This is a genomic window from Pontixanthobacter gangjinensis, assembly GCF_009827545.1.
GTDB classification, from domain to species: domain Bacteria; phylum Pseudomonadota; class Alphaproteobacteria; order Sphingomonadales; family Sphingomonadaceae; genus Pontixanthobacter; species Pontixanthobacter gangjinensis.
In genome coordinates this window covers 398,679-769,449 of record NZ_WTYS01000001.1, presented here as the reverse complement: position 1 = coordinate 769,449, position 370,771 = coordinate 398,679, and the positions used below count along the sequence as shown (strand labels likewise).

336 protein-coding genes, 2 tRNA genes and 1 pseudogene (1 of these 339 running past the window's edge) are annotated in these 370,771 nt (G+C 55.8%); 172 read left to right on the top strand and 167 right to left on the bottom strand.

The window, feature by feature from the left end; all coding sequences use genetic code 11:
* The first annotated feature begins 168 nt into the window (after nt 1-168).
* A complete protein-coding gene (locus GRI36_RS03595) occupies nt 169-1,938 on the top strand; it encodes a bifunctional metallophosphatase/5'-nucleotidase (RefSeq protein WP_160597227.1) in 1,770 nt (589 codons plus the stop codon).
* A gap of 7 nt (nt 1,939-1,945) precedes the next feature.
* Here GRI36_RS03595 and GRI36_RS03590 read toward each other — a convergent pair whose 3' ends face one another.
* The 6 genes from GRI36_RS03590 to GRI36_RS03565 all read right to left on the bottom strand — a co-directional run bounded on the left by GRI36_RS03590 (nt 1,946) and on the right by GRI36_RS03565 (nt 7,440).
* Nucleotides 1,946-2,572 carry a hypothetical protein gene (locus GRI36_RS03590; RefSeq protein WP_160597226.1) on the bottom strand — a complete coding sequence of 209 codons (627 nt, stop codon included), beginning with the start codon at nt 2,570-2,572 and terminating at the stop codon, nt 1,946-1,948.
* Between the two features lie 138 nt (nt 2,573-2,710).
* Nucleotides 2,711-3,349 carry a lysophospholipid acyltransferase family protein gene (locus GRI36_RS03585; protein WP_160597225.1) on the bottom strand — a complete coding sequence of 213 codons (639 nt, stop codon included), beginning with the start codon at nt 3,347-3,349 and terminating at the stop codon, nt 2,711-2,713.
* A gap of 168 nt (nt 3,350-3,517) precedes the next feature.
* The gene (locus GRI36_RS03580) at nt 3,518-3,970 is read right to left on the bottom strand and encodes a chitin-binding domain-containing protein (RefSeq protein WP_160597224.1); all 453 of its coding nucleotides are present in this window, start codon (nt 3,968-3,970) and stop codon (nt 3,518-3,520) included.
* A gap of 28 nt (nt 3,971-3,998) precedes the next feature.
* Nucleotides 3,999-5,603 (bottom strand): carboxyl transferase domain-containing protein, encoded by a 1,605-nt coding sequence (locus GRI36_RS03575; RefSeq protein WP_160597223.1) that lies wholly within the window; start codon nt 5,601-5,603, stop codon nt 3,999-4,001.
* Complete coding sequence (locus GRI36_RS03570) at nt 5,600-6,268, bottom strand: TrmH family RNA methyltransferase (protein WP_160597222.1); 669 nt, start codon at nt 6,266-6,268, stop codon at nt 5,600-5,602. Before GRI36_RS03570 ends, GRI36_RS03575 begins: the two co-directional genes overlap by 4 nt.
* 5 nt (nt 6,269-6,273) lie before the next feature.
* A complete protein-coding gene (locus GRI36_RS03565; protein WP_160597221.1) occupies nt 6,274-7,440 on the bottom strand; it encodes an isovaleryl-CoA dehydrogenase in 1,167 nt (388 codons plus the stop codon).
* Between the two features lie 136 nt (nt 7,441-7,576).
* On the opposite strand from GRI36_RS03565, the gene GRI36_RS03560 reads away from it, so the two are divergent.
* Nucleotides 7,577-8,341, top strand: coding sequence for an ATP-binding cassette domain-containing protein (locus GRI36_RS03560; RefSeq protein ID WP_160597220.1), 765 nt, complete (start codon nt 7,577-7,579; stop codon nt 8,339-8,341).
* The gene (locus tag GRI36_RS03555; RefSeq protein WP_160597219.1) at nt 8,338-9,870 is read left to right on the top strand and encodes an ABC transporter permease/substrate-binding protein; all 1,533 of its coding nucleotides are present in this window, start codon (nt 8,338-8,340) and stop codon (nt 9,868-9,870) included. The genes GRI36_RS03560 and GRI36_RS03555 overlap by 4 nt, the downstream gene beginning before the upstream one ends.
* Here the strand turns inward: GRI36_RS03555 and GRI36_RS03550 are convergent.
* Nucleotides 9,867-10,928 (bottom strand): class I SAM-dependent methyltransferase, encoded by a 1,062-nt coding sequence (locus GRI36_RS03550; protein WP_160599026.1) that lies wholly within the window; start codon nt 10,926-10,928, stop codon nt 9,867-9,869. The genes GRI36_RS03555 and GRI36_RS03550 overlap by 4 nt on opposite strands.
* Nucleotides 10,928-11,833 (bottom strand): prolipoprotein diacylglyceryl transferase, encoded by a 906-nt coding sequence (gene lgt / locus GRI36_RS03545; protein ID WP_160597218.1) that lies wholly within the window; start codon nt 11,831-11,833, stop codon nt 10,928-10,930. The genes GRI36_RS03550 and lgt overlap by 1 nt, the downstream gene beginning before the upstream one ends.
* A gap of 156 nt (nt 11,834-11,989) precedes the next feature.
* On the opposite strand from lgt, the gene GRI36_RS03540 reads away from it, so the two are divergent.
* On the top strand, nt 11,990-13,690 hold the full coding sequence (locus GRI36_RS03540) for a class I adenylate-forming enzyme family protein (protein ID WP_160597217.1): 1,701 nt from the start codon (nt 11,990-11,992) through the stop codon (nt 13,688-13,690).
* 16 nt (nt 13,691-13,706) lie between these two features.
* Nucleotides 13,707-16,490: a [protein-PII] uridylyltransferase gene (locus GRI36_RS03535; protein WP_160597216.1), complete on the top strand. Its 2,784-nt coding sequence runs from the start codon at nt 13,707-13,709 to the stop codon at nt 16,488-16,490.
* A 23-nt stretch (nt 16,491-16,513) separates the two neighbouring features.
* Here the strand turns inward: GRI36_RS03535 and GRI36_RS03530 are convergent, their stop codons facing one another.
* Nucleotides 16,514-17,176, bottom strand: a complete 663-nt coding sequence (locus tag GRI36_RS03530) for a YggS family pyridoxal phosphate-dependent enzyme (protein ID WP_160597215.1) — start codon at nt 17,174-17,176, stop codon at nt 16,514-16,516.
* On the opposite strand from GRI36_RS03530, the gene GRI36_RS03525 reads away from it, so the two are divergent.
* Both GRI36_RS03525 and GRI36_RS03520 read left to right on the top strand, forming a co-directional pair.
* Nucleotides 17,175-17,756 carry a thiamine phosphate synthase gene (locus GRI36_RS03525; protein ID WP_235902152.1) on the top strand — a complete coding sequence of 194 codons (582 nt, stop codon included), beginning with the start codon at nt 17,175-17,177 and terminating at the stop codon, nt 17,754-17,756. The genes GRI36_RS03530 and GRI36_RS03525 overlap by 2 nt on opposite strands.
* A gap of 83 nt (nt 17,757-17,839) precedes the next feature.
* Nucleotides 17,840-20,182: a DNA translocase FtsK gene (locus GRI36_RS03520; protein ID WP_160597214.1), complete on the top strand. Its 2,343-nt coding sequence runs from the start codon at nt 17,840-17,842 to the stop codon at nt 20,180-20,182.
* Nucleotides 20,183-20,201: 19 nt separating this feature from the next.
* Here the strand turns inward: GRI36_RS03520 and GRI36_RS03515 are convergent, their stop codons facing one another.
* The 5 genes from GRI36_RS03515 to GRI36_RS03495 form a co-directional block, all read right to left on the bottom strand.
* The gene (locus GRI36_RS03515; RefSeq protein ID WP_160597213.1) at nt 20,202-21,641 is read right to left on the bottom strand and encodes a UdgX family uracil-DNA binding protein; all 1,440 of its coding nucleotides are present in this window, start codon (nt 21,639-21,641) and stop codon (nt 20,202-20,204) included.
* Nucleotides 21,638-22,894: a putative DNA modification/repair radical SAM protein gene (locus tag GRI36_RS03510; RefSeq protein WP_160597212.1), complete on the bottom strand. Its 1,257-nt coding sequence runs from the start codon at nt 22,892-22,894 to the stop codon at nt 21,638-21,640. Before GRI36_RS03510 ends, GRI36_RS03515 begins: the two co-directional genes overlap by 4 nt.
* Before the next feature lie 162 nt (nt 22,895-23,056).
* Nucleotides 23,057-25,759, bottom strand: coding sequence for a TonB-dependent receptor plug domain-containing protein (locus GRI36_RS03505; protein ID WP_235902151.1), 2,703 nt, complete (start codon nt 25,757-25,759; stop codon nt 23,057-23,059).
* A 359-nt stretch (nt 25,760-26,118) separates the two neighbouring features.
* Nucleotides 26,119-27,150, bottom strand: a complete 1,032-nt coding sequence (locus GRI36_RS03500) for a substrate-binding domain-containing protein (RefSeq protein WP_160597211.1) — start codon at nt 27,148-27,150, stop codon at nt 26,119-26,121.
* Nucleotides 27,151-27,246: 96 nt separating this feature from the next.
* A complete protein-coding gene (locus tag GRI36_RS03495; RefSeq protein WP_160597210.1) occupies nt 27,247-28,620 on the bottom strand; it encodes a porin in 1,374 nt (457 codons plus the stop codon).
* A gap of 171 nt (nt 28,621-28,791) precedes the next feature.
* On the opposite strand from GRI36_RS03495, the gene ald reads away from it, so the two are divergent.
* Entirely contained in the window at nt 28,792-29,910 is a 1,119-nt protein-coding gene (gene ald, locus GRI36_RS03490) for an alanine dehydrogenase (RefSeq protein ID WP_160597209.1), read from the top strand.
* A 7-nt stretch (nt 29,911-29,917) separates the two neighbouring features.
* Here ald and GRI36_RS03485 read toward each other — a convergent pair whose 3' ends face one another.
* From GRI36_RS03485 to GRI36_RS03475, 3 genes are all read right to left on the bottom strand, one after another.
* Complete coding sequence (locus GRI36_RS03485; protein WP_160597208.1) at nt 29,918-31,204, bottom strand: NADH:flavin oxidoreductase/NADH oxidase family protein; 1,287 nt, start codon at nt 31,202-31,204, stop codon at nt 29,918-29,920.
* A 4-nt stretch (nt 31,205-31,208) separates the two neighbouring features.
* Entirely contained in the window at nt 31,209-31,613 is a 405-nt protein-coding gene (locus GRI36_RS03480; RefSeq protein ID WP_235902150.1) for an acyl-CoA thioesterase, read from the bottom strand.
* 259 nt (nt 31,614-31,872) lie between these two features.
* Complete coding sequence (locus tag GRI36_RS03475) at nt 31,873-34,077, bottom strand: S9 family peptidase (RefSeq protein ID WP_160597206.1); 2,205 nt, start codon at nt 34,075-34,077, stop codon at nt 31,873-31,875.
* A 107-nt stretch (nt 34,078-34,184) separates the two neighbouring features.
* Here GRI36_RS03475 and GRI36_RS03470 point away from each other — a divergent pair, with 107 nt between their 5' ends.
* The 6 genes from GRI36_RS03470 (at nt 34,185) to GRI36_RS03445 (ending at nt 40,068) form a co-directional block, all read left to right on the top strand.
* Nucleotides 34,185-36,002 (top strand): aminopeptidase P family protein, encoded by a 1,818-nt coding sequence (locus GRI36_RS03470; protein WP_160597205.1) that lies wholly within the window; start codon nt 34,185-34,187, stop codon nt 36,000-36,002.
* 71 nt (nt 36,003-36,073) lie between these two features.
* Nucleotides 36,074-36,448, top strand: coding sequence for a VOC family protein (locus tag GRI36_RS03465; protein WP_160599023.1), 375 nt, complete (start codon nt 36,074-36,076; stop codon nt 36,446-36,448).
* A 31-nt stretch (nt 36,449-36,479) separates the two neighbouring features.
* Complete coding sequence (locus tag GRI36_RS03460; protein ID WP_160597204.1) at nt 36,480-36,875, top strand: cupin domain-containing protein; 396 nt, start codon at nt 36,480-36,482, stop codon at nt 36,873-36,875.
* Nucleotides 36,876-37,082: 207 nt separating this feature from the next.
* Complete coding sequence (locus tag GRI36_RS03455) at nt 37,083-37,805, top strand: EF-hand domain-containing protein (RefSeq protein ID WP_160597203.1); 723 nt, start codon at nt 37,083-37,085, stop codon at nt 37,803-37,805.
* Nucleotides 37,806-37,866: 61 nt separating this feature from the next.
* Nucleotides 37,867-38,601: a response regulator gene (locus GRI36_RS03450; RefSeq protein ID WP_160597202.1), complete on the top strand. Its 735-nt coding sequence runs from the start codon at nt 37,867-37,869 to the stop codon at nt 38,599-38,601.
* A gap of 3 nt (nt 38,602-38,604) precedes the next feature.
* On the top strand, nt 38,605-40,068 hold the full coding sequence (locus GRI36_RS03445) for an ATP-binding protein (RefSeq protein ID WP_160597201.1): 1,464 nt from the start codon (nt 38,605-38,607) through the stop codon (nt 40,066-40,068).
* Here GRI36_RS03445 and GRI36_RS03440 read toward each other — a convergent pair.
* Nucleotides 40,065-41,639: a helicase HerA-like domain-containing protein gene (locus tag GRI36_RS03440; RefSeq protein ID WP_160597200.1), complete on the bottom strand. Its 1,575-nt coding sequence runs from the start codon at nt 41,637-41,639 to the stop codon at nt 40,065-40,067. The two genes, GRI36_RS03445 and GRI36_RS03440, sit on opposite strands and share 4 nt — an antisense overlap.
* A 128-nt stretch (nt 41,640-41,767) precedes the next feature.
* Between GRI36_RS03440 and pabB the strand changes: the two genes are divergently transcribed.
* The 8 genes from pabB (at nt 41,768) to GRI36_RS03400 (ending at nt 48,420) form a co-directional block, all read left to right on the top strand.
* Complete coding sequence (gene pabB, locus GRI36_RS03435) at nt 41,768-43,591, top strand: aminodeoxychorismate synthase component I (protein WP_160597199.1); 1,824 nt, start codon at nt 41,768-41,770, stop codon at nt 43,589-43,591.
* A complete protein-coding gene (locus GRI36_RS03430) occupies nt 43,588-44,274 on the top strand; it encodes an RluA family pseudouridine synthase (RefSeq protein WP_160597198.1) in 687 nt (228 codons plus the stop codon). The genes pabB and GRI36_RS03430 overlap by 4 nt, the downstream gene beginning before the upstream one ends.
* Nucleotides 44,267-44,671, top strand: coding sequence for an alternative ribosome rescue aminoacyl-tRNA hydrolase ArfB (gene arfB, locus GRI36_RS03425; RefSeq protein ID WP_160597197.1), 405 nt, complete (start codon nt 44,267-44,269; stop codon nt 44,669-44,671). The genes GRI36_RS03430 and arfB overlap by 8 nt, the downstream gene beginning before the upstream one ends.
* A gap of 169 nt (nt 44,672-44,840) precedes the next feature.
* Nucleotides 44,841-45,008 carry a 50S ribosomal protein L33 gene (gene rpmG / locus GRI36_RS03420; RefSeq protein ID WP_160597196.1) on the top strand — a complete coding sequence of 56 codons (168 nt, stop codon included), beginning with the start codon at nt 44,841-44,843 and terminating at the stop codon, nt 45,006-45,008.
* 75 nt (nt 45,009-45,083) lie between these two features.
* Nucleotides 45,084-45,752, top strand: coding sequence for a LolA family protein (locus GRI36_RS03415; protein ID WP_160597195.1), 669 nt, complete (start codon nt 45,084-45,086; stop codon nt 45,750-45,752).
* A gap of 303 nt (nt 45,753-46,055) precedes the next feature.
* Nucleotides 46,056-46,850 (top strand): exodeoxyribonuclease III, encoded by a 795-nt coding sequence (gene xth, locus GRI36_RS03410; RefSeq protein ID WP_160599022.1) that lies wholly within the window; start codon nt 46,056-46,058, stop codon nt 46,848-46,850.
* Between the two features lie 74 nt (nt 46,851-46,924).
* Nucleotides 46,925-47,917 (top strand): GTP cyclohydrolase II, encoded by a 993-nt coding sequence (ribA, locus tag GRI36_RS03405; RefSeq protein WP_160597194.1) that lies wholly within the window; start codon nt 46,925-46,927, stop codon nt 47,915-47,917.
* The gene (locus GRI36_RS03400; RefSeq protein ID WP_160597193.1) at nt 47,914-48,420 is read left to right on the top strand and encodes a GNAT family N-acetyltransferase; all 507 of its coding nucleotides are present in this window, start codon (nt 47,914-47,916) and stop codon (nt 48,418-48,420) included. Before ribA ends, GRI36_RS03400 begins: the two co-directional genes overlap by 4 nt.
* On the opposite strand, the gene asd is transcribed toward GRI36_RS03400, so the two are convergent.
* From asd to recQ, 5 genes are all read right to left on the bottom strand, one after another.
* On the bottom strand, nt 48,417-49,130 hold the full coding sequence (asd, locus tag GRI36_RS03395; RefSeq protein ID WP_235902149.1) for an archaetidylserine decarboxylase: 714 nt from the start codon (nt 49,128-49,130) through the stop codon (nt 48,417-48,419). The two genes, GRI36_RS03400 and asd, sit on opposite strands and share 4 nt — an antisense overlap.
* A 283-nt stretch (nt 49,131-49,413) precedes the next feature.
* The gene (locus GRI36_RS03390; RefSeq protein ID WP_160597191.1) at nt 49,414-50,397 is read right to left on the bottom strand and encodes a right-handed parallel beta-helix repeat-containing protein; all 984 of its coding nucleotides are present in this window, start codon (nt 50,395-50,397) and stop codon (nt 49,414-49,416) included.
* Between the two features lie 35 nt (nt 50,398-50,432).
* Complete coding sequence (locus GRI36_RS03385) at nt 50,433-50,633, bottom strand: toxin-antitoxin system HicB family antitoxin (protein ID WP_160597190.1); 201 nt, start codon at nt 50,631-50,633, stop codon at nt 50,433-50,435.
* Between the two features lie 24 nt (nt 50,634-50,657).
* On the bottom strand, nt 50,658-51,569 hold the full coding sequence (locus GRI36_RS03380; RefSeq protein ID WP_235902148.1) for an SPFH domain-containing protein: 912 nt from the start codon (nt 51,567-51,569) through the stop codon (nt 50,658-50,660).
* Between the two features lie 65 nt (nt 51,570-51,634).
* Nucleotides 51,635-53,434 carry a DNA helicase RecQ gene (gene recQ / locus GRI36_RS03375; RefSeq protein ID WP_160597189.1) on the bottom strand — a complete coding sequence of 600 codons (1,800 nt, stop codon included), beginning with the start codon at nt 53,432-53,434 and terminating at the stop codon, nt 51,635-51,637.
* A 157-nt stretch (nt 53,435-53,591) separates the two neighbouring features.
* Here recQ and GRI36_RS03370 point away from each other — a divergent pair, with 157 nt between their 5' ends.
* From GRI36_RS03370 to GRI36_RS03355, 5 genes are all read left to right on the top strand, one after another.
* Nucleotides 53,592-53,960, top strand: coding sequence for a hypothetical protein (locus GRI36_RS03370; protein ID WP_202392109.1), 369 nt, complete (start codon nt 53,592-53,594; stop codon nt 53,958-53,960).
* Between the two features lie 88 nt (nt 53,961-54,048).
* Nucleotides 54,049-54,270, top strand: coding sequence for a hypothetical protein (locus GRI36_RS13710; protein ID WP_202392108.1), 222 nt, complete (start codon nt 54,049-54,051; stop codon nt 54,268-54,270).
* A gap of 44 nt (nt 54,271-54,314) precedes the next feature.
* Nucleotides 54,315-55,511, top strand: a complete 1,197-nt coding sequence (locus tag GRI36_RS03365) for an acyl-CoA dehydrogenase family protein (protein ID WP_235902147.1) — start codon at nt 54,315-54,317, stop codon at nt 55,509-55,511.
* The gene (locus GRI36_RS03360; protein WP_160597188.1) at nt 55,511-56,755 is read left to right on the top strand and encodes a CoA transferase; all 1,245 of its coding nucleotides are present in this window, start codon (nt 55,511-55,513) and stop codon (nt 56,753-56,755) included. The genes GRI36_RS03365 and GRI36_RS03360 overlap by 1 nt, the downstream gene beginning before the upstream one ends.
* Nucleotides 56,752-57,981 carry an acetyl-CoA C-acetyltransferase gene (locus GRI36_RS03355; RefSeq protein WP_160597187.1) on the top strand — a complete coding sequence of 410 codons (1,230 nt, stop codon included), beginning with the start codon at nt 56,752-56,754 and terminating at the stop codon, nt 57,979-57,981. Before GRI36_RS03360 ends, GRI36_RS03355 begins: the two co-directional genes overlap by 4 nt.
* Before the next feature lie 255 nt (nt 57,982-58,236).
* Here GRI36_RS03355 and ppk2 read toward each other — a convergent pair whose 3' ends face one another.
* Nucleotides 58,237-59,013, bottom strand: a complete 777-nt coding sequence (ppk2, locus tag GRI36_RS03350) for a polyphosphate kinase 2 (protein WP_160597186.1) — start codon at nt 59,011-59,013, stop codon at nt 58,237-58,239.
* 110 nt (nt 59,014-59,123) lie between these two features.
* Here ppk2 and phhA point away from each other — a divergent pair, with 110 nt between their 5' ends.
* Nucleotides 59,124-60,014 carry a phenylalanine 4-monooxygenase gene (phhA, locus tag GRI36_RS03345; protein WP_160599019.1) on the top strand — a complete coding sequence of 297 codons (891 nt, stop codon included), beginning with the start codon at nt 59,124-59,126 and terminating at the stop codon, nt 60,012-60,014.
* A 7-nt stretch (nt 60,015-60,021) separates the two neighbouring features.
* Here the strand turns inward: phhA and GRI36_RS03340 are convergent, their stop codons facing one another.
* The 4 genes from GRI36_RS03340 to GRI36_RS03325 form a co-directional block, all read right to left on the bottom strand.
* Nucleotides 60,022-60,276, bottom strand: a complete 255-nt coding sequence (locus GRI36_RS03340) for a hypothetical protein (RefSeq protein ID WP_160597185.1) — start codon at nt 60,274-60,276, stop codon at nt 60,022-60,024.
* A 123-nt stretch (nt 60,277-60,399) separates the two neighbouring features.
* Nucleotides 60,400-61,212, bottom strand: coding sequence for an undecaprenyl-diphosphate phosphatase (locus tag GRI36_RS03335; RefSeq protein ID WP_160597184.1), 813 nt, complete (start codon nt 61,210-61,212; stop codon nt 60,400-60,402).
* 127 nt (nt 61,213-61,339) lie between these two features.
* Nucleotides 61,340-63,466 carry a M13 family metallopeptidase gene (locus GRI36_RS03330; protein WP_160597183.1) on the bottom strand — a complete coding sequence of 709 codons (2,127 nt, stop codon included), beginning with the start codon at nt 63,464-63,466 and terminating at the stop codon, nt 61,340-61,342.
* Nucleotides 63,467-63,623: 157 nt separating this feature from the next.
* Nucleotides 63,624-65,561: an ABC transporter transmembrane domain-containing protein gene (locus tag GRI36_RS03325; protein ID WP_268893842.1), complete on the bottom strand. Its 1,938-nt coding sequence runs from the start codon at nt 65,559-65,561 to the stop codon at nt 63,624-63,626.
* Nucleotides 65,562-65,646: 85 nt separating this feature from the next.
* On the opposite strand from GRI36_RS03325, the gene GRI36_RS03320 reads away from it, so the two are divergent.
* Nucleotides 65,647-66,879, top strand: a complete 1,233-nt coding sequence (locus tag GRI36_RS03320; protein ID WP_160597182.1) for a polyhydroxyalkanoate depolymerase — start codon at nt 65,647-65,649, stop codon at nt 66,877-66,879.
* Between the two features lie 16 nt (nt 66,880-66,895).
* On the opposite strand, the gene GRI36_RS03315 is transcribed toward GRI36_RS03320, so the two are convergent.
* The 5 genes from GRI36_RS03315 to GRI36_RS13705 all read right to left on the bottom strand — a co-directional run bounded on the left by GRI36_RS03315 (nt 66,896) and on the right by GRI36_RS13705 (nt 70,975).
* Nucleotides 66,896-67,507 (bottom strand): DUF4126 domain-containing protein, encoded by a 612-nt coding sequence (locus tag GRI36_RS03315; RefSeq protein WP_160597181.1) that lies wholly within the window; start codon nt 67,505-67,507, stop codon nt 66,896-66,898.
* Nucleotides 67,508-67,595: 88 nt separating this feature from the next.
* Complete coding sequence (locus tag GRI36_RS03310) at nt 67,596-68,774, bottom strand: acetyl-CoA C-acyltransferase (RefSeq protein ID WP_160597180.1); 1,179 nt, start codon at nt 68,772-68,774, stop codon at nt 67,596-67,598.
* A gap of 117 nt (nt 68,775-68,891) precedes the next feature.
* Complete coding sequence (locus GRI36_RS03305) at nt 68,892-69,341, bottom strand: MaoC family dehydratase (protein WP_160597179.1); 450 nt, start codon at nt 69,339-69,341, stop codon at nt 68,892-68,894.
* 82 nt (nt 69,342-69,423) lie between these two features.
* Nucleotides 69,424-70,806, bottom strand: coding sequence for a DUF5935 domain-containing protein (locus GRI36_RS03300; RefSeq protein WP_160597178.1), 1,383 nt, complete (start codon nt 70,804-70,806; stop codon nt 69,424-69,426).
* On the bottom strand, nt 70,799-70,975 hold the full coding sequence (locus GRI36_RS13705; RefSeq protein ID WP_202392107.1) for a hypothetical protein: 177 nt from the start codon (nt 70,973-70,975) through the stop codon (nt 70,799-70,801). Before GRI36_RS13705 ends, GRI36_RS03300 begins: the two co-directional genes overlap by 8 nt.
* 90 nt (nt 70,976-71,065) lie before the next feature.
* Here GRI36_RS13705 and GRI36_RS03295 point away from each other — a divergent pair, with 90 nt between their 5' ends.
* From GRI36_RS03295 to GRI36_RS03275, 5 genes are all read left to right on the top strand, one after another.
* Nucleotides 71,066-72,310, top strand: coding sequence for a TIGR04063 family PEP-CTERM/XrtA system glycosyltransferase (locus GRI36_RS03295; RefSeq protein ID WP_160597177.1), 1,245 nt, complete (start codon nt 71,066-71,068; stop codon nt 72,308-72,310).
* Nucleotides 72,311-72,347: 37 nt separating this feature from the next.
* Entirely contained in the window at nt 72,348-74,429 is a 2,082-nt protein-coding gene (locus GRI36_RS03290) for a hypothetical protein (protein WP_160597176.1), read from the top strand.
* 306 nt (nt 74,430-74,735) lie between these two features.
* Complete coding sequence (gene gltB, locus GRI36_RS03285) at nt 74,736-79,376, top strand: glutamate synthase large subunit (protein ID WP_160597175.1); 4,641 nt, start codon at nt 74,736-74,738, stop codon at nt 79,374-79,376.
* An 11-nt stretch (nt 79,377-79,387) separates the two neighbouring features.
* Entirely contained in the window at nt 79,388-80,824 is a 1,437-nt protein-coding gene (locus GRI36_RS03280) for a glutamate synthase subunit beta (protein ID WP_160597174.1), read from the top strand.
* A gap of 287 nt (nt 80,825-81,111) precedes the next feature.
* Nucleotides 81,112-82,344, top strand: a complete 1,233-nt coding sequence (locus GRI36_RS03275; RefSeq protein WP_160597173.1) for a carbohydrate porin — start codon at nt 81,112-81,114, stop codon at nt 82,342-82,344.
* Here the strand turns inward: GRI36_RS03275 and GRI36_RS03270 are convergent.
* From GRI36_RS03270 to ung, 3 genes are read right to left on the bottom strand one after another with little or no spacing between them, the layout of a single operon-like run.
* Nucleotides 82,341-82,955 (bottom strand): class I SAM-dependent methyltransferase, encoded by a 615-nt coding sequence (locus tag GRI36_RS03270; RefSeq protein WP_160597172.1) that lies wholly within the window; start codon nt 82,953-82,955, stop codon nt 82,341-82,343. The two genes, GRI36_RS03275 and GRI36_RS03270, sit on opposite strands and share 4 nt — an antisense overlap.
* Nucleotides 82,945-83,316 carry a TraR/DksA family transcriptional regulator gene (locus GRI36_RS03265; protein WP_235902145.1) on the bottom strand — a complete coding sequence of 124 codons (372 nt, stop codon included), beginning with the start codon at nt 83,314-83,316 and terminating at the stop codon, nt 82,945-82,947. Before GRI36_RS03265 ends, GRI36_RS03270 begins: the two co-directional genes overlap by 11 nt.
* 9 nt (nt 83,317-83,325) lie before the next feature.
* Complete coding sequence (ung, locus tag GRI36_RS03260) at nt 83,326-84,006, bottom strand: uracil-DNA glycosylase (RefSeq protein WP_160597171.1); 681 nt, start codon at nt 84,004-84,006, stop codon at nt 83,326-83,328.
* 97 nt (nt 84,007-84,103) lie between these two features.
* Between ung and GRI36_RS03255 the strand changes: the two genes are divergently transcribed.
* The 13 genes from GRI36_RS03255 to GRI36_RS14010 all read left to right on the top strand — a co-directional run bounded on the left by GRI36_RS03255 (nt 84,104) and on the right by GRI36_RS14010 (nt 97,697).
* A complete protein-coding gene (locus tag GRI36_RS03255; RefSeq protein ID WP_160597170.1) occupies nt 84,104-84,721 on the top strand; it encodes a ribonuclease D in 618 nt (205 codons plus the stop codon).
* 24 nt (nt 84,722-84,745) lie between these two features.
* The gene (locus GRI36_RS03250) at nt 84,746-85,411 is read left to right on the top strand and encodes an LPS export ABC transporter periplasmic protein LptC (protein ID WP_160597169.1); all 666 of its coding nucleotides are present in this window, start codon (nt 84,746-84,748) and stop codon (nt 85,409-85,411) included.
* Nucleotides 85,411-85,974 carry an LptA/OstA family protein gene (locus GRI36_RS03245; RefSeq protein ID WP_160597168.1) on the top strand — a complete coding sequence of 188 codons (564 nt, stop codon included), beginning with the start codon at nt 85,411-85,413 and terminating at the stop codon, nt 85,972-85,974. Before GRI36_RS03250 ends, GRI36_RS03245 begins: the two co-directional genes overlap by 1 nt.
* A gap of 62 nt (nt 85,975-86,036) precedes the next feature.
* Nucleotides 86,037-87,218: a nucleotidyltransferase domain-containing protein gene (locus GRI36_RS03240; protein ID WP_160597167.1), complete on the top strand. Its 1,182-nt coding sequence runs from the start codon at nt 86,037-86,039 to the stop codon at nt 87,216-87,218.
* A gap of 57 nt (nt 87,219-87,275) precedes the next feature.
* Nucleotides 87,276-88,370, top strand: coding sequence for a GDP-mannose 4,6-dehydratase (gene gmd / locus GRI36_RS03235; protein WP_160597166.1), 1,095 nt, complete (start codon nt 87,276-87,278; stop codon nt 88,368-88,370).
* Nucleotide 88,371: 1 nt separating this feature from the next.
* A complete protein-coding gene (locus tag GRI36_RS03230) occupies nt 88,372-89,283 on the top strand; it encodes an FkbM family methyltransferase (RefSeq protein WP_160597165.1) in 912 nt (303 codons plus the stop codon).
* A 15-nt stretch (nt 89,284-89,298) separates the two neighbouring features.
* Nucleotides 89,299-90,678 (top strand): lipopolysaccharide biosynthesis protein, encoded by a 1,380-nt coding sequence (locus tag GRI36_RS03225; protein WP_160597164.1) that lies wholly within the window; start codon nt 89,299-89,301, stop codon nt 90,676-90,678.
* 78 nt (nt 90,679-90,756) lie between these two features.
* Entirely contained in the window at nt 90,757-91,698 is a 942-nt protein-coding gene (locus GRI36_RS03220) for a GDP-L-fucose synthase family protein (RefSeq protein ID WP_160597163.1), read from the top strand.
* Nucleotides 91,695-92,996, top strand: a complete 1,302-nt coding sequence (locus tag GRI36_RS03215; RefSeq protein WP_160597162.1) for an O-antigen ligase family protein — start codon at nt 91,695-91,697, stop codon at nt 92,994-92,996. Before GRI36_RS03220 ends, GRI36_RS03215 begins: the two co-directional genes overlap by 4 nt.
* A 42-nt stretch (nt 92,997-93,038) precedes the next feature.
* On the top strand, nt 93,039-93,734 hold the full coding sequence (locus GRI36_RS03210; protein WP_160597161.1) for a polysaccharide biosynthesis/export family protein: 696 nt from the start codon (nt 93,039-93,041) through the stop codon (nt 93,732-93,734).
* 32 nt (nt 93,735-93,766) lie between these two features.
* Nucleotides 93,767-95,959 carry a GumC family protein gene (locus GRI36_RS03205; protein ID WP_160597160.1) on the top strand — a complete coding sequence of 731 codons (2,193 nt, stop codon included), beginning with the start codon at nt 93,767-93,769 and terminating at the stop codon, nt 95,957-95,959.
* Nucleotides 95,959-97,107 carry a hypothetical protein gene (locus GRI36_RS03200; RefSeq protein WP_160597159.1) on the top strand — a complete coding sequence of 383 codons (1,149 nt, stop codon included), beginning with the start codon at nt 95,959-95,961 and terminating at the stop codon, nt 97,105-97,107. Before GRI36_RS03205 ends, GRI36_RS03200 begins: the two co-directional genes overlap by 1 nt.
* A complete protein-coding gene (locus GRI36_RS14010; protein ID WP_160597158.1) occupies nt 97,104-97,697 on the top strand; it encodes an LbetaH domain-containing protein in 594 nt (197 codons plus the stop codon). Before GRI36_RS03200 ends, GRI36_RS14010 begins: the two co-directional genes overlap by 4 nt.
* Here GRI36_RS14010 and GRI36_RS03190 read toward each other — a convergent pair.
* The 10 genes and pseudogenes from GRI36_RS03190 to GRI36_RS03150 all read right to left on the bottom strand — a co-directional run bounded on the left by GRI36_RS03190 (nt 97,671) and on the right by GRI36_RS03150 (nt 107,626).
* A complete protein-coding gene (locus tag GRI36_RS03190; protein WP_160597157.1) occupies nt 97,671-98,789 on the bottom strand; it encodes a glycosyltransferase in 1,119 nt (372 codons plus the stop codon). The genes GRI36_RS14010 and GRI36_RS03190 overlap by 27 nt on opposite strands.
* On the bottom strand, nt 98,786-99,637 hold the full coding sequence (locus GRI36_RS03185) for a glycosyltransferase (protein WP_160597156.1): 852 nt from the start codon (nt 99,635-99,637) through the stop codon (nt 98,786-98,788). The genes GRI36_RS03190 and GRI36_RS03185 overlap by 4 nt, the downstream gene beginning before the upstream one ends.
* On the bottom strand, nt 99,634-100,941 hold the full coding sequence (locus GRI36_RS03180; protein WP_235902144.1) for a TolB-like translocation protein: 1,308 nt from the start codon (nt 100,939-100,941) through the stop codon (nt 99,634-99,636). The genes GRI36_RS03185 and GRI36_RS03180 overlap by 4 nt, the downstream gene beginning before the upstream one ends.
* Entirely contained in the window at nt 100,931-101,929 is a 999-nt protein-coding gene (locus tag GRI36_RS03175; protein WP_160597154.1) for a glycosyltransferase family 2 protein, read from the bottom strand. Before GRI36_RS03175 ends, GRI36_RS03180 begins: the two co-directional genes overlap by 11 nt.
* A gap of 81 nt (nt 101,930-102,010) precedes the next feature.
* Nucleotides 102,011-103,477, bottom strand: coding sequence for an SGNH/GDSL hydrolase family protein (locus tag GRI36_RS03170; protein ID WP_160597153.1), 1,467 nt, complete (start codon nt 103,475-103,477; stop codon nt 102,011-102,013).
* Nucleotides 103,477-103,827, bottom strand: coding sequence for a hypothetical protein (locus GRI36_RS03165; protein ID WP_160597152.1), 351 nt, complete (start codon nt 103,825-103,827; stop codon nt 103,477-103,479). The genes GRI36_RS03170 and GRI36_RS03165 overlap by 1 nt, the downstream gene beginning before the upstream one ends.
* Before the next feature lie 36 nt (nt 103,828-103,863).
* Nucleotides 103,864-104,562: a glycosyltransferase gene (locus tag GRI36_RS13815; RefSeq protein ID WP_235902143.1), complete on the bottom strand. Its 699-nt coding sequence runs from the start codon at nt 104,560-104,562 to the stop codon at nt 103,864-103,866.
* Between the two features lie 42 nt (nt 104,563-104,604).
* Nucleotides 104,605-105,114 (bottom strand): annotated as a pseudogene (locus GRI36_RS14080) (glycosyltransferase); the annotation flags it as partial.
* Nucleotides 105,111-106,406 (bottom strand): hypothetical protein, encoded by a 1,296-nt coding sequence (locus tag GRI36_RS03155; RefSeq protein WP_160597150.1) that lies wholly within the window; start codon nt 106,404-106,406, stop codon nt 105,111-105,113. The gene GRI36_RS03155 and the pseudogene GRI36_RS14080, both read right to left, overlap by 4 nt.
* The gene (locus GRI36_RS03150; RefSeq protein ID WP_202392106.1) at nt 106,403-107,626 is read right to left on the bottom strand and encodes a WcaI family glycosyltransferase; all 1,224 of its coding nucleotides are present in this window, start codon (nt 107,624-107,626) and stop codon (nt 106,403-106,405) included. The genes GRI36_RS03155 and GRI36_RS03150 overlap by 4 nt, the downstream gene beginning before the upstream one ends.
* A 176-nt stretch (nt 107,627-107,802) precedes the next feature.
* Here GRI36_RS03150 and GRI36_RS03145 point away from each other — a divergent pair, with 176 nt between their 5' ends.
* A complete protein-coding gene (locus tag GRI36_RS03145) occupies nt 107,803-108,033 on the top strand; it encodes a hypothetical protein (RefSeq protein ID WP_160597149.1) in 231 nt (76 codons plus the stop codon).
* 33 nt (nt 108,034-108,066) lie between these two features.
* Here the strand turns inward: GRI36_RS03145 and GRI36_RS03140 are convergent, their stop codons facing one another.
* The 5 genes from GRI36_RS03140 to GRI36_RS03120 form a co-directional block, all read right to left on the bottom strand.
* The gene (locus GRI36_RS03140) at nt 108,067-109,461 is read right to left on the bottom strand and encodes an exopolysaccharide biosynthesis polyprenyl glycosylphosphotransferase (protein ID WP_160597148.1); all 1,395 of its coding nucleotides are present in this window, start codon (nt 109,459-109,461) and stop codon (nt 108,067-108,069) included.
* Between the two features lie 115 nt (nt 109,462-109,576).
* Nucleotides 109,577-110,608: a DNA polymerase III subunit delta gene (gene holA / locus GRI36_RS03135; RefSeq protein WP_160597147.1), complete on the bottom strand. Its 1,032-nt coding sequence runs from the start codon at nt 110,606-110,608 to the stop codon at nt 109,577-109,579.
* Entirely contained in the window at nt 110,605-111,108 is a 504-nt protein-coding gene (gene lptE, locus GRI36_RS03130; RefSeq protein ID WP_160597146.1) for an LPS assembly lipoprotein LptE, read from the bottom strand. Before lptE ends, holA begins: the two co-directional genes overlap by 4 nt.
* On the bottom strand, nt 111,105-113,642 hold the full coding sequence (leuS, locus tag GRI36_RS03125) for a leucine--tRNA ligase (RefSeq protein WP_160597145.1): 2,538 nt from the start codon (nt 113,640-113,642) through the stop codon (nt 111,105-111,107). The genes lptE and leuS overlap by 4 nt, the downstream gene beginning before the upstream one ends.
* 15 nt (nt 113,643-113,657) lie before the next feature.
* On the bottom strand, nt 113,658-114,110 hold the full coding sequence (locus tag GRI36_RS03120) for a DUF3576 domain-containing protein (protein WP_160597144.1): 453 nt from the start codon (nt 114,108-114,110) through the stop codon (nt 113,658-113,660).
* A 432-nt stretch (nt 114,111-114,542) separates the two neighbouring features.
* On the opposite strand from GRI36_RS03120, the gene GRI36_RS03115 reads away from it, so the two are divergent.
* From GRI36_RS03115 to GRI36_RS03105, 3 genes are all read left to right on the top strand, one after another.
* On the top strand, nt 114,543-115,313 hold the full coding sequence (locus GRI36_RS03115; protein WP_160597143.1) for a hypothetical protein: 771 nt from the start codon (nt 114,543-114,545) through the stop codon (nt 115,311-115,313).
* Nucleotides 115,314-115,442: 129 nt separating this feature from the next.
* Nucleotides 115,443-116,165, top strand: a complete 723-nt coding sequence (gene phbB / locus GRI36_RS03110; RefSeq protein ID WP_160597142.1) for an acetoacetyl-CoA reductase — start codon at nt 115,443-115,445, stop codon at nt 116,163-116,165.
* A gap of 28 nt (nt 116,166-116,193) precedes the next feature.
* Nucleotides 116,194-116,433 (top strand): ribbon-helix-helix domain-containing protein, encoded by a 240-nt coding sequence (locus GRI36_RS03105; RefSeq protein ID WP_160597141.1) that lies wholly within the window; start codon nt 116,194-116,196, stop codon nt 116,431-116,433.
* On the opposite strand, the gene murA is transcribed toward GRI36_RS03105, so the two are convergent.
* The gene (murA, locus tag GRI36_RS03100) at nt 116,430-117,713 is read right to left on the bottom strand and encodes a UDP-N-acetylglucosamine 1-carboxyvinyltransferase (RefSeq protein ID WP_160597140.1); all 1,284 of its coding nucleotides are present in this window, start codon (nt 117,711-117,713) and stop codon (nt 116,430-116,432) included. The two genes, GRI36_RS03105 and murA, sit on opposite strands and share 4 nt — an antisense overlap.
* A gap of 103 nt (nt 117,714-117,816) precedes the next feature.
* Here murA and GRI36_RS03095 point away from each other — a divergent pair, with 103 nt between their 5' ends.
* Nucleotides 117,817-118,713, top strand: a complete 897-nt coding sequence (locus tag GRI36_RS03095) for a UTP--glucose-1-phosphate uridylyltransferase (protein ID WP_160597139.1) — start codon at nt 117,817-117,819, stop codon at nt 118,711-118,713.
* A gap of 50 nt (nt 118,714-118,763) precedes the next feature.
* On the opposite strand, the gene GRI36_RS03090 is transcribed toward GRI36_RS03095, so the two are convergent.
* The 10 genes from GRI36_RS03090 to glnE all read right to left on the bottom strand — a co-directional run bounded on the left by GRI36_RS03090 (nt 118,764) and on the right by glnE (nt 130,842).
* Nucleotides 118,764-119,570 (bottom strand): S1/P1 nuclease, encoded by an 807-nt coding sequence (locus tag GRI36_RS03090; RefSeq protein ID WP_160597138.1) that lies wholly within the window; start codon nt 119,568-119,570, stop codon nt 118,764-118,766.
* Nucleotides 119,571-119,662: 92 nt separating this feature from the next.
* Nucleotides 119,663-121,408, bottom strand: a complete 1,746-nt coding sequence (locus tag GRI36_RS03085; protein ID WP_160597137.1) for a flotillin family protein — start codon at nt 121,406-121,408, stop codon at nt 119,663-119,665.
* Between the two features lie 29 nt (nt 121,409-121,437).
* Nucleotides 121,438-122,091 carry a YqiJ family protein gene (locus tag GRI36_RS03080; RefSeq protein ID WP_160597136.1) on the bottom strand — a complete coding sequence of 218 codons (654 nt, stop codon included), beginning with the start codon at nt 122,089-122,091 and terminating at the stop codon, nt 121,438-121,440.
* A gap of 133 nt (nt 122,092-122,224) precedes the next feature.
* Nucleotides 122,225-122,962, bottom strand: a complete 738-nt coding sequence (locus GRI36_RS03075; protein WP_160597135.1) for an SDR family NAD(P)-dependent oxidoreductase — start codon at nt 122,960-122,962, stop codon at nt 122,225-122,227.
* A 13-nt stretch (nt 122,963-122,975) separates the two neighbouring features.
* Nucleotides 122,976-124,301 (bottom strand): cytochrome P450, encoded by a 1,326-nt coding sequence (locus GRI36_RS03070; RefSeq protein WP_328598341.1) that lies wholly within the window; start codon nt 124,299-124,301, stop codon nt 122,976-122,978.
* A gap of 1 nt (nt 124,302) precedes the next feature.
* A complete protein-coding gene (locus GRI36_RS03065) occupies nt 124,303-125,829 on the bottom strand; it encodes an acyl-CoA synthetase (RefSeq protein ID WP_160597133.1) in 1,527 nt (508 codons plus the stop codon).
* 194 nt (nt 125,830-126,023) lie between these two features.
* Nucleotides 126,024-126,713: a M23 family metallopeptidase gene (locus GRI36_RS03060; RefSeq protein ID WP_160597132.1), complete on the bottom strand. Its 690-nt coding sequence runs from the start codon at nt 126,711-126,713 to the stop codon at nt 126,024-126,026.
* 150 nt (nt 126,714-126,863) lie between these two features.
* Complete coding sequence (locus tag GRI36_RS03055; protein WP_160597131.1) at nt 126,864-127,664, bottom strand: ferritin-like domain-containing protein; 801 nt, start codon at nt 127,662-127,664, stop codon at nt 126,864-126,866.
* A complete protein-coding gene (locus GRI36_RS03050; RefSeq protein WP_160597130.1) occupies nt 127,661-128,134 on the bottom strand; it encodes a peroxiredoxin in 474 nt (157 codons plus the stop codon). Before GRI36_RS03050 ends, GRI36_RS03055 begins: the two co-directional genes overlap by 4 nt.
* The gene (glnE, locus tag GRI36_RS03045; protein ID WP_160597129.1) at nt 128,131-130,842 is read right to left on the bottom strand and encodes a bifunctional [glutamate--ammonia ligase]-adenylyl-L-tyrosine phosphorylase/[glutamate--ammonia-ligase] adenylyltransferase; all 2,712 of its coding nucleotides are present in this window, start codon (nt 130,840-130,842) and stop codon (nt 128,131-128,133) included. The genes GRI36_RS03050 and glnE overlap by 4 nt, the downstream gene beginning before the upstream one ends.
* Nucleotides 130,843-130,932: 90 nt before the next feature.
* On the opposite strand from glnE, the gene GRI36_RS03040 reads away from it, so the two are divergent.
* Nucleotides 130,933-132,630: a M28 family metallopeptidase gene (locus tag GRI36_RS03040; RefSeq protein WP_160597128.1), complete on the top strand. Its 1,698-nt coding sequence runs from the start codon at nt 130,933-130,935 to the stop codon at nt 132,628-132,630.
* A 42-nt stretch (nt 132,631-132,672) separates the two neighbouring features.
* Nucleotides 132,673-133,656: an agmatine deiminase family protein gene (locus GRI36_RS03035; RefSeq protein WP_160597127.1), complete on the top strand. Its 984-nt coding sequence runs from the start codon at nt 132,673-132,675 to the stop codon at nt 133,654-133,656.
* Nucleotides 133,657-133,816: 160 nt separating this feature from the next.
* Here GRI36_RS03035 and GRI36_RS03030 read toward each other — a convergent pair whose 3' ends face one another.
* The 3 genes from GRI36_RS03030 to GRI36_RS03020 all read right to left on the bottom strand — a co-directional run bounded on the left by GRI36_RS03030 (nt 133,817) and on the right by GRI36_RS03020 (nt 138,475).
* On the bottom strand, nt 133,817-134,509 hold the full coding sequence (locus GRI36_RS03030; RefSeq protein WP_328598404.1) for a sulfite exporter TauE/SafE family protein: 693 nt from the start codon (nt 134,507-134,509) through the stop codon (nt 133,817-133,819).
* Between the two features lie 56 nt (nt 134,510-134,565).
* On the bottom strand, nt 134,566-136,575 hold the full coding sequence (gene thrS, locus GRI36_RS03025) for a threonine--tRNA ligase (RefSeq protein ID WP_160597125.1): 2,010 nt from the start codon (nt 136,573-136,575) through the stop codon (nt 134,566-134,568).
* A 232-nt stretch (nt 136,576-136,807) separates the two neighbouring features.
* Nucleotides 136,808-138,475 carry an alkaline phosphatase D family protein gene (locus GRI36_RS03020; RefSeq protein ID WP_160597124.1) on the bottom strand — a complete coding sequence of 556 codons (1,668 nt, stop codon included), beginning with the start codon at nt 138,473-138,475 and terminating at the stop codon, nt 136,808-136,810.
* Nucleotides 138,476-138,617: 142 nt separating this feature from the next.
* Here GRI36_RS03020 and GRI36_RS03015 point away from each other — a divergent pair, with 142 nt between their 5' ends.
* The 8 genes from GRI36_RS03015 (at nt 138,618) to GRI36_RS02980 (ending at nt 148,585) form a co-directional block, all read left to right on the top strand.
* Nucleotides 138,618-138,794, top strand: coding sequence for a hypothetical protein (locus GRI36_RS03015; protein WP_160597123.1), 177 nt, complete (start codon nt 138,618-138,620; stop codon nt 138,792-138,794).
* The gene (locus GRI36_RS03010; protein WP_160597122.1) at nt 138,791-139,414 is read left to right on the top strand and encodes a hypothetical protein; all 624 of its coding nucleotides are present in this window, start codon (nt 138,791-138,793) and stop codon (nt 139,412-139,414) included. Before GRI36_RS03015 ends, GRI36_RS03010 begins: the two co-directional genes overlap by 4 nt.
* Nucleotides 139,411-139,602 (top strand): helix-turn-helix transcriptional regulator, encoded by a 192-nt coding sequence (locus GRI36_RS03005; RefSeq protein WP_160597121.1) that lies wholly within the window; start codon nt 139,411-139,413, stop codon nt 139,600-139,602. The genes GRI36_RS03010 and GRI36_RS03005 overlap by 4 nt, the downstream gene beginning before the upstream one ends.
* A gap of 189 nt (nt 139,603-139,791) precedes the next feature.
* Nucleotides 139,792-140,532 (top strand): alpha/beta hydrolase, encoded by a 741-nt coding sequence (locus tag GRI36_RS03000; protein WP_160597120.1) that lies wholly within the window; start codon nt 139,792-139,794, stop codon nt 140,530-140,532.
* Between the two features lie 19 nt (nt 140,533-140,551).
* Nucleotides 140,552-141,397, top strand: a complete 846-nt coding sequence (locus GRI36_RS02995; RefSeq protein WP_160597119.1) for a tetratricopeptide repeat protein — start codon at nt 140,552-140,554, stop codon at nt 141,395-141,397.
* Between the two features lie 4 nt (nt 141,398-141,401).
* The gene (locus tag GRI36_RS02990) at nt 141,402-142,397 is read left to right on the top strand and encodes an LLM class flavin-dependent oxidoreductase (RefSeq protein ID WP_160597118.1); all 996 of its coding nucleotides are present in this window, start codon (nt 141,402-141,404) and stop codon (nt 142,395-142,397) included.
* Nucleotides 142,398-142,558: 161 nt separating this feature from the next.
* Nucleotides 142,559-147,307 carry an NAD-glutamate dehydrogenase gene (locus GRI36_RS02985; RefSeq protein ID WP_160597117.1) on the top strand — a complete coding sequence of 1,583 codons (4,749 nt, stop codon included), beginning with the start codon at nt 142,559-142,561 and terminating at the stop codon, nt 147,305-147,307.
* A gap of 51 nt (nt 147,308-147,358) precedes the next feature.
* Nucleotides 147,359-148,585, top strand: coding sequence for an NAD(P)/FAD-dependent oxidoreductase (locus GRI36_RS02980; protein ID WP_160597116.1), 1,227 nt, complete (start codon nt 147,359-147,361; stop codon nt 148,583-148,585).
* On the opposite strand, the gene queG is transcribed toward GRI36_RS02980, so the two are convergent.
* The gene (gene queG / locus GRI36_RS02975; RefSeq protein WP_160597115.1) at nt 148,569-149,645 is read right to left on the bottom strand and encodes a tRNA epoxyqueuosine(34) reductase QueG; all 1,077 of its coding nucleotides are present in this window, start codon (nt 149,643-149,645) and stop codon (nt 148,569-148,571) included. The two genes, GRI36_RS02980 and queG, sit on opposite strands and share 17 nt — an antisense overlap.
* Before the next feature lie 86 nt (nt 149,646-149,731).
* Here queG and GRI36_RS02970 point away from each other — a divergent pair, with 86 nt between their 5' ends.
* The 4 genes from GRI36_RS02970 to msrB all read left to right on the top strand — a co-directional run bounded on the left by GRI36_RS02970 (nt 149,732) and on the right by msrB (nt 153,966).
* On the top strand, nt 149,732-150,721 hold the full coding sequence (locus tag GRI36_RS02970; RefSeq protein WP_160597114.1) for an ABC transporter ATP-binding protein: 990 nt from the start codon (nt 149,732-149,734) through the stop codon (nt 150,719-150,721).
* Complete coding sequence (locus GRI36_RS02965) at nt 150,718-151,986, top strand: ABC transporter permease (RefSeq protein ID WP_160597113.1); 1,269 nt, start codon at nt 150,718-150,720, stop codon at nt 151,984-151,986. The genes GRI36_RS02970 and GRI36_RS02965 overlap by 4 nt, the downstream gene beginning before the upstream one ends.
* A gap of 77 nt (nt 151,987-152,063) precedes the next feature.
* Complete coding sequence (locus GRI36_RS02960) at nt 152,064-153,374, top strand: cytochrome P450 (protein ID WP_160597112.1); 1,311 nt, start codon at nt 152,064-152,066, stop codon at nt 153,372-153,374.
* 82 nt (nt 153,375-153,456) lie between these two features.
* Nucleotides 153,457-153,966, top strand: a complete 510-nt coding sequence (gene msrB / locus GRI36_RS02955; protein WP_160597111.1) for a peptide-methionine (R)-S-oxide reductase MsrB — start codon at nt 153,457-153,459, stop codon at nt 153,964-153,966.
* A gap of 16 nt (nt 153,967-153,982) precedes the next feature.
* On the opposite strand, the gene GRI36_RS02950 is transcribed toward msrB, so the two are convergent.
* The 5 genes from GRI36_RS02950 to GRI36_RS02930 form a co-directional block, all read right to left on the bottom strand.
* Entirely contained in the window at nt 153,983-155,746 is a 1,764-nt protein-coding gene (locus tag GRI36_RS02950) for a hypothetical protein (RefSeq protein ID WP_160597110.1), read from the bottom strand.
* Between the two features lie 37 nt (nt 155,747-155,783).
* Entirely contained in the window at nt 155,784-156,194 is a 411-nt protein-coding gene (locus GRI36_RS02945; protein WP_328598340.1) for a GtrA family protein, read from the bottom strand.
* Nucleotides 156,195-156,216: 22 nt separating this feature from the next.
* Nucleotides 156,217-157,833, bottom strand: a complete 1,617-nt coding sequence (locus GRI36_RS02940) for an NAD(P)/FAD-dependent oxidoreductase (protein WP_160597108.1) — start codon at nt 157,831-157,833, stop codon at nt 156,217-156,219.
* A gap of 57 nt (nt 157,834-157,890) precedes the next feature.
* Nucleotides 157,891-158,607, bottom strand: a complete 717-nt coding sequence (locus GRI36_RS02935; protein ID WP_160597107.1) for a PilZ domain-containing protein — start codon at nt 158,605-158,607, stop codon at nt 157,891-157,893.
* A 415-nt stretch (nt 158,608-159,022) separates the two neighbouring features.
* On the bottom strand, nt 159,023-159,523 hold the full coding sequence (locus GRI36_RS02930; protein WP_160597106.1) for a DUF2280 domain-containing protein: 501 nt from the start codon (nt 159,521-159,523) through the stop codon (nt 159,023-159,025).
* A 212-nt stretch (nt 159,524-159,735) separates the two neighbouring features.
* Between GRI36_RS02930 and GRI36_RS02925 the strand changes: the two genes are divergently transcribed.
* Nucleotides 159,736-164,298 (top strand): PDDEXK family nuclease, encoded by a 4,563-nt coding sequence (locus GRI36_RS02925; RefSeq protein ID WP_160597105.1) that lies wholly within the window; start codon nt 159,736-159,738, stop codon nt 164,296-164,298.
* A 24-nt stretch (nt 164,299-164,322) separates the two neighbouring features.
* Here GRI36_RS02925 and GRI36_RS14005 read toward each other — a convergent pair whose 3' ends face one another.
* The 4 genes from GRI36_RS14005 to GRI36_RS02905 form a co-directional block, all read right to left on the bottom strand.
* The gene (locus tag GRI36_RS14005) at nt 164,323-165,183 is read right to left on the bottom strand and encodes a DUF4143 domain-containing protein (protein ID WP_160597104.1); all 861 of its coding nucleotides are present in this window, start codon (nt 165,181-165,183) and stop codon (nt 164,323-164,325) included.
* Nucleotides 165,176-169,156 carry an NACHT domain-containing protein gene (locus GRI36_RS02915; RefSeq protein ID WP_160597103.1) on the bottom strand — a complete coding sequence of 1,327 codons (3,981 nt, stop codon included), beginning with the start codon at nt 169,154-169,156 and terminating at the stop codon, nt 165,176-165,178. Before GRI36_RS02915 ends, GRI36_RS14005 begins: the two co-directional genes overlap by 8 nt.
* 161 nt (nt 169,157-169,317) lie before the next feature.
* Entirely contained in the window at nt 169,318-170,193 is an 876-nt protein-coding gene (locus tag GRI36_RS02910) for a helix-turn-helix domain-containing protein (protein ID WP_160597102.1), read from the bottom strand.
* Nucleotides 170,194-170,249: 56 nt separating this feature from the next.
* Nucleotides 170,250-170,474, bottom strand: coding sequence for a DNA-binding protein (locus GRI36_RS02905; RefSeq protein WP_235902141.1), 225 nt, complete (start codon nt 170,472-170,474; stop codon nt 170,250-170,252).
* Nucleotides 170,475-170,715: 241 nt separating this feature from the next.
* Here GRI36_RS02905 and GRI36_RS02900 point away from each other — a divergent pair, with 241 nt between their 5' ends.
* Together GRI36_RS02900 and GRI36_RS02895 are read left to right on the top strand one after the other, a co-directional pair.
* On the top strand, nt 170,716-171,312 hold the full coding sequence (locus GRI36_RS02900; protein WP_160597101.1) for a hypothetical protein: 597 nt from the start codon (nt 170,716-170,718) through the stop codon (nt 171,310-171,312).
* Nucleotides 171,303-172,499 (top strand): tyrosine-type recombinase/integrase, encoded by a 1,197-nt coding sequence (locus GRI36_RS02895; RefSeq protein WP_160597100.1) that lies wholly within the window; start codon nt 171,303-171,305, stop codon nt 172,497-172,499. Before GRI36_RS02900 ends, GRI36_RS02895 begins: the two co-directional genes overlap by 10 nt.
* A 29-nt stretch (nt 172,500-172,528) precedes the next feature.
* Here the strand turns inward: GRI36_RS02895 and GRI36_RS02890 are convergent.
* The 3 genes from GRI36_RS02890 to GRI36_RS02880 all read right to left on the bottom strand — a co-directional run bounded on the left by GRI36_RS02890 (nt 172,529) and on the right by GRI36_RS02880 (nt 173,593).
* Nucleotides 172,529-172,613 (bottom strand) — tRNA-Leu (locus GRI36_RS02890).
* A 163-nt stretch (nt 172,614-172,776) separates the two neighbouring features.
* Nucleotides 172,777-173,058, bottom strand: a complete 282-nt coding sequence (locus tag GRI36_RS02885; RefSeq protein WP_160597099.1) for an integration host factor subunit beta — start codon at nt 173,056-173,058, stop codon at nt 172,777-172,779.
* Nucleotides 173,059-173,251: 193 nt separating this feature from the next.
* Entirely contained in the window at nt 173,252-173,593 is a 342-nt protein-coding gene (locus tag GRI36_RS02880) for a GntR family transcriptional regulator (RefSeq protein ID WP_160597098.1), read from the bottom strand.
* Between the two features lie 234 nt (nt 173,594-173,827).
* On the opposite strand from GRI36_RS02880, the gene GRI36_RS02875 reads away from it, so the two are divergent.
* The 4 genes from GRI36_RS02875 to GRI36_RS02860 are packed head-to-tail and all read left to right on the top strand — an operon-like array spanning nt 173,828 to nt 178,838.
* Nucleotides 173,828-175,582, top strand: coding sequence for a peptide MFS transporter (locus tag GRI36_RS02875; protein WP_160597097.1), 1,755 nt, complete (start codon nt 173,828-173,830; stop codon nt 175,580-175,582).
* A gap of 60 nt (nt 175,583-175,642) precedes the next feature.
* Nucleotides 175,643-177,019 (top strand): amidohydrolase, encoded by a 1,377-nt coding sequence (locus tag GRI36_RS02870; RefSeq protein ID WP_160599014.1) that lies wholly within the window; start codon nt 175,643-175,645, stop codon nt 177,017-177,019.
* Nucleotides 177,016-178,305 (top strand): amidohydrolase family protein, encoded by a 1,290-nt coding sequence (locus tag GRI36_RS02865; RefSeq protein ID WP_160597096.1) that lies wholly within the window; start codon nt 177,016-177,018, stop codon nt 178,303-178,305. The genes GRI36_RS02870 and GRI36_RS02865 overlap by 4 nt, the downstream gene beginning before the upstream one ends.
* 50 nt (nt 178,306-178,355) lie before the next feature.
* Complete coding sequence (locus tag GRI36_RS02860; RefSeq protein WP_328598339.1) at nt 178,356-178,838, top strand: FKBP-type peptidyl-prolyl cis-trans isomerase; 483 nt, start codon at nt 178,356-178,358, stop codon at nt 178,836-178,838.
* A 161-nt stretch (nt 178,839-178,999) separates the two neighbouring features.
* Here the strand turns inward: GRI36_RS02860 and dxs are convergent, their stop codons facing one another.
* From dxs to rpe, 10 genes are all read right to left on the bottom strand, one after another.
* A complete protein-coding gene (dxs, locus tag GRI36_RS02855) occupies nt 179,000-180,922 on the bottom strand; it encodes a 1-deoxy-D-xylulose-5-phosphate synthase (RefSeq protein ID WP_160597094.1) in 1,923 nt (640 codons plus the stop codon).
* A 99-nt stretch (nt 180,923-181,021) separates the two neighbouring features.
* Nucleotides 181,022-181,501: a hypothetical protein gene (locus GRI36_RS13700; RefSeq protein ID WP_202392104.1), complete on the bottom strand. Its 480-nt coding sequence runs from the start codon at nt 181,499-181,501 to the stop codon at nt 181,022-181,024.
* A gap of 131 nt (nt 181,502-181,632) precedes the next feature.
* Nucleotides 181,633-182,178 (bottom strand): hypothetical protein, encoded by a 546-nt coding sequence (locus tag GRI36_RS02845; RefSeq protein WP_160597093.1) that lies wholly within the window; start codon nt 182,176-182,178, stop codon nt 181,633-181,635.
* On the bottom strand, nt 182,159-184,255 hold the full coding sequence (locus tag GRI36_RS02840; RefSeq protein WP_160597092.1) for a CHASE2 domain-containing protein: 2,097 nt from the start codon (nt 184,253-184,255) through the stop codon (nt 182,159-182,161). Before GRI36_RS02840 ends, GRI36_RS02845 begins: the two co-directional genes overlap by 20 nt.
* Nucleotides 184,246-184,710, bottom strand: a complete 465-nt coding sequence (locus GRI36_RS02835; protein ID WP_160597091.1) for a Fur family transcriptional regulator — start codon at nt 184,708-184,710, stop codon at nt 184,246-184,248. Before GRI36_RS02835 ends, GRI36_RS02840 begins: the two co-directional genes overlap by 10 nt.
* A gap of 66 nt (nt 184,711-184,776) precedes the next feature.
* Complete coding sequence (gene msrA, locus GRI36_RS02830) at nt 184,777-185,463, bottom strand: peptide-methionine (S)-S-oxide reductase MsrA (RefSeq protein ID WP_160597090.1); 687 nt, start codon at nt 185,461-185,463, stop codon at nt 184,777-184,779.
* A complete protein-coding gene (locus GRI36_RS13695) occupies nt 185,460-185,597 on the bottom strand; it encodes a hypothetical protein (RefSeq protein WP_202392103.1) in 138 nt (45 codons plus the stop codon). Before GRI36_RS13695 ends, msrA begins: the two co-directional genes overlap by 4 nt.
* Before the next feature lie 144 nt (nt 185,598-185,741).
* Nucleotides 185,742-187,331 carry a bifunctional phosphoribosylaminoimidazolecarboxamide formyltransferase/IMP cyclohydrolase gene (purH, locus tag GRI36_RS02825; protein WP_160597089.1) on the bottom strand — a complete coding sequence of 530 codons (1,590 nt, stop codon included), beginning with the start codon at nt 187,329-187,331 and terminating at the stop codon, nt 185,742-185,744.
* Nucleotides 187,332-187,340: 9 nt separating this feature from the next.
* On the bottom strand, nt 187,341-189,305 hold the full coding sequence (locus tag GRI36_RS02820; RefSeq protein WP_235902140.1) for a heparinase II/III family protein: 1,965 nt from the start codon (nt 189,303-189,305) through the stop codon (nt 187,341-187,343).
* Nucleotides 189,305-189,967, bottom strand: a complete 663-nt coding sequence (gene rpe, locus GRI36_RS02815) for a ribulose-phosphate 3-epimerase (protein ID WP_160597088.1) — start codon at nt 189,965-189,967, stop codon at nt 189,305-189,307. The genes GRI36_RS02820 and rpe overlap by 1 nt, the downstream gene beginning before the upstream one ends.
* Before the next feature lie 130 nt (nt 189,968-190,097).
* Between rpe and GRI36_RS02810 the strand changes: the two genes are divergently transcribed.
* From GRI36_RS02810 to GRI36_RS02800, 4 genes are all read left to right on the top strand, one after another.
* On the top strand, nt 190,098-190,364 hold the full coding sequence (locus GRI36_RS02810; protein WP_160597087.1) for a PqqD family protein: 267 nt from the start codon (nt 190,098-190,100) through the stop codon (nt 190,362-190,364).
* Between the two features lie 63 nt (nt 190,365-190,427).
* On the top strand, nt 190,428-190,559 hold the full coding sequence (locus GRI36_RS13920; RefSeq protein WP_268893841.1) for a hypothetical protein: 132 nt from the start codon (nt 190,428-190,430) through the stop codon (nt 190,557-190,559).
* A 39-nt stretch (nt 190,560-190,598) separates the two neighbouring features.
* The gene (locus tag GRI36_RS02805; protein WP_160597086.1) at nt 190,599-192,494 is read left to right on the top strand and encodes a hypothetical protein; all 1,896 of its coding nucleotides are present in this window, start codon (nt 190,599-190,601) and stop codon (nt 192,492-192,494) included.
* 172 nt (nt 192,495-192,666) lie between these two features.
* Entirely contained in the window at nt 192,667-193,173 is a 507-nt protein-coding gene (locus GRI36_RS02800; RefSeq protein ID WP_328598338.1) for a DUF2141 domain-containing protein, read from the top strand.
* Nucleotides 193,174-193,185: 12 nt separating this feature from the next.
* Here the strand turns inward: GRI36_RS02800 and GRI36_RS02795 are convergent, their stop codons facing one another.
* Entirely contained in the window at nt 193,186-194,094 is a 909-nt protein-coding gene (locus GRI36_RS02795) for a hypothetical protein (RefSeq protein ID WP_160597084.1), read from the bottom strand.
* Nucleotides 194,091-195,083 carry a diacylglycerol kinase family protein gene (locus GRI36_RS02790; RefSeq protein ID WP_160597083.1) on the bottom strand — a complete coding sequence of 331 codons (993 nt, stop codon included), beginning with the start codon at nt 195,081-195,083 and terminating at the stop codon, nt 194,091-194,093. Before GRI36_RS02790 ends, GRI36_RS02795 begins: the two co-directional genes overlap by 4 nt.
* Before the next feature lie 117 nt (nt 195,084-195,200).
* Between GRI36_RS02790 and GRI36_RS02785 the strand changes: the two genes are divergently transcribed.
* Nucleotides 195,201-196,409: a M20 metallopeptidase family protein gene (locus GRI36_RS02785; protein ID WP_160597082.1), complete on the top strand. Its 1,209-nt coding sequence runs from the start codon at nt 195,201-195,203 to the stop codon at nt 196,407-196,409.
* 102 nt (nt 196,410-196,511) lie between these two features.
* The gene (locus GRI36_RS02780) at nt 196,512-198,065 is read left to right on the top strand and encodes a long-chain-fatty-acid--CoA ligase (RefSeq protein ID WP_160597081.1); all 1,554 of its coding nucleotides are present in this window, start codon (nt 196,512-196,514) and stop codon (nt 198,063-198,065) included.
* A 61-nt stretch (nt 198,066-198,126) separates the two neighbouring features.
* Here the strand turns inward: GRI36_RS02780 and GRI36_RS02775 are convergent, their stop codons facing one another.
* The 5 genes from GRI36_RS02775 to GRI36_RS02755 form a co-directional block, all read right to left on the bottom strand.
* Nucleotides 198,127-199,323: an ABC transporter permease gene (locus GRI36_RS02775; RefSeq protein ID WP_160599012.1), complete on the bottom strand. Its 1,197-nt coding sequence runs from the start codon at nt 199,321-199,323 to the stop codon at nt 198,127-198,129.
* Nucleotides 199,323-200,090: an ABC transporter ATP-binding protein gene (locus tag GRI36_RS02770; RefSeq protein WP_160597080.1), complete on the bottom strand. Its 768-nt coding sequence runs from the start codon at nt 200,088-200,090 to the stop codon at nt 199,323-199,325. Before GRI36_RS02770 ends, GRI36_RS02775 begins: the two co-directional genes overlap by 1 nt.
* 8 nt (nt 200,091-200,098) lie before the next feature.
* Nucleotides 200,099-201,394, bottom strand: coding sequence for an efflux RND transporter periplasmic adaptor subunit (locus GRI36_RS02765; RefSeq protein ID WP_160597079.1), 1,296 nt, complete (start codon nt 201,392-201,394; stop codon nt 200,099-200,101).
* Complete coding sequence (locus GRI36_RS02760) at nt 201,391-202,764, bottom strand: efflux transporter outer membrane subunit (RefSeq protein WP_202392199.1); 1,374 nt, start codon at nt 202,762-202,764, stop codon at nt 201,391-201,393. Before GRI36_RS02760 ends, GRI36_RS02765 begins: the two co-directional genes overlap by 4 nt.
* Before the next feature lie 185 nt (nt 202,765-202,949).
* On the bottom strand, nt 202,950-203,666 hold the full coding sequence (locus tag GRI36_RS02755) for a Crp/Fnr family transcriptional regulator (RefSeq protein WP_160597077.1): 717 nt from the start codon (nt 203,664-203,666) through the stop codon (nt 202,950-202,952).
* A gap of 240 nt (nt 203,667-203,906) precedes the next feature.
* Between GRI36_RS02755 and GRI36_RS02750 the strand changes: the two genes are divergently transcribed.
* The 11 genes from GRI36_RS02750 to GRI36_RS02700 all read left to right on the top strand — a co-directional run bounded on the left by GRI36_RS02750 (nt 203,907) and on the right by GRI36_RS02700 (nt 220,198).
* Nucleotides 203,907-205,067: a tyrosine-type recombinase/integrase gene (locus GRI36_RS02750; protein ID WP_160597076.1), complete on the top strand. Its 1,161-nt coding sequence runs from the start codon at nt 203,907-203,909 to the stop codon at nt 205,065-205,067.
* A gap of 104 nt (nt 205,068-205,171) precedes the next feature.
* On the top strand, nt 205,172-205,804 hold the full coding sequence (locus GRI36_RS02745) for a hypothetical protein (RefSeq protein ID WP_160597075.1): 633 nt from the start codon (nt 205,172-205,174) through the stop codon (nt 205,802-205,804).
* A gap of 106 nt (nt 205,805-205,910) precedes the next feature.
* On the top strand, nt 205,911-206,096 hold the full coding sequence (locus tag GRI36_RS14075; protein WP_160597074.1) for a helix-turn-helix domain-containing protein: 186 nt from the start codon (nt 205,911-205,913) through the stop codon (nt 206,094-206,096).
* 1,135 nt (nt 206,097-207,231) lie between these two features.
* Complete coding sequence (locus tag GRI36_RS02735; protein ID WP_160597073.1) at nt 207,232-209,985, top strand: class I SAM-dependent DNA methyltransferase; 2,754 nt, start codon at nt 207,232-207,234, stop codon at nt 209,983-209,985.
* Nucleotides 209,982-210,755, top strand: a complete 774-nt coding sequence (locus GRI36_RS02730) for a hypothetical protein (protein WP_160597072.1) — start codon at nt 209,982-209,984, stop codon at nt 210,753-210,755. The genes GRI36_RS02735 and GRI36_RS02730 overlap by 4 nt, the downstream gene beginning before the upstream one ends.
* Entirely contained in the window at nt 210,752-211,183 is a 432-nt protein-coding gene (locus GRI36_RS02725) for a hypothetical protein (protein WP_160597071.1), read from the top strand. Before GRI36_RS02730 ends, GRI36_RS02725 begins: the two co-directional genes overlap by 4 nt.
* Nucleotides 211,180-212,673, top strand: a complete 1,494-nt coding sequence (locus GRI36_RS02720) for an ATP-binding protein (RefSeq protein ID WP_160597070.1) — start codon at nt 211,180-211,182, stop codon at nt 212,671-212,673. Before GRI36_RS02725 ends, GRI36_RS02720 begins: the two co-directional genes overlap by 4 nt.
* 209 nt (nt 212,674-212,882) lie before the next feature.
* Complete coding sequence (locus tag GRI36_RS02715) at nt 212,883-214,070, top strand: hypothetical protein (RefSeq protein WP_160597069.1); 1,188 nt, start codon at nt 212,883-212,885, stop codon at nt 214,068-214,070.
* Nucleotides 214,067-216,139, top strand: coding sequence for a DEAD/DEAH box helicase (locus GRI36_RS02710; protein WP_160597068.1), 2,073 nt, complete (start codon nt 214,067-214,069; stop codon nt 216,137-216,139). Before GRI36_RS02715 ends, GRI36_RS02710 begins: the two co-directional genes overlap by 4 nt.
* Entirely contained in the window at nt 216,132-217,313 is a 1,182-nt protein-coding gene (locus GRI36_RS02705; protein ID WP_160597067.1) for a GIY-YIG nuclease family protein, read from the top strand. Before GRI36_RS02710 ends, GRI36_RS02705 begins: the two co-directional genes overlap by 8 nt.
* Nucleotides 217,314-217,996: 683 nt before the next feature.
* Nucleotides 217,997-220,198, top strand: coding sequence for a KAP family P-loop NTPase fold protein (locus tag GRI36_RS02700; RefSeq protein ID WP_160597066.1), 2,202 nt, complete (start codon nt 217,997-217,999; stop codon nt 220,196-220,198).
* 204 nt (nt 220,199-220,402) lie between these two features.
* Here the strand turns inward: GRI36_RS02700 and GRI36_RS02695 are convergent.
* A tRNA-Arg gene (locus tag GRI36_RS02695) sits at nt 220,403-220,479 on the bottom strand.
* Nucleotides 220,480-220,577: 98 nt separating this feature from the next.
* Here GRI36_RS02695 and GRI36_RS02690 point away from each other — a divergent pair.
* The 11 genes from GRI36_RS02690 (at nt 220,578) to GRI36_RS02640 (ending at nt 230,961) form a co-directional block, all read left to right on the top strand.
* Nucleotides 220,578-221,537: a hypothetical protein gene (locus GRI36_RS02690; RefSeq protein WP_160597065.1), complete on the top strand. Its 960-nt coding sequence runs from the start codon at nt 220,578-220,580 to the stop codon at nt 221,535-221,537.
* A 76-nt stretch (nt 221,538-221,613) separates the two neighbouring features.
* Nucleotides 221,614-222,015 carry a hypothetical protein gene (locus tag GRI36_RS02685; RefSeq protein WP_202392102.1) on the top strand — a complete coding sequence of 134 codons (402 nt, stop codon included), beginning with the start codon at nt 221,614-221,616 and terminating at the stop codon, nt 222,013-222,015.
* Nucleotides 222,016-222,080: 65 nt separating this feature from the next.
* Complete coding sequence (locus tag GRI36_RS02680; RefSeq protein ID WP_202392101.1) at nt 222,081-222,575, top strand: MmcB family DNA repair protein; 495 nt, start codon at nt 222,081-222,083, stop codon at nt 222,573-222,575.
* A 47-nt stretch (nt 222,576-222,622) separates the two neighbouring features.
* Entirely contained in the window at nt 222,623-223,357 is a 735-nt protein-coding gene (locus GRI36_RS02675; protein WP_160597063.1) for a sterol desaturase family protein, read from the top strand.
* A complete protein-coding gene (locus tag GRI36_RS02670) occupies nt 223,315-223,782 on the top strand; it encodes a DUF2141 domain-containing protein (RefSeq protein ID WP_160597062.1) in 468 nt (155 codons plus the stop codon). Before GRI36_RS02675 ends, GRI36_RS02670 begins: the two co-directional genes overlap by 43 nt.
* 161 nt (nt 223,783-223,943) lie before the next feature.
* Nucleotides 223,944-225,725, top strand: a complete 1,782-nt coding sequence (locus GRI36_RS14070) for a PAS domain-containing protein (RefSeq protein ID WP_160597061.1) — start codon at nt 223,944-223,946, stop codon at nt 225,723-225,725.
* 55 nt (nt 225,726-225,780) lie between these two features.
* Entirely contained in the window at nt 225,781-226,887 is a 1,107-nt protein-coding gene (locus tag GRI36_RS02660; protein ID WP_160597060.1) for an App1 family protein, read from the top strand.
* A gap of 27 nt (nt 226,888-226,914) precedes the next feature.
* Nucleotides 226,915-227,895 carry an alpha/beta hydrolase gene (locus GRI36_RS02655; protein WP_160597059.1) on the top strand — a complete coding sequence of 327 codons (981 nt, stop codon included), beginning with the start codon at nt 226,915-226,917 and terminating at the stop codon, nt 227,893-227,895.
* 9 nt (nt 227,896-227,904) lie between these two features.
* A complete protein-coding gene (locus tag GRI36_RS02650; RefSeq protein ID WP_160597058.1) occupies nt 227,905-229,272 on the top strand; it encodes a M48 family metalloprotease in 1,368 nt (455 codons plus the stop codon).
* A gap of 10 nt (nt 229,273-229,282) precedes the next feature.
* The gene (locus tag GRI36_RS02645; RefSeq protein ID WP_160597057.1) at nt 229,283-229,990 is read left to right on the top strand and encodes a DsbA family protein; all 708 of its coding nucleotides are present in this window, start codon (nt 229,283-229,285) and stop codon (nt 229,988-229,990) included.
* Nucleotides 229,991-230,223: 233 nt separating this feature from the next.
* On the top strand, nt 230,224-230,961 hold the full coding sequence (locus GRI36_RS02640) for a M48 family metalloprotease (protein WP_407985678.1): 738 nt from the start codon (nt 230,224-230,226) through the stop codon (nt 230,959-230,961).
* A gap of 25 nt (nt 230,962-230,986) precedes the next feature.
* Here the strand turns inward: GRI36_RS02640 and GRI36_RS02635 are convergent, their stop codons facing one another.
* On the bottom strand, nt 230,987-231,604 hold the full coding sequence (locus GRI36_RS02635) for an HD domain-containing protein (RefSeq protein WP_235902139.1): 618 nt from the start codon (nt 231,602-231,604) through the stop codon (nt 230,987-230,989).
* Between the two features lie 109 nt (nt 231,605-231,713).
* Between GRI36_RS02635 and GRI36_RS02630 the strand changes: the two genes are divergently transcribed.
* Genes GRI36_RS02630 through GRI36_RS02615 form a run of 4 tightly spaced genes read left to right on the top strand, consistent with a single transcriptional unit; the run spans nt 231,714 to nt 235,389 of the window.
* Complete coding sequence (locus tag GRI36_RS02630; RefSeq protein ID WP_160597055.1) at nt 231,714-232,967, top strand: sensor histidine kinase; 1,254 nt, start codon at nt 231,714-231,716, stop codon at nt 232,965-232,967.
* The gene (locus tag GRI36_RS02625) at nt 232,964-233,761 is read left to right on the top strand and encodes a LytR/AlgR family response regulator transcription factor (protein WP_160597054.1); all 798 of its coding nucleotides are present in this window, start codon (nt 232,964-232,966) and stop codon (nt 233,759-233,761) included. Before GRI36_RS02630 ends, GRI36_RS02625 begins: the two co-directional genes overlap by 4 nt.
* A gap of 12 nt (nt 233,762-233,773) precedes the next feature.
* A complete protein-coding gene (gene nadC, locus GRI36_RS02620; protein ID WP_160597053.1) occupies nt 233,774-234,637 on the top strand; it encodes a carboxylating nicotinate-nucleotide diphosphorylase in 864 nt (287 codons plus the stop codon).
* A 38-nt stretch (nt 234,638-234,675) separates the two neighbouring features.
* Nucleotides 234,676-235,389 (top strand): ribonuclease T2 family protein, encoded by a 714-nt coding sequence (locus GRI36_RS02615; RefSeq protein WP_160597052.1) that lies wholly within the window; start codon nt 234,676-234,678, stop codon nt 235,387-235,389.
* A gap of 34 nt (nt 235,390-235,423) precedes the next feature.
* Here GRI36_RS02615 and GRI36_RS02610 read toward each other — a convergent pair whose 3' ends face one another.
* Nucleotides 235,424-235,879: a nucleoside deaminase gene (locus GRI36_RS02610; RefSeq protein ID WP_160597051.1), complete on the bottom strand. Its 456-nt coding sequence runs from the start codon at nt 235,877-235,879 to the stop codon at nt 235,424-235,426.
* 161 nt (nt 235,880-236,040) lie between these two features.
* Between GRI36_RS02610 and rpmB the strand changes: the two genes are divergently transcribed.
* Entirely contained in the window at nt 236,041-236,340 is a 300-nt protein-coding gene (gene rpmB, locus GRI36_RS02605) for a 50S ribosomal protein L28 (protein ID WP_160597050.1), read from the top strand.
* Nucleotides 236,341-236,459: 119 nt separating this feature from the next.
* Here the strand turns inward: rpmB and GRI36_RS02600 are convergent, their stop codons facing one another.
* The 4 genes from GRI36_RS02600 to xseA form a co-directional block, all read right to left on the bottom strand.
* Complete coding sequence (locus GRI36_RS02600; RefSeq protein ID WP_160597049.1) at nt 236,460-237,419, bottom strand: esterase-like activity of phytase family protein; 960 nt, start codon at nt 237,417-237,419, stop codon at nt 236,460-236,462.
* A 32-nt stretch (nt 237,420-237,451) separates the two neighbouring features.
* Nucleotides 237,452-238,384 carry a M23 family metallopeptidase gene (locus GRI36_RS02595; RefSeq protein WP_160597048.1) on the bottom strand — a complete coding sequence of 311 codons (933 nt, stop codon included), beginning with the start codon at nt 238,382-238,384 and terminating at the stop codon, nt 237,452-237,454.
* Between the two features lies 1 nt (nt 238,385).
* Nucleotides 238,386-238,589 (bottom strand): DUF2093 domain-containing protein, encoded by a 204-nt coding sequence (locus GRI36_RS02590; protein WP_160597047.1) that lies wholly within the window; start codon nt 238,587-238,589, stop codon nt 238,386-238,388.
* 66 nt (nt 238,590-238,655) lie between these two features.
* Complete coding sequence (xseA, locus tag GRI36_RS02585) at nt 238,656-240,122, bottom strand: exodeoxyribonuclease VII large subunit (RefSeq protein ID WP_160597046.1); 1,467 nt, start codon at nt 240,120-240,122, stop codon at nt 238,656-238,658.
* Here xseA and purD point away from each other — a divergent pair.
* Both purD and GRI36_RS02575 read left to right on the top strand, forming a co-directional pair.
* A complete protein-coding gene (gene purD, locus GRI36_RS02580) occupies nt 240,121-241,410 on the top strand; it encodes a phosphoribosylamine--glycine ligase (RefSeq protein WP_160597045.1) in 1,290 nt (429 codons plus the stop codon). The two genes, xseA and purD, sit on opposite strands and share 2 nt — an antisense overlap.
* 91 nt (nt 241,411-241,501) lie before the next feature.
* Complete coding sequence (locus GRI36_RS02575) at nt 241,502-241,813, top strand: PilZ domain-containing protein (RefSeq protein WP_160597044.1); 312 nt, start codon at nt 241,502-241,504, stop codon at nt 241,811-241,813.
* Between the two features lie 17 nt (nt 241,814-241,830).
* Here GRI36_RS02575 and GRI36_RS02570 read toward each other — a convergent pair whose 3' ends face one another.
* The gene (locus GRI36_RS02570; RefSeq protein WP_160597043.1) at nt 241,831-242,826 is read right to left on the bottom strand and encodes an adenosine kinase; all 996 of its coding nucleotides are present in this window, start codon (nt 242,824-242,826) and stop codon (nt 241,831-241,833) included.
* A gap of 131 nt (nt 242,827-242,957) precedes the next feature.
* Here GRI36_RS02570 and GRI36_RS02565 point away from each other — a divergent pair, with 131 nt between their 5' ends.
* From GRI36_RS02565 to GRI36_RS02555, 3 genes are all read left to right on the top strand, one after another.
* On the top strand, nt 242,958-243,647 hold the full coding sequence (locus GRI36_RS02565; protein ID WP_160597042.1) for an EI24 domain-containing protein: 690 nt from the start codon (nt 242,958-242,960) through the stop codon (nt 243,645-243,647).
* 187 nt (nt 243,648-243,834) lie between these two features.
* Entirely contained in the window at nt 243,835-244,092 is a 258-nt protein-coding gene (locus GRI36_RS14065; protein WP_407985656.1) for a hypothetical protein, read from the top strand.
* 81 nt (nt 244,093-244,173) lie between these two features.
* Complete coding sequence (locus tag GRI36_RS02555) at nt 244,174-245,118, top strand: hypothetical protein (RefSeq protein ID WP_160597040.1); 945 nt, start codon at nt 244,174-244,176, stop codon at nt 245,116-245,118.
* Nucleotides 245,119-245,182: 64 nt separating this feature from the next.
* Here GRI36_RS02555 and GRI36_RS02550 read toward each other — a convergent pair whose 3' ends face one another.
* From GRI36_RS02550 to GRI36_RS02505, 10 genes are all read right to left on the bottom strand, one after another.
* Nucleotides 245,183-245,542 carry a HesB/IscA family protein gene (locus tag GRI36_RS02550; RefSeq protein WP_160599010.1) on the bottom strand — a complete coding sequence of 120 codons (360 nt, stop codon included), beginning with the start codon at nt 245,540-245,542 and terminating at the stop codon, nt 245,183-245,185.
* A gap of 8 nt (nt 245,543-245,550) precedes the next feature.
* Nucleotides 245,551-246,051, bottom strand: coding sequence for an SUF system Fe-S cluster assembly protein (locus GRI36_RS02545; protein WP_202392100.1), 501 nt, complete (start codon nt 246,049-246,051; stop codon nt 245,551-245,553).
* On the bottom strand, nt 246,051-247,268 hold the full coding sequence (locus tag GRI36_RS02540; RefSeq protein WP_160597039.1) for an aminotransferase class V-fold PLP-dependent enzyme: 1,218 nt from the start codon (nt 247,266-247,268) through the stop codon (nt 246,051-246,053). The genes GRI36_RS02545 and GRI36_RS02540 overlap by 1 nt, the downstream gene beginning before the upstream one ends.
* Complete coding sequence (locus GRI36_RS02535; RefSeq protein ID WP_160597038.1) at nt 247,265-248,032, bottom strand: SufD family Fe-S cluster assembly protein; 768 nt, start codon at nt 248,030-248,032, stop codon at nt 247,265-247,267. Before GRI36_RS02535 ends, GRI36_RS02540 begins: the two co-directional genes overlap by 4 nt.
* Nucleotides 248,032-248,784, bottom strand: coding sequence for a Fe-S cluster assembly ATPase SufC (sufC, locus tag GRI36_RS02530; protein ID WP_160597037.1), 753 nt, complete (start codon nt 248,782-248,784; stop codon nt 248,032-248,034). The genes GRI36_RS02535 and sufC overlap by 1 nt, the downstream gene beginning before the upstream one ends.
* Nucleotides 248,785-248,832: 48 nt before the next feature.
* The gene (locus GRI36_RS02525) at nt 248,833-249,333 is read right to left on the bottom strand and encodes an endonuclease domain-containing protein (RefSeq protein ID WP_160597036.1); all 501 of its coding nucleotides are present in this window, start codon (nt 249,331-249,333) and stop codon (nt 248,833-248,835) included.
* Nucleotides 249,333-250,829, bottom strand: a complete 1,497-nt coding sequence (gene sufB, locus GRI36_RS02520; RefSeq protein ID WP_160597035.1) for a Fe-S cluster assembly protein SufB — start codon at nt 250,827-250,829, stop codon at nt 249,333-249,335. Before sufB ends, GRI36_RS02525 begins: the two co-directional genes overlap by 1 nt.
* Nucleotides 250,826-251,251 (bottom strand): SUF system Fe-S cluster assembly regulator, encoded by a 426-nt coding sequence (locus GRI36_RS02515; protein ID WP_160597034.1) that lies wholly within the window; start codon nt 251,249-251,251, stop codon nt 250,826-250,828. The genes sufB and GRI36_RS02515 overlap by 4 nt, the downstream gene beginning before the upstream one ends.
* A 124-nt stretch (nt 251,252-251,375) precedes the next feature.
* Complete coding sequence (locus GRI36_RS02510; protein ID WP_160597033.1) at nt 251,376-252,227, bottom strand: helix-turn-helix domain-containing protein; 852 nt, start codon at nt 252,225-252,227, stop codon at nt 251,376-251,378.
* Between the two features lie 143 nt (nt 252,228-252,370).
* Nucleotides 252,371-254,188 carry a DUF885 domain-containing protein gene (locus GRI36_RS02505; RefSeq protein WP_160597032.1) on the bottom strand — a complete coding sequence of 606 codons (1,818 nt, stop codon included), beginning with the start codon at nt 254,186-254,188 and terminating at the stop codon, nt 252,371-252,373.
* Nucleotides 254,189-254,558: 370 nt separating this feature from the next.
* Here GRI36_RS02505 and GRI36_RS02500 point away from each other — a divergent pair, with 370 nt between their 5' ends.
* The 3 genes from GRI36_RS02500 to GRI36_RS02490 all read left to right on the top strand — a co-directional run bounded on the left by GRI36_RS02500 (nt 254,559) and on the right by GRI36_RS02490 (nt 259,270).
* A complete protein-coding gene (locus GRI36_RS02500) occupies nt 254,559-255,587 on the top strand; it encodes a quinone-dependent dihydroorotate dehydrogenase (protein ID WP_160597031.1) in 1,029 nt (342 codons plus the stop codon).
* Between the two features lie 10 nt (nt 255,588-255,597).
* Complete coding sequence (ggt, locus tag GRI36_RS02495; protein WP_235902138.1) at nt 255,598-257,364, top strand: gamma-glutamyltransferase; 1,767 nt, start codon at nt 255,598-255,600, stop codon at nt 257,362-257,364.
* 61 nt (nt 257,365-257,425) lie between these two features.
* Nucleotides 257,426-259,270: an AMP-dependent synthetase/ligase gene (locus GRI36_RS02490; protein ID WP_160597030.1), complete on the top strand. Its 1,845-nt coding sequence runs from the start codon at nt 257,426-257,428 to the stop codon at nt 259,268-259,270.
* A 130-nt stretch (nt 259,271-259,400) separates the two neighbouring features.
* Here GRI36_RS02490 and GRI36_RS02485 read toward each other — a convergent pair whose 3' ends face one another.
* From GRI36_RS02485 to GRI36_RS02475, 3 genes are all read right to left on the bottom strand, one after another.
* On the bottom strand, nt 259,401-259,928 hold the full coding sequence (locus GRI36_RS02485) for a hypothetical protein (RefSeq protein ID WP_160597029.1): 528 nt from the start codon (nt 259,926-259,928) through the stop codon (nt 259,401-259,403).
* Between the two features lie 68 nt (nt 259,929-259,996).
* Nucleotides 259,997-260,989, bottom strand: a complete 993-nt coding sequence (gene thiS / locus GRI36_RS02480; protein WP_160597028.1) for a sulfur carrier protein ThiS — start codon at nt 260,987-260,989, stop codon at nt 259,997-259,999.
* A 17-nt stretch (nt 260,990-261,006) separates the two neighbouring features.
* A complete protein-coding gene (locus GRI36_RS02475) occupies nt 261,007-261,390 on the bottom strand; it encodes a MerC domain-containing protein (RefSeq protein WP_160597027.1) in 384 nt (127 codons plus the stop codon).
* A 129-nt stretch (nt 261,391-261,519) separates the two neighbouring features.
* Here GRI36_RS02475 and GRI36_RS02470 point away from each other — a divergent pair, with 129 nt between their 5' ends.
* The 5 genes from GRI36_RS02470 to rpsI all read left to right on the top strand — a co-directional run bounded on the left by GRI36_RS02470 (nt 261,520) and on the right by rpsI (nt 264,932).
* Nucleotides 261,520-262,545 (top strand): COX15/CtaA family protein, encoded by a 1,026-nt coding sequence (locus tag GRI36_RS02470; protein WP_160597026.1) that lies wholly within the window; start codon nt 261,520-261,522, stop codon nt 262,543-262,545.
* Nucleotides 262,542-262,865, top strand: coding sequence for a divalent-cation tolerance protein CutA (gene cutA, locus GRI36_RS02465; RefSeq protein ID WP_160597025.1), 324 nt, complete (start codon nt 262,542-262,544; stop codon nt 262,863-262,865). The genes GRI36_RS02470 and cutA overlap by 4 nt, the downstream gene beginning before the upstream one ends.
* Complete coding sequence (locus GRI36_RS02460; protein WP_160597024.1) at nt 262,862-263,569, top strand: hypothetical protein; 708 nt, start codon at nt 262,862-262,864, stop codon at nt 263,567-263,569. The genes cutA and GRI36_RS02460 overlap by 4 nt, the downstream gene beginning before the upstream one ends.
* Nucleotides 263,570-263,748: 179 nt before the next feature.
* The gene (gene rplM, locus GRI36_RS02455) at nt 263,749-264,228 is read left to right on the top strand and encodes a 50S ribosomal protein L13 (protein WP_160597023.1); all 480 of its coding nucleotides are present in this window, start codon (nt 263,749-263,751) and stop codon (nt 264,226-264,228) included.
* Nucleotides 264,229-264,428: 200 nt separating this feature from the next.
* Complete coding sequence (rpsI, locus tag GRI36_RS02450) at nt 264,429-264,932, top strand: 30S ribosomal protein S9 (protein WP_160599007.1); 504 nt, start codon at nt 264,429-264,431, stop codon at nt 264,930-264,932.
* Between the two features lie 80 nt (nt 264,933-265,012).
* Here the strand turns inward: rpsI and GRI36_RS02445 are convergent, their stop codons facing one another.
* Both GRI36_RS02445 and GRI36_RS02440 read right to left on the bottom strand, forming a co-directional pair.
* On the bottom strand, nt 265,013-265,762 hold the full coding sequence (locus GRI36_RS02445; RefSeq protein ID WP_160597022.1) for a metallophosphoesterase family protein: 750 nt from the start codon (nt 265,760-265,762) through the stop codon (nt 265,013-265,015).
* 11 nt (nt 265,763-265,773) lie between these two features.
* The gene (locus GRI36_RS02440) at nt 265,774-266,040 is read right to left on the bottom strand and encodes a hypothetical protein (protein WP_160597021.1); all 267 of its coding nucleotides are present in this window, start codon (nt 266,038-266,040) and stop codon (nt 265,774-265,776) included.
* A gap of 212 nt (nt 266,041-266,252) precedes the next feature.
* Between GRI36_RS02440 and GRI36_RS02435 the strand changes: the two genes are divergently transcribed.
* A complete protein-coding gene (locus GRI36_RS02435) occupies nt 266,253-266,546 on the top strand; it encodes a UrcA family protein (RefSeq protein WP_160597020.1) in 294 nt (97 codons plus the stop codon).
* Between the two features lie 173 nt (nt 266,547-266,719).
* Here GRI36_RS02435 and GRI36_RS02430 read toward each other — a convergent pair whose 3' ends face one another.
* Nucleotides 266,720-267,994, bottom strand: a complete 1,275-nt coding sequence (locus GRI36_RS02430; protein WP_160597019.1) for an APC family permease — start codon at nt 267,992-267,994, stop codon at nt 266,720-266,722.
* Nucleotides 267,995-268,198: 204 nt separating this feature from the next.
* Here GRI36_RS02430 and GRI36_RS02425 point away from each other — a divergent pair.
* A protein-coding gene (locus GRI36_RS02425) for an IS5 family transposase (RefSeq protein WP_202392099.1) occupies nt 268,199-268,980 on the top strand; the annotation gives its coding sequence in 2 pieces (ribosomal slippage) (nt 268,199-268,690 and nt 268,693-268,980; 780 coding nt in all).
* On the opposite strand, the gene GRI36_RS02420 is transcribed toward GRI36_RS02425, so the two are convergent.
* From GRI36_RS02420 to GRI36_RS02410, 3 genes are all read right to left on the bottom strand, one after another.
* On the bottom strand, nt 268,977-269,792 hold the full coding sequence (locus tag GRI36_RS02420) for a LytR/AlgR family response regulator transcription factor (RefSeq protein ID WP_160597018.1): 816 nt from the start codon (nt 269,790-269,792) through the stop codon (nt 268,977-268,979). The two genes, GRI36_RS02425 and GRI36_RS02420, sit on opposite strands and share 4 nt — an antisense overlap.
* A gap of 2 nt (nt 269,793-269,794) precedes the next feature.
* Entirely contained in the window at nt 269,795-271,012 is a 1,218-nt protein-coding gene (locus GRI36_RS02415) for a sensor histidine kinase (protein WP_160597017.1), read from the bottom strand.
* A gap of 99 nt (nt 271,013-271,111) precedes the next feature.
* Nucleotides 271,112-272,632, bottom strand: coding sequence for a fumarate hydratase (locus tag GRI36_RS02410; protein ID WP_160597016.1), 1,521 nt, complete (start codon nt 272,630-272,632; stop codon nt 271,112-271,114).
* A 181-nt stretch (nt 272,633-272,813) separates the two neighbouring features.
* Between GRI36_RS02410 and GRI36_RS02405 the strand changes: the two genes are divergently transcribed.
* The 5 genes from GRI36_RS02405 (at nt 272,814) to GRI36_RS02385 (ending at nt 278,077) form a co-directional block, all read left to right on the top strand.
* The gene (locus GRI36_RS02405; protein ID WP_235902137.1) at nt 272,814-273,416 is read left to right on the top strand and encodes a protein-L-isoaspartate O-methyltransferase family protein; all 603 of its coding nucleotides are present in this window, start codon (nt 272,814-272,816) and stop codon (nt 273,414-273,416) included.
* 2 nt (nt 273,417-273,418) lie between these two features.
* Entirely contained in the window at nt 273,419-274,909 is a 1,491-nt protein-coding gene (locus GRI36_RS02400; protein ID WP_407985655.1) for a TolC family outer membrane protein, read from the top strand.
* A gap of 30 nt (nt 274,910-274,939) precedes the next feature.
* Nucleotides 274,940-275,419 carry a DUF2497 domain-containing protein gene (locus GRI36_RS02395; protein ID WP_160597015.1) on the top strand — a complete coding sequence of 160 codons (480 nt, stop codon included), beginning with the start codon at nt 274,940-274,942 and terminating at the stop codon, nt 275,417-275,419.
* Between the two features lie 85 nt (nt 275,420-275,504).
* Complete coding sequence (locus tag GRI36_RS02390) at nt 275,505-277,688, top strand: S9 family peptidase (protein ID WP_160597014.1); 2,184 nt, start codon at nt 275,505-275,507, stop codon at nt 277,686-277,688.
* Nucleotides 277,685-278,077 (top strand): (2Fe-2S) ferredoxin domain-containing protein, encoded by a 393-nt coding sequence (locus GRI36_RS02385; RefSeq protein ID WP_160597013.1) that lies wholly within the window; start codon nt 277,685-277,687, stop codon nt 278,075-278,077. Before GRI36_RS02390 ends, GRI36_RS02385 begins: the two co-directional genes overlap by 4 nt.
* 34 nt (nt 278,078-278,111) lie before the next feature.
* Here the strand turns inward: GRI36_RS02385 and GRI36_RS02380 are convergent, their stop codons facing one another.
* The gene (locus GRI36_RS02380) at nt 278,112-278,423 is read right to left on the bottom strand and encodes a hypothetical protein (protein ID WP_160597012.1); all 312 of its coding nucleotides are present in this window, start codon (nt 278,421-278,423) and stop codon (nt 278,112-278,114) included.
* 114 nt (nt 278,424-278,537) lie between these two features.
* Between GRI36_RS02380 and GRI36_RS02375 the strand changes: the two genes are divergently transcribed.
* The 3 genes from GRI36_RS02375 to xth (GRI36_RS02365) are packed head-to-tail and all read left to right on the top strand — an operon-like array spanning nt 278,538 to nt 280,118.
* On the top strand, nt 278,538-278,969 hold the full coding sequence (locus GRI36_RS02375; RefSeq protein WP_160597011.1) for a CBS domain-containing protein: 432 nt from the start codon (nt 278,538-278,540) through the stop codon (nt 278,967-278,969).
* Between the two features lie 31 nt (nt 278,970-279,000).
* Nucleotides 279,001-279,330, top strand: coding sequence for an iron-sulfur cluster insertion protein ErpA (gene erpA / locus GRI36_RS02370; protein ID WP_160597010.1), 330 nt, complete (start codon nt 279,001-279,003; stop codon nt 279,328-279,330).
* Nucleotides 279,330-280,118, top strand: coding sequence for an exodeoxyribonuclease III (xth, locus tag GRI36_RS02365; protein ID WP_160597009.1), 789 nt, complete (start codon nt 279,330-279,332; stop codon nt 280,116-280,118). Before erpA ends, xth (GRI36_RS02365) begins: the two co-directional genes overlap by 1 nt.
* Nucleotides 280,119-280,184: 66 nt before the next feature.
* Here the strand turns inward: xth (GRI36_RS02365) and GRI36_RS02360 are convergent, their stop codons facing one another.
* The 10 genes from GRI36_RS02360 to GRI36_RS02315 form a co-directional block, all read right to left on the bottom strand.
* Entirely contained in the window at nt 280,185-280,853 is a 669-nt protein-coding gene (locus GRI36_RS02360; RefSeq protein WP_160597008.1) for a cell wall hydrolase, read from the bottom strand.
* A gap of 196 nt (nt 280,854-281,049) precedes the next feature.
* Nucleotides 281,050-281,385 (bottom strand): DUF1491 family protein, encoded by a 336-nt coding sequence (locus GRI36_RS02355; RefSeq protein WP_160597007.1) that lies wholly within the window; start codon nt 281,383-281,385, stop codon nt 281,050-281,052.
* 8 nt (nt 281,386-281,393) lie between these two features.
* Nucleotides 281,394-281,912, bottom strand: coding sequence for a PaaI family thioesterase (locus GRI36_RS02350; protein ID WP_160597006.1), 519 nt, complete (start codon nt 281,910-281,912; stop codon nt 281,394-281,396).
* A complete protein-coding gene (locus GRI36_RS02345; protein WP_160597005.1) occupies nt 281,872-282,333 on the bottom strand; it encodes a PTS sugar transporter subunit IIA in 462 nt (153 codons plus the stop codon). The genes GRI36_RS02350 and GRI36_RS02345 overlap by 41 nt, the downstream gene beginning before the upstream one ends.
* Nucleotides 282,334-282,468: 135 nt before the next feature.
* Nucleotides 282,469-283,032, bottom strand: a complete 564-nt coding sequence (gene hpf / locus GRI36_RS02340) for a ribosome hibernation-promoting factor, HPF/YfiA family (RefSeq protein WP_160597004.1) — start codon at nt 283,030-283,032, stop codon at nt 282,469-282,471.
* Between the two features lie 62 nt (nt 283,033-283,094).
* Nucleotides 283,095-283,781 (bottom strand): DNA polymerase III subunit epsilon, encoded by a 687-nt coding sequence (dnaQ, locus tag GRI36_RS02335; RefSeq protein WP_160597003.1) that lies wholly within the window; start codon nt 283,779-283,781, stop codon nt 283,095-283,097.
* An 80-nt stretch (nt 283,782-283,861) separates the two neighbouring features.
* Nucleotides 283,862-284,458, bottom strand: coding sequence for a dephospho-CoA kinase (gene coaE / locus GRI36_RS02330; protein WP_160597002.1), 597 nt, complete (start codon nt 284,456-284,458; stop codon nt 283,862-283,864).
* Entirely contained in the window at nt 284,455-285,333 is an 879-nt protein-coding gene (aroE, locus tag GRI36_RS02325) for a shikimate dehydrogenase (RefSeq protein ID WP_160597001.1), read from the bottom strand. Before aroE ends, coaE begins: the two co-directional genes overlap by 4 nt.
* Nucleotides 285,330-285,914 (bottom strand): Maf family protein, encoded by a 585-nt coding sequence (locus GRI36_RS02320; protein WP_160597000.1) that lies wholly within the window; start codon nt 285,912-285,914, stop codon nt 285,330-285,332. Before GRI36_RS02320 ends, aroE begins: the two co-directional genes overlap by 4 nt.
* Nucleotides 285,915-285,936: 22 nt before the next feature.
* Nucleotides 285,937-286,782: a pyruvate, water dikinase regulatory protein gene (locus GRI36_RS02315; protein ID WP_160596999.1), complete on the bottom strand. Its 846-nt coding sequence runs from the start codon at nt 286,780-286,782 to the stop codon at nt 285,937-285,939.
* Nucleotides 286,783-287,107: 325 nt separating this feature from the next.
* Between GRI36_RS02315 and hemE the strand changes: the two genes are divergently transcribed.
* The 6 genes from hemE (at nt 287,108) to GRI36_RS02285 (ending at nt 292,029) form a co-directional block, all read left to right on the top strand.
* On the top strand, nt 287,108-288,133 hold the full coding sequence (gene hemE / locus GRI36_RS02310; RefSeq protein ID WP_160596998.1) for a uroporphyrinogen decarboxylase: 1,026 nt from the start codon (nt 287,108-287,110) through the stop codon (nt 288,131-288,133).
* A gap of 45 nt (nt 288,134-288,178) precedes the next feature.
* Complete coding sequence (locus GRI36_RS02305; RefSeq protein WP_160596997.1) at nt 288,179-288,622, top strand: CopD family protein; 444 nt, start codon at nt 288,179-288,181, stop codon at nt 288,620-288,622.
* 216 nt (nt 288,623-288,838) lie between these two features.
* Nucleotides 288,839-290,104 (top strand): transcription termination factor Rho, encoded by a 1,266-nt coding sequence (gene rho, locus GRI36_RS02300; protein WP_160596996.1) that lies wholly within the window; start codon nt 288,839-288,841, stop codon nt 290,102-290,104.
* 58 nt (nt 290,105-290,162) lie between these two features.
* Complete coding sequence (locus GRI36_RS02295; RefSeq protein WP_160596995.1) at nt 290,163-291,110, top strand: 2OG-Fe(II) oxygenase; 948 nt, start codon at nt 290,163-290,165, stop codon at nt 291,108-291,110.
* Nucleotides 291,111-291,200: 90 nt separating this feature from the next.
* Nucleotides 291,201-291,593: a BLUF domain-containing protein gene (locus GRI36_RS02290; RefSeq protein WP_160596994.1), complete on the top strand. Its 393-nt coding sequence runs from the start codon at nt 291,201-291,203 to the stop codon at nt 291,591-291,593.
* A 10-nt stretch (nt 291,594-291,603) separates the two neighbouring features.
* The gene (locus GRI36_RS02285) at nt 291,604-292,029 is read left to right on the top strand and encodes a hypothetical protein (protein WP_160596993.1); all 426 of its coding nucleotides are present in this window, start codon (nt 291,604-291,606) and stop codon (nt 292,027-292,029) included.
* Here GRI36_RS02285 and GRI36_RS02280 read toward each other — a convergent pair.
* Nucleotides 291,999-292,418, bottom strand: a complete 420-nt coding sequence (locus tag GRI36_RS02280; RefSeq protein WP_160596992.1) for a nuclear transport factor 2 family protein — start codon at nt 292,416-292,418, stop codon at nt 291,999-292,001. The genes GRI36_RS02285 and GRI36_RS02280 overlap by 31 nt on opposite strands.
* On the bottom strand, nt 292,415-294,004 hold the full coding sequence (locus GRI36_RS02275; RefSeq protein WP_160596991.1) for an FMN-binding glutamate synthase family protein: 1,590 nt from the start codon (nt 294,002-294,004) through the stop codon (nt 292,415-292,417). Before GRI36_RS02275 ends, GRI36_RS02280 begins: the two co-directional genes overlap by 4 nt.
* A gap of 163 nt (nt 294,005-294,167) precedes the next feature.
* On the opposite strand from GRI36_RS02275, the gene GRI36_RS02270 reads away from it, so the two are divergent.
* The 12 genes from GRI36_RS02270 to GRI36_RS02215 all read left to right on the top strand — a co-directional run bounded on the left by GRI36_RS02270 (nt 294,168) and on the right by GRI36_RS02215 (nt 311,649).
* Nucleotides 294,168-294,428 carry a DUF6489 family protein gene (locus GRI36_RS02270; RefSeq protein ID WP_160596990.1) on the top strand — a complete coding sequence of 87 codons (261 nt, stop codon included), beginning with the start codon at nt 294,168-294,170 and terminating at the stop codon, nt 294,426-294,428.
* A 29-nt stretch (nt 294,429-294,457) separates the two neighbouring features.
* The gene (gene mnmE / locus GRI36_RS02265; protein ID WP_160596989.1) at nt 294,458-295,735 is read left to right on the top strand and encodes a tRNA uridine-5-carboxymethylaminomethyl(34) synthesis GTPase MnmE; all 1,278 of its coding nucleotides are present in this window, start codon (nt 294,458-294,460) and stop codon (nt 295,733-295,735) included.
* 92 nt (nt 295,736-295,827) lie between these two features.
* Complete coding sequence (gene mnmG / locus GRI36_RS02260; RefSeq protein ID WP_160596988.1) at nt 295,828-297,684, top strand: tRNA uridine-5-carboxymethylaminomethyl(34) synthesis enzyme MnmG; 1,857 nt, start codon at nt 295,828-295,830, stop codon at nt 297,682-297,684.
* Entirely contained in the window at nt 297,681-298,319 is a 639-nt protein-coding gene (gene rsmG / locus GRI36_RS02255) for a 16S rRNA (guanine(527)-N(7))-methyltransferase RsmG (RefSeq protein ID WP_160596987.1), read from the top strand. Before mnmG ends, rsmG begins: the two co-directional genes overlap by 4 nt.
* The gene (locus GRI36_RS02250; protein ID WP_160596986.1) at nt 298,316-299,092 is read left to right on the top strand and encodes a ParA family protein; all 777 of its coding nucleotides are present in this window, start codon (nt 298,316-298,318) and stop codon (nt 299,090-299,092) included. Before rsmG ends, GRI36_RS02250 begins: the two co-directional genes overlap by 4 nt.
* Nucleotides 299,089-300,066, top strand: a complete 978-nt coding sequence (locus tag GRI36_RS02245) for a ParB/RepB/Spo0J family partition protein (RefSeq protein WP_160596985.1) — start codon at nt 299,089-299,091, stop codon at nt 300,064-300,066. Before GRI36_RS02250 ends, GRI36_RS02245 begins: the two co-directional genes overlap by 4 nt.
* A 160-nt stretch (nt 300,067-300,226) precedes the next feature.
* Nucleotides 300,227-302,833: a nitrogen regulation protein NR(II) gene (locus tag GRI36_RS02240; protein WP_160596984.1), complete on the top strand. Its 2,607-nt coding sequence runs from the start codon at nt 300,227-300,229 to the stop codon at nt 302,831-302,833.
* On the top strand, nt 302,830-303,216 hold the full coding sequence (locus GRI36_RS02235) for a response regulator (protein ID WP_160596983.1): 387 nt from the start codon (nt 302,830-302,832) through the stop codon (nt 303,214-303,216). Before GRI36_RS02240 ends, GRI36_RS02235 begins: the two co-directional genes overlap by 4 nt.
* A 21-nt stretch (nt 303,217-303,237) precedes the next feature.
* Nucleotides 303,238-305,817 carry a poly-gamma-glutamate biosynthesis protein PgsC/CapC gene (locus GRI36_RS02230; RefSeq protein ID WP_160596982.1) on the top strand — a complete coding sequence of 860 codons (2,580 nt, stop codon included), beginning with the start codon at nt 303,238-303,240 and terminating at the stop codon, nt 305,815-305,817.
* Entirely contained in the window at nt 305,817-306,590 is a 774-nt protein-coding gene (locus tag GRI36_RS02225; RefSeq protein WP_160596981.1) for a hypothetical protein, read from the top strand. The genes GRI36_RS02230 and GRI36_RS02225 overlap by 1 nt, the downstream gene beginning before the upstream one ends.
* Nucleotides 306,591-306,595: 5 nt before the next feature.
* The gene (locus GRI36_RS02220) at nt 306,596-307,471 is read left to right on the top strand and encodes a hypothetical protein (protein ID WP_160596980.1); all 876 of its coding nucleotides are present in this window, start codon (nt 306,596-306,598) and stop codon (nt 307,469-307,471) included.
* Nucleotides 307,468-311,649, top strand: a complete 4,182-nt coding sequence (locus GRI36_RS02215) for a hypothetical protein (protein ID WP_160596979.1) — start codon at nt 307,468-307,470, stop codon at nt 311,647-311,649. Before GRI36_RS02220 ends, GRI36_RS02215 begins: the two co-directional genes overlap by 4 nt.
* Here GRI36_RS02215 and GRI36_RS02210 read toward each other — a convergent pair.
* From GRI36_RS02210 to GRI36_RS02195, 4 genes are all read right to left on the bottom strand, one after another.
* Nucleotides 311,630-312,541, bottom strand: coding sequence for a hypothetical protein (locus GRI36_RS02210; protein WP_160596978.1), 912 nt, complete (start codon nt 312,539-312,541; stop codon nt 311,630-311,632). The genes GRI36_RS02215 and GRI36_RS02210 overlap by 20 nt on opposite strands.
* Nucleotides 312,538-313,218, bottom strand: coding sequence for a response regulator (locus GRI36_RS02205; RefSeq protein WP_160596977.1), 681 nt, complete (start codon nt 313,216-313,218; stop codon nt 312,538-312,540). Before GRI36_RS02205 ends, GRI36_RS02210 begins: the two co-directional genes overlap by 4 nt.
* Nucleotides 313,219-313,405: 187 nt before the next feature.
* Entirely contained in the window at nt 313,406-314,329 is a 924-nt protein-coding gene (locus tag GRI36_RS02200; protein WP_235902135.1) for a hypothetical protein, read from the bottom strand.
* 113 nt (nt 314,330-314,442) lie between these two features.
* Nucleotides 314,443-314,925, bottom strand: coding sequence for a GAF domain-containing protein (locus tag GRI36_RS02195; protein WP_160596976.1), 483 nt, complete (start codon nt 314,923-314,925; stop codon nt 314,443-314,445).
* A gap of 61 nt (nt 314,926-314,986) precedes the next feature.
* Here GRI36_RS02195 and GRI36_RS02190 point away from each other — a divergent pair, with 61 nt between their 5' ends.
* Entirely contained in the window at nt 314,987-316,456 is a 1,470-nt protein-coding gene (locus GRI36_RS02190) for a PQQ-dependent sugar dehydrogenase (protein WP_160596975.1), read from the top strand.
* 21 nt (nt 316,457-316,477) lie between these two features.
* Here the strand turns inward: GRI36_RS02190 and GRI36_RS02185 are convergent, their stop codons facing one another.
* On the bottom strand, nt 316,478-318,220 hold the full coding sequence (locus GRI36_RS02185; protein ID WP_235902134.1) for an acyl-CoA dehydrogenase: 1,743 nt from the start codon (nt 318,218-318,220) through the stop codon (nt 316,478-316,480).
* Between the two features lie 85 nt (nt 318,221-318,305).
* Between GRI36_RS02185 and GRI36_RS02180 the strand changes: the two genes are divergently transcribed.
* Nucleotides 318,306-319,259, top strand: a complete 954-nt coding sequence (locus GRI36_RS02180; protein WP_160596974.1) for an L-threonylcarbamoyladenylate synthase — start codon at nt 318,306-318,308, stop codon at nt 319,257-319,259.
* On the opposite strand, the gene GRI36_RS02175 is transcribed toward GRI36_RS02180, so the two are convergent.
* From GRI36_RS02175 to GRI36_RS02150, 6 genes are all read right to left on the bottom strand, one after another.
* Nucleotides 319,260-319,592, bottom strand: a complete 333-nt coding sequence (locus GRI36_RS02175) for a hypothetical protein (protein WP_160596973.1) — start codon at nt 319,590-319,592, stop codon at nt 319,260-319,262.
* Between the two features lie 52 nt (nt 319,593-319,644).
* Nucleotides 319,645-320,427, bottom strand: a complete 783-nt coding sequence (locus GRI36_RS02170; RefSeq protein ID WP_235902133.1) for a head GIN domain-containing protein — start codon at nt 320,425-320,427, stop codon at nt 319,645-319,647.
* Between the two features lie 121 nt (nt 320,428-320,548).
* Nucleotides 320,549-321,085 carry a CarD family transcriptional regulator gene (locus GRI36_RS02165; protein ID WP_160596972.1) on the bottom strand — a complete coding sequence of 179 codons (537 nt, stop codon included), beginning with the start codon at nt 321,083-321,085 and terminating at the stop codon, nt 320,549-320,551.
* A 271-nt stretch (nt 321,086-321,356) separates the two neighbouring features.
* Nucleotides 321,357-321,695, bottom strand: a complete 339-nt coding sequence (gene fdxA, locus GRI36_RS02160; RefSeq protein WP_160596971.1) for a ferredoxin FdxA — start codon at nt 321,693-321,695, stop codon at nt 321,357-321,359.
* Entirely contained in the window at nt 321,692-322,003 is a 312-nt protein-coding gene (locus GRI36_RS02155) for a S4 domain-containing protein (protein ID WP_160596970.1), read from the bottom strand. Before GRI36_RS02155 ends, fdxA begins: the two co-directional genes overlap by 4 nt.
* Nucleotides 322,004-322,015: 12 nt before the next feature.
* The gene (locus GRI36_RS02150; RefSeq protein ID WP_160599001.1) at nt 322,016-324,451 is read right to left on the bottom strand and encodes a helicase-related protein; all 2,436 of its coding nucleotides are present in this window, start codon (nt 324,449-324,451) and stop codon (nt 322,016-322,018) included.
* Nucleotides 324,452-324,729: 278 nt separating this feature from the next.
* Between GRI36_RS02150 and GRI36_RS02145 the strand changes: the two genes are divergently transcribed.
* The 5 genes from GRI36_RS02145 to GRI36_RS02125 are packed head-to-tail and all read left to right on the top strand — an operon-like array spanning nt 324,730 to nt 329,088.
* Nucleotides 324,730-326,358 carry a M23 family metallopeptidase gene (locus GRI36_RS02145; protein ID WP_235902132.1) on the top strand — a complete coding sequence of 543 codons (1,629 nt, stop codon included), beginning with the start codon at nt 324,730-324,732 and terminating at the stop codon, nt 326,356-326,358.
* 59 nt (nt 326,359-326,417) lie between these two features.
* Entirely contained in the window at nt 326,418-327,413 is a 996-nt protein-coding gene (gene hemB / locus GRI36_RS02140) for a porphobilinogen synthase (protein ID WP_160598999.1), read from the top strand.
* Entirely contained in the window at nt 327,406-327,963 is a 558-nt protein-coding gene (locus tag GRI36_RS02135; protein ID WP_160596969.1) for a GNAT family N-acetyltransferase, read from the top strand. Before hemB ends, GRI36_RS02135 begins: the two co-directional genes overlap by 8 nt.
* Nucleotides 327,956-328,516: a GNAT family N-acetyltransferase gene (locus GRI36_RS02130; RefSeq protein ID WP_160596968.1), complete on the top strand. Its 561-nt coding sequence runs from the start codon at nt 327,956-327,958 to the stop codon at nt 328,514-328,516. Before GRI36_RS02135 ends, GRI36_RS02130 begins: the two co-directional genes overlap by 8 nt.
* Complete coding sequence (locus GRI36_RS02125; protein WP_160596967.1) at nt 328,513-329,088, top strand: gamma carbonic anhydrase family protein; 576 nt, start codon at nt 328,513-328,515, stop codon at nt 329,086-329,088. The genes GRI36_RS02130 and GRI36_RS02125 overlap by 4 nt, the downstream gene beginning before the upstream one ends.
* 130 nt (nt 329,089-329,218) lie before the next feature.
* On the opposite strand, the gene GRI36_RS02120 is transcribed toward GRI36_RS02125, so the two are convergent.
* Nucleotides 329,219-329,734, bottom strand: a complete 516-nt coding sequence (locus tag GRI36_RS02120; RefSeq protein WP_160596966.1) for a DUF1993 domain-containing protein — start codon at nt 329,732-329,734, stop codon at nt 329,219-329,221.
* 260 nt (nt 329,735-329,994) lie between these two features.
* On the opposite strand from GRI36_RS02120, the gene GRI36_RS02115 reads away from it, so the two are divergent.
* Complete coding sequence (locus GRI36_RS02115) at nt 329,995-330,330, top strand: hypothetical protein (protein WP_160596965.1); 336 nt, start codon at nt 329,995-329,997, stop codon at nt 330,328-330,330.
* 75 nt (nt 330,331-330,405) lie between these two features.
* On the opposite strand, the gene clpA is transcribed toward GRI36_RS02115, so the two are convergent.
* A complete protein-coding gene (clpA, locus tag GRI36_RS02110) occupies nt 330,406-332,796 on the bottom strand; it encodes an ATP-dependent Clp protease ATP-binding subunit ClpA (protein WP_160596964.1) in 2,391 nt (796 codons plus the stop codon).
* 166 nt (nt 332,797-332,962) lie between these two features.
* On the bottom strand, nt 332,963-333,166 hold the full coding sequence (locus GRI36_RS02105; protein ID WP_160596963.1) for a DUF1192 family protein: 204 nt from the start codon (nt 333,164-333,166) through the stop codon (nt 332,963-332,965).
* 168 nt (nt 333,167-333,334) lie between these two features.
* Between GRI36_RS02105 and GRI36_RS02100 the strand changes: the two genes are divergently transcribed.
* The 3 genes from GRI36_RS02100 (at nt 333,335) to GRI36_RS02090 (ending at nt 337,152) form a co-directional block, all read left to right on the top strand.
* A complete protein-coding gene (locus GRI36_RS02100; protein ID WP_160598998.1) occupies nt 333,335-334,321 on the top strand; it encodes an NAD(P)H-quinone oxidoreductase in 987 nt (328 codons plus the stop codon).
* A 283-nt stretch (nt 334,322-334,604) separates the two neighbouring features.
* On the top strand, nt 334,605-335,306 hold the full coding sequence (locus GRI36_RS02095; protein WP_160598997.1) for a DUF1013 domain-containing protein: 702 nt from the start codon (nt 334,605-334,607) through the stop codon (nt 335,304-335,306).
* A gap of 124 nt (nt 335,307-335,430) precedes the next feature.
* Entirely contained in the window at nt 335,431-337,152 is a 1,722-nt protein-coding gene (locus tag GRI36_RS02090) for a long-chain-fatty-acid--CoA ligase (RefSeq protein ID WP_160596962.1), read from the top strand.
* Between the two features lie 47 nt (nt 337,153-337,199).
* Here GRI36_RS02090 and GRI36_RS02085 read toward each other — a convergent pair whose 3' ends face one another.
* Together GRI36_RS02085 and GRI36_RS02080 are read right to left on the bottom strand one after the other, a co-directional pair.
* Nucleotides 337,200-337,610, bottom strand: a complete 411-nt coding sequence (locus GRI36_RS02085; RefSeq protein WP_160596961.1) for a bactofilin family protein — start codon at nt 337,608-337,610, stop codon at nt 337,200-337,202.
* 4 nt (nt 337,611-337,614) lie between these two features.
* Nucleotides 337,615-338,769 carry a M23 family metallopeptidase gene (locus GRI36_RS02080; protein WP_407985677.1) on the bottom strand — a complete coding sequence of 385 codons (1,155 nt, stop codon included), beginning with the start codon at nt 338,767-338,769 and terminating at the stop codon, nt 337,615-337,617.
* Nucleotides 338,770-339,100: 331 nt separating this feature from the next.
* Between GRI36_RS02080 and GRI36_RS02075 the strand changes: the two genes are divergently transcribed.
* From GRI36_RS02075 to wecC, 10 genes are all read left to right on the top strand, one after another.
* Nucleotides 339,101-339,751, top strand: a complete 651-nt coding sequence (locus tag GRI36_RS02075) for a nicotinate-nucleotide adenylyltransferase (RefSeq protein ID WP_160596960.1) — start codon at nt 339,101-339,103, stop codon at nt 339,749-339,751.
* 161 nt (nt 339,752-339,912) lie between these two features.
* Nucleotides 339,913-340,296: a ribosome silencing factor gene (gene rsfS / locus GRI36_RS02070; RefSeq protein WP_235902332.1), complete on the top strand. Its 384-nt coding sequence runs from the start codon at nt 339,913-339,915 to the stop codon at nt 340,294-340,296.
* 42 nt (nt 340,297-340,338) lie between these two features.
* Complete coding sequence (locus GRI36_RS02065) at nt 340,339-340,761, top strand: 23S rRNA (pseudouridine(1915)-N(3))-methyltransferase RlmH (RefSeq protein WP_160596958.1); 423 nt, start codon at nt 340,339-340,341, stop codon at nt 340,759-340,761.
* 17 nt (nt 340,762-340,778) lie between these two features.
* On the top strand, nt 340,779-341,996 hold the full coding sequence (locus GRI36_RS02060; RefSeq protein WP_160596957.1) for a murein hydrolase activator EnvC family protein: 1,218 nt from the start codon (nt 340,779-340,781) through the stop codon (nt 341,994-341,996).
* Nucleotides 341,997-342,126: 130 nt separating this feature from the next.
* Entirely contained in the window at nt 342,127-343,464 is a 1,338-nt protein-coding gene (locus GRI36_RS02055) for a S41 family peptidase (RefSeq protein WP_160596956.1), read from the top strand.
* A 31-nt stretch (nt 343,465-343,495) separates the two neighbouring features.
* Nucleotides 343,496-343,993: a disulfide bond formation protein B gene (locus tag GRI36_RS02050; RefSeq protein WP_160598995.1), complete on the top strand. Its 498-nt coding sequence runs from the start codon at nt 343,496-343,498 to the stop codon at nt 343,991-343,993.
* Nucleotides 343,990-344,511: a demethoxyubiquinone hydroxylase family protein gene (locus GRI36_RS02045; protein ID WP_160596955.1), complete on the top strand. Its 522-nt coding sequence runs from the start codon at nt 343,990-343,992 to the stop codon at nt 344,509-344,511. The genes GRI36_RS02050 and GRI36_RS02045 overlap by 4 nt, the downstream gene beginning before the upstream one ends.
* Nucleotides 344,512-344,623: 112 nt before the next feature.
* A complete protein-coding gene (locus GRI36_RS02040; protein ID WP_160596954.1) occupies nt 344,624-345,217 on the top strand; it encodes a hypothetical protein in 594 nt (197 codons plus the stop codon).
* 34 nt (nt 345,218-345,251) lie between these two features.
* A complete protein-coding gene (gene wecB / locus GRI36_RS02035; protein WP_160596953.1) occupies nt 345,252-346,376 on the top strand; it encodes a non-hydrolyzing UDP-N-acetylglucosamine 2-epimerase in 1,125 nt (374 codons plus the stop codon).
* 103 nt (nt 346,377-346,479) lie between these two features.
* Nucleotides 346,480-347,781 (top strand): UDP-N-acetyl-D-mannosamine dehydrogenase, encoded by a 1,302-nt coding sequence (gene wecC / locus GRI36_RS02030; protein ID WP_160596952.1) that lies wholly within the window; start codon nt 346,480-346,482, stop codon nt 347,779-347,781.
* A gap of 3 nt (nt 347,782-347,784) precedes the next feature.
* Here wecC and GRI36_RS02025 read toward each other — a convergent pair whose 3' ends face one another.
* From GRI36_RS02025 to GRI36_RS01965, 13 genes are all read right to left on the bottom strand, one after another.
* The gene (locus GRI36_RS02025) at nt 347,785-348,798 is read right to left on the bottom strand and encodes a GDP-mannose 4,6-dehydratase (RefSeq protein WP_160596951.1); all 1,014 of its coding nucleotides are present in this window, start codon (nt 348,796-348,798) and stop codon (nt 347,785-347,787) included.
* A 32-nt stretch (nt 348,799-348,830) separates the two neighbouring features.
* Nucleotides 348,831-349,925, bottom strand: coding sequence for a sugar transferase (locus GRI36_RS02020; RefSeq protein ID WP_160596950.1), 1,095 nt, complete (start codon nt 349,923-349,925; stop codon nt 348,831-348,833).
* 334 nt (nt 349,926-350,259) lie between these two features.
* Nucleotides 350,260-351,120 carry a 3-deoxy-8-phosphooctulonate synthase gene (gene kdsA / locus GRI36_RS02015; protein ID WP_160596949.1) on the bottom strand — a complete coding sequence of 287 codons (861 nt, stop codon included), beginning with the start codon at nt 351,118-351,120 and terminating at the stop codon, nt 350,260-350,262.
* Between the two features lie 138 nt (nt 351,121-351,258).
* Nucleotides 351,259-352,065, bottom strand: a complete 807-nt coding sequence (gene kdsB, locus GRI36_RS02010) for a 3-deoxy-manno-octulosonate cytidylyltransferase (protein ID WP_160596948.1) — start codon at nt 352,063-352,065, stop codon at nt 351,259-351,261.
* Nucleotides 352,066-352,117: 52 nt separating this feature from the next.
* Nucleotides 352,118-353,224: a glycosyltransferase family 4 protein gene (locus tag GRI36_RS02005; protein ID WP_160596947.1), complete on the bottom strand. Its 1,107-nt coding sequence runs from the start codon at nt 353,222-353,224 to the stop codon at nt 352,118-352,120.
* Nucleotides 353,225-353,254: 30 nt separating this feature from the next.
* On the bottom strand, nt 353,255-354,217 hold the full coding sequence (locus GRI36_RS02000; protein ID WP_202392096.1) for a KpsF/GutQ family sugar-phosphate isomerase: 963 nt from the start codon (nt 354,215-354,217) through the stop codon (nt 353,255-353,257).
* Nucleotides 354,207-355,247 (bottom strand): acyltransferase family protein, encoded by a 1,041-nt coding sequence (locus tag GRI36_RS01995; protein ID WP_160596945.1) that lies wholly within the window; start codon nt 355,245-355,247, stop codon nt 354,207-354,209. The genes GRI36_RS02000 and GRI36_RS01995 overlap by 11 nt, the downstream gene beginning before the upstream one ends.
* Before the next feature lie 82 nt (nt 355,248-355,329).
* Nucleotides 355,330-356,235 (bottom strand): FkbM family methyltransferase, encoded by a 906-nt coding sequence (locus GRI36_RS01990; RefSeq protein WP_160596944.1) that lies wholly within the window; start codon nt 356,233-356,235, stop codon nt 355,330-355,332.
* Nucleotides 356,236-356,359: 124 nt separating this feature from the next.
* Entirely contained in the window at nt 356,360-357,109 is a 750-nt protein-coding gene (locus tag GRI36_RS01985) for a hypothetical protein (RefSeq protein WP_160596943.1), read from the bottom strand.
* The gene (locus GRI36_RS01980) at nt 357,102-358,424 is read right to left on the bottom strand and encodes a lipopolysaccharide biosynthesis protein (protein WP_235902131.1); all 1,323 of its coding nucleotides are present in this window, start codon (nt 358,422-358,424) and stop codon (nt 357,102-357,104) included. The genes GRI36_RS01985 and GRI36_RS01980 overlap by 8 nt, the downstream gene beginning before the upstream one ends.
* The gene (gene asnB / locus GRI36_RS01975; protein ID WP_160596941.1) at nt 358,424-360,406 is read right to left on the bottom strand and encodes an asparagine synthase (glutamine-hydrolyzing); all 1,983 of its coding nucleotides are present in this window, start codon (nt 360,404-360,406) and stop codon (nt 358,424-358,426) included. Before asnB ends, GRI36_RS01980 begins: the two co-directional genes overlap by 1 nt.
* A 104-nt stretch (nt 360,407-360,510) precedes the next feature.
* The gene (locus GRI36_RS01970) at nt 360,511-361,632 is read right to left on the bottom strand and encodes a glycosyltransferase family 4 protein (protein WP_160596940.1); all 1,122 of its coding nucleotides are present in this window, start codon (nt 361,630-361,632) and stop codon (nt 360,511-360,513) included.
* Between the two features lie 5 nt (nt 361,633-361,637).
* Nucleotides 361,638-362,375: an acyltransferase gene (locus GRI36_RS01965; protein ID WP_160596939.1), complete on the bottom strand. Its 738-nt coding sequence runs from the start codon at nt 362,373-362,375 to the stop codon at nt 361,638-361,640.
* Between the two features lie 140 nt (nt 362,376-362,515).
* On the opposite strand from GRI36_RS01965, the gene GRI36_RS01960 reads away from it, so the two are divergent.
* Together GRI36_RS01960 and GRI36_RS01955 are read left to right on the top strand one after the other, a co-directional pair.
* Nucleotides 362,516-363,592, top strand: coding sequence for an EpsG family protein (locus tag GRI36_RS01960; protein WP_160596938.1), 1,077 nt, complete (start codon nt 362,516-362,518; stop codon nt 363,590-363,592).
* Nucleotides 363,589-364,656: an acyltransferase family protein gene (locus GRI36_RS01955; RefSeq protein WP_160596937.1), complete on the top strand. Its 1,068-nt coding sequence runs from the start codon at nt 363,589-363,591 to the stop codon at nt 364,654-364,656. Before GRI36_RS01960 ends, GRI36_RS01955 begins: the two co-directional genes overlap by 4 nt.
* Here the strand turns inward: GRI36_RS01955 and GRI36_RS01950 are convergent.
* The 3 genes from GRI36_RS01950 to GRI36_RS01940 are packed head-to-tail and all read right to left on the bottom strand — an operon-like array spanning nt 364,653 to nt 368,672.
* Nucleotides 364,653-366,347, bottom strand: a complete 1,695-nt coding sequence (locus GRI36_RS01950; protein ID WP_160596936.1) for a hypothetical protein — start codon at nt 366,345-366,347, stop codon at nt 364,653-364,655. The genes GRI36_RS01955 and GRI36_RS01950 overlap by 4 nt on opposite strands.
* A gap of 7 nt (nt 366,348-366,354) precedes the next feature.
* Nucleotides 366,355-367,368 (bottom strand): polysaccharide pyruvyl transferase family protein, encoded by a 1,014-nt coding sequence (locus tag GRI36_RS01945; RefSeq protein WP_160596935.1) that lies wholly within the window; start codon nt 367,366-367,368, stop codon nt 366,355-366,357.
* A 26-nt stretch (nt 367,369-367,394) separates the two neighbouring features.
* Nucleotides 367,395-368,672, bottom strand: a complete 1,278-nt coding sequence (locus GRI36_RS01940) for a nucleotide sugar dehydrogenase (protein WP_160598994.1) — start codon at nt 368,670-368,672, stop codon at nt 367,395-367,397.
* 202 nt (nt 368,673-368,874) lie between these two features.
* Here GRI36_RS01940 and GRI36_RS01935 point away from each other — a divergent pair, with 202 nt between their 5' ends.
* Nucleotides 368,875-370,281 (top strand): O-antigen ligase family protein, encoded by a 1,407-nt coding sequence (locus tag GRI36_RS01935; RefSeq protein WP_160596934.1) that lies wholly within the window; start codon nt 368,875-368,877, stop codon nt 370,279-370,281.
* 119 nt (nt 370,282-370,400) lie between these two features.
* Nucleotides 370,401-370,771, top strand: the 5' portion of a protein-coding gene (locus GRI36_RS01930) for a polysaccharide biosynthesis/export family protein (protein WP_160596933.1). Its footprint extends 340 nt past the window's final position; the window shows 371 of its 711 coding nt (coding positions 1-371); the start codon lies at nt 370,401-370,403; its stop codon lies off the right edge, out of view.

Below are 370,771 nucleotides of genomic sequence, written 5' to 3'. Positions count from 1 at the left end.
GGCATCAGGCCGGGCCGCCGCCCAAGCTATGTGATTAGTTCGGCGGCATCAGGCCGGGCCGCCGCCCAAGCTATGTGATTAGTTCGGGGGCATCAGGCCGGGCCGCCGCCCAAGCTATTTGAGGCGCAGCTTCTTTACATTGAAACAATCCCGTCGCATCGGTTCTCGATGATCAAACTCTCCAAGATTTTCGCTTCCATTACCCTTGCCGGTTCGCTCGCAGCCTGCGCCAGCATACCTGCCCCGGTTCAAAGCACGACACAGGGGCCCACGCCTGGTGAGGCCATCGTCGAGGTTAAGATTGTGGGCCTCAATGATTTCCACGGCAATATCGAACCGATCCGGCGCCCCATCCGCGTCACCGATAATGCCGGCCAGACAACGCAGATTTATGCCGCGGGCGCAGCCTATCTCGCCACTGCGATCGAGCGCATTCGCAGCCAGTCCGAATTCAGCCTGACCATTGCCGCAGGCGATCTGATCGGCGGAAGCCCGCTCGCATCCTCAATCTTCCTCGACGAACCGTCGATCGGCGCGATGAACCGGATGGGTCTCGATTTTAATGCGGTTGGAAATCATGAATTTGATCGCGGCTGGAAAGAGTTAAAACGTATCCAGCAAGGTGGCTGCGAGAAGCACACTCTGCGTCAGCCGTGTGCCGTCGAAAATCCCTACCCCGGTGCAGAGTTCAAATTTCTTGCCGCAAATGTCATCATGCCGGGCGGCCAAACATTGTTCCCCGGTTATGGCATCAAGCGGTTTGACGCTGGCGGCACTGATATTGCGGTCGGCGTAATCGGCCTGACCTTGAAAGACACGCCAACCTTGGTCACGCCCAGCGGCGTTGCCGGACTAACTTTCACTGACGAGGCAGCGGCGATTAACGCGCTGATTCCAGAATTGGAGGAGGCTGGAGCCGATGCGATTGTCGTATCGATCCACCAAGGGCTCTACACGGATGTGGGTTACAATGACAAAAGTTGCGGCGGCGTGTCCGGGCCATTGCTCGACATTCTCGCCCGTCTTGACCCCAAGATTGATGTGGTCATTTCGGGGCACACCCATGCCGCCTATGTTTGCGATTATTCCTCAATCGATCCCTCGCGCAACTTTCTTGTGACTAGCGCGGGTTATGGCGGCTCCATGCTGACCGACATTACCTTGATGATCGACTCTGGCAAAGGTGATGTTTCTGCCAAGTCAGCGAATAACATCGTGGTTCAAAGCATCGGTACCGACCGCGATGGCAATCCAGCTGCGCCGAATCCTGAATTTCCCCAGTTTGAGCCGGACCAAGAAATCGCCGCCTATGTCGAACAATATGTCTCGGCTTCGCGTGAGGCGTCGGGCCGCGCTGTCGGCAAAATCTCTGGTGAGGGGAAAGACCCCGGCCCAGCGACTGAAGAAACACAGCTCGGCAATTTAATCGCAGATGCGCAATTGTTCGGAACACGCGAAGCAGGCGCGCAAATCGCCTTCATGAATAATTCGGGCATCCGCACTGGGTTGATCCCCACCGCAGATGGCACGATCACTTACGGGGACATTTATACCGTCCAGCCATTTGGAAACACGCTGATCACCAAAAGCTTCACCGGCACTCAATTGTTGGCCTTGCTGGAACAGCAATTTGACGATGAAGGCTTCGTCCAGACCTTCTCACCCTCGACCGGATTTATGATGAGCTGGGATTTGTCCCGCCCCATAGGGGACCGCGTTGTGTCAGTTACTTTGGATGGGAAACCTATCAATCCAGCGGCGACCTACCGCATAACGATGAACAGTTTTCTGGCGGCTGGCGGTGATAGTTTTACCGTATTCAATGAAGGAACCGAAGTCGTAACTGGTCCGGTCGATCTCGATTCAATGGAAGCTTATCTGCAAACGGATGATGTCATCCAATTGCCCGAAGTCGGCCGTATGACGCAAATCAAATAGCGCCTGTTCAGGCTGTTCTTAAGCCAGCGACCCCGCTTGCCCCGCCATCCTTGGCAGACAGCCCTGCAAACAGAGTGTCAATGATCCGCGCTAGCTTGTCCAAAGTCAGCCGGTCGCCCAGATAAATCAGTACGTCGGGCTGGGTGTAGCAATGCATCATCTGGTTAATCAGGCTGAGCGCCTGGTCAATTTTCAAGCCGGGCAGGAAACCGTCCGCTTGGGCCTGCGCGATCAATTCGCTAAGGTAATGGTCGGCCAGATCGATATAACTTTCAACCCGCTCGAAATGGTCCTTGCCCAATTCGCAATAGAGTTCAAACACCGCAGGGTCGGCAAGGTACCTCTGCCGCATGTGGAGAAAACGGCGCGCATAGAATTCATAAAATTTGCGGTTCGGCGGCAAGTCCGCCGGAATGACTTCTTCGATAATCGCAATCAGCGGGGCAAACCATTCGGCCACGATAGCGTCGAACAGATCCGTTTCTTCAGGGAATAGCGCATCGATTTTGGCACGTGGCGTGCGGGTTTCACGGGCGAGAATCGCGCGGTTCACTTCCTCGCCGCGCCGCTTGATCGCGTCCATTGCCAACGCGACGAAGCGGCCGCGTTCTGCCTCCATATCATCCTGTGTCATCAAATTCCGCCCTTGGCACAGTTTTACGTGTTGCCATCATGTAAGACGCCGTTCTGGATTCTTAAACCGCCGACCTTGCAGTTCAGCGGATTTCTTTGACCGTCCGGCTGACCGGCCTGCTGTTCTAACGCTATTGCGTCATGCGCCCTGCGCTTCGTCGGTCAATTTCTTGGCCTGCGCCTTTAGCACTTTGTATCGGTCAAAGTCGGGCAGTTTTGAAAGCATAAAGTCGGCAATCTTGGTCAAATCAGCAGGATAATCGCCAGTAGGCATGATCGGAGGACCAAAGCCGAGGATGTTTCGTTCATTGCAAACCCACGCCGGCACAATCGGCACGCCTGCAGCCATCGCGATATTGTAGAAGCCCGATTTCCAGGTGCCATCGCTCGACCGCGTGCCTTCCGTCGCGATCACCAGCGCCAATTCGTCACGCCGTTCGAATTCAGCCGCAATCTGCTCGACCGCATTGGCGCTCTTGCGACGATCAATCGGGATGCCGCCCATATCCAGCATAAAATTGGTCAACGGCCATTTGAACAAAGTGTGCTTGCCCATGAAATTGGGCTGCACGCCTTCTTCAGCAGTTGCGCCGATGAAGAACACGAAATCCCAATTCGAACTGTGCGGAGCGCCCGCAATTACGAATTTGGGAATATCGGGCAAATTGCCGTCGAGCTTCCACCCCTTCATCCGGTAAATTCGCAGGATTATCCAACGCACAAAGCGCGACAATAAGGATGGTTTGCGGGTTGGCGCCGCAGCCGCTGTGCCAGACATAATCTCTCCCTGTTTGCCCTGACTAGCATCTTCGTATGGAAAGGCGAGTGAAGGGGACGAATAATGTCCAATAATTGGCAATGTGCGGGCGAAGTCTTCTGGTGGCGTCGCTGACGCAAAAAGGGCGACCCGACGAGCCGCCCTTTCTTAATCGCTACTTCATTCCAGTCAGTTTGTCGGAATGGGACTGCCCAGTTCTGGCGCACGTCCCTGAACGGGGCCGCCATCGCGTTCGTAATTATCGCCGGATACTGGTGAAGCTATGTCAAAGTTTACGTTATCGCGCAAACGCACCAGTTTCCCGTTGGAGAACACAAAGAAGGCTGGCGATTCATCAAGCATCAACTTGATACGATATCCGTCCTTATCGACCGTGTATGCTCCGGTCTTCTGCTGACCGTCTGCCCCGGTATAGGAGTAAGATTTCTTGCTCGAGTCCAGCGCGATGTTGGTCTTTTCACCCTCACCCGTTGTGAAATTATACGTTCCGGAATAATCGCCCGATTGGTCCACTTTCGTGGCTGGTCCGTCTGCTGCGCCATCATTGGTAGTGGAAACGGGTGAATCCAACGCAACATCATTGGTCGCCAAAGATGCGTCAGCTGTTGCGGCGGCATCCACAGGAGGATTCGGCGGAGTCTGCTGTCGTTTACATCCTGAACACGCCAAAGCTTGGGCGATCCGCGAACGGCGCTTCCAAGGTGGCGGCAAATGCTAAGCCCAGCACATCACGGGTTTGTACGGGATCAATCACGCCATCATCCCAAAGCCGCGCTGTTGCGTAGTAAGGATTGCCCTCGTCTTCGTATTTCTGGCGGATCGGGGTTTTGAATGCTTCGGCTTCTTCCTCGGTCCATTTGTCAGCATCGCGGTGGACTGTTGCGAGGACCGATGCGGCTTGCTCGCCGCCCATCACCGAAATGCGCGCATTGGGCCAAGTAAACAGGAAGCGCGGCGAGTATGCGCGTCCGGCCATGCCGTAATTGCCAGCGCCGAAACTGCCGCCGATAACCACGGTAATCTTGGGGACTTGCGCGGTCGCAACCGCCGTCACCAATTTCGCACCATGTTTGGCGATGCCTTCCGCTTCATATTTTCCGCCGACCATAAAGCCGGAGATATTTTGCAGAAACAGCAGCGGAATCCCGCGCTGCGCGGCCAACTCTATAAAATGCGCACCCTTTTGTGCACTTTCGGAAAACAGCACACCGTTGTTGGCGAGAATCGCCACCGGCATTCCCCAGATATGGGCAAAACCGCAGACCAGAGTGCTGCCATAATGCGCCTTGAATTCATGGAATTCGCTGCCGTCAACAATCCGGGCAATCACTTCCTTTACGTCATAGGGCGCGCGGACATCATCGGGGATGATCGAGTAAAGCTCCTCCGCATCAAACTTTGGCGGGCGCGGGTCTTTGCGGTCAACTTTCGCGCCTTCATTGTGGCCAAGGTGACTGACGATATCACGAACAATGGTCAGCGCATGCTCGTCATTTTCCGCCAGATGATCGACCACGCCCGATTTCCTGGCGTGCAGATCGCCGCCGCCCAGATCCTCGGCTGTGATTTCTTCGCCCGTCGCAGCTTTCACAAGCGGCGGTCCGGCGAGGAAGATTGTGCCTTGTTCGCGCACAATCACCGTCTCGTCGCTCATCGCCGGAACATAGGCGCCGCCAGCGGTGCAACTGCCCATCACGCAAGCAATCTGCGCAATGCCGCGCGCCGACATATTGGCCTGATTGAAGAATATCCGCCCAAAATGATCGCGGTCTGGGAACACCTCCGCCTGATGCGGCAAATTCGCCCCGCCACTATCGACGAGATAGACGCAAGGCAGATTATTCTCCGCCGCGATTTCCTGAGCGCGCAGGTGCTTCTTCACCGTCATCGGATAATAGGTGCCACCCTTCACCGTGGCATCATTGCACACGATCATCGTCTGCCTGCCCGAGACACGGCCAATCCCCGCAATCATTCCGGCGGCGGCAATGTCGTCCTTGCCATACATGCCGTTCGCGGCGAGTTGACCGATTTCAAGGAACGGTGATCCGGGATCAAGCAAGCGCTCAACCCGGTCGCGCGGAAGCAATTTGCCGCGCCCGACATGGCGTTCACGGCTGCCTTCGCTGCCGCCGAGAGCGGTCTGCCCGACCTTCTCGCGCAGCTCCGCATTCAGCGCCCGATTATGTGCCGCGTTGGATTTCGCCTCGGGGCTTTCGAGATCGAGTTTCGAGGTAAGAACGGGTGCGGTCATTGTTTAGCTTCCGTAGGCTGAATCACAGTCGGCAGCGGAACGGACCGCACGCCGCGTTTGTCCCGCTTGCGATATTTACTCTGATACTCTCTGCGCTGCTTCGTAACCTCATAAAGTACGATACCAGAGGATGTACCTAGATTGAGACTTTCGATCATTCCAAACATGGGAATGGAGACGCACATTTCGCTGCGCTCGACGGCGCGCTCACTTATGCCGCGCTTCTCGTTTCCAAACCAAATGGCAAGCTTGGCATGCGCGGTGTAGTCTCCTTCGTGGAGAACCACATTGTATTGTCCTTTGACGTGCGGCGATGTGACCGCTGAACGGAAATTCTTCTTTTCTAGATGGTCGAAACAGTCATCGGTGCTGTCAAAGCGTTTCACAAAACTCCACTTCACGGCAGAAACCGAGGTTTTGGATAGCGATGGCTTGGTCCGCATTTCCTGCCAATCGTTAGGAAGCGCCTTTCGTGGGTCGATAACGTAGACTTTCTCAACACCAAGGGCATTTACGTTACGGATCACGGTTCCGATATTCTTAATATCGGACGGGTCCTCGATAACTGCGATTAGGTTCTTACAAACAAATTGTTTGATTTCCTCGGCGCGCGCCCGGACTGAGGGCTTGGATTTCTTCGGTTCTTCACCTTCAACAACTGGCATAGCCGTCACCCCGCCGCCCCGATCAACTCGCGCCCGATCAGCATCCGGCGAATTTCGTTTGTGCCTGCGCCAATATCGAGCAGCTTCGCATCGCGCAGATACCGCTCGACCGGCCAATCTTTCGTATAGCCCGCACCGCCCAATGCCTGCACAGCCTCGCCCGCAACTTTGAAGGCGTTCTCCGACGCCAGCAAAATGCAGCCCGCAGCATCGAAGCGCGTGGTCTGTTCATTGTCGCAGCTTTTCGCCACCGCATAAGTATACGCCCGCGCCGATTGCAGCGCGACATACATATCGGCCACTTTGGCCTGCATCAGCTGGAACGAACCGATCGGTTTGCCGAACTGCTTACGCTCGCGCAGATACGGAATGACCGTGTCGAGACACGCTTGCATAATGCCGAGCTGCAATCCGGCGAGGACCACGCGCTCGTAATCCAGCCCGCTCATCAACACGCCCACGCCGCCGTGCAGCGGGCCCATCACATTTTCTTCGGGCACGTGGCAATCATCAAACACCAGCTCTGCCGTAGGGCTGCCACGCATACCCATCTTGTCGATCTTCTGGCCAATGCTGAAGCCGGGCATGTCTTTCTCGATCAGAAAGGCGGTAATGCCCCGGCTGCCCTGCTCATGGGCGGTCTTGGCATAGACCACCAGAGTATCGGCGCAGGTCGCATTGGTGATCCAGAATTTGGTGCCGTTGAGGACATAGCCACCCTGAACGGCGTCCGCTTTCAGTTTCATCGAAACCACGTCCGAACCGGCGCCCGCTTCGCTCATTGCCAGCGAACCGACATGTTCACCCGAAATCAGTTTGGGTAGATATTTGGCCTTCTGTTCGGGATTGCCCCAGCGGCGGATCTGGTTGACGCACAGATTGGAATGCGCGCCATAGGACAGCCCTACCGAGGCGCTTGCCCGGCTTACTTCCTCCACCGCGATTACATGTTCGAGATAGCCGAGACCCAGCCCGCCATCTTCCTCGTCTACAGTCAGCCCGTGCAAGCCCAGATCGCCCATTTGCGTCCACAATTCGCGCGGGAACCAGTCCTCTCGGTCGGCCTTTTCGGCCAAAGGTGCGATTTGCTCGTCGGCAAAACGGGCGGTCGTGTCACGGATCATCTCGGCTGTTTCACCAAGCTGGAAGTCGAAATCGGGGGTAGCGCGCATGAAAATTACCTAAAAAGGGAATGTTGCCAATGCGCATAGACGAGCCGGTGGACTGCCGCAAACCGGATTGGACGAAATTGGCAGATTGGCTTGCTCCGCCTTTGACCTCAGTCGCCATGCGCCATAGGGTTGCGCCGTGGCATCCAATCAACCAGCAATTCTTATCCGCGAAGTAGCGAAGCGTTTCGGCGATATTGCGGCGATCGATTCCGTTTCTCTGGACATTGCGGGCGGCAGCTTTGTGGCAGTGGTCGGCGCGTCAGGCTCTGGCAAATCGACGCTGCTCAAAACAATCAACCGATTGACCGAACCCGATAGCGGCCATGTGCTGCTGGAAGGCGAGGATGTGCGCGCCGCCTACGCCCCCGATTTGCGCAGGCGGATTGGCTATGTCTTTCAGGGTATCGGGCTGTTCCCGCATATGAATGTCCGCGATAATATCGCGATTGGTCCGAAATTGGCCGGCATCAGATTATCTGCCAGCCGTATTGCAGAGCTGCTCGACGGGGTTGATCTGGATCACAGCTATGCCTTGCGGATGCCACATGAATTGTCGGGCGGGCAGCGGCAACGGATAGGCGTAGCGCGGGCTTTGGCAAGCAACCCGCACGTGCTGCTGATGGACGAGCCGTTTGGCGCGCTTGACCCGATCACACGTGATGCGCTGGGCAAACATGTGCGGGCCTTGCATGACCGGCTCGGCCTGACCACGCTGATGGTCACGCATGATATGGCCGAGGCGCTGCTGCTCGCGGACCGCGTGTTGGTAATGGACCAAGGCAGCATCGTGGCCGATTCCACACCGAAACAATTGCTGGCCGGAGGCGGCGGCGATATTGCGCAAGAATTGGTGGCAGTGCCGCGAGATCAAGCACTCGCTTTGGCGAGACTGACGCCATGAATGATATTCTTATCGCACTGCTTGGACTTGGGGATAAGCTTGCTTCGCATGTGTTGCTAGCCGCTGCGGCTCTGGCACTCGGCATTTCGGTCGCACTGCCCTTGGCCGTGTGGGCCAGCCGCTCACCGACGGTAGCGCGGATTGCGCTCGGCTTTGCCAGCTTGGTCCAGACCATTCCGGCGCTGGCATTACTCGCGCTGTTCTTCCCGATTTTGCTGAGCCTCAGGGCAGTGTTTGGCGAAGGGCTGCCTACTCTCGGCTTCCTGCCCGCCTTGCTTGCGCTGGCGCTGTATGCGCTGCTGCCGATCCTGCGCAACGCGGTGACCGCCCGCGAACATATGGCTGCGGGCGTGCTGGAGGCTGCCGATGGCGTAGGCATGACTGGTTGGCAGAAATTAAGGCTGGTGGAGGCTCCGCTGGCTGCGCCCTATATAATGGCCGGTATCAGGACCGCCGCAGTCTGGACTATCGGCGCGGCCACGCTTTCAACCACAATCGGCCAGCCTAGCTTGGGCGATCCGATTTTTGCCGGCCTGCAAACGCAGAATTGGGCACTGGTGCTGGCCGGGTGTATCGCCTCGGCAGGGCTTGCAATGCTGACCGACACATTGCTCGGCTTTGTCGAGCGCGGGTTCGCGGCACGCAAACGTTCGTTGATTTGGGGCGGGGCGGCGGTGGCGGCGCTCGGGATCGCTGCGTCCGCATGGTCACTGCGCCCTGCCGATGATGAAGCGATTGTGATCGGAGCCAAGAGCTTTTCCGAACAATATATCCTTGCCCAATTGGTCGGAAAGCGGTTGGAAGATGCGGGATTTGTTGTCGAGTATCGCGACGGCTTGGGATCGGCTGTGGTGCACAACGCACTGACCACCTCAGAAATCGATATCGCGTTCGATTACACGGGTACGCTGTGGACCAACCAGCTGAAACGTAGCGACAATCCGGGGCGCGGCGCGATTTATCGAACAATCGCCGAATGGGAAGCCGACACCACCGGTACGCTGGTGCTGGGCAAACTCGGTTTCGAAAACGCCTACGCCTTGGCGATGCGCGAGGACCGTGCCCAAAAGCTAGGCATCGCCACCATCGAGGATCTGGCGCGAATGGCACCGCGCCTGACAATCGGCGGCGATGTCGAGTTCTTTGAGCGACCCGAATGGATCGCGGTGCGTGATGCCTATGGACTGCGGTTTAATAGAGAGCGCAATTTCACCACCACCTTCATGTATGACGCACTAACCGGCGGAGAGGCGGATGTGATTTCCGCCTATACTTCGGATGGACGCGTCGCGGCGGACAGGCTGGTGATTCTGGCGGACACGAAAGGTGCCTTTCCATCCTATGACGCGTTGCTGATGCTATCGCCTCAAATGGCGAAAAACGATGATGTGCTGGAAGTGCTCCGTCCGCTCATCGGCGCGATTGATGTTGATGCAATGCGCGCCGCCAATTTCGCTGTCGATAGGCTCGACGATAAAAAATCACCGCGCGAGGCGGCAACGGATTTGGCCGAAGATATCGGTCTTTAATTCTCGGGGAAGCCCACACCGCCGGGCCATGTAGGGCCGGCCAACCCCATCACTTTGAACAGTTTGCCCATCTGATTGTCAGCCACGAGCCTGTCCTTCGCTGCGGCAATATCTTGCGCATATTGCGGGGCCTTCGCCGCCAAGTTCTGCGCCCGCGTCTCAATCCCCAAAGCCCTCAGCCAATCGCCTTGCGTCGCGGTGCCGATGTGGCGGATATCGCGCGATTGCGCGATCCGCGCCAAAGTCGCAAAATCGACCAGCGCGGTTAGGTCGGCATCGCCCGGAGCGGCGAACGGGTGAACCTTTTGATGATCGCGCACCGCTTGGAATGTCGATCCGGTTTTCAGTTCCGAATTGCCGTAATCAATCAGCAGCGCTGCACCACCTTGATCCGCCAGCCGTCCAGCAATTTCATAAAGTATTGCCGCAGCGGCAGGGCATGTTTCAAGTACTGCACCTTCCGGAGCATTCCGAAATTCCACCGGCACTGCAGGGTCCATATTCTGGCCTCCTGCAACAAATACAAATTCGTCACCGTCCAGCCCGACCATCCGCTCTCGCCACCCGTCGGGTCCCCGCACCAATTGGCGCACCGGTAGTGCATCGAAAAACTCGTTCGCAATCAGCAGCATCGGACCGTCCTGCGGCACGGTCGACAAATCATTATGCCAAATCGCGCCGGGGATAGCTTTCAACTGCACATCCTTCAGCGCTTGCGAGCTTTCAACCAGATGGACGCGCGGCTCCAACCCGTATTTGCGCGCCGCACGCAATGCATCCTTGGCCAAAGTGCCGCGGCCCGGACCCAGCTCCACATAGTAGACCGGTTCTTCCTTACCTGCGCGGATCCACATGTCGGCGAGCCACAGGCCGATTAATTCGCCAAACATCTGGCTGATTTCGGGCGCGGTGATGAAATCGCCGGCATTGCCTATCGGGTCTTTGCCCGAATAATAGCGCGCGTTGCTTTCGCCCATATAATGGGTGAGCGAGATTGGCCCGGTGTTCCGGATCAATCGGCGGAAACTTTCCCCCAAAGTCATTGCAGGCTGTTCCATCAGGCGGCTGGCGACGATGATCCACTGGCTAACTCGGGGCTGCGCAGCGCGCGCAGCGCCACCAGCACGCCAATCAGGATCAATGGAATGGTCAACCATTGCCCCATCGACAGACCGCTGCTCGCTGCAAATTCGGACAGGTGCGCATCGGGCTCACGGAAGAACTCGACAATGAATCGTCCCGCCGCAATTCCCACAGTGAACACGCCGACCAGCAATCCAGGGCGGTAACGAGCGCGGGTTTTCCAGAACAGGAACAGCATGATGATGAGCAGCAGAAGACCTTCGAGTGCGGCCTCATACAATTGCGAAGGGTGGCGAGGCGGCCCGGAAATCAGCACGCCATTGATGACTTCGGGAAAGCTCATTGCCCAAGGCACATCGGTTGTCCGGCCCCACAATTCACCATTGACGAAGTTGGCTAGACGGCCAAGCAACATGCCCATCGGGACACCCACCGACACATAATCGGCTACGCGCAAGAAAGACAATCCGCCCTGCCGGCTGACAAAGGCAATCGCCAGCAATACGCCGATTAAACCGCCGTGAAAGCTCATCCCGCCATCCCACAGCCGCAGCAATTCCCAGCTGACAAAGCCGTCACCGCCGAAGCCGGTGAACAATTCAGGTTTGTAGAACAACGCATAACCCAGCCGTCCACCAAGGATCACACCAAGCGTCGAATAAAAAAACAAATCGTCAACATGGCGCTGCGCCATCGGCGCGCCAGGCGCTTTGATCATCTTGGAGACGTGCCAATAAGCAAAAATGATCCCGCCAAGATAGGCCAGCGAGTAATAGCGCAAAGTGAAAAAGCCGAGGTCAATACCCTCGGTCAAACCCAAATCAGCCCACTGAATCGCTGGTTCAGCAACATTTGAAGCCGCAGCCAATAGTGACAGCAAGTATCTTACCCCTTAAGTAGCCGGACGAAGACTTGATTCCGCACGGTATGTTTCGCGCGGCTTCTTGGCATAGGCTGCCTTTCGGGGGAAGCCTACGCTTCATAAGATACGCGTTTAAAGCGCGAAATGATGCTTTTTGAGAGGAGTTACAACTCGATGCCCACAGAGCTGGACAATAGCCTGAACACAATCATGGATGCGTTGACCGCACCTGGCCAACCCTTTGAAACAGAGGATTTTGAACAATTCGGCCAGCAGTTGCCTGTGTTCAAGAATGCACCCCCCAGCTTGGCGCATTATTTCGCGCATTTCTGCCAAGAAAATAAGGATATGACATTTCTGGTCGACGGCGACATCCGCCTGACCTTCGGCGAATGTTGGGAGGCGGCAACGCATGTTGCAGCCGGACTTGCGCAAAATCACGGCGTGAAAAAAGGTGACCGCGTTGGTATCGCAGCGCGCAATTCGGCAAATTGGATCATTGCTTATATGGGCATCATCATGTCCGGCGGCTGCGCGACATTGCTCAACGGTTTCTGGACTGGTGACGAACTGGCTTACGGCGTTCGCCTGGCCGAATGCGATCTGGTTCTGGCCGATTCGGGCCGCGCAAAGCGGCTAGAAGGCACCGATCATCCTGCAAAGGTGGTGGTATTTGGCCATGACGGCCCGGCATCAAGCGGTCTTGCACCGATTTGGGCTGATGGCAGCACCGCGATGGATATGCTCGCCGAAATCGGTCCAGATGACATGGCCACCATCCTTTATACGTCGGGTTCAACTGGCCAATCAAAGGGCGCATGGTCAGATCACCGCGGCGTGGTGAACGCTATTTTCAGCTATGTTTCGCAAAGCGCGATGGCCAAGATCCTGCTTACCCAACAGGGTTCCGAACCCAAAGATCAACCCTGTGCGCTTATCGCCGTGCCTTTGTTCCATGTCACCGGCGAAGTGCCCTTGTTCCTGCAAAGTTATGGCATCGCTCGCAAATTGGTGCTGATGCCGAAATGGGATGCGCTTGAAGCATTGCGCCTGATGGAAGCGGAAAAGGTCAGCTATTTTGTCGGCGTTCCGCTGATGAGCTTTGAAATCGCGACGCACCCTGATCGCGCAAATTTTGACCTCTCTGCCTGCAAAAGCTTCGCAGCAGGCGGCGCACCGCGCCCGGTCGACCACGTCAACAAAATCAAGACAGCCTTTCCTGAAGGATTCCCGCTACTCGGCTACGGCCTGACCGAAACCAACGGTGTGGGCTGCGGCAACTTCAACGAGAATTACATGGCCAAGCCGAACAGCACCGGCAAAGCCAGCCGGCCGTTGGTCGAAATCGCAATTCTTGACGATGACGGCAACCATTTGGCGCAAGGCTCAATTGGCGAGGTCTGCTTTCGCACAGTAGCCAATTTCCGTGGTTATTGGAAAAATGACGACGCCACCAATGCTGCCTTTACCGAAGACGGCTTCTTCCGCACCGGCGATCTCGGCTATCTCGATGAAGATGAATATCTGTTTATCGTCGACCGGAAAAAAGACATCATCATTCGCGGCGGCGAGAACATTACCTGCATCGAAGTGGAAGCGGGCATTTATGCGCATGAAGGCGTGGCAGAATGTTCGGTGTTCGGGATCCCGGACGAGCGGATGGGCGAAATTCCCGCCGCCGTCTATCATATGAAAGAAGGGCATTCTTTGACGCCCGAGCAATTGCGCGAATTCATGTGCGAGAAGCTCGCCCCCTTCAAAGTGCCAATGGTCGAACATATCTGGATGTCAGACAAAGCATTGCCGCGTCTTGGCACTCAGAAAATCGATAAGCGGACCGTTCGCACGATGTTTGCAGCCGATTTGCTCGATTGAATTGGAAAGCTGACATTTGAACCAAGCCAAAATCCCCAAACAACGCCAAATTATTGACCGTAAGGCGCTTAGCGGGGAAATCGCGAAGCTGGTCGCCGAAAAGGGCTCCACTGGGGGCACCGGCGGGGGTAATGAATTGCGTCAAGTAATCATTACCTTGCTTCGCGCTGCGCTCGACAATGGCCGCGAGGAGCTCGCAAGGCGCCTCGCGGACAAACCATCATCAGGGCATGAATGCAGCGGCGGGCAAGCGTTTCTGGTCGATCAGATCGTCCGGCTACTCCACGATCATGTCACAGAGAATGTCTATCCCCCAGGTAACCGTACTGCGAGCGAGCGGCTGACCATTATGGCGGTTGGCGGATATGGCCGCGCAGAAATGGCCCCGCAATCGGACGTCGATATTGCCTTTCTGACACCGTCGCGGCGCACGCCATGGTGCGAGCAAGTGATCGAGGCAATCCTCTATTTCTTATGGGACCTTGGTCTGAAGGTTGGACAATCGAGCCGCACGCTCGATGAAATGGTCAAGATGGCGAAAAGTGATCTGACCATCCGAACCGCGTTGCTCGAAGGACGCTATGTCTGGGGCGACCGCGATTTGTATGACGAGGCGAGCCGCCGGTTCTTCAATGAAGTCGTCCATGGGACCGAACGGCAATATGTCAGCGAGAAGTTGGAAGAGCGCAACGCCCGCCACAAGCGCATGGGTGACAGCCGATATGTCGTCGAACCCAATGTCAAAGACGGCAAAGGCGGCTTGCGCGATCTGCACACGCTGTATTGGATTGGCAAATATATCCACAAAGTGCGCAGCGCCGCCGACCTGATTGAGGTCGGCCTGCTCACCAAGCAGGAATACCGATCGTTCCGCCGCGCGGAAAGCTTCATGCTGGCAGTGCGCTGCCACCTCCACATTATGACCGGCCGCGCCGAAGACCGGTTAACATTCGATCTTCAGCGCGAAGTGGCAACGCGGATGAATTTTGCCGATCGCCCCGGCAAAAGCTCGGTCGAACGCTTCATGCAATTCTACTTTATTCAGGCGCGGCGCGTTGGCAGCCTGACCGGAGTATTCCTTGCTCATATTGATCAGGAGTTTGCCGAAAAGCGCGCCCGCAAAGGCTTCTTTGCGGGTTTCACCAGCCGCTCGCGGATGCATAAGGGTTATAAGATCTCGGGCGGAAAAATTGCTGCTCCCGGGGATGATTGGTTTCAAAAAGATCCGGTTCGGCTGATCGAGATATTCCAGATCGCCGAATCCGAAGGGCTGGAAATCCATCCTGATACCATGCGGCAGGCGGACCGCGATTCAGGCCTGATCAAAGGGTCCGTTCAAAAGGACCCTCGCGCCAACGCGCTTTTCCTGGATTTGCTATCTGGCAAAAACGACCCCGAAACTGCGCTACGCTGGATGAACGATGCAGGTGTTTTCGGAAAGTTTGTGCCCGATTTCGGGCGGGTCAATTCGCAGATGCAATTTGATATGTATCATCATTATACGGTCGATGAGCATACCATCCGCGCAATCGGATTACTCAGCCGGATCGAACGCGGAGAATTGAGCGACGACCACCCGCGTTCGGCGCGGCTGATCCACCGGGTCAACTCGCGCCGCGCCGCCTATGTCGCGGTACTTCTGCACGACATTGCCAAGGGACGCGGCGGCGACCATTCGCAATTGGGCGCAGAAGTCGCCAAGAAGCTGTGCCCGCGATTCGGTTTGGATGAGCAGGAGACTGCGCTGGTTTCGTGGCTGGTGCGCCAGCATTTGCTGATGAGCGCAACCGCTTTCAAACGCGACCTTTCTGACCCCAAGACGATCGCCGACTTTGTCGTTCAGGTCCAAAGTCTTGAGCGGCTTCGGCACCTGATGATTCTGACCGCAGTCGACATCAGGGCGGTCGGTCCGGGCACTTGGAACAGCTGGAAGGGGCAATTGCTGGGCGAGTTGTATGATAATGCGCAAGAACATTTGAGGCTGGGTCATGTTCGTCACGGAAGGGCTGAACGGGTCGCGGCCAAGAAGGAAATCGTTGCCGCCAATTTGGGCAAACAAAGCGGCCTGATTAAGGAATACGACCGGATCTTCACCGATTCCTATTGGATAGCCGAGCCGGAAGACGTCATTGCGCGCAATCTAATCCAATATTCGGTGGCGCGCGGTTTAGAAGAACAGCTGTCGTTGCACTGCGAGTATGACAGTGTCAGGGGGGCAACCTTAGTCAGCGTTATCGCCGCCGACCATCCCGGTCTGTTTTACCGCATCGCTGGCGGCATCCATTTGGCAGGTGCGAACATCATCGATGCCCGTATTCACACCACGCGTAACGGATGGGCGGTTGATAATTTTCTCGTACAGGACCCGCACGGCAATCCTTTCCAAGAGCAATCTCAGCTAGAGCGGATCAAGAAAGCTATCGGCGATGCCCTAGCCAACCGGATTGAGCTTGCCCCGCAATTGGCGAAGCGTCCGCTGCCAATTAGCCGTTCGAAGGCATTCAAAATCCGCCAGCGGGTGATTTTCGACAACAAGGCGTCCAACCGCTTCACCGTCATCGAAGTCAGTGCACGAGACAGGCCAGCATTGCTCAACCGTTTGGCCCGGACGCTGTTTGAAAACCAGCTTGTCGTCCATTCGGCGCATATCACCGCCTATGGCGAGCGCGCAGCCGACGTATTCTATGTCACCGATCTGCTGGGTACCAAAATAACCTCAGCAGACCGGTTGAAGACAATCGAAGAATCGCTGCTCGAAGCCGCAAGCGATAAACGTCAGGCGGAATTGGAAAGCGCCTAAGTGGTCGTTGCCAAAGGCGAGGGTTAGCCGCGTTCGCCAAACAAAGCGGTCCCGACGCGGACATGCGTTGCACCTTGCATGATCGCGGTTTCAAAATCGCTACTCATGCCCATGCTCAGGCCCTCAAGCCCGTTATCCTCGGCCAGTTTTGCAAGAAACGCGAAGAACGGGGCGGGTTCGATTTCGGCAGGCGGAATGCACATCAGCCCGGCAATCGGGATGTTTGCAGCGCGGGCTTGCTCCAGAAATTCGGGCAATTCCGCAATGGCACAGCCGCCCTTTTGCTCCTCATCACCGATATTCACCTGGACAAAGCAAGGTACACGGCGGCCAGCAGCATCCATTGCTTTGGCCAGCGCTTTTAGCAGGCTTGGCCGGTCAAGAGAGTGGATTACGTCAAACGTTTGCACTGCGTCTTCTGCTTTGTTCGATTGAAGCTGGCCGATTAGATGCAGTTCCACTCCGGCGTATTTCTCGCGCAGTTCGGGCCATTTCTCCTGTGCTTCTTGAACGCGGTTTTCGCCGAATACCCGCTGGCCTTGATCCAATAGCGGCGTAATTTGATGTGCCGGATGGGTCTTGCTGACTGCAATGAGCGTGACATCCTGCGCCTCTCTCCGCGCGATCTTCGCAGCTCTGGCGATTTTCTGGCGAACCAATTCTAGCGGAGTTGATGCAATATCCATGGAGTGCAGCTATAAAGCCAGCATGGCGCAAAACCAGCCCCGACTTAAATCCGACGAGAGCGGCTTGCCCGATTTGTGGCTGCTGAGTGATGCGCGCAACGACCCCGGACTGGAACAAGCCTTGACCGCTTTGCCGAAAGGCTCAGGCTTTATCTATCGCCATTATCACCTCGAACCGGCAGCGCGCTATGCCCGCTTTCAGATATTACAACGCATTGCGCAGAAACACGGGCATTTGGTAGTCGTCTCGGGCAGCCCCGTCTTGGCGCGAAAATGGCAAGCGGACGGTGTGTATGGCGCTGCTGAAAGAATACCGGCGGCAGGCGGCTTGCTAAAACTGGTGACCGCACATGATTGGACGGAAATCGTCGCGGCGGATCGTGCTGGCGCGGACGCTATCTTGCTCTCACCAGTCTTCGCAACCCGGTCACATCCCGAAGCAAAACCGCTTGGCCGGGTCCGCTTCAGGATGCTCGCGCAGAAGGCTAAAGCGCCAATTATCGCACTCGGCGGCATGACTGCGGCAAAGGCACAAAGGATGAACTGGCCGCGCTGGGCCGCGATCGATGGCCTTAGCTAAATATCCCAGTTCACCGAAGGATTCTTGACGGGCGAGTCCTGCACAGGCCATGGTGCCTAATCTTGAGTTCAAAGGGGTACCACATGGCCACGCGCGCGGTCGGAAAATCAAAAAATGCGGATTGGCGTGCGGCGTTCCGGCGCTCGTTCCGGCGTGCGGCGCAGATGACCGGCGCAGCCGTGCTGTTTGGCACGATGATCTTCCTTGGCCTTTCGCTCGCCAGCTATACGCAAACCGACCCGAGCCCATCAACCGCCGCTGCACCCGATGCAATTGCCAATTGGATGGGGGGAGCAGGTGCCTGGGCATCGGAGAGGGTGCTGTTCCTGTTCGGCTGGCCAAGCATCCTGCTGCTCCCCCTGCTTTATGTTTTCTCGCGCAAATTATGGCGCGATGTCGAACAGGAGAATGTCGACGAGGCAACTCGTTGGTGGCGTCCGGTGGGGATGTTGCTGCTCGCAATTGCCCTGTTTTCAACCTTGTTCTCGCTCGTGTTTGATGGGGAAGGATGGATTTACCCAGCATCACCGGGCGGCATTACAGGGTTGCTTGGTGTCGGGGCTATTGAAGCAATCGACGCACGTTTCCCGGATGCAGCGCATGGCTGGATTACGCTCATGCTGGCTTTGGTAGCGGTGGTCGGCGGATCTGTCCTGGTCACCCGCGTGTTCGCGATAGATTGGTCGCAATTGCTGACATTACCCAATTTCCTCAAGCGCCGGCCCTCGCTGCGCGAAGTCGGCATCCCGTTGATTCCGGCACGCAAGGAAAAGTCCAAGAATATTGGCGCTGCAGCCGAGGCTGAGCCGGTGATAACCGAATCGCCCCGCCGTTCCCCAATGATTTCGGACCCAACGGCTGCGCCAAAGAAAGCGCCCATGGCCAGGGCCAAACAGCGTGATATGTTCGCCAATTACGAGCTACCCAGCCTCGACCTGCTCGAAGAGCCACCAGAGCATAATGCGCCAAAACTCGACAAATTAGCGCTGGAGCGTAACGCCCGCCTGCTTGAAACCGTACTCGATGATTTCAATGTGAAGGGCGAGATCACGGCGGTTCGCACCGGGCCTGTGGTGACCATGTATGAGCTAGAGCCTGCACCAGGCATCAAAGCGGCGCGGGTGATTGGCCTAGCTGAAGATATAGCGCGCAATATGAGCGCAATCTCGGCTCGCGTATCACCGATTCCGGGAAAAACCGTGATGGGCATCGAATTGCCCAATGCTGACCGGCAAATGGTTGTTCTCAAAGAGCTCGCCGCGTGCGAGGCATTTGCAGATGCGAAAGGCTCGTTGCCGATCATTCTGGGTAAGGATATCGCCGGTGAGCCGATCGTCGCGGACCTCGCCGCAATGCCGCATTTGCTGGTCGCTGGCACCACCGGTTCTGGTAAATCGGTCGGCCTGAACTGTATTCTGCTTTCGCTGCTATACCGATTTACACCCGACGAGTGCCGTCTGATTCTAATTGACCCCAAGGTCCTCGAACTCAAGACCTATGACGATATTCCGCATCTCCTCTCCCCGGTTGTGACGGAGCCGCATAAATCGGTTCGCGCGCTGAAATGGGCGGTTGAGGAAATGGAGCGCAGGTACCGCATGATGAGCAGCATAAGCAGCCGCAATATCGCCGGTTTTAACGAGAAGGTCAGCGCCGCGATTACCAAGGGCAAGCCGCTAGGGCGCCGCGTACAGACCGGCTTTGACCCCGAAACCGGCGAAGAAATTTACGAAGAAGAGCAGCTTGATTACCAGCCCTTGCCGCAGATCGTTCTGATCGTGGATGAGCTGGCCGATTTGATGGTTACCGTTGGCAAGGAAATCGAAGTCCTCATCCAGCGTCTCAGCCAGAAATCACGCGCCGCAGGCATCCATTTGATTATGGCGACGCAGCGGCCATCGGTCGATGTCATCACTGGCGTGATCAAGGCTAACCTTCCAACACGGATCAGCTTCAAAGTAACCAGCCGGATCGACAGCCGGACCATTTTGGGGGAGCAAGGCTCCGAGCAGTTGCTGGGCAAGGGCGACATGCTGTATAAGCCGAACACCGGCGCGATGGTCCGCGTGCATTGTCCGTTCGTTTCGGATGAAGAGGTCGAGGCGGTCGCCAACCATTGGCGCAGCCAAGGCAAGCCAGATTACGTCGACGCGGTCACTGAAGAGCCAGAAGATGGCGGCGGCTTCAATTACGAAGACGAAATGACCGCGAGCGATAATCCCGACGAACGCAAATACCGTCAGGCATGCCAGATCGTAATCGAAAACCAGAAAGCCAGCGGCTCATGGCTCCAGCGACAAATGGGCGTTGGCTACAACACCGCCGCTAAATGGATCGAACGGATGGAAGGCGAAGGCCTGGTGGGGCCGGCCAATCATGTCGGACGGCGCGAGATTTTTCGCGATCAGGACGGCAATCCGCTTTAAACCTGCGGCGACCCGGCAATTAGAGTTGGACCAACCTTTGCTGCACTGCGGCCAAATCGGCATCGAATAGCTGTGTCTGCGTTGCCCGCGCTTCTCCCTCTAGCCTCAGTAAGTATGACGGATGCGCCGTAATCCACAGCTCGCTGCCGTCCTCAAGCGGTATCGGCTTGCCCCGTGCCTGAGAAATACTGACTGTCTTACCAAAAACAACGCGGGCTGCGCTGGCACCCAGCGCTAGTACAAGCTTTGGCTTCACAATATCGCGCTCGGCCTCGACCCACCAGCGGCAGGTGTCGATCTCCTTTGCTGCCGGTGATTGGTGCAGCCGGATTTTCCCGCGCGCGGTCTGTTTCAAGACAAACTTGAAGTGCTTCACCGCATTGGTGACGTACGCATCCTTGCGATCAATACCGGATTTTTCCAGATGCACATCGAGCAGCTGGCCAGCCGGGCCGACAAAGGGTTTGCCTGCCTTATCCTCATCATCGCCGGGCTGCTCGCCTATAATCATCAGGCGCGCATTCTTTGGTCCCTCACCCATCACTGCCTGTGTAGCGCAGTCGCCGATCGGGCAATTGCGGCACCGATTAATCGCAGTGCCCACTTCTTCAAGAGTTTCGGGCTTGGCTTGAAAATCCTGTTCGCCGGCTGCAACCATTTGCGATTCCCGTTTTTGCGCATTGGCAATAAGCTCTGGAATCAACGACGCCTCGGGTAAGTTCTTCCAGTATTTCTTCGGCATTTCGCTCATCATCGCGCTAACTTTCAATCGCGCCGGGTTGAAAATGGAGGCATAGTATTTGCGCCATAGATCTTCGGTCGGATCATCGCAGGGTGCATCGCCCCGCCGGGCAGGTGGGCTTTCCCGCATGCTATCACCGTCCCAGTGGATGCACCCGCGAGGCGTCAGGATGGACCAATGCATATTGGCGAACCGGCGCTTAAAAAAGCCAGCATTGGCCCGAACAATATGATGGTCTGGCTCGAACCAAGCGATGTAATGCTCTTCGCCGTTCTCCAGTTCGACCATGCGGAACCGGACAAAAGCGTGCATCTTATGGCTGTCCCGCCTTACTGCCTTGTCTAATTCTTCGGCCCGGCGGACATCATTGTCGGTCTTGTCCTCCATGATGCGCGGATTACTTTGTTGCCGCCACAATAGACCATACAAGAGGGCGAACCTCTCCAAATCCGTATGCAGCACGACATTTTTCGCCAAGCTGAGAAAGCGCTTGCTCGCCCGGACTGTCGCTGCGTCATTGGGAACCGGGGGCAATTGTGTGTCGCCACCAGAAAACAAATCGCCGCAGCCCCCAGCTTCGCTCCAGCTGACTCTCTCTGGAGGAATATTGGATTGGACCAATTGGCGGGCCTTATGCCGCCAGAACGCAAAATCATCGGGCTCCAGCATCGACACCGAATAATGCAGATTATCCTCGGTTTGACGGTGAGCACTCATGCCGCGAACAGTTCCAGCTGCTCCTGCTTGGGAGCGAGCAAATTTCGCAAATCAGCACGGTCTGTTAGCGCCGTCGGGCTCCAATCGATCGCGCAAATAAACGGCCGAACCTTGGCAATTGATACGGTGAGCTTGCCAACATCCTCAAGCCTCAAAGATTTGTGCCGCCGCGCCGCGATAATCCGGTTTACCGCTGTTACCCCAAGGCCCGGTACGCGGAGCAGTCGATCCCTCGGTGCGCGATTAACGTCGAGCGGAAAAGTCTCCCTAAACTTAAGGGCCCACGCAAGTTTAGGATCGATATCGAGGGGCAAATTACCGTCCTTGTCCGCGGCGTCCATCACCTCGCGGGCCTGATAGCCGTAGAACCGCATCAACCAGTCTGATTGATACAGCCGGTGCTCTCGGATCAGCGGCGGCCGTTTCAATGGCAAAACCGCGCTCGCATCAGGGATCGGGCTGAACGCCGAATAATAGACACGCCGCAATTTGAACCCGTCGTAAAGGCGGCTGGCCTTGCTAACAATGTCGGAATCAGTCGCCTGATCCGCACCGACGATCATCTGCGTCGATTGACCTGCGGGCGCAAATCGCGGCGCGTGTTTGAAGCGTTTCCTGGCGTCTTTCGTCTCTGTGATGTCAGAATTCACGTTGCGCATTGCCCCTTCGATCTGGCGCGCGTTTTTGTCAGGGGCCAGCCGTGTCAAACCAGCATCGGTGGGCAGTTCGACATTGATCGAAATCCGGTCCGCAAGAAGGCCTGCCTGATAAACCAGTTCGGGATCGGCTTCGGGAATGGTCTTAAGGTGGATATAGCCGCGAAAATCATGCTCCTCGCGCAAAATGCGGGCGCATTCCACCATCTGTTCCATGGTGAAATTTGAACTCTTGATAATGCCGGAAGAGAGAAACAGACCCTCAATATAGTTACGGCGATAAAAGCTCAGCGTTAGGTCAGCGACTTCTTGCGGGGTGAAGCGCGCACGTCGGACATTGCTGCTTTTGCGGTTGATGCAATAATGGCAATCGAAGATGCAGTGATTGGTCAGCAATATCTTGAGTAACGAAATGCACCGTCCGTCGGGCGCGTAAGCATGACAAATGCCCATCCCCTCAGTCGAGCCGATACCGCCCCGCCCCTTCGGCCCACCCAGCGAATTCTTTTTCGCCGTTCCGGACGATGCACAAGACGCATCATATTTTGCAGCATCAGCCAAAATACCGAGTTTGTCGATTGTGGTGAGTCTATCCATTCGTTCTATATATGTTCCCCTTCATTTTCTGCAAAGCAATTTCATTCTGGTGCGAAGCTGACATAAGAAATCCCCGCCTTACAATTGCGGGCGTTGCTTGGACCCTGCAAAAAAACGGGGAGCTTTCGCCCCCCGCCTTATCATTAAGTTTAATAGCGGTTTTTAGTATTTGATCCGCAGGCGTCCATACCAGAAACCACCGTTGATTCCGAACGGTCCACCGGGGCGCGGATAAACCGAGCCATTCGAAATGCTGCCGGTCAGATCATAGATCGGATTGTTGATGGTCGGCGCTATTTTGTCCGGATAGGTGTTGAACAGGTTGTTCGCGCCAACCGTCAGCGTATAATTGTCCATGAAAGTATAGCTGACATCAAGATCCGTTACGAATTTCGCACCGAACTCCTGACCATCTATGATCGCGCCGGTGGAAACATTGCCCTGCCGGATCGGATAGTCGTTCGCATCACGCCATGATCCGTAATAGCTCTCCCGCAAATTGACTGCGAAATCGCCCAATGACCAGTTCGCGGCAAAAGTCGCCCGATGATTTGGTGCGAGATATTTGATATCGATCAGCTGCGTCGCACCAATCACGCCGGGATCGAAATCGGTGACCTTGCTCTGGTTGTAGTTGTAAGCGAGCGTCAGGTTTAGCCTGCCACCAGCCAAGTCTGTCCGGTAAGTGCTGACAACGTCAACGCCCCGGGTGAGCGTATCAAATCCATTGGTGAAATATTGCACCGATCCACCAACGCCGACGCCTGCAAGCGATGGCAAATCGATCAAATCTTGCGCACTTACGTTGAATGTTTGCGAAATACCGATCCGGTCACGGACTTTGATAGAATACCCGTCAACGGTGAGGGTGAGGCCGTTACCCGGATCGAACACGAAGCCCGCTCCGAAGTTGGTTGATTCTTCCGGCCCCAAGGTTGTCGCCCCATAGAATTGGGCGATGTCGCTGGTCACCGGATAGGTCCCAACTTGAACCTGGTTACCTTGAATAAAAGTCGTGGTCAGAACCTGGACGTTGTTTTGACCCGGAGAAGGGGCATGAAAACCAGTACCCGCAGTTGCGCGTATCGCGAGTGAATCTGTCAGCTCGTAACGAGCGTTGATTTTACCAACCGTTGTGCTCCCAAAATTGTCGTAGTTTTCGTAGCGGCCTGCGAGACCCATCGAGAAGCTGTCGGTCAAATCGCCCTCCAGCCCGATATAAACACCCTTGCTCTTTTCGTTGCTCTTTCCTGCAAAAGTCGGGCTGGTGCCGCCATAACCGCTGGCAGCGGGTGGCATTGTCACGGTTGAATCGAATGCAAATACGCCCGGCGCTGTCTGAACATAGAGGTTTTGCACCGCAAATGGTCCGGCACCATAAGACTGCGGATCACCCTCAGTTGCTTCATACTCCTCGCGGCGGAATTCCGCACCAGCCGACAGTGTCAGCGGGCTCGCAAGACCGACTTCGAGCGGGTAGGTCAGGTCAAGATTAAGGTTCATTTCGCGCTGGATAAGCGTACCGAAATTGAAGCTGGTTTGCGTGTTCGGTCCGTAAGAAGGTGCCAGCGAATTGTTCATGGAGAGTTCTAGCGATTGGCGCGCTAGCGATCCCGAAAGATCGTAGGTGAAGCCTGAATCCATTTCACCTTTGATTCCTACCACACCGATCGCTTGCTTGGTCTCGCCAAGAAAGCGAGGAGTGAACCCGGCGGGATAGAGTGTGGTGAAGTTGAAGACATTGGTATCTTTGACAAACGCGCCATTGGGGCAAGTCGCGTTACCAGTTGGGCAGCTTGTGAGATAGATTGGGTGACGGAAGGCAGAGTTTGCCGATAATGTGCCGGTTGTGGTGTTCGTCCCGTCAAACCGCGTTGCCGTGGTTGCAACCGCCTCTCGGTAATTGAAACTTTGATCCGCTTTCGAACCGGCAAAATTGCCAAACAGATACATTGTTGCCTGCGGCGAAAATTCATATTCGCTGTTCAGCACAGCTTTCCAGCCGTGTGAAGGCGATGTGCCCCAGATCTGTACCGGACCCGGCGCATTGGGAAGCTGGTCGGCCAAGTTGGGGAATTGGGTAGCAAAATTGACCGCCGATGGCCGCTGGACGCCGCGGCTTGTTCCGTTGGTATCACTATACTCAGCGGCTAGGCTGATGAAGCCCCTGTCGCCCAGCTTGACGCCGCCATAGCCCGATATCTGATAGGTTTCGCCATCGCCGCCATTGTCGTAGTTCTGGCCGTATAGTCCTTGCAATTCCAGCCCGATGTCGTCGCGCAAACCATAGTTCAAAACGCCGCCGATTGCGTCTGAGCCATATTGCGCGGTCGCGCCATCACGCAGGACCTGCAAATTCGAAACAGCAATCGATGGAATCGACGAGATGTCAGCCCCCTGGGAACCAAAAGAGAGCGCTGTATCGCCGCCAGTATAGACTTGGACCAACGCCGAGCGGTTAAAGCGCTTCCCGTTGAGCATGACCAGAATGTTATCTGCGGGTAGACCCCGCAAAGATGGTGCGCGCACGAAAGTGGACGCATCGGAGATTGTATTTTGCGGCACGAAGAAGGATGGAACAACGTTTTTGATAACATCCAGCATGTTGATGGCTGGCTGCTGCTGCAATTCAGCTGAACTGATAACGTCAACCGGTGAGGCTGAATCGGTGGCGCTGCGATCAGTGCGGCGCGTTCCGATAACCACAATTGATGGGGCGGCACCAGTTTCCTCGGCAGCCTCGTCGCTCTCAGCAGCAGTATCCGCAGACTGAGCCAACGCTACGTCGGAACTCGCTATCGCTATCAACGCGGTCGCTGCCGCAAACATTGCACGCGAAGAAACCTTTTTAAGTCGTAAATTCATGCATTCTTCTCCCTATCAAGAGCGGCTTTGCCCCTCTTGCCCATGTTCGCACCGCCAGTTGGCTGATTGCAAAACTGGCGAAGACTGCGCCCGGCTCAGAATATTTGCAATAATCTTTGACTGGTAGGTCATTTAATTACGAATTTTTGTTGTTAGAGCAACATTATTCCACACGCCCGGATGCTGGCTGCATCAGGATCACAGGCCATACGGCGAGCCGTTGCAGCAGCCTGTTAAAAAGGGGAGGCTTTTCCAGAATGCTCGGAGCTTCTGATCTCGAACAGCGCCCATCAGGCGCGCAAAAAAGCCGCCCCCGCATTTTTGCAAGGGCGGCCCTCCGCTTTTAGCCAAATTGGAGTCTACTTCAAATCGTCAGCAGTCATCACCGAAAACTCGGTCGACTTCTTGGTGTTCGCAGCGCGAACATCATCAGGCGAAGCGACAAGACCGATTTTGGCGAGCGGACCATCTTTGTCCCAGCTCTTGGCCCATTCGGCGATATATTCGCGCAGTCCCTGGATATTATCGAGGTGCTGCTTCTTCACATACATGTAGAGAGGGCGCGCGCCGGGATAGGCAAAGCTGGAAATGTTTTCATAGGTAGGGTCCGAACCGTTCATCGGCAGGCCCTGAATCTTGTTCAAATTTTCTTCAAGATAGGAATATCCGAACACGCCAACCGCCTTTGGGTTGCCGCTGATCTTTTGGACGATCAGATTATCCTGCTCCCCTTGCGCGACATATTTTTGGTCATCGCGCACTTCGGTGCAAGTCTGGTCGTAGAGATCTTCGTCTTTCTCCTTGAGCGCTTCCATTTCCGGATTGGCTTTACATGCAGCTTCGAGGATCAGCTCCTGCAGCGCATCGCGTGTGCCCGAACCCGATGGCGGACCATAGACAAGGATCGGCTCAGCAGGCAGCGAGGGATCAACGTCTGCCCAGGTCTCGTTAGTCTGTTCCTTGCCGTAAGGCTTTGCCGCGATTGCACGATAGACGATGTCAGGCGTCAGATTCATCATGATGCCATCTTTGGCCGAAGCAAAAGCGATGCCGTCAAGGCCGACCTGAATTTCAACAACTTCGGTAACGCCATTGGCATTACACGTCGCGAACTCCGACGCCTTCATCCGGCGTGATGCATTGACAACGTCGGGGTGCTCTGACCCGACACCGGCGCAGAACAGCTTGATACCGCCGCCGCTACCGGTCGATTCAATCAGCGGCGAACCAAGAGTTGGGTTTGAGCGGCTGGTGTTTTCGGCAATCATTTTGGCGAACGGAAACACGGTCGAAGAACCGACAACATGCACTGTTTCAGTAGGTGTCCCACCGCAGCTGGCGAGCGAAAGCGCGGACGCAGCGAGGACAGCAAATTTGGTCGTGATACGCATAGTTTGATATTCCTGTTTAAGTCTAACCGCGCGACTATTCCTGTTGTGTGACGCGTTTATGACAAAGTCTGTAAGAGAATTTAGAGCCGCCCGAACTTAAAAGTCGATCTGGGCCCGGATACCAACAGCATCGACGCTGTATGACCTGTTCCCACCAGCGGCAGGCAACGCCGCATCATCATAATTAAGCCGCGCATAATTGATCAGCAAACGCGTGTAATCGGTCATTGTCCAGATCAACGAGGCTTGATAGCTGTTTTGGGTTCCGCCGATAATGCCGGCATCGTTCAAATCGAGATGATCATAGCGCGCGTTGATCTGGACCGCGCCAATACCGCCCTCACCGACCGGATTGGCCGGCTTCACGCGGTCAAATGTTCCGCCCTTATATCCGCGGCTGTCGCCCTTAGTCAGGAAATAGCCAGCCTCTATCGAACCGCCGAAAAAGGTCGGGTTCGCTAGAGCGGGTCCACGATCAACTTTTTGCCAATATGTTTCGGCAGACACATGGAACGGTCCCGAAATAGCCGCTGCCTCGAGACCCAAGCCGAATTCACTGTCAGCCGATAGGTTCCCTGTGTTTATAAAACGATCGCTGGTGAAATGAACCAGAGGACGCTGGCGGTATCGAACCGTCGATCCGCTTTCCAGCGAGCGCAAATGCGCCGATGCACCCAGATGCAATTGGGTCGAACCAAGCTTGGGCATATAAACAAAGCGACCATCCGCGCTCCAATCCTTCGCAGGCAGATCGGCACTGTTGCCGGTGAACAGACCTGCTTGAATTAGAACATCATTCGGAGAAAATTCTGCCGACACACCGACACGGCGTTGAAATCCGAATGCATCAGTGAATGCGGCGCGCTCGATAAAGGACGTGTTGAGGCTGCTCGATAATTCTTCAAGCGACTGGAAGTTATTGTGCTGACCCGCTGTCAGCTTCAAATCGCCGTCTTTATAAGTCAGAATTGCATCGGTCAGCGCCACTTCGTCTCCGGCCAAATCGGCTTCAACCTTATAACCGAAACCGCCGGGCATACTGCCTTGAACGCCTAGACGGATGCGGCGCGCTTCGCTGCCGAAACCATCATTTGCACTGGTCGAATCAGGCGCGTTGACGAAACCAGCATCCAAATTTATCCGGCCACGCGGCTTGAAGGTCCAGCCGCCTTCGCCCTTAAACTCCGGAGCACCCTTCCAGCTGACATCAACTGGCGGTTTTTCCGAAGCAACCGGAACGGGTGTCGCTGCGACTTGCCTGGTCACAGCATCAACCGCCGTATCGGTTTCCGCCAATTCACCTTCGAGCTCTGCGATACGCTGGGCCATTGCTTCCATCTGGGCGCGCATTGCGGCGAGCTCTTCCGCGACAGAGGCACCATCTGCCGTTTGCGCCATGGCGGGCGTGGCCCATCCGCAGGCAAGGGCCATTGCCAGCGCGGATCCCAATGCGCGGTTATGAGTGTTCATTGCTGCTACCTTTACAATTCTGTGAAACTTCCCTGACGCCAATATGTTCGGTTTGTGACAGTTTGCTGACTGTTGAAAAATTTGAGGCGCGCTTTGGCGAGGCCATGGCCAAGAACTTCGCTTGCCCGATTATCGTTTCACTTGTAACTAGTCTGCATAAGGAGACATTCCATGCGTATCGGTTGCCCAGCAGAGATCAAGAATCACGAATACCGTGTCGGATTAACGCCGGAGAGTGTGCGTGAACTTGCGTCAAACGGGCATGATCTTTGGATTGAAAGCGGCGCTGGCCTCGGGATTGGCGCGACCGATGCCGAATACCGTGATGCAGGCGCGAAGATTGTCGATGGCCCCGATCCGATTTTTGCCGAATGCGAAATGGTGGTTAAGGTAAAAGAGCCGCAAGCTGTTGAACGCGCCAAATTGCGCGAAGGCCAATTGCTGTACACCTATCTTCACCTCGCCCCCGACCCCGAACAAACCGCAGATCTGGTCAAATCGGGCGTTACCGCGATTGCCTATGAAACCGTAACTGGCGCGAATGGCAGCTTGCCGCTGCTAAAGCCGATGAGCCAAGTCGCAGGCCGGATGAGCATTCAAGCAGGCGCGACGGCTTTGGAGAAAGCGCATGGCGGACGCGGTGTGTTGATTGGCGGCGTACCCGGTGTTCTTCCCGGCAAAGTGGTGGTTATTGGCGGCGGTGTGGTCGGCTTTAACGCCGCACAAATGGCGGTTGGCCTCGGCGGCGATGTCGAAATTCTCGACCGCGATCCCGAAGTGCTTGAGAAAGTCGGCACATTTTTTGAGGCACGCGCCAGCACGCGGTTTTCCAACAAGACCAATCTGGAAGACGCCGTACGTCAAGCCGATTTGGTTATTGGCGCGGTACTGATCCCCGGTGCTGCTGCGCCGAAACTCATCACCCGCGAATTGTTGAAAGAAATGAAGCCTGGCGCCGTGCTGGTCGATGTTGCGATTGACCAAGGCGGCTGTTTCGAAACGTCGAAAGCGACCACTCACGCCGACCCGACCTACACCGTTGACGGGATCGTCCATTATTGCGTCGCCAATATGCCCGGTGCGGTCGCGCGGACCAGCACTTATGCGCTCAACAATGTGACTTTGCCGCACGCCTTGCGAATGGCCCGCGATGGCTGGAAAGAAGCGATGCGCCGCGACCCACATCTTGCCGAAGGGCTCAATGTCCACGCTGGCAAAGTGACGTATAAAGCAGTCGCGGACGAATTAGGCTATGAGTATCTCTCGGTGGCAGACGTCCTAGCCAGCTAACAGCGGCTTAGCCGGCGCGCCACTTGCGGTAATTTCTGGCCCGCCGCGCGGTGCGCCATTGGTCAGCCAACATGGCGCGGATTGGCGAGACATCCGGCTTCACCGGCTTGCCCTGAGCCATCAGTTCCATTTGCGCTTTGGTGATAGCCATGGTCGCAAGTCCTGCAAATGTGGTGTTCGACCATGTCGGCGCGGGCATTTCGAATTCGAGCGAACGGCCCGCCCGCCAATCATTGGGCAAATCAGGATTGAACGCCATGGCACGGGCAATACCCAGCAACTCCACACCAAACCCCGCCGCATCATGCGCCAGCGCATCCTCTGCGACTGCGCGTTTGGTGATCCCGCCAGTTACCATTATCGGCATTTCGGCGACCTTGGCGATGTCTCGGGCGAACTGGATGAAATAAGCTTCGCGCTTTCCAGTCGATGTGCCAGATTCGGTTCCTGTCCCCGAACCTGTCCCCGAGCCGGTCCCCGAGCCGGTCATAGCAGGGCTTTCATAAGAGCCGCCCGACAATTCGACGTAATCGACGCCGTGACCACCAAGCCATTCGACCACTTGGCGCGCATCTTCAAACTCAAAACCACCCTTTTGGAAATCGGCCGAATTGAGCTTCACCGAAACGCCAAAAGACAGCTTCACTTTTTGGCGAACCCGCTCGACAATCGACAGCAGGAAACGTGCACGGTTCTCCAGACTGCCTCCCCATTGGTCCGTCCGTTGATTGGTCAACGGAGACAAGAACTGGCTGGAAAGATATCCGTGGGCCGAGTGAATTTGAACACCGTCAAACCCGGCTTCCTCCGCAAGCGCCGCCGTGTCGACGAATCGCTGGATGATCGCTTCTATCTCAGCCTCTTCCAAGGCGCGAGGTTCGGCGAAGAGCGAAGACAGCTTGCCCAAATCGAGCGCCTTGTCCGACGGCGACACCGCCTCTTCGCCCAAATTTTTATACATCTGGCGGCCCGTGTGGTTGATCTGCATCCACATTTGCGCACCGCCCGCTTTGCCGATTTCAGCCCATTGCCTAAATGGTTCGAGATTAGTGCCAGCTTCGAGCACGACGCCGCCCGGCCCTGTCAGAGAAGACGGGCTGACCATGACATTGCCGGTCAGGATCATGCCGACCCCTCCCTCGGCCCATGCGCGGTAAAGCGCGAACAGCCGCTCGCCAGGGTATTGACCGGGTTGCTCGGCGAGGTTTTCCTCCATCGCGGCCTTGCACAGACGATTGGCAACCGTGCTGCCATTGGGCAATTTTAAAGGCTGGAAAATGGCGGAAGCGGTCATAGAATTACTCATGGTTTACAATGAAAGGTGCGATCACTTCAGGCCGCACTCGTGCCAGCCGTCCGGTTTCGCGGTGGAGCATAGCCCACATGGTTTTAGCCGATACGATGACTTTGCCAGCGTCATTGGTGAAGTCGACCCGGCGAGCCGATTGTGCGCCCTTCGCCTCACCCGGAATCCAGGTTTCACCCGTCACACTTTCGCCCGCCGCAATATTGCCGCGATAGTCGATCTCGTGCCGGGTCACGAGCCAGACAAACTCGGCAGCATGCGCAGGGTCAGCCACTGCATCCCAGTGCGCAGTCGCCATATCCTGCACCCACTGGACCCACACCGCATTGTTGACGTGGCCCATCTCGTCGATGTGGTCGGGCGCGGCGGTGAAGATCTTGCGGAAGGGCTGGGTCAAAAGCAATCGCCTTGCGAACAAGAATAGAATATCAAAAGCCAAGTTATCAGAGGAAACGCCAGCGGAGGTAATGCGATGAGCAACCACCATCGCCTAGATCTATAAGCCGACACTGCCAGAAGAAGTAGGCCAACAACTTGAACGGGAAAGCTATATAAAAGAACTTCACCGTTTCCCACATAAAGCGAGATGATCAGAGCAAGAGAAACCAGCGCACAAATCAGTGCGCCGATCCCTGTCCATCCGATTTCCTTGATACTCACTCATCAATCCCGTGATGGCTCAGCAGGAACGCATATTCCTCCGCCGCCTCATACAGCGCGGTAAACCGCCCCGATTTGCCGCCATGGCCGGCGCCCATATTGGTCTTAAGCAACAGCTCGTTATTGTCGGTCTTCATATCGCGCAAGCGGGCGACCCATTTGGCAGGCTCCCAATATGTCACGCGCGGATCATTCAAACCTGCAGTGACCAGCATCGGCGGATAATCCTGTGCGATCACTTGGTCATACGGGCTGTAGCTGAGGATATAAGCAAACGCCTGCTTACTCTCGATCGGATTGCCCCATTCGGGCCACTCGCCCGGAGTCAGTGGTAGGCTGGTGTCGAGCATAGTGTTGAGCACATCGACGAACGGAACGTCGGCCACCACGGCTTTCCAAAGCTGTGGATTGGTATTGACGATCACGCCCATCAACTCGCCGCCAGCCGAACCGCCGCTGGCGCTGATTGACCCTTCTTCGGTATAGCCAAGCGCCGCCAGCCCCTTCGCCACATCGACGAAGTCATTATAGGTGTTCCACCGCTCGTTCATCTTGCCTTGGAGATACCAGTTGCGGCCCAGATCATCGCCGCCGCGAATATGCGCGATGCCGTACGCCATGCCGCGATCGAGCAGGCTGAGGCGCGAAGCGGAAAAGCCCGGCGGCACGGCATAGCCGTAAGCGCCATAAGCATAAAGATGCAGCGGCCCGCTTGGTCCGCCATTCATTTCATCGCGGTCCTTGCGCATGACCACGCTGACCGGGACCTGCGTACCATCACGCCCGGTGATTATTTCGCGTTTAGTGACATAGAGCGAGGCGTCATAGCCACTCGGGATTTCCTGCTGTTTGAGCAGTTCCAGCTTCGCATCGGACAGACGGTAATCATAAACCGAATCGGGAGTGACCATGCTCTCGTATGTCAATCGCAGCGTATCGACATCATATTCGGGGTTGTTCGACAGACCTGCGGAATAGCTGTCCTCCGGGAATACAATCGGGGTGACTTTCGCCGCATCATCGTAAGACCGCAATTGCACCTGATCGAGACCGTTTAGGCGGCCCTCGGTCACGTAGAAATCCTTGAACAGGTCAAATCCGGTCAGATAAAACTCGTCCGACCCGGCGATGCTGGTTGTCCATTCACCCGGCGCGGCAAGCTTGGCTGTCGCAAGGCGGAAATTGACGTGATTGTCATTGGTGTGGATGAACACAGTCTCACCGCGAATATCGAGCGAATATTCAACGCCTTTCTCTCGCGCGCGCACCAGAATCTGTTCGCCAGTGGGGTTATCTGCGCGGACCAAGCGGACTTCGCTCGTTTCATTGTCGCCTGCGCCGATGATCAACCAATCTTCCTCGGCCGAGAGGCCAGCGCCCACGCTGAAACCAATGTCCGACTCGGTGTAGATCTCCACATCATCTTCAACCGGAGTGCCGATTGTGTGCACACGGACATTATCAACCCGCCAATTCTCATTGGCTTTACCGTAGACCAGCACCGTGTCTTTCGCCGCCCAAACCAATCCGGTGCGCGTTTCGGGAATGACATCGTCGAGCAAATCGCCGGTCTGCAAATCCTTGATTCGGCCCGTGTACCGTTCCGCGCCATTGTCATCGTAAGAATAGGCGAGATAACGCCCGCTATCGCTGACCGAGAAGGTGCCGAGGCGGAAATATTCCTTGCCGTCAGCCAGCGCGTTTTCGTCCAGCATCAACTCCTTGTCACCACCAGCGACAGGTTCACGGTACCACAGGCGGTATTCCTTACCCTCGGCAACTTCGGTCCAATACATCCAGTCGCCGTCTTTCTGCGGAACCGAACTGTCGTCTTCTTTGACGCGGCCTTTCAGCTCCTCAAACAGCGTATCGACCAAAGGCTTGCGATCCGCCATTTCCTGCTCGAACCAAGCGTTTTCCGCTTTCACATAACCGAGCACATCTTCATCATCGATCTTGGGATAGGATTGATCCTTCAGCCAATGATACGGGTCGGAAATGGTAATGTCATGATGCGTGTAGCTATGCTCGCGCTTTTCGGCGACGGGCGGGGCGGGAATGGCTTTTTCGGTCAAGCTGGTGTCCTTGGTTGGGCTGGCAACGGCTGGGGATGCATCCTGCGCAGAAAGCGGGGTGGCCAATGTCACAGGGGCAATCGTAGCTGTTGCAATTGCAATTGCTGCTGCAGATGTGATTCTCATGGCGGATGTCCCTGTTTGAATTACGGCGAATATGGTAATGGGTTCAGTTGAAACTAAGTTGCCGGAACTAGCATGACCGGCACCGATTGCAATTCAGGACCAATTCTATGTTGATGCAAACCCATGAGGCCCGCCTTTCCGCCCTTCGCGAAGAGCTTAGACGGCAGAAGCTCGACGGATTTGTCGTGCCGATTTCGGACGAACATATGTCCGAATATGTAGGCGGTTACGCCCAGCGGCTCGAGTGGCTAACCGGCTTTGCGGGATCAGCCGGCAGTGCAATAGTCTTGCTCCACGGCGCGGCGATGTTCACCGATGGACGCTATACCATTCAGGTCCGCGACCAGGTCGATGGCAATCTGTTTGAGTATCAATCGTCGCTTGAAACGACCCACGCAAAATGGCTCGCCGCCAATGTCACCAAGGGTGCGCGAATTGGTTACGACGCATGGCTCCATACCAAAGGCTGGGCTGACAGCCTGACTGCCGCGCTTGCAAAAAAGGGCGCTAAGCTGGTTGCGGTGCACAGCAATCCTGTCGACGCCGTATGGTCCGATCGCCCTGCGCCGTCCAATGCTGTTGCGGTAATTCATGGCGACGAACATGCTGGCCAATCCTCCGCCGAAAAGCGCTCGCAAGTCGCCGACTGGCTGAAAGCCGAGGAGATTGACGCGGCGGTAATCTCTGCGCTCGACTCTATTGCTTGGATGCTCAACATTCGCGGCAGCGATGTCGACCGGACGCCAGTTGCACTATCCTACCTCATTGCGCATGCTGATGGGACCGCCGAATTGTTCATCGCACCTGAAAAGATTACACCGGAGCTTGAACAGCACCTAGGCAATGCGGTGACCATTCGTGACCGAGTTGACTTCACCGGCACGCTCGGAACCTTGTCGGGCAAGACTGTTGCCGTCGATCCTGATTATGGTGTCGCGGCGATCTATCACGCGCTGGAAGCTGGCGGCGCTTCGCCTGTTGCCATCCGCGATCCTGCGATTGTGCCCAAAGCGATCAAGAACCCTGTTGAACAGCAGGGGCACCGCGATGCGCAGGCGCGGGATGGCGCAGCCGTGGCAAAATTCCTCCACTGGCTGTCATACGAACCATCAAAAGGCGGCCAGACTGAGCTCAGCGCAGTAGCCAAATTGCGCGAATTCCGTGACCAGACCGGCGTTCTTAAAGACCAATCCTTCGACACTATCTCTGCTTCCGGTCCAAACGGCGCCTTGTGCCATTACAGCGTCGATGAAGACAGCAATCGGGATATCGAGCCCGGCAGCGTATTTCTATGCGATTCAGGCGGGCAATATCTTGATGGCACGACCGACATTACCCGCACCGTGTGGATTGCCGGACCAGGCAACAAATCAGAACCCACCGCCGAAGTGCGCGACCGCTTCACCCGCGTACTCAAAGGGCATATCCAGATTGCCCGCGCTATCTTCCCGCAGGGCACCAATGGCGCGCAATTGGACGCCTTTGCCCGCCAATATCTGTGGGAAGCGGGTGTCGATTATGCGCACGGCACAGGCCACGGTGTCGGCAGTTTCCTCGCCGTGCATGAGGGGCCGCAGCGGATAGCCAAACCTACCGCAGGACAGGCAGGCACACATCAGGAATTGTTCGCCGGAATGATTCTTTCGAACGAGCCGGGCTATTATAAAACCGGCGAATTTGGCATTCGCATCGAGAACCTAGTTCTGGTTGAAAAACGCGAAATCGAAGGAGCTGAAGGCCGCTATCTCGGCTTCGAGAATCTGACTTGGGTGCCGATGGCGCGCAATATGCTCGATCTGTCACTGCTGACTTCGGAGGAAAAGCAGTGGTGGAATGATTACCACGCCAAGACCCGCGAAACCCTCGCGCCGCACTTGGAAGGTGATGCGCTGGCTTGGCTCAACAACGCTTGCGCTCCAATATGATGCCCCACTTGTGACTCGCACTATGTTCTAGTAATGTTCTTCTGTTGCGAGTCGCAAATGGGAGAAATATGATGCTGGGATATGTGACGCTAGGAACCAATGATCTGCCGCGCGCGGCCGCATTTTATGATGCGATTGCCAAGGTAATGGGCGTTGGCCGGATGATGGAATTCGACACTTTCATTGCTTGGGGTGAAATGGGCGGCGCCCCAGGAATCGCCGCGACCAAACCGTTTGACGGCGAAAAAGCCACAGTCGGCAACGGCACGATGGCTGCGCTACAAGTGGATAGCACCGACAAGGTCAAAGCGGTTTATGACGCTGCAATCGCCAATGGCGGCAGCGACGAAGGCGAGCCCGGACCGCGCGGTGATGATGGTTTCTATGCGGGATATTTCCGCGATCCAGATGGCAACAAGCTGAATGTCTTCACCATGACGAAGTGATTTTCGCTATAGAATAGCTACGGGGAATATCATGAATGGGCCGCATAAGTTGGCTGAAAACTGGGCCCATTTAGGGCTCGGCGCGACGTCAGAGGTGCAACCAGCCTTCAGCGGTATGGATTGGTACAAAGCCTATGGCCAGCGGAACGCAAGCGATGGTGCAGAGGGGCGTTTGGTTAGCTTGCACCGCTTCACGGAAAGCTGGGATGTGTGGGAAATGCATCCTGTCGGTAGCGAAATGGTGATCTGTATCTCCGGCTCAATAGTTTTGATCCAAGAGACAAATGATGGCCAGCAAACAATAGCGCTGGCGGCTGGTGAATATGCAATCAATCCCGCCGGCATTTGGCATACTGCAGATATTGTGGGGCCAGCCGAGGCAATCTTTATAACAGCCGGCCAAGGAACCGAACATCGATCTCGCTAAGCGGGAACACACACATCTACAATCGGCTTGCGCACGTATGAACGCCCTTTGAATTATGCGACAAAGTGCGACAATTCTGCCCTTTTGCGGGATATTCGTGCGACAATCAGCCGCTAGAAAGGTATCACGAGTTGCGGAGGCATCTACTACCCCCTCCCCCTGAACGTCGCCGCCGCAGCTCAATCTTTCGCGATTGGAGAATATAAAATGCGTAAACTTAGCAAGAAAATGACTTTGTCCATGACTGCAGCTGCAATTGCGCTGGCAGGCGGCACCGCTTTTGCAGCGCATCATGGCGGCAATCATGGGCCGGACGCAAATGGCGACAAGATTGTAACCTTGGCCGAACATAATGATCATGCTGCCAAAACATTCGCCCGAATGGACGCCAATAATGATGGCGCAATCAATTCAGCAGACCGCGAAGCCCGCAATGTAGCGCGCTTTGCCAAGATGGATGCCGATTCAAACGGCGAAGTGACCCAAGCCGAAATGACCGCGGCCCGCGAAGAGCGGATAGCAAAGCGAGCCGGGCGCCGCGAAGGCCGGTTCGAAGAGCTCGACACCGACAATAGCGGCGGGGTCTCGCAAACCGAAATGAACGCCGCGCGTGAAGCACGTGCAGAGCGACGGGTTAATCGCGGCGGCGAGCGTGCCGAACGGCGCGGCAAACGCGGCGGCGATCAGGCTGGACGCGGTGGCCGACGGGGCAACCGCGCCATGGCGATGCTCCGTCAAGCTGACACCGATGGCGACAAGTCTGTAAGCCGGGCCGAATTTAATGCGGCGGTCGCAGCACGGTTCCAGAAAGCCGATGCCAATAATGACGGCCAGATTTCCGAAACAGAACGTCAGGCAGCACGCGCTGAAATGCGCAGCCAGCATCAAGAACGCCGCACTGCACGCCGGGCAGAACGCCAGAGCAACTAAGCGCGCACCCAATGGCGCTTGCTTGCCAAACCTGTGACCGTCTAGGCGTGGTATCGGAATAATGACCGATACCGCGCCTATCACATTGCTGCTGGTGGATGATCAAGCCAGCTTGAGAGAGTCTCTCGCCGAATATTTGGCGCGGCAGGGTTTTATTGTGCGCGATGCCGAGAGCGCAGCGGCAGCGCGCAGCCTGCTGCTCGAATTTACACCTGACCTAGTTCTGCTCGACATCATGATGCCGGGTGAGGACGGCCTGTCGCTATGCCGGCATTTGGCCGAGACACGCGATCTTCCGGTGATTTTGCTGACTGCCAAAGGTGAACCAACTGACCGGATTATCGGTTTGGAAATCGGCGCTGACGACTATTTGGTCAAACCTTTCGAGCCACGCGAATTGGTTGCGCGTATCCGTTCGGTTTTGCGCCGGGCTTCGCGCAACGGTGCCGAACCACAAGCCGATACCAACTATGCCTTTGAAGGATGGGAACTAGACCCGCTCAAACGCAAATTGATCGACCCCGAAGGTGCCGTGATTTCCATCTCTACGGCGGAATTTCGGCTGCTTCGCGCCTTCCTCGACCATCCCCGCCAAGTGCTCGACCGTGATCGCCTGCTCGACATGGTTCAGGGCCGGGAGGCTCATTTATTCGACCGAGCGGTTGATAATCAGATTAGCCGCCTGCGCCGCAAGATCGAAGCAGACAGCCGCAATCCCGAATATATCCAGACGGTGCGCGGCGGCGGCTATCGCTTCGCCGCCGATGTACTGCGCAAATCTGCAGCGCGGAGCTAGACCATGCGATTGTGGCCCAAGAGCCTGCTCGGCCAAATGTTGCTCGCAGTCGCGCTTGCACTACTGGTGGCTCAGGCGATCTCTGCCACGTTACTCTATCGCGCCTCGGAAAATCGCCGAGAGCAGATTGCGCTGAATGCCGCAGCATTTCGCTTGGTGGCGCCGGGTAACGAGCGCGCCCAGAATGGCCAAAACACTGATGAGCGTGAAAGCCGAAGAATGCGCAGGCAAGCAAATCGCCAGCGTGACGGGCGCCTCCGCGAAAGACGCTTGCGTGCCGCGCAAGGGCAGCCGCCACGGGCATTCCGCCTCGAGAGCAGCCCAGTCACTCCCTTGCTTGACGGCGAAATCACCGAGCCACGGCTCGAACAGCAATTGGAAGCGATACTCGCTGGTCAAGGAATTGCCGCCGATGATTTGGTAGTAATCCGGCGCGAAGCAAAGACCGATGAGTTCATCCGTAGCAACCCGCGTTTGTTGAAGCGTTTGGCAGACGGCAACGCAATGGATTCCGACCTGATTGTCGTCGGCCTGCGCTCGCCCGGCGAACAACAATGGCGTGTTGCACGTGTTCTATTCCCCCATCCTCAAAAGGGCGCAATGCAAACGATCATTGCCCAGACCTTACTGATCTACTTGCTTCTGGTCGGACTGCATTTTCTTCTCTTGCGGCGGATTACAAAACCACTGGCGGCTTTGACCAAGCGGACCGAGGACTTTGGTCATGGCATCAGTTCAGGCACACCGCTTCCTCCCGAAGGTCCAGAAGATGTTCGGCGATTGATTTCTGCACATAATGCCATGCAATCGCGGATTGCCGCCTTGCTCGACGAAAAGGACGTCATGCTCGGTGCTATCGGACATGATCTCAAGACACCCCTGGCTGCGCTGCGTGTGCGCATCGAAAGTGTCGAAAATGAGAATGAGCGCGGCAAAATGGCGGAGTCGATTGAGGATATTACCCAGTCACTCGATGACATTCTCTCTCTTGCCCGTGTCGGAAAATCAGCCGAGCCAGCAGAAAAAGCGCAATTGGGCGCTCTGGTAATGTCTGTCGCCGAAGAATTCGAAGATATGGGCCAGCCGGTTGCTGCGGGACACATCGAAAAGATAACCCATCCCGTTTATGTCACTTGGCTCAAGCGCGGTTTACGCAATCTCGTCGGCAATGCAGTTCGGTATGGCGGCGGCGCTGAAATTGCCCTGCTGCGCGATGGCGATACGATCACAATCCGCGTCGACGATAATGGCCCCGGCATTCCGGAAAACCAGATTGCTGCCATGCTGGAACCATTCACCAGAGGGGAGGCATCGCGCAACCGTGATACTGGCGGCGCTGGACTCGGCCTGACCCTGGCCCGCGCAATTGCCGAACAGCATGGCGGAACACTCGTCCTTGCAAACCGTGAAGAGGGCGGCTTGCGCGCTGAAATCCGGTTGCCCATTAGCGGGCACAGCGCTGTTTAGCGCATCAGCCCGCCAATTAGATTACGGGCGAACTGCCCCATCATTCCGCCGCCCAGACTGGTTGCGATCGAACCGACCGCAGCAGTAACACCGCGTGTGGTCGGGTCAGAACGGGATTTGCGGCCGGTCAACTTCGCAGCCAGCACTGTAGCCGCAGAACTTGCAACAGCTGACGTAGCGGCCTTGCCCGCTTTCTCCCACATCGACTGGGTTTTACGCGGGCGTTTGCCCACTTCTGCCTCACCCTTCTCCTCGACCTCTTTGGCGGTTTCAGCCGCATCTGCGGCTTTTGCGAGCAACACCTCTTCGGCGCTATCGCGGTCAACTTCGGTGTCATATTTGCCGTCTACCGGGCTAATCGATTTTATGATTGCCCGTTCTTTCGCGGTTATCGGGCCAAGCCGGCTGCGCGGTGGTTTGATCAGGGTGCGCTGGACAATTGACGGGGCTCCATCGTCCATCAGAGTCGAAACGAGAGCCTCACCCACGCGTAACTCGGTAATGGCTTCGGCAACATCGAGGTCCGGATTGATCCGGAATGTATCGGCGGCGGCCTTGATGGCTTTTTGATCCTTTGGCGTGAAGGCCCGCAGCGCATGCTGCACGCGGTTACCCAACTGGCCTGCAACTTCTTCGGGAATATCGACCGGGTTCTGCGTCACAAAAAACACACCGACACCTTTGGACCGGATGAGCCGTACGACCTGCTCGATCTTGTCTTCCAGCGCCTTCGGCACATCATCGAACAGCAAATGTGCTTCATCGAAGAAGAATACCAGCTTGGGTTTTTCCGGATCGCCCACTTCAGGCAGTGTTTCGAACAATTCGGCGAGCAGCCATAGCAGGAATGTCGCATACAGTTTTGGGCTGCGCATCAATTTATCGGCTGCCAGCACATTGATATAACCGCGGCCTTGTTCGTCTGTTTGGATGAAATCGTCGATTTCAAGCGCTGGCTCGCCAAAGAATTTGTCAGCGCCCTGGCTCTCGAAACTCAGCAATTGGCGCTGGATCGCGCCAACGCTTTGCTTGCTGACATTGCCATATTTGGACGATAGTTCCTTCGCGTTTTGCGACGCATACATCAGCATAGATTGCAGATCTTCAAAGTTCAGAAGCAACAAACCGTTTTCGTCAGCATAGCGGAACACGATCTGCAACACGCCTTCTTGCGTGTCATTCAAGTCCAATAGCCGGGCGAGCAACAGCGGCCCCATCTCGCTTACAGTGGTGCGGATCGGGTGACCTTGTTCGCCGTAAAGGTCCCAGAAGATTGCCGGATTGTCGGAGTACGCATAATCATCCATACCCAATTCTTTGGCGCGTCCCTCAAGTTTGTCGGCATGTTTGAAGGTGGACGAACCGGGCATTGAAATACCCGCCAGATCACCCTTCACATCGGCGACAAACACCGGAACGCCATTGGCAGAGAAGCTTTCGGCAAGGCCCTGAAGCGTTACGGTCTTACCCGTGCCGGTTGCCCCCGCAATGAGGCCGTGCCGGTTTGAACGGCCCAAATCGAGCGACTGGTTTTCGCCATTGGCGCCAAGCCCAAGAAAAATCGTACCCATTGCAACCGTACTCCGACCCTAATTATTATGAAATTCTCATACAAATTTCTTGTTTGGGGCTGTGGCGTAGCCAAGCGTATGCGGTCAAGTATCTCGACTTGCGCGCCACACAGGCTATGGCTGCCCAGATGGCCGACCGGCAACCCTTTGTCCTGCTTGATGATGCACGCGCAAACGGCGCGGCAGATGCGCATTTGTTCGAGAGTCCGCAGCGGATTTTTATTGCGCGGCGGGCATCCGAGGTAGACGGGATTCTCGAAGCGGCGGACAACGCACGCCGCGAAACAGGCGGCGTATTGGCAGGTTTTATTGCCTATGAGGCCGGATTGGCGCTTGAACCCAAATTGATGGAACTGGCCGAAGCGCGCGCAGGGGCAAACGGGCCGCTTGTTTGGCTTGGCTTGTTCGATGCGGCGCAAACCATGGAACCATCGCAGGTCGAACAATGGCTGTCAGATCAATCGGGCGGAGAGGGCTCTGCCGAGGCTTCAATCGGGCCGCTTGATCCGCAAATTACGCCGGGCGGGTATGCCGCGGCTTTTGACTCGCTGCAGGATGCCATTCGCGGCGGCGACATCTATCAGGCCAATCTGACTTTCCCATTGGCTGGCTCCTATCGCGGGGATCCAATTGCGCTTTATTCCGCGCTGCGCCCCTCTGCCATGGCCGGATATGGCGGGATCATCTTCGACGGGGCCCATTGGCTGCTCAGCCTGTCGCCCGAATTGTTTTTCTCGCTCCAAGATGGCGCGGCTAAGGTCAAGCCGATGAAGGGCACTCGGCCGCGCGGGCAGAATGAGGCCGAAGATGCTGCATTGGCAGACGAATTGGCTAATTCGGTTAAAGACAAAGCCGAAAATTTGATGATCGTCGATTTGATGCGCAACGATCTGTCGCGCGTTGCCGAGGCCGGTAGCGTCCAAGTCGATGCGCCGTTCGCGGTCGAAAGTTACCCCACGGTGCACCAGATGGTATCAACCGTGCGTGCCACTTTGCAAGATGGCAAAAGTGCAACCGATTTGATCCGAGCAATCTTCCCCTGCGGCTCGATTACCGGAGCGCCCAAAATCCGCGCAATGGAATTGATTGGCGAGGTAGAGCGCGATGCAAGGGGTGCATATTGCGGCGCGATTGGCCGGATTGATGCGACCGGAAATGCCGCATTTAACGTGGCGATTCGGACCTTGCGGCTGACGCCAATCGAAAATGATCAAGGCGATGCGGTGCTTGGTGTCGGATCGGCGATTGTTGCGGACAGCAAAGCAATGGATGAATGGCGCGAATCAATATTGAAAGGCAGCTTTGTCCGGCAAAGTTCCCCGTCCCATACTGCCGCCCAATTTGATTTGATTGAAACGATGCGGTTCGACCCTGAACTGGGCATTGAGCTGCTCGAACTGCATCTCGAACGTATCAAGCACAGCGCATCCGAACTCGGATTTTCGTTTGACCGGCATTCGGCGCGCAACCAGATTCATGCGCTTTGTTTCGAGCTTGAGCGTCCGGCCAAGGTCCGCTTACTTGCTGCCCGCAGCGGAGCCATTTCGCTGACAACATCCGATTTACCGGCCGCCAATCCCGATATTTTCGAATGCATCGCATTGCCGATACCGGTTGACCCGGGCGATTGGCGATTGCGTCACAAAACCACCGACCGGGGTTTTTATCAGGACGCCTTGGCCGTGGCAGATGTGGAAGGCGCGCGGGAGGCCATTCTTGTGCATGATGATGGCCGGATCACCGAAGGCAGCTGGAGCAATGTTTTTGTCGAGAGGGGCGGAATCTTGCTGACCCCGCCCGCCGCGCTCGGCTTGCTGCCAGGGGTTTATCGCCGCTCGCTGCTGGAATGTGGTAAAGCGCGCGAAGATGATTTGAAATTGAACGATCTTGAAAATGGCTTCCTGCTGGGAAATGCAGTGCGCGGCCTCATCCCTGGAAGACTGAAGCCATGATTAATCCCCCCGTCCTTGCCCGCATACCAATCGTGTTCGAAGATGGCGAAGCCTTGGTGGTCGACAAGCCAGCTGGATTGCCAGTTGACCCTCCGCGCAATGGCGGCACCTGTTTGGCTGATTATTATGAAGGGTTGAAGCTCGGTTTCCACCGTGCACCAGTTGCCGTCCACCGGCTGGATACTGACACCTCCGGCTGCTTGCTCCTCGCGCGCAACCCCAAGGCAGTTAAGCGCTTTGCAAGGGCATTCGAGGAACGGCTCGTCTCAAAACGTTATCTCGGTATTATCGGCGGCGAACTGGCTGAAAGCGAGGGCACAATTGATATCCCGCTTGCCAAAATCAGCAGCGCTGAAAAGGGGTGGCGAATGGTCCGTGACGTCGATGGCAAGCCATCGGTCACCCATTGGAAAGTGCTTGCCGTTGAAGGAGGCAATTCGCTGATAGAATTCCGTCCGGAAACGGGCCGCACGCATCAAATCCGTATCCATGCCGAGGCCGGGCTTGGTGTGCCACTGCTTGGCGACCCGGTTTACGGGCCGGTCCATGGCGAAAACGCTGGAGCAAGGCGAACTATGCTGCACGCCGCAGCCATTACAGTGGAACGCAGCGGAAAACCTGCGATCGAAGGCATCGCGCCAATGCCGGCCGATTTCCTTGCATTCGGGTTTAGTGATGGATGAAACTATCGCTGAAGCGCTTCGGATAGCTGAGGAAAGCTTCATCGCGAGCTCGGGCCCGGGCGGCCAGAATGTCAATAAAGTCGCAACCGCAGTCCAACTGCGGCTTAATGTCTTTGCCTTGCGGCTTAGCCCGCCGGTGTTCGGCCGGCTAAAGACACTTGCCGGAACCCGAATGACCTCCAAGGGCGAGATTGTTCTGACCGCGCGCAATTATCGCACGCAAGAGGCCAATCGCGATGATGCGCGGGGCCGGATGATCCAATTGCTCGAAGCCGCACATAAGGAACCCAAATTGCGCAAGAAAAGCCGGGTGAACCGAATTGGCAAAGAAAAACGCATCAAGGCCAAGAAGAACCGCGGCACGATCAAAGCCGGTCGGGGTAAGGTGGATTGGTAGGCGGTTGCCGCCGGCAATGCGACTGCAGTTCTGGTAACCCAGAATGCTTGACATTTTTTGCCTGTTACCCCAATGCGCGCGGCTTGAAGGGCCTGCTCCAAGGATTTTGGACGAGGCCTGTGTTATTTTTCAGCCCGATTCGGGCCTCAGCGCTTTTTAGGATTACGTCATGGCGAAGCCAGCAACCGTCAAGATCAAGCTCGTCTCGACTGCAGACACGGGCTTCTACTACACGACCAAAAAGAACCCACGGAACATCACCGAAAAGATGTCCTTCCGCAAATATGATCCCGTCGTGCGCAAGCATGTCGAGTTCAAGGAAGCCAAAATCAAATAATGATGGCGTCCGGATGAACGCCGGACCCTGCATTAGTTCAGTGACTGTTCAACGCTGCGGCGTTAAATAGGTTATATGAACATGAAGACATATCTCGCTCGCAAACCACTTCGCGCCGCATTTGCCGGTGCTCTGGTCCTTGGCATTGCCGCACCCGCTACGCTTATTGCTCCTGCGGCTCCCGTTGCCGCGGCTCAAGGCGATTTAGACAGGGCCGTGGCCGCCTTGCGCGGTATCACAACCATGAAGGCCAATTTCACGGAGACCGACCGGCAGGGGCAAAGCGTTAAGGGGGTCATGACTCTAAAGCAGCCTGGCAAAATCCGATTTCAATATCAGGACGGCGTTCCGCTGCTGCTCGTATCCAATGGTAAATCGCTGACTTGGATTGATTATGGGGTCAATCAGGTGCAGCGCTGGCCGATTAGCAATTCTCCGCTTGGCGCATTGCTCGATCCGAAACGTGATATTGGCAAATATGGCAAGTTGGTTCCAACCAGCAATTCCAACGTGGTCAGCGTTGAAGTCCGCGATAAGAGCCGCCCGGAGTTTGGTGTTATTACCCTTATTTTCACCCGCAGCGCATCTTCACCCGGCGGGCTGCAATTGGCCAGTTGGGTAGCACTCGATTCGCAAAATCACCGGACTACTGTCCGGCTGACGAATCATCGTTACGGTATTGCAGTGGCGGATAAGGCTTTCACTTATCGCGATCCGCGCCGCACCACACGTCGCCCCCGTTAAACGGTTCACCGACACACCGTTTGGATAATAGGACGGGCTGAGAAGGTTCGTTCATTGCTTAGACAGCAAGCATGGCGTAATTTTACATCGTAAAGCGGCCGGAGCAAGGTTTACCCCCCTGTTGCCTTAGTCTTCGATACGGCCGTTCTACAAAGCGTGACGAACGCTAATAGGAAACCCTCGTGCCAATGCCCCCGGCGCGAGGGTTTTTTATCGGTCATATTGCGCCCGCCGGCTGGTCCAATTGATGGGCACATGAAAGCGCCAATGGACAGCGCGACCTCGCGCCCTTATCGCGTTCGCATGGTTTCAGTTGCATCTTGGAATATCAATTCCGTCCGCCTTCGTATGCCGATTGTCGCGCAGTTCCTGACAGAACAAGCGCCCGATGTTTTGTGTCTTCAAGAAATCAAGACGGTTGAGGAGACCTTCCCGTTCGAGGCTTTCAATGCGCTGGGTTACACCCACCACGCGGTCCATGGGCAAAAGGGATACCATGGTGTCGCGACCGTCAGCCGCATACCGATGAAGGAATTCAGCCGTCATGATTGGCAGGATAATGGTGAGGCGCGCCATGTCGGTGTTGAGCTGACCGGCGCGGGTCAGGATATGGTGATCGAAAATGTCTATGTCCCTGCTGGCGGCGATATTCCAGACCGCGAACAAAATCCCAAATTCGGTCAAAAGCTCGATTTTCTGGGCCGAATGACCGATTGGGCGGGCAAGATTGCACGCCCGACTTTGATCGTTGGCGACTTCAACATTGCACCGCTCGAAAGCGACGTGTGGAGCCACAAACAGTTGCTCAAGGTCGTCAGCCACACGCCTTTGGAAGTAGAAGTGCTCAAGCGCTTCCAAGATGCACATGGCTGGGTCGATGTTGGGCGCGAATTCATCCGGGATCCGGAGCGGTATTTCAGCTGGTGGAGCTATCGCTCGAAAGATTACCGTACAGGCGATCGCGGGCGGCGGCTTGACCATATGTGGGCATCGCCGGAGCTCGCAGCAAAGGCCACTAGCCATACGGTCCATGAGGATTGCCGCGGCTGGGAAAAGCCATCCGATCATGTACCATTGGTGACGGAGTTCGATCTCTGAGCCTGACAGGCCCATCCTCTTCCCGGCGCGTCGCGCGCGCTGTCGATGCCTTGCGCCATGGCTGGCCAATCGCAATGGATAATGGTCCGGTTTTATTGCCGGTAGAGACCGCCATAGCGGCGGATGCGACCGCAAGCCAAATGCTTATCTCTGCAGCGCGAGCAGCCACATTGAAGCTCGCCAATCAGCGCGATGCAGCAGAACCACATGCGCCAGTGCTGATTCGGGGCGCAGACTCTTTCACTCTTAATTCGGCACGGCCAATAGCCGACCCCGCCCTCGATCTCGCCAATCCGCTAAAGGGTCCATTCAAGGCGGAAAAGATCGAATGGCACAGCGCTGCCGTCGCGGCGATGGAACTGGCGCGGATCGCAGGCATCCTGCCTGCTTTCATGGCGGACCCTGAAAATGCCGGAGAAGCCGAGCGGGTTTCGGCGACCGACCTGGACGCGTGGTCAGACACTTCACAGATTTCAATTGCGACGCGGGCGCGCTTGCCGGTCGCAGCTGCGGATGATGCGCAGATAATCGCCTTCCGCAGTGCCGATGACACGCGCGAACATGTTGCGTTGATCATTGGTGAGCAGGATTCGGCGCGCGAACCATTGGTGCGGCTGCATTCCGAATGCCTGACCGGCGATATTCTGGGCAGCCTGAAATGCGATTGCGGACCGCAACTGGATGCCGCACTCGGCGCTATGGCGGATGAAGCGAAGTCTGGCGGCTGGGGGGTGCTGCTATATCTAAGGCAAGAAGGCCGCGGGATCGGATTGGTCAACAAATTGCGCGCCTATCAATTGCAAGACCAGGGGTTCGACACTGTCGATGCGAACCGGCGACTTGGCCTTCCCGACGAGGCGCGCGATTTTCCGGTCGCGGCGAGGATGCTGGAGCTTATAGGCGTTCGGTCGATTCGGTTGATGACCAACAATCCGAAAAAGGTCGATGCGCTGACCGGGGCCGGAGTTATCATAAGTGAGCGCGTGCAACATCAACTGCCGGACAACCCGCATAACCGCCAATATCTGGCGACCAAGCGCGACCGCTCAGGGCATTTACTCAAATGACTGCAATCACCATCCGTCCCGAGGAACCAAGGGACTACAAGGCGATCTATACACTAACCGAAGCGGCATTTCGCGATATGCCGTTTAGCGATGGCGACGAGCAAGACCTGATCGACACTCTGCGCGCCGATGGCGATCTTGCGCTGTCCTTAGTCGCAGAGACAGCGTCGGGCCTCGCTGGACACATCGCTTTTTCCCGGGTGTCGATCAGCGATGGCACTCCGAATTGGTACGACCTTGGGCCGGTTTCGGTAACGCCCGAATTGCAGAGGCAATCAATCGGTGCTCAGTTGATCGAGCGCGGGATTGCGGATCTTCGTGCAGCAGGAGCGTGCGGCATCGTTCTGTTGGGAAACCCTGATTATTATGGCCGATTTGGGTTCCAACATGATCCCGCATTGTCCTATCCCGGACCGCCGCCGCAATATTTCCAGCGACTGGTTTTGGAAGGCGGGACACCGCAAGGCGTGGTCACCTATCCTCCGGCATTCGGCTCGGGCTAATCTGCGAACGTTCCGATTGATTGCCCCATTCGCAACGTATGGCCAGCCTTCAGCTCGGGCGACCAATGCACTTTGCCTGGCTCGAACAAGAGCACCACAGTCGAACCGAGCAGAAAACGGCCCATTTCTGCGCCTGCTGCCAATTTAGGCGCTGGTCCCGCAGCACCGCCAAATTGCTGAATGTCGATTGACTTGCGGTGCGGTGTAACAAGTCCGCTCCAAACAGTTTCGATACTCGCGACAATCATCGCTCCGACCATGACGCTGGCTACCGAGCCATGATCGGTGTCGAACACGCAAGACAGGCGCTCATTGCGCGAAAAAAGGCGTGGGACATTTTCTGCAGTAACCGTGTTGACCGAGAACAATTCGCCGGGAATGTAGGCAGTGCTGTTGAGCGATCCACCGACGGGCATGTGAACCCTGTGGTAATCACTTGGCGACAGGTAAATTGTCATGAAACTGCCGCCATCAAACTTCGCGGCCAGCGCCGCATCGCCGCCAAGCAACTCGGTAGCGGTGTAACTTTGGCCCTTGGCTTGGAATATCCGGCCTTGTTTGATTGTGCCAAGCTGGCTGACCGCCCCATCAGCGGGGCTGAGCACTTCTGTCGCCGCATCCGCCAAAGGCCGAGAGCCAGGCTTGAGGCTGCGAGTGAAAAAATCGTTGAACGAGCTGAACTGGTCGAGTCCGCGCTCAGATTCTGCCATGTTTACGCGGTAAGACTTAGCAAATCGGCGGATTAACCTGTCGCGCAGCCAAGGCCGGCCGCTGCTCGCGGCCCGGCCGGCGAGGCGCGAAATCGCGTGCTGGGGTAATATATATTGCAACCAGATAAACAGGCGGCTGAGCATGCGATGTCTTTCGGAAATTTGGTGAACTCTAGCGGTCCGCGTAGCAGCGCTGCTGCCTCACGGCACTATAATTCTGTGTCAGACCTTGCCAAATCAACCGCATCTAGGGCGGCAATGTCTAGCACCAATTGCCCTGAAATCACCAACGGCGGTCGTAACGCTCCAGCCCCTGACCCAGATTGTTGGAGCCAATGGCAAGTTCTTCGCCGGTCCAATCGGCCACGAAAGTGGTGTTGCGGCTTACCGAGGGAGCAAGCCGTGCGTCATTTCCTGCAATCTGCAATCCATCGGAGGGATGGATTTTGGATTCTGCGCCGACAGCAATAAATGCCGACCAATTCTCCTTATTCTCTCCCTGCACAAACCAGTTGTTGGTAATTTGGCCGGTCGAGCCTGCTGGCAGGTCGATCATATAGTTGGTCGCAATTCCGGCCGAATCATCAAAACTGGAGGAGGCGATATCAACCCGTGCTGCGCGCGATTTCACATAATGGCCTCCGCGCCCCTTCTCAAACCGGCTTCGCGTAATCCGCAGATGCCCATAGTCACCGATATAGACCGAATGCGCGCAACCGCCGCCGCCTTCACAAGTTCCAAGGCCGGAGAATGTCGATTTGTCGATTACGATTATGCCGCCCGAATCGTTGGCCGACAGAATTCCTTGTTGGCTGTCCAAGAACCAGCTTTGGGCAACCGTCAGATTGCCTTGTTCGAGGCGAATGCCTGCTCCGTTGAAGTCGCGGACTGCCATCCTGCGGAAGACCAAGCCAGAAACGCTGGCTTCACGGCCCCTCAGCACTAACGCAGCCTTGCCCTCGCACGTAACGCTATCGAAGATTGCAGTCCCTGGCTTCTCAGCCAGGAAGGAAACGGAGCCGCCGGTCTGGACCGCGCATTGGCGGTGCGTGCCCTCAGCTATCGAGATGGTGCCTGTGCCATTGCCAATAACGTTCACCGCATCTTGCAGCTTAGAATAGCTGCGGCCGGTTTCTACCACTGTGAAGGCTCCGCCTTCTTGAGCGAAAACTGCCGCCGCAGGAATGGCACCAACGGCTATCGCGGCTATCAGCCCGATTAGCTTGAGCGAAGGACGGGCGGGCAAGGTCTGAGCAGCATAGGTCATACCTCCGGCGATATAGGAAAAGGGTTAATGACGGGCTAAGTCTTGGGCGGCCTGCCACGCTTTGCCCGTGTACTGACCGCCACCTCGATTCCGCGCTTCTTCAAGGCCTCTCGCAAGAGAATTTCAATCTGCGCGTTGGCAGATCTAAGCTCTCCTGCCGCCAGCCGTTCGACCGCGCCGTGAACGGCAGGATCGAGACGGAGGGCGAAAGCCTTTTTGGATTTGGAGGAGGGCATCGCGCCGCTTTCTAAATATCTCTATCAATAAAGCGAGCCGGCATTGACCACTGGATGCGCTTCACGTTCGCCGCACAGAACAACCAGCAGGTTCGACACCATCGCGGCACGCCGCTCGGCATCCAGCTCAACAATGTCATCGTCTTTCAGCTTTGTAAGCGCATCTTCAACCATACCCACCGCGCCAAGAACGATTTTCTTACGTGCTGCGATAATCGCGTCAGCCTGTTGGCGCTTCAGCATCGCACTGGCGATTTCCGATGCATAGGCAAGGTGCGTCAGGCCAGCTTCATCAACCGTGATCCCCGCAACCATCAACCGGTCGTTAAGTTCGACCAACAGTTCGCGATTGATCACATCACCGCCCGAGCGGAGCGTGACTTCCTCGCCTTCAAAATCATCATACGGATGCCGCGAACCGACCGTACGAAGACCGGCTTCGATCTGGATATTCACGAATTCCTTATAATCATCGACATCGAAACTCGCTTGCGCCGTATCAGAAACACGCCACACGACATTGCAGGCAATTTCGATCGGATTACCGCGCAAATCATTGATCTTAACTCGCTCCGAATGGATGTTGTGGGCTCGCGCGCTGATTTTCTTTCGCATCATCCAGGGCCACACCCAGCGCAATCCCTCAGTCCGTTCGGAACCGCGATATTCGCCGAAAAGCGTGATTACCGCTGCCTGATTGGGCTGCACCATGAAGAACCCGGCGGCGAAGAAAAGCAGCCCGAGAATTGAACCAACCAAGGTACCAGCGAATATCAGTTTCGCGGATTTCGGAGCACCATTGGCCGGAGCGCCATTGGCAATTGCCAGCACGGCCAGCGCGACAAGCGCAAGCATGACCAGCAACATTAAATAACCGCTATAGGATTTCGCAGAGCGTTCACGGCTGACATTCATCGCGCCTGATACTTTATTCATATTCATTTCCCTCACCAAAGCCTGATATAATTATGATATCATGTTTATATCAAATGCAGGAAATGTCAATATTCACGAATGACCGAGAGAAACGCGTTGCCATGCGCCGCCAGCTTCTTGGCTCCCACTCCGCCGATTTTGCCAAATTCGCCGATCGAGGCAGGGCGTGCTTCAGCCAATTCGCGCAAGGTAGCATCGTGAAAAATTACATAAGGCGGAACTTGCGCCTCCAATGCCAATTCGCGCCGCAACTCTCGCAGCGCCTCAAACAACGGATCGCCGATCGGATTGGGTGCGCCGCCCCTCGCCCCCCTGCCATTACGCTTATTGGCTTTTGGCGGGATCACGATTTCGACAGCCTGGTCGCCTTTCAAAATCGCCGGCGCATCACCGCCGAGCGCCAGTCCCCCATGTTCGGTTGAAACCAGAGCGCCGCGAGCCTGTAGTGCGCGGGACAGAGGCTTTAGCATTTCAGCTTCGTCACCAGCGACAATCCCGAAGACGCTGAGCTGGTCGTGACCACGCTGCTCGACACGGTCATCGGTGCTGCCGGTCAAAACTTTTTGGATATGACCGAAGCCGAAGCTCTGGCCGGTCCGGTAAACTGCCGACAACAATTTGCGCGCGGTTTGAGTAACATCGGAAACTTTGGGCGGATCGAGGCAATTGTCGCAATTGCCGCATGTCGCCTCCGGGTCTTCGCCGAAATGCCTCAGTAAAACCGCCCTGCGGCACCCCGGCGTTTCCACCAGCGAATCGAGCATGTCTAAACGTGCGCGTTCGTCATTCCGCCGTTCTTCTGGAAGTTCTGTGACCCGCTGCCGCGCTTGCGCAAAATCACCCGCACCCCAGAACATAACCGCATTCGCCGGATCGCCATCGCGCCCGGCACGGCCGGTTTCCTGATAATAGGCCTCGATTGATTTGGGGATGCCAGCGTGCGCAACAAACCGCACATCGGGCTTATCAATTCCCATGCCGAAAGCGATCGTGGCGACGATCACCATATCTTCCGAAGCAACAAATTCAGCCTGATTGGCACTGCGTTCTTCAGCAGGAAGCCCTGCGTGATAGGGCAGCACATTGCGGCCAGTGGCCGCTGCAAGCTTTTCGGCAATATCCTCAACCTTGCGCCGGGTTGGGGCATAGACGATGCCTGGCCCCGGCTGCTCCTTCATCAACGCTTCTATCTGGCGCACAGGATTTTCTCGGTGACGGATAGTGTATCGGATATTGGGCCGGTCGAATCCGGCCAAGATCAACCCATCCTGCGGAATGCCAAGCTGGGTCAGAATATCGGCGCGGGTGCGCTGATCTGCGGTTGCGGTTAACGCAAGCCGCGGCACATCGGGAAAACGTTCCAGCAGCGGCAGGAGCTGGCGATAATCGGGCCTGAAATCATGCCCCCACTCCGAAACGCAATGCGCCTCGTCAATTGCGAATAGGGCAATCGGGGACGATGTCAGAAAGTCACAAAAACGCGACTGGCTGGCGCGTTCGGGCGCAACGTACAGCAAGTCCAGCTCGCCAGCACGATAGGCATCCATTGTCTCGCGCCAATCGGCATCGGCGCTGGTCAGCGTAGCGGCCCTGATCCCATTGGCGGTGGCTGCGCGCAATTGGTCATGCATTAACGCAATCAAGGGCGAAATAACTATGCAAGTGCCGTGCTGCATTGTCGCAGGCAATTGATAGGTCAGCGACTTACCGGCACCTGTCGGCATTACCGCCAGTGTCGATTGCCCTCCCAAAATTCGAGAGACAACCTCTGCCTGACGCCCGCGAAAGCTCTCGAACCCGAAGATCGTCCGCAATTTCTCACGCGCAAGATCAAGCTTGCCATCATCTTCTATATTAATCGCCATGCGCGGCCTCTTGGCAGACCGCGGTGACGGCGGGAACACCTGTAAACTGATGTTGCCCACAGATATGGGCTTTGCGGTTCGCGCTCAGGCAAGGTATTGGAGCGACTCGCTGCCGGCCAAATGCCAAACGCAGCCCAAAAATTCATGGGAGTATATAATGAGAAAGATTCTTTACACTGCATTCGCATCGTCGGCCGCTCTGGCTTTGGCCGCTTGCGGAACATCAGAAGACGCATCGGTTGAAGCGGAAGCCGAAAGCGTCGAAGAAATTGCTGAAGAAGCTGTCGAGCCAGTCGAAGAAGCGCCGGTTGCCGATGCCGCTGCAGATACCAATGTCTCAGAAGCTTCCACTGATACCTCCGCCGTCGTCGCGCAAGAAGCCGACGATGCGGGTGATGCTGCAGAGGCGACTGCTCGCGATGTTGCCGCTGAACGTCAGAGAGCTGGCGAAAACGCTGCTAAGAAAGAAGGCAATCGCCTGATCGACAAGGGTGTTGATGCTGCCAAGAAAGAACTCGGTAACTAATCAACCTGAGTTAGAATTTCGGAAGCGGGTGGATCGTTCAGTCGATTCACCCGCTTTTCCTTTGCCGCCAGCGCGCTATGGTGGCGAGATGAAAAAAATTGTGATCTTCGTTTCGGCACTGCTGCTCAGCGCCTGCGGTGCGGCGGATAATGATCCCGGCCCCGGCGGCGTCAGCGTGGGCGAAGCGCGCGCATTGGATGAAGCCGCCGAAATGATTGAGGCAAAACGATTGCCCGCCCAGCAAGCCGGTGAAGCTGAAACTGCTCAGGCCGAAGATAGCCAAGATAGCGATGGGCCGCCCGAGTCCTAAGCAAGATTCAACGATAATTGCGACACAGTAAAGAGGATGACGCCATGGCAGAAACCAGCACGCCAACAGCCCCAAACGCAGGCATGGACGCGGACATTTTCGATCAATTTATAGAACAATTGAAGCGTTATGTCCGCGAACGGCTGATCCCGGCAGAAGAGGAGGTCATCGCCAACGACCGCATCCCCGAAGAGTTGATCAACGAAATGCGCGAGATGGGTCTATTCGGGCTGACCACGCCCGAAGAATATGGCGGCAGCGGCATGAACGTGCCGCAATATGTGGAGACGATCAGGACGTTATCTTATGCGATGCCAGCCTATCGCTCAATTGCTTCAATCAATCTTGGCATGGTTTGTTCGGCGCTCAAGAACTCAGGCACCGCCGATCAAAAAGCCGAATGGCTGCCGCGCCTAGCAGCCGGTGAAATCGCCTGTTTTGGCCTTACCGAGCCCGGGTCCGGATCGGATAGCGCCGCGATGGCAACGACTGCCAAGAAGGACGGCAATGGCTACGTCCTCAATGGCGCGAAACGATACATCACCAACGCTCCGCACGCTAAACTGGGGCTAATCATGGCACGCACCAATGACGAGGCTTTGCCGAAGAACGCCCATGTCAGCGCCTTTCTGGTGCCGATGGATACGCCCGGCATATCGGTTGGAAAGCCCGATCGTAAGATGGGCCAATCGGGCAGCCATATTGCCGATATTTATCTCGATGATGTCAAGCTGCCGGGCAATGCGCTGCTGGGCGGGGAGGAAGGCCGCGGTTTTGCCACCGCCATGCAGAGCCTCGACAATGGCCGCCTGTCGGTCGGCGCGGCGAGCGCGGGATATGCTCAGCGCATTCTCGACACCGCAATGCGTTATGCCAATGAGCGCAAGGCATTTGGCGAACCGATTGCCAATTTCCAGCTAATCCAAGCCATGCTTGCGGATAGCAAAGCCGAAATCTATGCGGCCGAATGTATGCTGCGCGATGCCAGCGCGAAAGCCGACAAGGGTAAAGCAATCATCGAATGCGCCAGCGCAAAAATGTTCGCCTCCGAAATGTGCAACCGTGTCGCCGATCGCTGTGTCCAGATCCATGGCGGCGCAGGCTATCTGGCCGAGTATGAGGCAGAACGGTTTTACCGAGATGCCCGTATCTACACGATTTATGAGGGCACCACACAGATCCTCCAGCTCGTCATCGCCAAGAATATGCTTCGCCAATTTGCTGCCGGAGTTGACGCGTAATGTACAATTTACTGAGCGGCCTTTCGATTATCGAGGTGTCGAGCTTTGTCGCCTCGCCGACTGCGGGACTATACTGCGCGCAAATGGGGGCCGAGGTTATCCGCGTCGACCAGATCGGCGGCGGACTTGATTATGACCGCTATCAACTAACCGAAGAGGGCCGCTCGCTCAGCTGGGAAAATCTGAACCGCGCCAAGAAAAGCGTCGCGGTAAATATGCGCACGGCAGAGGGGCGCGAATTGGTGCAGGAACTGGCGCGCAAGACCGGCCAGATAATTACCAATGTTCCGGAGAAAAGCTTCCTTTCTCATGAAGTCCTGAAGGCCGGGCGCGATGACATGATTACTGTGCGGATTATGGGCTGGGGTGACGGACGCCAGGCGATGGATTTTACTGTCAACGCTGCCAGCGGATACCCGCTGATGACTGGCCCCGCCGAATGGGATCAGGACAGCGCCCCGCCGGTCAACCAGACGCTCCCTGCATGGGACTTCATCACCGGCGCTTATACTGCGTTCGCGCTGATGGCGGCATTACGCCACCGTGATGTCACCGGCGAAGGCAGCGAAGTTCGTATTCCGCTTGGCGATGTCGCAATTGGCACTGTGGCCAATAGCGGTGCGATGGCGGAAATGCTCTATCGCGGCGGCGACAGGCAGCGGCTTGGCAATGCAATTTGGGGCGCTTTCGGGCGCGACTTCCGTTCAAGAGACGGCAAGCGCTTTATGGTCGCAGCATTGACCAACAAACAATGGGCCGGATTGGTCGAGGCGTTTGATGTGGCCGGGCAAGTGGGCGCAATCGAGAGTAAACACGGCGTATCCTTCAGCGCCAGCGACCATTTCCGCTTCACCCACCGCGAAGAATTGTTCGCGCTGTTTCAAAGCGTGGCCGACCAGTTTTCCTATGATGATCTGGCCAGGCGGCTCGCAGCCGCTGGCGCCACTTTCGAACGATACCGCACGATGCACGAGGCCGCGACCGACCCCGATCTGGTCACGGATAATCCGCTGTTTGGCACATCGCCTGCCAACCCCAGCGGCTTTGACTATCCGGCCCCCGGCCCCTTCGCCAATATGCCGGGCCACACTCGCGGTGATCCGCAGCCAGCACCGTTCCTTGGCGCGAGCAGCGAAGAAATTCTCGCTGAACGGCTCGGACTGGGTTCGGGCGCAATTGGCAAGTTGATGGACGCCGGAATCGTTGCCGGTAGTGATGCCCATTCAAATAAGGACAAATCATGACACTTCGCCGCGCCGCAATCGTCAGCCCGCTCCGCACGCCGGTCGGCAAATTCCTTGGATCGCTTGCGCCGATGGAGGCCGGGCCGCTTGGCGCGGTAATTCTCAAGGCGTTGATCGAGCGCAGCGGTATCGATCCCGAGCGGGTCGACGATGTGGTATTCAGCCAAGGCTATGGCAGCGCGGAGGCACCGTCGATCGGCCATTGGAGCTGGCTCGCCGCTGGCTTGCCTATCGAAGTGCCCGGCTATCAATTGGACCGCCGCTGCGGCTCTGGCCTGCAAGCGGTCATAAACGCCGCAATGATGATTCAAACCGGCGCGGCTGATGTAGTGGTCGCAGGCGGTGTTGAGAGCATGTCCAATGTCGAGCATTACACCACCGATCTGCGCCAAGGCGTGCGGTTCGGCGATATGACGTTGCACGACCGGCTGACGCGGGGCCGGTTGATGAGCCAGCCAATCGAACGGTTCGGCGTGATTACCGGCATGATCGAAACCGCCGAAAACCTGGCCAAGGATTATGACATCAGTCGCGAGGCATCGGACGCATATGCTGTGAGGAGCCACCAAAATGCGGCTGCGGCTTGGGATGCTGGTAAATTCGATGCACAGATGGTGCCTGTTGAAATCCCCCAAAGGCGCGGCGATGCCGTGATATTCGCCAAAGATGAAGGCTTCCGCGCTGATGCAAGCCTCGAAAGCCTTGGCGCTTTGCGAGCGCTCGAAGGCAAAACCAATCCTGATGCCGTGGTAACCGCAGGCAATGCCAGCCAGCAAAATGACGCCGCCGCAGCCTGCCTGGTGGTAGGCGAGGACAAATTAGAAGAACTCGGCCTTGAACCTTTGCTGTGGTTTGACAGTTGGGCCGCCGCCGGGTGCGATCCGGCGCGAATGGGTATCGGCCCTGTGCCAGCGACCGAACGGCTGTTCGCGCGCAGCGGCAAAGGTTGGGCCGACATCGATCTGGTCGAACTTAACGAAGCCTTTGCGCCGCAGGTTCTGGCGGTGCTTAAAGGCTGGGGTTGGTCAGAGAATGACAGCCGGATGGATATGCTCAACGTCAATGGATCGGGCATTTCACTCGGCCATCCGATTGGCGCGACCGGCGGACGCATTCTGGCCGATATGGCGCATGAAATGCACCGGCGCGAAGCCCGCTTCGGGCTTGAAACCATGTGCATCGGCGGCGGTCAGGGTATCGCCGCTTTGTTCGAACGGGCCAGCTAGCGGCGACGACGAATGTGGGGCTTAGGGTTACACCTGTAACCTAACACACCTTTGGTAATTGCCTGATTTCATACGGTTTGCCTGTTGGGATACGGGTTACACATTTGCTCGGGCTTTGATTTCCGAAAAATCCCGAGCAGCAAAAATGCTGCCAATGCGGTCACGGAAGCTGACAATGTCAAAGAGCGATGAACTCTCCTGCCCTAAACTGGCAATGTAGGAAAATCTCGGGCATCTCGGCCAAGCACAACCGGGTCACGGCGTGTAATCGGCGATCGGTTTCAAGACCGAGTAACTTTCCGAAATCGGGTCATGGCCAAGCTCGGGAAATGCCAGAGCTGGCGGCTCGATATGCGTGTCAGGCATCCGGTCGAGCAAATTGCGCACCAATGTCAGCCGTCCCTGTTTCTGGTCATTGAAATCCACCAGTGTCCAAGGCGCATGGTCTGTGTGGGTAGCCTTCAGCATTGCTTCGCGGGCCTGAGTGTAGGCGTCATATTGCTCGCGGGCGGCCAAATCGATCGGTGACAGTTTCCACCGCTTCAACGGGTCTTCCAGCCTTTCCGTAAGCCTTTCTTCCTGTTTTTCCTGATCAGTCGTCAGCCAATATTTGAACAGTAATATCCCGTCATCGATCAGCATTTTTTCAAATTTGGGCGCTTCTTCCAAAAATCGTGCAACCTTGTCCTCGCTGGTGAAGCCCATGACTTTCTCAACGCCAGCACGGTTATACCAGCTGCGGTCGAACAGGACTATTTCCCCGGCGGCGGGCAAATAGGGAACATATCGCTGGAAATACCACTGAGTCATTTCGCGCTCATTCGGCTTTGACAGCGCAACGACATTGCATTGGCGCGGGTTTAATCGCTCGCCGACTGCGCGGATGGCTCCGCCCTTTCCTGCGGTATCCCGCCCTTCAAAAATCACGCAGATGCGCGCGCCGGAATGTTTGGCCCAGCGCGCCATCGCGACCAGTTCTTCCTCCATCGGCTCGAGCAATTCTTCATATTCTGTGCGCTTCAGCTTCCCCATCGTCTATCTCTTCACAAATTTGTTTCTTAACCCTGCGGCTGCTAAAGCTTTCAGCCGATATGACCCAGACAGTAATAGAGCCTCTTAGCGATTTTGCCACGCTGCCCGAAATGCCGGAAGATGTCTTCACCGCGCCGCTGAAAAAGCCGGAGCATGTGGGGGAAGACTGGCTTGAGCCAAAGCAAGCGAATTATGGCGCAGAGCAAAATGCAATTTGGGATGAATTGTTCGAGCGGCAAATGGCGATCCTGCCGGGCCGCGCGGCAACCGCCTTTATGGCGGGCTGCGAGAAGCTGGATCTGGGCCGCGGCGGCGTGCCCGAATTTGGCAAGTTGTCCGAAGAGCTGGGCAGTTTGACAGGTTGGTCGGTAGTGCCCGTGCCGATGTTGATTCCCGATCATGTGTTTTTCTGGCATCTGGCGAACCGCCGCTTCCCCGCAGGCAATTTCATCCGCACCCGCGAAACGTTTGACTACATTCAGGAACCCGACGTGTTCCACGATGTGTTCGGCCATGTGCCGATGCTGACCGATCCGGTGTTTGCCGATTACATGCAGGAATATGGCAAGGCCGGATGGAAGGCGATGAAATATAACCGCCTGAAAGCATTGGGCGCGCTCTATTGGTACACGGTCGAATTCGGCCTGATGATGGAGGGTGACGATGTGCGCGCTTATGGCGCTGGTATTCTGTCGGGTCCCGCAGAGATTGTCTTCGCGGTGGAGGCGCAAAGTCCGAACCGGATCATGCTGAATGTCGACCGCGTAATGCGCACCGATTACGTTATCAGCGATTTGCAGCCGACTTATTTCGTGATTGAAAGCTTTGAGGATTTGTATCGTCAAACGGTCGAGCGCGACTTTGACCGGCTTTATCGCAATCTATCGCCTGCCTTTACCTATGCCAATTCGGCGGTGATCGATGTCGATAATGTGGTACATCGCGGTACGCAGGAATATTTGCTGCGCGGAGGCAGAGGGAGCGGAGCGGAACCGGTTTAACGGCGTTCTATCCTGGAATTCCGCGACGGACCATGTGGGCGACCAACAAACCGCCTGCTGCCCCGATACAACCAAAGAAGAACGTGCTGGCGCTGATCTCCTTAACCAAAGAGCTTGATGACATCAGCAGGCCAAGAAGCAGCGCGCCGAGCACACCTGCACCAATGTCCATCAATATCTCGCGACCATCTGTCTGCGACTGGATAATCGATGATAACCAACCGAGGACCCCCCCGATCGCAAACAAAATTGCCAAGCCCATAATCGTGTTTCCAAATTACATTACGCCAAATAAACGTTGTAATTCAGTGTTTGGTTCCAATTATTCGTCTGGGTCACCCGAATAATCGCGCTTTCTCTCGAATCATTCAGCTAATTTAACTACTTACCTCATGGTCAACCACACCACTGCCGCACCACCGATGACAATCCGGTACCACGCGAACGGCGCGAAACCGTGCTTGCTGACATAGGCGACAAACGCCCGAATAACCGCCAGAGCGACCACGAAGCTGACCGCGAACCCGATCCCGATTTCCCACCAACCCACGCTGGTGGTTCCGGCGTTGAGTTGATCGCCCTTGGTCACCAATTCCAGAAAGGTCGCGCCGATCATGGTGGGCACGGCAAGGAAGAACGAGAATTCAGCGGCAGTCTTGCGCCCCACACCCATCGCAAGCGCGCCCATAATTGTCGCACCCGAGCGGCTGACGCCGGGGATCATCGCCACGCATTGAGCGAGGCCCACGCCAATCACTTGCTTTATCGGCAGATCGGCCACTTTGATATCGTTGCCAGGCTTTGCGACTTTCTCGATACCCAAGATGGCGATACCGCCGATAATCAGTGCCCAAGCCACGATGGACGGGCTACCGAGCATGATGTCGATCTGGTCCTTCAGCGCCAATCCGAGAATTGCCGAAGGAATGAACGCCAACAAGATATTGCGGGCAAACCGAAGCCCTTCGGATTCCAGTTTCAGCACGCCAATCCCGGCATTCCAGAATGTCGACCAATATTGGACAACAACAGCCAGAATCGCGCCCAATTGGATCACGACATTAAACATTGCCCATTGCGCAGAATCATATCCGAACAATTCCGACGCAAGAATGAGGTGGCCAGTCGATGAGACGGGCACAAATTCGGTGAGGCCTTCGACAATGCCGAGGAGGATAGCGGTGAGGGTTTGGTCCATGGGACACGCCTCATGAACATGGAGGGCGGATAGTCAAGAGGTACTGGCAGCCTCAAACCCAAAGCGCCCCCTTTCCCGCGAAGGAAAGAGAGCGCGATTGGTGCCGTCTTTTGCTTCGGAAAGGCGCCTACCAGATGGTAATACGCTCCTCCGGCGGCAGATACATATCATCGTCTGGAGTTATACCGAACGCGTCATACCATGCGTCCATATTGCGCACGACGCCATTGACCCGGTATTCTTCCGGGCTGTGACTGTCGGTCCGCAGACGCTGGCGGGCATTATCTTCGCGCTGCTGCGAACGCCAGACTTGCGCCCATGCGAGGAAGAAGCGTTGATCGCCGGTCAGCCCGTCAATCACTGCATCTTCTGCCCCGTTCAGCGACAATTTATAGGCGCGATAGGCGAGGCTTAGGCCGCCCAGATCGCCGATATTCTCGCCAAGAGTAAAGCGGCCATTGACGCAGGTTTTGCCGTCATCAAGCGGACAGAATGCATTGTATTGCTCAACCAGAGCATCACCGCGCTTGTCAAAAGCAGTACGGTCAGCATCGGTCCACCAATTGCGCAATTCGCCGGTCGCATCCGATTTCGAACCTTGGTCATCAAAACCGTGACCCATTTCATGGCCAATCACGCCGCCAATCGCGCCGTAATTCACAGCGGGATCAGCCGAAATACCAAAGAACGGTTGCTGCAAAATAGCCGCCGGGAACACGATTTCGTTCTTGGTTGCGTTGTAATAGGCGTTGACTGTCTGCGGCAGCATAAACCACTCGGTCCGGTCAATCGGCGCGCCCAATTTGGCGAGATTGTCCTTGAAACCCCACATCGCTGACGACATCCGGTTGGCAATCGGATTGTCGCCAACAATGGTCAGACCTTCGTAGGTTTCCAGATTGTCGCGGTAACCGATTTTCGGATCAAAGCTGTTGAGCTTGGCCATGGCCTGTTCTTTGGTTGCATCGCCCATCCAGTCGATTTCATCGATGCTCTGCGCCATAGCTTTGCCGAGATTGGCGACGAGTTCATCCATCGCCGCCTTGTTTTCCTCAGGGAAATAGCGCGCGACGTAGCTCTTGCCCAAAACCTCGCCCAAATGGCCTTCGGTTTCGTCAATTGCACGTTTCCAACGTGGGCGCTGTTCCGGTTGACCGCGCAGGGTCTTGCCGAAGAACTCGAAGTTCGCCTCTTCAAACCGTGAAGGCAATACATCCGAATTGCCCGACAGGAACTGCAGGGCCGTCCACGCTTGCAGTGTGGCAATCGGTGTGTCGCTCATCACCTCGAACATACCCGGCGTGCCCTTGCCGATTTTCGCCAGCATCTCGTCGGTCAGGCCCAGCTCGGCGATTTCATCTTCGGTTGGCGGCATTTGCGGGACGACGAATTTGGTCGCTTTGTCGAAGCCGGTTTCCTTTAGCATCGTGGTGACCGGGAATTCGCCCGCCATCGCGACCAGCTCGGCAGGGGTAACAGCGTTATAAGTCAGGTCACGATTTCGGCTGACAGCGCGATCCCATGAAATGACCCGCGCGATCCGGTCCTCAAAACCATAGACTGCTTGCGCTGTGCGCTCCGGGTCGGAGTAACCCGCTTCTTTCGCGAGGAAGGTCAGATACTCGATATATTTGATCTGAATGCCGAGGTCTTTCTCGCTGTCACCGAGATAATAATCACGGTCGGGCAGGCCAAGACCGCCAGTGCCGATGTAAGTGACATAGGTGTCAGGCTGCTTCTGATCGACCGTCACGAACCCGCCAATCGGCGAGCTCATTCCCGGCTGTGACCAGACTTTTACCAAGCTATCCATCGTTCTGGCGCTGAAAATATCGTTCAGATGGGGCCGCGCCAGTGCCAGTCCAGCAGCTTCAATCGCATCGCTATCGATATAGGATTTATAGGCATCGACAATCCGCTGCTCATCCGCAGACAGGCTGCCATCCTGCGCCACCAATTCGTCAACCAATGTTTTTACATCGCTGGTCGATTTCTCGCGCAGCAAATTGAAGGCTCCAAATCGCGAAAATTCAGCAGGAAGCGGATTTGCGGCGAGCCATTTCGCATTGACGTAAGCGAAGAAATCATCGCCCGGATCAATGCCTGCGTCGAGACCAGCGGGATCAAAACCCCAATCGCCAAAATTCATCGTTGGCGTGGCGATTTCAGCCTCGGCTGCTTCTTCAGCCATAACTGGCGAGGCGGCGAAAAGCGCAATGGCGCTGGCGCCGGTTACGAGAAATGTACGGATCATTTGATTTTTGCTCCTAAAGCGCGGTGCCCCGTGCAGGAGCTTGCGACTACCGATTATATAAGGAGCTACGCCGCGCTGCGTCGCCCTTAGTCGGTTTCAATTGCAACTTTGTCGAACAATCCGTCTGCGCGCAATGGTTGCGATCAACTCGGCACGGTCAGGCTGCATCAGACGACGTGAATTGCAGCGCGGCCAAGCGGCTATAAAGCCCGTTCGCAGCGGCCAATTCGCGGTGCGTTCCCTGTTCGACAATCTGCCCCTTTTCCAGAACCACAATCCTGTCTGCCGAACGGACCGTGGCAAGCCGGTGGGCGATGACCAGAGTCGTGCGGTTCTGCATCAGATTGTCGAGCGCCTGCTGGACCAGTTGCTCGCTTTCGGCATCGAGTGCGCTGGTCGCTTCATCCAGTAGCAAAATCGGCGAATCGCGCAACAAGGCGCGCGCGATGGCTATCCGTTGCTGCTGTCCGCCCGACAGCCTTGTGCCGCTTTCGCCCAGATAGGTGTCGAGTCCGTCTGGCAGGTCACGCAGGAAGCTTTCGGCATTGGCGGCGCGCGCAGCCTCCCAAATGTCCTCGTCGCTCGCGTCCCAATTGCCATATCGCAGATTGTCGCGCGCGTTGGAGGAGAACAGCACACCGTCCTGCGGGACGAGCGCGATGCGCTTGCGGATTTCGGCGGGATCGGCGCTGGCCAGTGGTACGCCGTCGATGCGGATTGTCCCGGCTTGCGGATCATAGAACCGCTCGACCAATTGGAAGATGGTCGATTTACCCCCACCAGATGGGCCGACAATCGCGACCGTTTCGCCTGGTTCAACCTCTAGATTAAAGTCCTTGAGCGCGGCCGTTTCCAAGCGAGTAGGATAGCGGAAAGTGACATTGCGGAACGACAGGCTTCCGCGCGGCGGCAGCGGCAAAGTCTGGGGCCGTTCGGGAGGTGCGATTGATGGCTTGGCCTTTAGCAATTCATTGAGGCGGCTGGCCGCGCCCGCCCCGCGCAGCAAATCGCCATAAACCTCGGTCAAAGCGCCGAATGCGCCTGCAACCAGCCCGCCCGTCACTACAAATGCGAAAATCGTGCCGCCGCTAATCTCGCCGGTCGATACGCCCAACGCGCCTCGCCACATAATCAATGTGATAGAGCCAAAAATGAACAGGATAATGATCGAAGTCATTAAAGCACGGAGCAAGATGCGCTTTTTTGCCGTGTCAAAAATTGCCTCGACTGCGCCTTCAAACCGGGTTTTTTCGCGGCTTTCCTGATTGAACGCCTGCACGACTTTCATCGCACCCAAGGTTTCCGACACCATCGACCCGACATCGGCAACACGGTCCTGGCTAGACCGGGAGATGTTCCTGACCCGGCGGCTGAAATACATAATCGGCAGAATTATAAGCGGGATCGCGATGACAAGGCCTACGGTTAGGCCCGGAGCGAGCCAGAACAGGAATATCGTGCCGCCAATGCCCATCAATATATTACGCAAAGCGACAGACACCGTCGTTCCGACGACCTGTTCGATGAGGCTTGTGTCTGCTGTCATCCGGCTGGATATTTCACTCGGGCTGTTTTCCTCATAGAAACCGGGAGCAAGACGCAGAAGGTTGTCCTGCACTTTCAGCCTGATATCCGCGACCACCCGCTCGCCAAGCCAGCTGACGAAATAGAACCGCAGCGCAGTACCCACCGCTAGAACGCCGACAATCATCAGCAGATAGCGGAACCACCGGCCAATATCATCGGGGTTTCCGCCAGCAGCAAACCCATTGTCGATAATCAGTTTGAACCCCGCCGGAATCGCCAAGGTAGCGGCGGCAGTGATCACCAAAGCGATGAAGGCAAGCGCCACTTTACCAGGGTATTTGGCCAGCTCTGCCCAGATCATCTTGAGCGGACCCAGCGTCTTGGCCGGCTTGGGCTCGCTCGTCGCGAGCTTATTTCGCCCGAACAGACCCCGCTTCTCGGTCACTTCGGGCTCGTCCGCGATACTCTGTTCTGCATCCATGCGGCTGAAATAGGGACAGCTCGCAGCAATATCCACTGTTGCGCGCGCTTTTAGCCCCGTTTGATCAGCAGCGGGTGCACAGAACATTTGCCAGCCGACGCGAAACGCGCCATGGTGCACTGCACAATAAGCCGAAATCGGCGAAATAATACACCGTCGCAAGGAACACCATTTGCTTTATCACGCCTACGAAATGCAGCGCGCCTGGTTAAACAGCGCCAGCGCCTGGGCCTCGATCAGTGCAGAAATGCTCTCCAACCCCGGTAATCCCTTGGGGTATCTAGGCCTTGGTCCGTCGGCATCATCAGCTTTGGAAGTGTTCGCTCACGCATCCGCCCCGTATGGCAAGCCTGCCTTCGGGATTGAGCACGTCACAGTTGATGGCCGCGAATATGCGGTCACCGAAAGTACTGTGGTGAATAAGCCATTTGGCGATCTGAAAAGATTCATCCGCGACGGCCTGCCGAAAGACGCGCCGCGCCTGCTGATCGTCGCGCCGATGAGCGGCCATTACGCGACTTTGCTTCGCGGCACTGTCGAACGGATGATCGACAGCTGCGAGGTTTACATCACCGATTGGGCCGATGCGAAAACCGTGCCGCTGCATGAGGGCACTTTCGATCTCGATGATTACATCGATTATCTGATCGAGTTTCAGGAGCATATCGGCGCTGACGCGCATATGATGGCAGTTTGCCAACCCTCGGTACCAGCCTTTGCCGCCACAGCGATCATGAACCGCGAAAATCATCCCTGCTCGCCTAAAACATTGACCATGATGGGCGGCCCGATCGACACGCGTGAGGCGCCAACCACGGTCAACAATCTGGCGATGGAGCGACCAATCGCGTGGTTCCGCCAGACGGTGATTGCGACCGTCCCGTTCCGCCACCGCGGTTCTGGCCGCCGCGTCTATCCCGGATTCCTCCAGCTCGCGAGCTTCATGAGCATGAATTTGGGCTCTCACATGATGAGCCATTACGAGCTGTTCAAACACCTTAACAACGGTAGCGATGCCGATGCACAAGACAGCGCGCAAGCGACCAAGGATTTCTACGACGAATATCGTTCGGTGTGCGACATGACCGCCGAATTCTATCTGCAAACAGTCGAAGAAGTGTTCCAGAAACACTCGATTCCGAAAGGCAATTTTGTCCATCGCGGCAAGGTGGTCGACCTGCATGAAATAAAACGCACCGCGATCCTCGCGATCGAGGGCGAGCGCGACGATATTTCAGGGCTTGGCCAGACCAAGGCTGCGCTGAAGCTCACGGACAAATTGCCCGACAGCAAGAAGCGCTATTATATGGCCGAGGGAGCCGGGCATTATGGCATTTTCAACGGTAGTAAATGGCGCGACAAAGTTGCGCCGGTGGTTGAGGAATTCATCGCCGAACACGGGTGAAGACCCGCCAATGTGACTACTTCGGGGGTAGCTGCGTGGGTGTCTTCCCGAAGCTGAATATCTGTTTGATTATTCGCCTTGCCTTGAGCAGCAGCCAGATCGTGAAGGCGAGCAGCGCGGCCGCAATACCCGCTGCCCAATAGGGAAATTCATAAGCGGTGTAGAGCAAGCCGGCGGTTGCAACGTCTTCGGCCGTGGACATAGCGACATTGGTTACCGGCTCCGGACTGGTGTTGATCACCGCCCGCGCGCCAGCTTTCCCGCCATGCGACAGCAGCGCTCCTCCGCCGCCAAGGATAAAGGCGATTACCTGTGTCGCCGGATCTGACGGGTCAACAATCGCGAGCGCGAGCAGCGCCCCGCCAATTGGCCTGACGAAAGTGTGGATCGCGTCCCACACGCTGTCGAGCCACGCCACTTTGTCGGCGAGAAATTCGAATAACGCCGCAATACCCGCCACGCCCATTACCCACGGATTGGCAAGCACCTGCAGGCTTTGAAGATGGTCAGGCAACGGGATCACGCCAGCGTTCATCGCAATGCCGGTTGCCAGCACCGACAGATAGAGCCGCCAGCCCGACAGCAGGCTGACGCTGCCTGCGATTCCTATAATTTCCATTATACCCAAAACGGCCCATCCTCTTTTTTGAAGAGAATGGGCCGCTTGGAATATTTTGGCAAGTTTCCCTGCCGGATTAGTCTAGAGTTTGAAGCGCTTACAGAACTTCGAACAACCCGGCTGCACCCATACCGCCGCCAACACACATGGTAGTGACGACATATTTCGCGCCGCGGCGTTTGCCTTCGATCAGCGAATGCGCGACGCAGCGAGCGCCGGTCATGCCGTAAGGGTGGCCGATTGAAATCGAGCCGCCATTGACGTTCAGAATGTCATTATCGATGCCCAGACGGTCACGGCAGTAAATAACCTGCACAGCGAAGGCTTCGTTCAATTCCCACAAGCCGATGTCGCTGGTCTTGAGGCCGAAACGCTCAAGCAATTTCGGGATGGCGAAGACAGGGCCGATGCCCATTTCATCAGGCTCGGTACCGGCGACCGCCATACCGACATAGCGGCCTAGCGGGGTCAGACCCTTTTGCTCGGCAAGCTTGGCTTCCATTACAATCGAAGCGCTCGAACCGTCGGATAATTGCGAGGCGTTACCCGCAGTAATGGTCATGCCAGGACCCATGACCGGCTGGAGGCTTTGCAGACCTTCGAGCGTTGTCGACGGGCGGTTGCCTTCGTCCTTGGCGATGGTGACTTCAACGTCGCTGATTTCACCGCTTTCCTTGTCCTTGACCTTCATCGTGGTCGTGACAGGAACGATCTCGTCATCGAATTTGCCTGCTTCTTGAGCTGCGGCAGTGCGCATTTGCGAGCTGAGCGCATATTCATCCATCGCTTCACGGCTGACATCATAGCGCTTGGCTACGGTTTCGGCTGTCTGCAGCATGTTCATGTAGACATTCTCATGCATCGCCATCAATTCGCGGTCGGGCGCAACGCGCATTTCCGGGGTCTGGACGAGGCTGATCGATTCCTGGCCACCAGCTGCAACGATATCCATGCGGTCAACGATGACCTGCTTGGCGGCAGTGGCGATGCTCATCAGGCCCGACGAACATTGACGGTCGATGCTCATGCCTGAAACGGTGATTGGCAAGCCCGAGCGCAAAGCAACCTGACGGCCAATGTTGCCCGCCTGTGTGCCTTGCTGGAGCGCGGAGCCCCAGATTACGTCGTCCACTTCGGCGCCGTCGATACCAGCGCGCTCGACGGCGGCTTTGAGCGAATAGGAACCGAGCGTCGCGCCCGATGTGTTGTTAAACCCGCCCTTATAGGCGCGGCCGATGGCCGTGCGGGCCGTTGATACGATTACTGCGTCGCGCATTGCGAACTCCTTTTAACAGTCGTGATCCCAGCGAGGGCAGGGATCGTTATGAATTAAGTCTAACCGCCGTTTCGCCTGCGGTGGGCGACCCCAGCTTTCGCCGGGATGATGATAATATCAGACGAAGAACATGGTGATCCATTCGGTGATCAAAGCAGGCTTATCTTCGCCTTCGATCTCGATCGTAATTTCGCAAGTCTGCTGCCATTGCCCGGGACGCTTTTCGACCATTTCGATCAGCTTCCAATGGCCGCGAATGCGCTTTCCGCTGCGGACAGGGGCGATGAAACGGGTTTTGTTACCGCCATAATTCACGCCCATCTTGACGCCTTCCATACGCGGAATATCCGATTCGGCGCTGAGATAAGGGATCATCGACAAAGTCAGGAAGCCATGCGCGATAGTGCCGCCGAACGGCGTCATCTTGGCGGCTTCTTCATTGATATGGATGAACTGGTGATCGCCGGTTGCATCGGCAAACTGGTTGATGCGCTCCTGGCTCATCTCGGCCCATTCGCTGGTTCCGATGACTTCGCCTGTCTTGGCTGCGATTTCCTGCGGGGTCATATGCCTCTCCTATATAGCTGCAAGGTGTTGAGCAGCTACATGGAGCATGAAAGCGTTTAGCGCAAATAGGTTTCCGTAAACGTCAAGGTGCCGCTACGGCATCGCCAGAGGGCAAAGCTCCCTGTTCGCGGCGCAGTTGGAACGGGACTTTGCGGTCCTTCGACTCGAGCCGTTTGCAATAGGTCCACAGCGCACATTGCAGACCGATGACCATTAGAATGAACGGCTGGTAGGCGATGCCTTGGAACAGCGACCCAACCAACGCGATAATCTGGGCATTCTGCAGCGCGCTGGCGAGCGGTGCCTGCCATAATTCGCCGTCACCTGTCCGGTTGCGCCATTTGCGCCGGATGCGTTCCATATGCCACAGGCCCAGCGCGTGCAGCCAAACCCAGATAAATAGCCCGGGCCAACCTTGCTCACCCAGCATTTCAAATACCGCAGAATGATAGGCGCGGCCATTATCGGTCACTTCGCGATATTCAATCGCAGTTGTGTTACCCTGCTGTTCCTTGACCGGCATATCATAGGTGAATTTATTGCCCCGGAATGCATCAAAGCCTCCGCCGGTTGGTTTTTCCATCGCATAATCGATGGTCCATTGCCAAACGGCGACCCTGGTTGAAGCCGATTCGTCACCGTCGGTGCTGCCCAGGGTTGCCATCCGCTCGTAATAGCTCTGCGGCAGAAACGGCAGCGCAACCAGACATAGCGCGCCGCCTGCGACCAGGAATGTCAGCCGCTTTTTGATATCGCGCAGTGCCAGCCCGAACAACGCCACAATGCACAATAATCCGGTCCTTGCCTCGGTCCCGATCGGGATTAGCAGACATGCGAAAATCAGTCCTGCTGCGAATAGCTTCACCCGCCAATCGGCCACATATACGGTCCCGTATCGAACCAGCCAGATGATTATAGGTATCATGCAAATCGCCACCGTCGCCAAAGTCGAGCTTTCATAAAGGCCGCTATTGTCGTTTACGAAGAACAGGTTGCGTTCATATCCGCCGCCGCCTGCAACAATTTTAATACCCGCGCTGATGATGATCGCGCCGGCTGACAAGACCATTATCAGCACCGCGCTTTCGATCCTCAGCCGCGTGGTCAACGTAAGCGGAAGGAAAATGCCGAAAACCAGCGCCTTCCAGACCCATGACCATTTCTCTCCTGCAGAATCAGGAAAATCGGCATTCATGGTGGTCCACCAGCAATATAGCAGCAACGCCAGCATCAACCCCTGCCGAAGAGTGAACCGGCTGCCTCTCTTGGGATCGGCAATGAGCCATCCGGCAAAGGCCGCGCAAAATGTCAGCAGCGAAGGCGACAGGAGTGGCATGAATGTCCAGCCCATTTTACCTGGTGCCAAAATATCGACGTAAAGATATGCCAGCACCCAGACATACGGACGCCGGAAACCAATCGCGACAAACGCAATCAGGAAAAAGAACAGCGCGAGATCAAGCATCGCGGTCACTTTGCGCTGTAATCGAATCAGCAGGCGAACTGGTGGGCAGAGTTTTCTTGCGCAGATCAGGCAGGGCCGGATCATCATCCAGATCCTTGCGCCCGGCAAGACGAATTACCGCGAGCAGAATCAACGCGTGAGTCAATCCAAGGGCGAAATAATCAATCACGTCGGTTCTGTGCGCTCCATCGGCAGTTGATAGGGTCAGTAACAGCGGGGTGTTGACGCGACGTTAAGGTTGTTTTGCCAAGGGTTGGTCATGACAAGAATTCTGCATATCCTCGATCATTCGCTACCACTTCACAGCGGATATACATTTCGGACCCGCGCCATATTGAAGAGTCAGCAGGTCGCCGGAATGGCGGTTTGCGGGGTTACCGGACAGCGGCATAAGGACAGTCAACAAACAGAATGCGGGCATTTGGCGGAACAAGTCGAAGGGCTTGAATTCTATCGCACTCGCGGCAAGGCAGAAGGCCCCGTTGGCGTTCGCGAATGGCGTGAGATTGCCGCGCTGACCGACAGCATCGTGCGGGTCGCCGGGCAATGGCAGCCCGATGTGCTCCATGCGCATTCGCCCGCTCTTTGCGGTCAGGCGGGTCTGCGGGCGGCCAAACAATTGGGTATCCCGCTGGTCTATGAAATCCGCGCCTTCTGGGAAGATGCCGCAGTGGGCAATGGCACTGGCAGCGAGAATTCGGTCAAATACCGGATGACGCGGATGCTGGAGAACCGGGTGATTGGCGGTGCCGACGCGGTTTTCACAATTTGCGATGGCTTGCGCGACGATCTCATCGCGCGCGGTTTCGACGGAGGGAAAATTGGGGTCTCGCCCAATGGGGTTGATCTTTCCATGTTCGGCGATCCGCCGGCGCGCGATGATGCACTGGCGGCAAAACTTGGTTTGAGCGACCGGCCAGTGATCGGCTTTATCGGCAGTTTCTATGATTATGAGGGGCTAGATGACCTGATAGCCGCCATGCCCGCATTGCAGCAAAAACAGCCCGGAACGCAATTGCTGCTGGTGGGTGGCGGCCCGATGGATGACGCGCTGCGCGCGCAAGCAGCGTCATCGCCCGCAGCGAGGGATATATATTTTACTGGCCGTGTGCCCCATTCCGAAGTCGAGCAATATTACTCGTTGGTTGATGTGCTGGCCTATCCCCGCAAACGCAGCAGGCTGACCGATCTGGTCACCCCGCTCAAACCGCTGGAAGCGATGGCCCAGCGGCGCATTGTCGCTGCATCGGATGTTGGCGGACACCGAGAACTGATCACCCACGGGGTCACCGGCATTCTGTTTCCTGCCGATGATCCGGTGGGCGCGGCGGAAGCATTATCCGATTTGATCGACCGTTCGGGCGATTGGGATGCAATGAAAGCCCGCGCCCGAACACATGTTGCAAGCGGGCATGATTGGGCGAAGAACATTCATCGTTATCAATCTGTTTACCATCATTTGCTAGCGAAGCGTGGAGATGGGGAAATGCCGAGTGCCGCATAGGCGCATGGCAGGATCGCCAAGCAACAGGGAACTATTCGTGCCGGGCACAAAAAAATCAGGCAAGACAAAGCAAGCGCCGCTTAGCTCACATCCGATTTTCCCGGTGGTGGTGGCTCTATGGTTCGCCGCTTTGCTCGGCTTTGGCAGCTTGGTTATACCCGGTGCCGTCTTCGAAAAATTGACAGTGGTGACGGGTATCGCATCGGTCGTTGAGGCCGCTCAACCACCGCTTGGAACCACCGCTCGATTGATGATTGCAGGGTTCAGTGCGGTGATTGGCGCGGTAGCGGGGCTTCTGATCGCACGCAAAGTCGCCAGAGCGCAGAAATCGGACGCCGCCGCGATTATGCGGCGCAATGACAGCGCAGCGCCTGCAGGTAATTATGAATTTGACGAACACATCCCGCAAACGAAGAAGCCGATCTCTGCTCATGAAGAACTCGGGCATGATGGCCTGGACGCGCCATTAAGCCGCGAGGCGCCTGCTGCATTGGATGCGCAAGAGGCCGGACAATCAAATGCCATGGCTTACCGCGGGAAGCGCCGCTCGCTTGCGGTAACCGATGACAGCGGCCCAAGCGATTTCTTGGAGTCAGCTCCACTGCCAGGTGGCGCAGCTGGCTTCGACAGCCCCCTATATCAGCCGGGATACGATGAGCCCGAGAAGCCCGCGCCAGAACCTTTGGAATTGGCCGAACTGGCACTGGAGGAGAACCCAATTACGGCCGAGTTCACCAGATCGTCAGATGCTTCGAGACCCTTCGACGCGCCAACCGCCAGCAGCAGCACAGGTGTCGATTTCCACGCAGTGATGGACGATGATTTCTCCAGCCCTGCAAACGAGATGGAACAGGAATTCCAAGTGAACAATGAACAGACCCGTCCAGCCTTTGGTGCCATTGAAAGCATCGAGGCAGACGTTGAGCGGATCAGGGCGGAAGCTCGTGATTCTGATACGACCTATAACCCGTTCGCGCAATTTTCTGACGAGCCCGAGTCACCCGCTAGACCGTTTGCACCGCCGCAATCAGAGGCTCCTTCCACCCCTGCTCCGCAAGGGTTTGCATCTGCGCCAGCACAAGCACCGGCACAGGCGGCCAACCCATTTGCACGCGATCTGCGCGAATTGAGCATGGCCGAATTGGTCGAACGGTTCGCAGCAGCATTGCAGTCAAATGCCGCATCCGAACGCACGGCTGCGCACGCTCCGGTACAGACCCCCGTACAGGCCCCCGTACAGGCCAAAGTGACCGAAGAGCCAGTGGTTGAAAACCCGGTGAATATCCCGGCCGAGACTGCAGCCCCCTTGGTGTTCCGCCGGTCAAACCCTGTGCCCGCAGGCGAAGCTGAAACGATCCCGGCTCACGCCCCAGCGCCCACGGAAACCGTGCCGCAATTCGATTCTCGGCAGGCAGTATCCGCCCAGTCAGCGCCTGAGGCGCAGCCCGCCGCCATACCGTTTGCGCTACGTCCGTTTGATCATGAGGAGTTTGGCGCAGAGGATAGCGACGATGAGGTTGATGAAGTCCACGGTCTGTCTTTAAGGCTTAGCTCCAATTCGCGGTCCTTTAACCAGACAGCTGGATTTTCGACCGAACCCAAGGCATCAGATAATGCGTCGGGGCCTCTGACAGCGTCTTCTCAAGGTATCTCGCCTCAACCAAGATTTGCCGCTCCGCAGGCAGCGGATGCGCCTGCCCCGGTTTCGGAAGTGCCTGTGGCACATGCCGCCCAGCACACTGCGCCCGATAATCACGAGGAGACCGCCGAAGAAAGCGCCTACAGTTCCTTGCTGAGCATGAAGAGCCAGTTCAGCGCGAATCAGGAATTCGTTCGGATTGACGACGAAGATGTTGGCGCTTCTTCCAGCGAACCGGTCGTCGTATTCCCCGGCCAAGATCAGCGCCAGGCATCGCCTGCGCCGGATGGGCCAACCAGAAATCCGATAATGAACGGGCGCGAAGTCGAGGCCGCTAACGCTCCGAGGCCATTTGACGCGCCGGTTTCTGACGCACCAGCCGTGAACACAAATCGACCCACAGCCCATAATGCCGGGCAAACCGAACGCGCCCTGCGCGAAGCTTTGGAAAAACTCCAAAGGATGAGCGGCACGGCCTAACACTTCGGCTGCTTCCGGTTGATTCCAAATTCATATAGCAAGGGCCCGCCGAGTGATTGGTGGGCCTTTACCATGCGCAAGCCGCGGCAAACTGCGATGCCGTAACGTTGCATCGCTGCGCTTGGCCAGTGCATACGATATCTTGCCTCTTCGCAGTTGCAAAAATCATTTCATTTCTTCATTGTCATGTTGTGCGACATATTCAGTGCCCGTGCGCCGGGTATAATGATGGATATAGGCCACGACATAGCCAGATCGGACGCATGGCGCCCGGGATCTGGCACCTGATAATGATGGGACACAAGAATGGGATACCCTGCGCCTGAAGGGCTGTATGATCCGCGCAACGAGCATGACGCCTGCGGCGTTGGCATGGTCGCGCATATCAAGGGTGTAAAATCGCACTCGATAGTCACGCAGGCGCTCGAAATCCTCAACAATATCGACCATCGCGGCGCGGTCGGCGCTGACCCTTTACTGGGCGATGGCGCGGGTATTCTGCTGCAAACTCCCGATCCGCTATTCCGCGATTGGGCCGCGAATGAAGGCAAAGACCTGCCTGCCGCCGGCGATTATGCGGTCGCGATGTGCTTTATGCCACAAGATGGCGAAGCGCGCGATTTTGTAACCGAGCAACTTGAGAAATTCATCGCCAAGGAAGGCCAGATTCTGGTCGGCTGGCGCGATGTACCAACAACGCTGGCCGGGCTTGGCAAAGCGGTGATCGAATCTATGCCGGTTATTCGCCAATGCATTGTCGCACGCGGCGAAAACTGTGCCGATCAGGACGCATTCGAGCGCAAGCTTATCGTGATCCGCAAACAGACGCTCAATCCATTGGCCAAACTGGCCGAAAAACACGATCTACCAGAGCTGACCAAGAGCTACATCCCGAGCTTTTCCAGCCGAACCATTGTGTACAAAGGCCTCCTGCTCGCGAACCAGGTCGGTTCGTTTTACGACGATTTGCGTGACACGAACTGCATTTCCGCGCTCGGCCTTGTTCACCAGCGTTTCTCGACCAACACTTTTCCCAGTTGGCGGCTCGCCCACCCTTATCGTTTCATGGCGCATAATGGAGAGATCAACACGGTCCGCGGGAATGTGAACTGGATGAACGCCCGGCGCCGGACGATGGAATCGGAATTGCTTGGTGCCGATCTTGACAAGATGTGGCCACTGATCCCGCATGGTCAGTCTGATACGGCGTGCCTCGATAATGCGCTCGAATTGCTACTCGCAGGCGGATACAGCCTCGCCCATGCAATGATGATACTGATGCCCGAAGCATGGGCCAAGAACCCGCTGATGGATGCCGAACGGCGCGCATTTTACGAATATCACGCCGCCTTGATGGAGCCATGGGATGGCCCCGCAGCGGTAGCCTTTACCGATGGCCGCCAGATCGGCGCGACGCTTGACCGCAATGGCCTGCGCCCTGCGCGCTTCTGCGTGACCAAAGACGACATTGTCTGCCTCGCTTCGGAAAGCGGCGTGCTGCCGTTCAAGGAAGAGGACATCACCCGCAAGTGGCGGCTTCAACCCGGCAAAATGCTGCTGATCGACCTTGAAGAAGGCAGGATCATCGAAGATGCCGAACTGAAAGCGGGACTTTCCGCAGAACACCCTTACGCAGAATGGCTCGATAAGGCGCAATATAAGCTGGCCGATCTGGACACGGTAGAGCCCGAATTATCCGAAGTCCCCGAGCCGTCGGAAAGCTTGCTCCAGCGCCAGCAAAGCTTCGGTTACACGCAAGAAGACATCAGCAAATTCCTTGAGCCGATGGGCCGCCGCGGCGAGGATCCGATCGGGTCGATGGGCACCGATACGCCGCTGGCCGTGCTATCCAACAAAAGCCGCCTGCTGTATGATTATTTCAAGCAGAATTTCGCGCAGGTGACCAATCCGCCGATTGATCCGATCCGCGAAGAATTGGTGATGAGCCTGCTCTCGATGGTTGGCCCTCGCCCCAATTTGCTTGGCAGGGAGGCTGGCACGCATAAGCGCCTCGAAGTTAGCCAACCGATTTTGACCAACGAAGATTTAGCCAAGATTCGTTCGGTCGAAGCGGCATTGGATGGCGCATTCCGCACCGAAACAATCGACATCACTTGGGATGCGGCATCGGGCGCTGATGGACTCGCGCTGGCGCTGAAGGAAATGTGCTGGGCTGCGACCGAAGCTGTGCTGCAAGATCACAATATCCTGATCCTGTCGGACCGCGCCCAGGGTCCGGATCGGATTCCGATGCCCGCGCTGCTCGCCACCGCTGCGGTCCACCACCATCTGGTTCGCCAAGGCTTGCGGATGCAAACCGGGTTGGTCGTCGAAACCGGCGAAGCGCGCGAAGTGCACCATTATTGTGTCCTCGCTGGCTATGGCGCAGAAGCCATCAACCCCTATTTGGCGTTTGAAACGCTCGAACATCTGCGCAGCGAAAAATTCGCCGATCTGTCACAGCAGGCCGTCGAAGCCAATTACGTCAAAGCGGTTGGCAAAGGCATTTTGAAGGTCATGTCCAAAATGGGCATTTCGACTTACCAATCCTATTGCGGGGCGCAAATTTTCGACGCCGTTGGCCTGTGTTCCGACTTCATCGACCAATATTTCAAAGGCACCGCGACCACCATTGAGGGCATCGGCCTGAAGGAAGTCGCCGAGGAGGCCGTGCGCCGTCACGCCACTGCCTTCGGAGACAACCCGCTTTATAAGGGCATGCTCGATGTCGGCGGTATCTACCAGTACCGGTTGCGCGGCGAGGACCATGCGTGGACGCCCGGCAATGTCGCCAGCCTGCAGCACGCGGTACGCGGCAACAATCCGAAGAATTACGAAGAATTCGCCAAGTCGATAAACGAGCAAGCCGAGCGCCTGCTGACCATCCGTGGATTGATGGAACTGCGGCCAGCGGCGCAACCGCTCGATATCAGCGAAGTCGAACCCGCAACGGAAATCGTCAAGCGTTTCTCCACTGGCGCGATGAGCTTTGGTTCGATCAGCCACGAAGCGCACAGCACGATGGCGGTTGCGATGAACCGCTTGGGCGGTCGCTCCAATACCGGCGAAGGCGGTGAGGAAGTCGAGCGTTTCACGCCGATGGCCAATGGCGATTCGATGCGCAGCCGGATCAAGCAGGTCGCCTCAGGCCGGTTTGGTGTGACCACCGAATATCTGGTCAATGCAGATGATATCCAGATCAAAATGGCACAAGGCGCGAAGCCCGGCGAAGGCGGCCAATTGCCCGGTCACAAGGTCGATAAACGGATCGGTGCAGTACGCCATTCGACCCCCGGCGTGGGGCTGATTTCGCCGCCGCCGCATCATGACATTTATTCTATCGAAGATCTCGCGCAGTTAATTCACGATTTGAAGAACGTGAACCCTGCAGCGCGTGTTTCGGTCAAGCTGGTATCCGAAGTGGGTGTGGGCACTGTCGCCGCTGGCGTGTCGAAATGTAAGGCAGATCACGTCACCATATCGGGTTACGAAGGCGGAACCGGCGCCTCCCCGCTGACCAGCCTGACGCATGCCGGCAGCCCGTGGGAAATCGGCCTTGCTGAAACGCAGCAGACGCTGCTGTTGAACGATCTGCGCAGCCGGATTGCGGTGCAAGTTGATGGCGGTTTGCGGACCGGGCGCGATGTGGCGATTGGCGCTTTACTCGGCGCGGACGAATTTGGCTTTGCCACAGCCCCGCTGATAGCAGCAGGCTGTATCATGATGCGCAAATGCCATCTCAACACCTGCCCGGTCGGAGTGGCAACGCAGGACCCTGTTCTGCGCAAACGCTTTGTCGGTACGCCCGAACATGTAATCAATTATTTCTTCTTCGTGGCTGAAGAATTGCGCCAGATTATGGCCGAGATGGGCTTCCGCACGGTCGAGGAAATGGTCGGCCGTGTCGATACAATCGATATGAAACGCGTCCAGCGCCATTGGAAGGCCGAAGGCGTCGATCTGGGCCGGTTGCTCCACAAGGTCGAGCTGGCCGAGGGCAAGCACCTGTTCCACACAGAGCAGCAGGACCACGGATTGGAAAATGCGCTCGACAATCAGCTGATCGAATTATGCGCGCCGGCAATCGAACACGGCGCGCCAGTGAAAGTGGATCTGCCAATCCGCAACGTCAACCGCACCGTCGGTGCAATGCTGTCGGGCGTGATTGCCCGGGCGCATGGCCACGCAGGTCTTGCCCCTGACACCATACAGATCAATCTGACAGGCGTTGCCGGACAAAGCTTCGGTGCATGGCTCGCGCACGGGATCACGCTCGATCTGACCGGCGACGCCAATGACTATGTCGGCAAGGGCCTTTCTGGGGGGCGGATCATTGTGAAGCAGCCTTCGGGCACCACGCGCAATCCATCTGAAAATATCATCGTTGGCAACACTGTCCTGTACGGAGCGATTGCAGGCGAGGCCTATTTCGGCGGCGTAGCGGGAGAGCGTTTCGCGGTTCGCAATTCGGGCGCGCTGGCTGTGGTCGAGGGCGCAGGCGATCATGCGTGCGAATATATGACCGGCGGCGTGGTTTGTGTGCTGGGCAAAACCGGACGCAATTTTGCCGCAGGGATGTCGGGAGGTATCGCCTATGTCTATGATCCGGATGGTAAATTTGCCGAATTGTGCAATATGGCTCAAGTCGATATCGAGGAAATTCCAGCCGCGCCTGATGCGGAAGATGGCACTGGAAGGCCGCAACACCGTGGTAGCTCGGTAAATGATTCAGGGATGGGCGACCCTTTGCGTCATGATGCGGAGCGCCTGAAAATTCTGATCGAGCGGCACAAGCTGCATACGGGCAGCGCTCGCGCCGCCGATTTGCTGACCAATTGGGATGCAGAGCTTTCAAACTTCAAAAAGATCATGCCGCGCGATTATGCCCGCGCGCTCCGCCAGCTAGAGGCAGAGCGTGAAGAGGCAGCGACGGTTGCAGCGGAATAGGGACCGATACGATGGGTAAGGACACAGGCTTTCTCGAATTGGACCGGCAGGACCGGAATTATATCGATCCAAAAGACCGGCTGCAGAATTACAAGGAATTTGTTGTTCCGCTTGATGAGGACGCGCTGAAAAAGCAGGCGTCGCGGTGCATGGATTGCGGCATCCCCTATTGTCACAATGGCTGCCCGGTAAATAATATTATCCCTGATTGGAATGATCTGGTCTATCATGGTGATTGGAAGAACGCGCTCGAAGTTCTCCATTCGACCAACAATTTCCCTGAATTTACCGGCCGCGTCTGCCCTGCACCATGCGAGGCGAGCTGCACGCTCAACATCATCGACCAGCCTGTTACGATCAAAAGCATCGAATGCGCGATTGTAGATCGCGGATGGAAAGAAGGCTGGATCAAGCCGCAAATTGCCAAAACCCAGACTGGCAAAGCCGTGGCCGTAATCGGTTCCGGCGCAGCAGGGCTTGCCTGCGCGCAACAACTCGCCCGCGCCGGCCATGCGGTGACGGTGTTTGAAAAGAGCGACCGCATCGGCGGCTTGCTGCGTTACGGCATCCCTGATTTCAAAATGGAAAAACATTTGATCAACCGGCGCGGCGTTCAGATGGAAGCCGAGGGTGTAACATTTAAAACCTCCGCCGAAGTCGGCGTTGAAGTGAGCTTCAAGGCGCTGCAGGAAAACTTCGACGCCATCGTTATGGCAGGCGGCGCGGAAGAAGCGCGGATGCTCGACGTGCCGGGCGCAGAATTGCCCGGCGTGCGCGCGGCCATGGAATTCCTGACACAGCAGAATAAACGCAATGCTGGCGATGATGAAGTGCGCGCCGCGCCGCGCGGGACGCTGACCGCCACAGACAAGCATGTAATCGTAATCGGAGGCGGCGATACCGGTTCCGACTGCGTAGGCACATCAAACCGTCAAGGCGCCGCCAGCGTAACTCAGCTGGAAATCATGCCGCAACCACCAGAGCATGAAGACAAGCTGATGACTTGGCCCGATTGGCCAATGAAGATGCGCACATCGTCCAGCCACGAAGAAGGCGCTGACCGCGACTGGGCTGTCTTGGCCAAGCGCGTGATCGAGCAGGATGGTGATGTTGCCGGACTTGAATGCGTTCGTGTCGAATGGAAAGACCGCCAGATGCAGGAGGTGGAAGGTAGCGAATTTACTTTGCCAGCTGACCTGATCTTGCTGGCAATGGGCTTCACCGGACCGCGCCGACGCGGCTTGCTTGACCGGGCAGAGGTCGAACTCGATGCGCGCGGCAATGTTGCCGCAACCACCGATGATTACACCACTAGCGAGGCGGGTGTTTTTGCGTGCGGTGATATGCGGCGGGGCCAGTCGCTTATCGTCTGGGCAATCCGCGAGGGGCGACAATGCGCACGCGCAGTAGACCAAGCGTTGATGGGTTCAAGCGAATTGCCGCGCTGATTTTGAAGAGTTTGTGATAAGGCAAGCACAACAACCTCCAAGATGGATTATATATCAATTTTAGATCTTTTTTTCGGCCCCTTGCTGATCTAGAGAGCTGCAATAACAAATGATGCTCTGCTTTAGGACGTGTGCAGTATCATCGAATACAAGGAGCGGAATCTAGTTGATCAAGTGTATTTTACATTTGTGCTCCTAGACGAAATTGCATGAAACTTTATACTCCTAAGCATCATAATTGGAATTATTCGCAGTCCTTTCGGTCAATGATAGTTGCGAGTTCCGCGGTGCTTGCTTTCCTCCCTAATTCTGCATTTGCACAAGATCGGGAAGATCCTGCTGAAAATGGTGACACTTCCGACAGTCCGATTCCGACCGCACGTAATGCACCCGACGCGCCGGACAACCCAACTGAAAAAGCGCCATCGGAAAACATCACTACAAAGGCTATATGGTCCCAATTCCTTGACGTCCCCGTGTCGGGCGATGCGGACAGCACGCTGCGTTATGGAGGGAAGATTGACGCCTATATTGATGTCAAAGGCGGCTTATTCGGGTTTGATGACAGTCTGTCATTACATATCCACCCTGAATTCAAATATGGCGAAAGCAGTAATGGCGAGATCGGGCTGATTCCAGCCAATACACAGCTGTTTTATCCAGGTGACGGCGATGTTTTCGATCTGTCGGTCAATGTCACCAAACGCTGGAAAAGCGGGACCAGTCTGACTGTAGGCAAAATCAACATTCTTGATTTGGCCGCCTTTATTCCAATCCAAGGCGGGGGAGGTCATGAGGGGTTCCAGAACCTCGCAGTCGCCCTACCACCTAGCGCGATTGTGCCCGGTTCGGTTACTGGCGCGGTGCTGAATGTGCCGACCGACACATTATTGTTCCGCGTGATAGTGTTCGATCCTGAATTGCAGTCGCGCCACAGCGGATTGGAAGGCCCGTTTTCCAAAGGCATTGGCTTCCTCGCTTCGGCCACATTGCCGACCAAGATTGGCGGCAATCCCGGATACTACTCGCTGAAGATAGCGAGCTCGACGCGCAGTGAATTGGCGGCTGATGCTTTGCCCGCGGCGCTGATCCCCGCGCCCGGCTCCAGCTTTGGCAATCGCAAGGGAGAATTCAGCGTGATTTTTGCCTTCGAACAATATCTGAGCGTGGATGCCGCAAATCCGGGCAATGGAATCGGCGTTTTCGGCCAAGTGTATTGGTCCAATGGTGACCCCACTTTCCTCGATGCGAGCGGCTTTATCGGCATTGCGGGCAACCCGAAATCGCGCCCGAAGGACCGGTTCGGGATCAATTATTTCCGCTATTCACTCGCCGACGGTTTGGTCGATGTGCTGAACAACCGCTTCGCCTTGAAAGATGAAGAAGGCGTGGAGGCATTCTACACCCTCGGATTGTCGGACAAATTCCGCCTCACCGCGAATGTCCAACTTGTGGATTCCGCGGTTACTGTGCGCGATCTCGGCGTCACTACCGGATTGCGGCTGACCACCACTTTCTAGTCTGGTTTCTGAGCAATGAGAATCATGCTCTTCCATAGGTAAGGCACGCGGCCCACGCCGCGGAAGCCTGTGACGACAAATCCAGCCTCGTCCAGCAATGTGGTTAGCGAAGCGCGGTCCCAGAATTTGATGTGTCCGCCATGCCAATTGGGCGAGAGATGCCGCGCCCATCGCCCCAACACCGCCAGAGCGAGATTCTTCAAATAACCGTGATAGGGTGTGCTCATAATCAAGCTGCCGCCGGGCCGCAGCGCGTCAAAGCAATATCTGGCCAATTGATGCGGCGAATAGAGATGCTCGACGACTTCGGTTGATACCGCGATATCAAATCCATTCTCTGGGCCAAAATTTACCGCGCTATCAAACGTCGCAACTTCGAATTCGGATGTCGGGAATCGTTGCTTGGCTATCGCAATGCCTTCTGCATCAGCGTCAACGCCAGTGACTTCGAAACCGTTTGAGGCCAGAAAACCCGCCAATTCTCCATTGCCGCATCCTGCATCCAGAACCACTTTGCCGCTTGCGAACAGCGCCAGTTCAAGCACCGCAGGGTTTAGATAGTCTGACGATCCTGGCGCATGTCCAGCCCAGCCATAATTCTCAACCTGCATTCCCGCTGCCCCCACTTGCGCAAGAAATACACTGCACCGCAGAGGGATCATTCCGTAATCGCGCCGCTGCCACCTCCTCGCCGCAGGTCAGGCAAAATCCCCACTCGCCTTCCTCTATCCGCTGGAGCGCAGCAATGACCCGCATCCGTTCGGCCCCCCTTCGCTTTTCCGTCGCCAGCGCCATTGCCTGCTGCTGGATCGCATCCATTCGGCTCAGACGGCCCACGCTATCTTGTTGCAGAGTAACCGGCTCGCGGCCTTCGGAACTCATCTGATCTTCGCTCACCAGCTCCGCGAGCCGCGCCTGCAACATCGCTTTGGCCTGTTCATCGGTCATCGGTGTGGCTGTAGGTTTGCACATTGGCGGACCTTACCACTCAATTGGAGCGCGTCCATTCGCAGCCAGAAACGCATTGGCTTTGCTGAACGGCCGCGAACCAAAAAATCCGCGATAGGATGATAGCGGACTGGGATGCGGACCGCTCAATACCAAATGATGCGCCGATCCTTTGTGCGCCAGAATGCGTGCCGCTTTGGTTTGAGCATGGCTGCCCCACAGGATGAACACTGTCGGTTTATCGCGCTCTGCCACGGCCGAAACAATCGCATCTGTAATTGCAGCCCAACCGGCTTTCGCATGGCTGCCAGCCTTATTCGCTTCAACGGTCAGCGCGTTGTTGAGCAGCAACACGCCCTGCCGCGCCCAATGGTCCAAATTGCCATGATCGGGCCGCGCTTTGCCTATGTCAGTTTCCAATTCCTTGAAAATATTGACCAGCGATGGCGGTATCTTCACGCCTTCACTGACAGAGAATGACAAGCCATGCGCCTGGCCTGGGCCATGATACGGGTCCTGACCCAAAATCACGACTTTCACATCGTCGAGCTGTGCCAATTCCAAAGCTCGCAATCGCTGCCCGCGCGGCGGGTAGATTACTTTACCGGCTTCCTCCTGTTCGCGAAGCCAGCCTCCCAACTGCCTAGCCTCAGCTGTGCCCAGCGCATTATCCAGCGCATTTCGCCAGCTGTCAGGGATTGGGTCTGTTGTCATCCAGCCAACCTAACCCCGAAACCTCCCGGCTGCCAGACACGCTGTCCGTGCAATCCCCCCTCTTTCCCTTGTTCCACTATGCGACTAAGGGCAAACCATGACTGTATATTTTCATGAAGAAGACCTCCCCGAAGACGTGCTTGCGCCGGGGCCTGTCGCTGTCGACACCGAAACCATGGGGCTGATTACCCCTAGGGACAGATTATGCGTGGTTCAGATCAGCGATGGCAATGGTGATGAGCATCTGGTCCGGTTCAAAGTCGGCAGCGATTATGACGCACCCAATCTGAAGGCCGTGCTGGCGGATAAGAGCCGGTTGAAACTGTATCATTTCGCACGGTTCGATCTTGCCGCAATCGAATATTACCTCGGCGTTGAAGCCAGCCCGGTATTCTGCACCAAAATCGCCAGCAAGATGACCCGCACCTACACCGACCGGCATGGCTTGAAGAATCTGGTCGTGGAATTGCTCGGCGGAGAGATGTCCAAAGTTCAGCAAAGCTCCGACTGGGGGGCTCCCGAAATCAACGATGCACAGCGCGATTATGCCGCATCCGACGTGCGCTTCCTTCACCGTTTGCACGAAATCTTCGTGGTGCGTTTGGAACGCGAAGGCCGCACAGACATGGCTCAGGCCTGTTTCGATTTTCTGCCTACCCGCGCACGGCTCGACATTGCCGGATGGGCAGAACACGACATTTTCAGCCACGCTTAACCGGCAAGGGACCAGACACGCCCGATGGGCCAGCACAGACGCATCGAAACGCAACAGGCGAAAGAACTGCGCAATGCGCGGAAGCATTTCGCTGTGCCTGGCGGTTCGCATGATAGGCTGGTCAAATTCCTCGGTGCGGTGCTGCCGATGGGCGTTGGAATCATTGCCGCGTTGATGGTGATCACTCCGCTGACCCCGCGCGGCGAAGTCAGCTTCCTGCTCGACCGAAACAAGGTTGCGGTGATTGACGAGCGATTGCGGGTCGATAATGCATTATATCGCGGTCAAGATAATCAAGGGCGGCCCTTCTCGCTAACCGCCGGTGAAGCAGTACAGAAATCAAGCGCCGAGGGCATTGTGCGGATGGATGATCTGGTCGCGCGATTGCTCATGTCCGACGGGCCTGCCCGGATCAGTGCGGAAGGCGGCACGTACGATATTGACAAGGAAATTGTTAGTGCGCCCGACGGCATTCGCCTGACTGCGGCTGACGGTTACACAATGGTTGCACGCGGAGTTTCGATCAATCTCAACACACGGCAAATGGTCGGTGCGGGCGGCGTTGATGGAGCGGTTCCGGCCGGGACTTTTTCCGCTGACCGGCTCGAAGTCGACATGCCCGGCCGCGTGATAACGCTCGACGGCAATGCACGGCTGCGCATGATCCCCGGCAAATTAAGGATGCCGTAATGACCAGACTGAACTTCAAAAAATCTGCACAATCAGCTCTGTTGGGCTTCAGCCTGACTATTGCAGCTGCCCACGGCATGCAATTGCACGCGCAGGCGATTGCTTCGCACAATTCAAACGCACCGGTGAATTACGCCGCTGACCGGATTGAATTGCAGGACCGGCAGAACCGCGTTGTCCTGTCGGGCAATGTCGATATTACGCAGGCTGGCTTGCGTGTCCGCTCCGCACGGACCTTGGTCAATTACAGCGACACGGGATCGCTCAGCATCCAACGGATAACCGCGACGGGCGGCGTCACCGTTACGCGCGGTAGCGAGGCGGCCAGCGGAGATGTTGCGGTCTACGACTTTAATCGCCGGATCATCACCATGGCAGGCAATGTCCGGCTTCGGCGCGGGTCCGACACTTTGAACGGCGGCCGATTGGTCATCGACCTGAAGAGCGGCGTTTCGAGCATTGATGGCCGCGCCAGCGGTTCGTCTTCTGTGACCGGACAGCCGGGCACCAGCTCCGGTTCGAGCGGACGGGTAACCGGGACCTTCTCGGTTCCGGAGAACTGATCCTGCGAGGCGGCGATCTGCGGAAAAGCGAGGCGCCTTGGGAAAAAGACCACGGCCGAATATTGCTGCGGCTGCTTGGACAGAGACAGCTTCAAAAGGATCTGAACGTTCTGTCCGCTGTTCAGTGGCGAAATATTCTGCAGATCGCCGACCAGCATAGGACTCTTGCGCTAATCCACGGGCGGCTCGAGCGTGGTGAAATCGAGATAGAAACTCCCACTGACATTCGCGAAGAACTGCGCAAGGCGCACCGTGAGAGCGCCCTCACAGCATTGGCCCATCGCGCCGAATTATTCTCTACGGTCGAATTGCTGCGCTCGGCCGGGCTTGAAACTGTCGCGCTTAAAGGCGCCTCGCTAGCCTGGTATAGCTATCCTGCGGCGGCGGAGCGGCCGCTGCGCGATATCGACCTTTTGCTGCAGCCCGAGCAGGCATTGGCCGCGTTTAACCTATTGCGCGAGCACGGCTTTGTTCAGTCGGATCCCTCCGCATTGCCCGCTGAACAAATGGTCGGCGCGGCCAAACATTTGCCCCCGCTTACCTCGCCATCAGGCATCGAATTCGAAATTCATATGCATGCGTGGGAACCGCCGGGATCGACCGAATGGACGATGCCCCCGCTGATGGACGAGCGCATTTTTTCTGACGCGCAACCAGCCGGTCCGGGCGATCCATGCCGCTATCCCAAGCCCTACCACATGCTCATCCATCTGGTGGTCCACGCTGCTTACAGCCATCGCTTCGATGTTGGTCCTTTGGTCCTCAGCGATATCGGCTTTTTGCTGGATAGCCATTCAATTGATTGGCTCAATTTCTGGCGAGACGCCGACCAAGGCGGCTATGCGAATGGCGCTGTACTGGTTCTCGCCTTGGTTCAGAAATGGATTAGTAACGGCCAAATCGGCTGGCTCGGCGCTCCCGCAAAACCGCCGGCTGAAGTGCTTAATGATTGCGAGCGATTGCTTGTGCAGAATCTGGCGCAGCGCAAGAATGTTGGTGCTGCGGCGGCAATCATCAATGCCGGAAAAGCTGGCGGAATTGGCGAACTGGGCCGGCGATTGAAGGCCAAATTATCGGGAAAGCAACGCGGGGTTTTCGCATCTGATACTATGCAGCGTGAAAAATATTTGCCCTGGCTGTTCCGGCGCGGGGCAAGCTTCGCTGCCAGCATGACCGCACCTGAATCGCGCTCCACGGCAGCCCAAATGGCGCGTGTCGGGCAATATCTATCACGCCAAAAATGAGTGCATCTCATTCCCCTGCGACTTGCTCCACCGTGCAAACCCGCTAGGCCTGAAACGATGGAGCAATCTGACGAAATAAGCGGGGTAGGCAAGCGGGCCTTAGTCACCGGCATTACTGGGCAAGATGGTGCCTATCTGGCCCGGCTGCTACTGGAGAAGGGCTATGAGGTGCACGGCATCAAGCGGCGTTCCTCATCCTTTAACACCGGCAGGATAGAGGACATATACGAAGATCCGCATGTGCCCGATCCGCGCCTGATCCTGCATTATGGCGATCTGACCGATGCGACCAATCTTATCCGTATCGTACAAGAAACGCAGCCGCACGAAATCTACAATCTGGCCGCGCAAAGCCATGTTCAGGTCAGCTTTGAAACGCCTGAATACACCGCCAATTCGGATGCGATGGGCACGCTGCGTTTGCTCGAAGCGATCCGCATTCTAAAGCTGGAGGGCAGCACGCGGTTCTATCAGGCCTCAACATCGGAAATGTATGGCACAGCGCAAGAAGTGCCACAAACCGAAACCACCCCTTTTCAGCCGCGCAGCCCCTATGCCGTTGCCAAGCTTTACGCCTATTGGATCACGGTCAATTACCGCGAGGCGTACGGTATTCACGCGTCCAACGGCATTCTGTTCAATCATGAAAGCCCGCTGAGAGGCGAAACCTTCGTAACGCGCAAGATCACTCGCGCGGTCGCCGCGATTGCTTTTGGCAAGCAGGATCGCCTCTATCTCGGCAATCTGGATGCCAAGCGTGATTGGGGGCACGCTAAGGAATATGTGCGCGGGATGTGGCTGATGCTGCAGCAGGATGTGCCAGATGATTACGTGCTGGCCACCGGCCACACTACGTCGGTGCGCGACTTCACTAGATGGGCCTTTGCCGACGCAGGTATCGAAATAGAATTTCGCGGAGAAGGCCTGAAGGAGCAAGGCGTGTGCAAGAAAAGCGGGCGGGTTCTGGCCGAAATCGACCCAAGATATTTCCGCCCGACCGAAGTTGACCTGCTCATCGGTGATGCCAGCAAAGCGCACAACAAGCTCGGCTGGCAGCACGAAACCGGAGTGCGCGAATTGGCGCGCGAAATGGTCAAAGCCGATCTGGAATTGATGGGCAACACCCCCAATCCAAGTCCACCACACGGCTGACATGAGCACGCGCGACAAGGATAGCAGGCTAAGCCGGAGCCTGCGTTCGCTCTATTTCTCCGGCGGAATTGCAAAGGCGCTGCTTGCCGCGCCGGTCGCGCTGCGGCGCAAATACATCGACCGCGTGAATGCACCAGCAATGAAAACAGCAGAAAATGCGGCAAGGCGGATTGGCGGGGATGTGGTGCTGGACCTGCCCGAATTTGCCGGTCGTTTTGCCTGTTCCCCAAAGTCGCATCTGTTCCGCAGGATCATCCTGCATGACCGTTACGAACCCGAAGTTACCGCGCTTATTCGCAAGCACATTGATCCGCAGCGCGATATGATTGATGTGGGCGCCAATGTCGGCTTCTTCACGATGCTCGGCGCCAGCCTGCTGAGGGACGGCCGGGTCTTGGCCATTGAGCCGTCAGCCGAGGCATTTGCCCGGCTTTCGCAAAATATCACTGCCAATGGACGCGATGATCGGGTGATCGCGTTCAACGGCGCAGCAACCGCTGGTGCTGGGGCTGGCCAGGCCATCCTGCACGAGATCGCCGGAAAAGAAGAATATGCCTCAATGAAACCGGTCTCTCATCCGGCAACCAAAGGCGATAGTGTGGGGCAGTCGCAAGTACAGACCAGCACGATTGACCTGTTGTCCCGCCAGCATAGCCTATCGCCCGGCTTGATTAAGATTGACGTTGAAGGTGCCGAAGCGCTCGTGCTGGAAGGCGCCGCGCAGACACTTGCACAGCACCGACCGGTCATTTTGTGCGAGCTGGCGAGAGATCTCCTGAGCGGCTTTGGCTCGTCACCCGAGACCATTATCGCGATGATCGAGGAGCTTGATTACCAGATCATGGATGCTGCCGACCCGGCACGCGCGCCCGATACGCGGATGCATGGGGAAATCCTGTGCATGCCGCGCTAAGGTTGGACCGCCGGGATGGCTGACGTCCGTCAGAGATTGCTCCAAGCCAGCGGCGCGAGCGGGGTAAGCCTGATTGCGCGGATGCTTGAACAATTACTGTTCGTGCCTGTTTTGCTCGCCGCCTGGTCGGTTGAATTGTTTGGCGAATGGCTGCTGATTGCGGCGATACCAGTCTATCTTGCACTGCTCGATTTCGGGGTTGTGCAATCGGGATCAAATGAATTGGCGAAGCGCGCTGGCGATGGTGACGAGCAGAATATGGCTCGTTTTTTTCGCGATTATTCGTCGGCATTCTTGCTGTGGTCGCTGATCCTGTTCGCATTGTTGGTGGTGCTGGTGCTGGTCAGTCCTGTCAGCGATTGGTTGCGGCTCTCGGCAATATCCAACGGTGAAGCACAAGGCATTTTCGTGCTGCTAATTGCCGGAACGCTTGTTTCGCAAAATTCCCTGGCTCTAATCGCCGGGATGAGAGCGCGGCGCATCCTGCCGGCGGGCTTGCTGGTTCGGGCAACAGGTGCCTTTCTTCGGCTTGGGGCAGCGTTCATCGCGGTTGGGTTGCTGGACGCTGGGCCAATCGAGCTCGCTGCGATCCTGCTTATCAGCCGGATCGCAGAATATGGAATTCTGGCGCTTATTCTCGCTGGCAGGGATCTAGCGCCCGCGCTTAATCCGTTTCGCAAACGGACCGAGAGCCTGCGCGGGTTTCTTGGCAGCGGAATGGAATTCATGCTGTTCCCGCTAGCCCAATCGCTCATCCTGCAAGGGGCGGTAGTGGTGGTTGGCATGACTTTTGGAGCTGCGGCGGTCGCAATTTTCGTTACCCACAGGACGCTTTCGCGGATGGTATCGCAAGTGGTCCAATTGGCGGTCGTGCCGCTTCGGGCCGAGGCAGGCCTGTTGCAAGCGGACGAACAAAAGGCTGAATTGGGCGCGATCTTGCTTAGCGTTTCTCGGCTGACTTTCTGGGCCGCGATCATCGTTGCTGCGGGATTGATGGCGCTCGGACCGTGGTTTTTTGAAGTCTGGACTGGCGGGAAAATCCTGTTTCTGCCCATTCTGTTTGCCACCTTGTTATTGGCCACTTTGTTCGAAGCTTTGTGGTCGGTTTCCTCAACAATCCGGATGGGGACAAACCGGCACCGCCCACTGGCATGGAGTTATCTGGCAGTAAGCCTTGCCGGACTGGTCCTTATGCTTGGCTTGTCGCAAACAGGCTCATTGTCGTTGCTATCCATTGGCATAGTCATGGCCGAACTGATGATGACGCTTATCGCGATACCGATCACGCTTTCACTGGTCGGCTTGCAGAAACGCTCGTTCCTGCTTGGCCACTGCCGCCCTCCGATTGCAGAGCTTGGCGCATTATGGCGACGGGTTGTTTCAGGCTCTCGGTGAATTTGGCCGCGATGTTACATAAATTGCGATGCGCGCCGAAGCTTGCCATGACATAGGTGATAATAAGGGGCAGCCAGAATGTTCGAATTATCAGGAAAGCGTATTTTCGTTGCGGGCCATCGCGGAATGGTCGGCTCTGCTGTCTTGCGCCGCCTTGTGGCTGAGGAGTGCGAATGTTTGACTGCTGACCGCAGCACGCTTGATCTGCGCGATCAGGCCGCAGTCCGCGAGTGGTTCAATTCTAACCAGCCCGATGCAGTGATTTTGGCAGCCGCGAAAGTCGGCGGAATACGCGCAAATTCAGACTCACCAGCCGATTTCCTGCATGACAATCTGGCAATCCAGACAAACGTTATCGAGGGCGCATATCGCAGCGGCGTGTCAAAGCTGTTGTTTCTGGGATCATCCTGCATCTATCCCAAATTTGCCGAACAGCCGATTACGGAAGACAGCCTACTGACCGGCCCGCTGGAGCCGACCAATGAATATTACGCGATTGCCAAAATCGCCGGGATAAAACTGTGTCAGGCCTACCGCCGCCAGCATGGTTGCGACTTCATTTCGGCCATGCCGACCAATCTTTACGGCACCAATGACACTTACGATCTCGACAACAGTCACGTTCTGCCCGCACTGATCCGCAAGGCTTACGAGGCCAGGCAAGCGGGCCAGAATACTTTGGCTGTATGGGGCAGCGGCACACCACGCAGAGAATTTCTGCACGCCGACGATTTGGCCGATGCTCTGGTATTCTTGCTGAAGAACTATTCTGACGAACAGCACATCAACGTGGGCAGCGGAATCGATCTGACAATCGCAGAACTGGCGAAAATGGTAATGCAAGCGACCGGGTTGGAGGGAAATTTGGAACTGGATACAAGCCAGCCCGACGGCACTCCGCGCAAATTGCTCGATTCCACGCGGATCAGGGGTCTAGGCTGGTCGCCAAGGATTTCACTAGAACACGGTATCGCCCAAACGGTGGCGGAATATGCGGCGGGGGCAAGCAAGCGGAAATGACGCACACTGGCACCTCTCGCAGCAATACTCGGCTTGTGGCTTGCGCGGGTTTGCTAATTGTCGCGCTGCTCGCAGGAGGCACATCGCGCCCGTTGAATGATCTGGCCGTTTTGCTTGCTGCATTGCCGCTGCTTTATCTCACATTGGCGACCAGTGCGAAGTGGCCGCTTGCCTGGACAGCTAAGCTGGCGCTTGGCCTATTCGGCGTTGCTCTTCTGCAATTGATACCTTTGCCGCCGTCAATCTGGACCGCACTGCCCGGACGCGAGCTAGCCGCCGCGTCGTTGGTTGCATCGGGAAATGAGCTGGGCTGGCGGCCAATTGCTCTAGATCCCGGCGCCGCGGCAATCGGTCTGCTTACCTTGGTTGCCCCGCTGGTGCTGCATATCGCGGTGACACGCTTGGATGGAAAGTCGATCAAGCGCCTGCTTGCCTTGGTCGCTGGATTTGCTCTGCTCAGCGCGGCATTGGGCATTGTCCAGCGCGTCTCGGGCGGCTTCTCGCTTTATGCCACAGAACATGCGGGCACCGCGACCGGAATGTTCACGAACCGCAACCATCATGCTGATTTGCTGATTGCGGGAATGCTGCTGACCATCGCCTTGCTGCCAACGCGGCATTTCCGCCAATATAAATACATTGCCACGATGGGGGTTATATTCCTGCTGTTCGCAATAATTTCCACCACATCCCGCGCCGGGATAGCTTTGTCGCTGCCGGCCGCGCTCGCCGCCTTGCTGGCCATCTGGCGGCCTGCAAAGAAGTGGTGGGCCGGGCTGGTGCTGGCTGGAATTTTGGGGTCAGTCGCGATTTTGTTTATCCCGGCGTTTTCGGACATCTTTGAAAGGTTCGGCATCGCTCCGGACGACCAGCGCCTGACCATGGCACGCGACAGCATTGCCGCAACCCGTGCGATGTGGCCGTTTGGATCGGGCTATGGCAGCTTTGTGCCAGTTTATATGGCTTACGAGGACCTCGATCTGCTCGAAACGCGCTATGTCGTCGCCGCCCATAACGACTATTTACAATTGGCGCTTGAAGGCGGTGTCGCTGGTGTCATCACCGCTGTTGCTGCGCTGGTCGCGCTCGCCCTGTTGGCGTGGAATTTGCTACAAGTCCGCGCAGACCGGCTTGCATGGGCCGCTTGGGGGGTAGCGGCGGTACTGCTGGCCCATTCGGCGCTTGATTTTCCTCTGCGCACGGGCACTCTCGCGATGCTCTTAGCATTATGCACAGCGGCTGCACAAAAATTGCCAACGGAATTGCGAAATGCGCGGCGGAATGGCAGTTACCGCTGAGCTGAAATGCGTGATCTCACGTATCAGCGCCGGGAACCGCCAATGAAGAGACATCTGTTAGCACTGTTGCCCACGATGTTGGCGGCTCTTGCTCTTGCCTCTTGCTCGGGCGGGCCTGCGCCAAACCTGCCTTCGGGCAGCGCTGCCTATGATATCGTTCCGGTGGGCGATGTAGTTGCCCCGCGCCGTTCGGAAATCGGCCCGAATGACGAACTGAGCATTTCTGTCTTCAGGGAGCCCGAATTGTCGCTCGAACGCGCAATCGTCGATTCCAACGGAGAGGTTCAGGTTCCGCTGCTTGGAGCAGTGCCGGCAGCAGGCCAAACAGCAGCCGATTTCGCCCGAACTTTGGAACGCAGATTTGGTCAACTTTATCTGGTCAACCCTAGCGTGACCGTTGCGATCACAGAAGCGGCACTCAGCCGGGTTACGGTTACTGGAGCAGTGACCAAGCCGGGCGTTTATGACATGCCCAGCCGTATCTCTCTGATTGATGCTGTGGCCTTGGCTGCTGGCCCGACCAACGTCGCGAAATTTGACAGTGTGGTAGTGTTCCGCCGGATTGATGGCGAGCGCGTTGGCGCTCTGTTCAACCTTGGCGCAATCAATGCCGGGGCCGCCGATGATGTCGAGATTTTGCCTGGTGACCAAGTAATCGTCGGAACCGATATTATGAAACAACTCTACCGTGACGCGCTGACCACGGCGCCTCTAATCAGCATATTCAGGCCGTTTTGAATGATGAGCCGCAACACTCAGCAAGGCGAGCCATGAGCCAAAGCTCTAACAACAGCAACACCATGCCGGACGCTTCGCCCCAAGCCATGCCCCAAGCCATGCCCCAAGCCATGCCCCAAGCCATGCCAAGCATAGGGATCGATCTGCGCCGGGTTGCCAGCGCGCTTTACCGTAACCGCTTTATTACCGCCGGGTTGATCGTTGCGGCGCTGGTGCTCGGGGTAATCGTAACGCTATCAACCACCCCGATCTACAAAGCGACCGGCACCATCCAGATCGACAGTCAGGTGAATGAGGTGCTCGACGAAGATGCCACCATGCCGCCAGTTGAATGGGATGTGGAACGCTTTCTCCAGACCCAGCTTGATGTGCTGCTCAGCACCGGAATGGCCGAAAAAGTCGCCGGCCGGCTCAACCTCGCAAATGATGACACTTATTTTGACCGGATGGGCATCCCCGCTCCGCAAATTGCAGCACCGGGCAAGACCATGGCGCAAACGCGGCGAGATAGTATTGCAGCCAGTTTGCAGGCCAATGTAATCGCCGAATTACCGCGATATAGCCGGGTGGTCGAAGTCGGGTTCACCAGCAAGGACGCAACATACGCTGCGGTCATCGCCAACGCCTATATCGAAAGCTTTATCGCCGCCAATCTGCAACGCAAATTTGATAGTTCGTCCTATGCCAGAACTTATCTTGAAGAGCAGCTGGAGCTGGCCAAAGGACGCCTCGAAACCAGCGAACGTGCGCAGGTCGATTATGCGCGCCGATTTGGGTTGGTCGATTTGCCCGAACCGGGTGACCGTGACGGCAATGTATCACTGGTCCAAACTAATCTGGCCGATGCGAACACCGCGCTGAATCAGGCCCGGACACAGCGAATCGCGACAGAAGAAAAATTCCGTGTCGCGCAATCGGGCGATTCGCTTTCAATCCCTGATGTTCAGGAGAATAGCTATATTCAAGGGCTGCAACGTGAACGCGCAACGGTATCCGCTGACATGGCGCGCGATGGTGAGCGGTATAAATCCGAACATCCGGTGATGCAGCAACACCAGCAACGACTGCAAGGTATCGACCAGCAATTGGGCAGCGCAGTTTCCGATGTTCGCGGGTCTCTACGCCAGCGTTATCAAGCTGCGTTACGCAATGAACAACGTCTGGCCGCGCAAGTCGCGTCGCTGCGCGCAGGCACAGCCAACGAACAATCAGAACGCATCCAGTATAATATCCTTGAACGCGAAGCCGGCACCAATCGGGCGATGTATGATGCTCTGCTGCAGAGGTTTAAAGAAGTCAGCGCCTCGGCTGGTGTTACCACTAACAACATTTCGATGGTGGACCGGGCGAAGGTCCCCGGCGGTGCGTTCAGCCCTAATCCGCTGTTCAACATGGCCTTGGCGCTGTTTGGCGGATTGTTGCTGGCGGCAGTCTATGTGTTCCTGCGCGAATTTATCGACGATGCTGCACGAACGCCTGAGGATGTGACCGACCGGCTTGGCCTGCCTTTCCTTGGCACAGTTCCAAAACTGGCCAGCGGCGAAGGCATCGTAGCGGAGTTGGAAGATCCGAAATCCGGCCCGTCCGAATCCTTTGCTGCTCTGAGAACCTCACTTGGCCTGCTCTCGGCGGAGGGGCTTAGCTCATTGCTAATCACCAGCAGCCAGCAATCGGAGGGCAAGAGCTTGGTTGCTTACGGCATCGCCCGCAGCATGGCGCGGGCGGGACAAAAAGTATTAATTGTCGACAGCGATTTGCGCCGCCCTTCGCTTCACCAGGTTTTTGGTGTCTCGCGCGACATCGGGCTGACCAATATCCTCACCCGCCAGAATGAATGGCAGGATACCGTCGTTAAAGCACAAGAGAATCTCGACTTAATTCCTTCTGGCCCATTGCCGCCCTCGGTTCCCGAATTGCTTTCAAGCGCAAATTTCGAAGATTTCCGCGACACAGTCTGCGCCGCCTACGATGTGGTAATATTTGATGGCCCGCCGGTGCTTGGTCTGGCTGACACAGTGCTGCTTGCCCAGCGGCTCAGCCATCTGGTGTTTGTCACCGAAGCAGGACGCGCAACCCATGGACGGGCGCAAACCGCCATCCGCAGACTGCGTGAGAATGGCATCCATATCGACGGAGCGGTTCTCAACAAATTTGACCCGCGCCAATCGGGCTATGGCTATGATTACGGTGCCTATTATTCCTATGGGCGGGAGAGCGCGGCCTGATGCGCCGCATCTGGGCCGGGCTACTCACCGGGGTCATAGGTGTGATGGGCGGGTCGGCTCTCAGCCTGCAAGCCTATTCTAAGGTTCGGCCCGAAGCCGCACAATTAATCCCTTGGTCGAGTGAGGCGCAAAAGCAGGCTGCGCAAGCCGCCATCGGCAAGGGTTCGCGGCAGGCCGCGGCCAAGTTTGGGAAACACGCTGTAGCGGCGATGCCGATCGACCAATTTGCGCTGGCCGTATCCTCACCTGCGATGCCGCCTGAACGGCAATTGATCATTCTTAATCTGGCTGCCGCGCTCGGGTGGCGCGACGCGGCGACCAATATTGCGCTGGTTGAAGCAGCATTGCGCGAAGCCGAGCCGGTCGTGGCCGCTCAGCGCATCGACGCACTGGGTAGAACGATCGGGGCTGAAACCGCCACACCCCTGACTGATAGATTGCTCGGAATTGAAGGCGGAATTGCCGCGCTTGCTGTTCGCGCCCAAACGCGAACTGGCAAGGGCTGGTGGGAAGGCTATTTTCGGTCCCAACCGGCAAACCGCAAAATTGCCGAACAACGTACGGCTTTACTGGGCCAGTTCGATCGCGCCGACGGCGCATGGCTGGCAATTATGATCCGCGACGCCGCCATCGGATTTTCTAAGAGCGGATATGATGATTTGACGATGCAAGCCTGGCGAGCATCGCTGCCCCCCGGTGCCCCTTTTGCGGGGCCGATATATGATCCGCAATTCACCAAGGGTGTCCCGAAAGCAGCAGCGATCGGCGGTGAGTGGCAACTTGCCCGCGCTGCCCCCGTGTTGATTTCGAAGGCCGAAAATGGCGGGATTGTGATCGAGCGAACGCAGGATGCAAGCGGACCTATTTTTTCTCAATTGCTGTCGGTCGGGCCGGGTCGGTGGCGGTTCGGAGTGGATGGCACCGCCACGGGAACTCCAGAACTGGAATGGCGCATGTCGTGCGCAGGTAAAAGCGCCGGCAATAGCGGCCACCAACTTAGCAAAACGAGTGGCGACAAAGATTACACAATCACCATCGCCGCCGGTTGCCCCACGGCTCGTTTGACCCTTTTCGCCGCTCCCAAACAGAGTGCCGATGACGCAATTTTCGAACTCCGCAGGCTGACTATGGTGCGAACCGAACAGTGAAGCCACTTGGCGCATCAAGCAGCCGGCCACTCGATGGCGGCCCCAGTTTCCCCCTCACCAATCGGATTGAGCGGGCGCTATGGATCGCAGTCTGGACACTATTTGGCCGGATCGCTCCGCCGCCACTGGGGCGTGCGTGGCGGCGGACCTTGCTCAGGCTATTCGGCGCAAAAATCGGGCGGGCCTGCGTGATTTACCCCAGCGCGAAAATCTGGCTGCCTCGAAATTTGATAATGCACAGCAAGGCAACATTGGGGCCTGGCGTCCATTGCTACAACATGGCCCCTGTCGATATTGGCGAAGGGGCCATTGTCTCGCAGCGCGCATTCCTGTGTGCAGGAGGCCATGACATTAGGGACACCCATTTCCAATTGGTGACGAGGCCCATCATGATCGGGGCAGGCAGCTGGATTGCCGCTGAGGCGTATGTTGGCCCAGGCGTAACCATTGGGGCGAGAGCCGTTCTTGCGGCTCGCGGCTGTGCGATTGGTGATGTAGCCGAAGGAACCGTTTGGGGCGGCAATCCGGCCAAGCAGATCGGCGTCAGGCCGTCACCAGAATCATTATCCGCCGATCAATCGCGCGACTGAGTTCGCAAACGCATCGCTATGTCCAAGCGGCGCAAGTTCGCGCGCGCCGTTCCGCAGATCGGTCCATAAATCTTCATCGCCGGAGACCCTTATCATCAATTCGGCCAGCCGGTCTTCGTCGTCAGCTTGGAACGTAAAACCGCTGACACCATTCTTTGTCAGCCTGTCCGTCGCGCCACATTGAGTGCTGGCGAGGACCGGGAGATCAAGCGCAAGCGCCTCTGGCACCACATTACCGAAGGTTTCCGACACGCTCGGTAACAAAATGCATAGCGCATCACGCATTAATGGCGCCACCTGCTCGGTCTGAACAAAACCCAGCCAGTCGATGTGGCTTTCAATTCCCAAATTGGTAGCCAGCGCTTTTAGCTCCGCCTCAAGCGGGCCCGAGCCCGCGATTTGTAACCGCCGCGGATCTTGGGTGCTTTTCGAATAGGCCGCATAGGCGCGCAACATGCCGGGGAAATTCTTTTCCCAAATCAACCGCGCCACAGCCAGAAATGGCCGTTCTGCAAATCTTTTGCGATCTGCTTCGGGATAATCTGCTTGCCTGCGTATGCGGTCTTGATCAACCGTATTGTAGCCACCGAAAATACGCGCTTCGGGCAAACCCAAAAACCGGAAATAGGCCAGCGAACGGTCTTCCGATCCGATCGCCCCAGAGTAGGGTTTCAAAAACAACCGCTTGGCCCGCTCGCGCAAACCGGACCGCCGCGCATCGTCATATTTGGAACATCCCATCGTGACAATTTCAATTCCCTTGCGCCTGAGACGCAACGCGGCGAGCAAAATGGCTGGCTCATTGTAATGGCTGAGGAAGACAGCCTCACAATTGAATTGCTGAACGCAGCGCACGATAGCGCTTGCGATTTTCCAGTTCGCATGATCTCCCCAGCGGCCAATTTCAAACAACGTCTGTTTTTGGAAGTCTAAATTCTCCGGTTGGATCCAATCATACAAATCGCTGCCAGCGAATAATTCTATGCCCAGGACCTCTGCCGATCCACGCAAATGGCGCGCGACAGCATTGCACCGGTCAGCATGCAGCGGGCCAAAATTGTCCCAGACGAATGCGATCCTTTGCAGCGTCAAAGGTCTTCCGCCCAATCGGGTGGCAGCGCTTCGCGGAACTGATGCTTGCGCGGCATAAGCTGGTCACTGATCCGGGCAATTGTCATGTAAGGATGAATAAACCGCTGTGCCACTTGCCTCAGCTTTCGCAGATGCCTGTCGCGCGGAGTGATCTTGTGGCCAATTTGTTCGCGGAAATAGCGGTCATGCGTGCGCAGGCTTTCATCGGCAAAACGCTGGCTGACCGTGATAGAATTGGGCTGCATGCGGAAGATTGACCAGAAGCCAGCAGCATTGATTAGCGGATATCCAGCGCGGTCGAGGTCAACTAGCAATTCTGCGTCCCAGCTGGTGCTATTCGCCAAATTGAAGCCGCCGACCGCTCGAAACGCTGCAGCATTATAGAAGGTTGATTGCTGCAAGGCGAAAGCCGTGCCCATCACAAACTTGCGCGCGCTGAACTGTGTTGAGATGGCGCGGCGGATGAAATTTCCGCTCGCATCAGTGATATACCCGTTACCGATAATCGCGCCTGCATCGGGGTACTTCTCCATTTCGAACGCAGCCTGAGCAAATGCGTCCGGCAGAAATACGTCATCAGCATTGAGATATATCAGCCAATCGCCGCTGGCTTTGGCAAAGCCTTTGTTCAATCCGTCAGCAGGTCCATCGTCCTGTTCTGATAAAACGGTGAAGCGACCGGAATGGATTTTCGCAAGCTGTTCCAACACCAGATCTGTTGTGTCAGTCGAGCCGGGATTTACGATCAGATATTCAACCTCAACTCCGGTTTGCGATAGAATGCTTTCGGCGGCTGCGGCCAGATATTCGCCTTGGTTAAAGGCGTTGGTGACGACGCTAATTTTCATGTCGGCGCCACAATCGCGGACACATCAAACACAGCCATCCGGCGGAGCCCATTTTCGCAAAAATCGACGGCTATCTTGGTCTCGTCGCGGTTCCACCGGGGATGGAGATCGCATTTTGCATCGCTATCACGGCTCATCACCCCGTCCCTGATCCGTGCAACATCGACCCGCTGCCGGGTCTGCCGGTTCCACAGGATAAGCGCCAATTCACCCTGCGCATCTGGATAGGTGTCGGTCACAATCCAATCATGGCGCCGCGCAACCATCGGGTGCCCGTCACAATCAAGCGCTGGCCAGCCGAACTTTGTTTTGTTACCCGATCCATCGATCTTGAGCGCGAAGTAGCTTTCCGACAACACCCGCTTCTTCCACCGGCCAGTGAAGCGCCTTGCAAGATTGACCACGGGCCGGATGAGTGAAGAATTGAGTGCACCGCTTGAGCGCATCTTGGCCAAGCCGCTTCCTGCAAAACGCGCCCAGATCAACAGAGTTTGATTATCAAGCCAATCGAAATGGCTGACCTTCTCCTCGGCTAGAGAGATAAGATTGGTCCCGTCTGCATCGCACACCAGCATCCGGGTAAAGGACCCCTCATCGTCGGCAAAAAATCGGTGTAGGAAAACCACTTTGGTCCCGTCTGGGCTAATCGAAGGATGCGTCAGGAAATGCCCTGCGCCGGTGCTTGCTTCGTCCCATTCGTCCAAGACTTTAGCTAAGGAGAGGAAAAGGCGACGCTGCCCTGAGGCCAGATCATTGCGCCACAATCCGGTTTCGCCTGCATCATCCGAAAGCGGTTTTTGCAACAGGCTGGCATATCCATAGGCTGGCCACCTCGCCGCCAAAGTGCCGAAATCAGGGCTTATGCCCCAAGTCCCGTCCGGGGAAATAGCATAGAGGCCTCCATCAGCCACTTTGCGCTCATTCATGTCCATATCAACCAGCCCAGCCACGCATCCACCGCTGCTGCCGATAGTGTTGAAGGCCGCAATGCCAGTGTGACCGGGTACCCATTGCATCCGCGCCGCCTGTTGGAAATTCCAGCAGGTCGTGTCCGCGATATTTACCACTTCGCCCGTATCTGGATCCCATGAGCAAATCGATGCCGGTTGCGTTGTATCCGCCACTGATTGCGCAGTCGGGGGCAGCCTGAGGCCCAGCAACAATTCGCCGTTTGGCGACCACGGGGAGATATCGTGGAAGCCGAAAAAAATGCTTTCATCGTTTGGCGTCATTTGTGGCGCTGGGACGCTTTCATGCCGCCAAGCAACAGGACCCGAGCCGGCTGAATTCGGGTCAGCCATCATCGCGCGAACCTTTGCTGCGATCCAGAAATTTTCTGACACCCAATCCGGTCACTGCTTCGAGAGCGTCAAGCCGCTCTTCTGCGTCTTTACAGCTGACCATTGCGCGCTCCAGTTCATAGCGCTTGGCATCGACAAGGAAGCGGTACCAGAAACCTTGCAGGAGATGGTAGATCAGGCCTGCGCGGCCGTCGAGAAAGCCGCGCTGGAAGATATAGCGGAAAAGAAAGTACATTGCCGGTCCGACACCCAATGGCAGCCGGTTGTAGAACGATAGTTTGGCAGAGCGCTTTCGCTTGGCTTGTCCCGTTGACGCTATTTCGGATCGGTCTTGCTCGCCATCCAACTGATATTTGGCGATCAGTATATCGGCCGCTTCACGCGAGGCGTAGACGTTGTGCTTCGTAGTAAAGAAGCCGAGGCCGCGCTGGTTATCGTCAACGAATTTGCCTCTAACGTGGAGAATGTCGCCATGAGTGAGGATGATATGTTCATCCATCCAGCGCTGTTCTATGCGGCCCGCTGCGGGGCGCCAGATTCTAAGGAGGGATAGCGGATAGCGCCCGCCATGTTTAATCCAGCGCCCTAGAAAATGATGTTGGCGGTCAAGACTGATGCCAGTGGTCTCCGCGGCCAATGCAGGTAGGGTTGCGCGAAGGTTTCGCACCAAATCCGGCCCTATCCATTCGTCAGCGTCGAGGCGCATCACCCACTCTGTGTCGATCCCGCAATGGCCCAGTGCCCACTGAAATTGATCCGCATAATTTAGCCAGGGCCGTTCAAATACTGATGCGCCGGACTGCAGTGCGATATTGATCGTTTCATCGGTTGAGCCGGAGTCAACGATGATCACGCGCTCGGCAATATTTGCAACAGATGCCAATACTCGCGGTAAATGAATGGCCTCGTCCCGCGTAAGGATAATCACCGTCAGCGAGAGCGGCGCGCTGTCTTGCAAAGTATCAAGCTTAGAGTTTCGCGGCCCGGCCATAGCCATAACTCTATGATGCGATGAAGCGGAATGGAAGAGCGGGAAGGAGGCGTAATTGGCATATCCCCCTCCCCGCAATTTTTATTCGCGCCCGATGGTAGCCAAATGCCGTTTAAGCAATGCCGCATTGGCTTGACCAAGCGCCAGATTGCCGGCGGCAGATGGATGGTATCCGTCGGACCCGACATAGAGGTTCGAATTGCCCCATGCGGACGGGGAGAGTTGGCTACCTTGTCCGGTGAGATAACTTGGCGCGACCTCGCGAACAGGTTCACCTGCCGCATGGGCATATTTGAACATGCCATCAAACCCGTAGATTATCCGCCCGCCCGACAAGCCTGTGACCGTGATAGCCACCCGTTCGCGCGTTGCCCCGCTACCGATTTCAACAGTCGAACCGATGCGCAGATTGGTAGCGGGAGTGGCGCTTGAGGTGTTGACCCTGAAACCGGATTGGCCAGCCAGAATATTTGGCGCGCCGCCATTTCCTGGGCGGCCCTGAGCCACTGCGTCCATCAACGATGCGTCATTGCCCACTGAGTCACCTGAGAATTCATGGGGCAATTCTAGCGTGCTCATCCAGGCACCGCCGCCATCAAGAAAGCCCTGCTTGGCGGCATCATAGACCAGCAAATTGTTGGCTACCCAATATTCCACCCCGAACGGAGTGTTCATACCGCCGGCAATGACAGCATCGGGTAACGCGCTGCGTAGCTGGCTGATGAGAGATTTCACCGCCGCATACATCGTGGCCGGGGTTTGGGCGAGATCGTTGACGCTTCCGTGCAGAAAGACGACTTCGGGGCGATAGGCGATAACATCGGGTGCCAGCCGTTCCTGCCAATTGAGCGCCAATCCATTGCCATTATTAACATAACCCGTGCCGCCAACGGCAGAGGTCCAGACATCGTCCCAGCCAAGCGATTCGGCGAACCAATTGGTCCAACCGGCGGCATCCGCTTCTGTGAAACTGTCGCCGATGCAGATGGTTCGGGGGCCTCTTACGGGCGCGGCGTAAATAGTATCTGACACAGCCGTCCAAACCCCGGCAAATGCGGCTTTATAGGTTATCAGGTCAAAGCGGCGTAATTTGCGTGTACCCAGATCAATCCGCGAGTAAGTTTGTCCCGCGTCTATCCGGGGCGTGAGCGACACATATTCGCCATCAATCTTGAGCAAATAACCGCGATCGTTGTTCTGGAAATGCAGTTCGAGGCTAGCACCCTCATGGTAGAATGAGAATTGCTGGCCGGATGGGACGCGGGTGCCGTTTGGTTCAGTGGAAACTGTCGGGGCAGGTTTGAACCCCAAAGTCGGTGCAGCGGTATCCGGCAGGCCGCGGCAGAATGTAAAATGCCCGCCCTGTACATTGGAGGCGAGCGGATAGGCGTTACTTCCACTTCCGGCAAACCATGCCCTGAGTAGAGAGGGCGTAGACCCGACAATGATTTGAGGTGGGGCGGCCATTACGACGGGCCAATCGTTACCTTCGGAGACAGGCCAAGTCTTCTTCGCCTTGTGCGCGCGCGGCATGTGCAGGCCAAGCATCAGCTAAGCACCCAAGCGTTGAATGTGGCAGTCGAACCGACCGACACCGTGCTGCGAACAGCAAAAGGCAACAACGTGACCCCAGCCGAGTACGTCAGCGGCAATTGCGAACCATCAGAAAGTTCGAGCATAATGGTGCCCGCCGCAGAACAATCCACCAAGACTGCGAGGCCCGGCTCAACTGCATTGTCGGGAGTTAACGCTCGAACGGAGCCGAGCGGCTGAACGGCACAGGGGATGGGGTTTCCCAAGGAGACGGGAATCGCATCGCTTCCAGGCGAACCGGTGGCAAGGGCGGTTAGCGGGACGTATCGTGCCGGGTGGCGAATTTGGAGATTGTTATCTGACATAGAGGTTCCTTTCTATGCCATCAATAACCATTTAGGTTATTTGTAGGAAAGTGTTTTATCCAATTTACCCACTTCACTTGCTGCCGTTCTCAACTTGCTGGCGTCCTCGAAAATTCGGGCCAAGAGCGCCGCAGTTTTTGCAATATCAAATTTAGCCTCGAACAGGTCTTTGCACCGCGCACCCATCACTTTTCGTTCGGCCGTACCCAGCTCCGAAAATGCAAGGAGCGCAGCAGCCGCTCCGTCCTGATTGTCGGCGCAGATTAGCCCAGCTTGAGCATCCGCGACTTCCTGATGAATGTTGACCTGATCCGAAATGATCACCGGTCGGCCACAACCAAGGGATTCGGCGACGACGACTCCGAAATTTTCCTGATGCGACGTCAGGGCCATCGCTTCACATCCATATAGAGCGCCCCATTTAGCCTCGCCGGTAAGCATGCCGGGAAAATGAATTCGCGCCTCAGAGCCTGATTCTTTCGCAAGAGCTTGCAGCTCCCGTGCATATTGCGGATTACCCGGTCCGGCCATTACCAGATCAAAATCCACCTTGTCGGCCACCGCGCCGTAGCCATTGAGCAAGACTTCGCAGCCTTTCTTCTCATGAAGCCGGCTGAGAAACAGAATATAAGGACGACCTGCCAGTTCTGGCACTGCGCCGCGAAAAGCCTGAGCCATTTTTTCTGTTTTAGATGGAGGAAGGCTCGTTCCAAACCCGACAAGCTGCTCGCGCATACGCCACGGCGCCCACCAATGCGACCAGGTCTCCCTCGCCAAGTCGCGTTCGGTCGCGCTTGTAAATGCGACCGCCTCCGCCTGCCGCAGCAAAGGCCCCTCGTTGAAAGACCAGAGCAAGCTTTTGGCGAAATGCTTGAGCGGATAGCGTGCCTTAAACCACGGATCGAGCATACCGTGCGGGAACACGACATAGGGCACATCCTGCTTGGCTAAACCCAACCGTGCCCCGCGCGTCGCGTAATTCCACAAGCCATCAACGACGATTGCATCATAATCCGCCGCATACTGCTGTAACCACCGAACCGCCTTTGGCGACCGGCGAGCCCAACGGCGCAATTTGGCCCACGGCATAGAGCCGCCGGGCTGGACAGACCCCATTGCATGAACAGGCACAGGAGATTCCAGGACAGCGGGCGACCCCGGCAAATCAAGCGTTAACAATTCTTGTGAGTGCCCCATCGCCCGAAAGGTATCCCCAAGCTTGAATACACCCTCAATGACCCCGCCCTCTGCTCGGTCGCAACTCGCAACTACGTGTAGAATTTTCATCCCAACGATCGACCCTTGAGTGCGTCATTCACAAAGCTTGGCGAGCGGATGACCCACATCAGCACCACAATCTGATAGGCTGCAATAAACCGTTCGGTAGCTCCAAAAGGAGAGAATGGGATCGCCCAAACCAGCCCAATCGAAAGATAAGCGACGAGCGGCAGGAGCGGCTCATTCCTGCCAAGCAATTGATAGATAGCAACGAATGGAAGGCCCAGGACATAGAGCCAGAACAGCGCTCCGAGCGCGCCAGCCTCCACCCATGCGCCAAGTACATAGCTATGTGTGGGGATCAGTTCGCGGGTCTGGAAATAATTATCATGGACCGGCAACCCCAATCGTAGACGCATCGACCGATAGAGTTCGACGTATCGGCGGTCCTTGGCCCAGCTGCCATGGCCAATTACCGGCGAATCTCCGATTGCCTTGACCGAAATAAGGCTTTCCGAGCGGCCACCGAAGATGAGCGGAACATCGCCGGCCGTTTGCTCGGCATATTTTGCCCGCGCTTCGGCGCCCAGCCCGCCCGATTCTGCGAGGCTAGCATAGCCAGAGTTTACGAGCGACGCCCCTGCGGCGCCAACTAACAGCAGCAAGCCGAATGTCGGAGCGCGGATACTCCTTTGCAGCGCAGGCCACCGTTCCACCGCAAGCACCAGCCCGCAGATTCCGGCCGCCAACAGAATTGTGATGAAAGACGACCGCGCATTCTGGAACAATACAAATATCGCCAACGCTCCCAGCAAAGCAGGGCTAAGCGTTCGCAACAGCGGCCACCGCCTCCAGCCGACACAAATTAGGCCAATCACAAAAAACGCCGCAGCGCGGTCATATCCAAACTTCCACTCATACCCGGCAAACCGTTCAGACACGCCAAGGCCCCAAGAAATTGAGGAGCCAAGGGCAAAGGCTATGAGATAGCCGCGCCGGCGTGGCAGAAACAACCACAGCGCAGCAATCTGCACTCCGAAGAAGATAATTTTAGCCCAACCGCGCAGGAAATCTTCGGGTGCAGATTGGCGAAGGAGGTCTGTAATGATCAAACTCGCCAGCCACAGTCCCATCAAAATTAACAGCAAGCGCAGCTCGCCCAGTCGGGCCGCGAAATCCGGCGAGCGGATCATAAAAATTAGCAAGGCAACGCCCAGAATGTCGGTAAGATAAAGCTGCCCGATAAAGTCGATCATCACCAACTTGCTGAGTGGATAGAGAAACGCGAGAAGCATCCACGGATCAAATTCGACATCTGCCCGAGACCGTCGCTCTACCACTTGGGATGCAATTAAACTCACACTTCCTCCGGCATAGAAACGGCGTGTTCAAGCGCTAAAGCAAATCGTTCGAGCAGGACAGTACTCGTCCATCGTTCATGCGCTCGTTTCGCAGCTGCATCTCCTAAGGTTGCCCGCATTCCCGCATCCTTGGCTAATAGCTTGATAGCTTGTGCGAAGTGATGCGCATTGCCGGGCGGCGTAATTATCCCGCAGCCTTCAACCTCCTGCGCCAAACCGGTTCCGGCCTTTGCCGTAGCCACCACAGGCCTGCCTGACGCAAGCATATTGGCCAGCTTGGATGGAAGGACTAAATCCGCCGCGCCCTCAATTTGGGGCAGCAAATGGATATCAGCCATGCCCAACAGATCGTTAAGGCGTTCCCGTGGCATCAGATCTCGGACATGCAGGTTTGGCAAGTTACACGCAGCCTCTTCCAAAATTTTGCGCGCTGGACCAGCGCCACAGACGACTATATGCAGGCCGGGCTCCTCCGCCAGCACCTTTGCCGCCTCTCCTAACAAGCCGCATCCTTGCTTGAGAGCAAGATTGCCCGAATAGAGCGCAATAATCCCGGCTGGAAGGCTCAACTCCGCGCGGAGAGTTTCATGCCGCGACAGGCTAGGCTTTACCGACTCATCAGCCCAATTGCGCAGCTCCACTGTACGATTAGCGTCAGCACCTTTTCTCTTGGCTTTGAGGGCCATCATTGGCGATACTGAACTGACATGATCAAAACTGGAGAGCACCCATCTCTCAAACCGTTTTGCCAAGCTGGCAATTGGGCCGCGAGACAAAAGTCCGGTTGCAATCGCCGCTTCAACTTCAAAATCCTGAATATGTAACCAGCTGACAGCGCGGCGCTGTTGTGCAACCCGAAGCGCCACGGGCGCAGACAGCAATGCTGGTGCAATCGCCACAACAATATCCGCCGGACCGCTATTCTTCGCCGCGGAACGCGCATTTCGGGCGAAACTTAAATAATGGAGAATCCGTTTAACCCCAGACGGTCTTGACGGAATATAATGCGGGACACGGATAATTTTGACGCCGTTTTTTGTCTCTGATGAGCCCGCTGGATTGGCTCCTTCAGCCAGCCGCCAATCTGGGTAATAGGGGTTTCCAGCGATTACAGTCACCTCGTGGCCTCGCGCCGCAAGATACTGCGCCAACCCGGCAGTATATGGGCCGATCCCGATAGGTTCGGGTTCATAGTTCAGTCCCAAGATAAGTATTTGCAAAACAATCTTTCCAAAATTGACGTTTGGTGACTAGCAGATGGCGTCGATCAAATCACCAGCTTGCTCCAGCCTGACAGATTGCACTGGCCCGAATTTTGCCAGTTTCAGCGGCATTCGTAGACAAATATTGATTGCGATTAATGACGAATTCAAAAAAACGGTGTAAGAGGTGCGCTATGATTAAATCTTCGCTCGCTTTACTGGCGTCCATAACGCTCCTGTTTGCAAGCACTGCGGCGCACGCGGAAGTGCGCCCGACGCCGACCGCTTTCGCGATCATGATTAATGATGATTACGTCGAAGAAGAACCTGTTGGTTGGCTATGGGCCGGGGTTGGCGTGATGACCGCATTAGGTCTTTTGGTATTGTTGAGCGGTGGTGGAAATGGCGGCAACAGCCCTACTTGATTGGCAATTCCTTGCTCGTCAATACGCCGGAAATTAATACGCTCTATCGCTCCGCAGTACCGTTAAGGTTTTGACTACAATCATAAAATCGCGCCACAAGCTCCAAGACGCGATATATTCTAAATCAGACTTTAGCCTATCTGACAGGTCGCTTTCCAGCTCGGTCGTGCCGCGCTGACCACGTACTTGGGCAAGGCCAGTCAGGCCAGGCTTGAGCGTATGGCGATGCCAATAACGCCGCTCCACCTCCCAAAACAATTTTTCGCCAGCTTGCGAACCCAAGGCGTGCGGGCGCGGTCCTACTATCGACATTTCGCCGCGAAGCACGTTGATCAATTGAGGAAGCTCATCAATGCTCGTGCGCCGCAGAAATTTGCCGATTTTGGTAATTCGTCGATCGGTCCTGCTAGTCGAAACCGCGCCCGATTTGTCCTGTGCTACATCCCGCATAGTCCTAAGCTTCAACATGGAAAATTGATGGTTGCCGCGTCCTACTCGGTTCTGAATAAACAGAACCGGCCCTCGATCCTCTAACCTAATCATGATCGCGGCCATCAATAATATGGGCGAAGTTACCACCAGGCCAATCGCCGCGACCGTGATATCAAACATCCGCTTGAATACCCTGGCGCGCAAACCCAGTGGTCCAGTTGAGACGACCAAGCCTGCTCTGGATTGTTCCGGATATTGGGTAATACCCAAAATGGCGGTTTCGCTCTCGGTATCGCTAATAATCTCGCCATGCTTGCCCGACGCGCGGAGCATCTCAGACCAGTCCTCACGCTGATCAAAGGGACAGCTGACCAAAACTTTCTCTTGATGCCTTAGGCATTGCGCCAAGCGGTTGAGCATCTCGGGATCGTTTGGGTAGGCCCCAAGGCCAAATTTCTTTGCATCAATGTTCCGCGCATGGCCGATCTGTAACGAAGGGCCGCCAGCGTGAATGATCGCCAGATTCTGCGCTATTGGGCCCCACCTCCGTCGCAATATTCGCGCGCTCGATAGGCGGATCGATGTCAATATCAGGGCCGACAGAGTCAGGCCAATGGTAAAAGTGCCGCGAGAGAATGACGCGTTGAAGCGCGCATAGAATGCGAGAAAATTCAGCAACGCCGCCGCGACTATCACTGAAATGAGCACTTTCTTCGCTGCAAAGGCTCCGTCGGTAAGTCCGCGAATGGAATAGGCCCGATTGTAAAGCGCAATGGTGAGATAAAGCGGCAAGAATAGCCAAGCCTCGAGCAGCGCTTGCCGGTCCATCGCTGCACCGCGATAGGCCATGCCGGCGATGATGAAGGCAAGAACAATTGCGGCCACATCTGCAATTGTTAATGCGAGATAGGCACGCACCCGCTTACGCTCGAGCGAAGGCACGGTCGCGCTGGCGATTTGAGAGCCAGCGTCATCAAATTTTGCCGGTGCATTCATGTTCTCACCCAGCCATTGCAACCCGAGCAGGAGAGCCTGCTACATCAAGAAGCGATATGGCCTAGGTAGAATTGCTTATCAATTAACGCGCCGACTTATGACCTGTTTGATTCGGCTATTTCCGCGGGGCGGCAGCACGGGCTATTTCAGTCAGGCCCTGAGCGAGCAGCAATTCTGCAGATTGGCTATTCGACAGCAATGCCCGATGCAATTCGACAAGCTTGGCTAGCAATCGTTCGAGTTTCGGCCCCCGCCACTTGCGCAATTGAGTGGCGATATCGCGCTCATCCTTCCAGAATATCCTGCGCGCGCGTTTCTCGGCATCAATCGTAGATTTTATATCACCGCGCGGCCCGACTTTCGCGGAAATTTGCGCCAATTGTGCTGCGCGCCGTTCGAAAGCGAGCAGCAAACCAACGGGATTAATCGAAACTTCGTGCATCCTCTGCAATTCGGCCTGAAGCTTTTGAGTTTCACCGGATAGGACCGCATTGACCAAGGGCATGAAGCCATCATCCTCGGTCTTTGCGCCGATCGCTGCCAGCACATCGCCATCTGCGACGCGTGGTGACTGGGGAGACGAATCTAAGAAAAGTGCTATCTTCTCAATTTCCGACTGGGCCAGCCGCACATCCAACCCTGCTGCCCGCGCAATCCGCTCTGCGATGTCGCCGTTGAGCTGCAATCCGGCGCCATCGGCCAAGGTACGCACTGTTGCGGTGACCGCGCTTAAGTCGGGCGGCCAGAACATCGCGACCAGCGCATCGTCGCGCTTTTCTAGCAATTTGGCGGTGCGCGATTTATCTGTGGCTGAGGTTGCAACAATCAGGACAGGGCACGCCTCGCCCGAACCACTCAGCAGATTGGCCACCGCGTCATGCGCTTCATCGCCGCTCGCCCGGATTAGGATATGGCGGGTGGTACCGAACAACGAACCCGAACGCGCTTCATCGCCAAGGCTGACGGGGTCCTTCCTTAAAGCGGAGCCAGCCATTTCGACCCGCTCACCGGGATCATCCAACAAGGATATGATCCGGTTGGCAGCCGCTGAGGCCCCCGCTTCATCCGGCCCGCAAAAGAAGAACACGCGGCATTGCATCGCTGCGCGCTTCGCGCCGCTGGCAAAGTCCTTCTGCGTCGCCTTCACGATTGGCTGCGAAGCGTCAGCGAAAGTTGCGTAACAATCCGGCTGGCGACTTCGCGAGAGAGATTTTCTAGCGCGGTTTGCTCTGCCGCAATTGTCGCATATTCGCTGGAAACAACGTCAATTCCGGCATCAGATCCGGCGGTTGCATCGAGCAAAATTGAGCCATTGCTAATGTCGACCAATTGATATCGGGCACGCAGTATCCGGCGCTCGCGGCCAATCGTGTCATCGCCCAAAACGCCCAAACCTTCGAGCCGGTCATCAAGCCTGACATCGAGCCTGTATCTGGGATCGGTTGAAGGCACCGCGCCCAATTTGTCGCGCAGCGCATTACGGACCAGCCAGCCCGCTTGGCCCTCTATCGGAGCAACCTCGATCGCACCCAGGCCCTGCGCCACTGCGCCGCTATTTCCGCCCGCGTACATAGGTTGAAGGCCACATCCCGCAAGGGGGACTGAAAGCGACATAAGCGCGGTTAAGGCGAGCACAGAGCGGTTCATGTCACGATATTGACCAGCCTGTCGGGCACAACGATCATTTTGCGAACCTCCGCTCCATCAAGCGAACGCTGGACCTTCTCGCTGGCGAGTGCAAGCGCTTCGATCTGATCTTTGGGCAACCCCTTCGCGACCGTAATCGTATCGCGCAGTTTGCCCTTATGCTGAATCGCGATGGTAACTTCATCGTCAACCAGCAGTTCCAGATCAACTTCCGGCCAAGCGGCTTGGGCAATCAAACCTTCGCCACCGAGTCCGTGCCAAGCCTCTTCGGCCAGATGCGGCATCATGGGTGAGGCAAGCAACAGCACCGTCCGGATGGCCGCGTTGCGGTCGCCTGATGGTTCTGCCTTCTCGATTGCACCAGTAAGCTCGTAAAGGCGGGCCACCGCCTTGTTGAACGACAAAGCCTCAATATCGTCAGCAACTGCGGCGATAGTCTGGTGCGTTTTGCGCAGCAGCGCCTTGTCTTCGCCCGAGGCACTATCATCGAACTGCCCGAACAAACGCCAAAGGCGCTGAACAAATCGCCAACAACCTTCGATACCCGCTTCGGACCACGGCAGATCTCGTTCCGGGGGGCTGTCGGACAGCATAAACCAGCGCACCGCATCGGCGCCGTAATTGGCGATAATTTCATCAGGGTCGACGACGTTCTTCTTCGACTTCGACATTTTGATGACGCGGCCGATATCAACCGGCTCGCCATCCAATTTCAGAACAGCACTTTCGCCGCCGCGCTCGACCTCACCCGGGGTGAAGTAAGTTTCCCGACTGTCGCTGCCTTCTCGGCGAGAATAGGTTTCATGTGTCACCATACCTTGCGTGAACAGGCTGGCGAACGGCTCTTTCACCTCAAGCTGACCCATATGCGCGAGCGCACGGGTCCAGAACCGCGCATACAGCAAGTGCAAAATCGCATGTTCCACGCCGCCGATATATTGTTCAACCGGAAGCCATTTTGCGACTTCTTGTGCATCAAATGGCTTGTCATCCGGCTGGCTGGCGAAGCGCAGGAAATACCAGCTGGAATCGACAAAGGTGTCGAGCGTATCAGTTTCCCTTTCGGCCTCACCACCGCAAGTGGGACAGCGCACCTGCTTCCATAGCGGATGACGGACCAGCGGATTGCCCGGTGTCTTGAAATCGACATCTTCGGGCAAAGTTATGGGCAGGCTTTCCTTAGGTGCAGGCACCACGCCGCATTTCAGGCAATGGATAAAGGGGATTGGCGTCCCCCAGTAACGCTGGCGAGATACACCCCAATCGCGCAGCCGCCACACGGTCTTGCCTTCGCCCCGGCCTTCGGCTTCCAATTTGCGGATGATAGCCGTTTTGGCTTCATCCACAGTCATACCGTCATAATTATTCGAGTTGACCAGAACGCCGTCGCCAGCCTCTGCTTCGGTGAGCGGAGCATCTGTCTGCGCAGGATCGCTGGCAATCACTCTCGTAATCGGCAACCCATATTTCGTCGCAAAATCGAAATCGCGCTGGTCGTGTCCGGGAACACCCATCACTGCGCCGGTGCCGTAATCCATTAGCACAAAATTGGCTATGTAGACTGGCAACACAACATCAGGATCGAGCGGGTGCCGGGCGGTAATGCCGGTATCGAAACCGAGCTTCTCCGCCGTTTCCAATTCAGCAGCAGTGGTGCCGCCCGCTTTGCACAGCTCGATAAAGGCCTTAGCCTCGGCGCTACCTTGAGCGACAGTTTGAGCAATAGGATGGTCGGCGGCAACCGCTACAAAGCTCGCCCCGAAAATCGTGTCGGGACGGGTCGAGTAAACTTCAACTTTTTCGTCATTTGAAAGATCAAAGGCAAACTGCAGACCCTGAGATTTGCCGATCCAGTTTTCCTGCATCAATTTGACCTTGTCGGGCCAATTTTTGAGTTCACCCAAACCGTCAAGCAATTCATCAGCGAAATCAGTAATCTTGAGAAACCACTGACTCAGCTTGCGCTTTTCAACCACCGCACCGCTGCGCCAGCCTTTGCCGTCAATTACTTGCTCATTCGCGAGCACAGTGTTGTCGACTGGGTCCCAATTGACCTCGCTTTCCTTGCGATACACCAATCCGGCGTTGAACAAATCGATAAACAAGGCCTGTTCGTGACCATAATATTCGGGGTCACAAGTCGCGAATTCGCGGTTCCAGTCGAGCGCAAAGCCGATGCGCTTTAATTGGGCTTTCATGTTGGCGATATTGTCGCGTGTCCATCCGCCGGGATGCACACCCTTTTCCATCGCGGCATTTTCCGCGGGCATGCCAAAGGCGTCCCAGCCCATCGGATGAAGAACTTCGTGCCCGCGCATCTTCTTATAGCGCGCTAGAACATCGCCCATCGTGTAGTTGCGGACGTGCCCGATATGTATCCGCCCCGAGGGGTAGGGAAACATTTCAAGGACATAGCTTTTAGGCTTGTCGCTGCCGGAATCTGCTTCAAAACAGCGCGCTTCATCCCACGCCTTTTGCCAACGTGTGTCAGCCTGGCCCGGATCGAAACGGGCTTCGAAACGACTATCGCTCATATAAACCCTGTTTGTTTAGCCGGAAACCGATTGGCGGCGCAGATCGCGGGCCTTTGTCAGGATGATGTCTTCCAGCTTCTGCACGGTCGCAGCCTGAACCGGCGCATCGACCCATGTTCCACCCTGAGAAACTTGGCGGCTGGCGGCCACGCGCAGTGCGTCAGCGCGCAGATCGCGGTCAAGGATGGTGACGGTAAGCTTTACCCGCTCGCCCGGATTGCTGGGATTGGCGTGCCAATCGGTCACGATAACCCCGCCAGCACTGTCGGCCTGAAGCAGTGGTGCAAAGCTGACCGTATCAAGCGCTGCGCGCCATAGATAGGAATTCACGCCAATAGTGGTGACTTGCGAAGCGGCAATATCTGCCGAGGGGCGATCCGAACCACCGCAAGCGGCGAGGCTGCCAATTGCCGCCGTGGCGATCAGCAAGCGAGTGAAGCGGGTGGTGTTAGTGCGATGTGCGGTCATGACAGTTCCAGATCATCCTATTTACCGGTCTTACAGGCCCAGAAGTGAACGGGCCTTTGCGCCTCTATAACCCGCCATCTCTATGCGGCAAGCTATAGCGGCATAGCGGCGGGCGAAATACGAGCGGAGAACGCGATAAGTGGCACCTTGACACAAATCATGTTCCGCCAACGAATATCCGGCAATGCACGTAATAGCGGTGAATGCTCGCTTAACTGGTCCGAATCTGTGGGACTCCTGCAACACAATTGACTCACTTGGCGTTCGGCTTGTGGAAAAGCTGGTCAAGCGCTTTTCATGTTCCTATCAAATTCAATCAGCAAGGCGCGACTCCGAAGGGGGCTGAGTCAGGATAAGTTAAGGCCGAGTACGGTTAGATAGAGTGCTGGTAGAAATTCCAGCAAGAGACGCAGGGGCACAAAGGCACTCATAATGGCTAAGCCGGATAACATGGCAGGACTGAACAAGGTTGGCTTGGCGCTTGGCGCTGCGGCTGGTCTTGCACTTGCCATTCCGAGCGCCGTGTTTGCTTTGGGCGGCAACGAAAGCGCCAGCTTCGCTGGACCTTCTTCGGAGTTTGCCACCTTTACCCCGTCAACTGTTGACCCCGAGCTTGCCCGGCGCGTGGCCGAAAATATTCGCGCCAAGGGTCTTGATGTCGGCTTCACGCCTGCCGGTACATCGACGTCACGCGATAACACCGTCACCGTCGCGATCCGTATTAACGACCAAACCGCTCAGTCGCTCGCGATGAGGAAAACGTCTTCAATCGCGCAGACATCGATTAGCGGCGGTAAGGTCGCAATCGACCCGACTCGCTACAATTTGGGAATCGCCCGAGGCTATCAAAGCTTTGCAAGAACCCCGGGCCTAGCCAAACCTACGAAACTGCCGGCATCAATCGGCAACTTGGAAATGCCCGATCTGGCTGATTACAAACCGTCTGAAGGCGTCAGAGACAAGCCAAGCCGGTTCAAGACCCGCATCGCGCTTGAAAATGAGACCAATGCTGGCCGTTCACCACGAACAATCGAAGGTGCCGGGGAACAGTCCTTTGACCTTGGCGGCGCTTATAGCGTGACCAAAAACCTGGATGTGACCGCAGGCGTCAGATTGTCGCAAGAACGTGATCGTATCGATCCGCTAACTGACAATGTGCAGGACAGCCAGGCTGTCTATGTCGGAACCCAGTTCCGCTTCTAACCGCGCATTCCGACCTGATCTCGGGCAGAATTGGTATGCAAAGACCCTGCTTCGGCGGGGTTTTTCTTTGCCTGGTCCTTCGCTTGCCGTAAGGGAAATGTCAGTAAATTCTATTGGGATGGGATATACATGACACGAGTAGCAATAGTCACCGGCGGCACGCGCGGGATTGGCCGCGCCATTTGCGAGCAATTGAAATCTGACGGATTCACAGTCGTCGCCAATTACGGCGGCAATGATTTGAAGGCAGCCAACTTCACCGCCGAAACAGGCATTCCAGCCTACAAATGGGATGTTGGCGATCATCAGGCCTGCCTAGACGGCTGCGCCAAAGTCGAGGCTGAAGTCGGCCCGATTGAAGTGGTGGTCAATAATGCGGGTATCACTCGCGACGGTACGCTGCACAAGATGAGCTTCGATGATTGGAACGAAGTGATGCGGATCAATCTGGGCGGCTGCTTCAATATGGCCAAGGCGTGTTTCGATGGAATGCGCGAGCGTAAATGGGGCCGGATCGTCAATATCGGTTCGATCAACGGACAAGCCGGCCAATATGGTCAGGTCAATTACGCCGCAGCCAAATCGGGCATCCACGGCTTCACTAAAGCGCTGGCGCAAGAGGGAGCGCGTGCTGGCATAACAGTCAATGCCATCGCACCTGGCTATATCGACACCGACATGGTCGCCGCGGTGCCCGATGCGGTGCTGGAGAAAATTGTCGCTAAAATCCCCGTTGGGCGTTTGGGACAAGCCAGCGAAATCGCCCGCGGTGTCGGTTTCCTGTGTTCAGAGGATGGCGGTTTCGTAACTGGATCGACTATGAGCATCAATGGCGGCCAACATATGTATTGATGGCGGAAGTGGTGATAGGTGGTAGCCAATGAATGACCCTCCCTATCACCCGCCGGTCAAACGCTCGGTGCAGATTGACAAGCACAAGACGTCGATTAGTCTCGAGCCGCTGTTTTGGGACATGCTGAAAGAAGCAGCGATAGCCGAGGATGTGCCCATCAACGCTCTTGTCGCGCGAATTGATGCGGAGCGGATAAAATCCGATACGCCGCCGGGATTGGCAGGGGCGATTCGAGTGTGGCTGGTTACTCGCTCGGCAGACGGTTAATCGTCGCCAACGCGCTCGATATCTGCGCCCACCAGCTGCAACTTCTCTTCAAGACGCTCATAACCGCGATCAAGGTGATAGAGCCGGCGCACTTGTGTTTCGCCTTCTGCAGCGAGTCCTGCGATTACGAGGCTCATCGAGGCGCGTAGATCGGTGGCCATGACTTCCGCACCTGTCAGCACTTCGACACCTTTGACGATTGCAGTCCGGCCGCTGGTTTCGATATCTGCGCCCATCCGCGCCAGTTCAGGCACATGCATATACCGGTTTTCGAAAATTGTTTCGGTCAGTACACTGGTGCCTTGCGCCTTGCACAGCAGCGCCATCAATTGCGCTTGCATATCGGTCGCAAGGCCCGGGAATGGCGCGGTGGTTAGATTCGTAGCCTTAAGCGGGCCATCGGCACCAACGGTCACGCCATGCTTGTCGCTCGACACTTCGCAGCCGATGTCTTTCAGCGCCTGCAACGTGGACGCCATGTCATCCGCATTCGCGCCTTCGAGCCGAACCTCGCCGCCGGTGATTGCCGCGGCGCAAGCATAGGAACCCGCTTCAATCCGGTCTGCCATCACCTTATAGGTCGCGCCATTCAGTTTCTTGACCCCGTGGATGGTAAGATCGGAAGTACCGATGCCTTCAATTTCTGCGCCCATAGCGACCAGCAAATTGCACAGATCGACAATCTCCGGCTCGCGCGCGGCGTTGGTGAGGTGGGACGTGCCATTGGCCAGCACCGCAGTCATCAAGCCATTTTCGGTCGCGCCGACTGACACCACCGGAAAGTCAAAGTTTCCACCTGGCAATCCGCCATCTGGTGCATGGGCGCGTACATAGCCCGCTGCCATTTCAATTTCCGCGCCGATTGCTTCGATTACTTTAAGGTGGAGATCGATCGGACGATTGCCAATCGCGCAGCCGCCGGGCAGCGACACAGTCGCTTCGCCTGCACGCGCTAACATCGGGCCAAGCACCAAAATTGATGCGCGCATTTTGCGGACCAGGTCGTAGGGCGCCACGGTGGAAGTCAAGCGCGAGGCCTCATACGTCACAACGCGGCCAAATTCTTCAGGCCGATTGCCGCGAATCCCGGTCGAGACGCCGAATTGCGTCATCAGATGCTGGAACCCGTCAATATCGGCGAGCCGGGGCAAATTGCGCAAAGTCAGCGGCTCTTCGGTCAACAGCGCGCAGGGTATCAGCGTCAAAGCCGAATTCTTGGCGCCCGAAATAGGAATTGTGCCCGACAGGCGTTTGCCGCCCTGAATAATGATTTTGTCCATCCTTGCGGTTTAGCTGGAATAGCGACGGTATCAAGCCGGGCTGCGCGGTTTTTGCTGCGCGATATGTTGACGGGCGGTGGAGGCTGACCCTATCTCCGTCGTTATGAGCAATCACAAACCCATCAGGAAAGCCGTATTCCCCGTTGCGGGGCTGGGCACACGTTTCCTCCCTGCGACCAAGGCCATTCCCAAGGAATTGCTGCCAATCGTCGACCGTCCGCTCATTCAATATGCGGTGGATGAAGCGCGCGAGGCGGGGATTGAGCAGATCATCTTCGTTACGGGCAGAGGCAAAACCGCGATTGTCGAACATTTTGATGTCGCTTTCGAATTGGAAGCCACCATGGGCGAGCGTGGCAAAGATATGTCGGTGCTCGACGCGACGCGCGCCACGCCGGGCGATATCATAACCGTTCGCCAGCAAGTCCCCCTCGGACTAGGCCATGCCATCTGGTGCGCTCGCGCAATCATTGGCGATGAGCCCTTCGCGATCCTGTTGCCTGACGAACTGATGGTCGCGCAGAAGGGCGGCGGCAAAGGCTGCATGACCCAGATGGTAGAAGCCTATAATGAAGTTGGCGGCAATCTGATCAGCGTGCTCGAAGTTCCGCATGAAGACGTGTCGAGCTACGGCGTGATTGATCCGGGCGCTGTGCGTGAAGGGTTTGGCGGGGCGCTGACCGAAGTGCTGGGCCTGGTCGAGAAGCCGCCGGTCAACGAGGCGCCTTCCAACAAGATCGTCTCGGGCCGCTACATTCTGCAGCCCGAGGTCATGCGCACGCTGGAGCATCAGGGCAAGGGAGCAGGCGGCGAAATCCAGCTAACTGACGCCATGGCCAAGATGATTGGCACCCAGCCGTTTAACGCGGTTACGTTTGCCGGGCGCCGTTTCGATTGCGGCAGTAAGCTGGGCTTTGTCGAAGCGACCCTGGCGCTGGCGCTGGAACGCGAAGATATGGGCGCGGATGTGCGGGCGATGGCCCAAAAATTGCTCAAGTAAGCGGTTTCTGTGGTGAGGACAGGCGCAATTTACGGAAGCGTCTGGTCTGCTTACTCGGCAAATAAATTGTTCAGATAAGCCGCCAGCCTGATTCCGCCTTGCTGCAAACGTAAGTCTATCTGCGGCTTGTGAGCATATACGTAATCATAGGATAGGTCTGGGAGCTCGGAGCTGCTGGGATCTTCGGAAGGAGCCGGATAGAGGCCATCGCGTATCGCGACGCTTTCAGCCAGCCATTGAGCAGGCTTCGCTGCCGCCCACGCGATATGATCTTCGGCAGTGATGCGCCTGTTTAACCAATCGGCCCACTCACTATAGGATAATAGTTCTGCGTTGATGATATCTTCATCCCAAACCGAATGCAGGTTTGTCGGTTCATCCATAAAATTCACTTTAACTGTGTTACCACCCAGATCGCGGCCATTGCCAACATGCAGCGGCTGATGAAGGTCCTCGATTATGTGGATGACGAAACGGAGTGCCTCTTGCCGGGCGGCCAAGCTGGCATTGGCATCTTTCACGGTTGCCGTATATTTTGCCAAAGCGGTGATCGCGTCGCCCTGCGGCGGCGGTCCGACTTCGGCATAAGTCATGCCCTCGGGAATCGTTACATAGTGGTAGTTCGGCGATTCATCTTGCCAAAAGCTGGACTCGTCGGAGCGCATGAAGTCAGGCCAGTTTGATGCTTCTGCGATCGATTCCGGCCCTAATATGCCCGCTATCTTGGCTTTGGTATCTGCATCAAGATTACGTTCAGCAATCTCGCCAGTCACACGATGGCCGGTTGGACCCCACGCAGAGGCGGGTGCGGATTGAAGGGCGAAAACGGCCGAAGCCAACAGCAATGGAATACGCATTTTGCAAGACTAGGCTTTGAACTGGTCGTTGGTCAAAAGAAAACCCCCCGCCAATAAAATGGCGAGGGGTGTTTCTCCTGATTTTGGCCAAGCTATTCCGGTTTAGCACTCGGTTTAGAGGCCGGTTTAGCAGCGACCTTTGCTTCCGCTTCGCTGACCTGATCCGCTACATCCGCCAACACATCGGCGAGCCGCGCAGGAGCACTTTCAGCCGCCGCCGCACCCTTGACTAAACCGTCAAGCGAGGAGCCGTCGAGCCCCAGCTCCTTCATCAATCCGTCAAGCACCGGCGCTTGGGCACGATATGACAGGGCCGCAGAAACTGCATCGGTCGCCAAATTGCCCGAACCGCCGCCTGCATTGGACGCGCCGCCTTTTCCGCCGCCACCATTCTGGGTGAGCCCGTCGACTTGGACGATCTTGATCGAATCGATTGCTTCCAACGGTTTCGCGCTTTCGCGAATAACTTCGGGCAGCACATTGAGCAGGGCCAGCTTGGTTTGGAGGCTGATCTGGTCCATCGAAAGGATATTCGCCGCTTCGTTGACTGCGCGTTGGCCGGCGGCTTCAACTTCAAAGCGGATACGGGCGGCTTCGGCGCGTAGTTTCTCAGCTTCAGCCTCACCTTGCGCCTCCAGGCGCACAGCTTCGGCACGGTTTGATGCCGCGTCTTTATCGGCTTCGGCCTCAACCTTGATCTTGATTGCATCACGCTCCGCAATCTTGGCCGCTTCGATCAGCTCGATCCGCTTTTCACGCTCGGCGATTTCGGTATCGCGTGCAGTCATAACGCCTTCTTCAGCCGCAACCGCTTTGGCACGAGCTGCGTCGGCTTCGGCCTTGGCCTGGCTTTCTTCGCGGGACTTGTTTTGAACCGCAATTTGTTGCTCCTGACGCGCGATCTCAAGCGCCCGAACCTGATCGATCCGCGCCTCTTCAACCGCACGGTCGGCTTCGATTTGCTGGCTGTCGACCTGCTTCTTCGCCTCAATCCGCGCCGCATCGGCTTCACGGCTGCGTTCGGCTTGTTCTCGGGCAACTTCGGAGCTTTGCTTGGCGCGGCGCATTTCCACTTCGCGCTCCTGCTCCAGCCGGGCAAATTCATTGTCACGCCCGATTTCAAAGCTCGCTTTGTCGGCTTCCAAATTTTTGGTTTCCATCTGGACGCGAGTGTCTTGCTCGATATCATTACGCGCCTTTTTACGCAGCTCAATTTGTTCGGTCAGCTTAGTCAGACCCTCGGCATCGAACGCGTTGTTAGCGTTGAAATGCTCGATTGATGTTTGGTCGAGACCCGTTAGCGAGACCGATTCAAGCTCCAGCCCGTTCATCGCCAAATCGGCAGAGGACACCTGTTGCACCTTCTGGACGAAGTCAGCGCGCTGCTCATGCAATTCGTTCATCGACATGCCCGCCGCGACAGAGCGCAGCGCATCGACAAATTTACCTTCGACGAGGTCCTTAAGCGCCTCAGGGTGCATCGTGCGGAGGCCAAGCGTTTGCGCGGCCATGCCGATTGCCTCTGCATCAGGGCGCACGCGGACATAAAATTCCGCCTTCACATCGATCCGCAACCGGTCGAGCGTAATCAGCGCGTCGGCATTCTTGCGTTCTACCGCGAGCCGCACTGTATTCATATTAACGGGCATCGTTTCATGGAGAACCGGGAGGACCAAAGCGCCGCCATTCATGACCACTTGTTCCCCGCGAAAGCCCGTGCGGACAAAGGCGACTTCCTTAGTCGCGCGGCGATAGACCCGCGTGATAAAGAAACCGAGGATGAGCAGGAACAGAATTGCCCCGCCGCCCATAATTCCGACGCTCGTCAAATTTTCCATATAATCCGTCTTCCTTCCAAATCCTCAAATCAGTCTGCGGGCGACAACCGTCTTTCTTCTAGCCGGGCAGCGATGAAATTCCCGCCTTCGCGCCGGACCAGCAACACCATTTCGCCCTCTTCCAAGGCATCATCCGTATGATGCGGCTCGACCATCACCAGATGCGCGTGGCCGAAACGATCGCGGACTTGCGCGCGAGCAGGAGAGCCAGTTCTCGCGGTTCCGGTTTGAATGGTTGCACGCCGCCCAAGCAGGCTTTGCACTTTTACTGCAGTCGTTTCGTCCTGCGGCATAATATGCGCGATTGGCCGGGCAATAACACCCGTTACAGGCAACGCCACACCGCCAGCGATAAGCGCCGCGAGCCAGCTGTAAAGCGGGCCTCCGGTGAGCGATTCTGCGAAACCCTGGATCGACACGCCCAACAGTGCGAAAACCAACAAAAACGCCGCCAGCCATATCGTGAAAGGCACCCTGCCAATCCCGATCAGGCTGAGCAGCCCGTCCATCGGGCCGCCCGCCGAAATCGCGTCGCTTTCGGGGCCAATATCCGTGTCGAGATCGACATCAATATCGGGACCTCCCAGCATATCTGCCAGGCCAATTGCCTGCGCCACCGCCAGAAACAGCATCACTGCAAATGCAGCTGCAAATGGCAGATTATGATCAGCAAGCAGGTTCACGAAATGCCGCCCGACAGTTCGAACGCCCCCTGAATTCTCAATTTATCCATAAGTTATTATCTACCATAAATGACGGGCATAATACAGAAAAATCGGAAGCAAGCGCTATTGTTACAGTGAGCTGCCGCAGTGTCTAAGTAAGCGACAGCCCTCCATCAACGGCAATAGTTTGACCAATGATGTAAGATGCCATCGGTGACGCAAGAAACAGCGCGACATTGGCGATTTCGCCTGTTTCACCGGTCCGGCGCAAAGGAATAGTCCGCATTATGCCTTGTTCGCGCTTTTCATCGGCGAATTGTTCGTCAGTCATCTTGGTCCGCACGAAGCCCGGCGCGATACCGTTAACCCGGATGCCGTCCCTCGCCCAAGCCAGTGACAATGCGCGGGTGAGCGCAACAGCCGCCGATTTCGACGCGCCATAGGCCGGGTTGGTGAAAGCAGCAGCATAGGCTGCTATCGAGCTGATAGTGATCAGCGAACCATTGCTGGCGGCCAATGCAGGATGAACCAGCTTCGCCACATCCATCAGCGAGGTAATATTGACATCCATCACCTCGTCCCAGCCTTCGCGGGTAAACTCGGCTCCGCCATATTTGACCACTCCCTGGCTGAGCACGGCAATATCAAGCCGCTCCGGAATAGGCGCTGCGTCGAGCGCTGCGCGGTCAGCGACGTTGACCTGGACATAGTCAAGCCCCGTCATATCGGAGCGCTCGGCATCGCCATAGTCCGCAGCGCTAGCGCGCGTCCCCCAAACGGTCACTTTGGCCCCGCGTGTACGATAGGCCTGTGCAATTGCATTGCCGATGCCGCTGGATCCCCCGACTATGAGTGCTGTCTTGCCAGTGAAATCGAGGAGATCGGTCATGCAGAATTCCTTGTTATGATGCAGTAATATGAAGAGGTAGGGTCTTCAGCCCGCCAACAAATGTGGATTTTGCGCGTCTGGGTTCGCCCGCCAGTTCGATAGTTTCGATCCGGTCGAGAAGCGCCTCGAACAATATGCGCATCTCCAGCCGGGCCAGATGCAGGCCGAGGCATTGATGCGCGCCTGCTCCAAACGCCAGATGCCGGTTGGGGGTTCGTGCTGCGTCGAATTTTCGCGGATTTTCAAATTGTGCCGGATCATGATTGGCCGCTACATAATTTATCATCAGCCAATCACCCTTGGCTATTTTCTGGCCACCAAGCCTTGTGTCTTCGGCAGCTGTACGCATGAAATGCTGTACCGGACTGGTCCATCGGATCGCCTCTTCGACAATGCCGGGCAACAAGCTCCGATCGGCCTTAACACGGGCAAATTGTTCAGGGTCTTGTGCCAACGCAAGCATCGCGCCAGCGGTAGATGCGGACGTCGTATCGTGCCCAGCAGCGGCCAGAATGATGTAATAACCCATCATGTCGCGGTCATTCAAAGGCTCACCATCAATTCGCGCATTGGCAATGATACTGGCGACATCGCCGGTCGGCTTGGCGCGCTTTTCCGCAGTCAGTTTCGCAAAATATGCCTCGAAATCGGCCACCGCACCGGCGACAAGCTGGGTGATTTGCTCGGGCGTCATATTGGCCATGCCGGACTGGTTGAGGTCCTCATCCTGCCCGCCGAACATCTGCTGGGTCAGCATCAGCATGCGCGGCTCGTCCTCCTCCGGCACGCCCATAATCTGCATCACAACGTGCAAAGGATACGGGGCCGAAACTAAGGGCACAAAGTCGACTGCACCAGAATTATGGCCTGCTGCGTCAACCAGTCGCTGCACGGTTTCTTGTGCCAGCGTTCGGATTTCATCCTCCACCGAACGCAGGTTCTTAGGCATGAACCATTCCTGCGTCAGCTTGCGGTATTTCATGTGGATCGGAGCATCGAAGGTAACCAGACTGGCGACCATATGCGGGCTACCGCCGGTTAGCGCCTTGGCAAATTCGATTCCTTCGGTCAGCGAAAATACTACTGTGCGAGGATTGTTGAGGAAGGTCTGATTGTCTTTCGACACTCGCATCACATCATCATAGCCGGTGACCAGCCAAAACGGGTCGAACACGCCTTCGGTATCAGGTAACACTTTTACCACCGGCATGGTGCTGCGCAAATGGTCGAAAGTGTCGAGCAGCGTGTCCCACTTTGCATAGGCCCCAGGCTCCAACACTGCGCGCGCCAGATCGCCTTGAATCACGCCTTGAGTCTCGGGCGCTTGGCCAGCCGCCACTCTATTGCTCCTTCGCGGCGGCTTGCGCGTATTCATCCTTCAATTTGCGCTTGTACAATTTTCCGTTGGCTTCCCTCGGCAATTCAGCGCGGAAATCGAACAAGCGCGGGATTTTCAGACGGGCAAGTTCACCAGACAGATATGCGGTCAGCTCGGCCTCCAACGCCTCACCCGCATCATCCATCGATACCGGCTGAACCACCGCGACCACACGCTCGCCCATTTCGGGGCATGGCGCACCGATCACCGCCGCATCCATTACCTTGTCATGGCTGACGAGCAGATTCTCGACCTCTTGCGGATAGATATTTACACCCCCTGAGATGATCATGTTTGACCGTCGGTCTGTCAGATACAGGAAGCCCTCTTCATCGAGCCGCCCGATATCGCCCAGCGTGGTCCACCCCTTGGGATGGGTCGCTTCTTTCGTTTTTTCGGCGTCCTTATGGTATTTGAACGGATAGGGGCTTTCGAAAAACACCCCGCCATCCTGTCCAGTCGGTAGTTCGTTGCCCTCATCATCGCAAATGTGGATCGTGCCAAGGATTGCCCGGCCAACCGAGCCGCGATGCGTCAGCCAATCGGGGCTGCTTATCATGGTCATGCCATTGCCTTCGCTACCGGCATAATACTCAAAGATGACAGGCCCCCACCACTTGATCATCGCTTCCTTGATGTCCGCCGGACACGGTGCCGCCGCGTGGATCGCGTGTTGATGCGTCGAGATGTCGTATTTAGCGCGCACCTCCTCGGGCAGTTTGAGCATCCGCACAAAATGAGTCGGAACCCATTGGCTGTCGGTCACACCATATTTCTCGATCGCCGCAAGCGCGCCCTCTGGATCGAATTTTTCCATCACCACCACGGTTCCGCCAAGCCGGTGGATCGTGGTCGACCAACCAAGCGGCGCGGCGTGATACATCGGTGCGGGCGAAAGATAGACGCTGCTGCCATCACCCTTGATTTGGAAACCCATTGTCGCGAGACCCATCAGCGGGGTCGCAGCTTCGACTTCAGGATCGGCAGGCGGCGCGGGTAGGATACCTTTCGGGCGGCCCGTTGTGCCCGAACTGTAGAGCATGTTCTGGCCTACGGCTTGGTCGTCAATTGGCGTTACCGGCATTGCGGCCAATGCTTCTTCGGCACCCATGCCATAAACGAGCCGTGGCAGCGCCGCTGCCGCTGCGGGGAAGTCCGCTACGATGTGGTCAAATTTCGGCGTCGTCACCAGCAATTTAGAATCGCTATCGTCAAGGATATAGGTGATTTCGCTCGCGGTCAGATGGGTTGAAATCGGGACCAGAAAAGTGCCCGAGCGTTGCGAGGCCCAGATCACCTCGTGATAGCGAGCGTTGTTCTCCATCAGCAAAGCGAATGCATCACCCGCTTTCAACCCTTGGGCGCGCAGCCAATGGGCCATGCGGTTCGCGGCTTCGTCCAATTGGCGATAGGTTACGGTTTCCCCGCTCCCGGCCATAATGATGGCCGGATGGTCGGGCTGGCTTTTTGCAAAACTAATCGGGTGCATTGGTTTCCTCTTCTGAAAACCATCCTATTCACCTGCCCTCACCTCGCAAGTGAAAAGCGCCAGTTTCGTCGATTGACCCATCTTATCGATTAATAGGAGCCCCAAAAGTGGAAAGGGGCCGCGGATTTCTCCGTTGCCCCTTTCAGACACCCTCTCCGATGTCTTTTCGGGTCGCCCCGAAACCAAGCTAAATCTTATTCGCCGCCGCGGCCGCCTTCTGCAAGCGCCAGTGCATAAGCTTCCTGCGCGTCGGTCTCAACCATATAGGGAATCGGGTTTACCGCCTGGCCATCAATCCGCACTTCATAATGCAAATGCGGGCCCGTTGAGCGACCAGTAGAGCCGACATAACCGATAATATCGCCCTTCTTCACTTCCTCGCCATTCGCAACTGCAATGCGGGACATATGGGCAAAACGGGTTTGAATTTGTGCGCCATGCTCGATCGAGACATACAGGCCGTAGCTGCTGAAGCGTTCGGCCTTGCTTACGATGCCGTCGGCAGTTGCGTAGATTGGTGTGCCGGTCGGGGCTGCCAGATCGACACCCTTATGCGCGCGGCGACCGCCAATAACCGGATGCGTACGCATACCGTAATTGCTAGTCAAAGCTGCGTTGTTGAGCGGCATTCTGGAAGGAATCGAAACCGATGACGCTGGCGCCGGCATTCCAGTCTTATCGCCATCAAGCGATTCCCAGCTGGCAAATAATTGTTCGAATTGTTCGTCACCGCCAGTGATCGAATTATCCTGTGAATCACGGATCTGGACAGGAATTTCAGCGGTGGCTGCGGCTGTGTTGGCTATTGCCGGCGTTGCACCGGTGAAACCAGCAAGGCTGAGAGCGAAAGCTGCTAGCCCACTTTTGACTGAATTTACGACCACGTACCGTCCTTTTTCTCCGGCGAAATTTGCCGGGAGGATCCCTGTTTTACTGCGGCCCGGACAATTTTCGGACGGGCCTCGAAACTCTTTTTGAAGATTTGTTGGAACCAACTGCGTCTTCCGTGAATATGTCGTTACAAGTCGATTTCCTTACGAAGCAAGGTTTGAATAGAAGTCTAGCGACAAACCGGCTGCAAGACGCGCCGAGTCGTTAAATGGAGCCTTCAGCCCCCCTTTGAAGTGCTGCCGAACCAGCGATTTCCAGCGGATTTCAGGCGATTCACCATATTTTGCACTATCTGCGATGAAATGTTTGGTCCCAATCGCGACATGGCGGATTTCATCGTCAAGGATTCGTTCGAGGATTTTTGCGCCATGCGCATCCCCCTGACCGCGCACCCTTTCCAGCATGGCAGGAGTCACATCGAGCCCGCGAGCCTCCAGCACCATTGGGACCACGGCCAGTCGTGCCGCTACATCATGCGAGGTGCGCTCGGCCGTTTCCCACAATCCAGCATGGGCAGGCAGTTCACCGTAAAAAGATCCTAGCGCTCGCAATTTGCGGTCTAGCAGAGCGAAATGCATCGCTTCATCCGCCGCAACCGCAAGAAAATCCGCAACAAATTCCTCGCCCATTTCCGCACCAAACCGGCCTGCCATGTCCAGCGCGAGGTCAATTGCGACAAATTCAATATGCGCAAGCGCGTGCCACAAGGCGACGCGCCCCTTTTCAGACCCGCCCTTGCCCCGGCGCGGCATATCGCGCGGATCAAGCAATTGCGGCGCATCCGGCCAGGCCGGCCGGACCGGCATCACCGTATCAAACGTGGCTGCCAGCCGCCCCAATCGCCAACTGCGCGCCACATCGCGCGCCGCCATCGCTTTTGCGCGCGGATTAGAGGTGAGCAGTGCCGAACGGATTGCGGAAGAAACTGATCGTTCAGGAATCAAAGCGCTTGTGCGGCCTCCAGCACCTCTTGCGCGTGGCCTTTGACTTTCACCTTGTTCCAGACTTGCTCGATCTTGCCATCTGCCCCGACCAAATAGGTCGTGCGAACCATGCCCATATAGGTTCGACCATACATCGATTTTTCGGTCCAAATGCCAAGCTTGTCGGATAAGCCCCCTTCTTCCGCGTCGGTTGCGAGTGCCACCGTCAAATCATGCTTGGCAATGAAGTTCATGTGCTTCTTGGGCGAACATTTGCTGACGCCGAGAACTTCTGCGCCTGCCTCCGAAAATGCATCTTTCAAAGCGGAGAAATCTTTCGCTTCGCTGGTGCAGCCCGGCGTGTTGTCCTTAGGATAGAAGAAGATCACCAGTTTATTGCCTGCATAATCGGATGGTTTCACCGCCCCGCCTTCGGTCGTTTCCATGGCAATATCGGGCAGCGCGTCGCCAGCAGCGAATTGAGCAGTCATTCAGTAATCTCCAGTTCCAGTCCGAAGACCGATTTCCAGTTTCGGGCGACGCTGTGCCGCGCTGCAGCGAATTTTTCAACGAGCTCGGCGAAATTTTTGGCGCCGCAAGCCTTGGCGAGCGCGCGGGCAGCAGCGGGGCTCGGCTTTTCCAAATCGGGGGCGAGCAGGCGGCCCGCCACCAGCAGGCGGGTCATCATCAAATGCGCCTCCCGGATCGGCTGGCTCAAATGACCGGCTGCGACCAATCCGGCGATGGCCGCCGTCAAATCAGGCACCAGTGCTATTCCTTCACGCAATTGAAGAAAGTGAACCAAAAATTCGAGATCGACCAGACCGCCGCGCTGCAATTTGGCATCAAGTGAACCTTTTGCAGGCTTGTGAGCAGCCATTTCAGCGCGCATTTTCAACACGTCTTCGCGCAGTTTATCTGCATCACGCGGCGCGGCGAGTACCGATTGGATAATGCGGTCCAATTCGGCTTTCGCTTTGGGTGAACCAACAAGAACCCGAGACCGGGCAAGCGCCATGTGTTCCCACGTCCACGCATCTTCACGCTGATATTTGGCGAAGCTCTCTACGCTCACCGCAAGCGGCCCCTGCGCCCCTAACGGCCTGAGCCGCGTGTCCACCTCGTACAATGCGCCCTCGGCAGTTGGCACGCTCATCGCGCCGCTAATCCTCTGGGCCAGCCGATTGTAATAGAGTGTCGCGCCAAGCGGACGCTTGCCGTCCGATTCCTGATCATGCGCGCCGCTGAAAACATAGACAATGTCGAGATCTGACGCATGGGTCAGCGCACCGCCGCCAAACCGGCCAAGCCCGATAATCATCATCTCGCTGCCCGCGATGTGCCCGTGAACAGAGGCAAACTCCTCGCTCGCAGCCCGCGCCGCGACACTTAGCGCCGCCTCTGCCACTCGGGCGAGACCCTCGGCGATTTCAAGCGGGTCATGCGCCGCCTGAATCAGCTGCGCGCCAAGCGCAAATCGCTTTTCTCCCGTTACAATGCGAATCCGGTCCAGCTTGCGTTCGTAATCAATATCGGGGTCGTTACCGGCCATAGAAGCGGTCAATTCCGCAACATCACCGGGCAAATCAAACGCGCTGCGATCAAATAAAGTGTCGAGTAATTCTGGGCGACGGCCCAATTTATCAGCGAGCGGTTCGGCCAATGTCAGGATGTTCACCAGTTGTTCGAACAACCCCGGCCGTGCCTCCAAAAGGCGAAAGAGATTGATCGCGCTTGGGGCTTTGGTCAGCAGCGTTTCCCAGCGCAAAATAGCCTTTCCCGGGTTGGGCGCTTCTGCGAAAGCTTCGAGCAAACTGGGAAGAATAGCCTCAAAAGCGTTGATCGCAGCTGAGCTTTTGAGCGTCCTAATATGCCCGTCGGTCCACGACTGAATCCGCGCCTCCAATGCCTCCGGATTTTTGAATCCCAATTGCCGCAAATCCTTGCTCAGGCCTCCGGTCTGCGCTTGCCCGTCATGCGCAGAATTATCCGGATCGATCAGCGTATCGAAACGCTCAGCCACTTGGGCAGAGATTTCGCCAAGGTCGCCAAGCAGTGCGGCACCATCCGCATAGCCGCTCAATTGCGCGACATTCTCTATTGCGGCGGCATCGGGCAACGTGTGCGTCTGGTGATCATTGACCATTTGGAGACGATGTTCGATCACGCGCAACCGGTCATAGCAATCGCCGAGCACGCCTGCATCCTCGTCAGCAATAATCCCGGCTGCGGCCAAAGCACCAAGCGCCGGCCGCGTCCCGCGAGGCCGCAACGACGGGTCGCGACCGCCATGGATAAGCTGGTGGGTCTGAGCGAAAAACTCGACTTCGCGAATGCCGCCGCGCCCTTGCTTGACATTATACTCCGGACCCGGCTGGACTGGCCCTTTATAAGTCTTGCGAATTTGCGAAGTAAGACGTGAAATCTCGTCAATCGCACCGAAATCGAGGCTTCGCCGCCAGACAAACGGACGGATCGCGGTGAGGAAGGATTGGCCCGCTTCGATGTCACCCGCGGCGGCTCTGGCACGAATAAAGGCGGCCCGCTCCCACGTTAGGGCAGAAGATTCATAATGCGACAGCGCGGCACCCAGCGAAATCGCCAGCGGACTGATTTCTGATGCAGGCCGGAGGCGAAGATCGACGCGAAAAACATACCCCTCATCAGTCACATCTGACATCAACCGTACAATTTCGCGCGCATACCGCTGGGCAGCTTCTCCCGGTTCGTCGCGCTCCCTCCGCGGTAGAGTTTCGGGGTCATACAGCAGAATCGGATCAATGTCGGAGCTGTAATTCAATTCGCACGCGCCGTGTTTGCCCAGCGCAATTCCGATCATACCAGCTGACTGCGCATCGGGAACGCGTTTGTGGATTGCTGCGGCGATTGCCCTGTCCAGCGCTCTATCGGCAAAGCTCGACAATTCGGTCATGACTTGCCCGACCGGAAACGCTCCGGCCAAATCGCCCACTGCCAATGCGGTAGAAAGGGCCAGTCGTTCGCGGCGCAGGCTAATGCCAGTATCGGCCAAATCACGCCCTGCGGCCCGCGCAAAATCGAGCGCCGCAACTCCATCACCCTGCGCCAATATGGTTGCTAGATCGGGTTGACGATCGAGCGCATTGCACAAGAAAGGCGAAAATTGGCGCGCACGCCGCAGCGCGCCTTCCCAATCCGCCAGTGCATTTGCGTCAATCATTTTCGCCCTTTCAATGACAGTGCCCTTGCCCCTTCTCGCACCCTTTGCAATGGAGGGGCATCAAAAATCCCAACGGGACGAGGAATTAGCATGCTCCGCAAAATTTTGGCTGTATCGGCGGCACTTTCTTTGACCGCCTGCGACGGCGCGATGATTAATGGCTCGCAAGACAGACTCGACATTCCAGATGTAACCGCAGGCGACATCGACCAAGCAACAATGGTCGATATCACCCGCGAATTGTCCTCCGACGAATTTGACGGAAGAATGCCCGGCACCGCCGGAGAAGAAAAGACTGTCGCGCTGTTGATCGAAAAATTTGAAGCCGCTGGCCTACAGCCCGGCAATGGTGACAGCTGGGTGCAAAAAGTGCCTCTGGTCGAAATCACCGGCAAGGAGTTCAAGCCGCTGACGATTACCGGCGGCGAGACTGATCTGGCTTTTGACTTTGCCAAGGATTGGGTCGGCGTGACCTATCGCGAAGATGCCTCAACCACATTGGCCGATAGCGAGCTGGTGTTTGTCGGATACGGCGTCAACGCGCCAGAACGCGGTTGGAACGATTATGAGGGCGTCGACATGACCGGGAAGACCGCGGTTATCCTGGTCAACGATCCCGATTATGGCACCGAAGGTTTAGAGGGTCCGTTCAACGGCAAAGCCATGACCTATTACGGCCGCTGGACATACAAATACGAAGAAGCGGCGGCTCAAGGTGCTGCGGCCGCGCTGATTATCCATGATACAGAACCTGCGTCCTATGGGTGGAACGTGGTCGAGAGCAGCTGGTCAGGCCCGCAAGCCTATGCCCAGCGCGGCGAGAACGCCCCCGCACTCACCCAAATGAATGGTTGGGTGCAGAAAGAAATCGCACGCGAAATTCTGGCCGCTGCTGGTCAAGATATGGATGCGCTGGCCAAGCAGGCCAAAGAGAAGGGCTTCAAAGCGGTTCCACTTGGACTGAAGGCAGGCACCAGTTTTGCCAATGATATCCGGTCTTACGAATCGCAGAATGTGATCGGCATTCTTCCGGGCACCGAACGTCCTGACGAATTCGTGCTGCATACTGCGCATTGGGATCACCTTGGCCGCTGCACACCTGCTCCTGATGGCGACGACATTTGCAACGGTGCGGTCGATAATGCGACCGGCACAGCGGCGCTGGTAGCATTGGCCGAGGCGCATGCGAAAGCCGGTGCCGCCGCGCGAAGCCTGGTGTTTTTGGCTGTGACTGCCGAAGAGCAGGGCCTGCTGGGGGCTGACTATTACGCAGCAAACCCCGTCCTGCCGCTCGCGCAAACAGTTGGCGGCATTAATATGGACGCGTTTCTGGTTGGCGGGAAATCGAAAGACGTAACCGTTGTTGGGCCGGGTAAATCGCGGCTCGACGAATTCCTCGAAAAAGCGCTGGTCGATGATGGCCGCGTTGCGACGCCTAACCCCTCTCCGGAGGCAGGCTATTATTATCGGTCAGACCATTTCGCCTTCGCCAAGCGCGGCGTGCCTATGCTGTATATCGATGGCGGGGAAGATCTGGTCGAGGGCGGCACCGAAGCGGGTAAAGCTCTCGCCGATGAATATCGCGCCAACCGCTATCACGGCCCGAAGGACGAGTTTAACGAGGATTGGGACTGGAGCGGCGTAATGGCCGATTTGCAATTATTCTACCGGATCGGGCGGATGCTTGCGATCAGTGAGAGCTGGCCGAACTGGGTCGAAGGCGACGAATTCAAAGCAACCCGCGACGACAGCTGCAAAGCTGCCGAGAGCAATGGCAGCTTTTGCTAAAATTACGCGCACTTAAACTGACGCGAAATTGAAAGCCGGTTCATGACCTATCGCATGCCACCCGAATGGGCACCGCAGGATTGGTTGTGGATCGGCTTTCCGCATGATGGCGATGAATGGCTCGGCAATCTGGCGCGCGCGCAAGAGCAGATTGCTGGCTTTGCCAATGCTGTAGCGGGCAGCGGACAAGAGGTTCGACTGCTGGTGCGCGATGCCGCCAATGAAGCGCGCGCCAGAGAGCTGGTGAATGACAAAGTCACTTTGGAGCGGCGCGTATTCGGCGACATCTGGTTGCGCGATACCGGGCCGCTTGTTCTTACTAATGGTGATAACCGGCTAGCCAAACGCTTCGGGTTCAATGGTTGGGGAGGCAAGTATGAAATGCCTGGCGACCAGACAATTGGCGCGGATATAGCGCGCGATGCCGGACTGCCAGTGGACACTGCCGACTGGATATTGGAAGGCGGCGCGATTGATGGAGACGGGACCGGATTGGTCGCCACGACCGAGCAATGCCTGCTCAATCCCAACCGCAACCCCGGCCTCTCGCGCGAAGAAATCGAAGCACGGATCAAATCGGATTTAGGTTTCGCCCGGGTGTTGTGGCTTGGTGACGGGCTGATTAATGATCACACCGATGGCCATGTCGACAATCTTGCGCGATTTGTCGGACCCAATCTGCTGGCAGTCCCGCTGCAAACCGGTACAGATGATCCCAACGAAGAAATTTATGCCGATGTCCGCCGACGTGCAGCAGCGTCGGGCGTGCAAGTGGCGGACATCCCATCTCCTGGCTTGATCGAGCGCGCTGGCACCATCGAACCAGCCAGCTACGCCAATTTCGCGATCACCAGCCACTTGGTCGTGGTGCCAACATTTGGATCACCGCATGACGCCGAAGGTGTCGCAGCAATTGCTGCACTATTTCCCGATCGCGAGACCACCGGCTTACCCGCAGATGCTGTGCTGGCGGGCGGTGGCGGATTTCACTGCGCCAGCCAGCATATGCCTGCGCTGAGCAGTTAACGCTTCGTTAGGATTTGGCCGCGATAATGCGGCATGGCCAAAGCTATCACCTTGATGCAATCACGCGATACCGATCTGACAATGTATTTACGTAGTCTGATTGTAACGGGTTGTGGATCAACGTTGATACTGGCGGGAAACGTGCTGCCGTTCTAGTCGGCTAGACGACCGCTTTCCATACTGCCGCCGCGGTTGCTGCACCCAAAATCATTCCTGTCAGCACACGCCAGACCCATTCCGCGATTCGGCCAAAGGCCAATGATCCGAGCCAATTGCCAAGCAAGACTGCCGGAAACAACAACCCTGCCAATAACGGTTCTTGCCTAGTCATCATCCCCATCGCCATCGCCGCGATACATCCAGCGATGGATGTGAATAGAAATATGACCATCATCGAAGCCCGCGCCACTTGCGGGTCGATCGCGCGCCGCAAATAATAGGGAATCACCGGCGGGCCGGGCATTCCGGCGAAGCCTGTTAAGATTCCTGAGGCAATCCCAGTTAGTCCGGTCTCGGCGCGATTAGGGATATGAGCCGCAGGCCGCTTTGGCAGCAGCACCAGTATAAACGCGCCAACCGCAATCATAGCGATGAGCAACCGCGCTGAACCGGGGTCGGTAATCTGGAGCAACCACAGGCCAAGCGGCGTGGCAGCCATCGCCAGCACCGCAATCGGTTTTACCGAGCCTTCGCTGATCGTCCAGATTTTACGGATGCCGACTAAACCAACCAGCACACCCAAAATGTTGACGCTGACCACCGCTGATTCGGGTGAGATCGTCAAAGCCAGTGCAGGCACCAAAAGGATCGCCATGCCAAAGCCTGACAGCCCCCGCACAAATGCCGCTGCCACCGTAGCAACAAGCCCCACGGCGATTTGTTCAGGGGTAAAGCCTGCGATCAAACTGATTAATTAGCCGGGCGCAAATCAGGCGCAGTCGCCTCAGCTTTGAGCATTGCCAAAGCTTCATCTAGCGGCATCACGCGCTGTTCCTGTGAACCGAGCGTGCGGATAGCAACAGTGCCTTCTTCCGCCTCGCGCTTACCAACAACCAGGATATGCGGGACCTTCTTTAAAGAATGCTCGCGAACCTTATAGTTGATTTTCTCGTTGCGAAGATCGGCTTCGGAGCGAAGGCCAGCAGATTGCAGCTTTTCCAAAACCTCAGCAGCATAGCCATCAATGTCAGAGACAATCGGCGCGACAACCGCTTGAACCGGCGACAACCACAACGGCATCTTACCCGCATAATGCTCGATTAAAATGCCGATGAACCGCTCGTAAGATCCGAATATCGCACGGTGCAGCATGACTGGGCGATGACGTCCGCCATCTTCGCCAACAAAGGTCGCATCGAGTCGTTCCGGCAAAACACGGTCCGACTGGATTGTGCCAACTTGCCACGTACGGCCAATCGCATCGGTCAGATGCCATTCGAGCTTGGGCGCATAGAACGCGCCTTCACCGGGCAGTTCTTCCCAGCCAAACTCTTCGGTCGCCATTCCCGCTTCGATAACGGCATTGCGCAGTTCGTCTTCGGCCTTGTCCCAATCGGCATCGCTGCCGAAACGCTGTTCAGGGCGAGTCGCCAGTTTAATCGCGAACTTCTCGAAACCCATGTCCTTATAGACAAGCGTCGCAAGCTCGCAGAAGCGGCGGACTTCCTCGACCACCTGATCTTCGGTGCAGAAAATATGCCCGTCATCTTGCGTGAACTGGCGCACGCGCATCAAACCGTGGAGCGCGCCATGCGGTTCGTTGCGGTGGCAGCAGCCCATTTCCCCGAGCCGGATCGGCAGGTCGCGATAGGATGTGATACCCTGTTTGAATACCATGACATGCGCCGGACAATTCATCGGCTTCAGCGCCATCCAGTCGGCGTCGCCGCTGATAACCGGGCCTTCATCTTCAGTGTTGGGCACTTCGTCGGGAATGACGAACATATTCTCGCGATATTTGCCCCAATGGCCGGATTTTTCCCATTGGCGTGCATCCATCACCTGCGGAGTTTTGACTTCCTGATAATCAACCCGGTCCATTGCGCGGCGCATATAAGCCTCCAGCTCACGCCAGATTTTGTAGCCCTTGGGGTGCCAGAAAACGCTGCCATGGGCTTCTTCGCGCAAATGGAACAAGTCCATCTCGCGGCCGAGCTTGCGGTGATCACGTTTGCCTGCCTCCTCCAGCCGCATGAGGTGCTGATTCAGCTGCTTCTTGTTGAGCCAGCCCGTTCCGTAAATTCGTGTTAGCTGCGCATTGGCCTGATCGCCGCGCCAATATGCACCGGCAACGCGCATCAATTTGAACGCAGCCGGATCAAGTTTGCCAGTCGACGGAAGATGCGGACCGCGGCACATGTCCATCCAGTCGTTACCCGACCAGTAAACAGTCAGCTCTTCGCCTTCAGGAAGTTCGGCAGCCCACTCGGCCTTGAAGCTTTCGCCGTCGGCTTGCCATTTGTCGATCAGTGCCTGGCGGCTCCATGCCTCGCGTCGGAGCGGCTTATCAGCCTTGATGATTTCGCGCATTTTCTCCTCAATCAAAGGGAGATCTTCCATGCCAAACGGTGCGCGATTGGCAGGCGCCATTACATCATAATAGAAGCCGTCATCTGTCGATGGGCCAAATGTAATTTGTGTGCCGGGCCAAATGGCTTGAACGGCTTCTGCCAGAACGTGGGCGAAATCGTGACGCGCCAGTTCAAGCGCGTCTTCCTCGTCGCGGCCAGTGACCAATGCCAATTCCGCATCACCATCGAACGGGCGGCCCAGATCACGCAATTCACCATCGACTTTCGCCGCGATTGCAGCCTTCGCAAGGCCCGGACCGATCGCCGCGGCAACATCCGCAGGCGTCGAGCCAGCCGGCATTTCGCGCACAGAACCGTCGGGAAGGCTAATTTTGAACATGTCACTCATCGAATTCGTCCATCTTGTTTGGATGCGCCATGGCAGAACTGTGCGCGCACCGAAAGAGTCGGTGTCATTCAAAGTGACAATTTCGGGAGGTGACACCATGCCGCCCGAAACCGGGCGGCGGTGGCGCTGGCGTTAAGCCGCGCCGAGCCGCCCCCGAAGAAGCGGGGTGGTCGTAGTTGGGGAGATGCAACCTGGCGTCATACGCGTAATGTAGCCGCCCAATTCTGATTATTCAACCAATGTCCAGTTTGTGACTACCTGCTGCGCTCGAAATGCGCGTGGACGAAGCAAGTGCTGTTGTCCGTCTGCGAACGGTTTGGAGGAACCGATATTCAGATGTGGCGCGTGTCGGGGTAAGCTCGACCGCCATATAGCCGCGCTGCCCAGTGTCTGCCCACTTAAGCTGGGCGTTATTGGCCACAGATTGCGCAGCGAAATCTACCGGCTTAATCCAGCCAAGATAAGTTTCTGCACCTGGTGAAGTGACCGAGTGCCCCGCAAATTCAACGCCTGCCACTTCCCCCAAATTATCCAGTTCGGACGCCCAGCCATTATGACTATCGCCAGCCAGCACGATCAAATTGGCATCAGCCTCTTGGGCTGCCTTGAGCAATCTTTCGCGCGCGGCGGGGTATCCATCCCATGCATCCATATTGAACGGCAGCCCTGCGGTACTGGTTAGTACACCCGCCATAATCCGGTCGCGGATATAGGCGGGCACCGCATCGGTGATGCCCTTGGCGATATCAGGCGAGGTTTTGAGGCTAGACATCACCACTTGCTGCAGCAGCACCTGCCAGACTTTCCCTGCGCTACGCGACGCCCGAAGTCCTTCGACCAGCCATTCTTCCTGCACCTCGCCCATCAATGTGCGTGATGGGTCGCGCCATTCATCATCGCGAAATGCCTCCAGCGCAGCCAGAATCTTTGCTGGATCGCGGCCGCCTCGCTTTACGATGTCGCCGAGATCGAACGGCTTGCTGCGCGCGGTCAGGCGCGTCTCGAGTCGAAACAATGTCGCCAGATCGCCAATTTCATAAGCCGCCCAAGGCTCATCAGAAACCGGCATCCATTCGTGATTGGCCCGGATCGCGGCGCGTTTGCGCACATCCCACGATCCTTCGGTTTCACTCTGATGGTTCTCCGCACCGCCTGCATAGCTATCATTGGCGCTTTCGTGATCATCAGGCACGTGAATCATAGGGAATAGCTGATGCAACCGCTGCAAATCGGCGTCGCTGCGATAGCTGGCATAGCGCGCGCGATAATCAGCCAGCGCGATGGTTTCCTGCAACGGAGTGATGTCCCGCCCGGACACTGCCTGCGCATCGGCTGGATATGTGTTGGGGCCATATTCGTAGAAATAATCACCGGTGTGCAGAACCAGATCGGTCTGGTCCACCTCCGCAATATGGGCATAGGCGTTGAACCAACCGAAACCCTTATTGGAGCATCCGACCACTGCCATCCTGAATTTATCCGCTTTGCCGAGCGGCAAAGTCCGCGTGCGGCCGACACATGATATCTCGCCATCCGGAGCGATGAAGCGGAAATAATACCAGCTGTCCGGATCAAGCCCCGTTGCGGTCGCCTTTACGCACCAGTCTCGATCTGGTGCAGCAGTGCCATTGCCGCCGGCGGTAATCACAGCAAAGTCAGCCGATTTCGAAACTTCCCAGCGCAAGGTAACATCTTGCTTGGCTTCGTAGCGGGTCCAAAGTAGCACTCGGTCTGCGCCCGGCTCCCCACTTGCAACTCCATAGCCAAAGCCGCGCAATGTCGCGGCCCCAACCGTTGCTGGCATTGCAGCGAGACCCGCGCCGAGCAGGCTTCCGCGAAACAAAGTCCGCCGGTCGATTTTAGAAAACGGTGAGGGCCGAGCTGGCGGTTCGTTGATCATGGGAAACAACTAGGCCGGAAGATTAAAGCCGCCAAGTATCATATTGTCATCGAGGCAAGGTCACTTGCCTTTGTGTCAATGTTGCTTGACAATTACCAAAAAAATGTCAATTACCCTTTACATCAAGAAAAGGACCATTGACATGACCGCTGTTCAAAAAGCTCTGCTCCTCGCATCGGCGATGATCGGAATCGCTTTGCTTTCCATTGTAGGGATTGTGCCCGAACGGATTGCCCAATGGGCGCCGCTAGCGCTAATTGCCATCTTCCCTTCTGCATGGATGGGCAGCAACGCTCGGAAATGCGGGGCAGGAGAATGACCGAAGAGTTGAAAAGCGAAGCGCTCGGACGAAGCCCATTTTTCTATGCGGGGCTGATGTTTGGTGCCTACGGAGTCATTGCCGCACTGGCGATGACCGATGCGACCAATAACACGACCACGTTAATCCTGATGATTGCGCCACTTGGTCTAGTCATTCCACTGATGAGATCTGCCAATCGCAGAATCGACGCAGGTGGCCCTGCTTGCATGGCAAAGGGAGTCGCGCAGCGGCGTTACACCAAACGCATTATGGCCTTCACCTCGCTCTATTTGATTGCGATGGCAGGCCTCACATTTGCGCTCAATGAAGAGGGTTCAGCAGAAGCGCTTAAAATAGCCTTTGCTACGCTGCCGGGTCTAGCTGTAATCGGGATTTTTTGGTCAATTGGCCGCTTGATTATCGAGGAACAGGATGAATTCATCCGAATGTTGGTGATCCGCCAATCGTTAATTGCGACCGCGATTGCGCTCAGCGCCGCCTCTATTTGGGGGTTTCTCGAATCTGCTGATATTGTCCTTCATCTCGATGCCTATTGGGTTGCGATCGTTTGGTTTGCCGGGCTTGCTGTCGGCGCCGTGATGAACCGCATACAATATGGCGCTTGGGGCGCAGTATGAGGAATCGCCTCAAGGTGTTGCGTGCGGAGCGAGATTGGAGCCAGCAGGCGCTGGCCGACCTGCTCGGCGTGTCACGGCAGAGCGTGAATGCTATCGAAACCGGCAAATACGATCCATCTTTGCCATTAGCCTTCAAAATAGCCGAGATTTTCGCTATGACTATCGAAGAGATATTCGAGCGGGACTGATTTAGGAGAATAGAAATGCGTTATGCGACCCTCCTTTTTGCCTGCCTCTTGGGCGGATGCTTCGACAGTGAACAGTCCGGCCAATGCGACGAACCGCTGACTTTGCCAGCGCTATATTGATTTCTTTTCGCGCTAAAAACTGGACCGGACGCTTGCTCCGCTGCGATCATTCGGGAATGATCGGCAATCATGAGCACAGTGCAATTCCATAATTCTCCGAGCGGCATCAAGATCGCGTTTCGCCACCTCAATCCGGTCGGCCGAACCTCCACAATCGTCTTTCTGCCGGGATATATGTCCGACATGGATGGCGGCAAAGCGACTGCGGTAAGGGATTTTTGCGAAGGTGCTGGCTTCGGTTGCCTGCTGCTCGATTATTCGGGCTGCGGGCAAAGTGATGGCGAATTTGCAGCCGGGTCACTGTCTTTGTGGCGAGAGGAAGTCTTGTCGCTCATTGCGGCTCGCGGAATTGATAATATCATTTTGGCCGGGTCATCAATGGGCGGTTGGCTGATGCTGCTCATTGCGCTCGAACTGGGTAACCAGCTTAAGGCCATGGTCGGAATTGCCGCTGCTCCCGATTTTTCCGATTGGGGCTTTACCGAAGCGCAGAAGTCAGTCCTGCGCGGTGGTGAGACAATTTTCGAAGACAATCCCTACGGCCCGGAACCAACGCCGACGCACGCCAAATTCTGGCACGATGCCGAAACGCACAGATTGCTTGGATCGGATATCAACATCGATTGTCCGGTCCGGTTGCTGCATGGCCAAAGGGATGCAGGCGTGCCGTGGGAAACCAGCATGGAGCTGGCCAAGCGGCTGCGTTCGGACGATATACAGCTTACCTTGGTCAAAGACGGCGATCACCGATTGTCGCGCGACAGCGATATCAATTTACTGATCAATCAGGTCGCGAGCCTGCTCGACTAATTTCGAAGGAAATCTGCCTGTGCTTTCCGCTATACTAGCCGTGCTGTTGCAAGTCGGACCTAACCCGTCTGCTCAGCCAATTACCGCTGTTCCGGTCGAACTGGACGAGATGCGCCGCCGCCAGCGAGACCAGCAGCAGGAAGGCGAGAGCGTAATTCTGCCCCAGAGTGGCAAGCTCGATAGCTGCCTGGAACGCGCGGAAGCCGACACCGCAGCCGCTCGTATCGAAGCCGAAGCCTGGCTGGCAGGTGCAGTTGGCATAACCCGCTCACAAGCGCTGCAATGCCGCGGCTATGCCGAGGCGAACCTTGGCCTGTGGGGTGATGCAGCTGAGACATTCTTGACTGCTCGCGGCGAAGATGCAGCCGCGACGGATCCTAAGTATCGCGCCCGCCTGTCAGCGATGGCTGCTAATGCCTTGCTGACCGCAGGTAATACAGAGCGGGCGCTCGAAGTGCTGGATATCGCGCAGGCCGATGCGACAAATTCCGGCTTCACTGCTCTGATGGGCGAGATCAGCATAGACCGTGCGCGGGCTTTGGTTGCGTTGGGCGAGAATGACCAAGCCGCCGAGGCGCTATCCGCAGCGCGCTCGGCTTTGCCTTACAGCGCCCGGGCATGGTTGCTCTCGGCCACACTGGCTCGGCGCGTTGGTGATCTGGCGACAGCGCAATCTTTCATTGAAACAGCCAGCTCGCTTGAACAAAGGAGTGCAGAAATCGGCTTGGAAGCTGGCGTCATTGCAGTCCTGTCCGGTCAAGACGAAGCTGCTCGCCGCAGTTGGCAATCGGTGATCGACCTTGCACCGCAGAGCGCAGAGGCGCAGACGGCAGGAAATTACCTCAGGCAGTTGGACAATCAGTAACTCGATGATTCCCTTATCCGTTCTTGATTTAGTACCGGTTCGCGAAGGCGGAACGCTGACCGAAGCCTATGATGCAGCAACCGGCCTCGCCCGCGCAGCAGAGGATCACAGCTATGCTCGTTTCTGGGTGGCAGAACATCATGCGATGTCAGGCATTGCCGGGGCAGCAACTTCGGTTGTGCTCGCGCATATTGGCAATGCAACGAACAGCATTCGCATCGGATCGGGCGGGATCATGCTGCCCAATCACAACCCCTTCGTGATCGCCGAACAATTCGGGACACTCGACGCATTGTTCCCCGGACGAATTGACCTCGGCCTCGGCCGCGCACCCGGTGCGGGCCCCGAATTGCAACGAGCCTTGCGCAAGAATTTGCACCAGGCCGCCGAATATTTTCCGCAGGATGTGGTCGAACTCCGCGCTTTGCTCGGCAACAATCCAAATTTGCCTGTTCATGCGACACCTGGCCTTGGCTCCAATGTCGAAATGTGGATGCTGGGTTCAAGCCTGTTCGGCGCTCAGCTCGCTGCGAAACTTGGGCTTCCCTATGCGTTCGCATCGCATTTCGCCCCTGACCATCTCGATGCCGCGCTGGAAATCTATCGCCGGGATTTCCGCCCGTCAGAAGCATTGGACAAGCCGCATGCCATGGCTGCAATGACCGTAATCGCTGCAGATAACGATGAGGAAGCCGAACATATCGCCACATCGCAATTGCAGGCCTTTGTCCGGCTGCGAACCGGCACACCCGGAAAATTACCGCCACCAGTCAGAGGCTATCGCGACAGCTTGCCCGCACCAGCCAAAGCAATGCTCGCGCATATCGGACAAGCCAGCGCAATTGGCTCGCCAGCAACGGTCGCCGCATCGATTAGCGCCTTCATTGAGCGAACCGGTGCAGACGAAATCATCGTCGCAGGGTCCACCTTTGATCCCGAACATCGAGTGCGGTCACTACAGATGACAAGAGAGATATTGAGCGGCAAATCGGGCACGTAATTACACCTCTTCCAACGGTGGGTTGCAGCGTGTTAAAGTCACGATAGATGTGCTTGCGGCGCAGAAGCGAAACGACTATTTGCGCATGATTACTGCACGGTGCGGTAATATTATAACAGGGACCGGAAAAACCGGCCCATTGCCCATTGGGAGCATGACGGATGGGATCGAAAAAGGCTGCGACGCCCGCTAAGTCGGCCAAGATACCGGCCCGTAGATTGTCAGCTAATTCTGCTTTGCTAGGCGCGCTGACCGATATTATGCGCGACTCCCTGCTCCCCGGCGACACCCCTTTTGAGACCGACAAAGTGCGCGAAGCCGCCTCGTTCTTGCTCGATGCAGCCGCACGGCGCGAGCCGGACCGGTCAGCATTGTCGTTGGCAAGCGCCAGCGATGATCGCCGCTTCATGCGTATCGCAATTATCAATGACGATATGCCGTTTTTGGTGGATTCTGTTGCAGCCACGATTGCGGCACAAGGACTTGCGATTGACCGCCTGCTCCATCCGGTGGTGGGCGCAGAGCGAGCGAAGAGCGGCGAACTCGAAAAGATCAGCCCAGATAAGCCGGGTAATCCAGCCCCTCGCGAATCGATGATTTACATCGAAACCAACCGGATCGATGCGAAGCAACGCCGCGAACTGGAGCGGGTTTTGAGAATCACCTTGGCCGATGTGCGCGCAGCGGTGACCGACTGGTCCAAAATCCGCACCGCTATGCAGAACGATATTGCCATGGTCGGCGAAACCGAAGGTGCTGCGTTGCTGGGCTGGCTGGATGACGGAATGCTTACGCAACTGGGCCATTTGACCCGCAAACGTGACGGCACACAAACGGGCAAGCTCGGAATTTGCCGCAAGAGTGCCGGGGAAATTCTTGCCGATCAATCTTTCGACCGGGCATTCGCTTGGTTCGACGATAATGCCAATCGGGGCAGCCGCGTACCACTGATTATCAAAGCCAATTTGGTGGGCAACGTCCACCGCCGGGTTCCGCTCGATCTGTTCATAGTACCGCTGAGTGAAGGCAACAAAGTTACCGCTCTGTCAGTCCACGCCGGCGTCTGGACCAGCGCAGCGCTCGCTGCACCTCCCGCAGAGGTTCCACGCCTTCGCACTCAAATGACCGATCTGATGGCGCAATTCGGCTTTGCCCGTGATGGTCACGCCGGGAAGGCTTTGGTCCATGCTCTCACCGCATTACCGCATGATTTGCTAATCGGCTTTTCTGACGAAGATATTGCCCGCGTTGCAACCGCTATGATGGGGTTGGTGGACCGGCCCCGCCCGCGTCTGGCGATCGTGGCTGCTCCACTCGAACGCCATCTGTTCGCCTTCGTGTGGTTGCCGCGCGATATGCTATCCACTCAGGTCCGCGAACAGATCCAGTCTCTGCTTGAAGAAGGTGCTGGCGCGCAGATGCTCGACTGGAGCTTGCAAGTCGAAGGCGGCAATCTAGCAATGTTGCGCTTCGTTTTGGATATCCGCACAGCCAATAGGCCTTATGACGAAGCGGCGATGGAGAAGCGCATGCAGACCATGCTTCGCGGCTGGGCCGAAGCGGTTGAGCATGAGCTTAGCCAATTCGAAGAAGCTGGCCGCGCAGCTGCCATTGCAACGCGCTATGCAGATATTTTTCCCGCCAGTTACCGCTCCGAATATGGCCCCCTAGAGGCAGCACGCGATATCAGCCGGATGCGGCATTTGCTGCAGATCGACAGCGGCGAGCACACGGCCGCCCATAATTTGCAACGCGATGCGCGACTGTACCGGATGGATGGCGACCCAGAGGGCGCGCTCCGCCTCAAAGTCTATGAACATGAAGGCGCTTTGCCGCTGTCCGATGCTGTCCCGGCACTGGAAAATTTCGGGTTCGAGGTGCTTTCCGAAAATCCAACGTCGCTCGATGATGGCAAGCTTGGCACGCTGCACGATTTCATGCTGGCGCTGCCTGAAGGCGTAAAGACAGAACCAATTCTCGAACGCGCTGATACAATCGAGCACGCCATCGCCGCTGTCCTCAACCATTCAGCAGAAGATGATCCGTTCAACCGGCTGGTGATCGGCACCGGGCTTGCTGCGCGGGAGGCTGAGTGGCTGCGCGCATTTTACCGCTATTTGCGGCAGGCAGGGATGGGGTTCACCATCTATACGGTGGTCGATGCGCTACGCCACGCACCAGCCGTTACCCGGGCTTTGGTGAGCCGCTTTGTGGCCGCACACGACCCGCAATTTGGCGGTGACCGCGCGGCCGCGATTACAGAGGCTGATGGCGCAATCCGAACGGGACTTTCCAAAGTGGCCGCGATCAATGATGACCGGCTGCTTCGGCTCTATTATGCTCTGGTCAAAGCCATCTTGCGGACCAATTCTTTCGCTCCTGCCGCAGCCGAAGCCTTGGCGTTTAAGATCCAGTCCGATCTGGTGCCGGGCCTGCCAAAGCCCGTTCCTTGGCGTGAGATATTTGTTTATTCGCCGCGCGTCGAAGGCATCCATTTGCGCGCTGGTGCCGTCGCGCGAGGCGGGCTTCGTTGGTCGGACCGCCGCGATGACTTTCGCACCGAGATTCTCGGGTTGATGAAAGCCCAGAGGGTGAAGAATGCCGTGATCGTGCCGACTGGCGCGAAGGGCGGGTTTTATCCCAAACAGTTGCCATCATCTGAAAAGGACCGCGACGGTTGGGCCGCCGAAGGGCAGGCAAGTTACGAGATATTCATCCGCACCTTGCTATCAATCACTGATAACATCGTCGAAGATGCGGTCGTCCACCCTGATGCGGTGATGCCGCTGGATGGGGAAGACCCTTATTTCGTCGTCGCAGCAGACAAGGGAACTGCGAAATTTTCCGACGTTGCCAATGGAATCGCCGAAAGCCGCGATTTCTGGCTCGATGATGCCTTCGCCAGCGGCGGGTCAAATGGCTACGACCACAAAGCGATGGGCATCACCGCCAAGGGTGCGTGGGTTTCGGTGCAGCGCCACTTCCTCGAATTGGGTGTCGATGTTCAATCCGATCCCGTTAGCGTGGTCGGATGCGGCGATATGTCGGGCGATGTGTTCGGCAACGGCATGTTGCTTTCAAAATCGATCCGCATCCTTGCCGCCTTCGACCACCGTCACATTTTTATCGATCCCGACCCTGACCCAGCGGCCAGCTGGAACGAACGGAAGCGTCTGTTCGACCTACCGCGGTCTAGCTGGGACGATTATGACAAGACGCTGATTTCCAAGGGCGGCGGCGTCTTTTCACGCAGCTCCAAACTGATCAAGCTATCAGCCGCCGCGCAGAAGGCACTGGGTCTTGAAGCGAGGGAAATCGAGCCTGAAGCGCTGATTTCCGCGATTATGACCGCACCGGTGGACCTGATCTGGTTCGGCGGCATCGGCACTTATATTAAGGGATCGAAAGAAAACAACATTCAGGTCGGCGATCCGGCCAATGACAGTTTGCGAGTCGACGCAACATCCTTGCGTGCGAAAGTTATCGGTGAAGGCGCCAATCTGGGCGTGACCCAAGCGGGGCGGATAGAGTTCGCGATGCAAGGCGGGCGGATTAATACCGACTTCATCGACAATTCAGCCGGCGTCGATTGTTCGGATAACGAGGTAAATATCAAGATTGCGCTGGCTGCCGCTAAACGCGCAGGCAAGCTGTCAGAGCCCAAGCGCATTGCTTTACTAGAATCGATGACCGATGAAGTTTCAGCGATTGTTTTGGAAAACAACCGGCTGCAAGCGCTGGCGCTTTCGGTTGCTGAAATTGGCGGCGCTCGCGCTGTTCCAGCACAAATTCACCTGATTGATACGCTTGAAGAGAGCGGCAACCTCGACCGGCAAACCGAAGGCTTGGCTGACAATCAAACATTGCTGCGCCGTGCGGCTGACGGGATTGGCATGACTAGGCCGGAAATGGCTATTCTGCTGTCCTCGGCCAAATTGGTCCTCCAGGACGCAATAGAAAACAGCGCGCTTCCTGATGACGCGACTCTGGCCGGCACTTTGCTTGCGGCATTCCCACTACCCATGCGCAAGAAATACAGCGACCAAATCGAGGGCCACAGGTTGCGGCGCGAGATTATCGCAACCAAACTAGCCAACCAAATCGTCAACCGGCTTGGTATGATCCATCCCTTCGAACTGGCTGAGGAAGAGGGCGTCGAATTGGCGCAAGTGGCCGCTGCATTCGTGGCCGCCGAACATTTGTTCAATTTGAATGAATTGTGGGACCGCCTCGACCACGCCAAAATGCCGGAAAGCGCTCGGTTGATGCTGTTTGAACGCCTCTCGGCAGCCGCCGGCAATCTGATGTCAGATGTGCTGCGCACTTCATCCGGCCAAGTCAATCCAGCCGCAATTATCGATGAGTTGGGCAAAGGAGTTCACATTCTATCAGGCTCTAGCGATCAATTGCTCGCTGGCGAAGCTCGGCACCAATCTTCCAAGCTCCGCGACAGTTTCATTGCTTCTGGTGCACCAGAGAAACTTGCAGTCGAGGTCGCCCATTTGTTCGATTTGGATGGCTCGGTCGGCCTTGCCCGTTTGTCCGAAGATGCTGGAATCGAGCCCAAGGATTTGACCCGAGCCTTCACCGCTGTCGGCGAGAAACTCGGGATCGATTGGGCGCAATCAATCGCCGCTTTGATGAGCCCGTCTGACGTTTGGGAGCGCCTGCTGGTCGATGGATTGGCGCGTGATTTTCAGCAAATGCGACTTGATCTGCTGCGGCGGCTGGCACGCCGTAAAGGCGCAAAAGAAGACATGCCAGATGCCGTGGCGCGCTGGTCTGAAGACCATTCTCCTTCAATCCGCCAGTTCCGGTCGATGATCACCAGGGCACAGGCTCAAGCCGTTGTCGCCCCAGCTATGCTAGCCCAGATTGCCAGTCAGGCGCGCAACCTCTTGGGAAGATGATTTACCCGCTTCAGACTTGACCCGGCGCTGGTTTGCGCCAATCGGACTGGCATGGATCACGCAGATATCATTATCGTAGGCTCCGGCCACGCAGGGGCGCAGGCGGCAATTGCGCTGCGCCAGAACGGCCATGACAGCACGATCACAATGATCGGGCGCGAACGTGATTTCCCCTATGAACGCCCGCCCTTGTCAAAGGAATATCTGTCGGGCGAAAAGACGTTCGAGCGTATTCAAATCAGGCCTCCGCATTTTTGGGGCGATAAGGGCATTGATGTCAGGCTTGGCCATGCAGTGGTCGAAGTTGATCCGGTCGGAAAGACAGTCACGCTCGGTAATGACACCAAAATGTCCTATCGCAAGTTGATCTGGGCAACGGGAGGCGATGCGCGGCGATTGTCTTGCCCCGGCGCCGAGCTTGAAGGGATCCACACGATCCGCAATCGCGCTGATGCCGACCGCATAGTGACGCAGCTGGCAGGCGGAGCAAAGCGCGCGGTGGTTATCGGCGGCGGCTATATCGGGTTGGAAGCAGCGGCAGTCCTGCGCAAATTGGGCCGGCAGGTCACAGTATTGGAAACACTCCCGCGTGTCCTTGCGCGAGTTGCAGGCAAAGATCTTTCCGAATTTTATCAAGACGAACACCGAGCGAACGGAGTTGATTTACGGCTGGAAGCCAGCGCCGAATGCATCCTAGGAATTGATGGCAAAGTCAGCGCGGTCAGGCTGGCTGACGGGGAAGAAATACCCGCCGATATGGTGATTGTCGGGATTGGTATCGTGCCGTCAACCGGCCCGCTTATCGCTGCGGGAGCATCCGGCGGAAATGGCGTTGATGTGGATGAGTACTGCCGCACGACACTCGAAGATGTTCATGCGATTGGGGACTGCGCCGCCCATGCCAATGATTTTGCCGATGGCGCGGTAATCAGGGTGGAATCGGTCCAGAACGCCAATGATATGGCAACCACGACCGCCAAGAGCATCATGGGCGATAAACAGCCCTATCACGCATTCCCTTGGTTCTGGTCCAACCAATATGATCTGAAACTGCAAACCGCCGGCTTGTCGATTGGTTATGACCAGACAGTTGTGCGCGGCGATCCGGCAGACCGGAAATTCTCAGTGATTTACCTGAAAGAAGGCCGCGTAATTGCGCTCGACTGCGTTAATAACACAAAGGATTATGTGCAAGGCCGCAAACTTGTCGAAGCCAGAGTAGTGCTTGATGCTGACAGCCTCGCCGATGTCGAGGTTCCGCTTAAGTCGCTGATCTAAGTCGGTTCAGAGCCCAATTGGCAGCTTCGGCAACCACCGGATCTGCATCACCCGACAGTAATTCCACTTGCGGCGCCAAGGCAGACTCACCGCTGTTTCCTGCGGCAATCAGGCAATTTCTTACGAACCGGTTCCGGCCTATCCGCTTGACCGGTGAGCCGGAGAACAACGTCCGAAATGCTGCATCATCGAGCGCAAGAAGATCTGCCAGACGCGGCGCGATCAGCTCTTCTCGCGGTGCAAATGCCTTATGCCGCGCAGCCGTTTCGGCAAATTTGTTCCATGGGCATACGGCCAGACAATCGTCGCAACCGTAGATCCGGTTGCCCATCGCCTCTCGGAATTCTTCAGGAATCGGACCCTTATGCTCGATTGTCAGATAGGAAATGCAGCGCCGCGCATCGACCACATAGGGCTGCGGAAAGGCATCGGTGGGGCACGCAGTCTGGCAGGCAGTGCACGAACCGCAAAAATCCTCCTCCGCATCGTCAGGCCGGAACGGGACGGTAGTGTATATCGCGCCAAGGAACAGCCAACTGCCATGTTCGCGGCTGACCAGGTTGCTGTGTTTCCCCTGCCAGCCGATTCCCGCCGCCTGACCGAGCGGCTTTTCCATCACCGGGGCAGTGTCGACGAACACTTTCAATTGCGGCTCGTCCATCCCGCGTTTTTTAGCCTCGGCAACCAGCCAGCGGGCCAGCGCCTTCAGAGCCTTTTTCACCGTGTCGTGATAATCGCGGCCCTGCGCATATACTGATATCCGCGCCTTATCACCAATACCTTCGAGCGCCAGCGGGTCTGCTTCAGGAGCATAGCTCATCCCCAAAGCGATCACGCTTTGCGCCTCTGGCCACATGCTTTGTGGGCCCTGCCGCACATCGGCGCGGTCCTGCATCCATTCCATCGTGCCGTGATGGCCTGCATCCAACCATTCATGCAGCCGCTTGGCCTGCACTGGGTCAGTCTCCGCGCTTGCCACTCCCACGCTGACAAAGCCGAGCCGCGTTGCCTCGGCCACAAGGTCGTGCTTAAGCCCATTCACTACTGCGGCGTTAACCATTTTTGGGGTTACTCCCGTTCACACGCCAAGGTTAACCAGCGCGGATGCATATGCCGCTAAGCGAATCGCCCGTCGAGGACAACCACATGCCTTCCGAAGACTTGATTTCTGACCGCACGCCAATTGCGGATGATATCCGTCCGCTGGCCATCGAGGCACGAGGATTGGTCAAACGTTTTGAAGGCACGACCGCTGTCGACGGTGTAGATTTGGCTGTGCCCGAGGGCGCGATTTACGGCATTTTGGGCCCAAACGGTGCTGGCAAAACAACGACATTGCGGATGCTGCTGGGCATAATCGATCCCGACGCTGGTGTGCGCCGTGTGTTCGGCCATGACCGCCCGCATGAAATAGCCAAGCTGATCGGCTATTTGCCAGAGGAACGCGGGCTCTATCCCGCCATGAAAGCCTATGAAGCGATCGCCTTTATGGGCGCATTGCGGGGCCTTCCGCTGGAAGAAGGCCGTAAGCGAGGCCGCGAACTGCTCGAGAAGCATGATCTTGGCCATGCCGCCGACCGGCAAATCCGCCAATTGTCGAAGGGAATGGCGCAAACGGTGCAATTGCTCGGCACGCTGGTCCACCGGCCAAAGCTGGTGGTGCTGGACGAGCCTTTTTCAGGGCTTGATGCGATTAATCAAGGCAAATTGGAACGGATGATCCGCGAACTTGCCGAACAGGGAACGACGGTCATTTTCTCCACCCACGTGATCCATCATGCCGAACGTCTATGTGAAGGCGTGGCGATTATTGCTGGTGGCAAGGTCCCCTATGCCGGTTCGGTTGAGGCCGCACGCGACCGGATTCCCGCACAAGTCCGGCTGGAAACACGCGCGACCGATGGCCGCTGGCGCAATGCGTTGCCGGATGATGCACGCCGCGAAGGCAATTTCTGGAATTTCTCTTTGCCTGAAAGCGGGATTGAAAGCCTGCTAAAGGCGCTGATCGAGGGAGATGCCGGTATCTTGTCACTGTCAATCGAGCGCGCCGGATTGCACGATGCCTTTGTTCATATTGCCGGAGAAGCCGCCGCTCGCGCGCTCGAAGCGGACAATGCAGCGGGAGCCGCAAAATGAGCACTCATACACTCCACAAAACTTCCCGCCTTTCCATTCTCCAAGCTGCCTACGTTATCGCTCGGCGTGATTTCCTGGCGATCCTGTTCAGCAGGTCATTCTTCTTCTTCCTGCTTGGGCCACTGTTCCCGGTCCTCGTCGGCGGCCTTGCCGGTGGAATCGGCAGCAAGGTCCAACAGGAGACTTCCTCAGTAGAAATCGGCATTGCGATGAGCGAAGCCGAAAGCGCAGCGATGCTACAATCCGCAAAATTGCTGCAACAGGAAATGGGTGGCTATATCCCTGATATGGTTGCGCTGGATCCGCCCGAGAAAGGGGACTCGCTCAAGGCAATGCTGCAGCAAAAGCGAGGCAATTACGCTGCGATTGTCAGCGGATCTCGCGAAGCGCCGGTGATTACTGCGCCCGAGGGGCAGATTAACCGCTGGAGCGGTCCGGTGGGGCTTATCGCAGCGACCAGTCTGGGTAATTCACCCAGCACCTTCCCCAAAGTAAGCGGCGACATCGTTGCCACCAGCGGGGCGGATGTGAAACGCAACCGAGTGCAGACAGCGCAGGTTGGCCAAATGCTGTTGTTTCTGCTGACGATGTTGCTGGGCGGTATGGTTCTGTCGAACCTGGTCGAGGAAAAGGGCAATAAGATCATCGAAGTGCTGGCCGCAGCAATCCCGATGGATGCAGTGTTCCTTGGTAAATTGTTTGCCATGCTCGGCGTGTCGCTAGTGGGGATTACGGTGTGGGGCCTAACTGGCAGCGCCATATTCTTCCTTGGCGGGTTCGAAACAGCGACTTTCGCCGCGCCCGCAGTGGGCTGGCCATTATTCTTTGGTCTAGCGGTCGTCTATTTTGCGATGGGCTATCTCATCCTTGGTTCGCTGTTCCTTGCGATCGGATCGATGGCGGCGACAGTGCGCGATGTGCAAATGATGTCGATGCCGGTAACAATGCTGCAATTGCTGGTTTTCTTCTTTGCCACATATGCAATGTCGCGGCCCGGATCACCGATGGAATTGGCAGCGGTAGCCGTGCCGTTCAGCTCACCCTTCGCAATGCTGGCCCGCGCTGCACAGCTTGAAACGCTATGGCCCCATTTACTCGCAATCGGGTGGCAGGCGCTGTGCGTGGTGGTATTCGTCAAATTGGGTGCTGCGCTGTTCAAGCGCCGGGTGATGAAATCTGGCCCTCGCGGGGCAAAGACTTCAAAGCGCGGCAGTTTCCTGTCGTTTCGGCGCAAGGATAAGTCGCAAATCGCAACCCACTATTGACATTGAGGTAAGTAACGGCAGGATGGCACCATAATGCCGACTCCCGAGTAACGGGTGCGGTGAAGGAGAGAAATCATATGGCCACGATTGCGCCCGAAAAGCCCGTATTCCATACCTCGCCGACAGCCTATGAAGTGCTGGTAAGGCATCTTGAGCAGCATCCAGAGGATACTCCTAAGCACACGCATCCCAATGATGTCAGCCGTAGCGACATTTATTTCAACGACACTTGGCAACCCATTTTTGCCAAGATGCGCGCCGAAGGACCGCTGCATTATGTGCCTGAGAGCCCCTACGGCCCATATTGGAATGTCGTCAGCAATAAGGCGATCCAGCATATCGAAGCCCTGCCCGAATTGTTCTCCTCCAGCTGGGAACATGGCGGCATCACCATTCTTGAGCGCGAAGAGTCGGAAGGCCTAGAACTCCCGATGTTCATCGCGATGGACCGGCCCAAACATACGGGCCAGCGCCGCACCGTTGCCCCCGCCTTCACCCCCAAGGAAATGAAGCGGATGGACGATGAGATCCGCCAACGAACAGGCGAAGTACTGGATTCGCTGCCAAGGGGCGAGGTGTTCGACTGGGTCGACACTGTTTCAATCGAACTCACAACCGGAATGTTGGCGATATTGTTCGGCTTCCCATGGGAAGACCGCCGCTTGCTGACCTATTGGTCCGATTGGGCTGGCGACACTGAAATCGCGACGGTCAAAGATTTAACGTCCGAACGCGAAAAAGTGCTCCACGAAATGGGCGCATACTTCCAGCAATTGTGGATGAAGCGCTCGCAAGAAGAGCCCGGACCCGACTTGATTTCAATGATGATCCATTCGCCAGCGATGAACCAAATGGAACCGCGCGAATTTATGGGCAATCTGATCCTGTTGATCGTCGGCGGAAATGACACCACCCGCAACACCATGTCGGGCATTATTCACGGCTTCGACAAATTCCCTGACCAACGCAAATTGTTCGAGGAACAGCCCGATCTGATCCCCAATGCGGTGCAGGAATGTATTCGGTACCAAACACCGCTCGCCCATATGCGCCGCACAGCTTCGGAAGATACCGAATTGTTCGGAGAGCAAATCAAGAAGGGCGACAAGATGGTCCTGTGGTACCTGTCCGCCAACCGCGATGAAACCGTGTTCGAGAATCCCGACAAGCTGGATATTACGCGTGACAATGCACGTCGCCATTTGGCGTTTGGTTACGGCATCCACCGCTGTGTCGGCGCGCGCCTGGCAGAGCTGCAATTGCGGATTTTGTTGGAGGAAATGCACAAGCGCCGGATGCGGGTGCATGTTGCTGGCGATGTCGAGCGGGTGAAAGCGAACTTCGTCCATGGCTTCCGCAAGCTAGAGGTTGAAGTCACCGAGTTTTGATTTTGTCTGCCATGATGTGAAACCTTTTGGGCCCGCTTTCCGTATATGGTGGTAAGAGCGACTTTAAATAGGACACAAGAATATGGCCGATAATTTCACCAGCCATGCGAGGCCCACCCGTCGAAACTTCATCGGTTGGCTATCGGCAGGCGCGGCTTTGCCAGTCCTGTCAGCGTGCGGCAGCGCGCCAGCTGAAGCGCGGACATTTCCCGTGCGAAAAACCGATGCACAATGGCGCGCGCAGCTTACCAAGGCCGAATATTATGTGTTGCGAGAGGCTGGCACCGAACGCGCCTTCAGCTCGCCGCTCGACAAAGAAAAGCGCAAGGGGATTTTCGCCTGCGCCGGCTGCGCCAACCGACTCTATTCCTCATCCACCAAATTTGACTCGCGGACGGGCTGGCCTAGCTTCTGGAAACCCTTGCCCAGCGCAATTGCAACCGATACCGATTACAAGCTCGGCTATCCTCGAACCGAGGTGCTTTGTGCAAAATGTGGTGGGCATCTGGGCCATGTCTTCAATGATGGACCAAGACCAACCGGCAAACGCTATTGCATGAACGGCGTCGCGATGGATTTCATTGCCGGCTGAACAGGACTGCACGAAATCAGCGAATGCGCCAGACCTGGAATTCTTTGGGGCCATCCATAACAACCGGCTCCAGCCATTCTGGGCTCTCACCAGCCAAGAGCTTTGCGGCCAAGCCATCCGGATTGGCGTCTGCATAAAGCTTGGGTTCGACCAAATCGGTGCACATCACAACATAGTCGATGTCGCGGTCTCGCAGGATCGGACGGGCTTCTGCCGGAACGCTTGTGTATGCGACAATCACATCGCGCATCGCCATTTCGGCGCGGTGGTGCGAGGTTGCCAGCACGCTATGGCCCGATTTCAGCAGGATTGACGGACCGATATCGAGCGGCGCGAGAATCCTCCCGGTTTCCAAATTTGCCAGCTTCTCCGCATGGTCCTGAATATCGCAACGCGAGTCAGCGACAGCACTGGTCGGCGGAATTTCGGGCTTAGCTGCAAAGCTACGATATAAGGTGATCGGAGTGGCAGGCAGCAGAATCAGAATGATAGCGATTGCGCCTACCGCTTTGGAAGCCGCACCCGATGTATGCCGGATTGCGGCGAGCAAGCGCGCCGCCAGCCACGCCAACGGTATCGCGGACAGGGCACCGGCAAAGGCAGCCGAACGCCAGACGAATACAGATAAAATGATGCTGGCGAGTAACAGCATAGCATATTCACCCCACCATTGACGCAGCCAATCACGCGATCCTACAAAAAGCATCAGCGCCGCTCCCAAGCTAATCAGCAATTGCAGGAAGCTTGGCAAAGCAGTCCACAAATCCTGTTCCCACAGCGGGCGGCCTTCGGAGATATTGAGATACCAGAAATTGCGCACTGCCGGGTCAAGCTCCGCAAATGGTGCCGCCAAACAGGTTGGCGCTGACAATCCGAAGAAAGACAAAGCGGCCATACCAGTTAAACCAAGCAAGCCAATCAAGGCAATTGGCGGGACCTTAGGTGCAGCCGCAATCACACCCGTGCCAATCGCTGCGATGATAAAGAACCCGAGATGCGCAGGGGCAATAGCATCGCAATGATTTGCTAGATCGGTGATTCCGCGCGTGGCAAGAAAAACTACACACAGAGACAGCGCGAGCGCCTGCATATAGCTGACGAGCCACCAGCGCTCGTCTCGGTTTCGCAACCAGCGCAAAACGAGCAGGGCACCAAAAGCTGCGGCCATTGGCAAGATCTCTACCGAGATCGATGCACCAACTGCCATTGCAATTCCTGCGATAGCTCCGCCTTTCAACGGAGAGCGGATTGATATGGCCCAAAGGGCGAGAACAATTGTGAATATCTGCCAGCCATGATGGTCCAGCCGCATAGGTTGGAGCTGAAACACAACTGGCGCCAGCAAGCCGATGCAAAGACATGCATATCCGGCGATATCGGCATCGAATAATCGCCAAGCAAGACGGCCCAAAACAAACAGAATTGCGCCGAGGGTCATGAGAGGCACGGCCACCATTGCAGAGGATTCGGCCGCCGCAACCCCGATTATCGGGCTTAGGATCAGCACAACCAAGGCGATCGGAATATCAACCAAGCGCGACCAATGCATCAACACCCCATCGGACGAACCGAGCCTGTATTGATGAAGGTCAAACCATGACTGGCCCGCTAGCAAATCGCGGACTTGGACTAGCCGCATGGCGTCGTCGGGATCGGGAAACTGGCCTTGCTGCAATCGCTGCCAACCGGCTGCAAGGAATATCGCCGACACAACAAGCCACATAATTGCGATGCGTGTGTTGGGGCGTTCATGCCCGCGGTTGCGGCGGTCTGTAGTCATCTGGCGGGGCTCATTTGGCAGGGCTCATTTTGCGGGCCTAACCCTCAGAACGAAAAACAACCCGGCTACGAATTAGCCAGGTGACCGTAAAGCTGGCGGCAATCGCCACCAATTTTGCCGGTCGCGGGTCAAACAATACATAGTCCGCAAACCCGACAATAGCTGTAGTCAGCGCAAGACCGGCCAATGCAGACAGCACGAACAATGCCTTTTGACGGGTCCGCTGGTGGCCGCGTTCCGCGACCGTATCGGTAAAGACAGCACGGCTGGACAGCAACCAATGGGCCGCAATACCGGCGCTGTAACCTATCGCCGAAGCGAAGGCTGCCTGCACTCCGCCAGAAAGCAACAGCAAGAAGCAACCAACATCAACTGCCAACGCACCGACGCTGGCCATTAAATAGCGCAGCAGCCGCACATCGCGCAATTTCAGCAGATAGGTTATCACTGCGTACTTCCTCCCAGAGCCGTCATGCGACCTTACGGTCATCCTTTGGCTTAATCCGCTCCGGTACCGGCATCAGCGAATTGAGCGCCGCAGCCTGATCAGCGCTGATCGCAGGACCGGCTGCTTCATCTGAAGTTTCTCGCGCCGGGATTGCCTTTTCAGCGCCCTCGTTCCCTGCTTCATGATATTCGGCATCTTCATTGACGCACCAAGTGTCATAGATGCGTTCGCCCGCGATAATGTTCTCGGTCGTTAGCATCGCGGTCATCATTGCGTGATCTTGATTGTTGTAGCGGTGCATCCCGTTGCGGCCAACAAGATGGAGCGTCGGGTGCTTCTCTTCCAATTCGTCGCGCATCGCTTCGACATTGGCCGAATAATCCTCGTCATAAACAGGATAGGCTTTTTCCTGACGGACCACTGCGCCGCCGATTACATCCTTGGGATCGCACAGGCCGAGGATTTCCATCTCCTCGGTGGCAAGGGCAATGAGATCATCGTCAGAGGAAGACCAGAGGCCATCATTTTCGAAACAGAAATATTCGAGGCCCACGCAGGCTACGCCCTCATCAGGGACCATTTCGGGTGACCAGCTGCGGAAATTTTGCACGCGGCCAACCTGGACCTTATCATCATGAATGTAGATCCAATTGTCCGGGAAAAGATCTTCGGATCTAATCTTAAGCGCGACAGTAAGAAAATCGCGATATTTCAACTTTGATGCATTCCAAGTCGTGTCGGGCAGCGGGTGCAAACGCGCAGCCAGTTCGCGCATCGGCGCAGAGCTGATCGTGTCTTTCGCTTTCACCACAATCTTCCTGCCATCTTTGGCGGTCGCAGTCATGCGCCACCCATTCTCACCGTCGCTAGCAAGCTGTTCGAGGCCATGGCCCATAATCACGGTGCCACCAGCAGCAATAACTTTATCACGCGCGGCATCCCACATCATGCCCGGGCCAAGGCGCGGGTAGCGGAATGTTTCGAGCAATGTCTTGGCGGCCTGACCGTCATTCGGAATTTTGTTGAGGCCCATCGAGCGTTTTAAACCGTCAATCACGGCGCTCCACAGGCTGAGGCCCTTGATCCGCTGAGCTGCCCAATCGGAGCTCATCTCGTCGCACGGCATGCCCCAGACTTTCTCGGTGTAGGTCTTGAAGAAAATCGAATAGAGTTTGTGGCCAAACTGGTTGGTGGTCCAGTCTTCGAAGCTCTTGACCTCGGCAATCGGAAACAGCTTGTAACGAAGATAGCTGACCATGCAGGCGGTCGAACGCCAAATACCAAGATTTCCCAATGCTTCAAAGGCCCGCAACGGATAGGAATAGAATTTACCTTCGTAGTAAATCCGGCTCATTCGCGGACGCTGGATAAAATCGTCGGGTAGAATCTCATTCCACAGATCCACGACCTGCTGGCTTTTGGAGAAAAACCGGTGGCCGCCAATGTCAAAACGATATCCCTCATGCTCCACAGTGCGGCTGATACCGCCTACATAGGTTTCATCTTTCTCGATGATCGCGACGCTCTTGCCTTGCTTGGTCAGCAAATATCCTGCGGTTAGCCCTGCTGGCCCGGCTCCGATGATGGCGACATCAACGTCCAGCTCTCCAGCAAGGTTTGCGTTATTCAGATTGGTCATTCAGGCCCCCGGGATTCATGTGCTGTTCGGAGGTGAAGGAAATTGGTTAGCGGATGGTTAACGCGCCGCGCAATTTTCGGCTGAAAGAGGGGGTCCCGACTTCTCGAATTCCGCAGAAGCTCTTGGGTCACTGGCAGTTTTAACCGCTTTTGAAGCCCCCCTCATGCGGGTCCGCTCGTTAAGGTTGCGGATCATCAGAGCAAGATTGCTGATCGAGAAGGTGCTGTGGAACACGAGACCGTACCGGCCGTCCTTCCGCCAGCGGACCCGCGCCTCAATCTCTGGTAGACCTTCTGCCTCGATCCGAACCGGCTGATCAATCGACAGCGCAATCGCGCATTCAATTGCGCTCCCTTGCCGCGATAAGTTAAGCATATTCACATCCAAGCTGCGCCCTGCACAATGAAGCTTAGCAGGCAATTCAAGCGCGAATCGCAAGTCGCGCCTCGGGTGGTCGGTATAGCCAGAAAGAATGTCGTCGACTTCGATTGCCGTATGGAATTGAAAGCCAGCTTCGCTGTCTCTCTCCCAAATCAAATCAGCCGCATAGCGCGGCCCAGACTGAAATTCCAATGCGAGCCGAGCGCCTTTTGGCACTGGATGAAAGCTTCTGATACTTGCGCCAGTCGCAGATATATCGCGAACCACGCATAGATATTCCTGGTCTTCAATGACCAGCTTAGCAGCGCGTATGAGCAAGGTGAATCGTGGCGCAGTCCGGTCTTCGACCTCCATCTCGACCGATGGCTGAAGCGGCGCTGGCATGCCTTGCATTACAATTCTCCGTCTACAACCGCCATGGCACAATGCTGGACGATTGACGCAGGATGTAGGCAAAAACGGATAGCAACTGGCTGCACAATACGTAGGTAGAAACACCGAGCAGGAAATGTATTCGGCGAGCTATTTACCGGCTCTTCGCTTGGGACCTCTAGATCTGGCAACTGGTACGGGTGACTGGACTCGAACCAGCACGATCAATGATCAGGGGATTTTAAGTCCAAGCTCCGAGATTTCCCGCGATACCCCACGAGGGCCTAAATAGCTGATAGGTAGAGATTTGTGTAGAATCAGCGTTACCTGCAACGGCCAACAATTGCCCTATCTTTCCCATCCTAGTTACACACGAATTACAATCTATGGCCGATTTCGGACGATACCGTCGGATTAGCCATCCACCAGCCTAACATCAGTGGACGGCTTCTTCGTCTCGCTCTCGCAAGGCAACCTTGGTTCGGCCAATAATCTCAGCAAGTGCGGCCTGGCGATCCTTTAATGAAAAGTCCCGTGTAGACGGCCCGTGTTCGTCCACATTGAGATTGTTACGGTTCGTCAGCACACCACCCACCTCTTTCGCAGCTTGTTCTGCAAGCTTAGCCACCAGCTTCCAGTTTCCCGCCCGCTTCGCCATTTCGACACCCTCTTGGAGGAGACTAAGACGGTAAGCTTGATGAGCGATCGGCACTGCAGAGACGTCGCACAGATATGTTTCACGGCGGACAGCGAAGATCGCCCGCCACTTCTTGCCACCAGCGAAATATGGGCGCGTCGGGTCATAGCGGCCGATCTGCTTGTGATTGATTGTGATCCCAAATTCCAACTGGAAGCACCGAATGATCTCAGAAGGCTTGCGAAAGCATGCTAACATACTGACAATCGAAGTTTTTTGCTCTTCAGTCAAATTTGCCATTATCGTCAGAACTTCCAGTAAAAGGGCATGTTTCTAACCTAATATGGAGTTACCACAAAACCGGCAGTCCACAAGCGGCCACAGCGTCGCTACTATTTTATCGGTTGAAGTGGGCCTTCAATCGTCTAGCGACGGCGGGAATGAGGTGCGAAACTAACCGCAAATGAGGCGACGTTCTTCCCTTTCCCTCCCTGACTTCTTAAGTGGAGGTAATGGCAAAGAAACCAAAGACAGCCGCCCCTGCTACCGTGCTAGACACTCTCCGAGATGTTCTTAGGCGATGGGAACAACCGGCCGGTCCGGACGGTTTCGAAGGATTGATAGCTCAAGCTCTCGCAACTGTAAGTGGCTATACATTCAGACTCGCGCGCTCGGGCGCACAGTTTGGCCGCGATGCCGCTACGCCCAACGCACCGTTCGCAATCGCAATGGAAGCTAAACGTTATACCAAATCCGTGCCGCTCGAGGCGCTGGCAGGAAAATCTTCACTCGCCGCCTTTGCGCTTGCCGACAAGGTTGATCTCTGGGTGCTCGCCGCAACGGTCGAAACGAGCGAACCAACTGAAAAAATGCTCGAAGAGATTCTAGAGAGCGCTGGCGTCAGCCTGCTCAATCTGGACTGGGCAGAGACAGGGCTACCGCCACTTGCCGTACTGCTCGCCGCTGCAAGCGCCGAGTTGCTCCCTTGGGCACAGGCCCGACTCGCCCCACTAGACTTTGCTGGCTTTGAGAAGGGGTTGGAATTTGTCGCGAAACACGCCAACTTCGCGGTCGCCGAAAAGCAATTACTCGACGCGCTAACCTCTGGGAGCCTTGGACTCGACGCCTTGCGTGAGCGCAACACTGCCTGGATCGAGCTGCGTTTTGCCGACCAGCAACTCGCACAGCAGCACTTTTCGCAATACCTTGCCCCGCTCGATTCAACCGCCCGTTCGATCAGCCGCCCAGTGATCCAAGCTGAATTGGGCCGCGCGTTCAGCGTGGCGCGCGCCGATCCCGAGGGGCGTACCTTGGTTGCTGTGCTGGGAGGCGAAGGATCGGGTAAGTCTTGGGCAGTTGCGCAATGGTGGGTCGCGCAAGATCCACGGCCTATTCTCCTTCTGTCGGCAGGCCGCATCGCAGAGCAACTGTCGCCTGATGACGAACCCTTCGACATGCTTGCGCGCCTTGCAGCTCTTCAAGATGGCCACCGCGATAGCAATGCAATCGCACGGTGGCGCCGTCGACTGGAGCGCTGGGCGGCAGGCAACGCAAACAATCACAAGTTCGTTGTCTTTCTCGACGGGCTCAACGAGACTAGTGGGAAGGCGTGGGCTTCAATCATCCGTGTGTTGTTACCAGTCGTACGCGATCTTGGCGGCGCCATAGTAGCAACGTGCCGCGAGGGATATTGGGATCGCGAGATCGCGTCGAGGCTCTCCTATGTCGCGGTCGAGAAAGTCAGCGTCGGCGACTACTCGGACGATGAGTTTTCCGAAGTGCTTGCGCTCAACGCCATACCGGTCAGCCAAATACCTGATCACCTCAACGGCTTCATGCGGACGCCTAGGATCTGCGCACTTGCGATCACGTTGCTGCCGACACTACAGGGCATCGAGGATCTTAGCGTCGAACGATTGCTTATGGAGTACTGGCGCGCGCGGCTGCGTGAACGGGGCGACCTCGTCGGGCATGGAGACGATGACTTCCGAGAACTGCTGATCCGCCACGCAAATGCTTACCGCGCACGACCAGGCACAAACTTCAACCGCGACGAATGGCGGAAGCGTTCGGGCGCGGCCCAACGTCTCGACGGTCGGCGGCTCAGCGATGATTTGACGGACATCGAAGAGGGCCGGTTTTTCGACTCGAAGCAGAACAAGTACGCCTTCCGGCCGGAGGCGCTGCACTTCGCGTTGGGGCTCCTCGTCGCCGACGAACTGAACGACGCCCAGGGCGACGGTTTCGAGCTAGGTGAAGCTCTCGAAGGGATAATTGATGCGGTGCGCGGATTTGACATGCTCGCCGATATTCTCACCGCTGCGATTGCGATCGGATCGCTCGATGAAGACTATCCCGACGCCTGCCTTGCGGCGCTGGTCGCCGGCTGGATGTCACTCCAAAACTTGACCGACAACATATACGAGCGGCTGCTACCCTACACAGCTGCACACCCTGGGCCATTCCTTGATGCCTTCGAATTTCGTGACCTCGAGACCGATGATGGCCGCTTCGGCAGCTTTCTTCTCTTTGCACAGCAGCGCGATGAAGTCGCAACCGCGATTGGGGAACGCGCCGATCGTTGGCTGGGCAGCTGGTGCAGAAGTGCCAGCAATTCCGGACCGTCCGAAGAGCGCGAGCGTCGGCAGCGCGAACGCGACGAACTAATTGACACGCGACTAGGCGAACTGCAGCATAACGAGCGAAAGTGGTTCGACACAAACTGTCCCGAGTTGCCGCGTGCAGTGGGGCTTGGTGTAGTCGCAGCTCAGCACATGGCCGGACGCGCTCAATCAACCTTCGCCCGCGGAATCATTGCCTTTTCGTTCGCTCATCGCCTGGCGGGAGATCATCGCTCGCCGCTAGACGAACTTGCATGGGCTATACGCCTCAATCGTATTGACTTTGAGGCGACTTCTGCCGCCGTTCATCGTGAAATCGAGCCATTCGTTGTCGCAGAGGCTTCGCCGCTTGCGCATGCCGTCGCAGCGACCGCGCTGAGCTTCTTAGGAGCGCTTGCCGACCAGCAGGAGAGTGAGCGACTCAAACCGATGCCAGTGCGAAGAAGCCGCCCTGATGCACTGGAAGCGCTTGACCCAACCATAATTCTTCCGGAACCGACTGGCGGTTTCCAGTTCGCCATCGACCAAATTGATCCAGCGGCAATCTGGAATCACATGAGCACAACATCAGAAGATTACGATCTTGAGCGCAGCACAAGTACTTTGCTGCGCGTCGACCCGGCTAGACTAACAAGGTTCCTCGATCGGGTCGCCGCCACAGTGACGGTTCGCAACGACATGCCGTTGCGTCAGCTTGGCTGGCATTTGCCTTGGCTCAGCCCGCTCTTGTCGAACGAAACAGTTACGCTGGTGCAGGGTCGGCTCGCTGACCTGTCAAATGATCCAACACTAGTGCCAGCGGGCGATGCCGAGTTCGTTCTCGGTATGATGGTCGAAGGGATCATGCCGCGGCTGGAAGCAGGAGACCAGCTTGACCTGCTGTTGTCACTACCGGAGGACGCTCCTTATTATCTGCGTTATAACGCGCTTGCTAGACAGTTTGATCCAACAGACGCTGCTGAACGATTGTCGACAGCCAGCAGCATTGGCGGACACGTGCTCGAGCGAACCTTGCTCTTCTTAGCAGCGGCGCCACCCGCGATCACAGACGTCCTTCGCGACAAAATCGTCGCGTGCCTCGCCGACGAACATCTCGGCGTCGCGGCCGCTGTGGCCGAACTCGTCCGCAAGATTGACGACGCAGAGATAGATGACGCGCTACTCGGGCTTGGCTCACCCGACGATAGCGATCGCAGCTGGACGGCAAATGCTCGCCGGTTGGCCTTTGCTGTTGCTGTGGCACGACGCAACCGCGACGATCTCATTGATCAGGTGGCGCTCGAATTTTTAGACTGGGTGGCGGTGCATTTGCCGGCAGCTCGCGCCCGACTGGTATGCGCAGTCGATATGACAATCGAGCGCTTGTTGCAGCCGGTCGACGCAAGCGAACCGAATGATGCCATGATCACGCTAGAACTAGGTGATAGCCTAGGTGATACGCGGATCAACATCAAAGATCGTGGCGAAAACCGGTCGAGACCGCCCGAAGAGGCGTTGGAGGCACTTAACGCCGATCTAGCGGACGAAACTGGTGCGCGGTTCGCCGAGCGCCGTCGATTGCTTCACGAGCAGTTCGATCGCTTTCTCGACAATCTAGAGCACGAAGGCGCGCGCATGCTGACAGTGAGGCCGCAGACATTCGGCCTCAAGGAACTAGCCATCGAAAACCCCGTTCGCCACAAAGGCTGGATCGACCAAATCCTAGCGATTGAGGACGAAGCGACGCTACGAAAGTTGCAAAGCTTCGCGCTAGTCCTCGCCGAGAGCTACGCAGTGATTGACTCGACGGTCGCCTCGAGCTTGTTCGCACACGTCTGGAAGGTGGACCCCATTGTTACCATCGTGGTCGGTAGGGCTAAGCTTCCACTTCGGACAATCGCATTGTTTCGAGCGGCACGTTCGGAGGAAATCGACAACTTGCGTGGTTTGGCATTTGAGCAATGCAAGGACGATGAAGCGATTGAGCGCCTTGTACTTGCGGCTGAGGCTTGCAATTCACGTGACTGGCTGGACACATTCATCGCTAGATGTGCAGCATCATTGCTGGCGGCCGATCAGGCGCTTGCTATTACGTCAGCCTCGTTCCGTACCGCCAACCCGCAGTCAGATGAAATTCTTGCGCGTGACTGGGGTGATGGATTCCTCGGCAGCGCGTCGAAAGCAGGTCGCATGCGATATGACCGTGCGCGACATGCCAATCACTGGTTTCAGTTAGCCGAGCACGCGAAGGACTACCGAGAGATCTGGCGCTATATGCAACTCGGCATTGCCGCCGCCGATCGCCGCAGTCTCATCAACGACGATGTGCTGCTCATAGCAGAGGGCCGTCAGATGGGCGGCGATGTCCAGCAGCGACTTGGGAATGCCGCTAACAAGGCTAGCGAAGATGCGCGGAAGTTTTTGCTCGGAATGCGGAAACCGTCGCCGTTGATGGCAAGTTTGTTGATTGGCTAACGCCAGGGGGATGTCACCGTATCTTCAATATTGGGTAAGAAACCTCTCCAAGGTCACCCTTTCATAGTCCCCGATAACTTCGCAAATGCCGCGATGGATTATACGTAAATCTGTCGCACCCAACTCACAAGCAGCGACCCAGAAACCCTTCGATGGCTTTTTATCTCGTCCCACTCCTATCTCAATGGCCCAGCATTCATCTGTACTCGGCCACCTCAGCACGAGATCAATCTCGTCATTGCCATCGGTTGGTCTGCGCCACACAAATACCTCGGCATCCACACCGTTGCGACGGCCGTATCGTTTCAATATTGTGCGGATGACGAACCCTTCCCAGCTATTGGCAAAATGCCCTTGGCCCTGGCCTGACAGTTTCCACTTTGGATTGAAGAGACGATGTAGCACGCCCGTATCGCAAAAATAATAGAGATCGCTGCGATCATCCATTGGCAGATATTTAATGCGAAATATGAACTGGCGGTCGATTAGGCCTTCGATAACATCGTCGAAGGAGGCTTTATCCCACCCAGTTTTCCGCCACAACGAGTCTAATGGACAGCCATTGTAGCGGGCTAAGTCTTTGAGAAACTGGCTACGGTCAATTTCCGCGCCACGCGAAGTCCTGGCAGGAAGAGGCGCCAGCTCGTTTGCGATGAGACTATCGAGAAATGCGTCGCTAATCGCATCAGTCGAAGCCGACAAACTTTCCCGATATCCGCCGCGCAACCAATAGTCTTCCAAAGCAAATTGCGGGACTTCGAGCGTGGGCTCAGGCTGCTGGGAGGCAGTATCCGCCGGTGAAGAGATTTCCTCGAGCGGTTGCCAATCCCACGCCTCTATCCGCTGGGGGCCCGGTCGATTGCTTCCCCTGCCTTGCTCAAGCACGTGTCAGATCGATCACCTTAATGACGATGCGCCCGTCGCGTGCCACTTTACTCACGTCAGTCAAGGCCAACTGCAACTCTTCTGGACTGGTGGGTTTTGAAATGCCTGATCCGCGCGGCGGCCCCTTCAATGTCTTACCGCAATCGCCGAACCACAAAACAAGCAATATGCCATAGCCATCGGCTTTGTGGTCAACGGCTTGCTGCGCTGCCAATTGTTCATCGGCTGCGCGCCATAGTTCATCGTGCCATTGGCCTTTCACTTCGACAGGCAGATGCAGATTGCCATATTCGCACGCGATATCGCCTTCTCGATCATTTCCGAGATGCTTTTCAGGGCTGAACTGAATCACTGATTCGTGCTGTCTAAGCATCTCAACAATTCGGTCGCTACAGCGTTCCTCGTTCTGAGGCGTTTTCTTATCATCACGGTAAAAATTTACCCAGCTATCGGTTGGGCTACTCTGTGCCTGAGCCTGAACCTTATCGAACAGATAAAGCATTTTTGTGCGTAGATCGCGCAGCGACTGCGGGGGCCCATCGCTTAGCATCGCGGCAAGCGCAGCGACTTCGATTGTCGCCCGGCCTTGCTCTGCCCGGTTCCGCCGATATTCAGCCAGAACCGCCAATATTCGATCGCGATAGCCGTCCTGAATTTCGGCCAGCTGTTCGAGGAGCTCTTCAGTAGTGTCTGACAAATCGCCACCAATACGGTCGACCAAGCGGCTGATACCTTCAGTGGCATCCCATGGGTTGGTATCGCCGGACGTGACGGAATTGGGGCGCTGCGCCACAGGAAAAAGGTCACGGAAATTCTGAACCAGCCACACTGCTAAATGCGTGGCTATGGAATCGGGCATATCATCGTAAGGGCGTTGGGCACCAACCCGCTCGCGAATGCTCCAGAACAGCGCCGGATCGTGCTCAACCGCCTGCTCAACACTAGGCGCATAACGATCAAAATCGCAAATCAAGCCAGCGGCCAGCCAATTGCGACGACGCTCCTCGGTCAACGTTTTCATCTTGAGTCGCTTTGCAATCAACGGCCTCAAAGCACCATGGTCGTGGCGGTGCAGTAGGACGTCCATCAGTGCCGCCTCAGGGCTTTTGTGCATACGGGGGAACTTGTGCAGCCATTCTTCTGCCAAATTGGCAATTAGGTCGCCATATTGTTCCTTTGTCTGATGAAGCACCTCGTGCAGGCCCATTATGATCTCTTGGCGGCGCTTAAGCGAGGGTTCTACCAACAGGCGCGTATAGGTTTCAAATATCTCTCGATCAGCAAGAATGGCCTCCCACAGTCCTTCTCCAAGTGACTTCCACTCGTCCCCGCTAGCGGCTTGGTTTGCAAAATGAAGTTGAGCTGCGATGAGTTGATCTTTGGTCAGCGGCTCGATGCTGCCATTCTTCTCGGTACGCTCGGCAAGCGCCGCAAGGAGAATGTAGCGCGCGCTCCAAGCGCGCTGATCACCGTAGTCTTTCGCCACAAGTTTTGCGTGAGGAAACGGCGGGAGAATGTTGAGATAGGCTTCAAACCCAGTCAGAACTGAAGGGATAAGATCAGGCCCGCATAGAGCGTCGAGCCGCGATTGGGCCGAATCCAGACCATGAAGGTCCGAATAGCGCGCGAAGTAAACATTCGCGGCCTGCATGATAATGCCATATTGCCCTTGCTCGAGCATCGCCTGTTCTTCAGCCATGCCTTGCCGGAAACCATCCCAACGTTTGTTCTTTTCTACTGTATGCTTTGCCTGCTTCGCCTCTCGCTTAATCTCCCAATCGCGCTTTGGTGGGTCAACTAGATCTCGCACAAACCTTTTTAGATCGGCATCATTCTTCGCAAAGCGCTTCAATGAAGCGCGCGTTTTGACTCCCTCAGTTTCCGTATGACGGATTAAGCGGACCGCTGTTTGCCAAGGCACAAAGTCGGCTGGCACAGTGTTTAGGAACTCCGCAAGGTCAGCATCGGTAAAGGCGAGCTGACGGTGGACTTCGATTATTTTGTAAGTGGCTGCCCAAAATTCCTCTTCGCCTACTTTTCCCTCAAACCACATGCGCTGCATTGCTTGGCGGATATCGTGGTTCTCGCGCAAATAGTCTTCGATGGCTTTATTGTCGTCTTTAGAATAGCTGTCTCGGCCACCAAAGGCCTTTAACCACCTGAGCAATTGATCTGCCTCGACATCCCCCATTACCAATCGTCGGGCTATCAATGCGTCGCCCAAATTAATGATATCGGACGATTCTAGGCTACGAAACTCAGGTAGATGCGTAGTCGAATGATACGCAAGCAGATCGAGAATGCCTTCGATGCGGTGATCTGGAACTTCGTTCCGGTAACGCCAAGTCCGGAGCGAAGTTCTGTCATCGCCTACCATCGTGTTGCCAGAAATAGGAAAGCCGCCAACCGCCATAATGGTCTCAGCCACTTCGGAATCATCAAAAATATCGATGCCGGCTTCGAGAATCATATGCGCCGCCAAGCGGGCGGATTCATGGGTTTCTTGATCACGCAACGATTTGACGAAAATTTGGATTTGATCAGGTGAGAGATTACCGATCAGTGCCTCAGCTGCATCATCGCGAAGCGCGTAAAAAACCTCCGTATCAAGCGCGAATTTATGCAGCCTTTCAACTGTATCTGGCGACAACTTTTCATTCTTGAATTGCCCAACCAGCAGCATGCGCAGGCGATCGCCGCGCGCAGGGTCGAGAACCGCCGCCAATGTTTGCGGCAGCAAGGCACCGCTTACCAGTGCTTTCGCACGGAAATTGCCCCAGCTAGAAAACCATGGATCGCTTACGGCGAGTTTTTCTAGAGCTTCAAGCAGGGCGCGCCCTTCCTGCGCGCTCAGTCCATCGGCATCACCATATTCGATAACCGCCATAGGATCGGTCTCGATAACCCGCATCGCAAGTGATGAGTCCTGCGCCAACCATCCAAAGAGACCACGCAAACTAGCAGGAACAATGCCGCCTTCTGTTAATGCCTCAAACAGTCTATCGCGAGCTATATCGCTGTGCGACTGACGGGCCAACCAACGCGCTGCTAGCCACTCACCAATTCGTCGGTGGGCGTAGGTTAATCGATTGGTATCACCGCGATATACTTTGATTAGTCGATTGCCTGATACAGCGTCCCATTCGGCGAAGTTTGGTAAATCAACCAATTCGGACAAGCGCAAATCGTCGTCAGAATAGTTTGCTTCCGGGCGCGCCAGTGCCGCCTTTCCTGACAGGATTAGCGCAGCAAAAGCCGCACCAAGGGTATCGAGAGCCGTTTCGCGTTGGGTTTCGCCCTGACGCGCCCGGCGGGCCAAGTTTGCATCTTGCAAGCACAGGTCAATATATCGTTTGAACAGCGCAGCCGTTGATGTTGGTAGCTCCCCAAGCCCAGCCACTCCGGCCAGCATGATCAACGTCTGCGGATTCCCCAACCACTCATCAAGACCGCGCTCCCGATACGTCGCGAAAACCTCTCGCGCCCGATCTTCACCCAGACTGGTAGCTAGAAAGACAGTAATCTGCTGCTCATCTAGCGCTGTTAGCTGCATCTCGATGGGCGGCGCACCAAAGGTTTCGCTGATCAGTGCTTTGGTTGTCGCAGCTTGCCAATCTTCTGAACGGCAGCTGAGGATGAAACGCGGAGCACCGGAAGCTTCGAGCCTTGATAGGATTTGGTTGACCGCCCCACCGTCAGCGAAAGCGGGAGTCTCATCAAGGGCATCAATCAGAAGGCATTCGGAATCGCCCAGTATCTGGGTGGGGTCTGGAGAATTGATGAAGCGCTGTGCAGAAACGAATTTCGCGCGCGGGCCAGCGAGCTCATTCAACAGCGCTGTTTTGCCCATACCGGCTTCGCCCAAGATGATGAGGTTTGCGGGTAAATCCAATAGGTCGCTATGCGAGAACCTTTCGTCCGCGCGGTCGATCTGACAGTTTAGGGTGCGGGGGATGAAGTATTCTTCTGCCATTGTTATCATTTAGGGGCTTTGATTGAACTTTGCACTCAGCATTTTGTGGCAAAGTAGCGCGCGCCCAACGCGGTGCGTTGGGTCCAACGACAATCCATTGGCGTAGCAATGGGCAGGCCCAACGCTGCGCTGGATAGGATGGCTCCACGCTGGCCCTGCCACTAAAAAGGAAAGCTCCATTGGGTCTGTCCAGAATCTTTACGTAAGGCTAGAGTTTGAGCCTTTTGGGAGACCGTAATAGGTTCTGAAGCTCTGAAGAGTTCCAATGCTTCAGATAAGCTATAACGGTACTTAAGCGGTAACGGTCTGCCATGCTTGAATTTGGAAAGCGTGCCGATGGGAATGCCGGCCCTTTCAGCCAAAGAGGTTTGTTCCCCCGGATCGGCGCCTTTGAGCTTGAACCAAAGAGCTGAGCGCAGCTCGGCTTGCCAAATCTCTTGCGCCGCTTCACTTTGGGTTGAACCATGCCTTGCGCAATGTGAAACGATCCCCCCGTGGCTAACAGTTAGTGGGTCAGATTCTGACTTTTCGCGATTGTCGGAAATGAGCCATTTTTCCAACTCAGGTGGGGCAGTTATTGCACCATTCACGGCAGCTTTTTCCATGTGTGGGTCGAAATCTGCTCCCGTTTCCAGCGCAAACTGGACACGTGGTTTTGCTTGTTTCCATTTCTCGTAACGATGAGTTGGTGCTCGGTTTGGGCCGGGTGGCCCCGCAGTCCAAGTCATTCCGTACTCAGCGGCATGACGTATCTTCTGACTAAAGCTGCCAACTTTGGTTCGATAGACAAAGCCCTTTTCGATGAGTTCATTGATCGCTTTTCGTACCGTACCACGGGACAGGCCGGTGACTTTGGCTCCTCGGCGCTCGCTGAAGAAGATGCCTCCGTTGTTGATTCCATAATCGCAGAGCAACATCGAGACCAGCACCTTGACTGCAGATGGGCCGAGAGCACGCCAAGCGTCGGTATCCACCTGCTTTTTGTAGATGCGGATGTGGCGCGGCTCTGCCTTCAAGTTTGCTTTCGTCTGCCCCATCAATTCCTCACGGATCAGACGTGGTATGCTGAATAGCGGCCAAGGAGGGGCTGCAATTAGTCATTGAGAGGGCGGACTGGAGTTTGACCGCTTGCATAGCTCTGAAGTTCGGCAAGCCAGTAGAAACGGCGCCCACCTACCAAGAAGCTCTTCGGGCCAATTCCAAGGCGCTGCCATTCTGCAAGCGTCTTCGAAGACTTACCCAACAGGGTTGCAGCATTCATGCGGCTAACCCGCCCATCGGGAAGAACCTGAATTGTTACTTTGTCCAAACCGTCCATTTTTGCCTCCATTGGCCATTGATTAGCCCCCCATAATCCCCTAGCGGAACGTTTGGGAATACAATTTTGAATACAAAACCGTATACGATTTATGGAGATCGTCTTGGGCAGACCTAAATTGAAGGCCGAGGAGAAGCGGAAGCTCGTGTCGGCGCGGTATGCGCCTTCTGTTGTCGCCAAACTAAGGGCCTGCGCGGAGGTAAGCGGACGAAGCGTCCCAGCCGAAATTGAAGCTCGAATCTTGGCCACAATTGATCTTGACGACAAAGGGCTTGAGTTGGCTGCGAGTATCAGTTCCGAGATGGAATCTTTGCGCCGCCGCAACAAAGGTAAGCGGTGGCACGCAGACATAACGACTTGGGCCGCAACTGCAGAAATGCTCGCATTGGGGCCAATTCAGGATTTTAAGCCGTCCCATGATGTCGATGAAGAATGTCAAGAAGAGGCATGGGCGCCATTGGCGAAAATACGCGAAGAACAAGGAGTCTACATCAGCCAGTTGGCTGAATTCGGAATTGCAGTTGCGCGCGCTAGGGAGATTCGCGGGCTGCTAAAGTTGAATAGCCGGAATCGTGAGTATGCGAGGATCACAGCAATCGAAGAGGATGACCTCCGCGAACAGGCGCTTAAAGCGCACGAAGAGTTGTGCCAACTTGATGACGCCTATGACACGGCCCTGGCTGCATTTCGGCTTACCATGCAGCCTTATTGGGACGCTGAAGAGGTCGGTCGAAAGATATATCGAGACCACCTCCACGAGGAAGCGCGCATCAGCAAACTGAGGGGTAATCCATTTAGGTGGTCGCACTTGTTGAGGCTGCACGCACCATGGCGCTGAAATTCACACGTCTAACCCGGCCAGCCGTTCGCGCCCTGAAGAGTGGTGAACGGATCAATGAGCATGGAATCGTGGCAGAACGCCAAAGCAACGGAGACTGTCGTTACAGCATCAACATTATGGTTGATCGCCAGCGCATCCATCGCGCCATAGGAAGAGAGAGCGAAGGCGTCACTCGTGAGCAAGCCGAACGCACGATTGAAAGTATAAGAACCAAGTCCAGAGAGGACCGGCTGGATCTCCCAAGCGGACGGAAGACCCATCGAACATTCTTAGAAGCAGCTGAAGAATATCTCGCTCGCATAGAGCACCACCCGAAGCACGGTAGGAATCTACTGCGCAAAACACAGCACCTTAGAAAGCGACTGATACCACATTTCACCGGGCAGCAGCTTAGCAGGTTGACTGAGCTTTCCGTGTCTAAATACATGAAAGACAGGCTGGACAGGGGCGTAGCAATCGCGACGATTAACCGAGAACTCTCTACTCTTTCGCATTTTCTGACCCGTTGCACCGAATGGGGGTGGATCAAGACAAAGCCCAGAATAGACAAAGGGCAAGAAGCTCGAAAACAGATTGTCGTGTTAGTAACTGCCCAAAAGCATGCGCTGCTCGATGCAGCGGTTGCGGATCAAGACCCGGTCACTTGGCTGTTTTGCACCATCGCAATGGGCACTGCGATGCGCCATTCCGAAATCCTGCAGATGCAATGGCAAGAAATCGACTTTGCTCAAAACCGGATATACCTCGCCAAGGCAAAAGCAGGTCAGCGCGAGCAGCCAATGCCCCCTAGACTAGCTGCACGGCTCAAATCGGAATGGGAACAGCTAGGCCAACCTGCCAGCTATTTATTTCCGGCAAAAAAGAAGAATGCGAAACAGCCCCATCGGCAGACCATGGCAAAGCAGTTCCGACGCTCGGTTGTCCGCGCTGGCCTGGATCCGGAAAAGGTAACGCCTCACATTCTACGTCATACTGCTATCACAGAACTGGTTACTGCTGGAGTCGACTTACCCACGATCCAGAAGATCAGTGGACACAAAACATTGGCGATGGTGCTGCGTTATACGCAGCTTTCCGACGATCACATCGATAAAAGCGTCGCAAAGCTTGATGGCGTTTTTCCCGACCTGGTTACACCAAAACTACACAAAGCATCAACGACCATAGGTTCGAAAGCAGCCTAGCTGTCCGTATTTCTTGTTATTTAACAGATTGGTACGGGTGACTGGACTCGAACCAGCACGATCAATGATCAGGGGATTTTAAGTCCCCGGCGTCTACCATTCCGCCACACCCGCATTCGCTGTGCCGCCCGTGATGCACTCAAGGGGCAAGTGAAACCTAGCCAAAACGCATACAGCCAGAAAAGCCCCCTAACCGCTTGCGCAGCAAAGGCCAATCTCCGGTTTGAAAATTTTAAACAGCCCGGCGTGATTGCAGTCGCTGTCCTGTCCGGATTGCTTAATTCGGATTAAGCCGCTCGCGCATTTCTTTGCCCGGCTTGAAGTATGGTACGCGCTTTGAGGGCACGTCCACAGTTTCTCCAGTGCGCGGGTTGCGGCCCGTGCGGGCTTCGCGTTCGCGGGTCGAAAAAGCACCGAAACCGCGCAATTCGACACGGCCGCCTTCTGCCAGTCGCTTGGTGATTTCGTCAAAGAATATGTCGACGACTTGCTCGACCTCATCAGCCCGCAAATCGGGATTGTCCTTAGCCAAAGCCTGCAGCAATTCTGACCGTATCATTATCAACTCCCAGCTGTTGCTGACGTACCATCAACCGATCTTAAGCCGGACTGGGTTATCGAACAAAGCTACTTTAACGCCCCGAAGGCAACGCTACCCTGCGGAAAGACCTGACAGAAATGGCCGAATTACGCAATCATTTGAGAGCGAAATTCAGCAAAGATCTTATTTTTTGCCAAAAATGGCACCGCAGCTAGGCAGTTTCGAGCAATTCTGCAGCCTTGATTCCAAGCCTTTGAATGCGAAGTCGGATTTCTGGCCATTCTTCGCGGATGAACTGCTCGCGTTCGAACTGGCGCAGTTTTTCCGCAGCACCAGCCACTACATACATTCCGACGCCGCGCTGGACTTCGACCAAACCGTCAGTTTGAAATTGCTGGTACGCTTTGGCGACCGTCAGCGGGTTCGCCCCCTGAGCCGCTGCGAATGCCCGGACCGAAGGTAGCATTGCCCCCTCGGCATATTCGCCTTCGATTATCGATGCCGCGATCTGGTCGCGAAGCTTCAGGTAAACAGGCCTTGATTGCTGGGTCATAGTACAGTCCTCGGAGAATGGCGCTTCCGCTCGCAAGGAAGCCAGCGCGATACTTGGGTGCATCAGTGCCATAATACACTGCGCCGCGTCAAGTTCCCTGCTTCCCGTAAATTTTTGGAAAAAAGAGCAGTTTCGACTGAAACTAACGCTTCACATGAAAATTTCAGGCGCTAGGGTGCCGCCTTTAAGATCCGCTCATCAGACTGCGGACAGAAATTCAGGGATCATGATTATATGGCAACGAAATATGCCGAAAACGGGGATGCTGCAGGCACAATCTTAGGGCACCCCAAGGGGCTGTTTGTCCTATTCTTCGCCGAAATGTGGGAGCGGTTCTCATATTACGGGATGCGCGCTCTTCTGATTTTCTACCTCACCAAACATTGGCTTTTTTCAGACGAAGAGTCAGGCATCATTTATGGTGCCTATACCGCGCTCGTGTATATCACCCCGGTTGTCGGCGGCTATTTGGCTGACCGTTACTTGGGGCAAAGGAAAGCGGTCGTATTCGGTGCCGTCCTCCTCACGTTAGGCCACTTCTTCATGGCCTTTGAAGGAGCGCCCCGAGCAGGTAACACCGACAACCCGATAATTTACGTCTTCTGGCTAGCGCTTGCACTAATCATTGTTGGTTCGGGTTTCCTCAAAGCAAACATTTCGGTCATCGTTGGGCAACTCTATCCACGCACTGACGTCCGACGCGATGGCGCATACACAATTTTCTACATGGGAATTAACTTGGGCGCCGCATTGGGTTCGCTACTGTGCGGCTATATTGGCGAAACTTACGGATGGGGCTACGGCTTTGGCTTAGCCGGTATCGGTATGCTCGCAGGGCTTCTCGTATTCGTATGGGGCAAGCCGCTCTTGCTGGGACGCGGTGAGCCTTCTCAGCCACTCGCCAAAAGCACCGAATGGAGCATGTATGGCATCGGGCTGTTGCTTGTTGCCCTGTGCTGGGTGCTGGTCCAATATCAATCAGTTGTTGGCGGTCTTCTCGGCACATTCGGCGCGCTCTTGGTTTGCTATGTTCTCTACATCGCAACATTCCGTCTTGCTTACGGATCCTACAAAGAATCCCCGTCAGTACCTGTGAACTTATTCATTGTTGGAGCGGCCGTTACGGTCGCGGGGATGCTTCTGGTTTCAACAGTAAGTGCTGACTATCAAATTATTCCAATCGTTGGTTTAGCGCTGATGATTGCAATTATGGCTCAGCAGATGATCACCAAAGCTTTCGAGGATCGTGATCGTATCTTCGCTGCAATGTTCTTGATCGTCACGTCAATTATCTTTTGGGCCCTGTTCGAACAGGCCGGCTCGTCACTTAACCTGTTCACCGATCGCCACGTTGATCGGGGTGGGGTGCCAGCTTCGGTCTTCCAATCGATCAACGCGATCTACATCATCCTGCTCGCTCCGGTTTTCGCGACGCTGTGGACCGTGATGGGCCGCAAAGGAATTGAACCCTCCACACCATTGAAATTCGGCCTAGCTGTCATTCAAGTAGGCCTGGGTTTCCTTGTCCTTGTGTGGGGTGCACAGTCGGTCGGTCTCGATGTTCCAGTGCCGGTTGTGTTCATTTTCCTGATTTACTTGCTTCATACGACCGGCGAGCTTTGCCTCAGCCCAGTTGGACTCTCGGCAATGAACCGCCTTGCGCCCGCTCACTTGGCTTCGCTGATCATGGGTGTCTGGTTCTTCGCATCGGCGACAGGTAATTTTGCAGCGGGATTGATTGCTGCGGCAACGGGCGCTGAAGGTGTTGGCGATGCCTCTGGAAAAGCAGTCGTGCTCGATGTTTACTCAACCGTGGGTTGGGCCGCAATCGGCGTTGGAGTCGTGGTGATGGTCATTAGCCCGCTCATCAAGAAGCTGATGCATATCGATACGCTGCAAGACGACAATGTCGGCGACGATCTCGAAGGCGCGGCTGCTGCCGGGCTTGAGGCGCAAGAGGGTGGCGTTCACCCATCGACAAAAGCATAATCGGATGAATGTATTAATCGGGCTTGATCCATCAAGCCCGATTGAATTGGAGACTAAGTGATGCGCTACCGTGCCTTTGCCATTTTGGGGGGCGCGGTGGCGCTCGCTGCTTGTTCCGCCACTAGCGATGGCAAACCCGCCAGTGCTTCTGATGCCTCGGCGGCGAAGGCAGATGCACCGTATCCATCGACTTACTCAGCCTATCCCGGGGCGCCCACTGCACTGATCGGCGCGACTATCTATGATGGTGCAGGCGGGCAGATCGATGGCGGTGTGGTGCTGTTTTCAGATGGCAAGATTACCGAAATCGGCGATGCCAATCTGGCAATACCCGAAGGCTACAGCCGGATCGACGGAACTGGAAAATTCGTCACTCCAGGCATCATCGACATCCACAGCCACCTTGGCAATTACCCAAGCCCCTCGGTTCAGGCGCATTCCGATGGCAACGAAGCGACCAGTCCGACCACCCCCGAGGTTTGGGCCGAACATTCGGTCTGGCCGCAGGATCCCGGCTTCAGCCGGGCGATGGCCAATGGCGGTATAACTTCGCTGCAAATTCTGCCTGGGTCTGCCAATTTGATGGGCGGACGCACGGCAACGCTAAAGAATGTGCCAAGCCGCACTGTCCAGGGCATGAAATTTCCTGGCGCACCTTACGGCATGAAAATGGCCTGCGGTGAAAACCCCAAGCGGGTCTATGGAGGCCGCGGCCGGATGCCCTCCACGCGGATGGGCAATTTCGCGGTAAACCGCCAAACCTGGCTCGATGCCAAAGTCTATGCTGATGGCGACCGCAAGAAGCGCGATCTGGCCAAGGAAACGCTCGCTGGTGTTCTCGATGGCGATATCCTGATCCACAACCATTGCTACCGCGCTGACGAGATGGCGCTGGTGATGGATATGGCCAAGGAATTTGGTTACAAAGTGAGCGCTTTCCACCACGCAGTCGAAAGCTACAAAATCGGTGATCTGCTCAAGGAAAACGAAGTCTGCTCGGCAATCTGGGCCGATTGGTATGGCTTTAAAATGGAAAGCTATGACGGCATTCCTGAAAACGCAGCGCTGCTTCAAAAGGCGGGCGCCTGCGTTGTCATTCATTCCGACGATGATAACGGCATCCAGCGTCTCAATCAGGAAGCCGCCAAGGCCCAGGCCGCCGGTGCGCGGATGGGAATCAACATTCCCGATGCCGAAGTTATTTCATGGCTGACGCTGAACGCCGCAAAGGCGATGGGCATCGACGCAATGACCGGCAGCCTGACCGCCGGAAAGATGGCCGATGTCGTGCTATGGAACGGCGACCCGCTGAGCGTATATTCGCGGCCCGAGAAGGTCTGGGTTGATGGCGCACTGCTGTTCGATTCGGGCGACCCGAAGCGTAGGCCCGTTAGCGATTTCGAGCTTGGTCAGCCCGGTGAAGGAGATGTGAAATGAAGCGCACCTTGATTTTCGCGGCCGCCGCATCGGCCCTCGCATTCGCAGCCTCTGCCTCCGCTCAAAACTTCGTCATAGTGAACGGAACTGTCGCCACGGGCGATGGCAGCGACCCTATCGAAGGCGGAATGGTCGAGGTTAAAGACGGCAAGATTGCCTATGTCGGTCCGGAGCGAGCATTCGAAACAACCACCGTTTATGACGTTGCTGGCAAGTGGGTAACACCCGGCATTTTCGCTGCGGCAACCGATATCGGCCTCGCGGACGTTGGCGGAGTTAGCGAAAGCAATGATAGTAGCGCTAACGGTTCGCCTTACAATGCCGCGCTCGATATCAGCACAGCAATCAATCCGTCATCGCAACATATCGCGGTTAGCCGCGCTGGCGGTGTCACGCGGGCGACGGTAACAGGATCCCCGGGCAGGTCTATATTTGCCGGTCAAGGCGCGACGATTGATCTGGGCGCAGACGGCCAGCCAATCACCGTCGCAAAGTCATTCCAATTGGTCGCTCTGGGCGAAGCCGGGGCGCGGCTTGCAGGCGGAAGCCGAGTGGCCAGTCAGGCCGAATTGCGCAATGCGCTGCGCGAGGCAGCGGCCTTTGCTGCTGGCACTTGGGAAGGTGGGGAAGCGATACTCACCCGCGCCGATGCAGAGGCACTGGTGGCTGTTACTTCGGGCAAGCAGAAGCTTTATGTACATGTCGAACGTGCGCAGGATATTCGCGGCGCGCTTGGATTAAAGCGTGAATTTCCCAAGCTCGATATGGTACTCCTTAGCGTCAGCGAAGGCTGGCTGGTGGCGGATGAAATCGCCGCCTCTGGCGTACCGGTAATTGCCGATCCACTCGACGATCTACCTTCCAGCTTCGAACAGCTAGCGGCAACGCAAAGCAATGTAGGCCGGATGTTTGCAGCTGGAGTGAAAGTGGCAATTGGCGGAATAGATACGTTCAACCAGCCGCGCAATCTGACCCAATACGCAGGCAATCTGGTGGCCTTGCAAAAGGTACCCCGGGCGAGTGGCCTAAGCTGGGGGCAAGCCTTTGCTGCGATTACCTCGGTTCCTGCGGAAATCAGCGGGATGGGCGGCAAGGCGGGCGTTCTTACAGCTGGTGCGTTCGGCGATGTAGTGATCTGGGATGGCGATCCACTAGAATTGTCGTCCGAGCCAGTGACGGTCTATATTGACGGTGTTGAACAACCATTGGACAACCACCAGACCCGCCTGCGTGACAGATATCGGGACCTAAATGAGAGCGACCTGCCCAAGGCCTATGACTGGTAAATTGCTCCTCGATCGGACTGAATGATATGCGAGCTTTGTTAGCGATAGGCGTGAGCGCCCTTGCGGTATGCGGCCTTCCCTCTCCTGCGGCTGCCCTGGCAGAAACCAAGAATGCCGCGCCCGATTATTCACAGGATGCCGCGTGGCATAACGCACAGCAGGCTGCGCTGGCGGAACGCAGCTATACCGATGGTTGGCGTTATATCGATGGCGGGCTGCTGTGGCGACGCGTGAAAGGCAATGGCGCCGGACCGAAACCGTCGGTCGCTGATACGGTAACAGTACATTATGCGGGCACCTTCGTCGATGGGACAAAGTTCGACAGCTCCTTTGATCGCGGCACGCCTGCTACATTCCCGCTCGGCCGCTTAATTCCGGCTTGGCAAATGGCAATCCCGCAAATGGCAATCGGCGATACAATCGAAATAGCTGCTCCAGCGAGTGTGGCCTATGGCCCCGTTGGCAGCGCGAGAATCCCGGGCGGTGCGACCTTGCTGTTCACGATTGAATTGCTGGGAATTGCGGAACGATAAGCAAGCGGAAGTTTGTACTGCCTCCTGTGACACCCGCCACATCCGTGGCTGGAAGCACCGAACGGCGTTCCCGCTATTATCCCGCGCGAATCGCAATCGGAGTGCCCAACCCCAAATACAAAATCCCACAAACTAACTGGCAGCTTGAGGGCGAATTTCCACTAGGCCCGCGCTTCTTCGATACCCGCGCTGTTGTGCCGCAGAGCCTTAAGCACAGTCTCAACAATTTGCGGAGCGTTTAGACCCGCTTCATCATATTGTTTTTCTGGCGCATCATGATCCTGGAAGATGTCAGGCAAACGCAAGGTACGGATTTTCAGGCCCGCATCGGTCAGGCCATTGTCGCTGGCAAAGGTCAGCACATGCGCGCCCAGTCCGCCGATTGCGGCTTCCTCGACCGTAATGATCACTTCATGCGTGCGCATCAGTCTCTCAATCATTTCAGTGTCGAGCGGTTTGGCAAAGCGTAGGTCAGCCACGGTTGTCGAGAGGCCCTTAGCTTCCAATTCGTCAGCCGCTTTTAGACTTTCCGCCAGACGGGTCCCGAGCGACAGGAGTGCGACCTTCGTCCCATCACGTACGATCCGGCCCTTACCGATCTCCAGCTTCTCCAGCTTATCTGGTATGGCCACGCCTGTGCCCGCGCCGCGCGGATAACGAAATGCAATCGGCCCATCATCATATTCCGCGGCGGTGTAAGTCATATGGGCAAGCTCTGCCTCGTCAGCAGCCGCCATCACCACAAAGTTTGGCAGGGTGGCGAGATAGGTCACATCAAATGATCCGGCATGCGTTGCACCATCCGCACCGACCAAGCCCGCCCGGTCGATCGCGAAGCGTACCGGAAGGTTTTGAATCGCCACATCATGAACAACTTGATCATAAGCGCGCTGGAGGAATGTCGAATAAATTGCCGCAAAGGGCCGCATGCCCTGTGCCGCTAGGCCGGCAGCGAAGGTTACCCCGTGCTGTTCGGCAATGCCGACATCAAAGCTTCGTTCGGGATGCGCCTGGGAGAATTTATCGACCCCAGTTCCGCTGGGCATTGCTGCGGTAATCGCGCAAATCCGGTCGTCGGTTTGGGCCAGCTTCGCCAGAGTCTCTCCAAATACATTCTGATAATTTGGCGGGCCGCCTGCGCTTTTCTTCTGTTCACCGGTGATCACATCAAATTTGGCCACACCGTGATATTTATCAGCGCTGTCTTCGGCCGGCGCGTAGCCTTTGCCCTTTTTGGTCACGACGTGAATAAGCACTGGACCTTCTTCGGCATCGCGGACATTTTCGAGCACCGGTATCAAATGATCAAGATTGTGGCCATCAATCGGGCCTACGTAATAGAAGCCGAGTTCTTCAAACAGGGTTCCGCCGGTAACCATGCCGCGCGTGTATTCTTCAGCCTTTTCAAGCCCCGAATGGACGCGCCGCGACAGTTTACGGGCAAGCTTCGAGGCGAGGCTGCGGATACCAAGATATTCACTGCTCGACACCATTCGCGCCAGATAGGCGGACAAACCACCAACCGGCGGAGCAATCGACATGTCGTTGTCGTTTAGAATCACGACCAGCCGATTTCCCGCCTGCTCTGCATTGTTCATCGCTTCATAGGCCATGCCTGCGCTCATCGCGCCGTCACCGATTACCGCGATGCCGCGGCCAGGCTGACCTTTCAGCTTGTTAGCAACCGCGAAGCCGATACCGGCGGAAATCGATGTTGAACTGTGAGCCGCGCCGAATGGATCATATTCGCTTTCGCTGCGCTTGGTGAAACCCGATAGTCCCCCGCCCTGTCGTAGAGTCCGAATCCGGTCGCGCCGTCCAGTCAGGATCTTGTGCGGATAGGCCTGATGGCCGACGTCCCAAATCAACCGATCCTCAGGCGTATTGAACACATAATGGATTGCGACAGTCAACTCGACCACACCCAGACCCGACCCCAGATGCCCGCCGGTCGAACCGACAGCAGAGATCATTTCATCGCGCAATTCATTGGATAATTGCCGCAGTTGGCTCTGGTCGAGCTTGCGCAGATCGGTCGGGGTATCGACCGTATCGAGAAGTGGAGTTTCGGGTGTTTGAGACATGGCGCTTACTCTAGCCTCGCCGGGCAAGCTTGTCGATTCAGTCTGTTGCCAAGCACGGGTCGCAAATGCACGGCCTATTACTGCGCCTGAAAGCCTGCATTATGGACCAGACCACACCCCCGTATCGGAAACACTGGACGCGTTCGCTGGCTCCTCGACGCGCTTATTGCAGCCGCCACCGCCATAGGTGACCAGGCCGCCACTTAACCGCTGAAAAGTGAGAAATCTGACATAGCTCGGCAAGCAAATCCTGCCGCTGACTGCAACGATCCGGCCCTTGGGATAAAGCGCAATCGCATTCGCAGAACCGCGCAGGACAACCATCTGCGGTGGCGGAGGGCGAACGGACGCAGCAGCACGCGGTGGCGGCGGCATTGGAGGAGGAGGAGGAGGAGGAGGAGGAGGAGGCGGCGGCGGCGGCGGAGGCGGAGGTGGCACTGACATTTCAGCCGCTACCGGCATTTCGGACGTCGCCGGCGGATTCGCGGTCGACACACAGCCGCCCAATAATGCCATAGCCAAGCATACTACGCCGAATCTTTGACCAAGCCTTACCGCTTTCATTCTAGGGCTATTCATCTGGTTTCCTCCACGGGAACAGGCGGGCGTTAGACTGCTGCTCAAATACCGAACCCACCTCGCCAAGTCGCTCGCCCGATGCTGGCCAGCCTAAACATTACTTTCGAACCATTCGCAAATGTCGGACAAGATTACGAAGCCCACGCTCCGGGTGCTTTCTTACCGCTGGCTGGCGTTTCGGAAATCGGCTTATTACACCCACTGCCAAATGTGATTCGCCCACCCTTCATGAGCTGGAAAGTCACAGAACCATCGCCCTTCGGAAAGCAAAGTTTGGCGTTCAACCGAACTTTTTGGCCTAAAGGATAGAGCTTAAAAGGAAGCCCTGATCCGCTTACGGATACCATCGTGTTCTCATCGTTCTTGCTGGAGGTTTTACCGCCGCCCAATTGTTTTGCGGCCTTACTTGACCCGCCGCTGCTTTTGCCATTCTTGGCCTGCCCCGCTGAAATTACGCCGCCCTGGCCCAACCCTTTGCCCGCGTTCTTCGATGGCGCGGCAAGGCTAGCGGCGGAAAGTGCGCCCGATTGGAGTAGATTATCCGATTTCAATGCGGTGATTGGTGTTAAAATTTCAACTTTGGACTTGGCCAAGGCTGCATTCGGCACAGCGAATAGCAGCGTTGCAATTGCAACTTTCGCGGCGTTCAAGACAGGCCTATTTTGAACCAAGAACATAAGCACCCCCTCCGGCGATCGCGTCAATCCGCGAAACCAGACTTGCGATACCCTTATCGTCAGGATGATCTTCCGACAAGGCGCGCAATTTTACAGCGCCCTCGGGATCTCCTGATTCTAGGAGGAGCATAGCATGCCCGACTTGCTCTGCAAAATTGGCAGCTTCGCCAGAAACTGGCTCAAACACCCTAATGGGTGTATCCACCCCCGCCATCACAATTTGGCCCATGGGCCGGTAGGAGAAGTCAGGTGCGCGTTGCTGGATGTCTGCACTTACCAGAATATGGGTGTTAAGATATTTGTTAGCCCCCTCCAATCGCGCGGCGGTGTTCATGGCATCGCCCAGCGCGGTGTATTGAATCCGCTGGCGGCCGCCAAAATTGCCAACGATAACGGGCCCATAATGCAGGCCGATCCGCGTTCGCCCCAAGCTTTCGCCTTGGTCGCTCAATTGCTGGCGGATCCGTTCGGAGCAATCATGCAAAGCCAAGGCACAGCTTACCGCGTTTGCAGCATCGGTTTCGCTGGCGATTGGCGCGCCCCAAAACGCCACAATGGCATCGCCCACGAACTTATCGATCGTGCCGCCATGGGCCAGAATGATTTCGCTCATTTCATCCAGATAATAATTGAGGATGCGGGCGGTGGTTCTGGGGGGCTGGCTGTGACTGATGCGGGTAAAGCCCTCAAGATCGGTGAACAGCATGAAAAGCGGCCGTTCCTCCCCTTCAAGGGTGAGTTTTTCCGGATTGTCGAGAATTTCGCTGGCGACAGTGGCGGGAAGATATTTACCCAACGCATCACGCGCGAAAGCCCGCTCTGTCGAAGTTCGCATCCGCGCCAGATAGCCAAAGCCGATCAGCGCGATAAGCCAGGACAGCGCCCAGCCCGTAATCGGCAGTGAAAACAAATCATAGCCAGCAGCGTTCAATAACAAGGGCATTGCAGCCAAAGCAGACAATTGGATGATAATCAGCGCGCTTAATAGCACCACACGCCGGTCATGCTGCGCGCTTAATGCACCCGCACCGGCAAAGCCCAAGGCTATGATCAGGATCAACCAAGCAGGCAAGGCGGCGGGGAAATTACCATCGAGGGCTTGGCGTAGCATATGCGCGTGGACCGTCACGCCAGGCACTTTTCGTTCACCGGCCATTCGGCTGATTGGTGTAGAAAACCGGTCGGCATTGAAAATGTCCAGCCCGATCAGAACATAGCGGCCCCGCAATTGCTGGGAGAAGATTTCGCTCAAAACCGGATCGCTCCAGGTCGAAAGCGAATAGGTCGGGAACATCCCCGCCGCGACCGTATCCTCCATCTCGCCCAGCTCCGGGTCAAGCCTGGTATATGTAATTGCGCCATCAAATTTGAATGAATCATCGTCCATCCCGGCCATTGCCGCTGCCAAGGGTGGCTGAGATAACGCCGTCTTTTCAGGCCAGCTACGGGCGATATTGGAACTGTCGGTGCCTATCATAGGCGAAGTCTTTTTGACCGAATTCTGTGAAAACTTGGCCCAGAATTCGTCCTGGTAGGCCGCTGAATCCGGCCCGATTTCGGCGCTCCAGAACCCGCCGCCATCGGCTTCCGGATCTGCATATACCATGAAAACATCTGTCTCCACGGATCGCAAGGCGTCGGTCAGTTCATCCTCGTCATCGGTGGGCTGCGCGAAAAAGAAATCAACACCTATCGCTGTCGCTCCGGCATTATCAGCCGCCACAATGGCTTTGGCAACCAAGGCGCGGTCAATCGGGCTGGTCTTTTGCGTCGAGCGTGCGGTCGAATCGTCATATTCGAGAATAACGATATCTTGGTCTTTACCCACCTCTTCAGCCAGGAACGAGAGATAGAAATCATAAACCAGCCGCTCGACCCCGCCGGTAACTGGCAAGTCCTTGACGATCAATGGCGGGGCTAGACTGGCGAGCAATAATCCCGCTGCAATCGCCAGTCGCCGGAAAAACTGTCGGCGCCGCTTCCGATCACGGCCCGGCAAAGCAAATAAGGAGGGCTTTCCCACGCCGCCCTGCTGCGGATCTGCGCTATCGCCCCCCTCGGCAGCGCTCAATTGCACGATGCGCAGATACCTCTTATTTCAATAATCGGTCGGCGGGTTGCAAAGCCGGCATCCTGTGCGATCCCGCGCACGGTCTTGGACACTTCATCGCTGTCGACATGCGTTGCCTCGCCGCATTCGTCACACACAAGGAAAATGCAATCATGCGTGCAGCCCGGATGGCTGTTGGCAAGATAAGCGTTGGAACTTTCCACCCGCAGCGCGAGATTGTTACCAACGAACAGGTCCAGAATGCGGTAGACACTGTTGGGCGCGACGCGCTTACCCCGTTTGGCAGAAAGATTATCGGCGATGTCATAGGCGGAGGCAGGCCGCTCATGGCTTGCCAGTTCCTCAAAAACATCAGCACGCATGCTGGTCCATTGTTCGCCAGCAGACAGCAAGGAATCGCGCGCTGCGTCAATCAGCCGCTCGCCCGAATGCACTTCATGATTGTGATTATGTTCGCCCATGACGGCTATATAGCGTCAGCCAGCGAAGGTTTCCACTATTGCCCTAACCAAGTAGTGTCATGGGGCTCAATTGCGGACGAAGTTTGCTCGATAATGCTGAGGATAGAGCCTCTTTAGAGCCGCCACTTTCGGCTTGTCCCACCTGACAATGTAGCCGTGGCGGGGGTTCTTCAGGGCGAAATCCTGGTGGTAGTCTTCGGCCTTATAAAACTTCCGGTAGCTTTCGACCTTGGTCACGATCGGGCGGTCCCATCTGCCCGATTGCTCCATTTGCGCGAGATATGCCGTCGCAACTTTACGCTGTTCAGCGTTCACTGGAACAAGCGCTGCACGATATTGGCTGCCACGGTCCGGCCCTTGGCGATTGCGCAATGTGGGGTCGGCGACCACTGAAAACAGAATGCGGACAAGCTGGTCATAGCGAACGACTTTTGGATCGTAAGTGACACGCACAGCTTCTGCATGGCCGGTAACGCCGCTGTTGGTCTGTTCGTAAGTAGCGGTGGCTGCGTTGCCGCCGTGATAGCCCGAAACTGCGCTAGTCACTCCTTTGACGTGACTGAACACGGCCTCGACACCCCAGAAGCAACCACCCGCAAAGATGGCGGTTTTCAAACCGCTGCCTTCATTGGCAAATTGCTTGGCGGCGGGCGCAAGAACGACATTTTCAGCCGCGCTGGCGGGTTGCTGACAGCCGCTCAGAACCAGTCCAAAGGCTGCAATGGGCAGCAAAGCGCGCTGCAAAATACTCATCGGACCGTCGCTGCAATGGCATCGGGAACCAACTGACTGGCGATGTCAGGATTTAATTGGAAAACGACAATCAAAGTGCCAACGGCAAAGCCGATAGCAAAGTTGCGCGAGAGGTCCGATTTCAAAAAGTTCATAGCGGCTGTCTTTATTCTCTACTGTGTCGTTGAGTGCTCACTAGGACCGAAGGACTTTCCGTCTGGTGAACGCGTCGTTGTCAGTTTGAGATACGTTGGAAGCAGCCAAAAGGTTTCAGCGCCATCACAAAACCGGGTGCCAGATCAATGTCTGAAGTGTCGCATTCCGGTGAACACCATTGCAAGACCCGCTTCATTTGCGGCGGAGATCACCTCATCGTCACGCATTGAACCGCCCGGCTGAATGATCGCCGTCGCGCCGGCTTCGGCGGCGGCAAGCAAGCCATCCGCGAAGGGGAAAAAAGCGTCCGATGCAACAGCACTGCCGACAGCACGGGAGGTATCCCAGCCATATTTCTCAGCAGCTTCCGCCGCCTTCATGGCGGCAATGCGCGAACTGTCCCGGCGGTTCATCTGGCCCGCGCCGATACCGGCTGTTGCGCCATCCTTGGCATAGACGATGGCGTTAGATTTTACGTGGCGCGACACGGTCCACGCGAACAAGCAATCCTTCAATTCCTGCTCTGTCGGTTGGCGTTCGCTGACGACTTTCAAATCGGCTGGTGTAATCGCACCATTATCGCGGCTCTGGACTAGCAAACCGCCAGTAATCGGCTTAATTGACAGTCCGCCTCGGCGCGGATCGGGCAGATCGCCAGTTACTAGCAAGCGCAAATTCTTCTTCTTCGCAAAAGCTTCGCGGGCTTCGTCAGTGACCGAAGGAGCAATGACCACTTCGGTGAAGATCGCGCAAATCGCCTCTGCGGTAGGCCCGTCGAGCGGGACATTAACCGCCACGATGCCGCCAAACGCCGATACACTGTCGCAGGCCAAAGCCTCGTTCCACGCTTCGAGCAGCGAGCCGCGCTGCGCCACACCGCAGGGGTTGGCGTGTTTGACTATCACCACTGCCGGATCGCCACCCGCAAATTCAGCGCATAATTCCAGCGCTGCATCGGCGTCATTGTAATTGTTATAGCTAAGCTCTTTACCCTGAAGCTGTTCCGCCTGCGCGATGCCCTTCGCGTGCGGGCCTACCGGAGTGTAGAGCGCCGCCTTCTGGTGCGGATTTTCGCCATAACGAAGCTCGACAGGAGCCTTGCCGTTAATCGCCAACATATCGGGGAATGTCTGCTCTTGGTCGGCAAAGGCAAACCATTGGCTGATCATCGAATCGTAAGAGGCAGTGGCAGCGAACGCCTTGGCCGCCATTTTCTTGCGGAATTCGAGCGACGTCGCGCCGCCGCTGCCCTCCAATTCCGAGGTAAGCGCCGCGTAATCTTCGGGATCGGTCACTATGGTCACAAACTGATGGTTCTTGGCAGCAGAACGCACCATGCTCGGTCCGCCGATGTCGATGTTTTCGATAATCTCGTCGCGCGAGGCGCCGCGCATGACAGTGGCCTCAAAGGGATAGAGATTGACCACAACGAGGTCTATCGCACCGATAGAATGAGCTGCCATAGCCGCTGCATGTTCAGGATTATCGCGCACGGCAAGCAACCCGCCATGGACCATTGGGTGAAGCGTTTTAACCCGGCCATCCATCATTTCGGGAAAGCCGGTCAGGTCGGATACGTCTTTGACCTCAAGCCCTGCTTCGCGCAGAGCCTTCGCGGTCCCACCGGTCGATACCAGCTCCACCCCGCGCGCCGACAGCGCTTGTCCCAATTCGGCCAAACCGCTTTTGTCGGACACTGACAGCAGAGCCCGTTTGATGGATACGTCAGTCATGATGCGAAACTATCCCATTTTTTTGAGCAGCCAGGAGAAACTTCCCCCGCTGCGCGATGTCATACCCTGAACGACCAATTGCTGGATCGGATGCGGGCGGCCATTGCCGTCAACCCACATGCTTTCTTCAATTTTCAATTCGCCGCTTTCGCTGCCAGTGCCGCTGCCGGCAGCCATGCGGAATTGCCAATAGGTGCCATCGGGCAAAGCCAGTCCAGCACCTTTCTTGTCTTCCGAAAGGCCAATTTCTATGCCGCGGCCAATATGGAAGCGGATGGCAAAACCGATCTTGCCATTTTTGCCTTTCTTGCCGGTCGGAACCAGCAAATCCTCGCCGCGCAATTCGCTGCCATCCTCGCGCATAATCAGTACGCGGCGGTGGGTCAGCCCATACCGGGCGGCATAGCCATCATGGCTGGCTTCGATACGTGCCGCCAGACCTTGCTTAAGCCTCTGGCTTCTGCGGTCGACCTCAACCTCATTAACGCCTGCACCCAATTTTCCGTTAATATGGACAGCGGTGGAATTGGCATCATCAAGCGTCAATGTCGAATGAGCAGCAGTGGCACGAAGCCCTTGTTCGATCCGTGCCGGAACCTGACCACCACCAAAAGCTGCGCCGCCGCAATTGACGATAATTCGCTGTCCTTGCGCGCATAGTTCAAACGCCAACGTCGATGCGCTACCCGCCCTTGCATTGCGCGAAAGGGGCGGAGGGGCAGCGTCGAATATCAGCGTGGTCTTGTTGCCCGCAACGCGCTGGTAGCCCCATTGACGGACATCTTTAAGCGGTCGGGCCCGCACTCCGCTTGCATCGATCAAGGCTGCAAGCCGGTCGGCACGAACCGCGCCTGCACCTTGCCAGCTCCCGAGCCCGCCATCCGAATGGATCAGCGAAAGCAGCGGCGGGACCAGCAAATCAAGCATGGTGCCAAGCGCCTCGGGTGGGTCCATATCGCGGGCACGGTAGCAGGCTGACAAATCGACCAGCAGCGCAATCGCGTCCATTTGCGCCAGGGGGCTGCGCGAAAGCACTCCGCCATCATCAGCGACCAATTCACCCAAAGCGCGGATCAGGCCCGCTTCACCAAACAGGCGGCGCGGCCTACCTTCGGGAAGGAGCAATCCGGCAGCAACAATGGCACACCAGCCAGCAACTTCGCCCGAACGATCATTCGCCTTGGATACATTGCGATCAAGCCAGCGCGCCGTATCGGACATCGCCTCCAATGTCTGGCCACGCAATTTGGCGTCTTTGCCCGAAAGAATGAGCGGCGCGTGAACCAGCCAGTTCAGCAATCGGTGGCCGACATGTTCGACATTCCACGGTGTGCTTTTGCCCGGCTTGGAATTGACGGCCAGCCACGCAGCCAGCACACGCTCTGCGGTGGCGGTGCATTGTTCGCGCGGCGCAGAAGAAGCCAAATCGCGAAGCCATGAAAAGCCGTGGATGACCTTGTCGAACGGCGGCGTTAAGCGCGCTGTGGGAGAGAAATCCATCTGCGTTATCGGGGCTTTGACACCGTGGACAAGGAAATGGCCAGTCCGCAATGCGACGCCTGCTGCGCGTTCGCCCAAAAGCGGGGATTCCACCGTACCCAGCAATCTTGGCTTGGCGGGTTTTGAAAATGGCGCGCTCAGAGTCGAGGCCGACATTCCCATCCGGTAAGCAAAGCGAATCAGGCGCTCACCCGCGCTGGTCGAAGGCGGGGCAAAATCGGAAATGACCAGTGCACGGCCAGGCTCAAGCGTCTCTCGCTTCGCTGAATGTGCAGCGCTCTCACCCATAATCAACGCATCGCCACCCCCGACATCCTGCGTGTCAAAGGGAATGGCCATCTGGCTGCGGACCTTGCGGTTATGGACGTCACGGTTGACGACGCTAGAAACGGGAGCAACGTCTGCGACAGTATTGGTTCCAGTATCGGAATCAGTCGCGGAAAATTCTCCTGTTCTGGCTGGCGCCTGGTCCATTACCCTTCGCCTTTCAGCGCGGCGATATTCGCGGCATACTGGGCGGGGCCGCCTTTGAATGTAGCTGACCCTGCAACCAGCACATCGGCCCCCGCGTCAACACATTGCCGTGCGGTTTCAGCATTTACGCCGCCATCAACTTCCAAATGAATGTCGCGGCCTGTGGCATCGATCATTTTGCGGATAGCCTCAATCTTGCGCAGCTGGCTCGCAATGAAGCTCTGCCCGCCGAAGCCCGGGTTCACGCTCATCACCAGCACCAGGTCAATATCGTCTATCAAATATTGAAGCGCGGCTTCCGGGGTTCCCGGATTGAGCGAGACGCCAGCCTTCTTGCCCAGCGCCTGAATCGCCTGGACAGTCCGGTGGGTATGCGCGCCAGCCTCTGGATGGACAGTGATGATATCCGCGCCCGCGGCGGCAAATTCTTCGAGATAGCTATCAACGGGGCTGATCATCAAATGCACATCGAAGATTTTCTTCGTGTGCGGCCGCAAAGCTTTTACAACTGCCGGGCCGATCGTAATATTTGGCACATAATGGCCGTCCATCACATCGACATGAATCCAGTCACAACCAGCTTCATCGATTGCGCGCACCTCTTCGCCCAGGCGAGCAAAATCGGCCGACAGGATGGATGGGGAGATCAGCGGTGGAGCCATGATTACAATGCTTCTTTGCAGGACATCCTTCCGCCTAGATGGCGCGAGTCGCGCCCACAAGCGCAGGCAAGGGGTTTTTCCACACTGGTCAGCTTTTCTAGAGCGCTATCGCAAGGTAACGAGCGTTTCTATGACCATAATATGTAAAGCCTTGTCAGATCTAATCGAAACCGATGTCGATGATGAAACAATCATCGTATCGCTTGCAAGCGGCCAGATGTTCTCCGTAAAAGGTACCGGCCGCGCGATTTGGAAGTTAATTGACGGTGAGCGCGAAGCGGAAGGCATCGCGGAGGAGCTGGGCAGCATTTATCACAAGGATGCAGCCAGCATTCAGCCCGATATGGACAGGTTTCTAACCGAGATTACGGAAGCCGGATTGATCAGCAAGCGGTAACATAAAATTGCAATGATACTCGAAATCAGGTAATTCTTTAAAGATGAATTCAGGACGGGCCTTATGAAATCGCCGCAACAGGCAAATATTCCCGAGTGGACAGCGCCCAAGCTTGACCATATCGGATCGCTGTCTGATGTGGCGGGCCGCCCGGTTCCTGTCGGACCGCAGGCAGCTTCGCGGAATAAATCCTGATCGGATTATCGATATTGCAGGCTTAGGGGCCGTGATAGTTTGATTGCTGCCTGGCACCCTTGGATCGCTGATATTCGCCGGCCCGATCAGGCGATAATCGACGCGCTGGGCGGCTTTGGCGGGACATTTGTGCGAAGCGAAGCTGGAAAGACCGGCTTTTTTGCAGAAGCCCTTACCCGGACGGAGGCCCTTGCTCCATCAGCTCCTTGTTCAGCTGTCTTGCACGGGTGGATTGACAATGGCACCATTCTTGCCCGCGATTTCGGCCTTGAGAATGCATCGCCAGCCGCGCTTTATGCAGCAGCGCTGGAGCGGTGGGGCGAGGAGGCCGACAATCATCTGTCGGGCAATTACGCCGCTATAGCCCGCTTGCCTGGAGGCGCGCTGCGACTGTCACGTTCGGCCTGGGACGCACCGCCGCTATATTTTGCGCAAGATGAAAGGCGCATCATCGCATCGCCCTTATTACGGGTGTTGTTCGCTTCGGGTGTGGCGAAGGAAGTCGATTATAACGGGCTGATCGATCAACTCGCCGCGGCGGGCAGTCATGGCTCGATTGACACCTGTTACAAAAACATAGCGCGGGTCAGCCTTGGGCACGCGGTTACGATAAATCATCAATCTGTCACGCAGCGCAAATGGTATGACCTGACTGCGATTAAGCCGGTTCGGTTTGCCCGCGACGAAGACTATGTCGAGGGCGCGCGTGAATTGCTGGATGATGCTGCGCGCGAAGCTGTTCGTTCGGTCAAGAAGCCCGGACTGGCTCTATCAGGAGGGCTCGACTCTCCGCTCGCGGCGACTGCACTGCTTGATGCCCTGCCTCCCAACACCCCACTCGACACGATTACATTCACCCCGGACCCCGATTGGGACGGTAGGACCATGGCAGGTGTGATGGGTGATGAATCTCTATTGGTTAAGAAATTTGCCGAGATGTACCCGCGCATCCATCCACATTTCGCCGATCCGGCGCAAGGCGGGTTTGCGTACAAATCCCGAGAGATGGCCTCTGCCATGCTTTATTTTGCGCCCGGCCTCGCCAATATGGGCATGTATCACGGTGTCTTTTCCAAAGCGAAGGCGCTGGGAGTTGACTGGCTGCTAAACGCCGATCTTGCCAATCAAAGCTTTAGCAATGACGGGCGCTGGGCCTATGTCGAATATGCACGCAAAGGGAATTGGCGAGAGCTGGTATCGCTCCTGAAAAATCGCCCCGGAGACAATAGGTCGCTCTTGCGCAAAATGCTCAGCCTGTCGGTTTTGCCGCAGCTGCCAACCGGCGTCCAAAACCGCATTCGGGGCGCGTTCCATCCGCCGCGCAGAGATATGCTCGCCCTGCTGACCCCTCTCAGCAAAGCCGCCCTTCTTTCACACCGCGAACGGGCCAGGCTTCAGGACAGAACCGCGGGCCTGAACAATTATTCGACACCAAGCTCACGCATCGAAACAGCATGCGCCGATCATGCCGGCGAAGATGGTGCGGGAGCGGATATCGGTCTGGCATTCGAACAGCTCTACGGTGTGCGCAGGCGTGACATTACTGCCTACCGCCCGTTAATCGAGTTTTGCGTCGGAATGCCGACCCGGCAATTTGCCAGCGGCGGCAAAGAGCGGCGGTTGGCGCGCAGAATGGCGAAAGGCCGTCTGCCCGAGAACCAGAGGCTGAACAGCAATTACGGTCAGCACAACATCGACTGGATTGCCCGCATGGGGCGTGAGCGAAAGGCGATGATTGCAGCGTGTGAGACCATGCGCGGCCATCCGGTTCTGTCTGAAATTCTCGATATTGACCGGATTACAGGTTTGCTTCAGGATTGGCCCAAGCATCAGGCCTTCGACATCGATCGCGAATGGCCGCGCATGTTCGCCATCCCTCAAGCAATTCTCGCTGCGCAATTCATAGGCATCGCTGAAGGCAGCAATGAACTGTGAGCGGATTAAGCTAGGTCATGAGTCAAATTCAGCCGAAATTCAGGGCGCTTAGGCCAAACGCTTAAGAAACGGGGCAAGGTTTGGGGCAGTCAGCCGATACAGGCAGCACACTTCCTCTGGCCATACTCTGTGAAATTTGCGCCATATGCGCTGCTGGAAATTGATTATGACGATGAGCACATCTTTGAATTCGACCGCCATCAAGCTGGGGCTGATTGCTATGATGCTCGGCAGCGCCGCTATTGCGGCGCCTGCGTACGCCCAATATCGTCAGAAAATCACCAATGATTTATCGAAATGCTCCCCCTCGTCCAGTTCAGCAGTGAAGGTGACTGTGCGAGGCATTGAAGCATCCACCGGCAAAATCCGCGTGCAAGCCTATAAGGGTATCAAAGCTGATTGGCTCGTATCGGGCCGCTGGCTGAGCCGGATCGAGGCCTCCGCAATATCCGGAACGATGACTTTTTGTATTCCCGTATCCGGCCCCGGAACCTACGGTATTGCCGTGCGCCACGACAAGAACGGCAATGGCAAAACCGATCTTTCCAAGGATGGCGGCGGCATGTCGAACAATCCCAGCATCAATATCTGGAACCTTGGGAAGCCGAGCTACACCAAAACACGCTTTAGTGTCGGTGAAGGCGTCAAAGCGATCACGATCGACATGAAATATATGTGATCTGATTGGGCCCTAGCCCTTTAGGCCAGAACTTCTTCGGCGCGCGCGCCAGATTTTGAACAATACACCCGGCGCGGCGAGGATCGGGTGTTTTTCGCGCCATGGCGTAAGCTCAACCGGCACACCAGTATGTCGCTCCACCTTCCATGCCGCATAACGCGCCGCACCATCAAAGGTGGTGCTAGCTTTGATCAGCCGGATAACATTGAGCGGCTTGCCCAAGCGTTGCCGTGACCTCCACCAGCGCTGGATGCCCTGTTTCTGTTTGTCGGGCATCTTCGGTTCAATTATGCCGCCGGTTTCTGAAAATTCGATCTTTTGTGCGGCTAGTGCGGAGGAAAGCAGCCCCGTAAAATGGTGCCGGTTCAACGACAGGATTGAATCCTCGCGGCCAGATTTCTCCACCCGAAATTCGGCCTTGTAGGTCGCTTGAAATAGCGAGCGCCAATATTCGTCCTCAATTCCGGTCTCGGGACCAAGCGCAACAGCCAGTCGCGATGCCGTTTCCGCCGCGGCGCAGACGCTCTGGACAATCCGCTGACGTGATTGTTCGCCAGAACACCAAACCAATGCGCTGGGTTGCACAAACCGCGCCCAGATCGTGGTGTCCTTTAGCTCACCGGCAGCGGCTTTAAGAAAAGCTTCGGCCGACATCACGGCGACTTTCGCGCGCAGCTCAATCCCGTCATACGTCCATTCATGGTAGCCGACACGCGGCCATATCCGCTCTTGCTGCGGCCCTGGTTTGAGCAGGTAAAAGTCAAGCACCCCCTCCAATTCCCCGGTTCGCAAATTTGAGCCATAGAATAGCGCTGCTTCGGCACACTCTTGCACTGCCAACTTCTTCGCAAACGCCCCAACTGATGGGTGCACTGATGCGCCTAAATTCACCTCCACCCGCCGCTGGAGTGCATTTGTCATGGCACGACGAACGACAGTTCGGGCCCCTGCGAGACGCGGTAATCACCAGCGGGAAACGCCTCTCCATCCAGAATAAATTCGCCGCCGATTTGAAGGTCATAATAATCGGTCACCGCATGATGGATCCCTGCTTTCGCAAGCCACGGCGGGCTCCAACCGGCCAATATCGCAGGGAATACTGCTAGAATCCGGCGGCGGGGATGGTCCATCACAACCAGTTTTAGCCCTTCGCGCAATTTCCCGAACAGTTTGATCCCGACTGGGAATCTTTCGAGAGTGGACGATACCATCACCGTTCTGCGGGCCGGATCGCCATACTCGCTACGCGGGATCGTGCGCCGCTCTTCGCCCAGCCTGATGGACATTTCTACGCCGCGGCGCCATTCATTATCGTCGCTTCCGAGCAGGCCGTGAAGGACCCCCCAAACCGAAGTCACCCCGACGGCCAGACTGTCAAACGCACCCATTTTATGCGCATCCTGCCCGGCACGTACGCCCAATGTGAAACCACCCGCCCCCAGAATAAACCCAAGCAAATTACGCCCGCCATCGGGAAATTGAACGGAAAGTGGCCGGCGCTTTATCCTTCGCCCTGAACCATATGCAGCAATCGCGGCGGATAAAGACCATTTCGCAGGAGCGCCTAGATCAACGTTCAACGCATTTGTCTTGCCCTTCGGCAAAACGGCAAGATCAGGCCAATCATCGCCGAAAACGAGGTTCCCGCACGTTAACACGTCGCGCACCGTTCCATCACCGCCATTGATGATCAAATAATCAATATCACGCCGCTTAAAATCGGTGAGCGCGGATTCGATTTCCTCGCGAGTTGCCGGCTGCGCGACGAAAACATTGGGCAATGCTGCGACATCCAGATCCTGGCCCTGATTTCTGTGGCTGCGCGGATTATAAATCACCCCGACAAGCGGCGGCGCATCGCGTGAGCCAGCACTGTTTTTCGGAGTAGATATCGGGTTCTGGCCGGTCATTGCGAGAAGGCCTTAGCCATTGCCAGCCCATAATTCACCATTGTTTTACGCTTTTGCACGGTGACGCATCCAACAAATCCGGGCGACGAAGCAGCTTCCATCCGCTAAACAGGGCAAATGCTCACTTCAGACCTTCTCGAATCTGCCCGCGAGTTGCAGGACCGTATCGTCGCGTTGCGCCGCGCAATCCATGCCGAACCCGAATTGGGCCTGCAAACACCGCTTACCAGTGCGAAGGTTCGCGCAGCGCTTGCCCATCTCCCGCTCGAATGGCGCGAAGGCGGCGAAACCACCGGCATGGTCGCCACACTTACTGGCACCAAACCATCCAGCGCTAAATCGCGAACAGTGCTGCTGCGCGGCGATATGGATGCGCTGCCGATGCCGGAGGAGACTGGCCTGGACTTCGCCTCAACCATCAAAGGCCGGATGCACGCATGCGGGCACGACACGCACACCGCAATGCTCGCCGGTGCAGCCGAATTGCTGTGTGCCAGGCGATCGGAATTCTCCGGCTCGGTTCAATTCATGTTCCAGCCGGGTGAAGAAGGGTATCATGGAGCACGCTTCATGCTCGATGATGGACTGATTGATCCGCTGCCCGATGCCGCTTTTGCGCTGCATATCATGCCCAATGCTGCCCACGGCGTAATTGCCGGGAAGCCGGGGCCACTCATGGCCGCTGCCGATCAGTTCGAAATAGTGGTGAAAGGCAAAGGCGGACACGCCTCGATGCCGCATGATACACGCGATCCTGTGCCCGCGGCGGCGGCAATAGTCACTTCGCTTCAAGCCATGGTCACCCGCCGCTTTAATGCCGCCGATGCTGTGGTGGTCACGGTCACACAACTTGATGCCGGAACAGCGCATAATGTCATTGCGGACCATGCCACCTTGAAAGGCACCATGCGCACTCTCTCGCCCGGACACCGGACGAAAGTTCAAGAGCTGATGCACGAAACCGCAGCTGGCATAGCTCAGGCACATGGTGTCGAAGCCGAAGTCGTCATCACCGAAGGCTTTCCCGTGACTATCTGCGATGGACGCGCGGTCGAGCTTGGCCAAAGCGTCACTCTTGACGCTTTGGGTGAAGGCGCTTGGCGTGATTTGCCCGCGCCGATCATGGGCGCAGAAGATTTCGCCTATATTCTCGAAAAAGTGCCCGGCGCGATGTTCTTCCTTGGTGTCGCTCCAGAGGGCGACAATTGGTCGAGCTGCTGTGGTATCCATTCCTCGCGAATGCATGTCGATGAAAGCGCGTTGCCAAATGGCACGGCAGTGCTGTCGGGTTGTGCGCTACGTTTCCTCGAACACGGGTTCGCCTAAAGCAACGCCTGATTCTCCGGCATTTACGGAAACAGTCTAAACCGACATGGTTGTCAGCATACGAGCCGAGCGATTCGGCCAGAGGATGCTGGAGAACCAAGAATGTCCGAAAATAATCCCTATTATCCGACTTATGGCGAAGCTTTGAGCGCCTTCGCCAAACAAACGCCCGATCAGATTGCGCTGCGTTTCGGGGACCGGACGACCGATTACAAATCCTATGATTTGCACGCCACGCAAATCGCCAACGGACTTGCTGCAATGGGATTGTCGAAGGGGGACCGGATCGCCTATTTCGGGAAGAACAGCGATCGCTCGGTCGAACTTGCGATGGGCGCGGCACGGGCCGGAATGGTGTTCATTCCGATTATTTGGCGGCTTGCGCCCAAAGAGGTTGAATTCATCCTCAATGATTCGGGCGCTGGTGTGCTGTTTGTCGAGCCCGAATTTGCCGATCAACTGCCGTTTTCCGGCAACAAAATTCTGACAGATGAAAGTTTCGACAATTGGCGAGATGCGCAAGCAACGACGCCAGTTACCACGCCAGTGGGCGCACAGGACGCGTTGCTCCAACTTTACACATCGGGCACCACCGGCCTTCCCAAAGGCGTGGTGCTGAGCCATCATAACGGCACCCATTTCCGCCCACTGATGAAAGAGCATAATATCTATTGGTATTGCGCTGACCATGGCGATTCGATGATCTTCGCAATGCCTTATGGCCATATCGCCGGGGTCGGCACCGCTCTAGGCGCGGTTCTGGGTGGGCAGGAGCTGATCATCCACCGCGAATTCGATCCGGCTTTGATGATTTCCGATGTCGAGAAATACCGCGTGAAATGGCTGTTCATCGTTCCCGCCGCGCTCGGCATTATGCTCGCCCATCCCGATGCCGCCAAAGCCGACTTCTCCAGCGTTAAGGGGCTGACATATGGTGCCAGCCCGATCCCGCTCGACATGTTGAAAGAAGGTGTTGAACGGCTCAAATGCGATTTTGCGCAACTTTACGGCCTGACCGAGACATTCGGCACCGTAATCAGTCTGCCGCCCGAAGATCACAAGCCGGAAAATATCAAGGGCCGCGAACACGTGATGAAATCGGCTGGCAAGCCGATGCCGGGTGTCGAAGTGCGGATTATGGACGAGGATTTGAACCCTCTCCCTGCAGGTCAGACCGGTGAAGTCGCAATCCGTAGCGGGTGCGTGATGCTGGGGTATTGGAACCGGCCGGAGGAAAACGAAAAAGCGCTGATTGGCGACGGATGGTTTCGGACCGGCGATGCCGGCATGGTCGATGAAGAGGGATATCTCTACATCCAGGACCGGATCAAGGACATGATCATCAGCGGCGGCGAAAATGTCTATCCTGCTCAGGTCGAGAGCGCGCTTTATGGACACCCCGATATTGCCGACATTGCGGTTATCGGCATCCCGGACGAAAAATGGGGTGAGGCGGTGAAGGCCGTGGTGGTTGCGAAGCCCGGTAGCGAACTGACAGAAGCGGGCGTGATCGCCTATGCCAAAGAACAAATCGCCGGATTTAAATGCCCGAAATCGGTTGATTTTATCGAAGCCTTGCCGCGCAATCCCTCCGGCAAGATTTTGCGCCGTGAATTGCGGGCACCCTATTGGGAAGGCCGGGAGCGCGCGGTGTAAATTCGGACGCGTTCTACTCCTGCGCCGCTTTATTCGTGGCCCATCCTGTTGGCGGCCAATGCTATTCGTGCCTTAGCGCCTCGATCGGATCGAGGTTGCTTGCCCTGCGTGCTGGATAATATCCGAATACAATGCCCATAGCCGATGCGAAAACGAAGCTGACGATGTTGATCATCGGGTCAAACAGGAACGGCACATCTATCGCAGCGGACAGGCTGAATGACAGCACGAATGCCAATATCAGTCCGACTATGCCGCCCAATCCGCACAGGACCACAGCCTCGGTGAGGAACTGCATCCGCACCTCCTTTGCGAGCGCGCCAATTGCGAGCCGGATACCGATTTCACGGGTACGCTCGGTAACCGAAACCAGCATGATATTCATAATCCCGATCCCGCCTACGAGCAGGCTGATTGCGGCAATCATCGCCACCATCGCGGTCAGCGCGCCGGTTGCCGCACCGAGTGCCGCGTTCACCTGGGCTGTATCGATAATGTTGAAATCATTATCCGCATCACCTTGGAGCAAGCGGCGTTCGCGCAACAGATCCACGAGCGAATCCTGGATGCCCTTTGACGAATAAGTCGCATCATATTTGATAACGAAGAATTGAAGGTTATCATTGCCGGTAAAGCGCCGCTGGACCGTTTTGAGCGGCATCATCACAACATTGTTGCTATCCTGACCACCGCCGCCAGCCTGGCGTTCATCGAGCACACCGATGACCGTACAAGACACGCCCCCAAGCCGCATGGTTTCACCCAGCGGACTGGTTTCCGGCAAGAAAATCGCTGCGCGCACTGTCGGGCCTAGCAGGCACACGTTCTTGCCAGCGCTTTCCTCTGCAGCCGTGAAACGGCGGCCCTCCGTCAATTTGATCGATTGAGCGGTCAGGAAATCCGAATTGACCCCTTGAGCAGTGGTTGTCCAATCCTGTCCGTTAAAGAACGCGGTAGTTCCCGAGTTGACGCTGCCCGCCGCCACTTCAACCCCGGCAATCTGGTTGCGCACTGCATCAACATCCGCCTCATCAAACGCCCGCGGAGCTCGGGTTGCGCTGTTGATCGGGAATACGATCAGCACATTCGAGCCAAGCGAGGATATCTGGCTTTGCACCGAGGCGGTCACACCATTGCCCAGTGTCACCATGGTCACCACTGCTGCAACGCCGATAATGATCCCCAGCGTCGTCAGAAAACTGCGCAGCAAATGCCGCCGGATTTCCCGCAAGGCGAGCATGAAGGTGGACCCCATCATCATGATGAAGCCCCCATTCCCGCACCCGGTATCGGTTCGGCAGACACAAACGGCCGGTTTTGGTTGATCTGAACATTATGCACCAGCCCATCGCGGAAATGGACGATCTTCTTGGCGTATTCAGCCATCTCCTGCTCATGCGTGACGAGCAGGATGGTAATGCCGCTGTCATTAAGCCGTGTCAGCAATTCCATAATTTCAAGCGAGCGTTCGGTGTCGAGATTCCCGGTCGGCTCATCGGCCAGCAGCACGTCCGGCTGTGTCACCAAGGCGCGGGCAATCGCAACGCGTTGCTGCTGCCCACCTGATAATTCGGCAGGTGTATGCTTGGCCCATGGACCAAGCCCAACCAGATCGAGTGAGCGCATAGCTGCCTCACGCCGCGCCGCCTTCTTCTCCCCGCGATACAGCAGCGGCAATTCAACATTCTCGACAGCGGTCGTTCGTGCAAGCAGGTTAAAACCCTGAAACACGAAGCCCAGATATCTTCGCCTCAGCAATGACCTCTGGTCGCGTTGCAAGGCCTGCACCTCAACTCCGCGAAATCGGAAAACACCCGAGGTTGGCGTATCGAGGCAGCCGAGGATGTTCATGGTGGTTGATTTGCCCGAGCCCGAAGGGCCCATCACCGCAGCAAAATCACCGCGCTCAATGGTCATATCAACGCCCTTGAGCGCTTGGAATGCAGCCGCACCAGTGCCGAAGGTTTTGGTTATACCCTCCAACTCTATCAGCGGCTCGCCAAATTCAGGCGTCGTATCGTTCATGGCCGAACTCACTGACCCTGCGCCTTCGCCCCCGTCACGACTTTCATACCCGATTTGAGCTCTTTCGAAGTTACTGCAGTCAGGCGGCCATCGCTTTGGCCAGTCACAACCTCGATCGCTTTCAGGCTCCCGTCAGCTTGCAAAACATGCACGCGCTGGCGGCTACCTTGGCCGATGCTGGCCTGTTGATCCTTCTGCTCCAGTCCAATATCAGGATTGAGCACCCCGCCAGCTTCTTTGACCTCGGCTTCCGGGTCAAACCGCAAGGCCGCATTCGGCACCAATAGCCGTTTAGCAGTTGCGCCAGTGGCGATGGTGGCCGTGGCGGTCATGCCAGGGCGAAGTAGCCCTTCTGAATTGCCAACAGTGAGCCGCGCTTCATAGCTGACAACGCTGTTGCCTTGTGACGAAGCGCCCTGCTGCTCAACCGTGTTGCCCGAGCCCAGATCAATACGCTCTACCCGCGCCGGGAACTGCTTGCCGGGATAGGCATCGACAGTGAATGTCGCCTTTTGATCCGGGCTAACCTGCCCGACATCGGCCTCGTCAATATCAACACGCAGCTGCATTGCTGCCAGATCCTCGGCGATCACAAATAAAGTGGGGGTGTTGAACGAGGCAACAACCGTCTGCCCCGGCTCGACCTGACGCGCCAAAACCACGCCAGATACAGGCGAACGGATGACCGCCCTATTGCGTGTGGTGATGGTAGTTTGCAGTGCAGCTTCGGCTGCCTGAGCATTGGCTTGCGCGCTGGCGACTTGCGCCCTGTCACGCGCCACTGCCGCTTCTGCTTGTTCCAATTCGGACTGCGAAGGCACTTTGCCGCCAGAAGCTTCATAGACACTGCGCAAGCGGTTGAGCTGTGCCATATTCACATTGAGCGAGGCGCGAGCCTGCGCCACATTTGCCCGCGCCGCATTCACATTGGCGCGGCCTTGAGTAATTTGCTGGCTCAGAACCTCGGTATTGATCCGCGCAATAATTTGACCGCGTGCAACACTGTCATTTACATCAACATATATCTGATCGATGCGGCCTGAAACCTCGGAGCCGACCTCGACCTGGTTGGTGGGGCGCAGATTGCCGGTTGCAGTCACCGTGAGCGATAACTCGCCCTGCTTTATCTCTTGGGTAATATAGCTGGGCGCATCATCGCCGCCTGTGCAACGCGAGATAGCCAGTACGAGCAAAATAAGAATAAGCGCCGGCACCCAGAACTTGGCCCAACGGCGCCAACGCGGGCGCGGCTTCTCGCCAAGGAATTCCTCCACCGAAGGGGTGGTCTGGTCCTGCTCGCTCATTCGGAATCCCCGTCAATTACCGTCATATTTTCCATTTGCCCGCTGCCTCCGCCCAGCGCGCGGGCAAGCCGCGTAAACGCACTGGCACGCGACGCTTCAGCACTGACGGCTGAATTGCGCGCCGACAGCAATTGGCTCTCAGCCGTAAGCAAGATTTGAAAGTCAATCAGCCCCGCCTGATACTGGCTACGCGCCAAAAGCGCGGCATTTTCTGCGGCTCCGCTGGCCTCGTCAAACAACACTGTCCGCTGCCTTGCACTGCGCAATTGCACGGCGGATGTTTCGACATCTTCTAATGCGATTAAAATGGAACGCTTCCAAGCTGCTAGCGATCCTTCAGCTACCGCCTCCGCCTGATCAATTTGCGCGCGAGTGCGACCACCGTCAAAAATTAGCTGGCTCATGCTGGCAAACAGATTGCCCGTAATGATGTCGAACAGATTATCGATCCCGATCGAATTGGTGCCAACGGTCCCAGTCAATCTGACCAAGGGCGAAAGCTGCGCACGGGCAAGGCCAATGCGCGCCGTGTCAGAGGCCAACTGAGCCTCTGCTGCGCGAACATCGGGACGTCGGCGCAATATCTCTGCCGGGGCCGAAAAGTTGGCTGTTTGCGGCGGAGCCGGCACGCGCGCGCTATTCGATATCTCCTCCAGAACCCGGCCAGAGGTTTCGCCCAGCAAAGTTGAGAGAGCATTGGCCGTCGCCGCCAAATCGCCCTCGATTTGCGGGATAGTGGCCGCTGTCTGCGCGCGCTGCGTGCGAGCTTGTTCGACATCCAGGCTGGACACCAGCCCCGCCTCACGCCGCCAGCGGGCGATCTGCAAATTCTCGTCTTGGATCGCTAGGCTAGCGCGGGCAATTTCCAATTGCATGGCCAGCTGTTTTGCGGTGATGCTTTGCAATACAACCTGCGCAACAATTGCCCGTTCAGTATCTGCCCTCGTGTAACCGGCTGCAATCAGGTCAGCTTCGGCGGAATCAATGCGGGCCGATATGCGCCCGAACAAATCGGTTTCCCAAGAGACATCGGCGCCAAGCCCGAAACCAAAATTGTTCTGCGAAAAATCACCAACATCGCGCTGAATACTACCATTGGCGGAAACCCCAGGCAGGCGGCTGGCCCGCGCTTCACGAAGCGAGGCCCGAACAATAGCGAGGCGCGCAGCGGCTTGCGCGATGTCGAGATTTTCGCGCTGCGCCTGCTCGACGAATTGGTTGATCAGCGGATCACCCAACAAAGTCCAATAGCTCGACAATTCCAGCTCGGCACCTGATGGCTCGGCCATAGCCCAACCTATAGGAACCTCAATCGGACCTCGTGACGGAACTTGTGTCTGCGATGTCGCGCACCCGGCCAACAAAAGCATCCCGCACCCACCACCAATAATACGCAATTGCTTCGAGAAGCTCATCATTCCTCCATTTGCCTGCGAGCTAGGGTAAATGGGCCGATGCAGCAATACGCGCTTCGACGAGCGACATCTCATGCCGACCTGCGCAGTGCGCTATACTTTAATTTGCGTCATGCACGATTATCTGAGGTTTTGAAAAGTTAGCCCGCCAATGATTTCAGGGTCGGTCGATCCAAAATGGTGACTTCGCGGCGCGACGGCAATGCAACCACACCCGCCTTCTTCATCCGGCTGAATTGCCGGCTAATTGTTTCGATCGTCAGCCCCAAAACATCGGCGATTTGCTGGCGTCCAATCGGCAATTCGAATGTTTCAGTCTCGGTATTGGCACGCAGACTCGCGCCCAGCCGGTCATCAAATTCGAGCAGAAGGCTAGCCAGTTTCTGTTCCGCATCCATCCTGCCCAGCAGCACCATCCAGCGACGGGTGCGGTCCAGCTCGGTCAGAGTTCGTTCTAGCAATTTGTGCTCGAGCCGCGGGTGCTCCTGAGCAAAGGCATCAAAATCCTTGCGCTGGAAAACGCACACCTTCGCGTCTGTCAGAGCTTCCGCACCATAAGGCGTGGTCGCCCCAAACGGCCGCCCAATGAAATCCGATGGGTAAACCAACCCGACAATCTGTTCGCGACCGTCTGATGTGCCTGAAGACAGCTTAAGCATCCCTTCGACCACGTTACCCACCAGCACGGCCTCGTCACCTTCCCACAGTAAATGTTCGCCCGCAACCAACTCACGCTGGCGACCGATTGAATTGAGAAGTGTGATTTCCTGCGGATCAAGATCAGCACAGATCGCCCTGTTGCGAATGGTGCAAGCTTGGCAAGTCTCAGCGAGAAATTGGGGCCCGGAAAAGTTCATTGCAAAAGCATTACGCGACAAAAGACATTAATGCCAACACAAGTGTCCGGCTTGTAATGGTGCACCCGAGAGGATTCGAACCTCTGGCCTCTGCCTTCGGAGTGCAGGGGTTACGGTCGACAGCGATCGCAAGTGAACTATTAAATCTTTTAAAAACATAGATATTCTGTTCAGGCTTGTTCAGTTTGGTTCGACTGTGTATTCCGTATTCATTACATACTTTCTAATAGGCGGCTGGCTATGGCGTGTGATCTGAGCAAAGTTGGTGAGCGGGAACGGTTGAAAACCCGCAGGGAGCCCTACTGGCACCGCTTGCGGGCCGGTTGCTTTATTGGCTTTCGCCCGTCCAAGCGTGGCGGCGCAGGAACTTGGATTGCGCGTATTTACGATGAGGACACTAGCAAATACCAAATAAAGTCACTTGGCGACTTTGGGGTATTGGCTGGTAACGCGCGTTTTGCAGCTGCGAAGAAAGAGGCTGAAACGCTTGCTGAATTGGTGGAAGCGGGCGGCGAAATACGACTGAAGGTGGAAACCGTTGCCGATGCTTGTCGATCCTATGCTGAAACCAGGCCGGAAGCCGAACAACGGTTTAAGCGTTATGTTTACGGTGATGTGTTGGGCAAGGTGAAGCTAGCCAAGCTGCGCAAGCGCCACGTTGCAGATTGGCGCAAGCGGTTGGAGGAAACGCCTTCACTGGTTAGCCGCAGCAACGAAGGTGACAAGCGCGTTCGCATTCGCGCGCCATCAACCGTCAATCGCGATATGGCGGTATTGCGGGCGGCGCTGGCCACTGTGCTGCCTGCTGGTGCGCCCAATAGTGAGGCAGCGTGGCAAGAGGGTTTGAAGTCCATTCCCAATTCTAACGGAAGACGGACACTATACCTTGATCGCCCGCAACGCCGACTATTGCTTGAGAAGATCAGCGTCGAAGCCCAGCCGTTTGTGCAAGCACTGTGTTTGCTGCCTCTTCGCCCCGGCGCAATGGCCGCTCTGACAGCTGGCGATTTTGACAAGCGAACTTCGGAGCTGAGCATTGGCAAGGACAAGACGGGCAAGCTCCGCCGGATTCAGCTGCCCAGCGAAGCCTCTAAGCTGCTGACTAGCCAAGCAGCCGACAAGCTACCGAATGCTCCACTTTTTATGCGCGCCAATGGGAAGCCGTGGGATAAGGAGACTTGGAAACTTCCAATTGCCGCTGCGGTCAAAACAACGAACCTGCCGCCAGGTGCTACAGCATACACTTTACGTCACAGCACCATAACCGACCTTGTGAGTGCTGGGCTTCCCCTGCTGACAATTGCGCAAATTTCCGGAACAAGCGCTGAAATGATAGAACGACACTATGGCCACCTTGCCAGCTCAGCTGCGGTGAAGGCTTTGGAGACATTGGCGCTTTGACCCAAGCAAATATCGAGATAGCGGGATGTCCCGTGTAGTAACGTGGCCACAGCCTTGTTGAGCAGAAGCCATTTTGACTAAATAAACAGCTTGCCGCGACGGGAGTGCAAAGTGATTTGCGAAAAACCTTTAACGCCCATCTCCAACCAAAGAACCACTTGATGGCTAGGTATGGGCTTGGTCAGAAAGACCTAAATCTACGTGCGGCAATCGCGCTTGCAGGCCTGACGAAACGGCCTGACGTCGATGTCGCTATATTACTAAGGTCGAACCAGCCGATGGAGCCGTATCTCCGAGAAATGCTTGCAATCGCACTGGAGGGCAAGTCATCGGGAATTGATCTCAAGATCTCCAATCGGAAGGGCAATCAAGCTTATCGCTCCTTCAGGCTGCGTCTGGATCGAATTGAACAAGGCAATGCCGTTCTCCGTCTCATTGAAAGCGGCGAAAAATATGATGATGCCGTCGAGGCAATCGCCGCAGAAAATTCAATAAATGCGAAGTCCGTTGAAGCCGCCGTAACCTACCGCAAGAAAGTCCTGAGTTGGATGAAGCGTGTTCAAGGCGAGAAAGATTCTTTGAGAAATCTTGACGACAATATTTTTAATTTGGTCTTCGCCTATGCCGACGTGAGCAATCGGGATCGAGACGGCTTGATAAAACTACCTTCCGCGTCACTTTTGCCGATATTGATGGAGATTATTGACCGGAACACCCAGGTAAACGACTTCCCCTAAAGTGACTTGAGGCACTTAGGCCTAAATTGAAGTTGCGGTTTTAGGTAAAACTGACGGCAGCAGTCCCATAACTCCATAGTTGTTCTAATCAGCACGGAGTAAGCCAATGTCGTCTCAATCAAACCATCCTGAAAAGCTTGGATACAGCATCAGAGAAGCCTGCCACGCGACGAGCTTAGGCAGAACTACAATTTTCGCACATATCGCTTCTGGCCGGCTGCGCGTCACGCGAATCGGAGGGCGGACAATTATTCCAGCCGAGAGCCTGCGCAAACTCATCCAAGGGGGTTAAGGATGGCGCGGTCGAACCAGCGGCCTCATAAGCCAAACGCAAAGGGCCGTAACAACAAGGCCGCAAGGTTCTCGATGTTACCCCATAGGGTTCTGGAGTCAGTGGCTTTTGCTAGCTTGGGCCTAACTGCTCGCCAACTCTTGATGGAGCTCATCTCCCTGTTCAATGGGCTGAATAACGGTTCGATCTACCTTTCAATCAAAGATGCAACAGATCGCTTGGGATTGTCAGATTCTAGGCCCTCAATGCAAGCATTCAAAGACCTTCAAGACCGGAAGCTGATTGAGCTCACGAAAGAAGCTCACTTCAGCGTCAAAGCATCAAGCGGTTCGCGCGCGCGATGCTGGAGAATCCCTTGGGAAGCTTGGCCTGAGAACCCAACCCGTTCGCGACGCGGTCCCAATTGGGATTTTGAGACCTACCATCCTATGGGCGGCACCCGAGCAAGCAAACGAGCACATAGGAGGCTGGACTCAATCAAAAGATACAAGAGACAAGTTACTTCTGGCAAATTACCGGATGTGGATTTCACAGTGTTACCGGTCATAAAGTCCAAATAACAGGGGTTAGCGGGTGTGCTTTTCACACCCGCCTCTTCGCAAGAAAGGCAGAAAACCGCCTCTCTCCTTTGTTGTGAATTTCGCAGCGTATATAGATAGACCATGGGATGATCATCTTCGTGAGGGCTGCTCTGCATGGTGTCAGAGTCGTAGCTCGTAGAAATGTCGGCTCAGTCGCACGGCCCTGCGTCAACCCCGCACAACCAAACCTTAGGTTGCGGACAGAGCGTTCGCCCTACCCGTGCCGCCGCTCGCATCAGTTCATTTGGGTGCACCTACTCACCCCTGATTATTGGACTAAAGGATTGACCTGAGGTTGCGCGCTAGCCGGTAGACAGCAAAATCGCCGAGACTTCACCTGTTACGCTTGCCGCCCTTGCGAATCGAACAAAAACGGTGGGGTGATCGGGTGGACTTCGCCGGTGGCGGTGAGAAGATCAGCGCCATTTGTTCTGCTATTGATGATAGAAATGGGCACCTCGACAAGCCTCTTGAGCAGAAGAAGTAGATCTGGCCAAAGAATTGATCATACAAAGGCTTGGCGAACGCGCCAGCGCGCCGTAGTCAATAAGCTTATGAACCCCGTTGAGATCGAAGAAGCCGTCACTGGGCTTGCAGAAGAGCCGTTTGATCGGGCCGAGTTCCCTTTCCAGTTCCTCACCGCCTTTGGGAACAAAAAGACCACAATCGACAGGCTGAGGAAGGGCAACACCAACCAGTCCGATCTTCTCGGCGGCGTGCTCCAACGCAGCAACATCCACATCGCCACCTGTGATCCCGGCACGGCGGGCCAGACACTCACCGCGCTGCGCGATAGCCCGAAGACAGGCGCCAACAAGGCCAAGTTCATCCTCGCCACCGATGGGGAGGAGTTTCAGGCCGAAGACCTGACCAGCGGTGAAACCGTCGCCTGCGACTTTGCCGATTTCCCGAACCACTTCGGCTTCTTCCTGCCGCTGGCGGGCATCACCACGGTCCAGCAGATTCGCGAAAGCTCGTTCGACATCCGCGCGACCAGTCGGCTCAACCGGCTCTATGTCACGCTGCTGCAAGACAATCCGGAATGGGCGAGCCCAGAACGCCGCACCGACATGAACCACTTCATGGCGCGGCTGATTTTCTGCTTCTTCGCCGAGGATACCGACATCTTCCCGGTCACTTCGGGCTTCACGCAGACAGTCGAGCGGATGAGTGCCGGTGGTGCCGACAACACTGCTCAGGTTATCAGCGAGCTATTCCGTGCCATGAACACCAAGCACGACGAGCGAGATGCTGCCGGTATTGCACGGTGGGCAATCGGCTTCCCTTATGTGAACGGCAATCTGTTTAGTGGCAGCACCTATGTGCCGCGTTTCAGCAAGATCGCCCGGTCCTACCTCATCCATATCGGCAATCTCGACTGGACGAAGATCAACCCGGACATCTTCGGCAGCATGATCCAAGCCGTCGCCGATGATGAGGAGCGCGGTGCGCTCGGCATGCACTACACCAGTGTGCCGAACATCCTCAAAGTGCTCAACCCGCTGTTCCTCGATGATCTGCGCAGCCATTTGGAAGAGGCGGGCGACAATGCGCGCAAGCTGCTCAACCTGCGCAGTCGTATCGCGAAGATCAGGGTATTCGATCCGGCCTGCGGCAGCGGCAACTTCCTTGTCATCGCTTATAAGGAGATGCGGGAGATCGAGGCCGAGATCAATCGGCGACGCGGCGAGCCCGACCGCAAGACAGACATCCCGCTGACCAATTTTCGCGGCATCGAATTGCGCGACTTCCCCGCCGAGATCGCCCGCCTCGCGCTGATAATCGCCGAGTTTCAGTGCGATGTCCTCTATCGCGGGCAAAAAGAGGCGCTGGCTGAGTTCCTACCGCTCGATTCCGAGAACTGGATCACCTGCGGTAACGCCCTGCGGCTCGACTGGTTGAGCATCTGTCCGCCGACAGGGACTGGGGTGAAAGTGCGCGGTGATGACCTCTTCCAGACTCCGCTCGACCAGTCCGAGATCGACTTCGAGAATGCGGGTGGCGAAACATATATTTGCGGCAATCCGCCCTACAAGGGCACCAAAAATCAGTCTCAGGCTGAGAAAGATGACTTGCGGACGGCATTCCGGGGGCTGGTCGAGAGAACAGGTTCTTTGGACTATGTAGCGGGTTGGTTCGCGAAGGCGGCAATCTTCGCTCAGAAAACTCCGTGCTCGTTTGCTTTCGTGGCTACGAATTCAATCTGTCAGGGAGGACAGGTTCCAGTCCTTTGGCCTGCATTACTTGGGTTGGGATTGGAAATCAGCTTTGGTTATCAATCTTTCAAATGGCGAAATTTGGCGAGCCATAATGCAGTCGTAACCGTCATAATTGTAGGTATGACAACTACAGCTGCTGCAAAAAAAAGGCTCTTCATTGTAGACGATAGTGGCAGTGATCTTGAGGTTTTGACTGAGACGATAGGTCCCTATCTTATCCCCAATACGCAAGTCGTAGTTTCAGGTCTAACCCAACCGGCGTTCGGCAAGCAGCCTATGGCGCTTGGCAATGCTCCTTATGACGGTGGCCATTTGATAGTTGAAAAAGACGAAATTGATGGCCTTGGTTTGGACCAAGCCGAACGAGAGAAATTGCTTAAACCGCTCGTGGGATCGAGCGAAGTCATCAAGGGCAAGCATCGATTTGCAATTTGGATTGACGATGGGAGCCGAGATGCAGCCCTTTCCTTGCCCGCTATTCAAAGTCGGATCGAGAAAGTTCGTCAGATGCGCCTTTCAAGCTCTGACGCCGGGACGCGTGCAATGGCCGAAAGACCACATCAATTTCGGGAGATGAAGGCTCCTCGACATAGCGTGATGGTTATTCCCATCCGAAGCTCGGAAAACCGAGAATATCTGCCTATTGATCTATTCAATGAGCGGTGGAGAGCCACCAATTTGACCTATGCGATTTATGACCCCGAAACATTCAATCTCGCAATAATTGCTTCTCGGCTGCACCTCGTTTGGATCGGGGCTGTATGCGGTCGGATGAAGACTGACTTTAGCTATTCGAATAAGATGGGATGGCATACCTTCCCGCTCCCCAAGCTCACCGAGCAAAACAAGGCCGACCTCACCCGCTGCGCCGAGAACATTCTCCTCGCGCGCGAGGCGCATTTCCCGGCGACCATCGCCGACCTCTACGATCCCGAGGCCATGCCCGAAGACCTTCGCCGCGCGCATGAGGAAAACGACGAGGTGCTCGAACGCATCTACATCGGTCGCCGCTTCCGCAACGACACCGAGCGCCTCGAAAAGCTGTTTGAACTCTACACCAAAATGACCGGCAAGAAGGCAGCGGCATGAAGGATCCTGATCGCGTCTTCCTGCAAATGTGGGGCCCAACGCGCGACTTCCTGATCGCCAACCACGAGTTCTATGTGTCGGAGGCCAAGCGCCGCCTACTAGACCAATTCACTGATGAGAGCATGGAGGCTGACGCTAACGCTTTCGCAGACGCTTGGCTGGCCGCCAAGCCATTCAACCCTGATTACGACGATCCCGGGTCAGATTATGAGCAAGCAAACGACGAGAGCATCGTCTTTTATCAAAGCCTTGCTGATCTGAGGGACAACACTCGGTTGAGCATCATTGCCGGAATGTTTCATGAGTGGGAAAAGCAGGTTCGGGACTGGCTTGGAAAGGAGCTTGGCCACCACGGTTACGGCAAGCATTTGCACGCAGCAGTGTGGTCCGCAAAGTTTGACGACCTGTTCGATTTCTTTGAGAAATGCGGTTGGGATGCTCGCGCTCGCGGATTCTTCGACGAACTGAACCGCTGCCAATTGGTCACCAATGTCTACAAGCACGGCACCGGGCGGTCCTTCGAGACTTTGAAAGCGATCGCACCGGACCTTGCTGGAAAGAACGGCGGCCTTCCTGCCTTCTTCGTTTCGGCGCTCGACTTCTCGGCATTGACTGTGACGGACGACAACCTCACCCGCTTCGCCGAGGCCATCACATCATTCTGGCGCGAACTGCCGGAAAATATCTTCTTTTCTCAGGTCGCCGAAGTGCCGAAGTGGCTCGACCGGGCGTTACGCAAAGAGAAGGCTGAAAAGGCCGCGAGTGCATGATTTTCGAGGCCGTTCCATACACTCAACTCAACTCGCGGCAGCAGGAGAACTACAACTTCCACAAGGTTGCCGCGCGTCTCGCCGATTATGGCTTCAATTGCCTACGCCTCACCGACGACTGGCAGGGGGCAGACTTCATTGCATGCCACATAGATGGTCAGACTTTCCTCAAGGTGCAGTTGAAAGGGCGTTTCTGCATCGATAAGAAATACATCGGTAAGGACATTCACATCGCCTTCCTCCGTGGCGATGATTGCTTCGTATATCCGCACGACGAATTGCTCGCGACCGTCATAGCCAGCGGGGCTCTCAACGAGGAGAGTGAGCGCTGGCGGGATCACGGGCAGCGCCATTGGCCCCAGCCACCGGCTTGGGGTCTTGTTTTCCTTTCAGAATACAAGATAACCGATAAGAAGGTGACGGTATGAGCAACGATACCCCGCCACCGCCACCCGGTCCGCAGACCGAGCAGACACGGCAGCTTGCTCTGATCGATGATCTGCGTGCGCTACCCGCTGAAACAACATGGGTCGAGTTCAAGGAAAATAAGCACGACGGCGAGATGATCGGCAAGCTGATCTCGGCATTGTCCAATTCCGCACGGCTCGCCGATCAGCATTTTGCCTATGTCGTCTGGGGTATTCGGGATGGCGACCATGAGCCTGTCGGCACAAGCTTTGAGCCGACATCGGCCAAGCATAAGGATCAGCCGCTTGAATTCTGGCTGAGCCAGCACCTGCAACCGGCTATCGCTTTCTGCTTCAAGAGCCTCGATTATCATGGCCTCCGGCTTGTTCTGCTGGAAATACCTGCGGCGGCCACGAGCCCGGTGGAGTTCGACCGGACGCCCTATATTCGCATTGGCAGTGCCACACCGCGCCTCTCCGATCATCCCGAGCGGCAGAAGCTCTTGTGGTCGAAGCTGCAACCTTATGCATGGGAAACCGGTGTGGCCGCACAGTTCCTCAGCGGTGATGAGGTGTTGGCGAGGCTGGATCACACCAGCTATTTTGAACTCACCGACCAGCCCCTTCCCGACAATCGCGACGGGATCTTCGACCGTTTGAAGGCCGATCGCCTGATCGAGGCCGATGTGGGCGGCAAGTGGAACATTACCAATCTGGGCGCGATTCTATTTGCCAAGCAGTTGGCGGACTTTTCCCCTTCGATTGCGCGCAAAGGTGTTCGGTTCGTCGCGTATGAGGGGAATAACCGAGCGACCAAGGTTACCCATCGTCGCGACGGGCAGAAAGGCTATGCCTGCGGCTTTTCTGGCCTCGCCGATTACATCGATGGACTGCTGCCCAGTAACGAACATATCGGTAAGGCGTTCAGAGAGGAGGAACCTCTCTACCCATCGATCGCCATTCGCGAGTTGATAGCCAACGCGCTCATCCACCAAGATATGACGATCACGGGTGCTGGACCGATGATCGAATTGTTCAAGGATCGGCTTGAGATCACTAATCCGGGCGAGCCTTTGGTCAGTCCCGATCGTTTCCTCGATTCACCGCCACGCTCGCGGAACGAAGCGCTGGCATCGCTGATGCGCCGGATGCGTCTTTGCGAGGAGCAAGGAACCGGGATCGATAAGGTTCTAGCTTCGGCTGAGTTGCATCAACTGCCTCCGCCCGATTTCCAGAATGTCGATACTGCCGTGCGCGCAACACTTTTTGCCCCACGCCGCTTCGCAGACATGACCCAGGAGGAACGCGTGCGAGCTTGCTACCAGCACGCGGCGCTAAAATATGTCAGTGGCGAGCGCATGACGAATTCGACTTTGCGCGAACGCTTTGGGATTGCCGAACACAATGCTTCGCAAGCCTCTGCGGTTATTCGTTTAGCGTTGGACGAAGGACAAATTCGTCCCGCCGACCCTGAGCATCCGCGTGCTGGCTATGTTCCGCATTGGGCTTAGCCTGTGGAAAGTTTTGATCGTGTTTTGATTTTGGGCCCTGAAAGCCAGCTTTGGAAATAGGAAAAGACTGGAAAAAGAAGGAATTCCCTTTGGAAAGCATGCAAATTTAGTTTTGATCGAGTTTTGATTGGAAAGACGAATTGAGCGGATGAAGCCTTCAAATAAGGCTGAAAACGCCTTCGACAAAGAGTGATGGAAGATTGAACTGAATGAAACAAGAAAGCCGTCAACCGGGGTGGGATAAGCAAGCGATCAATCAGATTGCGCGTGATGAATATGGCGGCCTTGATGCGATGTTCGAAGCGCATGGCTGGACCACGAACGGACGTGTGATCAGCCAGATTGCTCCGACAAAGGTCGTGCAAACCTATGGGAGCGTCGATTCATTCGTGAAGGCCCACGCAGATGGTCAAGCGCTCAACCCCATATTGAATGTTGAAGCAGCATTCAAAACCGATCCGCCGCAGGTCTTCCTCAAAAGCTTCCACGGGTTCACGCCAGAAAATTGGGGCTTCCTTGGCTTCACCGAAGCATTCGCGCGAGATAAATTCGTTCGGGAAAGCAAGCCGGGTGCTCTGCTTATTGTCGCAGGCACATCCAAAGCGCCCGATCCAAGCGAGCGATTGCGAGTGCTTGGGATGCAGCAGCAGACACACATCCACGGCACCAAGTGGGACTATCTGGCTCCTGCCCGCCATGAAGAAGAACGAAACGATCCTGATCGCGTAAACGGATGGATTCATGGGCTCAAAGCAATCCGGGCTTGGAAAATTCCCCTGGAGGAAAGGCCTTTCGTTCGAGACATCTTTCCAGAGACACACAATGGAGGGAAAAACGGGACGGCGATTGGTGCATACGGCATGCAGATCACTTTTCAGGAAGCTCAACGCTTCCTGAAGCTCCCAATCTTCGAAACCGACATATATGGCGGACTGCCAGTCGAAGCTTTGATGCCGGGGCCGGCAGAAACTGTGCTCAAGCCGAGCAGGCCGGGACCAGTTTCGCAGTCAGGATACATGGTTCGCGAAGCCGAAGGGCCGAAGCACCTCTACATCCTTCGTCTGCATGGCGATGAGGATAGCTTCCTTGGATATGGGGCTCAGGGCCGCTCGATCGTGAAAGTTGGATTCTCCGTTAGCCCCCAAACCCGGCGCGCCGCTCATAATAAGGCCCTACCTGCATGCGCGTTCGGATGGCACATCGAAAACTCAACCTATGCCGAGAAGCGTGATCCATTCCCTTCCTCGAACCACGCCATAGCGGGGGAGAATGCGATGAAGGACTTGCTCTGTCAGGAAGGAAAGTCACTCGGCGGTGAATTCTTTCTCGCTGACCAACCATCGATCAAACGCGCTTGGCAAGCAGCAGTTAAAGCTGCTGAGAACTGGAAACCATGACCACTTCAAAACCCATCCCTGCCGTCTCCTTCCAGACCGCTCGCACTGGTGCGTCCACCAAGTCGAACGAGATGGGCATGCGCCCGATGCAGGAGCGCGCCTACGCCAAGCGCGGCGAGCAGTATTTGCTGATCAAGTCACCACCGGCCTCAGGCAAATCCCGTGCGCTGATGTTCATCGCGCTCGATAAGTTGCACAATCAGGGCCTAAGACAGGCGATCATCGTCGTGCCTGAGAAGTCGATCGGCGGTTCCTTCATGGATGAGCCGCTCAGCACTTTCGGCTTCTGGTCGGATTGGGTGGTGAAGCCGCAGTGGAACCTGTGCAATGCGCCGGGGGTAGATGAAGAGAGGGTTGATCCTTCCAAGATCAAAGCTGTTGGCCAGTTCCTCGCCAGCGGCGACAAAGTTCTTGTCTGCACCCACGCGACTTTCCGTTTCGCAGTCGAGCAGCTTGGCGTTGAGGCATTCGATAATCGGCTGATCGCCGTGGACGAGTTCCACCATGTGTCGGCGAGCGAGGACAACCGGCTTGGGAGCCATCTGGCCGAGTTCATTCGCCGCGATAAAGCGCATATCGTCGCGATGACCGGAAGCTACTTCCGGGGCGATGCAGTGCCGGTTCTCACCCCCGAGGATGAGAACAAGTTCGAACCGGTCACCTACACCTACTACGAGCAGTTGAACGGCTACGAGCACCTCAAGGCGCTCAACATCGGCTATTTCTTCTACACCGGTCGCTACCTCACCGCGATCGAGGCCGTCCTTGATCCGTCCAAGAAGACCATCGTCCACATTCCCTCGGTCAATTCGCGCGAAAGCACGAAGGATAAAATCAAAGAAGTAAACGAGATCATGGATTATCTGGGGGAATGGCAATTCGCCGATCCCCAAACCGGGTTCCATCATGTGAAGATGCCTGATGGCCGTGTGGTCAAGATCGCTGATCTTGTTGATGACAGTGACGGATCAAAGCGCAGCACAGTGCTGAACGCCCTTAAAGACCCGGCGCACAAGAACGACCGCGATCATGTCGATATTATCATCGCGCTCGGCATGGCGAAGGAAGGCTTCGATTGGATTTGGTGCGAACACGCCCTGACGGTCGGTTACCGTTCTAGCCTTACCGAGATCATCCAGATAATTGGACGCGCAACCCGCGATGCTCCCGGAAAGGAAAGCGCCACTTTCACCAACCTGATCGCTGAGCCCGATGCATCGGAAGCAGCAGTGGTCGGGGCGATCAACGATACGCTAAAAGCCATCGCAGCCAGCCTGCTCATGGAGCAGGTGCTCGCGCCGCGTTTCACCTTCACTCCGAAGGATACCGGACCTATCGAAGACTTCGATTACGGTCCGGGAGGCTATAGGGAGGGCGAGACGAATGTGGGTGTGCGCGAGGCTACCGGCCAACTTCACTTCGAGATTAAGGGATTGGTCGAGCCTAAGAGCGACGAGGCACAGCGTATCTGCAAGGAAGACCTCAACGAGGTGATCACGCAGTTCGTGCAGGATAAGAACAACCTTGAGCAGGGCATGTTCAACGAGGAGACGGTCCCGCAGGAACTGACTCAATTGAAAATGGGCAAGATCGTGCGCGATCGATACCCAGAGTTGAGCGGAGAAGATCAGGAGTCTGTTCGCCAGCATGCGATTGCCGCGCTCAACCTCACCCAGAAGGCAAAGGAGATCGCCAGCGGTCTCGATGTTGGCAAGGGTGACGACGAGAAGGTGAACACGGCTCTGATCGACGGGGTGCGCAAGTTCGCAATGGATGTCCGCGATCTCGACATCGACCTCATCGACAGCATCAACCCTTTCGAGGCTGCCTATGCGGTGTTGGCTAAATCCATGAATGAAGCCGTGCTCAAGCAGGTCCAGTCGGTGATCTCGGCCAAGAAGGTCAAGATTTTGCCCGAAGAGGCACGCGATCTTGCCGAGCGCGCATTGCGATTCAAGAAGGAGCGCGGTCGCCTGCCCGAGATCACCTCCCAAGACGCTTGGGAAAAGCGGATGGCCGAAGGGGTTGCAGCCTTCGCTCGTTACCGTGCACAGGCGTCCAATGGCTGAATTATCTGACGACGAACTGCTTGCTGAACTCGGCGTTGAGGCCGAGCAGCAGAAGGCACGCACTTATACGCCGCGCGAAGAGCGGATCATCGCCGGTTTGGAGGATATTGTCCGGTTCTTCGAAGAGCACGGACGCGCGCCGCAGCATGGCGAGGATCGGGACATTTTCGAACGCCTCTATGCAGTGCGCCTTGATCGGCTCCGTGAACTTGAAGACTGCCGTCAGCTTCTCGCCGGGATGGACAAGCATGGCTTGCTCGTGGGGACTCGGGACAATGACGCTGTGCAGGCTGACGAGATTGATGACGATTCCTTGTTGGCCGAGCTTGGCATCGAGCCTGCGGGCGGGGACGATATTCGGGTGCTTCGCCATGTGCCCACAGCAGAAGAGCGTCGCGCCGCTGAGGAAGTAGCCAATCGCGAGAAATGCGAAGACTTCGCAAAGTTCGAACCGCTGTTCGAGCAGGTCCAGCGTGAGCTTGAGTCAGGTGCGCGGGAAACGAGACCGTTCGAAGTGAAGGCTGAGATTCGTCCCGGCGCGTTCTTCATAGTTGGCGGGCAGACGGCCTTCGTTGCCGAAATGGACGAGATTTTCACGAATGATCAGGGGCGCTCGGATGCCCGCCTTCGCGTGATCTTCGACAATGGCACGCAGAGCAAGATGCTCATGCGGTCGTTGCAGCGGGCGCTAAACAAGGACGATGCTGGTCGTCGCATCACGGAGCCCGAGGCTGGTCCGCTATTTTCAGGTCACGCCGAGGAAGGCGATGAGGCCAGCGGGATCATATATGTCCTGCGCAGCAAATCTGATCATCCGGTCGTCGCCGAGCATCGTGAACTGGTGCACAAGATTGGCGTTACTAATATGAAAGTCGAGAAGCGCATTGCAGGAGCGCATCTTCAACCAACCTTCCTCATGGCGAATGTCGAGATCGTCGCCCAATATCAGCTATTCAACATCAACCGCACGAAGCTCGAAAAGCTGATCCATAGGGTGTTCGGAGCAGCACAACTCGATCTTGAAATCCCAGATCGTTTCGGGACGGTAATCAAACCCCGCGAGTGGTTCCTTGTGCCGCTGACCGCTATCGATGAAGCTGTCGAACGCATCCGTGATGGCTCGATTACCAATTACCGATACGATCCCAGTCAAGCCCGCATCGTGCCTCAATGATAATTTGCGACCAATTTGAGGGGGACGATCTCTCACTCGCTCGCGAGCAGCATGACTCTTACAACGAAGCGCTAAGGATCATTTATACTGGTTGTCGCAGTCATTACCTCTCCGCTTGCACAATCGTGGGTATCAGCTTGTGGGAAAGCGAGTGGGAAGAAGATCGCCCGGTAGATCATCGAACAATCCAAGATGCGCACGATTTGCTTGCCGCAGTTTGGCGTCATCAAGTTAGTCCACCTGACCCGACACTACTTGGCGCACTAGTGGAAAAACCCTCCTCAACAATGACGGATTGGCTTCGATGGCTTCATCAAACGGTCAGCGGATGGAATGAACGCCCTGAGATTGTCAGTTTGTTCGTCAGAATCTTTCTTGAGCAAAACACTGATGCTGGATTCGAAGCTGAGCGACAACTCATTACGCTTTTAAGGGGCAGGTATTTAGACATCCGATGGAAACGAGAAGCTCTGGACTAAGATGGCGAATATACGCGAGAGAAACTGACCGAGAGGGCAGCCCGCCTTTCCTATACACTCATTTCAGTTGGCCATTTGAGGTGGTTAGGTGAAGATAGGCCGATCTCAGAAACTGACGTAATCATATCGGGGACAAAATGGACGAGTGGGAAAGCAAATAGTTGAGAAGACACGTTAGAACCAACGGACTTCATGGAGAAAGCGATGAGCGGCGCAGCTATTTCAGGAGATCGGCCCTTAGAGGCGGGGGGCAATGACCGATTAGGGTTTGCCGATGTAGCAGCACGACTCGCCACTTCCCTAGTGGATCATGCCTCTGACAAAGGGCTCGTTGTTGGTGTTGATGGGAAATGGGGGTCGGGCAAATCCAGTCTGCTTCATTTGATTGAAATGGAATTGAAGGAGCTGCCAGCCGAACGCAAGCCTTCGATAATCAATTTCCGCCCTTGGGTCATTGGCAACCGAGATACGTTGCTCGCGAGCCTCTTTGCTGCGCTGTCAGACGAAATGAACCGCGTCGAGCTTGCAGCTGGTGATGCAACAGGCGTCTCAAAGCAGAAGGCAAAGACTGCGGCGGAAGCGCTGCGAAAGTTCGTGAGCGGGCTGGGCCGGACTGGTGCAGCGATTGAGCTTGTTGGCGATGCAACGGCGTTCACGCCTATCAAATGGTTTGGGAAGGGCGTGACGGCTATCGGCAACGCTGTCAGTGCTAAACCGCCTGAGCCTCCCCTCAGCGAACTAAAGGGCAAGTTAGTAAAGGCGCTTGAAGAGCTGAATCATCGCTTCATAGTTACTATCGATGATGTCGATCGGCTGGAACCAGCAGAGGCGATCGAAGTCCTCCGGCTTGCAAGATCGGTCGCGGACTTTCCAAACGTCACTTACCTGCTTTGCTTCGACGGTGAAGTGCTTGCAAAGAGTATTCAGCATGCCGCGGGGGTCGAAGACGGGCGAGGGTTTCTCGAGAAGATCATCCAGCTAACTGTGATGGTGCCGATGCCGGAGGCGTTTCGCCTTCGGCAGTGGTTCAGCGATGAGCTGCGTCGATTTGCTTTCACAAAGAACGAGGATGAGCTTTCCCGGTTGAAAGGCGTTATCGACTTCGAAGGGGGACGGCGGCTCAATACGCCTCGTTCGGTCAACAGAGTTCTTGATTCCTTACGTTTCTTCTGGCCGCCAATTGAAGCAGTCGGTGGCGACTTGGCAGACCTCGTGTGGTTGCAGCTCATCAGGGACGGCAATCCTGAACTGTATCGCTGGATTGAACAATATTGCGCGACAAACGCGATAATGAGCTTGGGGACCGTCCGAGTGGATAAGGTGGAAAAAGTAGCTCAGCATTCTGCGTTGCTAGCTACGGTCCCATCAGGCCATTTTTCTGACCTCACTTACCGTTACTATTTTTCCGAGCCGCTACCTGGTGCAGACTGCGACTACAATGAAGAGGGAGGTAGTTTCAATCTTTACCAGCTCGTTGACGAGGCGGATCGGAATGCTGCGATCCATGCTCGCCGTCTAGCCAGTCCAGATCACTACCGACTATATTTCGCTCTGACCGGACCCAAACACGCTTTGACTCAGGGCGATGTGGATGAATTTTGGGAGGCAGCGAAGGTTGGGGCAAGCGATATCGGAAAAACACTACTTCGGCTGCATGATGTCGAGTTACATGCAGGCTTTGGAAAAGCAGACTTACTTTTGGAGCGCCTCAAGGGAGCCGATCCTGAGCGGTTAACTGGCGAACATTGTAAACCTCTCCTGATCGCTTTCTCGAACTACATGGACAAAGCGCATGAGGTTAGGCCGATGGCTTTGGATTGGGTAACAACACTGTGGGACCGCGCAGAAGCTACGACCCAAGTCGGCATTGGGCGTGTTGATCCAGCCGATCGCAACAACACTGTCAAAACGATGTTCGAGGAAGGCGAAGCTATTGGATGGTTGACGTCAGTGATGCGCCGAGAAACTTTCTTCCATGGTCGCTATGGAACCAGACGGAAACCAGAGAGTGAATGGATATTCACTGCTGCCGAGCTAGACTTAATCTTCAAAGCCATGCTAGCACGCTTCAATGCAATGAGCGCAGAAGAGCTTCTCGCGACATCCCGCCCAATCGATCTTCTCTTCGCTTGGCGACAGGCTGGTGACGAAGACTCACCCAGAGCGCTAATTGAAGAATATGCTAGGACGTCTGAGGGGCTGGTTGAAGCTCTCGAAAAGATGACGAGTGTTCGCAACAGCAGCGATCGAGGCACCCGCTCGGTTTTGACGCGTCAAAACGTCGAAAGCTTCGTCAATTTCGATGATGCGCGGACGCGGGTGAAGAAACTGGCGGCGAGTGACGATCCATTAGCGCCAAGGGCAGCTAAACTTTCGTTGGCTTTTGATGACAATGACAGTTTCTGAAAGCGACTTCGGCACACAGGTCATTCGGTGAGATGTTTGCCGCAGAACTCGAATAAACCATGGAACAAGTCGGAACCGAGCAATTCGCCAACCATGCGCGAACCTACAAAAATTAGGCGCGCAGCTCCATGTTAGATTCATACCGTAGTTTTCCATACGCATTACGTATGCAACCTAAACACTCAAACTAAGTCATTGAAATTATGGTGCACCCGAGAGGATTCGAACCTCTGGCCTCTGCCTTCGGAGGGCAGCGCTCTATCCAGCTGAGCTACGGGTGCTGATGCAGTTGCGGGGCGGCGCTTAGCAAAGGGGGTCGCGGCTTGCTAGGGCAAAACGTAGTGCTTGCGGGGTAATCGATGGCTGCATAGAGTTGGCCATGGCTGCCGACATTCTGCAAAGTGACTTGCTGCGATCCTCGGTCATCGTGACCGGCAGCCATTATTCGATGACGACACTTATTGGGCGCTTGTTGGCTTCGGCACCCCAATTCCACCTGCTGCACGAGCCGACAAATGCCCAGCCCACGCTTAGCTATGATTCGTTGGCACCGACACACTGGTATGAATTCTATGATGAGGCGCGCAGTCCCGCGCTGGGTGAATTCTTGCTGTTATCGATGCAGAGCAAGGGAATTTCGCGAGAAGTATTGAGACGCGCAGGCCGGGTGCGGTCAGCGGAGCATGCATTGCAAGTCGCGCGCTATGTTCAGCGTAAATTGCCGATGATACTCGCTCCGAAACCCGCAATTATCAAAGACCCCTTCCTGCTGTTTTCAGCGCGCGATTTGCAGCGCTTGGCCAAGATTCGCGTTGTCCTGACAGTCAGGCATCCATGCGCGTTTGCCGAGAGCTTTATCAGAGCTGGCAACGGCTTCGATTTCGCAAATTTGCTCCAGCCGCAAGTGCTAGAAGCAATGCCCGATGAAGCAGAAGCCATCGGAATGATGGCCAAGTCTTCAGGGGATCTGATCGATCAAGCAGCATTACTATGGCGTGTGCTGTATGGTTTCGCGGATCGTTATCTTTCGGGCAACGATTTGACCTGCATCGTGCGGCAGGACGAGATTGTGCAGACAACTGATGTGGCGGTGAACCGGCTATTGGCCTTTTCGGGAGCAACGCGCAGCGACGATATCGATCAGTTTATCACGGAAAATTTCACTTCAGGTCCCGCTGATTTTGACAAAGGCGGATCCTATATACGCCGCGATGGCTTGCTTGCCTTAAATAAGTGGCGGGGACGGCTGCACCCCGGCGAAGTATCGCGCATCCGAAGAGTAACCGAGGGGGTTGCCGCCGCGTTCGATTATGGACCCGAGACCTGGCTGCAGACCTAGGCCAACACTCAAACACCAATTGATTTTTTGGATTCATTAGCGATTTAGCAAGCGGTTGGGCTGTAGCGCAGGCTCTATGGAACCCCGCTTCCCCGAATCACGCCCCCGCATAGGTGCTGACCCTGCAAGGCAGGAGAGCAATCAGCTTAGCCGCCAATGGGCCGCTGTGCAGGATGCTGCAGCCGCTGTTGCGATGCTGGCCGGGCTTGAGCCGGAACAGGCCGCTCAGAACATCCGCAATTTTCCGGCGCTGATAAAGGATGCTGAGGGGTGGCGGCAGGAACTCGCAAAAAATCATGTTGGTGATATCGCGGCGATGATGCAACCAGGGTTGGCTGCGTTGCTGGCAACCAATGCGCGGGGCCAGGATGCGACCTCTCCTGCCTTGACTTTATGGCGTGAATATCATGCTGCTCGTGAAGCAGTTCTCGGATTGCTTCCGGAACAGGGGGCAATGGGCCCGAGGCGATCAGCGTAGCTTAAACTACCAAAGTCCCTAGATATGAGCTTGACCAAGTTCTTGCTATGTTCCAATGCTTGCCGATGGCCGAACAGACTATCGCGCTCGCTTCAGTGACTCCATCCTCCAGCGCTGTACAAGTCGCACGCGGGATCATGCGGCTATTTGGTCGCAATGATATCTGGTGCCTGCCCGAAATGCCTTTGCGGAATAATCGCCGCGCAGATCTGATGGGAATCGATCCCAAGGGGCAAATCATTATTGTTGAAATCAAAGTCAGCCGTGCGGATTTGTTGGGTGATAGCAAATGGCCCGACTACCTCGATTATTGCGACCGCTTTTATTGGGGCATTCCCCCTGAATTGGATGGCAGCCCGCTGAATGGAGAAGGCTTTCTGCCAGATTGCTGCGGCGTGGTTGTTGCAGATGGGTATGATGCCGAGATAATCCGTCCTGCACCCACACGACCTTTAGCCGCTGCTAGGCGGAAAGTAGAAGTGGAGCGTCTGGCTCGCGCTGCCCTGCGCCGTCAGGCATTAGCAATTGACCCCGATGGATTGGCGCGTCGAGAAAGCTGAGAAATAGCCTCTGTCGTTAGCATCACGACTGCGGCATAAGGCTTTCTATGACCGGCCCATTATTGACCTCAGTGCTAATCTCAGCTGCCGCGATGACCGCAATTGTTGCTGTCCGCTATCTGGTCACCAGCGGGGGATTCGCATGGGCAACCAAGCATGTGCGCCCCGGCCTTTATGCAACGCTTGATACACAAATTCGCAAAGAGATATTTTGGTCGCTCGCTTCGGCAGCTGTTTATGGCATTCCCGCCGGCATCATTGCTTGGGGGTGGCAGAATCGGGGCTGGACGCTGATCTACAGCGACTTCTCTGATTATCCGCTGTGGTATTTGCCATTGTCGCTGTTTGCGTTCTTATTCGCGCATGACACGTGGTTTTACTGGACGCATCGCTGGATGCACCGGCCAAAACTGTTCCGTATCGCACATGCTGTCCATCATGCCAGCCGCCCGCCAACGGCTTGGGCAGCAATGAGCTTCCATCCGATAGAGGCATTAACTGGAGCGATTGTTATTCCGGCATTGGTGTTTGTGATTCCTATCCATGTCGCGATGTTGGGCTTGGTCCTCGCGATTATGACGCTCATGGGGGTTACTAACCACATGGGGTGGGAAATGTTTCCCCGCACCCTTGTTCATTCCCGGTTGGGGGGCTGGCTGATAACCGCCAGCCATCACCAGCGGCATCACGAGGCTTACACATGCAATTACGGACTGTATTTCCGATTCTGGGATCGCATATGCGGGACCGACAAGGGCATCTCGGACGCATTTGCGCGATAGGCCTGCTGGGCAGCGCAACTCTCCTGCTAGCAGGCAACACACCGCGCGACACGGGTTCAGTCAAAGTGACTGTCAACGATTTGCGGAACAGTAACGGCGTGGTTCGGGCATGTATGACTACCAATCCCAAGCAATTTCCCAAATGCCGGGGCGATGTGAATGCATATAGTGTCGTGGTCTCCGCCCAATCCAGCGTCACGCTGACTTTTAAAGGCGTAAAACCTGGCCGCTATGCAATTGCCTTGCTGCATGACGAAAACAACAATGGCAAAGCCGACCGCGCGCTGATGATGATGCCGACAGAAGGCTACGGATTTTCGCGTGACGCCAAGGTTAGCATGGGGCCGCCGAAATTCAGTGCCGCTGCTTTTGACGTCACTGCCACCGATCAGACCCAAACCATTCGTATGCGATATATGCTTTAGCCAAGGCATGATTCGAATGTCGTGACGTCGCGAACAAACAGCGCAAATGCCGAGTGATAACAGGCATTTTAGGCGCCATTTCGGCAGTTTACATTAACAACTTGTTTACCACGCAGCCTCATAAGGCTCCTTGAACTAAGACCAAGGGGGCTTTTGGGGCCATGGATACGCTACGCGGAAATTTCGGATCGACCGACAGCTATGACGTCGATGACGACTTCGATGGTGCCGATGATGAAACGGCCCGTGAATTGCCGCCCACGGCGATTGGCTCGGACGAGCGCCGGATGCAGGTGCGCGCTTACAATCATTGGGCGAGCTTGCTCGATGATCGCAATTTTCCCTCGATTGAAGACCTTGAACCTGCCGACTTGCCCGATTTCGGCCCATACAGTGTTTTGCTTGATTTCACTTCTGGAATTGAAGATCCGGCGATCCTTTATTTGGGTAAAGAATTGGCCGGCGAATGCGGTACAGACGTAGAAATTTCGCAGCTTTCCGATGTGCCAAGCCGTTCTTTGCTTAGCCGGATTACCGATCACTATATGCAAATTCTGGCGAATCAGGCCCCAATCGGCTTCGAGGCGGAATTCGTGAATCAGCGATCTTCAACTATTGCGTATCGCGGAATCCTGCTGCCATATTCTAGCGATGGCGAAACAATCGATTTTATCTATGGCGTGATCAACTGGAAAGAACTGGCTGATCAGATCACTACAGATGAACTGCTGCTTGAAATCGACCAGGCTCTCGATGCCACCGATGCTGAATCTGGCATCGAAGATGATGAGGAAGATTCGGCGCGTGAAACAGACCCGGTTACAGATTGGGCGGATGGACCGAGCACAGCATTGCCCGACCCAGTTTCCGATATACCGTTAAGCGATAGCATCCACCTTGAAGACGCTAACGACGATGCCTTCCCTGCTCCCGCATTTGGGACGGGCGAGCTTGCTGAAGCAAACGAAGCCGCCGCCGATTATGATTCCGAATATGACGAGAATGAAGAAGACGAAGAAGACGAATACGAATACGATGAATGCGAGGGTGATGAATATGAAGCCGGGACGATTGAAGATGATGACAATGCTGTCGTTGCGCGCCTTGCCTCGCTAATCCAGCCCCGCGGCATGGCAAAACCGAGCGCCGCAGATCAGGATCAGGATTTCTCTGCAGAGGACGGCGATTGGGAAATGAATCTGCCCAGCAACCCGCTGCTAAGATCGGTCGATCAGATTGTCGAAGACAATCGGAGGGCCGCAGCAGCAGGGCCCAGCGCCGACGAGGCGCCTACTGAAATTGAACCAATTATTGAGGTGTCAGCCGAATTGGATCCAGAAGCCGGGCTTCATGATTGCTTGGCCGAGGCGCGCGAATTGGCTCAGGCCGCACGCACCTCTGAAGACCGCACTCGCGCAAACCTCTATGCAGCAGTTGGCCGCGCTTATGATGTCAGCCTCGCCGCGCAAGAATCTCCTGAGGAATTTGAGGAGCTTATCGCCGAAAATGGCCTGACGATTCAGGAACGGGCGCCGATGACCCCTGTGGTTAAGCTCGTTTTCGGGGCCGACTATGACAAAACCCGGTTGACAGAATACGCTTCAGTTCTTTCCCACGCACAGCGTGTCGGCATCGAGCGCGGTCAATTATCAGCCTTTCTGTCGAAGGCCGAAGGCGGCCTCAAAGCCGTTGTTCAAACCGAACGCCGTATCCGTAAGGAAGAAAGTGGCCAGCAGGTCGAGCCGACCGACGCACCAAGAGCATCCATCGCCAAGAAATTGCGGGAGCTGGAAGGGCAATCACTCGATTCTATTAACCCACAAGGTGCCGAATTCGGTGTTGTGCTGATCCGACGGCTTGAAAATGGTGAAATTGTTATGCTGGGCGAAGTTTCGGACGATATTCCGTTGGTGGAAAGGGTCGCTCGCAAGGTGCTCCTCTAGTCTCTTCAATCAATTGAGACTTTGCGGCTTCCCCGCCAACCGCTAGCGCGGGGCAATGCCCCCATACCCGTTTTCCAACCATCCGGTCCGCGTCGAGCCCTATTTCGGGTATCGCAGCCAAACCACGCTCCATGTCTCGGGCCGCGCTTTGCGCTCGGCGAAGGCCAAGTTTGCCGCCGGTGGCCGCAGACAAGCAATGCGTACCATGATCTCCCAATTCGTCTCGCACGAGGTGCCAGGCTTGCCTGTTACTCTGCAATTGACCTGCCCAAAGGGGGCGGCACATAGCCATTTAGCAACTACCGACGCCGAAGGATTCGTTCGGTTCGAGATAGAGTTGGACGACTGGCGATTCCCGCCAGCTCCCACATGGGAAGCTGTTTCGCTTCATTGGAATGACGGCGCTTCATCACAATCGGTCAACGGGCATGTGCTCGCACCCGGCGAAGGCACCCAATTGGGCGTGATTTCAGATATTGACGATACGATTATTGAAACCGGCATTACCGGCAATGTCCGGGCAATCTTGCGAAATTGGAAGCGCGTGCTCGCGCAAATGCCTGAGGAGAGGGCTCAAGTTCCTGACGCGGATATTTTCTACAATGCGCTTGGCGGCAATGCTCCTCCAATGCCCGGCTTAAGGCGATCATCCGATGAGCACCCGGCGCCAACAGATCGGCCCTTCTTCTACGTTTCATCTAGCCCGTGGAACCTCTATTCCTACCTCGTGGCCTATAAGAAAGTACGCGGTCTGCCGCTTGGCCCGATAGCTTTACGCGACTGGGGCCTGAACCGCGAAACATTTGGTTCAGGAAGCCATGGCGCGCATAAACGCCGCGCAATCGAGAAAATTCTTGCCACCTACCCAGCGATGCAATTCGCCCTTATTGGTGATGATACGCAGGGTGACCTTACTGCCTTTAATGGCATCGTGACCGATTATCCTGATCGCATAGCAGCAATCTTTATCCGCACCGCAGGCGAGCAATTTTCACCCGAAGAGGCATTAGCCAAGGCAAATATCGAGGCCTCGGAAGTGCCCCTTTGGCTCGGCCCCGATTTTTCGACTGGCGAAGAGTTCCTCAATGCTACCGGGCTAGACAAGGACAGCGATGCAACGCACATCGTCGAAACAATCGAGTCAAAACTGAAGGCAGATTAGATGATAGGACGAAGAGGATTGCGGCGAATGGGATGGCTTTTGTTAATCGTCATTGTGTTGTTGGGCGCGGCGGCGCTGGCACTCAATTATTCCATCGGACGCAACGGGCCCAAAGTCCTTGATACAGTCGACCGTATCACTGGCGGTTCGCGCGACGTTTCGCTGGTGCATACGGAAAGTCTGGGCGATCATGCCAAGCAGAAACTGACCGTCTACAGCGCTGCTGCCATTGGTTCGGATACTGCGGCGGCCAAGCCGGTCTTCCTTTTCATCCATGGTGGAGGCTGGCGCAGCGGCGACATTGACGATTACGGCTTCCTTGCACGCGGATTGGCGCCAGAAGGCTATGTTGTCGTGCTGGCCGGATATCGGCTTGGCCCGGACGGTGTCTTCCCCGCAATGCTGGAAGACAGCGCGAAGGCAGTCGCATGGACGACAGCCAATATTGCCAAATTTGGCGGCGATCCTGAGGCAATTTTCATATCTGGACATTCGGCTGGCGCGTATAATGTCGCTATGCTGGGCCTCGACCGGCAATGGCTGGGCCGCGAAGGGCTGGGCACCGAGGCAATTGCGGGAATTATCGGCCTGTCGGGCCCTTATGATTTCCACCCTTTCACTGCAGATTCGACCAAGCTGGCATTTGGCGGGGCGAATGATCCTTTGACGACGCAACCAATTAATTTCGCTCGCGCGGACGCCCCGTCGATGCTGCTGGTCCAAGGCGAGAAAGACACGGTGGTCAAGCCGCGCAACACCACGGCATTAGCCCGTGCTATCACCCAAAACGGCGGTAAAGTGGAAACCGCGATGTTCGCTGATATGGACCACAACGCTCCAATTTTGGCGCTGGCGAGCCCGTGGCGCAGAGATCGCGGCTTCACCGACACACTCACAGATTTCACATCAAGAGTGCTGGCTGAAAGATCGCAATTAGCTGCACAGGAAGGTCAAGCGGGCGCTGAACGCGGTGAAGCTTCAGTCTCGGTTCAGGCCGGAAGTCGCTAGCAACTTCAGATGCGCAGAATCCAAAACCTCTTGGCCAGATCTCTGGCAATCCTTGCGATGGTCACAATGGCCGCACAGCCGGTGGCAGCTCAGTCAATCTTGCGCGATGCGGAAACCGAAGCGCTGCTGCGCGATATGGCGGCGCCGCTCATTACTGCTGCCGGTCTGGAACCGCAAAATGTCGATGTCGTGTTAATCAATGACAGGTCAATCAACGCCTTCGTCGCTGGCGGTCAAGCGGTGTACATTCATTCAGGCCTGATCGAGGCAGCCGATGAGGCCGACGAGGTTCAGGGTGTAATCGCGCATGAGCTCGGCCATATAACTGGCGGCCACATCAACCGGCGCAGTGAAGGCATTGGCGCGGCAACCAACATTTCCATCTTGTCGATGATATTGGGCGCAGCTGCCGCGCTTGCCGGTTCTGGTGAGGCCGGAATGGGCATTATGGCGGCAGGGCAGCAAGCGGCGGCTGGCCGGTTTCTCGCCTTCACCAGAGTGCAGGAATCGAGCGCTGATGCAGCTGGCGCAGAATATCTGTCTAAGGCCGGAATATCTGGCCGAGGGTCATTGGAATTCTTCCGCAAACTGCAGAACCTCGAATTTCGCTATGCTCGTAGTCAGGCGGACGAAGCTGAATTCAGCCGAACTCACCCGCTCTCGGGCGACCGGATTGCGCGCCTGCGAGAGAACTACATCGTTGATCCTGCTTGGGACGCCCCCGTAAATCCTGCGCTTCAGTCCCGCTTTGAAAGGGTAAAAGCCAAGCTTTACGGTTATCAGGCTGAACCGGGCAAAACGCTTCAGAATTATCCTGAAACAAGGCAAGATATACCTGCGCGATATGCCCGCGCCTACGCCTATCATAAGAGTGCTTTAATCGAAGATGCACTCCGCGAGACCGAGGCATTGATAACAATCAATCCCGACGACCCCTATTTCCTTGAGTTGAAGGGGCAGGTTCTGCTCGAATCCGGGCGGCCAGCAGAGGCGCTGGAGGCTTTGCGAAAAGCATCACGGCTTACTCTCAATGAGCCTTTAATCGCATCATTGTTCGGACACGCATTAATTGCAACCGAAGACCAACAGAATTTTGCCGAGGCTGAGAGAGTCTTGCGCGCCGCAGTTGCGAAAGACCGGTTCAATCCGTTTGCTTGGTACCAGCTCGGCGTCGTTTATGCAGCCAAAGGTGACATGCCACGTGCGCGCCTGGCCAGCGCTGAACAGCAAGTTATGAGCCGCCAATATGAACTGGCAATCCGCAGTGCCGGGTTTGCCGAATCGGGATTACCGCCAGGGTCTCCAGACTGGATCCGCGCCCAAGATATTGGCCTGCAAGCGCGCGCCGAGCTTGAACGGCTGAAAGAGCGCCGCTAGCGCCTAGATTATGGAAAAGACCAGCATACGTTCGCTAATTGTGACGGCTCTCGTCGCTTTGTTCTTTGGATTCGGCGGCGCCGCAATCTGGACAGCATCAGGCCTTGGCAACGGGCAAACGCGCGAATATTTGCTCGAAAATCCCGATATCCTCCCACAGATGGCCGAGAATTTTCAAAAACAGCAGGCCAGTGAGCGGCTTTCTGGCGTAGCCGAAGATGTAAACGCCCCCTTCCCCGGCGCCATACTTGGCAATCCGAACGGTTCCATCACGCTGGTCGAGTTCACAGATTACGGATGTTCTTTCTGCCGGATGAGCGAACCACAAATTCGCGAGCTGATCGCGGCAAACCCCGATTTGAAAGTGGTGATCCGCGAATGGCCCATATTTGAGGGCAGCGATCAGGCCGCGAGAATGGCTTTGGCGGCCGCCAAACAAGGCAAGTTCTCGGAATTTCACACGGCGATGTTTGCAACCGGCGGCCCATCTGCAGAGAACATTCTATCCGCAGCAACCACCGCAGGAATCGACATGGCGAAAGCGCAGGAGGTGATCTATTCACCCGAAGCGGAGGGAGAATTGGCCAAGAATACATCTTTGGCTCAGCAACTCGGTTTCGGCGGAACACCGAGCTGGGTGGTGGGCGACCAGGCCTTTGAAGGGGCGATTGGCCAAGAAGGCCTGCAAAAGGCTATAGATACCGCCCGGGGATCGTGAAGATGCGCCGCTTGGCGATGGCGCTATTGCTCGCAGTTTCGGGCGTAGCTTGGGTGCCATCTGCAAGCGCATCTGATAACAATGCGACCAAAGCAGCAGATGCGCCCGCGGATGAATTTGCTGTCCAATTCGGCAAGTTACGCGCTCAGGATGATTACCTCCAGAAAATCGGGTGGCGATTGCGCACCGGCAATGCCGCATTTTGTTCAAGGCCCCCCGCCGATATCGGCCTGATGCTGCAAGATGCAGCAGCCTACCCCGACATTTCCGCCGTTCGCCGCGTTAACGCGGTAAATGGTGATTTCTTCGTGCATTCTGTGGTGCCGGGTAGCCCGGCAGAACTCGCGGGCCTCAAGCCAGCAATGGAAGTTGTCTCCGTAGGCAGCACAGAATTGGCCTCGCTTGATGTCGATGCCAAGGAGAAGTGGCGCAGGCTGGAGACAGTCAACGCAATGATCCGCAGCGAGCTGGCTGAAACAGGTACGGTCTATGTGACGGTGAGCCATCTGCAGAAACCCGTCGAAATTCGCGGTATTGCAGCTTGCCCCGGGCGGTTCGAGCTGATCACCGGTCTTGGCACTGCCTCGGCCAATCGCGAGCGGGTGGCAATTGGTTCCGATTTCGTCGGTCTATCCTATCCCGAAGAGGAATTCGCCGCTGTTTTGGCGCATGAGCTGGCGCATATTCTGTTGCAGCACCCCGACTGGCTTGATGCCAATGGGCGAGGAAGGCAGAATGTCCGCAACACCGAACGTGAGGCCGACCAATTGATGCCGTGGCTGCTGGCAAATGCAGGGTATGACCCCGCCGCAGCCGTGCGTTTCATGAAACGTTGGGGCCCCAAGCATAGCGGCGGCCTGTTCCGCAAGCGCACCCATGACGGCTGGGACGAGCGAGCCGAAACTATAGAACAGCAATTGCCGCTGATTAAGGCAGCTACTAATGATCAAGGCCAAGCTGATTGGAGGTAACGGTTCCCAGCCCGAATATGACTGATTAGTCCTCGTTCACATACATTGATGAAAGCGGCTTAGCCATTACGCGGCGCACCATCGGTTCGAAGAATTCGAGCGGTTCGCTTTCATAGGCGGGATCAAATGCCGCCTGATCGTATTTCGCACAGAATTCTGCGCAGGCATCGAAATGGGGGCTGTCACGGAAATTATCGCGAACATTTCGGTCCATTCCCAGATGGTGGAAAAAATAATATCCCTGAAACGCGCCGTGATGCTGGCAAATCCAGTGTTCTTCTTCGGTTACGAACGGCTTGATAATCGCTGCCGCAACATCAGGATGGTTATAGGTGCCCAACGTGTCGCCAATGTCATGTAGCAAAGCCATCACTACGTAACGCTCCCCGCGTCCGTCGCGATGTGCGCGAGTCGCGGTTTGCAGAGAATGCTCGAGCCGGCAAACAGGAAAGCCGCCAAAATCGCCTTCAAGCAGCTTCAAATGAGTCAGGACACGGTCGGGCAAATCAGAGGCAAATGCCATATAATGCTTGCTGATGATCGCCCAATCTTCGGCGGTGCCTTCCTCCATCGCGTGGAATTTGGCCTGTTCCTGCGAATGTTCCATCCGCTGAGCCTCCATATCGCCTGTTTTAACATCCATGCTCAATTCTCCCGATTCTCACCCATCTATCGCATGTACGATACCGCATGTCGCCAGCCGAGTAAAACAAGTGTGACGCGGCGATAAATTTTCGGCTAAGGTGAGAATTATGGCCGTATTGCCTTTTGAACCGAGACCCTTTTTCGCGAACAAGAATCGCGCTTTCTGGAACATGCAATTCGCCGGATGGGGCGGGGCATTTTTGCTACGGTCGGCTGCCGCCATCGCCAACCAATTACCATCCTTCGCGCTGCTGCAATTGCTGATCAGCGCAATCACGGGCTTTTCAATAACTCTGGTGCTTTCCGTCATTTACCGTGAGTTGATCAATCGTCGGCCAGTTATCACATGGAGCGTAACAGCGATTGTTCTGGTCTTTTCGGTGGGGCTATACACTTTTATCGATGCGTGGGTGCTCGAATTGACCCGCCCGAGCAGCGAGGCGTCTTTCACCCAATTGCTGATCGGACTGTTTTATCTGCCTATGACGCTGCTGGGCGCGTGGTCTGCCCTGTATTACGCGATCAATTTCTTCCTTCAGGTGGAAGAACAAGCTGACAAGCTCGAACGGCTCGAAGCGCAGGCGACAAGCGCGCAATTGGCGATGCTGCGCTATCAACTCAATCCGCATTTTCTTTTCAACACGCTAAATTCGATCAGCACGCTGGTACTTTTGAAACAGACAGAGCCCGCCAATGCGATGCTGACACGGCTGTCCTCGTTCCTACGGCACACTTTGTTGACCAAACAAAGCGGGACTGTGACTTTGTCGCAGGAAGTGGAAACGCTGAAGCTCTATCTCGGGATAGAATTGATGCGCTTTGAGGAGCGGTTGCGAACCGAATTCGATGTCGACCCCGAAGCAGCGAAGGGCCGCTTACCTGCGATGCTGCTGCAACCTCTAGTCGAAAATGCAATCAAATATGCCGTGTCCCCGCAAGAGGAGGGCGCCAAAATCACGCTCTCAGCGCGAGTCGTCGGACACAGGCTGCGGATCAGCGTTTCTGACACAGGTCCGGGCTTGCAGCCAGACGGCGCGACCCGCAGACTACCTGATGCATTAACAGGAGACAGGCAAACCGTTTCCACCGGAGTAGGTTTGGCAAATATTCGCGACCGGCTGGCGCAGGCTTATGGCGATGATCATTTGTTCGAAATCCGCTCCCCGCCAACAGGTGGGTTTACTGTCATCGTAGAATTGCCGTTTGAGAAGACAGACCAAGAAAACGGCGAAGATGCAGTACCCATTCTTCCCGGCTTCGCCTCTAGCCTTGCGGCCCCTTCGACGGCATCCCCCTCGCCTTCGCCGGGACAAGCCGCTGCAACCGCCGCGATGCCGCGGCAGATCGGAACACAATCATGACCATTCGTGCAATCATTGTTGATGACGAAAAACTGGCTATTCAAGGCCTGCAATTGCGGCTTCAGGCCTTTGAAGACGTTGAGATAATCGACACTTGCGCCAATGGCCGCGAAGCTATTCGCAAGATTAAAACGCTCAAACCCGATGTGGTGTTCCTAGATATCCAGATGCCCGGCTTTGACGGGTTTAGCGTGGTCAAAGGCGTGATGGAGATAGACCCTCCACTGATTGTCTTCGTTACAGCGTTTCAGGAGCACGCGATCCGCGCTTTTGAGGCAAACGCTGTCAACTATCTGATGAAACCTGTCGATGAAGACAAATTGGCAGATACGATTGAGCGCATCCGCGTCCGGCTCGCTGAGCAGAAATCATCTGAAGAAGCGGAGAAGCTGCTCAATGTCCTTGCTGAAGTCGCTCCCGATGCAGCCGAGGAATTCACAGACGGCGACGGGGAAAGCACCGAGCGCTTTGAAAAGCTTATTAACGTGAAGGATCGCGGCCAGATATTCCGGGTCGAAGTAGACACAATCGAGCGGATTGAAGCCGCTGGCGACTATATGTGCATCTACACCGCCGAAAATTCGCTAATCTTGCGTGAAACCATGAAAGATCTGGAGCGGCGGCTGGATCCGCGCGTGTTCCAACGTGTCCACCGCAGTTGGATCGTCAATCTCGATCAGGTGCGTCAGGTAAAACCGCATACCAATGGCGAATGCTTCCTGGTGCTCGATTCGGGTGCTGAGGTGAAAGTCAGCCGGTCGTATCGCGATGTCGTCGCGCGCTTTGTCCACTAAGGAGACCGGATTTTGACACAGTGGTCGCTTGCGGGGTTCGACCTCGATGAATTTGTGCGGGACACTTTGGCGGAAGATTTGGGCGAAGGCCTGCCCGGTGGCGGCCGAGACGTAACCTCCGAAAGCGTAATCCCTGCCGCTGCGCGATTTGCTGGTGTGATGGACAGCCGCGATCCGATTATCGTCGCAGGCCTACCAATTGCCGAGGCATTCTTCCGCGCGCTTGAGCCAGAAATGGACATTGAGATATTGGTGGAGGAAGGGGCAGCTGTCGCTCCAGGCACCGATTTGATGCGGCTCAGCGGCAATGCCCGCGCCATGCTGACTGCCGAACGCAGCGCGCTTAACACAGTCCAGCATCTGTCGGGCATCGCCACTATGGTGCGCGAATACGTGACCGCAATGGACAACACCGATTGCACTCTGCTCGACACACGCAAGACCATCCCCGGCCTGCGGCATCTCGAAAAATACGCCACAAGGATGGGCGGCGCGAGCAATCATCGAATGGGATTGTGGGACGCCGCGATGATTAAAGACAATCATGTATTGGTCGCCGGAAATGTCGGCGAAGCTGTGCGCCGGGCGAAGGATGCCGGCGTGGCGGATATCATTTGCGAAGTTGACCGGATTGACCAGATCGAACCAGCATTATCGGCCGGCGCTACGCGGCTGTTGCTCGATAATATGGAGCCTGATGTGCTGCGCGAGGCGGTGGCACTCGTCGCCGGACGCGTCCCGACCGAGGCATCGGGCGGGATCAACCTTAGCACCATCAAAGCCAAAGCCGCGACGGGCGTGGACTTTGTTTCGGTTGGGAGGCTGACCCAAAGTGCACCAGCCGCCGATATTGGGTTGGATTTCACGCCCCTATGAACATGTCCCTATGAACATGTCCCTTTGAGCATGCCCCAATGAAGATAGCAGCGACTATGTTTGCCGTAGCATTAGCGGCAGCTCTGAGTGTTCCTTCACCCGCAACTGCGCAAGCCTATCAGTGCCGGATGCCGCAGAACATTTCAGCTCCTAGGATCAGCCCGCAGGCCAAGCCAAGACGCCTACCCGTAACTGGCTATACGCTAGCCGCCAGCTGGTCGCCTGAATTTTGCAAGGGACGCGAGATGGAATCGCGACACCGGACGCAATGTTCGGGCCGCAATGGGCGGTTTGGCTTTGTTGCGCACGGGCTGTGGCCCGAAGGGCGGGGTGCTTGGCCGCAATGGTGCGCAACCCGGCGCACGGTCCCAGCAGCAGAACTGCGGCGCAATATGTGTATGATGCCCTCTGCGCGGCTGGTGGCCAGCCAATGGGCAAAGCATGGCAGCTGCATGGTTCAAAGGCCCGAGACCTATTTCAAAGTCACGCGGATTTTGTGGAACAGTATTCAGTTTCCTGAAGCCGACCGGCTCTCGCGCAACGATGCGCTGACCGCAGGCAATTTGCGTGATGCCTTTGTGGCCGGAAACCCCGAATGGCCAAGAGAAGCGGTTGGGATAGACATCAACCGGCGTGGATGGCTGCAGGAACTACGGCTTTGCTACGGCAAGGATTTCAGACCAGTCAAATGTGACGCCCGCCGGATTGGGCCGCGGGACAATGTCAAAATCAAAATCTGGCGCGGCCTATGAAGATGCACCCACTTGAGTTGCGATCCAAAATCAACTAGCGTCTCTTCCTGAAGAAATTCCGCAGAATTTCAGCAGCTTGTGCTTCGCCAATGCCAGAATACACGTCGGGGCGGTGTAAACATTGATCTTGCTCGAATACGCGAGCGCCATGTTCCACCGCTCCGCCTTTGGGGTCCGAGGCGGCGTAGTAAAGCTTGGCAATCCGCGCGTGTGAAATGGCCCCGGCACACATCGCGCATGGTTCCAGCGTGACCCACAATTCGCAGTTCTCCAGACGCTGCTGTCCCAATGATTTTGCAGCCGCACGAATCGCTGCGATCTCTGCATGAGCCGTCGGGTCATGATCCTTTCGCGGTGAATTGTGGCTGGCAGCGATAATCTGACCGTCATGCGTTATCACCGCGCCTATCGGAACCTCGCCTAGTTCTGCCGCCCTTGCTGCAAGCGCGATTGCTTCTTGCATGGGTTCGGGTAGGGGCCACCGGGTCATTCCCATGCGCTAGCGGCGGTAAGCAAAGGCTGCAAGCCGCGCCCTTCTTGCTTGACGATTCGGCAGTGCCAAGCTAAGCGCCCGCCTTTCCGGGATAACCCCAAAGATTTAACTGGCTTTCGGCATTTTGCTGGCGGCCCCAAATTCGAACGAGAGACATCATGTCGCGCATTTGCGAACTGACCGGCAAAGGCCGCTTAACTGGCAACAATGTTAGCCATGCCAACAACAAGACCAAGCGTGTCTTCCTGCCCAATCTTCAGCACGTTACCTTGTTGAGCGAAAAGCTGGATCGCGGTTTCAAATTCCGCGTGTCGACTCACGGCCTGCGCTCGGTTGAGCACAATGGCGGTCTCGACAATTGGCTGCTGAAAACCAAGGACGAAAAACTGTCCAAGGGCGCGCTAAAAGTTAAGCGTGAGCTGAAGAAAATGGCGAAGACAGCCGAAAAAGCTGCCTAATTGCCACCTCTCCCGTTGCGGGAAGAGCTATCAACCAGATTGTGAAAGGCGTGCGGGTATCTCGCGCGCCTTTTTGCGTTATGCTACTTCCCTCTGGGCCAGCCCTTGAACCTCTAACTCTATGCCGGGTCCCATCGCAGATTGAGCAATAGCGTTCTTTGAAATGTCGCGTTGTTGTCGTCCGATATCAGCCAGATATCGAGCATTCCCTCAGGCCCCGGCTCGACGATCATGCCTTCATAATTATCCTGCAGATCGCTCGTATTTATCTCTCCTAGAATGCGTCCGGCCCAAGCCGCATTGTTCGCGATCTCCGCAGGATCGACCAAAACCAATTTCACCGCGAACGTAGGGGGCAATCCCAGGCTGAAATCGCGAACGAGAACCAACACCCGCCCGTCGGGGATTTGCACCATATCAACCGGCGCAAAACCGCCAGCCGATTCGAAGACAAACTGCAGAGGCATTGCGCCCGACACGGGATCTGCGGGAAATAGCAATGCTGGGTAGGCATCGCCAAGCCACCTGCGCGGCCCTTCGGACAAGACTATAAACCGCCCGTCAGCCAATCTCACCATCGCCTCGGGCCCGGCATTACTGCGCCAACCCGACATGGCGGCGGGGCGCACCGCCTTCGCACCGGTCAAGTCAGCATTTAGCCGCTCGATTGAATTCGTGCCTTCATAGCCAGCCCAAATTTGCCCGCTGGACGGATCGCGGGTCAGCGATTCAATATCGATCAGGTTTTTGCGCCTGGCACCGCGTCCGGCAAAACGCCTGATTTGAACATCGCCAGCAGCCCCGGGCTTGGGAAATTGAAGAACGCCGCCGCTATCGCTCGCGGCAAACAGCCGGTCATCACGATGACCCAGCAGCGCCGAATAGCCGCCAAAACCGGTATTTTGACTGTCCAATTGCCAAGCGCCTCGAAACTGCAACTCCCCGAAAGCGGTCTGTTCGGCATCCAGCTTGGTAACACTGAGGTCTTGGCTGTGGCTCCAACGTGGTACGGGACTGCGAACCCATGTTCCGGGCGTCAAACAGGCGGCCACAAAAGCCAACAGCAGTAATTTTCGCATCAGCTAAATATCCGCAGGCAAAGCTGGCTGGATCAGGGCATCGGTCCGGTGAACAACAGCGGATCGAGCCGAGCGCCGTGCCACTTGATGCTCCAGTGCAAATGCGGCCCGGTAGCGCTGCCCGTCGAACCGATATTGCCGATATGCTCGCCCTGGCGAACAACATCGCCTTCACTGACTACCAGCTTGGAATTGTGCAAGAAGGCGCTGTTCAACCCGTTGCCATGGTCAATAATCAACAGATACCCCTCTAGTGAGAATGGCCGCTCGGTCGCCAGCACCACCACCCCGTCAGCGGGCGCGACATAGGGGGTGCCGCTGGACCCCGTGGCTATGTCGATGCCTGAGTGATAGCTGCCGGGAACGCCAGCATAGATCCGCTGCGAGCCAAATCGGCCCGAAATTCTGCCGGTGACCGGCCAGATAAAGTTCTGGCGCCAACCGTTGCTGTCGGCGTCCACTTTGCGAGCGGCGTTGATCTGCGCAAGTTCCGGGCGGCGGCGGACCATAAAGGCCTCGCTTGCCTTGCCTTGCGGACGGGCGAGATTGACCCGTTCGATATTCCATTGACGCGGGGATATAGACAGGGGTTTCTGCACAATGCTTCCGTTGCGCATTTGTGCAGTCAGCCTAGCTGTTTCCCCCGCGTCACGGTCAAATGCAGCGAAAAAATATCCGGCTTCGTCGAGTGTTAATTGCTGACCGCCCAAGCTGGCAGAAACCGACCCTGCGGGTGCTTGCCCGCGCAACCAACCGCCTTGAATCAACTGGCCGTTATAGACGAAGTCCGCCGGACCAGTAGGTTCTGGTGGCAGAGGAGGAAGAGCGGGGGCGACTACCTCCCGTGCTGCCACTACAGGCACCACAGCAGCCTCGGTTTCGCTGGCCTGCGGGTCAAGTGATGCACCGCTACATGATAATAAGCTCAGCGACAGGAACCCGATTGAAGTGGGTTTCACGATCATCCTATTGCTCGTCCGCGAGACGGCGCGTGGCGATCTCTGCGCTGGCGTAGGCCTCCTGTAAATCGACGCTCCAATAGCGTAGTTCCTCCAGTGAAATTTGCTCGCTGGTTACTGCGCACAAAACATAGGGCCCGGGCCTCAAAACGCGAAAACCATTAGGGCCGAACGCGAGTTTCGCTGCATTTTCGCCTGAAGACATTAACATGCCAAATCCTTCATTTGCCCGAGATCGGGCCACAACTTTGTTCAAACGCACCTTAACAAAACTGGTTCAACCAAACAAATCATCTTGCTGGGTTTGCTCTGCGCTGGGACGGGTTTTTGCACGCTTTGGCTTAGCGGGAGCTGAAGCGACGGTGCCTGGTGCCACATTCAGCACGCCATCAATAAATTCGATACCCAGCGCAGTCTCTTTTGCAGCTGCTAGCTTGGTTCGCACCAAACGCCCGCTCGCATCCTTAACCAGCACAAATCCGCGTTTCAGCGGTGCCTTGGGATTGAGCGATTGATACAGTCGCTCAAAGGCAGAAAAGCGCTCCGAAACGAGCCTCACCCGATCTTGCACGAGTGCCGGAGTGAAGCGGCTAGCGCCCAGCCTGTCGCGCGCGCGATCTACCCGTGCGAGCAACAAGGGCGCTGACAGTCGCGCCGGATCGGCTTGCAATTTTTCGCGCGCTTTGGCGGCGCTATCTTTCAATCCGCGCCCTAGCCTGTCCGAGAGATCATCGAGTTTCTGGATTTGCGGCTGGAGAAGCGTTTCCGCCCTTGGCATTCGCTGAAGCCGGGCCTCGAGCCGTTCCCGGCCAAGCCCGACCGGGCGAGTAATTGCGCGCCTCTTGCGGTGGACAAGATCTTCAATTGCGGCAACCAGTTCTACGCGGACGGGAACTGCCATTTCTGCGGCAGCAGTCGGGGTCGGTGCTCGGCGATCGGCTGCGTAATCGGCCAATGTCGTATCGGTTTCGTGCCCGACTGCGGAAATGACCGGAATCGGGCAGTCTGCAATTGCGCGAACCACAGCTTCTTCGTTAAAGCCCCACAAGTCCTCGATCGAGCCGCCGCCGCGCGCGACAATCAAGATATCAGGCTTCGAAATTCCCTCGGGCAATTGCGCAAAACCGCGAATTGCCGCAGCGACCTGATCCGATGATCCCTTGCCCTGAACCAGCACCGGCCAAACCAGAACTTCGCAAGGGAAGCGGTCCGCCAGCCGGTGGAGAATGTCCCGGATGACCGCGCCGGTTGGCGAGGTAACGACTGCAATCGTCCGCGGCAAAAACGGCAATTGCTGCTTTCTTTCGGGCGCGAAAAGTCCCTCCGCCTCCAATCTGGCCTTAGTCTTTTCCAGCAAGGCGAGCAGCGCGCCCTCGCCAGCAATCTCCATGCTTTCCATCACGATCTGGTATTTTGATCGTCCAGGATAGGTCGTCAGCTTGCCTGTCGCGACGATTTCAATCCCATCTTCGGGCATAAAGCCAAGCCGCCCGGCATTGCCGCGCCACATCACCCCATCGATGACCGCCTTTTCGTCTTTCAGGCTACAATAGAGATGGCCCGACGCCGCGCGTTTCACGCCTGAAAGCTCACCGCGCAGGCGGACAAAGCCGAAGCGATCCTCGACTGTTCGCTTCAACATTGCCGAAATCTCGGTGATCGACAGCGGTGCAGCGTTGTCGCCCTCGTCGCTCCGCGCTACCAAGCCGGCCGAGCTATCATTGTCGAAGGAAGATGCGGGCATGAATATCCTGTTGTTGGGATCGGGCGGTCGCGAACATGCGCTGGCATGGAAGCTGGCGCAATCACATTTGCTGTCTGGCCCACAGGATAGGTTTTATGCCGCGCCGGGCAACCCCGGAATTGCTGAACATGCACAATGCGTGGCTCTAGATGCGACCGACCACGCTGCAATTATCTCGTTCTGTGAAGAGAAGCAGATAGGATTGGTTGTAATCGGTCCCGAAGCCCCGCTTGTCGATGGCTTGGGCGACAGCCTGCGCGGCGTGGGAGTTTCTGTGTTCGGGCCATCGAAAGCTGCGGCTCAGTTGGAAGGCAGTAAGGGCTTCACCAAAGATTTGTGCGAACGTGCAGGCATTCCGACCGCAGGATATGTCCGCACAACCAGTCTCGACCAGGCTGTGGCAGCTTTAGATAAGTTCAAACCGCCTTATGTCCTGAAAGCCGACGGCCTGGCTGCGGGTAAAGGCGTGGTTATTCCCGAGACCTATGACGAGGCCGTGGCCGCGTTGGAAGACATGTACGGCGGAAAGTTTGGCGCAGCCGGTGCCGAGGTGGTCATCGAGGAATTCATGCAAGGCGAGGAAGCAAGCTTCTTTGCCCTGACTGACGGCGCGACAATCCTGTCCTTTGGTTGCGCGCAGGATCATAAACGCGTTGGCGAAGGCGATACCGGCCCAAATACTGGCGGGATGGGTGCATACAGCCCAGCTCCGGTTCTGGACTCGATGATGCGCGGCGAAGTACTCGAAAAAATCATCGCGCCGACCGTCAAAACGCTTGCGGATGAAGGGATGCCCTATTCTGGAGTGTTGTTTGCAGGGCTGATGTTGACCGACGAAGGCCCCAAGCTAATCGAATATAATTGCCGCTTTGGTGATCCGGAATGCCAAGTCCTGATGACCCGCCTACAGAGCGATTTGGGCGATTTGATGCTCGCATGCGCAGACAGCAAGCTGGCGGCCTGCCAACCTGTACGCTTTGCCGATGAAACCGCTCTGACCGTGGTGATGGCCGCAAATGGTTATCCAGATGCACCGGAAAAAGGTGGTGCGATTTATCTGGGTGATGGCGAAGCCGAGGGCGCCAAGATTTTCCATGCGGGCACACGGCAGACACCAAACGGGCTCGTTGCGAGTGGGGGAAGGGTGCTCAATGTAACGGCAAAGGGGCGAAATGTTCGCGAAGCTCAGGAACAAGCCTACCGCGCCGTCGACAATATCAACTTTCCTTCAGGATTCTGCCGCCGCGATATAGGGTGGCGAGAAATCCTCAGAGAAATCGAGCAATAATCATTTGTGTGTTGAGGTGTAGTTGGTGATATGCTTGAAATTTAACGGTTCTTCATTTTACATCTTGTGCGCTGGTGTATAGGCTGCCGCCATGCAGGACCGCTCATCACCCCGCCATTCGGTCACAATAATCGGTAATTATCGCTCCGGTTCAGGCCTTAAACGTCAGGTAACGATGACCGATTTGTCCGAAACAGGCTGCCGTTTTTACGATCGCCGATCTGTCTTGCAAATCGGATCGACACTGACGTTAAGGATCCAGACGCTCGGACCCTTTGACGCGATCGTAAAGTGGATGTCGGAAGATAGGGTGGGCGTTCAATTCGCCAACCCGATTTATGGGCCGGTCTTCGAACATATTAAGAATACGCTCGACAATTCGGACTGGCGGCCCCCGGCTTAGCATCTCGGACCGAAAACTCAGCCTAGGCGCTTTGCGACCAATTCCTTCAAATCAGCTTCGGGCCGTGCGCCATAGTGCGAAATGATCTCTGCGGCGCAGATCGCTCCGCGAGTGAGACAATCAGACAGGCTCTCGCCTTTCACGTGACCCGACAAATATCCCGAGGCGAACAGGTCCCCGGCGCCTGTAGTGTCGATGACTTTGTCAATCGGCTCTGCGGCCACTTCGGCGCGTTCTCCGCCCGATAGTGCCACCGCGCCTTCCGCGCTCCGTGTAACTACCAGCGTCGGGACATTGTCTTTGATCGCGTCGATTCCGGCTTCGAGGTCAGATTCCCCGGTTAGCGTGGCCAACTCGAGATGATTGACGAACAGAATGTCGATCAAACCTTCTTCAATCAGGCTGCGAAAATCATCGCCGTGGCGGTCGATCACAAAGCTTTCAGAAGCGGTAAAGGCCACTTTGCGCCCAGCGCTACGGGCCACTTCGATCGCTCTGCGCATTGCGCTGCGCGGCTCTTCGGGGTCCCACAAATAGCCTTCGAGATATAGCACCGCCGCGTCACGAATAGCGTCCTCGCTCAGCGCGGCTGGCGGAAGGAACTGGCTTGCTCCAAGGAACGTGTTCATTGTCCGCTCGCCATCGGGAGTGACGAAGATCAGGCAGCGCGCGGTCGGCGGCTCACCTTCGCGAGCAGGAGTATCGAAATCAATTCCGGCGGCGCGGATATCGTGACTGAAAACATCGCCCAACTGATCCTTGGCGACTTGACCGATAAACGCACATTGCGCCCCAAGCGAAGCAAGGCCAGCCAGAGTATTTGCAGCCGAACCGCCTGAAATTTCTTTTGCCGGACCCATTGCCGCATACAAATCACGCGCACCGTCAGCATCAATCAAGGACATCCCACCTTTGGCAAGCTGTAGCTCATCAATCAGCGCTTCATCGCAAGGCGCCATGACATCGACGATGGCATTTCCGATGGCAATTACGTCGTAGCGGGGCTGGGTCATTCTCAATCCTTGGAACTAGAAGTTGTTGGCGGCGCGCCTAGCCGTTTGGGTTGGCCAAGCCAAGGGTTTCCGGAGCCACCGCCAAGGTTTGAATTGACGGCAGCGGTCCGGCACCGGCAAGGCCGCTAGCCATGAAAAACATTCCAACTGCCTTGACCCTTGCTTTGGCCCAATTAACCGATCCGCGCATCATACGCGTGCTTTCGAAAACTATTTTGGTCACTCTGGCGATTTTCGCCGGGGCTGGGTTTGCCCTATGGCTTGCGCTGGATCGTTATCTGGTCGGCTGGATCGGTGAAAGCAGCGAAGAACTCGGCGCGATAGTGGCCATTGTGGTGGTGTTGCTTGGAGGCTGGTTGCTATTCCGGATTGTCGCGCTCGCCGTCCTTCAGTTCTTTGCTGATAAGGTAATCATGGCGGTCGAGGCCCGGCATTATCCCGATCTGGTTCAACATGCCCGCAGTATACCTTGGCGCGAGGAATTGGCGAACAGCGCAAGGGGTGTTGTCCGGACTCTTCTTGCCAATGGCGCCGCTTTGATTGTCGCGATCCCGCTATTTTTTACTGCAATCGGCCCTGCAATTGTCTTCTGGGCGGTGAATGGCTGGCTGCTGGGGCGCGAATTGCAAGATATGGTGTGGCTCCGCCATCGCGCGTCGGCACAAGACACGCAGCCCTTATCGCTGGCAACCCGGTTTCTGTTCGGCGGAATTATCGCCGCATTGCTCGCAGTCCCCTTCCTCAATTTGCTCGCACCGATTATCGGGGCTGCCGGGGCAACCCATCTCGTCCATCGCCGACACGGAAATCGCAATGTCTAACAGAATTCAGCGTCTTTTTGCGTTTAGTATGGTGCCTCTACTCGGCGCCTGCGCCACGACACTGCCTCCGCCGTCGCCGGGAACAACACCCCAAGCATCAGTCGGCCTTCCAAGCAGGCCCGCAACGCCGCCACCTACCCAGCCCGAGCCGCCCCTGACTTCGCACGACCTCAGGATGCCCAGAATAATGTCCATGCCTGGCCTGGAGGGCGTGATCGGGGCCGATAGCGCAAGCTTGCGACGCCAGTTCGGCACAGCACGGCTGAATGTGCGCGAAGGCGATGCGCGGAAGTTGCAATTCACGAGCGAGGCCTGCGTTCTCGACGTTTATCTGTATCCGCTCAGCCGGGGCGCAGAGCCGACCGTAACCTATGTCGATGCACGGCGAGCCAGCGATGGGTTGGATGTCGACCGTGCGTCCTGTGTGGCTGCGCTGAGGCGCTGATTTGCGTAAGAGGCGGGCGATAACCCGAATTTAAGGCTCTTGTGCGATAGCGGGAGGAACTTGAATAGGGGTTTCGACCAAATGAGCTTTCAATTTTCAGAGCTTGCCAAAGCTGTCAGTGCAGATCGTGTGGTTACACCAGAGGAATTGCTCGCTTTGCGCCAGCTTGGCTGGGGCGATGGACAAATCCACCGCGGAGAAGCCGAGGCGATCTTTGCGATCAATGCAGCGATGGATGCGCCAGATGCGGCATGGACTGACTTCTTCGTCGAGGCGATGGGTGAATTCATCCTCAACGGCACCGAGCCGCGTGGCTATGTAGACGATGCAGAGGCTGATTGGTTGATAGCCGCGCTCGATCAGGACGGACGGCTGGAATCGATGGCTGAGCTCGAGCTACTCGCCCAAGTGATGGAACGCGCGGGCAACGTTCCTGACCGGCTCAAGCACTTTGCCCTCAAGCGCATTGAGACCGCTGTTCTGACCGGCACCGGTCCGACGCGTTGCGGCGGCGAATTGTCCGATACCCGTATCACCAGTGCAGAATGCAAATTGATCAGGCGATTCATTTTTGCCAGTGGGGGCCACGGTCCTGCTGCAGTCAGCCGGTTCGATGCCGAAATGCTGTTCCGCCTGAAGGACACAACATTGGGCCATGATAATGCCGCAGAATGGCAACAGCTGTTTGTGGATGGTGTTGCCAATTACCTGAAAGGCTTCTCGCTGCAAAAGGCGCAATTGAGCCACTCACGCCGCAAGGAACTCGAAGATTTCATTGCCGACGACAGCGTCAATGTCGGTCGCTTCTTTGGCCGAATGGCAAAAGAAGCGCCGCAAGTTCACAATCATTTCGGCAAAGTGTTCGGCAGGAAGACCGCTTCACCAGACGTCACCGCACGTGAAGCAGAAGGCCATGTCGTCACCGAGAACGAACAGAAATGGCTTAACGGGATGATCGAGGCCGATGGTGAAGTCGATGCATTAGAGAAGGCCCTGCTAGACCGGATCGCCAGCGAGCTAGGCTAATATTTGCAGGCAATAATTTGGGTTTGGGGAACGAGAATGCGATCGCAGCCCGCCAAAACCCAAATTAGACCATAAAGCTTTCGCCGCAGCCGCAGGCGCCCTTGGCGTTGGGGTTCTCGAAAGTGAAGCCAGCAGTGAAATCATCCTCGACCCAATCCATTATCGATCCGACCAGATAAAGCACGCTCGCGCCGTCGATGTAAAAAGTGCCCGCAGGTGTTTCGATTTTTTCGTCGAATTTCACTTCTTCGGTCACATAATCTACCGAATACGCAAGGCCTGAACAACCGCGCCGCGGAGTCGAAAGCTTAACCCCAATCGCATCGGAGGGTGCTTTGGACATAAGGTCGGCTATCCGCCCCTCAGCGCCCTTTGTCAGGGTTACAGCAGCAGGAATTTGGCGGGTTTTGGTTGGTGCATTCATGTCGGCCATCACAGCATCCCCAATTCGAGGCGAGCCTCATCGCTCATCTTGTTCGGGTCCCATGGCGGGTCCCATACAAGCACGACTTCTGCGTCGCGAACACCCGGGACTGATCCTGCGCGAAGCTCGACTTCGGCAGGCATGGATTCCGCGACAGGGCAATTTGGTGTGGTCAATGTCATGCTGACGATCACGTCGCTTTCTGCATCGACTTCAACGCCGTAAATCAGACCAAGATCATAGATATTGACTGGAATTTCGGGATCGTAAATCTCTTTGAGCGCGTCAATAATTGCATCGTGCAATTCGCCGCCCGGATCCCCGGCTGCGACTTTCTCGGGTTTCTTTTGAAGGAAGCCCTCAAGATAATCTCGCTTACGCTCCAGTTTCTCGCCCATAGTTTCAGGGGCATCTTCTACTGCATCTTCCACCCGGGCCCGCTTTGACGGGCTGACCGCCAAAACTTCCTCGACTTCGATTTTCCGCTCTTGGCCAATGCTTTCGGTCATTATCCGAAGATCCTCTTGGTTCGCTCGATACCGCGCAACAACGCGTCGATATCGCTTTCATCGCTATACAGTCCGAAGCTCGCCCGCGCTGTTGCCGGCACTCCGAGATAAATCATCAGCGGCTGAGCGCAGTGATGACCCGCCCGGATAGCCACATTTTCTTCATCCAATATGGTGCCTAGATCATGCGGGTGAACCCCCTCCATCTCGAAGGAAACGATTCCGGCGGTTTTTTCCGGTCCGAACAAGCGTATGGAATTGATCTTGCGCAGCTCATCGCGAAGCGTGATCGCCAAGGCGCTTTCATGCGCAAACAGGCTCTCCATATCCATCGCATCAACGTAATCGATGGCAGCATGAAGCGCGATTGCCTCGGTAATCATCGGCGTGCCCGCTTCAAACCGCTGTGGCGGCGGAGCATAGGTCGTTTTGGCGAAGCTGACTGTATCGATCATCGCGCCCCCACCTTGATACGGCGGCATTTCTTCAAGCAGGTGTTCCCTCGCCCACAGCACGCCGATACCGGTTGGACCGTAGAGTTTATGCGCGGACAGAACGTAAAAGTCGCAATCCAGCTCGGCCATGTTGAGCCGCATCCGGGGCGCAGCCTGGCAGCCATCAAGCAGAAATTTTGCGCCCACCGAATGTGCCAGTTTGGCCGCACGCTTAACGCCCAAAATCGAGCCGAGCACGTTGGAAACATGCGCCAACGCGACGATTTTGTGCTTGGGCGTCAACATCTGCTCGAGCGCATCAAGATCAATCAGATGATCTTCCGTAAGTGGGCACACATCAATTTCAGCGCCGGTTTGCTGCGCGATCATCTGCCATGGCACGATGTTGGAATGATGCTCCAATTGGCTGAGCATGATCCGGTCGCCAGCCTTAAGGTTCAGTCCGCCCCAGCTTTGCGCGACCAGATTGATGCCCTCGGTTGCGCCGCGCACAAAAACAATCTCGTTTTCGCCCTTGGCTCCGATGAAATCCGCCACCCGCCGCCGCGCCGCTTCATAGGCGAGCGTCATATTGGCCGAACGCGAGTAAACGCCGCGGTGGACGGTCGCATAATCGCGGCCCAGCGCATTTGACATCGCATCGATTACCGCCTGCGGCTTTTGCGCGGTGGCTGCGGTGTCGAGATAGTGCCAAGGCTTGCCCTCGGACGTGACCAGCCCAGGGAAGTCAGCTTTACGGGAAAGGGTAGTAGCCTCGTTCACACAACCCCCTGATCAAGTTCATGCAGCGCGCCTTCCAGCATCCGCTCACGAACCGCATCATCGGTAATCGCTTCGAACGCATCGCCGATAAAGGCTTGTATCAGCAGCTTCTTCGCGACCATTGGCGGGATACCGCGCGCGGCCATATAATAGCTTGCTTGCTCGTCCAGCTGTCCGATGGCCGCCCCATGCGCACACAATACGTCGTCGGCGAAAATTTCGAGTTCCGGCTTGGTGTTGGCGCTTGCACCCTTTTCCAGCAGGATTGCGCGGAAATTTTGCGCTGCATTGGTTTTCTGCGCATCACGCGCAACTTCGATACGGCCCAGGAAATTGCCTGTCGCCTTGCCCCATTGCACGGCGCGCACCACTTGGTTGGATGTAGCATTCGGGTGCGAGTGCTTAGTACAGGTCACAAATTCCTGCACTTTATCGCCTCCGCCCAAAGTCACGCCGCCAAATTCAAAATGGGCGCCTTCTTCCAACGTCACTTCAACTTCGACGCGCTGATATTTTCCGCCTGCAATAGTGTGAAATGCTTCGAAACGGCCGCCAGCGCCGACATGGACACGCAGCCTATCAACCGAGCCTTTGCAAGCATCGCCCGACAGATGTGTTTGGAATTCGCTGCGCGTTTCGCCAGCGGGAACTTTCAAGGTACGCCAATGTGTTAGGGACACAGGATCGGACGCAGCGAGATAGTCGCCATCGGCATAGCGCCAGTCTTCGTCGCGCTTTGTTGGCAAGGTAGCGGCTTGTGACATCAGGCCGCCGCTTCCATTACGCCGTCATAACCTTCTTCTTCCAGTTGCAGCGCCAGTTCGGGGCCGCCGGATGTGATTATCCGGCCATTGGCCAGAACATGGACGAAGTCAGGCTTCACATAATCAAGCAGGCGCTGATAATGGGTAATCAGCAGCACGCCTTTGTCGGGCGCACGCATGATCGAATTGATCCCGTCACCGACCGTACGCAAAGCATCAATGTCGAGGCCGCTATCAGTTTCATCTAGTACCGCAAATTTGGGATCGAGAATACCCATCTGGACCATCTCGGCGCGCTTCTTTTCGCCGCCGGAGAAGCCTACATTCACCTGCCGCTTGAGCATTTCCATATCGAGTTTGAGCAGCGCAGCTTTTTCTCTTGCAAGCTTCAGGAACTCACCGCCCGAAAGCGGTTCCTCGCCGCGAGCGCCGCGTTGGGCATTTAAGGCCTCGCGCAGGAACTGAACGTTGGACACACCGGGAATTTCAACCGGATATTGGAAACCCAGGAACAGACCGGCAGTGGCGCGCTCATGCGGGTCCAGATCGAGCAGATCGACCCCGTTCAGCGTGGCTGTACCAGCGGTGACTTCATAGCCCGGACGCCCGCCAAGGACATAGGACAGGGTCGATTTTCCTGCCCCATTGGGCCCCATGATTGCGTGCACCTCTCCCGCACCAACCTCGAGCGTCAGTCCCTTGAGAATTTCAGTGTCGCCTACATTGGCGTGGAGGTTTTCAATTTTAAGCATTGGTCTGTGTGTCTCGTATTTGTTTAATGCGCCGGAGAATGAGGGGGCTCACCTGACGGTGCCGCTCCGGTTGAATTCACGCTTTTCATAAGCCGGCCGAGAAGGTTTTGACTTGCCCGGTTTGTCGAACGGCCTTTCCAGCTCTTCCAGAATTGCTTGCTCGATAGGCTCCAAGTCGCCCATCACTTCTTCGGCAGTGAACCGTATGATGCGCACGCCGACTTCTTTCAGCTTGCGGTCGGACAGTTCCTCAATGGTGCGGTCAGCCTCGGTCTCGCCCGAGATTTCGACCACCAGCCAACGCGTCTTGCAGGCAAAATCGACCACGGAGGAGCCCATCACAACTTCACGGTTAAACGCAAAATTGCCGACGCCTTTCTTGTCGAGCAGACCCCAAAGCCGCTTATGCGCCTCCGAAGGATGCCGCCGGTTATACCGCGCACGATCATACAGCTTGTCCTTGCGTGATTCGGAAATATTCCAGCCAGCGGTTTTATCGGCATTGGCGGTTTCGCCGGAGCCCAGGGAGAGTGTTTTGCGTTCAGTCATTACCCGACACTCCCTTCAAGCGAAATCGCCAGCAGTTTCTGAGCTTCCACGGCAAATTCCATCGGTAGTTGTTTCATCACTTCTTTCGCGAAGCCGTTGACTATCAGTGCGACCGCCTCTTCCTCGCCCAAGCCGCGTTGCATCGCGTAGAAAAGCTGGTCGTCGCTGATCTTACTGGTGGTCGCTTCGTGTTCGATCTGTGCGGTCGGGTTCTTCACTTCGATATAGGGCACGGTGTGTGCGCCGCATTTATCGCCGAGCAACAGACTGTCGCACTGCGTGAAATTGCGGACATTATCGGCATTCGCGCCAACGCGGACCAAGCCACGGTAGGTATTGTCCGATTTGCCCGCGCTGATACCTTTGGAAATGATCGTGCTGCGCGAACCCTTGCCATTGTGGATCATTTTGGTGCCGGTGTCAGCTTGCTGGTAATTGTTGGTCACCGCGACCGAGTAGAACTCGCCCACGCTGTCTTCTCCGTTGAGTACGCAGGACGGGTATTTCCACGTCACCGCGCTGCCGGTTTCAACTTGCGTCCAGCTGACTTTCGACCGCGCGCCTTGGCATAGCGCACGTTTGGTCACGAAATTGTAGATTCCGCCCTTCCCCTCAGCGTCGCCGGGATACCAGTTCTGGACGGTCGAATATTTAATCTCCGCATCATCCATCGCGACCAGTTCCACTACCGCGGCATGCAGCTGGTTTTCATCGCGCATCGGGGCGGTGCAACCTTCTAGGTAGGACACATAGCCGCCCTTTTCCGCAACGATCAAAGTGCGTTCGAATTGGCCGGTATTTTCGGCATTGATACGGAAATAGGTGCTAAGCTCCATCGGGCAGCGAACGCCCTCCGGTATGTAAACGAACGTCCCATCCGAAAAGACCGCGCAATTGAGCGTGGCGAAATAATTATCGCGCTGCGGCACCACTTTGCCGAGCCATTTTTTGACCAGTTCAGGATATTCCTTGATCGCCTCGGAGATGCTGCGGAAAATAACTCCCGCCCGCTCCAATTCTGCGCGGAATGTCGTCGCAACTGAAACGCTGTCAAACACCGCGTCAACCGCGATCTTTCGCGCACCTTCTACGCCGGCGAGCACTTCCTGTTCGGCAATCGGAATCCCCAGCTTGTCGTAAACGCGCTTGATTTCAGGATCGAGTTCATCGAGCGATTCCAACGTCGGCTTCTTGGTCGGCTCGGCGTAATAATACGCGTCTTGATAGTCGATCTTGGGATAGCCCACTTTGGCCCAATCGGGCTCTTCCATCGTCAGCCACAGACGAAACGCCTTCAGCCGCCAATCAAGCATCCATTGGGGCTCGCCCTTCTTCTCGCTGATAAACCGGACAGTGTCTTCATTCAGGCCCTTGGGCGCGAATGTCTGTTCGATATCCGAGTGGAAGCCATGCTCGTATGTCTCAAGCTTCTTGGCTGCATCGCGCGCAGCCTTGTCCTGAATCTCGGCTTCAGGAAGGGTTGTTTGTTCGTTCATGCCAGTTCCCGCTGGTGTGTGTTCTGAGTAAGCTGCGTCAGCGGAATATCCGCCAGCGCGCCACGAACGGCTTGGTTGACGACCGCCCAATGTGGTTTGACTGCGCAATTTAACTCTAATCCGCAATCATGTGTGCCAGTATCGACGCAAGCGGTCAGCGCAATCGGCCCTTCGATGGCTTCGACTATGTCGGCCAAGGTGATCGCTGCAGCAGGGCGGGCAAGCTGCAGCCCGCCCTTCGCGCCGCGGACCGAACGGAGCAAACCAGCCGCAGTCAGCTTGCTGACCACTTTTTGCACGGTCGGCGCTGGCAGATTGGTCTCAGCGGCCAACTCGCTTGCTGAAACACGCCCGCCACCACAATGGCCAGCAGCAGCGGTCATTGTAACAACAGCATAATCGGCAAGATTCGACAGGCGCATACAGGATAAACTCTAAATCGGACTGATTCGTTCCGAATTTCAGCTAGAGATGCAAGCAAGCTGTTTCAATGGTAAAGGCATTGTTGCGAGTCGTTAGCAATTGCAGCCGTTCCGCTTTGGCAGATTATCCAATCCTGTTGAAATTCTTCATCCGTAGCATTGCTTGGAACAGTGGCTCTTCATCCCCTCCAAGCCGCGACGGCGTATAGCCACAATAGCGGCGAATTTCGCGAATCATGTGGGGCTGATCATAGAATGCTTCTTCTATCCGCGCCTGTTCCTCGCTCGTCAGATTATGCTCGGCCAACAAACTAGCCGCACGGATGGCCCGGTATTTGCGGGCAAGCGCTGCTGGCGGAAAGCCGAAATATCGTTCGACTAACCGTTCGGCCTGACGGCGTGAATAGGGCAATGCCGAAAACAAATCTTCCAAATCAGGGTTGAATGAGCCGCCAAGCCAGTCAGTCACTTGCCCGATCAGTCGCTCATGAAGCTCGGGAACCTCACCAAAACGCGGCGCGAGCCAATCCGCCACCGCGAATGCAGCTTGTTTGCCGGATAGCTTTCCGCTGCGATAATGTTCATTCGTGTCGGCGGCAAAGCTTAGCACTTCGCCTCCTATCAATTCCTGCGGCGGAATAAAGCGGTCCACAAACCGGTTGGCAGGCTTCTGCGTGAGCGCCGCCCAGCCAAGCGATGACAAGGACGCGCCAATGGCGTGCCACGGACCCTTCATCGCGAAGGGTGCGGCGCTTGAGAAGCCGGCAAGCATATGCGCTTCGCCAGTCAGCGAGTCCCGTTTGCCGGCAAATTCAACCCAGCCGCTGCCATAAGGGAATAAGGAAAACTGGGCCAACGCGCCAGGATGGCGATCGCTAATCACCGGTTCGTCCCACACGAAAGAAAACAGCGTCAGCACATATCGCTGCAGCGCCGCCGGAGGATCAAAATATTCAAGATGGAAGCGGGGCGGCATGACTAAATGATTGCGACCCATTCAGCGCGAAGCCGCCCCGAGTGCCGGGAGGGAGGGCTAATCATAACCCGATACCGACAACTCTGCTTCAGGCGTATATACAGCTTCACCTCCAATAGATTGTATTCCAGCGACATTGCAGCTTAACTTTGCGAACTTATCCACGCTTCGACATTCTCTTCCATAATCGATAGCGGCACCGGGCCATTCTTCAGGATAACATCGTGAAATCCGCGAATGTCGAATTTGTCTCCCAATTCGGTCTGGGCGCGTCCGCGCAATTCCATGATTTTGAGTTTGCCAATCATATAGGCGGTCGCTTGGCCGGGATAGACGACGTAGCGTTCGATAGCTTTGCGAATATCTCCCTCGGGATTGGGGGTGTTGTCAGTCAAATATTGGATCGCCCGTTCGCGGCTCCAGCGCTTGTCATGAATGCCGGTGTCGACCACCAATCGACAGGCGCGCCACAATTCCATTCCAAGACGGCCAAAATCGGAATAGGGATCCTGATAGAATCCCATATCCTTGCCCAATTCCTCAGTATAAAGGCCCCATCCTTCCGAATAGGCTGTAACTCCGCCAAACCTTCGGAAAGCTGGCACGTCACCCAGTGCTGTCTGGATCGAACGCTGCAAATGGTGCCCGGGAAGCCCCTCATGATAGGCAAGCGCTTCGAGTTCGTTCTTCGACATATCACGCAGATTATACAGGTTCACATAATAGGTGCCGGGGCGCGAACCATCGGGCGCGGGGCTTTGATAAAAGGCCTTGCCCGCGCTTTGTTCGCGGAACGCCTCAACCGGCTTGATAATCATCGGGTCTTTGGGAAGCGTGGCGAAGAATTCGGGAAGCTTCACCTCCATCGCATCCAGCTTCGTTTGCGCGTCAGCGAGATATTCCTCGCGAGTGGTGTAGAAGAATTGGTCACCGGTCCGCGTATGTTCGAAGAACTCCTGTAAGGTCCCTTCGAAACCGACGGTCTTCATGATTGCGCGCATTTCGCCGTGAATGCGGTCAACTTCGCGCAGGCCAATATTATGAATCTCGTCAGCCGTCAGGTCGGTGGTGGTGTAATTGGCGAGCAGTGCCTTGTAATACGCTTCACCTTTAGGAAAGCGCCATACACCGTCATCCGTCGGTGCAATGGCTTGCTGGCGCTTCATCTCGGCAAGCAGGCGTTCGAAAGCCGGGCGGGCTGAATTCACCCAAGCCAATTGTGCTGCACCGCGCAAGTCGCCTCCTTGGTCGATTGTCATTTCGAGTCGATCAAGCTTCTCTCCAAAATCGACTAAAATCGGATTTGGACTATCAGCCGAGAGAAGGTTCTCGATATCCTTGATAACATAAGGATAGACCCAATCAGGCGGCATTACTCCGGCATCGGCTCTCGCCTTTGAGTCAGCAGCGAGCGTATCGAGTACTTCGCCCATTCCTTCAATGCGGCTGACATATGCCGAGGCATCAGCAACGCTAGAAACTCGGTGAATGTTGATCAAAAAGGCCGGAAGGCGGCTTTGCGAACCGTTCATCTGGTCAAAGATGTAGCCATATTGGCGGAATGGAAACAACGAGGCGGACCGCTCTGCCTGAGCATTGAACAGACGGTAAGACAGCGCGTCTTCATCGGATAATTCGGCAATGTCGTATGTGTCTCGCATCCGCTGCGCTGTATTTTGCACAAGCTCGTGCTGCTTCACATCAGCTGCATCGGAATAATCGCCCCATTTGCCGTAATCCTCGTCGCGAATACCGCGATAGGCTTTCCCCAAGGGCGATTCGGCCAATTGCGCGGCGTCATAATCCGCGAATAGTGTGCCGATTGCAGCGACCTCTAGCTCGTCAACCGCAGCAACCGGCTCTGTGCTAGCGCTTTGTGCATCGGGATAGACCGGAGAACAGGCCGAGAGCGCTAGAGCGGCAAATGCGGAACCGGATAGAAAAGGGGCGCGCTTGGACATCAAAAACTCCTCAAAGAAACATGAGTTGTCTCTAAGCGAGAAATGTCTGTTTTGGCCAGTTTGTTCCAGAGAGGTTCAATATAATCAGGATCGGCGACAAAAAGGGGGCAGGATCGGCGACAAAAAGGGGGGCGGCGCCGTTGCCGGAACCGCCCCCCATAAAGTCGAGGAACTCTGTGCAGTGATGCTAGAGCCCTTCGGGTCGCAAGGAGTGATATATGCGGCGAATCGAAAAACCGATTGTATAGACGCGACAGATTCGGCGCTCTGCCATACATTTTCGCGTTATTTTCAAACATGACCGGCCAAATTGCGCAATTATCACTACCGATATCGACAGAGATGCCAGCCATCGGCATAGCAAGACGCGATGATATTCCAGTTTCTTAAACCCGCCATTTTTACGCTTGATCCCGAGCGCGCTCACCGCCTGACCATCGCCGCCCTGCGTGCTGCTCCCGCAGGCCCCGCGCCAAAGCCAGGCAAGTTAGCGATTGATGTAGCGGGAATCACTTTCCCAAATCCGGTTGGCATGGCCGCCGGCTTCGACAAGGATGCCGAAGTCCCCGATGCCGTGCTTGGCCTAGGATTCGGCTTCGCAGAAATCGGCTCGGTCACACCTCTACCTCAAAGCGGGAACCCCAAGCCGCGGCTTTTCCGTCTGGTAGAAGACAAGGCCGTCATAAACCGCATGGGATTCAACAATGGCGGCGCAGAGGCTGCGAAGAAGCGGTTGATTGCACGAAAAGACAAGGGCGGGATCGTGGGGATCAATATCGGTGCCAATAAGGATTCGCCCGACCGTATCGCGGATTACGCGGTGATGACCGGGATTATGGCACCACTTGCGACCTATCTCGCGGTCAATATCTCCAGTCCAAACACACCTGGGCTTCGTGCGCTGCAAGATGAAGGTGCGTTGATCGAATTACTCGATGCAGTGCTGGAGGCTCGCGGACAGCAAGGCCCGCCAGTATTCTTGAAGGTCGCCCCCGATCTGACGCCGAAAGATGTCGATGCAATCACAAGGATTGCCTCCGATAAGCAACTGGACGCTCTGATTGTATCGAACACCACAATCAGTCGCCCATCGCTGCAATCACGACATGTCGCTGAAGCTGGAGGCTTGTCAGGCGCTCCGCTTAAACCGCTCGCGCTGCAACGTATCCGTGATTTTCGGAAGGCGAGCGGCGGCTCGATCCCGTTGATCGGAGTAGGCGGAATTTCCAGCGCAGAAGACGCATGGGAACGCATTCGTGCAGGGGCCAGTCTGGTCCAGCTTTACAGCGCAATGGTCTATCAAGGCCCAGGTTTGGCCCGATCAATCACGCGGGGGCTGGAACGGCTTATGAAGCGTGATGGTTTTTCAACTATTGCCGCAGCGGTCGGGAGCGAATAGCAGTCCGCCCATGAACATGCGCCAATCTTTCAGCCGGGTATCGCTCGTTGCTGTGACCAGTGTGACCCTCGCCGCCTGCCAAACTATGGCCGGCAGCGAGCCATCACTTGATAGCATTTCGCCGACCGCAATGAATGCGGCAACAGGAGCCGTCAGCGCCGCTGACCCACGGGCGCAAGCCGCTGGCGAAGCGATTTTGGCGCAAGGCGGCTCGGCAACTGATGCAGCCATCGCTGTAATGCTGGCGCTCACCGTGGTCGAACCGCAAAGCTCTGGCATTGGCGGGGGCGGATTTTTAGTCAGAGGCACTGCGACCGGTGCAATCAACACGTTCGATGGCCGCGAAAAGGCGCCTGCTGGTGCTGATCCACAGTGGTTTTTAGGCGAGGATGGCGAATTACGTGATTACCGCAGCTCGGTTCTGAGTGGTCTCAGCGTCGGTATTCCGGGCAACATCGCGATGGTGGCAGAAGCGCATCGACGGCATGGTAAGCTACTCTGGGCCGATTTGTTCGCGCCAGCGATGAAGCTGGCGCAAGACGGCTTTGCCATAAACCGGCGGCTTAATGATTCGCTAGACGGGCAAATTGGCCGGGCGGGGATGACCGAATTTGGGCGCGAACTCTATTATACCGCGGAAGGTCAGCCCAAACCTGTCGGCACGATACTTAAAAACCCTCAATTACACGTCACTCTGGCCGAAATTGCCAGCGCCGGGCCCGAGGCATTTTACCGGAGCAAGGCCGCTTCTGATTTGGCGGATGTTGTCCGCGCTGCGACACCCCGCGATGGCGGAATGACCGCTGCCGATGTCGCCGCCTATACCGCAATGGAGCGCGAGGCGGTCTGCGGGACTTATCGCGATTACAAGATTTGCGGCATGGGTCCGCCTTCCTCCGGCGGTATCGCTGTAGTACAAATCCTTGGGCAGTTGGAGCGGTTTGATTTGGCCGCGCTGGGTGCAGACAATCCGGTGACATGGCACCTGTTCCTCGAATCGCAGCGCCTTGCCTATGCCGACCGTGAGATTTACCTGGCCGATGAAGACTTTGTCAGCGTTCCGGTGAGCGGATTGATCGCGAAAGATTATATTGCGCGACGAAGCACCTTGATCAGCGCGAACACCACGATGGAAACAGCAATTTTCGGCATTCCTGAAGGCGCAACTGTCGCTCTTGCTGACGGCGACGAGCCGGTGGAGAACGGCACCTCGCATTTCGCAGTCGTGGACGACACAGGCACGATGGTTAGCTATACCTCGACCATCGAGGGTCCGTTCGGCTCTGGCCTGACTTTTGGCGGCTTTTTCCTCAACAACGAATTGACCGATTTCAGCCGGTCGCCCGAAGTGGATGGTAAGCCTGTTGCCAATAGGGTCGAAGGCAGCAAGCGCCCGCGCAGCTCGATGGCACCGACCATCATTTATGATCCCTTGGGCAGGCCAGTGGCAGCGATTGGCGCCGCTGGCGGATCGACCATCCCGGTCCAGACCGCACGAAGCATTGTCGGCATTATCGATTTCGGACTGCCGGTCGAAGACGCGCTAGGCCTGCCCCTGATCATGGCTTTTGGTGACAATGTGATGGTCGAAAAGGGTGCTTGGCTGGAGCAAGAAATCAGCGCATTCGAAACGCTGGGCCACAGTGGAATAGTGGCGCGCACGCCCCCGCTTAAGGCAGGAGCCGTCCATTGGGACGGAGTAAAGTGGGTGTCAGCACGCGATCCGCGACTAGTGGGAATGCTGGAAATCACTCCTTCGGCGGCAGGACAGGATTAACCCGGCTTGCCGCTTTGCCTAAGGCGGCCTAAATCGTCACAATAGTATCGTCGCGCAAAAGATGCGGCGTCAATTTCGGGATGAGGAGCGAGCCTTGCAGCTAGCCGATATCGATACGGCCAAGAATTTGGTCGAGCTGTTTCTAGCACGCGCAGACGCGAAGGGCGATGAGGCTTTCCTTGGCGCCAAGCGGAACGGCGAGTGGCAAACGATCAGTTGGCGCGAAACCGCAGAGCGTGTTTGCCTACTCGCCGAAAACCTTCGAAAGCTAGGGCTGGTCGATGGCGACAGGGTCATGCTGGTCTCGGAAAACCGGCCCGAATGGTGCATCGCAGATCTAGCGATCATGGCGGCGGGCTGCATCACTGTGCCAACCTACATCACCAACACCGAGCGCGATCACCAGCATATTCTCGATAATTCCGGTTCGAAAGCAGTGATTGTATCGAATGAGAAACTGTCGCAGCCGCTGCTACCGGCCATCATGCGGTCCGGAATGGCGAGCCATATCATCCCGATTGACGGCATCAGACAGCATCAGACGGGCGATCTGACATGCCGCAGCTGGGAATCAATGTTGATTGGCGACGCATTGGCGGCGCGGGCGGCAGTGGATGAGCGGATTTCAAAGATCCCACGCGATGCGACTGCTTGCATCATCTACACTAGCGGTACCGGCGGCGCACCGCGCGGCGTAATGCAGCATCACGGGTCGATATTGTGCAATGTGGCGGGTGCAGCAGAAATTCTTGAAGCTGATTTCGGTCTCGCTCAGGAAGAGCGCTTCCTTAGCTTTCTTCCCCTAAGCCATGCTTATGAGCATTCTGGCGGCCAATTCCTGCCAATCGGTGTCGGCGCACAAATCTATTATGCTGAAGGGTTGGAAAAACTCGCCAGCAACATCGAAGAAACCAGCCCGACAATCATGGTCGTTGTCCCGCGCCTGTTCGAGGTCTTGCGCACGCGGATCATGAAGCAGGTTTCCAAGCAGGGCAAAGCGGCCAATTATATGATGGACCGCGCGCTAACCATCGGCGAGCACAAAGCCAATGCAAAGGGCCGCGTCCGGTTGCGCGATCGCCCGATGAACTTGATTCTGGAAAAGGCGCTGCGCCCCAAAATTCGGCAGAAATTCGGCGGCCGGATGAAGGCGATGGTGTCGGGCGGCGCTCCACTCAATCCCGAGGTAGGTATCTTTTTCGACGCAATGGGCCTGACCATGCTGCAGGGCTACGGCCAGACCGAAGCCGGGCCCGTAATCAGCTGTAACCGCCCGGCCGCTGGCATCGCCATGGATACCGTGGGCCCACCGATGAGAGGCGTAGAGCTGAAGGTTGCTGCAGACGGCGAATTGCTGGTGCGCGGCGAGCTGGTGATGAATGGCTATTGGCAAAATGACGCGGAGACCAAGCGTACCCTGCAGGAAGGCTGGCTCCACACTGGTGATATCGGCCATATCGATGACAAGGGCCGGATCAAGATCACGGACCGCAAGAAAGATATGATCGTCAATGACAAGGGCGACAATGTTGCCCCGCAAAAGATTGAGGGCATGCTGACGCTACAATCGGAAATTTCTCAAGCGATGGTTTCGGGCGACAAGCGCCCTTATGTTGTCGGGTTAATTGTCCCCGATGCCGAATGGGCGCTCGAATGGTCGCGCGCCAATGGCGAGAAATTCGACATGAAAGCACTACAAGATTTGCCCGCATTCCGCAGTGCAGTGAGCGAAGCGGTTGCGCGTGTGAACAAAGAATTGTCGGTCACCGAGAAAGTCCGCCAATTCGCTTTCGCGGACGAAGCCTTCACCGTCGAGAATGAAGAAATGACCCCCAGCATGAAAATTCGCCGCCACAAGATTCGTGAGCGGTATCAGGCGAAGTTGGATGGGCTTTACCGGAGCTGATCCGCCAATTCTGACTTTTATCAATTTCAAGACCTAGTCGCGGTAGCCCGAGGGTGACTGACCACCGCGCCTGTAGGCGCGAAAGCCTAGGGGGCCGGACGGCTCCGCCGGCGATTGAGGCCCAACAATCTTATGCCGCCTCTTTCTCGATAAATTCGGGATAGAAGGTCGGTTTAGCGTCGCTCCAGCCAGGAGCGGTCGCAGCCGCCTCGCTAAGGCTTTGCAGCAGCATTTTACGCCGACCGGGGCGGATTTGCGGCAACGCAGCGGCGGCACAGAAAGCGCTTGGCAGCCAAGGGCGAGCATCTGCACCCAACAGCCGTTCGTAGAGAAAGCGGAAAGACGAGAAGCAACTCAACCGCTCTTGGCCAAGGTCAAATGCAGCAATTCGGGTTAATTTGCCGATGAAGACTTCGATCGCATCAAAGCCTGTTTCGGTTGGCACGCTGTCACGCAGAGTTTTCAATTCCTGATAGGTGACATATTGGCTGCGAATGGCGGCATTCTCCGCTGCGTCACGCGCCCACAGTTTGAATGCATCCTCACGGCCAAGACCAATGTCGAGACTGCGGCGGATATAACGCTGCTCGGCAGCATCAAAATTAGCGAATTCGCGCATCTCGGAAATTGTCAGTGAAGCAGTATTTGTCGTCGCCATGGCGATGCCCCTTTGTTTCTAAGGAGACTTGTCGCGTGTCATGGTTAATTTTGAGTTAGCGCCCCGGATTAAATCAATCCGGCAAGCGGACTGCTCGGGTCGGCATATTTGCGCGTGCCCATCCGCCCGGCCAAATAGGCATCACGTCCGGCTGCCACCGCCAGCTTCATCGCGCGGGCCATTCTGATCGGGTCTTTCGCCTCTGCGATCGCGGTATTCATCAGCACACCGTGGCAACCAAGTTCCATGGCGACAGCAGCTTCCGAAGCTGTTCCAACACCAGCATCGACCAGCACAGGTACGTTTGCGCCCTCAACAATGAGGCGGATTGTCACCCGGTTCTGAATGCCGAGGCCCGATCCAATCGGAGCACCCAGCGGCATCACCGCGACCGCTCCGGCTTCTTCCAATTGCTTCGCTGCAATCGGATCATCTACGCAATAGACCATCGGCTTGAAGCCTTCATTGGCCAGGATTTCAGTGGCTTTCAGCGTTTCGCGCATATCGGGATAGAGCGTGCGCGCTTCGCCGAGTACCTCCAGCTTCACCAAATCCCAACCGCCAGCCTCGCGGGCCAGCCGCAAGGTGCGTATCGCGTCCTCTGCAGTGAAGCAGCCTGCGGTGTTTGGAAGATAGGTAATTTTTTTGGGGTCGATGAAGTCGGTTAGCATCGGCGCATTGCGGTCCGTCACATTCACGCGGCGCACCGCTACAGTGACAATCTCTGCCCCTGACGCTTCGACAGCAGCGGCGTTCTGTTCGAAATCCTTGTACTTGCCAGTGCCGACAATCAGCCGTGAGGTGAAAGTCTGGCCTGCAACGTCCCAAGTGTCGGCAGCCTTATCCGTATGATCGCCGCCGCCAACAAAATGAACAATCTCCAGAATGTCGCCATCAATAAGCGAGACATCAGCCAAAGTTGAACGCGGCACAATCTCGCCATTGCGCTCGACCGCCACTTTTGCGGGGTCAAGCTCCAGTTCTTGCACTAGGCCTGAGATTGTCGGTGCGCTGGATTGGCGGGTGTCGCCATTGACGGTAACAGAGATTGGCTGGGTCATACCCTGCCAAATAGCGCTCAATCAGCCGCAGGCAAGTGCGAGCGTAAGTTGAGGATGTGCCCTGCCGAAACCAGCGTCACACCGATCACTGTCAAAACCACTTCGTGCATACCGTGCGGCACAGCCAGTGCCGCGCCCATAAAGGTGAGCCCCATCATCGCAACCACAAACGGCACTGCCCGCCGATGCTGGAGCGCGCCCCAACCGATTGCGACCGCTGCAATCACCAGCGCAATCGCGAGGCCTACGCGGTGGATCGCAGGCGCGAAAAAGAACTCACCGCCAATTCCCAAGGCAGAAACGATAAGAATGCTTAGCAGACAATGAGCGGCACAAAGCCCGGAAAGGACTATTCCAGCGCGGTCGAGCCGCGAACGAATCAGGGGAAGTACATGCCGCATCCGGAGCTCTATGTATGTGATGGTGTAACATTCTGCAAGTGGAGTTGCATTTTATCGTCTTGCGCAACCGCCACCCTGCTTTCATGGAACTTGCTCTCGATATCGCTATTGTGCTGGTGAACAGATATTATGCCAATTAACCCTGAAGCCCGTCCAATTCTACTCGCACGCTGGCTGTTTGCTGTGGCTGCGGTGATCGTCATCATGGTGATTGTTGGCGGGATCACCAGGCTGACCGAATCGGGCCTTTCCATCACCGAATGGAAGCCGGTGACCGGGGCGTTACCGCCATTGAATGAATCGCAGTGGCAGGCAGAGTTCGATGCCTACAAGGAGATCGGCGAATATCAGCTGGTTAATGGACCTGCCGGAATGACCCTGGCTGATTATAAATTCATCTATTTCTGGGAATGGTTCCATCGCCTTCTAGGCCGGTTCATTGGCTTGATCTATGCACTCCCGCTGCTGTGGTTCTGGGTCAAGCGCCAAATCCCAGCTGGATATAAGCCCCGCCTGCTCGCGCTGCTGGCGCTGGGCGCGCTGCAGGGGACTTTCGGTTGGTACATGGTGCGCTCGGGCCTTTCGGCTGAAATGACCGATGTCAGCCATTTCTGGTTATCCATCCATCTGCTCACAGCCTTGTTTACACTTGCAGGGCTGATTTGGACCGCGCTTGATTTGCTCAGGCTGGCGCAAATCCCAAATGCCCGCCCGGCCCGATTAACCGGATTTGCATGGACATTGAGCGCAGTGCTGTTCATCCAATTGCTGCTTGGCGCATGGGTCGCAGGGCTGAATGCGGGGCTTGCATCGGATAGCTGGCCGCTGATGCAAGGGCGGCTATTCCCAGAAATCGATATGTCCCGCGGAGCACTTTATGCGCTGACGCATGATCCGTTCCTGCTGCATTTCCTCCACCGCTGGTGGGCGTGGGTTGCGGTCGCAGCGTTGATTGTGCTGGCACGTAAAGCGCGAGTTTTTGACCGGCGTGCGTCGATCATCATCCATTCGGCGTTTGGCCTCCAGATAATTCTTGGGATTGCGACAGTATGGACCGGGGTTAATTTGTGGATCGCCACCGCGCATCAAGGAGTGGGGGCCTTGCTGGTCGCGGCCACAGCTTGGGGCCTGCATCTCATCGGCCGCGGCAAATGAGCGCGCTGATCTGGTCACCATTCGAAAATATCGAGCAAGCCAGATCAATTGCCAAATTGCTGATGCAGGAACAGTTGATTGCTTGCGCCAATTTCCATGATGGTATGCAGTCGATGTTCGTCTGGGAAGGCGAGATTGACGAAACGAACGAATGTGGAGGGTTGTTCAAGACTGACGCGTCTTTGCTGAAAGCCGCAATAAAGCGTCTTGAACAATTGCATCCCTACCAAACACCCGCCATTCTGGGATGGAATTGCGAAGGGGCCGGGGTCGCAACCCAGTCATGGCTGAGCAAACTGGCAAAAGGGTGGCGGCAATGACGGAACTAACGAGGCGTAACGCCATATTCACTGGCGGGGCGATGCTCGTCGTTTCACTCGCCGCGACCAGAGTGCATTCACAGGATCGGCTTTTCAACCCGACGGCCTCGCCCATGCTATTCACTCGCAAGCTGATACGAGAATTGACTGATGGTGCGCTAATCGAGATCACGCGGAGGTTCGAGATCAGGTTCAACCGGTTAGGGCAAGGCTACCGTATCGAAGGCATCCAGACCGCAGTCGAGGCCATCGTCCCGCCGAAACTCGATGGGCTCGCCCGGATTGAAAAGCAGCGCGATGAGAGCGGGCTGTTTCCTATCTTGCTGGGATCCGAAGGTTTGATACTCAATGCCAACACAAGCTCGAACCAACCAGAGATCGATAAAGCGGTGGCTTATGCAATCGAAAAGTTGGAAAGCGTAAATACCGAGGATAGCGGTAAATTTCTGCAGGCGCTGCAGAATTCTGCCTCGCAGGCCCTCACACATTTGCCACGAGACTTGTTTGTGCCAAGAACTCCGGAAAGCCTGCATGCCCGCGCCCTGCCCCTGCCAGATGGCAGTGTTGGCCAGATCAAAATCGCGTTCCGGGCTCGAACATCGGATACCTCCGGACTAATGACGCATGCTAGCCGGACGGTCGAAACAAGTGTGAATGCCACAACGCGCACTTCGATTGAGCACTGGTCTCTCGTAAAAAAATAGCGCCAAATAACTGGGCTCGACAGTCACGGTATTATTTTACCTCCTCTGAAGGGCGCAGAATTGCTTGACTTTGTGGCCTTAAACGAACAAATCGCCCGCTCTTCGAGGGTCCCCGACGGGATTCGCGGATTACCGCTGCAACCGAAGCAGCCCAAGAATTTTAGGAATGGACACAGCCCATGAAGGCTCTCAGCAAAATGACCCGGTCGGTAAAGCCGGCCGAGGTCGAAAAGAAATGGCACATTATCGATGCCGACGGTCTCGTCCCTGGACGTCTGGCGGCAATCGTTGCCAACCTCCTGCGCGGCAAGCACAAGCCAAGCTACACTCCGCACGTTGATTGCGGTGACCATGTCATCATCATCAACGCAGGCAAGGTGCAATTCACCGGTAACAAGATGACCGGCAAGATTTATTACAAGCACACCGGCCACCCTGGTGGCATCAAGGAAACAACTCCGGCGAAAGTTCTGGAAGGCCGTTTCCCTGAGCGTGTGCTCGAAAAAGCCATCCAACGCATGATCCCGCGCGGCCCACTTGGCCGTGACCAAATGCGTGCCCTGCACCTGTATGCCGGCACCGAGCACCCACATGACGGCCAGAAGCCTGAAGTGATGGATGTCGCATCGATGAACCGCAAGAATAAGGCTTCCTCATAATGACTGAAGAAACCAAAAAAGACGCTGCTGCGGAAGCGGCTCCCGAGGCCGTAGTGGAAGCTACACCCGAGAAGAAGGCGGCTAAGAAGGCCCCTAAGAAAGCTGCAGCAAAGACTGAAGCCAAAGATGAGCCCAAGACTGAGGCAGCACCGGAAGTTGCAGCTGAAGCCGAAGCTGCTCCAGCTACTGAAACCGGTACCATTTCCGATCTTGCCGATCTGAAAGACATCGCTGGTGACGCGCCCGCTGCCGACGCTTCGACTGCTGAAAACGTCGTTGTCGAAGCCATGCCGCTTCGTGAGCAAGAGATCGATGATCTCGGCCGCGCTTATGCCACTGGCCGCCGCAAGGATGCCAAAGCCCGTGTTTGGCTAAAGCCCGGCACCGGCAAGATTACGGTTAATGGCCGCGATCAGGAAACCTATTTCGCACGCCCCACGCTGCGTTTGGTTCTCAACCAGCCTTTCACAATCACAGAGCGTGAAGGCCAGTATGACATTATCGCCACCGTCAAAGGTGGTGGTCTGTCGGGCCAAGCTGGCGCGGTTAAGCACGGCATCAGCCAGGCACTAACCCGTTACGAGCCGACATTGCGCGCTGTTGTTAAGGCGGCAGGCTTCCTGACCCGCGATAGCCGCGTGGTTGAGCGTAAGAAATACGGCAAGGCCAAAGCTCGTCGGAGCTTCCAGTTCTCGAAACGTTAATTCGGGAATTCAGGCAATTGCCAATCAAAGAGGCGGTCCGGCAACGGGCCGCCTTTTTTGTTATTGGCAAACTTGCGCGGCTAGCCGTCGCGGTACGTCCGCTGCTCAACTGTCAGGCCGTCTTCCGGCGAATAGATCACGACATTATAACCCGGCTCGGCCCCGCGAAGACGGGTAGACAAGGTGCCTGCGCCGATCATCCTGACTGACTTGTTGTCCGAAGCCCGAACCAGATCAAACGGCACGTGCACATGGCCCGTCAGAATGGCTTGGGCGCCCGCCGCCGCAACAGCGGCAAATGCCCGATCACCGCCAATCGTAGGGTTCTTCATTCCCTCCTCCGCAGGCAGAAGCGGATGGTGACACGAAACAATCTTGTAACGATGGTCGGACTCTAAACTCTCCAGCACTCCAACTGTTTCGGCTAAGGCTTCGTGTCGCACATAACCATCGGACCAGGGGAAACGTGGTTGCGCGCGAACTGTAGTTTTGAGCGGAACAATGACCATCTGCTCGAACTCGAGCACCGCACCGACCGCATCAGCCAATGCGCCATAGCGCTTATAAGGCTGCGTAAACCGCTCCCAAAGATTGTAATAGGGCATGTCATGATTGCCAGGCTCAAGCGCGACCGGAGTATTAAGGCTGCTGAAGAACGCCCGCGCCTGGCCGAATTGTTGATGCGTTGCACGCTGAGTCAAATCGCCGGTGCAAATCACGGCGTCGGGACGTTCAGCGTGAACGGCATCTTCAAACCAGCGCAGGGCGGTATGATGCTCGACCCCGAAATGGATATCACTTACATGGAACAGGCGAAGCGCGGTGCTCATGGATACATTGCTCAAATCCTGCCGGTCAGAATGAGCCAGCCGGAAACTCCGTTCAAACCGCTATAGATCAAATAGCCCCAGACGAGTTCGGGCCAGCCATTCGCCGCGAGCAACATTGCCACGAGCAGAACGCCAAATTCCAAGCCGAGGGCCAATCGCCGGCCAGCCCGGTCTGCAAACCAACTGATCGCACCAATCGCGGGATGTTTACTCTCCATAACCGCCCGGTGAAGCGCGAAATTTCCAATTCCGAGCAAAAAGATGACGAAAATCTCCATACCTTGCTACTGCCCAATCCTTGGTCGGGCCGCAAGCGCGGTTCGTCCCGCAGTTTCCGCCTTCGGTCTGGGCACCGCTGATTTGGTCGAGAGGATGACGCGCACTATCGACACTGTGCTGCATTCCCAACACAGTTGGCGTATTCCAACAATTGCGAAGTGCCTTTCACCCCCCTTCTTTGACAGAGAGGCCCGCAAATGGAGGAAAAGAAATGAAAAAATCCCTTATCGCGTTGGCTGCCGTAGGCGCCATGATGTCGACAACTCCTGCCTTCGCAGGCAATGTGCAAATCCAATATGATGATCTCAACCTGTCCTCCCCTGCCGGACAAGAAGCGCTTGAGCGCCGGATCGACAAAGCTGCCCGTGACGTCTGCGGTCTCGATCAGCAGCGCTCGGGCACGCGGTTCCCAAACCGTGGCGCCAAGAAATGTTTCGACAACGCCAAGAAGCAAGCCACGCAACAAATGGCGGCCGTGGTCGATGAACAACGCCTTGGAGGCTGAGTATTACCAGCTCTCAATAGGCATTCATCCCCCGCGCCCCTTAATTCACGCGCGGGCCCCTAGCCCGAACCGGACCAGTCCCCCGGTTCGGGCTATTCTTTGCAGACGTGGATTTGATATCTAGCTGTTAAGACTTTGCTCAAACTTGCTAGGCGGCGTGGACAAATTTGAGCCTAGGCCCTGCCCTCGGGCAGATCGATCCCGTCCTGTTGCACCGCGCCGACTTTCGAGGCGAGATAAAGCGCCGTGCCCACAACAATCATAATTCCGGTGTAAAATACGGAGTTCGCATCAAGCTGCAAAAGCAACCACACGACGTAGCCGGTCGCGACCGGTATTATGATGGCCCAGCGAAAGCCCATCGTCTCACGCAAGCCTGCATCATTGCGCCGCCACATGACGATGAGCGACCCAATCGTCACGAGAAAGGCGAGCTGTTCGACACTAACAAGCAGCTCCGCGAGCAGCTCAAAAGTACCGGACAGAGCAAGAGCGGCAACGAACGCTCCAAAGAAGCCGATAGCAACAACCGGCGATTTGAAGCGGGGCGACACATAGGCGAAGACATGTGGTAAAAGTCCGCGCCGCCCCATCCCGAACAAGATGCGCGGTGCTAGGAAAAACAGGTTGAGGCCGAGGGTCGCGGTGGAGAAGATCGCTGCGACACTGACCATCAATGCGCCGGTTGGTCCGAGCAAACTGGTCCCCATCGCTGCGAGCGGAATGTCCGCCTGCGAGGCATCGGGGGCAGAGGCCGAATATACCAGCTGGACGAGCGCGTAGAACGCTGCGACCATCGCCAGATTGGCGAACAGCGCGCGCATCAACGTTTTGCGCGGATTCGTTGCCTCACCGGCGGCGTTCACCGCCATGTCGCACCCCGAAAAGGCGAACGCGAGCAGGAGCGCAACGGACTCGAACGCGCTGAACGTTGGGAGCGTGATGTCGGTGGGGATGCCGTTCTGCGTTAGGCCGACAGCGATCAGGATCAGGATTGGCGTCAGTTTGAGTACGGTGCCCACAGCGATCGCCTCAATCGCCCGCACCGTGCCGCTGGCGCTGATCGCGAAAAAGGTGACTGCGGCAAACGTCATCGTCGCAAGGCGAATGACAGGATCGTCAAATACCGGGAACACTGCCGCCAGATACGACACCATCACATGCAGGCTGGCTGACGCGCCCGCCATGCTGCCTGCGACCGCAAACCAGCCCACCTGAAAGCCTACCGCGGGACCAAAGGCGTGCTGCGCATAAAGCTGCGCCCCGCCCGATTGCCGAAAGACGGTCGAGAGTTTGGCAGTGACGGCCAGCATGGTCCCGTAAAGGCAGGCGAACAGCAAGATTGCGATGGGCGAGAAACTCCCGGCCGCTGCAAAGAGCAGTGCGGGAAGAGCGAAAATGCCTGAACCGACGACCCCGTTGAGGCTGGTCAGGATGGCTCCGCCCATGCCAACCACGCGCGGTGGTTTCTCATCGTATGAAATTGTCTGTCCCCCCGGCAGCTGTTCTGGCGGGTGTGCATCATCGATAAGCGCAATGCAAGGTTGCCGATATTTGGATATTGAGCTTCGAAGAACGGCTCTAGGCGGCGTCGACAAATTGGTTGACGCGAGACTCGGCGATTGATTCCAGGCTTCCTTTTGGAGGCGGGCTTGAGCCGGGGTGATCTGAGCGAAGCGGACTGGCGTGTTTTGAAGGGTTTGTTGCCGATCGATGCGGCAAACCGAGGGCGTGGACGACGGCCAGAAGAGAACCATTCGATTATCAACGGCATACTCTGGCGGCTTCGCTGCGGCACGCCCTGGCGCGATGTTCCGCCCAAGTACGGTAATTGGAACACGATCTATCGGCGGTTCAGGCGGTGTAGCGAAGCTGGGGTCTGGGAGGCAGTGTCGGTCACACTGGCCGAGATCATGGCGGACAGCGGCCACTACAGCATCGATAGCACCACGGTTCGCGCCCATGTCTCGGCAGCGGGCGGAAAAAAGGGGACTCGTCGAAGAGCTCTTGGCCGCTCGCGGGGCGGGTTCACCAGTAAGCTCCACTGTCTGGCTGATCGACGAGGACGGCCACTCGCCTTCCACCTGACAGTCGGCGAAGCGGCGGATTGCAAGGCCTATGACACGCTAATCACTCTGCCAGGGCGAGTGCCGCAGGCGTCCTGGCAGATAAGGGATACGATGCCGATGCCATCCGGGCCGATCTTGCCAACAGGAACATCGAAGCCGTCATTCCGGGACGGTCAAACCGCCGGGTGAAGATCGAATATGACCGGACACTCTACAAGGAACGCAACCAGATTGAGCGCTTCTTCGGTCGTCTGAAAATCAACCGCGCCATTGCAACCCGATACGACCAACTCGCCGAAAGCTTCCTCTCCATGGTCCACATCGCATCAGCCAGATACTGGCTCAAATTTGTCCACGCCGCCTAACGTCCAGCCATTGCTTTCACTTTGGACAAATAGGTGCGGCCGATTCTAACTGCTTCGCCGCCTCCCAGTTCTACTGACCAGACACCTAATCCATCGTGCCTGAGGCCGCGAATCTTATCACGGCGCAGAATGGTCGATCGGTGGATCCGGATAAATTCTGTGGGGTCGAGACGTTTTTCGAGACCTGCAATGGTCTGCAGCAACAGATAGGTACGCTCAGCCTCGCCGGGTACGCCCACGTGGAGCCGGACATAATCGCGCTCGGCATCGATCCTGCTGACTTGGCTAACTTCGATCCTAATCAGCTCGCTGCGATGCGGAACCCACAATTCGCTTAACCAATCGCCACCCTTGGCCTCTCTCTCTCCGCGACGGGCAAGGGCGCGTTCTATGGCCCGTTCAAGCCGGTCGGTTGCCACTGGCTTGAGGACATAATCTACCGCATCGAGGTCAAATGCTTCAACGGCAAAGTGGTCGTGCGCGGTTACGAAGATTACCGCCGGACGCTCTTTTGCTTTGGCACTTGCATTGGCGCCTGAATTGGCGCCTGAATTTGCCTCGTCATTGCCGTATATTTCGGCAAGTTTGCGCGCGACTGACAGGCCATCAATCTCTGGCATTGTCATATCGAGCAGGACCAGATCCGGTGTCAGCGCCTCAATCAACCTAAGGGCCGCCGAACCGTCACTGGCGGTACCAACCACATTCAAATCTTTCAGCTTGGCGCAAATCACCTGCATCCGCTCTACGGCAAGCGGCTCATCATCGACGATCAGGGTGCGCAGGGCGTTTTCATTTCCGTTTTCAGACATGGTCACCTCATTGGAAGCCGAATTTCGGTGCAGAACCCATCATCAGTTGGGCCAGCCGATATCGCGGCCTCGTTACCAAAGCGTGCCTTCAGCCGGTCACGCACGTTGGCGAGTCCAATTCCGAAACCAGGCTCTGCGATGTCCTTGGCACCGGGTCCATCGTCGCTGACAGTGATCACCAGCCGCTCATATTCTTCTCGAGCAGCGATTCTGATGGTCACGGGGCGTGTAAGCGGCGCAACGGCATATTTAACCGAATTTTCGACCAGGGGCTGCAAGATCATTCCAGGCACACGCGCATTGGCGAGGGCATCTGGTAAATCAATTTCAGTCATCAGCCGTTCCGGAAAGCGAATTTGCTCAATCTCCAGATAATGTTGTTGCAGCGCGAATTCATCTGCCAAATCGACATCGGAGGTCGTATCATCGGCCAGACTGTGGCGATAAAAACTCGACAAAGTCTGGATCATATTCTCGGCGCGATCAGTCTTGCCAGTCATAACCAGAGCGCTGAGCGAGTTGAGCGAGTTGAAAAGAAAATGCGGGTTCACTTGATACCGTAATGACCGAAGCTCGGCCTCTTTCGCCTGACGCCTGAATTCACCTTCTCTTCGTTCGGCCACTTTGGTTTGCGCTACTGCCAGCATCGCAAAGTATATCGATGCCCAAGCGAGCAGCAAAAAATACCGCCCCAGCGCGATATCAACAATCATTCGCCAACGCTCCCAACCGACCGGAGCCTTAGCAATAAGGACTTCTTGTGAAGGTGTATCTTCGACCAAAGACTCGGCTTCATCACCAACACTGGCGGTTGGCACTTCGATAAAAATATTGCCCGCCTCGTCGCGCCGGATGCCGACACCGCGCTCTTTCCCCATTTTCTCTGCCATTTGGCCTTGAACGGGTGCGAACACCATTTGGTTGACCTGAGCGATCAATACCGAAGCGGGAAGCGCAAGAATGAAAGCCGCGGCGATCTTCATCCATAGCGCGCGCGCATCGAACAATCGAAGGAGGGTCCAAAGGCAAAAAGTAATTGCGAGGCCCGCCAGCGTGACCAGCGCGCGCCGGAAGAGAATATCAGTCTCGAATTCCAGTCCGACGATTGATCCGCGAATTGTTTGCAAGACAAAATAGAGCGTCCACAGCACGGCCATGGAGATGATGACAGTACGCAGCGATACGCGTGCTAGGCTAGGGCTGGAAAGTTCGTGGTTCATATCGTGGTGCCGCCTTAGCTTGATTCTTCATCTACGGGCCAGTTCCGTCGTCGAAAACACGATGCCTTTCGTCGAGCGACATCAGGTGTCGGTTCACAATCAGGCGAGCAGGTCCTCCTCGGCAATCCGTTTTTTCCAGTGTGCCGGTGCTAGCGTATGAACATTATTACCAGCACTATCGACGGCCACGGTCACCGGCATATTTTCAACTGTGAATTCGTAAATCGCCTCCATGCCGAGGTCTTCAAAGCCGACAACTTTGGCTTCTTTGATCGCGCGGCTGACGAGGTAAGCTGCTCCGCCCGTGGCCATCAGATAGGCGACCTTAAACCGGCTGATAACATCCACCGCGTCAGCGCCGCGCTCTGCTTTGCCGATCATCGCCAGTAGCCCAAGATCGAGCATCATTTCTGTGAATTTATCCATTCGGGTGGCCGTGGTCGGCCCGGCTGGGCCAACCGCCTCGCCCATGACCGGATCCACCGGCCCGACATAATAAATCGCCCGTCCTCTAAAGTTCACTGGCAACTCTTCGCCCTTGGCAAGCATATCCTGAATCCGTTTATGCGCGGCATCACGCCCGGTCAGCATCTTGCCCGAAAGCAATATCCGGTCTCCATGCTCCCAGCTGGCGACCTCCTCTTGAGTCAATGTGTCAAGGTTAACCCGCTTTGCCGCGGCATCGGGCGCCCAATTCACGTCTGGCCATTCATCCAGCTTGGGCTGTTCAAGATAGGTCGGCCCAGAACCATCAAGCGTGAAATGTGCGTGTCGCGTCGCGGCACAATTGGGAATCATCGCGACCGGCTTGCCCGCGGCGTGGCACGGCGCGTCATAAATCTTTACATCAAGCACAGTAGAGAGCCCACCCAGGCCCTGCGCGCCGACACCCTGTGCATTGACCGCGTCGAAAATATCAATCCGCAGCTGCTCGATATCATTTTGAGCACCGCGCAGCTTAAGCTGAGCCATATCGATTGGGTCCATCAAGCTTTGCTTGGCAAGTTTCATGCAATGTTCGGCTGTGCCGCCGATACCAATGCCGAGCATGCCCGGTGGGCACCAACCCGCACCCATGCTAGGTATCTGTTCGATGACCCAATCGACGATATTGTCGCTCGGGTTCATCATCTTGAACTTTGACTTATTCTCGCTGCCCCCACCCTTGGCCGCAACATCAATCGAAACCTTATCGCCTGGGACCATTTCAACCGACAACACAGATGGCGTATTGTCGCGCGTGTTGCGGCGAGTGAAGGCAGGATCGGCCAGTATCGAAGCGCGCAGCTTATTTTCCGGGTGGGTGTATGCCTTGCGAACCCCTTCATCGACTACTTCTTGCAGGCTGCGCTCGGAATCGAGACGGCAATTCTGCCCCCATCTGACGAACACATTGACGATGCCAGTGTCCTGACAGATCGGACGGTGCCCCTCTGCGCACATCCGGCTGTTGGTCAAAATTTGCGCAATTGCATCCTTTGCAGCGGGGCCTTGCTCGACCTTATATGCCTCGCCCAAAGCGCGAATATAATCCATCGGGTGATAGTAAGAAATATATTGCAAAGCGTCGGCAACGCTTTCGATAAGGTCTTCTTCGCGGATTGTGATCATGTCGCTCATCGATTCCATACTCCTGCCGGTCGAATGAATGTCCCATAGGCGGGACTTGGCATTACGGTCAAAGCACTTGGCCACTCCCCACTATCATCCTAAAGCGTCCGAGAGATAGAATTGACACGCCACGGATTGACGGGCTGTGTTATGCTGGTAATACAGCGTTTGAAAATAGAGAGCCAGAATTTTGACCACTTTAGAAGCACCATCAGGAAATCACAGCACGGCACGCCGTGCAATGGTCGACAGCCAATTGCGCACCAGCGGAGTGAATGAGGAATTTGTTCTCAACCGGATGAACACCGTGCCGCGCGAAGATTTTGTGCCTGAGGCTGCACGCGGAACAGCCTATATCGACCGCGCAATTACGCTTGAGAACGGTCGCCGGATCGCTGCCCCCTTATTCTACGGTATGGTTCTGGCTGAGGCCCAGCCGAAGCTTGATGACACTGTGCTCGTGGTTGATGCAGGTAGCGGATATTTGCCCGAGCTAATCCGCACGTTGGTTGCCAGCGTTGACGTAATTTCTCCAAACGAAGCAATCACGAAGAGCCGCAAAAAGTCGGCCTATTCATTGGTTTTAGTCGACGGCGCGATAGAGCATGTGCCCGCACCCCTCGCCAAAAGGCTGGCCGATGGCGGACGCATCGTCACCGGAGTGCTTAAGAACGGGGTCACGCGTCTCGCCACCGGTCGCAAGTCTGCAAGCGACGTGGCGCTGCTACCACTCGCCGAAATTGGCATTCCGCGCCTATCTGAATTTGACAAAGCGGCAAGCTGGAGTTTCTAATTGTGAATATTCGGGCAACCAGATTGGCATTCTTGGCTGGTGCCGCCGCACTGGCAGCGCCGCTGGCAAGCCCGGCACAGGCCGATACACTGCGCGAAGCCTTGGCCGAAGCCTACCAGACCAATCCGACATTGCAGTCCGCCCGGGCCCAGCAACGCGCCAATGATGAAAATGTGCCAATCCAGCAATCAAGCGGCTTGCCCTCAGCCAGCTTCACCGCGCAGCATATCGAATTCGTCAGGACCAGCGGCAACAGTTTCACCGCGCCGGAGCGCACCCTGCAAGCAGGTATTGATTTGGGCGTGCCGATTTATTCGGGCGGCTCGGTCAAGAATTCTGTTCGCGCCGCCAGAGAACGTGTGAGCGCCGGACAGGCTGATTTGCGTGCAACCGAATCGTCGATTTTCAGCTTGGTCGTCGCTGCCTATATGAGTGTTATTCGCAACGAAGCGATTGTCGGGTTGACGGCCAATCAAATCGACGTGTTGTCGATCAATTTGCAAGCAACCGCAGACCGCTTCGAGATCGGCGATTTGACAAGAACCGACATTGCCCAATCGCAGTCACGCTTGGCTGTGGCGGAAAGCGATTTTCGCTCTGCCCAAGCCAATCTGATAGGCGCACGCGAGGTCTATATCCAGCTCGTCGGCCGCGCTCCAACCGACCTTCAGCCGCCGCCGCCACTGTCAGGTCTGCCAAGCAGTGCCTCCGAAGCCGTTGATATTGCTTTAGAGTTTAATCCTGATTTGATGGCCGCGAAAGAACGCGCTGCCGCCTCTGAATTAGACATCAAAGTGGCGGGCGCGAGCCGTTTGCCCACTGTCTCCTTGTTCGCCAACACCGATTACACCAACTTTTACGGAACATTGGGCGGGCCGACCTCGAACAATTTCGCGCAAAGCGAAACCACCGCTAATGCCGGAATCTCTCTGCGCATTCCGATTTTCCAAGGCGGCCGGCCAGCCGCGCTTCAACGGCAAGCGACCGCCCGGGCGACTTCTGCTTTTGAGCAAGTGATCGCCGCAGAGCGCGATGTTATTGCCCAAGTTCGCGCTTCTTATTCCAGCTGGATTGCGGCAAATTCGATTATCGTCTCGTCGCAAACCGCCGTTGCCGCCGCTGAATTGGGCCTCGAAGGAGTGCGGGCAGAAAACTCCATCGGCAATCGGACTATTTTGGACGTGCTGAATGCCGAGCAAGAATTGCTCTCGGCACGAGTGCAATTGGTGACCGCGCGGCGCAATGCCTACGTCGCCGGGTTCAGCTTGCTGGCTGCCATGGGCCGGGCCGAAGCACGCGACCTTGGCCTCGATGACGAAGGCCTGCTATATGATCCGGTGGTCAATTTAAACCGCGTAGACGGCGCATTTTGGGATTGGGACCGTGACCCAGATCCGGTCGCTGTATCGACAAGAACCGTTGACATTACAGCTCCTGACGCTGACATTCCACAAAGCGGTGCGGCGGATGCCGAATCAAATATTAACCAATAATCGGTGAAAAGTGGGGGTGTCAGATTCAATATGCGCGAGCAAAACGAATCTTCGGTCGAGGAAATCCTAGAATCGATCAAAAAAGTTATCGCCCGGGATAACCGGACTGGGGCAGTTATCGAGCGGCGCAAGCGCGAGGAAGAAGGCGTGGTCGAGACTAAGCCAGAAGCCAAATCTGAATCCGCCGAAGACGATTCCGATAGAATCTTAGAGCTGAGCACAGCTGAGCTGATCGAAGAAGCGCCTGACGAGGAGCTTGGTGATGAAAAAGTTCCACTAATCACCGAGAAAGCTCGCGACTCAATGCGCGACAACCTTGCCGCGCTGGCAATGCTGGCCGAACCCGGCGTACCTCCGCAAATCGTGCGGAGCGGCGAAACCTCGCTTGAAGGCTTGGTACGCGATTTGCTTCGCCCGATGCTGTCCGAATGGCTCGATGAGAATTTGCCTGGAATGGTCGAAAAGATGGTCAAAGACGAAATTTCGAGAATTGCCGGAAAGCGCGGTTAAGCCCAACTGACTTGGCTATTAAGCCGAACATCTCGGGGGCATGATTGCACTTGCGCGTTTGGGCCCAGGCTTTAGTTCTGCGGCCATGATAAAAACGCTCAAGCTCACAGCCTCGTTCGCGGCACTCGCTGTCTCGGTGCCCGCAGTCGCACACCATCATACCGAAGGCGATTCTGAAGAACCCGTCGCAGAACCCGCCCCGATGAGCGCGCTAGATCTTGTGGCAATGCCCAGGTTGGGCACACCGGCGGTAACGGCAGATGGCAAATACGCGGTTTATTCCATCACGCAAACTGATCGCGAAACGCTGGCTCGGTCAACTATCCATTATTTGAGAGACCTGCGCTCTGCCGACGCTTTGCCTGTGGTGATTGATTTGCGCGGCGACGCAAACAGCTTAAGTTTCGGGGCGGACGATTGGCTCTATTTCTTGTCAGACAGGCCATCGAATGATGCGGAAGAAGGCGCTAATATCAGCACGCAGGTTTGGCGCGCTGCGCTTGAGGTAGACGGGAATGTTGCCGGCCCAATGCAAGTCACCGACTTGCCTGCAGACGTACAGGGCTTCCATATCTCCCCAGACGGGAGCAAGATCGCGGTGTTTGGCGATGTTGGCCGCGATTGCGCCCAATTTGGTTGTGATGGCGATGGAACGGCACATTTACCAGGACCTGGCACTGGCAGAATCTATGATGCGAAGGGCGGTTTTTACCGCCACTGGGATCAATGGGAAACGCCGGGCAGCTACAGTCGTGTATTTGGCTTCAATCTAGTCGATGGTGTCGCAACGGGAGATGGCTATGCAGCCGATGGCCCTAATGATGAAAATGCGCTGATTGGTGACACGCCGACTAAACCGTTTGGCGGCGGGGAGGAAATTGCTTGGTCCGCCGACGGGTCAGGCATTTACTTCGCTGCCCGCCAATCGAACGCAGAAGAGCCGCTATCAACCAATGTCGATATTTATTGGTCTGCATTGGACGGCGACACACCCAAGAATTTGACCTCCGCCAACCTAGCAACAGATACTCTTCCCGCCCCTTCGCCCGATGGGAAATGGCTCGCCTACTTGGCGATGGAGCGGCCAACTTACGAGGCCGATCGCCTTGTGATCCAGTTGCGGAACATTAAAACGGGCGAGACGCGCGCGCTAACCAAAGGATTTGATCGCAGTTTCGGTTCGCTCGCGTGGACGCCCGATTCGCGCTGGATCATCGCTAGCGCGCAAGATGTGCTCGACACGCCAGCATTCAAAATTGACCCGCAAAACGGCAAGGTAGAACGGCTTGATTTGATGGCTGGTTATGAGGCTCATATCGGCAATCTGACACCAATCGCTGGCAATGGGTTACTGTTTACCCGCGATTCTATTGGTGGTCCTGCGGAGCTGTTCCTCACCAAAGATTGGTCGCAAGCCATCCCGATCACCAATATCACTAGGCCGACCATTGGAAAACGCGCTGGAATAGTGACGACCCGGTTCAACTTTGAAGGCGCGGAAGGCGATACGGTTTGGGGTCAGATTACCAAACTGGATGGGTTCGAAGGCGAAATGCCAGCAATTCTCTACGTTCATGGCGGGCCACAAGGCTCATTCAATGATGGTTGGTCCAGCAGGTGGAACCCGCGCGTCCTGGCGAGCCAAGGCTACGCTGTAATCTCCGTCGATTTCCATGGTAGCACCGGATACGGCCAAGAATTCACCGATAGCATCAATCAGGATTGGGGCGGCAAACCACTGGAAGATCTGCAAAAAGGCCTTGCTGCGGCATTAGCGCTCGATACGCAGATTGACGGTGAGCGCACCTGCGCGATGGGTGCGTCCTATGGCGGATATATGATGAATTGGATTGCCGGAAAGTGGGCCGACCGGTTCGATTGTCTAATCCAGCATGATGGGCTGTTCGACATGCGCAGCTTCTATTATTCGACTGAAGAATTGTGGTTTCCCCGCTGGGATTTCGGCGGCTCTTACGTGGAAAATCCCGATGCTTACGAAAAGTGGAATCCAGTCAACCATGTTAGCAATTGGAAGACGCCGATGCTCGTGATCACGGGCGAGAAAGATTACCGCGTCCCGTATTCGCAAGGGCTGCAAAGCTTTACCGCATTGCAGGAACAAGGTGTGGACGCGCAATTGCTGGTTTTCCCCGATGAAAACCACTGGGTCCTGAAGCCGAAGAATTCACTCCAATGGCACAACACCGTGTTTGATTGGCTCGGGAAATATCTAGCTGAAGAGAGCGCCAAAGGTCCGGCTGGAAAATGAGCAAAAAGCAGGAATTGCTCAAGGCTCAGCTTGCACTTGGCAAGATTGGCGGTGAGACAGTTGATAGGCAGATATTTCTATGTGCCGTGTCCGAGAAACAAAAGTGCTGCAAGGCTGACGACGGCAAGCGTGCGTGGAGCTATCTCAAGAAACGACTGAAGCAACTCGGATTGGTCGGACCCAAACGCGCGGATGGATCAGGCGGAGTGCAACGAGCCAAAGCGGATTGCCTGCAGGTTTGCGCAGCAGGCCCTATCGCGGTCGTTTGGCCTGACAATGTCTGGTATCATTCCTGCGACGAGGAGGTGCTTGAGAAAATTATCCAAGGCCATTTGATCAAAGGCGAAATTGTAGAGGAATTTCGACTGCAAAGCGCTCCGGCGATTTGATCTGCTGGGGCCCAGTCTCGCAATTCCCAATACTTCAATCCTCAGTCTTGTCGCGGTCCCAAGTGTCGTCGTCGGTTAGATCGGTGACACTTTCATCATGGCCCGTGCCACTCGATAAGAAGACCAAGCCCATCAGCGCCGATGTCAAAAGCATCATGAAGCCGATACCAAGCGCAGTTGCGATGTAAAAATGCACGGAAACCGAGCTTTCGCCATCATAAAGCAGCGCCAAAGCGATTAAAACCACACCGATGGTGACCATCATCATAAAGCGCATCAGGCGCTTGTAACGCGCCCACGCAAAGGCGGCAGTTTCAGGATTGTCGAGGGGGGATTTGGGAATCATGTGGGCCTCATGCCGTGCGGCAACTAACCTTGCAACCAGGTAGCTGTGAAAGAGATTCGCATTTCGTTATTGTTCATGTCACACTCACCAAGTGAAATAGGAGAGGTCTCGCCCATGGATATCGCGCAACTAATCGCCGATCGCGCAAGTTCGGAAACCATCACTTGCGACGTGAATGACAGCGTCGGGCAAGTTATCGCCCAATTGGCGCAGAAGCGCATTGGCGCATTGCCAGTCATGCAGAACGGTCAGCTTGCTGGAATTTTCTCTGAACGCGACGTGATCTACCGGATGGCAGAAGTCGGCGCGGCGTGCCTTGATCGTCCGGTTGGCGAGGTTATGACCGCGCCCGCAATAACCGTCGACAGATCAGCTAAAGTTGACGAAGCGCTGGGAATGATGTCGCGTAGGAGAATCCGGCATCTACCGGTGGTCGACGATGGGGCGATGATCGGATTCATTTCAATCGGCGATCTAGTGAAATCTCGGATGGACGAAGTCGAACTGGAAGCCGAAGCGATGAGGAACTACATCCAGACCGCTTGAGCGGCGGCACCAAGTTCCCTACATAGAGTATATGGCTGAAACACTGAAACTTACAGAATCTGCTGCAAAGCGCGTAGCCTGGATTGCGGATAAGCAGGCCAAGCCAGCAATCCTTCGTCTTTCGGTCGAAGGTGGCGGATGTTCTGGCTTCCAATATAAATTCGATCTCGCTGATGAAGCGGAAGCAGACGATCTAGTTAGTGAAACCGACGGCGTGAGGCTGGTAGTCGATCCGATAAGCTTGGATCTGGTCGGCGGAAGCATCGTCGACTTTGTGGAATCGCTCGGCGGCGCTGCATTCAAAGTCGAAAACCCCAATGCGGCAGCCGGTTGTGGTTGCGGGTCGAGCTTTGGCATCTAGTGCGGATCGCTACCTACAACATTAATGGCGTGAAAGCGCGCCTGCCGCGTTTGCTGGAATGGCTTGACGAAACGCGACCCAAGGTGGCGTGTCTTCAGGAAGTGAAGAGCCAGGATGAGGGCTTCCCCGCAGAAGAATTCGAAAAAATTGGCTACCACGCGATCTGGCATGGCCAGAAAAGTTTCAACGGTGTCGCGATCCTTGCCGATGGAGTAAAGCCCATCGAGACCCAGCGCGGCCTTCCGCTTCTCACCCCCGATGAGCCCGAGGATATTCAATCGCGCTATCTTGAGGCCGAAGTGGACGGTATCAGAATTGCCTGCATTTATCTGCCCAATGGCAATCCGCTGCCGGGCCCGAAATTCGATTACAAGCTTTCTTGGATGAAGCGGCTGAGGGCGCGGATGGCTGAGCTTTGGGAACTGGAAATTCCGTGCGCCGTCGTCGGCGATTATAATGTGATACCGCATGACGATGATGTGTGGGCGCCCAAGGCCATGGAAAAGGATGCACTGATGCAGCCCGAATCGCGGGATGCGTATCAAAGGCTGCTAGCCGATGGTTGGACTGATGCGATACGCACGCTCAATCCGCGCGGCGGCGTATGGACCTATTGGGACTATCAGGCGGGCGCTTGGCCACGCGACCATGGTTTCAGGATCGATCATTTGCTCCTCACACCTGAATTGGCAGACCGAATGACGGCTGTGGGCGTGGACAAAGAATATCGTGGGCGTGAAAAAGCTAGTGACCACACTCCGGTTTGGGTGGAAATAGCGCCGGAATAGGCAGCAAAAGAAAAGGCCCCCCATTCCCAGAGAGGGCCTTTTCAATTTGCTCAATCAGCGCAGGATTTAGCGATAGAAAATGTGTGTATTAATGGTGGCGCGCGCAGTTTTGCGGTGGCGCCATTTCGGGCTCACATATTTGGCGTGGAAATAAAGCGCATCGCGCACTTCGCTTTCCCAGTGACCTTCATGCGCTATTCGCGCGATAGCCTTCGCCTTCTTCCAGGCAGCAGAACTACGGCTAATGCGAGGCATCCGGCCGTTTTTGATGAAGCTGAACTGCGAACGCTGATGCACAACGCTGCAATAGCTTGAGGGAAAGACATCCGATTCGGCCCGGTTGATAACAACCTGTGCAACAGCGAGTTGTCCAGAAAGCGGTTCGCCGCGTGCCTCGAAATAGACAGTGCCAGCCAAGCATTCCATTTCGCGGGATAACTCATACCCAGCGTCGGTGTTACGAACGAGCTCGCGAAGGTTCGAAGCAGCGGGAACGCTGACAGCGGTTGCGGCTTCAGCAGAATTTTCGGGTGTGGTGACCGGTGGAAGCGGTTGAACCACTTCTTCTGATACAAACAGCGGAACCGTTTCATTGGTCACAGGCTGGGAAATTTCTTGAATCTCGTCTTCAACACCCTGCTGGGCATTGGCACCGGAGATCGCGGTGCTGGCAAAGGTTATGCTGACGGTCGCTGCGATTGCGGCAAATCCAACAAAGTGAGTCTTACGAGCCATAAGTTCTTGTCGTTAGGCGGTGGACGAGCGCTGTCGCAGGCTGGGACCTTTATAGGGTAGTCGGTAATGTAAGGGTCCAGAATTGGCCTGCCGGCCGCCCCCCGTCTGCGTGCTAACTGAATGGCCGAGTGCCATTCCGCCGCCTGCGCATCGGAAGTTCGATGGTGGAAATAGTTTCAAATGAAATTATGTCAACTCATTTATGCTGCACTGCGGCAAAACGTTCTGCATCTGCGATATCCAGCTCCAAAACCCACATATCGGGGTCTTGCTGTGCCCTTCTGGTAAGATACTCTTCAAATTCCTTCGGTTTTTCAGGATCTTGAGTTTTGGTGAGCGCGAACACCCTCGAACCGTCGAGTTGAGGCATACGCTCATACAGGCGATCTGGCTTGCCGCGCTCTGTCATCAAGAGAAGGATTGTACCGGCGTCACGCTCGCCTTTGGACAGCACAGTTGCAAAGCCGCCCTGCGACTGCACGGCGCGAATTATTCCTGATATTTCGAGATGGGCGGGGAGCCGGTCGTCCATTTCAAAGCCTATTCCGCACTATACCCGGGCAAACCCGATAGAGCTATGTGAGACCGCATGAAGGTGCCAGTGCCACGGCCAATTTCGTCGCCCTCTTCATCAATCAAGCGTGATTCGGCGACAAACACCCGCCGTTTACCGCTGACCCAATGACCCTCTGCAATAACCCGGCCTTTTCGAACAGGCTTGGTAAAGTGAAGATTGAAGGATGTGGTCAGCAGGAAGCGATCTGTGACCAGCGTATTGGCGGCATAGAATGCTGCATCATCGAGCATCTTAAAATAGACAGTGCCATGCGCTGCACCCGCTGCATGGTAAGATTGCTCAGTCACATTGAAGACCAATCGCGCGAGACCTTCCCCGGTAATTTCCAAATCGGAATCGAACAGGGAGTTTACCGGAGCAGATGCGTAAAGGCGTTCAAGCGCGCGAAAATGCGTATCCGCGCCGCTTGCCGAGCGACCTGCTGCAACTGGGTCCGACAAATCAGGCAACTGCTTTATCCGCGATATCGGATAAAAGCGCATAGATTGCCTCGGAGTCTACCGCGTCAACCAGCGCTTCGTACATTTGTTCATCCCGCGCGATTCTCGAAATTGCGGCGAGTGCGTACAGATGGCTCGCCCCCGCATCAACGGGTGACAACAAACCAAAGACCAAATTGACAGGCATTTTGTCTGCAGAGCCGAAATCAACAGAATTGTCGAGCTTCAACAACACAACCACCGGACGATTCACAGATCGGCTTCGGGCGTGCGGAATGGCAATTCCGCGACCAAAACCCGTGCTCCCGAGAGACTCGCGTTCTTCAAGAGATTCGAGCACCTCGGTTTCATTTACCCCATATGCAGATGCGAATCGCACAGCGAGTTGTTCCAGAATGGCTTGTTTCGAGCCGGCACCGGTAGTTCCCACGGCCTCGGGCAAAAATCTAAAATTAGCGTCCATCTTTATCAAAACTTTTGTTCAATAGATTCTCCAAGTCCGCCGGCGGATGCGCACCGCACCTCTTCGGTTGGTCCGGTTTGATCAGTCAAGATCGCCTAGAACTGGAGCGATTCAGCAGGGGGTGCTGAATGGAAATTAACGCGGCTCAACCCATCCGATCGAACCGTCACCCCGGCGATAAACCATATTATGGCGCCCGCTTCCAGCATTTTTGAAGAGCATCGCATTGGTGTCGCGCAAATCGAGCATCATGACTGCATCGGCTACGCTGGCTTCGGGAATGTCGACAGTGGTTTCAGCAATGATTGGCGGCGAGTCATCAACTTCTTCTGCCTCAGGTTCTTCAACCGCAAACACTGTATACGCGGCTTCCTCTTCCCGAACAGCGTGATCGGCCTGCTCATGCCTGTCATTCAGCCGACGTTTGTAGCGACGGATTTGCTTATCGACCTTTTCAGCCGCCCGGTCGAATGCTTGATGGGCGTCGTGCGCTTCAGCATGACCTTTTACCGTCAGGCCGTGTATGACATGTGCAACAATATCGCAGCTGAACGCATTAGCCGGTGCTTTGCCAAAGGTAACATTAGCAGAAATCGCTCGGCCAAAATACTTCGCAGCCATCGCATTGAGGCGGTCCGTAGCGTGATCTTGAAGAGCGGCACCTGTTTCTACCTGATGACCTGAGACACGAATATCCATGGCGATTCTCTCCTTTTTCCGGAGGCGGGGGCCTCCAATTGATTATACCGGTTTATCCGGATCTATTTGCCCCACAGAGGTGACTCTATCTGTTTAACAAACGCTTGATGCCGCACGAGTTCTTCTGCCGATGCAAAATGTGGGCGAGGTTCGCGGCGCACTTTAATGATGGAGGCAGCAGCGTGAGAAGCTGGTGAGTTATTGGCTTCGGTTTCGGCAGCAAGCTCAAGACCAATTTGCCGTCCGCCAAGCAACTCGACATACACCTGCGCAAGCAATTCCGCATCGAGCAGTGCGCCATGTTTAACCCGGTGGCTACGATCTACGCCGTAACGCGAACACAGAGCATCAAGCGAGTTCTTTGCACCAGGATGCTTCTTACGCGCTATCTTTACCGTATCGACCATTCGGTCCAGATTGATTGGCTCACGCTGAATCAGCGCGAGTTCATTATTCAGAAAGCCGAAATCAAATCCTGCGTTGTGTGCAACCAGCGGCGCATCACCAATAAAGTCGAGCAATTCTTCAGCAATATCGCGAAAGAGCGGCTTGTCGGACAGGAATGCCTCTGACAATCCGTGAACCGCTTCTGCTCCGGCGGGCATGTCACGCTGCGGGTTATAATAGGAATGGTAGCTTGCGCCGGTTTCGACGCGATTGACCATTTCCACGCAGCCGATTTCAACCATCCGATCCCCTGCCTTGGGGTCAAGGCCGGTGGTTTCGGTATCAAAAACGATTTCGCGCATTGGCGTAAGTATCGGCTCGAAACCCGGTATGTGCAAGAGGCTTCGTAGGTATTTTTTGGCGCTTCACGGCAACCAGCTTATCAATCCGGGCTTCGCAAGCTTTCAATCAGTTGGGCAACTTGGCGCTCTGTCTTGCTAAGCGTAGTGCCGGTATTGATCACATGATCAGCGCGCTCGCGCTTTTCCGCATCAGGAACCTGAATTTCGAGGATGTGAGCAAATTTTTCGGGCGTCATTCCGTCGCGGGCAAGCACGCGGGCGCGCTGAACATCCGCGGGTGCGGATACGACTACAATCCGATCGACCGCTTCATGGCCGCCTTTCTCGAACAACAATGGTATATCGAACAGCACCATGGGCGCTGCCCCATGTTCGACCATAAACAGCTGCCGTCTGGCAGCGACTGCAGGATGTACAATCGCCTCGAGCCGGGCCCTTGCGCTTGCATCACCAAACACCAAGGCTCCAAGGGCTTCCCGATCCAGTCCGCAGGGACCAGTGCTACCCGGAAATTCTGCTTCGATTGCGGGGAGTAATTCGCCTGCAGGGCCCTGCATAGCGCGCACCTCAGCATCGGCATCAAACACCGGCACTCCGGCCTTTTCAAACATAGCTGCGACGGTCGATTTGCCCATGCCGATGGAGCCTGTAAGCCCGATGATCAGCGGTTTGCTCATGCAATTAACCTTTGGCGCAGTTCAGCATCGCGGCCGCGTGGAGGGGCAGCACCGAAGAACAACTCATATGCGGCGGCGGCCTGTCCAACAAGCATTGTAAGCCCGTCGACTGTCTCGAATCCGGCTTGTTGCGCGGATTTGAGAAATTCTGTTTCAACCGGATCTGTAACGATATCATAAATTATGCTGCCCGGCGGCGCGTGGCTAAAGTCAAATGCCAAAGGCATCTGGCCGCGCATCCCGAGAGGTGTAGTGTTGACCACCAGATCAAGGCAGCCATCGCGGTCATCAAATTCAAAGTCGGTTGGCTGTGCGAAATGTGAAATGGGCACGGCATGATGATCGTTGGCGTGAGTGAGTTCACTCAATAACGCCTCAGCCCGGTCAATTCGGCGTCCAGCGACTACCAATACCATACCTTCGCCTTGCAAGGCAGTAACGATAGCTCTTGCAGCGCCACCTGTGCCGAGGATACGCGCCATTCTGAACAAATGGTTGTTGGATAGCGTGCTTCGTAAAGGTTCCAGAAATCCGGCGACATCGGTATTATATCCTTTTAGCGACCCATCTTGCTGCCTGATGACCGTATTTACCGCGCCCACCTTCTCGGCCAATGGATCTAGGGTGTCGAGCAGCGAAATGATCGCTTGCTTGTGTGGCATGGTAACATTGCAGCCAAGCCAAAGCGGGGACTTGCGGCGACGCATCAAAAAGTCGGCAAGGCCTTCAGACGATACGGCTTGGTGCTGATACATCGCCTCGATGCCCGCCTCACGCAGCCAGAAATTATGAATTAGCGGAGATTTCGATTGGACGATGGGATCGCCGATAACTTCGGCATATTTTACGCCTTCCAAGCGCTCGTCAGGACTCATTTGTCCAACAACTCCAGCTCTCGCAGCGCACCGAGCACAGGCAGCAACGGCATACCGAGCACGGTGAATTGGTCACCATCAATCCGGTCAAACAGCTGAACGCCAAGCGCTTCAATCCGAAAAACGCCGACACAACCTGCTACCGCCGGCCATTCTACCGACAGATAGGTTTGTATGAATTCCTCGGATAATTCACGGACATAGAGAGACGCCTTGGCAGCATCTTGCCACAGGACTTTGCCATCTCGAACCAGCGCTGCACCACTGTGGAGTTGCATTTCCCTGCCAGAGAAAAAGCGCAAATGTTCTGCGGCAGCGTCTATCGTTGCGGGCTTATCGAAGCGCTTGCCGCCTACAATGACAAGTGAATCACTGCCAAGGATCACGTCGTTAGAGTGTGATGTGCTGATCGCTTGCGCCTTTGCCACTGCGAGGCCGGTGGCAATTGCTTGAGGCGAGGCACTGCCCATCACTGCTTCAACAGCGCGTTCATCTATAGCTGCTGGAACGCTGGTATAAGCCACTCCGGCTGCATCAAGCATAGCGCGGCGCGACGCGCTTTTGGAGGCGAGGATCAGCATAGAGAATTTCGAATATCTAAGATCATATTGGTTTGGTTCCAACACTTGGGGAGACATCGCGGCGTTCTCGTTCACCGACAAGATTGATTACCGCCGCCGCGGTTTCTTCAATAGAGCGGCGTGTCACGTCGATTACTGGCCAGCCGTTGTCGGCAAACATCCGGCGGGCGAACTTCACCTCGGCCCGAACGCGTTCATCGTCGACATAGGAGGTTTCGGTTTGCTCGTTCATACTCAGCAAGCGGTTTCGGCGGATTTGTACCAGCCGTTCTGGCGCTGTGGTAAGGCCGACAACCAGCGGCTTGGTCAGTTTGAACAGGATATCAGGGGGCGGGCTTTCAACCACAAGAGGAATATTGGCAGTTTTGTAACCGCGATTTGCGAGATAGATACTGGTTGGCGTTTTTGACGACCGCGAAACGCCGGCCAGAACAATGTCAGCCTCTTCCCAATTGTCTGAGCCAATCCCGTCATCATGCGCAATGGTGTAATGTATCGCGTCAACCCGGCGGAAATAAGCATCATCCATCAAATGCTGCCGGCCAGGCCGGCCCTGCGCGGCTTGCCCAAGTTGATCTTCCAATGCGGCGGTTACCGCATCCAGCGCTGGTACGGCTGGCAGACTCAATTGGCGGCAATGGTCTTCCAGCCGCTCTCGCGTTTCGGGATTGACCAGAGTAAACAGGACCAGGCCGGGGTGCTGGGCCAATTCGGGGACTATCCGGTCGAGATGCTGCTTAGACCGCACCATCGGCCAGAAATGACGGACTATATCGGCGTCTTCGAATTGCGCCAAAGCGGCCTTGGCCACCATTTCGAGAGTTTCCCCGGTCGAGTCCGATAAAAGGTGTAAATGCAGGCGGCTCATGAGCAGATTTTATCACCATAACGGGCTGTGGAAACTAACGGGCATAAACCACGGGACAAAGCTGACGACAAGTAGAGGGTGTGATTCCGTGCCCAATGCGAGTCCTGTTCAGGTAGGTTTGTAACCATGCAAAAGGGGTTTTCGACAGGCTGGGGACAGCGTGGATATGTTTTGCTTGACGCGCTAGAGTCGGGATTCGCGACACTGAAAGCTCTGTTCAAAGCGGGAAAAGTCGGGCAAAGCGGCCTTGTCCCCAATATCCACAGGGCCAACAACCTCCATCAACCTATTTATAATACTATATTATTTAGTAAGAGGCTCTCCGATGCCCGGAATTCTTCTCGAAACTTTACGCGGAAAGCGCGCTGATAAAGTTCCGTTGTGGCTAATGCGCCAAGCTGGCAGGTACCTGCCCGAATATCGCGCCTTGCGGGCGGACAAGGGCGGGTTTCTAGAACTCGTTTATGATTGCGACGCAGCCACCGAGGTCACCTTACAGCCGATCCGCAGGTTTGGTTTCGATGGCGCAATCCTGTTTTCGGATATTTTGATCATTCCCTATGCGATGGGTCAGAATCTGGAATTTCTCGCAGGTGAAGGGCCCAAGCTCTCGCCTAAGCTGGTGGATCATGCCCTAAGCAGCCTTGAAGCCGTGCCACAGCGCCTTTCGCCGATTTATGACACCGTTGCGAAGGTTAAGGCTGGACTGGGGCTGGAGACCACCTTGTTGGGCTTTGCCGGTTCTCCGTGGACCGTTGCGACATATATGGTCGCTGGCGAAGGAAGCCGTGATCAGCATGACACCCGCGCAATGGCCTATCGCGATTCCGGTGCTTTTGGGGCGATCATCGATGCCATTGCAAATTTGACTATCGAATATCTGGCTGGACAGGTCGAGGCAGGCGCGGAGGCTGTGCAATTGTTTGACAGTTGGTCTGGCAGTCTATCGCCTACTGAATTTGAACGCTGGGTTATTGCCCCCAACGCAAAAATTGTTGCAGCATTACAGACGCGTTTCCCCGATTTGCCAGTCATCGGATTTCCCAAAGGTGCAGGCGAGAAATTGCCCGCTTACATGCGTGAAACGGGTGTTTCTGCAGCTGGCCTTGACGAGACAATCGATCCAGTGTGGGCCGCGAAGGAACTGCCAGCCAATTTGCCTGTTCAGGGAAATCTCGATCCATTACTATTGCTTGCAGGGGGCAAAGCGTTGGAAAGCGGCGCCCGGCGAATTCTTGAAGCGTTCGTTGATAGGCCGCATGTTTTCAATTTGGGTCACGGTATTGGTCAGTTCACCCCGATTGAACATGTCGAGAATTTGGTAGAATTCGTACGGAATTGGAAATCTTGAGCAGAAGGGCGTGACGAAACCTGCGTCATCGCTTAAGTGAACTCCATGCAAGAATTTCTCGCCCCGATTTATCTATGGCTGAAGGCCGGCCACGTCATTTTTGTTATCTTCTGGATGGCGGGCCTGTTCATGTTGCCGCGGTTCTTTGTCTATCATCAAGAAACGGAAGCCGGTTCTCTAGAAGATACCCTCTGGGCCGAGCGTGAGCAAAAACTGCTCAAGATCATCCTCTTGCCTTCGATTATTATTGTTTGGGTGCTTGGACTGGCATTGATGTCAGCAATCCAGGCGCACACGCAGGGCTGGTTTCATGCAAAGTTTCTGATCGTGATTTTGTTGTCTGGTTATCACGGCTGGATGGCAGGATATGCGAAGAAATTGGCACGCGGAGAACGGCCTTTGCAGGGAAAAGCATTGCGGATGATCAACGAAGTTCCCGGTATTGCGGCGGCAATTATCGTGATTCTGGTCGTCGTTAAACCGTTCTGAGAAATGCGTCGGTGTTCCAACACGGAATCGACAGCAAACGAATTGACGCGGGCTCTATGCCAGCGTATTTGTTTGGCATCACCGGTTGAGGTTTGCATTCAATGCGATCTGGATCTGCTTTCTCCAAGCCCAATGATCTAGTCTTACGACTGACCGGCCAAAAATCACATTCGCCCGTTCGGGCACCCGCTGTTTGCGGGAATGAAAGACATCTAAATGCATCTTAAAGATCTGAAACTTAAAGCCCCGGCTGACCTTGTGAGCATGGCCGAAGAACTGGGCGTCGAAGGCGCCTCCACCATGCGCCGCCAGGATTTGATGTTCTGCATCCTGCGCGAACTGGCCGAAGATGAAGAATATACTTCTGAAATCATGGGAATTGGCACCATTGAGGTGATGCAGGACGGCTTCGGTTTCTTGCGTAGTCCTGAAGCTAATTATCTTGCCGGACCGGACGATATTTACGTTTCGCCCAATCAGGTTCGCAAATGGGGCTTGCGCACTGGCGATACTGTCGAAGGCGAAATTCGTGCACCCAAAGAAGGCGAACGCTATTTCGCGATTGAGAAACTGACTACGGTCAATTTCGAAGATCCTGACCAGGTTCGGTTGCGGACTAATTTTGACAATCTCACGCCGCTTTATCCTGAGGAAAAGCTATCGCTCGATACGCTCGATCCTACGGTTAAAGACAAATCGGCAAGAGTCATCGATATCATTAGCCCTCAGGGCAAGGGCCAGCGCGCATTGATCGTAGCGCCACCGCGCACCGGTAAAACCGTGCTTTTACAAAATATTGCCAAGGCAATTACCGATAATCACCCAGAAGTGTTCTTGCTGGTCCTGCTGGTCGACGAGCGTCCAGAAGAAGTTACCGACATGCAACGTAGCGTGAAGGGTGAAGTGATTTCCTCGACCTTTGATGAACCAGCTACACGGCACGTTCAAGTAGCTGAAATGGTTATTGAAAAAGCCAAACGCTTAGTAGAACATAAGCGCGATGTGGTAATCTTGCTCGATTCAATCACCCGCCTTGGCCGTGCCTACAACACGGTCGTCCCAAGCTCGGGCAAAGTCTTGACAGGCGGTGTCGATGCCAATGCGCTTCAACGTCCGAAGCGCTTCTTTGGTGCCGCGCGTAACATCGAAGAAGGCGGCTCGCTGTCGATTATCGCAACCGCGTTGATCGATACCGGTAGCCGAATGGACGAGGTGATCTTCGAAGAGTTTAAAGGCACGGGTAACTCGGAAATCGTGCTCGACCGGAAGGTCGCTGATAAGAGGATATTCCCGGCTCTTGATGTCGGTAAATCAGGTACTCGCAAGGAAGAATTGCTGGTCGAGAAGGACAAGCTTTCCAAGATGTGGGTCTTGCGCCGTATCCTCATGCAAATGGGTACAATCGACGCTATGGAATTCCTGCTCGACAAGATGAAGGATTCCAAGACAAACGAAGATTTCTTCGATACCATGAACCAATAGTCGAAGATCTAATTATCCTACCAAAAATCAGCGATGAGAACCGGAATAGGAGCGAGTGATGTCTGTCGAACAACAGGTGCGTTCGCTCTTATCCAATGGGGATCAGAAGGGGGCCGTGCTCCTTGCTGAAGAAGCTGCCATTAAAAACGATACCTGGGCATGTTTTTGCCTCGCTGAGTGGAAAATCGCAGGTCAGGGGATGCCCCGCGATATTGACGCTGCTTTTGAGCTTTATCGACGGGCGGCTAGTTTAGGTCACTTGCCTAGTAATTTGAGGTTGGCGCGGCTCTACGCAACCGGCACCGGCACGAAGAACTCGTTTGAAAGGGCGCATGAAATAGTTTCTTCATTTGCGCCGCAGGATAAGTTTTCTGCTGCTGAAATAGCTCTTCTAAGCGGAGAATTAGAAGCCGATTTGTCACCAGATGTGATCCGCGCAACCGGGCCGAACATTACCAAATTTAGCGGGTTTCTTTCCATTGCTGAGTGTGAGTGGATTAGATCGCTAGCAGCGGGATTGGTTCAACCTTCATTTGTAGAAGACCCCCAAACTGGCGAGCGTATTCCTCACCCGATCCGAACATCACACGGCATGAGTTTTGGTCCATTGCAGGAAAATTTGCCGGTGAACCGGATCAATCGGCGCATCGCGAAGTGGTCTGAGACTGATTATTCTTGGGGCGAGCCTTTGCACGTGCTCCGATATCTTCCCGGACAGCAATATCGGCCACATTTTGATGCTCTTCCCGCTGTAACTAATCAGCGTATCAAAACTGCAATTGTATTTCTGAATGATGATTTTAAGGGCGGTGAAACAACTTTTCCTGAGCTTGATCTGAAGCTTAGAATGAAATCTGGCGACATGTTATTATTCGATAATGTTGGCAGCGACGGGAGGCGCCTTGATCTGAGCAAGCACGCCGGCTTGCCGGTGATTGCGGGCGAGAAATGGATAGCAACCCGTTGGATTAGGGAAGAACCCTACCACCCATGGATTAGAGATTAGTTCAATTTTTTGCGGTGTCAGTTCGATTGACATCCGCCTGTTTCACAGTCAGCAACAATTCGAATTTTAGCGGAGGCGGTAACAAAATTTATGCGTCAGTATGTCTATATCAGCACGGCCACAGACAATCTGCGAAACGAAGATGTCTCAGATATTCTGGCTGCCGCGTTACGAAACAATGTTGGCAGCGGGATCACCGGTTTGTTGATTTTTAATGGGCGTAATTTCTTGCAGCTGGTCGAAGGTGAGCAAGAGGCTCTCACCAAGCTGATGGAAAAATTAGCGTTGGATAAACGCCATAACGGTATCGTTCGTTTGGTCGATATTGCGATCGACAAACGAGATTGTGCAGAATGGACAATGAGGCAAATTCGTCTGTCAGACAGCGTTAATGCGCGGCGGGAAGAGCTCGATGCGGTTTTACCAACATCTCTGCAACCGCATATCCGCAAGACAATCTTGAATTTCGCTTCTTTGAATTGAGGTTGCGTGATTGCGAGCTCAGGTAAATCTTGAAGGCTTCAGCGAACTTCCGATAATTGCCATCTTAGTTTCGAGGGTTGAAGCTCTCTGCCTTGCTTCAATGCTCGAAGATAACGGCATATTTGTGCACGTTGATGGTTCGAACCACGCGTCGGTCGATTTTATTTCACTGGCTCTTGGTGGGCACCGCATCCGCATTTTAAAGTGTGACTATGGTAAGGCGTCCGCGCTCATTCGGGAAACGGGGGCTGCCGACAGTTGGGAGTTCTCATTTGGCCACAGAAAAGCGGTAGTACGGCTTCTTTGCTCGTGGGGTGGCTTGCAGTGTGCGGCGGCGCTTTGGTCGTTTGTGTTTGTGCCTCTGTCTATCCTCGCAATGCCAATTAACCCGCAGGGCAGGGGAGATTATTTCTTGTCTGCCGAAATTGCTGATTGATCGGCTTCCAATTGAGCGGCCATGAGCTCCCACAATTTGTTCATCGCTTTCATCGGTCTAACCATCACTTTGAAATCGATGATTTTGCCTTGATCGGTAAAGCGGATCATATCGATGCCGTTAATCGTAATGCCGTCGATTTCATTTTGAAACTCGAGAATTGCGTCATTGCCATCGATTACCTCCCGGATGTATTCGAACGACCCGCTTCCAAGCACTTGCCCGGCCGCGGACAGGTAAGCGATGACCTTCTCACGGCCTTCCTGTGGTGTGTGCACGACTGGGGAGTGGAAGACTGCATTCTCATCGAGAATTTCCATTAACCCTTCTATAGTGCTGCCACTTTCGGCAACCTGGTGCCAATGTTTGATTGCGTTCTGCGCGCTCATCGCATTCTCCTGAAACTCTCTGCACTTGCCAGATCCCAATGGGTCTTGAGTAGATGGCTTTCGACACCATCAAGAAACGCATTTTCCGGCACAAATGTGTAAATTGAATCTATCGCGTTAGAGCGTGCGCCATTGACGCGCTCGCGCATATCTCGTGGTTCGATTTCCCATGGCGAATTAAGGCCCATTGCCACGACGATTTCGCGCAGGCTCTGCAACGTTTGGCTTTGGAAACGGGCCACGCGCGGTCCCTTTTGATCAACAACTAGGCCTTCTTGACGCCATTTCTCCTGCGTGGCGACACCTGTCGGACAATTGCCGGTGTGGCATTGCATTGACTGGACACACCCGAGCGAGAACATGAACGGTCGGGCAGCGTTGCACCAATCGGCACCCAAGGCGAAGGCTTTTGCCATCTGGGCACCAGAGTGAATTTTGCCCGAAGCGGCCACTTTAACACGGTGCTTGAGGCCTGTTCCTATTAGCGCATTGCGTACGAAAATGAGTCCTTCGCGCAGGGGCATGCCTACGCTGTTCGATAATTCCAATGGAGCGGCTCCGGTGCCACCTTCTGCGCCATCAACTGTGATAAAATCAGGAGTGATATCAGTTTTCAACATAGCTTTGGCAATCGCGAACACTTCGTGTGGCTGCCCGACGCAGAGCTTTATGCCGACTGGCTTCCCGCCGCTTAATTCGCGCAAATCGGCAATCCATTCAAGCATTTCGATGGGAGTCGAGAACTTCGAATGCGCTGCTGGCGAGAGACAGTCCTCGCCAACCGGAATACCCCGGGCTTCGGCTATCTCTTCAGTCACCTTGCGGCCAGGCAGGACGCCGCCATGTCCCGGCTTTGCACCTTGGCTTAGCTTGATCTCGATCATCTTAACTTGTTCGCTGGCAGCGGTTTCAGCGAACTGGCTCGCGTCAAATCTTCCGTCTTTAGCTCTGCAGCCGAAATATCCACTTCCAATTTCCCAGATCAGGTCACCGCCATGTATCTGGTGGTACCGGCTAATGCTGCCTTCGCCGGTGTTATGAGCAAAGCCGCCCAGAAGGGCACCTTGGTTGAGGGCTTCGATCGCGCGAGCGGAGAGCGACCCGAAACTCATGGCCGAGATATTCAGAAGCGCCGAAGAATAGGGCCTTTTGCAATCATCTTCGCCGATTTCGGTGCGCCATTCTTTCGGCGCATGGTCGTTGGGTACGACCGAATGGCTCAACCATTCATATTCATCCGAATAAACGTCTAGCTCAGTGCCCATCGGGTGGGCATCATTGTCACCCTTGGCCCGTGCATAAACGAGCGCGCGCGCCTGATGACTGAAGGGACGACCTTCCATGTCGCTTTCGACAATATAGGCCTGAGCGAAGGGCCGCAGATCCTCCATTATCCAGCGGATGCGGGCGATCAGCGGATAGTTCTTTCGCAGGCTGTGACGTTCTTGAAAGAAGTCCCACCATGCGATTGCGAGTAGAGGGGTGAGGGGCAGTAATCCCCACCGCAGCGCCGGTATCGCAGCGGACAATATGGTGAGGATGAGGAGGCTGAAGGGGATCAGATAGCGCGGAGTGAGTAGATTCATTCGGAGACACCCAAGGAATAGGTGACCTGATAGTTTAAGATTTTCACGAATGACTCCTTGGGATTTTCTTAGAATAGGCTTAACCCTTGTGCCTTGGCTTGCCAAACCCAGATAAGGATAAGCGTCACCCAAGAGGTGACCGTTTGATAACGGAGGAATTGCTATGAAGGTCCAGATCGAAATCGATTGTTCGCCAGAGGAGGCGCGGAGCTTCATGGGATTGCCCGATGTATCGAAGGCTAATGATCTGTATGTCGACACCGTGACCAAAGCGATGAAGGGCGTCAGCAACCCAGAGCAATTGCAACAATTCGCTAAACAGCTCGCTCCGATGGGGCAAGTTGGCTTCAAGATGTTCCAGAATTTTGTTGAAGGCGCGGTCGCGGGCGGCCTTGGTGGCACGAAACCTTCCAAGAAAGATTGATCTGACACCCCGCTGGCAGGTGTAATAAATTGATGGACACAATTTACGCCCTTTCAAGCGGAAGTCCGCCAGCAGGTATTGCCGTGATCCGTGTCAGTGGCAGCAAGGCTGGCCCGGCGTTGCAGAGCTTGGCTGGAAAATTGCCAGAAGCACGGAGAGCGAGCGTGGCAACCTTGCGCGATGCTCAAGGCGAAGTGCTCGACCATGCGATGGTCTTATGGCTACCTGGTCCATCAACTGTGACCGGCGAGGATATTGCCGAACTCCACCTTCACGGGGGTAGGGCGGTAGTCGCAGCGGCCGAGAACGTGTTGTCGATGGTAACGGGCTTGCGCAAAGCGCAGCCCGGAGAATTCACCCGCCGCGCCTTTGCCAATGGCAAGATGGATTTGGCCGAAGCTGAAGGTCTCGCAGACTTGTTATCGGCCGAAACAGAACTGCACCGCCGATCTGCGATGGCGATGGTGGGTGGCGCCTTATCACGGCAGATTGAAGGTTGGCGTGAGACGGTTCTGCATCTCTCGGCACAAGTGGAAGCAGCGCTCGATTTTTCCGATGAGGACGATGTTTCCAGTCTCCCAGCGGTGTTTCACCAACAAGTGTCTGATTTTAAACAAGAACTGGAAACATGGCTGTTAAGGCCCCGAGCGGACAAACTGCGTGATGGATTCAGAGTGGTTCTTGCGGGTCCTCCTAATGCCGGAAAATCCACTCTTTTCAATGCAATGCTTGGCGATGAAGCGGCAATAACAGCAGAAACGGCAGGCACTACCAGGGATGTCCTAGAGCGGCCTGTCGCACTTGAAGGAATTCCGTTCACTTTTGTCGACACTGCTGGGCTTCGCAATGACAGCCAAGATTCGATTGAGGCAATTGGTATTGCGCGAGCGGTCGCGCAAACCGAGATTGCGGATCTGGTGTTGTGGCTCGGACGGGAGGGACAGGGCCCGAAGGGGTCTTGGGAGATTGATGCGAAGTGTGATTGGTTGGATCGTGAGGCGAAGCATTCACCGATCGCCTCTCTGTCCGCTTTGTCTGGTGAGGGGTTAGATCAGTTGATCGGGCTGCTAATCGACTATGCGCGGAGTTCCATGCCGGCTCCAGGCGCCGTCGCACTCAACGCGCGTCAGCATGGATTAATTGCAGAAGCCAAAAACGCGCTGGAGCAATTAGGTGAGCAAGAAGACCCTCTGCTGATCGCAGAGCAACTGCGGCTAGCAAGACTTGCGTTTGATCGTTTGATAGGTCGAACCTCGACTGAGGATATGCTTGACGCGTTATTTGGACGATTTTGTATCGGCAAATGATGTTCCACGTGGAACAATTTTAGTGACCGAGGGGCCTCTCCCTGAGGACCAATGTCTTTGACCATACAATCCAGCTCGACTATCGGGCATCTATGCAGAAATTCGACATCCTAATTATCGGCGGGGGACATGCAGGGGTAGAAGCGGCTTCGGTTGCGGCGCGCATGGGTGCGCGCGCTGGGTTGGTAAGTTTCGATCTTAATGCAGTCGGGGCGATGAGCTGCAATCCGGCCATCGGCGGATTGGGCAAAGGCCATCTTGTGCGCGAGGTTGATGCTTTTGATGGCCTGCTCGGCCGCGCCGCTGATGCCGCTGCAATACATTACCGAATGCTCAATCGCTCGAAAGGCAGTGCTGTTTGGGGGCCGCGTATTCAGGCTGACCGGCGCTTATTCAAGCAGGCTGTACAGGGAATGATCAAGCAGCAGGGCGACCTGCAGTTTATTGAGGGTGAAGCAGCTTCGCTGTTGTTTTCTGGCGATAGCGTGACGGGAATTTCCCTTGCTGACGGAACTTGCATTTATTCCCGTGCTGTCATTCTGTGTACCGGCACGTTCCTGGGTGGGACATTGTTTCGCGGGGAGGAACGGCTGACCGGTGGGCGCATTGGCGAAGATTCTGCAAAGAAGCTTGCCGCGCAAATGCGGGAGGCGAAGTTACCGATGGCTCGGCTCAAAACTGGAACGCCGCCGCGTTTGGATGGCCGCACCATCGATTGGGCCGCGTTGGAGGAGCAGCCCTCTGATGCCGATCACTGGACTATGTCGCCCATGACCTCGGCTAGAGTTAACCCGCAAGTTTTCTGCGCTATAACTCGGACGAACACGCGGAGCCACGATATCATCCGCGCCAATTTGGATCGGTCACCCCTGTTTTCAGGGGCGATCGATGCGCAAGGGCCGCGCTATTGCCCATCGATTGAGGACAAGATCCACCGGTTTGGCGATCGTGACGGACACCAGATATTTTTGGAGCCAGAGGGGCTCGATACGCATTTAGTTTATCCCAATGGAATTAGCACTTCGCTACCAGTTGATGTTCAACTGGCGATGTTGCGAGCTATGGAGGGGCTTTCTCGCGTCGAGATGGTTGTACCTGGCTATGCGGTTGAATATGATCATATCGATCCGCGAGCGTTAACAAGCGGCCTTGAGCTTCGCCAAATGCCGGGTCTGTATTGTGCAGGGCAAATCAACGGAACTACTGGTTATGAGGAAGCTGCTGCACAGGGCTTGATTGCGGGTATGCATGCTGCTGCAAAAATCCTTGGAAAATCCCCACCTGCGCTAGACAGGGCGAATTCCTATATGGCCGTAATGATAGATGACCTAACCCTCCACGGCGTTTCCGAGCCGTACCGGATGCTCACATCGCGTGCTGAGTACCGGCTTAGATTGCGTGCTAACAATGCGAGTTCTCGTCTAACACCACTTGCCATTGCATCAGGTTGTGTGGGTGAAGGGCGCAGCGAATGGTTCAATGTTCGGAGCCAAAAGCGGGCTCTCTGGTCGGCCAAGTTTGGGAAAGAGGTTCTGGCAACCGAATTGCATAATGCTGGCCTACCCGTTCGCCGAGATGGCGGCCGGAAGCCGTTGAGCGAATGGCTGAGGATAAAAGGAGTTGGACTTGCCGAGCTTACCCCTTGGATAGGGGGGGACCTGTCTTCCGACCTCGATCTTGCGAGTGAATTGGTCGAAGATGCTGCTTACGCGCCTTATCTTGAGAGGCAGGAATCAGAACTTCGCGATTTAAGGGCGAGCGATGCGGTGAGCCTTCCGGCAGACTTCCCTTACGAGAAGGTCCCTGGCCTCTCCAACGAAATGATTGAACGCCTCTCCAAAGCTAGACCGAGCACGTTATCTGCAGCGGGGCGGGTCTCTGGTGTTACACCTGCAGCGCTTTCAGCCTTGCTCGTTTATGCCCGCCGACTAGAGCAGATTGCAGCATGATCCGGGGTGAGGATACCGCCAAGGCATTTGTTGCCGAGCGTTGTGACACAGAAGCGTTCGACAAGCTTGAGCGATTTGTCGCTGCGTTGCGCGAAGAGAATTCATCCCAGAATCTGGTTGCAAACCCGACGCTCGACATCGCCTGGCAGCGGCATATCGCTGACAGTGCGCAGCTACTTGACCATGTTTCACATGAAACAAAAGGTATATGGCTTGATCTCGGCACCGGAGCAGGTCTGCCTGGAGTAGTCATTTCGATAATGCGACCGAAATGGCCAGTTGTTCTGGTAGAATCCCGTCGAAAGCGAATTGAATGGCTGGAGCGTATGCGGCATGAATTGATGTTGCCGAAATGCGAGGTGGCGGGCATGCGACTTGAATTGCTTGAAACTGTCCCGGTTGCGGTCATTTCGGCCCGTGCATTTGCTCCTTTGCCCCGTTTACTAGATTTGTCCGCAAGATTCTCCACAGCCAAGACTACTTTTCTGTTGCCCAAAGGGCGGTCGGCGGCGCAAGAATTGGAAACCTTGCCGAAGAAGGTCCAAAAGATGTTTCACGTGGAACAGTCTCAGACCGATGATGAAGCAGGCATACTGATTGGGAAGTTAGCGAAAGGGGCGCGGACAAAGACATGATCACAATCGCAATTGCCAATCAAAAGGGCGGAGTTGGTAAAACCACCACAGCCATCAACATCGCCACCGCGATGGCTGCAACCGGCTGGAAGACTCTGCTGATTGATCTTGATCCGCAAGGAAACGCTTCAACTGGCATGGGTATTGAGAGTGGCAACCGCCCACGTTCGAGCTACGACGTTTTGATCGACGAGATGGCAATTGCCGATTGCACCCAACCGAGCACCATTCCCGGTCTAGACGTAGTTCCCGCGACAGTCGATTTGAGCGGGGCCGAAGTTGAGCTTGTATCGGTTCAGGACCGCACAAGTCGCCTCGGTACTGCTCTGGCGAATCATCACGATCACGATATTTGCTTCATCGATTGTCCGCCATCGCTCGGCCTCTTGACGCTGAACGCCCTTGGCGCTGCAGATACCTTGATGGTTCCGCTGCAATGTGAATTCTTTGCGCTCGAGGGGCTAAGCCAGCTACTCAAAACCGTTGAACAGGTTCAGCAGCGCTTCAACCCGGACTTAGGAATTATCGGTGTCGTTCTGACCATGTTCGACCGCCGCAATCGTTTGACCGACCAAGTCTCGGACGATGTGCGCGATTGTCTCGGAAATTTGGTGTTTGAGGCGGTAATTCCGCGCAATGTCCGCCTTTCGGAAGCACCAAGCCATGGACTGCCTGCCTTGGTCTACGATCACTCCTGTGCCGGGAGCCGGGCTTATATCGCACTGGCGCGGGAATTGATTGGACGTTTGCCTGAGAAGAGGAAGGCCGCATGAGCCGCGAACAGGATCAATCCGCAACCAGGCCTATTGATAAGAAGCGGAAGCTTGGCCGCGGTCTAGGGGCGTTGCTTGGCGAAACCCGCCGTGAAGAGCCGCTGGTCCGGCAAAATCCCAATCAGCGAAACTCGGCTGCGCAGCAAGACGAAGGTGGGGGCGCGCCAAACTCTGGCTTGGCTTCATTGTCAATCTCGCTAATCGAGCCACTACCGGGCCAGCCCCGAACCAAGTTCGATGGGACCGCTTTGGATGAATTGGCAGCCTCGATCGCCTCGCGCGGGGTCATTCAGCCTATTATAGTTCGCCCGGTCGATGGCGGACGGTATCAGCTTGTTGCCGGTGAGCGTCGCTGGCGCGCTGCGCAAAAGGCCCAGTTACACACTATTCCTGCGATCATCCGCGAGTTGGACGAGCGCGAGGTGATGGCACTTGCTTTGATCGAAAACCTTCAGCGCGAAGATCTCAATCCGGTCGAAGAGGCGCGTGCGTATCAGCGGCTTTCCGATCAGGAATCGATGACACAGGCCGAGATTGCTAATTTAGTTGATAAATCTCGCAGTCACGTCGCTAATATCCAGCGCTTGTTGGCACTTCCTGTTGATGTCCTTGATTTGGTTGAAGATGGTGCGCTGACCATGGGGCACGCGCGGGCATTGATCGGCAACGAGAATGCTGGCGAATTGGCCAAGCAAGCGGTTGCCAAAAAGCTATCGGTCCGGGAAGTCGAAAAACTTGTACGCGGTGGTGAGGAACAGCATGGTGAGACCGCTCGCCGGCAAGCCAGACCGTCGCGCGATCCCGCCAAAGATGCAGATATTGCTGCGGTTCAGGCCCATTTGGAGGAATTTCTTGGCCTTTCGGTTAAGATCAAGACCGATACCGACCCGCGTTCTGGGGCCGTGACAATCCGCTATCGCACGTTGGATCAGCTTGACCTAATCTGTCAACGCCTCACTGGTGGCGATATTTAACATATAGATCAATGTGTTGAGAGCATCCTGTTGGCTATGATGTTCCAAATGCTGCGATGTTATGCGGCGACTCTTGCCCAGAGATTCACGTGGGCCTATTACCCCATCTCTTGATGGGCGGCGCATGTTAAAAAATTACAAAATAGGGAGTTGCTGAGCGGTGGGTTCTGATATCCAGGTTCAGAACGGAACACTCCTGCAGCGCTTTTCGTCCGCGGCGCTGATGAATTTCGACCGGTTTGCGGCGATCATTGTGCCTGTTTTGGCGGCAATTGCATTATTTGGATTGGCCTCGTCGGGCTCATTCCAGATCGCGGACGGATTGCTGTTTGATATGGTCACGCGGTCCGAATCCGGACAAAAACCTGCAGTCGTGATCATCGAACAAGATGCCGATTTCGTTCGGCGAGACGGTCAAGCTTATCAGGATCTGATCACAGCCGCGTCTGAGGCAGGTATTAGTCGGATTGGATTCGCCAGTGATCCGGGGAACCAGGCCATTTCAATGGCGACTGAACTTCCAGTCGTCATTTCGCGAAAGGCTAGAAAGCGGCCCGCAAGCAGCGCATGGGAGTTTGTTACCTCAAGCGACGAAAAAGCCGATAATGTCACATTCGGCGCTGCGCTAGTAACCTCTCCAGAATATGGGATATTCAGACGGCATTGGCGCGGAATTGGAGGTGCAGAAGGTAGGCTTCCGCTATTTGAATCTGCGCTGGCAGATATCGACCCGGATGGCGCGCCAACCTACGTCCGCATGCCGCGCAGTCAGAACATCCCGAGGATATCTGCCAGCCAGTTGCTGGCAAAGAACTTCCAAGGTCGTGAATTGGCTGGCCTCACTGCCCTCGTGGTCCCACCCCGCGACCATGCCGAGCGACGGCTTGCAACTTCGATGAATCCGTCAACGGGAGAAATGCGGGCAAGCGTTTTTAGTGCTTATGTTACACAAGCATATCTCGATGGCCGCTCAGTTCGTCCAGCTGGTATGTTATTGACATTTCTAAGCCTTCTTGCAGCATGTGCCTTGGCCCGAGGAGCCCAAGATATCTTTGCCGAAAAGCGGCTAATTCTTCCGGTCGCAGCGGCTGTGGCTATTGGGGTACTCGGCGCCAGCTGGGTGGCGTTGCAATACGCCAATGTACTGTTGCCCGCATCAGCAATGCTTGCTGGTGTGGGAATTGTGACAATCTGGTACCTGTTACGCCGAGAGAAGTTGCAGGATCGCAGGTTGGGTGAAATCCTTGAGCAAGCAATCAACCTGTCTTTTCGCCGTTCGGCAATTCAAGATCATGGACGGCTCATCGAATTCTTCGGATCGACAGCCAAAATCTTGGGAATCCCTAAGATGGTCCTTTTTACGCATTACCGAAACCAAGCCCCCGAGATTCTTAGCGTGCAATCCGCATCCCAAGCGAAGCTAGCCCTCACAGGGCGTCACAGCACTCAGCTGCTTAGGCGGGCCGATAGGTCCAGTTCTCCAGTACCAGCCAGCTCCCTGGCGCCTCAATGGACCCAAGATACCTATTTGGCCTCGCTCGGCACTTCTTCTGCGCCTTTGTATTGGCTCTTTGAGCTGCCCAGTGGCGCAAGCTCAGTAGGCATCGGCAGGATTGCTTCAGCTATGGCGTCGAGCATCAAGGATATCCAACGCTGGCGCAGCGACCTGTCGTCTGGTTCCGGTGTTCGCAAACAAGCCAAATATCTTGATGACCGGGTGGCAAGCGCGGCCAATTTGATCACCATCCAAGGCGAACAAATCCGTAATGGATTGGATTCGCTCAATACGGCGGTCATGATTTTCCATATGATCGGATACCCAATTCAATCCAATACGCGGATGTCGAATTTGTATGGAGAGGCAGAAATTAGTCTGGCCGATTCAAATTTGACCGATGTGATTGCCGCATTTACCCAACTTGAGATCGAACAAATAGAGCGGATAATCTCCGATATCCTGCTGAATGGAGGGGAAATGCGCATCCCGATGCGAGAAATCGGAACACGGCAACGAATTCTGCGAGTTGCTGCCCCCACCAGGCAAGACCGGGCATGGGAAAGAGTCATTGTTATCGAGGCAATTGATATTAGCGACCTTGATCAGCTTGCCGAACTCCGACTGGCAGTCGGTATGTTTATCGACAAACAACTGCGCAATGATTTGGAAGCCATTGGCTTGGGCGCAAACATAGCGGCCGATCCTAGGCTAAAGCCAACAGCGTTGGCCAAAGTGATCGGACGCATTCGGGATGTTGCCACTAGGGCCACTGACAGGCTCGAAACAGTGGCTCAATTGTTGAGCGATTCACCAGTTGATACGCCTGGGCCCTGCTATCCAATTGACGCGCTTAAGGCTGTGACCAAAGCCATAGATCGGGCCCGTCCGCTGGCCAATGAAATGCAGGTTCAAATCGACGCTGATCTGCCGGGAATCAGCGGCTTCACTATGGCCGAGCCGCTAATGCTTTCGGATATGGTAGAGGCAATGCTGCGGCTGGTGATCTTGGACACCACGCTTGGCGGGACGGTGAAAATTTTGCTCGATGAACAGCCGGATCAGAGCTGGATTAGAATTCAAGGTGGCTTTGGCATTCCGTTCGAGCGGCTTTGCGAGTCCTTCGATGCATCTGCTAAAGATGTGCCATCCGAATACCAAATTATTGCAGCCGGTATCTTAGAGGCACTGGCATGGCGGGGCGGAGTTTCCTATTGGAGTGCCGTCGGCACGGGATACCGCTTCAACATTCAATTAAGGCGGATAGGATGAACGGCAAATCGATATTGATCATCGATGATGACGATCTGCTGTGCGATATGATTGCTTCACTGCTTGAGCTTGAGGGGTTTGCCGCGACGATTGCACATGATGGCCAAGCTGGGCTCGAAATGCTGGCCAAGCGTCAGTTTGATTTGATCTTACTCGATTTGGTTATGCCAAAAATCGATGGCATCCAGTTCCTTCGCCAAGTTCCAAGCCGATTTCCCGATGCGCCGCCAATTGTTGTCATGTCTGCTTCCGTAACCGCTCAAATATTGGAATTGGGTCAGGACCTCGGGATTGCTGGCATGATCCGCAAGCCAGTAAGCACGAACCTCATAGTCGAAACTGTTCAGTCGGTTTTGAAAAAAGCCAATGAAACAAAGAAGTAGCCTAACCTCAGGAATGGGTGGATGATCCTTCCCATTTTCCCTGAGGGAGGCCTGGCCAGTTCGGTTATTACCACCGTTTGGGTTGGCGTTTTTGTTCTGTGTTTCTTCAACCTCCGCTTTGGCTGGGTCTTGTCCGGCTTGGTTGTTCCAGGCTACTTGGTCCCGCTCTTGATTGTGAAGCCCTTGGCGGCCGGTGTCATCGTTATCGAAGCAGTCTTGACCTATACAATTGTCTGGGTGTTCTCAGAGAAAATTGGACGCGGCAAATGGCCGAGCCTGTTCGGCCGTGACCGTTTTATGGGCTTGATCCTAGCCAGCGTCGCGGTTCGGATGACATTAGACGGGTTTGTGCTTCCAGAAGTCGCAGAATGGATGACGCAAAATTGGAACCGAGAATTTGACTGGCGCAGCGATATGCAAAGCTTCGGCCTCGTCATCATATCGCTCATGGCAAACCAGTTCTGGAAGCCTGGAATAATACGCGGAATGTTCTCGCTAGTCGTGGTGACTGCGTTGTCGTTGTTGATCATCAGATATGGTCTGATGGAATTCACAAACTTCCGGATCAGCGGCGTTTCTTACCTATACGAAGGGTTGGCCAGTTCGGTCTTGGCGAGTCCCAAAGCCTATATGATTTTGGTTCTCACCGCCCTTTATGCGTCGCATATGAACGTTAAATATGGCTGGGATTTCTCGGGAATCTTGATCCCGGCGCTGATTGCCCTGCAATGGTATCAACCGACAAAAATCCTTGCATCTTTTGGTGAGGCTATTGTCATTTACGCAATTGCCAGAATGCTGCTCAAAACCCCTTGGCTTGAAAATATGACGATCGAGGGTGGGCGCAAGATGCTGTTGTTTTTCAACATCAGCTTCGCATTGAAATTGATTGTTGGCCACGCGATCGTGTATTTTGCATTAGATGTCAAAACCACTGATTTTTATGGTTTTGGGTATCTCCTATCGACACTCTTGGCGATCAAGGCCCACGACAAGAACATCTTCCCACGCTTGATGCGATCGACCTTGCAGGTCTCTTTTGTCGGGGCCGCTATGGGTAATCTTGCAGGTTTCCTACTTGCCCTAATTCTGCCCCAGGCGGCGCTTGGAGGGACAAGAAGCACCGACGATGCAGCAGCCGAGGCAATCAAACGGCAAGATGAGTTTATCGTGGCTGCCGTCGGTGATGCATATTCGCGCGTCGTCAGAAGCGAAACAGCGGCACTTAGCATTAAATCCGCCAGAGCTCTTGGTGATGCAATAGAGTTGCTCGAAGCTGGTTTGCCACCAGTACAGGCTGGCGCTGTCGCTTCTTCCGGTGGCTGGCGGGTCGAAGTGTTGTCGAATGGCATAGTCGCCTTACGAAGGGAAGACGGGATAGGGCGGGATGTTCTGTTGTATGATCCGGCGGCGGAAGAGAATTTGGCAATTACCGTCCCCGACCCCACTCTGACGCCCGGTTTGGCGCATGCTGCGCAGCGGATATCTGAGTTAACTGATGCGCGCTGGCTGGTCTTTACTGCGCCGCGCGCGCCCGGCTCCATTCCTGCTCAGACCGTCCTTCAGACATTTCGGCAATCCGCCTCGAGCAATGAAATGCTAGTCGGTTTTGATGGCTCGAACGAGATACCGATTGTGTCGTTTGTAGATCGCGCTGCAATAACCACAAACCTTCCAGAGTTACGTAAAGCGATACCAGAGCTCGTTACCAGGTTTGACGTATCAAGAATTGACCAAAATGAAGACGGCTCGCGTGCGGCGTCGCGGGCCGTTCTAACGCCTGCTTCGATTAACGAACTGAACAAAGCGCTGATTCCTGATTCTAATGAGCTCGGGCAATGCGTAATCCCCACGGAAAGTCCGATCACCGAAACCCTGACCGATGTCGAAGAATTGGCATTCCTGCGTTTTGAAGTGGCTGAGCCGCTACTGAAAGATTTGGCAGCTAGCGTTGCCCCTTCCGTTTCTATCAATAATTCGCGAATGCTGGGGCTCGCTCTGGAGATGTGCGCGATTGAAGACCGTCCCAATTGGCTGTTAACTTCCAGGGATGGAGGCGATGGTGCTTATTTGTTCACCGCTTCTGGAGGAGGTGACACAACAATTTTGGGGTTTCTGCGACGCGAATTGCGGCAAGAAGGTGCGGCAGAACCGGTCGCCGCCATGGAATTTGTCAGCGCCGCTCTGTCCTTGCAGTGGGGAAGTGGCGCGGGCTCCGTTTTGTTGGCGCCAAGAGAGCTACAGTATGACGGAAAGCAATCTCACGCTTTCGGTGTGATCAACCAAACTGTCATTCGTCAATTGGAAGACAGGCCGGCGCTAACGTTACAAATCCGCCCCTTCCCGCAAAGGGCTGGCCCGCTGAAGGGCGACCCAAAAGTCATCATCATACCTTTGCATATTGGCATCTCTGCAGAAGAGAGGGGGCGACTTCGGCAATATGCATTCAACGCTGGTTTCAGTTCTGCATTTGCGGAGCGTAGCAAGGCTTTCGCTGGATATGAGGCATTTCCACTGACTGCTTTGCGGTATCTGAATCACTCGCAAAATAAGCGCGCCGCGGTCTTGATGATAAATCCTGACAAAAGCGAGACTGACTAATGCGCTTGCGCGACCTTACCGTGATCGCGGCTGTTTGCGGATCAGGCTTCGCTTTATTGCTTGCTTGGTCTGTTTTTGGTGATGAAATTACCGATTTGGTTGTCCCGAAACCAGAAGAAACGCGCGAAGAACTGGCAGCGGCCAGTCGGACATTGGTTTACCGGTTGTCTTCGGAAACTCCGACAAGATTTGCCTTTACACAGCCAGCGAGCTTAATCCGAATAATCTCTCAGCCGGTTATTGCCCCAGAATCTTGGGAAGAACGAGACAATTGGACATACGGTTATCGCGTGACGTTGAAGGATGCACAGGGCGCATTGATCTACAATAGGGACATCTTTTCGCTCTCTTTGCGGCCCGACAAACTTCTTCCGTATAAGCGCCCGGTGCGGATATTTCGCGGGAAAGATAAGGGGCTTATTGCCCTGCAAGATGATGCGGTTCTGGTTAGCGATCCGGCCGCCTCCTCTATTGAAATCTCGGCAATCGAATTGGGTGAAGGGGTGCAGAAGATTGATGTGAGGACTTATGAACGTGTTTCGTTTATTGGTTCCACAGCTTTGGCAGCTTTTCGCCGCCGTAGTCCGGAAGAACAAGCCAATCTTGCGAAGGCCAACGCCTTACCGCCAGAATTCTTAACAAATTCGGAGCGCGCCAATCTCTTTACCAATCGTTGGCGCGTTCTTGGCCCTATGGGTATCGATGGACGCGATTATTCCGTGCATGTTGTCTATGAAGGAAAGGCAATTAGCGATGACGGGGAGGAGCAATGAGAGCAATGCCGCGATTCTCGCGCGGAATTCTGATTGTCAGTATGGTTATTGTGGCATCTACCCTAGCTTATCAGCTATTTCGTCCGCTGAAAGACAGCGCAGCATTTGCTGTGCCGACGGCAGCCGAGTTTGACCGAGCCGAGGCATCCTTCCTTGACCTGCTGGCCGAAAAGCCAGGCGCTAAGATTCCCACGGGATTACTGAAGACAAATATTTCTGACTGGCCAAACAGCACACTTTATCGTGAAAAAGAAGGGGAATGCCTTGGGCGAGGCGGGTATCTTCTGCGCCGCAGACCGCCGATTGGTTTGGCGCTGACTGCCCCTCACCGTGCGTCTGACCGGCACACTGGCACGCTCGCAATTGCGCTTTTTGGCGAAGGTGAAGCCGCTGCTGTCGCGTGGAATTCTGCGCCCCGCCGTCCAACAAAAGATTGCAAAGGAGGGGGCGATCCGGCGCGTCATGAAACGCATTATTTGACCGCTTTTTCCAGTGCTTTCGCGAAGAAATACCCGCAAGGGCGGGTTGTTCAGCTTCATGGATTCGATCGAATGCGGCGCGAAACTACTGTGGCCCGCAATGCCGACATTATCGTAAGCGATGGTAGTGATGAGCCATCCAGCCAATTGCTAGATTTGGCGGATTGCCTTTCGATCAATCTTCGGCCGCTGCGCGTCGCGGTTTACCCGATGGAATCAAAAGAACTGGGTGCGCTGCAAAACAAACAAGGCCAGGTGCTGCGTGCGGAGGGATTTAAGGGGTTCGCGCATATTGAGATAGCAGCTGAGACGAGGCAATCGCTTATCGACGATGGTGATTTACGCGCTGCGTTCCGCGCCTGTCTTGAAAGCGGTCTCAAGCGTGATGTGGCTGGCCGTTGACGGATAATATTCACAGTGGTCTTCGTGGCACGCTTAGCGCTGATATCGCTCCCTTGTTGCTGGGGGTATACCAAGACATTATCGATGAGATCGCCGCCGCCTCAACCGATGCGGATGATAATTCTGGCGGAGTGCATCTGACGACACTTGTTCGTTTTGCCACATCCCAATTGTCAAAGATTGCGACAATGCACGAACTTGCGGCACTTTACAGCGCCCGCTTCAGTCACGCCCAAGATGATTCCGAGCGCAACGCTGCTATTCTAGACTTTGCTGGTAAGTTGGGTGCGGATCGCCAGCAATTGCGCCGAGACGCAAAAGCGCTGAGTAATTTTTTCGATGGGGACGCGGTCACGGAACGATACCGTCGCAGAGTTGGCGAACGCGAAAGAGCGCTGGCATTCGCACTGGAGCGGGCAGGACATGAGGCGGGTGAATTGCTTGCCGGTAATGAACTGGAGCACTCATCGGAATTGTTTAGCCGCGACCTAGCTACTCTCCTAGAAAAAGCGCGAGCATATCAGGGTGATAGCCGTGTAAGGCAGGCGGCGCATCGTGCGCTTAGATTGGTGGCTGAGAAATCCACCAAGCGGCTCTCAGGTTTTTGGATAGATATGGCCGTCCGTGACACGCGCAGGGTCGCCTTGGACGCGGACGAAGCTGCTTGGGCCCAGTGTGATGCCATCAGCACGTTACTGGCATTGTCTCCTCAATCGTTGATTTCTGTTTTGGAGAAGCGGCTTGCAGCCACAAGTGATCGCGGGAGCCCGACACGACAAGATAATCGCATATTCGTACGCCGTCATATTGCACGCTTGCTGTGCACATTCGCCGGCAAGAACAAAAAACTCGACACCTTTCTGAAGCGATTGGTGAACGACCGCGATGGTGCCGTGCGCCAAGCCGTGGCGGAAAGCCTGCCTCTGTTACCTCCCAAGATCTTGCACGGACACATAGCGCGCTTGCGTGTCGATCGCGATCCACAAGTAAGAGCGATGGTGTTCGCTGACGTTCCAGCCACGGCTGATGCTTGCGGCATTGACGCCTACCTCCCGCATCTCGTGCGCGTTCTATCGCGTGATGAGGACACCTTTGTTCTAAGAATTGCTATCGACGGGGCCTTTGGCTTGGGCCAGTGGGCTGCGGCATCAATCCCTGACCGTTCAAGCGAGGTCATCGGGATTCTGCGCAGTTCACTGGCGGAAGTGAAACAACGCATTGAAAGCCCCAAGATCCGGCGATGGGCGAGCGAAGCATCTGAGAAGCTATGGTTGCTATCAGACAAAGAGGCACGAGCAATTGCTGCCGTCTTAACTGCGCATTCGGCACGCCTCAAAGAAGGGCAGTCGCGCCTGGCGTCTGACTTACAAGAGCATGTCTTCGAGGATCCCGATAAGCTTGGGCGGGTAATGGCAGTGCTCGCACAGCAGGGGTTCGGTTTTGATCTGACACAAGGTTCCAGGCCAAAATTGCAGAAGGGCGACAAATTCAGCCGCCGACTGTGGCGGACATTGTTTGAACTTAGGATCAGCGCAACCGACAAGCGGCAGGCGTTCCTTCATACTATAGGGCGCTCTTACCGCGGAACGATCTCGGCGCCATCCGCCCGGCTAGCAGAGTTGGCCCCGACCAAGGTCCCTGGCGAACCACTTTTCCAGAGCGAGGATGGCAATTGGCGTAACTTTGTTCCGTTGCTCGATCAGGTGCTGGGCGCGATTGATCTGGGTAAGCCTATAAAGGTTTATACAAGCGAAGGCATCACTACAATCACCCCGCCAACGGGAGTTCTGCGGCGGTTCAAAACCTTCTGGTCAATCAGTGAGAAATTTGCGGCATTGGCAGATCTACGCAATCGCACTGGTGGTGAATATAGCGCGGCATTGCGAAAATACGGCGTGGAATTGGAATTTGCGCCGCACTCGGACGCGTACGTAGTCGGTGAATCGGGTCCGGAAGTCCCGGCTGACACCAGCGTAACCCGCTTTTTTAGCGCTGGAGGAATTTTGGCCGCAGCACCAATTTTCTGGGACAATGCGGTCGCATATTTCGCCACAGTTTTCGCCAACACGCTTGCGCAATTGGCGTTGTTCCTCGTGATTGTCTGTTTGTGGTTTTTTGGACGGCACATCGTGCTCGGCTATCATGCCAAGCGCGTTCGCAAAGAAATTCCGCTAATGCTAGGTGGCTGGGGCACGCGCGGAAAATCCGGCACCGAGCGGCTTAAGGCCGGGCTTATCAATGCGCTTGGCGCTCCGCTTGTCTCGAAGACAACGGGCTGTGAAGCGATGTTCCTGAATGGCGAGTCATTTGGTGAACTAACCGAGATGTTCCTATTCAGGCCCTATGACAAGGCGACGATCTGGGAGCAATATTCCCTGATCAAGATTGCGCGCCGACTAAAGGCGCGCGTTTTCCTTTGGGAATGTATGGGGCTTAACCCCACCTATGTGCACGTTCTCCAGCAGGATTGGATGCGAGACGATATTGGCACGATAACGAATACTTACCCCGACCATGAAGACGTACAAGGACCCGCGGGCCGGAATATCCCCGAGGTCATGTGCGAGTTTATACCGCAAGATTCAATCTTGCTGACTACCGAAGAAGAGATGCTGCCAATCCTGCAAGAGGGATCAGACAAGGTCGGGACGCGGCTTAGGGCAATTAATTGGAAACAAGCGGGTTTGATCCATCAGCGCCTTTTGGACCGTTTTCCGTATGAGGAGCACCCATACAATATTGCGCTTGTAACGGCGATGGGCGACGAGCTGGGGCTGGAAGCCGATTACTGCATCAAGGAAATGTCCGACCGGGTCGTTGCCGATCTAGGTGTGCTCAAAACCTATCCGCGTTCGCTGATAGACGGGCGTATACTTGAGTATGTAATGGGCAATTCTGCCAACGAACGGTTCGGTGCAATGGGCAATTGGGACCGCATGGGATTCGCTGAGCATGATTTGGCCAAAGATCCCGAAATATTTGTCACTACGGTGGTCAATAACCGCGCTGATCGTGTCCCGCGTTCGAGGGTGTTCGCCCGTTTGTTGGTCAACGACATCTCGGTTGACCGGCACTTTCTGATAGGGTCGAATATTGAAGGCTTGGTAAGTTTTATCGCCGAGGAATGGGACACTTACGCGTTGTCCGTAAACTTGGAGGATGGTTTAGGGACTGCAGCTGAGCAATTCGACCAATTGGTGCGGCGACAGCGCGTTCCGATCAATCCAGAGCAATTGTTAGGCCGATTACAAGCGATGGTTGACGGGGTGGGGGGAACCGCCGATCCCGCTATTCTGTCCAAGGCTTTTGAAAGTCAGGAAATTGCGCAAATCCTCAAAGACCACTCCATCGAGCATGGCGATGACATCGCCGCATATTTCGAGCAACAGGCTGGATTTTTTTCAGACTACCAAAAGTTGCGCGGCGCAATTTCTTCATCGCAAGCTGCCGACCAGCATCTGGCTGAAGTTCGCGATTTCCTGAAGCGCGTCTTCATGGCCAAGATCGTCCCTGTCCGCGATTTCTATATCAAGGGGGAGGCTGTTGTCCGCCTGATAGCTCGCAATTCGCCCCCTGGCTTGGTCAATCGGATCATGGGTATGCAGAATATCAAGGGCACAGGGCTTGATCTTGTTTACCGGTTCCAAGCCTGGGAGGCGGCGAATAAAGCCTGCGAGCAGGCGTTAGATAGCGATGCTGCCACCAGCGAAAAAGGTATTGCTGCTTTGGCCGCATTTCAGGAATTTGGCGCGCTGAGCGATACGAAAGTAAAGGAAACAATTGCCCGTCTCGCGGAGCGCCCAAACCTGCCACAAGCATTTGGCAAGCCTCAGCTTGAAACGATCTTGTCACGGCTGATTGAACAGCAGGCGGCTTATCAGTCGGTTAGTCAGACAGACGAACCCGAGAACGGAAAAGGCTGGGAATTTCTTGGCAAACCGAAGAAATATTTCCTCGAGCTGGCAGAAGGTATCCTTGACGGCGGCGATGCTGTAAATCGCAAACGGGCAGCAGATCGCATTTATGAGGCTCTAATTGCCGAGCAAATCAGCAGTGGCCGCGCAGCAGTCGAATTGAAATATATCACAGCACGGCAGAAGGGTGGCTGGATGACAAGCGCGTTGGACTCCATACGTAATCGTTTGTCCGGTTGGTTGGTTAAAAGCGATAACCGATAGAAAGTTCGAAGCGTGGCGCGTCTTCGCGATAGCGGGGATCATTAGAGCTGCGAAACTCATAACTAGCTCGGGCACGACCATAAAATCCGGTTAGTTTCCCGTAGGCCAATCCGATTTCCGGAGCTACCATCGAGTCCTTTCTCAAGATGTCATTTTGGCCATCCGGCACCGCACGATTATCGTATTCCCACGCTCGCATCGATATTTCAGGGCGGAGGCGGAGTCTTTTGGCGATCGGCAGGCTGTAGCTGAATTTGGCCGTGTATCGCTCGTACCCACGTCTGGGATTGTCGCTGTCAATATCCTCGGCTCGCAGATCAATCCGCGCCCAATGCCAACTGCCAAAGCGGCGATTATATTGGGCATCAAAGCGCATTCCACTGCCGGAAGAAGTTGTGGTTCCGTCATAGTCGCGGGTTCTGTATTCAGCACGCAAACGGATGCGATTGTCATCGTCTTCATATTGGAACTCAGCACCAGCACTCGTTTGATCGGCGCTACGAGATTCAAGCGTAACGATGTTCTCCGATCGCCGTGCATAGACGGCCAATGTCACGGTATCGCTGACCGAATGGGCTATCGTCAGCCCGGCGCTGGCGCTTTCTCGGGTCTCTCTGTTTTCGTCGCTGAAATCAAATACGGTGGCCGAAAGGTCAAACTGTATTTCGGTTTTACCTCGTGTCCATTCGAAGCCTGCTTCTGCCCTGGCACCGGCACCTGAACTCTCAACATCTTCGCCTTGAAACACACCGCGTTCGGCTTGAACGGCGCGGACAGAAAGATCGCCACTGATCTCAATACCGTCTTTGCTGCTGGCAGGGTTTGCCGCGCATAAGAAGATGGCCGAAAGAGTCCAAGCCAATGTTTTATAGAAATTAGTTGCTGGCGTCATGATGCCAGCCCCGCCTCGTTCATCAGCTTTAGGCATTCTTGCAATCGTAGCCCAAATTCATCCGGCGTGGCTTCAATCAGCATGGTTTCGCAACGCGCAGAAGCCCTGCTTAGGTCTTGCTCGCCAAACGAACCCGCTGTTCCGGCCAGCCTATGGAGCATGTGCCGTACTTGCGAGATCGCCGCAATATCTGGCTCTTTCGCCTTGGCGGCAGCTTCTAAAATTTCGATCGTTTCAGCCTTGCGCAGCTTGTAGCGAAGACGCAATGAAGCAGATAGCGGTTGGTTCGGCGCGAGAACATGTCTGACTTCCGATGGATTCCAGGCTTCGATGGTTGCCGAAAAATCTGCCAGGCTCACTGGTTTTGCCAGATAAGCCTGCATCCCCGCTTGCATATATTCGCGTAGTTCGTCCTGCGCCGTTGCTGCGGTAACTGCAATGATCGGCAGTTCTTCCGGACTGAAGCCGTGCGCCCTCAAGCGCCGGGTCAACTCCACCCCACCTAGCACCGGCATCATCGCGTCAGCCAGTAGAAGGGTAAAAGGTTCTCCCTGCGCTTTCTTGGCAAGGATCATCTCGTAGGCCTCTTGGCCATTATCAGCATGTACCAGATGGATCCCCGTTCGGCGGGCAACCATGCTCATGAGTTCACCAACAATCGGATTGTCTTCGGCCAATAAAACGCGCGGCGCGAACCCCTGGCTTGGCAGAGATTCGCACGTTGCCTGAGGCGATTGTGTCTTGGTTTGCGCGCGGCCCATAGGCTCTAGTGCGCGAATTGTAGTTAATATCTCGCTAAGTGGCGCTTCAAAGAATCCATTGGCGGCTTGCAGCTATAAATCGGTCCGCTGAATCGCGTAGCCGTCAATTGCCTTTGACAGAGCGCACGCGCTTGGTTGGAACGCTCTTGATGGGCACTCGTTTGACTGGTTGCGGCGCTGGCTTGACCACGGGGCGTGCTGGCACGTCCTCATATGTAACAACCTGAACATGCACAGTTTCTTCAGTCACATATTCACGCACAACCGCGTGTTGGGGCACTTGAATCATGACTGGCACCAGCATCATAGGCTGTGCATAGTACCCAAAACCACCCATGTTCTGGTGAGTATAGCGAGCAAGATAGTCTTCGCAGAACGCCCATGCTTCTTCGCTGTCACGTCCGCGATCGTCGGTTGCCGCATCGATAGCCGCGCCGACCGCCAGTCCGGCAAGGCCGCCCACTCCGGCGCCGATTAGCGAACCAGCCAAACGATCACCGCGGCCAGCAACTCGGTTGCCAATTACACCGCCAGCCACCGCGCCGACGAGGCCGCCAATGATGTTGCCATTCCGGTCACGGCGCAACTGACCGCCATTATAACGCGTAACGCATTCTTCAATCCATGCGCCGCGATCAAACTGCGCTTGATGGGGTATAGGGTGCTGAGGATAGGCGTGATGCGGTATTGCCACCATTGGAGGCATCCCATGGGCGGGCATTGCGTGGTGGGGCATGGCATGAAGGGCCCGGTGCGGCCTATTGGCGTGCGGAGCATCGCTATACTCGTATTCCGCCTCATATTCGCGTTCATACACGACCGGTTGTGGCATTGCCTGAGGTGCTGGCTGAACCACAGGCTCCTGGCGATAGGTGACGGGTGGTGGCTGTGGACCTTGCGCTGGAGCTGCTTGAGCATATTCATACGGTTTCTGCTCATAGGTCATTTCAGGCTGAGCCAGTGCCGGCGTTGCGGCCACAAGTGCGCAAGCCGAAGCGCTGATCGAGACGAGATAACGGGCCTTCATGGCATTCCCCTTGGCAACAGAAAGCCGGTCGATTCCCGGCGTTAACCGAAAATCTACCATCGCATCGCGCAGAAACCCAAGCTTTGAAGCGTGGCTGTCCCGTTTCGGGGCGGTTAGATTGTGCCTGCCAATCGTGCGGCCAACAGTTCGACGCCAGCTGCATCTTCTGCATCAAAACGAGCAAGGTCAGGGCTGTCGAGATCGATAACCGCGCACACTTTGCCATCGCGCAAGACGGGGACGACCAGTTCGGAACGGCTGGCGGAGTCGCAAGCAATATGCCCCGGAAACGCATGGACATCCTCGACCAGCTGCGTCGTACCTTCGGATGCCGCAGTGCCGCATACGCCTTTACCCATCGGGATCCGGATGCATGCTGGGCGCCCTACGAACGGCCCGAGCACTAACTCTTCACCCAGAACTCGGTAGAAGCCCGCCCAATTGAGCTGCGGAATGAATTCCCACATTAGAGCGGCAACATTTGCCATATTGGCGACGCTATCCTGCTCGCCGGAAACTAGCGCTTCGGCTGCGCCGGCTAATTGGCGGTAGCGTTCGGGCTTGGAAAGGCCAGTATCGGCTGAAAAATCAAACATGTCTCCAATCTAGGTCAAAGGGCCATTGCCGCAAGGGCGGACTGTGTTTATCCATCACTCTATGAGCACAAAACGCAAAATCCTCCTGTGGGTCCTCGCTATTTTCGCCATTCTCGCGATTGTCCTGTTTTGGTTGAGCCGCGGTGATACCGCTAATCTGAGCGTAGACGAAGTTACCGGCGAGGATCCGGTGCTGGAGGATCCCAATTCTGAAGCCTTCCCGACCATCAATATTGCAGAGCCAATTGGCTGGAACGATGGCGAGAAGCCGGATGCAGCTGAAGGCCTGGTTGTTAGCCGGTTTGCAGAGGGGCTTGATCACCCCCGTGTGATGCACTTGCTTCCAAATGGTGACGTCCTGGTAACGCTAACCCGCTCACCTAAAGCCGATGAGGACGGCGGCATTGCTGCATGGATCGCGAATATGCTGATGACGCGCGCCGGAGCCACCGGCGACTCGGCTAATGAGATAGTCCTCCTTCGCGACACTAACGGCGATGGCGTATCGGACGAGCGATTCGTTCTCACAGATGAACTCGATTCGCCATCCGGCATGGCTTATAAGAATGGCACTTTGTTCGTCGCCAACCATGACGCTTTGCTCGCCTTCCCTTTCACCGCGGGTGACACCAAAATCACTGGCGGCGCCCGCAAATTGATGGATTTGCCCGGCGGCGGCGGACATTGGATGCGTAACGTCGAGCTCAATAATGATGGAACGAAAATTTATGTCGCAGTTGGTTCGGATACCAACATCGGTGACAAGGGTATGGAAGCCGAAAAAGGCCGCGCGGCGATCTGGGAGCATAATCTCGAATCGGGGAAGTCGCGGATTTTCGGGGCGGGTTTGCGTAATCCCAACGGTCTCGATTGGAGTCCGTGGACCAATGAGCTTTGGACAACTGTTAATGAGCGCGACATGCTCGGGTCCGATCTGGTGCCTGATTATCTAACTAACGTGCCGCTAGGCGTGCACTATGGCTGGCCTTGGTTCTATTTCGGTGATTACGTTGATCGCCGGGTCAAGGAACCGATGCCACAATCTTTGGTCAGCTATACGCGGAAGCCTGAGTATGCGCTTGGTCCCCATGTTGCAGCGCTCGGTTTCCGCTTTTCAAAAGCAGGCCACCGCATGGGCGAAGCCTTCGGTCAAGGCGCGTTTATCGCGCGGCATGGTTCGTGGAACCGTAAGCCAGCCTCGGGCTATGATGTGGTATTCGTTGCGTTTGATGATCTCGGCAATCCGACAGGTAAGCCGTTGCCGGTTTTGACCAACTTCCTGACGGGTGAGGGTACAACGCGAGGCCGTCCGACATGGGTAGAATGGGCGCAGGATGGAGCGTTGTTGGTCACCGACGATACTGCTGGCATTATCTGGCGTGTGTTCAATCCTAAGTCAGAGCCGGCCTTTGCGGTCAAGCGGTTGAAGGGTGAGTCTCTGGCTCCGCGGACCGAATTGACAGGCGATCCGCGAGCAGCCTTTACAGAGGAATTTGCCCGGAAGGTCGCGATACCGACGACTAGCGATTAGGCGCGAGTTACCTCATGCGGTTCAGCCGGCAAGTTGGTCTGTAGTCAGCGCATAGAATATGTCTGAACCCGCAGTGGCTGAGGCTTTCAAGCCGGCTGCTTCCGGGACGACGTGGTCGATGAAGAACTGCGCAGTCACCGGCTTGATCGCGGCCAACGATGGTGCTTCACCGCTCTCGACAGCGCGTTTTTGAAGCAGCATCTGCCAGCCCGCAACCGCAACTGCCGACATGGTGCAGAAGGGCACGCTACCCGCCAATTTGTCATCCAACGAGGCAGTTTCGCGCATCCACTCTGCAATGGCTGCGCAATCCTGTGCCAGCGACGCGAGCGCTGGTTCATCCGCCGCAGCCTGAGCAATATCGGCCATCAGGCGGGCATAAACCTCACCATTTTCAAGGCCGAGCTTACGCGTCACTAGATCAGCCGCCTGTATACCATTCGTGCCTTCATAGATGGGGGCGATGCGCGCGTCGCGGTAATGTTGTGCTGCGCCGGTTTCTTCGACAAATCCCATACCTCCGTGAATTTGCACGCCGATGCTGGCAACATCGATACCCGTATCGGTGCCCCAGGCCTTAATCATCGGAACGAGCACATCGCCGCGCGCCCCAGCAGCGGCATCGCCCAACGTGCCGCGGTCAACCTGGCCTGTAGTGTAATAGAGCAGTGCGCGCATCGCTTCGGTCAGGGATTTCATTCGCAGTAGCATCCGGCGGACGTCGGGATGTTCTATAATCGCGACAGGAGCGCGGTCCGGCGAACCGGCGCGTGCCGACTGGACGCGGTCCTTGGCATAATAGGCCGCCTGTTGCAGCGCCCGTTCGGCTATCTGCACACCTTGGCTGCCAACATTGATCCGCGCATTGTTCATCATCGTGAACATCGCTGCCAGACCGCGATTTTCCTCACCGATGAGCTCGCCAATACACTCGCCATTGTCGCCGTAACTCATCACGCAGGTCGGAGAGGCATTGATCCCCAATTTATGTTCAAGGCTGACGCAGCGCAGGTCATTTTTGCTGCCCAAAGAACCATCATCGTTCACGTGGTATTTGGGCACAATGAACAATGAAATTCCGCGGGTGCCCTCAGGCGCGCCGGGTAGCCGGGCAAGCACCAGATGGATTATGTTCTTGGAAAGCTCGTGCTCCCCCCAAGTGATATAGATTTTCTGGCCGTTGATCAGATATTTGCCCGCATGGTCTCCGCTTTCGATTGGCGTTGCGGTGGAACGGAGGGCGCCGACATCGCTCCCTGCTTGTGGCTCGGTTAAATTCATTGTGCCCGACCATTCGCCGCTGACCAGCTTGGGCAAGTAGACCGACTTTTGTTCGTCATTGCCGTGGTTTTCGACCGCATCGATTGCACCGACCGACAGCATCGGGAGCAAAGTGAAGGCCATATTAGCCGCACCTAAGTTCTCGATCACATTGCAAGCGAGCGTGAACGGCAGGCCTTGGCCGCCAAACTCTTGCGGAGAGGCAATCGCGTTCCAGCCCTGCGCAACATATTGATCATAGGCCGCATTGTAGCCATCGGGTAGGCGGACTATGTTGTTTTCGAGCTTCGCCCCTTCGAGATCGCCTATGCGATTAAGTGGAGCAAATTCGCCTGCGGCAAATGCGCCCACACCTTCGACAATCGCCTGCACCATATCCTCTTCGGCAGCAGCAAAGCGCTCACTTTGAGCCAATTCCGCGATCCCGGAATTGATTTTGATTGCTAGCAACTGGTCCTGGGTAGGAGGTGTGAAAGGGGTCAATTTCAGTTTCCTTGAAAGGTATTGTGAATGCGCAGGAACAACGATTCCCTTGGCTTTTTGTGCCCCTCACTTATAGCGCGGCGGCATGGGCGACAAGAACGCTACGGAATCAATACTTGCTGACGCTGCCGGAATCGCCCGTGCGGCCGAAATCCTGCGTTCGGGGGGCTTGGTCGCAGTGCCGACGGAGACGGTTTATGGTCTCGCTGCCCGCGCTGACAATGAGGAAGCGGTCGCCAAGATCTATGCAGCAAAGGGGCGGCCGAGCTTCAATCCGCTAATTGTTCATGTCCGCGATGCTGAACATGCGCGAAGCTATGCAAATTTGACTGGCAGCGCATCATGGCTGGCAGAATTGGAATGGCCCGGGCCACTCACTCTCGTTGTTCCGTTGAATCCAGATGCCGGTTTGGCTGACGCGGTAAGCGCTGGGCTGCCAACGGTGGCGCTGCGTGCCCCAGCACATCCTGTAATGCGGGCATTGCTAGAGATTTGTGAGTTCCCGCTTGCTGCCCCTTCGGCAAACCGCAGCGGCTTTATCAGTCCGACCAGCGCTAGCCATGTGGCGGCGTCGCTTGATGAAAGAATTGATCTGATCCTTGATGCCGGACCATGCGAAAAAGGGCTTGAATCGACGATCCTGGCTGTTCGCGAAGATGGTAGTTGGGAGGAGCTGCGGCCCGGCCCAGTCGATCTGGATGCTTTGCACAGACACTATTTTGACCGGGGATTGGAGAGAGGAGCTAGCGGAAATTCAATCGAAGCGCCCGGACAGCTCGCGAGCCATTATGCCCCCGGCAAGCCAGTCCGGCTCAACGCCGAACGCGCGGAAGCGGACGAATTTCACATCGGTTTCGGGGCAGTGGCTGGCGATTGCTCGCTGTCAGTTTCAGGCAATTTGGCCGAGGCCGGGTCCAATCTTTATGCTTGTCTGCATGAAGCGACCGGTTCCGATTTGCCTCGGATTGCTGTAGCTCCGATTGCTGACACCGGATTAGGCAAAGCAATCAACGACCGTCTTCGCCGGGCATCGGCCTGATCACCGCGTAACGGGCTCCACTGGTACGCCAGGCATCAGAACCTGCATCTCGGCGTAGGTTTTCTGCGCTTTTTCGCAGGCCCTGCGATCGCCATCGGTGCAATCTTGCTGCTCCTTTTCATACTGTCGCTGCAACCTGCCTAAACGCTCCTCTCGTTGACGGATTTCCCGGCCGCGTTTTTCATCTGCTTCAGATTGACTGGTGGTGGCGAGATCGACTGCCTTGCTCGCCACCCGAACCGGTGCGGTGGCTACATCTAAGGCCGCCTTAGCCAGGCAGCCTGACAGCGTCAGCGAGCTGGCCACAGCAGCTATAATCAAGAGGCCGCGCATAAAGGTTCTCCTTTGACGCGCGGCCCTATCACAGAATATATGAACAAGGCGATTATTCGGCTTGCCCGTCTCCAGATGTTGCCTCAGGCTCTGATTTCGCTGCGGGTGATTTGCAGGTCACTTTGCCAGAACCCATCGAATTCACTTCGCAAGTCGCGCTACCGCTGACATTCACGTTACCCGATCCCGCAATGTTGGCCTCGACTTTGCCATCGGAGGCAAGGCTGACGCTGCCCGAGCCAGCGATCGAAACCTCTGCCGTTTCAACTTTCAGTCCCGCAAGATCGGTTTCGCCCGACCCCATTACAGCGACTTCAAGTGAATTGGCGGTGCCGCTTACTTTCACTTTGCCTGAGCCCGCCATAGCAACTTCAAGATCCTCGGAAGAGATTGCTGAAACCTCAATCGTGCCGGACCCCGCAATGTTAATATTTGCTTGGCTTGCCATAGTCATCGCTTCGATACGCCCGGAGCCGGCCATATTCAAATCTTCTGGTGCGGGCATCGTGACGCGGACTGTGGCCTTGTCGTCGCCATCCCAAATATCTGAGTCGCGCATCACGGCGAGCGTCCCGCCTTCCAATGTGAAGCGCATGGCCTCGACTGCCTCGCTCTTACCTTCAACCGTAATTCCCAGAGTGTCGCCTTCGGTAATGATAACCGTATCAGGACCAAGCAACGCGACCCCGGTCGGAGCATCGCCGGATTGGTCAAGTTCGGCGAGCGGCACGCCTTCGTCACCATTGATCGACATGTTGACGTTGCATGCGCTGAGGCTCAGCCCGAGTGCCATAACCGCCGCAGGGGCCATTTTTTTGAGAAGTTGATTAAACATTGGATCCTCCATAGAACTGTATTGCACACATAATACAGTGAAGGCGTTTAAACAAGGCACCACAATGAAAAGGGCCGCCCTTTCAGGCAGCCCTTGTCGGATTGGTCAGGCGGTTCGTCGATCAGCTATCATCGTCGCCATTGTCATAATATTGCGGGGCGTGCTCGCGCAGGATATCCAGAACCTTTTCCAAGGCAGTAGGCTCGTCGGTCTTGTCCATTGCGGCCAATTCGCGCGCCAGACGGCTCGATGCAGCCTCGAAGATCTGCCGTTCAGAATAAGATTGCTCGGGCTGATCATCGGGGCGGAACAGATCGCGGGTCACTTCGGCAATAGATACCAAATCGCCTGAATTGATCTTCGCTTCATATTCCTGAGCGCGGCGGCTCCACATGGTGCGTTTGACCTTGGGCTTGCCTTTGAGCGTTTCCATGGCCTCTTTTAAAGTCTTGTCGCTCGACAGCTTGCGCATGCCAATGGCTTCAACCTTGTTGGTGGGAACACGGAGCGTCATGCGCTCCTTTTCAAAGCGCAGAACATAGAGTTCCAGCGCCATTCCAGCGATTTCTTCATTTTGAATTTCGGTGACACGGCCGACACCGTGCTTTGGGTAGACGACATAGTCGCCGACATCGAAGGCGAGAGCCTTGCCAGCCATAAAAAGTCCTTTCGTGCGGTACGGTCACCTTAAGGACAGCCAAAATCTAGCTTAGGCCGTATCGTGCGACTCGGTCCAATCCTAATCTTGTTGTCGAAAAGTGGTTGCGCCCCTTTTCAATTATGCACCTTCCACCGAGGTTACGTCGGTGCGGTGAATAATTCATATAGCACGAGCGCAACAAAATTGCGAGTCGGTATTGATTGGCAACGTATCGCGCCCTGATTCTCACGAGAATCAGGGTTTTACCAACCGCAATACGGACATAAACCTAGTCGCCTTCGCCCGGCTCGGGAGAGAAGAACTTTTCCATCTTGCCTTCCACGCCTTTAAAATCATCGGCGTCGGCTGGTGGCTCCTTCTGGGTAGTGATATTGGGCCATTCAGCGGAATATTTGGTATTGAGCTCAAGAACTTTTTCGAGACCATCTTCTGTATCAGGCAAAATGGCCTCGGCCGGGCATTCTGGTTCGCATACGCCGCAGTCAATGCATTCGCTGGGATTGATAACCAGCATATTCTCGCCTTCATAGAAGCAGTCCACGGGGCAGACTTCTACGCAGTCGGTATATTTGCACTTAATGCACGCTTCGGTGACGACATATGTCATGGTGGCGTGTTCCCTTTATCCTGTAATGATTTGGCCTCTGCTATGGCACCTTCCTCCTGTGGGTCAAGAACGCGATAGCAAGCCTTAGCGTCATGAACCGATCCGCGCCGCGTGGGCAGCTGTAAAATTTCAACGATTCGTACAGTCTTGCCTAACGCCAAGGTCAGAATATCTGATTCGGTAATCGGAAGGCTTGCACGAATAATTCGGGTGCCATTGCAGCGGCTGTGCCCCTGCTCGATCAGTCTTCGTGCCTGACTTCGCGTTTTTACGAACCGCAAGTAGCACAGGAGCCGATCAATCCTCATCGTGTCTGTGACTTACCGAACCAGATCTGCCAGAGCTGAAAATGCACTGCCTTCACGAGGGCCGGCATTTGCGACATGCTGTTGCTTGCGCCGCGTTGGCTTCCATTCCCAAGTATCAGGTGCAGGCGGTCCGTAGGCCCCCTCTTTCAAAATACGTACCGGCTGGATGCGAAAGCCAGCCGCGCTAAGTAACCGCTTGAAGCTATCCTGCGTAAGCCCTGTTGAAATCGCAAGCGCCGGATCAATTCGAAAACGCCTCTTTCCTGATTGAGCCTTTGCCTCGTGCGCCGCACGCATGATCTTCTCGGCAATATCGATCCGCACTGCTTGCTTGCCAGCGGACCGATATCCCGATGGGTGCTTGCCAGCACCTTCAATCACGGGCTGCATGTTCTCCTGTAAAGGCCTGCGATCTACGCCCAACGCATGCAGAATTTGGCGGGGCGCAGGCTTCAGCAAAGCGGGTGCAAATATATCCAGCGCGCCAAATGTGACACCAAGACGGCGAAGGAACGGCCTGACTTCTTTGGGCAAATGCTCCAGTCCGGCCTTCTCGCGAGTCACAAAACCGTGACCCGCAATCAGTGTCAAAAGCAATGCGCGCGCTTGCGATCCAGCATCCTTATCGCGAGTTGCGGCCTCCATCTTGTGGAGCGGCGCAACCGGCTCGGTCTTTTTGGAAAGCCATTGCTCCAGCCCTGATGCCATAGCAGCGCGGTCCGTTTCTGTCAGGGCATCCAGATCTCGCGATAAGTCGATCTTGGCAGCAGCTGCACCCACACCAATGTCCAGCGACGCGACCTTCTGGTTGCCCCACCAGATTGCTCCCTTGCGGAGATGCAAACCTTCCAGATTGCCAGCCAGCAATTTCCGAGCGCGCTCACCCAAAATACGCGGCAATGCTTTTTCACCAGCGGACAGCAGCATTTTGCGGTCAGAATGGTTGGCAAGCGGGTCGACGGTGAAGCGGAACCCCTCAACCTTGCCGATCGGTTCGTCTTCGACACATAATGCACCGTCTTCTGCCAGCTTAACCGGCAACATTGCGGGATCCTGGCCCAGAGTTTTCATCAGGATTGCAGTCCTTCTATTCACAAAACGTTCGGTCAGCCTGCCATGAAGCGCGTCTGACAATTTAGCCTCGACCGCCATCGCGCGGCTGGCCATTTCATCCCGTGCCAACACCCAGTCAGGCCTTTGACAAATATAAGCCCAACTGCGGATCGCGGCTATCCTGCCCTGGATAGCATGGATGTCGCCTTGCATATTGTCGAGTTCGGCAATGCGGGCGGCGGCAAAATCTGCGCCGATGTAGCCGTCATGCAGATCCTGCCAGAGCCGCGCGACGAAGCGCGAATGCGTTTCCGCCCCTTGCTGGCGAAAGTCGGGTAGTGAACAAACATCCCAGAATCTACGCACTTGTGACGGCCCCTTGACGTCTGACGAGAGCGACTCGTCCGCCAGTCGCTTCAACACTGCGAGATCAATTGTCTCGGGCATCACTTGCAATTGGGTCTGATGGGGAATGCGTTCCAGATCGGCAATCAACGTGGAAATTGAGTCAAACCTCGGCTGCGAATCTCGCCAAAGCAACTTGGTCATTGGGGCGAAGCGATGCTCCTCAACCGCATAAATTTCCTCTTCGGTGAAATCGGCCGGTTCGAGGCCTTTCCCGCCAGCGCCGGAAAGCATGCCGAAAGTACCGTCGGTTTGGTGTCTACCTGCGCGGCCAGCAATCTGGGCAATTTCCGCTGGAATAAGCCGGCGCTGGCGGATGCCATCAAACTTTTTGAGCGAGGCAAAGGCGACATGGTTGATGTCAAGATTAAGACCCATTCCGATGGCGTCGGTGGCGACGATGTAATCAACCTCACCTGATTGGAACATCGCGACTTGCCGGTTGCGGGTTTCGGGACTTAGCGCTCCCATCACAATCGCCGAGCCACCGCGAAACCGGCGTAGCATTTCGGCTACGGCGTAAACCTGCTCCGCCGAAAAGGCGACGATGGCACTGCGCGGCGGCAAGCGGGACAATTTGCGCGGCCCGATATGGGTTAAGGTTGAAAATCGTGGGCGGCTGATGATTTCGGCATTTGGCACGAGCGCGCGAACCAGCGGCTCCAGCGTCGCAGCGCCGAGCAGCATCGTTTCTTCCCGCCCTCTGGTATGGAGCAGGTGGTCGGTGAAAACATGCCCTCGTTCGCGGTTGCCGCCCAATTGGGCTTCATCCAGTGCCACAAAAGCGAGCTTGCCATTGGTTCCGCCCGTGCTTTTGGGCATCGCTTCGGCGGTGCAGCAGAAATATCGGGCGTCTGGTGGCTCGATCCGTTCTTCGCCAGTTAGCAGTGCGACTTGCGCTGTTCCCTTAATTGCTACGACCCGGTCATAAACCTCCCGCGCCAGCAAGCGCAGCGGAAAACCCATTGCGCCACTCGAATGTGCGCACATCCGTTCAATCGCAAGGTGCGTCTTGCCCGTGTTGGTCGGGCCCAGCACCGCTTTGATCGTGGATTGGTCGGAAAGGCGAGAGTTCACTTGGCAAATGTGGCACTCGCTTGCCGCTGCTGCAACCGCTCATCGCAAAGCCTCAACAGCCTATCTGATTGCAAGCTAGGATATTGGTGATTTAAACCGTTGTTAACTTTAATTCTCCAGAGAAAGCGTCATAGAAGACCGCGTAGGTCGGGTCGCATCAATGACAGCCGCGACCTTTGAAGGAGGGCGCGTTGTTTAAGTCGCGCAAAAGCGAAGAGGCCATTCTGGCTGGCGACGATCATGGCGGCGGCGATGTCTCTTGGCGCGCGGCATCTCTGTCGCATGCACTTCTGTTAGAAAACCAACCACCCAAAGTTATTCAGCGCGCGCGGAAGCTCAGCGACAAATTCGACGAATGGCGGTTTTCTGCATCTGAAAAGATGGAGAAACTTGATCTCGCCCCCGATTTGGCCGAGGCGATTGGGAGTGGCCGATGGTTTCGCGGTGTTGGGACATTAGTTGGTCTATCTGCTCTCGCACTTGCGATGTGGCCCGATTTTTCACCGCTCGAAGCAGCCCCTGCCATGGAATTGGATGATTCTGCGCGCGATGAATTCCGCAGCCAGATGATTATGCCGCTCGCGCTTGGAGCAGATAGCGGCCGGCACATGGGGGCAACCCCGTCAGTCAAACAACTTGAGAATGCGCCAGAGCGCCCGCAGCTCGAATTTTTGGCGACCCTCGCAAAGGGCGACAGTTTTGGCCGGATGCTCCAGCGCTCAGGCGTGGGGTCCGGCGATGCGCAAACGGTGAGCGAGCTTATCGCCCGCACCATGTCGCTAAGTGACATCGAGCCCGGAACACAGATCGACATTACTTTGGGCAGAAGGTCATCAGCTGGGCAAGCTCGCCCGCTCGATGCGATCAATTTCCGTGCACGGTTTGATTTGGCCCTGCAAATAGACCGCATTGACGGCAATCTGTCGCTAAAACGCATTCCAATTCAGGTGGATAACACTCCACTCCGCATTCGCGGTCTCGTTGGCAGCAGTCTTTATCGCTCAGCCAGAGCCGCAGGTGCACCGGCCAGCGCCGTCCAGCAATTCCTGTCCACGCTGGGCGACCAGATCGATATGGATCGTTCGGTCCGCTCTACTGACACGTTTGATATTATCGTGGCACATAAGCGCGCCGCCACTGGCGACCGTCAGGCAGGCCAATTGCTTTATGCAGGGATTGATCGCGGCGGTAAGTCACAAACACAATTGATGCGATGGGGCAGCGAGGGACGCTTCTTCGAGGCATCGGGCGTTGGCGAACAGCGCAGCGGCTTGCTGGCACCGGTTCCTGGGGGAATAAGTTCAGGCTTTGGGATGCGTCGACATCCGATCCTTGGCTATCGCCGGATGCATTCCGGCATGGATTTCCGCGCTTCGAGCGGCACTCCGATTGTTGCGGTAGCAGATGCACAAGTAGTCGGTTCGGGCCGGATGGGTGGCTGCGGTAATGCTGTCCGGCTCCGCCACGGCGGCGGTATGGATACGCGCTATTGCCACATGAGCCGTATTGCCGTTCGCAGCGGCCAATCGGTCCGGCGCGGCCAAGTAATCGGCTATGTCGGGTCAACCGGCCTCTCGACCGGCCCGCATTTGCACTATGAAATGTACCGGAATGGCCGTGCGGTTAACCCTGCATCGGTTAAATTTGTTACGCGCGCACAATTGTCGGGTGCCGAGCTCAGCCAGTTCCGTGCGAAGCTGACGCAATTGAAACAAGTGGAGGCAGGCGCTGCTCTGGTCGATTTGAAGCCTGCGGCACCACAGGAAGACGTGCCTGTCCGCGAAATTGACAAGATAGCCGTGCCGAAAAAGGTGCCTTAGACGGCCACGAGTGCAGTCCCGATTGAACCGCCGGCAGAATTGCGGCACAGGGATGAATGATGACCGGTTTTTTTCCAGATACTCGCCTGCGCCGCATACGCTCCACCGGATGGAGCCGTTCGCTTCACCGGGAGACCACCCTCACGCCTGCCGATTTAATCTGGCCGCTATTCGTGACCGAGGGCACAGGTGTCGAGGAGCCGATCGCCTCGCTTCCCGGCGTGTCCCGCTGGTCGGTGGATTTGATTGCCAAACGCGCGATGGAAGCGATTGCGCTTGGAATTCCGTGTATTGCGCTGTTCCCCAACACACAGGCGGACCGGCGGTCTGACGACGGGGCAGAGGCGCTTAGTCCTGACAATTTGATGTGCCGAGCCATCCGGGCAATTCGTGAGGCATGCGGTGATCAGATCGGTATTTTGACTGACGTCGCGCTCGATCCGTATACCACGCATGGGCAAGACGGCCTGCTGGATGATGCAGGTTATGTAAGCAATGATGCGACTATTGAGGTGCTCGTCGAGCAATCGCTCAACCAGGCAGCGGCGGGCGCAGATATTATCGCCCCGTCGGATATGATGGATGGGCGAGTCGGCGCAATTCGCTCGGCATTGGAGGCGGAAGATCACGCCAACGTCCAAATCATGGCCTATGCCGCCAAGTATGCTTCTGCCTTTTATGGCCCATTCCGCGATGCGGTTGGCTCCGGCGGGTTGCTCAAAGGTGACAAGAAATCCTACCAAATGGACCCCGCCAATGGTGAGGAGGCCTTGCGTGAGGTCGCGCTCGACCTGAGCGAAGGTGCGGACAGCGTGATGGTCAAGCCGGGCCTGCCCTATCTTGACATAGTCCGGCGGGTAAAAGACCGGTTTGAAATTCCTGTCTTTGCCTATCAAGTCAGCGGCGAATACGCTATGATTGAGGCAGCGGCCGCGGCTGGAGCAGGGGACCGTGACGCGCTGGTCCTGGAAACACTTATGAGCTTCAAACGTGCTGGGTGCACAGGCGTCCTGACCTATCACGCGGCGCATGCGGCAAAGCTTCTCAATGGCTGACTTTCGCCATGAGACATCTCGCCTGATCCTCCGCGACTGGCAGGATGATGATTGGCCCGATTTTTGGCAGAATACCAATACACAAGCGGTGATGCGCTGGCTGGGAGGCGTATGTAATGAAGAGAAGCGCGCTGGGGCACGGGCTAGGCTCGAAAGCTACCGTACGGAATTCGGACACACATTCTGGGTAGTAGAGCGAAAGGAAGATGGCGCAATTCTAGGATTTTGCGGCCTGAAGCGCTGCAATCAGGCTGGCGGCCCGATCGGAATGATGGAGGTCGGCTGGCGCTTGCGCGAAGATGCGTGGGGCAAGGGTTATGCGAAGGAGGCCGCCGCAGCCTCGCTAGACCTCGCTTTCAGCGAGTTCGCCGCGGAAGAAGTTGTTGCGCTGACAGTTGAAGGCAATACGCCGAGTTGGGGCCTGATGACACGATTTGGCATGCGCCGGCGCAAGGATCTCGATTTTGCGAACGCAGAATTTGATCCCGAAACAGGGCTAATCATCGTCTATTCGATCGACCGCGATGCGTGGTTCTCTTCCGATGCCTGATATCGTCGCCGAAACCGAGCGGCTTGTTCTGCGGACGGTGGATGATGACGATGCAGAATTGCACAATCGCCTGCTCAATACGCCTGCTATGATGGCGCGGCTCGGCGGCGTCATGGAGATGCATGAGATTGAAGCGAGACACGCTAAAGTAATGGCGCTCTATGCTCGCGAAGGATTCGGGTTTCTTTTCATGATCGAGAAAGCAACTGGCGAAATGGTCGGCTATTGCGGAATCAAGCGGGTCGACAGTCCACACGCCTCCAACCAGGGTGACCATGAAATGGGTTGGTTGGTTCGTGAAGATCGCTGGCGCAGAGGCTATGCCGAAGAAGCGGTGCGGGCCATTATCGACTGGGCCTTTGGGCCTGTCGAAGCGCCGCATCTTGTGGCGCTTACCAGCGAAGCCAATATTGGCAGTTGGAAGCTAATGCAAAAACTCGGCATGGAGCGGCGCAAAGACCTCGATTTTGACGATCCAGCCTATCCGCCTGAAGACCGCACGACCATTCTATACAGCCTCACTCGCGCACAATGGCAGGAGCATATCGCATGACCGCAGCACGCCCCGGTGTAACCATCGTCCCAATTCACGGTAAAACGCCCAAAATTCATGACAGTGCTTTTGTCGCGCCGGGATGCGTTATTATCGGCGCCGTGGAGATCGGGGCGGATAGCTCGATCTGGTACAATTGTGTACTGCGCGCCGATGTCAGCCGGATTGTCATTGGTGAGCGGACCAATATTCAGGATGGCAGCGTGGTCCATTGTGATCCCGAGCGGCCCGGTTCTCCTGATGGCTCTCCCTGTATCATTGGCGATGACGTGTTAGTTGGCCACATGGCGATGGTGCATGGTTGCACGATTGAGGATCGCGGCTTTGTCGGGCTCGGCGCGATTGCAATGAACAATTCGGTGATCGGATCAGACGCAATGCTGGCTGCAGGCGCGATGCTGACCGAAAACAAGGTAATGGAGCCGCGCCAGCTTTGGGCTGGCCGCCCCGCTAAATTCCTGCGCGATCTGCCCGAACCCGCGATTGCAGGAATGCGCATCGGAGTCGCGCATTACACCGAGAATGCGAAGCACCACGGCGCAGCGATTGCGGCGATTGATTTGTCAGACTGAGGGCATCGGCTCGTATCCGCTGGGTAATCGCTGGCAAATGCCCGCAAAATTTTTGCCACTAAAGCATATGTTGCGCCGCGCAACTCGGCGGAGCGATCCGATTCAAGCCCCGCCACGAGCGCTCATTCACTTAGCCGGTTGGCATCTTTGTCGCATATTTCATCATATGAGGGAGGAAATCGGCCTTGCCGACCTCTACGCCTTCCTTCCGCAGGATCGCGTAGGCAGTTGTCAGGTGGAAGTAGAAATTGGGGATCGACCAGTCGCGCACATATTGCTCCGCAGTCATTGTGAATTCCATCCCGTTGGGAAGGTCAACGACCAGTTGATCGGTTGCACTAACCAAATCGCCTTCGGTGATCGCTGCAAGGTGGGTGTCCATCTGGGCAAGTGTTGCGCGCGCATCAGCGAAACTTGCGGCATTTTCGTCGCGCGAATTGAATTTTTGACCGGTGAGGCGCTCCATCGCTTCGCCCGGCTGATTCGACAGGAAGCGAATTTGCACGGCCAGTGGATGCATATCCTCAGTCAGGCTCGCCTCTAGCAGCGTGCCGCATTTTTCATGCAACTCTGCCTTGGCAAGCAAGCCGGAAAGCATGGCTAAACCTTGGCGGTAAACCGGGATAGTTTGTTCATAGAGTGTCATGGAAAAGCTCCTTGGATTGGTAATTGTTGGCCCGCATATTCCATTAAGTTCGTATTTGCAACTTAATGGATGCTTGGCTTCGTGGGTATGGCCACTGCATAATTCGAGATTGCGACAGAGGGTGAATCAAAGCATATGTGGGCCGCGCACCTGAACCAATAAGGGCCAAGGCGTTGCTTCATCTTGAGGCAAGCTGGTTCTGCTAGCTCCGAATTGCCGGCGGGTTAATCCGCTCGAATGAAAATTTAAGGAACCCGTCCATGAAATCCACTCTCTTTGCCGCTTCTTTGCTCCTCGCTTCTGGCGCTCATGCGCAAGAAGTTGAGATGACCCCAACAGCTGAAACGGCGCAGCCAGCTGAGGAGGCTGCGGTTGAAGCGGCAGCTGCTCTAACCATCGATTCGCCTATCGCGGATCTGATGGCGGATGAGCGCGCCAAGGCGGTTGTTGATGCGAATGTCCCCGGAGTCGAATTGCACCCTGCCTATGACCAAATCAAAGGAATGAGCTTTAAAGAAGTGCAACCGTTTTCCGGCGGTGCGATCACCGATGAAATGATCGCTGCAATTGCTTCAGGCCTTGCCGAGCTCAGCTGAAGGCTGTTTCCAGATTGAAAAAGGGGCGCGAACCTTAAGCGGTTCGCGCCCCTTTGTTTGGTAACGAGAGGATGCCTAGCTCTCGCCTTTATCGTCGCCACCTTCACCAGCCTGAGCGTCTGGCTTTTTCGTTATCGGTTTCGCAGCCTTCTTTGCAGAAGCCTTCTTTGCTGGCTTACGCTTGGGCACGCTTTTGGGCGGGGCCGGACTTACTTCGAAGCTCGGTTTCCCACCTTTCATGGTGACATGGACCTCGCCGCCATCGGTTAGTTTTCCGAACAGCAATTCTTCGGCCAATGGCTGTTTGATCTCGTCTTGAATCAAGCGACCCATCGGGCGGGCGCCGTACATTTTGTCGTAGCCCTTCTTCGCCAACCATTCGCGCGCGTCGGTATCAAATTGAATGTGCACGTTCTGGTCCGCGAGCTGCAATTCGAGCTGCAGGATGAACTTGTCGACAACGCGGCTGACGGTGTCCGTGCCAAGATAGGCAAATGGCACAATTGCATCCAGGCGATTGCGAAATTCCGGCGTGAACATCTTTTTCACCGCCTCGGTCCCAGCGTCAGCCTTCGATACGTCACCAAAACCGATACCGCTGCGCGCCATATCGGAAGCGCCGGCATTGGTGGTCATGATGAGCACGACGTTGCGGAAATCGACTGTCTTGCCATGGTGATCTGTCAGACGGCCATTATCCATCACCTGAAGCAGAATATTGAACAGATCGGGATGAGCCTTCTCGATTTCGTCAAGCAGCAACACGCAATGCGGGTTCTGATCGATCGCATCGGTTAGCAAGCCGCCCTGATCATATCCGACATAGCCAGGAGGCGCACCAATCAGGCGCGATACGCTATGGCGTTCCATATATTCGGACATGTCGAAGCGCTTGAGCTCGATGCCCATAATGCTGGCAAGCTGTCGGGCAACTTCGGTTTTGCCGACGCCGGTTGGCCCGCTGAACAGGAAACTGCCAATCGGTTTGTCTGGGTCGCGCAATCCGGCGCGGCTCAACTTCATCGCGGTCGACAGGCGGCCGATCGCTTCGTCCTGACCGAAGACGACGTGTTTCAGATCGCGACCGAGGTTTTCGAGGGCCTTTTTATCATCCTTGCTGACCGATTTGGGCGGGATGCGTGCCATCGTCGCAATGACTTGCTCGATCTCCCGCGCAGTAATTTTCTTTTTCCTACGACTTGGCGGGACAAGCATCTGCATCGCGCCGACCTCGTCAATGACGTCGATTGCCTTATCGGGCAATTTCCGGTCATTGATGTAACGCGCCGACAATTCGACCGCCGTTTTCAGTGCGTCGGGCGTGTAGCGAACCTTGTGATGGTCTTCGAACGCGCTGCGCAGACCCTTGAGTATTTTGATGGTATCCTCAATTGTGGGCTCATTAACGTCAATTTTCTGGAACCGACGCAGCAAAGCGCGGTCCTTTTCGAAGTGATTGCGGAATTCTTTGTAGGTGGTTGAGCCGATGCAGCGGATGGCGCCGCTACTAAGCGCTGGCTTCAGCAAATTCGAAGCATCCATTGCCCCGCCGCTGGTCGCACCAGCGCCTATAACAGTATGAATTTCATCGATAAACAGGACCGCATGCGGCATCTGTTCGAGCTCGTTGACAACTTGTTTGAGCCGCTCTTCGAAATCGCCGCGGTAGCGTGTGCCAGCAAGCAGTGCGCCCATATCAAGCGAGTAGATAACCGCTTCGAGCAGAACTTCAGGCACGTCGCCCTCGACAATCTTACGCGCCAAACCTTCAGCGATAGCGGTTTTACCAACGCCAGGGTCGCCGACATAAAGCGGGTTGTTCTTGGAGCGGCGACACAAGATCTGAACCGTCCGGTCCACTTCGGGACCGCGACCGATAAGCGGATCGATCTTGCCTGCCTCTGCCCTTTCGTTGAGATTGACGGTGAATTGATCGAGCGCAGTTTCCTTTTTGCTCGTCTCGCCGCTCTTTTCTTCGCCGGGTGTTTCGTCTGCGCCTTGCGGAGCGGCTGGATCCATCGGCTGGCCGCCCTTGCCGATACCGTGGCTGATAAAGCTGACCGCGTCGAGGCGGCTCATATCCTGTTGTTGAAGGAAATAAACTGCGTAAGAATCGCGTTCCGAGAACAAGGCGACTAGCACATTTGCCCCAGTTACAGTGTCATTGCCCGACGATTGAACATGCAGGATCGCGCGCTGGATAACCCGTTGGAAACCGGCGGTCGGTTGAGGATCTGAATCTTCCTCGGTTTTAAGCGATTGATATTCTTGGTCGAGATAGGTCTCTACTACTTTGCGCAGTTCACCCATTTCGACACCGCATGATTTCATCACTTTTGCAGCATCATCATCATCGATCAGCGCGAGCAATAAATGTTCCAGCGTGGCATATTCATGCCGGCGGTCCGAGGCATTCGCGAGCGCCGAATGGAGCGTCTTTTCGAGGTTTTGGGCAAAGCTTGGCATTCAGCTATCTTTCGGCATCAGGAGCAAAAATTCCCTTCGAAGGGACTATGGAACAGACATGGTTAACCAAAGCTAAACCGATGATCGGGGGCAAAGCTTACGGGAAATTCCGCCTGGCATCTGTAATATAGATGGGAAGAGTTCGGGCGATTGCGACCGCTCACCATTAAGAATCTCTTTTGCCGAATAAAGCGTCTGCGGCTGCCATATGCGCCGCCGCCTTGTCGCGGTGCATTTTAACACGCGTGATTTCGGATTCGAGTAGATTGATCCGCTCGGCCAATTCATCTTGAGAATAGGGCGCAAGATCCTCTGCAGAAAGTTTGCCAGCAGCGTCGCCTTTGCGGCGGGGACGATCATCTTCTTCCATTGGCGGGCAGTTTCGCAAGACTGCGGGCTTGCTGTCAATACGCGGCGGGGTTAGTTGCGGTGCATAGCGTTGTTCTGTCGCATGGGGGCAACAGGGCTATGTTGTCATAGATATTGGCGATTTGGGGTCTAGTCCGTGGGTAATTTGCCAGAAAATGTTCCTCAAACGATGACCGCCATGGGCTTTGATGTGCCTGGCGGCCCCGAAGTATTCCGACCGCAAACTCTGCCCGTTCCTATTCCAAGCGAGAATGAAGTTCTTGTCAAAGTCGCATTTGCCGGAGTGAACCGTCCCGATGTTATCCAGCGCATGGGACATTACCCTGCGCCACCTGGGGCCTCGCCCATTCCCGGGCTTGAGATAGCAGGCGAAATCGTTGCCAGCGGAGAGAGCGTGATTCCGGATGCCACGGGCCAACGCGTTTGCGCGCTAGTGACTGGCGGCGGCTATGCCGAATATTGCCTCGCCAAAATCGAGCATTGCCTGCCGGTCTCTGATGGATTGTCCTTGGCAGAAGCTGCGGCGCTGCCTGAGACTTTGTTTACTGTGTGGCACAATGTCTTTGAACGAGGCTGGGCGGGGGAAGGTGAGACATTGCTCGTCCATGGCGGAACCAGCGGCATCGGCACGATGGCAATCAAACTGGGCAAGGCATTCGGGTTGGATGTAATTGTCACTTGCGGGAATGATGCAAAATGCGCCGCGGCAAAGGCGATCGGCGCGGATCACGCAATCAATTACAAGGCTGCCGATTTTGTTGAAGAAGTTAAAACGATCACCGCTGGCAAAGGTGTCCAGCTGGTGCTCGATATGGTCTCAGGCGATTATGTGACGCGCAACCTAGCCTGTCTGGCGGAAGATGGCCGCCATATCACAATTGCGGTGCTTGGCGGGATGCAGGCCGAATTGAATATGGCGCAGATCATGGTCAAACGTTTGACGCTGACAGGCTCTACCCTGCGGGCTAGGCCTGACGAATTCAAAGCCTTGCTGTGCGACGAGATTTCTCGCACCGCATGGCCGTTAGTCGAAACCGGCAAAATTCGGCCCGAAATGGATCAGGTTTTTGCCCTGGCCGATGTAGGCGCTGCTCACGCGCACATGGAGGCCGGTGATCACATCGGAAAGATTGTGCTGGAAGTCGGGCAAGGCTGAGTGGCTAACGCTCCACGGAGATTATTGCTTCAGCAGGCGAGCAATTCAAGTTCTCAAAACCCGGACTGTCGATCTTCCTACACTCGGTTGCCAGAATCTGTTAGGTTTTAGGATGCCACCCAATCGCCACTAAAGAGGGGCCCCAGATTAGGCGGCAGCGTAAAAGCTTGCCGAACTGCGGGTGATGCCCTAGATCAACCCATGAAGTGGCCGCTCCGAAAGGGGCGGCCCTATTATTTTTACGGAGATTCAAATCGTGGCCCAAACCCAGCCCAAACCGCTGATGCCGCATGCAACTGCCACTTGGCTGATCGATAATACGTCGCTCGGCTTTGAGCAGATTTCGGAATTTTGCGGTCTGCATATTTTGGAAGTTCAGGCGATGGCGGACGATCTTGCCGGCAGCAAATTTACTGGCCGCGACCCGCTCCATTCGGGCGAATTGACGCAGGCAGAGATTGATAAGGGTCAGGCCGATCCAACTTACAGCTTGGTTATGCAAAAAGCGCCGGTTGAAGTGACGCGGACTAAGGGCCCTCGGTACACGCCAGTGTCCAAGCGTCAGGACAAGCCTGACGGCATCAACTGGCTGCTACGTAACCATCCGGAAATTTCCGATGCGCAGATTTCCAAATTGATCGGGACCACTCGCAACACAATCAACGCGATTCGCGACCGGACTCACTGGAACATCCAGAATATCCAACCGAAAGATCCGGTCACTTTGGGTCTGTGCGCGCAGCGCGAGCTTGATGCGGTGGTGGCGAAGGCTGCCAAGAACATCAAACCTGTTGAAGGTGAAGAAGCGGTTGATGAGGTTCCAGTGGCCAAGGGTCCAACCGACCGTGAGAAGCTGATCGCCGAACTGCATGCAGAGCGCGATGCAGCTGAGAAAGCCGTGTCAGAAGCCGCTCAAGAAGCCGAAGCTGCGGCCTGGCTCGAAGCAAAGCGTGCCGAGGAAGCTGACGGCACTAGCGAAGGCTAATTTCGCGCTATTAACGGTTCGGCTCTGGTTCCAAAGTGCAGGAATGCCGCAAGCCGCGCAATAAATTGAAATAATTCAGCCGCTGCCCCTTGCCCGGGCCGCGCGCTTGCGGCATTTTGCTTACATGAATGTAAGTAACGTGCAAAACCCGTTCGAAACAACGCCCTATCATCACCCTAAACCGTGGGATATGCCGCTCGAACCCATGACGCTGCCCGATATGTTCGCTCGCAGCGCATTACAAACGCCTGATGCTCCGCTGATCCATTTTATGGGCCGCAGCTTCACCTACCGCAATTTGCATGAAGATGCGCAAAAATTTGCGCTGGCGCTAAGGGGGCACGGAATTAAGGCGGGTGACCGTGTGGGCCTGTTCCTGCCCAATGTTCCAATTTATGTTTCGGCCTATTACGGCGCGATGATGGCGGGCGCGGTGGCGGTCAATTTCTCTCCGCTTTATAGTGTCGAGGAACTGTCCCAGCAGGTCGCTGATTCCGGTACGAGACTGCTAGTTACCGTCGATGTGCCCGAATTGTACGGGACGGCAGAGCAGGTGCTCCATCAATCTGGATTGGAGACGCTAGTGGTCGGGGAACTGGCTGCTATGCTTCCTCCGGTCAAGCGGATCGCAATGAAACTGTTCGCACGTTCCAAACTGGCGAAACTGGCAAAAGATTCGGCCGTACTGCGGTGGAATGATCTTCTGGCGGGCCCAGATTGGAGCGGCTGGACTGACGGCAAGTTACCATCATTGCCGCAAATTGAGCCGGCTGATCTGGCGTTGTTGCAGTATACTGGCGGCACTACCGGTGTGCCCAAGGGCGCGATGCTCAGCCACGCGAATTTGTCGATGAACGCACAACAAGTGGCTGCCATCAACCCGTTTGATAACCCGCAGAATGAAGTGTTCATGGGCGGCTTGCCGCTGTTTCACGTTTTCGCCAACACGGCATTGCTCAATCATGCGGTGGTCACTGGCGCGTCGATTGCGATGGTACCGAGGTTTGATCCGGGGCAAGTGCTCGCAACTATACAAAAACATGGCGCGACGGGATTCCCTGGCGTGCCGACAATGTTTCAGGCCTTGCTAGACAATCCCAAGCTTGACGACACCGACATGTCATCGCTGAAAGTGTGCATTTCCGGTGGCGCGCCGCTGTCCGCCCCGCTGCGCGAAAAGTTCGAAGCTGAAACAGGTGTCCGGATGGTTGAAGGTTATGGCCTGACTGAAAGTTCGGGGGTCGTCTCGGTCAATCCCTATGCAGGAACGCGTAAGCCCGGCACGATCGGTCAGGTCGTGCCGGGCACCCTAATCCGGTTTGTCGACAAGGAAGATCCGTCTAAGCCCGCGTCTGAGGGAGAACCGGGTGAACTGGTTCTCCGCGGCCCGCAAATGATGGGCGGATATTGGAATCGCCCAGAAGCTGCCGCGACAGCCTTTGTCATTATCGATGGCGAGTCTTGGCTAAGGACAGGCGATATCGCTGTTCAAGACGAGGATGGCTTCATCCAGATTGTCGATCGCAGCAAGGATATGATTGCTGTCGGGGGCTTTAAAGTTTTCCCTAGTCAGGTTGAGAATGTCTTGGTCGAACATGAAGCTGTCAAAGAGGCCTTGGTGATAGGCATGCCCGATGATTATCTTGGTGAGACACCCTACGCCTATGTCACTTTGAACGATGGTTTCGAAATTACGGGTGACGATCTTGCGGCGTGGCTTAACGGCAAAGTCGGCAAGCACGAGCGGGTGGGAAAAGTGATTATTCGCGACGATTTGCCCAAGACTATGATCGGAAAGCTTGATCGCAAGGCTTTGCGTACTGAAGTTATGCCGCCAGCCAATTGACTTGGGTTCGCGCTTGTAAACTTCGCGCCTTTGAGCAGTAGCAGAGCCTAGTTTGCGAGGGTAAGCTTTGGCTCTTCTTCATTGGTAGCCGCTCCGCCCGTTCGCGTTTCATTTTTCGGAGCGGCAACTGCCTTGCTAACGCTTTGCGGTGCAAACTTGCCTTCAACAACTGCGCCTTGTTCGATGGTAAGCGCCTCATAATGCACATCACCATGGATCTTTGCGGTTTTCAAAATCACCAATTCGCGCGCGGAAATGGAGCCCTTCAAAGTACCGGCCATGCGGGCAGTTTCGGCTTCTACAGCGCCCTTCACCACGCTCGCTTCACCCTGCACAAGCGATGCACATTTGATGTCGCCTTCAATTCGGCCATCGACATGCAATTCGGTCGTGGCGGACACATCACCTGTAATCGTGACATCCGCTCCGATGACCGAGAATGTAGAGTTTCCAGCCATATTCCTACCGGACTGTTTGGCGGATGGGCTGACGCGGTGCGGCTGCTCGGGCTTCTTCGAGAACATGGGGAGCTTTCTCCAAAAATGGTCGCGGATTTACCGCTCGGTCATTGATTCGCACTTCGAAGTGAAGGTGCGGTCCGGTCGAACGGCCGGTGCTGCCAATTGCGCCGATGATGTCGCCAGCGGCGACTTGCTGCCCCAACGCGGCGTTGAATTTGGACATGTGAGCGTATCGGGTCAACATCCCGTTACCGTGAGTGATTTCGACGGTTTTACCGTAGCCGCTCTTCCAGCCGACATGGGTAACCTTACCCTTAGCGGCAGCATGGATCGGCGCGCCGATGGGACCTTTGAAATCAAGGCCGGAATGCATCGCGCCGCCGCCGTTGAACGGGTCACGCCGATAGCCGAAACCAGACGAAATCAGATTTGCACTTGCAGGCAGGAATTGGGGTATGCCTTCAAGCCCGCGTTCGAGCGCTGCCATTCGGTCCATACTTGCCCCAAGCCGTTCAAAGCGCGGGTCAAGCTTTGAACCGGAACCGCTCGACAATTGTTGAAGTGGACCACCCATCGCGGATCTATCCGGCGCGTTCTGCATCGCTTTGGGATCAAGGCCGAGGCTACGAATCGCGTTTGCGGCCCGCGCCGCGCGCCGGTCAGCATAGCGGGTCAGCCGTTCAACCAGAACCAGTTGGCGCGCTTCGATTTCGGCAAGGTTCCTTGCTTCTGGGATTAGCGCGCTCACTTTAGAGACTGTTTCACCGGCCTCCGTTGAAGAATCGGTGACCGTCTCACCTTCTTTGGCCATTGCCGCATCTTCTGGGAGAACAGCAGAGGTTGCTGCTTCTAGAAAGTCTTGCCGAGCTGCCAAATCGCTGGTGACTTTTCCTATATCGCTAGCATATTCGTCAAAACGTTCTTCAGATGTCGCCACCTTGGCTTCGCGTTGCAGCAATGATGCGCGGTCTGCTTGCGCCTGATATTGGCTCCACGCCATAACCACCATCGATATGGCCCAGCCAAGCAACGCGGCAACGACTAAGGCTGCTACAGCCTTTTGCATTCCGGATGAAATTTTGATGAAGCGGACTTGCCCCTGCGACCGCATGAAAAATTCGCGATCAGGAAACCAGTCAGCCAAGCGGCTTGCCATTCCGCCAGCAGTTGCGTTCTTGTCCAAGATAGTTCCTACGACCCTATATTCTTTTAGAGTGGGGCAGCTAGCACGCGAATTGAAGAGGGTCGAATCGCGTGATCTATCGGAGAGCCGAGTCGAAGGAATCGCACGGTAAAGCGTGTTTTTAGCGCATTTCCTGCAATTTTTTGGGAACGAATCGGGCTTATCGCTGTTTGTGGCCCCGAAATTTGGATTCTGTTATCGTGAGATATGCGTGCTAAGCGCGTTGCGATGAGATTTCAGCGCTGCACCCAAAGTATTTCGGTCCGGTCAGGTCTAGAAACACAAATCTTGGCGGTATTGTAAGATGCGGATTGGCCTTCTGGGCGGCAGTTTTAATCCGGCGCATGGCGGGCATCGGCGGGTTTCCTTATTCGCGATGGAAGCGCTTGGCCTCGACGAAATCTGGTGGCTGGTGTCGCCGGGAAATCCGCTGAAACCGAAGCAAGGGATGGCGCCTCTTGATGCCCGCTTCCGATCTGCTCTGGTCCAAGCACGCCGCGCGCCGATTCGCGTCACCGCGATGGAGCAGCGCCTGCAAACCCGCTATACCGTTGACACGCTGAAAGCGATTAAGCGCCTATACCCGAAACAGGACTTTATTTGGTTGATGGGGTCCGATAATCTCGCGCAGTTCCACCATTGGCGACAGTGGAGGGAGATAGGGCGTACAATGCCGATTGCGGTAATTGCACGTCCCGGCTATGATGCAGATGCTATCGCCAGTCCCGCGATGGCTTGGCTGCGGCGCTACCTTGTGCCAGCATCTCGATTTCGAAACGGGACCCAAAGGAGCGCACCGGCACTGGTGACTTTGCGATTTGACCCGGATTCTCGCTCGGCAACGTCAATTCGGCGCGCTGATCCGAACTGGGCGTCACACTATTCTACCTATCCACCGCGCGACCAAGTGACTCACAGAAAGCTTCTTCCGGAACAGAGCGACCAAACCGCATGACGCATTTCGCATGATAATCGTGTCGCTCATGGCTCTGCCAACACCATCATCTATTCATAAATCCCGGAGTATAAATATCGCCTATGCAAAAGGCGCAAACCTCTTTTTCGGCCCATGGCGGCCTCACCTCAATGTCAGAAAACCCTATGTCAGATAATTTTATGCCAGATAGCGAATTGCCTCAAATCGAAGCTGAACCAGGCTCGCCATTGGCGGTTGTTTTGAAGCAACTCGACGATGATCAGGCCCAGGATATTGTTACAATCCCGCTTGCGGGCAAGTCGAGTATTGCGGATCACATGGTCATCGCATCCGGCCGGTCGACACGCCAAGTAGCGTCCATGTCGCAAAAACTGGCAGAGCACCTTAAGCGCGCTGGACATGGTCCGGTGCGGCTCGAAGGCTTGCCCGCCGCTGATTGGGTTTTGATTGATGGCGGCGATGTGGTTGTCCACCTGTTTCGCCCAGAAGTGCGCAGCTTCTATAATCTTGAACGGATGTGGGCATTTGGCGATGCGCCGCCTGTCGCAAGCGGGAACGCCTAAAATTTCAGGCAGAGCTTAAGGCCACAGGAGGGAACGCGAACAATGCTGCTGCATGTGATCGCCCGCGGAAAGATCGCGCGTTCTCCCGAGGCTGAACTTGTTGCTCGCTATGAAAAGCGGATTGCTTGGCCCCTAAAGCTGACAGAATTGCCTGAAACAGGTGGGCGCATACCCGATCCACAAACCCCGATTCAAACAGTTCTGCTCGATGAGCGCGGTAAGCAATTCGATTCGGAAGCGTTCGCCGACATGTTGGGCGGATGGCGTGATAATGGCATGCGTGAGGTACGCTTTATTATCGGTGCAGCAGATGGCCATTCTGCTGATGAGCGAGCCGAAGCCAACGTTTTGATGGCATTTGGCAAAGCGACCTGGCCGCATTTAATGGCCCGAGCGATGCTGCTCGAACAGCTTTACCGCGCAACCGCCATACTTGCTGGCCATCCCTATCATCGCTCCAATTAATCAGGCAGAATGGGCGAGTGAGGTATTTTAAGTCACTTCTTGCAGCAACTCTGGCGTTACCCTTGCTGGTGGGCACCATTGCCTTTGCCCAGCGCGAAGCAGTGTTTGACGATTCATCGGACTCAAGGGCGGCCTTGAGCAGGGCCCTGGCCGAATCAAAAGAAGCAGAAGCGCGAGGCGCTAAACTTGAAGCTGAGGCACGGTCCGCAACCCAAGCAGCGGAAAAAACCGCGACAGAAGCAGCCGCGCTGGCGGCGCGCATCCAACAGGCTGAAGCAGGGATCGCCGCAGCGGAAGCGCGAATTTCGCTCATCAGTGGAGAGCGGGCCACACTAAGCCGCCGCCTCGCACAAAGGCGCGGCCCGCTGATTCGATTGACCGGAGCGCTGCAGAAACTTGCGAGGCGCCCGCTTGCATTGTCCGCTCTTAGGCCGGGCAGTTTGCGGGAGACCGTTTATCTGCGTGCATTACTCGAAAGCACGATCCCGCAAGTGCGGAAAAGGACTGCTGCACTGCGAAGCGAAATTGATCGTGGCCGAGCGTTGGAACTAGAAGCGAATCAGGCGCTAGCCGCGCTCAAACGAAGCGAAACACAGCTCGCTGAACGTCAAAAGCGATTGGCTGGATTGGAAACGCGCCAGAGGTTAATTTCGCGGCAAGCGAGCGGCGATGCGGACCGTGAAAGCGAGCGTGCCCTCGCTTTAGCGGAAGAGGCTCGAGATCTCGACAATCTTGTGGAACGGCTGGATGCAGCAGGTAGCCTACGTAAAGAGCTAGCGGCTTTACCTGGGCCGACAATGCGCCCTGCGCGGCCCCAGAATTCAATAGCAAAAGTTGATGTGCCTTCGCCCGCGTCTAGCGCAACTGCCCCGGGGGCTAGCTTCCAATTGCCGGTAACAGGCCGGACTGTGGCGGGATTTGGCGAATCCACTTCTGGCGGGGTCAGAAACACGGGGCTCTCTCTTTCCCCAAGGGCTGGCGCGCAAGTAATTGCTCCGGCTGAAGGAAGAGTTGCTTTCGCCGGGCCTTATCGTGGTTATGAGCGGATTGTCATTCTCGAACATCCGGGCGGCTGGACTAGTCTGATTACTGGCTTGGCCAGAAATGATGTGGAGGTTGGTGACGATTTGGTAGCTGGTTCCCCGCTTGGTGTTGCGGGGGTTGATGCTCCGCTGGTGACTTTGGAATTACGCAGAGATGGAACGCCCGTGAATCCGCTCCAGTTCATTCAATAGTGGCCCTCGCGATCAGAGGGGCCTAATAATTCGAACCTCTATCGCCCCAGCACGAGACGCCCTGGAAATCGTCATCTTTCATTCACATGCGGTGCGCGATATGTACGGCTGAATTGAAAGGCCACTATTGATGAAATTTGCTGCCCTTGTTCGCGCCACTGCGCTCGTTTCTGCCGTAGCCTTGATTCCTGCCACGACCGCTGGGATGGCTCAGGTTGACGGGCGGGCAGGCCCTGAATTTGCGAAGCTTTTCGCGACCTATCAGCAGATCAAGGCGAATTACGTCGAGGAAGTTGATGATGAAAAACTGATACGCGGTGCGATTGATGGAATGCTGTCTTCGCTTGATCCGCATTCTGGTTATCTCGACGGGTCGGATCTCCAGCGTCTGAATACAATGATCGACGGTAATTATTCGGGGCTCGGCTTGTCAGTCATCATGGACGACGGCGCGGTCAAGATTATTTCACCATTCCGCGGTAGCCCGGCCGAGGAAGCGGGGCTGAAGGCAGGCGATTACATCACGCATCTCGAAGGCAAGTTGATCTATGGCGGCGACCTTGACGATGCCGTCAGTCAGATGCGTGGCCCGGCAGGAACGCCGATACGTTTGTCTATTTTCCGCCCTGGCCGGGATGAGCCGTTTGATGTGACCGTCGTCCGCGGTGTGATTGAACTTGAACCTGTTACGTCCAAGCTTGAAGCAGGCAACATCGGCGTCATATCGGTCAATGAATTCTCACGCGACGTCGGCTCCGATGTATTCTCCGCCTATCAGGGATTGCAGAAAGAAGCATCAGGCAGAATGAGCGGGCTGGTGCTCGATTTGCGCTCCAACCCCGGTGGCTCGCTAGATGAGGCGGTCGCCTTGTCTGATCTGTTCCTTGATAAGGGGCGGATTGTTTCTCAGCGTGGCCGTGCCACTGGCGAAACAATCTATTACGATTCTGAATCTGTGTTCCGTGGCCAGATTGCCAAGGGTGTTCCGCTGATTGTGTTGATTGACGCAGGTTCGGCTTCGGCGTCTGAAATTGTCGCGGGCGCATTGCAGGATCACCGCCGGGCGGTGGTCATGGGCCAACAAAGCTTCGGCAAAGGCAGTGTGCAAACGCTTCTACCACTTACGCGCGATTCGGCGCTCAAACTGACCACCGCACGGTATTACACGCCAGCTGGCAAGTCGGTTCAAGAAGGCGGCATTACGCCTGACATCAAAGTCCCGCAATTGTCTGATCCCGATCTCGAACGGCGCGCCAAATTCCAACTGCGAGAATCGGATCTGCGCGGCCATCTGGTCAATGAATTGGCGCTGGAAGATAGAGAGTTGGAGGCTGATAAGCTTGCCGACCCGCGCTTCAAACTGACATCTGCAGAATTGAAGGAACAGGGTGTCGACGACTTCCAGCTTTATTATGCCTTGCAGACACTACGCCGGACATCACCCAACGCGGTTGCCAGAGCGAAATAATCGGGCAATGGCCCCCATATGAATGAAGTATATGACTGAGAACCATTCGCTGAAACTCGCGCAACGGTTGGCATTGGCCGTTCCAGCCCTGTTGCTGGGTGGCGCATATATTTCGCAATATGGTTTCGGACTGTATCCTTGCGAAATGTGCTGGTGGCAGCGGTGGCCGCATTTTGCCGCCCTAGGTTTCGCAACCTTGTCCTTTTTCGCTCCGTCCAAGGCGCTTTTGCCCAAAACTATGCTGACAGCGCTTGCGGCGATTGCGGTGATTATCTCGGGCTTGATCGGCGGGTTCCATGCAGGCGTCGAATATGATTGGTGGGAGGGCATCACCGGATGCGCGACCACCATTCAGGATACGGGCGGCAACGCTCTTGATGCGATTATGAATGCTCCGCTGGTCCGCTGTGATGTCTCACCGTGGGATTTCATGGGTGTTAGCCTCGCGGGTTGGAACTTCCTGATATCGGTCAGCGTAGGTTTGATAATACTTGGCCTTCTGGCCCGGGTGAAAGGCAAGCAAGCATGAGTAAGCCCGACATTGAAAGTATGATCCGTGTCGATCAGGCTGGGGAATTTGGCGCGACCCGCATCTATCAAGGTCAATTGGCCGTAATGGGTGATCGCCACCCGCTTTCGGCTGAAATTGCTGCGATGGCCGCGCAAGAGGAGAACCATCGGGCCAAATTTGATGCGTTGATGGCGCGCCGCGGCATTCGTCCGACCATCCTTCAACCGTTCTGGTCCGCTGCCGGATACGCGCTCGGTGCGGGAACCGCTTTACTGGGCCCCGAAGCCGCGATGGCGTGTACTGCGGCGGTAGAAACCGAAATTGACAAGCATTATTCCGACCAGCTCGAGGCGCTGGCGGGCGATGATGCCGACCCAGAATTATCAGCGATGATCGAGGAGTTTCGTGAAGAGGAGCGCGAGCACCTCGATGCCGCCCTGGCTGCCGGCGCCGAAAACGCACCTGCTTATCCGTTGCTTTCTGGCGTTATCCGGTTGGGCTGCCGCGTGGCGATTAAATTGGCTGAGCGGGTTTAACCTGAAGATACAGATGCTTGGTGGGAGCTGCTTCCCACTGCGCGTCGCTTAATATATCATTCACTCCGAAGCGCGCTTAATGGTGTCAACATTCAATCATGGGACCAGACCGATGAAACGCATATTTGCTGCAGCTCTTCTCGCCTCCGCTATTACTGCTGGCTCGCCATTGGCGGCTCAGGATGGCGCGGGCGATAAGGTCAATATGGTTATCATTTATGGCGATGATGCTTGCCCTGAATCGACCGAAACCGAAATCACCGTTTGCGCCCGCAAGGCCGAGGGTGAGCGCTTCCGTATTCCCGAGGAACTGCGTCAGAGCGACAGCGGAGAGAATGTTGCCTGGGCACAGCGGGTTGAAAGTTTCGAAACCATCGGCGCCTCGGGCACCTTGTCATGTTCGCCTACTGGTGCTGGCGGTATCACTGGTTGCACAGATGCGATGATCAAAGCTGCCTACGCAGAAAAGGCGAACAGTTCCTCGGTGCGTTTCGGCCAATTGATAGAAGACGCCAGGGCAGAGCGTCTTTCGACAATCGATGCCGATGCAGCAGACGAACAGGAACGTGTTGAGGTCATTGAGAAAGAATATATGGAACGGCTCGAGAGGGAACGCGCTGCAGAACTGCCCGATGAAGCGAATCCAGATGCGGAGGCGCTACCCGCTCCTAATACGATTGGCCCCAAAACTTCGGATGACGAATAGGCAGAATTAACCTTCTTTGGCTAAGGCGCGCATCATGAGCACGCCAATCAAAATTCTCTCGATCTTCGGCACCCGTCCCGAAGCCATTAAATTCTTCCCGCTGGTTCATGCCCTCGACGCGGATGAGCGCTTTGATTCGCGGGTTTGCGTTTCGGGCCAGCATCGCGGGATGCTCGATCAGGTTCTGGAAATTGCCGGAATTGTTCCGCATCACGATCTTGATCTGATGCAGCCCGATCAGACGCTAGATGCGCTGACCGCAAATTTGTTGACCGGCATTGGCCAGGTTCTTGATGAAGAAAAGCCCGATTGGGTGGTGGTGCAGGGTGATACTGCGACAGCCATGTCGGGCGCGCTTGCCGCCTATTATCGCAAGATCCCGGTTGCTCATGTCGAGGCCGGGCTGCGCAGCGGCAATATCCACCATCCTTGGCCTGAAGAGGTCAACCGGAAGATCGTCGGCAGCTTTGCGGCGTTGCATTTTGCCCCGACCGAGACTGCAGCCAATGCCCTGAAACGCGAGGCTGTCGATCCGGCGGGCATCCATGTCACCGGCAACACCGTTATCGATGCACTGCATTGGATTACCGGTGAGATCGAGAAAAAGCCTGACTTGGCAAGTAATCTGGCCGAACTGGAGACCCGCTTTGCGGGCAAACGAATCATCGGTGTCACCAGCCACCGGAGGGAGAACTTTGGCGGCGGTATGGAGGGTATTGCCGATGCGATACGCCGGATTGCTGCCCGCGATGACGTGGCAATGATTTTTCCCGTTCATCTCAATCCCAATGTCCGCAAGATCATGAATGCTGAACTGTCGGGGCTGGACAATGTCGCCCTGATCGAACCGCTTGATTACCCACATTTTGCGCGGCTGCTCGATATCTGCACCCTGATGCTAACCGACAGTGGTGGCGTGCAAGAAGAGGCTCCGGCGCTGGGGAAACCTGTATTGGTCATGCGCGAAACAACGGAGCGACCCGAAGGGGTGGAGGCCGGAACGGCGAAACTCGTCGGCACAGATGCCGATGTGATCGTACGAGAATGCAATCATTTGCTCGATAACGAGGCAGCTTATGCCGCCATGTCCAAAGCCCACAATCCCTTTGGCGATGGTCAATCAGTAGGGCGCATTGTCGAGGCGTTGGCTTCGGCCTGACCCGCGCTGAGAACCAATCGATAATCAAACGCGCTATCGTTACCGCAATATTTACCCTCTGCGCGTAAGTCTGCTGCAACAGTAAATTAGCAGCAGGATCATCATGCGCGGCGAAGAAAAACCACAAGTTTGTGTCATCGGGCTTGGCTATATCGGCCTCCCGACGGCGGCGATTATTGCGCGGGCCAATTGTCCGGTAACCGGCATCGATGTCTCGGACCACGTGGTTGAAACCATCAATCGCGGTGAAATCCACATTGAAGAAGTTGATCTGGACGGCCTCGTCCAAGGCGTAGTCCAGCGCGGAATGCTGAAAGCTTCGACGCAGATTGTGCCAGCGGATATTTTCGTGATCGCGGTCCCGACGCCGTTTGAAAAGGACGGGCACCATACACCTGATACAACCTATGTGATGTCCGCCGCAACCGAAGTCGCTGGCGTGCTGAAGAAGGGTGATTGTATCATTCTTGAATCAACCTCGCCGGTTGGCACCACCGAAAAGATGCGCGACCTTATTTCCGGCCTGCGTCCCGATCTAAAATTGCCGGGCAAGACTGACGAGACACCCGATGTCGCCATCGCCTATTGTCCGGAGCGCGTACTCCCGGGGAAAATCCTCGAAGAACTCACACATAATGACCGCTCAATCGGCGGGATTACTCCGCGCTGCGCCCGCAAAGCGCTAGCGTTCTACAAGCGTTTCGTACGCGGCACCTGCGTTACAACTGATGCGCGCTCGGCTGAAATGACCAAATTGGTCGAGAACGCCTATCGCGATGTGAACATTGCCTTCGCTAACGAGCTATCGATGATCTCGGACCATATGGGGCTTGATGTGTGGGAAGTTATCAAGCTCGCCAACCGCCATCCCCGCGTCAATATTCTGCAACCCGGCCCGGGCGTCGGCGGACATTGTATCGCGGTCGATCCTTATTTCATCATGCATGGCGCGCCCGATCAATCACCGCTGATCCGCACTGGCCGTGAAGTGAATGATGGTAAAATGCACCATGTTGTCGAGCAAGCGAGCAAGCTTGTCGAAGAGAATCCTGGTGTGCCCGTTGCGTGCCTCGGACTGGCGTTTAAAGCTAATATCGATGACTTTCGTGAAAGTCCGGCGCGCTTCGTCGCTGCCAAAATCGCGCGTCAATTTGGTGATCGAGTCAAAATCGTCGAGCCTTATGCAGCCGAACTACCGCGCGAATTTGATGGCACAGGCGCGGAGCTGGTTGATATCGACTTTGCGTTGGAAAACTGCGGAATTCTGATTGTGTTGGTTGACCACGACATATTCAAAGTCGTCCCTGCAGAGGAACGTCAAGGCGCGCTGGTCTATGACACACGCGGTATTTGGCCTGATGCGAATGCCAAACTGGCAAAACCGGGCCTCCGTTTGGCAAGCTAGCCGTTAGACACTGTAATATTTGCGGTACCATTCGACAAATTGGCGGATTCCCTCGCGGAAATCGGTCTGCGGCTGGTATCCGGTCAGGCTCTTGAGCAGGTCGGCGTTTGCCCATGTGGCTGGCACGTCACCCTTTTGCATGTCCATGTAATTGCGAATCGCTTCCTTGCCGCATTGCGTCTCGATCTCGTCGATAAAATCGGTCAGCTTAACCTTGTCGCTGTTGCCGATATTGACCACGCGGAACGGCGCGGCGGGTGACAGGCTGTCGCCTTCGGCAATATCGTCCTTGGTCTCGGGTCGGACTGGTACCGTGTCGATCAACAAGCGAATTCCGCGCACCAGATCGGTCACATAGGTGAAATCGCGATACATTTCGCCATGATTATAAATATCGATCGGGGTTCCATCGAGGATACCCTTGGTGAATTTGAACAGTGCCATATCAGGGCGGCCCCACGGGCCGTAGACGGTAAAGAAGCGAAACATTGTGGTCGGCAAATTCCATAGATGGGCATAGGAGTGCGCCATCGATTCATTGGCTTTCTTGGTCGCTGCATAGAAGGTTAGCGGGGTTTCGACGCGCTCCAGCTCGTCAAACGGCATTTCCTCGTTTGCGCCATAGACCGAACTGGTGCTGGCCATCAGCAAATGATCAACGCCCAATTCGCGTGCGCATTCCATGATGTTGAAGGTGCCAACGATGTTGGAATCGAGATAGGCGCGCGGGTTCTCAAGACTGTACCGGACACCAGCCTGGGCGGCGAGGTGGACGATGACATCCGGCTGTTCCGCTAGCATCAATTCGCGCAATGCATCGAAATCTTCAAGCATTCCGATATGCGCGCTGAAATGTTCGTTTTGCAGCAGCATCTGGTGCCGCCGCTCCTTGATCCGCACATCGTAATAATCGGTCATCCCGTCAAAGCCGACGACCGCAAAGCCTTCCTTCAACAACAATTGAGAAAGATGGAAGCCGATAAATCCGGCCGATCCGGTGACGAGAACTTTGCGCATGAAGGGGCCTTTGGTTGTGATTGTGCGTGCGACTATTTCGCGCCGAAACCGCCAAGAACGACGCGGATTGTCTTGAGCGCAATCAGCATGTCGAGCCAGTGGGAGATATTCTTGACGTAATAAAAATCATAACGGAGCTTGGCGTTCACGTCGTTGATTCCGGTTACGTGGCCTTGATTGACCTGCGCCCACCCGGTCAGTCCCGGACGGACGATATGGCGATAGGAATAGAATGGTATTTCGCCCTCATACCATTCGGAAAGGCTGATTGCCTCTGGCCGGGGACCAATCCAGCTCATGTCACCTTTCAGGATATTCCAAGCTTGCGGTAACTCGTCGATCCGCACCTTACGCAAGAAACGGCCAACGCGTGTTATCCGGTCATCCTCAGCCTTAGTCATCGAATCCTGGCGGATGGACTCCTCGTCGTCGCCAATATCGCGCACGTGCATTGTCCGGAACTTGACCATCCGGAACGCTTCGCCACGAAAGCCCATCCGTTCCTGAATGAACAGCACCGGACCTTTGGAATCCAACCTCACGACCAGTGCAATTATGGCCATCAGCATTAATAATGCCGGCGCGAGTAAAATCACTGATACAACATCAATGGCTCGTTTCAGGGCCATATAGGGCAAGTTTGGAATGAGCGATCCAAGCACATTTTCGCTCAGCCGATCGATCCGCACCTGCCCGGTCTCAAGCTCCATTATCTGCCGATAATGGTAAACCGGAATCCCGCGTAGTGCGGCCTTGGCAAACAGGCGCTCCCACTCATCCTCATGGTCGAAATGCAGATCGCCGACCAACGACCCCTCCATGTCGCCATTGTCGACCTTTGCCTCGAGCAATTCCAACGAATCGATCATTATCTGGTTTGGTCGCGTCGAGAGTTCGGAAACGCGGCCTCCGGCAACAATATACTGGGTCCTGCTGCCAAGCCGGGTAAGTGCAGTCAGCACATAGCTGGTGACCAAGGTTGCAATGAAGCACGATCCGATAAGCGAGACCGAGTAGGGTACACGGATTACGAAAATGACTGAACTGGCACCAGCGAATGTCAGAAAATTGACCGGCAACACGTAAGACAATCTGCGTGCCTTGGCGTAGCGGCGGAGTTTCGCCAAGATATACCAGCTAGCGATGCAAGCCGCGATAACCGCCGGCGCCGTACTTTGAATTATTGGAGAAGTCAGGCTGGGAGAGCGCCCTGCGAGCCAAATCAATAAAGGCACAAGAGCGCCGAACAGTAGATAGCACGCGAATTGTATACTTTGGCGCGCCAGCGGATGGCTATCTTGAATAGCCTTCGCGTCGGCTTGTTGCATCAGCATCGCGAGTCCCTTCCGGCAATTCCCAAGGATATGACCGCTTCGGGCAACATCCCGGAAACTGTAGTCAACCTAGTATAACGACCGCAATCGCACAAGAAACGGCCGTGACAAACGGCCCGTGGCTTACTCAGTATACAGCTAGCTCATCCTCGAGGAATGCGTTGCTCTTCACCGATTTATCGATCTCGATCAGGCTTGAAAGCAAGCGTGCGAGATAGTCGAGCGGCACTGCATTGGGCCCGTCAGACATCGCATTGGCAGGATCTGGGTGAGTTTCCATAAACAGGCCAGAGATACCGACAGCAGTCGCAGCGCGCGCCAGCACCGGAACAAATTCACGCTGACCGCCGGAGCTTTTGCCCTGACCGCCAGGCAGCTGCACTGAATGGGTCGCGTCGAACACTACGGGGCGACCCGTTTCGCGCATTATCGCGAGGCTGCGCATGTCGGAAACGAGATTTTGATAGCCGAACGAGGCTCCGCGTTCGCACACCATTATGTTATCGCCATCGCCGCCCGCTGCTTTTGCTGCGGCAACCGCTTTATCGACCACATTGACCATGTCGCCGGGCGCCATGAATTGCGCCTTCTTGATGTTCACAGGAATACCGGCAGCGGCGACGGTGGAGATGAAGTCTGTCTGGCGTGCCAGAAATGCAGGTGTCTGCATCACATCGACCACTTGGGAAACAGCAGAAACCTGCTCCTTCTCATGCACGTCGGTAAGGATAGAAACGCCGATCTCACGCTTAACTTTAGCAAGAATTTCAAGGCCTTCATCCAGGCCGGGGCCGCGGAAGCTGGTACCCGAAGTTCGGTTAGCTTTGTCGAACGAGCTCTTGTAGATGAAGTGGATGCCGAGATCGTCGGTGATCTTTTTGATCGCTTCGGATGTGCGCATAGCCATTTCTTCGGATTCGATCACGCAAGGTCCCGCGATCAGGAAGAAAGGTTGGTCGAGGCCGATATCTTTGCCACAAAGTTTCATGGTATTCTTTCTAAATTGGCCCGGTGGGGCTGCGCCAGCTATAATCTGCCCCTTTATAAGGGCTTACATGGCGTCTTGATGAATGTGGGTGTGCTTTGCTGAGCCTTTAGGGCAAATAGTTCCAATTGAAAACAACCACTATTCGAGGCCCATGATTTTGAGCGATTCCTCAATATGTGGAATATCGCTGGGGTTGTTAAGCTCCCAAATCTCCCATTCGGGTGATGCCACTTCGATTGTGCGGATCTGGACGCCAATATCAAGGAAGCGCAATTGCTCCAACCCTTCCAGCAATTCGAGCTTGGATGGATTACTCGCCACATATTTGCGCAAAGCAGAGGGGCGATAGGCATACAGCCCGACATGCAGGAGCACCGGTAGATTGTCGTCATCGGCCTTATCGGCATCGAAGAACGGGATTATTCGTTTGGAGAAATAATGGGCATTACCCGCCGATGAAAGAGCTCCGAACGTTCCCCCGACGATATTCTTTTTTTCGTCAGCCACCAGCTTGTCATACAATGCCCGGGTGCAGCGGACGACGGGGGTGGCGACTTCGATTGAGTCATCAGCGCGCATTGCTTCTATCAAGCTCTCTACGAAGTAATCCGGTATCAGCGGCGCATCGCCTTGCAGATTGACCACAATATCGGGTTCGGTTTCGAGATTGTCGAGCAGTTCAGCGCAGCGCTCGGTTCCGTTGCGGCAAGAAGATGATGTGAAAATCGCTTCGGCACCGAATGCGCGGGCGGCACCCAGAATCTCTTCGCTGTCTGACGCAACCACGATTCGGTTGCCTGACGGAACGCGTTTGGCGGCTTCCCAACTTCGCTCGATCAGTGATTTGGCCTTGCCGGTCGCGCCGTGCAATTCCGCGAGCGGTTTTCCAGGATAGCGCTGCGAAGCGTATCGAGCAGGAATGACTATCAGGGTTTCGCCGGACATTATGGCACTTTCAAATTTGTGGAGGCTTTCAACGGTATTAGAGGGCCGCCGCTCAGCCGACAAGCTCAGCGATGGCAGCGCGATAACGGTCAATCACTATACTGACGTCAAAATCTTTCGCCATCAAGGCCCGGCCAGCTTCACCCATGGCGTGCTTGTCCGAGCCGGGCATCCCAGCAAATCCCAGACACGCGTTGGCCAAGCTGGCGGTATCGCGAACCGTGCACAGCAGGCCAGATTCTCCATTTTTCACCACTGCACGGCAGCCGGGTACATCGGTGGTGATTATCGGTCGCCCCATCGCCGCCGCCTCTATCAGCGAACGCGGCGCACCTTCCCGGTATGATGGCAACACTACACAATGTGCGGCTTCGATATGCGGTTTGACGTCATCGGCGCGGCCGAGATATTCAATAGAACCGTCGTCGAAATAGGGCTGGAGCTCGGCCTCGGAAATCGCAGTCCGATTTGCTGATCCCATCGGGCCAAGCAACTGAAAGCGGCAATCTGGTCGCACCTCACGAACTATCCGCGCGGCCTCGCAATATTCCATCGTTCCCTTATCGCGGATCAAACGTGACACCATCAGGAAAATGCAATCCGGGCTGTCAGGTAAAGGACTGGCGGTGAAACTTTGGAGATCAATTCCCGACCCTGGCAACATGCGCAATTGTTCGGCGCGGAGCAAACCATTGGAGGTCAGGAAATCACGATCATCATCATTCTGAACGAAGATGATGGGCAGCGCACCCATCCCGGCGCGGTACAGCGCCTTTCCAACCATGAAGAGGGGTTTTGATCCCAGAAACAGGGTTCCCAGCCCAGTCACATTGGGCAGGAACGGGACACCAAGAGTCCGCGCCGCCATTGCACCGAAAATGTTGTTCTTGACCGTATAGCTCAAAACTACATCCGGTAGGAGCGCGTGGAAATGTGACCGGAAATTGTCGATCAGGGCAAGGCTTGAAACCGGGTTTAACCCATCAACATCCATGTCGAGTTCGGAAAATTGCGCACCCAGGCCTTCGAGCTTTGCGGAAGTCGTATCGCGAGGCGCAAGAACTGTTACGCGGTGGCCATCGGCCAGCAGAGCCTCGACTAACGGCCTGCGGAAATTCCAGATATTCCAGCAGGCATTGACCGTCAGGACGATATGCATCGCTCTACCCCTCCTCAACGCCATTGACGATCAAGCCGCGCCTGCGCGCAGACAATCGTGAATGTGGATCAGCCCGACAAATTGCCCAGCAGCATCAAGCACGGGCAGCGCGCTGATGTTGCGCTCGTTCATGATCGCCATCGCCTCTGTCAGCAGCATTTCAGGCTGCGCTGTCTCGGGGAATTTGGTTGCGGTGTCGCCTGCACTTCTGTCCATCAACCCGTCTAGATTGCGACGAAGATCACCGTCTGTGATGATCCCGAACAAAGTCCCGTCAGGATTGACTACACCGGCTACGCCAAGGCCCTTTGCGCTCATTTCCACCAATACATCACCCATAGCCAGATCCGCCGCGACGCTCGGCATCTCGTCACCGATGTGCATTACATCTCCAACCCGAACAAATTGCGCGCCCAGCTTCCCTCCAGGGTGGAACACGTGGAAATCTTCCTTGGCGAAACCCTTCATTCGCATGACCGCCACCGCTAGCGCATCGCCCAATGCTAAAGTGCAGGTTGTTGAAGTTGTCGGAGCCATGCCCACGCTACAGGCCTCAGGCGCATCGGGCAGCAAGAGCGCGACAGTGCTCTGCCGTGCCAGTGTGCTGTCCGCGTTCTTGGTGATTGCAATCGACGGAATAGAAAAGCGCGTTAGATAGGCGAGTAGACCGTGCAGTTCGGTAGTCTCTCCCGAATTTGAAATGACGATGCAGACATCGTCGCGCGTAATCATCCCAAGGTCGCCATGGCTGGCTTCGCTAGGGTGAACAAAGAATGACGGGGTGCCGGTCGACGCTAGCGTCGCAGCAATCTTGCACCCGATATGGCCGGATTTGCCCATGCCGGAGATGATGACCCGGCCCCGCGTCTCGCACATCAATTCGGCAGCATTGGCGAAATCGTCACCAAGGCTATCTGCCATCTGGGTGAGCGCGTTCACTTCAGTGCGGATGACCTGCGCACCGTTCTCGATCGTCATTTTGCTATCGGACAATTTTTTCATTCCAATTCTGAATATTCGCCCACTTCCGATATATTTTACGGATGGGCCCCTGAATGTATTTTTGATCGAAAATCGACACTGCATAGGACGCCGCAATCATTACGGCGATTACCAAGGTGAGGACGAGCGGCCAGATATTCTGCAGCGGCAGCGCGTCAAACGCAGTTTCGCCGATTTTCGAGTGCAACAGGTAAAGCGGGTATGTGATCAAGCCGGCGGCTCTTGCCCAGCCGATACGCACTTGCGCCCGGTCCGCCAAGACAAGAATGCCAAATACGCCGATCAATGCAGCGAGGATGACGGCCCCCGCCATACCGTCGAAGCCGAGATTGATTGCGCGAACATACGCACCGGTTACTGCCAGAGCGCCCATTCCTGCGATCGCAGCGATCGGAACAAGCCTTCGGCGTTGCGTGTCCGTCAGGGCCTGGAACGCGATGCCAATGACGAACAGCGCCAGATAGCTCGTTTCGTTCAGCATGAACGGTGAAAGCGCAAGCAACAGGAGCGAGCCGTAAATCATGATATGCGACTGGAAATTCTGCGCCCTGAACAGGACGAACACAAAGACGATGGCGTAAAAAAAGATCTCGTAAGCGAGCGTCCAGTAAACTCCATCGATCGGCTTAACGCCCAGATAGGCGGGCACGACCGTCAAATTGACCAGATATTCGACCAGCGACACCGATCTGGCTCCGGACAGGTGAAGAACCAGCGCGCTTGCTGTCATGCAAATCACGAAAGTCGGCCAGATCCTGAAAAACCGCGATTCAAAGAATTGCATCGCGGTTTTACCCACCGATGAATACGCGATCACAAAACCCGAGATAATGAAGAAGAAGTCGACCCCCATATACCCGTATCTGGCAATCCCGGTTAGCGCCGCGGGCGCTTCCAATCCGTTTTGCACGGTTGCGTAGGTGTAGACGTAATGGAATAGCATGACCCAGAACGCACACAGGAACCGTGCGATGTCGACTAGATCGTATCGCTTTCCAGCTCGCTTAGAGGAGACTCCCAAGTCTGTAATCCCTGATGTCGGAGGCGGCCTGCCTCGTGGGCGATATTCGCCGATATTGATGTAAATTGGGCCGTTAGCAGCTTCAGTCGATCAGTGTCAGGCCCATTTTGGCCAGCTCTTCATCGCTTTTGCAACTGAACATCCAGTCGCGCCGGAATTTGTCGGCCGTAATGATGTCGCGGCGGGCAAAACCGTCTTCCTGGATGTGAAACCAGCGATATCCGTGCGACTTGAGCATTTCCATCATTTCCGGGACGCGCTTGGCGCGGCGCAGCACTTCGCAAACCATGTCGGGCTTGTATTTCGCGAGGAATTGCTGCGCTCCGTCGAACACTTCCATCTCGAAACCTTCGACATCGATTTTCAGCGATACCTCGCCCTCGAGATCCAGATGGAGATCGTCCAGACGGCGCATCGGAACGGTTACGCCGTGATCGGTGCTCCAGCTGATGTCCACCGACGATGCCAGCTGGCCGGATGATTGGGCGAACGGGATCCGGAGCTCTCCGTTTTCGCCGCCAACAGCGACGAGGTGTGGCTGAACCCGGGCGCCCAGGTCATTGTGGAGCACGTTTTCCCATAGGAGGAGGTAGTTTTCGCCCACTATCTCATAGGCATAGGCCTGAATTTCCGGATTTGCGCGCGCTGCGGCCAGCGCAAACAGGCCGGTGTACGAACCGATGTCGAGAAAAACCGAGCTATGCCGCGCAAAAGCCAGCGCCGCCTGAAGCGCGAGCCGGTCCTGCCCAGTATCCAGCTTTCCGCCGCCCCAATAGAGTTCCTGCGCAACATGGCACCGGTCAGGCCGTGCCAGGACAATTTCGCCGTCACCCTCCAGATCAAGCTTCGAAAGGGGCTTTGCAACCGGGAGTCGCTTCTTCCAGTTCTCTCCGGGCAGCGCCTTTGCAATGGGCAGGGCCACCGAGCCGATCACGGGATTGACTAGCGCAGAACGCAAACTGCTTTTGAGAGTTTTCCTAATGGACATGGCCTAATCTAACCCCCGCACTGACAGGGATTTCGTGTCCCCGACGAATACGAACAGACCCTAGCTTTTGATTAGCTCACTGGCAATTCGGCTGAAGAAAAGGGGCGGCGCTCCTCGCCTATGCTTAGCTGCCAAGTCCGACCTTACGCAAAAATCTCTTAATACGAGCCTTGAAAGTGTCGGTGTTTAATCTGACCGAACCGGCCACTGGAATGAAGCTCTCCGGCAGATCCATCGCTTTCAGGGCAGCGGGAAGGACATCTTCGTCGCGCTTCATTGCCTGATCGTAGTCGATGATCCGCAAAGCATTTTCACCGAAGTGTTTGCGCCACAATGATTTGATCGCACCGAAATCAGCCAGCCAGCTGTCTTGCTCAACGTAATTTATGCTCGCCGGGTCGTTCGATAATTCGCGATCGGCATGCTTCAATATCTGCTTGCGGAACGATTTCAGAAAAGCCGCCTTGTCGCGCAAGACAAGTATCGGGACGATATCGAGCATTTCTGCGCCCAGGATCGTGTTCAGTCGCTCCACCTCATCATCGTGCCGCAGCAAGGACAGCCCTTCAGTCGAGACAATCAGCGCTTGTTTTTGATTAGCTTGCCGAAACTCTTGGAAGTTCGCTGCGGCTGCGGCCAGGGCCTTGTCCGTCTGCTCGATGCCGTATTTCGCCCGAGAGAATGCCTCGCGATCTGCACGCAGAGCGATTGCGAAGAATTCAACATGATTGTCCGGTTCGTAAGCACCAGTGAAATAGGCGAACCCGTGGCTGACCAGCGTCTTTCGCTGCGCGCCAAGATAATGCTGGAGCGACGAGGATCCGGTCTTGTGGGTCCCGATATGAAGATACAGGCGCTGTCTAGCCTCAACCATTCTTAAATCCTGCATTTGCCCCGAAAACGCTTGAATCGATCCCTGTGCTCCTGCGCGCCAAAGCCCACAGCAAGATGTTCCACCCGACATTGGCGGACAGGTTTGCGATGGCGGCCCCGGTAATGCCGTATCGCGGGATCAGCAAGATGCAGAGCACGACGTTAAGGACAAGTGCGACCAATGTCGTACGCATAACGAGAAACTCGTTGCCTTGCATGACGAGCAATGTGCGTGCCATGCCAATTGCAGCGCTGAATGTGAAACCTGCAGCAATCAGCAGTGCCGGCAGTGAGGCCCCTTCGAACGCTGTGCCAAACAGCAATGCGAATAGGTCTTCTCCGGCTATTAGCAGAATGAGAGGCAGCGGAATGGCAGTGAGCAGGGCGAGCCGCGCCAGATGCGTCGCGGTTCTAGACAGGCTTTCGTGATCGCCGCTTCCGGTGAATTTCGCAAATCGTTGCCCGGCCAGCATGTTGAGCGCGATATAACCGAAACTGGCCAGCATCGCGATCTGCAGAGCCGCCCGGTACAGTCCAACCTCGGCGGGCGCGACATAGCTGCCCAAAATGAGCATATCGACATATCCATTGAGCTGCACCAGACCCGCGCTACCGGCAAGGGCTGCGGCACTGGCGAACCACGCTTTGCGTTCGGCTGGATCTGGGCGGCGAGTGACTGCGCGTCCGGTCAGGCGGGTAAGGATCAGCTGGCCAATCATCGCCGAAGCAATCGCAGCAATTGCCAGAGAAGCAAACAGGATCGGCAGGTTGGACGAGAGCGTGGAAGATCCGAAAGCCCACCAGCCTATCGCCACGCCCATTAGAAGCAGCGACGGACGGACCAGACTTTCCGGAAGCTGCGCAAGGGCAGGTCGGTCTAGCCCCCGCATCGATGCCATTCGCATGGCAGAGATTTGATCACAAAGAAGCGCGACGAAGAGCAAGCCGATAGCAGTGAATGCCACGGGCTCCAGCGCAGAGGCGATTTCCGAACCGGTGAAATGAACCGCCGGGACTGCAGTTGCAGCGGCAAAGGCGGCGAAGACAATTGCAAGCCGTGCGCCAAGGCGCGCCATCGCCCGGGCTTCGCTGTCCAGTTCATGCACCTGTGAGACTGCGCGCAGCAGCATGGTCGACCAACCGTTTGAAACCGGGACTGCTGCAATTGCCATCAGCGTGACGCAATAGGCGTAAACCCCCAGTGCATCGGGGCCGTACAGCCGCGCAATCGCGACGGAAACCAGCACGGACAGACCCGTTCCGAACACCCGTATGCCTGCAACAGATGCGGCCTGTTTGATCAACGTGCGCAGCATCAGGCGGGCGCCCGCTCTGTCTGCCGTCTGTACCAGCCCTGAAACATCAGGACGTTCCACAGCATAGTTTCATGGTCCCTCTTGCCGGACAGGTGTTCACTCCAGTGCCTTCGAATCGTTGCAGTGTCGAGCAAACCGCTTTGGTCAAGCGCATCTTCTGACAATTCGCTTTCCGCCCAGTCGCGCAGACCGGTCCGGAGCCAGCGCCCCACGGGTATCGCAAAGCCTGCCTTGGGCCGGTCGACCAGATCGCGCGGGACATAACGGTAAAGCAATTCCCGCAATATCGTTTTACCTTCGCCGCTACCGGCCCGCATCCCGGCTGGAAGGCTCCAGGCAAAGCGGAACAGGTCACGGTCCAAGAATGGAGTGCGTGTTTCCAACGATACCGCCATCGCGGCCCGGTCGACTTTGACCAGCACATCGTCGGGCATGTAATTTGCAGTATCGATCAACATAGCGCGATCGGCGAAGGGCAATGCGGCTGCGCGGGGGTCCAGCCTGTGCGGTAGAGCGGAAAGGCGCGCGTCGACCGATAGGATCGCAAGCGGATTGTCGGAGGTCGCCAGCAGCCGGTCATGGAAGGCGCTCTCATCGGGCATGGCCATTACGCGAGCAAGTTTTTGTAGCTTTTCCGAAGCCCGTCCGGCGGCAAGTTCCTTGGGCGAAAGAGGACCGGCGATCTTGATCAGGGCTTCGATAACGCTGGCGGGTAAGGCGGACAATCCAGCGCCCGCGATCTTCCGGACCGGGCCCGGCAATCGGGATGCTTGCCGCCAAACTCTCGGCCCTTGAAAATAGCGGTTGTAGCCGCCGAAAATTTCGTCGCCGCCATCTCCAGACAACGCTACAGTGACATCTCGCCGGGCCATTTGAGCAACCAGAAAAGTGGGCACCTGGCTCGAATCGGCGAAGGGTTCGTCATGCACCGCTGATATTTGCGGAACCGCGTCTTGAACTTGCGCCGGGGTTAGTACCAGTTCGGTATGATTGGTACCAAGATGCTTGGCGACGGCTGCGGCGGCTGGCGATTCGTCGAACCCGTCCTCAGCCATACCGATCGAGAATGTCCGCACCGGATTGCTCGCGGATGCCTGCATCATCGCGACCGTCAGAGAGCTGTCGATGCCGCCGGACAGAAACGCGCCCAATGGCACGTCGGAGACCATGCGCCGGGCGGTGCCTGCGCGCATCAAAATGTCGGCGTGATCCACCGCGCTGCTTAGCGAGCCTTCAAATGCCGCGCCGCGGGCAGCCAGGGCGTCGCCGGTCATATCCCACCAAGCGACCGGTTCGGGCAAGCTGCCCGCGGTGATGTCATTCTGCGTTAAAACCAGTCTATGCGCGGGCGGCAATTTAACTATGCCTTGCCAGATGGAGGCAGCGCCGGGGATATAGGAATATTTGAAGAAGTCGCCTAGCGCGTCCAGATTCATTTTGGGCGCAAAGCCAGGGATCGCTTCAAACGAGCGCAGTTCGGACCCGAACAATAGGCACCCCTGCCATAATCCATAATAAAGCGGTTTTTCCCCGAAAGCATCGCGGATCAAACTCAGTTCACGCGATTGCCGGTCAAACACCGCCATGGCAAACATGCCGTCGACTTGATCGAGTGTGGCTTGGATTCCGTCGCGCGCAAAGCACTCAACCAGCACTTCGGTGTCCGAGTGACCGCGCCAAGCGATGGCACCGTGGCGCCGCTCCAATTGCTGACGGAGCGCAGGAAAATTGTAGATTTCGCCATTATAAGCGATCACAAATCGGCCATCTTGCGAATGCATCGGTTGTGCGCCGGCTGGCGACAGATCGAGGATCGAAAGCCGGCGATGGCCAAGCCCAATTTGAGCCTCATCGTCAATCCACAAGCCTTCTGCGTCTGGCCCGCGATGGGTAATCGCGCCCGCCATCGATTTGACCAACGGCTCGAGCTTACCCCTACCGAAGCGATCAATTGGCCCAAAAAGTCCTGCTAGACCGCACATTATGTCTTATCCTCAGGTTCGGCGCTAGGAGGTTGCCGGCGCTCCTTTAAGAGATGTAAGCCTTAAGGTCGACCTTTCGAAAGCCACAATAAAGCAATTTTACACTAAGCAAATTTGGGTACGGGCATATTATGTGCGGCGGCACCCAAAAGCTCTTCCCACTGATCAAAGACGTGCTCTGCGGAATAGGCGACGACCGTATCCGGTGCTTGCTTGCCCATTCTTTCGCGTAACGCTTGATCTTGCATCAGCTTGGTCATTGCAGCAGACAAAGCTGCGATCTTGTCATCTCCTGGATCAATCAGCAGGCCGTTGAGGCCTTCTTCAATCAGCGCGCGCGGCCCTGCACAATCCGAAAACCCGATTACCGGCCTGCTGCTTGCCATAGCTTCAATTGCGACCATAGAAAGCGATTCATAGGTCGAGGGAACGGCCACGAAAGCTGCCTTCGCATATTCGGCGGGAACGTCCTTCAGTACGCCGGGCAATTCAATCCGCTCTTTGACCGGCGAAGCGGCGATTTGGGCTTCAACTTGCGGGCGCGTAACACCGTCTCCGACAAATCGCAGCCGCCAATCGGGAAACTTCCCTGCTATCCGCTCGAAAGCTTTGATAAGGACATCCTGCCCTTTTTCGACCCGTAATCCGCCCACGCACAAGATGATTTTCTCCGGTAAAGCTAAGCGTGCGGGCGCGAAGGCGTGCATATCAACCGGGTTTGCGAGAACCGCAAGATTGCCGTGATAGCTTATGGGGTGCTCGGCCTTGATGACTGGCGAAACTACGGTCTTCGCGTAAGACAGGCGCTGGGTCAGGCGGGTAAGTGCCTTTTGCAGGGGGCGCGCATCAAAATGCGCACCCGCAGTGTGCTCGCTTAGGATCATGGGGATGCCGGTGCCAAGTAGTCCGAAGGCAATCGGAACGTAGGTGGAATGCATGAATGCGACAGCGGCATCTGGCTCAATTTGGCGGGCCAATGCGCGAATACGGCGCATAATCATGGGCATGTTGAATCGCGGCGTCGGAACGCCCGGGTCGCCCGCCCCCAACAGATGCACGGGAATGGCGGGGTCTAGGTCATAGAATATCTTCTGGTCAGGTCTGTCGAACGTGGCGACTTGCACGTCATGCCCACGCTTTGTCAGCGCGTTTACAACATCGACGAACACCCGTTCAGCCCCGCCGCCCGCGATTACCAGACCTTTTATAACGAAAAGCAACCGCATTTGTTTCAACCAGCCGTAGGCAATGCGCCGGTAATGCCTTGAAGGTCCGGCCTAGTTGGATAGGTGACCAGCACTTTGGAATCCTCGTCCAGATCCTTATGTGCTTTTGCAGGCATCCCGGCGATGACTTTCCATTCGCCATCGATTTTTTTGGTCACCACTGAACCGAGCGCAAGCACGCAATATTCACCTATAGATGAACCCGCGACAAATTGGACATTCGAGCCGACATAACAATTACGGCCGATCGAAACCGGCGCTGTCTTTTGCCTGTTGTGCGTCCAGATATTGGAATTGCGCCCCGCAAATACTACCGACTCGCCAAAAGTTACCCTGTCTGTGAAGTCGATTTTATGGTTGACGGTAATGACAGTGCCCTCGCCCAGAATCAGGCGCGGATCGAAATCCCCAAGTACCAAGGGGTCTAAGATCGAGTTGATCTCGTTAAAGCGGAAAATGTGACATTTATTTCCGATATCGACGACCGCGCCGCCGAATATCTTGTTCGCAAAACCGAGGATCACATCTGATCCGATCCGCAAATCCTGATTGCGGTAGAACAAATTGAAATGGCCGATCCGAGTGCGGTCACCAATCGAGCATTTGTCTGCAATAATTGCACTGAGCCCGATTTTAACCTTCTTGCCGATTTTATAGCCGAAGAAAATCCGGTAGAACCAGACTTTGAGAATGCTGGGAAACGGTAATATCAAAAGCGCAAATATCAGGCGCATCTTCATCATCAGTTCCCTTCCTAAAGCAAGGTATCCGCAAGTTGCTTCTGCAGGGGATTTTCATTGTAATTGAGATAAGCCCTTGCTGCAGCGGGGCCGATACGGCATCTGACGCAGCGAGACAACCACACATCGGAGCACCTTAGGGCATGTGGCCTTTCCTACTTTTCGGAAGCATGTTCGCTGCGGCGGCGACACTTGGCCGTCCGGGACGCCCAGCGATGGCGATGTGGATCGCAGTTTTTGTCACTACGGTCTTGTTCGTTGGCTTGCGGCATAATGTCGGGATGGATTGGAACAATTATCTCAGGATGATCTATTCCGCGGAGAACGCCCAATCATTTGGTGCGCTGCTTCGTGTGTCAGAACCGTTTTACGCGCTGTTGCTAAGCTTCGGCGCCTGGACTGGTGGGGGCATATATGTCGTCAATCTAATTGCCACTTTCATTACGATGTGGGGTGTTTTCTCCTTTGCCAAGCGCACGCCCGAACCCTGGCTTGCGCTGATGGCGGCAGTGCCGATGTTCATTGTGGTCGTCTGCATGAGCGCGAACCGTCAGGCTCTCGCTGCTGGCCTGTTGATGCTGTTGATTGCAAATTGGGCGCGCTTCGGGGTGGTGGGCCGTTCCATCTTCATTGTCTGCTGCGCAGGCATTCACGCCAGCGCAATCATCATGCTGGCATTTGTGGCGATCGATTTGAAACTTCCCAAAACCGTCAAGATTGCCGGGATCGGTATTTTCAGCCTGCTCGCGCTCTATTATTTGCAGCAAAGCGGCTACGGCGAATATTATGACACAGCCTACGGTAGAGGCCAAACAGAAGCCGTGCAGTCGAGCGGGGCAATATTCCATGTTTTGATGAATGCGATCCCGGCTGCGCTTTATTTTCTTTTACCGGCACAGCGTGCAAAATTGTTTCCGACTGTGCTTTTGCGGAACATGGCTTTCGCTGCGCTCTTTACCGTGCCCCTCGTATTCTTTGCGTCTGCCGCGGCAGGACGCATCACACTCTATTGGTTCCCCGTTTCGATGTATGTCTGGGCTGCTGTTCCGCAGTTGGTTGCGCCGCACTTGCGCAGACCGGTCAGGCTGTTGATATGTGCGGTGATGCTCGCGATAATGTACGGATGGCTGGAATATGCCAATTCCTCGCTCGCGCATATTCCATACCTCAATGCGCTGTTCATTGATTCTTGGCAGTTAGACATCGGTGTCTTGCCGTGAAGCCTGCGAACCGGTTGGCTCGGCTCGATTCGGTTCGTGCAATCGGTGTTTTATTGGTCATCGCTTACCACACTTCTTACCGCTTTGAGCCGCAGCAATCAGACTTAATTGGCCGAACGCTTCGGGTTATCGGCTGGATGGGCGTCGATTTGTTCTTTGCGCTGAGCGGGTTCTTGATTGGCTTGATCCTGTCAAAAGAGAAAAATCGCCGCGATATCGGGATGTTCTTCCGCAAGCGGTTTTTCCGGATTGTGCCGATTTTCGTGGTGGCCGTGATTGTCTTCGGGGCAGGTGACTGGTTGCTCGCCGGCGGAAAAAATTTGACGCATATCTGGAAACCGTTTCTGTTCCTTACCGGATACATGCTGCCGTTTCAGGGCGAAGCTCTGGTTCCTTATACCATCACTTGGTCACTTTCTGTCGAAGTCTCTGCATATATCCTGCTGGGTCTACTCGCGTGGTATTCTTGGAGCCGGTTCAAACTCGTCTTAATCACAGTCGTTCTCCTGTCATTGCCTCTGCGTGTCTGGCTTGCCTTCGGACTTGGGTGGGAGGACCATATGGTTGGCTTGTTCCCGCCCGCCCGATTCGATGCTATCGCTTTGGGGGCGCTGGCGGCGCTAGGGTTGTTCGACAAATGGCTGACGATTCCAAGGCCTGCTTTGGTGTACGGTATTGCCACAATTGGGACGATTATCCTGTTTCGCTTTGCGACATGGTATCCACCGTTCATTGGAACGATCGGGTATCTGATCTTCGGTTTGGCTGCCGCCCTTTGGGTGGCGGCTCTCGCCCGTATTGAGGCGCCGAGCAACCGGTTTATTGCCTCTGCAGCGAGCGTGGGTCTGGTATCCTATTTCATGTATTTATTTCACTTATTCTTCATCGAGGCGCTGCTGCTCATAGATGCGCGTTTCGAAATCGAGTTGGGTTTTTGGCCTGCCTTCGTCATTGCCTCGGCAGCGACCTATGGTGCGGGTCTGATATCGTGGCGGGTATTTGAAAGTCCGCTTAATGATTATGCTGGGAAGCGGCCAGCATCAGACCCTTCACTGGTGCCTTAGCTACAACAAGCAGCCGCTAGGATTGCTTCGATTGTCAGCGGCCCGCCGGGCTCAATTGCATCCCATGCCATTCGCAATCTATCACCAGCGCCAGCAGGGTCGGCTATGCCCTGCAGCGCGGAGAGCAGCCCCTCCAAATCACGCACAAGCAGATTGGGCCTGTTGTAAATCAGATCATTTTGAAGCGGTGTCATGTTGACGACAATCGCAGGCTGCCCGACCCGCAACGCATCGGTTAGCACCGTCGAGGGGCTTGTCATCACGGCCGAGAATGACCCGAGCGCGTCATAGGGCAGACTGTCGGGCCAACGGGTGAAGCCAGCGGCTTTGACAGCGGCCAACAGCCTCGCGCGCTCGGCAGTAGCTACAACTTCAATGTGCGGATGAGGGCGCCACAGAATTTTCTCTGGTGGCTGGCCCATTCTTGCGGCGGCCTGAGCGGCCATCTGGATGAGGGCGATATCGGCATCAGCGCCGTTTTGGTGATAGGCCGGGTGGGACAAATGGGTGTAAGATGTCAGCACCGCCCAGCGCCCGTCGCCGCTACCTAACCCTGCGCGTAATGGCGGGCATGTGGCAGGGATGTAAGTGCATCTTTGATAGGCGGGTAAAGTGGCGCCAAGCTGAGCATCTGCGCTTGTCTGGAAAATCGCCGCATCGGACAATCCGGCGAACGGCCAACCCACATTGGTTCCGTGAACAACGTGGATGGTCTGAGCCCCGCAGCTCTGCATCGCCAATTCGAGGATCGATGTATCGGCAGTACCCGTATGGCCGAACAGGGCCGTTGCCGGAGATTGGCTGGCTGCTGATGGCCCAACGGCTGATGGCCCAACAGCTGATTGCCACCATTGAGCTTGCGCAGTTCCTTGTATCATGCGGTATGCCATCGCGATCCTCTCCCGCATTGGGATAGGGAAAGGAACCGCTCCGGTTGCGGAGACTCCGTTTGCTAGCCGCGCGATGGTTTGGGGAATCGTGCGAAGTAACGCTCTGACATTCATCGGTCTTCGGACATCGATTTCACCGAGTTGCCCTTTCGGGTCCAATGCGCGCAGCGCCGCTTTGACACCGGCCGACGGCCTTCCCAACAATAACAGCAATTGTCGTTGGTTATGGTCATCCAAATGCTTAGCCAATGCACCCCGCAGATGCCGTGTACGTGTTGTATCTTCCGCATGCAGAGCGATGACCGTCCCGCCAGAAATACTATCGTTAGCAAAATTCCCCAATGTGCGAGGAGATGAGCCACCATAGCGCAACAGCAGCCATAGGGCAGAAAGCCAAGCGAGCTTGCATGCGACAATATGCAGCACCGTATTGCCAATGTTCGACGAGTTTGCCGCAATTCCTAGCTCATACTTCAAAGACTGAAGGGAGGCATCGCCGCTGACATCGTTTGGTATAGCGGTCGCAAATGATTTGGCAGTGCCATCGGAATTAAGGGCTGCTCTCGCCAATTCTTGCCCCGCCAGCATCGCCACTTTGTCTGCATTCGTTGCGTTGGCTGCTAGTTCCAATTGCCAAATGGCATCGCGGACCCGCGAAACTGCCTTGGAGACAATCACAGTGCTGGTGATTTCGGCATTGTCCGGATCGAAAGAGACATGGTGTGCTCCGGCAGGTGCCGCTGCGGCGATACCGGCCTTCCATCTGCCGCTCGGAGCTTGCTGGGCAAGCAAATATCTCATTGGCGGATCACTGCTTGCTCAACTCTGCCAGATCCTCAAACAACGTTTCCATCGCGCTACGCCCCTGCTTTAAGAACCGATCAAGATTGGCGGCTTCATCCCCGTGCCATTGCGAGGCGCGCTCAATCAGCGCCTCACCGATATGCGCGGGATTGGACACTATGCGCCACGGTTCGAGTCCTGCATCGGCAAGTGTGGCTTCAATTTTATGCGTATTGGATGACAGTGCGAGAACCGGCGTGCGCGCCCCCAGGCAAAAGATCAGCATATGGAAGCGGCCTGTCACAACCAATTCCTTCGCCGCGACTTTCGACGTGGTAACGTTACGATGGGGTTCTTGTGTCCTGTAATCCTGCAGCGTCGCTCGCATCGCCTTCATTGCATGGGCGGGCTTAAAGATCGCGCTCTTGCTTGGGTCATAACGCGTCAGCCAACGGGCGATTGTCAGCGGCTTCATATCGAGCTGGACGAGGGGCAATGGTTCTGCACCGAGTGACCACATCCGCTGGTATAAGGCGAGAGCTTTGGGGCCTTGGACGCTGTCGCAATATCCGGTGCCCTCACGCTCCGCCGAAGGAGGAGTATGATACAGCGCCAGATCGGGAATGCGGCGCGCCTCAATTCCGTGCTTTGCCAATTCCGCCTGGCTGGCACTTTCGCGAACGGACACGATATCAAAGTTGTTTAGCGCCTGAAGGCTTGCGTCGCTATTGGCTTGCCAAGTCGAATTGATCAGCGCCGCTTTCGTCCCATTGTCATGCGCGAACTTACCTACCTCCAGCAATTTGATGCCGGCAGGCCGGTCATGATGGATAGTGCCCTCCCCATTGACGAGGACAAGATCGGCGCGGGCAATCGCACTGGTTATCGCATCGTCCGCGCGCCAATCGCTGTGAGCAGGGCTCTTGGCGATGATCTCAATTCCCGAACGCCGTGCCAAATTATCGATAGTTTCGATCACGGTGGTGCAGCCGTGATGCCGGTCAACCCGTGTGTCGTTCAGGAGAACTGCTTTGCGCATGATTGGTTCTAGGCTCCGGCTTGCTGTTACAGGCGACCGTCGCTCTCATCCTTGCCGAATAAGCCCTTAGCATCAAAGAACGCCGAGTTGCTTTTGCCGTAAGCGCGCATTGCTGCGGCGCCCTTTTCAGCGAATTGATGATGGCCCACCGCGAGGATGACAGCGTCGTAGGTGCCTGCCTCAGGCTCACATGTGAGCGGACGTATGCCGAATTCTTGTTCGGCTTCATCCGCATCGATCCATGGGTCATAGACATCAACTTGCGCGTTAAACTCGTCCAGACGGTCAATAATTCCGGCGACTTTAGAGTTGCGCAAATCCGGGCAGTTTTCTTTGAAGGTCAGGCCCAATACCAGCACCCGCGCATCGACCACCGGCACACGCTTTTTCAGCATCAAGTGCACGACGCGGTCGGCGACATAGGCGCTCATCCCGTCATTTACGCGACGTCCTGCCAAGATCATTTCAGGATGATATCCGACCTGCGCTGCCCGGTGGGTAAGGTAATAGGGGTCCACCCCGATACAGTGGCCACCAACAAGCCCAGGAGTGAAGGGCAGGAAGTTCCATTTGGTCCCAGCCGCTGCTAGAACTTCACGCGTATCGAGGCCGAGCTTTTCGAACAGGATCGCCAATTCGTTGACTAGTGCGATATTGACGTCGCGCTGGGTGTTTTCGATCACTTTGGCAGCCTCGGCTACTTCGATCGAGGCGGCTTTATGAGTGCCCGCAGTTATGATTTCACCATAAAGCGCATCAACTGCGTCGGCGACTTCGGGAGTCGACCCGCTGGTAATCTTTGTTATCAAAGGAAGGCGGCGCTCTTTATCGCCGGGATTGATCCGTTCAGGACTGTATCCGGTGAAGAAATCAATATTGTGTTTGAGGCCTGAAACGCGCTCCAGCACCGGAACGCAATAATTTTGGGTGCAACCGGGATAGACTGTAGATTCGTAAATCACCACTGCACCTGCCTTCAGCGCGCCGCCCACTGTCTCGGAGGATTTTAGCAGCGGGGTCAAATCGGGACGGTTGGCGTCATCAATCGGGGTGGGCACGGTGACGATGAAAATATCGCAATCGGCAAGGTCAGCTGGGTCGCAGCTGTACGAGAGATGCGAAGCTTCAGCCAGTTCCTCGGCGACTACTTCCAGCGTTTCGTCATGACCCTGTTTCAACTCGGCGACACGTTTTTCACGAATGTCGAAGCCCAAAACTGCGCGCTTCTTGCCAAATTCGACTGCAACCGGCAGGCCCACGTAGCCGAGGCCGATTACCGCAATTTTTTTACCGCCTAAGTCCATCAATCTTAATCCTAAAGTTGAGGCAAGCGGACACAATTTTACGATTGTACTATGCGCCCGTTTTCGCGCCGCTGCGTTACGGAAGCGCGGCCTCCAGTCAAGGCCGCAATGGCTTGACAGCAAGGAAAGCTGCTAAGAGAGCGGATAAATAGACCTCCGTGGCCATAATTATAATGGGTCAGAATCCGGGAAAGCCCGAATCATGATGAAGATCATACGCAGTCAAAACGCCCGCTCTGCCAAGGTGGAATTGACCTATGGCTGGGTTGCGTTGGCATTGTTTGCTGCGGCAATTGCGATCCTGGGTGGTAGCTCCCGCACCGATGTGGTTCAACTGGTCGGGCTGCGGCCAGCGGCGGCATTGTTTTTGATACCGGCACTATTCTTCCTGTCGCGCCAGAAGCTCGCACGGTTGCGTCCGCCCGTAATTTTCCTCGGCTTGCTAACCATCTGGACCGCGCTCCAACTCGTTCCTTTGCCGGCGGGCGTATGGCAGTCTCTACCTGGCCGCGAACCCATTACAGCTTTGGGACAACAGCTTGGCCAAGCGGATGTTTGGCGCCCAGTTTCGATGGTGCCGTCACGCACGCTTAATGCGCTGGCCGGGCTCATTGTGCCAGTTACGGGCCTGCTGCTGATCGCAGCGATGGGCGCGGGCAGGCGCACAACTTTCGCTGTATTGATTGGATTGGGCGCGCTGAATGCAATGCTCGGCATTGCGCAAGTGGTCGCTGGCCCTGAAAGCGCACTTTATTTTTACAGTGTCACCAATGCCGGCTCGGCTGTCGGGTTCTTCGCCAACCACAACCACAGTGCGGTCTTCTCGGCGATTATTCTCGTTACGATCGCGTATTTCGCCACAGATCGGCAATTTAGGATACATCATCAATTGCATCGCTTGGCATTGGGCGCTTTGTTTCTGCTTCTACTGGTCGTTGCGCTAATTGGTGGATCGCGCGCTGGCTTTTTGACAACGATTCTAGCGCTATGCACAAGCGGCACCTTATTTTGGAACCGGTGGCGCACCGATAAAACGAAGTCGGGCACCCTTACGGTGCCGTATGGAATTAAGGCTCCTATTGCCTTGGGCTTTGGTCTGCTTGGCATCGCGGGCATGGTTGCATTGTTTGTGATGTTTGACCGGATTCCTGCCTTGAGCCGCGTTACTGAGGCGACGGCATTTGAAGATTTGCGCTGGGATCTGATCCCGGTCTTGCGCGAAATGGTCAGCAGTTACTGGTTACTGGGTTCAGGGTTTGGTTCATTTGAAGAAGTTTACCACATTCATGAGCCTGCCGAGCTGATGTTTTCATCATACGTCAATCAAGCACATAATGATCTGGCTCAATTGGCAATCGAAGGGGGACTTCCCGCTTTGTTGATCTTGGCTGGATTTGCTGGATGGTTGATCGTGTCTCTTCGGCGAATTTTTAAATCCAATTCCGAAGAGGGGCGCAGCTCAGCCGCAACCCTGATTTTCTGGCTGGCCGTGTTGACCATGATCGTCTTTGCAAGCCTGTTTGATTACCCGCTTCGAGCACCCCTGTTTCAAATGATTGCTGTCTGGCTGGTCGCTGCCTTTGCTATGGAGCGATCGGTAGGGGTCTGATTGAGAGCCGGCGGTGAAGGGTTTAACATCACCAAATACAGGGTATTGAGGGGAAAAAGCGCTTTGCTTATTAGCTCGTGATGGTTAAGGCGCATGGCTTGCGGGACTTAAAGGGTATCATGACAGCTTTGACGAAAACGATACTGCTATCGGTTGCGATGGTCCTGACTTTGTCCGGTTGCGCGAAAGACCGTGCATTTGGTTTGGCACCAAACATTGAAGTCGCGTCTCTCGCGGAATTGCCTGCCCCATCTACAAATAAAGCTTACACGGTCGGCGGCCAAGAGCAGCTGGAAATTATCGTGGCCGATGCAGAGCGTCTCAGCGGGACTTATCTGACGGATGCCGAAGGCTACATTGCCTTTCCCCTCGTCGGCGATCTTTATGTATCGGGCAAGACGCCTAATCAGGTCGGCCGGATGATTGCCGATCGCTTGCGCGGTGAGTATATAATTGACCCACAAGTTCGCGTACGACCCTCTGAGATTGC

What these genes read in the sequence shown, in the direction of transcription:
- GRI36_RS03595 (WP_160597227.1), top strand. Translation starts at nt 169, where the DNA reads ATGATCAAACTCTCCAAGATTTTCGCTTCCATTACCCTTGCCGGTTCG.
- GRI36_RS03590 (WP_160597226.1), bottom strand. Translation starts at nt 2,572, where the DNA reads ATGACACAGGATGATATGGAGGCAGAACGCGGCCGCTTCGTCGCGTTG.
- GRI36_RS03585 (WP_160597225.1), bottom strand. Translation starts at nt 3,349, where the DNA reads ATGTCTGGCACAGCGGCTGCGGCGCCAACCCGCAAACCATCCTTATTG.
- GRI36_RS03575 (WP_160597223.1), bottom strand. Translation starts at nt 5,603, where the DNA reads ATGACCGCACCCGTTCTTACCTCGAAACTCGATCTCGAAAGCCCCGAG.
- GRI36_RS03570 (WP_160597222.1), bottom strand. Translation starts at nt 6,268, where the DNA reads ATGCCAGTTGTTGAAGGTGAAGAACCGAAGAAATCCAAGCCCTCAGTC.
- GRI36_RS03565 (WP_160597221.1), bottom strand. Translation starts at nt 7,440, where the DNA reads ATGCGCGCTACCCCCGATTTCGACTTCCAGCTTGGTGAAACAGCCGAG.
- GRI36_RS03555 (WP_160597219.1), top strand. Translation starts at nt 8,338, where the DNA reads ATGAATGATATTCTTATCGCACTGCTTGGACTTGGGGATAAGCTTGCT.
- GRI36_RS03550 (WP_160599026.1), bottom strand. Translation starts at nt 10,928, where the DNA reads ATGGAACAGCCTGCAATGACTTTGGGGGAAAGTTTCCGCCGATTGATC.
- GRI36_RS03540 (WP_160597217.1), top strand. Translation starts at nt 11,990, where the DNA reads ATGCCCACAGAGCTGGACAATAGCCTGAACACAATCATGGATGCGTTG.
- GRI36_RS03525 (WP_235902152.1), top strand. Translation starts at nt 17,175, where the DNA reads ATGGAGTGCAGCTATAAAGCCAGCATGGCGCAAAACCAGCCCCGACTT.
- GRI36_RS03530 (WP_160597215.1), bottom strand. Translation starts at nt 17,176, where the DNA reads ATGGATATTGCATCAACTCCGCTAGAATTGGTTCGCCAGAAAATCGCC.
- GRI36_RS03520 (WP_160597214.1), top strand. Translation starts at nt 17,840, where the DNA reads ATGGCCACGCGCGCGGTCGGAAAATCAAAAAATGCGGATTGGCGTGCG.
- GRI36_RS03515 (WP_160597213.1), bottom strand. Translation starts at nt 21,641, where the DNA reads ATGAGTGCTCACCGTCAAACCGAGGATAATCTGCATTATTCGGTGTCG.
- GRI36_RS03510 (WP_160597212.1), bottom strand. Translation starts at nt 22,894, where the DNA reads ATGGATAGACTCACCACAATCGACAAACTCGGTATTTTGGCTGATGCT.
- GRI36_RS03505 (WP_235902151.1), bottom strand. Translation starts at nt 25,759, where the DNA reads ATGAATTTACGACTTAAAAAGGTTTCTTCGCGTGCAATGTTTGCGGCA.
- GRI36_RS03500 (WP_160597211.1), bottom strand. Translation starts at nt 27,150, where the DNA reads ATGCGTATCACGACCAAATTTGCTGTCCTCGCTGCGTCCGCGCTTTCG.
- GRI36_RS03495 (WP_160597210.1), bottom strand. Translation starts at nt 28,620, where the DNA reads ATGAACACTCATAACCGCGCATTGGGATCCGCGCTGGCAATGGCCCTT.
- ald (WP_160597209.1), top strand. Translation starts at nt 28,792, where the DNA reads ATGCGTATCGGTTGCCCAGCAGAGATCAAGAATCACGAATACCGTGTC.
- GRI36_RS03485 (WP_160597208.1), bottom strand. Translation starts at nt 31,204, where the DNA reads ATGACCGCTTCCGCCATTTTCCAGCCTTTAAAATTGCCCAATGGCAGC.
- GRI36_RS03475 (WP_160597206.1), bottom strand. Translation starts at nt 34,077, where the DNA reads ATGAGAATCACATCTGCAGCAGCAATTGCAATTGCAACAGCTACGATT.
- GRI36_RS03470 (WP_160597205.1), top strand. Translation starts at nt 34,185, where the DNA reads ATGTTGATGCAAACCCATGAGGCCCGCCTTTCCGCCCTTCGCGAAGAG.
- GRI36_RS03465 (WP_160599023.1), top strand. Translation starts at nt 36,074, where the DNA reads ATGCTGGGATATGTGACGCTAGGAACCAATGATCTGCCGCGCGCGGCC.
- GRI36_RS03460 (WP_160597204.1), top strand. Translation starts at nt 36,480, where the DNA reads ATGAATGGGCCGCATAAGTTGGCTGAAAACTGGGCCCATTTAGGGCTC.
- GRI36_RS03455 (WP_160597203.1), top strand. Translation starts at nt 37,083, where the DNA reads ATGCGTAAACTTAGCAAGAAAATGACTTTGTCCATGACTGCAGCTGCA.
- GRI36_RS03450 (WP_160597202.1), top strand. Translation starts at nt 37,867, where the DNA reads ATGACCGATACCGCGCCTATCACATTGCTGCTGGTGGATGATCAAGCC.
- GRI36_RS03445 (WP_160597201.1), top strand. Translation starts at nt 38,605, where the DNA reads ATGCGATTGTGGCCCAAGAGCCTGCTCGGCCAAATGTTGCTCGCAGTC.
- GRI36_RS03440 (WP_160597200.1), bottom strand. Translation starts at nt 41,639, where the DNA reads ATGGGTACGATTTTTCTTGGGCTTGGCGCCAATGGCGAAAACCAGTCG.
- pabB (WP_160597199.1), top strand. Translation starts at nt 41,768, where the DNA reads ATGGCCGACCGGCAACCCTTTGTCCTGCTTGATGATGCACGCGCAAAC.
- GRI36_RS03430 (WP_160597198.1), top strand. Translation starts at nt 43,588, where the DNA reads ATGATTAATCCCCCCGTCCTTGCCCGCATACCAATCGTGTTCGAAGAT.
- arfB (WP_160597197.1), top strand. Translation starts at nt 44,267, where the DNA reads ATGGATGAAACTATCGCTGAAGCGCTTCGGATAGCTGAGGAAAGCTTC.
- rpmG (WP_160597196.1), top strand. Translation starts at nt 44,841, where the DNA reads ATGGCGAAGCCAGCAACCGTCAAGATCAAGCTCGTCTCGACTGCAGAC.
- GRI36_RS03415 (WP_160597195.1), top strand. Translation starts at nt 45,084, where the DNA reads ATGAACATGAAGACATATCTCGCTCGCAAACCACTTCGCGCCGCATTT.
- xth (WP_160599022.1), top strand. Translation starts at nt 46,056, where the DNA reads ATGGTTTCAGTTGCATCTTGGAATATCAATTCCGTCCGCCTTCGTATG.
- ribA (WP_160597194.1), top strand. Translation starts at nt 46,925, where the DNA reads ATGGATAATGGTCCGGTTTTATTGCCGGTAGAGACCGCCATAGCGGCG.
- GRI36_RS03400 (WP_160597193.1), top strand. Translation starts at nt 47,914, where the DNA reads ATGACTGCAATCACCATCCGTCCCGAGGAACCAAGGGACTACAAGGCG.
- asd (WP_235902149.1), bottom strand. Translation starts at nt 49,130, where the DNA reads ATGGCAGAATCTGAGCGCGGACTCGACCAGTTCAGCTCGTTCAACGAT.
- GRI36_RS03390 (WP_160597191.1), bottom strand. Translation starts at nt 50,397, where the DNA reads ATGACCTATGCTGCTCAGACCTTGCCCGCCCGTCCTTCGCTCAAGCTA.
- GRI36_RS03385 (WP_160597190.1), bottom strand. Translation starts at nt 50,633, where the DNA reads ATGCCCTCCTCCAAATCCAAAAAGGCTTTCGCCCTCCGTCTCGATCCT.
- GRI36_RS03380 (WP_235902148.1), bottom strand. Translation starts at nt 51,569, where the DNA reads ATGAATAAAGTATCAGGCGCGATGAATGTCAGCCGTGAACGCTCTGCG.
- recQ (WP_160597189.1), bottom strand. Translation starts at nt 53,434, where the DNA reads ATGGCGATTAATATAGAAGATGATGGCAAGCTTGATCTTGCGCGTGAG.
- GRI36_RS03370 (WP_202392109.1), top strand. Translation starts at nt 53,592, where the DNA reads ATGAGAAAGATTCTTTACACTGCATTCGCATCGTCGGCCGCTCTGGCT.
- GRI36_RS13710 (WP_202392108.1), top strand. Translation starts at nt 54,049, where the DNA reads ATGAAAAAAATTGTGATCTTCGTTTCGGCACTGCTGCTCAGCGCCTGC.
- GRI36_RS03365 (WP_235902147.1), top strand. Translation starts at nt 54,315, where the DNA reads ATGGCAGAAACCAGCACGCCAACAGCCCCAAACGCAGGCATGGACGCG.
- GRI36_RS03360 (WP_160597188.1), top strand. Translation starts at nt 55,511, where the DNA reads ATGTACAATTTACTGAGCGGCCTTTCGATTATCGAGGTGTCGAGCTTT.
- GRI36_RS03355 (WP_160597187.1), top strand. Translation starts at nt 56,752, where the DNA reads ATGACACTTCGCCGCGCCGCAATCGTCAGCCCGCTCCGCACGCCGGTC.
- ppk2 (WP_160597186.1), bottom strand. Translation starts at nt 59,013, where the DNA reads ATGGGGAAGCTGAAGCGCACAGAATATGAAGAATTGCTCGAGCCGATG.
- phhA (WP_160599019.1), top strand. Translation starts at nt 59,124, where the DNA reads ATGCCGGAAGATGTCTTCACCGCGCCGCTGAAAAAGCCGGAGCATGTG.
- GRI36_RS03340 (WP_160597185.1), bottom strand. Translation starts at nt 60,276, where the DNA reads ATGGGCTTGGCAATTTTGTTTGCGATCGGGGGGGTCCTCGGTTGGTTA.
- GRI36_RS03335 (WP_160597184.1), bottom strand. Translation starts at nt 61,212, where the DNA reads ATGGACCAAACCCTCACCGCTATCCTCCTCGGCATTGTCGAAGGCCTC.
- GRI36_RS03330 (WP_160597183.1), bottom strand. Translation starts at nt 63,466, where the DNA reads ATGATCCGTACATTTCTCGTAACCGGCGCCAGCGCCATTGCGCTTTTC.
- GRI36_RS03325 (WP_268893842.1), bottom strand. Translation starts at nt 65,561, where the DNA reads ATGTTCTGTGCACCCGCTGCTGATCAAACGGGGCTAAAAGCGCGCGCA.
- GRI36_RS03310 (WP_160597180.1), bottom strand. Translation starts at nt 68,774, where the DNA reads ATGCGCGACGCAGTAATCGTATCAACGGCCCGCACGGCCATCGGCCGC.
- GRI36_RS03305 (WP_160597179.1), bottom strand. Translation starts at nt 69,341, where the DNA reads ATGACCCCGCAGGAAATCGCAGCCAAGACAGGCGAAGTCATCGGAACC.
- GRI36_RS03300 (WP_160597178.1), bottom strand. Translation starts at nt 70,806, where the DNA reads ATGCTTGATCTCGCGCTGTTCTTTTTCCTGATTGCGTTTGTCGCGATT.
- GRI36_RS03295 (WP_160597177.1), top strand. Translation starts at nt 71,066, where the DNA reads ATGACAAGAATTCTGCATATCCTCGATCATTCGCTACCACTTCACAGC.
- gltB (WP_160597175.1), top strand. Translation starts at nt 74,736, where the DNA reads ATGGGATACCCTGCGCCTGAAGGGCTGTATGATCCGCGCAACGAGCAT.
- GRI36_RS03280 (WP_160597174.1), top strand. Translation starts at nt 79,388, where the DNA reads ATGGGTAAGGACACAGGCTTTCTCGAATTGGACCGGCAGGACCGGAAT.
- GRI36_RS03270 (WP_160597172.1), bottom strand. Translation starts at nt 82,955, where the DNA reads ATGCAGGTTGAGAATTATGGCTGGGCTGGACATGCGCCAGGATCGTCA.
- GRI36_RS03265 (WP_235902145.1), bottom strand. Translation starts at nt 83,316, where the DNA reads ATGTGCAAACCTACAGCCACACCGATGACCGATGAACAGGCCAAAGCG.
- ung (WP_160597171.1), bottom strand. Translation starts at nt 84,006, where the DNA reads ATGACAACAGACCCAATCCCTGACAGCTGGCGAAATGCGCTGGATAAT.
- GRI36_RS03255 (WP_160597170.1), top strand. Translation starts at nt 84,104, where the DNA reads ATGACTGTATATTTTCATGAAGAAGACCTCCCCGAAGACGTGCTTGCG.
- GRI36_RS03250 (WP_160597169.1), top strand. Translation starts at nt 84,746, where the DNA reads ATGGGCCAGCACAGACGCATCGAAACGCAACAGGCGAAAGAACTGCGC.
- GRI36_RS03245 (WP_160597168.1), top strand. Translation starts at nt 85,411, where the DNA reads ATGACCAGACTGAACTTCAAAAAATCTGCACAATCAGCTCTGTTGGGC.
- gmd (WP_160597166.1), top strand. Translation starts at nt 87,276, where the DNA reads ATGGAGCAATCTGACGAAATAAGCGGGGTAGGCAAGCGGGCCTTAGTC.
- GRI36_RS03230 (WP_160597165.1), top strand. Translation starts at nt 88,372, where the DNA reads ATGAGCACGCGCGACAAGGATAGCAGGCTAAGCCGGAGCCTGCGTTCG.
- GRI36_RS03225 (WP_160597164.1), top strand. Translation starts at nt 89,299, where the DNA reads ATGGCTGACGTCCGTCAGAGATTGCTCCAAGCCAGCGGCGCGAGCGGG.
- GRI36_RS03220 (WP_160597163.1), top strand. Translation starts at nt 90,757, where the DNA reads ATGTTCGAATTATCAGGAAAGCGTATTTTCGTTGCGGGCCATCGCGGA.
- GRI36_RS03215 (WP_160597162.1), top strand. Translation starts at nt 91,695, where the DNA reads ATGACGCACACTGGCACCTCTCGCAGCAATACTCGGCTTGTGGCTTGC.
- GRI36_RS03210 (WP_160597161.1), top strand. Translation starts at nt 93,039, where the DNA reads ATGAAGAGACATCTGTTAGCACTGTTGCCCACGATGTTGGCGGCTCTT.
- GRI36_RS03205 (WP_160597160.1), top strand. Translation starts at nt 93,767, where the DNA reads ATGAGCCAAAGCTCTAACAACAGCAACACCATGCCGGACGCTTCGCCC.
- GRI36_RS03200 (WP_160597159.1), top strand. Translation starts at nt 95,959, where the DNA reads ATGCGCCGCATCTGGGCCGGGCTACTCACCGGGGTCATAGGTGTGATG.
- GRI36_RS03185 (WP_160597156.1), bottom strand. Translation starts at nt 99,637, where the DNA reads ATGAAAATTAGCGTCGTCACCAACGCCTTTAACCAAGGCGAATATCTG.
- GRI36_RS03180 (WP_235902144.1), bottom strand. Translation starts at nt 100,941, where the DNA reads ATGATGGCTGACCCGAATTCAGCCGGCTCGGGTCCTGTTGCTTGGCGG.
- GRI36_RS03175 (WP_160597154.1), bottom strand. Translation starts at nt 101,929, where the DNA reads ATGGCCGGGCCGCGAAACTCTAAGCTTGATACTTTGCAAGACAGCGCG.
- GRI36_RS03170 (WP_160597153.1), bottom strand. Translation starts at nt 103,477, where the DNA reads ATGCTTGGCCTGCACATGCCGCGCGCGCACAAGGCGAAGAAGACTTGG.
- GRI36_RS03165 (WP_160597152.1), bottom strand. Translation starts at nt 103,827, where the DNA reads ATGTCAGATAACAATCTCCAAATTCGCCACCCGGCACGATACGTCCCG.
- GRI36_RS13815 (WP_235902143.1), bottom strand. Translation starts at nt 104,562, where the DNA reads ATGCGCGAGCAGCTTGTCGGGTTTGGAACGAGCCTTCCTCCATCTAAA.
- GRI36_RS03145 (WP_160597149.1), top strand. Translation starts at nt 107,803, where the DNA reads ATGATTAAATCTTCGCTCGCTTTACTGGCGTCCATAACGCTCCTGTTT.
- GRI36_RS03140 (WP_160597148.1), bottom strand. Translation starts at nt 109,461, where the DNA reads ATGAATGCACCGGCAAAATTTGATGACGCTGGCTCTCAAATCGCCAGC.
- lptE (WP_160597146.1), bottom strand. Translation starts at nt 111,108, where the DNA reads ATGAACCGCTCTGTGCTCGCCTTAACCGCGCTTATGTCGCTTTCAGTC.
- leuS (WP_160597145.1), bottom strand. Translation starts at nt 113,642, where the DNA reads ATGAGCGATAGTCGTTTCGAAGCCCGTTTCGATCCGGGCCAGGCTGAC.
- GRI36_RS03120 (WP_160597144.1), bottom strand. Translation starts at nt 114,110, where the DNA reads ATGACCGCACATCGCACTAACACCACCCGCTTCACTCGCTTGCTGATC.
- GRI36_RS03115 (WP_160597143.1), top strand. Translation starts at nt 114,543, where the DNA reads ATGGCTAAGCCGGATAACATGGCAGGACTGAACAAGGTTGGCTTGGCG.
- phbB (WP_160597142.1), top strand. Translation starts at nt 115,443, where the DNA reads ATGACACGAGTAGCAATAGTCACCGGCGGCACGCGCGGGATTGGCCGC.
- GRI36_RS03105 (WP_160597141.1), top strand. Translation starts at nt 116,194, where the DNA reads ATGAATGACCCTCCCTATCACCCGCCGGTCAAACGCTCGGTGCAGATT.
- murA (WP_160597140.1), bottom strand. Translation starts at nt 117,713, where the DNA reads ATGGACAAAATCATTATTCAGGGCGGCAAACGCCTGTCGGGCACAATT.
- GRI36_RS03095 (WP_160597139.1), top strand. Translation starts at nt 117,817, where the DNA reads ATGAGCAATCACAAACCCATCAGGAAAGCCGTATTCCCCGTTGCGGGG.
- GRI36_RS03090 (WP_160597138.1), bottom strand. Translation starts at nt 119,570, where the DNA reads ATGCGTATTCCATTGCTGTTGGCTTCGGCCGTTTTCGCCCTTCAATCC.
- GRI36_RS03085 (WP_160597137.1), bottom strand. Translation starts at nt 121,408, where the DNA reads ATGGAAAATTTGACGAGCGTCGGAATTATGGGCGGCGGGGCAATTCTG.
- GRI36_RS03075 (WP_160597135.1), bottom strand. Translation starts at nt 122,962, where the DNA reads ATGACCGATCTCCTCGATTTCACTGGCAAGACAGCACTCATAGTCGGG.
- GRI36_RS03065 (WP_160597133.1), bottom strand. Translation starts at nt 125,829, where the DNA reads ATGCACCCGATTAGTTTTGCAAAAAGCCAGCCCGACCATCCGGCCATC.
- GRI36_RS03050 (WP_160597130.1), bottom strand. Translation starts at nt 128,134, where the DNA reads ATGACTGCTCAATTCGCTGCTGGCGACGCGCTGCCCGATATTGCCATG.
- glnE (WP_160597129.1), bottom strand. Translation starts at nt 130,842, where the DNA reads ATGATTGACGCAAATGCACTGGCGGATTGGGAAGGCGCGCTGCGGCGT.
- GRI36_RS03040 (WP_160597128.1), top strand. Translation starts at nt 130,933, where the DNA reads ATGCTCCGCAAAATTTTGGCTGTATCGGCGGCACTTTCTTTGACCGCC.
- GRI36_RS03035 (WP_160597127.1), top strand. Translation starts at nt 132,673, where the DNA reads ATGACCTATCGCATGCCACCCGAATGGGCACCGCAGGATTGGTTGTGG.
- thrS (WP_160597125.1), bottom strand. Translation starts at nt 136,575, where the DNA reads ATGAGTGACATGTTCAAAATTAGCCTTCCCGACGGTTCTGTGCGCGAA.
- GRI36_RS03020 (WP_160597124.1), bottom strand. Translation starts at nt 138,475, where the DNA reads ATGATCAACGAACCGCCAGCTCGGCCCTCACCGTTTTCTAAAATCGAC.
- GRI36_RS03015 (WP_160597123.1), top strand. Translation starts at nt 138,618, where the DNA reads ATGACCGCTGTTCAAAAAGCTCTGCTCCTCGCATCGGCGATGATCGGA.
- GRI36_RS03010 (WP_160597122.1), top strand. Translation starts at nt 138,791, where the DNA reads ATGACCGAAGAGTTGAAAAGCGAAGCGCTCGGACGAAGCCCATTTTTC.
- GRI36_RS03005 (WP_160597121.1), top strand. Translation starts at nt 139,411, where the DNA reads ATGAGGAATCGCCTCAAGGTGTTGCGTGCGGAGCGAGATTGGAGCCAG.
- GRI36_RS03000 (WP_160597120.1), top strand. Translation starts at nt 139,792, where the DNA reads ATGAGCACAGTGCAATTCCATAATTCTCCGAGCGGCATCAAGATCGCG.
- GRI36_RS02990 (WP_160597118.1), top strand. Translation starts at nt 141,402, where the DNA reads ATGATTCCCTTATCCGTTCTTGATTTAGTACCGGTTCGCGAAGGCGGA.
- GRI36_RS02985 (WP_160597117.1), top strand. Translation starts at nt 142,559, where the DNA reads ATGGGATCGAAAAAGGCTGCGACGCCCGCTAAGTCGGCCAAGATACCG.
- GRI36_RS02980 (WP_160597116.1), top strand. Translation starts at nt 147,359, where the DNA reads ATGGATCACGCAGATATCATTATCGTAGGCTCCGGCCACGCAGGGGCG.
- queG (WP_160597115.1), bottom strand. Translation starts at nt 149,645, where the DNA reads ATGGTTAACGCCGCAGTAGTGAATGGGCTTAAGCACGACCTTGTGGCC.
- GRI36_RS02970 (WP_160597114.1), top strand. Translation starts at nt 149,732, where the DNA reads ATGCCTTCCGAAGACTTGATTTCTGACCGCACGCCAATTGCGGATGAT.
- GRI36_RS02965 (WP_160597113.1), top strand. Translation starts at nt 150,718, where the DNA reads ATGAGCACTCATACACTCCACAAAACTTCCCGCCTTTCCATTCTCCAA.
- GRI36_RS02960 (WP_160597112.1), top strand. Translation starts at nt 152,064, where the DNA reads ATGGCCACGATTGCGCCCGAAAAGCCCGTATTCCATACCTCGCCGACA.
- msrB (WP_160597111.1), top strand. Translation starts at nt 153,457, where the DNA reads ATGGCCGATAATTTCACCAGCCATGCGAGGCCCACCCGTCGAAACTTC.
- GRI36_RS02950 (WP_160597110.1), bottom strand. Translation starts at nt 155,746, where the DNA reads ATGACTACAGACCGCCGCAACCGCGGGCATGAACGCCCCAACACACGC.
- GRI36_RS02940 (WP_160597108.1), bottom strand. Translation starts at nt 157,833, where the DNA reads ATGACCAATCTGAATAACGCAAACCTTGCTGGAGAGCTGGACGTTGAT.
- GRI36_RS02935 (WP_160597107.1), bottom strand. Translation starts at nt 158,607, where the DNA reads ATGCAAGGCATGCCAGCGCCGCTTCAGCCATCGGTCGAGATGGAGGTC.
- GRI36_RS02930 (WP_160597106.1), bottom strand. Translation starts at nt 159,523, where the DNA reads ATGGCAAATTTGACTGAAGAGCAAAAAACTTCGATTGTCAGTATGTTA.
- GRI36_RS02925 (WP_160597105.1), top strand. Translation starts at nt 159,736, where the DNA reads ATGGCAAAGAAACCAAAGACAGCCGCCCCTGCTACCGTGCTAGACACT.
- GRI36_RS02915 (WP_160597103.1), bottom strand. Translation starts at nt 169,156, where the DNA reads ATGGCAGAAGAATACTTCATCCCCCGCACCCTAAACTGTCAGATCGAC.
- GRI36_RS02910 (WP_160597102.1), bottom strand. Translation starts at nt 170,193, where the DNA reads ATGGGGCAGACGAAAGCAAACTTGAAGGCAGAGCCGCGCCACATCCGC.
- GRI36_RS02905 (WP_235902141.1), bottom strand. Translation starts at nt 170,474, where the DNA reads ATGGACGGTTTGGACAAAGTAACAATTCAGGTTCTTCCCGATGGGCGG.
- GRI36_RS02895 (WP_160597100.1), top strand. Translation starts at nt 171,303, where the DNA reads ATGGCGCTGAAATTCACACGTCTAACCCGGCCAGCCGTTCGCGCCCTG.
- GRI36_RS02885 (WP_160597099.1), bottom strand. Translation starts at nt 173,058, where the DNA reads ATGATACGGTCAGAATTGCTGCAGGCTTTGGCTAAGGACAATCCCGAT.
- GRI36_RS02880 (WP_160597098.1), bottom strand. Translation starts at nt 173,593, where the DNA reads ATGACCCAGCAATCAAGGCCTGTTTACCTGAAGCTTCGCGACCAGATC.
- GRI36_RS02875 (WP_160597097.1), top strand. Translation starts at nt 173,828, where the DNA reads ATGGCAACGAAATATGCCGAAAACGGGGATGCTGCAGGCACAATCTTA.
- GRI36_RS02870 (WP_160599014.1), top strand. Translation starts at nt 175,643, where the DNA reads ATGCGCTACCGTGCCTTTGCCATTTTGGGGGGCGCGGTGGCGCTCGCT.
- GRI36_RS02865 (WP_160597096.1), top strand. Translation starts at nt 177,016, where the DNA reads ATGAAGCGCACCTTGATTTTCGCGGCCGCCGCATCGGCCCTCGCATTC.
- dxs (WP_160597094.1), bottom strand. Translation starts at nt 180,922, where the DNA reads ATGTCTCAAACACCCGAAACTCCACTTCTCGATACGGTCGATACCCCG.
- GRI36_RS13700 (WP_202392104.1), bottom strand. Translation starts at nt 181,501, where the DNA reads ATGAATAGCCCTAGAATGAAAGCGGTAAGGCTTGGTCAAAGATTCGGC.
- GRI36_RS02845 (WP_160597093.1), bottom strand. Translation starts at nt 182,178, where the DNA reads ATGTTCTTGGTTCAAAATAGGCCTGTCTTGAACGCCGCGAAAGTTGCA.
- GRI36_RS02835 (WP_160597091.1), bottom strand. Translation starts at nt 184,710, where the DNA reads ATGGGCGAACATAATCACAATCATGAAGTGCATTCGGGCGAGCGGCTG.
- msrA (WP_160597090.1), bottom strand. Translation starts at nt 185,463, where the DNA reads ATGAGTATTTTGCAGCGCGCTTTGCTGCCCATTGCAGCCTTTGGACTG.
- GRI36_RS13695 (WP_202392103.1), bottom strand. Translation starts at nt 185,597, where the DNA reads ATGAACTTTTTGAAATCGGACCTCTCGCGCAACTTTGCTATCGGCTTT.
- purH (WP_160597089.1), bottom strand. Translation starts at nt 187,331, where the DNA reads ATGACTGACGTATCCATCAAACGGGCTCTGCTGTCAGTGTCCGACAAA.
- GRI36_RS02820 (WP_235902140.1), bottom strand. Translation starts at nt 189,305, where the DNA reads ATGGACCAGGCGCCAGCCAGAACAGGAGAATTTTCCGCGACTGATTCC.
- rpe (WP_160597088.1), bottom strand. Translation starts at nt 189,967, where the DNA reads ATGGCTCCACCGCTGATCTCCCCATCCATCCTGTCGGCCGATTTTGCT.
- GRI36_RS02810 (WP_160597087.1), top strand. Translation starts at nt 190,098, where the DNA reads ATGACCATAATATGTAAAGCCTTGTCAGATCTAATCGAAACCGATGTC.
- GRI36_RS13920 (WP_268893841.1), top strand. Translation starts at nt 190,428, where the DNA reads ATGAAATCGCCGCAACAGGCAAATATTCCCGAGTGGACAGCGCCCAAG.
- GRI36_RS02800 (WP_328598338.1), top strand. Translation starts at nt 192,667, where the DNA reads ATGAGCACATCTTTGAATTCGACCGCCATCAAGCTGGGGCTGATTGCT.
- GRI36_RS02795 (WP_160597084.1), bottom strand. Translation starts at nt 194,094, where the DNA reads ATGACAAATGCACTCCAGCGGCGGGTGGAGGTGAATTTAGGCGCATCA.
- GRI36_RS02790 (WP_160597083.1), bottom strand. Translation starts at nt 195,083, where the DNA reads ATGACCGGCCAGAACCCGATATCTACTCCGAAAAACAGTGCTGGCTCA.
- GRI36_RS02785 (WP_160597082.1), top strand. Translation starts at nt 195,201, where the DNA reads ATGCTCACTTCAGACCTTCTCGAATCTGCCCGCGAGTTGCAGGACCGT.
- GRI36_RS02780 (WP_160597081.1), top strand. Translation starts at nt 196,512, where the DNA reads ATGTCCGAAAATAATCCCTATTATCCGACTTATGGCGAAGCTTTGAGC.
- GRI36_RS02775 (WP_160599012.1), bottom strand. Translation starts at nt 199,323, where the DNA reads ATGATGGGGTCCACCTTCATGCTCGCCTTGCGGGAAATCCGGCGGCAT.
- GRI36_RS02770 (WP_160597080.1), bottom strand. Translation starts at nt 200,090, where the DNA reads ATGAACGATACGACGCCTGAATTTGGCGAGCCGCTGATAGAGTTGGAG.
- GRI36_RS02765 (WP_160597079.1), bottom strand. Translation starts at nt 201,394, where the DNA reads ATGAGCGAGCAGGACCAGACCACCCCTTCGGTGGAGGAATTCCTTGGC.
- GRI36_RS02760 (WP_202392199.1), bottom strand. Translation starts at nt 202,764, where the DNA reads ATGCTTTTGTTGGCCGGGTGCGCGACATCGCAGACACAAGTTCCGTCA.
- GRI36_RS02755 (WP_160597077.1), bottom strand. Translation starts at nt 203,666, where the DNA reads ATGAACTTTTCCGGGCCCCAATTTCTCGCTGAGACTTGCCAAGCTTGC.
- GRI36_RS02750 (WP_160597076.1), top strand. Translation starts at nt 203,907, where the DNA reads ATGGCGTGTGATCTGAGCAAAGTTGGTGAGCGGGAACGGTTGAAAACC.
- GRI36_RS14075 (WP_160597074.1), top strand. Translation starts at nt 205,911, where the DNA reads ATGTCGTCTCAATCAAACCATCCTGAAAAGCTTGGATACAGCATCAGA.
- GRI36_RS02735 (WP_160597073.1), top strand. Translation starts at nt 207,232, where the DNA reads ATGAACCCCGTTGAGATCGAAGAAGCCGTCACTGGGCTTGCAGAAGAG.
- GRI36_RS02730 (WP_160597072.1), top strand. Translation starts at nt 209,982, where the DNA reads ATGAAGGATCCTGATCGCGTCTTCCTGCAAATGTGGGGCCCAACGCGC.
- GRI36_RS02725 (WP_160597071.1), top strand. Translation starts at nt 210,752, where the DNA reads ATGATTTTCGAGGCCGTTCCATACACTCAACTCAACTCGCGGCAGCAG.
- GRI36_RS02720 (WP_160597070.1), top strand. Translation starts at nt 211,180, where the DNA reads ATGAGCAACGATACCCCGCCACCGCCACCCGGTCCGCAGACCGAGCAG.
- GRI36_RS02715 (WP_160597069.1), top strand. Translation starts at nt 212,883, where the DNA reads ATGAAACAAGAAAGCCGTCAACCGGGGTGGGATAAGCAAGCGATCAAT.
- GRI36_RS02710 (WP_160597068.1), top strand. Translation starts at nt 214,067, where the DNA reads ATGACCACTTCAAAACCCATCCCTGCCGTCTCCTTCCAGACCGCTCGC.
- GRI36_RS02705 (WP_160597067.1), top strand. Translation starts at nt 216,132, where the DNA reads ATGGCTGAATTATCTGACGACGAACTGCTTGCTGAACTCGGCGTTGAG.
- GRI36_RS02700 (WP_160597066.1), top strand. Translation starts at nt 217,997, where the DNA reads ATGAGCGGCGCAGCTATTTCAGGAGATCGGCCCTTAGAGGCGGGGGGC.
- GRI36_RS02690 (WP_160597065.1), top strand. Translation starts at nt 220,578, where the DNA reads ATGGCTGCCGACATTCTGCAAAGTGACTTGCTGCGATCCTCGGTCATC.
- GRI36_RS02685 (WP_202392102.1), top strand. Translation starts at nt 221,614, where the DNA reads ATGGAACCCCGCTTCCCCGAATCACGCCCCCGCATAGGTGCTGACCCT.
- GRI36_RS02680 (WP_202392101.1), top strand. Translation starts at nt 222,081, where the DNA reads ATGGCCGAACAGACTATCGCGCTCGCTTCAGTGACTCCATCCTCCAGC.
- GRI36_RS02675 (WP_160597063.1), top strand. Translation starts at nt 222,623, where the DNA reads ATGACCGGCCCATTATTGACCTCAGTGCTAATCTCAGCTGCCGCGATG.
- GRI36_RS02670 (WP_160597062.1), top strand. Translation starts at nt 223,315, where the DNA reads ATGCGGGACCGACAAGGGCATCTCGGACGCATTTGCGCGATAGGCCTG.
- GRI36_RS14070 (WP_160597061.1), top strand. Translation starts at nt 223,944, where the DNA reads ATGGATACGCTACGCGGAAATTTCGGATCGACCGACAGCTATGACGTC.
- GRI36_RS02660 (WP_160597060.1), top strand. Translation starts at nt 225,781, where the DNA reads ATGCCCCCATACCCGTTTTCCAACCATCCGGTCCGCGTCGAGCCCTAT.
- GRI36_RS02655 (WP_160597059.1), top strand. Translation starts at nt 226,915, where the DNA reads ATGGGATGGCTTTTGTTAATCGTCATTGTGTTGTTGGGCGCGGCGGCG.
- GRI36_RS02650 (WP_160597058.1), top strand. Translation starts at nt 227,905, where the DNA reads ATGCGCAGAATCCAAAACCTCTTGGCCAGATCTCTGGCAATCCTTGCG.
- GRI36_RS02645 (WP_160597057.1), top strand. Translation starts at nt 229,283, where the DNA reads ATGGAAAAGACCAGCATACGTTCGCTAATTGTGACGGCTCTCGTCGCT.
- GRI36_RS02640 (WP_407985678.1), top strand. Translation starts at nt 230,224, where the DNA reads ATGCTGCAAGATGCAGCAGCCTACCCCGACATTTCCGCCGTTCGCCGC.
- GRI36_RS02635 (WP_235902139.1), bottom strand. Translation starts at nt 231,604, where the DNA reads ATGGATGTTAAAACAGGCGATATGGAGGCTCAGCGGATGGAACATTCG.
- GRI36_RS02630 (WP_160597055.1), top strand. Translation starts at nt 231,714, where the DNA reads ATGGCCGTATTGCCTTTTGAACCGAGACCCTTTTTCGCGAACAAGAAT.
- GRI36_RS02625 (WP_160597054.1), top strand. Translation starts at nt 232,964, where the DNA reads ATGACCATTCGTGCAATCATTGTTGATGACGAAAAACTGGCTATTCAA.
- GRI36_RS02615 (WP_160597052.1), top strand. Translation starts at nt 234,676, where the DNA reads ATGAAGATAGCAGCGACTATGTTTGCCGTAGCATTAGCGGCAGCTCTG.
- GRI36_RS02610 (WP_160597051.1), bottom strand. Translation starts at nt 235,879, where the DNA reads ATGACCCGGTGGCCCCTACCCGAACCCATGCAAGAAGCAATCGCGCTT.
- rpmB (WP_160597050.1), top strand. Translation starts at nt 236,041, where the DNA reads ATGTCGCGCATTTGCGAACTGACCGGCAAAGGCCGCTTAACTGGCAAC.
- GRI36_RS02600 (WP_160597049.1), bottom strand. Translation starts at nt 237,419, where the DNA reads ATGCGAAAATTACTGCTGTTGGCTTTTGTGGCCGCCTGTTTGACGCCC.
- GRI36_RS02595 (WP_160597048.1), bottom strand. Translation starts at nt 238,384, where the DNA reads ATGATCGTGAAACCCACTTCAATCGGGTTCCTGTCGCTGAGCTTATTA.
- GRI36_RS02590 (WP_160597047.1), bottom strand. Translation starts at nt 238,589, where the DNA reads ATGTTAATGTCTTCAGGCGAAAATGCAGCGAAACTCGCGTTCGGCCCT.
- purD (WP_160597045.1), top strand. Translation starts at nt 240,121, where the DNA reads ATGAATATCCTGTTGTTGGGATCGGGCGGTCGCGAACATGCGCTGGCA.
- xseA (WP_160597046.1), bottom strand. Translation starts at nt 240,122, where the DNA reads ATGCCCGCATCTTCCTTCGACAATGATAGCTCGGCCGGCTTGGTAGCG.
- GRI36_RS02575 (WP_160597044.1), top strand. Translation starts at nt 241,502, where the DNA reads ATGCAGGACCGCTCATCACCCCGCCATTCGGTCACAATAATCGGTAAT.
- GRI36_RS02570 (WP_160597043.1), bottom strand. Translation starts at nt 242,826, where the DNA reads ATGACCCAGCCCCGCTACGACGTAATTGCCATCGGAAATGCCATCGTC.
- GRI36_RS02565 (WP_160597042.1), top strand. Translation starts at nt 242,958, where the DNA reads ATGAAAAACATTCCAACTGCCTTGACCCTTGCTTTGGCCCAATTAACC.
- GRI36_RS14065 (WP_407985656.1), top strand. Translation starts at nt 243,835, where the DNA reads ATGTCCATGCCTGGCCTGGAGGGCGTGATCGGGGCCGATAGCGCAAGC.
- GRI36_RS02555 (WP_160597040.1), top strand. Translation starts at nt 244,174, where the DNA reads ATGAGCTTTCAATTTTCAGAGCTTGCCAAAGCTGTCAGTGCAGATCGT.
- GRI36_RS02550 (WP_160599010.1), bottom strand. Translation starts at nt 245,542, where the DNA reads ATGAATGCACCAACCAAAACCCGCCAAATTCCTGCTGCTGTAACCCTG.
- GRI36_RS02545 (WP_202392100.1), bottom strand. Translation starts at nt 246,051, where the DNA reads ATGACCGAAAGCATTGGCCAAGAGCGGAAAATCGAAGTCGAGGAAGTT.
- GRI36_RS02535 (WP_160597038.1), bottom strand. Translation starts at nt 248,032, where the DNA reads ATGTCACAAGCCGCTACCTTGCCAACAAAGCGCGACGAAGACTGGCGC.
- sufC (WP_160597037.1), bottom strand. Translation starts at nt 248,784, where the DNA reads ATGCTTAAAATTGAAAACCTCCACGCCAATGTAGGCGACACTGAAATT.
- GRI36_RS02525 (WP_160597036.1), bottom strand. Translation starts at nt 249,333, where the DNA reads ATGACTGAACGCAAAACACTCTCCCTGGGCTCCGGCGAAACCGCCAAT.
- sufB (WP_160597035.1), bottom strand. Translation starts at nt 250,829, where the DNA reads ATGAACGAACAAACAACCCTTCCTGAAGCCGAGATTCAGGACAAGGCT.
- GRI36_RS02515 (WP_160597034.1), bottom strand. Translation starts at nt 251,251, where the DNA reads ATGCGCCTGTCGAATCTTGCCGATTATGCTGTTGTTACAATGACCGCT.
- GRI36_RS02510 (WP_160597033.1), bottom strand. Translation starts at nt 252,227, where the DNA reads ATGCCGCCCCGCTTCCATCTTGAATATTTTGATCCTCCGGCGGCGCTG.
- GRI36_RS02505 (WP_160597032.1), bottom strand. Translation starts at nt 254,188, where the DNA reads ATGTCCAAGCGCGCCCCTTTTCTATCCGGTTCCGCATTTGCCGCTCTA.
- GRI36_RS02500 (WP_160597031.1), top strand. Translation starts at nt 254,559, where the DNA reads ATGATATTCCAGTTTCTTAAACCCGCCATTTTTACGCTTGATCCCGAG.
- ggt (WP_235902138.1), top strand. Translation starts at nt 255,598, where the DNA reads ATGAACATGCGCCAATCTTTCAGCCGGGTATCGCTCGTTGCTGTGACC.
- GRI36_RS02490 (WP_160597030.1), top strand. Translation starts at nt 257,426, where the DNA reads ATGCGGCGTCAATTTCGGGATGAGGAGCGAGCCTTGCAGCTAGCCGAT.
- GRI36_RS02485 (WP_160597029.1), bottom strand. Translation starts at nt 259,928, where the DNA reads ATGGCGACGACAAATACTGCTTCACTGACAATTTCCGAGATGCGCGAA.
- thiS (WP_160597028.1), bottom strand. Translation starts at nt 260,989, where the DNA reads ATGACCCAGCCAATCTCTGTTACCGTCAATGGCGACACCCGCCAATCC.
- GRI36_RS02475 (WP_160597027.1), bottom strand. Translation starts at nt 261,390, where the DNA reads ATGCGGCATGTACTTCCCCTGATTCGTTCGCGGCTCGACCGCGCTGGA.
- GRI36_RS02470 (WP_160597026.1), top strand. Translation starts at nt 261,520, where the DNA reads ATGCCAATTAACCCTGAAGCCCGTCCAATTCTACTCGCACGCTGGCTG.
- cutA (WP_160597025.1), top strand. Translation starts at nt 262,542, where the DNA reads ATGAGCGCGCTGATCTGGTCACCATTCGAAAATATCGAGCAAGCCAGA.
- GRI36_RS02460 (WP_160597024.1), top strand. Translation starts at nt 262,862, where the DNA reads ATGACGGAACTAACGAGGCGTAACGCCATATTCACTGGCGGGGCGATG.
- rplM (WP_160597023.1), top strand. Translation starts at nt 263,749, where the DNA reads ATGAAGGCTCTCAGCAAAATGACCCGGTCGGTAAAGCCGGCCGAGGTC.
- GRI36_RS02445 (WP_160597022.1), bottom strand. Translation starts at nt 265,762, where the DNA reads ATGAGCACCGCGCTTCGCCTGTTCCATGTAAGTGATATCCATTTCGGG.
- GRI36_RS02440 (WP_160597021.1), bottom strand. Translation starts at nt 266,040, where the DNA reads ATGGAGATTTTCGTCATCTTTTTGCTCGGAATTGGAAATTTCGCGCTT.
- GRI36_RS02435 (WP_160597020.1), top strand. Translation starts at nt 266,253, where the DNA reads ATGAAAAAATCCCTTATCGCGTTGGCTGCCGTAGGCGCCATGATGTCG.
- GRI36_RS02430 (WP_160597019.1), bottom strand. Translation starts at nt 267,994, where the DNA reads ATGGGCGGAGCCATCCTGACCAGCCTCAACGGGGTCGTCGGTTCAGGC.
- GRI36_RS02420 (WP_160597018.1), bottom strand. Translation starts at nt 269,792, where the DNA reads ATGTCTGAAAACGGAAATGAAAACGCCCTGCGCACCCTGATCGTCGAT.
- GRI36_RS02415 (WP_160597017.1), bottom strand. Translation starts at nt 271,012, where the DNA reads ATGAACCACGAACTTTCCAGCCCTAGCCTAGCACGCGTATCGCTGCGT.
- GRI36_RS02410 (WP_160597016.1), bottom strand. Translation starts at nt 272,632, where the DNA reads ATGAGCGACATGATCACAATCCGCGAAGAAGACCTTATCGAAAGCGTT.
- GRI36_RS02395 (WP_160597015.1), top strand. Translation starts at nt 274,940, where the DNA reads ATGCGCGAGCAAAACGAATCTTCGGTCGAGGAAATCCTAGAATCGATC.
- GRI36_RS02390 (WP_160597014.1), top strand. Translation starts at nt 275,505, where the DNA reads ATGATAAAAACGCTCAAGCTCACAGCCTCGTTCGCGGCACTCGCTGTC.
- GRI36_RS02385 (WP_160597013.1), top strand. Translation starts at nt 277,685, where the DNA reads ATGAGCAAAAAGCAGGAATTGCTCAAGGCTCAGCTTGCACTTGGCAAG.
- GRI36_RS02380 (WP_160597012.1), bottom strand. Translation starts at nt 278,423, where the DNA reads ATGATTCCCAAATCCCCCCTCGACAATCCTGAAACTGCCGCCTTTGCG.
- GRI36_RS02375 (WP_160597011.1), top strand. Translation starts at nt 278,538, where the DNA reads ATGGATATCGCGCAACTAATCGCCGATCGCGCAAGTTCGGAAACCATC.
- erpA (WP_160597010.1), top strand. Translation starts at nt 279,001, where the DNA reads ATGGCTGAAACACTGAAACTTACAGAATCTGCTGCAAAGCGCGTAGCC.
- GRI36_RS02360 (WP_160597008.1), bottom strand. Translation starts at nt 280,853, where the DNA reads ATGGCTCGTAAGACTCACTTTGTTGGATTTGCCGCAATCGCAGCGACC.
- GRI36_RS02355 (WP_160597007.1), bottom strand. Translation starts at nt 281,385, where the DNA reads ATGGACGACCGGCTCCCCGCCCATCTCGAAATATCAGGAATAATTCGC.
- GRI36_RS02350 (WP_160597006.1), bottom strand. Translation starts at nt 281,912, where the DNA reads ATGCGCTTTTATCCGATATCGCGGATAAAGCAGTTGCCTGATTTGTCG.
- GRI36_RS02345 (WP_160597005.1), bottom strand. Translation starts at nt 282,333, where the DNA reads ATGGACGCTAATTTTAGATTTTTGCCCGAGGCCGTGGGAACTACCGGT.
- hpf (WP_160597004.1), bottom strand. Translation starts at nt 283,032, where the DNA reads ATGGATATTCGTGTCTCAGGTCATCAGGTAGAAACAGGTGCCGCTCTT.
- dnaQ (WP_160597003.1), bottom strand. Translation starts at nt 283,781, where the DNA reads ATGCGCGAAATCGTTTTTGATACCGAAACCACCGGCCTTGACCCCAAG.
- coaE (WP_160597002.1), bottom strand. Translation starts at nt 284,458, where the DNA reads ATGAGCAAACCGCTGATCATCGGGCTTACAGGCTCCATCGGCATGGGC.
- aroE (WP_160597001.1), bottom strand. Translation starts at nt 285,333, where the DNA reads ATGAGTCCTGACGAGCGCTTGGAAGGCGTAAAATATGCCGAAGTTATC.
- GRI36_RS02320 (WP_160597000.1), bottom strand. Translation starts at nt 285,914, where the DNA reads ATGCTGATCCTCGCCTCCAAAAGCGCGTCGCGCCGCGCTATGCTTGAT.
- GRI36_RS02315 (WP_160596999.1), bottom strand. Translation starts at nt 286,782, where the DNA reads ATGAGCCGCCTGCATTTACACCTTTTATCGGACTCGACCGGGGAAACT.
- hemE (WP_160596998.1), top strand. Translation starts at nt 287,108, where the DNA reads ATGCCCGGAATTCTTCTCGAAACTTTACGCGGAAAGCGCGCTGATAAA.
- GRI36_RS02305 (WP_160596997.1), top strand. Translation starts at nt 288,179, where the DNA reads ATGCAAGAATTTCTCGCCCCGATTTATCTATGGCTGAAGGCCGGCCAC.
- rho (WP_160596996.1), top strand. Translation starts at nt 288,839, where the DNA reads ATGCATCTTAAAGATCTGAAACTTAAAGCCCCGGCTGACCTTGTGAGC.
- GRI36_RS02295 (WP_160596995.1), top strand. Translation starts at nt 290,163, where the DNA reads ATGTCTGTCGAACAACAGGTGCGTTCGCTCTTATCCAATGGGGATCAG.
- GRI36_RS02290 (WP_160596994.1), top strand. Translation starts at nt 291,201, where the DNA reads ATGCGTCAGTATGTCTATATCAGCACGGCCACAGACAATCTGCGAAAC.
- GRI36_RS02280 (WP_160596992.1), bottom strand. Translation starts at nt 292,418, where the DNA reads ATGAGCGCGCAGAACGCAATCAAACATTGGCACCAGGTTGCCGAAAGT.
- GRI36_RS02275 (WP_160596991.1), bottom strand. Translation starts at nt 294,004, where the DNA reads ATGAATCTACTCACTCCGCGCTATCTGATCCCCTTCAGCCTCCTCATC.
- GRI36_RS02270 (WP_160596990.1), top strand. Translation starts at nt 294,168, where the DNA reads ATGAAGGTCCAGATCGAAATCGATTGTTCGCCAGAGGAGGCGCGGAGC.
- mnmG (WP_160596988.1), top strand. Translation starts at nt 295,828, where the DNA reads ATGCAGAAATTCGACATCCTAATTATCGGCGGGGGACATGCAGGGGTA.
- rsmG (WP_160596987.1), top strand. Translation starts at nt 297,681, where the DNA reads ATGATCCGGGGTGAGGATACCGCCAAGGCATTTGTTGCCGAGCGTTGT.
- GRI36_RS02250 (WP_160596986.1), top strand. Translation starts at nt 298,316, where the DNA reads ATGATCACAATCGCAATTGCCAATCAAAAGGGCGGAGTTGGTAAAACC.
- GRI36_RS02245 (WP_160596985.1), top strand. Translation starts at nt 299,089, where the DNA reads ATGAGCCGCGAACAGGATCAATCCGCAACCAGGCCTATTGATAAGAAG.
- GRI36_RS02235 (WP_160596983.1), top strand. Translation starts at nt 302,830, where the DNA reads ATGAACGGCAAATCGATATTGATCATCGATGATGACGATCTGCTGTGC.
- GRI36_RS02230 (WP_160596982.1), top strand. Translation starts at nt 303,238, where the DNA reads ATGATCCTTCCCATTTTCCCTGAGGGAGGCCTGGCCAGTTCGGTTATT.
- GRI36_RS02225 (WP_160596981.1), top strand. Translation starts at nt 305,817, where the DNA reads ATGCGCTTGCGCGACCTTACCGTGATCGCGGCTGTTTGCGGATCAGGC.
- GRI36_RS02220 (WP_160596980.1), top strand. Translation starts at nt 306,596, where the DNA reads ATGCCGCGATTCTCGCGCGGAATTCTGATTGTCAGTATGGTTATTGTG.
- GRI36_RS02210 (WP_160596978.1), bottom strand. Translation starts at nt 312,541, where the DNA reads ATGACGCCAGCAACTAATTTCTATAAAACATTGGCTTGGACTCTTTCG.
- GRI36_RS02200 (WP_235902135.1), bottom strand. Translation starts at nt 314,329, where the DNA reads ATGAAGGCCCGTTATCTCGTCTCGATCAGCGCTTCGGCTTGCGCACTT.
- GRI36_RS02195 (WP_160596976.1), bottom strand. Translation starts at nt 314,925, where the DNA reads ATGTTTGATTTTTCAGCCGATACTGGCCTTTCCAAGCCCGAACGCTAC.
- GRI36_RS02190 (WP_160596975.1), top strand. Translation starts at nt 314,987, where the DNA reads ATGAGCACAAAACGCAAAATCCTCCTGTGGGTCCTCGCTATTTTCGCC.
- GRI36_RS02180 (WP_160596974.1), top strand. Translation starts at nt 318,306, where the DNA reads ATGGGCGACAAGAACGCTACGGAATCAATACTTGCTGACGCTGCCGGA.
- GRI36_RS02175 (WP_160596973.1), bottom strand. Translation starts at nt 319,592, where the DNA reads ATGCGCGGCCTCTTGATTATAGCTGCTGTGGCCAGCTCGCTGACGCTG.
- GRI36_RS02170 (WP_235902133.1), bottom strand. Translation starts at nt 320,427, where the DNA reads ATGTTTAATCAACTTCTCAAAAAAATGGCCCCTGCGGCGGTTATGGCA.
- GRI36_RS02165 (WP_160596972.1), bottom strand. Translation starts at nt 321,085, where the DNA reads ATGGCTGGCAAGGCTCTCGCCTTCGATGTCGGCGACTATGTCGTCTAC.
- fdxA (WP_160596971.1), bottom strand. Translation starts at nt 321,695, where the DNA reads ATGACATATGTCGTCACCGAAGCGTGCATTAAGTGCAAATATACCGAC.
- GRI36_RS02155 (WP_160596970.1), bottom strand. Translation starts at nt 322,003, where the DNA reads ATGAGGATTGATCGGCTCCTGTGCTACTTGCGGTTCGTAAAAACGCGA.
- GRI36_RS02150 (WP_160599001.1), bottom strand. Translation starts at nt 324,451, where the DNA reads ATGTGCGCACATTCGAGTGGCGCAATGGGTTTTCCGCTGCGCTTGCTG.
- hemB (WP_160598999.1), top strand. Translation starts at nt 326,418, where the DNA reads ATGACCGGTTTTTTTCCAGATACTCGCCTGCGCCGCATACGCTCCACC.
- GRI36_RS02135 (WP_160596969.1), top strand. Translation starts at nt 327,406, where the DNA reads ATGGCTGACTTTCGCCATGAGACATCTCGCCTGATCCTCCGCGACTGG.
- GRI36_RS02130 (WP_160596968.1), top strand. Translation starts at nt 327,956, where the DNA reads ATGCCTGATATCGTCGCCGAAACCGAGCGGCTTGTTCTGCGGACGGTG.
- GRI36_RS02125 (WP_160596967.1), top strand. Translation starts at nt 328,513, where the DNA reads ATGACCGCAGCACGCCCCGGTGTAACCATCGTCCCAATTCACGGTAAA.
- GRI36_RS02120 (WP_160596966.1), bottom strand. Translation starts at nt 329,734, where the DNA reads ATGACACTCTATGAACAAACTATCCCGGTTTACCGCCAAGGTTTAGCC.
- GRI36_RS02115 (WP_160596965.1), top strand. Translation starts at nt 329,995, where the DNA reads ATGAAATCCACTCTCTTTGCCGCTTCTTTGCTCCTCGCTTCTGGCGCT.
- clpA (WP_160596964.1), bottom strand. Translation starts at nt 332,796, where the DNA reads ATGCCAAGCTTTGCCCAAAACCTCGAAAAGACGCTCCATTCGGCGCTC.
- GRI36_RS02105 (WP_160596963.1), bottom strand. Translation starts at nt 333,166, where the DNA reads ATGGAAGAAGATGATCGTCCCCGCCGCAAAGGCGACGCTGCTGGCAAA.
- GRI36_RS02100 (WP_160598998.1), top strand. Translation starts at nt 333,335, where the DNA reads ATGACCGCCATGGGCTTTGATGTGCCTGGCGGCCCCGAAGTATTCCGA.
- GRI36_RS02095 (WP_160598997.1), top strand. Translation starts at nt 334,605, where the DNA reads ATGCCGCATGCAACTGCCACTTGGCTGATCGATAATACGTCGCTCGGC.
- GRI36_RS02090 (WP_160596962.1), top strand. Translation starts at nt 335,431, where the DNA reads ATGAATGTAAGTAACGTGCAAAACCCGTTCGAAACAACGCCCTATCAT.
- GRI36_RS02085 (WP_160596961.1), bottom strand. Translation starts at nt 337,610, where the DNA reads ATGGCTGGAAACTCTACATTCTCGGTCATCGGAGCGGATGTCACGATT.
- GRI36_RS02080 (WP_407985677.1), bottom strand. Translation starts at nt 338,769, where the DNA reads ATGGCAAGCCGCTTGGCTGACTGGTTTCCTGATCGCGAATTTTTCATG.
- GRI36_RS02075 (WP_160596960.1), top strand. Translation starts at nt 339,101, where the DNA reads ATGCGGATTGGCCTTCTGGGCGGCAGTTTTAATCCGGCGCATGGCGGG.
- rsfS (WP_235902332.1), top strand. Translation starts at nt 339,913, where the DNA reads ATGCCAGATAGCGAATTGCCTCAAATCGAAGCTGAACCAGGCTCGCCA.
- GRI36_RS02065 (WP_160596958.1), top strand. Translation starts at nt 340,339, where the DNA reads ATGCTGCTGCATGTGATCGCCCGCGGAAAGATCGCGCGTTCTCCCGAG.
- GRI36_RS02055 (WP_160596956.1), top strand. Translation starts at nt 342,127, where the DNA reads ATGAAATTTGCTGCCCTTGTTCGCGCCACTGCGCTCGTTTCTGCCGTA.
- GRI36_RS02050 (WP_160598995.1), top strand. Translation starts at nt 343,496, where the DNA reads ATGACTGAGAACCATTCGCTGAAACTCGCGCAACGGTTGGCATTGGCC.
- GRI36_RS02045 (WP_160596955.1), top strand. Translation starts at nt 343,990, where the DNA reads ATGAGTAAGCCCGACATTGAAAGTATGATCCGTGTCGATCAGGCTGGG.
- GRI36_RS02040 (WP_160596954.1), top strand. Translation starts at nt 344,624, where the DNA reads ATGAAACGCATATTTGCTGCAGCTCTTCTCGCCTCCGCTATTACTGCT.
- wecB (WP_160596953.1), top strand. Translation starts at nt 345,252, where the DNA reads ATGAGCACGCCAATCAAAATTCTCTCGATCTTCGGCACCCGTCCCGAA.
- wecC (WP_160596952.1), top strand. Translation starts at nt 346,480, where the DNA reads ATGCGCGGCGAAGAAAAACCACAAGTTTGTGTCATCGGGCTTGGCTAT.
- GRI36_RS02025 (WP_160596951.1), bottom strand. Translation starts at nt 348,798, where the DNA reads ATGCGCAAAGTTCTCGTCACCGGATCGGCCGGATTTATCGGCTTCCAT.
- kdsA (WP_160596949.1), bottom strand. Translation starts at nt 351,120, where the DNA reads ATGAAACTTTGTGGCAAAGATATCGGCCTCGACCAACCTTTCTTCCTG.
- kdsB (WP_160596948.1), bottom strand. Translation starts at nt 352,065, where the DNA reads ATGTCCGGCGAAACCCTGATAGTCATTCCTGCTCGATACGCTTCGCAG.
- GRI36_RS02005 (WP_160596947.1), bottom strand. Translation starts at nt 353,224, where the DNA reads ATGCATATCGTCCTGACGGTCAATGCCTGCTGGAATATCTGGAATTTC.
- GRI36_RS01990 (WP_160596944.1), bottom strand. Translation starts at nt 356,235, where the DNA reads ATGTCCATTAGGAAAACTCTCAAAAGCAGTTTGCGTTCTGCGCTAGTC.
- GRI36_RS01985 (WP_160596943.1), bottom strand. Translation starts at nt 357,109, where the DNA reads ATGGTTGAGGCTAGACAGCGCCTGTATCTTCATATCGGGACCCACAAG.
- GRI36_RS01980 (WP_235902131.1), bottom strand. Translation starts at nt 358,424, where the DNA reads ATGCTGCGCACGTTGATCAAACAGGCCGCATCTGTTGCAGGCATACGG.
- asnB (WP_160596941.1), bottom strand. Translation starts at nt 360,406, where the DNA reads ATGTGCGGTCTAGCAGGACTTTTTGGGCCAATTGATCGCTTCGGTAGG.
- GRI36_RS01970 (WP_160596940.1), bottom strand. Translation starts at nt 361,632, where the DNA reads ATGCGGTTGCTTTTCGTTATAAAAGGTCTGGTAATCGCGGGCGGCGGG.
- GRI36_RS01965 (WP_160596939.1), bottom strand. Translation starts at nt 362,375, where the DNA reads ATGATGAAGATGCGCCTGATATTTGCGCTTTTGATATTACCGTTTCCC.
- GRI36_RS01960 (WP_160596938.1), top strand. Translation starts at nt 362,516, where the DNA reads ATGTGGCCTTTCCTACTTTTCGGAAGCATGTTCGCTGCGGCGGCGACA.
- GRI36_RS01950 (WP_160596936.1), bottom strand. Translation starts at nt 366,347, where the DNA reads ATGAGATATTTGCTTGCCCAGCAAGCTCCGAGCGGCAGATGGAAGGCC.
- GRI36_RS01945 (WP_160596935.1), bottom strand. Translation starts at nt 367,368, where the DNA reads ATGCGCAAAGCAGTTCTCCTGAACGACACACGGGTTGACCGGCATCAC.
- GRI36_RS01940 (WP_160598994.1), bottom strand. Translation starts at nt 368,672, where the DNA reads ATGGACTTAGGCGGTAAAAAAATTGCGGTAATCGGCCTCGGCTACGTG.
- GRI36_RS01935 (WP_160596934.1), top strand. Translation starts at nt 368,875, where the DNA reads ATGATGAAGATCATACGCAGTCAAAACGCCCGCTCTGCCAAGGTGGAA.